Below are 450,638 nucleotides of genomic sequence, written 5' to 3' on the forward strand. Positions count from 1 at the left end.
ATTGGCGCCCAGCGCGGTACCGACCGCACGGGCCGCCTTCGGCTTGTCGATGCCGGCGGCAACAGCGCCGTACGTCGTCGTCCGCCCGTAGCTCGTGTGCTCCGGCAGGTCCGCCAGTACCAGCCGCTGGAACGGCGACGCCAGCGCCAGGTCGACCTCCAGGTCGAACGTGTGCCGCCGCCCGGCGAGGTACTCGTCGAGTTGCCGCCGTACGTCGTCCAGCGGCCGGGCCTGGCGTAGTACCCGGGGCGAGACCGCGCGGGCGAGCCGGTTGGTCATCGTCTCCTCGTCGCCGAACGAGCTGGCGACGACCCGCCCGCGCGCGACCGCGAGCAGCAGCGTGCCGATCGGTGTGTCGTGCAGCGTGTAGGCGACGTCCGCGTCGGGAAAAGTGGGTGGTTCGAGGTCGGGGGTGTGCAGCCGGGTCAGCCGGCTCTCGAGATCAGTCATCGTGTACTCCGAGTTTCGTGCGCAGGGCCGCCAGCGCGTCGCTGACGAGCCGGCGCGACGCGGCGGGCGTGGTGTCCAGAGCGGCGGCCACGCCGTGGTGGTCCAGGTCGCCGACGTATTTCAGCGTGATCGCGAAGCGTTGCCGCTCCGGCAGTTCGTTCACCGCCCGCCAGAGGTCCGGGTCCGGCCAGTCCGCGGCTTCCGGGCCGTCCACCGCGACCGGTGGCGCGTCCTCCAGCGGGCGCTGTGGTTTCCGCGCCCGGTGTACGTCGGTCGCGCACCGGGCGGTGATGGTCAGCAGCCAGCTGCGCAGGTTCTTCGCCGACTTCAGCGTCGGGTACGCCGCGTACGCCTTCTCCCAGGCGCGCTGCGCGACGTCGTCGCCGTCCTGACCGGCCATCGCGCGCGCCAGTCGCGCGACGTCCCGCCAGTGCGCGTCGACCAACGCCTGGAACGGTGGCAGCCCCGTAGTCATCACGTAAGTAGAACGCACACCCGGTCCGGCGTGTGAGTCCAGATCACGAGATTGTCTAGTTAGCCGATAGACAATGATGCGAAGATAGCTGACATGACGACGACACACCTCACCCGCCGTCGCGTCATCGATCTGCTGCGGACGGCGAGCGCCACCTGTCGGTGACGCGCCCCTCAGTCATTGCGGCGAGCTCTCGCCGACTTCCCCCTTCCTCCCCAAGGGAGAGACATGTCCGTACCCGCCTTGCATCGTCCTGCCCTGTCCGTGGTTCCTGATCGCTCCGAGGAGCGGGTCGTGGACGCCGACGTCTACAGGTCCGTTTTCCGTCGCCACGCCGCCGGCGTCGTGGTGATCACCGCGGACGCCGGCCACGGCCCGGTCGGATTCACCGCGACCTCGCTGGTCTCGGTCAGCCTGCTGCCGCCGCTGGTGTCGTTCGCGATCGCGACCAGCGCGTCCAGCTGGCCGACCATCAGTACGGCGAACAGCCTGGTGATCAACTTCCTGTCCGCGGACCAGCACGCGATCGCGGGCCGGTTCGCGACCAGCGGGATCGACCGGTTCGCCGAGCCGACCCGCTGGTCCCGGCTGGCCACCGGGGAGCCCGCGCTCGACGACGCGCCGAGCTTCCTGCGAGCGCAGGTCGAACACCGTTTCGCCGTCGGCGACCACTACCTGGTCGTCGCCCGCCTCGCCACCCACACCGAACGTCGTGAGCACGACTCACTGCTGTACCACGACGGCAACTACGCGAAAGCCCACCATGTCCAGTAAACGTCTCCTGTCCGTCCTCGCCCTCCTCACCCTCGCCGTCACCGGCTGCAGCGCGAAGGCCGACGCCGACAGCGCCGCGAAGCTCTCGCTCGACGCCGCGCTGCCGACCACGATCCCGGCCGGTACCAAGATCGTCGTCGGCGACCCCACCACCGAGGTCGCGCTGAAGCTCTCGGGTCAGTACGACAAGGTCTCGAAGTATGTCCAATTTGCGAACCTGAGCGGTGGACCGCAGACCACCGAGGCGTTCCGGGCGCATGCCCTCGACCTGGGCTCGGTCGCCGAGATCCCGCCGATCAACGCCACCTGGACCGGTCTGCACGTGAAGATCGTCGCCTCCAAGTTCCGGCAGGACCCGATCAATCACCCGATCTACAAGCTCGGGATCGCGCCCGGGGTGTCGGTGAAGACGCTCAGCGACCTGCGCGGCAAGAAGATCGCGTACAGCCCGGGCCAGGCCCAGGGCGCGCTGATCCTCAAGGTCCTGAAGAAGGCCGGGTTGACGAAGGACGACGTCAAGCTGATCGAGATCCCCAGCACCGGTGACGTCTACGTGCAGGCCCTCGCGGGAAAGCAGGTCGACGTCGCCCCGATCGGCGGCGTACAGATCAAGCGGTACCTGGCCAAGTACTCCAAGGACGGCGCGACCACGATCGACCACGGTCTGCGCGACGACGCCGGTCACCTGTACGGCCCGGTCGAGTCGCTCCAGGACCCGGCGAAGGCTGCCGCGATCAGAGCGTACGTCGCCGCTTGGGGCGTCGCCCAGATCTGGATCGACCAGCACCCCAAGGAGTGGATCCAGGGGTACTACGTGAAGGACCAGGGGCTCAGCGCGGCCGACGGCCAGTGGCTGGTCGACAACGCCGGTCACCCGGACATCCCGGCGGACTGGAGCGGCGCGATCGAGCGGCAGCAGCAGACCATCGAGCTGCTCGCGAAGGAGACCGGTAACCCCGTGATCCAGGCGAAGGACCTGTACGACCTGCGGTTCCAGACCGTGGCCGCGGACGCGATCAAGGCGGGTGCCAAGTGAGTGCGACGACGCTGCCCGGGCTGCGTACCCGGACCGCGGCGAATCCCGCCGTACGCCGTCGCCGACTCGGACCGGGTAAGCCGATCAAGTTCGGCGCCGCGCTCGGACCGGTACTGCTGCTGGTGATCTGGAGTGTCGGATCGGCCGCTGGTTGGATCGACCAACGGATCCTGTCCGCGCCGTGGACCGTGGTGAGCACAGTCGGCGAGCTGATCTCCGACGGCCGCCTGCAGTCGAACCTGTGGACCTCCGCGCAGCGCGCCCTGATCGGGCTCGCGCTCGGCATCGTGGCGGGCGTCGTACTCGCGCTGATCTCGGGCCTGTCCCGGCTCGGCGAGGCACTCCTCGACGGGCCGGTCCAGATCAAGCGGGCGATCCCCTCGCTGGCCCTGCTGCCGCTGCTGATCCTCTGGCTCGGCATCGGCGAAGGAATGAAGATCGTCACGATCCTGCTCGGAGTGTTCGTACCGATCTACATCCACACCCACAACGGCCTGCGCACGATCGACAGCCGGTACGTCGAACTCGCCCAGACCGTCGGGTTGTCGCAGTGGCAGTTCATCCGCCGCGTCGTCCTGCCGGGCGCGCTCCCAGGCTTCCTGCTCGGTCTGCGGTTCGCGGTCACCGGGGCGTGGCTGTCGCTGGTCGTCGTCGAGCAGATCAACTCCACCAGCGGCATCGGCTACATGATGGAGCTGGCCCGCACGTACGGGCAGACCGACATCATCATCGTCGGCCTGGTCGTGTACGGCATCCTCGGCCTGCTCTCCGACGCGGTCGTCCGGCTGATCCAAAGGAGGGCGCTGTCGTGGCGTCGAACACTAGCCTCGTAGCCACTGTCCAGGTCCGCGACCTGGTCCGCCGGTACGGCGACCGTACCGTACTGTTTGGTATGGACCTGGACATCGAGCCGGGCGAATTCGTCGCGCTGCTCGGGAAGAGCGGGTCCGGGAAGAGCACGCTGCTGCGGGCGCTCGCGGGGCTCGACCACGACGTCGACGGATCCGGTGAGCTCGCTGTACCCGACAACGTGTCGGTGGTTTTCCAGGACTCGCGGTTGTTGCCGTGGGCAAAGGTTCTGGACAATGTCGTGCTCGGCCTGAACGGTGCCGAGGAACGTGGCCGCCGGAGTCTCGACGAGGTCGGGCTCGCCGGCCGGGAGAACGCCTGGCCCAACGAGTTGTCCGGCGGCGAGCAGCAGCGGGTCGCGTTGGCGCGGTCGCTGGTCCGCGAGCCGGAACTGTTGCTCGCGGACGAGCCGTTCGGCGCGCTGGACGCGTTGACCCGGCTGAAGATGCACGTGCTGCTGCGGAAGTTGTGCGCTGCGCACCAGCCCGCCGTACTGCTGGTGACGCACGACGTCGACGAGGCGATCGTGCTGGCCGACCGGGTGATCGTGCTCGATGCCGGCCGGATCGTCGCCGAGGAAACCATCACGCTGGCTGCGCCCCGGAGCGCGGCCGATCCAGGATTCGCCGCGGTCCGCTCGCGGCTTCTCGACGCTTTGGGAGTTTCGGTATGAGTAGGCCGGCTGGACAACTGCACCTGAATGCGTTCCTGATGAGTACGGGGCACCACGAGGCGTCCTGGCGGCTGCCGGAGAGCGATCCGTTCGCGAACACCTCGGTCGCGCACTACCAGAAGCTGGCGCAGGTCGCCGAGCGCGGTCTGTTCGACTCGGTGTTCTTCGCGGACTCCCCGGTGCTGTTCGGGAACGTCGGGCGGCGGCCCGCCGGTTCGCTCGAGCCGACCGTACTGCTGACCGCGCTGGCGGCCGTGACGTCCCGGATCGGGCTGATCGCGACCGCGTCGACGACGTACAACGACCCGTACAACCTGGCCCGGCGGTTCGCGAGCGTCGACCACGTGAGCGGCGGCCGGGCCGGGTGGAACGTCGTCACCACGGCCGGTCCGGAGGCGGCGCTCAACTTCAACCTCACCGATCAGCCGGCGCACGCGGTGCGGTACGAGCGGGCCGCGGAGTTCCTCGAGGTCGCGTACAAGCTGTGGGACTCATGGCAGGACGACGCGGCGATCGCGGACAAGGAATCGGGTGTCTGGGCGCTTCAGGACCGCGTCGTACCGATCGACCACGTCGGACGGCACTTCCAGGTCCGCGGACCGCTCAACGTGCCCCGGTCGCCGCAGGGGCATCCGCTGATCGTGCAGGCCGGCTCGTCCGAGGACGGCAAGGGCCTGGCGGCGCGGTATGCCGAGGCGGTGTTCACGGCGCAGCAGACGCTGGAGGACGCGCAGGACTTCTACCGGGACCTCAAGGCGCGGGCGGTCGCGCTCGGACGGGACGCGGCGGAGGTGAAGATCCTGCCGGGGATCGTGCCGGTGATCGGGTCCACGGTCGAGGAGGCGGAGCGGCTGGAGCATCAGCTGGATTCGCTGATCCGGCCGGAGTACGCACGTCTGCAACTCGCGAAGACGCTGCGGTTGTCGCCGGAGGACCTGCCGTTCGACCAGCAGCTGCCGGCCGATCTCCCCGACGAGGACGAGATCGAAGGCGCGAAGAGCCGGTACACGCTGATCGTGACGCTGGCGCGGCGGGAGAAGCTGACCGTCCGCGAGCTGATCGGCCGGCTCGGCGGGGGGCGCGGGCACCGGACGTTCACCGGTACGCCGGAGCAGGTCGCGGACGCGATCCAGCACTGGTTCGAGGCGGGTGCCGCGGACGGGTTCAACGTGATGCCGCCGGTGCTGCCGTCCGGGCTGGAGACCTTCGTGGACCACGTGATCCCGATCCTGCAGGCCCGGGGCCTGTTCCGGACCGAGTACACCGGGACGACCCTCCGCGACCACTACGGCCTCCCGCGCCCGGCGGGACGGACCGCCGCACTGCAGGAGGCAACTGCCTGAGTCGTTGGGGCTCCCGTCAGGTGGCGGGAGCCCCAACCCGTACGACGAGCTTCCCGACCGCGGCGCCGTCCTCCATGACGCGGTGCGCCGCGCCGATCTCCTCCATCGTGAACACCCGGTCGATGCGGATCGGGAGCTTCCCGGCCGCGACCAGGTCGACGTACCGCTGGAACGCCTCCGCCGGCAGGTCCTCGGACTCGCCGCCGTACGCGGTCAGCCGGACGCCGTTCGGGATGTAGTCCATCGGGTAGAAGTCGGGGATCGTCCAGGTGTCGCTGAGCATTCCGGTGAAACACACCGTCCCGTGCACGGCGGTGGCTTTCAACGTGTCCGGAAGGGCATTCGTGCCGACGAGTTCGAGCGCCGCGTGCACGCCCGTCGGGACAATCTCCCGGACCTTTTCCGCAACGTTGCCGTCGTCAACGATCGGGTGATCGACACCGAGCTCGCGTAAAACCTGTGTGCGTTGTGGATTTCGCGTGGTCGAGAAGACGGTCAGTCCGTGTTCCTTCGCCAGTACGGCGGCCGCCACGCCGACCGACGACGTACCGCCGCGGATCAGCAGCGACTGGCCCGGCTCGATCGCGAGGCCCGTGTGCAGCGAGCCGTGGGCGGTCTGCAGCATCTCCGGCAATGCGCCGAGCGTCGCCCAGTCCAGGTCGGTCCGCACCGGAATCACCGACGACGCCGGTACGACGGTGTACTCCGCGTACCCGCCGTCGTACTCGCGGCCCATCCCGCCCATCATCGCGACCACCTGCTGACCCGCGGCGAACTCGCCGCCCGGCGCCAGGTCCACGGTGCCGGCCGCCTCGATCCCCGGGATCACCGGAAACCGCGCGTTCGTCGCGAACCCGGCCCGGAGGTGGTACTCCGACCGGTTCAGCCCGAACGCCTCCACCTTGATCCGTACCCACCCGGCCGGCGGCTCCGGCACCGCGACCCGCCGTACCCGCATCTCCTCCGGCGTCACCGGACCGTCCAGCACGATCGCCCGCATGTCCATGACGCCTATCTTCACCCACCGTGTGAAAGAGTTTCCGCATGCGGAAAATCCCCCGCGTGGTCGCTCATCGCGGAGCCAGTGCAGTTGATCCGGAACACACGCTGGCGGCGTACCGCCGGGCGATCGAGGTCGGTGCCGACGGTCTCGAGTGCGACGTCCGGCTGACCGCGGACGGGCATCTCGTCTGCGTCCACGACCGGCGGATCAACCGTACGTCGAACGGCCGCGGCGTCCTCTCCACGAAGAGCCTCTCGGAGCTGGAGACGTACGACTGGGGCTCCTGGAAGCAGGCTGCCGAGGCGGAGCGTGTCCGGGTCGAAGAGGAACAGCGACTGCCCGACCTCGATGCCCGGCGGTTGCTCACGCTCGAGACACTGCTCGCCACTGTCCGCGACGCCGGCCGCCCGGTGGAGCTCTCGATCGAGACCAAGCACCCGACCCGGTACGCCGGACTCGTCGAACGCCGCCTGATCGAGACACTGGACCGCTTCGGCTGGGCGCATCCACGACTCGGAACGGAGTCCCCGGTCCGGGTGATGAGCTTCTCCTGGCTCTCCCTGCGCCGGATGCGGGCCGCCGCCCCCGGCCTCCGCACGGTCCTGCTGATGGACCGCGTCCCACTCCGCTTCCGCGACGGCTCCCTCCCCACCGGCGTCTCCTACGCCGGCCCAAGCCTCGAAATCGTCACCGCCCACCCCGAATACGTGTCCCGCGCCCACAAACACGGCCACCAGGTCCACGTCTGGACCGTGAACCACGACGCCGACATCCGCCACTGCGGCAACCTCGGCGTCGACGCAGTGATCACCGACCGCCCGGACGCGGCCCTGCGGGTGCTGGCGGACCAGGTAGGACGTTTGTGACACTTCTGGGTGGAATTGTGTGGGTTGTGTCACGTGGTACGGATAGGTAGCTGGGCGAATGCGGCGGGTTATTGCAACGTTCAATTCCGTCGATTTCGTTACGGTTTTCGGCGGTTTAGGCGAGAACTGTGCGGTGGCTGTGTAACGGAATACCGGCGGGTGTTTTCCGGGGCGGGATCGTGGGCAGAAGTTCCTGTGGCTGTACCGATCATCGAGGAGACCCTGCTTGTCCTCTGCGACCCTGCCCGCCGACGTCAGCGTCGTGGACGTCGTACTGCCGCACGAAGTGTCCGCGGTAGCGGATGCCCGACGCCGTCTCGGCGTCTACCTGAAGCGCTACCGGGTCGCCCGCGCCGCCTCCGACGACGCCCAGCTGGTCCTGTCCGAGCTGCTCTCGAACGCGATCCGGTACGCGCCGCCGCTGCCGGCCGGTGAGGTGCGGGCGGCCTGGTGGATCGACAAGGCCGGAATCCACGTCGAGGTGACCGACGGCCGCGGTGACACCGAGCCGCAGCGGATCAGCGAGCCGCACCCGGAGTCGATCGGCGGCCGCGGCCTCGCGATCGTCGACGTCCTCACCTCCGGCTGGGACGTCCGCACCGCCGCCCACCACCGCACCGTGCACGCGATCATCCCCAGTTAGACCCCGCTGGTTGGCCCTCGGGTGGGGGCGGCTGTAAGACTGCGGGGTTATGGGAAAGAAGTCGCGGCAGCGCGCGAAGAACACGACTCCGACCGTCACGCTCGACCCGGCCGATCTGGTGGACGTCGGGCCGCGGGAACCCTGCCCGTGCGGCTCGGGCAAGCGGTTCAAGCAGTGCCACGGCAAGGACCTGGCCCAGGCGACCGACACGTTCGTGGTGCGGCCGTTCGAGGGGCTGCCGTCGGAGTGTGACCTGATCGCGTTCCGCGAGATCGTCCCGTCCGGCACCGTGCAGGTCGAGCTGGTCGGCGAGCACGCCGGCACGGTGGTCAACCTGGTCACCCTGCTGCCGATGGCGATGCCGGGCCTGGTCCGCGACGACGAGACGATCTGGATCGGCCTGCAGACGCACGCCTCGTCCGGCGACCCGAGCCGCGACCTCGGCCACGCGATCACCGCCGCGCTCCGGACCGAGCCGGGCAACCCGATCCAGGTCGGCGACCTGATGAAGGACGGCCCGCGGCTGCAGGACCTGATCGACACCTCGAAGCCGCTGGAGATCAAGGTCCACGAGGGCTTCGACTACTGGGTCGGCGAGAACGTCGAGGACCCGACCGGTGAGGTCGCGGCCGGGCTGGAGCGCGCCAACGCGGCGGCCGCCCCGACGGTGCGGCTCGACTCGGTCGAGGCGGCGTACTGGACGCAGATCGGCGACCGCATCTACCTGCGCTGGGTGCTGCCGTACAGCGAGGACACCTTGCTCGACGCGCTCGCCCGGCTGCACGCGGCCGGTTCGTCCGCGCTCATCGACGGCAGCCGCCTGATCGGCTCGTTCCGGGCCCTCGGCGTCCTCGCGCCGGTGTGGGAGCTCCCTGCGGGCACGTCGGCCGCCGACGTGGAGAAGCCGGCCGCCGACTTCGCCACCGCCCTGGAGAAGGCATTGGCCACCGAGGCGCCGCTCACGACAGAGGAGCGCGCGGCCAAGGCAGGCCTCGCGAGCCGCCAGCTCACCATCCGCTGACCTGCACGCAAACGCCCGGCTGGTCGTCCAGCCGGGCGTTCTGCGTGCTTAGAGCGGTCTAGGCCATGATCGTTCGAATCTGCCCAGAAACGTGGACGGCCCAAGTCCTGCTGACGGGGGAGCAACAGGGCCTGGGCCTAGGCATGAAGAGTACTCAGGCCCGCCCTCCAACACAACCCCCGATTTCACTCCGCGTGTCGCCGGGCTCACGCGAGTGCGGTCTAGGCCGTCGCCGGAGCACGGAGGATCGGGCAGGACATGCAGCGCGGTCCGCCCCGGCCGGAGCCCAGCTCGGAGCCGGAGATCCGGAGGACCTCGATCCCGGACTCCTCCAAGCGGGCGTTGGTCTCGACGGTGCGCTCGTACGCGATGCAGACACGCGGTGCCACGGCGAGCGTGTTGTTCCCGTCGTCCCACTGTTCGCGCTCGGCGGTGACCGGGTCGAGGCCGGTGTCGATCCGCCGGAGGGTGTCGATCCCGAGCGCCTTCGCGGCCGCGACCAGGAACGGCTCCGGCTCCGCGACGTGCAGCTGCTCGCCGTCGGTGGTGACCGCGAGCGCGCGCATCTCCTCAGCCATGTTCGGGTACATCAGCACCGCGTCGGTGTCGACCATCGTGCACACGGTGTCGAGATGCATCGTCGCCCGCTGCTGCGCGATCGGTACGGCGAGCACGGTGTGCGCCAGCCCCTTCGCGAACACCCGCCGCGCGAGCCGCTCCACACCGGCCGGCGTGGTCCGCTCCCCGACGCCGACCGCGAGTACGCCCGGGCCGAGCGCCAGTACGTCACCGCCCTCGACGTGCTCCAACTGGTGGTCGTACACCTTGTCGGCGCCCGCGAACCGCGGGTGGAACGCGTAGATCAGCTCGGTCAGCTGTGTCTCGCGCGCTCGGGCCGGCATCGCCAACGACGTGACCGCGACCGAGTCCCGGATCCAGACGCTGGAGTCGCGGGTGAAGAGGAGGTTCGGCAGCGGGTCGATCAGGAAATCCTCGTGCGCCAGCAATGACGTGACCAGCCCACCGGCGCGTACTTCGTCGTTGCGGACGCCGGCCATCAACGCCTCCGCAAGCGCGCCCGGATCCAGATCGCCCAGGGAGGACCGCAGGTACTCGCGCAGGGTGTCGCCGAGCCGCAGGTCCTCGGTGGCGCCGGCGACCGCCTGGGCGCGTGCCGCGGGGTGGTGGAGTGCCTCGGCCAGCAGCTCACCGAGGTAGAGCACCTCGACGTCGCGGTCGCGGAGCGCCTGGGCGAAGGCGTCGTGCTCGTCCTGCGCCCGGCCGACCCAGGGGATCCCGTCGAACAGCAGCTTGTCGTTGTTGCGCGGAGTGAGCCGCCGCAGCTCGTTCCCCGGCCGGTGCAGCATCACCGTCCGGAGCGGGCCGACCTCACTGTCGACGCCGTACGTCGCGCCGTCCTGCCGCGTCCCAGTCATCCGTCCGCCCTTCGGTTGCGCTGTGCCACCACGCTACTCCAGTCAATCTGTCTGATTGTCCGACAATTTCCTGGAGATGGCCAATCCAGCCGCCGGCCGGATATCGGCCAGGTGGCAGATGTTCCGGCGCGGCGCCGGCAGCAGGATTTGTGGTGTGAGGACGCCGACCGAGGCATCCCGAACCGGAAGAGGCACTGACATGACGCGCACCGTGGTGGCCAACATCTCGCTCTCGCTCGACGGCCGGGTCAACGGCGCCGGCGGCGACTACGACATGAGCTGGATCGTGCCGCACGCGATCACCGAGGGCGCCCGCGACCACATGATCCGGGTCACCGGCGCGGCCACGACCGCGCTGCTCGGCCGGAAGAACTACGAGGGCTTCGGCGGCTTCTGGCCGGCGGTCGCCGACGACGAGAACGCCGCTCCGCAGGACCGGGCCTTCTCCCGCTGGCTGAACGAGACCGAGAAGGTCGTGTTCTCCACGACCCTGACCGAGGCTCCGTGGCAGAACTCGCGGATCGCCGACGGCGAGCCCGCGGACGTGGTCAAGCAACTCCGTGACACCGGCGGCGGCGACATCATCGTGCTGGCGAGCTCCAGCGTGATCCGCGCACTGCTGGCGGCCGACGAGGTCGACCGGCTGAGCATCACCCTCGACCCCGAGCTCGTCGGCGGCGGCGCCCGGCTGTTCGAGGACGGCCTGCCGGCCACGTCGTGGAAGCTGACCGACTCCACTCCGACCGAGTCCGGCGCACTGTGTCTGCTCTACGACCGGGTCCGCTCCTGACGGGCGGTTTTCCTCAGGCTCGTACGAAAGAACGAGAAATCCCCGGGCAGCCGATACTGACTCCGACGATCGGCTGCCGAGGAACTAGGCTGCGGTGCTGTGTCCGCTGATGATCTGCCCGACCCTGGGCCCGACTCCGACGAGAACGTGTCCACCGAGCCGTTCGAGCGTGCGGTCGCCTGCGTGATCCCGGCCAAGGACGAAGCCGAGCGGATCGCGGCGACCGTCGACGCGGTGCACAAGATCATCGGCGTCGACCTGGTCGTGGTCGTCGACGACGGCTCCACGGACCGGACCGCGGAAGCCGCCGAGCAGGCCGGCGCCGTCGTCGTACGGCATGAGAAGAACCGGGGCAAGGCCGCCGCGATGGAGACCGGCGCGGCGGCGGTGGCCGAGCGCGACGGGGCCCGCCCGCGGCACCTGCTGTTCCTGGACGCCGACCTCACCGACACCGCGGCCGGAGCCGGTCCGCTGATGGAGCCGGTGCAGACCGGTCGCGCCGACATGACGATCGGCACGCTGCCGGCCCAGGTGCGCGCCGACGGGTCCAAGGCCGGCGGCCACGGGTTCGTCGTGCGACTGTCGCGCGCCGGGATCCAGGAGGCGATCGGGTGGGCGCCGGAGCAGCCGTTGTCCGGGCAGCGCTGCCTGACCCGCGCCGCGTTCGACTCCGCCGTACCGCTGGCCGCCGGCTTCGGGGTGGAGACCGCGCTGACGATCGACCTGGGGCGGAAGGGCTTCCGGATCGTCGAGGTGCCGATCGACGTCCGGCACCGGGCGACCGGGACGGATCTGCGCGGGCAGTTGCACCGCGCGAAGCAGTACCTGCACGTCCGGCGCGCGCTCTCCGCCCGCAGTGCGCTGCCCGCGGACGGTGGGGGGAGCAGCCGGTTTCCGCGAAAGACCACGCAATGAGCGCTGATCTCGAGCTCGGGAACAAGTACGGTCGCCGCGCAGTCGTTCTTTACCTCGCCTGTACGGCGCTGATCGTCGCGGTCGGCCTGCTCGGGCCGTCCGTGGTGGTGCTCACGCTGACCGGCCGGCATCCGTGGCTCCCGTCGTACTGGTTCAACACCAAGCCGAACGACTGGCTCGTCTCGGTGCTGATCTACGTCGCGATCGCCCTCGGCGGGTACGGCGTTTACCTTGCCACCAAGGCGTTGCGGCACGGCTGGGCGCCTCGCGTCGACCGATTGATTGCCCTCGGCATCGGTACGACGGCTGCCATCACGTTGGTGCCGCCAATGGCTTCGGGTGATGTGCTGATCTATGCGGCGTACGGGCGGATCATGTCCTTCGGCGGCGACCCGTACTCGGCCTCGCCGGCGGACACCATCCGGCTCGGGTACGACCCGGTGATCGCGGCGACCGAGCGGCCGTGGCAAGGCGCGCGCAGTGTGTACGGCCCGATCGCGACCTGGGTGCAGTGGCTGTCGTCGCTGATCGGTGGTGACTCCGCGCAGCTCACGGTCTGGATGCTGCAGCTGTCCGTCGCGATCAGCCTGGTCGTCACCGGTCTGGTGCTGGTGAAGCTGGTCGGCAAGGACCTCTCGGCCAAGCGCCGCGTGATCATGCTCAGCCTCGCGAACCCACTGCTGCTGTGGGCGGTGCTGGCCGGTGCGCACAACGACTCGATCGCGGTGATGTTCGCGGTCCTCGCGCTGTGGCTGTTCCGCCGGCATGTGATCCTGGCCGGGCTGATGATCGGCGTCGCGGGGTGTACCAAGCTGTCGATCGGCCTGGTCGGTGTGGCGATGCTGTGGGCGCTGCGTGCCGATCGCCGCAAGTGCCTGTACTTCTGCGGCGCCGGCGCGGTCGCGATGGGCGGGCTGTACGCGATCGTCGGCCTGCAGGCGTTCCAGCAGGCGCGGTCGCAGACGTCGTTCATCTCCACCGGCACGCCGCACAAGGTGCTGCTCAGCTTCTTCACGCTGTTCCTGCCGAACGGACTGGTCCGGACGTTCATCGCGATCCTCGCCTGGGTCGGGCTGGTCGTGGTCGCGATCCTGCTGTCCCAGGTGCTTCCGAAGTCGTTGGTGCCGCAAACGCATCCCGACGACCCGACCCCGGCCGCCATCCGGTACACCGCGATCTACGCGATCGCCTGGTCGCTGACCGCGATGTACTCGTTGCCCTGGTACGACGTGATCGCCTGGGCGGCCCTGGCCGCGGTCGCCGCGTCGAAGGTCGACGCCTTGATGGTCGTCCGTACGACGATGCTCGCGATCGCGTACGTCCCGGGCCGCGACCCGCACGCGCGGCAGGTCGCGGCCAGCCTGTCGGACTCCTTGGAGTTCCTCAGCGCGCGCCTGCGGGACACCTTGTGTCCGGCGATCGAGGCGGCGGTACTGATCGGCATCATCGTCTGGGCGCGCCGCAACGGCGCCCAGTGGTGGCCGTACGACTGGCCCCGGCGCAAGCAGAAGCCGCTACCGGAACAGGCCGCGGAGGCGCGCTAGCTCCAGAGCTCGTGACCGGCCGCGACCGCCTTCGCCAGCACGGTCTTGACCGGCTTCTTCAGTACGGCGGCGGCCGCGGCGACGTCGTCGTACTCGGGCTGGACGTTGACGACCTGACCGCCGTACCGGGCGATCTTGACGTGGATGCGCTGGCCGTCGACCTCGACGGTCGCGAACTCGCGGTCGGCCGCGTGTTTGCGGATGCCGAACTCACGCAACCCGATCGCGGACGTCTCGGCCAGGATCACCGAGCGGACCTCCTCGGCGTTCGCGCCGCCGACCAGCACCGAGAGAGTGTGGGCCGGGCGACCCTTCTTCATCAGGATCGGGGTCAGCCACGCATCGGCCGCTCCGGCCTCCATCAACCGGGCCAGCACCTGCGGCCAGATCCGCGGGTCGAGGTCGTCGACGTTGGTCTCGTAGACGAGTTCGGTCGACGACTGCTCGAGCGCTTCGCCGACGACCACGCGGAGGATGTTCGGTACCTCGACCGGATCGCGCCCGCCGGCGCCGACACCGGTCTGCTCGATGCGCATCGGCGGCAGCATCCCGTACTCGTCCGCGAGCGAGGCGAGCAGCGCGGCGCCGGTCGGAGTCGTCATCTCGTACGGCGCCGTGCCGCCGACGACCGGTGCGCCCGCCTCGGTCAACAGGTTCAACACAGCCGGCCCCGGGATCGGAACCCCACCGTGCTGCCCACGTACCTGCTTCCCACCGCCGAGCACGATCGTCGACACCACAACCCGGTCCAAACCCAGCGACTCGACCGCCGCCGCGACACCCACGATGTCCGCGATCGCGTCCAACGCACCGACCTCGTGAAAGTGCACGGTGTCCGGCTCGACTCCATGCGCAGCCGCCTCAGCCCGAGCCAACCGCCCGAACGTATCCAACGCCCGCGCCCGCACCGCTTCGTCGAGCGCCGCCTCCTCGAGCAACCGCCGCACCTCACCCCAAGCCCGCGTCGGCCCGTCATGCGAGTGAACCGCCTCGGCCGGTTGACCAATCCCTTGCTCCCCGCCTGCCCCGCCTGCCCCGCCTGCCCCGCCTGCGCCGTCCGCGCCGCCTCCGCCGCCTCCCCCGTCCACGCCGTCCATGCCGTGCGCCCCGTCCGCGACGTGCGCGTCGCCCCCGCCGTCCGCGACGTGCGCGTCGCCCCCGCCGTCCACGACGTGCGCGTCGCCCCCGCCGTCCGCGCCGCTTGCCCCGGCTGCGCCGTGCGCGCCGTCGGCCGGTTCGCCGGCGTGCCCATGCCCGTGGCCGTGCCCATGGCCATGCCCTGCATCCGGGATGTTTTCTGGATGCGGCGTGCCGTTGACCTCGACGGTGGCTTTGGTGGCGGCGATCTGGTGGCGGGCGGTTTGGGTGACTGTGACCGAGAGGGACGGGTCTACGGCGGCTACCGCGGTGTTGATGTAGTTGATGTCGGCGCCGGCGGAGATGAAAGCGCCGAGGAGCATGTCGCCGGAGGCTCCGGCGGAGCAGTCGAGCCAGGCTGTGCGCATCAGGCGTCCTTGGTTTCGCGCGGAACGGACTGACGCGCCACCCGCGCCGCGAACACCCCGGCACCGAACCCGTTGTCGATGTTCACGACCGTCACGCCCGGCGCGCACGAGTTCAGCATCCCGAGCAGCGCCGCCAGCCCGCCGAACGAAGCGCCGTACCCGACCGACGTCGGCACTGCGACCAGCGGTACGCCGACCAGCCCGCCGACGACGCTCGGCAGCGCGCCCTCCATCCCGGCGACCACAATCAGGCAGTCCGCCGCGGCGAGCCGTTCGCGGACACCGAGGATCCGGTGCAGCCCGGCGACACCCACATCCGTGATCACCTCCACCCCGGCGCCGAACACCCGAGCCGTCGTCGCCGCCTCGGCCGCGACCGGCGCATCCGACGTACCAGCGGCCACGACCGCCACCGTCCCGCTCTGCGTCGGCGGCTCGCCGAGGACCGCCGTACGTCCGACGGGGTCGACCACAGCCTCCGGCAGTTCGGCGGTCACCGCCGCCTGCGCCTCGTCGGTCAACCGGGTCGCGAGTACGGCGTGACCGGGGTGGGTGGCGTGCAACGTGCGGAGCAGTTCCACGACCTGAGACGGCGTCTTGCCCGCGCCGTACACGACTTCCGCGTCGCCGGTACGCTCCAACCGGTCGGTGTCGAGCCGGGCGTACCCGAGGTCGTGAATGCCCGGTACCGGGCCCTGATCAGGCAAATGTGTCACGCCGTGAATCTACGTTGCCGGAGCCTGCGGTGCCGCACCCACCCGGACCGCACACGCTGTGCGATCACCTGAACACTCAGGCACAGCAGGGGATGCCTTAGGCTCTAGTTCTGTGTCTTCGACGTTAGCCGGTGCCTTCGGGGTCGCCGCCCTGTTCGTGGCGGTGCTTGCCCTGGTGTTCGCGATCCAGGCCCTCCGGGCGCGCACGGTCCCGGTCGAGAAGACCACCCCTGCCCCGCTCCCCGAACCGGAACCGCAGCCCGTCCTGCCGGAAGCCAAGCCCGGCACGGTGAAGGCGGAACTCCGCCGGCTCGGCAAGGAGCTGGAAGTCACCCGCGGCGAGGTCAAGGAAACGCTGCAACACCTCGCGATCGTCCGGTACGACGCCTTCGGCGACACCGGCGGCAAGCTCTCCTGGTCCCTCGCCCTCCTCGACGACCACGGCGACGGCGTCGTCCTGACGTCGATCAACAGCCGCGCCGACGCCCGCACGTACGCCAAAGAAATCAAGGCCTTCAAGAGCGAGTCCAAACTCTCCCCCGAAGAGGAAGAAGCAATAGAAACCCTCGCCAAAGAAGCCGGCCCCACCGTCGACTGACTGTTGTAGACCCGCGCACTCCCCTTCGCTCAGTGGTCGCCCTTGCACGGGTGGAGGCCGTCCATCAACAGGTTCAGGAGGCGGGCCGCCAGCGGTTTGTGACGGGGTGAGCCGGCCACGGTGAAGATGCCGATCAGGCCGGCTGCGATGTCGTCCGCGGTGACATCGGCCCGGATTCCGCCGGTCGTGCGGCCGGCTTCGAGGATGCTGTCGATGGCTCCGAGGAGCTCGGTGCGGGTGTCGGCGTGGGCGATCTCGCCTGCTTCGATCATCGCGAGCAGCGTGTCGAGCATCCCGTTCTTGGTCGCGATCCATTCGCCGAAGAGATCCATCCAGCGCCGTAGCGCCGCGGCAGGGTCGAGTTGGGCGAGTAGCTCCCCGGCGCCGGCGGTCAGCCGCGAGACCTGGTCGCGGTAGACCGCGTCGACCAGCGACTCGCGGGTGGGGAAGTGCCGGTAGAGCGTGGCAATGCCGACGCCAGCTTCGTTGGCGATCGCGCGCATCGAGGGCTCGTGGTCGGCCGCCGCGAACAGCCGGGTCGCAACGCCGAGGAGCTGTTCGCGGTTACGAGTCGCGTCCGCCCGCGGTCGGCGGCGTTCTGCGGCGGTCAAAACGGATCACGCTCCACTTATGCTAGTTTGGATGCTAACCGGAGCATAATCCGTTTACTCTCGCGACCGGAGACCTCATGAAAGAACCCAGTGTCGGTACGCCGGCGATCAGCGGCCGGGCGGTTCAGTTCGAGCAGTTCGGCGGACCTGAGGCCCTGAGCGTCCGCGAGGTGCCCGTACCGCAGGCCGGCCCGGGGCAGCTTCGCGTACGAGTCACCGCGGCCGGACTGAACCCGATGGACTGGTTCATGACCTCCGATGCGCAGACTGCGGCGCGCTTCGGCTTGAGCCTGCCCTGTGGTTTCGGCACCGACTACGCCGGAGTCGTGGATCAGGTCGGTGACGGTGTGAGCGATTTCGTGCCGGGTGATCGGGTGTTCGGCGGTGCCCTGTCCCGCGCCGTCGCCGACTACGTGGTCGTGGATGACATGGGAACCATCGTGGCGGGCGGCGAAGTGCACCGTACGCCTGACGGGGTCGACGATCGCACCGCTGCCACGCTGACCATCGCCGGCCGAACGGCAGCCGCGGCTCTTGCCGTGGTCACGCCGCGAGCGGGTGAGACGGTGCTGATCGGCGGGGCGGCAGGGGGCGTAGGTGTGTTCGCCGTCCAACTCGCTCGTCTCGCGGGCGCGCGAGTGATCGGGACAGGCTCGCCAAGCTCGGCCGACGCGCTGCGGGCACTGGGGGCCGAGCCGGTCGTCTACGGCGACGGTCTTGTGGATCGCGTACATGCGCTGGCTCCCGCCGGCGTCAATGCGGTCATGGACCTCCACGGCACGGACACTGCACAGGCGGCACGCGAACTCGGCGTACCGGACGAGCGCATCACCACCATCGCAGCCCAGCTCGACGGGATAACCCCCGCCAACGGCGCCACCGCCCCCGAGGGCGCACTCGGGGAAATCGCCGATCTCGCGGCCGCGGGCCGCCTCCGCGTACCGATCGCGTCCACCTTCCCGATCGAACAGATCCGCACCGCGGTCGAACTCCAGGCGGCACGACACGTCCACGGAAAGATCGTCATCGACCTCCAGCAAGGGCGGCCCAGGGACCAGTGAGGAACCAAACACCGCGGGTCGCTCGGGTTTGGGCGGTCGGTCGCGGTGCGGGGGGTGGGTGGGGGCGGGGAGTACGCGGCGACGGAGTTGGGCGGGGCCGCGAGGGTGTATCACAGGTCTCTTTGAGCTCTTCTACCTGCGTTTGGGGACTCTTGCGGTGAGGGCGCCGGGTTCTATTTCGGTGATCAGGTAGCGGCCGGGGCCGATGGGGTCGCCGTCCAGTTGGCGTTGGACGTCTACGGCGGCGTGGATTTCCACTCGGTGGCCGGTGAAGCGTTCCAGGTACATGTCGCTGCGGTTGGTGCGGGTCATCAGGCGCCAGAGGACGATCGGCCACTGGGTGACGCGGCGCGGGGCGATCACGACGACGTCGAGGAGGCCGTCGTCGGGGCGGGCGTCGGGGAGCAGCGGGATGTTGGCCTGGAGCATGCCGACGTTGCCGACGACGACCGTGCGGACGCGGCGTTCGATCGGTTCGGCCTCGTCGATGGTGATCTGGACCCGGACCGACGGGTGGTTCACGTTCTTCGCGGCCGACACCAGGTACGCGGTCCAGCCGATCTGCTTCTTCAGATGAGGCGGGGCGCCGGAGATGATCGCGGCATCCAGACCGAGCCCGGCCATCACGGCGTACCGGTCGTTGTCGAGGTCGTCACCGTGTACGCCGACCAGGTCGATCCGCCGGTCACGGCCTTCGAGGATGCGCTCCAGCGCGTCGTCGAGGTCGAGCGGGATGTGCAGGTTCCGCGCCAGCAGGTTCCCGGTACCGGCGGGGATCACGCCGACCGGGATCCCGGTGTGCGCGAGCGCCGAGCACACCACCCGGACCGTACCGTCGCCACCCGCCACGAGCACCAGATCCGACGCGTACTCGATCGCCGCCTTCGCCATCGCATTGCCGGCGTCGTCCTCGCGGGTCTCCAGCCAGAGCGGGTCCTCGTACCCACGGACCGCGAGCGCACGGGTCACCTTCCGCCGGAACGCCACTCCGTCCCCGACCTTGATCGGGTTCACGATGACCGCCGCCCGCGGCGGTGCCGTCGTACCGTCACTCTCGACCGCGGTACGCCGACGCCGACGCCGCAACCCCGGCCGCAGCCCGAACCCGATCGACGTCGCGGTCAGAATCGCCAGACCGAGCGCCCAGCCGCCGAGGACGTCGGACACGTAGTGCACGTTCAGCGCGATCCGGTCCGCGGACGCGATCCACACCACCGCGATCACCGGCAACAGCACGAGCAACCGGAACCGCCGCCGCCAGCCCCGTACCGACGGCAGTACGACGCCGAGCGCCCCCGCCATCACGAACGCCGCCGCGGCATGCCCTGACACGTACGAGAACCCGCTGGCCTCTCCCAGCATCGGCACAGGTCGTGGCCGCTCGAACACAGCCTTCACCACCTGGACCAGCACCAGCTCCGCCGCCGCCGACGTGAGCAGCCAGAACGTCAGCAGCCGCGCCCGTCGATGCCAGAGGTACGCCGCGACGATCGCAATCACCGCCCGCGACGTCCAGGGCAGTACGACCGCGCCGACGACCTGCCAGAAGTCGATGAGCCCCTCGTGCGCGGCGCCGTACGTCGCGGCCCGCGCCGCCACCGACTGGTCCCACCGCGCCAGCGGGGCCCAGTGCTCGAACACCAGCACCGTCAGCACCGCGAACGGCATCACACCCAGGACGACCGTGAGCGCACGGCCGACCGCGGTACTGGGTGGGTGGTGGTTCATCGGCCCGCTCAGATCCCCCTCGATGATGACGTGTCGCCACCCCATCATCCCGAATAGACTTCGCCGCCAATGACACGCCCCGATACCCTCAGGGTGTGATTGACGCGAAACTGCTCCGTGAGAACCCCGATGTCGTACGCGCCGCCTTGACCAAGCGTGGCGAGAGTACCGAGGTGGTGGACCAGATCCTGGTCGCCGACAGTGAGCGTCGATCGTCCATCTCCGCCTTCGAGGCACTCCGGGCCGAGCAGAAGTCGCTCGGCAAGCAGGTCGCGCAGGCCAAGGGCGACGAGCGGACCGCGCTGCTGGAGCGCACCAAGACCCTGGCCGCCGAGGTGAAGGCCAACGAGGCCGCCGCGAACGAGGCCGCCGATCGGTACGACGCACTCGCCGCCGCGCTACCCAACCTGGTCTCCGACGAGGCCCCGGTCGGTGGCGAGGACGACTACGTCGTGATCGAGGAGGTCGGCAAGCCGCGCGACTTCGCCGCCGAGGGGTTCGAGCCCCGCGACCATCTCGAGCTGGGCGAGCTGCTCGGCGCGATCGACATGGAGCGCGGCGCGAAGATCTCCGGCAGCAGGTTCTACTTCCTCAAGGGCGTCGGGATGCTGCTCCAGCTCGGCATGCTGCAGCTGGCGATCCAGCAGGCGGTCGAGGCCGGCTTCACCCCGATGATCACGCCGACCCTGGTCAAGCCCGAGGTGATGGGCGGCACCGGGTACCTGTCCGCGCACGACGACGTGTACCGGCTCGCGGACCCCGAGCTCTACCTGACCGGTACGTCGGAGGTCGCGCTGGCCGGCTACCACATGGACGAGATCCTCGACCTCACCAACGGCCCGATCCGGTACGCCGGCTGGTCGTCCTGCTACCGCAAGGAAGCCGGGTCGCACGGGAAGGACACCCGCGGGATCATCCGCGTCCACCAGTTCGACAAGGTCGAGATGTTCTCCTACTGCACGCTCGAGGAGGCGGCCGCCGAGCACCTGCGGCTGCTGGCGTGGGAGAAGGAGATGCTCGACAAGATGGAGCTGAGCTACCGGGTGATCGACACCGCCACCGGCGACCTCGGCATCTCGGCGTACCGGAAGTTCGACTGCGAGGCGTGGGTGCCGACCCAGGGCCGGTACCGCGAGCTGACCTCGACGTCGAACTGCACGGACTTCCAGGCCCGGCGGCTGAACATCCGGCACCGGGACGCGGACGGCAAGACGCAGCCGGTCGCGACGCTGAACGGCACGCTGGCCACGACCCGCTGGATCGTCGCGATTCTCGAGACGCACCAGCTGGCCGACGGCTCGGTCCGGGTGCCGACCGCTCTGCAGCCGTACGTCGGTGGTCGTGAGGTCCTCGAACCGGTCGCTCGATGACCGGAGCGCAAGATTTCGGGCCGCCGACAGTAGTTGCCCTGGACATCGACGGAACCCTGCTCGACCACGACGACGGCCTGTCGCCGGCAGTCCTCGACGCGGTCCGGCGGACCGCCGAGCAGGTTCCGGTCGTGCTGGCCACCGGTCGCGCCTGGTCGACGACCGCGCCGATCGCCCAGCGGCTCCGGCTGCCGGCCGGCGGATTCGTTGTCTGCAGCAACGGTGCGCGCACGATCCGTTACCCCGACGGCGCGGTCGTCGACGAGCGCACCTTCGACCCGACGACGGTGATCCGGTCGGTACGCCGGTACGCGCCGAACGCCCGGATGGCCGTCGAGGATGCGGACGGCAGCTACCTGGTCACCGCTCCGTTCCCGGACGGCGACCTGGGCGCGAACGCGAGGATCCGGGTGGTCAGCGACGCGGAGCTCGCGCCGCAACCCGTGACCCGGTTGATCATCCGGGACCCGGACCAGTCCGAGAGTGACTTCGTCAACCTGGCGGAACGCCTCGGCCTGCACGGGGTCAGCTACTTCGTCGGCTGGACGGCCTGGCTCGACATCGCGCCGGAAGGTGTGGACAAGTCGACCGGGCTGAAGGTCGCGCTCGCCCAGCTCGGCCTGGACCCGTCCGGGCTGTTGGCGATCGGTGACGGACGCAACGACATCGAGATGCTCAACTACGCCGGTTTCGGGGTCGCGATGGGCTCCGCGCCGGACGAGGTGAAGGTGGCCGCGGACGAGGTGACGAAATCGGTCCAGGACGACGGCGCGGCGGCCACTCTCAACCGCTGGTTCTAGAACCCCTTTCGGCGACAACCGAATACCTTGACAGTTGACAAGAAAAAGGCCCGGAACCCCTGTTCTCACAGGGTTTCCGGGCCCTTCCCACTGATAGAACTGACAGAACCGATAGTCCGCTGGCGGGCCGAGTATCGGATCAGGCGACTCGCGTGCCGCCTCGCCGGCCCTGGTGCTGCTCGACGACGGTGTCGAACGCGTCCAGCACCGCACTGACCTCAGGACGCGGCCGCGGCGTCTTCGCGGCCGGGCTCTGACCGCGCCGGGCGCGCCGCAGGTGCCGCTTCACCGTCGACAACGAGCAGCCGAGGCGCATCGCCAGCGACTCGAGGCTGTCGTTCGGGTACTGGGTGCGCAGCCGCAGGACTTCTTCGTGGCTCACCGGCCGGCGCGTCCCCCGCGCGCCGGCAAGCTGGTCGAAGTCGTCGGCCTGCACCTCGACGTCGAGCAGGTTGCGGATCGAACGCCGTTGTGCGGCAGTCGTTCCGGCGACGAAACCGCTCACGTCGTGCTCCGCGACCGCGCTGTACAGGCAGTCGGTGAACAGCGGGCAGGAGGCGCACAGCGCCTTCGCCTCACGGACGAGCTGTTCGTACCGCTCACGGGTACGGCGGGTTGCGGACGCGGGCGGCGGCTCTTCCATCAGCCGGTGCTGAAAGACTTCGGGACGGGCGATACAGCCGGTCATTGCCCCTTCCCTGGTGGAAGATGTGTCGACAGCCGCTCGAGAGCTTCTGCCCCCCGGCCCCGCTAGATTGGCGCTGTTGACGGTCATCAAGGCTCCCCAAGTATCAAGACCCGAGTGAACAAACGGTGAACGACGTTCGTTCGCACGGCTCCACTAACCGGTGGACCCGCACTTTGTTGCCGGCCCACCCTGTCGTCCCGGGCGTGGGACGCACCGATCCATAACTCTTGACGCCGCTGCCGCGGTTTTGGTTGCAGCCAATTCCACAACAGTTCTTCGGCGTTTGTGTGTGCTTCCGGAGGTGGGGCGGCATCAGTCGCGCTGATCCAGAACACGCATACGACGCGGCCGAACAGCCCCCGGTTCCCCACCAGACCTAGGCATGGAATCATGCGCCAACCCTGTGGCGCAGGGGAACTTGCTGCCTTTGCAGCATCCTGCCGTAACGGTCTGATGACGTTGTCAAAAGCTCAACGAGATAAGTCAAAAAGACTTGAATCCGATTGACGATCGCTTGCGCCCAAGGCACTCGGAAGGGTAATGCGCGACGGGGTCGTCGAACGTTACGGTTGCCTCGTGAGTGCACCCCGCCTGATAGCCACCGATCTCGACGGAACGCTCGTCCGCAGCGACGGCACGGTGTCCGAACGCACCCGCGCCGCGGTGCTCGCGGCGCAGGCCGCGGGAAGTGTTTTCGTGATGGTCACCGCCCGGCCACCTCGCTGGCTGCACGACCTGTCGTACCTGGTCGGCGACCACGGAGTCGCGATTGTTGCCAACGGCGCCATTCTGTACGACGTCCTGCGGCGTAAGGCGATCCGCACCCGGTTGATCGACCCGACCGTCGCGCTCGAGGTGGCGCGGGCGATCCGGGCCGCGATCCCGGACGTACAGTTCGCGATCGAGCGACCGGACCGCTACGGACAGGAACCGGTCTACCTCAATCGGTGGCCGAAACCCGACGACACGTTGGTCGCGAACGTCGACGTACTGCTCGCCGAACCGGCCGCGAAACTGTTGGTGCGGCACCCGAGTCTGCACTCCGACGACCTGCTCGCCTTGGTGAATCCTTTGGTGGGCCAACGAGTCTCGGCCAGTCACAGCGGAGGTCACGGTTTGGTGGAGATCGCCGCGAGCGGGGTGAGCAAGGCCGCGATGCTGGCCGATTTCGCCGCCAGTCAAGGGATCTCGGCGGACGAGACGATCGCCTTCGGTGACTCGGTCAACGATCTCCCGATGCTCGCCTGGGCCGGCACGTCGTACGGCGTCGCGAACGCGCACCCCGACGTCCTCGCGGTCGTCGACCGGATCGCGCCGGCAAACGACGAGGACGGCGTCGCCGCCGTCCTCGAGGAGTTCTTCCAGCCTTTGAACTAAGGCGTTTCTACAGGTACATCCCGCCGCTGCCCGGGCCGTTGGTCTCACTCGCCTGTGGTGCGGCGGGGAACTGCCCGTCGGCCGGCAGCTGCTGACCGCCCGGGAGGGCGCGGCGCATCTGCTCCAACTGCTGGCGGGCGGCCATCTGCTGTGCGAACAACGCCGTCTGGATGCCGTGGAACAGGCCTTCGAGCCAGCCCACCAGCTGTGCCTGCGCGATCCGCAGTTCGGCGTCGGTCGGCGTGCTGTCGTCGGTGAAGTCGAGGCTGAGTCGCTCCAGCTCCTCGACCAGCTCCGGCGCCAGGCCGCTCTCCAGCTCCTTGATCGAGGCCTCGTGGATCGACCGCAGCCGGGCCCGGGAGGCCTCGTCCAGCGGCGCCGACTTCACCTCTTCGAGGAGCTGCCGGATCATGTTCGCGACCCGCATCACCTTGGCCGGTTGCTCCACCAGCTCGGTGACCGAGCGCGGTTCGTCGTCGCGGTCGTCGTCGTTGCTGTCGGAGCGCGGCGGTCCCTCGACGGCCATGCCGTCCGGCCCGACGATCAGCACCTTGCCGTCCTCGGTGCGCGCCCCGGCCATCGGAACTGTCTGGCCTTCGCTGCTGCTCTCGGTCATTGCCCCATCCTAGTTCGCGGCGCTCACGGGCCCAGGACGGTACCCGGCCGCGAACCTAGGAAGCGCGAGCGCGGTGCCGGCGTACGGCGTCGCGGTTGGCGCAGGCGGGACTGCAGTAGCGCTGGCGACCGGTGCGGGAGAGGTCGGCGTACACGTTGTCGCAGCCGTCCGTCGCGCACCGGCCGAGCCGGGTGACACCGCGGCCGGCCAGGTGCAACGCCGTACCGGTGCTGATCAGGGTCGCGACCAGCCGGCCGACCGGAACATTGGCCGGCCGGTAATGCATGTGCCAGCCGTCACCGGCGTGGTTCGTGAGGCGGGGATGCTCGGTGTACTTGGCGAGCATCGCGTTCACCAGGTCGACGCGGGTTTGTTCGTCGGTGGCGTCGACGACCTGCAACCACTCGTCGAGCGCCGTACGCACGGTCGCGAGGTCCTCCTCGGTCACGCTGCGCGCGCGGACGAGCCGGTTCTCGACACCGCTCTCCTCGCAGCGTGCCGCCAGCTCCTCCGGCGTGTTCGCCGGGCGGGTGGCCAGGTTCACGGCGAGCAGCACCGCGTCCGCGCCGTAAGGGTTGAGATGCATAATGCCATTACATCACGATGGGTGCATGACCGATACCCACCGGCATCGCTGGCGCCCTGTTTCGAGTCACCAGGTCAGCGAGGGGCTGGTGGTATACCAGCAATGCGCCTGCGGCCAATGGCGCATCGCCTGCACACCGCCGTACCCCGTCGCGTACCCCGAGCTCGCGGTACTGGATCCGGCCTGTCAGTGACTGTCCTGCAGGAGGGCGTCGGCGTCCGTGAGCGGGCCTGCTTGTCCGACGAGTACGCCGTCGCGTAGGTAGACGACGCGGTCCGCCCAGGCGGCGTGGCGGGCGTCGTGCGTGACGAGTACGCCGCCGATTCCGTGCTGGTCGCAACGGTCGCGGAGCAACCGCAGTACGGCTTCGCCGGTCTCCGAGTCGAGCGCCCCGGTCGGCTCGTCCGCGAGTAACAGACGGCGCTCACCGACGATCGCTCTGGCGATCGCGACTCGTTGCCGTTGGCCACCGGACATGTCGTCGGGAAACCGGTCCGCGAGTTCTCCGATGCCTACCTCCTCCAGCGCGGCGATCGCGTACTTGCGGGCGCTCCGGCTGCGGGTGCCGTCGAGCTCCAGTGGGAGCGCGACGTTCTCGGCGGCGGTCAGCGCCGGGATCAGGTTGAAGTCCTGGAAGACGTAGCCGATCCGGCGCCGGCGGAGCGCGGCGACCGCGTTCGTACTGAGCGTTGCCAGGTCGTTGCCTTCGACAAGTACTTCGCCGCTGCTCGGCCGGTCGAGGCCACCCGCGCAGGTGAGCAACGTCGACTTGCCGGAACCGGACGGTCCCATCACGGCGACCAGTTCACCGGCCGCGACGCACAGATCCACGCCGCGCAAGGCATGTACGGCCCGCTCGCCCTCGCCGTGGGTGCGGGTCAGGTGACGGATGTCGAGAATCACGAGCGGGCCTCCTGCTGGTCCGGAACCTGATAGTTCTGGGGCTCGGCCCGTTGGGTGCCGCGGTGGCGTAGGAGCATCGCCTCGCAGTGGTCGAGCCAGCGGATCTCGGCCTCGGCGCCGAAGATCATCGACTCGATCACGAGCTGCCAGGAGATCTCGCCCTGGGCGCTGTTCCGCTTCAATCGGGTCAGCTCCTGCAGCGACTGCATCGTCGACATCCGCTGGCGCTGCACGACCGCGCTGACGTCGACGCCCGGTACGGCGAGGGCGAGCGCGAGCTTGATCGCGAGCTCGTCCCGGGGCCGCGACTCACGGGTCACCGGCGTCTCGAACCACTTCGCCAGCTCGGTGCGCCCGGCGTCGGTGATCTCGTACATCGACCGGCCGTCACCCTCGTGGGACGCGGCCCGGACCAGCCCGTCGCGCTCGAGGCGGGTCAGCGTCGTGTAGACCTGCCCGATGTTCAGCGGCCAGGTCGCCCCGGTGGCGGCTTCGAACTCACCCCGGAGCTGATAGCCGTACTTCGGCCCGTCCTGGAGCAGCGCGAGCAATCCGTGCTTGATCGACATGGATACTGAGTATGCATACCCGGTATGCGTGCGTCAATCCGCCGCGTGCAGTCGGCGGACGAGGCGGGCCGTGATCGCCTCCACGTCGTACGGGCGTCCGGTGCCCGGAGTGAGTTGGTCGAGCATCAGCCCGTCGATCGCGAAGTGCAGCAGCCGGATCTCCTCGGCGCCGCCCGGCAGCCCGGCGTTCGCGTTGAAGGCGACGTCGGCGTCGAAGCCCTGACGCAGGGTGCGCGAGAGGATCTCGTGCAGGCCGGGCCGCCGCGCGGCCTCGAGGCGGAGCTCGAACAGGGCGAGGGTGAGTTCGGGGCGGTCGAGCAGGCGCTTGACGATGTAGTGCACGTAGTCGATCGCGAGCTCGATGCCCAGCTCGCGTTCTGCCAGCGGTTCGAGGGCGGCCTCGGCGGGGGCCAGGCGCTCGAAGATTCGCTCACCGAGCGCGCCGAGCAGCGCGTCGCGGGTCTTGAAGTAGTTGGACGCCGTCCCGGCCGGCAGTCCGGCGGCCGCGTCGACGGCGCGGTGGGTCAGGCCGCGGGCGCCCTCGGTGGCGAGCACGTCGAGGCCGGCGTCGGCGAGTTTGGTACGGCGTTCCGCGTTCCGGGGCATGTTGACAGCCTAGCAGGACTTCCACTACAACTGTCGTACTCAATAACAACAGCTGTAGTGATTAGGAGCGAGTATGCAACCGGCAGTATTCGGCGCCACCGTGGTCACCGACCGGCCCGCGGAGGTCGCCGCCTTCTACACGCAGTACCTCGACCTGCAGATCGGGATCGATCTGGGGTGGTTCATCACGGTTCGCCGCGGTACGGCGGACTGGGAGCTGGCGATCGCGGAGCGCGGGCATCCGACGATCCCGGCGGCCGTGTCGGCACTGACCGAGACCGGCAACGTGTTCGGCTTCGTCGTGGACGACGCCGACAAGGTCGCCGACGCGCTCCGCGAAGGCGGCGTACAGCTCGAAGGCGAGCCCGTGACCGAGCCGTTCGGTCAACGGCACTTCTTCGTCCGCGACCCGGCCGGCACCTGGATCGACGTCATCCAACTGGTCGAACCCGACCCGGATTGGGCCGCGGCCAACCTGCCGACGGCCCCATGACCCGCCGGAGCGGATCTCCAACACTCACCAAGTCCGCCCGAGTGGCCCGGACGTCGGCACGCTGAGCGTGCGGCGGCGGCGCCGCCAGGCGTTGGTGAGTGTTGGGGGTCCGCTCAGATGGTGAGCAGGACCTTACCGAGCTGGGCGGATTGCTCGAGGGTCTGGTGTGCCTTCGCGACCTCGGCGAGCGGGAAGGTGGAGTGCACGATCGGGCGGACCTTCTTCGCCTCGATCAGTGGCCAGACGTGGCCGACGACCTCGGTGAGGATGCGGCCCTTGTCCTCCACCGAGCGGGTCCGCAGACCGGTCGCGACGATCGAGCCGCGGCGGCTCATCAGCCGGCCGAGATCCAGTTCGCCGGTGCTGCCGCCCTGCATGCCGATCACGACCAGCCGCCCGTCGAACGCGAGCGCCTTCACGTTGTCGCTCAGGTACTTCGCGCCGATGATGTCGAGGATCACGTCGGCGCCGGCACCCTTCGTGGCCTCCTTGACCACCGACGCCCACTCGGCTTCCTTGTAGTTGATCGCGACGTCCGCGCCGAGCCGGGTGCAGAACTCCATCTTCTCGGTGCTGCCGACCGTGGTCAGCACCCGCGCGCCGTGCGCGACGCCGAGCTGGATCGCCATCGAGCCGATACCGGACGAGCCGCCATGCACCAGCAGCGTCTCGCCGTCCTTGAGATGCGCGGTCATGAAGACGTTGGACCAGACGGTCGCCACGACCTCGGGCAGTGCGGCCGCGCTGACGAGGTCGAGACCGTCCGGGACCGGCATCACCTGCGGTGCCGGTACGACGACCTGCTCGGCGTACCCGCCGCCGGCCAGCAGCGCGCAGCACTCGTCGCCGACCGACCAGCCCTCGACCTCGGCGCCCACCTTGGCGATCCGGCCGGACACCTCGAGGCCGATCGTGCCCGGTGCGCCGGGCGGCGGCGGGTAGAAACCTTGGCGCTGTAGCAGGTCGGCACGGTTCACACCGGCGGCGACGACGTCGATGACGACCTCGTCGACCGCTGGTTCGGGGTTCGGGATCTCGCCGATCCCGAGGACGTCGATCCCGCCGGCACCGTTGCACACCACAGCTCGCATGCTGTTCAACCTACTTGACGAGCTGCTGCATGTCCTCGGCGATGCTGTCCAGGTAAGTGGTCTCGCCTGTCGACTTGAACCAGTCCCATAGCTCGAGCGAGTGGTACAGCCGGTACAGGTCGATCCGGTCCTGCGGCACGGCGCCGTACCCGTCGTACAGGCCCGCGAGTTTGGCGGCATCGTCGTGGGCCGAGTACTGGATCGTCTTCGCGAGGTCGATCAGCGGGTCGGCGGCGATCGCGTTCTCGACGTCGATGAAGCCGTTGACCTCCCCGGTCGTCGGGTCGACGAGGATGTTGCCCTCGTGGAAGTCGTTGTGGCACAGGACGGCGGACTTGTTGTCCGCGAACAGGTGCTGGTGTTGCTCGACGTGCGTTGCGATCTTGGCGTGCAGCTCCGGGTCTCCGTCCAGCTCTGCGAACTCGCGGAGCTTCTTGGCGAACTGGCGGCGCATGTACTGGTCGTTGTCCGGCAGCGGATCGAGGATCTGGTCGGTCAGGTAGCCGTACTCCGGTTGGCTGATGCTGTGGATCCGCCGGAGCAGTTCGCCGAGCTGCGCGTACGTCGTACGCCAGTCGGCCGGTGCTGATTGGGAGAGCGGTACGCCGTCGAGCTTGCTGAGCATCGTGACACCGTCGCCGACGTGCAGGACCTGCGGGACGTACCCACTGGCCACGGGCTCGAGCATTTCGTAGACGTGGACTTCCTTCGCCTGCTTCCAGCGCCACTCCGGCGCGTAGACCTTCACGATCACAGGGCCGTCCGCTGTCTGCACCTCGTACACGGTGCTCAGCTGACCGCCTGTGCGTTGCGTGGTGGTGCCGGCCTTCGTGTGGAGTGCGTCCTCGACCAGTTGCGCGACGTCCATGCTGTTGAACCTACGGGCGCCGTCCAGTGGTTTTCAGTCGTCGAGGTCGGCCCAGGTGTCGACGTCGTCGCCTGCTCGGGTCGGTGCGGTCCAGGCGAGGTCGAGGACGGCGAGAGTACGGCGTACCGACTTGTCCCGTGGGTCGCCTACTTGTGCGATGGCGTCGGCCAGGGCGGTACGGCGGTATGCCGCGGCGAGCTGCTGCTCCTGGCCGGAGGTGTCGCGCAGCCCGTACCCGTCGTGGTCGCCCAGGCTGGTGACGAGGCCGTCTACGTCCTTCGCGGTGATCCAGGGCAGGTCGCAGCTGACCACCACAACCACGGGCGCTGTCCCGTACGCCAGCCCCGCCGCCAACCCAGCCACCGGCCCACCCGCCGGCGGCTCCTCCAGAGTCCACTTCACTTCCCGGTACGCCGTCCGGACCGCCCCCACCACCACCGTCTCCGTAGCTCCCGCAGTGGCACTCAACACCCGATCCAACAACGACACCCCGTCCAACACGAGCATCGCCTTGTCCACCCCTCCGAACCGAGTAGACCCACCCCCCGCCAACACCACCGCGTCGAACTCCACCTCTTCAGTCTCCCAGGCTTGGCGTTCAAGAGTCGGCTTCTTACGGCACCATGGACAGATGAGGATTGCCGTGGTGCAGACCGCCAGCAGTTACGACAAGGCGGCCAACCGGGACCTGGTCACGCGTCTGGTTGCGGACGCGGCGCAAGGCCGCCCGGATCTCGTCGTACTCCCGGAAGCGATGATGTCCGACTTCGCGGTCGACGGAGAGTCGGTCGCGGAGGCCGCCGAGCCGTTGGACGGAGAGTTCGTGGCAACGCTGCGCAAGGCCGCGGTCGAGCACGGCGTGGCGATCGTGGCCGGCATGTTCGAGCGCAGCTGCGACCAGAGCCGCCCGTACAACACCCTCCTCGCGGTCGGCGCAGACGGCGTACTGCTCGGGGCCTATCGCAAGATCCACCTGTACGACGCCTTCGGGTACAAGGAGTCCGACCAGCTCACTGCCGGCGACGTAGCACCGGTAGTGATCCAGGTAGGCGACCACACGCTCGGCCTGATGACCTGCTACGACCTGCGCTTCCCAGAGCTGTCCCGTGCGCTCGTAGACGCCGGCGCGGAGGTCCTGGTCGTCCCGGCGGCCTGGGTACGCGGACCGCTGAAGGAGCACCACTGGACGACTCTCCTCACAGCACGCGCGATCGAGAACACCTGCTACGTCGCAGCCGCCGCACAGAACGGCAAGAAGTACTGCGGCCTCAGTCAGGTCGTCGACCCGCAAGGCATCGCCCTGACATCAGTAGGTGAGTCGGACGGAACGGGGTATGCGGAGGTCTCCGCTGAGCGCCTGGCCGACGTACGCAAGCGCAACCCGTCACTGCAGAACCGCCGGTACTCCGTCACGCCGCGCTGACCAGTGCGCGGACTCACTGGTACCTGAAAATCGCTGACCCGTTAACCTCCAGAGCGTGCTGGATGGGTTTGATCTGGAGCATCACGGCGATCTCGAGGTCGGTGAGGGGTTGGTCGACCTCGCCGTCAATGTCCGCGCGGACACCCCGCCGCCGTGGTTGCTCCACGCGATCACCGCGAGCCTGACCGACCTGGCCGCGTACCCACGTGCGGACGCCGCGATCGGAGCCGTCGCCACCCGGCACGGGGTCGCTCCCGACCGCGTACTGCTCACCGCGGGTGCCGCGGAGGCGTTCGTACTGATCGCGCGGGCGTTCCGGCCGCGGCATCCGGTGGTGGTCCATCCCCAGTTCACCGAGCCGGAGGCGGCGCTGCGTTCGGCCGGGCACCTGGTCGACCGGGTGATCCTGCGGCCCGAGGACGGGTTCGTCCTGGATCCGGCCGCCGTACCGCACGACGCGGACCTCGTCGTCATCGGGAATCCGACCAACCCGACCTCGGTGCTGCACCGCGCCGACGACCTGCGGGAACTCGCGCGGCCGGATCGGCTCCTGGTCGTCGACGAGGCGTTCATGGACGCCGTACCGGGTGAGCCGGAGTCGCTGGCCGGCGCGTCGATTCCGGGACTGGTGGTGATCCGGAGCCTGACGAAGACGTGGGGGCTGGCCGGGCTGCGGGTCGGGTACGTGCTTGCCGGGGCGAGCCTGATCGAGCAGTTGGCCGCAGTCCAACCGCACTGGCCGGTGTCCACTCCTGCACTCGCGGCGGCAATTGCCTGCAGCAACGAGCGTGCGGTCGAGGAGGCCGCGCAGGCAGCGCTCGACATCGAGCGGCAACGTGTCCATTTGCTTGACAGTCTGGGTGCTGTGCAGGGCGTCTCGACGTGCGGCGTGGCCCGGGCGCCGTTCGTGCTGGTGCAGGTTCCGGGGGCAGTGCAGGTGCGGGAATCCCTTCGTTTGAAGGGGTTTGCGGTCCGGCGGGGGGACACGTTCCCGGGGCTGGGGCCGGACTGGTTGCGGATCGCCGTACGGCCTTTCGATGTCACCGACGGGTTTGTGAAGGTGCTGTCCGATGTAATCGAGTTGGCGCTGTAACGCGCCAGGGGGTTTAGCTGAGCTGCACTTTGCGCACAAGATGGCCAGGTGCCCATGGATTGTCTCGGGGCAACTTCTGGCCGTTCGCGAAGGGAGTAGCACGATGGGTCTCAACGACGACGACATGAACACCTCGACCGGAGGTGGCGAAGGCCTCGCCGACGGCGGCGCCAACCAGGGCGGCCACGACGGTGGTGCGGACGGTGGTGCCGGCGGTTACGGCGGCTCGGGCGGAGGCGAGTCGGCTGCTCCCGGCGGCGGCACTGACGGAGACTCGGGCGGCTACGGCGGCGGATCCTCCGAGAGCGGTTCCTCGGACGGTGGGGCTGACGGCGGTGCCGATGGTGGCGCGGGCTACGGGTCCGGTGGGGACTCGGGTTCCGAGGAAGGCTCCGGCTCCGGCGGCGGGTACGGCGAAGGCCCCGCTGATGGCGGTGCTGCGTCGGGTGGTCAGGACGGCGGTGCCGATGGTGGTGCCGGCGGTGACTCGGGTGGCTCGGGGTACGGCGGCGGCTCCGGTGAGTCCGGCGGCTCTGGGTACGGCGGTGGCTCGGGTGACTCCGGCGGTGAAGGGCTTGCCGACGGCGGCGCCACTCAGGGTGGTCAGGACGGCGGTGCCGATGGCGGCGCGGGCGGTTCCGGGTACGGGGGCGGCTCCGGTGACTCCGGTGGTGAAGGGCTTGCTGACGGTGGCGCCAACCAGGGTGGTCAGGACGGTGGTGCCGACGGTGGCGCGGACGGTGGCGCCGGCGGGAACTCCGGAAGCTGGTGAGTACTGTGCCGGAGGCCGGGCCTTTCCCCCAGCACCCGCGGCCTGACGGCGACGGGTCACTGCGGGACGAACGCCCGGCACTCCGGCGCTGTGTAGCAGGCGATCTGGACGAGTTCGCCAGGTCGTACTGGGGCTCGCGCGCCGTGCTGTCGCACGGCCCCGACCTGCCTGCGCCGTACGACGACCTGTTCAGTCTCGACGCCGTGGACGAGCTGTTGTCCCGCCGCGGTCTGCGTACGCCGTTCCTGCGGATCGCCAAGAACGGTGCCGTGGTCGGCGACAACCAGTTCACGGGACCGGCTGGTGCCGGCGCGGAGATCGCCGACCAGGTGCGGGACGACAAGGTGGCCGCGCTGTTCGCCGGCGGGCACACGGTCGTACTACAGGCGCTCCACCGGACCTGGCCGGCGCTGGTCGACTTCTCGACTCAGCTGGCCGTCGATGCGGGTCACCCTGTACAGATCAACGCCTACATCACCCCTGCCGAGTCGCAGGGGTTCTCCGCGCACTACGACGTACACGACGTGTTCGTTCTGCAAGTCGCGGGCGAGAAGCACTGGACGGTGCACGAGCCTGTGTTCGCCGGCCCGCTACGCAACCAGCCGTGGACCGACCACGCCCGCGCCGTCGAGGCGGCTGCACGGGACAAGGCCCCGGTGATCGACGAGGTGCTGCGGCCTGGCGACGCGCTCTACGTGCCACGGGGTTTCCTGCACTCGGCCAAAGCACTGGGTGGAGTGAGCGCGCATCTGACGGTGGGGCTGCACACTCTCACGCGGTACCTGCTCGTCCAGGAGTTGGCCGCGCTCGCGGCGAACCAGGCGTCACTCCGTACTGCGTTGCCGCTCGGCTTCGACCCTGGTGATCCGGAGCAATTGGCGCAGGTACTGCCTGAGGTGATCGAGCTCTTCACTCAAGAGCTCCACACCGCGACGCCGGACGCGCTGGCCGACCGGCTGCGTCGCCGTACGTGGTCGAGCAACCGCCCGGCCCCGCTGCCGCCGCTCGCGCACGCGGCGTCGATCGCATCCCTGGCGGTGGGTACGACGGTCCGCCTCCGCGCCGGCCTCCGCTGCCGGCTCGTCCCCGGCGATCCGCTCGTACTGCAACTACCCGATCGAACGATCACGTTCCCGCCGAGCACAGCGGCGGCCCTCGCCGACCTCACCTCCGGCGCCGACTGCAAGGTCGGCAACCTGCCCGACCTGGACGACGCCGACCAACTGGTCCTGGTACGCCGCCTCCTAACGGAAGCCGTCGTAGTCGCCACCACCCAGTGACGCCCGTCAGCTAAAGCTGAGGCGTCGTCCAACGGTTGCTACTTGAAGCTGAGGTGTGCTGTCGCGGTTGGCGGTTGAAGCGAGGGTGTCGCGTGACGGTTTGTGGGTTGAAGCTGAGGTTGGAGTTTTGGCGGTTGAGGTTGAGGTGTGGTGTGGCGGTTGGTGGTTGAGGTTGAGGTGTCGTTTGCCGATTGTTAGTTGAAGCTGAGGTGTTGTGGACATCAGGTACCGGCCCGAAACCGGCTGCGCAGCCCAGGCCGACCGCCGCCACGACCTCCTGACCGCAACCGCGCCGCCCGCCGAGCGTTGGCTCCTGATCGAATCCCGCGTCCCGTGGCCCCGCCAGGCCCTCACCTCCCTCCAACCCAGCCCCTGGCTAGGCGACGAAGTAGCCCGCCGCTGCAGGTCCCTAGGCATCCGCCCGGTACTCATCCGCCGCCACGGCCGAACCGACCAAACCCAACCCCGCCGCTGGGCCCTAGTCGACTCCCGCCCCACCCAGGAGTCCATCCACTGGGGCGACCTCCCAACAGACGAACACCTACTACAAATCCTCAACAACATCCACGCACAAGACAGAATGGCGGCTGAGCAACGCCTGCAGCCGGGGGCAGCGTCCGAGCATCGCGCGAGGACTGCAGCGGAGCCGCGCATGAGAGGTGGGTCCGCGGTGGAGACGCCTCCCGCATCGGCCGGGGAGCTGGCGGACCGACCTGCCGGTGCAGGAGAAGCGGCGGACCCGCGCGGGGAGCGGGTGCTAGCGGCGGAGCCTCGTGTGGGTGCTGGGTCGGCGGCGACGACGGCTGCGGCATCGGCCGGTGCGGAGGCGGACCGGCCTTCAGCGGCAGGGGAAGTGGTGGGCCCGCCTGCGGGAGCCGGCGAAGGGGTGGGGGAGCGCGTGGCGGCAGGGGAAGCGGCGGGGCTGGCTGCGGGGGCACGAGCAGATGCGGGGCAGGCGGGGGCCGGGGTTGGGGCGTGGAGTGGTGAGCCTGTGTATCTCGTTTGCAGGCATGGGCGGCATGATGCTTGTTGTGCTGTGTGGGGGCGGCCTGTGGCGGGGGCGTTGGCTTCGGTTTATCCGGAGCGGACTTGGGAGTGTAGTCATATCGGTGGGGATCGGTTTGCGGCGAACGTGGTGGTGTTGCCGCACAGCTTGTTCTACGGGCATGTGTCGCCTGCGCGGGCTCTGGAAGTGGCGCGGCGGTATGACGAGCGTGAGGTCGTACCCGAGCTCCTCCGTGGATCGGGTGCGTTCGTGCCGCCGGTGCAGGCCGCGCAGGACTTCGCTCGGGCCGCCGGGCATTCGCTTGCTGTAGGCAACCTTCGGCCGCGGTCCGTCGAAGCACTCTCGGACAACCGCTGGCGGATCCTCCTCGCATCCACCAACGGCCCACTGACCGTCGAGGTCTCAGCTCACCTCGACACCGTCGACGCCCGCCTGACCTGTGCAGGTTCCTCTCCTGCGCAGATCCGCCGGTTCGAACTCCACCACCTCAGCCTCGATCCACCTCCCGATCCGTGACGTGTGCGCCGTAGTACTCGGACTGGCGCGCCATGATGTCGCGCATCGACGTACCGCGAGGCACGCCGTACACCGTGCCGGGGAAGTCCAATTCACGCTGGACCTGCCACAGCTCCTCGTGCCGGTCCGGGGAGAAGAGCTGTGCGGGGTCGCCGGCGGCGATCCATCCGATCGGGAGGACCGTGCCGGCCGTCAGTCGCGAGTTCACGTGCAGCACGCTGTTGATCCGCAGCTCGGCGCCTGCACCGGCGACGGAACCGGGGAACAACGCGGCGCCCGTGGCGATGAAGACCTCGTCCTCGACCGTGGCGCCGTTCACGTGTGCATGGGGACCTACCAGGACCGCGTCACCGATCACCGCGGGATGGGCCGCCCGCCCGCGCACCAGGGCGTTCTCCATCACCACGCTGTTCTCGCCGAGCCGGACCTCGCCGTTCTCCGCGGTCAGCACCGCACCGTGCAGGACCCTGCTGCCTTCGCCGAGGACGACGGCGCCGCAGAGCACAGCCGATGGGGCGACGTACGCGGATGCGGGCACGACCGTCGACGGCCGCGGTGTTCCATCAGCATTGTCGGTGTCCTCTCCTAGATTGACCTCCTCGAAGGTGTACCCGACCGGTGATGCGGACTCTCCACAGCCCGGGTCCTCACAGTCCCGGGCGGCGGTGTCCTCCGGGCCGTCCACGTCGAGGTGGGAGGCTCGGTCCGTCGGACAATCCGGGTGGAGAACCGCGAACTGAGCCAACATTAGAACAGATGTTCGATCAGAAGCAACGCATCCTGACACGTCAGGTGTGATGTCTCTGGACAGTGACGGTCCTCGCTGAGCTCTTCTCTGAGCGTGGCGAGGGCGGTCGGGTTGATGTCGGTCGCGCAGATCGTCCAGCACTCGCGGGCGAGCTGGCGCGCGGCCTCTGCTCCGGTGCCGGCGCCGGCACCGGTGATCACGATAGGGGGGATATGGCGCTCTCCTTCGAGTTTGTTCGTCGCGGCGCCAGAGGTTGCTGGGCGGTCAGGCGAGCGCGTGCTGGAGGAAGTCGATCTGCTCGGTGACGAATGCCTCGAACAGCTCGCCTGAGTAGGGCTCGAAGTGCCCTGTTTCGTGAGTGGAGAGCGTGACCCGCGGGTTCTTGCCGGCGGCCCGGATGGCGGGCCCCGGCGGTGTGGTCTCGTCGCGGCTGCCGACCTGGACGAGTGTCGGCATCGTCAGGTTCCTTAGCGCACGGGCGGGGGAATAGAGCGGGATCGCGAGCGCGAAGCGGCCTGCGACACGCTGGTCGAATGCCTGTCCCGCGGGGACGAGCGAGAGGTAGCCGGCGGCTTCCGGGGCGGTCATGAGCGCCAGAGACCCCGGCGGTCCGGACGCCGGCACGTAGTGCGGGGCGGCGCCGACGGTCGCCCTGGCGATGTCGAGGAGGCCGTGGCCCGTCAGGCGGGTCGCCTGCCGCGGCCCGAGCGCGAGGACGGATGCCGGACCGTGGGTGTGGGGGACCTGCGCGATGACGGCGGCCGCCGACAGCTCCGCTGCGATGGACAGGACGTGTCCGCCCGAGAGGGAGGAGCCCCACAGCACGATCCGGGTCGGGTCGACCTCGGGGCGCGAGCGCGTGTAGGCGACGGCCGCGGCCCAGTCCTGGTGCTGTCGGCGGATGCTGAGCAACTGTCGTGGCTGCCCTTCGCTGGCCCCGAAGTGGCGGTAGTCGAAGATCAGAACGTGGTAGCCGGCTGCGGCGAAGCGCTCGGCGTACGCGTCCAGGCGCATCTCCTTGATGCCCGCGAGCCCATGGGCCATGACGACCGCTGGCCTGGGGTCGGGTCCGGCTGGGTAGAACCATCCGGCGCAGCGGGCGTCGCCGGATGTGAAGGAGATGTCCTGACAGGTCATGGTGCTCTTCCTTCTGGGGATGGGGCGTTGGTCAGCCGTCGATCCGGCGGAGCAGGCTCTGCATCCGCTTGTGACGGTCGATGAGTGCATCGGAGGCGATGCCGAATGCGCCGCGCGCGACGAAGAACGGAACCCATACGCGCGGTGCGATGACTCGGGGGCTGCGCTTCTCGATGCCACGAACGGCGGCCGCTGCGATCAGGTCAGGCGAGACAGGCCTGCCGAGGATTCCTGGGTTGCCGAGGCGAATGAGCTCCTTGGTGACCTCGTCATCGTGGGATGCGCGAATGATGGGCGTGTCGACCCAACCGGGGAACAGCACGCCGGCGGTGGCGCCGGTGCCGGCGAGCTCGCCGCGCAGCGAACGGCCGAAGGCCTCGACGCCAGCCTTGGATGCTGCGTAGGGAGCGTTCCCGATCCCGTTGTAGAACGCGTACACCGAAGCCGTCATGAGGATGTGGCCCCGGGCTGCGGTGACGGCGGGTAGGCACGCGCGCACGGTGCGCCACACGCCGAGCAGATCCACCTCGACGATGCGTTCGAACTCCTCCACGCTGCTGCTCTTGATCGTGGCAGGCTTCTTTGCTGCGATGCCCGCATTCGCGAAGCACACATCGAGCGCACCGAACCGTGCCACGACCTTGTCCACCACTGTCTCCATGGCGGCAAGGTCCGTGACGTCGACCGCCACCGGGAACGCTCGGGAGCCGAGCTCTGCAGCGAGAGCATCAACGGCTTCCTGGCGGAGGTCGACGAGCGCAACGTTGGCGCCCGCCGCGATGAGGGCTCGAGCCGTCGCTGCGCCGATGCCGGACGCTGCGCCGGTCAGGAGGACGGTGGCGCCTGCGAGCTTGAGGGTGGGCATGGGGTTCCTCCGGTGGGTTGCCAGCAGAGTATGGGATCAATCCCAAAGATGGAAGAGGATCCAAATTTGTAGCTGCTACCATCCCGCCGTGACCCTGGACGCTGTAGACCCGGCCGACCCCCCGATCGCCGGTGACGCGGTTCCGGCTCTGACGCGGACCCAGCGGCGAGCAGCAGCGAACCGGCGCTCCGTCGTCGATGCGGCGCGGGAGATCGTCGCCACCCAGGGCATCGACGCCCTGACGCTGGAGGCGGTGGCCGAGCGCGCGGACGTTGCGGTCCAGACCATCTACAACCGAGTGGGGAACCGGTCGGCGCTCCTCGTAGCGGTGGCGGAGCAGGCCATGGAGGAAAGCCGCGGGTACATGGACGCCGCGTACGCATCCGAAGGCCTGCCCGAAGCGCGGATCCGGCTGGTCGCCGGCACATGGGCTCGGTTCGCCCGCGAACGCCCGCATGAGTTCCGCATCCTCGTCGAGCCCGCGGACGAGCCCGAGGCGGCCGAACGGCTTGCCGAGCTCTACGCGATGCAGAGCACAAAGCTGGCGGCCACGATCCGGGAAGGTGTCGACAACGGGGTGTTTCGTCGCGACCTCGATCCTGACGAGGTCGCTGTGACCCTGACTGCAGCGATCAACGGCATCCTGGCCATGGCGTGGCGCCCGGGCGCCCTGCGCGTCCCCGAGCCTCAGATGGACAGCATGTTGACGTCATTCGCCAGTCTCGTTTTGGAAGGGCTGCGCCGACCATGACAACCAGGCCCTCGTACCTCGCACCTCGCGCGTAGCGCACAGAGCGTGTGCGCCACGTTGTGCGCCGTGGATGCCATCTCGTCGAGCGCCGGCGAGGATTCGGCAACCGAACTCGGTCATCAAACGACGCGCACAACTCCTTGGGATTGCGCGGCCCGCCGCCGCGCAGGAGTGTCACCACCACGACGCCCGAAACTGTCACTGATGTCCTGACGCAGAACTGTCACCGATGTCCTGCGACATGACATCCTGACAGGTCAGCGACCGACGCTCAGATCCGCTCGGAACTCAGCCGTGGAGCGACCCGGGCCAGCACGTAGATCGTCAGACTCGCGACCAGCGCCAGTACGGCGAGGACGACCCACGGCAGCTCGTGATGCACCTCGAAGAGCTGCGTGAAGAACCCCGGCGCGAGCACGCTCGAGAAGGTGAACGAGTACTGCCAGTAGGACAGGTACTTCCCCCGCCCGACCGCCGGCGAAATCGCCGCGGACAGGGCGTTGTTGGTCGCCGCATGCAGTACGTCGGCGAACGCGAAGCAAGCTGTAGCCAGCACCAGCACCGGCACGACCCACCCGCCCGGGATGTGGATCTGCAGCGCCATCAGCAACGCCCAGGCTGCATAGGTGATGCCTGCGACCACCATGACGTTCGTACGGCGCCTCTGTTCGGTGTGCCGTACGACGAGCGTCTGGCCGGTCGCCAGTACGACAGACGTTGCCGCGATGAGTACACCGACCAGCCACTTGGGCACCGTGAGCGCCTCGGTCACGTAGACCGGCAGACCGACGCCGAGCATCATCGTGCAGAGCGCCAGCAAGGTGTTGGCGCCGATCAGTACCAGGAACGTACGGTCCTTGCGCAGCAGCGGAGCCGGTCCGCTCTCCTGATTCGTCCGCTCGTGATGCGACGGGTGCAGTCGCAGGAGCAGAAGCCCGGCGACGTAGAACGACACCGCGTTCACAGCCATCGCGATCAGGAACGGTTCGTTGCCGCCGATCGCCAGCAGCCAACCGGCGGCCAGTGCACCGAGAGCCAGGCCACCGGCTTGCATCATCCCGCCGAGCCCGAACCACTTGTCCCGCTCGCCCTCGTCCGCGACGTCCGCGAGCAGACTGAAGATCGCCGACCAGAACACGCGCTGACCGGTGGACATCACCAGCGCGCACAGGAACAACAGCCACTCCGACCGCCCGAGGAAGAAGCCCGTGAACGCCAGGCCCTGGGCGAACTGGGCGGCCACCACGATGTTCCGCGGGCCGACCCGATCGATGATCACGCCGACACCGGCCGGCGCCGCGATCGAGAACAGCGTCGCGACGGTCAGGATCAGGCCAGCGGTCCCGAGCGGGATCTGCGCGACCTTGTTGAAGTACAGCAGCAGGAGCGGACCGGCGCAGCCACCACCGAACGAGTCGATCGCCAGCCCGGCCAGCAGCGGTACCCGGCCGCGGACGTTCGGCAGACCGAGCGAGGCGGCTGCGGGCATGGCGGAGCTCTCCTATCGGTCTTCTCGGCGGCTGGCGAACCCTAGCAAGCGCTCGCCGGCCCATTCCAACCGATTTCAGTCCGCTGCGGGTACCCGTCGTACTCCGACGTTTCGCAGCGGACGCCAGGCGACCGCGGTCGTCACCACCATCGCCGCGAAGGCGATCGCGAACGGCGCGGCCAGTCCGAACCGTTGCGCCAGTACACCTCCGAGGGCCGAGCCGACCGCAGCACCGCCGACCGAAGCCAGCAGGTACACGCTGTTCACCCTGCCCATCAAGTTGTCCGGTGTGACCAGCTGACGCGTTGTAGTCGAGACGATGCCCCACACGACAGCGTGAACACCGAAAACAGCCATCGTGGCGCCGGCGACCCACGGGTTGCGCGTGAGCGCCAGGATGAGGTGGACGGTCGTCTCGATGATCAGCCCGACCCGGAGCAGAGTCACCGGACCGACGCGCGGTTCGAGGAAGTGGTACGTCGGCATGCCGAGCACCCCGCCGACCGCACCGACTGCCACGAGCAGCCCGAACTGCGTATCCGTCAATCCGAGCCGCTCGCGCGCGAACAGGACCCAGGTCGCGAACGCAGCACAGAACGTGATGTTCATGACCAGAATCGACAGGGCCAAGGTACGAACGCCGGCGTGCTGCCACAGCCACCGGACTCCGTCACGTACCTCGCTCCACAGCGCTGCACGAGTAGACGGGTCAGGCAGTGGCGGCCGTACGGCGACCCGTGCGATCAACGTGGCCGCTGCAGCGAAGGTGACCGCGTCGAACACCAACGGCACACCGGCGCCTGCAGCGAACAGCAGCGCGCCCAGTGGAGGCCCTCCAAGCTGCTGAAGCACCGTGCCGCTGGCGAACAACCGGGCGTTCGCCTTGCCGAGGTGCTCTTTCGGTACGGCGCTGACGAGCAGTGCGCCGGATGCGTTGTCTGCAAGGGTTTCCGCGGTACCTAGCAAGAACAGTGCGGCGTACACCGCCCAAAGAGGTGCAGTGTGCAGGAGTACAGCGGCGCCGAGCGCGGCGAGTACCAAGGCGCGAAAGGTGTCAGCGGCAACGATCATCACGCGCCGGTCGAGGCGGTCGACCAGTACGCCACTGAACAACGCGAACAGCAGCCAGGGCAGTTGCTGGACGAACGCGGCAGCACCGACGGCCGCCGGCTGGGTGGTGATCGAGGCGACGAGCAGCGGCCCGGCGGCGAGCATCGCGCCGTCGCCGAGGTTCGAGATAATCGAGGCCGGAAAGATCTTCCGGAAGTCACGCCCGAGCTCGGACGGCACGACGTACGCACCAAGGGAACGCATGTGTACTCCTGAGGGACGCCTCCGCCGCTGCGCACACCGTACCGGCCGCATGCCGCCCCCGCACTCCGTTTCTCCCCACCCCACCTGCGCTATCCTCAACCTTCGGCGGCAACCGCCAGGAGGGCTCGCATAGTGGCCGAGTGCGCTGGTCTTGAAAACCGGTATGGCGGGTGACCGTCATCGTGGGTTCGAATCCCACGCCCTCCGCTCTGTGATGTCTCAGGACATCCCGGACAGGTGAACCCACGTTTCGTGGGTTCACCTGTTTTGTTTGGGGGTGGGTCCGGGTGGTCTGCCGGTGGGCTGGTAGTCCTTGGTGGGGTCGAGGACCAGTTCGCGGAGGAGTTCGCCGGTGGCGGCGTCGACGACTCTGATGTGCAGGTCGTGGACGAGGAGCAGGACGTGGGTTCGGGCGTGGGTTCGTCCGATGCCGATGTGGTGGAGTCGGCCGTTGACCCTGAGCGTGACGACGCCGGTGTCGTCGATGCGGTCGGTGCGGACCCGGTGGTGGACCTCGCCGGCCCGGTCGTGGCTGGGGGTGGCTTTCGGGCGGGCGGTGTAGACGGTCGCGGGGGTGGCTCGGTGCGGCAGGGAGCGGTGCGGGCGGCGGTGGTTGTATTCGTCGGCGAAGACGTCGAGCAGGACCTGGAGCTCAGCAATCGTGACCGGCTGGACCGGCTGGGCGCGCAGCCACTTCTTCAGGGTTTGCTGGAACCGCTCCACCTTGCCGCAGGTGGTCGGGTGGTTCGGGCGGGAGTTCTTCTGGGTGATGTTGAGGCGGCGTAGTTCGGTCTCCAGGCCGTTGCGGCCGCCCTTTCCGCCCGACAGCCGGGTGGTGTAGACCATCCCGTTGTCGGTCAACGTCGAGGCCGGGATGCCGTGTTCTGCAACGGTTTCGCGGAACGTGGTGGTCACGATCGGCCCGGTGATCCGGGGGTGCGCGGTCACGCTCAACGCGTAGCGCGAGTGATCGTCGAGCCAGGTGATCACTTCGACGTCTCTGCCGGGTGACCCGTCGAGGCGGGTGAGGCGGTAGTGGGTGAAGTCGGACTGCCAGCACTCGTTCGGCTGCTCAGCGGCGAACCGCAGGTACGACGCCCTGGGCCGCTTGCCCGGCTCCGGTGTCACGGCGCCGGCGCGGGTGAGGATCCGGTGGATCGTCGCCCGCGACAACCTGATCCCGTGATGGTGTTGCAGATGCCAGCCCAGCGTGTCCGCGCCCGCGTCCAGGCCCTGCTCGGTCAGCCGTTTACGCAGCTCGAGCACCACCTCGACCGCCGCGGCCGGCGTCGCCTGGGGCGAGGTCTTCGGCCGCCGCGACCGCGGCTCGAACGCCGCCTCCCCCTCCAGGCGCCACCGCGCCAGCAACTCATACACCCACGACCGCGCCACACCGTACTGCGCGACCACCTCAGCCACCGGCCGCTTCTCCACCACCACAGCCGTGATCACCAACCGGGCCTTCGACATGTCCGAACACCAACACCCCGTCCGGCATCACCTGAGACACCAGTCCGGTATGTCGTGAGACACCCGTCCGGGATGTGTTGAACCACAACACCACGCCCTCCGCTCTGTGATGTCTCAGGACATCCCGGACAGGTGAACCCACGTTTCGTGGGTTCACCTGTTTTGTTTGGGGGTGGGTCCGGGTGGTCTGCCGGTGGGCTGGTAGTCCTTGGTGGGGTCGAGGACCAGTTCGCGGAGGAGTTCGCCGGTGGCGGCGTCGACGACTCTGATGTGCAGGTCGTGGACGAGGAGCAGGACGTGGGTTCGGGCGTGGGTTCGTCCGATGCCGATGTGGTGGAGTCGGCCGTTGACCCTGAGCGTGACGACGCCGGTGTCGTCGATGCGGTCGGTGCGGACCCGGTGGTGGACCTCGCCGGCCCGGTCGTGGCTGGGGGTGGCTTTCGGGCGGGCGGTGTAGACGGTCGCGGGGGTGGCTCGGTGCGGCAGGGAGCGGTGCGGGCGGCGGTGGTTGTATTCGTCGGCGAAGACGTCGAGCAGGACCTGGAGCTCAGCAATCGTGACCGGCTGGACCGGCTGGGCGCGCAGCCACTTCTTCAGGGTTTGCTGGAACCGCTCCACCTTGCCGCAGGTGGTCGGGTGGTTCGGGCGGGAGTTCTTCTGGGTGATGTTGAGGCGGCGTAGTTCGGTCTCCAGGCCGTTGCGGCCGCCCTTTCCGCCCGACAGCCGGGTGGTGTAGACCATCCCGTTGTCGGTCAACGTCGAGGCCGGGATGCCGTGTTCTGCAACGGTTTCGCGGAACGTGGTGGTCACGATCGGCCCGGTGATCCGGGGGTGCGCGGTCACGCTCAACGCGTAGCGCGAGTGATCGTCGAGCCAGGTGATCACTTCGACGTCTCTGCCGGGTGACCCGTCGAGGCGGGTGAGGCGGTAGTGGGTGAAGTCGGACTGCCAGCACTCGTTCGGCTGCTCAGCGGCGAACCGCAGGTACGACGCCCTGGGCCGCTTGCCCGGCTCCGGTGTCACGGCGCCGGCGCGGGTGAGGATCCGGTGGATCGTCGCCCGCGACAACCTGATCCCGTGATGGTGTTGCAGATGCCAGCCCAGCGTGTCCGCGCCCGCGTCCAGGCCCTGCTCGGTCAGCCGTTTACGCAGCTCGAGCACCACCTCGACCGCCGCGGCCGGCGTCGCCTGGGGCGAGGTCTTCGGCCGCCGCGACCGCGGCTCGAACGCCGCCTCCCCCTCCAGGCGCCACCGCGCCAGCAACTCATACACCCACGACCGCGCCACACCGTACTGCGCGACCACCTCAGCCACCGGCCGCTTCTCCACCACCACAGCCGTGATCACCAACCGGGCCTTCGACATGTCCGAACACCAACACCCCGTCCGGCATCACCTGAGACACCAGTCCGGTATGTCGTGAGACACCCGTCCGGGATGTGTTGAACCACAACACCACGCCCTCCGCTCTGTGATGTCTCAGGACATCCCGGACAGGTGAACCCACGTTTCGTGGGTTCACCTGTTTTGTTTGGGGGTGGGTCCGGGTGGTCTGCCGGTGGGCTGGTAGTCCTTGGTGGGGTCGAGGACCAGTTCGCGCAGGAGTTCGCCGGTGGCGGCGTCGACGACTCTGATGTGCAGGTCGTGGACGAGGAGCAGGACGTGGGTTCGGGCGTGGGTTCGCCCGATGCCGATGTGGTGGAGGCGGCCGTTGACGCGGAGGGTGACGACGCCGGTGTCGTCGATGCGGTCGGTGCGGACCCGGTGGTGGATCTCGCCGGCCCGGTCGTGGCTGGGGCCGGCTTTGGGGCGGGCGGTGTAGACGGTCGCGGGGGTGGCTCGGTGGGGCAGGGAGCGGTGCGGGCGGCGGTGGTTGTACTCGTCGGCGAAGACGTCGAGCAGGACCTGCAGTTCGGCGAGTGTGGTCGGCTGGACGGGTTGGGCGCGTAGCCACTTCTTCAGGGTCTGCTGGAACCGTTCCACCTTCCCGCAGGTGGTGGGGTGGTTCGGGCGGGAGTTCTTCTGGGTGATGTTGAGGCGGCGTAGTTCGGTCTCGAGGCCGTTGCGGCCGCCTCTCCCGCCGGACAATCGGGTGGTGTAGACCATTCCGTTGTCGGTCAACGTGGAGGCCGGGATCCCGTGCTGGGCAACGGTTTCGCGGAACGTGACGGTGACGATCGGGCCGGTGATCCGGGGGTGGGCGGTCACGTGTAGGGCGTAGCGGGCGTGGTCATCGAGCCAGGTGATGATCTCGGCGTCGGGCCCCGGGCGGCCGTCGGGGCGGGTGAGGCGGTAGTGGGTGAAGTCGGACTGCCAGCACTCGTTGGGCTGGTCGGCGGCGAACCGCAGGTACGACGATCTTGGCCGCTTGCCCGGATCCGGGGTGACGGCGCCGGCGCGGGTCAGGATCCGGTGGATCGTCGTCCGCGACACCGTGGTCCGGTGGTGGTGTTGCAGGTGCCAGCCGATCGTGTCTGCGCCGGCGTCCAGGCCGGCCTCGGCCAGCTGCTTGCGCAGCACCAGCTCGACCGTCGCCGGCGCAGTCGCCATCGGCGAGGTCTTCGGACGGCGCGACCGAGGCTCGAACGCCGCCTCGCCCTCGGCCAGGTACCTGGCCTTCAGCTTGTAGACCCAGGCCCGGTGCACGCCATACCGGGCGGCGACCTCAGCCGCGGACTGACCTTCCACGAACAACGCCGTGATGACCAACCGAGCCTTTGACATGCCCGAGCATCCAGCCACCACCGCTGTCGCCGATCACCCGAGACATGTGTCGCCTATGTCTTGAGACATCTGTCGCCTATGTCCTGAACCACAACACCACGCTTTCCGCTCAGGCTTCGGTTCGGGCGGTGAGGGTGGCTAGGTCTCGGGTGGCGAAGCGGAGGTGCTCCCATTCCTCTTCGAGGATTACGTGGAGGCAGGATCTGGTGGTCTCGGGGTTCGAGTCGCCGTGGGGGTTCTGGCGCGGGGTGTCGAGGTCGGCGGCTGTGACAGTGGCGAGGTAGTCGCGGACCATGGCTTGGTGGCCGGCCCGGACTTCGAGGACTTCGGCGTACGACGGTTGGCCTGTCCCGGGTTGGGACGGGTCGGTGCCGCCGGTGTGGGCCACGCCGTACGGGTGGAACGGCTGCTCGCGGTCGAGGATCGCCTTGGCGAACCAGATGTCGGTGGCGTGGATCAGGTGGCGCTGGGTCTGCGCCCACGACCACTCGCCGTCGACCGAGAGGTCGACGGTGCCTTCGGGCATGGTCGCGACCCGGTCGAGGGCGCTCGCCCAGGCCCGCTCGACGGCAGCCCAGGCGGCGCGTAGGCCCTCGGGATCCTCCGCGCGGCGGTCGGCGCGGCCGGGGAACTGACGGTCGAGCTCGGCCTGGACGTACGGCGCGACCTCGACGCCGTTGATCTTCAGGCTGGCCCCGGGCTCGGCGAGCCACGGTGCGTCGATGTCGGTGCCGTGGATGTCGACGCCACGCATCACCACGCCGCTCAGATCGCACTCGACGAACCGTGCGCCCTTCAGGTTCGCCTCGGTGAACTCCGCCGCTTGCAGCTCGTCGGACGGTCCGAACTTCGCCATGCCTGCTCCTCTGTTCGCTCCTCCGCCGAGCCTAGTAGTGACCTCCGACACAAAAGTCGTGCACAACCCGCCCGGGCCGTGGTGGGCTCGACGGATGGATGCGACGAGTGCAGCGAAACAGTTGGGCTTCGCGGAGCGGGACCGGCTGCGTTTCAAGGACTTGGGCAGCGGACCGGAGCTCCCCGAGGACGCGGAGGAGTTGATGGAGTACTGCGGGGTGGTGGCGGCTGATCGGCGCGAGATGCTGGCGGCGCGGCCTGATCCGGGCAAAGATCCGGAGTGGTGGGCGATCACGTCTGCGCTCGCTGCTGAGATCCAGCGCGACCTGGACCTCGCCATACCGCCAACAGGCTTCAGTAGTTGGCCGACCGTGCCGCCGGACGCGTCGCCGGTGGGGATGTTCGCTGCTGCCTGGGCGTTGCTGGCCAGTCTGCCGCGGTTGCGTGAACTGCATGCGGAGCGCGGTGTGCCGGAGGCGGTGACCGTGGCGACTGTGTCTGCGCTGGGTGGAGTGATGGGGACGCATCGGCACATCCACGGACGTCCAGGTGTTGGGCTGATGCCGCTGTGGAGTCCACCGCTGCGTTTTCGGGGCGCGGACTTCGAGATCGGGCGGCATGCGTTCACCCGTACTCAGCTGGGGCTCGGCGACGGCGTGTCGGGCCATCTGCTGTCGATCCACATCCCGCCAACGGGACGGTTGGATGCGCAGGAGTCAGAGGAGTCTGTTGCTGCCGCGGTCGAGTACTTCGGGCGCTGGTACCCCGAGGAACCGCTGGCGGGGCTCGTCTGCCACTCCTGGCTGCTGGATCCACAACTGGCCGAGTACCTGAGTCCTGAGTCCAACATCGTTCGCTTCCAGCGCCGCTTCGCCCTCCTTCCGTATCTGCCTGGTGAAGACCCGACTGAGGGCGACCGCGAGTTGACGCGCCTCGGCTTGCATCTGCCCGAGCAGGACCTTGCCGACGTACCTCAAGAGACCACCCTGCAGCGTGCGTACGTCGCACACCTGAGGGCCGGACGCCATTGGCAACTACGGACAGGCATGCTGAAGCCATGGAGCTGACGATTCCCGTGGGGCAGGACACCATCTGGGCCGAACACCAGGCAGGAGGTGGGGCGGACGCACGGGCTGGTGTTGTTGTGTCCGGGCGTGCCCGGGTTTCCCTGGCCGGAGGAACCTGAGTTGGACGCGCGGTACGACGTGCTCGCGGCTGAGCGGGATGTGGAAGGGCTGGTGCAGTTCGGGCTGCGGGAGTGGGCTGCCGCGGGCTCTGACAATGCCGTGGTCGCCCAGCTGCGGGCCGCGGTGCCGGCGTGGTTCGACCAGGGCGAGTACCTGCAGCCGGATCCACCCGTTTACGACCGGCTGCAGGAGATCCAGGCGCCCGCTGTCGTCATGGTCGGCGACAAGGACCGGCCGATCCTCGCAGCGGTGGCCGGCGGCACGTCCGCCCGGATCCCCGACTGCGAGTTTGTCTGGATGCCAGGCGTCGACCACTTCCCCAGTCTTCGCGAACCGCAGCTGGTCACGGACACCATCCTGCGGTTCGCGGGTAACTACGCCGGGTAGGACAGGTGCTGGTGGATCAGTCTCCAGCCGGCGGCGGTTTTGCGGAAGACCCGGGTGGCGCGGGAAGTTGTCTCGGTGCCGTCTGCGGTCACATGGTCGATCGACCAGGCGACGGCCAGGTCGCCGGCGGATTCGACTGTCGGGTTCGGGACCGTGAAGTCGATCTCGGACGCGGAGCCGAGGCCCGCGGCGCAGACCTCGCGGACGGCTGACTTGCCGTTGTAGTTGCCGTCGATCTCGTAGGACACGACGTTCTCGGCGACCGGCACCATCAGCGCGTCGAGGTCGCCGGTCGCGGTGTCCGCGCCCCAGCGGTCGAGAATCGCGGTGATCGCGGGGGCCGCCGGCTCGTCGTCGTGCGGGAACGAGTGGTGTTCGTGGGTGACCGTCCACCGATTGCCGAGCTTGCGGAGTCCGATCGTGAGGCGCAGGAGGCGCTGCGGATCGTCGTCGGCGTTGCGGCAGTGCAGGAGGGCGAACGCGAACGCGACGTCCACGCCCGCGGTCACCTCGAGCGACTCCAGTTCGAACGAGCCACCCGACTGTTGCCACTTGAAGAAGCCCGGCCAGGTCGCGGTGTAGGCCTCCAGCCCGCGCACACCCTCGTACGGCGGCGGCACGTCGAACATCACGATGTCCGGTGAGTGATCCGCCAGCACCGTGTCCAGGTCGCCCGCGTGGACGGCCGTGACCCAGTTCTCGATCAGGGCGCGGATCTGCTGCTCGTCAGTCATGTCTCTCCTCGGGAAGGTTGCTTCACCCCCTACAACCCGGGACAGCAAGCAAACTCATCGCGGCAGCTCCGCCGGCAGCCCGTACGCCGGGAAGTCCGCCTCGAGGTACGACACCACCTCCACGATCTCGGTCCCGCGCACTACCACGACGTCGAGGCCACCAGGCACGTACCGGTCGCCTTCGAGCAGGTACGTCCCGAACGCGAGCTGACCGTTCGCGCGCGCCGGCAGGAACCGCCATTGCGAACGCAGCGGTCCGTCGAGCAGGAACGTACGGATCGCGTCCCGCCCCTCGAACCAGTCCGGCAGCGGCGGCATCGAGTACTTCGCGTCCGCGGCCAGCATCGCCACGATCGCCTCGACGTCACGGGCCTCCCACGCGGCCATGTACCGCCGTACGAGGTCACGCTCGCCTGACTCACCAAGCGCGCGCAGGGCCTTCTGCTGACTCGGTACGGCGCTCACCACCGACCGTGCGCGCTGCAGGGCGCTGTTGACGGCAGCTACTGACGTCTCCAGTTGCTCCGCGACCTCACGCGCGCTGAACGCGAGTACGTCCCGCAGTAGAAGTACTGCGCGTTGCAGAGCGGACAGGTGCTGCAGAGAAGCGACAAAGGCAAGCTCTACCGACTCAAGCGCCAACAGCTCCCCCTCGGGTGTCAACGACGACGTCCACGCCAGCCTGCTGTCCGGGTACGGCTCAAGCTCCTCAGCCGAGCGGCGTCCGCGCCGTTCGATCAGCGTGAGGCACCTGTTCGTGGCGATCTTGTAGAGCCACGGGCGGATCGACCCGCGGTCCTCGTACCCGCTGAGACCGCTCCACGCGCGCAGCAGCGTTTCCTGTACCGCGTCCTCGGCGTCGGCATTCGAACCGAGCATGCGGTAGCAGTGCGCGTGGAGCTCGCCACGCCATGGCTCGATCAGCTGTCCGAAGGCGTGCTCGTCACCTGCGCGTGCAGCGTCAAGCAGGTCAGTCATCTCAGGCACGGTAACGAGTGGTTGGTCCAGCGATCCAGTAGTGCCGCAGCACGACCGCTGTCGACCGCCTCCTGGCACCGCGCGAAGCAGTCCGCCAGCTGGTCCAGCCCGGACTCCAGTGAGAAGGTCGTGAGTGCGGCTGCAGCGTTGAGCAGTACGACGTCGCGCACCGGTCCGCGTTCTCCGTCGACCAGCCCGCGCAGGAGCCGTGCGTTGAAGGCTGCGTCGCCTCCGCGGAGCTCGGCGAGCGAGGACGGGCGTAGACCGAGGGAGCGCGGGTCGAACAGCACCTCGGAGGCAGAGCCGTCGTGTACCACCCAGACACGCGAGTAGCCGGTTGTGGTGAGCTTGTCGAGTCCGTCGTCGCCTCTCGCGACCAGTGCCGAACGCCCTTGTTTTGCGAGGGCTTCGGCGAGCACGGGGAGCATGCCGGCGTTGGCTACCCCTACGAGCTGGTGCTGAGGGTCTGCCGGATTCAGCAGTGGTGCGAGGACGTTGAAGGCGGTCGGGACCGCGAGCTCACGTCGTACGACTGCAACTTGGCGGAGAGCGGGGTTGAAGCGCGGGGCGAACAGGTAGGTCAGCCCGATGTCGGCCGCGGTCTGTGCCGCCTCGGCCGGGGACAGGTCGAGTGAGACGCCCAGGTACTCGACCAGGTCACTGGAACCAGCGGCTGATGAGGACGCGGCGCGGCCACCGTGCTTCACGACGGTGACACCTGTGGCGGCGACGACCACCGCGGCCATCGTAGAGATGTTCGCGGCACCGGTACGGTCACCGCCGGTGCCGACGATGTCCACGAACGGTCCACGGATTCGCACTGGCGTTGCGTGCGAGCGCAGTACCGTTGCCAGGCCGTTGAGCTCGTCCGCGGTCTCGCCCTTGGCGCGCAGGGCGATCAGGAAGCCGGAGATCTGCGCCGGTGACGCCTCGCCCAGCACCAGTTGGTCCATGGCCCAGCCGGTGTCCGCCGACGACAGGTCGGAGCCGGCCAGGAGCGCGGAGATCAGACCGGACCACGTCCGGAGCGTTGTTGCCATCGGCATTCCTCAGGGTGCTGGGCCGCCCACGAGGAAGACATGACAACGGCCGCCTCGCAGGAGACGGCCGGGTGGGTACGCGCGGTTCAGGCCGTCAGTCGACGGCCCACCACATACCAGCGCGCAGGAACATGCTCCGACCTTACCCCCTGTGCCCGCGGTCCGGACGGCTGTCACATCATGGTGGGCCGGTTCGTCAGGGGTCTGAGGAGGGTAGTCGTGGACGAGCATGAGCAGTTGGCGCGGCGGTTCGAGGAGAACCGTGGGCATCTGCGTGCGGTCGCCTACCGGATGCTCGGGTCCGTGGCGGAGGCCGAGGACGCCGTGCAGGAGGCCTGGCTGCGGTTGAGCCGTACGGACGTGAGCGACGTCGGCAACCTGGGTGGCTGGCTGACCACCGTGGTGTCGCGGGTGTGTCTGGATATGCTGCGCAGTCGCAAGTCGCGGCGGGAGGACACGCTGGACACGTACGTCCCGGATCCGGTTCTCGGTGAGTTGGGGCCGGAGGACGAGGCGGTCCGGGCGGACGCGATCGGGCTGGCGTTGCTCGTCGTACTCGAGACGTTGTCGCCGGCCGAGCGGCTGGCGTTCGTGCTGCACGACATGTTCGGGGTCGGGTTCGACGAGATCGCGACGATTGTGGACAAGTCGCCGGCCGCGACCCGTCAGCTGGCGAGCCGGGCGCGGCGGCGGGTGCAGGGTGCGCCGACGAGTGACGGGGATGTGAGTCGCCAGCGGGTGATCGTCGAGGCGTTCATGGCGGCGTCACGGGGCGGGGACTTCGAGGCGTTGCTGTCGCTGCTGGATCCGGAGGTGTTGCTGCGAGCGGACGCGGGTGCTGCCAGTGCGCAGTACGCCGGGCCGGCGGTCTCGAAGCTGGTGCGCGGGGCCAAGGCGGTTGTGGAGCAGGCGCTCATGTTCGGACGGATGGCGCCGTACCTGCAGGTGGCGACGGTCAACGGGATGCCCGGGCTGATCACGGTCGTGAACGGGCGGCTGATGGGTGTACTGGCGTTCACGGTGACGGACGGCCTCATCACCGAGCTGGACATCCTGGCCGATGTGGAACGGCTGGAGGTTGTCCCACTGCCAGCTTGAGCAGGCGGTGGGCCTGGGCTTCGGCGGTGCCTGGTGGGTTGCGGTCTGCGCTCGGGCCGCCGGGGCCGATCAGGGTGAGCCAGAAGCCGGCCCAGAGGAGTCTCGCGGCTCGGAAGCGGTCTTCGTTCGTCTGGAAGCGGGTTGTCAGCGGGGTGGGGTCTGTGGTGCGCCAGGAGAGGTGTTCGACGAGGTTGGCCAGCTCTACGGTGCGGTCGCCGTGGCCGGCGTCTTCGAAGTCGATGATGCGGATGCGGCTGCCGTCCCAGAGGTAGTTGGTGAGGTTGGGATCGCCGTGGGCTACCACTGGGTCTGGTGTGTCGGTGAGGTCTGTCGGTTCGTTCTCCAGCCAGGTGGTGGCGGCTCGGCCGATCACACCTTCTGTTGTGCGGAGCGCGGTGAGCCCCTTCCGGGTACGACGTACGAGCGCGAGCAGATCGATCGGTTCCAGGGCGACGGACGTGATCGACCAGAGCCTCTCGAGTGCATCGCCCAGTGCTGTCAGTTGAGTGGAGTTGACGGGCGCCGCGAGGGGGCTGCCTGGGATTCGGGTCATGCGGAGCCACGGGGACGGCCTGGTGGAAGACGCGAGTGGGGCCGGGGTCAGGTCTGGGGTCGCGTGGGTGAGGAGGGTTAGGGCGGCTAGTTCTCGGGCGGGTTCTTGGCGGGACCAGCTGGTGTAGTGCTTGGTGGCGGTTGACTCGGTGAGGGTCAGGTTGTGCGTCATCACAGGAAAGTTTGCCGGGGCGTGTCTATTCCGGGGCGCTTCCTTCGACGTATGGGCAGGAGCTGATGCGGCGAGGGAGTGGATCGGATGTCTACGCAGGTTGTGGTGGCGGGTGCTCGGGACGTGGTGGCGGGGCTGTTGGGGGCGGGGTTCAACGGGGCCGTGCACCTGCCGGGTGACGTGGAGTACGACGAGCAGCGGCGGTCGGTGATTCCGTCGGTGGATTCGCGGCCGCTCGTCATCGCCGAGGCCTCCACGCGGACCGACGTACAGGCGGCGGTGCGGACGGCGAAGGAGTACGGCGTACCGATCGCGGTGCAGGCGACCGGGCACGGGACCCGGGTACCGGCTGATGGCGGGATTCTCGTGAAGACCACGGCGATGACGACCGTGCTGATCGACCCGGAGCGCCGGATCGCGAAGGTGGCGCCGGGTGCGCGCTGGGGTGCGGTGCTGGATGCGGCCCGGCAGTTCGGGCTGGCGCCGCTGTCCGGTTCGCACCGCGACGTCGGCGTCACCGGGTACACGCTCGGCGGCGGTGTCGGCTGGCTGGCCCGCAAGTACGGGTTCGCGGCCGACAGCGTGATCCGCGCCGAGGTCGTCACCGCGGACGGCCGATGCGTCAGCGCGAGCGCCGAACAGCACCCGGACCTGTTCTGGGCGATCCGCGGCGGCACCGGCAACTTCGGTATCGTCACGTCGCTGGAGTTCCGGCTGTACCCGGTCCGCCAGGTGCACGCCGGCATCGTGTACTACGGCATCGACCGTGCCGCCGCGATCCTGCGCCGGTACCGCGACTGGACGGCGACGATCCCGAACGACCTGAGCACCGCGGTCGTCCTGACCCGCGTCCCCGGCACCGAGCAGCGCGCCGTCGCGATCAAGGTCCTGTACGCCGGACCCGCGGAGCTCGCCGAACACCTGCTGAAGCCGCTCTTCGCGACGGCCGGTCCGCGGCTGGCGGGTGAGCTGACAACGATCGAGTACGCCGATGCCGCGCTGGGCGGCACGCCCGCGCGGCACCTGGACTTCCTGGACACGCTGACCGACGAGGTCATCGACGTCGTCACCGAACTCGAGGACGCGACGGTCGAGGTACGGCACTGGGGCGGCGCGATGGCGCACCCGGGTCCCGGCGCCGGACCGGTCGGGCACCGCGAGGCGTCGTACTCGCTGATCATCGACCGCGAGGTCGCCGGGCTACCGAACTCGGGCCGCACGTTCGTCAACTTCCTCGGCGACCCGGGTCGGGCGGACACCGCGTATGCGGCCGCGGACCTGCAGCGCCTCCGTGAGGTGAAGCGGGCCTACGACCCGACGAACTTCTTCCACCTGAACGCCAACATCCAGCCGTGAGAAAGCAGCCCAAGTCCCCGCCTTGGGCTGCTTATGCGACGGATCTTCTGCGAAGGATCAGACCGTGCCGGAGTTGCCGTACACGGACACGTGCACGTGGTCCATGTGGTTGGCGGTCGCGCTGCCACGGTCCGGCATCGCCCGCCAGCCTTCGCTGCTGCGCTGCACCGTCCAGATGTGCTGTTCCCAGATCAGTTGGCTGACGCCGAGCTTCTTGTAATTCGCCTTCAGCCAGTCGGCGATCGCCTGGCCTTCCGACGCGCTGTTGATCATGATGTCGATCGCGTGCCCGGTCGCGTGCTCGGAGCCGGTGTCGCCGGCCCGCAGACCGCCGTACGACGTGATGTCGGGATACATGGCACAGATCGCCCGGTGCACGCGGATCGCATCGGGGGTCAGTCCCTGTTCCATCCCGGACCCGGACTTGCACGCAGCCTGCGAGAACGAGCCGACGACGTCGGCGACCGGCTTCGTCGCGGACAGGTACTGCGCCTTGACCCAGCGGGACTTGCCGTCGGTGACGACCTCGGCGTACAGGCCGTCGACCTTGCCGGTGACTGAGACCTTGGTGCCCTTCGGGATCACGTCGAGCAGGATGCCGGTGAGCGGCAGCGACCACAGGTTCACGTCGGTGGTCGTGTACTTCGTGCCGGTGATCTTCGGCGCCGCGGCCTGCAGGTCCTGAGCGGCCCGGGTCTTCGCGGACGTCGGCTTCGGGATCGGCGCCTGCTTCTTCAGGTGCTTGGCCGACGGCGAGGCGGTCGGCTTCGGCGAGGCGCTCGGCGTCGCGGTGGTCGGGTTGATCGGCGGACGCAGGGCGTCCCGGCTGATCGTGGTGTCGCGCGACAGCTGCAGGGACGAGCTGGCGATCGACGGGTCGAGCTGGACGTGCTGGCTGGGGAAGGCGGCGGCCGAACCAGTGGCGACCATCGCGACTGCTGCCCCGGGGATCGCAACCTTGGCGATACCAGGCTGCAGAACCTTCGAACGCGACTGCCGGTGCCGCGCCTGCCTATGTCGACCTGACACTTGTTGACCCAATCTGCCGAGACCAAAACGTTATCGACCGGAGGAGTCAAGCACACTTCGCCGCGCCGGTTCGAATCGGCCTGCAGTCTTAACGCATTGCGAACATCCACAGGCGGCCGCACGCCGTGATCTGCCCGCTATCCGGAAGTAACCGTTCCGAGATCAAACGCTTGGTGGGCAGAGCACGGCCGTGACCACCGCCGTCAGGTGATCGCCGTACCGCTCGGGGGTCCAGCCGCGATGCAGCACGAGCAGCTCGTAGAGCTCGACGGAGATGTAGGTCCACAGCATGTCGACGACCTCGTCGAGCGTGAGGTCCGGGCGCAGGTCCCCGGTGGCGAGCAGGTGTTTCGCCATGATGGTCATCCCGGTCTGCCGCTCGTCGAGAACGGCCTGCCAGGTCGCGGCGAGCGTTTCGTCGCTGTGCCGGCCGTCGCGGATCAGGATCTGGACCCGGGCCGACCGGCGCTGCCGCTCGACGAGCCCGTCGACATACATCCGGACCTTGCGGCGGATGTCGGGCTCGCGCCGGATCGCGAGGATCTCCGGGCGCTCCGCCAGCGGGACCGGCTCATGGTCGCCGACGATGACGAAGTCGAAGACCGCCTTGGCGAGCGCCGCCTTGGTGCCGAAGCCCTTGTAGATGCTCTCCGCCGAGACGCCGGCGCGCTCGGCCACATCACTGATCGTGGTGGCCTGGAAGCCGTTCGCCTCGAACAGGTCCCGGGCGGCCGCCACGACGTCCCGCCGCCGTTGGCGGGCGCGCTCGCGCCGCCCGCTGGCGTCGTAATTCCTCTTGACTTCCGCCATTCCCGATCCCATGCTTTTGGTTACAGTTCCACTGTATCTAATTGTTTGGGGAGCACGATGAGCACCACAGCCGAGATGTCGGCCGCCGATGTCGCGGTCCGCAGCATCATGATCATGGCCGACGGGGAGCGGACGGACTTCGACGAGCTGATCCACCCGGAGGCGGTCAACCACGAGGGCCGGATCGAGCCGCCTGCCAGCCGCGCGCCGGGACCGGCCGGCTTCTACGCGACCGCGCTCTGGCTGCGCACGGCGTTCGCGGAGCTGGCCTACGAGGTTCACCACGTGGTTGCCGACGGCAACCTCGTGGCGGTGAACTCGACCATCAGCGGCCGGCACGTCGCGCCGTTCGTGGTGTACACCTCCGAAGGCGAGGTGGACACCGTGTTCCCGCCGACCGGGAAGACGTTCGCGAGCACCCAGTCGCACTGGTTCCGGCTCCAGGACGGCAAGGTGCTGGAGCATTGGGCCAACCGTGACGACATGGGCCAGTCCAAGCAGCTCGGCTGGATCCCGCCGACGCCGGCGTACCTGTTCCGGATGGCACGCGCCAAGTCACGCGCGAAGCGGGCTGCCAAGTGATCCGGACCTCCAGCACTCACCAAAGGGGGGATTCGGACGGGTGACGGCGGCTGATCGAATGGGGGGAGCCGCCGATGCCGTCGGTTGGTGAGTGCTGGAGGTCCTTACTGCATTTCCGGTCAGATGACCGTTCCGCGGAGCTCGACCCGGTCGCCGACGGCGGCCGATACCCGCCCGGCCAATTCCTGCGCGTGCTCGTCGTCGCGGGCGTCGACCAGATAGAAGCCGGCGAGCTGCTCCTTCGCCTCCCCGAACGGCCCGTCGGTGACCACCTGCTGACCGTCCCGGATCTGCACGATCCGGCCTTCGTCCGGCGGTCGCAGCCCTTCCGAGCTGACCAGTTCCCCGGATTCGGAGAGCTCCTGCTCGAGCCGGATCAACCGCGCGAGCGCGGCATCGTCCTCAGCGGTCCACAGCCGGTCGACGCTCCGGAAGATCATCACGACGTACTTCATGGCCTCACGGTAACCAGCCGAACCGACAGAACCCCGCGGATATCCGCGGGGTTGTGTCGGTTCTGCCGGGTTTCTCGGGTTAATACCAGACTTTTCGCCCGCCGACCGCGCGGCCGGTGGCGCCGAGGATCCAGAACACAGCTCCGACGAGGAGCAGGATGATGCCGATGGTCCACAGGATCGATACGTTCAGCACGAACCCGAGGATCAACAGGATCAGGCCTAGGATCAGCATGAGACCTCCTTCAGCTGGGCCGCCTGGCGGCGACTACGGCCTTCATGTGCCCACTCTTTCCACGCTGAATCTCCAACGGGCGTTTGACGAAAAGGCAGCCCGCGAGGCCGATCACGATGAATGACCAGACGGTCACAAAAGCGATCCGGTAGCCGTGGGTCAGGGCGACCGGAGTCCTCCCTGAAGTGCTCGCCGCAGCCACGGCGGCGACCACTGCGATGCCGACGGCGCCGCCGATCTGGAAGCTGGCGTTCTGCAGACCGGACGCGACACCCGCGTCCTCGCCCGCCACCTCGCTCAGCGACGCGATCGAGCCGGCTACCGTACCGGCGCCCAGTCCCGCGCCGAAGATCGTCAGGCCCCAGAACGCGAGCTCGAAGTATCCCGACGTCACGGTCAGCCGGGTCATCAGCGTCGTACCGGCTCCTGCGACCAGGAGCGATACGAAGGCGACTGCCCGCGGTCCCACGCGAGTGACCAGGTGCTGGCCGATCATGGAACCGCCGACGGCAGCTGCAGCGAGTACCGCGGACATGAGTCCGTAGCGGACCGCTGATGCGCCAAGAGCGAGCTGTGCGTACTGCGTGTACACGAAGTTGAGGCCGAACGCGGCCAAGCCCCAGCCGATCGTGATGAGGTTCCCCCCGACGAGTGCGCGCGAGCGGAAGAGCCGTAGCGGTACGAGCGGTGCTGCCGAACGCTGCTCCACCACGACGAACACTGCGAACAAAACGGCCGACATCAGCAACCAGAGGACAGTTCGCACCACAGAACTGGACGGTGCCTGGATCACGGCGTACACCAGCGCGATGAGCGCAGCTGTGACGGTTGCTGCGCCCGCCACGTCGAAGCCACGGCGGCCGGGGCCACGGCTGTCCAGCAGTAGTAGGGGCGCCAGTACGGCGACCACTACGCACGCCGGCACGTTGATGAAGAAGATCCACTGCCAGCCGAGTCCATCCGTCACAGGGCCTCCGATGAGGGACCCCGCCGTACCGCCGACGCCGCTGGTCGCTCCCCAGATCCCCAGCGCCTTGTTGCGGTCAGGGCCGGACGGGAACGTGGTCATCACGATCGACAACGCACTAGGAGCCAGTACCGCGGCCGCAATGCCCTGCAAGCCACGGGCGAACACCAGGGCGTCACCGCTCCACGCGAACCCGCAGAGCAGGGACGAGCCGGCGAACAGCAGCAGTCCCGCGATGAACACGCGCCGACGTCCCAGCAGGTCGGAGATCCGCCCGCCGAGCAGCAGCAGGCCGCCGAACATCAGGGCGTAACCGCTCGGCACCCACTGCACGCCACCGATCGAGAAGGTCAGCTCCCGCTCGATCGACGGGATCGCGACCAGCACGATCGACGCGTCGAGGATGATCATGAACCCGGTCAGGCACAGCAAGGCCAGTGCGAGCCAGCGCTTCGATTCGGTCACCATCAGCCATCTCCAGTACGGCGGGACGCCCCGGCTGAGCGTCACTCGTGGGATACGTCGGCGCCGACCTGCTGTACTTCGACATACGGAGACATACGGAGACATACGAAGACGTGTGGAGACATGCTCGAACTGTCGAAGTACGGCCTGCCTGCTTCGACGTACCTGTTGACTGGAGGTCACCGCGGCCTCCGCTGGGACAGGATGGTGCCTGTGAAGTACATGCTGCTGATCTACAGCAACGCCGAGAGCTGGGAAGGCCTGTCCGCCGAGCAGCGTGAGGGCCTTGTGCGCGCGCACGAGTCGATCTCACAAGAGCTGGCCGAGCAGGGTCTGCTGGTCAGCGCGGCCGGCCTGGCTGACCCGATCACGACCCGGACCGTGCGGGTGGTCGACGACACCGCCACGACGACGGACGGGCCGTACGCGGAGGCCAAGGAGCACCTGGCGGGCTTCTACCTCGTAGAGTGCGACGACATCGACCAGGCGATCGGATACGCGGCCCGGCTGCCCGACGCCGAGTACGTGGCCGTCGAGGTGCGGCCGGTGATGGACATGTCCGGGCTGGAAATGTGAGGGCCGGAAATGTGAGCAGCTTCGACCTCCTGCTGCGTGAGCAGGCGCCGCAGGTGCTGAGTGCGCTCGTCAGGCACTACGGCCACTTCGACCTGGCCGAGGAGGCGGTGCAGGAGGCCCTGCTCGCGGCCGCGCAGCAGTGGCCGGAGGAAGGCGTACCGGACAACCCGCGCGGCTGGCTGATCCGGGTCGGCTCGCGGCGGCTCACCGACCTGCTCCGGAGCGAGTCGGCGCGCCGGCGGCGTGAGGAGAACGCCGCACAGCTCGCCGCGCCGGAGGAATTCGTTGCCGCAGGCCCCGAGATCGACGATCCGGGCGGACGGGACGACACCCTGACGTTGTTGTTCCTCTGCTGCCATCCGGCGCTGTCGCCGGCGTCGCAGATCGCGCTGACGCTGCGGGCGGTCGGCGGTCTCAGTACCGCGCAGATCGCGGCCGCGTTCCTGGTGCCGGAGTCCACCATGGCGCAGCGGATCAGCCGGGCGAAGCGGAGCATCAAGCAGGCCGGCAGTACGTTCGAGATGCCGCCCGAGGCGGAGCGGGACGAGCGCATGGGTGCCGTACTGCACGTGCTCTACCTGATCTTCAACGAGGGATACACGGCCTCGTCCGGTACGTCGCTGCACAGTGCGGAGCTCACGACGGAGGCGATCCGGCTCGTCCGCGGCGTACGGAAGCTACTGCCCGACGACGGTGAAGTAGCCGGGCTGCTGGCGTTGATGCTGTTGACGGACGCACGCCGCGCGGCTCGTACCGGCGCGGACGGCACGCTGATCCCACTGGCCGAGCAGGACCGGTCGAAGTGGGACAGGGCCGCCATCGTGGAGGGCGAGGCGCTGGTGAGTGATGCACTGACGCGGACGCAGCTGGGGCCGTACCAGGTGCAGGCGGCGATCGCCGCGGTGCACGACACGGCAGAGACCGCGGAAGCGACGGACTGGCGGCAGATCGTCGCGCTGTACGACGTGCTCGAGCAGCTCGTCGACAACCCGATGGTGAAGCTCAACCACGCGGTAGCTGTCGGCATGGCGATCGGCCCGAAGGAGGGCCTTGCGGTACTCGAGCCACTCGAGTCGGACGACCGCATGAACCACCGGCTGGAGGCGGTGCGAGCACACCTGCTGGAGATGGCCGGCGAGGCCACTGCCGCGCGGGAGAGCTACCTCCTGGCGGCACGGCGTACTACCAGCGTTCCGGAGCGGCACTACTTGCAGTCGAAGGCCGACCGCCTGGCGTGAGATGTTGGGGGCGTGGATCTCACCAGGGCCTCCCTTCTCCGGGAGATGTTGAGCGGCACCGAGCTGGGCAGCCGGACCACGCAGTTCGGCTATGCGCTCCGGCGCTTCACGACCAGGCGCAGCGGGCTGATGCTGTTCGGACCGGTCGACGACGAGCCCTGGCACCTGACCGCCCACCTGGACGACGAGCTGCACCGCGCGGGTGTCGAGGACCTGAGGCCGTCGCTGGTCCGCTGGAATCCCGCACCGGATGCTCCGCCGCACCTCGCTATCGGCCTGGATCGGCTACGCGACGCAGGCCGTGGCGAGTCGTTGCTGGTGGTCGCGGAGGACACGCCCGCGGACACTCTGCTGGAGCGGATCAGCGACGTACGACGACGCGGTACGACGATCTTCAGCATCGGGAACGGCGACAAGGAGCTGACGTCGCTCAGCCACGAGACGCTCGTACCCGAACTGCTCGTGCCGGACGGGTTCGGCTGGACCACCCGCGAGATCGAGCAGACCACCGTGGTCGACGAGGGCTTCGAGACCGCTCAGCACCTGGTCAGTCTCGCCGCGGCCGACGAGGAAGCCGGCCGGGCCGGGTGGCGGCGCCGGCTCCGCAACGCCATCGAACGACTGGGCGGCGAACCCGGCTGAGGCCGGTCCGAAGCTCTCCTGAGGCTTAACCAAAATCTGTGGTGGCGAGATTAGACATTCGGTGCTGGCATGGGTAATGTCGTTGGTGTCGACAGAGAAGAACATCGAAGCTGAGGCGGACAGCTACCGACCTGTCCAAAGTTGTCGAAGTTGCAGTCGAAATACCAGCAGTTGAAGTACGCAGTACCAGTAGGACGCAGTACCAGCAGTTCGCAGTTCGCAAGACCAGCAGTACGCAGTACCAGTAGTTGTTGTTTGCAGTTCGAGGTACACGAAGGGTCAGGATCGCGCCGTCGGGTTTTACCGCGGCTTGTCAACGGGAGGTGGTCTTCGGTTACGCAAGGTGGTAATGCCGCAGGGTCAGCTTCCAAGTGGCGCGCTGCGGATCTGTAAGGACCAGCCTCACGGCTGGTAGATGGTGACAATCCATAAACCCAGGGCCCCGGTGCTTCGGCACCGGGGCCCATCGACATGGAGGTGTGATGCCCCAAACCCGCACCCGGAGACACTGATGAGTTCAAGCCCGACCACGGGACCGGCCAACTTCGACGACGAGGACTACCCCGCCTTCACGATGGGCCGGGCCGCCGAGATGCTCGGCACCACACCGGGCTTCCTCCGGAGTCTGGACGAAGCCAAACTGATCACCCCGCAACGCTCCGAGGGCGGCCACCGGCGCTACTCCCGCTACCAGCTGCGGCTGGCCGCCCGCGCCCGCGAGCTCGTCGACCAGGGCACCGCACTCGAGGCCGCCTGCCGGATCATCATCCTGGAGGACCAGCTCGCCGAGGCCCTGCGCATCAACGAAGAGATGCGTAAGCAGAGCTAGCGGTCAGGCTTCCAGATAGAGCGCGGCGAGCCGGGGCAGGTGCGTTCGGAGATCGTCCTCGTCGTCGAAGTCGATCTCTTCCCCGGCCGGCAGGTCCGGGGTGTCCGGCGCGTCGGCATCGACGGCCTTCCAGTACGCCGCCTCGTCGCCGGTCACGTTCTTGTACGCGCGACTGCCGACGTGCAACATCCCTTCGCCGTCGAACCCCTCGAACCCGTCCGGCCGGTCCTCGTCCACCACGTCGGCCAGCGAGTCCGGGTCCGCCAGCGCGGCCTCCCAGACCTCCCGCCCCTGGGCGAGCAACCAGCCCCGGAACGAGTCGAACCCGTCCTCGGATGCGCCCGAGTTGATCAGGTACGCCGCCGCCCACAGGTCCCAGCGGTACGACGCGACCTGCAACCGGGCAACCTCGACCCCGAACCCGACGATCTCCTCGGCCGAAGCCGTCCCCAGCACTTTGGTCAGCGCGTCCGCAACCCCGTCCGGATCGGCCACGGTGTCGTCCACCGTGGCCCGCGCCTCCTCGACCAGACCCCAGAACCCGTCCTTGTCCACCCCCAAACCATCTCACCGGACCGAGGTCGAACGGGAGGGGTAATTACCAGACCTCGTCGAGTTGCTGTCGTTGTTCGGCTGTGAGTTGCAGGTTGGCGCCGGTGAGGGCTGTGGTCAGGTAGGGCTCGGTGCTGATACCGACGATGGGAGTGATGGCGGGGGTGCCGCCTGCGAGCCAGGCCAGGACCACGGCCGAGCGCGTGGTGTCCAGCGAGCTGGCTACGTCGTTCAGGGCCTCCAGGCGGCGGGTGGTGCCGGGGTGGTCGAAGGCTGGGTCGATAGGGCGGTCGGCGCGGTTCTCGTACGCGCCGGACATCAGCGGGCTGTACGCGAACAGCTGCTGATCCGGGTTGTTCTCTGCGTAGTCCAGAACCTCGTCCGTGATCCAGCCGAAGCGGTGGTCGTGACTGTGGTCGCGGACGAAAGGCCGTGGCTGCAGGTACGAGTACCGCAGCTGTAGCGCGGTCGGACCGGCCACACCCTGCTGCTGAGCCAAGCCCTGCATGCGCTCGGCCCGCCAGAGCGCGTAGTTCGACAGGCCGATGCGGCCGATCGTGCCGTTCGTGGCGTGCTTACCGAAGGCTGCGACCGTCTCCTCCAGTGGAGTGGACCTGTCGTCGCGGTGTGCCCAGTACAAGTCGATGTGGTCCACACCGAGCCGTCGCAGCGACGTCTCGAGGGCCGAGTCGATCGCCTGAGTGCTCAAGCCCTCGGAGTGCTCCGGGTAGCTGCCGGGCCAGAGCGGCTCGCAGCCGACCTTGGTGGCCAGCTTGATCCGGTCCCGTACGCCGGGACGCTGTGCCAGCCACCGCCCGAGCAGCTCCTCGCTCTGACCACCGTGTCCACTCGGGTCCTGCCAGAACGCGTAGCAGTTCGCGGTATCGATCCACTCCCCACCCGCGTCCACAAACGCATCCAGCAACCGGAACGATGTCTGCTGGTCGATCCGTGTCCCGTACTCCATCGCGCCCAATGCAAGATTCACCATGGACCCGATCAAACAAGCTAGAGCTGTGTCTAGGTCAAGTCCGCGAACTCGCGCAGTACCGGTGCCAGCGTCGCCGCCTCGGCCGAGTGGTCCGCTCCCGGGATCGCTCGCACCGTCGCGGTAGGCAGCGCTGCGCCGACGGCCTGCGCCCCGGCGGACAGCGCCGGCCAGGTCTGGTCGCCGTACAGCACCAGCACCGGCACCTTGACGCCGGCCCAGCGGTCCGTGGGCAGCGGGTTGCCGGACATGGTCGTTCCCATGATGCGGCCGTCGTACGCGATCGTGTGCGCGATCTCCTCGAGCGGCGCCCAGTACGGCGACTGCTTCATCCCGGCGACCGCCTCCGCAGGCATTCCGACGGCCGCAGTCATGAACAGCTCGGCGGCCTTGTCCCGACGCCCCTCGGCGACGAACGCGTCGAGCTGCTCGACGTAGTCCGACGGCAGCGGCGGGCGTACGTCGTCGACGACGACCGGGGGCTCGAACAGCACCAACCCCGCGATCGGCAGCCCGGCCGCGGCGGCGTCCAGCGCCAGCAGGCAGCCCGACGACCAGCCGAACAGGATGGCGGGCTGACCAGCGTCCTCGATCAGGGCGGCGATGTCCTCGATCTCGCGCTGGATCGCGTACGGCGCGGTGTCGGTGCTCTCGCCGCGCCCGCGCCGGTCGTACGCGTACGTCCGGAACTCGTCGCTCAACAGCTCGCCGACCTGGGCGTTCGTCGGGTTCACCGCGCGGTGCGCGGTCGCGCCGTCGATGATGATCAGCGGCCGGCCCTGGCCGTACGCGTCGAAGCCGATCGTGGTGCCGTCGGCCGATGTCACGGTACTCATCTTGTTTCCCTCCCGAATCACTGGAACTAGACCGTACAGTACTGCAATGAGAACTGGACTGTCTAGTATGATTTCGTTCATGGAGCTAGAGACCGAGGGACGAACGCCCCGGAAACGCCGCGCGATCCTGGCCGCGGCGACCGAGGTCTTCCTCCAGCACGGGTACCTGGGCGCGAGCATGGACGAGGTCGCCGCGAAGGCCGGCGTCTCCAAGCAGACCGTCTACAAGCAGTTCGAGAACAAGGAACGCCTGTTCGCGGAGATCGTCCTCGGCACCAGCGACCAGCTCCTGGACGGCCTCTTCCAGGCGTACGTCGAGACGCTCGAGGGCGCCGCCGACGCCCGGGAGGCGCTGCGCGCGCTGGCGCATCGCCTGCTCCAGAGCCTGACCGCGGACAACGTGCTGCAGCTCCGGCGGCTGGTGATCGCCGAGGCGGATCGCTTTCCCGAGGTGTGCGGCGCCTGGTTCACGAGTGGCTTCGAGAAGTCGCTCGAGTCGCTCGGTCAGGCGCTGACGAGACTCACCGATCGCGGTCTGCTGCGCAAGCTCGACGATCCGACGCTGGCGGCGTACCAGTTCGCCGGGCTGGTGATGTACAAACCGATGAATCGCGCGATGTTCGCCGGCACCCGGCAGCGCGCCGACAACAGCGAACTGCAGCAGCTGGCCGACCAGGCGGTCGACGTCTTCCTGGCCGCGTACGGGCTAGAGGGTGCCGCGCGTTGACGTGCGCACGACCAGCTCCGGCGTGAACGTGACGCGTTGGTGTTCGTGGTCCGGGTTGGACGACTCGTCGAGCAGGAGTTCGGCGGCGGTCCGGCCGAGCAACTGGCGGGGCTGACGGACCGATGTCAACGGTACGGCGGCGGCCTCGGCGAACTCGATGTCGTCGTACCCGACGATGGCCAGATCCTCCGGAACGCGGAGGCCGAGGCTCACGCACTGTTGCAGCAATCCCAACGCCAGCAGGTCGTTGGCGCAGAACGCCGCGGTCGGCCGGCGGTCCGCCGGCAGCCCGGCAAGTCGTTGCCCAGCGCCCCTACCTTCGGCCACGGTGAGCGCACCGGTGGTCAGCTCGATCAGGTCCGTGATCGGTTTCCCGGCCGTCCGCAGCGCACGGCGAGCGCCGTCGCGCCGGTCGATCACCTGGCCGATCGTGTTCGGGCCGCCGACGTACGCGATCCGTTCGTGGCCGAGCTCGAGCAGATGCGAGATCGCCAGCTCACCGCCGAGTACGTCGTTCACCGCGACCGAGCAGTGCGTCGCGCCGTCGAGCGTGCGGTCCACGACGACCACCGGCGTACCACGCGAGGGCAGCTTGAGCAGGCGCGACGAGTTCTGGTCGATGGGCGTGATCAGGATGCCCTGGACGCGTTGCTGCTCGAGCAGGTCCAGGTACGCCGCCTCGCGGTCGGCGTCCTCGCTGCTCGTACACAGGAACACCGACAACCCGGCTGCCTGCGCCGCCTCCTCGACGCCCTTCGCGACGTCGGTGAAGAACGGGTTGCCGGCGTCGAGCATCAGGTAGGCCAGGATCCGGCTCGACCCGGCGCGGAGCTGGCGGGCGGACTCGTTGCGGACGAAGCCGAGCGAGGCCATCGCGGCCTCGACCTTCGCCCGCGTCATCGGGCTGACCACTTCAGGGCGGTTGAGCACGTTCGAGACGGTGCCGAGGGAGACACCGGCGGCCGCGGCCACCGCCTTCACGCCGGCCGCGTGCGGCTTCGGCGCGCGGCGGCGCCGGGTGCGCTCGGGCAGGGCTTCCGGGTCGTCCACGGACACCGCACCTCCCTGCGCACTTGAAACGTGTTAGCTGCCGAAGAATACCCGGTTCCGACAAGACCGCCGCCGCACCGTGCCGGAATCGGTCGGCAAAGCTGGGCAGGCTCTTGACGCCGACCCGCGCCCCCACTTAGCGTCAAGGCACCTTCTTGAAACCTTTCATCGACTGCAAAGTCCGCCCCATGTAGCTCCAGGTACAGGTGCCGCCGTGAATCGTTACTGCTTCTGCCTGCAGGTCCGGCCCGACCGGCTCGACGAGTACGTCGACCGGCACCGCAACGTCTGGCCGGACATGCGGGCTGCGCTGCGGGAGTCCGGCTGGCACAACTACTCGCTGTTCCTCCGCGACGACGGCCTGCTGATCGGGTACGTCGAGTCCGACGACTTGGAGGCGGCGCAGAAGGCGATGGCGGCCACCGAGGTGAACGCCCGCTGGCAGGCGCAGATGACGGAGTTCTTCACGGGTATCGACGGGCGGCCGCCGGACGAGTCGTTCCTGCTGTTGCCCGAGATCTTCCACCTGACCGAAAAGGACTGAACCATGACACCCGATGCCGCGAAGGTTGCGCTGAGCCGCCAGGAGATCGAGCTGCCCTCGTGGGCGTTCGGGAACTCCGGCACCCGGTTCAAGGTCTTCACCCAGCCTGGCGTACCGCGCTCGCCGGAGGAGAAGATCGCCGACGCGGCCGTGGTGCACTCCTACACCGGTGTCGCGCCGAGCGTCGCGCTGCACATCCCCTGGGACAAGGTCGAGGACTATGCGGCGCTGGCGGCGTACGCGAAGGAGCAGGGGGTCCGGCTCGGGGCGATCAACAGCAACGTCTTCCAGGACGACGACTACAAGCTCGGCAGCGTCACCAACCCGGACCCGGCGGTCCGGCGCAAGGCCACCGACCACCTGCTCGAGTGCGTCGACATCATGGACCAGACCGGGTCGCGGGACCTCAAGCTGTGGTTCTCCGACGGCACGAACTACCCGGGCCAGGACGACATCCAGGACCGCCAGGAGCGGCTGGCCGAGGCGCTGCGGGAGGTGTACGACCGGCTCGGCGACGACCAGCGGATGCTGCTCGAGTACAAACTGTTCGAGCCGGCCTTCTACACCACCGACGTGCCGGACTGGGGTACGTCGTACGCGCACTGTCTCGAGCTGGGGCCGAAGGCAACGGTCTGTATCGACACCGGCCACCACGCGCCGGGGACCAACATCGAGTTCATCGTGGCGTTCCTGCTGCGGACGAAGAAGCTCGGCGCGTTCGACTTCAACAGCCGGTTCTACGCCGACGACGACCTGATGGTCGGAGCGGCCGACCCGTTCCAGCTGTTCCGGATCATGAACGAGATCGTCCGCGGCGACGCCCTCGACCCGGACGCCGGGATCGCGTTCATGCTCGACCAGTGCCACAACATCGAGGAGAAGATCCCCGCGATCATCCGCTCGGTGATGAACGTCCAGGAGGCCACCGCGAAGGCGCTGCTGGTGGACCGCGACACACTGCGCGCCGCCCAGCAGTCCGGTGACGTGCTCGGCGCCAACGCGGCGCTGATGGACGCGTACAACACCGACGTCCGCCCGCTGCTCGCCGAACTGCGCGAGTCGCAGGGTCTCGACCCGGACCCGATCGCCGCGTACAAGCGCAGCGGGTACTTCGACCAGATCAGCAAGGACCGCGCCGACGGTCAGCAAGCCGGATGGGGAGCATAAGTGAGCGACACGTCAGCCGAGCTCGTTGCGCGTAGCAACCGACTGGGTGCCGATCCACGCAACACCAACTACGCCGGTGGCAACACGTCGGCGAAGGGTACCGAGACCGACCCTGTCACCCAGCAGCCCGTCGACCTGCTCTGGGTGAAGGGATCCGGCGGCGACCTGGGAACCCTTACGGACAAGGGCCTTGCGGTACTGCGGCTCGACCGGTTGAACGCCCTGGTCGACAGCTACCCGGGCGTGGACCGTGAGGACGAGATGGTCGCCGCGTTCGACTACTGCCTGCATGGCAAGGGTGGTGCAGCGCCGTCGATCGACACCGCGATGCACGGGCTGGTCGACGCACCGCACGTCGACCACCTGCACCCGGACTCCGGGATCGCGCTCGCGACCGCGGCGGACGGTGAGAAGCTGACGGCCGAATGCTTCGGCGACCGGGTGGTCTGGGTGCCGTGGCGGCGGCCCGGGTTCCAGCTCGGGCTGGACATCGCGGCCGTCAAGCGCGAGAACCCCCAGGCGATCGGCTGCATCCTCGGCGGCCACGGCATCACCGCGTGGGGCACGACCTCGGAGGAGTGCGAGGCGAACTCCCTCGACATCATCCGGACCGCGGAACGCTTCCTCGCCGAGCGTGGAAAGCCCGAGCCGTTCGGTCCTGTCGTCGCCGGCTTCGAGGCGCTCCCCGTGGCCGAGCGGCGTGCGCGGGCGGCCGCGCTGGCACCGGTGATCCGCGGCTTGGCGTCGACCGACAAGCCGCAGGTCGGCCACTTCAACGACTCCGACGTCGTACTCGAGTTCACCGCCCGCGAGAAGCTGGCTGAACTGGCTGCGCTCGGCACCTCCTGCCCGGACCACTTTCTGCGGACCAAGGTCCGCCCGTTGGTCCTGGACCTGCCGGCCTCTGCTCCGGTGGAAGACGCCGTCGCCCGGCTCAAGGAACTGCACGCCGCCTACCGCGAGGACTATGTGGCGTACTACAACCGGCATGCTGAGGCGGACAGTCCAGCGATGCGCGGGGCGGATCCGGCGATCGTGCTGGTACCCGGTGTCGGGATGTTCTCGTTCGGGAAGGACAAGCAGACCGCGCGGGTGGCGGGCGAGTTCTACGTCAACGCGATCAACGTGATGCGCGGCGCCGAGGCGGTGTCGTCGTACGCGCCGATCGACGAGCGGGAGAAGTTCCGGATCGAGTACTGGGCGCTCGAAGAGGCGAAGCTGCAGCGGATGCCGAAGCCGAAGCCGCTGGCGACCCGGGTCGCGTTCGTGACCGGCGGCGGCTCGGGGATCGGCAAGGCGGTCGCGCAGCGGCTCGCGGCCGAGGGCGCGTGCGTCGTTGTCGCGGACCTGGACCTGGCGGCGGCCGAGGCCGTCGCCAAGGAGATCGGTGTCACTGACGTGGCCGTTGCCGTGGGCGCCGATGTGTCCTCGGCGGAGGCGGTGGAGGCCGCGTTGCGGGAGGCCGTACTGGCGTTCGGTGGCGTCGACCTGATCGTCAACAACGCCGGACTGTCGATCTCCAAGTCGTTGCTGGAGACAACGGAACGCGACTGGGACCTGCAGCACGACGTGATGGCGAAGGGATCGTTCCTGGTGTCGCGCGCCGCCGCGAAGGTGCTGATCGACCAGGGGATGGGCGGCGACATCGTCTACATCTCCAGCAAGAACTCGGTGTTCGCGGGTCCGAACAACGTCGCGTACGGCGCCGCGAAGGCCGACCAGGCACACCAGGTCCGGCTGCTCGCGGCCGAGCTCGGCGAGTACGGGATCCGGGTCAACGGTGTGAACCCGGACGGCGTCGTCCGCGGCTCCGGGATCTTCGCTGGCGGCTGGGGCGCCAAGCGGGCCGCGGTGTACGGCGTACCGGAGGAGGAGCTCGGTGCGTACTACGCGCAGCGGACGCTGCTCAAGCGCGAGGTGCTGCCGGAGAACGTCGCGGCCGCTGTGTTCGCGCTGACCGGGGGAGACCTCACGCACACGACCGGTCTGCACGTGCCCGTCGACGCCGGCGTGGCTGCCGCGTTCCTGCGTTAGGTGTCCTCGTGAAACGTGTAGCAGCAGTGGATCTGGGCGCGTCGAGCGGTCGGGTGATGCTCGGCGAGGTCGGCCCGGGTCTACTGCGGTTGCGCGAGGTACACCGGTTCTGGAACGGCCCGGTGCGTCTGCACGGCACGCTGCACTGGGACATCCTGCATCTGTACCGCTCGACCCTCGACGGCCTGCGCCTCGCCGGACCACTCGACAGCATCGGCATCGACTCCTGGGCCGTCGACTACGGTCTGCTCGACGCGACCGGCCGCCTGCTCGGCAACCCCATCCACTACCGCGACTCCCGCACCGACGGCGTGATGGAGCAGGTTCTCGCACAGGTCCCGGCGGCCGACCTGTACTCCACCACCGGCCTGCAACAACTCCCTTTCAACACCATCTACCAGTTGGTGGCCGGAGGCGTACCGGATCAGGCTGCGACATTCCTGATGATCCCGGATCTGTTGGCCTACTGGCTGACGGGCGAGGTCGGGGTGGAGCGGACGAACGCATCTACCACCCAGCTGTACGACGTGCTGGCCCGGGACTGGAGTGACGAGCTGATCTCGCGGGTGGGACTTCCCCGGCGGATCTTTCCCGCGTTGCGTGAGCCGGGGGATGTGATCGGTCGGGTGCTGCCGGACGAGACTGGGTTGGCGCCTGGGATTCCGGTGATTGCGGTGGGGTCGCATGACACGGCATCTGCTGTGGTTGCGGTGCCGGCGAGTGAGGAACGGTTTGCGTACATCTCATCGGGGACCTGGTCGTTGGTGGGACTCGAGCTCGACCGGCCCGTGCTGACCGACGAGGCGCGGGAGGCGAACTTCACCAACGAAGGTGGCGTCGACGGACGGATCCGGTTCCTGCGGAACGTGATGGGATTGTGGATTCTGCAGGAATGCCAACGGAGCTGGGGTGACGACCTCGACGACCTGCTCCGCGCGGCCGCCGACGCCCCGCCGTTCGCCGTACTGATCGACCCCGACGCGCCCGAATTCCTTGCCCCCGGCAACATGCCGGCCCGGATCGACGAGCACTGCCGGAAGACCGGGCAGGAACCACCACAGAGCCGCGGCGCCGCGGTGCGCTGCATCCTGGAGAGTCTCGCGCTCGCGTACCGGCGTACGCTCCGCGCCGCGCAGACGACCGCCGCCCGGGACGTCGACGTACTGCACGTCATCGGTGGCGGATCACAGAACGAGCTGCTGTGCCAGCTGACCGCCGACGCGTGCGGCGTACCGGTGCTCGCCGGGCCGGTCGAGGCGTCCGCGCTCGGCAACGTACTCGTCCAGGCTCGCGCGCTCGGCGAGCCCTTCCCGGGCCTGGACGCGATGCGCGCCCTGGTCCGGTCCACCCATTCTCTGCGGCGCTACGACCCGCAGGGCAAACCGGCCGACTGGGACGCCGCCGAGTCCCGGCTCTTCGGAACCAGGTGATCAGCATGACCGCCCTCCCCCAGGAACTCCGACCGCTGCCGCGCCGGGTGCCGCCGCGTGAGATCAGCCATGACGATCTGCAACTGCTCCGCCTGCTCGCCACCGGTCTGCCGGTCGACGGGGTCGCCCGGCGCTTGGACCTGTCCGAGCGGACCGTACGTCGCCGGACCCGGCTGATCTGTGACCGGCTGGGCTTCAGCACCGCGATCGAAGCGATCGTTTGGGCCGCGCGGCGCGGTCTGGTCTGAAGCACGCGACGTTAGGCGGCGGCGACCCCGGGTACCGGTGGTTCTGATCATCGAGCGGAGGAGTAGCGATGAGCGGAATGACCATTGTCTGGATCGTCGTCGCCGTGGCCGTACTGGTCATCCTGGTCGCGCTGGTGGCCGGAGCGACGTCGCGTCGGTCCCAACGCCGCCGCGAGCAGGAGGCGTACGACCACGAGGAGCAGGCCCGCGAGAGCGCGGCACACGCGGAGAAGCAGCAAGCGATCGCCGACGAGGTGGACGCCCGGGCGCGCAAGGCGCAGGCGATCGCCGACGAGAAGGCCGCTGAGGCACGTCGGCTCGCTGCCGGCGCGACCGAACGCCGCGACGCCGCCGACGAGGCCCGCGCCATGTCCGAGGAACACCGCAGCCAGGCCCAGAACCTGTGGCCGGACGGTTCCGAGAACCGCGACGCCGAACCGGCCGACTCACAGTGGGACGGCGGTACGCAACCCCAGAACACGCAGTGGGACGACGGAACGCATCCGCACGACCCACGCAACCCCAAGCACACCAAGCACTAGATCAGGTACCTGAACTCCGGCGAGTTCGGGTTGATGCGCTCGATGTCCAGCGGCGCGGCCTCCATCCGGGTGAGCAACCCGGGGAGGTCGTCGCGGCTGCTGATCTCGATGCCGACGAGTGCGACGCCGGTCTCCCGGTTGTTGCGCTTCACGTACTCGAACAGTGCGATGTCGTCGTCCGGCCCGAGCGCGTCGTCGAGGAACGTCCGCAGCGCGCCGGGCTCCTGCGGAAACGTCACCAGGAAATAGTGCTTCAGCCCTTCGTACACCAGCGATCGCTCGAGGATCTCGCCGTACCGGCTCACATCGTTGTTCCCGCCGGACAGCAGACATACAACGGTTTCACCGGGCCGTACGTCGAGGCCGTTGCCCAGGGCACTTGTCGACAAAGCCCCTGCCGGCTCGGCGATCAGCCCGTCGGTCTGGTACAGCGCGAGCATCTCCGAGCAGACAAGCCCTTCAGGTACGGACATCAGCTCGACGCCGGCCTGCTGTACGAGTGGGAGCGTTACGTCACCGACCCGTCGTACGGCGGCACCGTCCACGAAACTGTCCAAGTGCGGCAACGTCACCGGAGCGCCCGCCTCGACCGCCGCCGCCATACTCGCGGCACCAGCAGGCTCGACCCCGACGATCCGTACGCCGGGATGCCGTTCCTTGATCCACGTTGCGACCCCTGCAACGAGACCGCCACCGCCGACCGGCACCACGAGTACGTCGGGCGCGTGGCCGAGCTGCTCGACCAGCTCGACGGCCACGGTCCCTTGCCCCGCAACGGTTCTCGGGTCGTCGAACGCCGGCACCATCGTCGCGCCGCTCGCGGCACCTGCGGCGAGGGCGGCGGCGGCCGCGTCGTCGTACGTGTCACCGGTGACGATCACCTCGATCTGCTTGCCGCCGAGCGCCGCGATGCGGTCCCGTTTCTGCCGCGGCGTGGTCCGCGGAACGAACACCTTGCCCTGGACACCGAGAATGTGGCACGAATACGCCAGCCCCTGGCCATGGTTGCCAGCACTTGCGCAGACGACGCCGGCCGCTTTCGCCGCGTCGTCGAGCTGGGCGATCAGGTTGTAGGCGCCGCGAAGCTTGTAGGAACGGCCGATCTGGAGGTCCTCGCGCTTCAGCCAGACCTCGGCGCCGGTGCGCTCGGACAGGCGGAGATTGCGCTGCAACGGGGTCCGGACGGCGACGCCGTCCAAGCGCTTGATCGCGGCCTCGATCGCGTCGGCGTCAACCGTCGATCGAGCGACTGAACTGCTGCCGTGCATGGTGTTCCTTCCCGTGCATTTGCACGATCTTCGCCGATTCGCTCGCTGCACAAGACGATCCACGTCCAGAGTCCGGACCGCAGGATTCCTTTTGCGTTTCAGACTCTTGCACCATGCGTGAAACGGCTCTTCACTGGGCAGTCTAGTTTTCATACGCTCACTCGGTGTAACGACCAGGGTCCTGGTCGGGATGAGCCGGGTAAAGCCGGTCAGTGAGGACTGGAGGGCACAGATGGAACTGATTCCGTTCAGTCTGTGGGGCGACGCTTTGTGGTGTGGTCAGGAGGTCGTGCGGGAGGCGCCGCACGAGCAGGCGATCCGGAGCCTGTTCCCTGACCCCATCCCGGCGCGCGGCGCAGATCTGGACACCGAGGCGGACCTCGTCCCGGAACCGCACAACCGTTTCGACCCGCGGTCGATCGCCGTCCGGGTGCACGGCAAGGTTGTCGGCTATCTGCCGAGGGACGACGCGCACCGGTACCACCCGGTGTTGTCGGAACTGGTGGCGCAAGGCCTGCAACCGCAGGTGCCGTGCCACCTGTGGGTGAGTGAGTGGGAGCCGGCCGACTGGGAGGGCAAGGGAGCCCAGGGCACCCGGTTCCACGCCAGCGTCGCGGTGGCGCTCGGCCAGCCGCACATGCTGGTACCGGTGAACCTGCCCCCGCCAGGCAGCTATCACCTGTTACCGCCCGGCAGCGGCATCGTCGTACCGGGCAGTGAGGTCCATCCCGACGTACTGGCACCTTTCTTCCGGAGGGAGGGCGAGTGCTGGGCGTACGCCACCCTGCACGCGATCGAGGAGGAGGACGGCATCCAGGACCGGCACCGGATCGTGGTCGAGATCCGGCTGGACGACGAACCGGTCGGCCGGCTCAGCCCGCGGCTGAGCGCCGAGTTCCTGCCCGCCATCCACTACCTCGCCGACATACGTGCCGAGACCGCGGCCCGGGTGACCGTCCGCGGCGACCGTTCCGCATCGGAGGTGATCCTGTACGCGGCACGGAGTCACGACCTGCCGGCCACCTGGCCGGACGGCCTGGCCCGCTCCCCAGTGGCTTCCCCGCAATGGCACTACTGGGCGACCAAAGAGGCCAACTAGGGCGGCTGCGCAGTACTGACCATGCCTCACCAGGCCGGTACTGCGGAGCTACTTTTCCAGGTTGGACACAGCGCCGGGCAGCTTCCCTTGGAGAGCTGCCCGGCGGCGGGGTCCGAGCGCCCCGCACCGATGAGACGGTTGCACCGGGCAATCATGACGTGAACTTGTGAATCCTGCCCCGGCCTGTGGATAACTGTCGTGTGGACAGCTACTGCAGAGCCTGTGGATTGTGGATCTAATCTGTGGATAACTCTCGGTGCAGCAGGTCTGCGTTGGCGGCGCACCATTCGGCGTAGGTCCGCGGTTCCCGCCCGGTAATCCGTCGTACGACGTCCGTTCGCAGGCCGGTCGTGTCCGCCCGCATCAGCTTCAGGCCTTCGACGATCGCCGCCGCGAGTTCTGGCGGGGCCCCGTCGGGGTAGCGGAAGCGGACCGCCTCCTCCGGGGTTTCGATCGGCCGTACGTCGATGGTGCGGCCGAGGGTGGCGCCGAGAATCGCGACCTGTTCCGCAAGGGTGAACGCCTCGGGGCCGGTGATCGTGTACGCCTGCTTCTCGTGGCCGTCCTCGGTCAGTGCGGCCGCTGCGACCGCGGCGATGTCCGCGGGGTCGACCGGCGCGGCGCGGCCGGGGCCGATCGGGTCGAGGACGTAGTTGCCGGCCCGGATCGTCGCGGCCCAGTCGAAGGTGTTCGTCATGAAGCCGGTCGGGCGGAGGAACGTTGCCTCGATCCCCGAATCCTGGATCAGCCGCTCGCGTTCGTGGTGCCAGTGACCCATCGCCGGCACCGGGTCGCCGAGTACGGCGTACGACGAGAGAAGCACGATCCGCCGCAATTCGGGAGCTGCGGCGAGAACGTTGGCGGTGTGGGTGAGTCCGGTGCCGGGGACGAGCAGGAAGAGCCTGTCGATCCCGCGCAGGTCAAGCGGGCCGTCGAGGTCGCCGATCAGCTGCTCGGCGGGCAGGTCGTCGCGTGGGGTCCGGACCAGGGCGCGGAACTCGGTGCCGCGGCGGTTGAGCTCGTCGACGAGGGCGCGACCGACGTGTCCGGATGCGCCGGTGACCAGTAGCATGACAAACTCCTTTACCGGTTAACGATTTCGAAGAACGTTAACCGGTAAACGATCGGACGGTCAAGGAGTACGCACGTGCCCGAGTTCCTGGAGCTGCACAGCAAGACGTCCAAGTTGCTGCGGACCGCCGCTGACAACGCCGTACAGCGGCACGGCCTACGGCTCGGTCAGGATCACCTGCTCGCCGCGTTGTGGGCGCAGGACGGCCGTACGCCCGGGGAGATCGCCGCCGCGGTGAACGTGACCACGCCCGCGGTGACCAAGCTCGCGAACCGGATGGCCGAATCGGGCCTGCTCGAACGCCGCCCGGACCCGCACGACAACCGCCTCGTCCGGCTCTGGCTGACCCCGGCCGGCCGCGCCCTGCAGGCCCCGATCGAAGCCGAGCGGCAGCAACTCGAGGACCGCATCACCGCAACCCTCACCAAATCCGAACGCGCCCAGCTGATCAAGGCCCTGACCAAGATCCACCAGGCGCTACTCGACGATGTCTAGACCTCGCGGGCGTCGGAGCAGCTGGGCGACGCCATCCGCTCCTCACACCGGACAACCGAGCCTCGATGGTACGGCTAGGCGCTGGCCGGGCGGATGTTCTGGTTGAGGTGGAACAGGTTCGTCGGGTCGTAGGCGTTCTTGATCGCCACGAGGCGCTCGTAGGTCGCAGGCGGGTACGACGCGCGGACGATGTCCTCGTTCGTCTCGCCGGTGAAGTTGACGTACGACGCCGCGCTCGGCCCGAGCGAACTACCGGCAGCGCGGGCCCACTCGACCGCCGCGCCGTACCCGCTCGCGTCCTCGCTCCGGGCGACCACGTTGAGGATGTACTCGCGGTCGCGGGTGCCGAACGCGGTCGCGTCGGACGGTACCCGGCCCATCGCACCACCGAGATGGTGGACATGCAGCTCGGACAGGCCGTTCGGGACCGCGGAGTGTGCCGAGACGAGCGCGTCCACGGTGGTCGCGTCGAGGTCGCTGAAGAACGCCGAGCGGAAGTAGTTCCGCAGGCCGCGGGGGAACAACGGATCGAGCAACGTCTGCATCGCGTTGTACGGCATCGGCCCGAACAGATCGGCGACCACCGGCGCGAGTTCCCGGAACGGCCGGGTCGCGGTGTCGCCGGCCTCCGGCTGTCCGGACCACATGCCGAGGACCGCGACGATCGGCTTGCCGTGCACCTCGGCCGGCAGGAACGGCAGCGGTGGCGCGGTGGTCAGGTTGATCGCCAACGACAACTCGTCCGGTGCCGCGGCCGCCGCCGTACCGAAGCCGCGCAGTACGTCGGCCGCGCGGTCGCCCGGGTAGAAGACGAGGCCCGCGAACACCGTCGGACCGACCTCGTGCGCCCGGAACTCGAACGAGGTGACGACACCGAAGTTGCCGCCGCCGCCCCGCAACGCCCACAGCAGTTCGGGGTTCTCGGACTCACTGGTGTGCAGGTACCGGCCGTCCGCGGTGACCACATCGGCCCCGACCAGGTTGTCGCAGGCCAGGCCGGCCTTGCGCACGAGCCAGCCGATCCCGCCACCGAGCGTGAAGCCCGCGACACCGGTCGAGGACACCAGCCCACCGGTGACGGCCAGCCCGAACGCCTGCGCCTCGGCGTCGACGTCACCCCAGGTGCACCCACCCTGCGCCACGATCCGGTGACGGTCGGGGTCGATCCGGACCGCCTTCATCGGCGACAGGTCGATCACCAGCCCGCCGTCGGTGGTCGAGAACCCGGGGATGCTGTGACCGCCGCCCCGCACCGCCAACGTCAACCCCTCGCTCCGGGCGAACTCCACTGCCCGGATGACGTCGGCGACTCCCTTGCACCGGACGATCAGCGCCGGCGACTTGTCGTGTGCGGCGTTCCAGATCGACCGCGCATCGTCGTACGACGGATCGGACGGGCGGATCAGCTCACCACGAAGTCCCTCGGCGAGTTCACCGAGTGTGGCCTCCCCGAGCGTGTCCTGCCGCGCTTGCGTCGTTGTCATTTCCACTCCTGATTCGCTCCCGGCCAGGATGTTTCCTGGCCCCGGCAACGACGTTAGGAAGGGCGTCTTCGCAGTGGCTTAGCGTGACTTAGCGGGTCCTGAGCAAGGCAACCCGCGGCAGGCCGATGCGGCAACCGAGGCGGCCGAAGATCTCGGCAGAGATCGGGAGGTGCCTGTCCATCGCCTCGGTGTCACCGTCGTCCGCGGCCAGCTCGGCAGCGAGCAGCCGCGTCCAGGCCTCAAGGCGTAGATAGCCCTGTGGATGAAAGGCCTGGACCGCCTGCTCGACCAGGGTTCTTGCGGTACGACGTTCGCCGGCGAACAACTCGACGACCGCCAGGTTCAGCAACGCACCGCCCGCGGCCGGCGCGTCGTCGACGGCTTCGCCCCGATCGAGGGCGGCCCGGGTGAGCTGCCGTCCGGTCCCGGGGTCGCCGGCCGCCGCGGCGAGCAGACCGAGGTTCGCGAGCGTCAGGCTCTCACCACGGCGATCGCCGAGTTGCCGGCGGATCCGGAGCGCCTCGCGCAGCTCCCGCTCGGCCGGATCGAACAATCCCTGATCGCGTTCGATACAGCCGAGGTGGTTGAGGGCGTGGCCGAGTCCGGACGCGTCCTCGATGCCGGTGAACGTGTCGACGGACCGTCGTACGGCGTCCTGGGCCGCGGGCAGGTCTCGCCGCAACCGGTGCGCGTCGCCGAGACTCGACAACGCGTAGCCGGTGCCCTGGACGGCGCCGACCCGCCGGCCGAGCAGGAAGGTTTCCTCGAAGACGGGGACCCATCGTCCGTCGGCGGGTACGAGCATCAGGCACATGGTGACGGCGGGAAAGAACCGGCCCGTGTTCGGATCGAGCTCCTTCAGCCGGTGCAGGCATTCCTCGAAGCGTTGCTGTGCGAGCTCGGCGTTCTCGCGGAACAGCCCGGTCATCGCCGACAGCCCCAGCGCGGCGGCTGCCACCGGTGCCGCGCCGAGCGCGTCCGCCTGGGCGAGCGCGTCGTCGGCGGTCCGCTCGATCTCGTCGAGATCGCCGCTCCCGAGCACCAACGTGCCGCGCAGTACCCGCGTGCTGACGAGGTCGACCGGGTCTCCGGACTGCTCGGCCACCGCGACCGCCTCGTCGCCGAGCCGAGCGAGGCGGTCGGCCAATCCGCTCCGGGCGAGCAGGATCGACAGCGCGAAGATGGCGCGGGCCCGTTCACGCGACGGTTCGACCGCCACTTCCAGGACGCGTTCGAGCCAGCCGGCCCCTTCGGAGAAGTGACCGCGCGCCAGCCAGTACGGCGACAGGCTGAGCCCGAGCAGCAGGGCGCGCTCGTGGTCATGGCGGAGTGCCCAGGCGAGCGCGCCGCGGAGATTGTCGTGGTCGGCGTCGAGCAGCTGCGGGCGTTCGACGACGACGCCGGCCCGCTCGGGATCCTCGTCGGCCGCCAGCTCCAGGAAGTGCCTGCAATGGGCAACCTCCATCGCCGCGGCTTCGCGTGCGGAGACCAAGCACGCGTGCGCGAACTGCCGGATGGTCTCCAGGAGCCGGTACCGGGAGCGCGGCCCGTCGTGATCGACCATCAGCAAGGACTTGTCGACCAGCCGGCCGAGTACGTCGAGTACGTCGGGAACACGGTCGTCCGCGCACACCTGCTCGGCGGAGCGGAGCGAGAAGCTGCCGGAGAAGACCGCGAGCCTGCGCAGCAGCACTTGTTCGTCGTCGGAGAGCAGGGCGTGGCTCCACTCGAGCGTTGCGCGCAGCGTCGCGTGCCGCGTGACCTCGCCGGGGCGGCCGAGCAACGACAGTGCCTCGCCGAGACGCGCGGCGATCTCCGCGGCCTCGAGGTGCGACGCACGGGCGGCGGCCAACTCCAGGGCGAGCGGGATGCCGTCGAGGCAACGGCAGATCTCGACGACTGCCGGGGCGTTGCCCGGATCGAGGACGAAGCCCGGCCGGACATCCTTGGCCCGGTCGACGAACAGCCGCACCGACGAGAGCGTGCCGAGACGGTCCAGTTCCCGCGCGTCCGACGGCTCGGGCAGCTCGAGCGACGGTACGCGAAACGTCACTTCGCCCGGTGCGTGCAGGGGTTCGCGGCTGGTCGCGAGCAGGCTGACGCCAGGGCAACTTCGGCGTACGGCGCTCGCGAGGCCGGCGCAGGCCGCGAGCAGGTGCTCGCAGTTGTCGAGTACGAGCAGCAGATTCTTCGAGGTCAGGCGGGTGATCAGGGTACGCATCGAGTCCGAGCCGGCGGCGGGGTCGAGGCCGAGCGCGGCGGCGACGGTGTCGGCGACGAGTTGCGGATCCGCCACCGGGACGAGGTCGGCGATCCAGACGCCGTCGGCGTACGAGTCGACGAGCCGGCGCGCCGCCTCCTCGGCCAACCGGGTCTTGCCGGCGCCGCCGACGCCGGTGAGGGTGACGAGGCGGCCTTGCTCGATCAGCCGATGGACATCCGCGATCTCGCGCTCGCGACCGACGAAGCTCGTCAACGCCGGCGCCAGGTTGTGCCTGGGCTGGGTCGTCTGTGCTTCGGCGGTGCCGGTGAGGAGTTCTTGGTACAGACGCTGGGTCTCCGGGTCGGGATCGGTGCCGTACGTCGTCCGCAGGTCGGTGCGCAGACGCTCGTACTGCGCCAACGCTTCCGACGAACGGCCTACGGCAGCAAGTCGTCGCATCAGGCTCCGGACTCCGTGCTCGTGCAGCGGATCGATCGCCAGTGCGCGGGCGAGCGCGTCGAACGCCTCCGGATCCTGTCCCGCTGCGGCGGCCGCGTCCGCCAGGTCGACGAGGAGGTTGCCGAAGGTCGCGCGGAGCTCCTCGCGCGGCCGGACAGCCCAGTCCTCGAACCGGTCCTCGGGCAGCAGATCGCCTGTGTACGTCGCGACCGCGGCGCGGAGGTCGGCGAGGTCACCGCTGGTCCGACCGAGCGCGGCGAGCCGTTCGAACGTCCGTACGTCGACCTCGACGAGCCCGGACGCCCGCAGTACGACGAAATCATCGCGCAGCTCCAGCAGACCGCCGGCCGGCTCGTCCCCGGCCAGCACTCGCCGGGCGACATGCAGTGCCTGATGAAGGTTGTTGACCGCAGACCCCGGCGCCCGATCCGGCCACAACGCCTCGAGCAACACGTCGCGATGCAGCCGCTGCTCACGCGTCAACGCAAGCAGTTTGACGAGCGTCCGCGCCTTCCGCAGCCGCCACGCCGCCGGATCAACAGGTCCCCCACCCCGCTCGACCCCAAAACCCCCGAGCAACCGAATCCGCAACTCCCCCACCCCCCGATCGTAGAACCCAGCCTCGACGAGGATGACCAGATGAGCCAGCACTGGAGAAGCAACCCCGTATGATCACCGCCCCGGACGCCGAGCTGCTGACCCGCGCGGTCCGCATCTTCATGAACACCGACGCCGCCACCGACTACCTGGAGACCCCCGGCACGCTCGCCTTCGTAGCCACCGAAGGTGAGGACATCACCGGCTGGTGCTGGGGCTCGCAGCTCGCCCGCCCCGACGGTACGTCGATGCTCTACCTTCACCAGCTGGAAGTTGCCGAACCCCACCGCCGAAAGGGCATCGGTCGGCAGCTCGTCAGCGCGTTCATGAGCGAGGGCCGCGCGGCCGGCGCGATGAAGATGTTCCTCACCACCGGCGCCCACAACACCCCGGCCCGGGCTCTCTACGCCTCCCTGGGCGGCGGCCTAGCCACCCAAGGGCCAACCGAGAACTACTGGTTCCTGCTGTAGTCAGAGTTTGGTGGCTATGAGTTGGTAGATGTCGTCGTGGGCGCCGGGGAGGTCGTCGTGGCCGAAGTCGGGGTAGGGGCGGAGTTCCTTTGGCGACTTCAGTTTGTTGTAGGCGGCGAACTGGGTGGAGGGTGGGCAGATCTGGTCTTCCAGGCCGGTGAAGAGGGTTACCTCGGCCTGGATCCTGGGCGCCAGGTGCTGGACGTCGATGTAGCCGAGGGTGTTGAAGACCTCGTCCTGGCGGAGGTGGCGGGGGTCGCGTTTGCGGAACCAGGTGACGATCTCGTCGTACGGCGACGTGCCGAGGTTCAGGTCCCACGTGCGCTGGTAGTCGCAGAGGAACGGGTACACCGTGGCCGTGTACTTGATCGTCGGCGTCAGCGCGGCCGCGACCAGCGACAACCCGCCGCCCTGGCTCCACCCGGTGGTGGCCATGCGGGCGGCGTCCACCTCCGGTAGCGCGCCGATGATGTCGGCGAGCCGGCGCGTGTCCAGGAAGACGTGCTTGTAGAGCAGGCCGTCCGGGCCGGCGTCGAGGCCGTGGACCAGGTGGTTGTGCAGCGAGAAGCTGTTCGGCGTCTGCGACGGCGTACGGAACCCGACCTGCTCACGGACGTCGAGTGCCGCGACCGTGAACCCGAGCGCCGCGTACGGCAGCAACTCGACCCACTTCGGCTGCTCCCCGCCGTACCCGTGGAACAGCAGCACGGCCGGCCCCGTCGGCTCGGCCGGACGGATCACCTTGGCATGCACGCGGTACCCGCCGGTGCCGTTGAAGTACAGGTGTTGAGCCGTCGCCGTCGTCAGCGGGAAATCGGCGTCGACGAACTCGGCGACCGGATCGATCTCGTCCAGCGACAGCAGCGCTTTGTCCCAGAACGCGTCGAAGTCCGCGGGCCGCGGGTTCGTGCCCTGGTAGGTCAGGAGTTCGTCGTACGACAGCTCGAAGGAAAGCACCGCATCATTCTGCGCTGTCGGTGTCCTCCGGGGCAGTCCCGTCCCAGATCGTGTACCCGTGCGCCGCGTTCAGCTTGTCCCGCAGTACGGTCTCCAGCGTCGGGACCTGTTTCGGCACCAGCCACGAGACCGGCAGCAGGATCGGCTGGTCGGGCTGCTTGGTTCGCAGCACGATCGCCTCACCGTGCGTGGTTGCCACCCGGCCGGCCTCGGTGATGTCGGTCCAGGCCGTCCGTACGCCACGGACCTCGATCTCCTTGTCCCGCAGCTGCGCGACCTTCGGCGGCCGGGCCAGGATCCAGAGCCCGGCGAGCGTGACCAGCCCGCCGAGCGTGACGACCACCGACACCGCGACGGACGGCAGCCCGAATGCCCAGAGCAGGGCAGCCACCCCGAGAATGATCAGCCCGGCAGCCAGGATCCCGAGGAATCGTCCCGCCCGCATCCGGTACGTCGTCCGCATCGCCACAGGATCTCATCCGCCTCGAACGCGCGGCTCAGAAGGCTTCGGTCTCGGACGACGGGGCGTTGCCGAGCGGGGACTTGGTCAGGGTGACGGTCCACGCGTACGAGCCGTCGAAGATGTCGTCGAACTTCTGATACGCGCAGTTCTCGGTGAACCGGTGGTTCTTCGCGTCCCAGTTCGTCCCCGATTTGAAGTAGACCCAGTAGTCCTGGCTGCGGACACCGTTCAGCGTCGCGGTCTTGTTGGCCCGTACGTAGATCGAGGCCTGCGGTTTCTTCGGGCTGCTGGTGGTGACGACGACCACCACGTCGTTACCGGAGTTGACGATCTTGAGCGACCCCGGACCTCGGGACCCGGACCGCTGGAACACGTCGCCGTTCTCGCCGCGGCCGCCGACCACCGCCGGAGTCGCGGGCTTCGCCGGTACCGACAGCGCGCCGAACTTCACGCCCTTGCCGATCGACGTCTGTACGCTCTGCGCGAGCTCGGCGTACGCGGTCCGGATCCCGGTCTTCGCCTCGTACAGCCGTAACTCGGGCGACTTCGGGAATCCACAGCTCGTCCGGGTGTCCCCGGCCTTGGTCAGCTCGGTGGCCACGTTCCCGGCGTACGCGTCGAAGGCATCGAGTACGGCGGGATGTGCGGTCACGAGGCCGCTCGGCGGCGTGATCTTGGCGAGCTCGCTCCGCACGATGACGACCGCGGCGGCCAGCTGCTGGCGGCCCGCGTCGAACGCGGCGACCGTGCCGGCATTCATCACCCGGGCGACGCTCGGCTTCAGGACCTTCTCGACGTTGGTCAGCGCGCGCTGGTACATCGGCACCGACAACCCGACCGGAGTCGGCGTCGGCACCGGCGGCACGGACGAAGGCGCGGAAGGAGTAGGCGTAGCCGGCGGCCTGTCGCCACTTTCCGGCTTACTACTGCTGCACCCCGCAACGGCGAACAGCGATACCCCGACCAGAACCGCCAACGAACGCCTCACGTCACCCCCAGGTGTGACCGATGTTCACTCCGGTCCGATTCTCCCCCGGGGGAGGGTTCAGGTTGTCCTCAGTTTCCGGTTCCGGTCTCGTTCGGGTTGTAGGCGCACGCGTCGGCCAGGTTCTGCGCCGCGCCCGGAGTGGCGGTCGTCTTGCCCGGCGTCGGCTTCTTCGTCGTACCGGTGCTGCTCGTCGGCTTCTTGGTCGGCTTCGCCGTCGCCGTCGACGCGGACGGGTTCAGCGCCTTCTGGATGATCTGCTGCATCGCCGCGTAGTCGGGGTTCTTGCCGGTGGGGAAGTTCTTGTTCTTGTCCAGGTCGATGTTCGTGACCTTGGCGCTCTTCACCTTCAGCGCGAGCTGGATGAACGCCCCCAGCAGCTCCTGCGGGATGTCGGTGCGCAGCAGTTCCTTACCGGCCTTGGCGATCTGCTGGTAGCTGGTTACCAGCGTCGCCGGGTTCGCGCTGTTCACCAGCGCGTGGATCGTGCAGCGCTGCCGCTCCTGCCGCGACGGGTCGCTCAGCCCGTACCGGCCGCGGGCGAACCAGAGCGCGTGATACCCGTCGAGCTTCTGGTTCGGGCCGGGCTCGATGTAGCCGCTCGGCAGCTTGTGCCCGTTCGTCCCCGGACCCTCGCCGTAGTCGCCGCCGATCGGCACCCGGTAGTTGACGTTCACGGTGATGCCACCGAGCGCGTCGATGATCTGCTTGAAGCCGGCCAGGTTGACCTGCATGTAGTAGTCGATGTCCAGGCCGAGCGCCGCGCTCGCGGCCAGCTTCACCGCGTCGGCGCCCTCGTTGTCTGTCTGGCCGAGGATCCCGGGGTGCTGCTTCGGGATGTTGTCGTACATGGCGTCGAGGTAGTACTCCGGCTGCTCGACGTTGCCCTTGCTCGGATCCCAGAAGCCGTCCGGGTACGCCTTGTGCAGCGGAGAGTTCTCCGGGAACGGCATCCGCATCCAGTTCCGGCTCAGCGAGATCAGCGCGGTGTTACCGGTCTTGGTGTCGATACTCGCCACGATCACCGTGTCGGTGCGGACGCCGGTCCGGCCGATGCCGTCGTCAGCGCCGAGCAGCAGCAGGTTCAGCCGCGGGATCTTCGCCCACGGGTCCGACTTGTTGACCTTCGGCCGGGTCGCCGACTTCGAGTTGCCCTCGGACTGGAACACGCTGCCGACCAGGTCGCGCTGCGCCATCACAGTCTGCGCCGCCACGGTCGTCGGTACGGCGATCGCGAAACAGAGCAACCCGACGAACATCGAGCCGGCCAACCGACCGGTGTACGTCATGCTCACCGGGCGGAGCAGCTTGTGCGATGCCACCACGACCCAGATCCAGCAGCCACCCAGTACGACGACCGCGCAGGTCGCGAGCAGCAACTGCCGCGGCGACACCGCCAGCGCCAGCACCGAGTCGCGCTGCGTCAGACCGACGAAGGCGGCGAGCAGCAACAGGCCGATGCTGATCGTCAGGACGAACGCGCCGAGCTTCTTCCGGCCGCCCATCAGCAGGCCCGAACCCGGAACCAGCGCACTGAGCAGGGTCAGGCCGATCGCCTTCGACGCCGTACGGGCGCGGTGCGAGCGGGCCCTGGACCGAGAGGCACGTGGTGCTGCCCTCCGACCGGCTGCGCGAGTACTCCGCGTCATGGCTCCGTTCCCTGATCGACGACGTCACGACCCATCCGTCGGCTGCTGCCAGGCAGCCCACGGTACTTCAGACGCCCACGACACCGAGTTGGTTGACGTGATGCTGGCGACCCCCGTCGATGTCGGTCAGCGTACAGGTGCTGCGGGCTACTACCACAACGTGCCTCCTCAGCAACTTAGCGTGTCCGCTGCCCCGCTTTGCTCGCAGCCCGGTCGAGCGGATAGTCTTGGCCGTCGTCGTGTCCCGCTGGTGGGGACCGTCGGAGGAGGCGTCGCCTAGTCCGGTCGATGGCGCCCGCCTGCTAAGCGGGTTGAGGGTAATCCCCTCTCGCGGGTTCAAATCCCGCCGCCTCCGCTCTGGGAGCTCTTTGCCTGCAGAAAGCGCAGGCAAAGAGCTCCGGCTGCTTTCTGGGGGTGCAACCCCCAGACCCCGCCCGGAGGGGCTTCGCCCCCCGGACCCCCGGTCGGTGCGTGGCTGGGTCAGCCGGGCAGGTGTCCCTTTGCTTTGGCGATTCGCTCTACTGTGCGTGGAGTCATCGGGTCTGGGGAGATGATCAGGTGGTCTACGCCTAGCTTCTCGTATGCCGTGATGGCTTCGGGTAGCTCTTGTACTGGGATGGCGTTGGGGTTTGGGTCTGTTGAGGGTTGGTCGGGGTCGCGGACCAGGATGCCGACGGTTGTGGTCATGGTGTTCGGTGGGCGGCTTGCGGTGCTGAGGGCCTGGCGGAGGGTTTCCAGGCGTTCTTCGACCTGGGGGTTGGGGGTGCCGTACCAGGCTGTGTTCCAGGCGTCGGCCCATTGGGCGGTGAGCTTCATCATGCGGGGGCGGTGGCCGGCGACCAGGATCGGGATTCGGTGCGGGGGTTTCGGGTCGAGAGTGGCGTCCTTTACTGAGTAATAGGTGCCGTTGTGGGTCACCGTTTCGCCTTGGATCAGGCGGGCCACGATCTCGAGCCACTCGGTGAAGCGGCCAACCCGGTGGTCGGTGGGGAGGCCGAAGGTTTCGTACTCGGGGTCGTGCCAGCCGGCGCCGACGCCGAGGGTCAGGCGGCCGCCGGAGACCTCGTCGAGGGTGGCGGCCATCTTGGCTGTCAGGCCGGGGTCGCGGAACGACGCGCACAGGACCATGTTGCCGAGTTCGACCCGGTCTGTGACGGCCGCAACCGCGGACAGCAGGGTCCAGCTGTCGTGCATGCCGAAGATCTGGCCGTCCGGGTCGCGGTAGAGGAAGTGGTCGGCGATCCAGACCGAGTCCAGGCCGCCTTGTTCGGCTGCTTCGGCGACCGCGCGGACGTCCTTCCAGCCCGGCGTCCCACCGCCCGGCCCGTCGCCGGCGCCGAGCGGAAGCATCACTCCGATTTTCATCGGTCCAACCTATCGTCCGCCCACGGATCGGGTCGGCTTTGTGACGACACGGTGCCGTGTCCGCAACATTGCCTGGGTACTGACAGTCGCCCGGGGCGCGAGGTCACCGTGAGGAGCGGGCATCGAATCACGAGAGGTGATGACGATGACTGTGCTCGACTCGCCGGAGGCCCGGTTCGATCCCCGGACCATCCTGAACCTCGCACTGCCCGCACACGTGCTGGTGCGGCTGGACGACGGCTGGATGCCGGCCTGGCTGATCGGACGGCTGCACTGTGCGGACGGATGGATCGCCCTGGTGCAGTGGATCGAAGCCGGCGGTGCCGAGCGAACCGTCCGGGTCCCCGCCGAACGCGTGCTGGTCCGGTAGCCCTTCGCCCCGGCGGGCGGACGTTGGATGATGAGACCGTGAGGAGGCCGTACCCGGATCGGGCGGCCGCGGGTCGTGCGGTGGCCGACGAGCTCGGCCCGGTACCCGGATCCGTCCTGGTACTCGGGCTGGCGCGTGGCGGCGTACCCGTCGCGGCGCCGGTCGCGGACGCCCTCGACGCGGAGCTCGACGTACTGATCGTCCGCAAACTCGGCCTGCCACAACAGCCGGAACTGGCGATGGGCGCGATCGCCGGCGTCGGCACCGACCTGTCCGTGGTTCGCAACGAGCCGATCGCGTCGAGCGTCCCCGCGGAGGCGATGGAAGCGGTACGCCGGTACGAGGAGCGCGAGCTGCGCCGCCGCGAGCAGGCGTACCGGGGCGACCGGCCGCCGATCGACGTACGGGACCGGGTCGTCGTACTGATCGACGACGGCCTCGCGACCGGTACGACGATGCGCGCCGCGGTGGAGGCGGTACGCCGGCAACGCCCGGCGCGGGTGATCGTCGCGGTACCCGTGGGCGGCCCCGAAGGCTGCCGGAGGTTGGCGGCGGACCAGGTGGTCTGCGTGTGGTTCCCGCACTACTTCAGCGCGGTCGGCCAGGCGTACCGCGACTTCTCGGAGGTCACCGATGCCGAGGTGCGGCAGGTGCTGACCGAAAGCACAGCACGGCGCCCCGAGAGGTGATCCAGGGCGCCGCGCTGTGATCCGACCGCCGGCTTCCGACTCGGCGGCCGGCGCTGGTCAGCCCAATCGGGCCCGCAGGTTGTCCAGCTCGATCTTCAGCGACGCCGGGACGGTGTCGCCGAGCTTGGCGAACCATTCCTCGATCAGCGGCAGCTCGGCCCGCCACTCGTCGGCGTCGACGTTCAACGCGATCTCCAGGTCGTGATCGGTCAGGTCGAGACCGGCCACGTCCAGCGCGCCCGCGGCCGGGACCCGGCCGATCGGCGTCTCGACCGCGTCGGCCTGACCCTCGATCCGGTCGATCACCCACTTCAGCACGCGGCTGTTCTCACCGAAGCCCGGCCAGACGAACTTGCCCGTCTCGTCCTTGCGGAACCAGTTCACGTAGAAGATCTTCGGCAGCTGCGCCGCGTCGTGCTGCTTGCCGACGGTCAGCCAGTGGTCGAAGTACTGCCCCGCGTCGTACCCGAGGAACGGCAGCATCGCCATCGGGTCGCGCCGGACCACGCCGACCTGCCCGACCGCGGCGGCGGTGGTCTCCGACGACAGCGTGGCGCCCATGAAGACACCGTGGGCCCAGTCGCGTGACTCGGTCACCAGCGGGACCGTGGTGGCGCGGCGGCCGCCGAAGATGATCGCGGAGATCGGTACGCCGTTCGGGTCGTCGTACTCGTCGGCGATGATCGGGCACTGCTTGATCGGCGTGCAGAACCGGCTGTTCGGGTGGCTGGACAGCTCGCCCGAGTCCGGCGTCCACTCGCGGCCCAACCAGTCGGTCAGGTGGTCCGGCGGCACCGGCGAGTAGCCCTCCCACCAGACATCGCCGTCGTCGGTGAGCGCGACGTTGGTGAAGACCGAGTTGCCCTTCTCGATCGTGCGCATCGCGTTCGGGTTCGTCTTCCAGCCGGTGCCGGGGGCGACGCCGAACAGCCCGAACTCGGGGTTCACGGCGTACAGCCGGCCGTCCTTGCCGAACCGCATCCAGGCGATGTCGTCGCCGAGCGTCTCGACCTCCCAGCCGTCCAGCGTCGGGTCGAGCATCGCCAGGTTGGTCTTGCCGCAGGCGCTCGGGAACGCGGCCGCGATGTAGTGGACCTTCTTCTCCGGCGAGATCAGCTTGAGGATCAGCATGTGCTCGGCGAGCCAGCCCTCGTCTCGGGCGATCGCGCTCGCGATGCGCAAGGAGTAGCACTTCTTGCCGAGCAGGGAGTTGCCGCCGTAGCCCGAACCGTAGGACCAGATCGCCCGCTCCTCGGGGAACTGGACGATGTATTTCTCGTCGTTGCACGGCCACGGGACGTCCTGCTGGCCGGGCTCGAGCGGCGCGCCGACCGAGTGCAGACAGGGCACGTACTTCGCGTCGTCGCCCATCTTCCGCAGCACCTCGGCGCCGGTCCGGCACATGATCCGCATCGACGCGACCACGTACGCCGAGTCGGTGATCTCGACGCCGAACATCGGCTTCTCGGCCGTCAGCGGGCCCATGCAGAACGGGACGACGTACATCGTCCGGCCCTTCATGCTGCCGCGGTACAGCTGGGTCAGCGTCGCCTTCATCTCGGCCGGGTCGACCCAGTTGTTGGTCGGGCCGGCGTCGACCTCGTCGACCGAGCAGATGAACGTGCGCTGTTCGACGCGGGCCACGTCCGACGGGTCGGTGCGGACCCAGAACGAGTTCGGCTTCTTCTCCTCGTTCAGCCGGACCATGGTGCCGGCCGCGATCAGTTCGTCGGTGAGCTTCGCGTATTCCGCGTCCGACCCGTCCACCCAGTGGATCCGGTCCGGCTGGGTGAGCTCGGCGACCTCGGCCACCCAGGCCAGCAGCCCGGCGTGCCTGGTAGGTGCGTCGCTCAGCTCTTCGAGAGGGGTCTTGAGGTCGGCTCGGTGGTCGGCTTTGGTACGGGTCGGATTGGCGATCGTCGTCATTCGCGGCTCATTCCCTCTCGGCTGCCGAGGCCCGGGCGACCGTGCGCCCCTCGACGCTGAAGGGCGGGTCCGGCGTCCGGCCGCCGGGGTCTCCGGCGGGTCGTGCAGCTGGCTGGCGGTGTGATCTGTCGCAGACCAGTCGATCCAGTGGATACATACCAGTGTGCAAGTGGTACTACGGTACGCGACGCGGCCCGGGTCTGAGAACCCCTAGAACGTGAACCCGGTCACAAAGTTTTCGCGACAATCGCTTTCCGGTGCCGCTTGTGAAAATGAGAACGGCCCGCGCTGTTAGCGCGGGCCGTTCCAGGAGATTTTGCGGTGCGTCAGCTGGTCTGCCGCCAGATGTCGTTCACGACCCGCTGGATGTCCGGCGCCTCGATCGGCTGGCCGTAGACCATGACGCCGACCAGCCACCACTGGCCACCGCTCTGGAACGCGCGCGTCATCGTGATCGTGTAGGGCTTGGAGAGCGACAACCAGGTACGGGCGTCCTTCGCGGTCGCCGGTGGGGTCGTTCGGTAGATCTTCGTCCACTGCCGGTCGAACGCCGGCCGGTCGGCCAGGCACTTCGCCAACGACGCGCACGGGTGCAGCGCGAACTGCGCCTTGAACGAGTTGCGCGCACCGTCCGGGGCGTACTCGGCCGACGTCACGACCTTGCGCAGTACCAGCTGCGACGACTCCCCGAGGAAGCTCACCTGCGGCGGCCGCGGCCAGCCGAACGCGAACGGGAGCTCCGCGTTCGCCACCACCTGTACGTCGGCACCGGCCGGGTAGGTCGCGCCGAAGACACCGGCCGAACCGTCCGGGCGCTTGTACGGCGCGGTCGTCACGCGGTCGATCGCCGGACTCAGTACGGTCGGCGGGTACGGCTCCGGGCTGACAGCCGGGGTCGCGGCGGCCTCGGTCGGGTGGTCCTTCACGGCGCCGCCGATCGCCGTACCGACCGAGTACGCGATCGTGAAGACGATCAGCACGACGACGGCGACGACGGCGTACGCCCAGGGGCCGATCTTGCGGCGGTACTGCCGCGCGATCTCGAGCTTGGACAGCGGCTCCTCGGCGGCCTCGTGCCCCGGGGCGGGGTCGGGTTCGGGGCGGTCGGGTGGTCGACGTACGACGGGATGCTCTGCTCCGGCTGGGGCGCGGCTCCGGGAAGCGTCGGCGCGACAGCGCCGAACCGGCTGAGCTGGTCGCGGACCGCGCGCAGCGAGTCCTCGTCGTTGCCGAGGATGCCGTCCAGCGGGTCGATCAGCCGTTCGGCGCCGGTCTCGCCGGGGATCAGCTGGGTGATCGCGTACGGGCGTCCGGAGCTGAAGTTGGCCGCCCACAGCGGGGTCTGCTGCCGGCCCGGGCTCAGCGCAGCCTCCCGGCTGGCGCCGGCGAGCCGGTCGACGACGGTCTGGTTCCGGGCGCCGTCATCGCTCAGGATCAGCGCGACGACCTCCATCCCGGTGAACGACCGGCCGTGCCACAACTCCGCGAGCGGGTGCTGCAAAATCCGCTGGTCCAGCTGGTAGCCGGGGATCTCCGGCGTGCCGTTGTTCACTTGCTCTCCCAGATCGCGCGGTCGGCCAGCGCGAGCGCCGCCTGCTGCGCGATGTCCCCGTCGATCGGGTTGGCCGTGTAGTCCACCAGTACGACGATGTCGGCGTGCTGGACGACCGCGTGTACGTTCCACGACTCGCCGGCCAGACCGCCCTCGGTCCGTTCGACCTTGGTCGGGTACGGGCGGCCCTCGTCGTACCCCTTGACCGGGGAGCGGGTGAACGTCCGGTGCGCGACCTGCTCCGGCGTGAACGGCGGGTTGCCCGCGCCGGCGTCCTGCCCGCCGTACGCCGTGACCGTCACCTTCACGCTCGCAGATGTGTACGCGCGGACCTTCGCGCGCGAGCTGCCCGCCTGGCAGGTGATCGTCGTCGTACCGCCCTGGGTCATCGTCACCGGCCCACCCGATGCCTTGGGCAACAGCTTCGACACGTCCCCGATCCGGGCGCAGAGATCACCCGGCAGTTCGCGCGCGGGCACCAGGTCGGCCTTGGTCACCGGCTCGCCGACCGCGAACCCGACCCCGCCGCCCACCAGCGCAGCCACGCCGCACCCGATCGCCGTACCCCGCACCAGCCGACTAGCCATGCCCGCGACCCTAGCCACGCGGAGGTCCTCCCTCGCCGCTCGACCACCCCGCGTTAGACGAACGTCACCCAACTCCCGTTCCGAGAACATGTGCTGGGGTCTGGGAACAGGTAATGGCTTGTTCCCAGACCCCAGGAGGTGTCAGCTGAGCAGGGTCTGGACCGAACCGCCGGACTCGGTGAGCTTGGCACCGAGGCCCTTCAGCGCGTCCCCGACCGTGGCGAGGATCCCGGACAGGTCCTGCAGGTTGCCGGCCAGGCTCTCGATCTCGGACGCGACCGCGCCGACCTGCCCGCTGCCGTCGTTCAGCCTCTTCGCCGCGGCGTCGCCGATCCCGGGGATCTTGTCCAGCTCACCCGCGAGCCCCGCCAGCATCCCGGCCGCGTCGTGCAGCCGGTCCTTGGCCGCGTTCATCGTCCCGGCACTCCCGGTCAGCGCCTTCCGCGCACCACCCTCACCGTCCTCACCGACGAGCGCCCCGGCCGCCTTCGCCGCCTGCTCCCCGGCCTCCGCGAGCCCGGACCCGATCGTCTTCAACAGCTCCGGCAACTTCCCGATGAACCCGACCGCGTCCTCCGGCAACCCGCGCACCAGATTCAGCACCTTCTGGAAGTCGTCCGAGTTCTCCATCACGAACCCGACCGCCTTCTTCACATCCCCCAGCTCCCGCCCACCGAGCAAGTCCTCAATACCCATCCGCGGATCGTAAACGCCCCTCCCCAACCCCGATTGGCAAACATCCGCCCCCTCCATGTATCGTTACTCGACGTTGTCCAGCGCTCGTAGCTCAACGGATAGAGCATCTGACTACGGATCAGAAGGTTGGGGGTTCGAATCCCTCCGAGCGCGCTTCGTGAAAGCCCAGGATCAGCCCGGCTGACCTGGGCTTTTGCATGTCCGGAGCTGGAGATTCCTGGGAGTTGTGTCGAATCTTGTGTCGGCCGCTCGACGTTCAGGCAGGTGGCGCCGGCTGGTGCCCAGGGGCTTGAGAGCGCAGGAGGTTGAAGTGTCTACATCCATCCTTGACATGTCGATGTCACTCGACGGGTACATTGCTGATCCCGACGACTTCCTCGGTGGGGAGAATGGCGAGCTGCTCCACGAGTGGTTCGCTGCCGGCGGGCCGGCCGGAGAATTCGAGGCCGAGTGGAACGCCGCCGGTGCCGTCCTCGCGGGGCGGCGGACTGCCGAGCTCATGGATCACTGGGGTGGGGACCACAACGGGGCCCCGATCTTCGTGCCCAGTCACCGTCCGCCCGGCCCAGCCGCTCGGTGGAACTACCCGTTGGTGACCTACGTGACCGACGGAATCGAAAGCGCCATGGCACAGGCGAAGGCCGCCGCCGGGGACCGGGATGTCCAGGTGCGCGGCGGGTACGTCGCGCAGCGTGCCATCGAAGCAGGGGTGCTCGACGAGGTCCAGATCCATCACATCCCGGTACTGCTCGGTGCCGGCCGCCGGCTCTTCGACGTACTGCCCTCGCTCGTCACCCTGGACATCATCCGCGTGATCGACACCCCGGAGGCGACCCATATCCGCTACCGCGTCCGCCGCTGACCGGCACGACCCACCTGCTATCACGACGGCCGAGCGCGCCACGTCAGGATGCTGACCTGGGCTTTTGTGTTTGCAGGGCGGCTGTCAGGTAGCCGCGGGGGATGTTGGCGCGGGTTCGGAGTTCGGTCGGGTCGGCGTGCGGGATGAGGCGGCGCCAGGAGATGAGGCGGTGTACGTCGACGAGCGGTTCGGCGGCGTACAGGTCTTGGCGGAGTACGGCGGGGTCGGCGCCCAGGTGGTTGCTCCACGGTGCGAGGTAGGCGGCGTACAGCTCCTCGCGGTGGTTGTCGGACAGCGGGCGGCGGGTCCAGTCCACCACCGAGTCGAGGAAGCCGTGCAGGGTGACGAACGGGTGCGCCCGGAGCGTGTTGCCGAAGTCGAAGAAGCGCGGGCGGAGTACGCCGGTTGAGCGATCGGCGAAGATGTTCGCCGGGTAGACGTCGTTGAACTCCAGGTCGAGCGGAACAGTCCCGCTGCGATCCGCAGTACGCCGATCAAGCGCGTCGGCCGCCACCTCGGCCCTCGCCACCACCTCCGGCCCGATCCGCAACGGATGCTCTGCCGGCAACTCCGCCCACTCGCGGACCACCTCACGCACCCGGTCCCCGGCCGTGTCCGGCGCGAGCTCGATCACGCCCGGCGCAACCTTCCCGAGTACGGCACACTGCAACCGCGCCAACGCCCGTACGACAACGAGCCGCGTCGCCTGATCCGCAACCTCCGCGTGCGAGAGCGTCGTACCGCAGTCCTCGGTCAGCAACCAGCCCCGCCGACGATCAACCGCGATCGGCACCACAACGTCATCCGGCACCAACCGAGCCAGCTCCGCCACCAGCCCGGCCTCGAACTGATGCCCCGGATTGTTCTCCTTGAACCAGACCAACCCGCCATCCACCGGATAACACCGAACCACCGACCAGAACCGAGCCCGATAAGTCACCCCCGCCCCCACAACCCGCCGCCCCACCTCACCCAACCGCCGCTCGACCCACTCATCCACCCCCTGCTCCCACTCCACCGACGTCCACCACCGAACCCACCGCCCTGCAGCATCGGGCCCCAACGGCCGCGGCGTCATCAGCATCCGGCGAGATTAATGCGCGGCGGGGACAGTGCGGCTCTTGTTAGCGTGCGGGGGTGGAATTGTTGCCGCGGGGTGGGGCGTTGGGGGCCGTTGACGGGTTGCTGGATCGTCTGCGGGAGCAGGGGGTTGAGTGTCATTCGTTGATGGTGGTGCATCGCGGGAAGGTTGCTGCTGAGGGGTGGTGGGCGCCTTACTCGGCGGAGCGTGTGCATCTGCTGTATTCGTTGACGAAGTCGTTCACTTCGATCGCGGTCGGGATTGCCATCGGCGACGGGCTCTTGTCGCTGGAGGATCGGCTGGTCGACGTGTTGCCGGAGCACGTGCCGGCGGACGTGTCGGAGCAGGGACGGCGGATCACGGTTCATCACCTGTTGTCGATGACCGTCGGGCATGAGGAGGACAGTCTCGAGGAGGCCTGGCGGTTGGAGCCGGCGGATCTCGTGAAGGGGTTCCTGCGGGTGCCGTTCGTGCACCCGGAGGGGACGCGGCACGTGTACGACAACGCGACCACCTTCATCTTGGCGCGGATGGTCGAGCGGGTCACCGGGCAGGACTTGCCGGAGTACCTCGACGAGCGGCTGTTCACGCCGATGGGGATCGAGGATGCCGAGTGGGATCGGGTGGCGAGCGGGGCCGCGTTCGGGTTCCACGGGTTGCATCTCACGACCGAGGCGATTGCCGCGTTCGGCGAGCTGCTGCTGCGCGGCGGGCGCTGGGGTGATCAGCAGCTCGTACCGCGCGAGTGGGTCGAGCTCGCGACGACGAAGTACGTCGATACGCTGCCGCTCCCGAACTGGACGGAGAACCAGGACTTCCAGTCCGGGTACGGCTATCAGTTCTGGATCTCGCGCCACGGGTACTTCGGCCACGGCTCGTACGGGCAGTACTGCGTCGTCGTACCGTCGCACGAGCTCGTCGTCGCGATCACCGGCGCGATCGGACCGGAAGCCGTGCTGCCCGGTCTGATCTGGGACTGCCTGTTGCCGGCGCTGGACTCTGGAGGCGCCGACGACGCGCTTGCCGATCGGCTCCGGAACCTCTCGCTCGCGACGATCGAGGGTACGGCGGGACGCTCCGCCGAGGCGAAGATCGACGACACGTCGGAGGTGCTGCCCAGCGGAACCACGGTCACGCTCGACGCCGTCGATGGCGGCTGGACGCTCCGACTCGGACCACTGACGGTCGACGTCGGCCACCGCGCATGGCGCGAGAGCTCACCCCTCGGCCGGCCGATCGTCGCGATGGGCGGGTGGCAGGGCGATACGTACGTCGCGGACGTCTACGTCATCACCACTCCACATCGGGTCCGCCTCACGATCACCGGCGGAACAGCCACCGCGACCTGGAACGTCATACCACTGACCGGCCCTGACTTGCTCAAGCACGTCCGGGCGCCGCTGATGACCCGCCCCGACGTCTCATGACAAGTTCGAACGTACGACCCCAGTCCGCTGGCGCCGTGCCGCGAAGCTGACGAGCCATGTCGGCGGCCGCCCGCAAAGGGTCCGCTTCGGAGCTGGTGAGGTGCAGCAGCAGTTGGCCTGCTGGTCGACGGAGAGAACGGCCGGCCTTCGTAGTCCGCCGACCACGGCTCGAGCGGGCGCGTGAAAACGCCGGTGTAGTCGCGGAAGTCGACCCATGAGATCCGCCGACCGTCCGGGGACGCGACGATGTGCGGCGCGATTACCCCACAGCCGGCCTCGCCGCACGAGCAGCGGTACACGGCCACGCGCCGCCCGCGATCGTCGGGAACCCGCGGCGAACCCTCGCCGAGGATGTGGGCCGGCTCGCCGTGCGCCGTCTAGTCCAGGCAGAAGTCGTTGCCTTCGACATCGTTCATCCAGATGCAGGACTCGTTGACCTCGTCGGCCTCCTGGAGGAGTACTTCGACGGCGCCGAGCGGGAGCAGGCGGTCGCGTTCGGCGGTCAGGGCGGCGAGACGTTCCGCACCTGTGAGGCCGGTGCCGACGCGGACGTCGAGGTGCACGCGGTTCTTCACCACCTTGCCTTCGGGTACGCGCTGGAAGAACAGCCGCGGACCGATCCCGTTCGGATCGACGCACGCGAACCAGCTGCCGCGTTCCTCCTCCGGCTGCGCGCGCTCGTACTCCTCCCACGACGTGAACCCACCGGGCGGCGGCGGTACGACGTACCCGAGGACCTCGCACCAGAACCGGGCGACGCGCTCCGGATCCGCGCAGTCGAACGTGACCTGAAACTGCCTGACCGTTGTCACCGGACCACGGTAAAGGTGCCCGAGGCTACGGTCCACCGTAAATCCGTGTCGTCCACCGCGTCCGGGACGAGATGATGACGCGCGTGGACGACGAGGAGGTGCTGACCGGCGGCAACGTCGCGGACGTCGTCGTACGGATCGGATCGACGGTACGGAAACCGGCGATGGCGCACACGGCCGGAGTTGAGGCCGTACTCGAGCACCTGAAGGATTTCGAGGCCTCGCCGCAGACCCTCGGCCGCGATGAGCAGGGCCGGCACGTCCTCGAGTACATCCCCGGCACGCTGGCGGACACGTTGCCGCCGCTCACCATTGACGAACTGCACCGCATCGGCCGGCTGATCCGCGAACTGCACGACGCGATGGAGACCTTCGAGCCACCACCCGACGCCGAGTGGCACCCCGCCGTACCCGACCCGGCCGGCGGCGACCTGATCCTGCACGGCGACCTCGCGCCGTGGAACCTGGTCCGCACCGGCGACCGCTGGGTCTTCATCGACTGGGACAACTGCGGCCCGTCCACCCGCCTGTGGGACCTCGGGTACGCCGCCCAAACCCTCGTACCGCTACTACCGTGGGGCGACGTGACCGTGGACGCCCCACGCCTGCGCGCGTTCGCCGACGGCTACGACCTGACCCGCGACCAACGCGTCGCCTTCCCAGCCCAGATCGCCGCCCGCACCCGCGGCTCGTACGACCTCCTCCTCCGAGGCCACCAAACCGGCGAACAACCCTGGGCCAAACTCTACGAGGAAGGCCACGCCAACTTCTGGCGCCCAGCCGCCGCCTACACCACCCACCACCACGACGATTGGCTCGAGGCATTGATCTCATAGCGTCAGACTGCGGTGGTGGACATTGTGGTCAACGGGATTCGGCATTGGGTGCGGGTCGTCGGCGAGCTGGGGGCGGCGACACCGCTGGTCGTAGTCCATGGAGGGCCGGGCGGGTTCGTCTACGACTTCGAGCGGTTGACCGGGCCGGCGTTGGAGCGGCTCGGGCCGGTTGTGTACTACGAGCAGCGGGGGTCGGGCCGGAGCGATTCGCCGTACGACGGGAAGTACTCGATCGAGCTGCTCGTCGATGATCTGGAACAGTTGCGGCGCGAGCTCCGGATCGAGCGGATGGTGTTGCTCGGGATCTCGTTCGGAGGTGATCTCGCGGCGGAATTCGCCGTTGTGCATCCGGAGCGTGTCGACGGGCTGATCCTTCAGGGCACGGGTTTGGCCGAGCGGTCCCGTCCGTCCCCGTGGCCGTCGGGGTTCGAGGCGGTCGCTGCGGACGACGCCATGCGCACGGCGATCCGCGTCGCGGTCGAGCGGTCGGGGCCGAGTGCGGTGTGGGACGTTGTTGATCGGGAGACGACCGATCGGTTCCTGTTCCACCAGCCGGCCGTGGCGCAGCGGATCCGGGAATTGTGGGCGGAGAGCGGGCTCGTCAACACCGGCGCGATGTCGGCGGCGCTGGCCGAGGAACCGGTGCGCGCCGTATCGCTCGTCGACGAGTTGGCCGAGCTGGACCTCCCGGTACTGGTCCTGATCGGCCTCTGGGACCGCAACGCCGGCGTCGACGGCCCGCGCGATCTGGTAACTCGACTACCGCGCGCCGAACTGCACGTCTTCGAGAACAGCGCCCACTTCCCGAACGCAGAGGAGACCGACCGCTACGTCAACAAGATCGCCCGATTCCTCGCCGTACCTTAAATGAAGAGCCTGACAAACTGCCCGAGCAAGACCTCAGGCTGACCTCCGGGCATAGGCGGTCCGCCGACGGTTAGGTTGGGGTTGTGTATGTCAGGTATCAGTGTCCTTTTCCGGATCGGTGGGGGCGGCGGGTTGGGGTGTTCGGGCTGGTGAACATGCTCTCGAATCGCGGGTACCTGAGTGGTGACGAGGAGCGGTTTCGGCGTACGACGAATGCGTGGTACGACGCGACGTACATCAATCCGTCCACCGTTGACCCCTCCATCTACGCGGACAACCCGGACGCCGCCTCCTGGTTCAAGCCCACCGCGCATCACCTTTTCGAACCGATCCCCGGCTATCTCGAGATCCTCGCGGCCCACAATGTTCCCTGCCGCCGCTACACCTCCCCGTCGCCCGGCCGGGTCCTCTACGAAGACCCCCACCAACTGGTGGTCGTACCGGCCGACCAAGGAGATCCCGTCACCACCATGCTGTGGCTGCGCCCGAGGACCTGACGACCGGGCGGATCCAGTGGGTTGCAGGGGTTACGGTGCAGGGGACGGCGAGCGGAGGCGACGGCGATGAGTCACGACCAGAGCGGTGCGCGTATCACCACCTGTCCCAACTGCGGGCGTCGCAACCGCGTCCCCGCGGTCGCAGCCGGCAGACCGCAGTGCGGCAATTGCCACGCGGCGCTGCCGTGGATCGTCGATGCGGGCGACGACGACTTCGCGACGGTTGCGGAGCAGGCCACCGTCCCGGTGCTGGTCGACGTCTGGGCTCCGTGGTGCGGGCCGTGCCGCATGGTCAGCCCGGTGCTGGAGCAGTTGGCCACGGAGAAGGCCGGTGACCTCAAGCTGGTGAAGGTCAACGCCGACCTCGCTCCGGTCGTGTCCCGGCGCTTCGACGTCCAGGCGATCCCGACGCTGATTGTGCTCAACGCCGGGCAACCCGTCGCCCGGCAGGTGGGCGCCGCGCCGGCGTCGGCCCTGCGGCCCTGGCTCGACAACGCCCTCGCCAAGGTCGGCGACAGGCAGACTTGAAATTTGTCATCGGATCGACGACATTTGGGAATGTCAACGAGTCGATGACCGTTGCACAAGATAGAAGCTCCGGCAGGAGCTCGAACACCACAGTCAACGTTGGAGGTGACGACAATGATGATTCGTACTGATCCGTTCCAGGTGTTCGACCAGCTGGCCCGACAGCTCACCGGGACGGCGACCGGGACGTGGACCAGGCCGTCGGTGATGCCGATGGACGCCTACCGTTCAGGCGATGAGTTCCTGGTCGCCTTCGACCTGCCGGGTGTCGACCCGGACAGTATCGACCTGAGCGTCGAGCGCAACGTGATCACGGTCAAGGCCGAGCGCCGGTCCCCGCACGTGGACGAGGGCGGCCAGGTGCAGTTCTCCGAACGGCCCCACGGTGTGTTCACCCGAGAGCTGGTCCTCGGCGACAACCTGGACACCGAACACATCGAGGCAAGCTACGTCGACGGTGTGCTGAGGCTGCGGATCCCGGTCGCGGAGCAGGCCAAGCCTCGCAAGATCGAGATCACCGGCGGACGCCAGCAGATCAGCGCCTGACCGAGGCCGGTCCGGCTCGCCCGTCAGAGGGGATGTGAGCGGGCCGGGCCACCTCCGGCCACCCGGTCCGGCGTACCAGGCCACCGCCTCCGATCGAGGCACGCTTTCCCTCCCTGGGACGCTGCGCGCCGGACCGGCGTCGGCAACCCCTACCCTCACGCACGCACCCAGCCGTGGCGCCCGGCGGGACGCCACGGCACCATCCCGTGGAAGAGAGAATGAAGGATCTCGTACATCTGGACACAGCGGCATTTCGGCAGTCGGTCCTCAACTACGTGGCAGCTCTGGCAGGCGTCGCGGTCGTCTTCGACGCGCTGTACCTGATCACCACTCCCGGCCGGGTTCTGCTCGCCGCGGCGTACAGCCTGCCCATCCTTGCCGGAGCGCTCGGTGGCATCCTGATCGCCGCCACGGAATCCGGCTGGACCGGCGACCTGATCACGAAAGCCTGCCTCGCAACGCTCGCCGCCGGGGTGACCAACACGGCGTTCGTCCTGACGATCGGCGGCATGCTGCAAACCGGTCCGTCCGACTGGGTACGTGGCGCCGCAACGGTCCTGCTGAGCGCCGCGACCCCTGTCCTCGTCGCGCTGACCTGGTCGCTGATCACTTCACTCCCGTACGCCACCACGGCCGAGCACAACTGGAAACGTCAATGGTTGAAGGAGGTTGATGCGATATGAAGAAGCCGAGCGCACTTCCTACACTGCGTCGCAGCAGGAACCACCTCAGCGAGCCCGCCGGTACGGACAGCCGGCCGGTTCGGTGGTTGCCGTCGGAGCTGGCCGCCGATTTCGAGGACATCTGGCGGCGGATGGACCAGCTGGCACAGTCGTTCGGCACGATCGATCGCTCCGGGTGGTCGTCGTTCCCCGTCGACCTCGAGGAGACCGACGACGCGTACATCGTGGAGATCGACCTCCCCGGCGTCTCGCCCGACGACCTCACCCTGGAGTCCAGCGATCGTCGGCTGACCGTCCACGGCGAAGTCAAACACCGCGAACGCAAAGGTTTCCTACGGCAGCAGACCCGTCGCGTCGGGGAGTTCCACCACAGCATCACCCTGCCCGGCGACGTCGTCACCGACCAGATCACCGCCGACCTCAAGGACGGCGTCCTGATCATCCGGGCCCCCAAACCAGCCACGGCCAGATCCCGCCGAATCCAAATCACCACCGGCACACCGAGGACCTGACCCGCCAGAACGCGCTGTCCGGCGATGGCTGGGGTGGCGGCCATGGGTACGGTTCTCTGGTGGTTAGGCGGCTCGTCGGGGTGATCGGCTGATGCCGCTTGTCTACCTGACCGGCACCTCGGGTGTCGGGAAGACGACGGTTGGGCAGGAGCTCAGCCGCCGCGGGTTCACGGTGTACGACGTTGACGTGGACGGGCTGGCCCGGTGGTACGAGAACGCATCCGGGGCCGAGGTGCCGATGCCGGACGACCGCGACGACAGGTGGTACGCCGAGCACACGTACCGCCTGCCGCCCGAGACCGTGCGACGGCTTACCCCAGCCGTCGGCATCACCTTCATCTCGGGGACGGTGGGTAACGAGGACGAGATCTGGGACCTGTTCGACCAGGTGGTCCACCTGACGGCGGACCCGGCAACCCTCGAACGACGGCTTCGAGCGCGCGGGAGTTTCGGGTCGAGTGCGGAGGAGCGCGCGAGAGTGCTCGGCTGGCAGGCGCAGGCTGATCTGGACAACGCGAGGTATGGCGCTCGTCTTGTATCCGCTGATGCCCCGCCCGCTCAGGTCGCCGAGTGGGTTCTTGAGGTGGTTGGGGGCTGAGTCGGGGTGAAGTGACGCTGGGGATCACTTACGGTGATGCCTATGGCGTTTGCTGCGAAGGGGAGCAAGGGTGAGTCGTTCCTTGCGGTGGTGGTCGGGGGTGGGGCGGCGTTCGGGTTGATCGTGATGACCTCGCGGGCATGGAAGGCGTGCCGGGTGGATGTCACCGGGAGCGTGCCGAACGGGTTGACGCTGCTGTTCCTCGGCGTACCGATCGCGTTGATCGTCAACCTGGTCCTGTTCACCATCGTCTTCCGGTACGCCGGGAAGGCGTTCCTGTTCTCGCTGCTCGCGGCCTGTATCGCGATCGCGATCGCCGACCTCGCGCTGTTCTCCTGGCAGGGCACCCCGGCCGGTTCCCCCGGTATTTGCCCGGGCAACGTCCCGCCGTGGTGGCCGAAGATGATCCCCACCTGACGGTTACAGCAGCCGGAGAAGCGCCGCCGCCCGCTCGGGGTCGCCGAGGTGGGCGGCCGTGGGGAAGAGGCGGCTCCAGGAGCCCGCGCGGGTGAGGTGACTGAGGCGCCGGGCAAGCGACGCCGCGCGCCGCAGGTCGTGCAGCGTGTGGCCGTCCTCGGTCCACGCGTCCAGGTACGCGTCCTCGAGCCGCGCGACAACCTCGGCCCCATCCAGCGAGGCCGCCCGCTCCAGCGTGACCAGCAGGCTGAAGAACGGATGCCCCACGTTCGCATCGCCCCAGTCGAAGAACGTGTACCGCCCCTCGCCGGCCACCAGAATCTGCCCGTCATGCAGATCTGCATGATCCAGCGAATCCGGTACGCCGACCGCCGCCAACTCCTCCCACCACCCGACCAACCGCGGCCGCAGGTCCACCAACCGCGCCCGTGCCTCCGAAGTCAACGACGAGATCGCCGAGTCGAAGAGCGCGACCGGCTCCCGAGCATCAGGTACGCCGAGCCGCAGCAACTCCTCCACCCGCGGTACGACGGCCCGCTGCAGCGAGGCGTACTGCGTCAACGCCTGCTCCCACTCACCCGGACCAGGCGGCAGCGCCCGCAACAACGGCCCGCCGGACGGCAGCAGCGACCACCCGCGCGCGGCGTCAACGGCGTACGGCGTCAGCACGTGCTGGGGCGCCCAAGACGACAGCGCCGCACCCAACCCGGCCTCGAAAGCAGCCCCAGGCGCCGCCGCCTTGAACCACACCGGCTCAGCCGCCGCGACCCGCACGATCACCGACCAAGGCCGTACCCGAACCTGCCGCGGCCCGACCTCCCGTACGCCGATCCGAAGCAACTCATCATCCAGCCATCCCAGCGCCGAGGAACGCCAGGACGGGTCGTCCCAAGGGGTCCGCGCGTCCGGATACGCACCGCGGTCGATCTGCACAGGGTCAATAATCGAGGGATGAGGCACTGGCCGGACACCCAATTTCGCGTCGGGATCTCGGGCTGGCGCTATCCGCCGTGGCGCAAGGACTACTACCCCGACGGCCTCCCGCAGCGCGCCGAGCTCGAATACGCCTCGTCCCGGCTCAACTCGATCGAGATCAACGGCTCCTTCTACTCGCTGCAGCGCCCCACGTCGTACCAGCGCTGGTACGACGAAACGCCCGACGGATTCGTCTTCGCGGTCAAGGGCCCGCGCTTCGTCACGCACCTCAAACGGCTGGCCGACGTGGACGCCCCGCTGGCGAACTTCTTCGCCTCCGGTGTGTTTGCACTGGGCAACAAGCTCGGCCCGATCCTGTGGCAGCTCCCGCCCAACTTCCAGTACGACGCCGCCCGGCTCGCGGACTTCTTCGATCGGTTGCCCCGGACAACGATCGCCGCGGCCGAGCTCGCGAAGCGGCACGACGAACGGATGGAGGGCCGCGCGCTGCTGGAGGCCCGGGTCGACCAGCCGCTGCGGCACGCGCTCGAAGTACGCCACGACAGCTTCAAGACCACCGACTTCATCGCGCTGGCCCGCGAGCACGACATCGCCGTGGTCTGCGCGGACACCGCCGGCAAGTGGCCGATGTTCGGCGATGTCACCGCCGACTTCGCGTACGTGCGACTCCACGGCGCCGAGGAGCTCTACGTCAGCGGGTACGACGCCAAGGCCCTCGACCACTGGGCCCGCAAGATCCGCTCGTGGAAGACCGACACCTACGTGTACTTCGACAACGACGTCAAGGTGCGGGCCCCGTACGACGCCGAAGGGCTCGCGCGCCGCCTCGGGATCAGTTCGGCCGCCACCGAAGTGTGACGGGCTTACCGTCGGCGCTATGACACAGAACCCGGGAGAACTCGTCGACCAAGCCGTCGAGCGTTCGCTGAAGCTGGTCTCGACGTGGCCGGCGTGGGACGGCGTACCGCGCACCTCCGACGACGACCGTACGTTCACGCCGCACAAGGCGGTGCGCCGGATCGCGGACCACATGATCGATCACCTGGCGGAGGTCGAGGCGTTGCTGGCCGGCGTACCGACGCAGCCCGACGAGTGGCACGCGAGCGCGCTCACGTCGGCCGCGGACCTGGCGCCGTTCACCGTCGAGGACGTCCGCGAGGCCGAGCAGCGGCTGCGCCGGCTGGGCCGGACGTTCGTGCTGCGGTACGCCGCCCTCGACCCGGCCGAGTGGGACAAGGACCGCAGCCCGAACTGGACGCTGCGCCAGATCGCCGAACACCTCACCGAACTCGACTGGTACGCCGAACAGGTCGGCGACCTGAGCTGACGGGCGGACGCCCGCCACTCACCAACTCCTCCGCCCCGCGCGACGGCACGCTTAGCCACGCCGCCGAGCCGGCTGCGGACGGAGGTTGGTGAGTGTTGCACGTCCGCCTCTCAGAACAACCGCGCGCCGACCGGCTCCTCCAGGTCGAGGAGGAACTGCTTGCGCTGCAGTCCGCCGGCGTACCCGGTGAGCGAGCCGTTCTTCCCGATCACCCGGTGACACGGGACGACGATCGACACCGGGTTCTGCCCGACTGCTTTCCCCACAGCCTGCGCCGGTTCCCCGAGACGTTGGGCGATCTCCCCGTACGTCGTCCTCTCGCCGTACGGGATCTCCTCGAGCACCGCCCACACCCGCCGCTGGAACGCATCCCCCTCCAGCCGCACCGGCAGCTCGAAGGCGACCCGCCGCCCGTCGAAATACTCCTCCAACTGCGCGACGACGCGGGCGATCAACGGATCAGAAGCCTGCTCGCCCAACGTCTCCGCCGAAGGCTTCACCCAGTGATGCGGAAAGTAGATCCCCACGAGTTCGCCGTCCGACACCACCACCGTGAGCTCCCCGATCCGGGTGCTGACCACCGCGTGCCTGTTCATGCAGATAGAACGCGTCAGCACCCGAACCTGTGAGGGCCTACGAGTTGACGCGCTCGCGGGTGCGGCTGCGGAAGTCGCGGCCGATCGTGGTGAGTTCGTCGGTGTGCAGCTCAGCGACCGCGACCGACGGCGTACCGTCTGCCGCGCACTGCGTCAGCCACTCGCCGCGCGGGCCGGCTACCCCGGACACGAGGCCACCGTCCGGGTTGTTGCCGGTTGCGGCCAGGCTGATCCAGCACGTGTTGTTCGCGGCCGCTCCGCGGACCTGGACGTCGATGTGGTCGTTCCGGCCGGTGGCGCTGGCGTACGAGACCAGTACGAGGTCCGTCCCCAGCCGGTCGTACTCCGTGAACAGCTCCGGGAACAGCACGTCCAGCCCGAGCGCGAGCCCGATCCGGACCCCGTCGACCTCGAACGTCACCGGATGCTTGCCGGTGGAGTACATCCAGGTGACCTTCGTGGTGGAGAGCATGCGTTCGTCGTACCGGGCGACGACCTTTCCCTGGTCGGACACGACGTACATGCTGTTGTGCGGCCGGGCGTCGGGCACCTGGTGCACGGACGGGATCACGGTCCAGAGGCCGAGCTCGCGGGAGAGCGCGGCGATCTGGTCGAGTTCGGACTGCAGTGCGGTCCAGTCGGCCTTGGTCCAGTCGGACGGGCCGATCTCGTCCGGGCCGGTGGACGACATCACCCGCTTGCTCGGGAAGCAGATCGCTCCCTCGGTGAAATGCACCAGGCGGGCGCCCGCTGCCGCGGCCTCCCGCATCAGGGTGCGGACCTCGTCGCCGCTCTGCCGCAGCAGGGTGGCGTCGGTGGGGTCTTCGCGGACCGTCGACTGGGTCGTGGCGATCCGTACGAATTCCGGCATGTCTGGTTCTCCTTGGGGAGTCGGACGGAAGTGCCGGAGGGCAGCCGTGTAGGACTCGCCGGTTTTCGCGGCGCGGGCACGGACCCGCTGTTTGAAGTTCCTGTGCGCTGTCATCTGGCCTTCCACGCACTCGTACGCGATCCCCCAGCGATCCGTCCGAGGCGGCTGACCAGGACGAGCGGCCCGAGACAGGAAGTCCCTTTGCCTTCTCGCTTGCAGCGGTGTGACCGAGCTGGGGCCGGTCGACGAAGGTGCGGCGCGGGCCGCGCCGGAGCAACATCTTCGCCGAGCCCCACAGCGGGAGTCAAACAACGACGCGGCATAAAGTCGGACCTGGACGCGGTTGTTTCCGGAGTACGCGCAGACGACGTTTGGAGCACAGGGTGAGCATTCGGGTCGGATACAAGGCGTCGGCCGAGCAGTTCGGGCCGCGAGACCTGGTGGAGTACTCCGTTCGGGCCGAGCAGCTGGGACTCGACAGCGTGACCGTGTCGGACCACTTCCTGCCGTGGCGGCACGAGGGCGGGCACGCGCCGTTCGCCCTGGCCTGGATGGCGGCGGTGGGCGAGCGGACCGAGCGGGTGCAGCTGGGTACGTCGGTACTGACACCGACGTTCCGCTACAACCCGGCGGTGATCGCGCAGGCGTTCGCCACGATGGGCGTGCTCTACCCGGGGCGGGTGATGCTCGGCGTCGGCACCGGCGAGGCACTGAACGAGATCGCCGTCTCCGGGCGTGAGTGGCCCGAGTTCAAGGAGCGGTTCGCCCGCCTGCGGGAGGCCGTACAGCTGATCCGCGACCTGTGGACGAAGGACGGCGTCAGCTCCGAGGGTCCGTACTACAAGACCGTCGACGCGTTCATCTACGACCGCCCCGAGACCCCGCTGAAGGTGTACGTCGCCGCGGGCGGGCCGCTCGTCGCGCGGTACGCCGGACGCGCCGGTGACGGGTTCATCGCGACGTCGGGCAAGGGCATGGAGCTGTACACCGAGCAGCTGATCCCGGCCGTCAAGGAAGGCGCCGAGAAGGCCGGGAAGACGTTCGAGGACGTCGACCGGATGCTCGAGGTGAAGATCTCCTACGACCGCGACCCGGAGCTGGCGCTGGAGAACACCCGGTTCTGGGCGCCGCTGTCGCTGACCGCGGAGCAGAAGCACAGCGTCACCAGCGCGACCGAGATGGAGCGGCTCGCCGACGAGCTGCCGATCGAGCAGGTCGCGAAGCGGTGGATCGTCGCGTCGGACCCGGAGGAGGCGCTCAAGCAGCTCCAGCCGTACGCGGACGCCGGCTTCAACCACTTCGTCGTTCACGGTCCGGGGAACGACCAGGAGCGGTTCCTGACCCAGTTCACCGAGGACGTTCTTCCGTTGCTGCGCAAACTGGGCTGACAATCGCCTGGTGGGTGACTACGAGATCGTCCAGGAAGGCGACCCGCGGTGCGCCGAGCTCGAAGCAGCCGGGTACCGCGTGGTCGCCGAGTCCTGGGCGGTCCGGTTGTACGACCCTGACCGCGACCTGCTGGAGTCGGCGGTACGACGGGCTACCGCCGGCGGGCTGACCGTCCGTGAGCTCGGGCCGGAGTCCGCGTCCGCGCTGCACGAGCTCGAGACGACCAACCAGCCGGACTACCCGGACACGCCGGCGACGCGCCGCGAGGTCGGCGATCTCGCGAAGGTCCGGGAGCTGTGGTCGGAGCACCGCGTCTTCGGCGCCTTCGACGGCAATCGCCTGGTCGGTGCGACGGTGATCCGCGAACACGAAGGCCACGGCGACACCGCCTTCACCTCGGTGCTGGCGCCGTACCGCCGCCGCGGCGTCGGCCAGGCGGTCAAGGCCGCCTCCATCCTCGCCTTCCTCGACATCGGCATCACCCGCTTCAGCACCGGCGGAGCCGCCACCAACCAGGCCAGCCTGCAAGCCAACCGGTCCCTCGGCTACACCCTCACCGAACGCTGGCGCACCTACGCCCCCTGACCGCGTCCGCTCACTGTCCGGGAGCCCCCGGGGCGGCGCGCGGCGTGCGGCGGTGTCCGGTGGAGATGCTGTGTAGCGTCGCTCCGGACCGGTTTCGAGCCATCTGGAGGGTCGGCATGAGCACAGTCCTGGTCACAGGTGCGTCGGGCATCGCGGGACGGGAGGTCTCCCGCGGGCTCGCCGCGGCGGGGCATCAGGTACGCCGCGCGGACGTTGCCCCCGCACCGGACCCGGCGGACGCGGGGATCGGTGAGTTCGTGCGGTGCGACACCCGGACGCCGACCGACGTACTGGACGCCGTGGACGGGTGCGACGCAGTGGTACACCTCGCGGCCTGGCACAACGCGCACCGGCCGGGCGTCAGCGACGCGACGATCTTCGCGGTCAACGTCGACGGCACATTCAACGTGCTTCAGGCGTGCCGGGCGGCCGGTGTCCAGAGCGTCGTCTTCGCGTCCTCGATGGCCTACGGCTGGGGCAGCGTGTACAGCGTCACCAAGGTGCTCGGCGAGGACCTGATGAAGATGTACCACGAGGTCACCGGGGCGTCGGTCGCACTGTTGCGCTACCACGGCTTCGTGCCCGAGCCGTACCTGCGCTGGGGCGAGCGGCTGCTGCGCAACGGTGTCGACGTACGGGATGTCGCCACCGCGACGGTGGCCGCGACCGAGGCCGCGCTCGGGCGGCGCTTCGACGTGTTCCGCACCATCGTGCACAGCGACCACGGGATGCCGGAGGACGTCCGGGCCGACTTCGCTACGCGAGGTGCGGAGTGGGCGGAGACGCGGCTGCCGGGCGCCGTGGCCCTGATCGAGCGTCACTCCCTCGAGCTGCCGCAGAGCGTGGAGCAGCACGATCTCAGCGAAGCGGCGGAGCTGCTCGGCTGGCGTCCGGAGCACGACTTCGTCGAGTTCCTTGCCGATCTCCAGCGCCGCGATGCGGCGGGTGAGGACGTCGGCTCACTCTGGGCGCCGGGCCGGATCCCGGCCTGAGCCGCTCCTCCGACGACCCGGCCGCGGTCCGCAGGGGTCCGTGAGCGTGAACGCCTGGCCGACGTGTGACACGTGCCCAGGGCAGCCCTGCGCACTTCGCGCCCGACGTGCGGCGCGCGTCGAAGGGCCGACCGAGGGCCGGCTCAGCCGGCGATCGGGTAGCTCAGCGCAGATCCGTCGACAGCGCCTTCGCGGCCTGGGTGAGCAGCGGGACGGCACGGTCGACGAGATCCTCCGTCATCCGGCCCGCCGGGCCGGAGATGGAGATCGCGAGCGGGGACGGCGCGTCGGGGACGGCGACCGCGACGCAGCGGACGCCTACCTCCTGCTCGCCTTCGTCGGTCGCGAACCCGTCGGCGGCGGCCTGCTGGAGTTGAGCGGTGAAGGCGTCGGGCGTGGTGATCGTGTTGCCGGTGTGCTGCGGCATGCCGGTGCGGCGCAGCAGGTCGCGGACCTCGGCGTCGGGGAACTGGGCCAGGATCGCCTTGCCGACCGCGGTGCAGTGCGGGAGGACCCGGCGGCCGACCTCGGTGAACATCCGCATCGAGTGCCGGGACGGCACTTGCGCGAGGTAGACGATCTGGTCGCCGTCGAGCATCGCCATGTTCGCGGACTCGCCGAGCTCGTCGACGAGGCGCGCCAGGTGCGGCCGGGCGAACACACTGAGCATGTGCGACGAACTCTCACCGAGCCGGATCAGCTTCGGACCGAGCACGTACTGCCGGGACGGCTCCTGCCGCAGGTACCCGAGGTCGACGAGCGTGCGGACCAGCCGGTGGATCGTCGGCAGCGGCAGCCCGGACTCGGCGGCCAGCTGGGACAACCCCATCATGCCGCCGGCGTCGGCCATCGTCTCGAGCAGGCCGAACGCGCGCTCGATCGACTGCACACTGCCGGTGCGGCCCTTGCCGTTCGCGTCCGTCATACCCTCCACCTTCCCGGACCCCGTTCCGGACCCTTTCCGGATCACGGAAGTTTAGCGCCAGATCCTGGAACCCCGAATGCTTGTGTCTTCCACAAGGTAGATATTAGTCTCCACAATACGGAAAAGGAGGCCGCACGTGGATGACCTGGTGACCGAGCTCGACCGTCGGCTGGCAGCGGCCGACGCAGCCCTGACCGCCGACTACCGCGGAGACCGCGGCGTCCGGCAACCCGTCCACACCGTCTACGTGCCGGCCGACCGCTATGCCGAGAACACGGTCGCGGACTGGGGTGCGCAGGCGCTGAAGTCGCTCGACGAGCATCCGGAGTTCGCCAAAGAGCTCGACCTCCCGGACGACGTGTACGACCGCGTTCGCGGCAAGCTCGAGCGCGAGCCGATCGAGGATCTCCGGATCGACTTCGAGGACGGGTACGGCAACCGCCCGGACGACGAGGAGGACGCGGCCGCGATCGCCGCCGCGCAGGTCGCCCAACAGACGCCGTACTACGGTCTGCGGATCAAGTCGCTGGAGGCGCCGACCAGGCGACGCGGCGTACGGACCCTCGACCTCTTCCTCCAGCATCTGGGCACGACCGGCGACGGGTTCGTCATCACGCTGCCGAAGGTGACGTCGGTCGAGCAGGTGTCGGCGATGGTCCACGTACTCGAGACCCTGGAGCAGCGGCACGGGTTACCAGAGCTGAAGTTCGAGATCCAGGTCGAGACCCCGCAGGCGATCCTCGGCGCGGACGGTACGGCGCTGATCGCCCGGATGATCAAGGCCGGCGGCGCGCGGGTCACCGGGCTGCACTACGGCACGTACGACTACTCCGCGTCGCTCGGCGTGGCCGCGGCGTACCAGAGCATGGAGCATCCGGTCGCGGATCACGCCAAGGACATCATGCAGCTCGCCGCGGCCGGTACCGGCGTGTTCGTATCCGATGGGTCGACCAACGTTCTCCCGGTCGGCGACGCGATCCACGACGCCTGGGCGCTGCATTTCCGGCTGGTACGGCGTTCGCTCGCGCGCGGCATCTACCAGGGCTGGGACATGCACCCGGCGCAGCTCCCGACCCGGTTCGCGGCGACGTACCTGTTCTACCGGGAAGGTCTCGACCAGGCCGCGCTTCGGCTGCGCGCGTACCTCGGCCACGGGGAGTCCGGGTACCTCGACGAGCCGGCGACGGCCGTCGCGCTGGCCGGTTTCGTGCTGCGTGGCATCGAGTGCGGCGCGATCGACACCGCCGAGTTCGACACCACCGAGCTTGCCCGGCTCGCGCGCCGGGCGGTCTAGCCTCGCAGTATGCGACTTGTTGCGGAGTTCACCACCGAGCCCTTCGATGTGGAGGGCTCGCCGCCCGCACACGCGACCGAGGCGCTGCGGGTGGCCGAGGCGGCCGGCCTCGACTGCGAGTTCGGCCCGCTCGGTACGCAGGTCAGCGGCGAGCAGCACATCCTGCTGCCCGCCCTCCCGAAGGTGCTCGAGGCCGCGTTCGCCGGCGGCGCGAGCCAGATAACCCTCCAGGTACGCCGCGATGCCTGACCAACACCCCCTCGTCCAAGCGATCACCCCCCTCATCGAACGCCTGAACGCCGAACTCATCCCCCCAGCCGACGCCCAGGCCAACGACGTCCCCCTCCACTGGGACGGCCAGCCCGTAATCGCCATCCGCCTACCCCAACCCCCCGCCCCCACCACCACCCCAGCCACCTCCACCGCCGCCCCGGCCACTCCCGCCTCCACCTCCGCCGCCGCTGGTGCCGCCACCGTCCCCGCCCCCACGTCCACCGCCCCCACGTCCACCGCCCCCACGTCCACCGCCCCCACGTCCACCGCCCCCACGTCCACCGCCCCCACGTCCACCGCCCCCACGTCCACCGCCCCCACGTCCACCGCCCCCACGTCCACCGCCCCCACGTCCACCGCCCCCACCGACGCGGCCCCGGCTGCTCCCGCCTCCACCGACCCCGACCCCGCCGCCGTAGGCGGCGCGCCTGCGGCTGGCGCAGGTGTGCAGAAGCTGCTGGCCGATGTTGCTGCTGAGCTCGGGGGTCCGTTGCGTGAGTTGTCGCGGCACGACAAGCAGCGGGCGGTGTTGTTGTTGGAGGCGCGGGGTGCGTTCGAGTATCGGAAGTCGGCGGAGATCGTGGCCGAGGCGCTCGGTGTCACGCGCTTCACCGTCTACAACTATCTGAACCGCGCCCGCTGAAATTCAACAAACTGTTGACGACAAGCCCGACGAGTGTCACGCTCTCGTCATACGGAAAGTTGATTTCGGGATTCGAGAAGGTGTGATCGTGGACCTGGAGGAGTTCAACTCCACTCCGACCGACCAGTTGCGGCCGGCACTGGCGGCCTGCTGCGACGTACCCCGGTGGGTCGAAGCGGTGCTCGCGAAGCGGCCGTACGGCGACCTCGCCGCGCTGACTGCGCTCGCCGACCAGGTACTACGGGAGCTCGACGACGACGAGGTCGATCGGGCCCTGCAGGCGCATCCGCGGATCGGCGACCGGGCGCGGGGCGCGAGTACCGAGGCGTCCTGGTCCCGGTCCGAGCAGTCCGGGGTCGGCGACGACGCCGACGTCCGGCAAGAACTTGCCGAGGGCAACCGTGAGTACGAGGACCGGTTCGGCCGGGTGTTCCTGATCTGTGCCACCGGACTCTCGGCGGAACAGATGCTGAGCAGCCTGCGCGAGCGGCTCACCCACGACGATGCGACCGAGGCAGCGGCTGTCCACGAGGAGCTGCGCAAGATCGCGCTGCTCCGCTTGAGCAAGGTGGTGTCATGAGCAGCTTGTCGACGCACGTTCTCGACACCGCGCTGGGGCGGCCGGCGCAGGGCGTCCCCGTACGGCTCTACCGCGGTGACATCGTCGAGGCCACCGGTACGACGGACGCGGACGGCCGGATCGGCGAGCTCGCGCCCAGGCTCGAGCACGGCACGTACCGGCTCTGGTTCGACGTCACGACGTACGCCGAGAGCACCGGCGAGGACATCTTCTTTCCCGAGGTCTCCGTGACCTTCACGGTCGCCGACGAGCGGCACTACCACGTCCCGTTGCTGCTCAGCCCGTTCGCGTTTTCCACCTACCGAGGGAGCTGACCCGATGGCCATCCACCTGGGCGCCAACCAGTACGGCAAAGCCGAGAACCGCGTCGTCCGGATCTACCGGGACACGCCGCGGCACCAGATCCGCGACCTGAACGTGTCGACCGCGCTCCGCGGCGACTTCGAGGCCGCGCACACCACCGGCGACCAGGCCGGCGTACTGCCGACCGACACGCAGAAGAACACCGCGTTCGCGTTTGCCAAACAGAAGGGTGTCGGCGCGATCGAGGACTACGCGCTGACGCTGGGCGACCGGTTCCTCGAGGCGTCACCGGCCGCGTCCGGCGCCCGGATCGAGGTCGAGGAGTACGCCTGGGAGCGGATTCTCGTCGACGGCCAGGAACACGACCACTCGTTCGTCCGCAGCGGTGCCGGGGTGCGGAACACGGTCGTCAACATCGACGGGCGTGGCGCCGACCGGAAGGCGTACGTCGTCTCCGGGATCAGCGACCTCGTCGTGCTGAAGTCGACCGGGTCGGAGTTCCACGGGTTCTTGAAGGACGAGTACACGACGCTGCCGGAGACGAACGACCGGATTCTCGCGACGTCGCTGGTCGCCCGCTGGCGGTACGACCACACTGAGGTCGACTGGGACAAGTCGTACGACGCGATCAAGGCGCTGCTGCTGTCGCGGTTCGCGACGATCCACAGTCTCGCCCTGCAGCAGACGTTGTACGGCATGGGCAAGGCAGTGCTCGAGGAGCACCCGGAGGTTGCCGAGATCAAGTTCTCGGCGCCGAACAAGCACCACTTCCTGGTGGATCTCTCGCCGTTCGGCGTCGAGAACCCGGGTGAGGTGTTCATCGCCGCGGACCGCCCGTACGGCCTGATCGAGGCCACCGTGACCCGCGACGACGCCAGCGACTCCGGCAGTGCGTGGGTCAACATCACCGGCTTCTGCTGATGGAACGGATCGTGATCGAGGGCGCCTACGTGGCGACCCTCGATCCGGCCCGGCGCGAGTTCGTCGGCCACGTCGTTGTCGAAGGCAACCATATCGTTGCCGTCGGCCCCGGGCCCGCACCGGCGTACGAGGGTGCTCGGGTCATCGACGGCTCGGGATGCCTTGTCACACCGGGCTTCGTGAACACGCATCAGCACCTGTACCAGTGGGTGACGCGCGGGCTAGCTGCGGACGCGACGCTGTTCGAGTGGTTGACGACGTTGTACCCGGTCTGGGCGCGGATCACTCCGGAAACCGTGCATGTCGCGGCGCGCGCGGCTTTGGCTCAGCTGGCGCTGACCGGGTGTACTACGGTCGCCGATCACCATTACGTCTTCCCGGGTGGGGATCTGCTCGCGGCGGAGATCCAAGCGGCTGGTGAGATCGGCTTGCGGTTCCACCCCGCGCGTGGGTCGATGGACCGCGGTCAGAAGGACGGTGGCCTGCCGCCGGACTCGGTGGTCGAAGATCGGGACGAGATCCTGGTCGCCACCGAGGCCGCGATCGATCGTTGGCACGACCCATCACCTGGGTCGATGCTGCAGATCGTCGTCGCGCCGTGTTCCCCGTTCAGCGTCAGCGGTGAGCTGATGCGCGAGTCGGCCGAGCTCGCCCGGCGTCACGGCGTACGGATGCACACACACCTCGCGGAGACGACGGACGAGACGGCGTGGTGCCGGGAGACGTACGGGTGTACGCCGCTCGAGTACGCCGACCGGCTCGGCTGGACCGGGCCGGACGTGTGGTTCGCGCATGGGATCCATTTCGACGACGCGGAGATCAAGCACCTCGGCGGTACCGGTACCGGCGTCGCCCACTGTCCCAGCTCGAACGCCCGCCTCGGCGCCGGCATCGCCCGTACCGCCGACCTCCGTGCCGCCGGATCCCCCGTCGGCCTCGGCGTGGACGGTGCCGCCAGCAACGAATCCGGCAGCCTGATCGAGGAACTCCGCCACGCCCTGCTGTTCGCCCGCGCCCGCGGCGGCCCGCAAGCACTGACCGTCCGCGCCGCCCTCGAAATGGCCACTCTCGACGGCGCCCAGATCCTGGACCGCTCCGCCGACATCGGCTCCCTCGAACCCGGAAAACTGGCCGACCTGGCCCTGTGGGACCTGACCGGCCTCCCCCACGCCGGCATCCCCGATCCGATAGCAGCCCTGACCCTCTCCACACCCCCACCCCTGGCCCTACTCCTCGCCAACGGCCGCCCCGTCGTAGAACACGCGCAACTCCAAACCGCCGACCCCACCACCCTGGCCGCGGACGTCGCGCGCACCCAGAGCGCCCTGGTCGGCTAACCGGGAAGAGTTCCTGGGGACCTGGAAGCGGCACTGACGTCTCTCGGGTCCCCGGCGCTTATCCACAGTTGGATGATCGTGTGCTCGGAGGGTGTGTGGCACGTGCATCTTCTTGGGCGTGAACAGGAGACTGGCGGTGATCGCGGCCGAGCGCGGCGGGTGGTTCACGCGCCCGGATGCGCTGGCGGCGGGCTACAGTGACAGCGAGCTGCGACAGCGAGTGCGCAGTGGGCAGTGGGTCAGGATGAGCCTCAACGCGTACGTCGACCCGCGCGCGTGGCCGGTCGACGAGCCGCCGTGGGATCGGGCGATCCGGCTGCATGGGCTCAGTATTCGGATGACACGCACGCGACTCGGTGCGGTCGTGGTGAGTCATCAGTCGGCGGCGGTGCTGCACGGGCTGCCGGTGTGGGGCACGGATCTGACCAAGACGCACTTCACTCGGATCGGCAACGGGCAGTCGCGCACCGGCCGCGAGCTCCAGGTGCATCGTTCTGCGGTGGACGGCGACGAGATCATCGAGCTCGACGGTCTGCAGGTCATGAGCTGCGAGCGCGCGATCGTGGAGACGGCGTGCTCGTCGTCGTACGAGGTAGGCGTGGTGCTGGCCGACGCGGCGCTTCGGGCGAAGTTGACGACGCGCGAGCGGCTGGCAGACGTCGTCCGACGGCACCAGCACTGGCGGGGCATACCGGCTGCGCGGCGCGCGGTGGAGTTCGCCGACGGGCTGAGTGACTCGGTCGGTGAGTCGCGCCTTCGCGTACTGATGGCGAACCACGGTCTGCCACGGCCGCGGCTGCAGGTGGAGATCCATGACGCGGACGGGCTGTTCGTCGGACGCGTCGACTTCCTCCTGGGTGGGACGCTGGTGGTCGAGTTCGACGGCGCGCTGAAGTACGCCGACGGCGTGAGCGTCGTACTCGCGGAGAAGCGCCGCGAGGATCGGCTCCGCGAATGCGGGTACGGCGTACTTCGCCTGATGTGGCCCGACCTGGAGCAGCCCTACAAAACCGCCGCCCGCCTGTGGCGCGCGCTCCGGGGTGAGGCGCCGGGGACCGGGAAGAGGTAATGACGTCTTCCCGGTCCCCGGCGGGGGTGGTCAGTGGAGGAGGTCGCCGTTGAGCCAGACGGCTTGGACGTCGGCGGGGGTGCCCAGGGTGAAGATTCGGGCGAGGGCTTCTTCGGTGTCTTCGGCGTGGGTGATCGCTACCGCCAGGGGCGAGCCCTCGGCCGGGCGGAGGAGTTGGGCGTCGAAGTGTTGGCCTACGGAGAGGTGGCCTACCTGCGGGAGGTTCAGGGCCTCGGCGCCGGCGGTGGTGGCCAGGTAGAGGAGGTGGGCGGCGGTGAGCGGGCGGCCCTGGTCGCCTTGGAGTTGCTGGCAGAAGTACGCCTGCAGGCCTTCCTTGAGCAGCGAGAAGCCCGTACCGGCGCCGACGTCGGAGCCGAGCGCCACGCGTACGCCGTACTGCAGGTGTCGCGTCAGCGGGAAGAGCCCGCTGCCGAGGGCCGCGTTGCTCGTCGGGCAGTGGGCGACCGTGGCGCCGCTCGTGCCGAGGAGCTTGAGTTCGACGTCGGTCGGGTGCACGTTGTGGGCGAGGACGGTACGGCGGTCCACCAGGCCGTGGCGATCGTACGTGGTCACGTAGTCGCTGCCCCCGAACAGGTCGGCGACCGTCGCGATCTCGGCCTCGTTCTCGTTCACGTGCGAGGTGAACATCGCGCCGGGGATCGCGTCCATCAGTTCGCGGCAGGTGGCGAGCAGGTCGTCGGTGCAGGACAGCGAGAACCGCGGCGTCACGGCGTACCGGTTGCGGCCGACGCCGTGCCAGCGGTTCGCGAGCGCGAGTGATTCGGCGTACGCGCGGACCGGGGTGGTGAGCAGCTCCGGGCGGAGCAGGCGGTCGCTCAGCACCAGGCCGGACGTGATCCGCAGACCGACCTGCGACGCGGCGGTGAAGAGCGCGTCGACCGCATCCGCGTAGTGCGCGCCGAAGACCAGCGCGGACGTCGTACCGGCCGCGGCGAGTCCGCGGACGAACTCCGTGGCGACGCCGGTCGCGTACGTGACGTCGGCCATCCGCGCCTCCTCCGGGAGGGCGTACCGGTCGAGCCACTCGAGCAGCGGCAGGCCGAGGCCGCCGACCGCGCGGATCTGCGGGAAGTGCACGTGGGTGTCGACGAATCCGGGCAGTACGACGCCGTCGCGGAGATCCACGACCTGCTCGGCGGGGTGCGCCTGGCGGAGTTCGGAGTACGGGCCGCGGGCAACGATCAACCCGTCCTCGACGAGCAGGCCGGCGTCGCTGTCGACCCGCAGCCCGGCGCCCGTGAACGGGTTCTCCGGGGTGTCGATGAACGTGCCACGATAGAGAGTCATGCTTGCGCCTTACGCTGAGCCGAGGCGGGGCGGCGCTCGGCAGTTCGAGCCGACACGGGAAGCCGCGCGGCAGACTCGCCCGCGGCGCCCTGCGCCCCGGCGGTCCGGTCCGAGGCGCGCTGCGCCTCGGTGGTCTGGTCCGAAGCGCGCTGCGCCCCGGCGGTCCGGTCCGAGACGCGCTGCGCCTCGGTGGTCTGGGTGGTGAAGCGTTCGAGGAGCCAGGCGGCGACGCTGACCGCGATCACGGCCGGCTGCTTGCCGGTGATGCTCGGGATGCCGATCGGAGTCGTGATCCGGGCGATCGCCTCGGGCGGGTTGCCGTCCTCGGCGAGCTTGCGCTGGAACCGGGTCCACTTCGCGCTCGACCCGATCAGCCCGATCGTCGCCAGCTGGTCGTTGCGGATCGCGGCGTCGCAGAGCGCGGCGTCCTCGGCGTGGTCGTGGGTCATGATCACGACATGCGTACCGGGTGGCAGCTCCCCGACGACCAGCTCGGGAAGCACCGGAACGTTGTGGACGTGCACCTGCGCGACCGCGTCGTCGAGCACACCGAGCCGTTCGGTCGTCAGCTGGTCGGCCCGCGAGTCGACGAGGTGCAGTTCGAGGTCGTGCCGCGCGAGGATCCGCGCCAGCTCGAGCCCGACATGCCCCACGCCGAAGATCGCCACCGAAGGCACCACCGGCAACGGTTCGAGCAACAACTTCACCTCACCACCACAACACTGAACCCCGTGCTGGTACGGCGCTTTGTCGGACAACGCCGCCGTCAGCACCTCAGGAGCTGTCGCCCCGCCGGTGATCATCTCCCGCGAACGCTCGACTCCCAACGCCTCGAGGTTGCCGCCGCCAACAGTTCCCCAAACGTTGGACATACCAACAACCATCTTCGCCCCAGCTTCCCGAGGCGCGTGTCCACGCACAGAAAGCACAGTCACCATCACCCCGGCCTCACGCCGGGCGCGCAGACGTTGAACGGCCTTCACCCACTCCATGAGTCACCCCCTCGCGCCCGCTCGACCGCCCAATAGACGGCCTCCGGTGTCGCCGGCGACGGCAGATCCACGCTGGTACCAGCGGGGCCGAAGGCGGCTGCTGCCTGCCGCAACGCTTCGCGGACGGAGAAAGCGAGCATGAGTGGGGGTTCGCCGACTGCCTTGGAGCCGTAGACGGCGCCTTCCTCGTGGGCCTTCTCGAGCAGGGTGACGTTGAAGACTTCCGGCATCTCGGAGAAGCTCGGGAGTTTGTACGTGCTGGCCGCCTGCGTGGACAGCCGGCCGGTGTTGGCGTCCCAGCGAAGGTCCTCGAGCGTCAGCCAGCCGGCGCCCTGGACGAACCCGCCCTCGATCTGGCCGATGTCGATCAGCGGGCTGAGGCTGTCGCCGACGTCGTGCACGATGTCGACCCGGCGCAGCGTGTACGCGCCGGTGAACCCGTCGACCTCGACCTCCGACGCCGCGACGCCGTACGCGAAGTACTTGAACGGCTCGCCGCGCATCGCGTTCGCGTCCCAGTGCAGACCCTCGGTCCGGTAGAACCCGGCCGCCCACAACTGCACCCGCTGGTGATACGCGAGGTTGACGAGCTCGTTCCAGTCGACGCCGTCCCCGGACAGCCCGCGGACGACGCCGTTCACGAACCGCACATCCAGTGGACTGATCCCCAACTTGCCGCCGGCAACCTGCGCCAACCGCTCGCGGATCTGCTCGCAGGCGTTCTTGATCGCCGCCCCGTTCAGGTCGGCCCCCGATGAGGCCGCGGTCGCGGACGTGTTCGGCACCTTGTCGGTCCGCGTCGGCGCCAGCCGCACCCGCGACAGCGGTACGCCGAGCGTGGTCGCGGCGACCTGCAACATCTTCGTGTGCAGCCCCTGACCCATCTCGGTACCACCGTGATTGATCAGGACCGACCCGTCCTTGTACACGTGCACCAACGCGCCGGCCTGGTTGAACGCCGTCAGGTTGAACGAGATCCCGAACTTCACCGGCGTCAACGCCAGCCCGCGCTTCACATGCTCATGCGCCGCGTTGAAGGCCGCCACCGACGCCTGCCGCGCCGCCACGTCGCCGTCGGCGAGCACCTGCGACCAGCACGACTCGAGCCGGTCCGCGTGCCGTACCGGTTGCCCGTACGGCGTGGAGTCGCCCGGCTGGTAGAAGTTCCGCCGCCGCAGTTCCGCCGCGTCGTACCCGAGCAGCGGCGCGCAGCGACCGAGGATGTCCTCGATCACCAGCATGCCCTGCGGCCCGCCGAACCCGCGGAACGCGGTCTGCGAGGTCTTGTTGGTCCTCGCGATCTGCCCGTCGACGCGGACGTGCGGGATCTCGTACGCGTTGTCGATATGGCACATCGCCCGCGCCAGCACCGGCTCCGACAGGTCGAGGCTCCACCCGCCGTCCGCCGTCAAGGTCGCGTCCAGTGCGACAAGCTTGCCATCGGCCCCGAAGCCGACGGTCCACGACGAGTGGAACCCGTGCCGCTTGCCGGACATGGTCAGGTCCTGCGTCCGGTTCAGCCGCAACCGCACCGGCCGTCCGGTCAGCGTCGCGCCCAGCGCGGCGATGGCGGCGAACCCGTGCGGCTGCATCTCCTTGCCGCCGAACCCGCCGCCCATTCGCAGACACTGCACCGTCACCGAATGGCTGGCCAGGCCGAGGACGTGGGCAACGATCTCCTGCGTTTCCGAGGGATGCTGCGTACTCGACTGCACGAAGATCTGCCCGTACTCGTCCACCAGCGCCAACGCAGAATGTGTCTCCAGGTAGAAGTGCTCCTGCCCGGAAAATTCGAACTCGCCGCGGAACACATGCTCTGCACCGGCCAGCGCCGCATCCACGTCGCCACGCTCCAGGTGCCGCCCGATGCCCTGGAAGCTCCCGGCGTCGATCGCGTCGCGCACGCCGATCAACGCCGGCAACGGCTCGTACTCGACCTCGATCGCACACGCTCCGAGGCGCGCAGCCTCCAGTGTTTCCCCGAGCACCCAGCAGACCGCATGCCCGTTGAACATCACCTCGCTCGGGAACAGCGGCTCGTCGTGCTTCACGCCGGCGTCGTTGACCCCCGGTACGTCGTCCGCGGTCAGCACGCGCACCACGCCGGGTACGTCGTACGCCGGCTTCACCCGGAGTGCGGTGATCCGCGCGTGCGCGTGCGGCGACTGCACCGGCCAGGCGTGCAGTACGTCACGGGTGCGCATCACCAGATCGTCTGTATACAAAGCGGTTCCGGTCACGTGCAGTGCGGCACTCTCGTGCGGCATCGGTACGCCGACCACGGGCTGCAGCGGCCGCTCCGACAGGTGGCTCATGCCTCGACCCCCTTGAAGTAGAAGCGCAACAACGATTGACCGAGCATCGCGGAGCGGTACGACGAACTCGCGCGGTGATCGTCCATCGGCGTACCCTCGCTCGCCATCACCGCGGCGGCGGTCCGAACGGTGGTCTCGTTCCAGGGTTGACCGATCAGAGCGGCCTCGGTCGCGGTCGCTCGCAACGGGGTGGCGGCGACACCGCCGAGGCCGATCTTCACGTCCCGGACGACACCGTCGGCGACGTCGAGGGCGTACCCGACCGCGACACTGGAGATGTCGTCGAACCGCCGCTTGGCGATCTTGTGGAATGCGGTGATCGGTGCCAAGGGCAACGGAATGATGATCGTCCTGATCAGCTCGTCCGGCGCCTTCACAGTCTGCCGGTACCCGGTGAAGTACTCGGCCAACGCAACCACCCGCTCACGCCGGCTGGATGCCAGCACCAGCTTCGCGTCCAGTGCCAGGAGGGCGGGGGGAGTGTCTCCGATCGGTGAGCCGGTGCCCAGGTTCCCACCGATCGTCGCGCCGTTGCGGATCAACCGCGAGGCGAACTGCGGGAACAGTTGGCCGAGCAACGGCACCCGACCGTCCAACCGCCGCTCGATCTCCGTCAAGGTGAGCGCCGCGCCCAACCGCACCTCGTCCGCGCCGAAGCTGAACTCCCGCAGCTCCTCCAGGCGGTCGATCGCGATGGTCAGCTGCGGACGCGACCCGAAGATGTTCACCTGCACACCCAGGTCGGTCGAACCAGCCACTACCACCGCGTCCTCCCGCTCACCCAGAACTGCCAGTGCGTGGTCCAGCGAGGCGGGGCGGATGAACTCGCCCTCGGGGGAGACCATGCCGGTGCGTGCGGGGGCCGGCGGTGGGGAGTTGCGGCGTACGGCGAAGGTGTCGTCCTCGGTCGGCTCGTCCAGCGCGTAAGCCGCATCCCGGATCGGCCGATAGCCCGTACACCGACATAAATTTCCACTCAACGCGTGGAGATCGAACCCATTCGGCCCGTGCTCGTGGTCCGCACCGCCGGCTGCGCCGGCGGGTAGGAGGGGGGCGGCAGTCGCACACCCGTCGGCCCCGGCTCCGACCGCAGTGCGGTCCGGGCGGTAGTACTCCGCCGCCATGCTGCAGATGAAGCCGGGGGTGCAGAAGCCGCACTGGGAGCCGCCTCGGACGGCCATTTCCTGTTGGACGGGGTGGAGGGCGTCGGTGGTGCCGAGGCCCTCCGAGGTGATCACCTCTTGGCCGTCCAGCGAGGCCACCGGGAGGAGGCAGGCGTTGACGGCTGTCCACTCGGTCGCGGACGAAGTACCAGGCCGGGCGACCAGGATCGAGCAGGCGCCGCATTCACCTTCGGCGCAGCCCTCCTTGGCCCCGGTCAGGCCGCGGTCGCGGAGCCAGTCGAGGACGGTGGTGTGGACGGAGACGTCACCGATCGGGGTGACGTCGCCGTTCACGGTCAGTGCAGGAGCCCGGAGGGCTTGGGTGGTCATCGGTTCGTGCTCCATCGGGTGCGCGCGGAGTGGATCGGGTTGGCGTCGGACACGTAGTCGTCGAAGCGGTAGCCGGCGATCTTCGCGATCTCGAGCAGAGCGGCGGCGTGCTCCTGGTTCTCGCAGTTCCCCAGTCGCTCGCGCCCCTGCTCGACGATCCGCTCGTACGACTCGGCGTCGCGCACCGAGATCACCAGCGGGAACCCGAACCGGTCCTCGTACGCCGACGTGATCGCGGTCAGCTCGTCGCGCTCCGGATCACCCAGGAACGTGAGCCCCTTGTCGGACTGGTCCCGCAGCGAGGCCTCGCCGCTCAGCCCGTCCGCGACGAACTGCGAACCGAGCTGCGGGTACGCGCGGATCAGCTCGAGCTGCTCGTCCTTCGAGCCGGAGAACAACGCCTCCTGGAAGGACCGCCGCAGCGCGTGCGTGTCGGCGTACGGCCGCATCTCCCAGGCCCGCTCGACCGCCCACCGCGGACCCTGGAACAGACCGCCGAACGTCTCGACGAACTCCTCCCGCGTCATCTGGTTGACCTGGTCGAGCCGGACCGAGTCGCCGGGCTGGCCCGCGACCGCCGGGCCGAAGTTCTTGCCGACGTGATGGAACAGGATGTTCAGGAAGATCGCGGTCAGGCTGCCGAGCGTGATGCCGCTGCCGAAGATGATCTCGGCCCAGTGCGGTACCGCCTGCGACACCTGGGGCTGCGCGGTCACGTACATCGCCAGCCCGACGCTGGTCGCGACGATCACCACGTTCCGGTGGTCGTGGAAGTCCACTTTGGCCAGTGTCTGGAACCCGACCACGGCCACCGTCGCGAACATCGCCAGCGCCGCGCCGCCGAGCACCGGGTGCGGTACGCCGGCCACGATCGCGCCGGCCTTCGGCAGCAGCCCGATCAGGATCATGATCGCCCCGGCCGTCGCCACCACCCAGCGGCTGCGGATCCGGGTCAGCCGGACCAGGCCGACGTTCTCCGCGAAGCAGGTGTACGGGAACGAGTTGAAGACGCCGCCGATCGTGGTCGCCAGGCCGTCGGCGCGCAGCGCCCGGGCGATGTCGTCGCGGCCGATCCGCTTCTCGACGATCTCACCGGTCGCGAACACGTCACCGGTGGTCTCGACGGCGGTGATCAGCATGACCACGATCATCGAGATGATCGCGGCGACCGAGAACTTCGGCCAGCCGAAGTAGAACGGCTGCGTCACGCCGACCCAGGCCGCGTCGTGCACAGCCCCGAAGTGCGCATCGCCGAACGCCCAGGCGACCAGCGTCCCGACCACCAGACCGACCAGCACCGCGATGGTTGCCATGAACCCCTTGAACACGCGCTGGATCAGCACGATCAGCGCCAGCGTGCCGAGCGCGTACGCCATGTTCTTTCCGCTGGTCGGTGCCGCCGTCGGTCCCGCCCCGCCGACCGCGTCCCCGGCCGCGACCGGCAGCAGCGCCAGACCGATGATCGTGATCACCGAGCCGGTCACCACCGGCGGGAAGAACCGGATCAGCTTGCTGAAATACGGCGCGATGAAGAAGGTGGCCAGCCCGGCGACCAGCACCGAGCCGTAGATCACCAGCAGGCCGTTGGTACCGCCACCGGCCGCGAGGCCGATCGCGATCATCGGCGAGACCGCGGTGAACGTCACGCCTTGCAGCAGCGGTAGCCGGACGCCGACCTTCCAGAACCCGACGGACTGGATGATCGAGGCGATCCCGCAGGTGAAGAGGTCCGCGTTGATCAGGTGGATCAGCTGCTGGGTGTTCAGCCCGATCGCGCTGGCGAGCAGGATCGGTACGATCACCGCTCCGGCGTAGAACGCGAGCACGTGCTGGGCGCCGTACACCGCGAGCTTGCCGGGTGGCAGCACCTGGTCGACTGGGTGGCGGCTGGACCGCAGGTTTGCCTTCATCGGGGACACGCTCCTCGGGCTGCGTGGGGCGGCGGGGGATTTGACCTGCACCCGAGCATCTGCTCAACAGACTGTGGATTGCACCCGGTGAACCTCCGAAGATGAACACCCGGAGAACGGTCCGTTTTGTGTGATCACACAACTACAGCGATTTGAGCGCGAGGAACACGTCCACCCGGTCCTCGAGGCTCGACAGATCGCGTCCGGTCAGTTGCTCAACGCGTTCGATCCGGTAGCGAACGGTGTTGACGTGCAGGTGCAGCGACTCCGCCGTACGGGTCCACGAACAAGAGCAGGCGAGGAACGCCTGGAGCGTCATGAGCAGGTCGGCATGGGTACGCCGGTCGTGGTCGAGGACTGCTCCGAGGACGCGGTTGCTGTACGTACGGCGTACGTCGTCGGGCAGCGTGGCGAGCAGGAGGACGTGTGAGGCGACCTCGTCCGACGTGACGACCGAGACGGGGGCGCGGGCCGCACCGGCGGCGCGCTGCGCGAACCGTGCCTCCTCCAGGGCGCCCGCGAGCGCGTCGATCGACGTCTCGCCGCTGATCCCGACCGCGAGATGCGCGCGGTTGAGGCCCGGAGCGAGCCGCCCGAACGCTCGGCGGAGATGCTCCGGAAGTTCTGGTGTGAACGGCAGGAAACCCACGAGCAGACCGTCCCGGCCGGGCGCGACGACGGCCGGACCGACCGTGAGGGCGACGTCTTCCAGCAAACTCAGCGCGACCTCGCTGGGACCGTCGTCGCGCAGGCCGGCGACCGCGACAACCAGCGGACGCTCCGAGTGCGCGCCCGCCTGGCGCAACCGCGCGGCGACCTCGGCCTGAGCCGCACCCGACTCCACCAACGCGAGTGCGTCGGCGACCAGCGGCCGGAGCGCCCGCCGCCCCTCGTCGCGCCGGGCCCGATCCAGCGCGGCGATCGCACACAGTTCGTGCACCGCCTCGACATGGTCGCGACTCCACGTCGTGTAGTCCCCCTCGATCACCAGCACCCAAGCAGTAAGCCGATTCCCGAACCCCGACCCGATCGGAAACAGGCTGTACCCCGAACCGCCCACACCGGCCCGGGCGGTGGCGACTGCGGGCATTCGGTCTGTGGTCAGGAATCTGCGGGTTACTGCGTCGAGGGTGTCGGGGTCCAGTTCGCTGGGGCCAGGGACTACGTGTCGGCCGGTTGCGGTGAGTACTCGGCAGTCGTGGCCGATTTCGGCGGAGATTCGGGCTGCGAGCTCGTCGAGGCTGCGCCCGGCGGCGATCGACGACAGCAGTTGCCGTTGCCGGACCAGGCTCGCCGACAACCGGGCCCCGGTCTCGGCGGATCCGGCGGCCGCGACGTACTCGGTGATGTCCGCGAACGCGATCTCGACCGGTACCTCGATCAGCGTCACCTCGTGCCGTCGGCAAGCCTCGATCAGGTCGGTCGGTACGTCGCCCAGCTGCGCTTTCCCGGCCAGGATCGTGGTCGCGCCACGGCCCGCCATCGACGCGACGAACACCTCGCTGTCCATCGGCCGGCGCCGCCAGACGAGCCCGGTCAACACCACCTCGCCGCCGTTCAGGTATCGCCCCGGCTCCAGCAGGTCGGTCGTGACCAGCCGCCCGATCGGCCGGTCCAGTACGCCGCCCGCCGAGTGCAGCAGGCGCAACCCGAGCTCGGGCGCGTCGAGTAGCTCGGTCAGCAACACGGCGTACCTCCTTTAGAGGAACGTACAACGCGCGCGCCCGCGTGGGACAGCCCCCTTCGAAGACCTGTGGACGCTTGACGCCCCGGACCGGGCAGCTTATGGTCATTTCGCAGAACAGAAATCAAGTTCCACAATGCGGAAACAGTGCAGGAGTTGGAGACGGAAATGAGTCACCAGTTGCGGTACACCGTGAACTGCTCGTTGCTCTTCACCGAGCTGCCCCTGCTCGAGCGGCCTGCCGCCGCCAAGCGGGCCGGGTTCAGCGCGGTGGAGTTCTGGTGGCCGTTCGTCGAGGCTGTCCCGCCGGACCGCCAGGTCGAGGCGTTCGTGAACGCGGTGACCGACGCGGGGGTGCAGTTGACCGGCCTGAACTTCTTCGCCGGCGACATGCCGGGCGGCGACCGCGGCCTGGTGTCGTGGCCGAAGCGCTCCGGTGAGTTCCGCGACAACATCGACGTCACCGTGGGCATCGGCGAGCGGCTCGGCGCGCAGGGCTTCAACGCCCTGTACGGGAACCGCGTCGACGGCGCCACCGAGCAGGAGCAGGACGAGCTCGCGGTCGAGAACCTCGGCCTGGCCGCCCGGGCCGCCGCGCGGATCGGCGCGACCGTACTGCTCGAGCCGGTCAGCGGCGCCCCGCGGTACCCGCTCAAATTCGCGGCCGACGCGCTCGGCGTGATCGACCGCGTCCAGGCAGCGTACGACGTACCGAACCTCGGACTGCTGCTGGACCTGTACCACCTCGCCGTCAACGGCGACGACGCCGACCGGGTGATCGCGGACCACACCGACCGGGTCGCGCACGTACAGATCGCCGACGACCCGGGCCGCAACGAGCCCGGTACCGGCACCCTCCCGCTCGACGCCCAGCTGACCGCCCTCGAGGCGAACGGCTACGCCGGCTGGGTCGGGCTCGAGTACAAGCCGTCCACCACCTCAGAAGCAAGCTTCGGCTGGCTGCCGTACGAGCGCCGCTGATCCCCACACTGTCGCTCTTTCCTTCCTTCCTTCCCTTCCTTGCGGGTCGGGCACTTCCAGGAGAACGAACTATGACGAACATCGCCTTCATCGGCCTCGGCATCATGGGCAATCCGATGGCCGTGCACCTGGCCAACGCCGGGCACTCCGTGACCGGCGTCGACCACAGCTCCGAGCGCACCGCCGCACTGGTCGAGGCCGGCGGCCGGGCCGTCGGTTCGATCGCCGAGGCGGTCAAGGGCGCCGACGTGATCTGCGTGATGGTGCCCGACTCGCCGGACGTCCAGGACGTCCTGGCCGGCGAGAACGGGGTCTTCCAGAACGCCGAGACCGGCGCGCTGATCATCGACTTCTCCAGCATCCGGCCGGACGTCACCCAGCAGCTCGCCGAGCAGGCTCGCGCGCTCGGGTTCCGGCTGCTCGACGCCCCGGTCTCCGGCGGCGAGGCGGGCGCGAAGAACGCCGCGCTGTCGATCATGGTCGGCGGCGAGGCGGACGACTTCGCGCAGGCCAAGCCGGTCTTCGACGCGGTCGGCAAGACCGTCGTGCACGTCGGCCCGAGCGGCTCCGGCCAGACCGTGAAGGCGGCCAACCAGCTGATCGTGGCCGCGAACATCCAGGCGGTCGCGGAGGCGGTCGTGTTCCTGGAGGCGTACGGCGTCGACACCAAGGCGGCCCTCGAAGTACTGGGTGGCGGCCTGGCGGGTTCGGCCGTACTGAACCAGAAGAAGGAGAACATGCTGTCGCGCTCCTTCGAGCCCGGATTCCGGATCGACCTGCACCACAAGGACATGGGCATCGTCACCGCGGCCGCGCGCGAAGCGGGTGTCGTCGTACCGCTGGGTGCCCTGGTGGCGCAGCTGGTCGCGTCCGCCCGTGCGAACGGCGACGGCAAGCTCGACCACTCCGCGCTGCTCCGCGGCGTCGAGCGGCTGTCCGGAAAGGTGAACTCATGACGCGGATGCGGGCGGTCGATGCCGCCGTACTGATCCTGGAGAAGGAAGGCGCGACGCAGGCGTTCGGTCTGCCGGGCGCCGCGATCAACCCGTTCTACAGCGCGATGCGCGCGCACGGCGGGATCAAGCACGTACTCGCCCGGCACGTCGAGGCCGCGTCGCACATGGCCGAGGGCTACACCCGGGCGAAGGCCGGCAATATCGGCGTCTGCATCGGTACGTCGGGACCGGCCGGTACCGACATGATCACCGGGTTGTACTCCGCCGCCGCGGACTCGATCCCGATCCTGTGTATCACCGGGCAGGCGCCGGTCGCGAAGCTGCACAAGGAAGACTTCCAGGCCGTCGACATCTCCGCGATCGCGAAGCCGGTCGCGAAGTGGGCGGTCACCGTGATGGAGGCCGCGCAGGTCCCGGGCACCTTCCAGAAGGCGTTCCAGGTGATGCGCGAAGGCCGTCCGGGTCCGGTGCTGATCGACCTGCCGATCGACGTCCAGCTGACCGAGATCGACTTCGACATCGACACCTACGAGCCGCTGCCGGTGTCGCGTCCCGCAGCCACCCGCGCGCAGGCCGAGAAGGTGCTGTCGATGCTTGCGGAGGCCGCTCGGCCGTTGATCGTCGCCGGTGGCGGGATCATCAACGCGGACGCGGCGGACCTGCTCGTCGAGTTTGCGGAGCTCACCGGCATTCCGGTCGTACCGACGCTGATGGGCTGGGGTGCGATCGCCGACGACCACCCGCTCAGCGCGGGCATGGTCGGTCTGCAGACGTCCCACCGGTACGGCAACGCGACACTGCTGGCGTCGGACCTGGTCCTCGGCATCGGCAACCGGTGGGCGAACCGGCACACCGGTGGCCTGGATGTGTATCGCGGCTCGCGCAAGTTCATTCACGTGGACATCGAGCCGACCCAGATCGGGCGGGTGTTCGCACCCGACTACGGCGTCGTGTCGGACGCCCGCGCGGCGCTGGAGGTCTTCGTCGAGGTCGCCCGGGAGCGGGCGGATTCCATACCAGACCGTACGGTATGGGCCGCGGAGTGCCGCGAGCGTCGTACGACGCTGCAGCGCAAGACGCACTTCGACGCGGTGCCGATCAAGCCGCAGCGGGTGTACGAGGAGATGAACCGCGCGTTCGGGCCGGACGTCCGGTACGTGTCGACGATCGGGCTGTCGCAGATCCAGGCCGCGCAGATGCTGCACGTGTACCGGCCGCGGCACTGGATCAACGCCGGACAGGCCGGTCCGCTCGGCTGGACCGTACCGGCCACGCTCGGGGTCGCGACCGCGGATCCGGAGAGCACGGTCGTTGCGCTGTCGGGTGACTACGACTTCCAGTTCCTGATCGAGGAGCTCGCGGTCGGGGCGCAGTTCAACATCCCGTACATCCACGTCGTCGTGAACAACTCCTACCTCGGCCTGATCCGCCAGGCACAGCGGAACTTCGACATGGACTACTGCGTGCAGCTGTCCTTCGAGAACGTCAACAGCCCGGAGGTCGCGGGGTACGGCGTCGACCACGTCAAGGTCGTCGAAGGCCTCGGCTGCAAGGCGCTGCGGGTGTCCGAGCCGGACGGGATCCTGCCGGCGCTGGAGCAGGCGAAGAAGCTGATGGTCGAGTACCGGGTGCCGGTCGTCGTCGAGGTCATCCTGGAGCGGGTCACGAACGTCTCGATGGGGGTCGAGATCGACAACGTGATCGAGTTCGAGGACCTGGCGATCGCGCCCGAGGACGCGCCCACGGCGCTGGCATTGCTGGACTGATGGGCACCGCGTCGTTCGAGGGGTTCGGCCTGCGGGTCGTCGTTGCCTCGGACAAGTTCAAGGGAACACTGACCAGTGCCGAGGTCGCGGAAGCGGTCGGCGCCGGGGTACAACGAGTCTGCCCCGACGCCACCGTGATCTCGGTACCGGTAGCCGACGGCGGCGACGGCACCCTGTCCGCCGCCGTCGCCGCCGGCTACACCCCCTTCCCCGTCACCGCCTCCGGCCCCACCGGCGAACTCGTCCGCACGTCGTACGCCCGGCGAGGCAAAACAGCGGTAGTAGAACTGGCCGACGTCTCCGGCCTGGTCCGTCTCCCCGGCGGCCGGCCCGCACCCCTCACGGCAACGTCCTACGGCACAGGAGAAGTAATAGCCGCAGCCGTAGACGCCGGCTGCACGCGCATCATCCTGGGCATCGGCGGAAGCGCGTCAACGGACGGCGGCCGCGGTCTGATCGAAGCGCTCGGCGGACGGCTTTTCGGTAATAATTCGGCGCTCCGCGACGAAAAACTTCCGAAGACCGGCGGCAGCCTACCCCTCGCGACCCTCCGGCGACGGCTCGAGGGCGTCCAGATCATGGTCGCGTGCGATGTCGACAACCCACTGACCGGACCTCGCGGAGCAGCAGCTGTGTACGGCCCGCAGAAGGGTGCTACGCAGGAGCAGGTGCTGCAGTTGGATGCCGCCCTGAGCGAATGGGCCGATCTGGTGGCTCGGGAGACCGGGGCGGATCTGCGCAACGTGCCGGGCGCGGGGGCGGCTGGTGGGGTTGGTTTTGCGGCGATCGCGCTGCTCGGTGCGGAGCTGCGGCCCGGGATCGACCTGATGCTGGAGCTGGTTCGGTTCAGCGAGCAGCTCTCCGGTGCGGACCTGGTCGTCACCGGCGAAGGCGCCCTCGACGAACAGACCCTCCACGGCAAAGCGGTAGCCGGAGTCGCAGCAGCCGTCCGCGCCCTTGCCTCGCCGACACACCGACCGACAAGCGCGGGCGTGACCACGACCCAGTCAGAGGTTCCGGTGGTCGCGGTGTGCGGGGTCAATCGGTTGTCACCGGAGCAGCTGAAGGAGATCGGCGTCGCGGCAGCGTATGCGCTGACGGATGTCGAACCCGACGTACGGCGCTGCATCGCCGAACCCCGGCCGTTGCTCGAAGAACTCGGCGAACGGATCGCGGTCGAGCACCTTACGATGACACGAAGGGAGAGAGGGATCGCATGATGGATCTCGTGCTACGAGCCCGTCGGGTGGTACGCGGCGGTGCGGAGCAGGCGGCTGCGATCGGGATCCGGGACGGGCGGATCGTCGCGATCTCGCCGTACGACGCGGAGCTCGACGCCGCGACCGAGCTCCACCTCGCCCACGACGAAGTACTCCTGCCAGGGCTCGTCGACTCCCACGTGCACGTCAACGACCCCGGCCGCACCGACTGGGAAGGCTTCACGTCCGCGACCAAGGCCGCGGCGGCCGGCGGCGTCACCACGATCATCGACATGCCGCTGAACAGCATCCCGCCGACCTGCGACGTCCCGGCCCTCACACTCAAGCGGAAGACCGCGGAGACCCAGGCATACGTCGACGTCGGCTTCTGGGGCGGCGCGATCCCGGGCAACGTCCCCGAGCTACGCCCGCTGCACGACGCCGGCGTCTTCGGGTACAAGTGCTTCCTGCTGCACTCCGGCGTCGACGAGTTCCCACCGCTCGACGCGACCCAACTCGAGGCCGCGATGCGCGAGATCGCGAGCTTCGACGGCCTGCTGATCGTGCACGCCGAGGACGCCCACCGCATCGACGAGGCGACCCAGCCCGACGGCGCCAGCTACGAAGCCTTCCTCGACTCCCGCCCGCGGACGGCCGAGAACGAGGCCGTGCAGCAGGTCATCGACCTTGCCCGGGAGACGGGCTGCCGCGTCCACATCCTGCACGTCTCCAGCGCCGAGGTCCTCCCGCTGCTCGCGAAGGCCCGCGCCGACGGCGTCCGGATCAGCGCCGAGACCTGCCCGCACTACCTGACCTTCGACGCGGAGGAGATTCCCGACGGCGCCACGCAGTACAAGTGCTGTCCGCCGATCCGTGAGGCCGCGAACCGCGAGCTGCTCTGGGACGGCCTCCGCGACGGCACCATCGATCAGATCGTGTCCGACCACTCGCCGTCCACGATCGACCTCAAGCATCTGGACACCGGCGACTTCGGCACTGCCTGGGGCGGCATCGCGTCGCTCCAACTCGGCCTGCCGGCGATCTGGACCGAGGCCCGCCGCCGCGGTTTCACCCTCGTCGACGTGATCCGCTGGATGGCCGAGGCCCCCGCGGACCAGACCGGCCTGAGTACGAAGGGCCGGATCGAGCTGGGGTACGACGCCGACCTCTGCGTCCTCGCCCCCGACGAGACCTTCACCGTCAACGCGTACCAGCTCCAGCACAAGAACGCGATCACGCCGTACGACGGCCGCACGCTGACCGGTGTCGTCCGCGGGACGTGGCTGCACGGCGTACCCGTCGACCTCGCCGCCGACCCGCGCGGTCGCCTGCTGACCCGAGGAGAACGATGACCTTCTATGCCCCGAAGGGTGGTCTGCCCCCGCAGACCGACCTCACCACCGACCGCGCGGTCTTCACCGAGGCGTACGCCGTACTGCCGCGCGGCACGATGACCGACATCGTCACCAGCCGGCTACCGTTCTGGGACGACACCCGGCTGTGGGTGATCGCGCGGCCGCTGTCCGGGTTCGCGGAGACGTTCTCGCAGTACATCGTCGAGGTCGCGCCCGGTGGTGGCAGCGACAAGCCGGAGACCGACCCGGCCGCCGAAGCGGTGCTGTTCGTTGTCGCAGGCAACATTGTGCTGACGGTCGCGGGCGAGAAGCACTCGTTGACCGAGGGTGGGTACGCGTACCTTCCGCCGGGTGGCGACTGGACCGTGCGGAACACCAGCGACGCGAACGCCACGTTCCACCTGGTGCGGAAGGCGTACGAGCGGGTCGAGGGGATCGACGTACCATCTGCGCTGGTGACCAACGAGGCCGACGTCGAGGGCCGGGAGATGCCCGACACCAACGGCGCCTGGCGGACGCAGCGGTTCGTCGATCCGGACGACGTACGGCACGACATGCACGTGAACATCGTGACGTTCGAGCCGGGCGGGGTGATCCCGTTCCCCGAGACGCACGTGATGGAACACGGCCTGTACGTGCTCGAAGGCAAGGCGATCTACCTGCTGAACAAGGACTGGGTGGAGGTGCAGGAGGGCGACTTCATGTGGCTGCGCGCCTTCTGCCCGCAGGCCTGCTACGCCGGTGGTCCCGGTCGGTTCCGTTACCTGCTCTACAAGGACGTCAACCGGCACCCGAAACTCACGCTATGACCCGCACCGGGCGCTGAGGTGAGGTCAGGGGATCGGTGACCAGGCGGGCGTGGCGTTCCACGTCGTACCGGGTGCCGTCGAAGGCGAGGCGGTGGCGTTCGATGCCTTCGGAGAGGAAGCCTGCGCCGGCAGCTACCGCGCAGGACGCCGGGTTGTTGAGGCGGTGGCTCAGTTCCAGCCGGTAGAGGCCCGCGTCGTGGTGGGCCCAGCCGGCCAGCGCGCGGAGGGCGTCGCGGGCGACCCCGTGGCCGCGCACTTCCGAGAGCGTCCAGTACCAGGTCCAGCCGACCCGGTGCCGGTCGATGTTCGTCACCCCGACGCACCCGATCGGGTGGTCGTCGGCGTCCACGACCGCGTACACGTGCCCGTTGTCGAGGTCCGCGACCCGCCCGATCCAGGCGACCGCGGACGCCCGGTCCACGATCCCGCCCTGGTCCGCCATCGCCGGATCGTCGTGCGCCGACGCCAGCCGCAACGCATCACCAGTCCGCCACCGCCGCAGCCCCAGCTCCCCGAGCGCGTATCCCATCCAACGAAAATACTCCCGCCCCGGCCCCACCAGCCCCCCGTACGGCGCGTTCCGGCCGCGGGCGGGAGAGGATATGGCACATGGGATATCTGGATTTCAGGGATCAGGTTGTGGTGGTGACCGGGGCTAGTAGTGGGATCGGGGCCGCGGCGGCGGTGGGGTTTGCGGAGACGGGGGCGACGCTGGCGCTGCACTACCACCGGAACGAGGAAGGTGCGAAGCACACCGTCGGGGCGGTGCAGACCGCGGGCGGTACGGCGTCTCTGCACCAGGCGGACCTCGCCGATTCGAAGTCGGCGGACACGTTCATCGACGAGGTACTCGCTCAGCACGGGCGGATCGACGTACTCGTGAACAACGCCGGTGACCTGGTCCACCGGTCGCCGATCGCCGACGTACCGGACGAGGAGTTTCACCGGATCCTGGACGTCAACTTGACCTCGGTGTTCGCGCTCAGCCGGCGGGTCGTCCCGGTGTTCAAGGCGCAGGGCGGCGGCTCGATCATCAACGTCACGTCGATCGCGGGGCGGACCGGCGGCGCGGGCGGTTCGGTGGTCTACGCCACGTCGAAGGGTGCAGTCAGTACGTTCACCCGCGGGCTCGCGAAGGAGCTCGCGCCGGACGGGATCCGGGTGAACGCGATCGCGCCCGGCGTGATCAAGACTCCGTTCCACGACCGGCACACCGGCGACGCGCAGATGCAGGGCATGCTCGCGACCATCCCGATGGGCCGCACAGGTACGCCGCACGAATGCGTCGGCACCATCCTGTTCCTCGCCTCCGAACGAATGGCGTCGTACGTGACCGGCCAGATCATCGAGGTCAACGGCGGCCAATTGACGCCGTAGGCGCGGGGTTATGACTGAGGCGCCGGCCGGAAGAGTGCGTTGTTGTCGAGCACTTCACCGGTCGGCACGTACCCCAACTCGTCCAGCAAGGCGTGCAGCCGCGGCCTAGCTTCCGGTCGCTTGTCCTCCACAAGCACCGCCCGCGGCTGCAATCGCTTGAACGTGTGCGATCCACCGGACAGCGCCGCGAGCTCGGCGCCTTCGATGTCGAGCTTCACCACGTCCAGCCGGTCGAGCTCGTGCTCGCGCACCCAGTCGTCCAGCCGTACGACGGGCACCTCCAGCACCACGGCGCCGTCGCCGTACAGCAACCGCACGCCGGCGTCGGCCTCGTCGTACCGGCTGTCCGCCCGCAGACCCAACTGCCGTTGGCGTACTCAGGGGGCAGCGGGAGCTGGCGGCCGCGGTTCCGCCGCCGGCTCCCGTCTGCCTACGCGTGGTGGGTCGCTTCGTCGGCCTTGGTAGTTACCGCGACAGCGTGCGGAAGCGGTGTGCGGAGAGCGGGAGGAAGATCGCCGTCAGCACCAGCGGCGCGATGACTGCGGCGACCGTTGCGTGTGAACCGATCCAGGTGGTGGTGGTCGAGGGGTCGGGGTTGCCGAAGAGGGTTCGGGCGGCGGTGGCTGTGGCGGAGAGGGGGTTCCACTGGGCGATGGTGCCCAGCCACGCCGGCATCGTGGAGGTGGCGACGAAGGTGCTGGAGAGGAATCCGATCGGCCAGACCAGGACCTGCACCATCGTGACGCTCTGGGCGTTCTTCACCGAGAGGCCGATGAAGATGCCTACCCACAAGAGAGCGAAACGCAGCAACAGGAGCAGACCGAAGGCGCCCAACGCGGACAGCAGACCCTCGTGCCAGCGCCAACCCAGGATCAGACCGGTCCCTACCAGCACCGCGAGCGTGACGACCGAGTCGAGCAGGTCTGCGATACAACGCCCGAGCACCACCGCGGCCGAGCTCATCGGCAGCGAGCGGAACCGGTCCGTCACCCCCTTCGACACATCCGTGGCGACGGCCGTCATCGTGCCCTCCAGCCCGAAGAGCATCGCCAGCGCGAAGATCCCCGGCACCAGCAACTCGTAGTACGACGAATCCGTCGCCATCGCGCCGCCCAGCAAACCGCCGAACAGCAACAACATCAGCACCGGGAAGAACCACGTGAACACCACCAGCCCCGGCTGCATCCGCCAGTGCAGGAAGGTCCGTCGCGCGATCGTCCAACTGTCCGCGAACACCCACATCATGCCGCCACCTCCGCCCCGGTCAGGTGCAGGAAGACCTCGTCCAGCGTCGGCCGCCGCAACGTGATGTCCTCCGGTTCGATCCTTGCCTCATGCAACGAGTTCGCCATCACCACCAGCGCCTTCGTCCGGTCCCGCACCGGCACACTCACCCGTACGTCGGTCACCTGCACCTCCCCGTCCGCCAGCGGCGCGGCCAGCTCGACGACCCGCGGTACGTCGGCCGGATCCGCGAGTACCAGCTCCAACCGGTCCGAACCCAACTGCGTCTTCAACTCGTCCGGCGTCCCCTCCGCGACCACCCGTCCCGCTTTCAGCATCGAGATCCGGTTCGCCAGCTGATCCGCCTCCTCCAGGTATTGCGTGGTCAGCAACACCGTCGTACCGCCGTCGACCAGTTGCCGTACGGCGTTCCACACCTCGATCCGCCCGGCCGGGTCCAGTCCCGTCGTCGGCTCGTCGACGAACAGCACCCGCGGCGCCACGATCAGGCTGGCGGCGAGGTCCAGCCGCCGGCGCATGCCGCCGGAGTACTTGCTCACCGCCTGCCCGGACGCCTCGGTCAGGCTGAACCGTTCGAGCAACTCGTCCGCCCGGGCCTTCGCGTTGCGCAGATGGTTCAGCCGCCCGAACATCACCAAGTTCTGCCGCCCGGTCAGCACCTCGTCGACCGCGGCGTACTGCCCGACGAGCCCGATCCGGCGGCGTACCTCGGCGCCTTGCCGGCGTACGTCGTACCCGGCGATCGTCGCGGTACCGGAATCCAGCTCGAGCAGCGTGGACAGGATCCGCACCGCGGTTGTCTTGCCGGCGCCGTTCGGGCCGAGCAGGCCCGTCACCGTGCCGGCCGTGACCTCCAAGTCGAAGCCGTTCAGGCCCGCACCTTCCGTGCCGCCGCGGTAGTTCTTCCGTACGCCGACGGCCTCGATCACTCGCTCCGTTGCCATTCCCACCCTCTTGCTCTTGAGTCGTAGCATGTACCGTACATTGTACGGCTCGGGTACCATTCATCCAACGGCGATCGGTGGAGGAAGGTTCCGAGTGGCGGGAAGAAGGGCGGCGGCGCCCGATCCGGCGCGCAGTCTGGCGCTGCTCTGGGGCAGCCACACCAAGCCCGGCCGCTCCGGCCTGACTGTGCGCGCGATCGTCGACGCGGCGATCGCGCTGGCCGACGAGTCCGGTCTCGAGGCGCTCTCGATGCGGATGGTCGCCGAGCGGCTGAAGGTCGGCACGATGTCGCTCTACACCCACGTTCCGGGCAAGGGTGAGCTGACCGATCTGATGTTCGACCAGGCGTACGGCGACCTGTACGCGGCCGCCGAACCGGCCGACCAGCCTGGTGGTTGGCGTGGTGCTCTGGAATTCATCGCCCGAAGAAATTGGGACGTCCTGACCGCGCACCCGTGGATCCACGAGGTGCCGACGATGCGTACGGCCCTGGGCCCGAACATCACCCGCAAGTACGAGATCGAGCTACGACCCCTGGACGGCCTCGGCCTCACGGACGTCGAGATGGACTCCGCCCTAACCCTGGTCCTCACCCACGTCCAAGGCGTCGCCCGCGCCGGCGCCGAACAACTCCGCACCCAACGCGAGTCAGGACTGTCGGACGAGGACTGGTGGCGTCAAATCTCCCCCACCCTCACCACAGTCATGTCCCACACCCACTTCCCCCTCGCCGGCCGAGTAGGCACCTCAGTAGGCGAACACTTCCAGTCCACCCTAGACCCCACCCACGCCCTGACCTTCGGCCTCACCACGATCCTGGACGGTCTCGCCCAGCTGATCGCGTCGCGATCAGCTGTTGAGTAGGTCTTCGAAGGGGGTGGGGTTGGCGAAGGGGTCTGTTGGGGTGGGGGTTTCGTGGTGTAGGGCGGCTACCAGTTCGGCGGCGGCCTGGGTGATGCGGGGGCGGAGGGTGGCGGCGTTGGGGCCCCAGTCGGTGGAGGCTGCGTAGACAGCGGTGGGGACCGGGAGGGCCTTCAGGTACGCGAACAAAGGCCGCAGGGCGAACTCCAGGACCAGCGAGTGGCGTTCGGTGCCGCCGGTCGCGGCCAGCAAGACGGGCTTACCGGCGAGCGCCTTGTCGTCCAGTACGTCGAAGAACATCTTGAACAGACCGGAGTACGACGCGCTGAAGGTCGGGCTCACCACGATCAGAGCATCCGCGGCGGCGACTGTTTCCAGCACCTCGCGGAGCTTGGCCGGCGGGAAGCCCGTCAGCAGGTTGTCGGTCAGCTCGTGGGCGTGGTCGCGGACCTCGATCAGCTCGATCCGGGTGCCGATGCCGCGGGCGGACAGTTCGTCGCGCACGGCATCGGCCAGTTGGTCGGCGAGCAGCCGGGACGACGACGGTGTCGTCAGCCCGGCCGTCACCACGGCAATCAGACGTTCGTTCATCGCGTCGGCTCCTCGGCGGTCGGCTCGGCCGCCACGGCCGGCTCCCGGATCGTCTCCAGCTCGCGAGCCCTCTCGGCGGCGGCCTTCAGCGAGGCGTGGGTCGGAGCGTCGGGTACGTGCGCCGGCTTCAGCGCGGCGAACTCCTTGCGCAGCACCGGTACGACCTCCTCGCCCAGGATGTCCAACTGCTCCAGCACGGTCTTCAACGGCAACCCGGCGTGGTCCATCAGGAACAGTTGCCGCTGGTAGTCACCGACGCTCTCCCGGAAGGTCAGCGTCCGCTCGATCACTTCCTGCGGGCTGCCGACGGTCAGCGGCGTCTCCCGGGTGAAGTCCTCCAGCGACGGGCCGTGCCCGTACACCGGCGCGTTGTCGAAGTACGGCCGGAACTCGCGGACCGCGTCCTGCGAGTTCTTCCGCATGAAGACCTGACCGCCGAGGCCGACGATCGCCTGGTCCGCGGCGCCGTGCCCGTAGTGCTCGAAGCGCGTCCGGTAGAGCTCGATCATCCGCTTGGTGTGGCTCATCGGCCAGAAGATGTTGTTGTGGAAGAACCCGTCGCCGTAGTACGCCGCCTGCTCGGCGATCTCGGGCGAGCGGATCGACCCGTGCCAGACGAACGGCGGTACGCCGTCCAGCGGCCGCGGCGTCGACGTGAAGCCCTGCAGCGGCGTACGGAACTTGCCCTCCCAGTCCACGACCTCCTCGCGCCAGAGCCGGCGGAGCAACGCGTAGTTCTCGACGGCGAGCGCGATCCCGTTGCGGATGTCCTGCCCGAACCACGGGTACACCGGGCCGGTGTTGCCGCGACCCATCATCAGGTCGACCCGGCCGTCGGCCAGGTGCTGCAGCATCGCGTAGTCCTCGGCGATCTTCACCGGGTCGTTGGTGGTGATCAGGGTGGTCGAGGTGGACAGGATGATCTTGGACGTCTGCGCCGCGATGAACCCCAGCTGCGTCGTCGGCGACGACGGCACGAACGGCGGGTTGTGGTGCTCACCCTGCGCGAACACGTCCAGCCCGACCTCTTCGGCCTTGAGCGCGATCCGCACCATCGCCTTGATCCGCTCGCCCTCGGAAACCGTGGTCCCGGTGGTCGGGTCCTCGGTCACGTCCCCGACGCTGAAAACGCCGAACTGCATCCGTCCTCCTCAGGTAGTTCACTATTAAACTACCACAACGTCGGGCCGACTTGCGGCATTCCGCGGACGCCAGGCACTCACCAAACAGCATCGCCGACCCCGGCCCCCGCTCAGGCGAGGTGGGATCGGCGATGTTCGCGAGGTTGCTGAGTGCCGGCGGTCCGGGTCAGAGTGAGTGCGGCTTGAGCAACTCCTCGTCGCCGGTGAGTGCGGCGGCGATCCGGCGGTGCTTGCCGGCCTCGTCCGGGCGGGACTGCCGTTCGAGGGTGCGGGCCAGCATCAAGTGCGCGTAGTACTCGGTGGGCTCGCGTTCGATGACCGCGAGGAGCTGCTCCTCGGCGGGCTTGAGAAGCGCGGCGTGGTAGTACGCCCGCGCCAGCAGCAGCCGGGTACCGACGTCGTCGGGCGTCTCCTCGACCACCGGCTGCAGCGCGCGGATCGCGCCGCGGTAATCACGTTCCTCGAAGTACTGCTGTCCGAGGCCGTAGCTCAGTGCGCGCATGTCTTCCATGGCGGGCCCAACGCCGGTGCGGCCGTTGGTATGCCCAGCGTTTCGCTGATGGGCACCGAACGGGTAGGTAATCAAGCGCTCGCTTGATCGAGGAAGAACGGGGAGTGTGGTTCGCGATGATGTCGAAGAGACCAGGTGTCCTGCGTCGAGCCGTCGTGAGCGCCGCGGTTGCCGTGGCGGCAATCGGCACGCTCGTGACGAGTGCGGGACCGGCCTCCGCCGAGTCGATCCGGAGCGAATGGGTCGGCCCCTACTACTCGCAACTGCAGTGTGAGGTTGCCGTACTGCTCACTCTGGGCGACGGCATCTGCTGGTGGAACCCCAACCCGCCCGAAACCACCGTCGGCTGGTGGTACGAGATCTCCTGACAGGCGACACCGTCTGCTGAGCCGCCGCGCAACGGCTCAGCAGACGGCCCGTCGCCAGGTCAGGCTGTGTCTCAGGCTGTGTTCTCAGGCTGCGTCGAGGGTGGCGACCTGCTCGGCGGTCAGCTGCAGATCGATCGCGGCGTACGAGTCGCGGATGGTCTCCGGACGGCTGGAGCCCGGGATCGGGATCACGTACGGCGACTTGGCGAGCATCCACGCCAGCGTCAGGCGCTGCGGGGAGACGCCGAGCTCAGCGGCGAGCTCGTGGAACGCGGGGTGCTTGCTGCCGAGCTCGCCGGCATTGGAGATGCCGCCGAGCGGGGACCACGGCAGGAAGGCGATCCCCAGCTCGTCGCACAGCTCGAGCTCGGGCTCGCTGGAGCGGAACGCCGGCGAGAACTGGTTCTGCACCGAAACGAGCCGGCCGCCGAGGATCTCGTTGGCCTGCTTGATCTGCTCCGGGTTCGCGTTCGAGATACCGGCCATCCGGATCTTGCCGGCGTCGAGCAGGTCCCGGATCGCGCCGATCGAGTCCTCGTACGGCGTCTTCGGGTCCGGCCGGTGGAACTGGTACAGCCCGATCGCCTCGACGCCGAGCCGCTTCAGCGAGGCCTCGGCCGCCTGCGCGAGGTACTTCGGGGACCCGTCCAGCGTCCAGCTCCCGTCGCCGGGGCGCAGGTGGCCGCCCTTGGTCGCGACCAGGACGTGCGAGGTGTCACCGCCGTACGACGCCAGCGCCTTGGCGATCAGGCTCTCGTTGTGACCGACGTCGGTCGCGGTCAGGTGGTACGCGTCGGCGGTGTCGATCAGCGTGATACCGGCGTCCAGCGCGGCGTGGATGGTCGCGATCGACCGCTCCTCGTCCGGGCGTCCCTCGATCGACATCGGCATCCCGCCGAGCCCGATCGCGGACACCTCGACGTCGCCGATCCTGCGGGTCTTGTTCGTGTCAGCTGCCATACACCCAACCTCCCGCGCGCGCGGCGACAATTCCAACAGGAATATCCGCACACAGTGAGTACTGTGGCCGATTAATCAGCCCGCCGTTCGTTAGGCTGACCCGAATCGTTCGCTACCTCGGGGAGTTGACTGATGGCCTACGAACCGTGCCGCTACGCCCAGCGCTGGCCGGAGCTGTTCGAATCGCTCGACGACGACCAGAAGCAGCGCGTCAGCGACGCCCTCTCGAACAACCGGCTGGAAGGCTGGGAGCCGGACCGCGACGACGTCGCCGACCTGGCCGACCGGGAAGCGGGCCGGATCGACACCGCCGAGTACATCCGCCGGACGATGTCGAAGGTCACCCGCGGCGGGTCAATGTGACCACAGCGGCCGAGGAGCAGGAGGAACGCGAGCGGGCCGAACGCTGGAACGCCTACCTGTGGGAGCCGGGCGGCTGTCTGCGGAACAAGCTTGGTATCACGAACCCGTTCGAGCTGCCGGCCGCCGAGTACCGGCTGCGCGCGATGCGGCAGGGCGAGCTCGACCGCGGTGAGGTCGACATCCCGCGGACATACGACAAGGCCCACCTGCAGGCGATCCACCGGCACCTGCTGCAGGACGTGTACGACTGGGCCGGGGAGTTCCGCACCGTCGACGTGAGCAAGCAGGGCAACGCGTTCGTCCCGGCGGAACTGCTGGACAAGTGGACCGGCAAGGTCGTTGCCAAGGTCAACGACCGCGACTGGTCCACGATGTCGCGCGAGGAGTTCGTGCAAAGCATCGCGGACGTGTACGCGCATCAGAACCTGACCCACCCGTTCCGCGAGGGCAACGGCGCGGCCGGCAAGGTGTTCCTCAGCCACGTCGCCGAGATGTCGCCGTACCGGCTCGACTTCGACCGGGTCGAGAAGTCCGAGTGGAACGCGGCGTCGGAGGCGGCGTACCCCGAGGACATCACCAAGAGCACGGATCCCGATCCACGCAAGCTGTACGCCGTCTTCGACAAGGTGACCGTCGAACGCGGCTCGGTCCTGCGCGCCGATCCGGAACTCGCGATGGCGCTGGAACTGCAGAGCGAGACGTACGCCGGAATCGACGCGTCGGAGCAGCTCGACCTAGACGCCGAACGCCCCGCCGGCCACGGCGTCGAGCTGGAGGCCGAGGCGGAGGCGGAGCACCAGGCGTAACCGGTGCAGGATAGGTCGCATGCAGACCGACAACCGCATCCGCCGAGCCCGGCCCGACGACGTACCTGCCCTGGTCGAGTTGGTGTACGCCCTGGCCGAGTACGAACGTGCCCCGCAGGAGTGCCACCTGACCGCGGATCAACTGCACATCGCCCTGTTCGGCGACTCCCCGGCCGTCTTCTGCCACGTCGCCGAACACGAAGGCGAGGTCGTCGGCTGCGCCATCTGGTTCCTCAGCTTCTCCACCTGGCGAGGCGTCCACGGAATCTACCTGGAAGACCTCTTCGTCCGCCCCGAATCCCGAGGCACCGGCCTGGGCAAAGCCCTCCTGAAGGCCCTCGCCCAAGAATGCGTCCAAAACAACTACGAACGCCTCGAATGGTCAGTCCTCAACTGGAACACCCCCGCCATCAACTTCTACAACTCCCTATCCGCCAAACCCCAAGACGAATGGACCATCTATCGCCTGACAGACGAACCCCTCAAAACGCTCGGCTCCTGACCGCGGCTTCAGCTGCGGCGGTTTTTGGCGGTGTACATGGCTTGGTCGGCTTGGTGGAGGAGGGCGTCCAGGTCGGTGGTGGTGGGGGTTATGGGGACTGTGCCGACGCTGGTGGTTACCTCGATGGTGATGTTGGGGAGGGGGCGGCGGACGGCGTCTTTCAGGCGGGCTATCAAGGTGGTGAGGTCTTCGCCGGTGATGTCTTCGGCGAGTACGGCGAATTCGTCGCCGCCGAGCCGGGCGACGGTGTCGCCGTGGCGGACTGCCGTGCTCAGGCGGGTGGCGATTTCGCGGAGGGCGTGGTCGCCGGCCTCGTGACCGTAGCTGTCGTTCACCAGCTTGAAGTGGTTGAGGTCGCAGAACAGCAGGGCGCCGTGGCGGCCGGTGGCGCGGGTTTGTTCGAGGACCTTGGTGAAGCGGTGCTGGAGGAGCCGGCGGTTCGGCAGGCCGGTGAGCGGGTCGTGGGCGGCGTGGTGGCGGAGTTCGCGTTCGGCGTCCTTGCGGGCGGTGACGTCGTCGATCTGGACGAGCAGGATCCGCGGCTGCCCGGCACCTTGCTCGACCAGGGACGCCGTACCGCCGAGCCAGATCAGGTTACCGGTGGGCTGGGTGAACACCCGCTCGAACCGGTACGTACCGTTGCTAGCAGCAACTTCTTCCAGTTCGCTCCGGGTCCGGTCCGGCTCCTCGTCGCGCAGGAAGCTGACCAGCCGGGTGCCGACCAGCTGATCGGCGGAGTACCCGGTGATTCGGCAGAACGCGTCGTTCACCCGCAGGATCCGGCCGAGGTCCGGCCCGTCGAACGCGACCGTGGCCATCCCGTTCCCGGCGCCTTCGAAGACCAGCCGGAATGTCGCCTCGCTCGCCTCCAGCCGGGTCTTCTCGGCGAGCAGCTGATCGGTCAGCCGGGCCTTGTCGATCGCCAGCCCGGCCTGCGTCGCGAAGATCTCCAGCAGCTCCCGGTGGATCGGCCCCGGCCGCCGGTGGTCCTCCGGCAGGTCCACCGACAACATCCCGACCAGCTCGCCACCCGGCGAATACAGCGGCGCGAAGAGCGCGTCCAGCGGGTGCCACGCGTCCGGATCGTCGGAGACCGGTACGTCGGGCACCCAGCCGGTGACCTCGCCCTCCGGCAGCCGTTCGTGCGGCACGAACCGGAGCTTCCCCCAGGTGTCGGAGATGGCGAAATCGGCGTCGAAGACGTCGGAGGCGCTCACCCGGCCGAGCAACGCCTGCCGGGCCTCCGGCGATCCGGCGACCGCGATCACCTCGAACTTCCCGTCCGGATGCCGGAGGTTCAGTACGGCGATCCCGAAGCCGAGCCCGTTCACCACGCCGTCGACCACTGCCTGCAGCGTCTCGGCAAGGCTGCGCCCAGCGCCCATCCGCAGGCTCACCTCATAGAGGCGGCGGACGGCAGACAGCCGGACCGCGGGCTCGTTCCGCACTTGTTGAGAATAGGCCGATTTCACCCGCGGTGAGCAGACGTATCCACAGCTGACCCGGTTAAGCGTTTGTTGTCACAGCAGATTCAGTACCGGAGTTCGCTGAGCCCGCGGTAGCTGCGTTCGGCCGACGTCCACGCGTCCGTTGGCTTGTCGTGTTCGACCAGATACTGTTCGACACCGCCCGACTCGGCGTGCGCGAACATCGCGGCGAAGTCCAGTTTGCCGGCGCCGACGTCCTCCCACGAGCCGTCCTCGGCCATGTCCTTCACGTGCAGCGCAGGAAAGCGGCCCGGGTGGTCCTGGAACAGCTTCGCCGGGTCGTGCCCGCCGTCGACCGCCCAGTACAGGTCGAGCTCGAACCCCAGCAGCTCCGGATCGACGTCGAGCAGGATGTCGTACAGCACCCGTCCGTCGATCTCGTCGAAGTCGTGGCCGTGATTGTGGAACAGCAGCTTCAGCCCGGCGTCGCGCGCCGCCTTACCCGCCTCGGTGAACGCCGCCGCCGCGGTCTTGAACCCCTCGACCGAGTGCAGTTCGGAGGGGATCGACGGTACGACGGCCCACTTGCCACCGAGCGTCTGCACGTCGGCCAGCGCGCCGGCCCAGTCCTCCAGCATCCGCGCGTACCCGACGTGCTCGAGTACGATCCCGAGCCCCGCGTCGTCCGCGAATCCCCGGATCTCCGCCGCGCTGTGCTCGAACCGTCCACTCACCCCCACGGTCCGGTACCCGATGTCCGCGAGCCGCTTCAGCGTCCCCGGATAGTCCTCGGCCAGCACATCACGCATCGTGTAGAGGTGCATCCCGATCCCGTCGGCGGGAATGGTCCGGTCAGTCATACAGGCAGCTCCTTCTGGAGGACGTGTTCCTGATATCGCGCGTACGCCAGGTCGAAGACGTCTTGGCCTGGTGAGTCCCACAGTTGCTGGTTGAAGATCTCGACCTCGATCGGGCCGTCGTACCCGGCGGCATCGCAGGCGGCGCGCATCCGGCGGAGGTCGATCGAGCCGTCGCCCATCATGCCCCGGCCGAGCAGGGTGTCCGCGGGGAGCGGGACCACCCAGTCGCTCACCTGGTACGACACGATCCGCTCGCCGGCGCGCTCGATCTGCCGGTAGAGGTCCGCGTCCCACCACAGGTGGTAGGCGTCGACGACCACGCCGACCTGGTTCGCCGGGAACTGCTCGGCCAGGTCGAGCGCGCCGCCGAGCGACGACACCACGCAGCGGTCCGAGCAGAACATCGGGTGCAGGGCCTCGACCGCCAGCGTGACCCCGCGTTCCTCGGCGTACGGCCCCAGCTCGGCGAGCCCGTCGCGGACCATCGCGCGAGCGCCGTCGAGATCCCGGGAGCCGGCCGGCAGTCCGCCGCTGACGAGGATGAGTACCGGCGTACCGATCGTGGCGGCCTCGTCGATCGCGCGGCGGTTGTCCTCGATCTTCGCCTGCCGTTCGGCCGGGTCGGTCGAGGTGAAGAAACCGCCGCGGCACAGCGACGAGACCTTGAGGCCGGCGTCCGCGACGAGCTTCGCGGCCTTGTCGACGCCGTACTCCTGGATCGGCTCGCGCCACAGGCCGATCCACTCGAGGTTCGCTCTCGCGCTGGTGGCGACGACGTCTTCCAGCGGCCAGTACTTCGTGGTCGCCTGGTTGAGGCTGTACCGGTTGCTCATGCGTCGATCCCGCTGACTCTCAGCAGCTGACGGAAACGGTCGACCGCGAGCTCGGGGTTCGTCAGTACGCCGGCCTGATCCGCGAGCCGGAACGTGTCCGCGAGGTGCGGAAGCGACCGCCCGGTCTGCAAACCGCCGACCATCGTGAACCCGGGCTGGAACCCGTTGAGCCAGGCAAGGAACGCGATGCCGGTCTTGTAGTAGTACGTCGGCGCGGAGAAGATCTGCCGGGCCAACGGAACCGTGGGCGCGAACACCCGCTCGTAGGTCTCCAGATCGTTGGAATCCAGCGCGCGCAGAGCAGCCGCTGCCGCCGGGGCGATCGCCGCGAAGATCCCGAGCAACGCGTCGCTGTGTCGTTGGCCGTCCCCGCGAATGAGTTCCGGGTAATTGAAGTCGTCGCCGGTGTACAGCCGGACGCCGTCCGGAAGTTGATTGCGCAGAGCAACTTCCTTCGATGCGTCGAGCAACGAGATCTTGATCCCGTCGACCTTCTCGATGTTGTCGTTGATCAACTCGACGACTGTCTTCAGTGCCGCGTCGAACGATCCGTTGCCCCAATACCCTTCCAGAGCAGGGTCGAACATCGGGCCCAACCAGTGCAGGATCACCGGGCGGCTGGACTGCGTCAACAACCGGTCGTACACCTTCCGGTAGTCGTCCGCGGACTCAGCTACCGCGCACAACGCGCGGCTCGCCATCATGATCGGTTGCGCGCCTGCGGCTTCGGCTACGGAGAACTGCTCTTCATACGCTGCTACGACGTCTTCCAGGGAATTGTTGTCAGCAGCAAGTTGATCGGTTCCGGCGCCGACCGCGATCCGTCCATCGGGTGCCTCCGCGGCCGACCGGCGGATGAGTTCCTGGGTGGCGGCCCAGTCCAGGCCCATCCCGCGCTGGGCGGTGTCCATCGCCTCCGCGACCGACAGTCCCAACGACCATAAGTGCCGCCGGAACTCCAGCGTGTGCTCCCAGTCCACCACCGCCGGCGCCCCCGGCGAGTTGTCTCCCAGCGGGTCCGCGACCACATGGGCCGCCGCGAACGCCAACCGCGAAGAAGCCGGTTGATAGGTGCCCTGAGCAACAGGTGTGCCCACCAGACGATACTTCTCCAGCCCCCCGTCGGCCGGAAGTGCGATCTCCATCAGTTCGCCTGGAGGTCGAGGGCGGGGACCTCCAGTTTGCGGCCCTCGTGCCAGGACTTGAGGCCGAGTTCGGCGAGCTGGACGCCCTTGGCCGCCTCGACGAAGTCCCAGGTGAAGGGGGCGTCGTCGACCACGTGGCGGAGGAACATCTCCCACTGCACCTTGAACCCGTTGTCCATCACCTCGTTGTCCGGCACCGTCGCCCACTGGTCGCGGAACTTCTCGGTGACCGGGATGTCCGGGTTCCAGACCGGCTTCGGCGTGGCGGATCGGTGCTGGACGCGGCAGTTGCGCAGCCCGGCGACGGCGGAACCTTCGGTCCCGTCGACGTGGAACTCGACCAGCTCGTCGCGGAACACCCGCGTCGCCCAGGACGAGTTCAGCTGGGCGACGATCCCGCCCTCGAGTTCGAACACGCCGTACGCCGCGTCGTCCGCGGTCGCGGCGTACGGCTCACCGTTCTCGTCGACCCGGGTCGGGATGTGCGTCGCGCCCTGGCAGTACACGGACTTGACCGCGCCGAACGTCTGGTCGAGCACGTACCGCCAGTGGCAGAACATGTCCAGGATGATGCCGCCGCCCTCTTCGGCCTTGTAGTTCCACGACGGGCGCTGCGCCTCCTGCCAGTCGCCCTCGAAGACCCAGTACCCGAACTCGCCGCGGACCGAGAGGATCCGGCCGAAGAACCCGCCGTCGACCAGCCGCTTCAGCTTGCGCAGACCGGGCAGCGACAGCTTGTCCATCACCACGCCGTTCTTCAGGCCGGAGTCGACGACCAGCTTCGCGAGGTCGACGGCGGCGTCGAGGCTCTCGGCGATCGGCTTCTCGCAGTAGATCGCCTTGCCGGCCTCGACCGCGGCCCGGACGCCCTTCTCGCGGAGCTGGGTGAGCTGGGAGTCGAAGTAGATCTCGACATCCGGCTCGGCCAGCGCTCCGGCGAGGTCCGTGGTCCAGCGCTCCAGGCCGTACTGCTCGGCGATCCGGCGCAGCTTCAGTTCGTTGCGGCCGACCAGGATCGGGTCGGGGATGATCATCGTGCCGTCGGCGGCGGGGATCCCGCCCTGCTCACGGATCGCCACGATGGAACGCTCGAGGTGCTGGCGCAGGCCCATCCGGCCGGTGACGCCGTTCATCACGATGCCGATGCGTCGCTCGTTCACAGTCCTACCTCTCACGCTCACGCCTGGGAAAGGGCTTTCCAAGGCTGTGACCGCAACCTTAGGTGGGTGCCCCAATCCAGTCAACCTGCAACGGAAAGCGATCTCCACCGCGCGACTCCCCGGTTGAGCTCGCCCACACCGTGCGCCAACCAACAGCAGGCGTATACGTCCTGTGGCCCTGCAGCCACGACCCCGCCTGCGTGAGGGGTGGGCGAGGGTCGCCGGGGAGCGGTGTGGGAGGGGTGTGGGGCGGTTGCGGCGTGGGCGGGTGCGGAGTGGGAGGGGTGCGGCGTGGGGGTGGCGCGGTGTGGGGGTGGATCAGGTGGGGGTGGGTTGGGTGGGGGTGGTGCGGGTGGCGGTTACTGCGGTCGACCAGGTGGTTCGGCGGTGGGTGCGGTCGGTGGCGGTGGGGGTGAAGTGGCGATAGGTGCGGTGCTGGGACCAGTTCGTGGAGGCGCCGACGGTCGTCCAGGCCAGTTCGGCGGCGCCTAGGGCGGAGATTTCTGGTACGTCGGCTGCTTCGACCGGGTGGCCCAGCAGGTCGGCCTGGGTTTGCATGAGGAGGTCGGAGACGGTGGCGCCGCCGTCGGCGCGGAGGGTGGTGAGTTCGCCGGGGATGGTGTCGGTGATGTCGCAGATCTGGTGGGCGACCGCGTCGACCGCGGCGCGGGCGATGTGGGCGCGGGTGGTGGAGCTGCTCATCCCGGTCAGCGCGGCGCGGGCCTCGCGGTCCCAATGTGGAGCGCCGAGGCCGGCGAAGGCTGGTACCAGTACGACGCCCTCGGCCGACGGGACCGTTGCCGCCAGCGCCATCAGCGCGCCGACGTCCGGGAGGCCGAGCAGGTCCGCGGTCCAGGCGAGCGCCGCGCCGGACGAGACGATGTTCCCCTCCAAGGCGTAGACGGGGTGGTCGGTCAGCCACGCGAGCGTGCAGCCGCCCGGGACGAACTCGTCGACGGGGGTCATCACGGACGAACCGGTTCCGTACGTCGCCTTGACCATCCCGGTCTGCGTACATCCTTGGCCGTACATCGCCGCATGCGAATCCGCGAGTACGGCAACAATCGGAATCCCGTCCGATAGTCCGGGTACGTCCTTCGTGGACCCGAATCCCGCGTTGGACGGTCGCACCTCAGCCAGCGCCGCGCGCGGCACCCCGAACCCCTCCAGCAGTTCCGTCGACCAATCCAGGGCTGTCAGGTCGTAGAGCAACGTACGAGCCGCGTTCCCCGCATCAGTCAGATGCTCGCGGCAACCAGTCAGCCGGTGAATCAACCAGGAGTCGACGGTCCCCACCCGCGCGTCGGGAGAGCGATCCAGCAACCACCGCATCTTCGGCGCCGAGAACATCGCGTCGACCCGCAGCCCGGTACGTCGACGGACGACCTCATCCACCGCGGCAGGCAGTTGGGCGCACCAACTACTGGTACGAACGTCCTGCCATCCCAGAACCGAACCGACCGGACGACCCGACCTGTCCCAACCCACAACGGACTCACGCTGTGTGGACAGCGCTATCCCCACAACCTCGACCGCGGGGGTCCGCGCTGCACCTGAGGCGGCGTTCAGGCAGAGGGCGATTGCCTTCAGCACGCTTTGCCAGATGTTTTCGGGGTCTTGTTCCACCCAGCCGGGGTGCGGAGTGGTGAGGGCAACCGGGGATGAGCCGGTGGACAGCACTCGGCCGTCTGCGCTGATCAGGGCGGCTTTCGAGTTGGTTGTGCCCTGGTCCACTGCCAGCACCGCCTGGGGCATCGGCCCTCCAAGTTTCAACTGAGGTCTTGACGGGACTCTAGCGCCGTGGTGACACTCATGGCGACAGCCTATGCAGTAGTGAATATCTATTCAAACCACGCTCCGCCGGCTCGAAGAAAGCAGACCGGAGACGGAGCGAGCCGAAGGAGAGCGCGTGAAGCCGAGTAGACGCCGGGTGATCATCAATACCGATGCCAAGAACGAGGCCGACGACCAGTTCGCGATCGTGCACGGGCTGTTGTCGCCGACCTTCGACGTCCGGGGCCTGATTCCCGCGCACTTCGGCACCCACCGGTCGGACCGGAGCATGGAGGAGTCCCGCGAGGAGATCGACCTGCTGCTGGACCTGCTCGACCTGACCGGCAAGGTCACGGTCGCGAACGGCGCGCCCACCGGTATCCCGGACGAGCAGACGCCGAACGACTCCGACGGCGCCCGGCTCATCATCGAGGAGTCGAAGCTGGCCGGCGAGAACGACCCGCTCTTCGTGTCGTTCCTCGGCCCGCTCACCGACATGGCGTCGGCGATCCTGCTCGACCCGGAGATCGTGCACCGCAACGTGATCGTGATCTGGATCGGCGGCCGCGGGTACAACGGCTACGCGGCCGACCACCGGATGGAGTTCAACCTGTCGAACGACGTGCATGCCGCGAACGTGGTGTTCGGGTCCGGGATCACCGTCTGGCAGGTCCCGAGCGACGTCTACACCAAGGTCTCGGTCAGCTACGCCGAGCTCGAGGAGAAGATCGGCGACGCCGGCCCGCTCGGCAAGTACCTGATCGAGCAGTTGATCGAGTGGAACGCGAAGTACCACGGCGAGCCGATCGAGTCCCGCTCCCTCGGCGACTCGCCCGCGATCTCCCTGATGCTCTACCCGCACAGCGGCAACTTCCGGACCCGTCCGGCGCCGCGCTTCGGTGTCGACGGCTGGTACCTGCCCGGCACCGACAACCCCATCCAGGTCTGCGAGCAGGTCGACGTGCGCTTCCTGCTGGAGGACATGTTCGCGAAAATCCGCCGCTTCGCCCGTCAAAGGAGCACCCAATGATCACCCGCAGAGGTTTCCTCGGTTTCACGTCCGCCGCCGCGCTCGGCGCCGGCCTGTCCGCCTGCACCGGAGGCGGTACGTCGACCGGCGGGGGAGCCACCGAGGCGGCGTCGAACAACCTACGCCTGTTCACCTACGAGGACGACTCGACCATCGGCCTGCTGAAGGCGCAGGTGAAGAAGTTCGACCAGCAGAACGGTACGACCACCACCGTCGACAGCCTGCCCGGTTCGGGCGCGGCCGTGTACCCGGACAAGCTCCGCACCGAGCTGCTCGGCGGCAAGGGCCCGGACGTGTGGCGGATCTGGGGCGGCCAGATCGGCGCACCGTTCGCGAAGGCCAAGCAGGCCCTGGACCTGAGCAAGTACTACGACAAGTACGGCTGGGACTCGAAGATCAACACCAAGGCGATCGGCGGGATGACGTTCGACGGCGTGAAGTCCGGCGTACCGTTCATCTCGCTCGGGATCGGTGCCTGGTACAACAAGTCGCTGTTCGCGAAGGCCGGCATCGCCGCACCGCCGAAGACGTACGCCGAACTCGAAGCCGCCAACGACAAGCTCGTCGCGGTCGGGGTCACGCCGTGCGGACTGGGCGGTAAGTACGGGTGGGACATCATGCGCCTGTTCGAGTACCTGCTCGAGCACACCGCCGGCCCCGACCTGCACGACAAGTTGCTGACCGGCGCCGAGAGCTGGGACCGCCCCGAGGTGGTCCAGGCGTTCACCCTGTTCAAGAAGTGGCAGGACAAGAAGTGGCTGCCGCAAGGCGCCCTCGCGCTCGATCCGTCCGACGTCGAACCGTGGTACGTGCAGGGCAAGACGGCGTACACGATCACCGGTCCGTGGACCGAGGCCGGTGCGATCCTGGCGGCGAAGAAGAGTTCGTCCGCGTTCGGCAACTTCGAGCTGCCGACCGACAAGACGCCGGCTCGACACTCGGGCTTCGTCGAGGGCTACATGATCAACGCGCGCAGCGGAAACGCGGACAAGGCGGCCGCGCTGATCGACTTCATCCTGCAGCCCGCGGCGCAGAAGGCGATGAACATCACCGCCTCGACGGTCAAGGGTGCCGAGCCGGACCCGAAGACGCTGCCGCTGGCCTCGGAATGGGCGCAGAAGTACTCGGGCAACCCGTTCTACACGATCCAGGACCAGGCGTTCCCGAAGAAGCAGGCCGACCAGTACTTCAGCGTGCAGAGCGACCTGCTCCAGGGCTCGGTCAAGCCGGACGCCGCGGCGAAGAAGATGCAGGAAATCGTCTCTGCCTGGGCGAAGAGCTGAGCGCATGGCCGGAACAGCTGCAATCCCCAAACCCAAACGTGGTGGCCGGTGGTCACCCTGGTTGTTCGCCATCCCTGCCTTGGCGGTGTACGTCGCGTTCCTGGTGTACCCGGCGGTGTCGTCGCTGTTCTTCAGCCTGACCAACTGGGACGGTCTGAGCGCCACCTACAAGTTCGTCGGCCTGAGCAACTACTTCAAGCTGCCGCACGACCCGGTAGTGGTGACCGCGGTCAAGAACAACCTGATCTGGACCGTGGTCACGATCGCGGTCCCGACCGTGATCGGTCTCGTACTGGCGATCGCGCTGAACGGCAAGGTCCACGGCAAACCCATCCTCCGGCTGATCTTCTACACGCCGGCCGTCCTGCCGCTCGTGTCGATTGCGAGTATCTGGGGCTGGCTGTACAACCCGCAGTACGGCGCGATCAACTCGTTGCTCCGGGCAATCGGGCTGGACGGGCTCGCGCAGCCGTGGCTCGGGCAGGACTCGACCGCGCTGTGGGCCGTGATGGTACCGGCGATCTGGCTGCGCACCGGCTTCCCGATGCTGCTCTACTTGGCCGCCCTGCAAGGGATTCCGAACGAGTTGTACGAGGCGGCGACCGTCGACGGTGCGTCGAAGTGGCAGCAGTTCTGGCACGTCACGATGCCGAGCCTGCGGCCCGCGCACTACATCGTGCTCGCCCTCTCGCTGATCGACTCGTTCAAGGTCTTCGACATGATCTACGCGATGACGTACGGCGGACCCGGTACGTCGACGCAGGTGATGGGTACGTGGATGTACTTCAACGTCTTCCAGTACTACCAGGCCGGCTACGGCACCGCGATCGCCGTCGTCATCACGCTCGTAGCGATCGCCGTAGGCATCCCCTACGTCCGCTCCCAGACAAGGGAGGCCTCATGACCGCCATCGCCCCGGCCCAGGTCACAGCCGCCACCTCGGCCACGGACACCCAGCCCATCAGTCCTGGGCCCAAGGGACGTCGAGGTCTGGTGATCACGTTCGTCCTGGCGGTTGTCGCGCTCTTCTGGATCTCGCCGCTGGCACTCCTGGTGATCACCGCCGTACGCCCCCTCGCGGACTTCGTCGGCAACGGTCCGCTGAGCTGGCCCGACCATCTGACCTGGACCAACTTCAAGGACGCCTGGGACATCGGCAACTTCGCCACCACGTACCGCAACAGCGCGATCCTGGCCGCGATCAAGGTTCCGCTGGGCGTGCTCGTCTCGGCGATGCTCGGCTTCGCGCTGGCCAAGCTGCGGATGAAGTTCCGCCGCACAGTGATGTTCGCGGTGTTCCTCGGGCTCACCATCCCGATCTACATCACGATCGTCCCGGTCTTCATCATGATGCGCCAGGCCGGGCTGACCGACAACATCTTCGGGCTGATCGGGCCGTATCTGGCGTTCGGCATCCCGTTCGAGGTGCTGGTCCTGCAGTCGTTCTTCCGGCAGATCCCGGACGAAATCATCGAGGCCGCCAAGGTCGACGGCGCCGGCGACTGGCGGGTGTTCTTCACGATGATCCTGCCGCTGTCCGTACCGGCCCTGGTCACGGTGGCGATCCTGGACGCGGTCGCGACCTGGAACGAGTTCCTGTTCGCGCTGATCCTGCTGAACTCGGACGCGCACAAGACCATCCCGGTCGGCCTGCTGAACTTCCAGGGGCAGTTCGCCAACAACAACACCGGGCTCGCGGCGGGCATTCTGATCGCGGTGGTGCCGATCCTGATCGCCTACACCCTGCTCCAGCGCTGGATCGTCGGCGGCCTGACCGCCGGCTCCCTCAAAGGATAGGAACGAGATATGACTGACATGCCGGTCTTCGGCGCGGGTATCTGGCACTTCGCCACCTACAAGGACCGCTATGCGACGGACGGGTACGGCGATCCCGTCACCCTGATCGAGCAGATCGACCGGGCCGGCGCCGTCGGCGACCTCTCGGTGGTCGACCTGAACTGGCCGTTCGCCGGGTACGACGGCACGCTGGACGACGTCAAGGCGGCGCTGAAACGCAACCACCTCACGGCGATCGCGATCACCCCGGAGATCTACACCAAGGACTTCGTCAAGGGGTCGTTCACGAACCCCGATCCCGCCAAACGCAAGCAGGCGCTCGAACTGTTGCACCAGGCAACCGAACTGGCGAAGGACCTGGGTTGTGAGTACGTCAAGCTCTGGCCCGGCCAGGACGGCTGGGACTACCCGTTCCAGGTGAACTACCACGACATCTGGAACCTGGCGCTGGACGGGCTCAAGGAGCTGGTGTCGGCGCACCCCGACATCAAGTTCGTGATCGAGTACAAGCCGCGCGAGCCACGGGTGAAGATCATCTTCCCGAACGTCGCCCGTACCCTGCTCGGCATCGAGAAGATCGGCCTGCCGAACTTGGGGATTCTGCTCGACTTCGGGCACTCGCTGTACGGCCAGGAGACGCCGGCCGACGCGGCACAGTTGGCGATCGACTACAACCGGCTGTTCGCGATCGATGTCAACGACAACATGAAGGGCTGGGACGACGACATGGTCGTCGGTTCGGTCCACCTGGTCGAGACGTTCGAGTTCTTCCACACGCTGCGCAAGAACAACTGGCAGGGAGTCTGGCAGCTCGACCAGTTCCCGTTCCGCGAGGACAGCGTGCAGGCCGCCAAGCAGGCGATCACGTTCCTGAAGGCCGTGCACCACGCGCTCGACGTACTGGACGACGAGGCCCTGGCGGCCGCGCAGGCATCGCACGACGCGCTCGCCGCGCAGAAGCTGGTGCAGAAGGTGCTGCTGAGTTCGATGGCGGAAATCGTATGACGCTGACAGCCGAGCATGCGACGATGCCGGTGCTCGGGCGGCTGCCGATGCACAGCAGCCGGGCCGAGCAGGTCGCGCACATCGCCGAGGCCGCCCGGCAGATCCGGATCCAGGACCTCAAACTCGTCCACTACGCCGGTGCCGGCCACATCGGCGGCGACTTCTCCGCGATCGACATCCTGGCCACGCTGTACGGCGCGGTGCTCGACATCTCGCCGGAGACGGTGCACGACCCGGAGCGGGACCGTTTCATCCTGAGCAAGGGCCACGTCGCAGGGGCGCTCTACACCACGCTGGCCGCGTTCGGCTTCCTCCCGGTCCAGGAACTCGCGACGTTCCTGAAACCGTTGTCCGCGCTGAACGGCCACCCGAACCGGAACAAGGTCGCCGGCGTCGAAGCGAACACCGGCCCGCTCGGTCACGGCCTCCCGGTCGCGGTCGGGCACGCGCTGTCGGCGAAGCTCGACGTCTCGTTGCGCCGTACCTACGTGCTGGTCGGGGACGGCGAGCTGCAGGAGGGCTCGAACTGGGAGGCGATGATGGCGGCCTCGCAGTACCAGCTGGACCGGCTGACCGTGATCGTCGACCGGAACCGGCTGCAGCAGGGCGCGACCACCAAGGAGACCAACGACCTCGACCCGCTGCCGGACAAGGCGGCCGCGTTCGGGTTCGCGGTGGTCGAGGTGAACGGTCACGACCACGGCGAGCTGCTCGACGTCCTGTCCGCGGTCCCGTTCCGCCCGGGCAAGCCGACGTTCGTGATCGCGCACACGCACAAGGGGCACCCGATCTCGTTCATGAGCAACAACGTCGCCTGGCACCACCGCGTCCCCGATGCCGCTGAGTTCGAGCAGGCCCTGAAGGAGCTGAAATGACCGTCCTCGAGACCCGTTCGATCGCGGACCAGCCGCGCTACGACTGCCGGGACGCGTATGTCGAGACGCTCGCCCAGCTCGCCGAGGCCGATCACCGGATCGTTGGCGTGGTCAACGACTCGGTCGGATCGAGCAAGCTGAACAGCTTCCGCAAGGCGTTCCCGGACCGGCTGATCAACGTCGGCATCGCCGAGCAGGACATGGTCGGCGTCGCGTCCGGGCTGGCCAATGGCGGCCGGATCCCGTTCGTCTCGGCGGCGTCCTGCTTCCTCACCGCTCGTGCGCTCGAACAGATCAAGGCCGACGTGGCGTACTCGAACACCAACGTGAAGCTTTGCGGGATGAGCCCCGGTGTCGCGTACGGCGAACTCGGGCCGACGCACCACTCGATCGAGGACATCGCCTGGCTGCGGGCGATCGCGAACATGACCGTGATCGTGCCGGCCGACCCGATCGAGACCGCCGCCGCGCTGCGCTGGGCGGCCGCGGTGGACGGGCCGGTGTTCATCCGGGTCAGCCGGATGAGTGTGCCGAAGGTGTACGCCGACGACTACTCGTTCGAGCTGGGCAAGGCGATCACGGTCCGCGAGGGCAACGACGTGACACTGATCAGCAACGGGACCGTGCTGTGGCGGGCGTTGGCCGCCGCCGAACAGCTCGCCGCGGAAGGGATCTCCGCGCGGGTGCTGTCCATGCCGACCGTGAAGCCGTTGGACACCGAAGCAGTGGTCGCGGCGGCGCGGGAGACGGCCGGCATCGTGACCGCGGAGGAAGCGGTCGCCGCCGGTGGTCTCGGCGGCGCGGTGGCCGAGACCGTCGTACAGCAGCATCCGGCCCGGGTGACCATCCTGGGATTTCCCGAGTTCGCCCCCACGGGGTCGGCCGGCTACCTGCTGGACCGGTACGGGCTGTCCGCCGACGGCATCGCCGACGCCGCCCGCGAGCTGGTCAGGACAGGTAGCTGACCAGGTCGGCGATCGAGACCATGGCGAAGCCGTGAGCGTCCGCGAACGCGCGCAGGTCCGGACCGGTCATCAGCGTGCCGTCGTCGTTCATCAGCTCGCCGATCACGCCGACCGGCGGCAGGCCGGCCAGCCGGACGAGCTCGACCGTGGCCTCGGTATGGCCGGGGCGCTGCCGGACGCCGCCGTCGACGGCGCGCAACGGCAGGATGTGACCGGGCCGGACCAGGTCCGTGCACTGCGCCGAGGGATCGGCCAGTACGCGGACCGTCCGTGCCCGATCCGCGGCGGAGATGCCGGTGCCGACGCCGGTCGCTGCGTCGACGGAGACGGTGTACGCCGTACGCAGGCTGTCCTGGTTGTCCGGCACCATCAGCGGCAGCTCGAGCCGGTCCAGCACCACGGCCGCCGCGGGCGCGCAGACGTACCCGCTCGTGTGGCGGACGAGCAGGGCCATCAGCTCGGGAGTGGCGAGGGACGCGGCGAACGTCAGGTCGCCTTCGTTCTCCCGATCCTCGTCATCGACTACCACCACAGGTCGACCGGCGGCGAGCTCGGCGACGGCGCGTTCGATGGTGTCCAGGCTGGTCAATGTGTTCATCTTCGTTGTCCTCTCGGCGGTGCACATCGTGAGCACTCCGGGGGCAACGACAAACCCACGCCTGCTGTTTCGGAGGCGTGCGGTTGCCACGTGCGTCTTCCCATCCGGACTTTCACCGTCGGTCCTGGAGTTCCACCAGGTCAACCGCTTCTTCTCACGAAGTCACGGGTCGCGGACTGTCACCGCCGGCTCGGAATTTCACCGACCCCAGAGCACGTGTGTTCTTTCCGTCCTCAGCTTAACGTCAACGAGCCTTTCAGGAGTGTCATGTCCATCTCACCCGTCTGGCATGAGATCGAGCTACCGGCGAGCTCCGACTGGGTCGACTTCGAGCACGAAACCGGGCTCCGCCTCCGGCGCCCCACGTTCTACGACGGCGCCGCGCGGAAGGTGCGGTTTGCCGCGCCCGTTGCCGGGCGGTGGGGGTGGGTGGATGGGGATGCGTCGGGGGAGTTCGAGGTGGGGGCGGTGGGTGAGGGGGAGGGCAATCCGTTCTACGTGCATGGGTTCTGGCGGATGTCTCCTGGTGGGCGGAGTCTGGTGCATGCGGACGGGACGCCGGCGGTGTTGGTGGCCGATACCGCCTGGGCGCTGCCGTGGCGTGCGACCCCGGAGCAAGTACGCGAGTACGCCGCCGACCGGCAGGCCAAGGGCTTCAATGCTGTCCTGCTGATGTCGGTGCAACCGGACATGCGAGCGGTCGGCCCGCGGGACCGTACGCAGGACGAGGGGTTCGGGGTGGCCTTCGAGGATCTGTCCGACGGCCACCTCAACGAGCTGAACTTCGAGTACTTCCAGTACCTCGACGAGTTGCTGCGGATCCTCGTCGCGCACGGGATCGTCCCGGTGCTGCAGCCCGTCTTCCACGGGTTCGGTTGGAAGGGCCTCGACGTTGCCGGCGCCGTCGTACCGAGCGAGGAGTACGCCGCCTACTGCCGCTACCTCGTCGCCCGGTACGGCGCTCAGCCGGCGATCTACCTGGTCGGAGCGGACGGCGCCGGTACCGAGCCGCAGATCGCGGCCGGCGGCGCCGAAGTACACGCAACCGACTGCTACAACCAGCCGACCGGCATCCATTACCGCCCGCACATCCGCCCGGCCGCCCACCAGGACGCGGACTGGCTCGACTTCCAGTGGTGCCAGACCGGTCACACCGGCGAGCACGTCCCCGAGCGCGTCGCCGACATGTGGCGGAACCACCCGGTGAAAGCCGTCGCCAACGGCGAACCGACGTACGAACACACCGGCCGCACCGGCGTCGCCGAGGGATGGTGGCAAGGCCACGAAGCGTGGAGCAACCTGTGCGCGGGCGGCACAATGGGTGTCGTCTACGGCGCGGGGAGCCTCTGGCAGTGGCGCTTGCATCCGGAGGAGCCGGGCCATTCCGAGTTCTTCCTCGCGCCCGGCGCCGGCTGGCGCGAGGCGCTCAGCTTCGAGGGTTCGTCGTACGTCGGCATGCTCGGCAAGATCCTGGCCGGCCTGCCGACCACCGACATGGAGCCGGACTGGACCCGGGTGATCTCCGGGCGTGCACTGAGTACGAAGGACGGCGGCCTGATCGTCTACCGCGAGAACGGCGGGCCGGTGATGGTGTTCGACGACACCGTGCCGCTGGCGTACACGATCGTCGATCCGCGGGACGGCTCGGTGGTGGCGACCGGGAAACGGGACACGCCGCAGAGTCCATTGCCCGACGCGGGTGGCGCTCCGCGGGTCTACATCTGCCTATAGTCCAGTTTGATCGTTGTGAGAGGGGTGTCGGTGAACAGCAACCGCGGGGTGCGCCGGCCGGGGCTGGACGAGCTGCGGCTGCTCGCGAAGGTGGCGCGGATGTACCACGAGAAGGGCATCCGGCAGCCGCAGATCGCCGCCGAGCTGAACCTGTCCCAGGCGCGGGTCTCGCGGATGCTGAAGCAGGCCGTCGACGTCGGCATCGTGCACACCGTGGTGACCATGCCGAGCGGCGTGCACAGCGACCTCGAGGACGAACTCCAGGGCCGGTACGGGCTGCGCGACGCGGTCGTCGTGGACACTCTCGGCGTGGGGGACGACGTCCTGCCGGCGCTCGGTTCCGGCGCGGCGGCGTACCTCGACATGACGCTCACCGGCGGCCATGTGGTCGGGATCTCGTCCTGGAGCGAGACGCTGATCTCGGCCGTCGACCGGATGCCGCGCAAGAGCGTGCCGGTGGTGGACAAGGTGGTGCAGATCGTCGGCGGGCTGGGCGACGCGGCCGTACAGATGCAGGCCACCCGGCTGACCGCGCGGTTCGCCGAGCTGACCGGCGGGATGCCGGTCTACCTGCCGGCGCCCGGTCTGGTCGGCACCCCTGCGGTACGCCGGGCAATGATGAACGATGTGTCCGTCCGGGATGTTCTGGGCACCTGGGGTCAGCTCACCGACGCCCTGGTCGGGATCGGCAGCCTGGAACCGTCGCCGCTGCTGCAACGCAGCGGCAACGCGGTGGCGGAGGCTGACCAGGACGAGCTGCGCCGGCTCGGGGCCGTCGGGGACGTGTGTTTCCGGTTCTTCGACGAAGAGGGAAAGCTGGTGCGTTCGACGTTCGACCAACGGGTCATCGGGGTGACCGCGAAGGAGCTGCTGGCGGTACCGCGCCGGATCGGCGTGGCCGGCGGCGAACGCAAGTACTCCGCGATCCGCGCCGCGCTGCTCGGCGGCTGGGTGAACATCCTGATCACCGACCTCGCGATGGCACATCGCCTGCTCGATGGAGCCTGACCAGCAGCGGGAGGTCTACGCGACCATCGACCTGGCGTTGCGGGTCGGTGAGGTGCTGCTGTCCAGCGGCGCCGGTACGGCGGATGCGACCGCGACGATCCTCGGTGTGACCGCGGCCGGCGGGCTGCGCGGGTGTGAGGTCGACATCACGTTCACCTCGATGGCCGTCTCGTACCAGGCCGCCCCGGACGTCGCGCCGGAGACGCACATTCGGCTGGTCCGGTACCGCTCGCAGGACTTCTCCCGGCTGACCGACGTCGACCGGCTGGTACGGCGGTTCGCGGCCGGCGAGCTGACCCGCGAGGAGGCGTCGCGCGAGCTGGCCCGCCTGACATCGGCGGGACCGCCGTACCCACGCTGGAGTGCGGTGCTCGCGTGGGGCGTGATGGCGGGCGGCGCGACGTTGCTGCTCGGCGGTGGTTGGCTGATCACGCTGGTGGCGGTGCTGACCGCGATCGTGATCGACCTGAACAACCGCTGGTTCAACCGGCAACGGTTGCCGGCGTTCTACCAGCAGGTTGCGGGCGCGTTCGTCGCGACCGCGGTCGCGCTGGTGCTGTACGCGATCCATGCGCCGGTGAAACCGTCCCTGGTAGTTGCCGCCGGCATCATCATGTTGCTGGCCGGGATCGCCCTCACCGGTGCCGTCCAGGACGCGATCACCGGGTACTACGTGACCGCCGCGGCCCGCAGTCTCGAGGCGATGCTGCTGACCGGTGGGATCATCGCGGGCGTCTCGCTCGGTCTGGCGCTCGGAGTGCGGCTCGGCCTCAAGGTCGGGATCGAGCCGCAGACGATCCAGTTGGCGAACCTCCCGGTGATGGTGATCTCCGGCGCGGTGATGGCGGTCGCGTTCGCGTACGCGTCGTACGCACCGCTGCGCGCGCTGCTGCCGGTCGCGGTGATGGGTGCGCTGGCCTCGCTGATCTTCACGGTGATGACCAGAGCGTCTTTCGGTCCGGCCTGGTCCACCGCGGCGGCCGCCTTCGTCGTCGGACTCGGCGGGTACTCCGGCGGCCGGCGGACCGGCGTACCACCGCTGGTCGTGGTGGTCGCCGGGTCGATCCCGCTGCTCCCGGGGTTGACGATCTACAAGGGCCTCTACGAGCTGACCGCGGGCGGCCAGCTGATCGGCATCGTCAGTCTCACGACCGCGGTCGCCATCGGGGTCGCGCTCGCCTCCGGGCTGATCCTCGGCGAGTACGTCGCCCAACCGATCCGCCGCGAAGCCCGCCGCCTCGAAGACCGCCTCGCCGGCCCCCGCCTGGTAGGCCTCCGCCGCCCCATCCGCCGCCGAACCAACCGCCGCCGCGCCCGCTAGTAGGGCCCGTTTCCTTGACGGCGTGTTATCCACCTGGATAACTTTTACTCATGCGGATAAAAGATGGCACCGATCGGAGCCGGAGTACGGCGGCGCGCCGGGATCAGATCGTTGCGGCGACGATCGCCGTGCTCGCGCGGCGTGGGTACGCCGCGACGTCGTACGACGCGATCTGCGAGGAGGCCGGGCTGAGCAGCAAGCGGCTGATCTCATACCACTTCTCGACCAAGGACGAGCTGCTCGCGGAGGTCCTCCGTCGGGTCACCACGGACGCGGCGGCCCGGATGCGGCCCGCTATCGAGGCGGAACCACGCCCTGAGGGGAAGTTGGCGGCGTACATCCGTTCCAACCTCCAATTCATCGCGGACCATCCGGACCACGTTCTGGCGGTCCAGCAGATTGCCTTCGCGGCGGTCCCCAACCAGGAGGGGGACGCCGCCGTCGCTCGCCTGGTTGTGCTGTTCGAGGAGGGTCAACGCGCGGGAGCCTTCCGTACCTTCGACCCGACGCTGATGGCCTACACGCTGCGAGCCGCAATCGACGCCGCTGCCACGCGCTTGGTCGCAGGGGCTGATGCCGGCCGGTACGCCGAGGAACTCGTCGAACTGTTCCATCAAGCCACCCGGGCCAACCGATGAACCGCACGGACGCGGTCAAGCCGAAGGCTCGGTGGGGAGCTGTTCTGGCGCCGGTGCTGGTGGATCTGGTGCTGCCGCTGGTGATTTTCTACGGATTGCGGCAGGCGGGTGTGGGGATCGTCGGCGCGACTCTTGCGGGGTCGGTGATTCCGGTCGGCCGGACGGCGTACTCGATCGTCCGGGGCCGGAAGGTCGACTGGATGGCTGTGTTCGTGATTGTGGCGTTGGCGGTGGGGACCGTTGCGTCGTTGGCGATGCACAGTCCGCGGATGTTGCTGGCCAAGGACGGGGTGATCACCGCGCTGTGCGGCGTGTGGATGCTCGGGACTGTTGCCATTGGCAAACCGTTGCTGCTGGCGATGGGGCGCGGGATCGCGGAAGCCAAGCGGGGCAAGGGTGGCGGCGAGGTCTGGGCCGGTCGGTGGGAGCGCGAGCCGCGGTTCAGGCACGGGATCCGGCTGATCACGATCGTCTGGGGCGTCGGGCTGGTGTTCGACGCGGTGGTGCGCGTGGCGATCGCGTACGCGCTCCCGCTCGACGCGGTCCCGGGCGCGACGACAGCCCAGTGGATCGTGCTGTTCGTACTGCTCTACGGCTTCATGATGATCTACTCCCGCAAGAACGACCTGCTCGCCTGAACCGCCGATTTTCGGCTACCGGATGACCCCCGCGGTTTCCAGCCGTTAGAGTTACCGACTGGAAACATCGTCGCGACGAGGAGGATCGACGTGGCTCTGGGTAGGACGTCCCCGCGGGACCTGCCGCTGTTCGCGGATCTGTCCGGGCGGGACATCAGGGAGATCTTCCGGGCCGGCGAGGAAGTTTCGGTACCGGCCGGCTGGTCGCTGATCCTGGAGCAGACGCCACCGGACGCGGCGTACCTGATCCTCAGCGGCACCGCCGCGGTCCGGGAGAAGGGCGAGGAGATCGCCGAGCTCGGGCCGGGTGACATCGCCGGCGAGGTCGCGGTCCGGAAGAACACGTTGCGGACGGCAACCGTCACGGCGAAGTCGCGGCTGCAGCTGCTGCACTTCACCCGGGAGAAGTTCGACGACCTGACCCGGCGGCTGCCGGCGTTCCGGGACGCCATCGACGCCACCATTGCCGAGCGCCGCGGTGGCTCCTGAACCTGATCTCGCCGGCGTCCAGCGCGAGTTCGAGCGCACCCTGCTCGGTGGCGAGCGGAAGTTCACCCGGATCGAGGTGTCCGAGCGGGCCGGGATCTCGATCGAGCGCGCCGAGCGGATGTGGCACGCGCTCGGCTTCGCGACGGTCCCGGACGACGAGGTGGCGTTCACCGACAACGACGTCGAGGCGCTCCGGCTGGTCGCGGCACTCGAGGACGACCGGTTCATCGAGCCCGAGATGGAGTCCTCGCTGGCCCGCAAGCTCGGGCAGACGCAGTCCCGGCTGGCGTCCTGGCAGTCCGCGATGTTCCTGGATTTCCTCGGCAGCTCGAAGCTGTCCGCGGACGAGGCGATCGAGGTCGCCGGTCTGCTGTTGCCGGCCATGGAACGCCTGCAGACGTACGTCTGGCGCCGCCACCTGGCCGCTGCCGCCGGGCGCGCAATGGCCGGCTCCGACGAGCTGGCCCGCGGCGTCCGCGCGGTCGGCTTCGCGGACATCGTCAGCTACACCCGGCTGACCCGGCGACTGACCGAGGCGGAGCTCGGCCAGCTGATCGAGCGGTTCGAGGGAATGGCCGCGGACATGGTCGCGCTGAACGGCGGCCGGGTGATCAAGTCGATCGGCGACGAGGTCCTGTTCGTCACAGACACCGCAGCGGAGGGCGCCGCCGTCGCGCTGGCCCTGCAGGACGCGGTGAACGCCGACGAGGACCTGCCCGAGCTGCGGATCGGCCTCGCGTACGGGACGATCCTGATCCGGCTCGGCGACGTGTACGGAGAGGTCGTCAATCTGGCCGCGCGGCTCACCACCGAGTGCAAACCGGGTCGCGTCCTCGCCGACCGTGAACTCGCGACCGCCCTGGACGGTCACCCGGACTACGTCATCCATCGTCTCCGCCGGGTCTCGGTCCGTGGTTACCGGCACCTGGTGCCATATGCGATTCAACGTTCACCTACCGTGTGACGCGTGCACGAGATCAGGACGCCGGCCGAGCTGGAGCTGGTGAGTGAGGGCGACTCGATCATCGACTGGGCGGCGCAGGGTTTCGCTGCCGGGGTGCGCGCCTGGCGAGTGGGTACGGCGGTGGCCGTCGCGTCACCGGACGTATCGAAGCACGACCGGCTCGCGGTCGCCGGGCCGATCGAGGACGCCGTCCGCGCGGTGACCGGCGCACTGGCCGAGGTCGGGCCGTCGTACCGGCCGTTCGGGGACGAAGTGTTGATTCGCGCGCTGGCCGAACGCGTACCGGGTGTGCGGTTCTCGGCCGCGTTCGGGTGGATGGACGCGGATCAGGTCCCGGACGTGACCACGGGCGCGACCTGGCTGGACACGGACGCGGGCGTGGAGGAACTGCTCACCGAGGCGTCGCCGTCGTCGTACGCGTGGCCCGGGCATCCCGGCGTACGGCGCTGGGCCGCGCTGAGCGGCGATCGTGGTGAGCTGCTGAGTATCGCGGCCGATGCGTGGAGTGCGCCGACCGTCGGGTACCTGGCCGGGGTCGCGACGCGATCTGTTGCCCGAGGCAAGGGATTGTCCCGGCAGGTGTGCGGGTTCGTGACGGCCGAGCTGGTGAAGAGCTGCGGCCGGGCCGCGCTGATGGTCGACAACGACAACGCGGCCGCGATCGCTGTCTACCGGCGGCTCGGCTACACCTACCGTCAGGTCGCGGCGGCTAGCGCGTCGGCTTGACCGTGGGCTTGAGCGTCGGAGTTATGGCCGGTGGCGGGGCGAACGTCGGCTTGGTGGTGTCCTTGCAGTTCTGCGGGTCGGTGATGACGCCGTTCTCGTCCGGGACGATCGTCGCCAGCGGGAACAGGTTGCTCGTGTTCCCGCGCTGCCCGGGCCCATAGGTCTGCGCGCAGTCCTGCCGGTCCAGGTCGATCGGGTTGCCGTCCTGGTCGTACAGCCGGACCGAGACCTGCTTGCCCTGGGCATCGAACGGGTAGATGTTCGTCACCGGCGAACCGTTCAGCATCAGCCCGGTCTGCGGCGGGTTGTACGTCGAGCCGCCGTGCCGGGCCTGGTAGTTGTCGAGGAACCCGAACGACGCACCCATGTACGCCGCCGCGAGGAACGCCGGTACCGCGACCGCGGCGACCACGTTCAGCGGTACGACGTACCACAGCCAGCGGGCGTCCTGCTGGGTCCGGCGGCCGATCCAGATCGACACCCCGGCGCCCGCGAACGCCCCGACCACGGTCACCGCCGGCGCCCCGAACAGCGCGAAGAACCCGCCCGCGCCGATCATCCCGCGCGCGACCCACCAGATCGGCTGGCCGATCGCCACCAGTTCGTGCCGGATGTTCGGCGGGATCTGGTCGATCCAGCCGCGCAGCGCGGCCGCGGCGCGCGCCCCGTGGCGGGTGTCGAGCACCACCCGCGGATCGTTGCCGCGCAACGCCTGGATGCCGAGGAACGCCGCCACGAACAGCACCCCGAACCCGAGCACGCCGAAGAACGACGTCTCCCGCCGCGACCACGCGAAGATCCCGACCGCGATGAAGAACGGGCCGACGGTCGCCGCGATCAGACCCCACCGCAGCGCGTCCCACCCGGCCGAGGTTCGCTCCTGGGGACTCTGGCCGTTCACGCGGCCTCCTTCTGCACCAGCAGCACCGACATGGCGCCGGCGAAGTGGTTCCAGGTCTCGGTGGAGTGGGCCAGCAGCTCACGCCCGGTCTTGTTCAGCCCGTAGTACTTGCGGTGCGGGCCTTCCTCGCTTGGCTGGATGTACGACGTCAGCGCGCCGGCCTGGAACAGCCGCCGGAGCGTCCCGTACACGGACGCGTCCGCCACGTCATCCAGTCCCGCAGCCCTCAGCCGGCGGAGTACGTCGTACCCGTAGCCGTCGGCGTCCCGCAGGACGGCCAGCACGGCGAGATCGAGAACGCCTTTGAGCAACTGGGTCGTGTCCATGGCAAACCTCCTCGCTGCAGGCTACTCCACACTGCGGAGTACTCCGCCAAGCAGCGCAATTTCGATCAAGTCCGCAGCGGCCGGGTGGGGGCACAGTGGTGCACATGGCGGATGTGTTCGAGGAGTTCGTGGCCGTGGTGGCGGCCGGACTGAGTGGTCCGTGCGATCAGGTCGACGGGGCCGGACTGGCCGGGCGCGCGCACCTGTCGCGGTTCCATTTCGACCGGGTGATCGGTGCGGTCGCGGGGGAGTCGCCGTTCGCGTTCCGGCGGCGCGTGCTGCTCGAGCGAGCGGCGTACCGGTTGCTGGCCGAGCCGGTCACGGTCCTGGACGTCGCTCTGGAGGCTGGGTACGGCTCGAACGAGGCGTTCACGCGTGCGTTCGCTCACGCGTACGGGATGCCTCCGCGGGAGTGGCGGCGGGAAGCGTCGCGGGTGTTCTTCCTCGCGGCGCCCAGTGGAGTGCATTTCCAGCCGCCGGCCGGACTCCGGCTGCCGGCCCGCAGAAAGGTGAGGGGCATGGACGTACTTGTCAGGATGGTCGAGCACCACGTGTGGCTGACCGGAGAAATGATCGAACGCGGCGCCCGGCTGGACGCCGCCACGCTGGACCGGCCGATCGAGTTGTCGGTCGAGGGTATCGACGACGACATCTCGATCCGGTACCTGCTCGACCGGCTCGTCTGGCAGGAGGAGATGTGGCTGGCCTCGGTCGAGGACCGCCCGTTCCAGGTCCCCGAATGCGGCCGCGAGGTGGTCACGCCGATCCCCGAACTCCGCACCCGGCACGCCGACGCCGGCGCCCGGTTCGTGGCCCTGGTCAACCAACTCAACGAGGACGGCCGCTTCGACGAGAGCTTCGTCGACACCACCTGCGAACCACCGCGGGTCTTCACCTACGGCGGCATGGTCGCGCACGTCCTGACCTTCGCCGCGCACCGCCGATCGCTGCTGATCGGCGCGCTCTACACCGCCGGCGTCACCGACCTAGGTTTCGGCGACCCCATGCAGTTCGTCGCTGAAGGCAACTAGTTCTTCGGGTCGTGGAGGTTCGGCCGCTGGGTCGGGGTGGTGATGTCGACGTCGATGGGGTGGAGCTTGGTGGGGGCGGTGATCTTGCCGCCGGTGACCGGGAGGTTGAGCTTGCTGCCGGCGACGTCGATGTCGATGGTGGCGCCGGTATCGTTCGGGCTGGTCCACTCGGTGTCGGACAGCGTGATCGCCAGGCCGAGGACGCGGCCCTTCGGGATGATCTCGTCCTGGGCACGCAGCGGGACGGTCACGGTGGTCCACTGGTCCGGCGTCAGCGGGGCCGGGTTCGACAGCGACTTGCTGTGCGAGGCGTCGATCCAGCCGCGGCTGACGATGCCGTGATCGCTTTCGGTGCTGAGCTTCTGCACCGTGTAGTAGCAGCTGTCGTCGTAGTCGGTGCTGGAACCCTCGCAGGTGCTGTCATCGGTACGGCGAATGCCGGAGTACCGCTCGGCGTCGCCGTACTCGATCAGCCGGGCCGTGATCGGCGTGGTCGGCGAGTCGGACTTCAGCCGCAGCGTGACCGACGGCGTACCGCTGACCCGCAGCGGAGCGGCGAGCGGTGCGGACACGAACATCTGCCGGCCGGCGATCACGTCGGTCGGGTCCGCGACGATGTCGTCCTCGGTCAGGTCCGTGTCGTCGGTGATCGTGACCGTACCCTTGCCTGCGGCCCCTAGTTTTCCCGTTGCCAACGGCACCGACATCGGCCGGTTCACGGCCGGCCAGGTCTTGTAGTCGCGCCACACGTTCGGCGTCGTCTCGACCGAGACCATCGGCTCCTTCATCACGTTGTTGTGCAGGCCCTGCAGCCAGTAGTCGAACCACTTGTGCAGCTCGTCCACCCACTCGTCGCGACGGAACTCGAACGGGTCCACGTGGTCCTCGAGCCCGAGCCACAGCTTGCGCGGCACGTTGTTGCGGGACAGTGCGGACCACCACTGCGAGAAGTGGTTGGTCTGGACGTTGTAGTCGCTCAGCCCGTGGGTGATGAACACCGACGCCTTCACCTTGGACGCGTCCTTGGTGTAGTCGCGGGCGGCCCAGAAGGCCGTGTAGTCGCCGGTGTCGTCGTCGTCGTTGTCGCCCAGGTCACCGCGTACTTCGTCGCACGCGGGGCTGTCGTGACCGACGTACCCACCCAGCCAGGGCATGTAGTCGTCCGAGTACGGTACGCCGCCCGACCGGGTGTAGTCGTACCACGAGGAGATCGCCGAGATCGGCACGATCGTCTTCAGGCCGTTGACGCCAGTGGCGGCGACGCCGTTGGCCAGCGTGCCGTCGTACGACTTGCCGATCATGCCGACCGCGCCGGTGGTCCAGGTCGCCTTGACCGGTTGCCCGTTCGCGGTGTGCGCGGTGTTGCGGCCGTTCAGCCAGTCGATCACGTCGACGACGGACTGGATCTCGTCCGGCCCGCCGACGTCGCCGCAGCCGGTGGAGCGGCCGGTACCCAGGATGTCCACGCCGACCATCGCGTACCCGCGCGGGACGAAGTAGTTGTCGTAGAACAACGGCATCTTCCGGATCACGCCGTCGCCGTCGTAGGTCTTCTTCTCGTTCTCGTTGCCGCGTCCGCAGCAGGTGTAGTACGGCGAGGCGTCCATGATCACCGGGACCTTCACGCCGGCCTGGGCGGGCTCGCTGGGCCGGACGATGTCGACCGCGATCACGTCGTTCTTGCCGTCGGAGTCGGTGTCCATCGTGGTGTCGACGTACACCGACTCCCGGATCGCCGCGGAGTAGTCGTAGACCGGCTGCGTGCTCTGAGTGCGCGCGTCGACGTGCTGCGGCACACTGGGAGCTGCCGGGGCCGGCGTACTTGGCCCGTCCGGGATCGGTGCCGCCAGCGCGGGACCGGTGAGGGTCGTCAGGCTGAGCACGGCGGACGAGACCAGGATCGTCACCCTGGCGCGGACGGTCCTCATGGCTGGGAAGGCTAGTCATTCCCGCGCCGCAATGCCAGGTTCTGCCGAGATTGGCAGCGACCTGCCCGATACTCAGCGTAGGAACTGACGGGTTCGATAGGGTGACCGCCACCGCCCACCGGGGGGTTAGGAAGGGTAGGCCATGAATCTGCGAGCACCGGTGACACTGCTGGACGTGGCACAGCGTGCGGGCGTGTCGGTCGCGACCGCCTCCCGCGTGCTGAACGGCGGGGACCGGGTTCCCCGTCCGGAGCTGCAGGAACGGGTCAAGGCCGCGGCCGACGAGCTCGGCTACACGCCGAACGCGCAGGCCCAGGCGCTGGCCAAGTCGTCGACGAACGTGGTCGGCATCCTGGTCCACGACATCGAGGACCCGTACTTCGCCGCGATCGCGAACGGCGTGATGCGGGCCGCGGACGAGCGCAACCTGCTGGTGATGATGGCCAGTACGTTCCGTGACTCCGACCGTGAGATCGCCTACCTGTCGTCGTTGCGGGCGCAACGGGCCCGGGCCGCGGTGATGATCGGCAGCCGCCGTACCGACGCCGGGAGCCTCGCGCGGACGGCGAACGAGGTGGAGAGTTTCCTCAACTCCGGCGCGGGTCTGGCGCTCGTCAGCCAGTCCGGGATGCCGGCGCACACCGTTGAACCGGACAACCGTTCTGGTTCGGCGGACCTGGCCCGCGAGCTGGTGCGGCTCGGTTACCGGAAGTTCGCGGTACTCGGTGGACCCGAAACCCTTGCCACCGCACGCGATCGGCGTGACGGGTTCATCGCCGGCCTGGCCGAAGCAGGGCTCGAAGCGATTGCGGTCGAGACCGGTGAGTTCACCCGCGACGGTGGGTACGCCGCCGCGGAACAGCTGCTGGACCGCAACGCCGACGTCGACTGCCTGTTCGCGGTCAACGACGTGATGGCGGTCGGCGCGATGTCGGCGCTGCGGGCGCGCGGTGTCGACGTACCGGGCAAGCTCGGCATCGCCGGGTTCGACGACATCGCCACACTGCGGGACGTCTGGCCGGGTCTGACGACCGTACGGCTGCCGCTGGAGCAGATGGGCCGCCGGGCGCTCGAGCTGGCGATCGAGGGCGGCGAGCCGACCACCGAGACCTTCAAGGCCGAGGTCGTGCTGCGGGAGAGCACAGCTATTCTCCGGGGGTGACCGTCTCCGAGATCTTCGACCCAGCGGCCTGGAAGCAGGTCGACGGCTTCGAGCTGACCGACATCACCTACCACCGTGCGGTCGACGCCGGGGTGGTGCGGATCGCGTTCAACCGGCCCGAGGTACGCAACGCGTTCCGGCCGCAGACCGTCGACGAGCTGTACCGGGTGCTCGACCACGCGCGGATGTCGACCGACGTCGGCTGCGTACTGCTGACCGGTAACGGTCCGTCGCCGAAGGACGGCGGCTGGGCGTTCTGCTCCGGCGGTGACCAGCGGATCCGGGGCAAGGACGGGTACAAGTACGCCGAGGGCACGACCGCGGAGTCGATCGACCCGGCGCGGGCGGGCCGGCTGCACATCCTCGAAGTACAACGGCTGATCCGGTTCATGCCGAAGGTCGTGATCTGCGTCGTCCCCGGGTGGGCCGCGGGTGGCGGGCACAGCCTGCACGTGGTCGCGGACCTCACGCTGGCGTCCGCGGAGCACGCGCGGTTCAAGCAGACCGACGCGGATGTGGCGTCGTTCGACGGCGGGTTCGGGTCGGCGTACCTGGCCCGGCAGGTCGGGCAGAAGTTCGCGCGGGAGATCTTCTTCCTCGGCGACGAGTACTCCGCGGACGACGCGTACCGGATGGGCATGGTGAACAAGGTCGTCGCGCACGCCGAGCTCGAGGCGGTCGCGCTCGAGTGGGGCAAGAAGGTGTGCGCGAAGTCACCGACCGCGCAACGGATGCTGAAGTACGCGTTCAACGCGATCGACGACGGGTTGGTCGGGCAGCAGTTGTTCGCGGGCGAGGCGACCCGGCTCGCCTACGGCACGGACGAGGCCGCCGAAGGACGCGACGCCTTCCTGGAAAAGCGCGCCCCCGATTGGTCCCCGTATCCGTACGCGTTCTGACTACTGGGCGACGCCGTACAAACGGTCGCCTGCATCGCCGAGGCCCGGCACGATGTAGCCCTTGTCGTTCAGGTGTGAGTCCATGCCGGCGATCACCAGGTTGCACGGGACGTGCAGGTTGGTGAGTTCGCGTTCGACGCGCTCGACGCCTTCAGGGGCCGCGAGCAAGCAGATCGCGGTGATGTGGTCGGCGCCGCGGTCGACCAGGAACTGGATCGCGGCCGCGAGCGTGCCGCCGGTGGCGAGCATCGGGTCGAGGACGTAGCACTGGCGGCCGGACAGGTCCTCCGGGAGGCGTTCGGCGTATGTCGACGCGGTCAGCGTCTGCTCGTTGCGGACCATGCCGAGGAAGCCCACCTCGGCGGTCGGGAGCAGCCGGGTCATGCCCTCGAGCATGCCGAGACCGGCGCGCAGGATCGGTACGACGAGCGGCTTCGGCGCGGCGAGCTTCACACCTTCGGCCGCCGCGACCGGGGTCTGGACGGTGACCGGACCGGTACGCACGTCCCGGGTCGCCTCGTAGGCGAGCAGGGTGACGAGCTCCTCGGTCAGCCGGCGGAACGTGGGTGAGTCCGTCCGCTCGTCGCGCAGCGCGGTGAGCTTGTGGGCGACGAGCGGGTGGTCCACGACGAGGATCTGCATAAGGCCGAACGGTACCGTCGGCGATTCGGCGCGGGAAAGCGCGCTCGCTGAAACAATGAGTACCGCATTGGAATCCGCCCTGCCGCCCTCCAGGGAGCGTGAGCCGATGAGTGAGAAGACGCCCGAGCAACTCGACCGGCTACGGCGCCGCGCCGCCTTCCTGCGCGAGCGCGAGGAGGCCCGAGCGCTGCGCGACCGGATCGCTCCACGCCGGGCCCGGGCCCGCCAGCTCCGCGAGGCGATGCGCTGGGCGACCTACCATCACTGACCGCCAGGCCATCACGATCGGGCCGGTCGCGCCGACACGCGCGGGAACAGGACCGAAGAGACTCAATTGTGATGGCCTGGCGGTCCGCAACCTCCCACGCCCGCCGGAACTCTGCGACGATGGGTCCGTGTCAGATACGGCTACGGACCTGGACTTCGCGGTCGCTGCCTACACCGAGGACGGGCACTGGACCGTCACTCCGCTGGTCCTGCGCGGTGAGCCGGACCTTTCCACCCTGGTCTCTGCGCTCCGCCGGTTCCCCGGGGAGGCGGGAGTGCTCGGGATGGTCTCCGTCGACGAGGACTTCTTCGTCCTGGTCCGGGTGCACGGTGGTCGCGCGCGGCTGCTGATCTCCGACGTCACCGCGGCGACCGAGTGGCCGCTGGCCCGGCAGATCGTCGACGAACTCGACATCCCGCTGGCCGATGACGACGACGAACAGGTACCGGCCGGTGATCTCGCGATCATCGCCGACCTCGGGATGAGCGCGATGGAGCTCGGCGCGCTCTGCGACGAGGTCGATCTCTACCCCGACGACATGCTCGAGGAGATCGCCGACGTGCTCGGCTTCGGCGACCAGTTCCACGACGCGATCGAAGCTGTTGGCTAGTCCGCTGCTGCGCCGGGAGTGGTCGCGGTTGATGGCGATCGCACTCGAGGAGGCCGAGCGGGCGCTGCCCGACGTACCGATCGGCGCGCTGGTGGTCGCCGAGGACGGCGAGATCATCGGGCGCGGGCACAACGAGCGCGAGGCGACCGGCGACCCGACCGCACACGCCGAGGTACTGGCGATCCGCGCGGCGGCCAAGCATGTCGGCGAGTGGCGGCTGACCGGGTGCACCTTGGTGGTCACGCTGGAACCGTGCACGATGTGCGCCGGGGCGATCGTGCTGTCCCGGCTGGAGCGGCTGATTTTCGCCGCGTACGACGAGAAGGCCGGCGCGGTGGGGTCGTTGTGGGACGTCGTACGGGACCGCCGGCTGAACCACCGGCCCGAGGTCGTGGGCGGCGTGATGGCCGATGTGGCGGGCGCCCGGCTGCGCGATTTCTTCATCGGCCACAGACCTTGATATTGTCCTCGGCGGTGGCGTGTCCGAGCGGCCGAAGGAGCGCGCCTCGAAAGCGCGTGACGGGCAACCCCCGTCCGAGGGTTCAAATCCCTCCGCCACCGCCAACCGCCCTCCGGGGTGGCAGCTAGGCCGGAGACCCTGATGCTGTGTGATGCGTCAGGGTTTTCGTCTCTCTGCACCTGACTCGGGGGACAGACTCGGGACGCTCGACGAGAGGGCCCCTATGGACGTTGCGGAGCTCGACCGGATCCTGCTCGGGGGTGCGGCGGTCCTGCTGGTCGCGGTGGTCGCGGTCCGGCTGTCCGCGCGGATCGGGCTCCCGTCGCTGTTGATCTACCTCGGCATGGGGCTGATTCTCGGGGAGTCGGGGCCCGGGCACATCCACTTCGAGGACGCCCAGCTCGCGCACGCGCTCGGTTTCGCGGCATTGGTCGTGATTCTGACCGAGGGCGGCCTGACCACCCGGTGGAACGAAGTACGCCCGGTGATGCCGCTCGGCCTGATGCTCGCGACGGTCGGGGTCGCGGTCAGCGTCGGTGTGGTGGCCTGCGTGGCGCACTTCGTCCTCGGGCTCAGCTGGCAGCTGTCCGTGCTGCTCGGGGCGGTCACGTCCCCGACGGACGCGGCGGCCGTGTTCTCGGTGCTGAGACGGGTCCCGATCCGGCCGCGACTCCGTGGGGCACTCGAGGCCGAGTCCGGGCTGAACGACGCTCCGACGGTGTTGCTTGTCACGCTCGTCAGCACCGGTGAGGTCGGCGAGAAAGGCCTGCTGCCGTTCGCGGGCCTCGTACTGTACGAGCTGGTCGTCGGCGCGCTGTTCGGGCTCCTGGTCGGCTGGGTCAGCGTCCGCCTCATCCGGCGGATGGCGCTCGGCTCGGCGGGTCTCTACCCGCTCGCGGTGCTGTCCGTGGCGTTCATCTCGTACGCCGGGGGCTCCGTACTCCTGCACGTCTCCGGATTCGCTGCCGTGTACGTGACGTCGCTGGTGCTCGGGCGGGCCGAGCTGCCGCACCGGATGGCGACGCGCTCATTCGTCGACGGGATCGCCTGGCTCGCGCAGATCGGGCTGTTCGTGATGCTCGGACTGCTCGCCTCACCAGGGGCTTTCGGGTGGAACGACGTCCTCGTCGCGCTGGTGATCGGGATCGCGGTGACCGTCGTCGGGCGGTTCGCGTCGGTGGCGATCTGCGCTGCACCGTTCCGATTGCCGTGGGCGGAGCGGACGTTCATCTCGTGGGCCGGGCTGCGCGGCGCCGTACCGATCGTGCTGGCAACCATCCCGCTGGCCGAGGGCGTACCGCAGGCAGAGCGGATCTTCGACGTGGTGTTCGTGCTCGTATTGGTGTTCACGTTGCTGCAGGGTCCGTCGCTGCCGTGGCTGGCGAAGCGCCTCAACGTACTCGACGAGAACGCGGCGCACGAGGTGGACATCGACGTCGCGCCGCTCGAGTCGCTCGGCGCGGACATGCTGCAGGTCCACGTACCGAGCGAGTCGCGGCTGGCCGGCGTCGAGATCGGCGAGCTGCGGCTGCCGCCGGGCGTATCGGTCTCGCTGGTCATCCGCGGGGAGCAGGCCTTCGTACCGGACCGCCGTACCGTGCTCCGGGCCGCCGACTCGCTGCTGGTGGTCGCGCCCAGCCCGGTCCGCGAACAGACGGTACGGCGACTCCGCGCCGTGTCCCGAGCCGGCCGGCTGGCCGGTTGGTTCGGCGAACGCGGCCGGGAACAGCACTAGTTGGGGTTCTGCCCCGATGGGATCGGTTGCGGGGTGCCGACGACCGGAAGGCAGACCGTCGTACCAGGGGCGACCGTGACGGACGGGATGCCCTTCAGCCGGACCGAGCCGAAGCCGGCGCCGATCACCAGGTCGACCGTGTGGTCGGTTCGGCCGTCGCCGATCATCTGCGCGCGCTGGTTGAGCTGACCGGCGACGAGCAGCATCTCGGGGGCTGTCGCGGACGCACCGCGCAGCGCGACGACGTCGGTCTTGTCGCCCTTCGGCTCGTTCGCGACCCGGTCGATGTTGAAGCCGCGCTTCTTCAGCGCGTCCGCGACCCGGCCGGCCGAGCCTGCGCGGGCGCCGCCGTTGTAGACGTTCAGCACGACCTGCTTCGGCAGCAGCCGGTTGTTGGTCAGCTTCTGTTCGGTGCAGGTCGGTTCGGCGCTGGAGCTCATCAGCGACTTCCAGCCCCACCAGCCACCACCGGCGAGGATCGCCAGCAGGACGACCATCGTGATCGGCGTACGCCACCGGATCCGCGAGTGCGGTCTCGGTTGCGGATGAATCGCTGTCATGTGCTCGACCCCCCGTGAGCGGCAGCCATTGGTCAGTCCACTACCAGTACCCGTGCGTGCAACACCTGGCGCTGCTGCAGCGCGGCACGGAGCGCGCGGTGCAGGCCGTCCTCGAGGTACATGTCGCCCTTCCACTCCACGACATGCGCGAACAGGTCGCCGTAGAAGGTCGAGTCCTCGTCCAGCAGCGCGTTCAGGTCAAGGGTGCCCTTGGTCGTGACGAGTTCGTCCAGCCGGACCTGCCGTGGTGGCAGGGCCGACCAGTCCTTCGGCCGCAACCCGTGGTCCGGGTACGGCCGATCGTCCCCGACGCGCTTGAAGATCACCCCCCGAAGTCTAGCCGGGTGAAAGGTCTCGCGAGGAGGCCATGGATGTCCCCGGAATAGTCCGGACCCGGATTTCAGTCTTTCGGAGGAGCGAGGCGTCACGCGTGTGGTCGTGACATCGGAGGACTAGCATGCCCCCGGGACGTTTTCGTTCAACCGGGGAAAGGCACGCTCAGATGGCCGAGAAAGCCGACGTCGTCGAGACCGTCAAGCAGGGGTACGCGTTCGAGGGGGCGGCGCTCGAGCTCGGCGCGCTGCTGGTCGACGGCGAGCCGAAGCCGGAGGCGGCGGTCCGGATCCCGCTGGGGATGATGAACCGGCACGGCCTGGTCGCGGGTGCCACCGGTACCGGTAAGACGAAGACCCTGCAGCTGATGGCGGAGCAGCTGTCTGCGGCCGGCGTGGCCGTGTTCGCGGCCGACGTGAAGGGCGACCTGTCCGGGATCTCGCAGCCCGGCGCGGGCGGCGACAAGCTGCTCGCCCGGACCAAGGCGATCGGCCAGGACTGGACCGCCACCGGGTTCCCGACCGAGTTCTACGCGCTTGGCGGCCAGGGCACCGGCATCCCGATCCGCGCGACGATCACGTCGTTCGGGCCCGTACTGCTGTCCAAGGTGCTCGGGCTGAACGACGTACAGGAGTCGTCGCTCGGGCTGATCTTCCACTACGCCGACAAGGCCGGGCTGACGCTCCTCGACCTGAAGGATCTGCGCTCGGTCATCCAGCACCTGACCTCGGACGAGGGCAAGGAAGACCTGAAGGAGCTCGGCGGACTGTCCGCGGCGACCGCGGGCGTGATCCTGCGGTCGCTGATCGGGTTCGCGGACCAGGGCGCCGAGGCGTTCTTCGGCGAGCCCGAGTTCGAGACCGGGGACCTGCTGCAGCAGCGCGACGGGAAGGGGCTCATCTCGCTGCTCGAGCTGCCGAACCTGCAGGACCGGCCGGCGCTGTTCTCGACGTTCCTGATGTGGCTGCTCGCGGACCTGTTCCACGAGCTGCCGGAGGTCGGGGACATGGACAAGCCGAAGCTGGTGTTCTTCTTCGACGAGGCGCACCTGCTGTTCAACGACGCCTCGAAGGCGTTCCTCGACTCGATCGCGCAGACCGTACGGCTGATCCGGTCGAAGGGTGTCGGGGTGTTCTTCGTGACCCAGACGCCGAAGGACGTGCCGGACGCGGTGCTCGCGCAGCTCGGTTCGCGGGTGCAGCACCAACTGCGGGCGCACACGCCGAACGACGCGAAGGCGCTGAAGGCGACGGTGTCGACGTTCCCGAGTTCGTCGTACGACCTCGGTGAGGTGCTGACCCAGCTCGGCATCGGCGAGGCGATCGTGACCGTGATGAACGAGTCCGGCGCGCCGACCCCGGTCGCGTGGACCCGGCTGCGCGCGCCGCAGTCGCTGATGGCTCCCGCCTCCGCGGAGCAGCTGACTGCGGCTGTGCAGGCGTCGCCGAACAACGCGAAGTACTCACAGATGGTGGACCGTGAGTCGGCGTACGAGATCCTCGCGGCGAAGGTCCAGGCCGGCGCGGCGCAGGCCGAGGCGGAGAAGCAGCAGCAGGAGGAGACCAAGCAGGCGGAGGCGCCGCGGCCGCGGGCCCAGAAGCCGGAGAAGTCGATGGTCGAACAGGTCATCGGCTCGTCGGCCTTCAAACAGTTCGCCCGCTCCGCCGGCCGGGAGATCGTCCGCGGCCTCTTCGGCGCCGCCCGCCGCCGCTGACCCCCAGACCCCCGCCCCGCTGTCCCCCCGGATCCCCGCCCCGCTGCCCCCCGGCCCCCCGCCCCGGAGCGAAGCGGAGGGGCGGGTGCTTTTGCTCTTGATTGTTGATCAAACGAATGACTCGCGGCTGAGGCGCGATCGTTCTCATACCGTCACCGGGGAGCGCGCCGTCACGGATTGGGGCGAGGCGCCTACTCGTCGTACCGTGTGAAGTGATGGTTGCACAGAGTAGGCAGGCGGTCCGGTCCTGGGCGCTCTGGACCCTGACGGTCCCGGCGTTCCTCGTCGTCGTGCTCGTCGACCTGGCCGCCGTCGGGTACGGCGTCCACGCGTTCGCCGAGGGCCCCAGCTGGCGCGAGCTCGACGTCGTCTTCGCGCTCACCGTCTCCGCGCTGATCTCGGTTGAAGGCGCACGCCGGGTGGAGAGCCGCCGGCGCCGCGGCGGCGCGTTGCACAAGGATCTCGCCCCGGCGTGGATGATCGCCGCGGCCGTCATCCTGCACCCCGCGCTGGCGATCCTGGTCGCCGTACTGCTCCGCATCTGGTGGCGGATCCGCGCCGGCAGATGCATCCCGTACCGCTGGGCGTTCTCCACCGCTGTCCACGTCCTCGCGGTCGGCGCGGCGCATGCCGTGTTCGTCTCCGCGCACCACCTGACCGGCGACAGCGGCCTCGGCCTCGTGATCTCGATGGCCGGCGGCGCCTTCGCGTACGTCGTCACCGACACGTTGTTGTGCGGACTCGCGATCTCGCTGATCATCCCGGGCAGCAACCGGCAGGAGACGATCGGCGGCCTGGACGACCTGTGTACCGACGCGACCGCCGCCACGCTCGGCTGCCTGCTCGCCGCGGCCTGCCTGGTGACGCCGTGGTTCGCGTTCGTGGCGATCCCGATCACGCTCACCGCCCAGCGCGCACTGCTTCTCGGCCAGTTGGAGACCGAGGCGCAGACCGATCCGAAGACCAGCCTCACCAGGGTCGACTGGTGGCGCCGCCGGACCGAGCAGATGCTCCGTACCGCGCGCAACCAGCACGAACCGATGGCCGTACTGCTCGTCGACATCGACCACTTCAAGCAGGTCAACGACCGGCACGGCCACCTGGTCGGCGACGAGGCGCTGCGCGCGGTCGCGACGATCCTGCGCAGCGCGATCCGGGTCAAGGACGTGATCGGGCGGTTCGGCGGCGAGGAGTTCGTGATCGCGTTGCCGGACACCGGGATCGACGAGGCCACCGTGACCGCGGACCGGCTCCGGAACGCGGTCGGCAGCAGCCCGCTGGCGGCGATGTGTGCCGGCGTACTCGACGATCCGGACCTGGATCCGGACACGTTCCACCTGACCGTGAGCATCGGCGTCGCCGTGTACCCCAACGACGGCGCGTCCGTCGACGACCTGCTGCTGCGGGCCGACCGGGCGATGTACGCCGCGAAGGCCGCCGGACGGAACCGGGTCCGGCTGGCCGCCGACGTGGTCGAACTGCCCCCGGTGATGGCGGCGAAGAATTTCTCCGAACAGACAGAACCTTTGACTCCTGTTCAGCGTCCTGTGGGGTGAGGACGGCAGGACGGAGCACGCATGGCGGCAGCGGGGAGTCGTGACGACGACTTCACGGCATTCGTGCTGGCCAGATCCGCGCGCTTGGTCCACTTCGCCCGCATGCTCTGCGGCGACACCGGGCTGGCCGAGGACCTGGTACAGACTGCCCTGGAGAAGGCGTACCTGCGCTGGGACCGGATCGAGATGGCCGACCCGTTCGCGTACGTGCGACAGGCGGTGGTCAACCAGCACCTGTCGTGGGTGCGCCGACGTCCCTGGCGTGAGCGCTCGACCGGGGACGCCGCCGAGCTCGACCTGCTCCTCGAACCCTCCGGCGACCCCAGTTCCGGAGTCCAGCACCGCGTGGCGATCCGCTCCGCGCTGGCGGGGCTGAGCCGTCGGGAGCGGGCGGTCGTCGTACTTCGCTATGTGGAAGACCTGACCGAACGCGAAACCGCCGCGGTGCTCGGGGTGGCAGTAGGGACCGTGAAGAGCGCCAACGCGAGAGCGTTGGACAAGCTACGAACCGCCCCGGAGTTGGCGGGCGTGGGGGACCGATCATGAGCGGCCGACTGCCGGCGCCGGGTGGTTTGGGGGTGGGGATGTGATGGAGGAAGACCTGCGGGAGGCGTTGGCGCCGGACCACTCGGTCGCGCCGCTGGACCCGGCGCGGGTGATCGCGGGGGCGCGTCGGCGTCGGGTTCGTGGACGTTTAGCGGTCGCGGCGGCTTCGGTTGCTGTTGCGGGGGTCGCTGCGGGTGTGTTCGGGGGTGGTACGCCGGGTGGTGGCGGACCGCAGCCGGCCGACCCGCCGTCTCGTGTCTCACCGCGGGTGGTGACGCCTACACCGACGTACCCGCCGAGCACACCCGCACCGACGCCGACCGTTCCTCCCACCGCGCCATCGACCGTTCCTCCCACCGCGCCACCATCAGTCCGCCCGACCGCGAGTCGAACCCAGTCGCCGCCGACGGCCACTCCGACCATGACCACACCTGCTGGGCCGCCGACTCCCGGCCGCCACGTAACTCCGACCACCCGTTCGCCGCGCTAGCAGAACCTTTTGCCCGGCCGGTGGCGTCCTTCGGCCTGACCGAACATCACATAGGTGCGGAGGGCAACAATGAACGAGGTAGGACCGAACCGCCGGACTACCCGAATCCTGCTGGCGGGCCTCGCGACGGCGGCAGTCGTCGGAGTCGCGGTGGCCGGTACGGCGATGGCGCGCAGCAACAACAACACCACCGCCGCCGCAGCCGTCCAAGGCGGCCCGACCCGGGCAACCGCCACACCAACGCAGCTGACCCCTGCCACCCCGACCCGCTCACCGTCAGCCCGTCCCGTCCCAGCCCCCACCTGCTGGACCAGCGCCACCCCGACCCGCGCCGCGACCCCCGTGCCGACCATGACCCCGACGCGCGCCGCGACTGCGGCGCCGACCATGACCCCGACGCGCCGAGCGGTTCCCACGCCCACGGTCGCCGCGACCCGGCGGGCGGTTCCCACACCCACCGTGAGCTCAACCGGCCGACCGGTGCCCAGAGCAACGGTCTCACCGACCGTCCCACCGCGCCGTCCGGTCGCCACCCCAAGCCTCCCGCCCACCGTGGCACCACCGTGCGACCCGAGCGCAGCCCCCACCGCCTCCCCATCGGTCCCGCCGACCCGCACCCCCGGCCCCCGCCGAACCCCAACCGTCGACCCGAAGCCCACCCCGCGCCAGACCCCGAGCGAGCCACCGACGGTTTCGCCGCGCGGCAAGTAGGTCCCGGACCGCCCCCACTCACCAAGCAACCGACCGCACACATCCTGACGAACCAGTGAGCGTGCGGTCGCGGTGCTGCTGAGGGTTGATGAGTGTGGGCGGTCCGCCAGGCCATCGCAATCGACGAAATGGCTGGCGGCTCCGCAGGAGGGGCGAGTCGGCCGGCGATTGCGGTGGGCTGGGCGTTCCGGTTCAGCAGGTGGCGAAGGAGCCTGCGCTGATCCATGCCTTGGCGACGTACATGCCGGGGTTGACGCGGAGCCAGATGTTGCTTGTGCCTTGGGAGCCGGTGACGGATTCGCCTGTGGTTTGGCATTCGACGGGGACCTGGGCCGACTTGCCTGCCATGCCGACGACCGCGCCCGCGGAGTTGGGTGCGTTGCGGACGTTCAAGTAGCCGGACGAGATCGACACAGTGCCGCGACCGCCATCACCTGTCCAAAGGTAGGTGACGTCCACCCAGCTGTTGTCGGCCAGCTGCAACGCATCCCAGAAGACACCGTCGGCAAGATCGATCCCAGCAGGATTGGCGACAGCACGGCCGAACTGGTCCTTTCCCCCGTTGTAGCCGTTCTGGTACGCCGCCTGCGCTTCCGGCTTGCCCTGCGGGAGGTCCTGCCACATCTCCCGGGTCGAGCTCGGGTTCCAGTAGTCGTCCTTCGTGTTCCACGGACCGACGTCCCACACCGGCTCGAACGCGCACCGCGTCGCGGTGCAGACCTTCACCGAGTACGTACCGGATCCGTTGCTCGACAGCCCGCGCCGCGACGGCAGCGCGACGAAGTGGTCGCGGCTGGCGATCACGTGCCCGTTGGCCGTCGTACCGCCGACGAGTCCCTCGCGGGTCGCGAAAACATGCGACTTGAGCGGCGCCGCCTGGAGTGACATCCGCGACGCGGCCGCCTTGTCGGTGGGCGCCACGGTGACACCACCGACCCACGGCTTCGCACCGGTTGGCGGAGCGAGCACGATGATCCGGACCTGTACGTGATCGCTGGCGCCGGCCAACGCGGTCGGCGTACCGGACCTGACCGACGTCCACTCGGACCACCGGTCGTTCAACCATGCCCGTACGTCGACCTCGGCCGACGTACCGTCCGGCGTACCGGTCGTGTAGCCGACGACCACGGCCGACGTCGGCGTACCGAACCGGACCGGGACGAGCTCGGCCAGCCCCGAGCGCTGCCTGATCGCGGCCGCACCGATCGCGGCCGCGGCGTCGCCGAGGACGATCCGGCTGCCGTCGAGCTTCACGTTGCTCGAGGCACCTGGTTGGACGGCAACGGCGACCGGTGTGATCGAGGCAGCGGTGCTGGTCGGGGCGAGCGTAAAGGTCGCGGCAAGGATGGCCGCGGCAGCCGCGAGACCGGCTGCGGACGTACTTCTCCGAGTGATACGCATGGGCGGAAACCTCCGGGGCGGTGAAGGTGTGTGCACCCAATGTGACTGATGAACAACACTCCTGGCTAGCCCGTCAATAAATTTCTTCGAAGGAGTTGGTGACAGAACAGAACCCGATCGGTCGCTCACCGGGTTTGGACCGGTGTGACAGAGGTTGAGGCTGAGGAGAATCGATGACCCGGTCCGCGGACGCCGACTTCGAGCGCTTCGTCCAAGCGCAGTCGACCCCCTTGCTCCGTTTCGCGGAGATGCTGTGCGGTGATCGGCATGCTGCCGAGGACCTGGTGCAGCAAGCGTTGATGCGGTCCTACCCGAAATGGCACCGGCTGGACGGCGACCCGTTGCGGTACGTCCGGCGGGTGCTGGTCAACCGATTCCTCACCCAGACCCGCCGGCGCTGGAACAACGAAGTACCCAGCGACCCGGTGCTCAACGATTGGGACCAGCGAGCGGTGGCGGACTTCGCCGCGGAGGTGCAGACCAGAGAGGCCGTGCTCTCGGCCTTGAACAGTCTGACCGTCCGGGAGAGAGCCGTGGTCGCGCTGCGCTACTCGCAGGATCTCTCCGAGGCCGAGACCGCCGAACTGCTCGGCATGGCACCCGGGACCGTCAAGAGTACGGCTTCCCGCGGGTTGGCGAAGTTGCGTCTGGCACCCGACCTGATCGACAGCGGAGTTGGAGGAAACTGATGAGTGACGAGCAGCGCGTACGAGACGCTCTCGCGTACGACATGGAGCCGTGGCAGCCGGACGCCGGTGACCTGATGCGCCGCGGCAAGCGGCTGACCTGGCTGCGCCGGGGTCTGGCCGCGGCCGGTGTGACCGCTCTGGCCGGGACCGTTGCGACGGTGTCCGCCGCGGTCGGCGGACCGGCGCCGGTGAAGAACCTGCTGGCCGGCGGCGGCAAGCCGCCCGTACCGGCGGTGATCCCGACCGGAACCCCGAACCTGCCGTCGGCCGACCCGACCTGCCTCCCGCAGAAGCCGGAGAAGCCGCAGCTGCCGAAGGTGACCGTGTCGGTCAACAAGACGATCGACCCGAACAACCCACCGTCGGTGAAGCCGACCCTGCCCACGAAGGCCACGGCCAAGCCGACCCTGCCCACCCTGCCGACGCTCCCGTCGGGCAAGCCGTCGCTGCCGGGCAAGCCGACGCTGCCGACGGCCAAGCCCAGCTTCCCGACCGCGAAGCCCAGCTTCCCGACCGCGAAGCCGAGCTTCCCCACGACCAAGCCGTCGCTGCCGACGATCCCCACCACGAAGCCGACACTGCCCTCGGGCAAGCCGACGCTGCCGGCCAAGCCGACCCTCCCGACGACCAAGCCGACGCTGCCTTCCGGTAAGCCCTCGCTGCCGACCAAGCCCGCAGTGCCGACGCTCCCGTCGGGCAAGCCGTCGCTCCCGGTCAAGCCGACCCTGCCGTCGGCCAAGCCCAGCCTGCCGACCCTGCCGGACTGCGTGAACGGCGTACCGGCTGTACCAACCGGGAAGCCGACGCTGCCGACCGTCCCCGGCAAGCCGACCGGCGAGCCGTCCGTACCGACCCCGGCCGTGCCGACGGTCACCGTGTCCGGTCGTGTCAAGGTAAAGGTCGACCCGGGCAAGGTGACGATCCCGACCGCCAAGCCGACGCTGCCGTCGACGAAGCCGACGCTGCCGAGCAAGCCGACCTTCCCGACGCCGACCGGAAAGCCCAGCTTCCCGACGTCGTTCCCTACCGGCCACCCCTCCTCCAACCGGTAGGCCTCCCAGCCGCCGGCGAGTAGGCCTACCCTGCAGGCCTACTCGCCGGTGGCTCCATCCGCGAGTTCGCGAGCTATGTCGAGGTGGCCCGCGTGGCGCGCGTATTCCTGGAGTACGTGGAACAGGATCCAGTTCAGCGTCGGCCGGTCGTCGGTCCCGAAACGGCCACCGGCCGACGCACTCTCCGCCGGGTCCCGCCCACTCACCACCTTGCGCGTGAACTCACCGCCCGCGCGCAGCTGACCGAGCAGACCCTCGAGCGTGTCGTCCGGCGCAAGCGTCCACCGGCCGTCCGGATCGTCGGCGGAGTCGCCCCACGGATGCTCGACCTGTTCGGCGAGGAAACCCCAGCGGATCCATCGCCGCTCCATGAACACCAGGTGTTTCAGCAGCTCCAGCGGCGTCCAGCCCGACGGCAGCCTGCTGCTGCGCAGGTCGGCGTCGTTGAGCCCGGTCAGCTTGTCCTCGACGATGCTCCGGAAGCGTTCGAGGTTCTGCAGATGCGATTCGATCGTGTCGGCGAGATCCCGGGGCGGCTTCATCCGAGGCTCCTCAAGTAGTCGGCGGTCGCTTCGTCGGCGGGGTAGAACGACTCGATCATCAGCTCCGACACGGTCACGTCGAGCGGTGTCCCGAACGTGGCGATCGTGGTCAGCAACGACAGCTCCCGCCCGTCGTGGGTGAGATTGAACGGTATGACGACCTCCGTCGGCCCGGGCGCGGCCGGCTTGTCGTGGACGGCGTACGAGCGGAGCTCGTCGTACAGGTCCTGGAGTTCGGGATCGGCCGTACTGGTGACCTGGCGTTGCAGGCCGGCCAGCGCCGCGGCGCGGACCTCGGCGATGTTGCCGATCCGCCGGGCCAGGCCGTCCGGGTGCAGGGTCAGCCGGAGTGCGTTGATAGGTGCCTGTAGCAACTTCTCGTCCACACCCTCGGAGAACAAGGCGATCCCGGCGTTCGCCTCGACGATGTTCCACCAGCGGTCGACGACGAGCGCCGGGTACGGTTCGTGGGCCTTCAGCAACCGGCGTAGCGTCGTACGGATCGCGAGCATCGCCGGCGAGTGCAGCGACGCCTCGCTGTAAATCGGCGCGTATCCACCCGCGAGCAGCAGCTGGTTCCGGTCCCGGAGCGGTACGTCGAGGTGCTCGGCCAGCCGCAGCACCATTTCCCGGCTGGGCTTGGACCGCCCGGTCTCCACGAAGCTCACGTGCCGGGTGGACACCTCGACGCGGTTCGCCAGCTCGAGCTGGCTGAGCCGCCGGCGCTCGCGCCAGCCGCGTAGAAGCTCACCCACCGGGCGCTGGAAGGTCTCCTCGATCGTCGCTGCCATATGCCGACGGTATCGGGTCGCGTAGACAAGGCCATTACCTCTGACGTCATCGACGGTACGCCGGGTGCGCGGCAAGGTTCTGGTCATCGCAACCGACTCGCTCCAACCAGGAGGAAACACCATGAACGCCAACGCTCTCGCCGACCAGTACTTCGCGATGTGGAACGCCGCCGACGCCGACCGCCGCGCCGAGCTGATCGAGGGGTCCTGGACCGCGGACGGGACCTTCCAGGACCCGAGCTTCGAGACCACCGGCCACGACGAGCTGAACAAGCTGGTCGGCGCCGCGCAGCAGATGTTCCCGGGGCTGTCGTTCGTCCGGATCGGCGACATCGACGAGCACCACAACTACCTCCGCTGGACGTGGCACCTGCAGGCCGAGGGCCAGGAGCCGGTGGCCGGCGGTACCGACATCGTCGTACTGGATGCCGACGGCAAGATCCAGAAGCTGATCGGCTTCCACGACTTCGCACCGGCACACTGAGGACCGCTGGTAATTGGGTCGCGCGGTGTCGGCAGCGCGCGCAGGATGGGGCGCATGCTCACTGCCGAAGAGCTGGATGTCTTCGAGCGGGACGGGATCGTGAAGATCCCGTCCGCGTTCTCCGCCGACGAGGCCGCCGGGATGCGTGAGGTGCTGTGGCGCGAGCTGTCCGAGCGGCACGGGATGGATCGTGACGACCCGACGACGTGGACGGTGTTGCGGCCGACCGGGCTGAAGACCACCAAGTTCGACCGGCGGGCGCAAGCGATCCTCGGACCGCGGGTGCGTTCGGCGCTGGACGGGCTGCTGGGCGACTGGCTCGAGCCGAAGCATCAAGGGCAGGTGCTCGTCACCATGCCGGAAGGTGTGCCGTGGGCGGTGCCGCATCGGCAATGGCACACCGACGTGGGCTTCGAGGAACAGCCGGTCGGCGCGGTGAAGATCTGGGCGTTCTACGACTCGGTCCGTCCGGGCGGCGGTGGTACGCCGCAGGTCGCGGGCTCGCATCGGGTCTTCGAGCGGTTCCTGACGACGACCGAGGAACGGGACTTCAAGGAGGTCCGCGATCAGTTGCTGCGGTCCGACCCGTGGTTCCGCAACCTGACCTCGGCTCCATCGGAACGGACGGTCGACCCGATGGAGCCGGCCGAGGTGCACGGGCTGCCGGTTCGGGTCGTCGAGCTCACCGGTGAGCCGGGCGACGTGTACCTGACGCATCCGTGGATCCTGCACTCGATCGCACCGAACGCGGCCGACGTACCGCGGATGATGCGCAGCCGGTTCATCTGGAAAGCGCGCTGATCAGCCGCGCACAACGGACCGGGTCCTCGGTCAGCCCGACGCCCAGCCCGTACAGCCAGTAGTCCACCGTCCGCCAGATCACCCAGTCGCGGGCCCGGTCCCGATCCAGTCCGGCTTCGCGGACCGCGAGATCGAAGTACCGGACGATGTCGTCCATCCTGTCGAGATCCCACCACAGGACCCGGCCGAGGTCGTACTCGATGTCGCCGCGGAACAGCACCGGGTCGACCATCAGCCACGCCTCACGTTGACCCGCAAGCACTTGGCCCGCGTGGAAGTCGCCGTTCACCGCCAGCGTCGAGGTGGTTTCGGTCGGCGCGATGGCGAGCGCCTCGCGCAGGATCGCGACGTCGAACGGACGGCCGAGCCGCTCCCACTGCGGTTCCAGTTCGGCGGTCCGGGTCGTCACGATGTCGGCGGTCGAGCGGGCGTCGTCCGGCGCGGGTACGGCGAGCCGGCGCATCAACTGCCCGAGTACGGCGACCGCTTCGTCGATCGGGCGGCTCGTCAACGGCGTGGACAGCCGCTCCAGCAGCATCGCGCCGACTTCGACGTCGGCGTCGTACAGATAGGCCATGCCTCGACCGGCCCACCAGCGGAGTGCCCAGACCTGATCGGAGACCTCGGCGCCCGGCGGTGACATCCGCAGGACGAACTCCTCGCCGGCCCGCGCGACCGGTACGACCACTGCGTTAGAGCCGTGCGAGACCGCTCCCACTACGCTGAGACTCCACCGCTCGCACTGCCGCTCGACCGCTGCCGGCAGATCCTGCAGCCACTCGGCGCCTTCGGTCCACCACCGCGGCATCCGCAGGAACGACTCCGGCAAGTTGATCACCGCGCCAACCTAACGGGGCCTACGTGCTGCCTTCATCCGATTTGTCGCGTACGTCATTCCGTCCGGGTGATGTGTGAGGTTCGGAGTTGGTCGGTCGTCACGGTGATGTCGGAGACCTGGCCGGCCAGTTGCGGGTGGCTGTCCTCGAGCTTTGCGCCGGCCTCGGCCAGTGGTGCCAGCAGGGCCGCCGAGTCGCTGTCGCCGAGGGCTTCCAGGAGCCGGTCGGCGGACTCCTGTGTGCCTGGTTCGAGGTCTTCCAGGGCGGTGATCTGCGCCGCGAGTCGCCGCAGATCAGCTGCGTTGTCCCGGGCCCACCGGGTGACGGCACGGTCGCCCGCTCGCCGGTCGCGGGCAGCCTGGACGCGTTGCTCGCCGGTCATCCCGTCGGGGCCGGTGGTGTGCGGGTTCAGTCGCAGATAACGGCGCTCGGCAGCCTGGCGACTCGCCACGCCAAGCGCAGGAGCGATCGCGGCCCAGCTCACCCCGCGCTCGCGCGCAGCCCCGATCAGCAGCGGTTCCCAGGCCGCCAACTGCTCCTGCAACACCCGCAACTCCGCCAACGCCCTGAGCGCATCCGCGGATGAAAGCCCATCCCCCGACCCACCCGCATCCCCCGACCCGACCGCATCCCTCGACCCGACCGCATCCCTCGACCCGACCGCATGCCCCGAACGGGACGCATGGCCCGAGCTGGACGCATCCCCCGAGCCGAGCGCATCCGGCCGTTCTTCGCCGGCCTGGTTGCCGCCCGCGAGTTGCCGGACGGCCTGCTCCACGGCCGCGAACGCGGCCCGCACGGCCGTCTGTGCCTCGTCGCGTGGCTCCCCGTCGTGCGACTCGGGGCTTGTTCCTTCGTCGGGTGCCATCCGTCACCTCCCTGGGTTGTCGAGCGAAAGTCATCAATTCGACGACGATATCTCTTGTCATCGTCTCGATGACATGCTATATCGGAAGTGCGTGTTGACACCACCCGCAGAGACGAGGAAGCGAGGAGGTGCAGGGAAGATGTTGATACGCACAGACCCGTTCCGCGACTTCGATCGCCTGGCGCAGCAGTTCTTCGGCAGCCAGACGCCCGGCACGTGGTCACGCCCGACCGCGATGCCGATGGACGCGTACCGCGAGGGCGACCAGTACGTGGTCGCGTTCGACCTCCCCGGGATCTCGCCCGACGCGATCGAGCTCGACGTCGAGCGCAACGTCCTCACCGTGAAGGCCGAACGCAGGCCGGTCGAGCTCTCCGAAGGCGCCGAGATGCAGGTCTCCGAGCGACCGCTCGGGGCCTTCTCCCGGCAGCTGTTCCTCGGCGACACCCTGGACGCGGACCGCATCGAGGCTTCCTACGAGGCCGGCGTGCTGACGCTGCGGATCCCGATCGCCGAGCAGGCCAAGCCGCGCAAGATCGCGATCTCGAACTCCGAGGGCGACCGCAAACAGATCGACGCCTGACTGTCACACCGTGTCCGTGAGTTGCCGGAGGGGGTGAGACCGGTGCCAACGACCGAACAGCAACGCGCCGAGACCGACATCTTCGTCGATCTCGCGCTCAGCGACGACGAGCTGGTGCGGGCAGAGTTCGACGCACTGATCGCGGCGTGCTGGGAGTCGCCGTGCGAACCCCCGCTCGGTAAGGCCGGTCCACCGGCCGGAGGCTGGGTGCGGCCACAGCCGTGGTGGCCGCGCCCACCGCAGCTCCGGCGGATCCGGCGAGGTCCGGTACGACGGCCGGGCGGGCGCGGGCGCGGCCCTCCGCGCCTCTGCAGCCGGATTCGCATCTGAGCCCGACCCAGGAGGAGGTGAGAAGGAGTCCCGACAACCGAGGTAGATCAACCAAGTTCCTGACCCGGTGATGCGGCCGCCCGCCATGGACACACCCCTCGACCCGGCGCCCCCGATTCAGCCGGCTGTCCTTCGTAGGACGACAGCACTCAGAGCGGGCCGCCGCATCACCCCGGTTCACCCGATCGACACCGACGCATCCAGGAGAACGTAGCCATGACCGCGCGCAGGGACGCGTACGCGATTCTCGGGGTGGCCACCGAGGCGTCCGACGACGATCTCGACCACGCTTTCCGAGGACTCGTCCGCCGGCTCCACCCGGACACCCGCGGATCGGCCACGGCAGCGATTCCGTCCGCGTCGGTCGAGTCCGACGACGACGCCGATCGGCGTCTGCAAGAACTTCTCAACGCCTACGCCACCTTGCGCGACCCCGTCCGCCGTGCCGCCTACGACCGCGCCCGGGTCGTCGCCGCGCCCAAACCGGCCGTACCGGATCCGGTACGGGGCCCGGCGATCCGGGTCGGACCGGTGCGTTGGGAACCGTTGCGGTCCAGACCCGAGTGGAGGAGGAGTCCCGATGGCTCTTGACGATGTCCAGACGTACTGCGACAACGGGATCTGGAAGACCCGCTGGCGCAACAGCACCGAACCGTTCTCGGCCGGCCGCAACAAGCATCAGCAGATAAGCCAAGGCGCGACCGTGGCGCAGTGGTACGGCGTCGACCACATCGTGATCAACCCCGACGGCACCGTCGCCGAACACAACTCTTACCGCTACCGGCGCGAACCCGAAGCGCAGGCGAGCTGATCGCGGCGCTGAAAATTTCCGGTCTCGGCGGGTGTGTCCTGGGAGTGACACACCCGCCGGGCCGGTCGTCCTCCCGCCCCTCAGTGGGAGAACTCGCGGCTCGGTGAACACCACCCATGCCCGAATGGCACTGACCGAACCGCGGGACTACCTACAGGTACCCCAGATCGGCGCCGGGTACACACCCCGGCACGCGAAGTCCTCGGAAAACTTCACGTTCCTCAAACCTTTACCGGTAGTAGCCGGCCTGGGAGCGGCCTAGGCTGGTGCGCGATTTGCGCGCCGGGGGGTGGTGTGTGAACACCAAGGGGGAGGACTGGCAATGGCTGAGCTGATCCTCGGGGAGAAAGATGCCTGAGGCAAGGATTTCCTGGCGCGGCTTCACGATGAACAGGCGGACCGTGGCGATGGTCGAGGCCGCGGAGCAGCTGTACCACTCGAAGTTCGCGATCCTGCAGGGGTCGTACAACGCCGGCGGGGTCGAGGCCTCCGCCGGTACCCATGACGGCGGCGGCGCAGTCGACGTCGACGTACGGACCAAGAGCGCCGCGCAGCGGGTTGCGGTGGTGAAGGCGCTGCGTGAGGTCGGGTTCGCGGCGTGGCTGCGGACGCCGGCGCAGGGCACCTGGCCGTACCACGTGCACGCGATCGCGGTCGGGGACAAGGACCTGTCCCGGGGTGCGGCGGTGCAGGTCGCGGAGTACCACCGCAAGCTCAACGGGCTCGCGAACCATGGCAAGGACGACGGTCCGGCCGGGTACTACGGCATGACCTGGGAGCTGTACCTGAAGGCGCATCCGCCGAAGAAACACAAGATCGTCGCCTGAACCAACGAGTCGCCTGAACCAACAACACGACAAGGCCCCACCGGTAGCAGCCGGTGGGCTCGATCATCTCTCCTTTCTTCTTTTCTTTCCCTTCACCGGACCAACGACAAGGCCCCACCGGTAGCAGCCGGTGGGGCCTTGGTGGTCCACTACCGCCCGGGCATCCCCGGTGCAGCTGTGGAGGTGGAGAGCGGAACCGACGCCGATGCAGGGGTCAAGACGTCAGCTCCGCTTGTCTGTGGAGTTATCCGGCGTTGTCTCGTTCCACCGCCCACACGTGCGCGTGGTGGAACTCGAGGTGCTGCAGTGCGGCCGGAGAGCCGCCGGGGTTCCCGAGGCCGAGGTGGTTCATCGTCGGTACGACGACCGCCCGGACGTCCGAGCGCTTCACCTCGTCGAGCAGTGCGTGGAAGGCCGCGGACTCGGCCGAGTCGCGCTCGGTGTACACGGTGCCGAGGGTGAATCCCTCGGCGCTGGCGAAAGCGGCGAGAGAATCCGTCGCCGCGGCCAGCTCCTCCGCGCAACTCAGCGCGTCGGCCCGTACGTACCCGAGCAGCGTCGGCCGGGTGGTCATCGCTGTGCGTCCACCGCCACCGGCTCGCTCGTCACCCGGAGGGAGGCGAAGCGGCGCCGCATGGCTTCCTCGTACTGCACTGCCTGCTCCGCGTCGGCGGTGTGGTCCGCGATCGGGTGCGCTCCGAACCAGACCCGCACCCGGCGGTGCGTTGCGGGGGCTTCGAGCGTCTCGGTCATCGCGGTTCCTTCGGCAGTGTCGGGACAGTCCCCGGACGGCTTTGTCCGGCGCTGAGATAAAGAACACCAAACGCCAGGCCCCTCCGGAACAGTTTGGTAGGGACCTTTACAGAGCCTTGACGCAGAGTAGGGAAACCTTCGAATGTGCAGGTCAAGCCCGTCTCCGCAGCGCAGCCGGACCCTCAGGAATCGGTGTCAAGAATGGTTGCCGTTATTCGCAAATAACGATTCGGCGACGCCGGGGCTATTGGTTTCGCGCAGAAATCTATGACGTCCTGCTAACCCTTTGCGTGCAACCGCTCACGATCCGGTATCCGCAGCCCCGCGACCGCCACCAGTACCCCGAGTGCGGCGGCGCCGAACGGCACCAGCAAACCGTTGCGGAAGGCACCGATCGTCAGCTGGCCGGCCGCCGTCAGTGTCGCGGCGACCACCGCGAGGCCGAGCGCCGACCCGAACTGGAACGACGTCGTGAGTACGCCGCTCGCCAACCCCTGCTCGTCGTCGGCAACGCGCTCGGTCGCGGCGATCGTCAACGGTCCGTACGCCAGCGCGAACGCGAGCCCGAGCAGCAGGAACGCCGGCAGCATCGCGGCGTACTTCCAGCCGACGCCCAGTGGCAGGAAGGCGGCGTACGCGAGCACCGCGACGACGAACCCGCCGAAGACCACCCGGCCGTTGCCGAAGCGGGAGACCAGCCACGGAGTCAGCGTCGGCGCCAGGACCGCGTCGATACCGATGACCATCAGGGCCAGTCCGGTTTCGAGTTCGGACCAGCCGCGCAGTTCCCGCAGGTACAGCACCGCGACGAACTGGAACCCGACGAACGACCCGACCAGCAGGATCGCCCCGACGTTCGCCCGGAGCAACGCGGTGTTGCGGAGCAGGCCGAGCCGGATCAGCGGTGCGGAGGCCCGACGTTCGATCCGGACGAAGATCGCCAGTAGTACGACGCCCGCCACTGCGGTCAGCACGGTCGGTCCGGGGGAGACGTCGGGCGCACGGACAACGGTCGCCACCAGCAACAGCATCGCGCCGGTCAGCGCCAGTGCACCGGCCACGTCGAATCCAGGCCGCTCCGTGGACGCCGGCTCGTCGCGGGGGATCAGCGCGAGCGCGCCGGCGAGGACCAGCACCGCGACGATCACCGGTGCGAAGAAGACCCAGCGCCAGTCGATCGCCGTCAGCAGTCCGCCGGTGACCATGCCCAGCGAGAAACCTCCGGCGGCCGTTCCGGCGTAGACAAGCAGTGCCTTGTTGCGTTGCGGTCCCTCCGGGTAGGAGGTGGTGATGATGGACAGGCCGGCCGGCGTCATGAAGGCGGCAGCGACGCCGGTGGCGAAGCGGGCCAGGATCAGTACCCAGCCCTCGGTGGCGAAGCCGCCCAGGCCGCTGAAGACCAGGAACACCATCAGCCAGCCGACGAACATCCGGCGCCGTCCGAGCAGGTCCGCGGCTCGGCCGCCGAGCAACACGAACCCGCCGTAGCTGAGCGCGTAGCCGCTGACGATCCACTGCAGTTCGCCCGTGCTGAGGCCGAGTTCGGCACGGATGGAGGGCATCGCGACGCCCATCATCGAGACGTCGATGCCCTCCAGGAAGATCGCGCCGCAGAGCACGAACAGTACGGCCCACTCGCGGCCGGTCAGCCGCTGCGGAGTGACGGTTGACGACACGGATGTCTCCTTCGAAGTGATGGTTACCTCTTGTAACTGACCTCATCATCAGGAACCATCGGGATTTGTGGAAGAAGGCACTTCAAAGGAACCGAGTCACTCCTGCTGCACCGAGGACGCGTTCCAGTGGGACACCCGCGAGGACTGCGACGTCCGGCAGATCCTGGACCGGATCGGCGACAAGTGGTCGCTGCTGGTGATCGCGCTGCTCGACAACCGTTCGATGCGGTTCACGGAGCTGAAGAAGACGATCGACGGGATCAGTCAGCGGATGCTGACCGTGACGCTGCGCCAGTTGGAGCGGGACGGGCTGGTCAGTCGTACGGTGCACCCGGTCGTGCCGCCGCGTGTCGACTACGCGCTCACCCCGCTCGGAGTGACCCTGCACGCCACCATTCAGTCCCTCGTCACCTGGACCGAGTCCCACCAGACCGAGATTGCCGTGGCTCGCGCTCGGTACGACGCGGCGTCCTCGTGAAGGCGGCTGGGTGAGCCGGTACGACGACGAACGTCAGGAGTGCCGCGAGTACGGCGGCTGCCGACAAGAGGTTCAACGTCACGGGTAGGCCGAGGACGACCGTCGCCGCGGGCGCGCTGAGCCCTCCGGCCAGCAGGGCGAGCGAGTCGGCGGCGAAGAAGATCGCGCCGACGCTCGCCAGTACCTCCGGTGGGGCCGCGCGCTGGATCGTGGTCCCGGCGGTGATCAGCAGGATGCTGCCCGGGAAGCCGATCAGGGTGGCGGCGCCGACTGCGAGTGGGGCGTTCGGCGCGTTGAAGAGGGCGAAGTACGCCGCGGCGCTGGCGAGCTGGGTGACCGTGAGGAGTTCGCGGGTGCTCAGACGGCGAGCTGCGTACGTACTCAGTGCCGCGCCGACGAGATACCCGGCGCCGAGGCCGGAGATCAGGTAGCCCACGACGTACCCGGGGGCGTGCAGGCGGTCGACGGTGAATGGGACCAGCAGTGCGGTGAGGCCGGCGTTCGCGGTGAGGAAGACGGTTTGGCCGACGAGTACGCCGCGGAGAGCCCGGTGCTCGACGGCCGCGCGGAGGCCTTCGAGGGCGTGGGGTGGTTCGGCGGTGGTCGCGTGCCGGCGGGTGCGGACCGTGGCGATGGTTGCCGCCGACAACAAGTAGCTGATGATGTCGACGGCGAGCACGAACGTGATGCCGGGGCCGGCCAGGAGGAGCGCACCGAGCGGTGGCGCGGCCAGGCGCAGGACGCTTCCGGTGACGGCGTTCAGGGCGTTGGCCGCGGCGAGTTCGTCCCCGGTGCCGACGACTGCGGGCAGGAGGGCGCGAGAGGCCGGGCGGAACACGGTGGTCGCGGTGTTCTCGAGCAGGATCGCCGCGTAGATCAGCCAGACGTGCTTGCGATCCGCGAACAGGATCAGCCCTACGGCAGCCGCACTGGCGAGGTCGGCGATCCACATCGCGCGGGCGAGGTCCCAGCGATCCAGCAGTACGCCGGCCCACGGACCGAGCAGCAGCGCCGGAAGGGCCTCGAGGGCAAGCGTCAGCCCGGTGGCGACAGTCGAACCGGTCAGCGTGAAGACGTAGACCGGGATCGCCACTACGAGCAGCCATGAGCCCAGCCCTGACACAGCGCCGCTCAGCCAGAGCCTGCGGAAGTCACGGTTCCTCACGGCCGGTGAATCTATCTCGACAAGATAGACATCTGCAAGATTGTTCTGTCAGAATATGCCGCGTGGAGCTTGGTGAGGTACTCCGTGACCGCCGCAAGGCAGCCGGCCGGACCATTGCGTCCGTGGCTATCGACGCCGGCCTGTCGGTGCCGTACATCGCGAACCTCGAGAACGGCCGCGGCAACCCGACGCTGTCCGCGCTCGACCGGCTCGCCACCGCGCTCGGCGCCCGCCTCGCAGTACGCATCGGCGACGAGGAGCCCGAACCGTCCGCGTCCGTCGGCGCGGAGCTGCTGGCAGGCTCGGACCGGGCGGATCGGATCATCGCCGGTCTCGCCCAAGGCCGCTCCCGAGCGGCGACCCGCCGCCGGCTCGTCGAGGCCGTGGATGCGCTCGCCCTGGTCATCGGCCGCCCACCGAACGCCGCCGATCTGAACCGCCTCCTGGACCTCCTCCAGCTCGCCGAGGTCCCCTAGGTCACCCGAGGCTGGGCCTCCTGGAACTCGCCTGACTGGTGGGTGGTTCGTCGCGTAAGGTCCGCGGCATGGAGATCGGGGCGCGGATCGCGCGGGCGCAGGTGGACGGGCTGTCGAGGTCGCGGCGGCAGATCGTCGCGGGGGCGTTGTCGGGCATGCTGCACGACCGCGACGACTGGTACCTGTCCGGGATGGTCGCCGCCGAGCCCGGCGAACCGTTCGACCCCGACGAGATCGCCGGATCACTCGCGATCATCCGACAAGCCTTCGGCGCCGAAGGACGCTGGCTGAGCGCGGAACTCGTCGAGGAAGCCAATCCCGGCCTGGCCGAGGTGCTCGAGTCGAACGGGATGACGATCGTCTCCCGCCTACCGCTGCTGGTCGTCGAGCCGGCCGACCTGGTCGTCCCTGAGCTCCCGGCGGGTGTCACCGTCAAGGTCGTCGAGTCGGAGGACGAGCAGAAGGTCGCGGACTCGGTGTCCTCCGAGGCGTACGAGATGCCCGGCGCCGGGTTCGCCTTCAAGCCGGACCCGGTCGACGGCGGAGCGGTCCTGGTGTACGCCGACGACGTACCGGTGGCGACCGCGGCGTGGACCGCTGTGGCGGATGCGGTCACCGAGATTGCGGGCGTCGGTACGCTGCACGCTCACCGCCGCCGCGGGTACGGCGCGATCGCCACGGCGTACGCGACTCGGACGGCCTTCGAACTGGCGGGTGCGACGCTTGCGTGGCTGACGCCGGGTGACGACGGAGCGGACCGGGTCTATCGCCGGCTCGGGTACACACCGAAGGCCACGGCGGTGCACCTGGGCGATCCCGGTGGCCATCTGGCGGACCTGCGCTGAGGTTTACGGCTGCAGGATGCGGGTGAGAGTGGTGTGCAGCGACTTGTAGGCGGTCCGTGGAGTGAGGCGACCGGCGGCGACGGACTCGCCTGCAGCGTGACCTAGCGAGATCAGCGTTGTGACCAGCCAGTGGACCGAGAGCTCACGGGTGATCTCGCCGGTCCGCTGACCACGCCGAATCAGCGGCTCGAGGCGGTCCGTCAGCGGATTGTGGCGCGCGTCCGCCGGGCCCGTCCGGTCGGCATGCAGCAGGATCGGATGCTGCTCGAACGTCCGCCACCCCAGGTCGATCAGACCGAGCGCATTGCGCAGCGCCGAGCCGTGATCGAGATCCAGGTCGTCGATCGCGTTCATCAGCTCAGCGGTCAACTCGTCGAGTACCGCATTGACCAGCGCATCGCGCGACGAGAAGTGCGCGTACACCGTCTGCCGGGTGACCTCCGCGGCTTCGGCGATCCGTTCCAGGCTCGCGTCCGGGTCCTCGTCGAGCAGCTCGACGGCCGCGGCGAGGATCGCCGCCCGACTGCGATCGGCGTCCGCCCGGCGCCGCCGCCGTACCGGCTCGTTCTCTGACACCTTGTCAAGGTTAGCGGTGACGGTAGATCAGTAGGGTGACGCCGCTCGGGAATGAGGTCGAGGTATGCAGGCGCAACGACTGGGGTGAGCCGTCCGGGAACAGCCGGCGGCCGGTGGCGACCACCGTCGGGTAGACGAACAGGCGGTACTCGTCGACGAGCCCGGCGGTGATCAGCTGATGGGTCAGGTCGATGCTGCCGGTGCAGACGATCGCTCCGCCGGCGGTGTCTTTCAGGCCGCGTACGTCGTCCACACCGCGAAGGATCGTCGTCGGGGTCCAGCCCGGATCCTGCAGCGTCGAGCTCACGACGTCCTTCTGGACCTTGTTGAGGTACGACGCGATGCCGCTCGGATCGTCCGTCTGCGTGGGCCAGTAGCCGCGCAGTTGCTCGAACGTCACCCGGCCGGTCAGCAACCCGTCCGCTCGCGCCATCTGCTTGCGGAGCGCCTCGAGCAGCTCCGGTCCGCCGTCGGCCGGACCGAACCAGTCGCCGGCTTCGATCACCCCGTCGACGGTGATGTTCTGGGTGACGACCAGGTCGCGCATCGGATCCTCCTCGCTGGATTTACCCGGTACGTCGGAGTTGGCCGCCACCCGTCGACATCAGCGGACGGTGAAACCGGCTTTGCGGAAGGCGTCTGCGAGCGAGGTCTCGTCCATCGAGGTCTCGGCCTGCTTGCCGCCCCGGTCGGGCTGACCGCCCCGACCCTGGCCCGCGCCTTGACCGCCGCGACCTTGACCCCCGCCTTGACCCCCGCCTTGACCGCCGCCTTGACCCCCGCCTTGACCGCCGCGCGCTTGTCCGCCGCCTTGGCCGCCCGGGCCACGGCCCTGGCCGCCCGGTCCGCGACCGCCCGGGCCACGACCCTGCCCTTGACCGCCGCGGCCGCCGCCTTGACCCCCGGCTTGGTTTCCGCGGTTCTGGCCGCCGCGACCACCCGGGCCGCCGGCGCCGACCTCGTCGTCGAGGCGGAGCGTGAGCGAGATCCGCTGCCGCGGGATGTCGACCTCCAGGACCTTGACCGTGACGATGTCGCCGACCTTGACGACCTCGCTCGGGTCCTTCACGAAGTTCTTCGACAGGGCGGACACGTGCGCGAGCCCGTCCTGGTGCACGCCGATGTCGATGAAGGCTCCGAACGCGGCCACGTTCGTGACCTGACCCTCCAGCCGCATCCCCGGCTTGAGGTCCGCGATCTTGTCGACACCCTCCGCGAACACCGCGGTCTTGAACGCCGGCCGCGGGTCCCGCCCGGGTTTCTCCAGCTCGGCCAGGATGTCGGTCACCGTCGGCAGACCGAACATGTCGTCGACGAAATCCGCCGCGTTCAGCCGCTTCAGCTCGGCCGAACCGATCAGCGACTTCACGTCCGACCCGGTCGCGTCGAGGATCCGCCGTACCACCGGGTACGCCTCGGGGTGCACGCTGGACGCGTCGAGCGGGTCGTCGCCGTCGGGGATCCGGAGGAAGCCGGCCGCCTGCTCGAATGCCTTCGGACCGAGCCGTGGCACTTCGCGCAACGCCGTACGGGACTTGAAGGGGCCGTTGACGTCGCGGTGCTGGACGATGTTGTCGGCCAGGCCCGGGGTGATGCCCGAGACCCGGGTGAGGAGCGGCGCGGACGCGGTGTTCAGGTCGACGCCGACCGCGTTCACACAGTCCTCGACGACCGCGTCGAGCGAACGGGACAGCGAGTTCTCGGGGAGGTCGTGCTGGTACTGCCCGACGCCGATCGACTTGGGGTCGATCTTCACCAGCTCGGCCAGCGGGTCCTGAAGCCGGCGCGCGATCGAGACCGCGCCGCGCAGCGACACGTCCATCCCGGGCAGCTCCTGGGACGCGAACGCGGACGCCGAGTACACCGACGCGCCTGCCTCGGACACGACAGCCTTGGTGAGCTTGAGCTCGGGGTGCTTGGCGATCAGCTCGGCGGCCAGCTTGTCGGTCTCGCGCGACGCCGTACCGTTGCCGATGGCAATCAGCTCGACATTGTGCGCGGCGGCGAGCGCGGCCAGCGTGGCGATCGACCTGTCCCACTGGTTCTGCGGGACGTGTGGGTAGATGACGCCGGTGTTCACGACCTTGCCGGTCGCGTCCACGACCGCGACCTTCACACCGGTCCGGAAGCCCGGGTCCAGGCCCATCGTCGCGCGGGTGCCGGCCGGAGCGGCCAGCAGCAGGTCGCGCAGGTTGGCCGCGAACACCCGGATCGCCTCGTCCTCGGCGACCTGCCGCAGCCGCATCCGCAGGTCGATGCCGAGGTGTACCAGGATCTTCGTCCGCCAGGCCCAGCGGACGGTCTCCACCAGCCACTTGTCGGCCGCGCGGCCCCTGTTCTCGATGCCGACCTTGCGGGCGATAGTCGTCTCGTACTCCGTCGGTCCGTCGGCCTCGACGCCCGCCGGCAGCGGCTCGACGGTGAGCGTCAGGACGTCCTCCTTCTCGCCGCGGAACAGCGCCAGGATCCGGTGCGACGGCATCTTCGTGAACGGCTCGTCGAACTCGAAGTAGTCCGAGAACTTCGCGCCGTCGACCTCCTTGCCCTCACGCACCGCCGACGCCAGCCGGCCCTGCTCCCAGAGCCGCTCGCGCAGCTCACCGATCAGGTCGGCGTCCTCGGCGAACCGCTCGACCAGGATCGCCCGGGCGCCGTCGAGCGCGGCCTGCGGGTCCGGGACCTCGGCGTTCACGAACACCGCGGCGGCCGCGAACGGCTCCACGTCCGGGTCGGCCATCAGGCCGTCGGCGAGCGGCTCGAGACCGTTCTCCCGGGCGATCATCGCCTTGGTCCGGCGCTTCGGCTTGAACGGCAGGTAGATGTCCTCGAGCCGGGACTTCGTGTCCGCGGCGAGGATCTGCTCCTTCAGCGCGTCGTCCAGCTTGCCCTGGCTGTCGATCGACTCCAGCACGGTCTGCCGGCGTTCCTCCAGTTCGCGCAGATACCGCAGGCGCTCCTCGAGGGTCCGCAGCTGGGCATCGTCCAGCATCCCGGTGACCTCTTTGCGGTACCGCGCGATGAACGGGACCGTCGAGCCCTCGTCCAGCAACGCCACCGCTGCCCGCACCTGGTTCTCCCCGACCTCCAACTCGCCGGCAATCCGCTGCTCGATCGACTGCACCACCACTGTGTCCGTTCCCCTCTACGCCCAACAACCACCGAGCATTCTGCCCCGTCCAGACCCCATATCCTTCCCCATCCCACCCCCCACCCCGAAACCCGTCCCACCCACCTGTGCACAACCCGTGCGATCATCCTCTGGGGAGGGAATCAGATGGGACAGTTCGACAAGTACGTCGACCGGCACGCAGACCCGCCGCTTGGTGTCACGTGGATGTTCGCGCTCGCAATCGTGGGCGGGACGCTCGTGGATGCGATCCTGCACCCCTCGGCGCCGACGATCGCGCGGGCGATCTACGGCATCTTCTTGGGATTCGTCCTGCTCAGGCCGTACGCCGCCAGCGGCCGTCTCGACGGCTGGTCGGAAGCCCACCGGCCACTCTCGAATCTGCTGCATTTTCTCTTGTTCAGCATCGGCGGTTTCGCGGTGCTCACCTGGATCCTGCCGCCGATCACGAGTGCGCTGCTCGCAGTACCACTCACCCTGCTGCCCGTCCTCATCCGCCACGTCGTCCGCCGCAACCGCCGGCACCGCCCCGCGATCAGGCAGTGACCGTGCCGCCATCAATCCGGGCAGGGGTGGACAGATTCATCGATGCCACGAATCGTCCGCCGTCGAAACCGATACGGGTGTTCGGTGTCGTTGCGCCTGTGCTGATGATTGTCCAGGCGGTCGGCAGCCGCCGCTTGGAAGACATCCTGACTGCGATCTTCTTCGTCGTCGTGCTCCTCCCACCGGCCATCGCGCCGACGGCGTACCGGTCTCGCCTGGCGGCTCTCGACAAGCATCTGGTTCCCAGCACGATCTTGATGTTCATCGTTTTGCTGTGCAGTCTGTTCGTGCTTCTGACGGAATTTCTGAGCCGTTCCGTCAGCCTGTACGTCGCAGTGACAGCGGCACTCGTCCTCACAGCTGTGGGGGCCGTCCTGCACAGTAAGCGCCTCCGGTCCGCCGAGTGAGCGGGAACGTCGACTGGCCTGGTCGGGGGCCGACCTGGCTGGGTGTGCCGGCTCTCGTGCTCGCGCTGGTCGGAGTGCTTGGTCTGGCCGAGTTCTCGTCCCGCGAGAGGCTTGGTCGCGAGCTGCTGAATTCCGGCGTGCGGACAACCGCGACGTCGGTGCAGGTCGATGTCGTACCGGGCAAGAGCAGCCCGTTCATCGACGACGTACAGGTCGAGTTCCTCACCCCTGAAGGTCGGCGAATTCAAGCCGTTCTCGACAACGAGGAGGACGATCGCCAAGGCATGCCGGAGGGTGTGCACCCGCCCGCGCCCGGCACCCGCTACGCGCTGCCGTTGCAGCTGGCGTACCGCAGTATCGACCCGTCCGTCGTGCTGGCCGTCGTCGACGCAGAGGAGTGGACTGCAGACAAGGCGACGCCCCGCATCTACATCGGGCTGATTGCGGGAGGTGGTTCGCTCGTCCTGGTGGCAATGGTCCTGCTCACCGTGGGAGCTCGTCGTCGGGGTCTCGCGTGGTGGCAGTGGTACGCCGAGGCGCCCGGTCGGCATCGGCTGTAAGTGGGAGAGAGCAACCTATGGACGTCGTGAGGCGCTGGGGCGCTGAACTGCGTGAGCTGGACTCTGGCGCTCGCGGTGGGTGTTGCGACGGCCGGAGCTTCTGTACGGCCTGACAGAGGCGCAGGGTTGGCGTCAGCAGCTGACAGGCGTCTCGGATTCCTCGCGATCTCCGGGATTGCCGAGGACTGGAAGTTCGGGTTGGCCCTGGTGATCGGCTTCGCCTGTCTGACCGCGGTCCAGGCAGCGATTCGCCGCCTGTAAAAGACCCCGTTCACTCGGTCGCTCGCATTACTCCGGTAGGTGAAGTTCGTGAGTTCGACGCCTGAACGGGGAACTCCCCGCGACCACACCGGGTCGCGGGGAGTTCGTTGTGCTGAGTGTCAGGCTGCTTCGCAGAGGAGGTCGTCCTGGTCGGGGGCGGGAGCGGTCTGCTGCTTGGTGGGGCGCATTACGGTCAGGGCGATGGCTACTGAGGCGGCGACGATTACCGCCGCGATGGCGAAGGAGAAATGGTAGCCGTCGGTCAGGGCCTCCAGTGGGGACTTGGTGCTTGTGGCGGTGCGGGTGGCGGAGAGGGTTGCCAGGATGGCCAGGCCGAGGGCGGCGCCAACCTCGCCCATGGTGCCGATCAGGCCGGAGGCCAGGCCGGCGTCTTCGGGCTTCACGTCCGCCATCGACAGGCCCATCAGTGCCGGGAAGCAGACGCCGCCGCCCAGGCCCAGCAGGATCAGTACGGGCAGCACGTGGATGAAGTAGTTGCCGCCGACGGGAGCCTGCGTGAACAGGGCCAGTCCGACGACGATCAGCGACAGCCCCACGATCAGCGGACGGCGCGGTCCGAACCGCATCACGAGCTTCTCGGAGTACTTCACCGACAGCAGCCCCATCACCACGGTGGTCGGCAGGAAGGCCAGCCCGATCTCCAGAGCGTCGTACCCCAGGACCCGCTGCAGGTAGAGCGAACCCAGGAAGAAGATGCCGAACATCCCGGAGCTCGACAGTGCCTGGATCAGGTTCGCGCCGGTCAGCGTCCGGGAGCGGAAGATCCGCAGCGGTACCAGCGGGTTCGCGGCGGTCGCCTCGCGGACGATGAACGCGGCCAGCAGCACCAGCGTCACCCCGGTCAGCAGCAGCGTCCGCGGAGCGGTCCAGCCCAGCTCGGCGGCCGGCTTCACGATCGTGAACACGCCGACCATCAGCGCCGCGGTGATCAGCACAGCACCCGGTACGTCGGTACCGCGCCCCAGCCCGAGGCCCTTGTCCTTCTCGATGAACCTGAACGCCAGAACGGTCGTCAGCGCACCGATCGGCAGGTTCACGAAGAAGATCCAGTGCCAGCTGATCGCCTGCGTCAGTACGCCGCCGGCCAGCAGACCGATCGACCCGCCGGCGGAGGCGACGAATGCGAACATCCCGATCGCCTTCGCCTGCTCCCGCGGCTCCGGGAACAGCGTCACGATCATGCCCAGGATCACTGCGGAGGTGAGTGCGCCACCAACACCCTGCAGGAAGCGGGCGATGACGAGCACCTCCTCGGAGCGAGCCAGGCCGCAGAACACAGAGGCGGCGGTGAAAACGATCAGTCCGGCTGTGAAGACGTTCCGCCGGCCGAGGAGGTCACCCAGGCGACCGGCCAGCAGCAGGAGGCCGCCGAACGCGATCAGGTACGCGTTCACGACCCACGCGAGTGAAGAGCTGGTGAAGCCGAGGTCGTCCTGAATGGCCGGCAGTGCCACGTTCACCACGGTCACGTCGAGCACGATCATCAACATGCCCGCGCAGAGGGTGTAGAGGGCCAGCCAGCGCGAGCGGCCGCCCTGCGCGGCCGGCGTCGTCGCCAGGGTGTCGGTCGTCGCGTACATTCCGGTTCTCCTTGCAGTTCGTCGTAGTGGCCTTACACCTCTACGTCGAACTGGGAGGGCTCAGATTGACACGTCTTCAGAAGTTTTTTCGCGCGGCGGCCGAGATAGCCAGTACGCGGTGAGCGCCGGCACCAGACCGCTGCCCACGACGAACAGTGTCGGCACCTGCGACGCCAGGGCGAACCAGGTGAGTAGCAGGACAACACCACCGGCCACGGGCAGCGGCCGGCGCAGCAGGAACAGGTTGGCCGACCGGAACAGCTCCTTCATCGTCGCGGTCGGCTCCGCCTGCGGAAGGATCGCCAGACCGCTCAGGTAGAGCCCCAGGATCATGCCGGTGAGCGGGATCAGGATCGCGAGCGCGAAGATCCGTACCGGCCCGGACGCGTACGCCCAGAAGGAGATGCCGAACGCGAGCATCAGCCCGCCCGTCCACAGGCCGAAGCCGGGCAGCCAGTACTGCTTCATCGTCTGCCGGAATTCGCCCAGGAACCGCCGCAGCAGCTTCGGCCGCTCCTGGCTGATCGCGTCCGGCAGCACCCGCTGCAGCGCGAACGCGGCCGGGAACAGGGTCAGGATGCCGAGGCTGATCACCAGGAACGCCAGCTGCAGCATCAGCAGGTCGCCGACGACCGCCAGCTTGGTCAGCACGGTGTTCGTCCGGTTGGCCTTCTGCACCGATCGTCTCCTCGTTCCGTACGGGCGGGTCCTGATCGTATGATCACGAACAATCAGAAACCAGATCAGGGGGCCGCATGCTTGCACAGGAGCGCCACGAGCTGATCCTGCGCAGCCTGCGCCGTCACGGCCGGCTCCGGGTCGCCGACCTGGTCGCCGAGCTGGGCGTTTCCGCGATCACAGTACGCCGGGACCTGGCCGAACTGGACTCCGCAGGCCTGCTCCGCCGAGTGCACGGCGGTGCGATCGGGACCGCCGCGGCCGACCAGTCCGGCGCCGGCAGCCGGCTGACGATCGGCATCGTGGTGCCGAGCGCGACGTCGTACTACTCCGACGTGATCCGCGGCGCCGAGGCGATGGCCGACCGGTACGGCGCCCGCCTGGTGCTGGGCGTCTCGTCGTACGACGTGGCCACCGAGCGCGAGCGGCTCGACAAGGTGCTCGGGATCGGCGTCGCCGGGCTGCTGCTCAGCACCGCGCTCGGCGACGGCGCGGCGGACCGGATGGACACCCGGCTGGACGACATCGACGTACCCGTGGTGCTGATGGAGCGCGCGTTCGGCTTCCCACAGATGCGCCGCGAGTACGACCACGTCCGGACCGACCACGCGTACGGCGCGATGCTGGCGCTGCGGCACTTCGTGGCGCTCGGCCACCGGCGGATCGCGATCAACCTGCAGTCCACGGTCACGGCGTACTGGCTCCGGCTCGGCATCGAGGCGGCCGCGAAGACGCTCGGCATCGAGGTGTTCCTCTCGCCCGTCGACCTGCCGGCCCGCGGCGACGACCCGGGCGCGGTCGCCCAGCTGGACGCGTTCCTGGCCGAGTGCGAGTCGTTCGGCAGCCGCGCCGTCCTCGTGCACTCCGACGAGCACGGCGCCGGCCTGGTCGAACGCGCGATGGACCTCGGCCTGCGCGTCCCCGAGGACCTCGCGGTGATCGCGTACAACGACGTCACCGCCTCACTGGCCGTCGTACCTCTCACCGCCGTCTGCCCGCCCCGCCGAGCCTTGGGCGAAACCGCCTGCGACCTCCTCCTTCGCAAGATCCAGTCTTCGAACACCCCGATCCAGCACCTGAGCCTGCTCCCCACCCTCAACATCCGCAGCTCCTGCGGAGCCGAGCAGAACCTCTCCGCGTTCCACTCTTGATCGAATGTGATCGTTCGAGCGCTGAGGTATTGACGGGGAAAGCCCTTTCCCATACTTTCGCTGCACTTGGGGCCGCACTGAGGCCCGGCTGAAGAACATCAGCGAAGGAGTTGCCCGGTGAGACGTGGAGTGGGACTGACACTGCTGGCGGCGGCGCTCAGCGTCGTAGTCAGCAGTTGTGGCAACGGGGTGATCGACAAGAGCACGGACGGTGTGCCGCCGGCCGAGGCGACCGGGACGTTGCGGGTGCTGATCCCGTCGTTCCCACCGAGTACGAAGGGGCGCGAGGCGTTCCAGAAGGTCGTCGACGACTTCCACCGGACCTATCCGAAGATGCGGGTCGAGCCGGACTTCGCGACGTACAAGAACCTGAACGAGAAGATGTCCACCTCGATCGCGGCCGGCATCCCCTACGACGTGATGGTGACCGGTGTCGGCTGGGTGCAGCCGTTCGCGTCCAAGCGGATCTTCGAGGACCTCGGCAACTACGGCGTGACGCCGGACTTCATCAAGGAGAAGAGCACCCCGGCGCTGATCCCGGCGGTGACGTACGACGGCAAGCTGTACGCCTACCCGCTGGTCGCCGATGCCCGCGCCGTCGCGCTCCGCAAGAGCGCGTTCATCGAGGCGGGGCTGGACCCGAACAAACCGCCGACGTCGCTGGCCGAGATCAAGGCCGACGCCGAGAAGCTGACCAAGCGGGATAAGAACGGCAACATCACCCGCAGCGGTTTCGACCTCGCGTCCGCGTCCGGCTTCCGGCAGTCGTTCACCACCTTCCTGGCCTCGACCGGTACGCCGCTCTACGTCAAGGGCGAGCCGAACTTCGACAACAAGGCCGGCCTCGACACGCTGCTCTGGATCAAGTCGATGATCAACAACGTCCAGCCGTACGGGCAGACGAACGCGGCGCAGCAGCCGCTGGTCCTGACCGGCGAGGCCGCGATGGGCATCGTGAACGGCGGCGTCGACTGCTCCGCCGACGGCATCGGCCAGAAGAACTGCGACGACCTGAAGTTCTTCCGCTTCAACAGCGGCAAGGAGATCGAGTACGTCGGCGGCGACCTGGCGTCGATCGGGTCCCGCAGCCGGCACAAGGACGCGGCCTGGGCGTTCATCCAGTCGCTGACGAAGCCGTCCAGCCTGGACATCGTCGCGAAGCTGAACAAGAAGATCCCGGCCTACAAGGACGCAAGCAACTCGCCGCAGGCCAAGTCCAACCCGCTCAGCCAGTTCGTCGCCGACGGCCTGGTGTACGCGGTCAACGAGAACGAAGTACCGGGCAACTGGCTCGAGATGCGCGGCAACTTCGACATCCAGCTCACCCAGGCGGTCCTCGGACAGAAGGATCCCGCCAAGGTGCTGCACAACCTGGCAGGACAGTCCAGATGAGCACAACTCTCGAACGTCCCGCGCTCGCGACCGCCGGCAAGACGGCGCCGTCCAAGGACAGCCGCGCGCTGGTCCGCAACCAGGTCTGGGCCGGCTGGGCGCTGCTGACGCCGGCGCTGCTGCACTCCGGCATCTTCATCGTGATCCCGGTGATCGCCGTACTCGTGCTGAGCCTGACCGACTACAGCTTCGGTGACTCCTTCGACTGGGTCGGCTTCGGCAACTACGCCGACCTGTTCCGGGACCCGAACTTCGGCGCCTCGCTGTGGCACACGGTGCTGTACGCGATCGTGGTGATCCCGATCTCGATGGCGATCTCACTCGCGGTCGCGATCGGCCTGAACCAGAAGATCCGCGGCCTCGGCTTCTTCCGGACCGCGTTCTACATCCCGACCGTGACCGCGACGGTTGCGGTGGCGACGATCTGGCTGTGGATCTACAACCCGGGCTCCGGTCTGGCGAACGGGTTCCTCAGCCTGTTCGGGTTCGCGCCGAACCGCTGGCTGGCCGACCCGGGGACCGCGCTGCCGTCGCTGATGGTGGTCGGTATCTGGCAGGGCCTCGGTACCAAGATCATCATCTACCTGGCCGCGCTCCAGGGCGTGTCCCGCGACCTGATCGAGTCCGCACAGCTCGACGGCGCCGGCCGCTGGCAGCGGTTCGCCAACGTCACCTGGCCGGCGATCGGGCCGGTGCAGTTCTTCGTCCTGATCACGTCGATCGTCGGTACCTTCCAGGTGTTCGACCTGGTGTACGTGATGACGCAGGGCGGCCCCGGTTCGTCGACCCGGGTGCTGGTGATGGACATCTACCAGAACGCGTTCCAGAACCTGAAACTCGGCTACGCGTCCGCCGAGACGGTGATCATGATGATCGTGATCGCGATCTTCATCGCCGCCGGACGCCTGCTCCAGAAGGCGGATACCAATGACTAGCGTTTCGTTGCCGGCGGTCGGTGCCGCTAAGCCGCCGGCCGTACGGGCCGGCCGGATCGTGCTGTACGTCGTACTCACGGTCGGCGCGCTGCTGATGATCGTGCCGTTCGTGTGGATGCTGCTGACCGCGTTCAAGAGCAACCTGGAGATCGCGAAGTTCAACTGGCTGCCGCAGGAGCTGCGCTGGCGGAACTTCGTCGACGCGATGCAGACCGCTCCGTTCCTGCGGTACTTCCGCAACAGCCTGTTCATCGCGGTCGGCGAGACGGCGTTCACGCTGGCGGTCTGTACGACGGCCGGCTACGCGCTGGCGAAACTGCCGATCCGCGGCGGCAAGGTGTTGCTGAACTACTTCATCGTGCTGCTGCTGGTGCCGTTCCAGATCATCCTGGTGCCGCTGTTCCTGATCGTGAAGTCGATCCCGCTGTTCGGCGGCAACAACATCCTCGGCCAGGGCGGCATCGGCTGGCTGAACTCGTGGTGGGGCCTGATTATCCCGCTCGGCGCGGCGCCGCTGTTCACGTTCCTGGCGCGGCAGTTCTACGTCTCACTGCCGGACCAGTTGGCACAGGCCGCCCGGGTGGATGGGCTGGGCGAGTTCGGCATCTTCTGGCGGATCATGACGCCGCTGATCAAGCCGGCGCTGATCACGATCGCCGTCTTCCAGATCGAAGCCGCGTGGAACGGTTTCCTCTGGCCGCTGATGATCACCACGTCGGACGAGATGCGCCCGCTCCAGCTCGGGCTGGCGATCTTCTCCCAGAACCCGGCCGAAATCCAATGGCCGTACCTGATGGCGGGCACGGCGCTGGCGACCCTCCCGATGATCGTGCTGTTCGTGTTCGCCCAGAAACGCTTCGTCGAGGGCATGGCAAACGTCGGGATCAAGGGCTGATGCCGACCCTCTTCGTAGACCTGGCCTGATCCTCGAACAGGTGCTCACCCCGCCCCGGGTGAGCACCTGCGAGGCCCCCCACTACATGCGGTGGTCCCGAAGAAGCACCGGAGCGTCCCCTCGGCCCCCCGCTGGGTCGCTCACCCGTCTTATCGCTGCAGTCCGCCTCCCGTTACAAACTTCGTGAGGCTTTTTCGCGGTTTCCGAGAGATACGACTTTCCGCATGCATCCGGCGACCGTGGGTGAGCAGGTAGGATCGCCGATGTGACTGCCGGGTCGGCTTCGAGCCATTACCGAGTTGGGTCCCCGGCTGCGTTCTGAGCGCCGCGCGGGCGCCGCCCGCTTTCTCTGATGTCTTTCATTCCCAGACGGCACCAGAGAAAGAAGCGAATCCTGAACGATTTCACCGCACGTCTCATCGAGGAGTTCAAGGCGAACGCCGGCCAGGTCGGCCCGCCCTTCGAGCACGCCCGCTTGTTGCTCCTGACAACCACCGGTGCACGTACCGGCCGGCCCCGGACCGCGATCCTCGGTTACTACCCGGACGGCGGCCGGGTCCTGGTCGTCGGCTCGGCCGGCGGCAGCCCGAACCACCCGGCGTGGTACCACAACCTGCTCGCCGATCCCCAGGTCAGCGTCGATGTCGGCCTGTTCAGCTATCCCGCGACAGCACTTGTACTGCGGGGCGCCGAGCGCGACGAGGTCTTCGCCCGGCTGGTCGAGGCCGACGCCGGGTGGGGCCAGTACCAGGCCGCCGTCACCCGGACCATCCCGGTCGTCGCACTGGTCCCGGGCGGACCACCTGGCGGGGGCAGGGGTTCGCTTGCCGAGGCCCTGAAGAACATCCACGCCGCGTTCCGCCGGGAGCTGGCCCTGATCCGGCACGAGATCGCGACGTCGGGCGTCGCCGGGCTCGGCGCTCAGCTCCGCATCAACTGCCTCACGCTCTGCCAGGGCCTGCACTACCACCACACCGGCGAGTCGACCATGCTGTTCCCGGGGTTGCTCGAGCGGCACCCGGAGTTGGCCGACGCGATCGCCGTACTGCAGCACGAGCACGAGCAGATCGCAGTACTGCTCGACCAACTCAAGCAGGAAGTCTCACTGGCCCAGGTGGACGAGCTGATCGCTCAGCTCAACGCCCACCTGGACCGCGAGGAGGCGGAACTTCTGCCTTATCTATAACGGCTTCTGGGCCAACAGGGCGTAGGAGTTGGGTAGACGGCCTTCCCAGGCGGCCGCGCGGTGGTCGTCCTGCGGTCGCCAGAACGGTTCGGCGTACTCCTCGAGGACCTTGAGGCGCAGGCCGGCCGCGGCGATCGCAGTGACGATCTGCCCGAGCGTCCACTGCCACTCCTGCGCACCGTTGCCAGGGAACGTGTCGTTGATGTGCGACGCGGCGAAGTAGCTCCGATCAGGGCGGATCCGTGGTTCGTCCGTGTCCCACGTCCACAGCGGTACGGCCGGGTGGGCCTCGTACACGAACAGATGCCCACCCGGCCGAGCGACGCGCACCACGTCCCGCGCCCACGCGTCGATGTCGCGCATCCAGATCAGCGCGCCTTTACCCGTGTACACCAGATCCGCCGACGCATCCTTCACCGGTACGCCAGGCACTTCCGCCACGACGTACCGGCAATCAAGCCCCACATCCCGCGCTCGCCGCTGCGCCGCGCCGGCCGCGACCGAGCTGTAGTCCACCCCGATCACCCGCCGAGCCCCAGCCTTCACCAACCCGACATCGTCGAGCCCGTGCCCACTCTGCAGATGCACCACAACCGGTGCGTCCGCCAACACAGCCTCCAACAACTCCCGCTCCCGCGGAAACAGTTGTTCGTCCCCCCGAGCCTCCGCGAGCAAGTCCTCATATTCATGAACATGCTTGGTAGAAGCCTGCTCCCAAACCACCCGATTACCCGCAACCACCTCATCCATACCCCAAGTCAGCCGGACCCCAGCGTTTCAAGCAACCGCTTATCACTCGTTGTGGAGGACTTGGGCGATGGTGGTGCGGGCCGCGGTGCGCGCGGGGAAGTAGGCGCCGGCGGCGGCGATGACGATGCCGGCAAGGATGAGGAGGGCGAGAAGGGTCGCCGGGTAGACGTGGAGCATGAAGTCGGGGAGTTCGACCTGGGCGCCGTTGGCCATCGCGGGTACGACGAGGCGGTGCGCGACGATCCCGAGCGGGATGCCCAGCACACTTCCGGCGGCGCCCAGTGCGGTCATCGACACCACGACCATCGCGGTGACCTGCGCAGGCGTCATACCGATCGACTTGAGCATCCCGAGGTCACGGCGGCGTTCACGGGTGTTGAGTATGACGGTATTGAACACCCCGAGCCCCGCAACAGTCCCGAGCATCAGCGTGAGCAGTACTACGGTCGCGATGACGATCGCCACGAACGAGCCCGATTCCTGTCCGCCGGTCTCGACCAGTCCCGGATCCTTCGCCTGCGCAGCCTTGACGAAGGCATCCAGGTCCGTGCCGGGCTTCACGTTGATCTCGTACAGATTGGCCCGCTGCGTGGGAGCGATCAGCTTGAGAGTGTCCCAGTTCGACAGCACCTCGTCGCCGGAGTTGTAGAGCGCCTTGCCGACGATCCGTACCGGGACGTTCTTGCCCTTCGACTGCAGCGTGACGGTGTCGCCGACGGCAAGTCCACGCTGGCGCAGGAATCGCTCGGACACGACCACCTGCCCGGCTCCGTCGAACCAGTGACCGTCGAGGAGCCGGAAGCCCACCTGCTCGACGTTCCCGCGGTAGAAGGAGACACGGAGATCCGTCTGCGTACCGGCCAACCGCATCCCGAGGTCGGTGCTCGGCGTCACCGACACCGCGCCGGGAATCGACCGCAGCAGTGCCTCGTCGCCGGCATCGTTCAGCTTGGCCGCCGGTGGGGCCTCAGCACCGGGAGGAGGTGAACCGCCGAACTGGGTCGGCGCGAACATCGCCAGGTCGACGGCACCGACCCGGCTGGCCGCGGTCTGGTACGTCGTCAGCGACTTGCCGAGCCCGACCGCCAGCGTCACGCTGGTCACCCCGAGTACGACAGCTGCCAGCGTCAACGCCGTACGCCCAGGCCGTGCGAACGGCAGGCCCAGCCCGAGGCTGACCGACCGCGGCAGCCGAGTCCCGCTGAGCCAACGCTGCGCCCGCAGTCCACGCCCGGCCCGCGGTGCACTGCCCGCGCTGATCGCCTGAGCTGCCGAGAGGCTCCGAGCTCGCAATGCCGGCAGCAGTGCCGCCAGTGCCACCAGCGCCGGTACGCCGACCGCTGTGGCGACGTCCACCCAGACCGATACCGACGTACCCTGCGCGCCGTAGTTCTCGAATGCCCTTGTCAGCAAGGAGTCCGCGAGTACGTTGCCCAGCACGATGCCGATCGCGCACCCGGCGACCGCAGGGATCGAGACCATCGCGAGGTAGACCATCAGCACCTGCGTCGGTGTGAAACCCAGCGACTTCATGATGCCGATGTGCTTGAAGCCGGCCACGACGGCGCCACTGATCACGTTGGCCACGATCAGCACTGCGACCGCCAGACCCAGCCAGCCGAACACCATCAGGAACGGCACGAAGGTGTTCGGCTGTCCAGCGGCGAGGGCCCGCAATCCCAGGTAGGACTGAGTGCCGACCACAGCGCCGGACGGCAGCCCAGCAGTCACCATGTGCTGGCCGGCCGACACCTGTGCGTTCGTAGCGGCCTGAGCGAAGCGGTAGAGCATCTGTGTCGAGGTCGGTTTCAGGGAGGCCATCTGCTCAGGCGTCACCCACGCGTCGGCCGACTGGCTGACGCTGAACGCGAATCCCACCACAGTCAGCGTCGGGCCGCCCGGTACGGAGATGGTCGAGCCCAGCGTCGTCTCTCCACGTGCGCCGGTGTCGGTGGGGTTCCGGTTCAGCACGATCTCGCCTGGCTTGGCTGCCCAGTGGCCCTTCCAGACGTTGAGCCGGTCGACCGGTCCGTCCGGGTTCGCCCGCCCCACCGTGAACAGGGAATCCGAATCGCCCTTCGGACTCGAACCGAGGTCGATCGTCGTCATCGCGAACGGCCCGGCAAATGCCTCAGCACCTGATGCTTTGGCTGTCAGTTGGATGTCGCTGACTTTGCTCCGGTCGTACGTCGCCACCAGGTGCGCGCCGCGCTGTTGAGCGTACGCATGGTCGAACGGACCGCTCGACGCAGCCAGCAGCGCCAGCGCGACCACGATCATCGTTGTGGAGAGCAGTACGACGACACCGATTACCACGGTCTGCACGCGCCGCCGCCGTACCGCGGCACGCGCCACCGGCCAGACGGCGCTCACGACGTACGCTCCAAGCTGCGCTCGTCGGCGATCTGCCCGTCGACGAAGTCGATGACCCGGCTGGCGCAGCGGGTCGCGAGCTGCTGGTCGTGGGTCACCAGCAGGAGCGTCTGCCCGATCTGGTTGAGGTCCAGCAACAGGTCCATCACCTGCTCGCCGGCGCGCGAGTCGAGTGCGCCCGTGGGTTCGTCCGCCAGCAGGATGGCCGGCCGGTTCATCAGCGCCCGGGCGACCGCGACGCGTTGACGCTCACCACCGCTCAGCTGCGCCGGGTACGTGTTGCGGCGGCCGGCAATGCCCAGCTCCTCGAACAGCTCGAGCGCACGTTTGCGCGCGGGTGCGGCCGACGTACCGGTGAGCTGTGCCGCCAGGGCGACGTTGTCGAGGGCGGACAGATCGTCCAGCAGGTTGAAGAACTGAAAGATCATCCCGATCCGCCGCCGCCGGAACAGGGCGAGTCCCTTCTCGTCCAGCGTGCCCAGGTCGTCGCCGTGGACTACGACGGAGCCCGCTGTGGGCCGGTCGAGTCCAGCGACCATGCTGAGCAGCGTGGACTTGCCGCTGCCGGACGGTCCCATGACGGCGACCGCCTCGCCGGCTTGGATCTCCATCGACACACCGTCGAGTGCCACCGATTCGCCGTACTCCTTGCGTACTGCGGTGAGCTGTACGACTGCCTGTTCCGTCATGCTGCTCACGCTAGGGCTGTGGGCGGCTCGGTCGCGTCAGCCTGCGGGGCTAATGTCTTCCGGCTGTCATCCTGGAGATGTACGGCGTGCGACTGCCGGATGATGCGGTCTCCGGGATCCGTTTGGGACAGTGGATCTCGTGATGTGGTTCCTTGTCGCACTGCCGACTCTGGTCGCCGTTGGGCTTGCGTACGCGTACGTCCGGGCGCGGCGTGCGCACGCGCGCGCTCTGGAGGAGCGCGGGTGGCTCCTGGAGCGCGAACGCGAGACCGCCGCGCAGAGCGCTGTCGACGCGGAACGGGCCCGCATCGCCCACGACCTGCACGACATCGTCAGCCACAACGTCAGCGTGATGGTCATCCAGACCGGTGCGGCCCGGCAGGTGCTGACTACGTCTGTTGAAGATGCAGAGGCTGCACTGCTCGCCGTAGAGGCAGCAGGTCGCGACACCATGGCTGAGCTGCGGCACCTTCTCGGAGTACTCGCTCCCAAGGGCGACAGCGACGTGCTCTCTCCACAGCCGAGTCTGACGCGGTTGAGCGAGCTGATCGACCGGATGGCGTTCGCCGGCCTGGCGGTCGACGTACGGATCTCAGGCGACCCGTGCCCGCTGCCGACCGGTGTGGACGTCACGGCGTACCGCATCATCCAAGAGGCACTCACCAATGCGCTGCGCCACGGGGACGGGGTCAAGGCCGAAGTCACGGTCCGCTATGCGCAGCACGCGCTGCGGGTGGAGGTACTCAACACAGGCCCTAGCGTTCTGACGGGTGGCCGGGCTCCCGCTCCGGAGGGGGATGGGCGTGGACTCCTGGGCCTCAAGCAACGAGTAGCCGTGTACGGCGGGCAGTTCGACGCGCGACGCCGCCTTGGCGGAGGGTTCCGTGTCCGCGCCAAGCTTCCGCTGGAGCGCCCGTGACTCGCGTAGTGATCGCAGACGACCAGGCCCTGGTACGCACCGGCTTCCGCATGATCCTCACCGCCCGCGGTATCGAGGTAGTGGGCGAGGCCGCGGACGGTGCCGAAGCAGTGGACGCGGTACGGCGCCTGCACCCGGACGTCGTACTGATGGACATCCGCATGCCCACGATGGACGGACTGGAAGCCACCCGCCGCATAGCCGCCATACCGAGCGAGTGCCGCGTCCTGATCCTCACGACCTTCGACCTGGACCAGTACGTGTACGCCGCCCTGGCCGCCGGCGCGAGCGGCTTCCTGCTGAAGGACGTCACGCCTGAACACCTGGCAGCCGCCGTACGCCTGGTAACCACCGGCGACGCCCTACTGTCCCCCTCCATCACCCGCCGCCTGGTGGAACGCTTCGCCACCCCTCAACCGGCCCTGCACCGAGACCTCTCCACCCTCACCCCCAGAGAACTGGAAGTCCTCACCCTGATGGGCCAAGGCCTCTCCAACGCCGAAATAGCCACCACCCTGACCCTGAGCGAAGCCACCGTCAAAACCCACGCCGCCCGAATCTTCGCCAAACTAAACCTACGAGACCGCTCCCAAGCCGTAGTCCTCGCCTACGAAACGGGCCTCCTGACCCCAGGCGAGGGGAGATAGCCTGTCGCATGAGGGAAGACCTGCTCGCCTGGGCCGCCACCACGGTCGGCCCGATCCTCGAAGTCCACCCGCTCCACGACAACCAAGGCCCCTGGCGCCTCATCACGCGCAATACGTCCGCCGTACTGCGCGCCCCAACACTGCGTGTAGGCCCCGCAATGATCGCCACCGGCGCCACAGCCCTGCAGTTGGCCGAGCGCCACCACCTACCGGCACCCCGCCTGCTCAACGTAGACCTGTCCGGCTCGCACGCCGGCGTATCCGCGTCGCTGGAGACTGACGTCCCCGGTACCACCACGTGGCCCGCCGCCACCCCCGAGACCCTTCAAGCCGCAGCGGACGCCCTGACCCGCGTCCACAGCATCGCGATGGACCCGCAGGAACACCTCCCGTTCCGCCCACGCCCCATAGCCGTAGACGACTTCGCCAGGGACCGCCGGACAGGCCGCATGCCCACCACCCCACTCCTACGAGAGGCAGACGACCTGATCCGCGCCCACGGCCGTCCCGCAGAACCCACCGTCTTCCTCCACGGTGACGTGTGGCCCGGCAACCTCCTCTGGTCCCACAACAGGCTGGCTGCCCTCATCGACTGGAAAACAGCCGGCCTAGGTGCCCCCGGAGTAGACCTCTCCGAACTCCGCAAGCAGGTAGCCATCACCTTCGGTCCCCAGGCCCTGACCAACTGGCCCCAAGACTTCCCCCACACCGCCTACTGGGACGCAGTAGCCGCCCTCAACACCACCACGACCCTCTACTCCCCACAAGCCACCACCCGCCGAGACACCTTCCTCCGCGACGCCCTCAACCACCTGCGCTAACGACAACGGGCGACCCGCAGAATGGGAGCCGCCCGCAGTCAACAACTGGCGGAGGATACGAGATTCGAACTCGTGAGGGGTTGCCCCCAACACGCTTTCCAAGCGTGCGCCCTAGGCCTCTAGGCGAATCCTCCAAGCGGAGAGGATACCGGGCGGTGGCTGGGAATCCGAAATCGGGGGCCGGGCGTCAGGTCGGTGGAGCAGCTAGTCGAGTAGTACTGGCGACAGCGCTCGCCACTGCTCGATCGGCTGTGGCCCCGTCTCGCCGGTGATGACGTTTACTGCGACGTGGTGGGCGCCGGCGTCCAGGTGTTCCGTCAGCTTGGCTTTGATGTTGGCGGGGGTGCCCCACGCGGCCAGTGCGTCGATCATGTGGTCCGGTAGCTCGGTCAGGTCGCTCTGGTTGAAGCCTTGGCGCTGCAGCGAAGCGACGTACCCAGGGATTGTGGTGAAGAAGCTGATGGTGTCCCTGGCGATCGCACGGGCTCTGTCTGCGTCTGTCTCGAGTACTACTAGGTGACTGACGGCGAGGAGCTTGTCCGGGCCAAGAACCTTCCGGGCTTCGGCGGAGTACGCCGCACTCGTCAAGAACGGGTACGCGCCGGCGGAGCGCTCTGCGGCAAGCGCCAGCATCCGCGGGCCGAGTGCGGCGAGCACCCGGCGTTCTACAGGTACGTCGAGCTCGTCCAGGTAGCTCTTGAGCCTCGCAATGGGATTAGCGCCATGAGCACCGCCCAGACCGACGGTGAACCGACCCGGCGCAGCCTCCTCCAGAGCGGCGTACGTCGTGCTCACCTCGGCCGCGCTGTACTTCACCACCGCCAAGATCCCGCTCACGAACTTGATCGTCGACGTAGCGCCGACAAGATCGGTGATCGTCTCTAGCCCGGGCAGCGGCCCGCCGGACAGCCAGATCACCGGCCATCCGAGCTCCTCGGCCGCCCGCGCGGCGGCGAGCGAATCCGCGCTGCTGGTCAGCCCCGTGGTGATCCCAAACCGCCCAAATTGATGATCCGTCACCCAATCAGCTTGGACCGTCGCCGACAGATCCGCATCAGTGTTCGCTCAGAGCGAGCGCGGTACGTCGTATCCCGGCCGGCCCCGACTCCGATTCCCGGTTGGCGCGGCCCATCCCGTACACTCTGTGCTGGTTCCCCGCGTGGCGGTATCTCGCCCAATCCCCCCAGGGCCGGAAGGCAGCAAGGGTAAGTGAGCTCTTCCGGGTGCGCGGGGAATCCTCATGTCTAGGCTGGTGCTCCCCAGATCAATGAGGAGCCTGATGAATCCCGAGAGCCGTTACCTGCAGGAACTGATCATCGCCGAGCTCGGTGTGCCTGCGACATTCGACGTGGACAGTGAGATCGAGCAGCGGGTGGAGTTCCTGGCGGAGCGCCTCCGGCGGACGCGCGCGACGGCGTACGTGCTCGGGATCAGCGGCGGCGTCGACTCCTCCACCGCCGGGCGGCTCTGCCAGCTCGCCGTGGAGCGGGTGCGGTCGGAGGGCGGTCAGGCGACGTTCGTCGCGATGCGGCTGCCGTACGGCGTGCAGGCCGACGAGGCGGACGCCCAGCGCGCGCTCGAGTTCATCAAGCCGGACGAGACGCTCGTCGTCGATGTCAAGCCGGCCACGGACGCCATGGTCGAGTCCGTACGGCACTCCGGCCTCGGTGACCGCGAGGACTTCCACGTCGGCAACATCAAAGCCCGCCAGCGGATGGTCGCCCAGTACCTCGTGGCCGGTGCCCGCGGCGGTCTGGTCGTCGGCACGGACCACGCGGCCGAGGCCGTGATGGGCTTCTTCACCAAGTACGGCGACGGCGCGTGCGACCTGACCCCCTTGTCCGGGCTGACCAAGCGGCGCGTCCGTGCGGTCGGCGAGCGGCTCGGCGCCGGACCGGAGATCACCGGGAAGGTCCCGACCGCGGACCTCGAGACGAACAACCCGGGCGTCCCGGACGAGACCGTGCTCGGCGTGACGTACGACGAGATCGACAGCTTCCTCGAGGGGCACGAGGTCGACGAGAAGGCTGCCGGCACGATCATCGCGACCCACCGCCGCACCGCGCACAAGCGGGCGGTCCCGCTCGCCTTCAGCTGAGGAACTCGGTCACCAGCCGAGCGAACAAGTCCGGCTGTTCCGCATGCAGGAAGTGTCCGACGCCGGCCGCATAGTAGTAGGTGCCCTGCGGTACGTCGGAGCGGAACAGCTGGATCTCCTGCGCACTGGTGGCCGGGTCGTACTCGCCCTTGATGAGCAGGGCCGGCTGTGTGAGCTGACCGAGGTACTGCAGTACGTCGTCACCGAAGCTCGCTGACCGAGTGATCTGGTCGGAGAAGCGACCGGACCGCTCGTGGAACTCGGCTGCGAGCTCAGTGTCCGCCGGGAGCTTGAGGTCGTGAGCGCCTGGGCCGGTGTAGATCTCCATGCGGCGTTCACCGAGCTGGGCGAGCAGTGCGACCCGCTCGTCCCACATGGCCCTCGTTGCCGGGCCGGTGTGTGGTGGCAGCTCGGCGCCTGGAAGCAAGGGGAGTGCCGCGCGGACCAGGGTCTCCGTGGCGAGCACCATGTCCCAGCCCGGGTTCTCGAAGACGATCTTGGTGATCGCCTGTGGATGCGTAGCGGCGTACCTGAGCGCGATGCGGCCGCCGTACGAATGGCCGATGACCGACCACTGCGCAATGCCGAGCTTCTCGCGCAGGGCCTCGTAGTCGGCGATCAGGTCGAGCTCATTGACCGCTCCGGTGAGCGGGTCGGACTGCTGCACGCCGCGCTGATCGACACCGATCAGGTGGAAGCTTCGGCCGAGGCGCTCGCCCTGGAACGTCATGAAGTCGTACGAGCCCGCACCGGGACCACCGTGGATGAAGAGCACCGGCGGAGCGTCCGCGGCGCCACGCTGGTCGACGTACAGCCTGGTGTCGCGGATCTCCATCAGCATGGGCCGAGCCTAGGCGGTGTGCGCCAGCTGCACCTGGCGCACGCGGTTCGCGAGCCGGGCCAGCCGGATGGTCGCGATGTTCCGGTACGCCGGACGCAGGACCGTCGCCAGCGGCCCGGACTGCTCGAACGTGTGGGTGACCCGGCTGTCCGCACCGATGGTCCACGTGCCGACCTCACGGAAGCCTGGGACCTGCCAGACGATCTCGACGCGGTCCGTCTCGACGACCGTGTACTGGAGCTCGCCCGAGAAGCCCAGGCGCACGCGGAGCGCATAGCGAGTCCCCGGGTTCGTCTCGCGCGGGCCGTCGATGGCGAGGAACGCCTCGTTCCACTCCGGCAGACCTAGGGCGTCGAGCAGCACCTGCCGGATCGCTGCCTGGCCTGCGTGGATGGTCTCGGTGGCCTGTTCCATGACTAGTTCTCCTGATGGGCGAGTGCTGGATCCCGGCGCCGGGCCAACGCGGCGCCCGTCGGGAAGGCGTCGGCGAGCGAGCGGAGGGTGCTGATGGTCTCGTCGAGCGCGTGGCCGGCGAGATTGTCGTGCAGCGTGCGATGCAACCGGTTCTCCGCGGTGACGATGCGGCGGTGCAATGCCCGCCCTTCTGGGGTCAGGCGGAGTGTCAGGTAGCGCCGGTCGACCTTGTCGATATCGCGTTTCACCAAGCCCTGGGCGACCAGGCGATCGACGAGACGGCTCGGGCTGTTGCCGGTCTCGCAGACGAGCAGACCGCCGAGCGCGTTCAGTGTCATCGGGCCGTGGTCGCGAAGGACGCGCAGAACCTCTGCCTGCGAAGGCGTGATGCCCAGCGGGCGCAACTCGGCGGCGAGCAGCCGATTGCCCTCGCGCTGGATCGCCAGCACGAGATAGCGAAACTCCTCGACAACCTTCATGGCAGATATATTACACGACACACATGTCGTGTCATCTATCTGGCGTGAGTGTCTTCCGGTTGTTGTTGCCTGCGGCTCCAGTTCCGGACGAGTTCCGGAGAAAGTCCGGTCAAGGTCATGGTCAAGGTGCAGCGCGGCTGGCACAGTGGCTTCATGAAGGGTCTGATGCAGAACTACCAACTGTCGCTGGACACGATCTTCCGCCGGGCCGAGCAGTTCTACCCGGACAAGACCGTCCATACCGGCGGTCCGGCGCCGACCACGCTGACGTACGCCGAGTGGGCCGATCGGACCAGACGCCTGGGCGGGGTGCTGGACACACTCGGGATCAGCTCCGACGGCCGGGTCGCGACCTTCGCGTGGAACTCCGGCCGCCACCTCGAGCTGTATTTCGCCGCGCCGTGCACCGGCCGGGTGCTGCACACGCTCAACATCAGACTCTTCCCCGACCAGGTTGTGTACATCGCGAACCATGCCGAGGACGAGGTCGTGTTCGTCGACCGATCGCTGCTCGGTCTGTTCCTGCCGTTGCTCGAGCGGATGCCGCAGGTGCGGCATGTCGTGGTGATGAATGACTTGCCGCCGGGCGCTCCGGGGGTCGACGTCCCGGACGACCCGCGGTTCCACGACTACGAGGAGCTGGTGGCGGCCGCGTCACCGGTGGAGTTCCACGTCGCGGACGAGAACCAGGCCGCCGCGATGTGCTACACGAGCGGTACGACGGGCAACCCGAAGGGTGTCGTCTATTCCCATCGGTCCACCTGGCTGCACTCGATCGGGGTGCTGACCAACGCCGGCATCGGACTGGACGAGACCGACACCGTGATGCCGGTCGTGCCGATGTTCCATGCGAATGCGTGGGGCCTGGCGCATGCCGCACCGATGGCCGGCGCGTCGCTGGTCTTCCCGGGTCCGGACATGAGCCCGCAGGGGATCCTGAAGCTCCTCGTGGAGCAGGAGGTGACGCTGTCGGCCGGCGTACCGACGATCTGGCAGGGATTGTTGCCGCTGCTCGACGGGGTCGAGTTGCCGAAGCTGCGGCGGATCCCGTGCGGTGGTTCCGCTGTACCGGAGGCGCTGTCGGAGGCGTTCCGGAAGAAGCTCGGCCGGCCGATCCTGCAGGCGTGGGGGATGACCGAGACCAGTCCGGTGGCGACCGCGTCGCATGTCCCCGCGCGCAACAGGAACCTTCCGGAGGAGGAGCAAGCGCATCTCCGAGCGCGGGCCGGTCTGCCGTTGCCGGGCGTGGAGGTCCGGATCGTCGAGCCCGGCTCGATCACACCGCTGCCGTGGGACGACGAGGCGACGGGCGAGCTGCAGGTCCGGGGCCCGTGGATCGCCGCGGAGTACTACCAACCGGACGACGGTGCGCAGTTGAACACTGAGGACGGCTGGATGCGCACGGGCGACGTCGCCGCGATCGACCGGTACGGCTCGGTCCGGATCGTTGACCGCACCAAGGATCTGGTGAAGTCAGGTGGCGAGTGGATCAGCTCCGTCGAGCTGGAGAACCTATTGATGGCTCACCCTGCGGTGAAGGAGGCGGCCGTCATCGGGGTACCGCACCCGAAGTGGGACGAGCGCCCGCTGGCGTGCGTCGTCCTTCAGGAGGGCTCGACCGTGACTGGCGAGGAGATCCTTGACTACCTACGGCCGCAGGTCGCGAAGTGGTGGCTGCCAGACGCGGTCGAGTTCATCGAAGAGGTCCCCAAGACCTCGGTCGGGAAGTTCTCCAAAAAGGACCTGCGCACCCGGTTCGCCAACTACCACCTGAGCTAGGTTTGTTGCCGTCGGCATCCTGCTGGTCAGGAGAAGTCGACGCCGAAATGATTGCGGAGGTGTAGCAGGGTCGCGTCGACGAACTCGTTCGGCCAGGCGTTGCCGGTGAGCTTGGCCAGTGCGGTGCCGCGGGTGATGAACTGGCGGCAGATGTACTGGTTCGCCGTGATGATGTCGGACGGGTCGGTCCCGGCTGCGGGGATAGCCTCGAGTGCGGCGCGCTGCTCGTCGGACAGCAGCGCGTTCAGGCGTTTGGCTCCGCCGGTCCGGCGTACGCCGCGTTCGGCGAGCATCAGTGCGATGAGCTGGTCGCGTACGACGCCGACGCCCTGGTTGCCGACGATCCGCTCGTCACGCCCGAGCACCGTGACGAGATTGCCGAGGAAGTAGAAGAACAGCCTCACGTTGACCGCGGGCCAGTACGGTTCGCCCGGCCGGCCGCCCAGAGGTGGGATGTCGCCGTCTGGGAAGAGCGTCCCGTCCCGGTCGAACAGCACCCGCACCCCGTCGTACTGGAACCGGTCGAACGCCGCGAGCGGGTGCGCGACGAGATCGACGTGCAGCCAGTCGGCGGTGATCCCCAGCCCGCCGATCAGCCCGGGCACCCGATCCGCGTGCACGGTAGGCCCGGTGAGCTTGCGCAGTACGTCGTCCCAGTGCTGCTCGAACCAGTCGATGCTGTGGTCCGTGACGACCAGGTGTACGTCGACGTCGCTGAAGCGGTCCGCCTGACCGGTGCCGTAGCTGCCGATCAGGTACACCGCGAGGATCCGCTCGTCTGCGGGCAGCAGGTCCCGGGCGCGCACGATGACTTCCCGTTGCCGATCGTCCCCAGTGGTCATCGGGCCAGCGTAGGTCGCCGCCGAGCCGAGGCTCGGCGGGCGTGGACGGGAACTGTCGCCGGGCAGCGCTAGGGTTGCGGCGTGGAAGCGCCCCTTGCCTTGTATCGCCGGTATCGCCCGGAAACCTTCGCGGAGGTGATCGGGCAGGAACATGTCACCGCGCCGCTGCGGAACGCGTTGAGCAACAACCGGGTCAATCACGCCTACCTGTTCTCCGGCCCGCGTGGCTGTGGAAAGACCACAAGTGCGCGGATCCTCGCCCGGGCGATCAACTGCGAGAAAGGCCCGATCGCCGAGCCGTGCGGGGTGTGCAAGTCCTGCACCGACCTCGCTCGCGGCGGGCCGGGCAGCATCGACGTGATCGAGATCGACGCGGCATCGCACGGTGGTGTCGACGACGCCCGCGACCTGCGGGAGCGGGCGTTCTTCGCGCCGGTCGAGAGCCGCTACAAGATCTACATCATCGACGAGGCGCACATGGTGACCACGCAGGGCTTCAACGCCCTGCTCAAACTGGTCGAAGAGCCGCCGCCACACCTCAAGTTCATCTTCGCCACCACCGAGCCCGACAAGGTCATCGGGACGATCCGGTCGCGGACGCACCACTACCCGTTCCGGCTGGTGCCGCCGAAGGTGCTCGCCGACTACATGGCGACGCTGTGCGAGGCGGAAGGTGTCGCGATCGCGCCTGCCGCGCTTCCGCTCGTCGTGCGGGCGGGTGCTGGTTCGGTGCGTGACTCGCTGAGCGTGCTCGACCAGCTGATCGGCGGGGCGGGGCCGGAGGGCGTGACGTACGAGTTGGCCGTCGCGCTGCTCGGGTTCACGCCGGACTCGCTGCTCGACGCGTGCGTGGACGGGTTCGCGGCGCATGACAGCGCCGCGGTGTTCGAGACGGTCGAGAAGGTCATCGAGACCGGGCAGGACCCGAAGCGGTTCGCCGAGGACCTGCTGCGGCGGCTGCGGGACCTCGTCATCCTGTCCGCCGTACCGACCGCTGTGATGTCCGGCCTGATCGACGCGGCCGAGGACCAGGGCGAGCGCCTGCAGACCCAGGCCGCCGGGATCGGCCCAGCTGAGCTGACCCGCGCGGCGGACATCGTCGCGGCCGGCCTGCTGGAGATGCGCGGCGCTACGGCGCCTCGGCTGCAGCTCGAGCTGATCTGCGCCAAGGTCCTCCTGCCCGGAGCCGACGACTCGACCAACGGCATCCAGGCCCGCCTCGACCGCATCGAACGCCGGCTGACGATCGAAGCCGCGACAGGTACGTCGGAGGCAGCCGGTACGACGTCATACCCGCAGCCGGTCGCATCCGCCCCTGCCGCCGCCCCTGCCGCCGCCCCTACCGCCGCCGCCACGAGCCGTGCCGCGGCGCGGGCCGCCGCCGGCGCGGGCCCTCGCTCAGCTCCGAGCGGAGCCGCGCCGACCGACGCCCCTGGTCCCAGCACACGTACTAATGCCGGCGGAGGCGACGCGACCGCCGATGGATCTTCCAGCGCCGGCATGCCCGCGATCGGGCCGGCCGACGCCGACGTCTCTGCGAGCGCGGCAGCTGACGCCGACGCCCCTGCGAGCGGTGGCGCCCGCGGGGGCACGCCTGTCCCAGGTGAAGCCGGGACGGCGGCTGCTGTGCCGGTCGCTCAGGCGGACTCATCGGGTCGGGCCGCGGGCGGCGCGGCGGGCGGCGAAGGAACTGGAGTTGGCTCGGGAGCTGAGGCCTCTTCCGTTGGAGCAACCGGTGTAGGCAGCACAGCTGCCGGTGGGGCGCAGAGGGGCGGTCCCGGTAGCGGTGCGGGGGCCGCGGGTGGCGCTCGTACGGGTGCTTGGGGTGATGAGCCTGCGGACTCCGAGACCGGCGACGGCCGTGGGAGTTCGGCTTCTGGAGCGCCCAATGCTCAGGTAACCACCACGTCCCCTACTAATGCTCCGGCCGCTGGTGGGCCTGCGGCCGGTGCGGCGTCGGGGACTGTTGGGCTGGCGGATATTCGGCGGTTGTGGCCTGAGGTCTTGGAGGCAGTCAAGGCCAAGCGGCGGTTTGCCTGGATCATGTTGAGCCAGAATGCTCAGGTCATCGCGATCGACGAGCAGACGCTGACTCTCGGTCTGGTGAATGCGGGGGCTCGGGAGAGCTTCGCGCGTTCTGGAAGTGATGAGATCTTGCGTCAGGCGATGATCGACACCATCGGCGTCAACCGTCGCGTCGAAGCAGTCGTCGACCCGTCCACCGACCCAGGCGCCGGAGGTGGGTCGACCGGAGGCCCCAGCGGTCGGCCCGGCCCGCAGTCGACCGGCCCCCAAGCAGGTGGCCCGGGAGGAGCAAGCCACACCGGCTCACCAACAGCCCAAGGCACTCCTGGGACAGGTGCTGCTGGAGCGCCCGGCGCCGGCGGTCCGGTTGCTGGTGGCCCTGCCGGCGGCGCACCAGGCGTCGATCCTGAGGCCAGCGGTACTGACGCAGACGGTTACGGCACGGCCGGACGCGGTTCCGGTCGACCTGATGCAGACACTGCTGCCGGCGCTGGCGGGCCTGGAGTTGGCGGAGCGTTCGCTGGGAGTCCGGGGGGTGCCGGAGCTGCAGTAGGTGGTGTGGGTTCGGGACCTGGTGGTGCAGGGTCGGCTGGCTCGGGAGATCCGGCTGGCTCGGGAGATTCGGGGTACGGGGCGCTCGGTGGTGGGGTTGCCCCCGGCGGCGCTCAGTCGGGCACCGCGGGCTCTGGCGGGTCCGCGGGTTCTGCTTCGTCGGCCGCAGGCGTGCGGCCTGTTCGGGCTGGAGCTGCTGGGGCGGCGGCCGGTGCCGGAGCTGCAGGTACCGGAGCCGGCGCTGGTGGGGCAGCCGGTGCCGGGGTTGGCGCCGCGGGGGCCGGGTCGGTCGCTGGAGCTGCGGCTCGGACTGGGGAGTGGGGGAACGGGGCTGCGGTTGAGCTGCGGGAGCCGCCGGATTCCGAGTACGACGATGTGCCGCCGGAGGAACCGTGGGAGGACGGCCCGATCGGGCATTCCGCCCAGCAAGCAGCCCGGCAGGCCGCGCAGCAGGCGGGACTCCAGGGCGGCCCGCGCACCGGCCAGCAGGGCGGGCAACAGCAGGTGGACCGGCGGGAGCAGGCGGCTAGTAAGCGGCGCGCGGCTGAGGCGGCGGTGGCTGCTGAGCAGGCTCGGCTGGCGGCGGCCGCGGCTTCGGCGGTGCCTGAGGTACGCCTGACGCCCGAAGAGGAGGCGGACGCGATCGGTGAGGACGACATGGTCCTCGAAGACGACTCGCGCTCACACACGGATCTCCTACGCGAGACACTCGGCGCCCAGATCATCCTGGAAGAGCCCAACTGATCTCCCATCCCACCCCATAACCCGGCCGCGCCTCCCCGGACTCGGCCGGAGCCAGCCGGTGTCCCCTGAGCCCGCCCGGCCCACCGAGCCGCCGGAGCTGGCCGAGCCGCCGAAGCTGACCGGCGCCACCCGACGCCACCCGGCGCCACGCGACGCCACCCGACGCCACCCGACGCACCCGGAGCTGCCCGGAGCTGCCCGGAGCTGCCCGGCCGAGCGAGCTGCCGAGCCGCCCGACCCACCGAGCCGCCCGACCCACCGAGCCGCCCGACCCACCGAGCCGCCGAGCCATCGGAGCGGACCGGAGCCGCCGGAGAGTCTGGAGCTGCCCGAACCGCCCGGCTGCCGCCCGGAATCCCGGAGCCGTCCGGGTTACCCGAGCCGTCCGGGCTACCCGAGCCGCCCGATGCCGCCGGAGCTGACCGGCGCCGGAGTTGACCGGAACCGCCGGAGCTGACCGGAGCCGCCCGAGCTGACCGGAGCCGCCCGAACTGACCGGAGCCGCCCGAGCTGACCGGAACCGGCCGAGCTACCCGAGTCGGCCGGCGCCGCCCGGAGCCGGCCTGGCTGTCGGGTCGGTTGATCGTGGGGGTCGGTGGTGTGTTGTTGAGGAGGCTGGCCAAGGTGGGCTGGCGGGGGTGCCGGATGGGTGTGCTCGGGGACGTGAAGCGGGGTGCGGGACGGTGATGACGTTGCGGACTGTGGAGTGACGGCCGGCTTGCCCTCGGGTCTCGACGATGCTCCAGTCGTGCGGGAGGCCCGGTGGGTTGGTGGTGGTTCACAGGGCTTCCACAGGGTGGGTGGGAGCGTGACGGTGGGTGTCCACAGGTTTACGGGGGTGTGGATGGAATTGTGCACAGGGTTGTGGATAAGTTTGGGGAGACTGGGCGGTTTCCGGGGGTGGGTGGGGTTGTCGGGGGGACAGGCTAGTGTTGAGGCTCCGGCTTTGGGTTGGTTTGATGCCGGCGTCAGGGAAGCGGTTCGGACGAGGAGATCGCAGTGTTCGACGGTGGCGGTGCTGGGGGCTTCGACATGTCCAACCTGCTCGCGCAGGCGCAGGCGATGCAGAACCAGTTGATGGAGGCTCAGGCCGACCTCGAGGAGCAGGAGATCGAGGGATCGGCGGGCGGTGGTCTGGTGACCGCGCTGGTGTCGGGCACGGGTGAGCTGCTCAGCCTGGACATCAAGAAGGAAGCCGTCGATCCGGACGACACCGAGACGCTAGCCGATCTCATCGTCGCCGCGGTTCGGGACGCCTCGGAGAATGCCAAGCAGGCCGCAGCCGCGGCGATGGGTCCGCTCGCCGGTGGGCTGGGCGGCGCGTTCGGTGAGGGCGGCTTCCCGGGGTTCGGTGGCGGCGCGCCGTCGGCGCCGGCCGGGTTCGGACTGCCGAGCGCAACTCGTCCCGCTGTCGCGGCCGGTGAGGACGAGCCGACGACCCCGGCCACAGGCGAGACCGGCACGGGCGAGGGCCGCAACCCCGGCACGGGCGACACGAGCACGGGCAACGCGAGCGCGGGCGCAGGCGACGCGAGTACGGGCAATGCGGGCGCGGGCGGTGCGGGCGCGGGCGACGCGAGTACGGGCAACGCAGGCGCGGGTAACCCGAGCGCGGGCAACGCAGGCGCGAGTGACCCGAGTGCGGGTGGCCCGGGTGAGGGTAGGCGGGGTGTCGGGTTTGTTAACCCGGGGAGCTCGGCCGGCGGCGTCGGTCAGAACCCGGGCTGACGTGTACGAGGGTGCCGTTCAGGATTTGATCGACGAGTTGGGGCGGCTGCCGGGGGTGGGGCCGAAGTCGGCGCAGCGGATTGCGTTTCATCTGCTCGCGGCGGACGAGACCGACGTACGGCGGTTGGCGCATGTGCTCGTGCAGGTCAAGGAGAAGGTCAAGTTCTGCGAGATCTGCGGCAACGTCGCGGAGGAGGCGCAGTGCCGGATCTGCCGGGACCCGCGCCGCGACCTGAGCCTGATCTGTGTGGTCGAAGAGGCCAAGGACGTGGTGGCGATCGAGCGCACCCGCGAGTTCCGTGGCCGGTACCACGTGCTCGGCGGGGCGATCTCGCCGATCGAGGGCGTCGGGCCCGACGAACTGCGGATCAAGGAGCTGATGCAGCGGCTGGCCAGCGGTGAGGTGACCGAGATCATCCTGGCCACCGACCCGAACCTCGAGGGCGAGGCGACCGCGACGTACCTGAGCCGCCTGCTGCGGCCCATGGGCTTGCGCGTGACCCGATTGGCTAGTGGACTTCCTGTAGGCGGTGATCTCGAGTACGCGGACGAGGTCACACTCGGACGGGCGTTTGAAGGGCGACGATCGATCGATGACTGAACCAACAGATATTGCGGAACGCGCGTTGGCTACCGACAGCGAGGACCTGACGGAGTTCGCTGAGCAGATCGCCGACCAGGTCCGGAGCTTCCTGATCTCGGTGCGCGACATCGCCGCGCAACCGGACGAGGACGGGGTCGACGAGGGCCTCGCCTCGCTGCCGTACCTGCTGCTCGAGGTCAGCCAGCTGCTGCTGGCCGGCGGCCGGCTCGGTGCGTTCGAGGACTTCGTACCGGAGGAGCGCTTCGAGAGCGACGCCGGCCCGGATCCGGACCTGGACGCGATGCGGGACCGGCTCGCGGTGCTGTTCGAGGGCCTGGACGAGTACGCCGAGGTGTTCGATCCGTACGCCGCGCCGCCGGAGATCACCGTGAACCGGCTCTCCGACGACCTGACCGCGATCGCGACCGACCTGGTGCACGGCCTCGCGCACTACGAGGAGGGCCGGGTCGTCGAGGCGCTGTGGTGGTGGCAGTTCTCGTACGTCTCCACGTGGGGGGCGGCCGCGAGCGCCGTACTGCGGGCCATTCAGTCGCTGATCGCACATGACCGGCTCGAGCCGGCGCACGACGCCGAGACCGAGGCCACCGACCGCGAACTGGTCGAGGTCGCGGAAGAGGCCGTCCAGCGCCGCTGACGGAGTTATCCACAGCTTGCTCCTGACCGCCCCACGCGGGGGTCCGGCGCCCATAGGGTGAGGGCTCGACGACGGTCAGGAGGCCCGCTGTGGAGGAACAGACGTACGCGAAGTTCAGCGCGTCCCGGGTGCGTTCGGTGATCACGGCACCGATCGCGACGCTGCTGGCGTTGGCCCTGCTGCCTCGCGATTTCTTCGACCTCAGCGAGTATCCAGCGACCACCGTGATCCTCGATGTCCTGTTCGTGCTTTTCCTGTACGTCGCGGTGCGGACCTGGATTGTCGTCATCCGCGGCCCGGTCCATCTGCGGTTGGCGGCGGACGGCTTGACCATGCGGCGCGGTCGTCGTGAGCTGACGCTGCCGTGGGCCGATGTCTCGCTGGTGCGGATCAGCTGGAAGTCGAAGGTTCCGTGGGTCGTGGTGTGGTTGGCCGAGGCGGTGCCGTCGGACCGGGTGCCGGTTCGCGCGGAGCGGGACGGGAGCTACCGGGTGCTGCCGATCGGGCGTGGGCGGTCTGTGCGGCGGCGGATGAAGCAGGCCGCCACCTTCCGCAGCGAGATCATGGGGTATGCAGGGCGCTACATCGATGTGTCTTGGGATTGAATGGCGAGATGTCTGTTCTCGAACTCGTCAAACGGTTGCCGGAGCCTGATGTGGTGCGGCGGGTGAGTCGCGCGCTGGCGGTGCTCGATCTGGTGCTGAACGAGGATCCGGGGACGCGGTACTTCGAGTTCGACGCGCGGTGGTCCGCGACCGAGGAAGCTGCGTTGATGCGGGACGGATCCGGCGGCGAGTACTCGATCGTGTTCTCGCCGGACGGTGTGTTCGGGTACGGGTTCGACCACGAGTCGCCGATGTCGCCGTACGTCAACGAGATGAAGCCGTGGCCCGGACTGCTCGACGACATTCCCGAGGTGTTTTACGAGCAGCGGGACGAGAAGGCCTTCGCCGAAGACGGTACGCCCCGCGCGACCGTGTGCTTCTGGCGTACGACGGACGACGACGCCTGGCGCTGCGGTCCGGTGGAAAACGTCCAGGCCGACGGCGCGGACGAGCTGTTCGAGCTGATCGCGGACGGCCGGCCCGAGGCGTACCTGACGTTCGCCGAGGACTACTACCAGGTCGCCCTGGACCTCGAGCCGATCCGGTACGTGTACGCGCTGATGCCACTGACCGAGTACGTCGTGACGTCCCTGAACCGTGAGCGCCGCCTGTCCGACCTGAAGGACGCCATCGCAGAGATCGGCTACCCGCGGTCCTAACGGCTACCGTGCGGCCATGAGAGTACGAGCGGCGGGGACCGCGGACAGCGACGCGGTCTACGGGATCCTGACGAACGTCGGCGCGCGCACGATCGTCGTCCACGGTACGACGTACGACGCTGCCACGCTGCCCGCCCTGGTGGCAGAGCACGACGGCCGAATCATCGGCGTACTGACCTACAACCTGGTGGACGGCGAACTGGAGGTCGTCAGCCTCCACGCTGTCGACCAGCGACGCGGTGCCGGCACCGCTCTGCTCGACGCCGCGGCCGCAGTGGCTCGACAGGCGGGGGCGCGGCGGCTGTGGCTGATCACGACGAACGACAACCTCGACGCTCTCCGGTTCTACCAGCGGCGAGGAATGCGGCTGGTCGCGGTCGCGCCGGGTGCGGTCGACGCGGCCCGGGAGATCAAGCGATCGATCCCTCGGACCGGCGACTACGGCATTCCGCTGCACGATGAGCTGGAGCTCGAGCTGCTGATCAGCTAGTCCGGCAGCATCGGCATCTCCAGGCCTGGGCTCTTGCCGAGGAGGGCGCCGCGGGTGATGGCGTTGGTGCCGAACTTGTCCTTGACCAGGTCGAGAGCGGTGTCCAGTTCGTTGTTTGCTGCCTTGTCGAAGGGGAGGGCGAGTTGCAGGGCGGCCTCGTTTGCCAGGTTGCCGACCGAGATACCGATCATGGTCAGGCCCTGGGTGCTGATCAGCGGCTGGGCCGCGCGCAGCAGGGCTCGGGCGGTGACCAGGATCGCGCGCGTCTGGTCTGTTGCTTGGGGCAACGTGTGGGAGCGGGTCGCGCGGGTGAAGTCGTCGAAGCGGAGGCGGAGGGTGACGGTCCGCCCGGAGCGTCCGGCGGAGCGCATCCGGCGGGTGACCCGGTCGACCAGCCCGGCGAGAATCGCGTCCAAGGTGGCCGGTGACTTCGGGGAGCGGCCGAGTGCGCGTTGCGAGCCGATCGAGCGGCGTCGGCGGCCGACCTCGATCGGGCGTGGGTCGCGGTTGTGGGCGAGCGCGTGCAGGTGCCGGCCGGACGCGCGGCCGAGCATCGCGACCAGGGCGGCCTCGGGAAGCATCGCGACGTCGCCGACCTTCGTCAGGCCGCGGCTGCGCAGCTTCTCCGCGGTGACCTCGCCGACGCCCCACAACCGCGAAACGTCCAACGGATGCAGGAAATCCAGCTCGCGGTCGGGCGCCACCTCGAGCAGGCCGTTCGGCTTCGCGACTCCGCTCGCCACCTTCGCCAGGAACTTGGTGCGCGCCACTCCGACGGTGATCGGCAGCCCGACCCTGGACAGCACCTCGGCCCGTAGCCGAGTCGCGATCTCCACCGGCGTACCGCGGATCTTCCGCAGACCGCCGACGTCGAGGAACGCCTCGTCGATCGAGATCCCCTCGACCAGCGGCGTGGTGTCCTCGAACACCTGGAAGACCGCCCGCGAAGCCTCCGTGTACGCCGACATCCGTGGCTCGACGACGATCGCGCCAGGGCACCGTTGGAGCGCCTGTCTGCCGTTCATCGCGGTCCGGACGCCGTAGGCCTTGGCCTCGTAGCTGCAGGCGAGCACGACGCCGGCGCCGACGATCACCGGCCGGCCGCGCAGGCGCGGGTCGTCGCGCTGCTCGACCGACGCGTAGAACGCGTCCAGATCGGCATGCAGGATCGTCGCCGCACCTACCGATGGCACGAACATATGTTCGCATAGACGGCGGACAAAACGAGATAGGGAGAATTCCCGACGCGCGAGACATCGATGTCAGGACACAATGCTTGCCATGGACCTGTCGTCGTACCGCGACCTCTGGAAGACCCGTGGCGTGATGGCGCTGCTCGGCTCGTCGTTGGTCGCGCGCCTGCCGGTGCTGGCGACGATGGTCCCGTTGTCGTTCCTGGCCAAGGACGCGGCCGGCAACTTCGGGTGGGCCGGTGTGGTCGCCGGCGCCTACTCCGTGGGTACGGCGGTCGCCAGCGTCGTCTGGTCGCGCATGGCCGACCGCAAGGGCGCCCGCAAAGTCGTGATCGGCACGGGCATGGCCTGGGGTGCGTCGATGGCTGTGGTCGCGCTCCTGCCGTACAGCTGGTACCGCCTCCTGCCCGTGGCTGCTGCCATCGCAGGAGTCTGTGTGGCACCGGTGACGTCGGCCCTGCGTGCCAACTGGCCGCGGATCGTTCACGGCTCCCGGTTGCGCGCGGTGTACTCGCTGGACGCGACCGCCCAAGAGCTGCTGTTCGTCATCGGCCCCATGTCCGGCGCGGTGATCGTCAGCTTCGCCAGCCCCCGCGCAGGACTCCTGGCCTGCGCCGTAACTGCAGCGGCGACCATCTGGTGGTTCGGCATCCTCCAGAAGCCAGGCACCGCGCACGGCGATCACTCAGCGCCGCGGCTGACGGCCCGTGAACTCCTGTTTGATCAGTACCGTACGCCGCTACTCGTCGCGTGGGCGTGCCTCGTCATGGGGTTCGCCGCGATGTCCCTGGGCATGGTCGCCGTCGCAGACCTGCACGGGAACCGGCTGATTGCCGGTGTACTCGAGATGGTCGCCGCGATCGGCAGCGTGAGCGGTGGTGTGGTCAACGGTGCCCTGCCTGGCAGGCACAGCTCTTACGTCTGGCGGCGGATGCTTGCCCTCGCCGCACTGATCGCCGGCTGCATCTTCGTGACTCAGTCTGTGGCCGCTCTTGCGGTCATGATGTTCGCGGCCGGCTGCCTGATTGCTCCGACGATCGCGGCCGTCTACGAGCGGATCGGTGAGCTCACGCCGCAGGCCGCGCACACCGAGATCTTCGGGTGGGCGCAGAGCGGCGGCATGGTCGGTTCCGCCGTCGGCTCAGCCGTCGCCGGTGCGGTGGTGGAGGCGTTCGGCGTGCGCTACGCGTGGGTCCTGGCGGCAGGTCTCGCCGTACTCGCGACCCTGTCCCTGCTGCGCGTCCCGCCCCACCGGCCGTTGGACATGAGCGTCGTCGATGGTACGGCGGTCGCCGCGTAGCGCACGCGGTAGTTCGCTTCGAGTACTCCGCCGTCGCGGGCGCACATCGAGATCAGCCGGAGCTGCCTGCGGTCCAGCAACGTACCGCGGCCGGCCGCCACCGGGTGGATCAGCAGCGATACCTCGTCGATCAGGCGCCACTTGAGCAGCGAGCGGACCAGCGTGAGGCTGCCGATCACCTGCAGGTCCTCACCCGGTACCGATTTCAGTGCGGTCAGTACCCGGCGGACTTCGCCCTGGAGCATCTCCGTACCCGGGTGCGCGACGACGGGCCGGGAGGCCACGACGAGGTTCCGGGTGTTCTCGAGCCCGCCGAGCGAACCGGCGTACCGCTCGAACGTCCGCCGTCCGAACAGCACTGTCCCGCCGCCGGGCATCAGCTGGCCGAGGGCGGGCCGCGGCAGCCACTGTTCCGGCCGCTCCACGATGCCGTCCTCGGACATGCACAGCCTGGCAACTATGTTCCGCATACCAACCCAGATGCAGGCAATGCCGCAAAGGTTATTGGCGGTGCCCACGGTGCAGCTCGGTCTCCAAGGCGTCCAGGCGGTTCATCCAGAACTTCCGGTACCGGTCCAGCCAGGTATCGATCTCCCGCAACGGCTCGGGGTCGACCGCGTACAGCCGGCGGGTGCCGTCGACCGTCACGGTCGCGAAGCCGTTGTCCCGGAGCACCTTCAGGTGCTGGGAGACGGCCGGCTGGCTGATCCCGAACTCCGCGCCGATCGTGCCGGCGATGCTGCCGGCCGGCAGCTCGCCCTCGGCGAGCAGCTCCAGGATCCGGCGCCGGACCGGGTCGCCGAGGATGTCGAACGCGTGCATCCGGCAATTATTTCAGCGATGGCTTATATGAACAAGGACCATTTCCGGTGTGCGGCGCGCACGGTCGGGGAACGTTCGGTCCGGACGGAGATCTGCCGGACCGGGTGCTGGTCAGCCGGTAGGCAACGGTCCGGTCACGGCTAGAATGACCGGTGAGACTACGCCTGGTGCAACGCCGCACGGCGTACCGCAACCAGTGGTTTGAGGAGACAACGCTGTGGGACGCGTCGTACACAAGTACGGCGGTTCTTCGGTCGCCGACGCCGATTGCATCAAGCGCGTGGCCCAACGGATCGTCGCGACGAAGAAGGCCGGGAACGACGTGGTGGTCGTCATCTCCGCGATGGGCGACACCACCGACGAACTGATGGACCTGGCCCAGCAGGTCTCTCCGCTGCCGCCGCCGCGCGAGCTCGACATGCTGCTCACCTCGGGTGAGCGGATCTCGGCCGCGCTGCTGGCGATGGCGATCGCCAACCTGGGCTACGAAGCACGCAGTTTCACCGGCTCGCAGGCCGGCGTGATCACCACGTCCGCACACGGCAACGCGCGGATCATCGACATCACGCCGGGCCGGATCGAGGAAGCGCTCACCGAGGGCCACATCGCGATCGTGGCCGGGTTCCAGGGCGTCGCCCAGGACACCAAGGACATCACCACGATGGGCCGCGGTGCCTCCGACACGACCGCGGTCGCACTGGCTGCCGCACTGGAGGCGCAGTACTGCGAGATCTACACCGACGTGGACGGCATCTTCACCGCGGACCCGCGGATCGTGCCGGCCGCGAAGCAGATCCCGAAGATCTCCTACGAGGAGATGCTCGAGATGGCCGCGTGCGGCGCCAAGGTGCTGCACCTACGCTGCGTCGAGTACGCGCGGCGCTACAACGTCCCCGTCCACGTGCGTTCCTCCTTCTCGCAGAAGGAAGGCACCTGGGTCGTCGATGCGAAGGAACTGGATCAGATGGAACAGGCGATCATCTCCGGCGTGGTCCAGGACCGCGGTGAGGCCAAGATCACGGTGGTCGGCGTACCCGACAAGCCGGGCGAGGCGGCCCGGATCTTCGAGACGGTCGCCGGTGCCGACACCAACATCGACATGATCGTGCAGAACGTGTCCGCGGTGGCCACCAACCGGACCGACATCTCGTTCACGCTGCCGCGTGCGGACGGCGCCCGGGCGATGTCCGCGCTGGCCCGGATGAAGGACGAAGTCGGCTACGAGCAGTTGCTGTACGACGACCAGATCGGCAAGGTGTCGGTGGTCGGGGTCGGAATGCGCTCGCACCCGGGCGTTTCCGCGAAATTCTTCTCCGCCCTCGCCGACGCCGGCGTGAACATCGAGATGATCTCCACCTCGGAGATCCGGATCTCGGTGGTGGTGGACGAGAACCTGGTGGACGCCGCCGTGACCGCGGCGCACACCGCATTCGATCTGGACGACGAGCACACCCAGGCTGTCGTGTACGGAGGAACGGGACGGTGACCCCTGTGAGCGCTGTGGAGAACACGATCGAGGACCGGACGGGTCTGCCCTCGCTGGCGGTGGTCGGTGCGACCGGCGCCGTCGGCACGGTGATGCTGACCCTGCTCTCGACCAGGCAGAACGTCTGGGGCGAGATCCGGCTGATCGCCTCCGAGCGCTCGGCGGGTAAACAGCTCGTGGTCCGCGGCGAGACCGTGGAGGTGATCGCGCTCAGCGAGGAAGCCTTCGACGGCATCGACGTGGCGATGTTCGACGTACCGGACGAGGTGTCCGCGCACTGGGCGCCGATCGCGGCGGCCAAGGGTGCGGTCGTGGTGGACAACTCCGGCGCGTTCCGAATGGATCCCGACGTACCGCTGGTGGTTCCGGAGGTGAACGCCGAGGCCGCGCGGAACCGGCCGAAGGGCATCATCTCGAACCCGAACTGCACGACGCTGTCGATGATCGTGGCGATGGGTGCGTTGCATCACCGCTACGAGCTCGAGCAGTTGGTGGTCGCGTCGTACCAGGCGGCGTCGGGGGCCGGGCAGTCCGGGATCGACGCGCTGTACGACCAGCTGGCGAAGGTCGCGGGTAATCGTGAGCTCGGTTCGTCGCCGGGCGATGTGCGGCGGATGATCGGGAACGATCTCGGTCCGTTCCCGGCCCCGCTGGCGCTGAACGTCGTACCTTGGGCGGGGTCGCTGAAGGACGACGGGTGGTCGTCGGAGGAACTGAAGGTCCGGAACGAGTCGCGCAAGATCCTCGGGCTGCCGGATCTGAAGGTGTCCGCGACCTGTGTGCGGGTGCCGGTGGTGACGACGCATTCGTTGTCGGTGCATGCGCGGTTCGTGCAGGAGGTGGACGCCGACGGGGCCCGAGAGGTACTGCGGGACGCGCCGGGCGTGCTGCTGTTCGACAACCCGGCCGAGGGCGAGTTCCCGACGCCGGCGGACGTGGTGGGCACCGATCCCACGTGGGTGGGCCGGATCCGCAAGTCCCTCGACGATCCGTACGCGCTGGAGCTCTTCGTCTGCGGCGACAACCTGCGGAAGGGCGCGGCGCTCAACACCGCCCAGATCGCCGAGGTAGTCGCCAAGGAGTTCATCCCCGCCGAAGCGTGACGGTGCAGGAGGGGCCTCTCCAGGCTCCTCCTACACCTATCTACAGCCAGTTTTCGCGGGCGGCGTGGAGGGCTAGTTGGAAGCGGGTGCTGGCGCCGGTGCGGTTCATCAGGCGTTCGAGGTAGCGGAAGAATGTGCGGCGGCTGATGCCTAGCGTGCGGGCGATGGTGTCGTCGGCGGCGCCGGTGGCCAGGAGGGCCAGCAGGCGGCGTTCGATGGGTTCCAGGCGGTCGTCCTCGGTGCCTACCGACGCGTGCAGCGGGAGTGCGTTGCGCCAGCACAGCTCGAACATGCCGACCAGCGCGGTCAGCAGGCTGCTCGGGCGGATGATGAGCAGCGAACGGTTCACCTCGGTGTCGCGCACCGACATCGACACGTACGCGATCGAGGAGTCGATGATCGTCAGCTTCGCCGGTACGTCGGGCAGTACGCGCGCCTGCTCACCCGCCTCCACGCACGGCAGGATGTTCTCGGTCAGGTACCCGGGCACCTCGACGGACTCCGGCGAGTACACGACCCGGTAGGCGACGCCGCGCTTGAGGTGGTCGATCTCCTCCTGGTTCGGACCGCCGATGTAGTACGGCGGGGAGTCGATCGCGAGGATCTCGCGCTGCGCGCTGCCCTTGATCTGATGGATCCGCTCGACGATCGCGCTCCCGGTGACGACCTCGATCAGGTGCGTGGTCGACTCGTTGTGCACGGTCCGGCGGAACTCGTCGTACGCGTTCAGCACCTCGATCCGGGCCTGCTTCAGCTCGGACTCGCGGCGCAGCGTCATCGCCTCCAGGCCGGCGTCCGGCGGCACCGGGAGGTACCGGGAGTGGTCCGAGCCGGAGCGCCGGGCCAGCCCGGCCTGCACCAGCCCGCCGAGCGTGCTGTCGATCGGCGCCTGCCGATCGGGGACGGCGTCGTCCAGTTCGGTGATCGACGACGGCCCGGTCCGCAGCAGGTGCTGGTAGACCTTGATCTCGTCGTCGTTGAGTCCGAGCACCCGCAAATGGTCGGCACGCTCCGTGTCCGTTGTGCTCACGACCCTCCCCTCCCTACCGATTGCTGTCACCGCCCGCTACCGCCCCTCCAGGTTAGAGGGGCCGATCCAGTCCCGAAGCCACTGTCCGTGTCGGCGCACATGCACGCAGCGATATTTGTTGTCCCGTCAGCATTGTTGTGCCGTGTCACCATCTGGCCACCACTTCTGCGCAGTCGTGAGCGAGAATTGAGGTCCAGCAGCCCGGCGACGGACCACCTGAGCGCCGCCGGGCTGCTGTTCCAATTCTGGCCCCAGTTGGCTGTCTCGTCAGCGGAGCCTGTTTCGGTTGGGTCTCGATCCCGGCGCATCGGTGCCCTCGCACTTCCGTGCCATCACCGGCTGTGCCGGAGGGTGTACAAACTGTGGCATCTCCCATCGTGAGGCCGATCAGGAGGAGTGCCCGATGCGACCGGTTCCGCCCAGTGCCGCCGCCCGTCGTGTCCGGTGTGCCGTCCCCAGCGCGAAGGCATCTTTGCAGGGATCCCGCGTAGCGCTGTCCTCCAGTACCGGTCTCCGCCGGCCGATGACCGCCGCCCTGGTCCTCGCGCCGACGGTGGAACCCCGGGAGGTGCCGGCGGGTGCTCCGTGGATGGTGAGGCTGTCCATGGGGAGTCCGGACGTGCTGTTGCGTGTCACGTCCGGCCCACGTCCGCAGCTCCCGGGGTACCACTGCTAGCACCTGGTGTGCCGGGTCACGTCAACTTCCGGCACAGGCGTAGCGTCGTACCGATGAATTGACCGCGATTTGACTTGCCTGCAACGCGTTTTGGCCGTCGCTGGCTGTCAAATGTATATTCCGGATAACGATCGGCGAAGGACGACGCAGGTGTTGTGGATGCAGCGGGGAACGACGTTTGGTTGCCGTCCGTACGTCGTTGCTCACTAAGGAGGACCGCTGTGTCGTCGGCGTCCGAGCGGATCCGCTACTCTGCTTCCCGGTCCGCGTGGCACACCGCCGTACCCCGGGCGGCAACCGCCGAAACCCAGGTGATCGGCCCATCGTGGATCCAACTTCCGGCAGAGAGAGGCATCGCCTGAATGAACGCGACTAGCGTCGACGAGGAGTTCAACCCGTCGGTGCACGTGTACGAACCGCACAAGGTCGGTCTGCCGGCTCTGCGCCCGTACTTCAAGGCGCTCTGGCAGCGGCGGGAGTTCGCGGCGGAGATGTCCCGGACGAACATCCGGGGTGCGCACACGAACACCTTCTTCGGACAGGTGTGGCTGGTGCTGAACCCGCTGCTCCTCGCCCTGGTGTACTACCTGCTCACCGACATCATCGCGGGCGGTGGCGCCCGCGTGGATGCCGGACTGCGGTTCGCTCACATGTGCGGCGGCCTGTTCGCCTTCTACTACTTCTCGGGTGCGATGACGGCCGGCGCGGCCAGCGTCGTCGGCGGCGGCAAGCTGCTGCTGAACCAGTCGTTCCCGCGGATGCTGCTGCCGTTGTCGGCGGTCCGGACCGCGTTCTTCCGGTTCCTGCCGACCCTGGTTGTGTACATCGCCATCCACGTCCTGATGGGACAGAAGCTGCGCTGGCAGATGCTGCTGGCCCCGGCCTTCCTGATCATGCTGACGGTCTTCGCCGCCGGGATGGGAATGATCTTCGCCGCACTGCAGGTGTACTTCCGCGACACCGCGAGCTTCCTGCCGTACTTCGTGCGGATCTGGCTCTACATGTCCCCGGTGTTGTGGTTCGCCGAGCAGGCACCCGCGAAGTTCAAGGGCTTCATCCAGTACAACCCGCTCTACCCACTGCTCGGCGGTTGGACCGACCTGCTCGTCAAGGGTCACGTCCCGGTCGTCAAGATGTGGATCGGCGGCGGCTTCTGGGCGGTGCTGGCCTTCGTCGTGGGCTCGTTGTTCTTCATGTCGAGGGAGCGTGATTTCGTTGTCCGTCTCTGAGACCGAGAAGAAGCCGATGCAGAAGAGCACGTCGAACATGCCGGCCGTCAAGGTGCAGGACGTGTCGATCACCTACCGGACCACGTTCGAGCGGGTGCCGACCTTCAAGAGCGCGATCGTCCGGCTGGGCCGCGGCGAGCGTGCGGTCCGCGAGGTCAAGGCCGTCCAGAACGTGTCGTTCGACGTGAACCACGGCACGACGATCGGCATCATCGGCGCGAACGGCGCCGGCAAGTCGACGCTGATGCGGTCGATCGCCGGCATCCTGCCGCCGACTTCGGGCCGGATCGAGGTGCACGGCCGGGTCTCGACGCTGCTGTCGCTGGGTGTCGGCTTCAACGCCGCCCTGTCCGGCAAGGAAAACGTGGTCCTCGGTGGGCTGGCGGCCGGTCTGAGCCGCAAGGAGATCGAGGCGCGGTACGAGGAGATCGCCGAGTTCGCCGAGCTCGGTGACTTCATGGAGATGCCGATGCGGACGTACTCGTCCGGCATGTTCAGCCGGCTGGCGTTCTCGGTCGCGGTGCACATGGACCCCGACATCCTGATGATCGACGAGGCGCTGTCGGCCGGTGACGCGTCGTTCAAGACCAAGGCCGCGGCGAAGATGTCCGAGCTGGTCTCGAACAGCCGCACGATGTTCCTGGTCAGCCACGCGATGAGCAGTGTCCGCGAGATGTGCAACGACTGCATCTGGCTGCACAAGGGCAAGCTGATGATGCGCGGCGAACCCAACGAGGTCATCCAGGCCTACACCAAGTTCCTGCAGGTCGGGGAAGAAGAAGCTGTCTCACTCGAGGACCTCTGAGCGATGTCTCGCAGCACGGCGCCGGACGTGGGGATCATCACGACCGGCCACGACGTGGCCGATGCGCGCCTGCACAAGATCACCGCGGCCCTGCAGCACCGCGACCTGAGTGTCGAGCTGTGGGGCCTCGGTGATGCCGAGGGTGGTCCGGCCGGCGCCATGGTGCACGCCGGGCCGCGCGGCAACCTGGTGCAGCGGCTGGCCCGCACCGCCGTACTGCCCTGGCGGACCAAGGCCAAGGTGGTGATGACGGTCGACCCGGACATGATTCCGGTCACCCGGCTCGTCACTACGCTGCGGCGGCGGAAGCTCGTCGTCGACGTACACGAGGACTACGAGCGGCTGCTGGCCGACCGGGCCTGGGCGCAGGGGCCTGCCGGCCTGCCGGCCCGGTTGATCGTTCGCGCGGGGTCGAAGCTGGCCGCGGGTGCCGATCTCACCGTGGTCGCCGACTCGCATCTCGCGCCGCACCAGGCCAAACACCGCCTAGTGGTGCAGAACCTGCCCGACCACGGTTTCCTGGCGCCGTCCCCGCCGACCGGCGCACCGCGCGCGGTGTACGTCGGGGACCTGCGCACCAGCCGTGGTCTGTTCGACATGGTCGAGACCGTCGCCGCGGCGCCGGAGTGGTCCCTCGACCTGGTCGGCCCGGTCGCACCCTCGGACCGGGAGCAGATCGAAGCCCGGATCGCGCAGCCCGACGTCGGTGGCCGGGTCCGGCTGCACGGGCGCCAGCCACCCGCCGACGCCTGGCGGATCGCGCACGGCGCCTGGGCGAGCCTGGCCATGCTGCAGCCGACGCCGGCGTTCATCGAAGCGATGCCGTCGAAGATCTACGAGTACCTCGCCAGCGGTCTTCCCGTTCTCTCCACCCGGCTGCCCCGGCAGTCGAAGGTGATCGAGGAGTCCGGTGGCGGAGTCCTGGTGGACTCGGTGGCGGAAGCGTCCGAGACCTTGCGGCGTTGGTCCGCGGATCCCGGTGAGCTGGAGAAGCTGCGTGATCACGCACTGCAGTGGGCGGCGGACCACCTGTCCACGACCACGCCGTACGACGAACTGGCCGACGCAATTATCGATCTCTTAAAAGGACCTGCATGACCGACCGCCCACACCTGTTGTACGTCGCCTGGGGCTTCCCGCCCTGCCGGGGCGGCGGTGTCTACCGGGCACTGGCCACGGCCAACCGGTTCGCCGCGCTCGGCTGGAAGGTGACCGTGCTGACGGCCGACCGCGACACGTTCTTCCGGTTCACCGGTGCGGACCTGACCCTCGAGGAGCGGGTGGACCCGTCCGTCGAGGTCGTCCGGGTCCCGTTCGAGTGGCCGATCCTGGAGGCCGACCTGCGCCGCTGGTCCAAGCGTCGCGCGGCGAACCCCAAGCTCTGGGCCAAGTGGCGCACCAAGCAGGACCAGATCCCGTTCCCGGAGAGCGGGTACGGTCCCTGGCGCTCGGTGATCGAGAAGGCCGCGGAGCGGATCCACAAGGCGCACAAGGTCGACCTGACGGTCGCCACCGCCAACCCGCACGTCGCGTTCACGGCGGCGTACCACCTGCACAAGAAGTTCCAGGTGCCGTACGTGATGGACTACCGGGACGCGTGGCTGCTGGACGTCTTCACCGGCGACCGGCTGCACGAGCCGAACAGCCGCGCCGCCCGCTGGGAGAAGAAGCTGGTGGAGTCCGCGCGCGAGGTCTGGTTCGTGAACGACCCGATCAAGGACTGGCACGAGAAGCTCTACCCGGCGCAGGCGTCGAAGATGCACACGGTCGCGAACGGGTTCGACCCGGACCTGGTGCCGGACACGCAGGACCGGGGCGCGGTCACCGACCGCCCGCTGGTCTTCGGGTACGTCGGCACCGTGTCGCCGAAGGTGCCGCTCAAGGAGTTCGTCGAGGGCTGGCAGCTCGCGAAGGAGCAGTCGTCCGAGCTCGCGGGCGCGAAGGCCAAGATCTACGGCTACCTGGGGTACTACGCGCAGCCGCGGGCAGACATGCTCGCGACGATCAACGCGGCCGCGGACGCCGGGGTCAGCTACGAGGGTCCGGTCGGCAAGGCCGAGATCGCGAAGGCGTACGACGAGTTCGACGCGCAGCTGCTGATGCTGGGCAAGGGACGGTACGTGACCAGCGGCAAGGTGTTCGAGTACCTGGCGACCGGGTTGCCGGTGGTGTCGGTGCACGACCCGGAGAACGCCGCGTCCGATGTGCTGCGTGGGCATCCGCTGTGGTTCCCGGTGTCGGACGTGACGCCGGAGGCGATCGCGGCCGCGCTGATCGAGGCGGCGCACGCGGCACGCACCGCGGACGAGGGGATCCGGGCGAAGGCGCGCGAGTTCGGTGCGTCGTACCGGCGTGATCTGCAGCTGGATCCGCGGATCGAAGCGCTGGCTGCAAGCGTGCAGGGGGTCGCGGCATGAGCAAGGTTGTGTTGCTGTCGACGCGGCGGCTTCCGCCGACGTACTTCGACCAGGTTCGTGAGGACCTCGGTGACCAGGACATCACCATCGATGTCGTCGGCTGGGTCGCTCCGTCGGACTGGGTTGCCGACAAGGTCAACTCGTTCACGCTGATCGGCCCCGGCCGGATGCCGGCCGCCCCGGCCGAGCCGGAGCCGACCACCGAGCCGACGGACGAGGCGCCCGACGCTGTCATCGCACCGGAAGCCGTCGCCGACCCGGAATCCGTCGTCGAGGACGAGGCGAAGGTAGCCCCCGCCGCCGCCCAGGTAGCTGCCGCCGGCAGCGAAGCATCGGCCGGCACCGCGAGCGGTGCAAGCACCGCCGACGCCGGTACCGCCGGCGCGGGCGCTGCCCCCACTTCATCCACCCCGCCCGCCGCGGCGAAGCCGCGGCCTACCGGCGCGAAGCGGGTTGTCAAGGCGGTCGAGTGGCGGGCGCGGAAGGCCCGGAAGGTTGCCGGGAAGATGTTGCCTCCGGCAATTAAGGGGTCGAAGCCGGTCAAGTTCCTGCGCGGGCAGCGGGCCACCAGTGATCTCGGGAAGACGTACTGGGAGCGCGTGCTGAGCCGTCGGGACGTGCTGACCACGATCGACCAGGCCGACGTCGTGATCGCGCTGGACGCGGGCGCGATCTGGGCCGGCTGGAACCTCGGTCAGCGCAAGGCCAGCACCCCGGTGGTGCTCGGTCTGCCCGCCGCGCGCCGCGAGCTCGACATGATGAAGGTACCTACGACGTAATGGGTGACACAGTGACGGTGACGCGTGCGATCCGCGAGCACCTGCCGGCGCCGTTGGCCCGGACCGCGGGAGCGGTCCGGCGGCGCCTGCGCGGCTTGCGGTACTCGTACGCGGCCCTGCCGGCGTTCCCGCCGGTAGCGACGACGCCCGTGCGGATGCTGGTCGGCCCGACCAACTCCGCCGGGCAGGGTCACGCCTGGGCACAGGCCGCGAAGACCCTGCCGGACGTCGACGCCGTCTCGTTCGCCCTGCAACGCAAGGGCCAGTTCGAATTCCCCAATGACTACGGCGTACCGCTGGCCTGGTTCGGCCAGCCGCGCTGGCAACGCGCCCAGCAGCAGTACGTCGAGCAGTACACGCACGTGCTGGTGGAGTCGCTGCGCCCGTTGTTCGGCGCCCGCGGTCACGCCGACGCCGTACCGGACATCGAGGCGCTGCTGGGCAAGGGCGTCGACGTCGCGCTGCTGTTCCACGGTTCCGACATCCGGCTGCCCAGCCGGCACGCGAAGCGCGAGCGCTGGTCGCCGTTCACCCCGGGCGACGAGCTGACCGATCGGCTCGAGCCGCAGGCCCGCCGGCACGCGGAGATCGTCGAGGCGCTGGGCCTGCCGGTCTTCGTCTCCACGGTCGACCTGCTGGACGACGTACCGAACGCCCACTGGTTGCCGGTCGCGATCGATCCGCAGCGGTGGCAGCTGGCCGCGCGGCCGCTGTTCGAGCTCGACAAGCCGGTCGTCGCGCACGTCCCGTCGAACGCGAAGCTCAAGGGCACGCAGGAGATCGACGAGGTGCTCACCGGGCTGCAGGAGCGGGGCCTGATCGAGTACCGGCGGATCACCGGCGTGCCGAACCACCAGATGCCCGCCGTGATCGGTGCCGCGGACATCGTTGTCGATCAATTGCACATCGGCCTGTACGGCGTGGCGGCCGTGGAGGCCCTGGCGGCCGGGCGGATCGTGGTTTCGTACGTCGGTGATTCGGTGCGCCGGCGGGTGCGTAGTCTGGCCGGGCGAGAGGTGCCGATCGTGGAGGCGGATCCCGACACCCTGGGTGATGTCGTCTCCGGTCTGATCGCTGATCGTGAGGCCGCCGCAGCGCACGCGTCCGCCGGCCCCGGATTCGTGGCGGAGTTGCACGACGGACGCCGCTCGGCCGAAGTACTGAGAAGTTGGCTCATCGAGAAGGAGATCCTGTGACGTCCCGCATCGCGCCCTCCGCCGACGTCGACGACAGCGCCCAGATCGGCGACGGTTCGTCGGTCTGGCACCTGGCCCAGATCCGCGAGAACGCGGTCCTCGGCAAGAACTGCATCGTCGGCCGCGGCGCCTACGTCGGGACCGGGGTCCGGATGGGCGACAACTGCAAGATCCAGAACTACGCGCTGGTGTACGAGCCGGCGTCCCTCGAGGACGGCGTGTTCATCGGTCCGGCGGTGGTGCTCACCAACGACTACTTCCCCCGCGCGGTGAACCCGGACGGTACGCCGAAGAGCGGGCACGACTGGGAACCGGTCGGGGTGACGCTGAAGGAAGGCTGCTCGCTCGGTGCGCGCAGCGTCTGCGTGGCCCCGGTCACCATCGGCCGCTGGGCGACCGTCGCCGCGGGTGCGGTCGTGACCAAGGACGTGCCAGACTTCGCGCTGGTCGCCGGGGTTCCGGCGCGCCGGCTCAAGTGGGTCGGCAAGGCCGGCGTTCCGCTGCTGTCCGTCGGGGACGGCGAGTGGAAGTGCCCGAACACGGGCGAGATGTACATCGAAACCGACGGACGGCTGCGGCCGGCCGACGAAAACGCCGAAAACATGGAGGAGAACTGATGGTGCAGCCGATTCCGGCCGCGAAGCCGATCATCGGGAAGGAGGAGCGCGAAGCCGTCGACCGGGTCATGCAGTCCGGGATGCTGGCGCAGGGCCCCGAGGTTGCGGCGTTCGAGCAGGAGTTCGGCGCAGCGCTGGTCTCCGGCCGGGCGTGTGTCGCGACGAACTCCGGAACGTCCGGTCTGCACCTGGGCCTGCTGGCCGCGGGTGTCGGCCCCGGTGACGAGGTGATCGTCCCGTCCTTCACCTTCGCCGCGACCGCGAACAGCGTCGCGCTGACCGGCGCCACCCCGGTGTTCGCCGACATCGAGCCGACGTACTTCTGCCTGGACCCGGCCGCGGTCGAGGCCGCGATCACCGAGAAGACCAAGGCCGTCATGCCGGTGCACCTGTTCGGTCACCCGGCGAACATGACCGCGCTGCAGGCGATCGCCGACAAGCACGGCATCCAGATCTACGAGGACGCCGCGCAGGCGCACGGCGCGACCTGGAACGGCGCCCCGGTCGGTACCTTCGGCGAGTTCGCGATGTTCAGCCTGTACCCGACCAAGAACATGACGTCCGGTGAGGGCGGCATGAACTCGGTCGCGAACGCCGACCTGGAGCGCCGGATGCGGCTGTTCCGCAACCAGGGCATGCTGAAGCAGTACGAGAACGAGGTCGTCGGCCTGAACAACCGGATGACCGATCTGCACGCCGCCATCGGCCGGGTGCAGCTGACCAAGGTCGGCGGCTGGACCAAGCAGCGGCAGGAGAACGCGGCCTTCCTGGACGCGAACCTCGCCGGTGTCGGCGTCCCGGCGGTCGCCCCCGAGGCGTCGCACGTGTACCACCAGTACACGATCCGGGTGACCGAGGACCGCGACGGCTTCGCGAACGCGCTGCGGACCGAGTACGGCGTCGGCTGCGGCGTGTACTACCCGATCCCGAACCACCGGCTGCCCTCGTTCCAGCGTGACCTGGACCTGCCGGAGACCGAGAAGGCCGCGGCCGAGGTGCTCTCGCTGCCGGTCCACCCCTCGCTGTCCGAGGAAGACCTGAACCGGATCGTGGCCGCGGTGAACACCGTGGCGAAGGCGGGTGCGTGACGATGGCGAACCTGCGGGCAGGCCTGATCGGCCTGGGCATGATGGGGCGGCACCACGCCCGCGTCCTGGCGTCGCTCGAGGGCGTCGACCTGGTCGCGGTGGCCGACCCGGGCGGTGACAAGTTCGGCGTGGCCGGCGGTCGTCCGGTACACGAGAACATCGAGCAGCTGATCGCCGAGAAGCTCGACTACTGCATGGTCGCGGTCCCGACCCAGTACCACGCCGAGATCGCGAAGGCGCTGGCCGAGGCCGGCGTGCACGCGATGATCGAGAAGCCGCTGGCCGGTTCGTCGGCCGAGGCGACCGAGATCGCGAAGGCGTTCGAGGCGGCCGGCCTGGTCGGCGCGGTCGGTCACATCGAGCGGTACAACCCGGCGCTGCAGGCGCTGCGGGTGCGGCTGGAGGCCGGTGAGCTGGGCGACATCTACCAGATCACCACCCGCCGCCAGGGCCCGTTCCCGGCCCGGATCGCCGACGTCGGCGTGGTGCTGGACCTGGCCACCCACGACATCGACCTGACCGCGTGGGTGACGCAGTCGCCGTTCGTCTCCGTGGCCGCGCAGAGCGCCCACAAGTCCGGCCGGCAGTACGAGGACCTGATCGCGGTGACCGGCAAGCTGGCCAACGGCACCGTGACCAGCCACCTGGTCAACTGGCTGTCCCCGATGAAGGAGCGGCTCACCGTCGTCACCGGTGAGAAGGGCGCGTTCATCGCCGACACCCTGACCGCCGACCTGTCCTTCCACGCCAACGGCACCGTCCAGACCGCGTGGGACGACGTCGCGCACTTCCGTGGTGTCAGCGAGGGCGACATGATCCGGTACGCGATCAGCAAGCCCGAGCCGCTGAAGACCGAGCACGAGGCGTTCCGCGACGCGGTGCTCGGCAAGGAGGCCGACATCGTCACGCTGCAGCAGGGTCTGACCACCGTGAAGGTGGCCGAGGCCGTGCTCCAGTCGGCGTCGGAGGACCGCACGGTGGCCGTCGCCGGGGAGTCCCAGTAACCATGAAGGTTCTGAGCGTTGTCGGTGCGCGCCCGCAGTTCGTGAAGCTGGCACCGGTCGCGGAGGCGTTCGCCGCGGCTCAAAAGGAACACGGCCACCAGCACGTGATCGTGCACACCGGGCAGCACTACGACAAGAACATGTCCGACGTGTTCTTCGCCGACCTGCGGATCCCGGACCCGGACGTCCACCTGGGCGTCGGGTCCGGCAGCCACGGTGTCCAGACCGGCGCGATGCTGGCCGCGATGGACGCCGTACTGGACGAGCACAAGCCGGATTGGGTGCTCGTGTACGGCGACACCAACTCGACGCTCGCCGGTGCGCTGTCCGCGGTGAAGATGCACCTGCCGGTCGCGCACCTCGAGGCCGGGCTGCGCTCGTTCAACCGGCTGATGCCGGAGGAGCACAACCGGGTGCTCACCGACCACGCGGCAGACCTGCTGCTGGCTCCGACCCAGGTGGCGATGGACCACCTGGCCAACGAGGGTCTCAAGGACAAGTCGCGGCTCGTCGGTGACGTGATGACCGACGTGTGCTTCCGGGTCCGTGACGCTGTCCAGGGCAAGCCGCTGGACGGTCCGTTCAAGCAGGGCGAGTACGTCGTCTCCACGATCCACCGGGCCGAGAACACCGACGACCCGGAGCGGCTGGCCGCGATCGTCGACGGTCTCGCCGCCGCTGGGACGCAGGTCCTGCTGCTCGCGCACCCGCGGCTGGTCGCGAAGTGCGCGGAGCACGGCATCAAGCTGGAGCGTCCGGACGGTTCGCTGCACGTCCGCGAGCCGCTGGCGTACCCGGAGATGGTCCAGGCCGTGCTCGGTTCGGCCGGCGTGGTCACGGACTCCGGCGGTCTCCAGAAGGAGGCCTTCCTGCTCGGCCGGGTGTGCACCACGCTGCGCACCGAGACCGAATGGGTCGAGACGCTGGCGGACGGATGGAACGTGTTGACATCCGACGTGAGTAAGCTGCCCGGGTTGGCTGCACGGCCGGCTCCCACGGGGGAACGCCCAATGCCCTACGGGGACGGTCACGCCGCCGAGCGTGTCGTCGCCACTCTCGCGGAGTAGATCACACCTATGACGAAGGCCGCCGAAGAGAACCAGACGCAGCCGCCGGCAGTTCCGGCGGCGGATGCGTCGACCCCGCCCCCCGGTGCGCCCGTCAGTGCCTTCCCGGGGGAGTCCGGCGCACCGCCGAGCTCCCCCAGCAAGAGATTGCCCCGAGTCGAGTCGCTCACCGGTCTGCGCTGGTGGGCGGCCTTCTTCGTGTTCTGCCACCACATGACGAACCTGGCGCCGCTGCCGATCTTCGACTTCCTGAAGTACGGCACCTCCGGCGTCACGTTCTTCTTCGTGCTGTCCGGTTTCGTGCTGACCTGGTCGGCGCAGCCGGGCACCAAGATCCGGACCTTCTACCGGCGCCGGTTCGCCCGGATCTTCCCGCTGTACATCCTCACACTGGTGGCGGCGTTCTTCGTCTTCTACCGGGTCGATCCGCCGGCCGGGATGTCCTGGATCAAGCCGGTCTCGGTCAGCGTGCTGGTGCTGTCGGCGCTGCTGCTGCACGGCTGGTCGAACAACCCGACCATCCTGTACGGCGGCAACCCGGCGGGCTGGACGCTGTCGGTCGAGGCGTTCTTCTACGCGTACTTCCCGTTCGTCTGGCGGGCCACCCAGAAGCTGAAGGTGGCCGGCGGGCTGATCCTGTGCGTCGCGGTGCTCGTGATCGGCGGCGCGTACCGGTTGGCGCTGTTCCACTACAAGGCCGACATACCGGTGTTGCCGCAGCCGGTCCTGCACTCGGTCGCGTTCCTGTTCGGTATCGGCCTGGCGATCGCGCTGCGGTCCGGGTGGAAGCCGCGGATCCCGGTGTGGTTCGCGTTCGTGGTCACCGGCGGCGGCCTGTGGCTGCTCTGGTACTCCGGCTCGCACCCGACCCAGGTACCGGGCGCGGTCACGATGGGCCTGTGCCAGAAGGAAATCCTGACGCTGCTGTACGGCTTCCTGATCTTCGCCGTCGCCGCGCGCGACATCCGTGGCGGCCGGTCACTGCTGCGCAGCAAGCCGCTGGTCGCACTCGGCCAGTGGTCGTACGCGTTCTACCTGGTCCACGCGACCATCCTGTACGCGATCAAGGAGTACCACGGCATCGCCGGCCCGATCGGCTGGGCGAACCTGACCTGGTACGCCGGCGTACTCGTCCTTTCGATCTTCGCCTCGGCGGTGCTCTACAAGTTCGTCGAGCACCCGATGGAGCGGCTGCTCCGAGGCCCCCGATGAAGAATCACTACCTAGTGGAGTTCCTGTGCGTGTCAGTGTTGTTGCCTTAGGCAAGATCGGACTGCCGTTGGCGGTCCAGTTCGCGGCCAAGGGCCATCAGGTCGTCGGCGTCGACATCAACGAGAAGTTCGTCGAGCTGGTGAACGCCGGCCAGGAGCCGTTCCCGGGTGAGGCCCACCTGCAGGAGCTGCTCGCCGAGACCGTGGCCGACGGCCGCCTGCGGGCGACCACGGACTACGCGGACGCGATCCCGAACAGCGACGCGGTCGTCGTGGTCGTGCCGCTGTTCGTGGACGAGCAGACCGGTCAGCCCGAGTTCGGCTGGATGGAGAACGCGACCCGTTCGCTCGCCCAGCACCTCACCCCGGGCACCCTGGTCAGCTACGAGACCACCCTGCCGGTCGGCACCACCCGGAACCGGTGGAAGCCGATGATCGAGGAGATCTCCGGCCTCACCGAGGGCACCGACTTCCACCTGGTGTTCTCGCCCGAGCGGGTGCTCACCGGCCGCGTCTTCGCGGACCTGCGCAAGTACCCGAAGCTGGTCGGCGGCCTGTCCGAGGAGGGCGCGAAGCGCGCCACCGCGTTCTACGAGGCCGTGCTGGACTTCGACGAGCGTCCGGACCTGGAGCGCGCGAACGGCGTCTGGGACCTGGGCTCGGCCGAGGCGGCGGAGCTGGCGAAGCTGGCCGAGACGACCTACCGGGACGTGAACATCGGCCTGGCGAACCAGTTCGCCCGGTTCGCCGGCCAGAACGGCATCGACGTCCACGCCGTCATCGAGGCGTCGAACTCGCAGCCGTACAGCCACATCCACCGGCCGGGTATCGCGGTCGGCGGGCACTGCATCCCGGTGTACCCGCGGCTGTACCTGTACACCGACCCGGACGCGACCGTGGTCCGTGCCGCCCGCGAGGCGAACGCCGGCATGCCGGACTACACCATCGGCCTGCTCGAGGGCGCGTTCGGTGAGCTCAAGGGCGCCAAGGTCGTCGTGCTCGGCGCGTCGTACCGTGGTGGCGTGAAGGAGACCGCCTTCTCCGGCGTGTTCCCGGCCGTCGAGGCGCTCAAGGCGCGCGGCGCCGAGGTCTTCGTGCACGACCCGATGTACACCGACGAGGAGCTCCAGGGGCTCGGCTTCACGCCGTACACGCTGGGCTCGCCGGTGGACGCGGCGGTGCTGCAGGCCGACCACGCGGAGTACGCGCAGCTCGGCCCGGCGGACCTGCCGGGTGTCCAGGTGCTCGTCGACGGTCGGGACCGGACCGACCCGGCCAAGTGGGCGGGCGTGCGGCGGATCGTGATCGGAAGGTCGGTCAGCCAGTGACGCATGCCGACCTGCGGGTCGTGATGATGGTCGCCAACGACGTCACCAACGACAGCCGGGTCCGCAAAGAGGCCGCAGCCTTGGCCGAGACCGGAGCAGAAGTCACTGTGCTCGGTGTCTCGGCCAGCGGCCTCCCGTCGAGGGAGATGCTCGACGGTGCGCTGATCGTCCGGGTGGCGGTGCCCTTCGCACTGCGTGAGGAACGGAAACGAAGCCGCAAGGCGCGCCGCGACTGGCGGCCGCCTCTGGTCGGTTATCGGCATCGCGGGACCTATGTGGCGCGGAGCCAGCGGATCGCGGCAGAGCTCAAGGAGCTCAAGGCCGACTCCGGGCACGCGATCGCACGGGCCAAGGCGGGTCAGGGGAATCCGCTCAAGTTCAAGGCCGGCGTGGCTACCCGTCTGCTCCGCCGTGCCCGCTGGCAGGCCGCCCAGCGTGCCACCTGGGTCCGCAAGGGCGTCGGCAACAAGGCCGACGTACCGTTCAAGTTCGGCTGGCGCGCGTACGACGGCGTGCTGCACCGGCTGCCGTGGCCGGCGCCCTGGCGCAAGCTGCACCCCGAGGCGCTGGACCTGGAGATCGCGTTCGGCGACCTGATCGACCGGCTCGAGCCGGACGTCGTGCACGCGCACGACATGCACGTGATCGGCGTCGCGACCCGCGCGGCCGGCCGGGCGAAGCTGCGCGGCCGGGACCTGAAGGTCATTTACGACGCGCACGAGTACGTCGCGGGGCTGTCGCAGTACGGCGCCCGTACCCGGCGTTCGATCGCGGCGTGGGCCAACCACGAGGCCGAGTACATCGGTGCAGCGGACCGGGTGATCACCGTCAGCCCGGCGATCGCGACCCGGCTGCGCGCGGAGCACAACCTCGACCACGAGCCGACCGTGGTGATGAACACGCCGAACCCTGCTGACGTGTCGGTCGAGGTGTCCGACATCCGCAGCCAGCTCGGGCTTGCGTCCGACGTACCGCTGCTCGTGTACAGCGGTGGGGTCACGCGGGCGCGGGGCATCCACACCGCCGTACAGGCGCTGGTGGACCTGCCGGACGTGCACCTGGCCGTCGTGTGCGTGCCTGGTGTGGCGACCGACGCGGTCCGCGAGCTGCAGGCGCAGGCCGTACAGCTGGAGGTCCAGGACCGTCTGCACTGCCTGGACCCGGTGAAGCCGGACGAGGTGGTCGCTTTCCTGCGCACTGCTGACATCGGGCTGATCCCGATCCTGCGCTACCCGAGTCACGAGATGGCGCTGCCGAACAAGCTGTTCGAGTACGCCTTCGCCGGGCTGCCGGTGGTCGTCAGCGACATGCCGAGCATGAAGGAGTTCGTCGACCGCACCAAGATCGGCGAGGTCTTCACCGCGGCGGACGCGCACGGGCTCGCGGCCAAGGTCCGTACCGTCCTCGGCGACCTGGACGGCTACCGCGAGCGGGTCGCGCATCCGGCGTACCAGCAAGAGGTGTCCTGGGCCGGGCAGAAGGTCAAGCTGCGTGAGCTGTACGGGGAGCTGACGGGGCGCGAGCTCGAGGTCGTCCGGCCGGGCGGCAAGATCAAGAAGACCGGGCGGCACCTGCTGGTCGGACCGGTGAACACTGCCGGCCAGGGCTGGCTGTGGGCGACCGCGCTCGAGCGCGAGGTACCGGACCTGAAGGCGGAGTCGCTGACCACGGGCAGCGGCGCGTTCGACTTCCGGGTGCACCGGACGGGGACGTACCGGCAGTACCGGTCGGACCTGCGCTGGCAGTTGGAGCTGACGGCGTACGCGTTGCGCGAGGTCACGCACGTGCTGTTCGAGGCGGGCCGGCCGATGTTCGGTCAGCAGCGCGGGCAGATGTGGACGACCGACGTACCGATGCTCGACTCGGCCGGGATCCGGCACGGGCTGGTGTTCCACGGGTCGGAGATCCGCGATCCCGCGCAGCACCGGGCGCAGTACAAGTACTCGCCGTTCCGCAACCCCGAGGACGAGCTGACCAAGCGTCTGCAGGCCGCGAACAACCTGATGCGCCAGCACCTCGAGGGGTACCGCGGGCCGGTCTTCGTGACCACGCCCGACCTGCTCCAGTTCGTCGACAACGGCATCTGGTTGCCGTTGGCTGTCGACGTCGAGGAGTTCGCGTCGACCCAGCCGGTGCTCGAGCGTGAGGTTCCGGTGGTGCTGCACGCGCCGTCGGCGTCGGCGTTGAAGGGTTCGGCGTACGTCGACCCGGTGCTGACCGAGCTGGATGCGCGCGGGCTGATCAAGTACAACCGCGTCCAGGGTCTGCCGCATGCGGAGCTCGCCGAGATGGTGAAGAGCGCCGACATCGTGGTCGACCAGTTCCTGCTCGGTTCGTACGGCGTCTTCGCGTGCGAGGCGATGGCGGCCGGGCGGGTCACCGTCGGGCATATCGCCGACCCGGTCCGGGACCTGCTGCCGGCCGAGCTGCCGATCGCCGAAGCGACGCCGGACAACCTGGCGGAGGTGATCGAGCGGCTGGTCGCGGAGCGCGACACGGCCCGGAAGATCGCCGACGCGGGACCGTCGTACGTCCGCGATCTGCACGACGGGCGGAAGTCGGTCGCGGAGCTGCTGCCGTTCCTCAACAACGAGCTGACGTACGAGGACGAGAGCGACTAAGTGCGGATTCTGATGATCGCGCAGTCCCCGATCGCCGGGGACTCGCGGATCCTGCGGGAGGCGACAGCGCTCGCCGCGGCCGGTCACACGCTGCATGTGATCGGCCGGGATGTTCCTGCAGACTTCGAGATCGGCCCGGGGATCACGGTCGAGTCCGTCTCCCGCTCCTCCGGGCTGCGGTCCGGGAACGGCGGGCTGACCGTCGGGCACGGGCATTCCGGTCCGAAGGTGCTGGCGAAGCGGTTCGGGCGGTGGTTGCTGCTGCCGGAGCATCGGTCGCGCACCGAGAAGCAGTGGCGGCTCGCCGCGGCTCCTCGGGTGGCCGCGGCTGGGCCGGTTGATGTGGTTCATGCGCATGACTTCAACACGCTCGAGCTTGCGGCTGAGTACGCCGCTGCTTGGTCGGCGGCTCTGGTTTACGACAGCCACGAGCTGTGGTTCGACCGGGCGTTGCCGGGGCGGCCTACGCCGTTGTGGCGTGCGCGTGGGCGTCGGTACGAGATCTCGCTGGCGTCACGGGCTCGGGTGGTGTTCACGGTCTCGGACGGGATCGCTGCTCGGCTGCGGTCGCGTGGGTTGGCGGATGTGCGGGTCGTGCGGAACACGTTCCCGCGCGCGGACGACGTACCTGCTGCGCCTGCTCGTCCTGAAGGCTTGCTGTACGCCGGGCGCGTCGGGGCCGGGCGGGATCTGCCGACTGTCGTCGCGGCGGCTCGTCAATTGGCGCCGTTCCGTACGGTGCTGATGGGGTCGGTGGATCCCAACTATCGTTTGGATCTCGGGCCGGTGGAGACCGTGCCCGAGCGCTCGATCGACGAGGTCGACGACACGCTGCGGACGTACGGCATCTCGCTGGTCACTCTCACCAATACCTGCGAGAACCACCGGTTGGCGCTTCCCAACAAACTCTTCCACGCCGTACGGGCAGGCGTGCCGGTGGTTGCTGCGGATCTTCCGGAGCTCCGGGCTGTCGTCACCAGGTACCAACTCGGTGCCCTGTACGAGCCCGGCAACCCCGACTCGCTGACCACCGCGGTCCGCACAGTCATCGACAACTACCCCACCTACACCGAAGGCGTCCGCAAAGCCGCCACAGAACTCAACTGGGAACACGACGCCGCCACGCTGGTGGCTGCTTACGCCGATCTCTGAACGTCCGCAACTTTCTGTCGTCGCCCGGTATCAAGGAGCGTGAAAGGGGGCGACGACATGAACCGACGACTGACTGCCCTGACCGGAAGTGCCGTACTCGCGCTGACTGCTCTGCTGCCGGCGGCCGCACACGCCGAGGGTGCCGCCAAGCCGGACCCGACCAAGCCGGGAGCCACGGTGCCCGGTACCAATCGGAAGATCACCGCCGCGCAGGCAAACGCCTGCTTCGTCTGGCAGGGCGGGGTGACCGCGGCCGGCGGCCACCACTTCTCGGACCCAACCGCAACCACACCTCCGACGGTGCCGGACGACTGGACCGACGCAGGCGTCTTCAAACCGGGGCAGATCCGGTTGAGTGCGCGGCAGACGATCGAGCCGGACATCTCCGGTACCGACCGCTACGGGTACGTCGTGATCGGCGACGCGCTCTACTACAGCTATTACCAGGTGTACGGCGACGGCACGATCGACAACCAGTCGTTGTCGCGGGTCGGTGGCGGCTGGGGAAGCTTCACGTTCCTGGAGACGTCGGAGTACGAAAGCCCGGACAACGCGCCGAAGAAGATCTACCGGTCGACGTCGTACGCGCTGCGCAACGACGGCGTACTGTTCCGCTGGGACATGGGGGCGAAGGGCTGGCGGTCCACCGGGTCGTACAAGGGCTTCTCGGCCGTCAAGACGATGACGCTGATCGCCAAGACCCCGACGTACGACACCTTCCTCGCGAACACCCGCGGTGGCGCGCTGTACACGATCCGCATCCCGTCGGCCTCCCCGATGAAGCCGATCGTGAAGCAGGTCCGCACCCGCACCTGGCAGGGCTTCGAGACGCTGTCCGCGATGGGCTGCGGCAACTACGGCAGCCTGCTGCTGGCCGTCGACAAGGACACCGACAAGTCGTACCTGTACGCCGTTGGTCACGCCAACGGTCTGTCGACCGTGATCCAGTCCCGCGGCGAGGTGAAAGCCGACTTCAACGACCCGGTGAGCTTCCGCTGGGTCCCGATCCCCGTCTACGACACTGCCAACGGCGACTGACCGCGTTCACCGCGGTTCAGCCAAGCCTCAGTGGTTGCGTCGGCGGGCGTGTAGGTGATGACGTGCTGGCCGTCGTCGCCCGGGAGTTGTAGGGACTCCAGAGTGAAGGTCAGCCGGCCCGCGGTGGGATGGTTGAGGGCTTTCGGGCAGTGGGACCGGTTCTGGACGTCGTTGGACGTCCAGAACCCGTCGAAGTCCGGGCTTGCTGCGCGGAGCTCAGCGGCCAGGGTGCTCAGTTCCGTGTCGTCGGCGTACTCAGCTGACGCTCTGCGAAGTAGCGCGACCGCGTCCCGCGCGACGGTCTGCCAGTCGGCGTAGTACTCGCGGGCGCTCGGATCCAGGAAGTACAGACGGGCGAGGTTGCGCTCCGCCCCGTTCTCGAAGTCCGCGACGACCTCCAGCGCGGCCGCGTTCCAGGCCAGTACGTTGCTCAGCCGGTCCACCACAAGCGCGGGCAGTTCGTGCATCGCCTCGATCATCGCTCGGAGCTGCGGCCGTACGGCGGTCTTCGGCGGTACCGCGGGCGGCGCCGAGCAGGCCAACTGCCTCAGGTGGTCCCGCTCGGTCCGGTCCAGGCGGAGTGCGTCCGCGACCGCCGTGAGTACCGCGGTCGACGGGTTCCCGGCGCGGCCCTGCTCGAGGCGGACGTAGTAGTCGACGCTCACATTCGCCAGCAGCGCGACCTCCTCGCGGCGCAGCCCGCTGACCCGGCGATCCCGGCCGGGCGGCAACCCGACGTCGTCGGGCCGTACCTTCGACCGCCGGCTCTGCAGGAACTGTCCCAACGCCTTCACCCGCCCAGTATCCCAGCGGCCTGGGTAGGACTGCCGGACCTACGGTCAGAGCGGATCTTCTGGGCCCGCCGGCCCGCCGACAGGCTGAAGCCATGACCAACCGCATCGCACTCGTCACCGGCGCCGCCAGCGGTATCGGCGCCGCCGTCGCCACCCGTCTCGCCGCCGACGGCGCGTCCGTGGCACTGCTCGCCCGGCGCCGTGACCGCCTCGAGAAGGTCGCCGCGCAGATCACCGAGTCCGGCGGTACGGCGCTCGTCGTACCGGCCGATGTCTCCGCGCCGGAGTCCGTCGCCGCGGCGGCAGCCGTAGTACACAAGGAGTTCGGCGACGTCGATCTGCTGGTGAACAACGCCGGCCTGATGCGGGTCGTACCCTTCGCGGACGGCCCGCTCGACGACTGGCGCCGTGCCATCGACGTCAACCTGACCGGCGTCGTCAACGTCACGCACGCGTTCCTGCCCGCGCTCAAGCGCTCGGCCGCGACTCGTACGACCGACCTGATCAACGTGTCGTCCCTCGCCGGGGAGCGGATCAACCCCGGAATGGCGGTGTACGGCGCCTCCAAGGCCGCCGTCAGCCACCTGACCCGCACCCTCCGCGCCGAACTCGCCCCCGAAGGCATCCGCGTCACCGACCTCGAGCCCGGCATGATCGACGCCACCGAACTCGCCGACACGTTCCCGGCCGAACTCCGGTCCATGGTCGACGACCTGCGCGCGGGCCTGCCCGCCGTACCCGTCGCGGAGGTGGCGGACCTGATCGCGTACGTCGTCACTCGCCCACGCGACGTCAACCTCCCGCACCTGGTCATCCAGCCGTCGAAGGAGATCTAGAGCACGAGGTGCAACTTGGTCGAAGCGACAGCGACCGAGACTCGCTGGCCCCAGGTGATGCTCAAGGTGTCGGATTCCATGCCGTCGCCGAAAACGACCAGGTCCGACTCGGCGGTGATCGTCAGCGAGTCCGGTGCCTTGAGCAAACCTTCGGTGTGGTCGGTGCCGGTCGCGGGCGACGGCCAGGCCTCGCGAACGAACCAGCATAGGACGGGATCCGTTGGTGTTGGCAGGGCCAATGAACTGTGTCGTTCCTGCCAGGCGGAGCGGCACCAGCCGGTCGCGCCGGTACCGGTACCGACCAGGATCCCGGACGACGACTGCCGCTCGGGTAGCCCGTCCGGCGACGCGAGCCGGTAGCGCGCGGACTGGTGTGTCCGGTGGCCGACGTACACCTCGTTCAGCGCCAGGAGTTGCTGGCCGTCATCGGTGCTCGCGGCAACCATTGTGTGTTCGGCGACCTGCGAGGACCGCAGCAGGTCGGCAAGAGCGGTCGGTTCGTGCGGGACGAGTACGCCGGGATTCCGTGAGGGCTCGGGATTGATCCCGATCACCGGCTGGCCGTCCAGGTACTTGGCCACGTTCGCGACCAGGCCGTCCTGCCCGACCGCGATTACCACGTCCTCCGGGCCGAACCCGAACCTGTCCAGATCGTTGCGCTCGGCAACCGCACGGCGCCAGTCGAGCGGTATCGCTGCCGACACGGTCGCCAGCGCGTCCTGCTGGGCCTGGTGCCGGGCGTCGAGTTCCGCCAGGTCCCGCCCGCGGCCGGCGAGGAAGAAGCCGGCCTGCTGTCGCGTCCCGTGCCGAGCGACGAGCTCGGTCAGCTCGGTCGCCCGGTGTACGATCACCGCCCTGGGTGGCAGGCTCATGCGAACTCACTGCTCATCGGGACTCGGCCAGCTTCGTGAGCAGCGGGGTGATCAGGTCCGGCGTCAGGTTCAGCGTGCCGATCTCGGGCAGCGCGCCCTGCTTGATCGCCATCGCGAGGATCGTGCCCTGGTCGAGTTCGGCGTACGCGTCCAGCAGCGCCTTCTCGGCCGCCGCCTCCGCCTCACCGATCACGCGCTTGGCGTCCGCTTCGGCCTCGGCCAGTGCGCGCTGCCGCGCGGCCGCGGCCTGCGTTTCGATCTGACCGGCTGCCGCCGCCTCGGTGGCTCGGGTGCGCTCGTTCTGGCCGCGCTGGTTGACCAGCTGCTCCTCGCGGCGGGCGAGCTCGATCTGGTTCTGCAGTTCGTTCTCGGCGATCGACCGTTCGCGTTCGACCGCGAGCGCGCGCCGTTCGTACGTCGCCTTGTCCGCCGCCTGCTGCATCAGCTCGCGGGTCGGGGTCTGCAGCGCCTTCTCTACGTCGCGCTCCGCGCGTACGGCGACGACCCGGACGTCCTCGACGCCGATCCCGAGCTCGGTCAGCCGCTGGTCCTCGCGTAGTCCGGTGCCGACCGTCGCACGGAGCGCGCTCATGCCCTCGGACAGCGCCTCCGTCAGCGTCATCCGGGCGAGCAGGTCGAGCGCGGTCTGCTGGGCGAGCTCGGTCAGCAATCCACCCAGCTGCTCGAGCGGGGTGGATCGCCACAGTCCGGTGTCCGGGTCGATCCCGAAGTCGAGCCGGCTCGACGCCAGCGCCGGGTCGATGACGCGGTACGTGACGGTGGCCTGGACGGCGACGTCCTGGAAGTCCTGGGTCCGCCCGTGGAACAGCAGCGGCTGCTCGCGGTCGTCGACCGGGATCTCGCTCAGCGACGAGTTCAGCGCCCGGAACCAGAACGCCTGACCGGCGCCGTCGTGCGCGATCCTGCCGTTCCGCAGATGCCGCACATGGGTGGTCGGGTTGGCCCGTAGGTGGCTGATGAAGCCGAACCGGGTGATGTCTGCCATCTCTTCGCTCTCCTTGTCGTCACTATGACGATAAGGAGTCGAATGACTTCTCGTCAAGGTGACGATTAAGATGCGGGATATGGACTTCGTACCGCTCGGCCTGGCCGCCGACCTGGTCATCCTGACCGTCCGCGACGGGCGCCTGCAGGTGTTGCTGATCCGCCGCGGCATCCCGCCGTACGAGGGCCAATGGGCGCTGCCCGGCGGATTCGTCCGGCCGGACGAGGACCTGGAGACGACGGCGCGCCGCGAGCTCGCGGAGGAGACGGGTCTGACCACCGAACGGATCCACCTCGAGCAGCTCGCGACGTACGGCGCCCCCGACCGCGATCCGCGCGGCCGGGTCGTCAGCGTGGCGTACCTCGCCCTGGTGCCTGATCTGCCGGCGCCGGTCGCGGGCTCGGACGCCGCATCCGCCAGCTGGATCGACGTACAGAAGGTCCGCGGGCTCGCGTTCGACCACGACCGGATCCTCACCGACGGCGTGGAACGGGCCCGCGCGAAGCTCGAGTACTCCCCGCTGGCGACCGCGTTCTGCCCACCGGAGTTCACCATCTCCGAACTCCGCGGCGTCTACGAGGCCGTCTGGGGCACCCCCCTCGACCCCCGCAACTTCCATCGCAAGGTCACCAAAACCCCCGACTTCGTCGCCCCCGTAGGCACCACCACAACCCGAGACGGCGGCCGCCCCGCCCAACTCTTCCACCGAGGCACCGCCACCACCCTCCACCCCCCAATGACGCGCGCGTGATGCGCGCCTGGCGGTGACTTTGTGCTGTCGGAGTAGGCACTTAGAGTTCACGCATGCCCGAGCACGTATTCGTCGACGAGAGCAAGGCCAGAGGTCTGCTCATGGCGGCAATCGCGTGCCCGGCCGAAGCCGTAAACACCCACCGCCGGATAATGGCCGGTCTCCTGATGCCTCGGGAGCGTCGGATTCATTTCACCAAGGAGTCGCCGGCGCGACGGCGGAAAATCCTCGCAGCCATTGCCGAGTTCGGTCTCACTGCCCGCCTATATCAGGCGGACAAGGACACGATCGCCGCGCGGAGAGCTTGCTTGGCGAGGATGGTCTGTGACATCGCCGGCTCCGCGGAGCGAATGGTGATTGAGCGGGACGAGTCCACGGTTGTGGTGGACAAGCAGGTGTTGTTCCGGGCGGCGCGGGAGTACGACTGCGCGGAGAGCCTGCGGTACGAGCTGCTGGCGGCGCATTCGGATCCGATGTTGTGGATACCTGATGCCGTTGCCTGGTCCTGGGTGAAGGGCGGCGAGTGGCGGGACCTGATAGCGCCGTACGCGACCCTGATCCAGGTCTAGACGCGCGAAACCCGGCTCGCCAACCGTCCGGATGACTGCCGGGTCCACTTCCCGAGAGCTACTGCCCTGAGCTGAGTATCACTATACAGGATGTGATCACCCGAGCTCTCTGGTTCGAACAGCCAGTTCCTCCGCGGTGATGAGGTTGGTGTGGGTGCCGGGGGTGGTGCAGGCCCAGGAGGCGGCGAGGGTGGCGGCTTGGGCGGATTCGGGCCAGGTGGCGCCGTCCAGGTAGCGGGCCAGGAAGGCGGCGACGTACGCGTCACCGGCGCCGTTGGTGTCGACGATCGGGCGGTCGGGGAGGGTGACGGCGGGGAAGTGCCGTACTTTCTCGCCGCGGACGTGCAGGTAGCTGCCGTCGGCACCGGCCATCGCGACGACCACGTCGGCGCGGCCGTTGGCGAGGATCCACTCGACGCCGTCCGCCGGTAGCGCGGTGGTCGACACGAAGACGATGTCGGAGGCGGTCGCGAAGTCCTTGTGGTGGTCGTTGCGGCCGTCCCAGTCGTGCAGGTCGGTGGAGATCGAGCGGTCCGCCGCGATCGCGTCCCGGAGCGCGTCCCGGGCGAAGTCCATGATCGAGACGTGCACGTGTTCCGCGCGCTGGATCAGTGGGCGCCAGAGGTTCGGGTCGACGCGCAGGCCGACCGGGTGCCGGCCGTCGTACATCGAGAGCCGGCGGCCGTCCGGGGCGACCAGGTTGACCGACCTGCGGGTACCGCTCGGGTGCAGGACGACGCGCAGCGGGATACCCAGTTCGTCGTACGCGCGCCGGATCCGCGCGCCCTCCAGGTCGTCGCCGATCACGTCCACCAGGCCCGCGTGCAGCCCGAGCAGATGGCAGCCGAGCGCGACGCCGTGCCCCGTGTGCGCCACGTACGTCTCGATCGGCTGCACCGGAACCGTGTCCACATCCGCCAACGGCAGGTTCGGCACCCGCACGATCGTGTCGATGCCTACGCCGCCGACCACCACCACGTCCAACTCCACGGGTCCCGTCATACCCGACTTTCGCCAAGGATCACAGGTTTCTTCGGCAGCTGAACGCACAGTCCACACTCGTGCACACTCAGTCGACCACAGCAGCGGTACGGCGGATGAGGGCGAGGTACTGCGTGCTCGGCCGGCGCACGTGACGGCGTTCCTCGGCCAGCACCTGCGCCGGCGTCCGGACCGCACCGTCAGGCAGCACGCGATGCCACAAGCTCGCCGAGCTGAGGCAGTACTCCTTGCTCTCGGCGTACGGCCCGTCGGTCAGTACCGGCGGCGAGCAGCTGCCCGCCGCCGGACGGGTGCGCGGTTCGGATCCGATCTGGTTCTGCATGGGGTGCGGCCTCCTCGAACTCGGTCGAGTTCGAGCGTCGCCGCACCCCGTGGTCCGGCACGTCCCCAGATCTGATGACTTCCGGCCCGGGGCGTGAGTGACTACTGCTTGATCGGTGCCCCGGTCTTGGACTGCAGTTCGTCGAAGGTGACGCCGTCGGCGAGCTCGACCAACCGCAGACCGTCAGGGGTGACGTCCAGTACGGCGAGATCGGTGATGATCCGGTTGACCACGCCGCGACCCGTGTAGGGCAGGTCGCACTCCTGGAGGATCTTGTGCGAGCCGTCCTTGGCGACGTGTTCCATCAGCACGATGACCTTCTTGGCGCCGTGGACGAGATCCATCGCGCCGCCCATGCCCTTGACCATCTTGCCGGGGATCATCCAGTTCGACAGGTCACCGGTCGCCGAGACCTGCATCGCGCCGAGGATCGCGGCGTCGATCGCGCCGCCGCGGATCATCCCGAACGACAGCGCGGAGTCGAAGAACGAGGCGCCGGGCAGCGTGGTGACGGTTTCCTTGCCGGCGTTGATCAGGTCGGGGTCCTCGTCGCCCTCGACCGGGTACGGCCCGACACCGAGGATGCCGTTCTCCGACTGCAGCACCACGGTCACGCCGTCGGGGATGTAGTTCGGGACCAGGGTCGGCAACCCGATGCCCAGGTTCACGTACGAGCCGTCCTCGAGCTCGGCGGCGGCGCGGGCCGCCATCTGCTCACGGGTCAGCGCCATCTCAGGCCTCCATCTTCTCGCGTGCGGCCTCATAAGCTGCCCGCGGCTGGACCGTACGCTTCTCGATCCGCTTCTCGATGTCCTTGCCGACCGCAACGACCCGCTGCACGAACACGCCCGGCAGGTGGATCGAGTCCGGGTCCAGCTCACCAGGCTGGACCAGCTCCTCGACCTGAGCGATCGTGACCCGGCCGGCCATCGCGGCCAACGGGTTGAAGTTGCGGGCGCTGCGGTCGAACACCAGATTGCCGTGGGTGTCGCCCTTCAGCGCGTGCACCAGGGCGAAGTCGGTGGTGATCGACTCCTCCAGCACATACGTCGTGCCGTTGATCTCCCGGGTCTCCTTCGGCTCGGAGGCCTTTGCGACCGACCCGTCGGCGTGGTACTTCTGCGGCAAGCCGCCGTCGGCCACCTGCGTTCCGACACCGGCCAGCGTGTAGAACGCCGCGATCCCGCAGCCACCCGCACGGAGCTTCTCGGCCAGCGTGCCCTGCGGGGTCAACTCGACCTCCAGCTCACCGGACAGGAACTGCCGGGCGAACTCCTTGTTCTCCCCGACATACGACGAGGTCATCTTGGCAATCCGCTTGTCGGCCAGCAGGATGCCGAGCCCCCAGTCGTCGACACCGCAGTTGTTCGACACGACGCTGAGACCGGACACCCCCTTGTCGTGCAGCGCACTGATCAGCTGCATCGGGTTACCGCACAACCCGAAACCACCGACCGCGAGGCTGGCGCCGTCCCCGATGTCGGCCACCGCTTCCTGCGGCGACCCGTACGTCTTGTCCATCAGCTGCTCCGTTGCAGGTGTCGGTCCCGATTCGCTCCCGACTCTAACCAGCCGCACGCAGTCTCGCGATGTGGGCGGTGCCACAGATGGAGTGGCGTACCACCCTGCTATGTGGTCGGGTCCTACGCCGAGGCTTCGGACGCGTTCAGTGCAGCCAGCTCGTGCAGGGCCTCGAAGTGCGCGTCGTCCAGTTCGGGGATCGCCAGTACGGCGGCCAGGTGCGCCCGTGCCGCCAGAAGGTTCCCGGACCCGCGGGCAGCACGCCCTAGACCGATCCGGGCTGCCGCTACCGTCTCGGGCAGGTCTGCGCTCTCTCCGATCGCCAGGGCCCGGCTGTAGTCCTCGTGGGCGTCCTCCAACTTGCCCAGCCTTCGGTAGAGGTCAGCACGCTCACACAGCAGCAGGGCGGTCTCTTCGGCGAGGTACAGCTGTTCAGCCAGCTCCAGAGCCTCGGTCGTTACGTCCAGGGGCTCGTCCACGACCTGCCGGAGCCCGCTGAGGGCCAGGAACATGCCCCAGCGGTCCTCCAGCATCCGGAAGCGGCCCAGTGCCGTACGCAACGACTGTGCGGCCTCACCAGGCGCTGACGGCACCGTAAGACCCGGGTAGCCACGGCACAGCTCTACGGCGGCCCGTGTCCACGCGTCGCCGCTCTCGTTGCGCTCCAGCACCTCTTCGACGACCGCGGCCGGCTCGAAGGGCCCGAAGACGAGGGACCACAGCAGCACGGTCACGGAGTACCGGAAGGGGCCTGTGGTGGTGAGGACGATCTGCTGGGCCAGCTCGAGCTGCTCCTGCTCTGCGGAGGCCGCGCCGTGGACGACGGCGAGCAGGTACTCCTCGTCGAGTCCGACGGGGACCGTCCGGCCGAGCATGCTGAGCACGCGCTCGGCCGCCGCGGCAGCCTCGTCCTGAAGGCCGTGCGACCACCAGTACGCGGAGTAACGCGCAACGAGCCGGAGGGCGGTCCGCAGGTCGCTCTCACACGCGCGCTCGATCGCGCTGACGACCTGGTCCGCCTCCAGCTCATGTGGTTCGCCGGAGCCCCCCAAGTTCACGTACCTCATTCTCTCGCGCTCGTGTTAACACTGTGTCACAGGGTCAGAAACGCAGTACGCCCCAAGTGGCGGGACGGTGCATGTCCTCGATGCCTTGCGGTGACCAGACCCAGAACTCGATCTCCTCGCCCTTCACGTACGCTCCGTCGACCACCTCGTGCGGCCACTCGCAGCGCATCAGGTTCATCCGCCACTCGTCACCCGCTCGCGGCGGCGTGGCGCGACCTTCGTTATACGACGCCAGGTCTGCCCACGGAAGGGCGAGCTCCACCGTCCAGCCGATGTCGGTGTCCGACGGGTCGTTGAGCGTGCCGTCGACGTGGATCGCGGTCCGCAGGCCGGGCAGGTTCGTCGGGTCGATCGGGACGCCGCCGTCGACGTACGGCTTGGGCAGCGTCAGCTCCCAGATCGTGCCGAGCGCGTTGATCTCGAACTCGTAGTAGTTCTGCTCGTCGCAGTCCGGGTCGAGGAACAGCTCGAAGTTGTTCTCGTGGAACAGCTTGCTGTTGTGCTCGGTCATCGTCGACCAGACGTGCGGCTCCTCGAGCTGACCGCCGACGTACAGGTACTGGTCGTCGTACATCAGCTTCGCGCGGGTCCGGAACCGTGGCGCCGGGCCGTCGTGGATCGGCACGAAGTCGGTGGTCCACGGCGCGGCCTTCCAGGCCGGGTCGGTCAGGGTGCCGTCGAGACTCGGGGTGCTCGCGGTCCGCGGGCACTCGTAGACGGGCAGGTCAGGCATCGGCACGCTCCAGCAGTCGGGTGACGAGGTTGGCGAGCAGGAAGGTGATGGCGGTCAGCACCGGTACGACGGCCAGGATCCACGGCGAGTCAAGGTGACCGGTCAGGAACGCGACCACCAGCGCCACCATGAACGCGACGCCGAGGAACGGGATCAGCTGCGGATGCGGCATCGCCAGCCGGCTCAGCGCGAGACCGCCGAGCACCATCGTGACGACCACGATCAGGATCAGCAGTGGGAGCCCGAGCGCACCGCAGTTCGTGGTGTCACGGAACCGCTCGCAGCCGCGTTCGCTCAGCCACACACCGGCGATGGTCGCGAACCCGCAGAGCAGCCCGACCACGGCGAGAATCAGGGCCGGTGGCAACGGTGGGGCGTCGTACCGCCCCGGCCGGCGGGCCTCCTCGGCCTCCTCGTCGGCGGCCTCCAGCACGGCTTCCAGATCGTCCGGCATCCGGTCACCGTCGTCCTCCTGGCTCATTGCCGCAGGTTATCGGGCTCCCAGGGAGTTCGCGATGGCATCGCGTACGTCGGTTTCGCTCGGTGCCGGCTTGCCCTGCTCGGCGGCGAGTTCGGCGAGCGAGACCATGGTCACGTCGTGCAGACCGCAGCTCGTGAACGTGTGAAACACGGTCATGTCCGGATCGACATTCACCGAGAATCCGTGGCTGGTGACACCACGCCGGATCCGCATCCCGATCGAGCACAGCTTCCGGCCGTCCTCGGTCCACACCCCGACCAGGCTGCTCGCGCCCTTCGGGGTGTCCCGGCGGATCAGCGGGAAGCCGAGCGAGCCGAGCGCGTCGATCAGACCGTTCTCGACCCAGCGGACGATGTCGACCGGACCGCGCTCGTGCAGGTCGATGACGAGGTACCCGACCAGCTGGCCGGGGCCGTGGTACGTCGCGAACCCGCCGCGGTCGACCGGCACCGCCGGAATCCCGGCCGCCTCGACCGGTAGGTCGTCGAGGACCGTCCGCGGGCCGTACGTGATGACGGGCGGATGACTCAGCAGGAACAGCCGGTCCTCGGCCTTCCCCTCGACCCGTTCCTCGACCCAGCCGCGCATGTCCTTGGCCGCGACGTCGTACTCCACCTCACCGAGATCAACCCGCTGCATGGTGTTCAGCGTAGGCCGTACGGTGCGCGGTGCAGGATGTCGTACAGGACCTTGCGGTCGACCTTGCAGCCCTCGGGATGCAGCCACGTGGTCAGGTCGCGGGCCGCGAAGCGGGCCGACAGGCAGGTGACGGCGGCGTCGGCGCGCGGCTGCGTCGAGATCCGACCGTTCGGCTCGGGGTGGATGATCAGGAACCCGCGGACGTCGACCGGGCGGAGGCGGCCGCGCCAGGCCTCGACGGCACCCTGGAGCGCGGGCGCGGCGCTGTCGACGGGCTGACCGTCGAGTTGAAGGCCGCCGTACGGGTCGACGGCGTACGTCCCGGGCGGGCCGGCCTGCGAGAGGATGACCGCGGCCCGGTGACCGTTCAGCAGCAGGTGGTCGACGACCATCGCTCCGAGTTGCGCGCCGTGCACGAGCTTGGCCGCGGGGAGCGCGTTGAGCACCGGGTCGAGCAGGCTTGCTGTCCGCCGCTGGAGCAGGACGTCGTACGACGAGATCGGCGCGGACAGTAGGTCGTTGACGAGCGGTTCGCCGGGGCGGCCCCAGAGGTTGAACTCGAACGTCGCGTCCCGGTCGATCGCGACGTCCAGGGCGTGGTTCTTCGACCAGAGGCTGGTGAAAATGCGGACGACGACCAGGCCGGCGACGACCGAGATGACCAGCGCGCGGCCGGACCCGTTCAGGTCCGATTTCATGAACAGCGTGGCCAGGTAGCCGACTGCTGTCAGCACGCCGATCGCCTTGAAGAGGCGGTGCAGCGGGATCCGGCGGCTCCAGTACGGCGGGAGCGCGACCACGATCATCGCCGCGGTGGCGACGCCAAGCGCGTAGTCCCAGAAGCCGTGGTAGCTGCTCGAGGCGAGAATCGCGACGATCAGGCCGGTGTAGGCGAGCAGCGCCACCAGAGCGGGGATCCGCCAGTGGCCGAAGGCCGGGTAGGCGAGGACCGGGCCGACCGGGGTTGCCTGTATCGGAGCCTCGGGCTCGCTGGACCACGGCTGGTCGGTCGACCACGTCCACCGCGGCTCAGGCTCAGGCTGTGGCTCGGGAGCGGGCTGCGGCTCAGGAGCGGCCCGCGGTGAGGGTTGCTTGTCGCCGGGGCGGTCGAGGGAGCGGTCGTACGCCGCCCGCTTCGCCGGGTCCGACAGCGTGTCCCAGGCCTCCTGCACGAGCCGGAAGAGCGCCGCGTTGCCGCCCTGGTCCGGATGCACCTGGAGCGCGAGCTTGCGGTACGCCGACTTGATCTCGGCCGGAGTCGCCGTACGAGAGACGTTCAGCACCTCGTAGTGATCGGCCCCGCTCACCGCGCACCCTCCAACCGTCCGAAACGCATCGAGGGCCAGTCACCGCAGTGACTGACCCTCGATGGTGGTCGGGCTGACAGGATTTGAACCTGCGACCTCTTCGTCCCGAACGAAGCGCGCTACCAAGCTGCGCCACAGCCCGAAGTCGCGAGTAGCTTACATGGGCTCAGCGTCCGGACGAAATCGGGTTGATCCGTGGGACGAGAGTCAGCAGCGTCGCCTCCGGCCGGCAGGCGAAACGGACCGGTGCGTACGGCGACGTACCGAGGCCGGCGGACACGTGCAGAGCGGCCTGGCGACCCTCGTAACCCCAGGTCGACAGGCCCTTCACGCGGGACGCGTCGAGGTCGCAGTTGGTCACCAGCGCGCCGTAGAACGGCACCGCCAACTGGCCGCCGTGCGTGTGGCCGGCGAGGACGAGCGGGTACCCGTCGCCGACGAAACCGTTCAGTACCCGCTGGTACGGCGCGTGCGTGACGCCGATCGACAGGTCCGCCGCCGGGTCGACCTCCCCGGCGACCTCGTAGTACCGGTCGCGCTTGATATGCGGGTCGTCGGTACCGGCGAAGTCCAGCCGCAGGCCGTTCACCTTGAGGGTGGCTTTCGCGTTGTTGAGGTCCGTCCAGCCGGCGCCCGTGAACGCGCGGCGCATCTCCTCGAACGGAAGATCGGGGCCGTGCGGCTTGTGCCGCTGCTTGTTCGCGGGCAGCAGGTACTTGCCGGGGTTCTTGAAGTGCGGCTTCCAGTAGTCGTTGGAGCCGAACACGAACACGCCGGGCAGGTCGAGCAGATCGCCGTACGCACGGAGCAGTGGGCGGACCGAGTCCTCGTGCGAGATGTTGTCGCCGGTGGTGACGACGAGATCGGGCTCGAGCGCCGCGAGGTCGTTGACCCAGCGGATCTTCCGCTCCTGCGCCGGCATCAGGTGCAGGTCGGACAGGTGCAGCACCCGGAGCGGGGCCGTGCCCTCCGGCAGCACGGGTACGGTGAACCGGCGCAGGGTGAACCAGCGCACCTCGATGCCGGCCGCGTACGCGACGCAGGCGGCGCCGACGGCGGTGACCGCCGCGGTGGTCTTCAGGGCGGTCCTCGCGAAGCTCATCTGTCCAGCCTGCCACAATCTCTGGTATGTCCAACTCCGGAATGAAGCAGCGCCTGCACGACGACATGACCGCCGCCCTCAAGGCGCGCGACGAGATCCGCAAGTCGACGCTGCGGATGGCGCTCACCGCGATCACCAAGGCGGAGGTGGCCGGCAAGGAGGCCCGCGAGCTCAGCGACACCGAGATCGTCGACGTGCTCAGCTCCGAGGCCAAGAAGCGCCGGGAGTCCGTCGTCGCCTACCGCGACGCGGGCCGCGCCGAACTCGCCGACAAGGAACAGGCCGAGGCGGACATCCTCGCCGAGTACCTGCCGGAGCAACTGACCGAGGACGAGATCAAGGCCCTGGTCACCGAAACCATCGCCGCGACCGGCGCCGCCGAGCTCGGCCCGCGCGGCATCGGCAAGGTCATGGGCGCCCTCCAACCCAAGACCAAGGGCAAGGCCGACGGCGCCGCCGTCTCCGCGGAAGTCAAGCGCCAACTCGGCGCCTGAAACGAACAGGGCCTCGTCCGACCGGACGAGGCCCTGCTGGCTAACCGTGGCCGCGGCCACCACCGCCTCCGCCACCACCGCCGTTGCAGTTGGGGTACTTCGGGTTCCAGGGCGGACAGTTCGGGTTGATGGTCACCGTGGTGGGCGGCGGCTTGGGGGTGTTCGTCGTGGTCGGCTGGTTCTTCTTGCTGCCGTTGGAGATGTAGATCGTCACCAACGACCCCTCCGGCGCGCCGTCACGTTGACGCGGATCCGTGTACGCGACCGTCCCGGCGGTCTCCTCGGAGTTGACCGTCCCCGAGGCAATCGTCACCTGGAACCCCATCTGCTTCAGCTTGTTGGCTGCGTCGTCGGGGTTCATGCCGTTGACGAACGGCAGGTCCTTCACGTCACCGCGGACGGTCTTGTCCGACGGCGCCACGAAGTGCGTGGTCGGGTAGTTCTGCAGAGCAGCCTTCATCGCCGCTTCCCAGATCGGCCCAGCCGTACCCGAACCCGATGCGTCGTACATCTTCTTGCCGTTGAGGGTCTGACCGATCAGCGGGCTGTAGGGCAGTGACGCGTCGGCGACCGTCGCGGCCGCGGCGAGCTTCGTCGAGTAGCCGGCGTACCAGACGGCCTTCGCCTCGTTGATCGTTCCGGTCTTGCCGGCCAGGTCGCTGTTGCCGAACTTCAGCTTGCCTCCGGTACCGCCGGGTTCCATCACCTGGTGCAGGACCGCGTTCACGCCGTCGGCGACCTCGGGCGCCAGCACCTGCTTGCAGTTCGCACCCGGGATGTTGACCGCCTTACCTGCCGAGTCCTTGATGGACGTGATCGACCACGGTGTGCAGTACATGCCACGCGCCGCGAAGGCGGCATAGGCGTTCGCAAGCTGCAGCGGAGAGATGTAGCCGACGCCAAGGGTCATCGACGCGACCTGGTCCAGCGGGCCGAGGGTCTGCGCGTCGTACATCCCTAGAGACGCAGCGAGCTTCGCGATCGGGCACAGGCCGACCTGCAACGACAGTTGCAGGAAGTACGTGTTGGTGGACTTCTGCGCGGCCTGGATCAGCGTCGGATCCGGGACGTTCTTCGTCGAGTTCTTCGGCGAGTAGCCGTCGGGGATCTTGCGCGGGCCGTCGCAGGTCGTGTACTTCATCCCGCCCATGTCCAGCGGGCTCGGCGAGTTGATCTTGTAGTTGAGCGGAATGCCCTTCTGGATCGCCGCCGCGATCGTGAACGCCTTCATCGTCGAGCCGTTCTGGAACCCGCCGTACCCGCCCTGGTAGGTCTTCGGGGCGTTGTAGTTGTATGCCGTCTGGCCGCGCTTGCTGCCGTACCCGCGGCTCTGGGCCATCGCCTTCACCAGGCCGGTGCCGGGCTCGACGATCGTGATCGCCGCGATCGCCTGGTCGGTGGGCTTGGAGTGGGTGTCGATCGAGCGCTGTGCGTCGGCCTGGATCTTCGGGTCGAGCGAGGTCCGGATCGTCAGGCCGGCGGTCTTGAGGTAGTTCGAGCGGTCGGTCTTGGTCTTGCCGAAGGCCGGGTTGTTCTCGAGCTCACCGAGGACGTACTCGCAGTAGAAGGGGTATGGGCCGTTGGCGCAGCCGAGTTTGTTGGGGCGGACCTTGTTGGGGTCGATGACCGGGGTCTTGAGGGCCGAGTTGGCCTGGGCCACCGAGATGACGTTGAGCTGGAGCATCCGGCGGATGACCACGTCGCGGCGTTCCTTGGCGCGCTTCGGGTCGTTGGTCGGGTCGTAGCCGGTCGGGTTCTTCACCAGGCCGGCCAGCATCGCGGCCTGCGGCAGCGTCAGGTCCTTGGCGTTCACCGAGAAGTAGTGCTGGGCGGCGGCCTGGATGCCCCACGCGCCGTCGCCGAAGTTCGCCAGGTTCAGGTACTTCTCGAGGATCTCGTTCTTCGAGAACTGCTTCTCGACCGCGATCGCGTACCGCAGCTCGGCGACCTTGCGCTGGTAGTTGTCGGCGGTCGCGGCGGCCACCTCGGCCGGCGTCTTCGCCTTCTCGACCAGGCTGATCTTCACGAACTGCTGGGTGATGCTCGAACCACCCTGCTGCACCGAGCCCGACGACTGGTTCTGCACGAGGGCGCGGAGCGTGCCCTTGAGGTCGAGCGCGCCGTGCTCGTAGAACCGGTCGTCCTCGATCGCGACGATCGCCTTCTGCATGATCGGCGCGACGTCCTTGAGCTTGACCGGTACCCGGTTCTGCTCGGCCAGCGTGGCGATCACCGTGCCGTCCGCGGCCAGGATCGTGCTCTTCTGCTTCAGCGGTACTTCGTCGAACTGCTGCGGCAGGTCCTGCAGCGTCGTGGAGGTCTTCTGTGTGGTGAACCCGGCGAGCCCCGCGAACGGGATGGCGAGACCGGCGGCCAACGCCCCCGACAGCACGCTCACCCCGAGGAACAGAACCACCGATTGGACGACTCCCCGGTCACCCTTCTCCCTGACGCGCATGGTTATAGAGACTACGGGATCGCGTGTTTGGGTTACCGCCGTGCATATGAGTTCGGTCACAGCCGCTGGACAAAGTTCATCCAAAAGGAGGAAAAGGGCCCGGGCGACACGCCCGGGCCCTTTCTGTCCTGCGGTGTTACGCGGCGAACTGGTGCGCGCCGACCTCGGCCGGCTCCAGCGCCAGGTCCAGCACCTCGCGGACGTCGCTCACCGGGTGCACGGTCAGCTCCGCGAGCACGGACGCCGGTACGTCCTCCAGATCCGGCTCGTTCCGCTTCGGGATGAGGATCGTGGTCAGGCCGGCCCGGTGGGCCGCGAGCAGCTTCTGCTTCACGCCACCGATCGGCAGCACCCGCCCGGTCAGTGATACCTCACCGGTCATCGCGACCTCCGAACGGACCGGCCGTCCGGACAGCAGCGACGCCAGCGCCGTCGTCATCGTCACACCCGCGGACGGTCCGTCCTTCGGGACGGCTCCGGCCGGTACGTGGATGTGGGCGTTCCGCTCGGCCAGGTCGCCGACCGGCAGTCCCAGCTCCGCGCCGTGCGAGCGCAGGTACGACAGCGCGATCTGCGCCGACTCCTTCATCACGTCGCCCAGCTGCCCGGTCAACGTGACACCGGTCGGCCCGGTCTCCTTGTCGGCCAGCGAGGCCTCGACGAAGAGCACGTCACCACCCGCACCCGTGACCGCCAGACCGGTCGCCACACCCGGCAGCGCCGTACGCTCGGCCGATTCCGGCGTGAACTTCGGCGAACCCAGGTACTCCTTGAGGTCACCGGAGCCGATCGTCAGCTGTCCCAGGTCTTCACCCAGGGCGAGCTTGGCCGTCACCTTGCGCAGTACGCGGGAGATCGACCGCTCCAGCTGCCGTACGCCGGCCTCCCGGGTGTACTCACCCGCGAGCAGGCGCAGCGCCGAGTCCTCGACGGTCACTTCGTCCGCCGTCAGGCCCGCCCGCTCCAGCTGCCGCGGGAGCAGGTGGTCACGGGCGATCGTGACCTTCTCGTCCTCGGTGTACCCGTCCAGCTGTACCAGTTCCATCCGGTCCAGCAGCGGCGCCGGGATGGAGTCCAGCACGTTCGCCGTGGCCAGGAAGACCACGTCGGACAGGTCCAGCTCGACCTCCAGGTAGTGGTCCCGGAAGGTGTGGTTCTGCGCCGGGTCGAGGACCTCCAGCAGCGCGGCCGTCGGGTCACCCCGGTAGTCCGCACCCACCTTGTCGATCTCGTCCAGCAGTACGACGGGGTTCATCGAACCGGCCTCGGTGATCGCACGGACGATCCGGCCCGGGAGCGCACCGACGTACGTCCGCCGGTGACCACGGATCTCGGCCTCGTCCCGGACGCCACCCAGCGCGACCCGGACGAACTTGCGGCCCATCGCCCGCGCCACGGACTCACCCAGCGAGGTCTTACCCACACCAGGCGGACCGACGAGCGCCAGTACGGCGCCACTGCGGCGACCGCCGACGACACCGAGACCACGGTCCGCACGACGGCGCCGTACGGCCAGGTACTCCGTGATGCGCTGCTTCACGTCGTCCAGACCGGCGTGGTCCGCGTCCAGCACGGCCCGCGCCTCGCGGATGTCGTAGCTGTCCTCGGTTCGCTCGTTCCACGGCAGCTCGAGGACGGTGTCCAGCCAGGTACGGATCCAGCCGACCTCGGGAGACTGCTCGGAGGTGCGCTCCAGCTTGTCGACCTCGGCGAGCGCGGCCTTGCGGACGTGCTCGGGCAGGTCGGCGGCCTCGACGCGGGCGCGGTAGTCCTCTTCCTCGGACTCGGCCTTGCCGTCGAGCTCGGCCAGCTCCTTGCGGATCGCGGCCAGCTGCTGGCGCAGCAGGAACTCCCGCTGCTGCTTCTCCATGCCCTCCTGGACGTCCTTCTGGATCGTCTCGGAGACCTCGAGCTCGGCCAGGTGGTCCTTCACCCAGCCGATCAGCTTCTCCAGCCGCTCGCTGACGTTCGCGTTCTCCAGCAGCTGCGACTTCTGCTCGTTGCTCAGGTACGACGCGTAGCCGGCCAGGTCGGACAGCTCCGCGGGATCGTTCACCTGCTTCACCGAGTCGATGACCTGCCAGGCGCCGCGGCGTTCCAGCACGGAGGTGGTCAGCGACTTGTACTCCCGGGCCAGCTCGGCCGACCGGGCGTCGGTGATCTCGTGCAAGCGGGTCGCGCCGACCCAGAGGGCGGCACCCGGACCGGTGGTCCCGGCGCCGATCAGGACCCGCGCGGTACCGCGGATCACGGCCGCCTGGGCACCGCCCGGCAGCCGGCCGATCTGCTCGATCTCACCGAGCACTCCGGCCTTGGCATATTTCCCGTCCAGTCGCGGAACCAGCAACACCTGGTCCTGGCCGGAGGCCTGCGCGGCATCGATCGCCGCCCGCGCCTCGCTGTCGGCGAGTCGGACCGGCACGACCATCCCGGGCAGGACCACGACGTCGTCCAGCGGCAGTACCGGAAGATTCAACGTATCGGTCACGCTGTCACACCCTTATCCAAAGATTGAGTCTGACAGGCTCAACCACAGGTGTAAGCAGGTAATTCCCAGGCCCTCCGGAGTTCGCTGACGGTGAAACCGAGGCCTGTTGTCGGATCCGTCGGGTGCTGTTCGTGGAGATGGTGACGCGGGCAGAGAGTCCGCGGCTGAGACCAGAGGACCGGACATGACCCAGTACATCATCTACTTCAACCAGCAGTGGGTGGGCGACCACAGCGAGGAGTGGTTCCGGGGGCGCGGGCCGCTCGCCAAGGCGGTCGTGCAGGAGATGAAGGACGCCGGCGTCTACGTGTTCGCCGGTGGGCTGGACGAGGACATCGACCAGGCCTTCAATGCCGACGCGACGAGCGGCACGCTCAAGATCTCGGATGGGCCGTTCGCCCGGACCGAGGAGTTCCTGGGCGGCCTGAGCATCGTCGACGTCGCCGATGACGAGGCGGCGAAGATCTGGGCCGGGAAAGTCGCCGAGGCATGCGGCTGGCCCCAGGACGTCCGACGGATCGGCTGAGGTCGGCCTGAGATCGGCCGGGGTGCGCTAAGCGGTGAGGAGTTCGCCGATCGTTCTCAACCCGCCCAGGTCGTGGACGTCGTCGGCCAGGGCGGGCACCTCGACGGTCTTGATCGCGCGGTGGCCGCGGCGGAAGCGGTCGGCTCGCTTGTGGTCGCCGACGACCTGCTGCATCTTGTCCGCGTGCAACCGCAGTACGGCGGCCGTCAGCGGTGACTTGTCCGCTTCCTCGAGTTTCTCGGCGGCGGCGAGCGACCGCTCCGCCGAGAGCTCCGGGGCTTGCGAGTTCGTCACCCGGTTCAGCACGACGCCGGCCAGCGGCATCCCCTCCGCGCGCAGCCGCTCGGCGAAGTAGGACGCCTCGCGCAGCGCGTCGTTCTGCGGGGCGGCCACCACAAGGAACGCGGTGTGCGGCTGCCGGAGCAGCGCGACGGTCTGCTCGGCGCGCTGCCGGAATCCCCCGAACAGCGTGTCGAACGCGGCCACGAACGTCTGTACGTCGGTCAGGACCTGAGCGCCGAGCACCTTGTTGAGTACGGACATCGCCATGTTCACGCCGGCCGACATCAGCTTGAACGGACCGCGCGCGGGCGCCAGCAACAACCTGAGGAACCGGCCCTCGAGCAGCGACGCGAGCCGCTCCGGTGCATCCAGGAAGTCCAGCGCGGACCGCGAGGGCGGAGTGTCGACGATGATCAGGTCCCAGTCGCCGGTCCGCTCGGCCTGGTGGTGCAGCTGGCCGAGCTTCTCCATCGCCATGTACTCCTGCGTACCCGCGAACGACGAGGAAAGCGCTTGATAGAAGGGGTTCGCGAGGATCTGCTCGGCCTTCTCCGGCGTCGCGTGCTGCAGGACGACGTCGTCGAACGTCCGCTTCATGTCGAGCATCATCGCGTCCAGCCGGCCGCCGTTCTTCGGGTTCGCGCCGGCCACCGCGCGTGGGGTGTTGTCGAGTTCGGTCAACCCGAGCGACTGCGCCAGCCGCCGGGCCGGATCGATCGTCAGGACGACGACCTTCCGCCCACGCTCGGCCGCCCGCAGCCCGAGCGCTGCGGCCGTCGTGGTCTTGCCGACACCACCCGCGCCACAGGTGACGACGATCCGCGTCTCCGGGTCGTCGATCAGCGCGTCCAGATCAAGCTCGCTCATCGGCGCGGCTCCTCAGCTCGGCCTGCACTTGGGGGCACGCCCCGGATCGGCGGCTCATGCGCGGAACTCCTCGGCCAGGTCGAGCAGGGCGCCCTGGTCGATGCCGTCCGGCTGCAGCGTCAGCTCGGTCACCTGCTTGCCGAGGGCATCGATCCGGTCGCGGTTCTCACGTTCGAGGCCGACCCGGATCGCGTGGTCGTGCGCCTCGGCCGCGAGGGTCCGGACCAGGTCCGGACCGATCGTGATGCCGGCCGCCTTCAGGCCGCGGGTGAGTTCGGCGGTGGGCAGTTTCTCCTTCACCGCAAGGGCGAGCGCGTCGTCGTCGAGCGGGCTGTTGCGGACCATGTTCACCACGATCGACCCGATCCGCAGGTCGAGCTTCTCGAGTTGCTCGGCGGCGTCGAGCGTTTCCTGCACGGGCATCTCCTCGAGCAGGGTGACCAGGTGGATCCGGGTGACGTCCGAGCGGAGCATGCCCATGATCGCGTCGGCCTGGTTCCGGATCGGTCCGACCTTGGCGAGGCCGGCGACCTCGTGGTTGACGTTCAGGAACGGGGCGATCCGGCCGGTCGGCGGCGCGTCCAGCACCACGGCGTCGTACGCGAGCCGGCCGTGCGCCTTGCGGCGGGTCGCCTCGTACACCTTGCCGGTCAGCAGTACGTCGCGCAGGCCCGGCGCGATCGTGGTGACGAAGTCGATCGCACCGACTTTCTCGAGGGCCTTCCCGGCGCGGCCGAGGTGGTAGTACATGTCGAGGTACTCGAGCAGGGCGGCCTCGGCGTCGACGGCCAGCGCGTACACCTCGCCGCCACCGGGGCCGTGCGCAATACGGCGTTCGACGTACGGGAGGGGAGGTACGTCGAAGAGCTGGGCGAGACCCTGGCGGCCCTCGACCTCACAAAGCAGCACCCGCTTGCCCTGCTCGGCCAGCGCGAGCGCCATCGCGGCCGCGACCGTGGTCTTCCCGGTGCCGCCCTTGCCGGTCACCACGTGCAGTCGCGCCATACGTCCCAGGGTAGGACGTGGCGCAGGACACACGGCCAGGGCATGTCTACCGACCCCACGCCTACTGCGCGGCACTCGGCACGGCACCTCGCCGCACGGGTGCAAAGGCCACGATGCTCCGCATCGAGACCTTCGCCCCCGCACGCCGATGCACCGCACCGAGCACCTGCTCGCGACGGCGTGGGGTCGGTAGACATGCCCTAGAGTCCCCTTCATGAAGAAGTTCGAGTACTTCACCGCGCCGCTGCTGGTCCACTCGACCAAGGAGATCCTGGACAACTTCGGCCAGGACGGCTGGGAGCTGGTCCAGGTCGTCCCCGGCATGAACCCGGAGAACCTGGTCGCCTACTTCAAGCGGGAGATCGAGGACAAATGAGCCACCCCGAGGAGAAGCTCGCCGAGCTCGGCCTGAAGCTGCCCGAGGTCGCGAAGCCGGTCGCCGCGTATGTGCCGGCGGTCCGGACCGGTGACCTTGTCTACACGTCCGGTCAGCTCCCGCTCCGCGAAGGCACCCTGATCGCCACCGGCAAGGTCGGCGACGCCGTCACGCCGGAGGTCGCGAGCGAGTGCGCCCAGCAGTGCGCCCTGAACGCGCTGGCTGCCATCAAGGCGGAGATCGGCGACCTGGGCAACGTGAAGCGCATCGTCAAGGCGGTCGCCTTCATCGCCTCCACCCCCGACTTCACCGGCCAGCCCCAGGTCGCCAACGGCGCCTCCGAACTGTTCGGCCAGGTCTTCGGCGAAGCCGGCCAGCACGCCCGCAGCGCCGTCGGCGTCCCTGTTCTCCCCCTGGACGCCCCGGTCGAGGTCGAGTTGATCGTCGAGGTCAGCTGACCAGCTCGTGCGGAACCTGACATCGGAGCTGATGACGGGCCGCATGGCCGAGGTAGCCCTCGAGTACGCCCGCGGCACCCGTACGCCGGCCGACCCGCGGCCGGCGTCCACCGTCGTACTCGTCCGTGACGCGGCCGCGCCGGAGGTCTATCTGCTGCGGCGGCAGCGGACGATGGCGTTCGCGGCCGGGATGACGGTGTTCCCGGGTGGGCGGGTCGATGCGACCGACTCGACCGTGGCCGACTCGTGGTCGGGGCCTTCGCCGGAGTGGTTCGGAGAGCGGCTGGGGTGTTCCGGTGCGGTTGCGGCGGCGTACGTCGCTGCGGCGGTGCGGGAGACATTCGAGGAGTCCGGCGTACTGCTGGCGGGTCCCTCGCCCGACGCTGTGGTGGACGACACCACGGGCGACGACTGGGAGGCGGATCGGGTCGCGCTGGAGACCCGTGAGCTCGGGTTCGCCGACTTCCTGCACCGGCGGCAGCTCCTTCTCCGCGCCGACCTGCTCCGACCGTGGGCGCACTGGATCACCCCGGAGTTCGAGCCCAAGCGGTACGACACCGCCTTCTTCGTCGCCGCCCTCCCCACCGGGCAGGTGACCCGGGACGTGACGAGCGAGTCCGACCAGGTCACCTGGATCCGCCCCGCGGACGCGGTGCGCGCGGTCGATGCGGGCGAGATGCTGATGCTGCCCCCGACGTACATCTGCTGCCACGAGCTTTCGCAGTACGCCGACGTACCGGCGATCCTGGCCGCGGCCGGCGACCGGGAGATCCGCACGATCATGCCCACGGTGCGCGTCGACGGCGATCAGGCCTACCTGGAGACCACATGAAAGTCACGGACTACGCCACGCTCGTCCGCGCCGACAACCCCGGCCTGATGACGCTGGACGGTACGAACACCTGGATCCTCCGCGCGCCCGACAGCGACCGGTCCGTCGTCGTCGACCCGGGCCCGCTGCTCGAGGACCACCTCCGTGCCGTACTGGAGGCAGCCGGCCAGGTGGCCGTCGTACTGCTCACCCACAAGCACCCCGACCACTCCGAGGGCGCCGCGTGGTTCGCGAACCAGGCGAGCTGCGGCGTCCGCGCGGTGGAGCCCGAGTTCCGGATCCCGACCGACCACGCCCACGGCCTTTCCGAAGGCGACGTGATCACCGCGGACGGCCTGCGCATCGAAGTACTCCCGACGCCCGGTCACACGATGGACTCGGTCTGCTTCTGGCTCCCGCAGGACGGCTCGCTGCTCACCGGCGACACTGTGCTCGGCCGCGGCACGTCCGTCGTCGCCCACCCCGACGGTGCCCTCGGCCCGTACCTCGACTCGCTGGAGCGGCTGCGCGCGTTCGCGAACTCGCCGGCCGACGTACTCCGCCTGCTCCCCGGCCACGGTCCCGTGATCGACGACCCGACCGGCGTCCTCACCTACTACCTCAAGCACCGCGAGGAACGCCTCAACCAGGTCCGCGCCGCGATCGCCGAAGGACACACGACCCCGGAGGCAGTCGTCGAGCACGTCTACGCCGACGTCGACAAAAGCCTCTGGCCCGCCGCCGAGCGCTCGGTGCGGGCCCAGTTGGACTACTTGAACGGTTAGCGCTTAGCGCGCCCGGCGCTGCAGGCGGTCGACGTCGAGGAGGACGACGGAGCGCGGCTCCAGCCGGACCCAGCCGCGGGAGGCGAAGTCGGCGAGAGCCTTGTTGACGGTCTCGCGGGAGGCGCCGACCAGCTGGGCGAGCTCCTCCTGGGTGAGGTCGTGGTGGACGTGGACGCCGTCGTCGGCGGTCCGGCCGAAGCGGCTGGCCAGGTCCAGCAGGGCCTTCGCGACCCGACCCGGTACGTCGGAGAAGACCAGGTCGGCGACCACGTCGGAGACCTTGCGGAGCCGGCCGGCCAGCTGCAGCAGCAGGCCGCGGGCGACCGCCGGGCGGCCGTCGAGCCAGCGGAGCAGCTCGTCGTGGGTGAGCGACATCAGCGAGGCATCGGTGACCGCGGTGACGGTCGCGGAGCGCGGGCCCGGGTCGAACAGCGACAGCTCACCGAACATCTGCCCCGGCCCGAGGACGGCGATCAGGTTCTCCCGGCCGTCGGCGGAGGTGCGGCCGAGCTTGACCTTGCCCTCGACGACGACGAAGAGCCGATCACCGGAGTCACCCTCGTGGAACAGCACCTGGCCGCGGCGCAGCCGGCTCTCGGTCATCGAGGCTGCCAGCGCGTCGGCCGCCTCGTCGTCGAGCTGACTGAACAGCGGTGCCTGTCGGAGCACTGCGGCATCCACTTTTGGCCTCCTAGGACCTTCGACCACGACTCCGGACGTGGGATCCGCCACGTCCGTCGACCGATATGTGTACACCCGGTCGCCCCAAAACCGTAGCTCCTCGGGTGTCGGCACCGCCACGTAGGCTTGCCTCCATGCCATCCCCGCGTGTCGCGGAGCCCCTTCCGGTGGTCCCGCTGAAGCTCCCCCGCAAGGCTCCCGTGTTCGTCGACGAGACGCATACCCAGCTGGTCCGGCGGGCCCGCAAGATGCACAAGGTGCTCACCGAGACGTATCCGGACGCGCACTGTGAGCTCGACTTCACCACTCCGCTCGAGTTGCTCGTGGCCACCATCCTGTCGGCGCAGACCACCGACGTCACGGTGAACAAGGTGACCCCGACGCTGTTCGCGAAGTACCCGACCGCTCAGGCGTACGCCGAGGCCGACCGGGACGAGATGGAGTCGATCCTGAAGCCGACCGGGTTCTTCCGGGCGAAGACGAACAGCGTGATCAAGCTCGGCCAGGCGCTCGTCGACGACTACGACGGGGTCGTACCGGCCAAGCTCGAGGAGTTGGTGAAGCTGCCCGGCACCGGGCGGAAGACCGCGAACGTGGTGCTCGGCAACGCGTTCGGGGTGCCCGGGATCACCGTCGACACGCACTTCGGGCGGTTGGTTCGCCGGTTCGGGTGGACCACCGAGGAGGACCCGGTCAAGGTCGAGCACATCATCGGCGACCTATTCCCGAAGAAGGACTGGACGATGCTCTCGCACCGCCTGATCTTCCACGGCCGCCGCCGCTGCCACGCCAAGAAGCCCGCCTGCGGCGCCTGCCCCATCGCCCAGTGGTGCCCCTCCTACGGCGCAGGCCCCACCGACCCCGAAACAGCCACCAAACTGGTGAAAACCCCCGCATGAACGCAACACCCCGTACGCCGTCTCCCGACCCGCGTCCGCCCCGCGGTGCAGGTCCGGGTACGTCGCCCCGCGGCACCCACCCACCCCACAACGCAACCGCAGCCACACCGCTCCGCGGCACGCGGGCGTCTCGTGGGTGGTTGGGCGGCAGCGGTACGGCGGTCCAGCTGGGTCTGTCGGGTGCCGGGCTTCCATCCGCACGCCGCGGCGCGCAGGCGCCACGTGGGTGGTTCGGCGGCAGCCGTACGGCGGTCCGCCCGGGCCCGTCCGGCGTGGGGCTTCCCCCAGCACACCCCGGCGCGCGAGTGCTCCGGGCCTTCTTCCGCCTCGGTTGGGGTGGAAGGCGCCGCGCGGTGGCGGCGTGCGTGCCGGTGGTGTTGCTGGTTGCGGGGTTGGCGGGGTGTGGGGCTCAGCAGGCTGATGGGGTGCGTCCGGCTGCGGGCGGGGCGGTTGGGAAGCCCGGGGCGGGGAAGTTGGTGGATTGCCCGGCGACGCCCTCGAAACCGCCGGTGACCAACGGGTTGCCGGACGTCAGTCTGGCGTGTCTTGGGGACGGGCCGGATATCCGGCTGGCGGATCTGCGGGGACCGTTGGTGATCAACGTCTGGGCGCAGTGGTGCGGGCCGTGCCGTGAAGAAGCGCCGTACCTCGCGGCGCTTGCGAAGTCCGGCAAGGTGAAGATGCTCGGGATCGACTACGACGACCCGCGCCCGGAGCTCGCGGTGAGGTTCGCCGGCGACGAAGGCCTCAGGTACCCGCACCTCGTCGACCAGGACAAGGCGATCCAGCGCCCGCTGAAGGTCGGCGGCCCGCCGCTGACGGTGTTCGTCGACGCGAACGGCGCGGTCGCGTACGTGCACCGCGGCGTACTCACGTCCCAGCAGCAACTGGACCAACTGCTGAAGGACAAGCTCGGAGTGACCCGGTGATCGACGCCGACATCCCGGACTGGCTGCGTCCGCTGCAGAAGGCATCGGAGGATGTCGACCCGAACCTGCTGTCCCGCTTCCTGCCCCCGGACGACCCGTCGGTGCGCAAGTCCGCCGTCCTGATCTTGCTTGCTGACGGCAACAATGGCCCGGAGGTGCTGCTCACCGAACGGGCCTGGACGTTGCGCAAGCACGCCGGGCAGATGGCGTTCCCGGGCGGCGGCGCGGACCCGGCGGACGGTACCGGCGACACCGGTCTGGTCCGGACGGCGTTGCGCGAAGCCGAGGAGGAGACCGGCCTGGACCCGGACGGCGTCGTACCGTTCGCGATCTGGCCGGCGCTCTGGGTCCCGGTGAGCAACTTCGGCGTGTCGCCGGTGCTGGCGTGGTGGCGGGACCCGTCCCCGGTCGCGGTGGTCGACCCGGCCGAGGTGGCGTCGGTGCACGAGGTACCGCTGCGCGCGCTCGCCGACCCGGCGAACCGGATCACCTGCGTGCACCCGAGCGGTTTCACCGGTCCGGCGTTCACCATCGGCGACCTCTACATCTGGGGCTTCACCGCCGGTCTGCTGGACAAATTGCTGCTGCTCGGCGGTTGGTACCGAGACTGGGACCCCTCGAACGTCGTACCGTTGCCCGACCGGCTGGTCGAGGCGGCCTGGCGCAGCGAAGGGCGCCGGCCCGCGGACGTCCGCCGGATGACGGCGATCGAGCACGACCTCGGCCGAGCGCAGGGGCCTGAGCCGGAGGATGTGGAGTGAGCAAGCTCGACTGGGCGTTGCTGATCGTGACCGCGCTGGTGGCGATCTCGGGGTACATCGAGGGCTTCGTGCTGGGCGCGTGCGCCACCGTCGGTCTGCTCGTCGGCGCCGGGCTCGGCGTCTGGGGTGTGCCGAGGGTGCTGGACCACTTCTCCCCGAGCGTTTCGGTGTCGTTCGCCGCCCTCGTGCTCGTCGTACTGCTGGCCGCGATCGGGCGAACCTTCGGGGCCATGATCGGCACCAGGGTGCGCAACCGGCTGTCCTGGAAGCCGATCCGGTTCCTGGACGCGCTCGGCGGTGCCGCGCTGGCGGCCGCGTCGGTGCTGATCGTCGCGTGGGTGCTCGGCGTCGCGGTGAGCGGGGCGCGGATCCCGAGCGTGACGTCGGCCGTCCGCGGTTCGCAGGTCCTCGCGAAGGTCGACCAAGTACTGCCCGCCAGCGCGGACCGGGCGCTGCAGTCGTTCAACGACGTGGTGAACACCGACCTGTTCCCGCGCTTCCTCGACCCGTTCGTCCCGGAGCGGATCCGCGAGACGCAGCCGCCCGACAGCGCGATCGCGCGGCAGCAGCCGGTCCGGGAGGCGTACTCGCGGATCGCGAAGGTGACCGGTATCGCGAACTGTTCCCGCGGTCTCGAGGGCAGCGGCTTCCTGTACGCCCCGCAGCGCGTGATGACGAACGCGCACGTCGTCGCCGGCGTGAGTTCGCCCCAGGTCGAGCTGAACGGGAAGAAGTACGACGCGAAGGTCGTCGTGTTCGACCCGGAGACCGATATCGCGGTGCTCTACCTGCCGAAGCTCAACGACCCGAACCTCAAGCCGCTGACGTTCGACCTGACCGGTACGGCGGACGCATCCGCGGTCGTGCTCGGCTACCCGGAGAACGGTCCGTTCGACGCGGAACCGGCCCGGATCCGCTCCGAGGAACGGCTCCGCGGCCCGGACATCTACGGCGACCGGACGGTCACCCGCGACGCGTTCTCGATCTGGGCCTCGGTCCGCCCCGGCAACTCCGGCGGCCCGCTGCTGTCCGCGAAGGGCACGGTGTACGGCGTGGTCTTCGCCGCCTCCGTCGAGGACAACCGCACCGGCTACGTCCTCACCGCCCAGCAGGTCTCCACCGACGCCCGCACCGGCACGACCGCCACCCAAGACGTCTCCACCCAATCCTGTACCTGATGCAGCACCTCGCGCCGTACGCCGCATTGAAGGGGTGTGACGGTGACTTCGCTGGACGATGTGGTGCGCTCGACGGAGCGGCGGCTGCTGCGCCTCGGTCTGATGTTGTCCGGCAGCGTGCACAACGCCGAGGACCTGGTGCAGTCCGTGCTGGCGCGGGCGCATCGGCAGTGGGACCGGATCGGCGGCCTCGACCATCCCGAGGCGTACCTGCGGACCATGGTCGTCAACGAGTACCTCGGCTGGCGCCGCCTGCTGAAGAACCGCGAGGTACCGCTCGCTGAGCCGTTGGAGCCTGCGACGTACGACGACCACGGCATCCGGCAGGCCCAGCGTGACGCGACCTGGCGACTGCTGGCCCGGCTGCCGCGCAAGCAGCGCGCGGTGCTGGTCCTGCGGTACTACGAGGATCTCACGGACCCCGACATCGCCGAGATCCTCGGCGTCAGCCCGGCCACCGTCCGCTCGAACGCCGCCCGCGCGCTGGCGACCCTGCGCGACAACCTGTCCGCCGAGGAGGCGCACTGACATGCCCAAGCTGACCGACGACGAACTCGGCACCCTGCTCCGCGAGACTTTCACCGATCGCGAGCCCTTGGCCGACCACGAGCCCTTCGCAGCTCATCAGCCCTTCGCAGCCCACCGGCCCTTCGCAGCTCGTGAGCCCTTGGCCGATCGTTGGCCCGAGGCAACCAAGCGCCGCAGCCCGGTGCCGATCCTGCTTGCGGCCGCCGCCGTCGTGGCTGTCCTCGCCGGCGTCCTGTACGGCGTTGGCCGGGCGGGGACCAGTGCGCCCGAGCAACCAGCCGCGGCCGCGACGCCAGGTACTAGGGTGCCGGCGCGCACGGAGGCCGACGATGCGCGGATCTGGGCGGCCTCGCTGAATGCGATGATCCGGACGGTGCGGCCGCCGGCGGGATGGCGGTCCGTGATCGTCCTGGACCCGTCAGACGTCCGGAAGAAGGGACCGGCGATCTCCAGATACCAGCGGCTACTGATCGTCCAACTGGTCCACGCCGCACCGGTCGACTTCCCCAACGTGCTGTCGCCGATTCCCTCGTCCTGCCGGGACCGCCGCACCGGTGGGGCAGAAATCAGTGAGGTAGTGCAGAAGGGCGAGCACGTCGAGGTCGAGGTCGTGCTCCATCACGACTGCAGCAACTGGACGGCCACGAAGTACCGCGTGGACAAGCATCGCACCGGCTGGGTGGTCACGGCGACGTTGTCGACGCGTTCGTGGACGCGGTAGCGGCCAGCCAGTCGAGGAGTACCCGGTTGAACAGCTCCGGGGTCTCCTCGTGCGGGAAGTGACCGGCCGTTCTGATGAGTTCGTGCTGGAGCGGCGCGGCCACGAACTGCGGCGGCGTGATCGCGGTCGGTGCCACGGCCGAATCCTGCGCGCCCTGGATCTGTAGCACCGGTACGGCGACCGGCGTACGCATCCGGGTCGAGTACTTGCGCCCGTCCGGTCGCAGCCGTGAACGGGCGAACCAGCGGTGGTACTCGAGCGCGCAGTGCGGCGCCGGCCAGACCTGCAGCGCCGCGCGGTACCGGCGCGACACCTCCGCGTCCGGGAACGTACCGCCCGGCGCGGCCCACTCTCGCAGCAAACGTTCGATGTGTATGCCGTCGTGCGCCAGCAGCCGGCGCTCCGGAAGGATCGGCAACTGGAACCATGCGGTCCGGGCCACCGCCTTCCTCTGCCCGGAGCGGGTGAGCAGCAATGGATGCGGCGCGGAGACGGCAGCCAGCGCGCGCACCTGACGTGGCGCCAGTACGGCGGCTGACCACCCGATGAACCCGCCCCATCCGTGGCCGACCACCACGGCGTCGGCCGCGCCGAGCGACCGGATCACGCCGGATACGTCGGCGGCCGCGGTGTACGGGTCGTAACCACGCGGCGTCTTGTCGCTCGCGCCGTACCCGCGCAGGTCCATCGCGACCGCGCGGTATCCGGCGGCCGCGACCACCGGCAACTGGTACCGCCAGGCCCACCAGAACTCCGGGAAGCCGTGCAGGAACAGGACAAGTGGATCGTCCGCCGCGCCGGACTCGGCGACGTGGAACCGTGCCCCGTTGGCCGCGACCAGTGAGTGCGACCAGGGGCCGTCGACCAGCAGGTCGACGACTCCTGCCGGGCTCAGCGCCGTACGCCCGTCTCGGGCAGCGCGTACGTGGTGTCGTCGTGGCCCTTGCCGATCGCCTTCAGCACCTCGACGGACTCCTTCGAGGTCTCGATCGTCCGGGTCGGGCCCTTCGCGCTCTTCAGCGCCCGGATCCCGATCAGGACCAGGACCGCGCCGATCAGCAGGAACGCACCGGCCACGATCAGGAACGCGATCGCCGGGTGCAGGCCGGCCGCGACCAAGCCGTACGCCGCGGAGATGCACAGCAGGATGACCGCGAGCAGCGCGAGGAACCCGGCTCCCGCGAACATCCCCGCTCCGGTCCCGGCCGCGACCGCGGTCTTCTTCAGCTCGGTCTTGGCGAGCTCGACCTCGCTCCGGACCAGGCTGGACAGTTCCTTGCTGACGTTCGCGACCAGTTGGCCGACCGTGGGCTCGTCCCCATTCATCGACATCGCAACTCCTTCCGGACAGCCTCGACCCTACCGTCAGTGCCCGTGGTCAATCGGCGTACGCGCGGTTGCGGCGAGCCAGCAGCAGGCTCGCGAGCAGTGCGGCGAGCACCGAGGCGACCAGTACGGCGGCCTTCGCGCGCTCGATCTGGGCCGCGTCCGACCCGAAAGCGAGCTGGGCGATCAGCAGCGCGACGGTGAATCCGATCCCGGCCAGCACCGCGACGGCGGCGACGTCGCGCCAGGCCAGGTCCGAGTTCAGCTCGGCCCGGGTGAAGCGTGCGGTCAGCCAGGACCCGCCGAACACTCCGATCGCCTTCCCGAACAACAGCCCGGCCGCCACCCCGATCGCGACCGGGTCGGTCAGCATCTCCCGGACGGCGCCACTGCTCAACGTGACGCCCGCCGCGAACAATGCGAACACCGGTACGGCGACGCCCGCGGACCACGGCCGCAGCCGGTGCTCGATCCGCTCGGCCGGCGCATCCTTCTCGCCCGGATCCGCGACCACCCGGGTGACCAGTCCGAGCGCGACCCCGGCGATGGTCGCGTGAATCCCGGACTCGTGCATGAACCACCAGGCGCCGATGGCGATCGGCACATAGAGGAACGGCGTACGGACGCGGCGGCGCTGGAGGACGTACCAGAGTGCGATGAGGACCAGCGCGGCGAGCAGCGACAGCAGGTGGAATCCGTGCGAGAAGAACACCGCGATGATCAGGATCGCGCCGAAGTCGTCGACCACCGCGAGCGTCAGCAGGAACGCTCGCAGCGCACTCGGCAGCGAGGAACCGACGATCGCGAGGACGGCCAGCGCGAACGCGATGTCGGTCGCGGTCGGCACCGCCCAGCCGTGCGGGTTGCCGTCCTTCGCGACCAGGTTCGTGACCACGTAGATGATTGCCGGAAGCACCATTCCGGAGACTGCCGCGACGACCGGGACGACGGCCTCGCTGAGCTTCGACAGCGAGCCGACCACGAGCTCACGCTTGAGCTCGACACCGGCCAGGTAGAAGAACAGTGTCAGTGCCCCGTCCGACGCCCACCCCTCGACGGTCAGTGGACCGAGTTGCGCGTCCCGCAGGTGGTGGTACGCGTCCTGCCACGGCGAGTTCGCCCAGGCCAGCGCGACGATCGTGGCCGCGAGCAACAACAGGCCGCCGGTGGTCTCGGCTCGCAGGGTGTCGGCGAGGAATGCGCGTTCCCGCCCGAGGACCCGGGGGAACGCGCGCTTCTTCTGCCGGATCCGCGGGTGCTGGCTCATGTCGGCCCTTCGTTTTCGGGGTCGTTCGGACGGACGCCGACCAGACTTCCCGGCACACCCTGGGCCCGATTTTACCTGCTGATCGCCACCGCCAGCGCCTCGAAATCGGGCACGGTCAGATCCGGCTCGCGGAAGGCCTGTGGGTACGGCGTTTTCCGGCGGTCGATGTAGTAGCCCTGCAGGCCGGCGCGGCGGGCGCCGTCGATGTCCCACGGGTGCACCGCGGCGAGGGCCATCCGTTCCACCGGCACCCCGCAGACGTCGGCAGCGTACCGGTAGGCGTCCGGGTGCGGTTTCCAGTGTTGCGGCACCGAGACGTCGAGTCGGTGTTCGAGGAAGGAAAGAATTCCGCCGTTCTTGAACACGTTTTCGGACATTGCTGCCGCGCCGTTCGTCAGCGTGACAATGCGAATGCCGGCCTCGTGGATCTTTTGCAGACCAGGGGCCACGTCGGTGTGCAGTGGCAGCCGGGTAAAGCCGGAGAGTACGTTTCCTACGGTTTCCTCCGTCGGTTCGAGGCCGGCCGCGACGAGGTGTGCCGTCAGGAGATCTGCGGCGAGGTCACGGAAAGCAGCGTACGCGCCGACCGCCGTCAGTGCGAAACCGTCGCGGAGGACCGCCGCGAACCATTCGTCGAGTGTGTGCCTGGGGAGCCCGGCGGCCTCGAAACCGTCCCGCAACGGCTCCATGTCGGTCAGGGTCTCGTTGACGTCGAGCACCAGTACGTCGATCATCAGGACTCCTCATCTTGGATCGGTCGTTCCAAGATATGATGCTAAGTATGCCGGATGTCAAACACTTCGACGAGGCCGCCGCGCTGGCCGCGGTCGAGCAGTTGTTCTGGCGACGCGGGAGCGCGGCGACCGGGATCCAGGACGTCGTCGCGGCCACCGGGCTGAGCCGGTCGAGCCTGTACAACGCGTTCGGCGGCAAGGACGCGCTCTACGCTGCGGCCGCCCGGCGGTACCTGGAGCACCGGTCGCGGCCGATGTTCGACCAGCTCGCCGCGGACGGACGCGGGCTGGCGGCGGTGCGTACGTTCTTCGACAAGCTGCTGCGGTTACGGCTGTCGGGGGAGTACGCCGGCTGGGGATGCATGATGGCGAACGCGAACACGGAAAGCCCGCCGGACGCCGTACGGGCCGTGCTCTCCGAGCATCACGCCGTACTGCGCGATTCGTTCGTGGCTGCGTTGACTGTTGCTCAGAGCAACGATGAATTGCGGTCCGGGGTGGAGGTGGCCGGGGCGGCGGAAATGCTCACGCTGCTCGCGTACGCGATCAACCTGCGCTCGCGCGCGGGGGCGACGCGGGCGCAGCTCAAGGCTGCCGTGGTTGCCGCCCTGGCCGCGCTCGCGGCCTAGGCCGTCCAGACGCGCGGATCCGGGCCCTTCGGGACGATCCGCGTCGGGTTGATGTTGTCGTGAGTGACGTAGTAGTGCCGCTTGATCTGGTCGAAGTCGACGGTCTCGCCGAAGCCGGGCAGCTGGTACAGGCGGCGTGCGTACGCCCACAGGTTCGGGAACTCGGTGAGCTTCTGGCGGTTGCACTTGAAGTGGCCGTGGTACACCGCGTCGAAGCGGACGAGCGTCGTGAACAGCCGGACGTCGACCTCGCGGACCGTGTCGCCGAGCAGGTACGTACGGTCCTTCAGCCGGTCCTCGAGTACGTCGAGCCGGGCGAACAGGTCGTCGTACGCCGTCCCGTACGCCTGTTGGCTGGTCGCGAAACCGCAGCGGTAGACGCCGTTGTTCACGTCGCGGAAGATCTCTTCGATCAGCTGGTCCATCTCGGACCTGGTGTCACTGTCCGCCGGGATCAGCTGCGGTGCGTCCGCGCGGTGGAAGTCGGTCCACTCCGTGGAGAAGTCGAGCGTGATCTGCGGGTAGTCGTTCGTGACCACCTGGCCGGTCACCGTGTCGACGATCGCGGGCACAGTCACGCGGCCGTCGTACGACGGGTCGGTGTGCAGGTAGGCCTCGGACAGGAACTTGATGCCGAGCACCGGGTCGCGGTCGTCGGGGTCGAGGGTGAACCGCCAGCCGCGCTCGTCCCGGATCGGGTCCACGACCGCGAGGCTGATCGCGTCCTCCAGACCGAGCAGCCGGCGGACGATGATCGAACGGTGCGCCCACGGGCAAGCAAGGCTCACCACCAGTCGATACCGGCCCGCTTCGACCGGCCAGCGGCCCTGCTCGTCCGGGCCCTCGCCCGGGGCAGAAGATGACTCCCGGCTGATCCGGCCGGTGAATCTGTTGCCCTGCCGCTTCCATTCGCCGGTCGACGACGTCTCCTGTACGAACTGTGCCGGGGTCATAGCGTCAAAACTACTCCCGCTGGGAATTGCCTGAGCCTGTGGACGGTCGCTGGCCGTTGGATGGCAGCGGACGTTACAGTCGTGCTGACATGGTCGTCCGGGACAACGGGGTCGCGGACGGTCTGCGCGGTACGACACCGCGGCCCGCGTACCCCGGCAACCGGTTTGCCGGCCAGATTCCCAGGGATACTGACCTCATGGCCCGCCCACGGAACAACCCAGGCGACCTCGCCGAGCTCCCCACCGAGCTCCGCACGGACCGCCCGAAGGGTGACCAGATTCGCGAGATTCTGGAGAACCTCACCCGCTCGCTGGCCGTCGGCACCGTGCTGCCGTCCGAGCGCGTCCTCGCCGAACGCTTCGGCGTGGCCCGGATGACCGTCCGGCAGGAGGTCGACCGGGTGGTCGCCGAGGGCCTGGCCGCCCGCCGCCCCGGCGGCGGCACCTTCGTCGCCGAACCGCGTCCGTCCCGGATGCTCGCCTCGTCGTTCACCCAGGACATGATCAACCGCGGCATCGAGCCCGGCGCCAAGGTCCTCGAACACCGCGTCGGTGCCGCCGACGAACACCTCGCCCGCGAACTCGAGGAACCGATCGGCACCCCCGTCCTGCACCTCGTCCGCCTCCGCACCGCCGACGGCGACCCGATGGCGATCGAACGCACCACCCTCTCCCTGAACCGCTACCCCGGCCTCGACGAAATCGACTTCGCCGAGAAGTCCTTGTACACGGTCCTCGCCACCCGGTACGGCGTAACGCTGGGCATGGTCTCCGCCTCGATCGTCGCCGCCCCACCGGAACCGTCCGACGCCGAACTCCTCGAGATCGACAGCACCACCCCCTGCCTCATCATCACCTCAGCCCCCCGCACCGCCTCCGATCAGGTCATCGAGTTCGGCATCTCCACGTACCGCTCAGACCGCTACGACATAACCGTCGCCTACCGCGCCACCTGAGCCGCTCCCTCAGCAACCGCACCACCTGCAGTCAGCCCCCGCGTGCCACCTGCAGTCGACCCCCGCGTGCAACTGTGGTCAGCCCCCGCGTGCTGCGCGGTCGCTAGCTTCGTCGCTGCGCTCCTCAGGCGCGCCCGCTCCACACGCTCCCACCCACCCTCCGGCTTGCGCCGGCACATTCGTTTCTGGCTGCCGCCGGTTTGCTTCCGGCGAGTGCCGGGTGTTGCCAGCTGCCGCTGGCGGGGTTCCCGGCGAGCGCCGTGTGTTGCCAGCTGCCGCTGGTGGGGTTCACGGCTGGCGCCGGGTGTTGTCGGCTGCCGCCGACGGGTTGCGAGCTGCCGCTCGCGGGTGACTGCTTGGCGGGTGTTCTTCGGTTGGTGGATGTGGTGGCTGGTTGCTGTGGTCAGCCCCCGCGTGCTGCGCGGTCGCTAGCTTCGTCGCTACGCTCCTCAGACGCGCCCGCTCCACACGCTCCCACCCACCCTCCGGCTTGCGCCGGCACATTCGCTTCCGGCTGGCGCTGGTTTGTTTCCGGCGAGTGCCGGGTGTTTCCCGCTGCCGCTGGCGGAGTTCCCGGCTGGCGCCGGGTGTTGTCGGCTGCCGCCGACGGGTTGCGAGCTGCCGCTCGCGGGTGACTGCTTGGTGAATGTTCTTCGGTTGGTCGAGGTGGTGTGGGGTGGCTGTGCTGGCGTGCGTTTCTCAGGCTTCTTTGCAGCGAGTCACCAGCTGCCGGCCCGGCTGGGTGTTGGCAGTCCGTTTCCAGCGCTGCCGGAGTGGGTCCTTCGTGCAAACGGCGTTGGGCAGCAAGCGGATATGTGGATGCGGCTGAGTGATCAAATGCCCCGTGAATTCGCAAGTTCGTCGGATTGCCTTTGATGCTGGCGAATTCTCCTGAATGGTGACTCCGAGTCGAGTGGTGATAGCAGATCGCTGCGTATGCAGGACCCGATGAATTCGCAGAAGCGGCCCTCCGAAACTGACCAATCACTCGGCGGCGGTGTGTTGACGATGCGCCGCCACGTGCGGCTATGTGCACCGAGCCACATCACCACGCTCACCTGTCGAAGCGCGGCGGCTTCGTGGTCACTCGCGAGCGCCAGCTCGCAACAAGCCGGCGCAAGCCGGCAAGTCCGCGGCGCAAGCCGCAACCCCCGGCGCCAGCCGGCAACTCCGCGGCGCGAGCCGGAAGCGAGAATTGTCGGCGCAAGCCGGAGGGTGGGTGGGAGCGGGTGGAGCGGGTGCGTCTGAGGAGCGTCGCGACGAGGCTGGCGGCCGCGTAGCGCGTGGGCGGCCTATACGTTCAGGCTGCGTAGGACCTTGGGTGGTTGGCCTCGGTCTGTCAGGCGGGTGACTACTTCCACGGTGAGGGCCTGGAGGAGGAGGGCTCCTACCAGTGTGGACGTGGCGCCGGTGGGGTCGGGCGTACCGGGGACGGTGATCAGGGCGTCGCCGGGGACGCCGCAGTTGTCTATTACTACGTCGGCGGTTTCGAAGAGGCGTTGGCCGTTGGGGGCTCTGGAGGGGGTGGCGTTCGAGTGGGCCAACGACGTCAGCGCGATCACGCGAACACCCCGTTCCCGAGCGCCCAACGCGAACTCGACCGGTACGGCGTTGCGCCCGGAGTTGGAGGCGATCAGCAGTACGTCGCCGGCTTCGAGCGGGTTGACCTCCAGCAGGACCTCGGCAAGTCCGGGCAGCCGCTCGAGGAGGGAGCTTTTCTGCAGGCCCTCGTGCAGCATCAGGCCGGGTTCGAGGATGGCGCGTACGTCGGCCAGCCCGCCCGCGCGCCCGTACAGCTCCTCGGCCAGCGTGTGGCTGTGGCCCGTCCCGAACACCCAGAACGTCCGGCCGTCGGCAAGCGCGTCGGCGACCAGCCCGGCGGCGATGCGGATCGGTCCTAGCTGCGTCTCGGCCGCTCGGTGCGCGATCGCCAACGCCTTGTCCAAGTACTCCTCGGCCCCAGCCATGCCCTGAACTTATCGCCCGCAGACGAAGTCCCGCGAGGGACCCATCTAGACCAGTACGCCGAACGCCTCCCGGTGCCGGGTCGGTTGGTCCGCCTCGTCGACGAGCGCGACCGCGAAGTCGGCGTACGAGATCAGCGCCCGCGCGTCCGGCCGCGCGGCGCGATAGTGGCCCTTCCGGGACGGGTCCGCGTGGTCGAAGTCTCCGGACGGGGCGATCGAGACCCAGTCGAGGGACGACTCCGCGAACACGTCCAGTGCGGCCCGGTGACCGAGGAACAGCGAGTGGTACTCCTCCGGATACCTTGCGAGCACCAGCGGGCCGACCGTGGTCGGCACCACCGACGCCAACCCGACCCAGACGAGCCGCTGTACGCCCGCCTTGGTCAATCCGTCGACGAGCGCCCGCGACGCCCGCGGGAAGAAGTCGGGCGCAGCGTCGTACACGCCTGCGATCACGGCATCCTGCCCGGCCGCCAACTCCGCGACCCGCCCCGCATCCAGCACGTCCCCAACCAGAAGCCCAGTGCCGGCAGTTCGCGCGACGCCGACGACCTGGTGGCCGCGTTCCCGCGCCTCCGCGACCGCTGCCGAGCCGGCCCGTCCTCGTGCGCCGATGACCAGAATCTTGCTCACCGCAACCTCCTCATCAAGTGGTACGGCGACCGTAGAAGAGCGGGTGGTTACCGATTGGATACCTTGGAGGAATGGTTGCCCTGCGCGCGGACATGTTCGACGAGATCTGCCCGTCGACCGTGCTGCCGTTTCGGATCGGCGGCGACAAGTGGGCGGGGATGATCCTGCGCTGCCTGGCGGACGGCCCGCGGCGATACTCCGAACTCCGCATCCCGCTCGCGCGGATCAGCCCGAAGATGCTGACCCAGTCGCTGCGCGCGCTCGAGCGGGACGGTTTGATCAGCAGGACGGAGTACGAACGCCGCGTCAGTTACGAGCTCACCGCGCTGGGCCGCAGCCTGCTGGAGCCGCTCCGCGCCCTCTGCGACTGGGCCGAGGAACACTGGGACGAACTCCTCGACGCGCGCGAATCAGCTCCAGCAATTCGTGGGCACGGCCAATAGACAGCCGGCCGCGAACCGTTGACGACCTAGACTGCGCGGGTGGATGAGCAGACGCCGAGCGCCCTGACCCAATTGCCGAGCTGGTTGCTGACCCAGAGTGCTGCCCAGGCGCAGCGGATTGTCGCCGAGTCGTTCGCGGCCGGCGGCGCGCGGGCGTACCACTTCCGCCTGCTCGCGACGCTGGTGGAGTTCGGGCCGGCCAGCCAGGCGGAGCTCGGGCGGCGCAGTTCGATCGACCGCAGCGATGTTGTTGCCGCGCTCAACGAGCTGGAGAACGACGGGTACGTCGAGCGCAGCCCGGACCCGGCCGACGGCCGCCGCAACGTCATCACGATCACCACGGCCGGCAAGCGGCACCAGCGCCGCCTGACGACGCTCGTCGGCAAGGCGCAGGAGGAGATCTTCGGCGCGCTGTCGGCCACCGACCGCACCCGCCTGACCGCGATCCTCACCAAGCTCCTGAGCCACCACCAGGGGTAAGGCACCCGGGGAGGATTTCTGCCCGGCTCGGGCGCAAAACCCTCCCCAGATCGGGCCGCGGACCCCCAGGCTGAGGTGCCTCGGGTCGAGAACCCTCAGGCGGCGGGCAGTTGGGCGCGGGTTGCCTTTTGAGTGCGGCGGACCCGGAGCTCGCGGGCGTGCACCCGGCGCCGGGCGGCGCGGGAGATCTTCCGGCGTTCCCCGGTGACTTCGGTCGGCAGCTGCGATTGCATCGGCTTCACATCAACTCCGATGCACGGCCGGCCCGTTCGGTTCCGCCGTACGCCGAAGTTGACCCGCCAGCCCCTAACCTGCGCCCATGTCCACGCCGAAGCTGGTCGCGCTCGCGCTCGACCCTGCTCGCCCGTTGAGCCTGCGACGGGGGCCGCCTGGCCCGGGAGAGGTTCGGTTCGGCGCAGAATCGGCGCGGCTGAGCGATACCCCGGTTCCTTGCAAGGGTTTGCATTGGTAGAAAGGTAACCGGGCGCGCCGGCGCGCCGAAGCCAGCGATGAGGAGCCGTCGACGTGACGAATCAAGAACCACCGCAGTCCGAGGCACTGTCGAACCTGATGCACGAGGAGCGACGGTTCGAGCCGCCGGCCGAGCTCGCCGCGAACGCGAACCTGAAGGCGGACGCCTACGAGCGGGCCGCGGCCGACTTCGAGGGGTTCTGGGCCGAGCAGGCGAAGCGGCTGACCTGGGCGACCGAGCCGACCGAGGTGCTGGACTGGAGCAACCCGCCGTTCGCCAAGTGGTACGCCGACGGCAAGCTGAACGCCGCGTACAACTGCGTCGACCGGCACGTCGAGAACGGTCTCGGCGACAAGGTCGCGTACTACTTCGAGGGTGAGCCCGGTGACACCCGCGAGATCACCTACGCCCAGCTCAAGGACGAGGTCTGCAAGGCCGCGAACGCGCTGATCGAGCTCGGCGTGCGGGCCGGGGACCGGGTCGCGATCTACATGCCGATGATCCCGGAGACGGTCGTCGCGATGCTCGCCTGCGCCCGGATCGGCGCTCCGCACACGGTCGTGTTCGGCGGGTTCTCCGCGGACGCGCTGAAGGGCCGGATCCAGGACTGCGACGCGCGCGTCGTGATCACCTCCGACGGCGGTTACCGCCGTGGCGCCCCGGCCGCGCTGAAGCCGGCCGTCGACGCTGCGCTCGAGGACACCCCGGACGTGCGGAACGTGCTGGTCGTCCGCCGTACCGGTCAGGACACCACCATGGTCGAAGGTCGCGACCTGTGGTGGGAGGACTTCGTCGGCAAGCAGTCGACCGAGCACACCCCGGAGGCGTTCGACGCCGAGCACCCGCTGTACGTCATGTACACCTCGGGTACGACGGGCAAGCCGAAGGGCATCCTGCACACCACGGGTGGTTACCTGGTCGGCTGTGCGTACACCCAGTGGGGCGTGTTCGACCTGAAGCCGGAGACCGACGTCTACTGGACCGCGGCCGACATCGGCTGGGTCACCGGGCACAGCTACATCGTGTACGGCGCGCTCGCGAACGCGACCACGTCGGTGATGTACGAGGGGACGCCGGACACCCCGCACCAGGGCCGCTGGTGGGAGATCATCCAAAAGTACAAGGTGTCGATCCTGTACTGCGCTCCGACGGCGATCCGGACCTTCATGAAGTGGGGTGCCGACATCCCGGCGAAGTTCGACCTGTCCTCGCTGCGGGTGATCGGGTCGGTCGGCGAGCCGATCAACCCGGAGGCCTACATCTGGTACCGCGAGCACATCGGCGGGAACAAGGCGCCGGTCGTCGACACCTGGTGGCAGACCGAGACCGGTATGCACATGATCTCGCCGCTGCCGGGCGTCACCGCCGGTAAGCCGGGCGCCGCGATGAAGGCGATCCCGGGCGTGAACGTCGACGTCGTCGACGACGCCGGCAACCCGGTGCCGAACGGTTCCGGCGGGTACCTGGTGATCACCAAGCCGTGGCCGGCGATGCTGCGCACGCTGTGGGGCGACGACCAGCGGTTCGTCGACACGTACTGGTCGCGGTGGCCGGGCGTGTACTTCGCGGGCGACGGCGCGAAGAAGGACGAGGACGGCGACCTGTGGCTGCTCGGCCGGGTCGACGACGTGATGAACGTGTCCGGGCACCGGCTGTCGACCACGGAGATCGAGTCGGCGCTGGTCTCGCACCCGAAGGTCGCCGAGGCGGCGGTCGTCGGCGCGTCGGATCCGACTACCGGTCAGGCGATCGCCGCGTTCGTCATCCTCCGCTCGGAGGCCGGCGACGGCGGCCCGGACGTGGTCCAGGAACTCCGCAACCACGTCGCCAAGGAGATCGGCCCGATCGCCAAGCCGCGCCAGATCATGGTCGTCTCGGAACTCCCCAAGACCCGCTCCGGCAAGATCATGCGCCGCCTGCTGCGCGACGTCGCCGAAAACCGCGAGGTCGGCGACGTCACCACCCTCGCCGACTCCACCGTCATGGACCTGATCAAGTCCAACCTGGAGTCCGGCAAGTCCGACGAGGACTGAGTACTACGGCGTTCCGCTGCCAGGCCCCCGGTTCTGCACCGGGGGCCTGCTGGCGTCTGACTCCAGGAGGGAGGGCAGCTGTTCCAGGGCCGACACCTCCCCCGGCGGGAACTTTTGCGCCGGGCCGACCGGCCCTTCCTCCTCACCACGCAGGTAGCGGTTGATGAAGCGTTGGGTGTTGGTGAGGACGGTGGCGCACTGCGCGGGCGTGATGGCGCCGGCCTGCAGCGCTTCGGCCAGTTCGTCGAGGTCGAGCACCTGGTAGCGGTTCGCCGCGGGCGGGATCAGGAGATCGGCGTACAAGTCGTGCACGACCAGCCCGGCGTCGCTGTGCTCGATCTCGACGAGGTCGACGTACCACCAGCCCTCCATCGCGCCCTCGAAGACAGCGGGCTTTGTCAACTGGACCCCTTCGCCGAGCAGCAAGTAACTCCGGTCGACCGTGGGCCGACCGGCAACCTGGTACTGCGGCAGAATCCGCACGTCATAGGCGACGACATCACCGAGCCGCCATCCCCGGCACCACTGGCCGGTTCGATGTAGTACCTGAACCTCGGTCATTGCGCGAGGCTACAGTTCCGGTGTGACTACGGCGGTGTTGGCGATCATTCACGTCGGGTTGGCGGCTGCGTGGGTGGGTGGGATGGGGTACTCGCTGTTCGTCGTGCAGCCGAAGTTGAAGAAGTACTTCGGGGCGGATGCCGACGGGCGTGAGGCGCTGACCACAGTGATTGCCTCGGGCAATCGGTGGAAGGTGGTCGGGCTGATCGCGGCGATCGCGGCCAGTGGGATCGGGTTGTTGCTGATCAACCACAACCATTGGCAGCTCCACGTGGTCAAAGGGGTTCTGCTCCTGGTTGCCAGCGGCATCTTCTGGTACGTGTCATGGCGACACTGGCCGCAGCGGGTGTTCGCGACCACCGACGAGTTGCCCGGTCTGCAGCGGCGGCTGATCCGCCTGGCGACCACGATGCTCGGGCTCGCGGGCACCGCCTTCGCGCTTGGCGTGGTCGCCGTACACCTCTGAGATCTTGCTCACGGAAACGAACCCTTGTGTCACTCTGCGCGAGAAATACATTGGAAGAAAATGTATCTCCCGAGCGAGCGGAGTGACTGTATGTGTGGCATCACCGGATGGGTGGCGTACCGGCAGGACCTCGAGGCGGAGCGGGCGGTCGTCGACGCGATGACCGAGACGATGTCGTGTCGCGGACCGGACGCGCGCGGCACCTGGTACTCGCGACACGTCGCGCTCGGCCATCGCCGGCTCGCGGTCATCGACCTCCCGGGTGGCGAGCAGCCGATGACGACGGAAGTCCCCGGCGCGACGCTCGGGATGGTGTACAGCGGTGAGGTCTACAACTACACCGAGCTCCGCGACGAGCTCCGCCGCCGCGGTCACCCGTTCACGACCGATTCCGACACCGAGGTCGTGCTCCGCGCGTACGTCGAATGGGGTACGTCGTTCGCCGAACACCTGAACGGCATGTATGCGCTCGCGATCTGGGACCCGCGGAACGAGACCCTGGTGATGGTCCGCGACCGGATGGGCATCAAGCCGTTCTTCTACTACCCGACCGCGGACGGCGTCCTGTTCGGCTCCGAACCGAAGGCGATCCTCGCGAACCCCGCCGTACCGGCCGTGGTCGAGGCCGACGGCCTGCGCGAAATGCTGACCATGTCCAAGACGCCCGGCGCCTCGCTGTGGGCCGGCATGCACGAGGTCGAGCCCGGGACCGTGGTGACGGTCGACCGGAACGGCGTCCACACCACGGTGTACTGGCGACTCGAGACCAGGCGGCACCTCGACGACCAGGAGACCTCGGTCGCGCGCGTCCGCGAGCTGCTCGACGACATCACCCGCCGCCAGCTCGTGGCCGACGTACCGAAGTGTGTGCTGTTGTCCGGCGGCCTCGACTCCAGCGCGATCACCGCGCTCGCGGCCGGCCAGCTCGCCGAGGAGGGGCGGAAGGTCCGCAGCTTCGCTGTCGACTTCGTCGGGCACGAGCAGAACTTCCAGCCGGACGAGTTGCGCGGTACGCCGGACACGCCGTACGTGCACGACGTCGCGGACCTCGTCCAGTCGCAGCACTCCGACATCGTGCTCGACAACGCGGCGCTGACCGACCCGGAGATCCGCCGCAAGGTCGTGCGCGCTAACGACGCCCCGCTCAGCGGCGACATCTACGGATCGTTGTACCTGCTGTTCTCGGCGATCCGCGAGCAGTCGACGGTCGCGCTGTCGGGCGAGTCCGCGGACGAGGTCTTCGGCGGGTACCTGTGGTTCCACGAACCCGAGGTGCGGAACCGGCCGATCTTCCCGTGGATCGCGTATATGGCGTCTCGCCGGGCTCCGAACCAGACGCACGTGCTGCGCAAGGACATACTCAAGCAGCTGGACCTCGGCGGGCACCTGCGAGATCGGTACGCCGACGCGGTCCGCGAGGTGGAACGGCTCGACGGCGAGTCCGACGACGAGTGGGCGATGCGGAAGGTCTGCTACCTGCACCTCACCCGGATGGTGCGGATCCTGCTCGACCGCAAGGACCGGATGAGCATGGCCGTCGGGCTCGAGGTCCGCGTCCCGTTCTGCGACCACCGGCTCGTTGAATACGTATACAACACGCCGTGGTCGCTGAAGACGTTCGACGGGCACGAGAAGAGCCTGCTCCGCGCCGCGACCCAGGACGTGCTGCCGCAGTCGGTGGTGGACCGGCGCAAATCGCCGTACCCGCAGACCCAGGACCCGGCGTACGTCGTGACGCTGGCCGATCAGGTCCGCGACCTGCTGTCCTCGCAGCACCCCGTATTCGACTTGGTGGACCGCAAGACAGTCCGGAAACTGGCTGACGCCGCCGACGCGACGGCCCGCCGCCAACTCGAACAGACCCTCTCCCTGGCGACCTGGATCGACCTCTACCACCCGGAGATAAAGCTTCCGCGATAGGAGAAGTTTGGATGGCTGTGCCAGGATGGCGCTTCCCGACGGAGGTGATCACGATGGCGCAGGAAGCACTGCAGTTGCTTGTCAGCATGCACCGGATCGTCAGGCATCTGCGCCGGAACCGGACCACCACGGCGATGCATCCGACCCAGTTCCTGGCGTTGATGCTGATCGCCGACGAGCAGCCGATCCGGATCGGTGAGATCGCCAGCCGGGTGCCCTGCTCGCAGCCGACCGCGACCACCACGGTCGCGGGCCTGGAGGAGGCCGGCCTGGTCCGGCGCGAACCGGACCCCGTCGACGGCCGCGCGACCGCGGTGGTGCTGACCGACGCGGGCGCCGAGACGGTCGAGGCGTCCGGTCGGCAGGCGGCCGACGAGCTCGCCAAACTGCTCAGCCGCCTGGACGACGCCGACCGCAAGCTCGTCCTGGAGGCGGGCGCGGTACTGGCCCGGGTGACCGACGACCTCTAACGCAGACTCGGTACGACGCTCACGGTGTACGGCGGCGTACCGGGTGCGATGTCCAGCTGGCTGTTCACCCACAGCAGCCGGCCCCGGTCGCGGGCGATGGTCGTCGGGGTGGCACCGGCCGCGCCGAGACTCGAGTCGGCGATCAGCGTCGCGGTCGTGAGATCGTCGTTCAGCAGCGCTAGGCGGGTGACGTACTTCCCGCCGCCGGCGTTGTAGACGACGTACAGGCGGTGTCCGTCGAGCAGGTAACCGTCGCCGGACAGGATGCCGTTCGGGACGTTGACGACGCTGACCTGCTTCGTCCGTAGGTCGACCCGGTACGTGACGTCCTGGCCCTGTTCGCCGACGAGCAGGACCTTGCCGTCAGTGACGGTGCCGTTGAGGAAGTACGGCGTGGGCTGGATCTTGTCGCGGGTGATCCACGGTTCGAGCTTGCCGAGTCCGCTGCGGGTGAGCGGTGCCCGCCAGAGCTGGTTGTGCGCGGAGTCCGTGACGTAGACCGCGTCGCCGGCGATCGTGAAGTCGTTGAGGAACGAGCCGTCCGCTGCCTGCTGTACGTCGAGCAGGCGGCCGCGGGCGTCGTACAGGAAGAGCTTCGACGTACTCGCGCCGGCGATCAGGACGCGGCCCCACCGGTCGACGTGGATGCCGGTGGCCGACGTACGGCCGTCGCTTCCGGGTGGAAGGAACCGAGTGAGCTGCGGGGAGCGGGTGTTGCCGCGGTAGACGGCGCCGGTGCCGACGCTGGTCACGTACATCGTCCCGTCCCGGGTGACCGCGATCCCTTCGAGGGTGTCGCCTGGGGTGGTCGAGACGACGTACTCAGTCGGCCGGTGGACCGAGGTCGCGTTGGCGGTCGGCGCGGCGAGGAGCAGGAGGGCGGTGACGAGCGCGAGACGTTTCATGCGGCCAGGGTCGGAGAGTGCCGCGGGGCGTCGCGACCGGATTCGGTTCTGGCCGAAGAGGTCTGGGCGCGGGGCTTCCCGGCCGTCACAATCGGGAGATGATCCGGGTCCACTTCACCGCGGCGGACGTCGGCCGTGTCACGTTCCCGGTCGAGCCGCACCCGCTGTGGGAGGCCGCGCTCGCGGCGCGGGCGCTGGGGGAGCAGTCGGTGGCGCCTGGGGTACGGCGTTGGCGTCGTACGGCGGCGCCGCGCGTGCAGGGGTCGATGCGGCCGCTGTTCAAGCTGATCTCGCCCGGCGGATTGTTCCCGGACTTCCTGACGCCTTCGGTGTCCGGGCTGGAACCCGCGGTCGAAGCGCTGATGGAGACGCCGGCCGACGTCATCCGCGACGAACTCGAACCGTGGTTGCCACCGGAGATCGACCGGTACATGCGCGGTCTGCTGGAAGGCCGCGCAGGGTCGCGCCGTGCACTGGGAAATGCGGTCCGCGACTTCCACGAACAGGTGCTCGTGCCGTCGTCAGCCGAACTCCAACGCCGCTACGGCGCCGACCTCGGCATCCGCTCACAAACGTTGCTCCACGGCGGAATCGACGCCCTCCTGTCGTCGCTGCATCCCGACGTCGAGTGGAGCAGTCCTGTGCTGACGACGTACAGCCCTGTGGAGAACTGGACCGCCGACATCCACCTGAACGGCCGCGGCCTCGAGCTGTACCCGTCCCCGCTGGTCACGAACTGCCTGGCCATGGACGCCCCCGACCGCCGTCCCGTCCTTGTCTACCCCTGCACCGACTTGGACGCCGACACCGAGCCCACCGCCACGGACGCGCTCGCCGACCTCCTCGGCCGCACGAGAGCCGCGGTACTCCGCTCCCTCACCCACCCGGCCACCACAACCCAACTCGCCCGCCGCCTGGGCATCTCGCTGGCCTCCACCTCAGATCACACCCGGATCCTGCGGGCCGCCGGCCTCATAACCACCCACCGAGCCCAGGGCACAGCCCTCCACGCCCTGACTCCCACCGCGCGGCCGTTGCTGACGCGTGAAGAAGCTCAGTGGACGAACCTGCGCCGGGTTTGATTGCCTGAGGCAAGATCCACAGTTGTGGACAACAGATTCCTTTGTTTTAAAGGGGTTCTGGCCTTGAAAACTGTCGGAGGGCTTGTCTAGAGTCTTGGGCATGGATAAGGCGCCGGAGGTGATGAGCGAGGACGAGCTCGTGCGCGCTCTCGACCAGGCCGACGCTGACCTGGCTGTTGTGTCGACCCGTCGCCTGCGGTTGATCGCCGCCCTGGACAAGACCGGGTACGCCGAACGCGTCGGTGCCCGCGACACCCGCCAATTCATCGAGTATCGCTACCGCCTTGACCACTACCGCGCCCAACGCGACCTCCAACTCGCCCGTGCCCTGCCGAAATACCCGGCGATCTCAGCACAACTAGACGAGGTGAAACTGCGCCCCGCCCAGGCTGAAGCGATCGTCCTCGAACTCGAAAAGACTCCCTCCACCGTCCCGGTCGCGGATCTGGAGTTCGCCGAACGCGAGCTGGCTCGCCTCACCCACCTCCCCCCGACTCAGCTGCGCAAGGCCACGATCCAAGCCCGCGACATCCTCGACACCGACGGCCCCGAACCCGAGGAACGCAAAGCCGCCGCCCGCGAGTCCCTGACCCTGTCCTCGATCGACCACGGTGTGAAGTTCAAAGGCTTCCTGGCCAACGAGAACGCCGAACTCCTCCGCTCCCTGATCACCACCGGCGCCCGCCCCCACAAAACCCTCGACGGCGACCCCGACCCCCGCCCCCGCGAAAAACGCCAGGCCGACGCCCTCACCACCGCCCTAACCCTCGCCGCCACCGCCCTGGACGCAGGCACCCCGTCCCCCACCATCCCCCGCTCCACAACCCCCACGCCAGCCGCAGCCCCAACAACCACACCGGCAGCAGCCACGGCGGCAACGGGTGCGGCCGCGACGGGTGCGGCGGCGACGGGTGCGGCGGCGACGGGTGCGGCGGCAGCGGCCTCGGCGGGAGCGGGTCCGGCCAGAGCGGCGACGGCGGCATCGGGTCCGGCGGAAGCGGGTGCGGCGGCAACGGGTGCGACGGGAGCGGCCACGGCGCCATCGGGTACGGCGCCAACGGGTACGGCGCCAACGGGTACAGCGCCAACGGGCACAGCGCCAACGGGCACAGCGCCAACGCGCACGGCGGGAGCGCATGCGGCGGAATCGGATCCGGCGGCGACGGGCCTGGCGGCATCGAGTACGGCCGGAGCACGTTCGGCAGCAGCGTGTACTGGGGTGCCGGGTGCGGAGGCGATCGGTGCGGCGGCGGCGGGTGTTGGTGTTGCGGCGGTCGGTCCTGAGACTGCCGGCGGGACCGGCGTGGCCCCGACGACCAGCCGCGCAGCGGTCGGCGAGGCTGTGTCGGTCGAGCCGGCCGGCACTGCGGCGAGGGGTTCCGGTGCGGAGGCGCTCGGTGTTGAGTCGCTCGGTGTTGAGGCGATCGGTGTAGCGGCGGCAGGTGCTGAGACTGCCGGCGGGACGGGCGTGGCCCCGACGACCAGTCGGGCAGCCGGCTCTGCGGCGACGGGTTCGGGTGCGGAGTCGCTCGGTGTGGCCGAGGTCCGTGCTGAGGTTGCCGGCGGGACGGGCGTGGCGCCGACGACCAGTCGCGCAGCTGTCGGTGAGGGTGCGTCGGTCGAGCCGGACAGCACTGCGGCGAGGGGTTCGGGTGCGGAGGCGCTCGGTGCGGAGACGCTCGGTGCGGAGGCGCTCGGTGTTGAGGCGCTCGGTGTTGAGGCGCTCGGTGTGGCGGCGGACGGTGTTGAGGCGCTCGGTGTTGAGGCGCTCGGTGTTGAGGCGGACGGTGTGGCAGCGGCCGGTGCTGAGACTGCCCGCGGGATGGGCGTGGCTCCGACGACCAGTCGGGCAGCTGTCGGTGAGGCTGTGTCGGTGGAGCTGGACGGCGCTGTGGCGGGTTCAGCTGCGGGGGAGTCGGGGATCGGGGCCTGCCGTGAGGTGGTGCCTGGGTTCGGGGCGAAGGCGAACATCACCGTCACGATCGACCTGAACGACTTGAAGGCCGCCACCGCGGACGCGATCGGGCAGACCGTGTACAGCAACGGTCTGTCCGCGGCGGCGATCCGGCGGTTGGCGTGCGACGCGAATATCATCCCGATCGTGCTGGGCTCCAGGTCCGAACCACTGGACGTCGGCCGCTGCGAACGCCTGGTCACCAAAGGGATGCGTCGCGCCCTGAACGCCCGCGACCGCGGCTGCGTGGTCTGCGGAGCCCCGCCTGTGATGTGTGACGCCCACCACGTGATCCACTGGATCGACGGCGGGGTGACCGCCGTGTGGAACCTGGCCCTGCTCTGCCGCCGGCATCACACTGACGTACACAACGGTCACTGGCACATCACCATCACCAACGACCAGGTACACGTAGCTCGACCGTCCTGGGCCGACCCGCCACCCCGCCAGGCACCGCCTCCTGACATCACGTCACCACTGTCGTCGCCACCCGAACGCTCGGACGTCGGCCGATCGCCCACGAGCGACGTACCCTCCGACGATCCATCTCACCGCCGTACCGCCGCACGTCGATCGTTCCCCAACCCGCGAACGGACAGTGAGGACGAGCAGGCGGTACGTGCCGCCACCTACCTCGCGATCTGGGGCGAACCTCTCCCGCCCGACCACCACAAGCCATCAGCCGAAGGCCCAGCACCCACCCCCACCAACCCCTGGAACGAAGCCGCCACCACAGTCTGACCCACCCCGGCCGCGTTCAGGTCGGGCTCGCCCGTGGGGCGGTTGCCCGCATATGCCCAGTGCAGTGTGCTGGTCCGGTCCCATTTGTCCTGCCCGGCGCGCCCGCCGCTGCAGGTCGAACTCGGCGCAGGTGGTCTGTCGAGTGCAGCGTCCGTGCACACCCGCCCGGACCGCGTGGTCGAGCGTCGCATGGAGCGGTAGCGGGTACGTCGCCGGCGCCCGCTCTAGGTGGGTTCTCGGCGTGGGTGGTGTGTCGGGTGCTGCGTCGGGGCGCGCCCGTCCGGTCCGCGTGGTGGAGCGTCGTGCGGAGCGGGTGCTGGTACGTCGCTTGCGAGCGCCGTAGATCGGTTGTCGGCGCGGGTGGTGTGTTGAGTGCGGCGTCGGTGCGCATGCGTGGTCTGCCGTCGCGTGGAGCGGGTGCTGGTACGTCGCTCGGGTCCGTTGTAGGTCGAGCGTCGTGCGGAGCAGGTGCTGGTAGGTCGCTTGCGTGCGCCGTAGGTCGGTTGTCGGCGCGGGTGGTGTGTTCAGTGCGGGTCTGGGCGCCTCCGTCCGGACCGTGTGGTGGAGCGTTGGGCGGAGCAGGTGCTGGTACGTCGCCGGCGCCTGCTGTGGGTCGGGGGCCGCTGGCGCGGGTGGTCTGTTGAGTGCTGCGTCGGTGCGCATCAGTCCGGTCCGCGTGGTGGAGCGTCGCGCGGAGCGGGAGCTGGTACGTCGCCGGCGCCCGCTGTGGGTCGGTTGTCGGCGCGGGTGGTGGGTCGAGTGCAGCGTCGGGTGCACCTGCCTGGACCGCGTGGGCGAACGCCGAAACGGAGTAGGAGCTCGTACGTGGGCGAACGCCGAAACGGAGTAGGAGTTCGTACGTGGGGGCTGGTGTGGCGGGGTTGGGGCGAGCGGGGAAGGGGAGCGCGCGCATCGGGCGGATGGGCGCACTCCCCGGGTTGTTGGTGTTGCGGGTCGCCGGTGAAGGGAGGGCTTCGGGTGTGTGGCGGTTCTTCGACGGCTGGGTGGGGCGGAGTGACGGTGGTTAGTTGCGGTGGATGGTGAAGGTTGTAGTGGCGTTTTGGATGTCGGTGGTGTTGTTGGTGAGGGTCAGGTTGGTGAAGGTGACCTCGCCGCGGGCGGGGCCTTGGTTGGGTTCGGGGAGTTCGTTGGCCCAGATGGCGAAGCCGGACTTGGAGTCGAAGGCGTCGCCGGACTTGTGGGCTCCGGTGACGGTGGTGTTGGTGAAGATCGTGTCGGCGATCGGGAACTGCGGACTGCCGTTGACGTAGTTGGTCTGGAACATGATTCCGGAGTACGTCGGATCGACGATGTCGAGGTCGTTCACCCGGATGCCTTGGAAGATCTTCGACGCCGAGAAGACCCACACCGCGGGGAACGTCTGGTTGCCCCAGAAATGCCCGCCGGAGCGGACCACCGACGCGTTCTGGAACTGGGTCGGGGGTGTCGCGCCGAAACCGTTCATCGGGATGCCGAAGTCCAGCGAGCTGATCGTGATCCCCGGGTACGTCAGCATGTCCGCCGCGTAGAGGTTCCGGAAGACGTTGTTCGTCCCGCCGTACACCGCGAACCCGGCGGCCCGCCAGGTCAGCATCGCGGACAGGTTCTCGAAGACGTTGTCCCGCACTTCGCCGCCACCGTTGTCCGTGGCGTTGAACAGCGCGAAGCTGTCGTCACCGGTGGAGCGTGCCTCGTTGTTGCTGACGGTGTTCCCGGCCGACCCGTTCGTCATGTTGATGCCGTCGGCAAACGTGTCGCGGATCCGGGAGTTCTTGATCGTCGACGTGTCGGTGTTCGAACCCCAGTACAGGCAGACCGTGTGCTCGACCCAGATGTTGTCGATGGTCATGTTCGTGGTCCCGGAGAAGTCGAACACCTTCCCCGGCCCGTCGATCCGCGACGTGTAGTTCCCGAAGTACGCGAATCCGCTGAACGTCGACCCGTTCGCCGACGCCTCGGACCGGAAACCGATGTCGGTGTTCTCCTGCGTGTCCGGCGCGTGGAACCGGGTGAACCACGGCCCGGCTCCGACCACCTTCACCGCCTTCCCGTACACCTGGAACTTCGACGACGTCTGGTAGTCGCCCGGCGGCAGGTAGACACCCTGCAGCGTGCCGTCCTGACGCACCTTGTCGAGCGCGTTCTGCACGTCCGGCTGCGTGAACCCGGCCGGCGTCACGAACCCCGCACCGGGATTCGGGACCACAACAGCCGCCTCGGTGTCGACGAAGTCGATCGAGTATGTCGTACCGTTCGACGGGTCCTTCTGCAGCCGGATCTTCGTCCCGGCGGGGTACGTCTGGTCGAGCATCAGGTTCGCTTCGTCGTAGATGTGCCGCGCCGGTCCCGATCCGGGCGAGTTGTTCGGCGATGCCTCGGCGCCGTACAACCAGGCGTACTTCGAGGTCAGCGGCAACGTCTTCGCGAAGGTCCCGTTCACGTACACACTCAGCGTCGACGACTGCCCACCTCCGCCCGCGGAATCCGGGATCGAGAACCGCGTGACGAGGGTGTTCGTCGCCGCGCGCGTGGTGAACTCGACGTACGCGCCGTTGCTGTTCAGCGTCACCGCGCGCCGCCCGGACGCCTCGCCGGCCAGGTCGCCGATCGTCCGGTTCGGCCCGATCACGGTCGCGCCGCCACCGACCGCGGCGTCCTCGGCCTCGAGGTGGTCGTACGGCATGTTCGCGCCACGGCCGACGAAGAACGGCCGCTCGCTCGTGTTGTTGGTCCGCTTCACCGGGAGTTCGTTGGCGTCGTCCGCCAGTACGACGCGCACCGTGTACCGCCCGTTCACAGCGGTCCAGTTGCCCAGAGCAACAGCCGGAGTGGTCGCGCCGGCCGCGATCGATCCGTTGTACGTGCCCGTCAGTGTCGTCACCACGGAACTACCGTTCAGCACCGTGAGCATGATCCCGTGCGTACCTGACGCCGACGCGACACTGCCCTGGTTCTTCAAGGAAACCGAGAACGAGACGGAGTTTCCGGCGGACGGATTGCCCGGCGTCCAGTTGACTGCAGCGGCCACCAGGTCCGAGCTGGCGACCGGAGTGACGACGAGCGGACCGGCAGCGGTTGCCGTGTTGTTTCCGTCGTTCTGTTCGATGACGGTGTTGTCCTCGTCGACCTTCGCGCTCAACGCGTACGAGCCCGCGTCCCGGGTCCCGATCGAGGCGCTGACCGTCGTGGAGGCGCCGGCCGCGAGCGCACCGACCGCCGCCGTACCGACCTTGGTGCTACCGAGGTAGAAGTTCACAGCGGTCGCGCCTGAGCCCGCGTTGCCGCCGTTGGTCACCGTCGCCCGGACCGTGATCGCATCGGTTTCCACCGGCGACGTCGGTGTCCAGGAAACTCCGGAAAGCGTGAGATCCGGGTTCGGTGCCGGTACGCCGAGCACCTGCAGTTCGGCCACCTGCCCGGCCGGTGCGCCGGTGTTCCCGGTGAAGTTCAGCCGCACGTCGGCAACCCGCGCGCTGACCGGGATCGTGACCGAGTTGCCCGTCGCCGGATCGAACGAGTAGTTGGCCGGTCCCACAATCGTGGTGAACGTCGACGAGCTCTGTTCGCGTCCGAGGATCGAGAACGTCTGCGTCCGCGCACCCCAAGCCGGATCCGGGTTCAACCGCACGACGACCGAGCTGACGTCCGCGTTCGCACCGAGCTGGGTCGTCAGCGTCGCCGGGTTGGCGTTTCCTTCCCAGTACGTCGTCACGTCGCCGTCGTTCGCGTTGCCCGGAACATAGGTAAAACGTGTACCCGGACGCTGTGATCGGCTTGTGCAGGGCGAGATTGCTGCCCGGTCCGCCGCTGCCGTTCCTGGTCACGGTGTTGCTGTTCGGCGATTGGTTGCCCGCAGCATCCTTCGCGCGGACGTAGTACGACACCGACACGTTGGTCGGTTGGTTGTCGGTGTAGGTCAGCCCGGTGACGCTGGTCCGCAGCTGGCCGTTCGCGTAGACGTCGTACCCGGTGACGCCGACGTTGTCGGTCGACGCGTTCCAGGTGAGCTTGATCTGCCCGGCGCCGGGCTCGGTGTAGGCCAGGCTGCCCGGGGCGGTGGGAGCCTGGGTGTCACCGGTCGCCGGCCCGTACGCCTCGAGCTCGGACAGCTGTCCGGCGGGCCAGCCGGTGTTCGCCGTGATCCGGACCCGGACGTACCGCGTGGTCGCCGTACCGTAGTTGACGGTCACGGTGTTGCCCGGCGGGCTGAACGTGCGGGCTGCGGACGCGGACAGGTCGGTGAAGTTCTGCCCGTCGGTGCTGCCCTGGATCGCGAGCGTCTCGTCGCGGGCACCCCAGTTGACGGTCGGCAGTTTCAGTACGACCTGGTTGGTCGCGACGGTCGACCCGAGATCGACCTGCACCCATTGCGGGAAGGCGTTGTTCGCGCTTTCCCAGTAGCTGCTCTGGTCGCCGTCGGTCACGTTCGCCGCGACATAGTTCTGCGTGACACTGCTGGCGGACGCCGGCTTGCCGGCCGCGAGATTGGCACCGGCCAGTCCGGCGGCGTGTGCTGGGGGGACGAGTGGTGCGGCAGCGAGACTCGCGGCCAGCAGGGCGGTCAGGAACCGCCATCGGGGTATGCGCATGGGAACCTCTCCTGGTGGGCGGAACAGGGGAAGAGTTCAAAACTTTCGCCGACTTGCTCATTTCTTGCGTTGCGTGTGGCTCATTGTTACGGCACCGGTCAGAAGGCGTCAACGGCTCGGGCACAACGAAAAGGGCCGGCCCGCGTCCCGCGAGCCGGCCCTCGAGTGGTACTTCGTCAGTGCTTGGCGGCACCCTCCGCGCCCGCGCCGGTGAACGCCCGGACGGTCAATTCGCTGTACCGCGACTCGCTCGACTTGTCCCTGCCGAGGTACGTACCGAGCACGCCGAACAGGAAGCCCAGCGGGATCGACACGATGCCCGGGTTCGACAGCGGGAACCAGTGGAAGTCCGCGCCGGTGATCATCGATTTCTCACCGTTGCCCGACACCACCGGCGAGAAGATCACCAGCACGACCGCCGAGATCAGGCCGCCGTAGATGCTCCACACCGCGCCCGAGGTGTTGAACCGCTTCCAGAACAGGTTGAACAGCAGCGCCGGAAGGTTCGCCGAGGCCGCGACCGCGAACGCCAGCGCGACCAGGAACGCGATGTTCAGCTTCTGCGCCGGGATCGCCAGCGCGATCGCCACCGCACCGATCCCGATCGCCGCGAACCGCGCCACCCGCAGCTCCTGCTTCTCGGTCGGCTTCTGCTTCGCGATGACGTTCGCGTACAGATCGTGGGCGAACGACGACGCCGACGTCAGCGTCAGGCCCGCGACCACTGCGAGGATCGTCGCGAACGCGACCGCCGCGATCAGCGCCAGCAGGATCGCCCCGCCGAGCGACCCGGCGCCACCGCCGACGGACTCGGCCAGCAGCGGCGAGGCCACGTTGCCCTTGGACTCCGCCACCGCCGATCCCTTGCCGGTGCTCAGCAGGGCCGCCGCGCCGAACCCGAGGGCCAGCGTCATCAGGTAGAACACGCCGATCAGGCCGATCGCCCACTGCACCGAGCGCCGCGCGGAGCGGGAGTCCGGCACGGTGTAGAAGCGGATCAGGATGTGCGGGAGTCCCGCCGTACCGAGGACCAGCGCGAGGCCGAGGGACAGGAAGTCGATCTGGCCGGTCAGGTCCTTGCCGTACAGCAGACCCGGCTGCAGGAACGATTCGCCCTTGCCGGACTTCGACGCCGCCGAGCCGAGCAGCTCGGAGATGTTGAAGTGAAACTTCAGCAGCACCAGGAACGTGATCACGACCGTACCGGCCATCAGCAGCACGGCCTTCACGATCTGCACCCAGGTGGTGCCCTTCATACCGCCGATCGTCACGTAGATGATCATCAGCGCGCCGACCAGGATGATCACGGCCGCCTTCAGGCCCTCGTTCTTCACCCCGAGCAGCAGCCCGACCAGCGAACCGGCACCGACCATCTGGGCCAGCAGGTAGAAGATCGAGACCACGATCGTCGAGGTCGCGGCCGCGGTCCGGACCGGCTTCTGCTTCATCCGGAACGCCAGTTGGTCGGCCATCGTGAAGCGGCCCGAGTTCCGCAGCAGTTCGGCGACCAGGAGCAGCGCGACCAGCCAGGCGACCAGGAAGCCGATCGAGTACAGGAAACCGTCGTACCCGTAGAGCGCGATCTGGCCGGAGATGCCGAGGAACGACGCCGCGGACATGTAGTCGCCGGCGACGGCGAGGCCGTTCTGCGCGCCGCTGAACGAGCGGCCGCCGGCGTAGTAGTCGGCCGCGGTCTTGTTCTGCCGCGACGCCCACCAGGTGATGTACAGCGTCACGGCAACGACCGCGGTGAACAGGGAGATGGTCAGCGCCCGGTTCCCCGGTTCTGCTGCCAACGGAAAGGTCAACGGGACGAGCAGGGGGTTCACCGGCGACGCTCCCTCTTGTACTTGGCGTTCAGGCCGTGCGCCAGCGGATCGAGCCTGCGGTTGGCGAACCGGCCGTACAGCGCCGCGATCACGAACGTCGACACGAACTGCAGCAGGCCGAAGATCAGCGCCACGTTCACATGGCCGATCACCTTGTGGCTCATGAAGCCGCGCGCCCAGTTGTTGCAGGCGACGTACGCCAGGTACCACGCCATGAAGGCGATCGTCCACGGTACGACGAAGTTCTTGTAGCGCCGTTTCAGCTCGGTGAAGTCGGCCGCGTCGTGCACCGCCTGATAGGCGCGGGCGTCACGCTCGCGCACCATCTCCTCGCTCATGAGTTCCCCTTTGAACGGACTCGAACCAGGTGCACGTTAGCCGCAAGTCGCGCGTTTGTGACCTACCGCAACCAAAAAGTTCTAAAGGTGCGGCGCGACCGGGCCGTCCATGGTGCGGCGGTAGTTGGCGAATTCGCTCGGGTGGGCGCGGAAGCAGTCCGTCAGGTACGGCATCCGTAGCGGCTCCGGCGGGCGGGCGGTGTGGTCGTAGATCAGGTCGATCTGCTCCAGGACCTGGTCGCGCCGCGACTCCTTGAGCACGGCGACCCGCGAGTGCGACTGGGCCAGCTGCCGCAGGCCGCCGCGGTCCAGGTCGTGCCAGTGCCGGAACCGGGCCTGCTCGATCATCGTGAACAGGTTCGACTGCTCCAGGATCGGCAGCGGCTCGAACCGGTCGCTGCCGCCGAAGCCGTCGCCCTGCACCGCCTGCCAGATCCTGCGGACCCACGGAACCACCGTGTCCGCGTTGTTCCAGAGCAGGCCGAGGACGCCGTTCGGCCGCAGTACCCGGGCGATCTCCGGCAGCGCGCGGGCGTGGTCGAACCAGTGGAACGCCTGCCCGATGATCACCGCGTCCACCGACGCGTGCGCCAGCGGGATCGACTCGGCCGCGCCGATCATCGTGTCGATCCCGGTCCGGCGTCGGCAGACCTCGAGCATCTCCGGTGACGGGTCGACGGCGATCACGTGGTGACCGAGCCCGGCGGCGACCGCGGCGAGCTTGCCGGTACCGGCCCCGAGGTCGAGCACCTGCAGCCCGCGGCCCGGGCCGAGGATCCAGCTCAGCGCCTCGACCGGGAACGTCGGCCGGCCCACCTCGTACGCCGCCGCGACGGCGCCGAAGGACTTGGCCCGCGCGGCGTCGACTGGTGCGGCGGAGTCTCCGGCCGGATCGTTGGTGGTCATCACGGGCAATTCTGCCGTAGCTCCGCGCCGGAAACCTGCTACTCGCCGAGTTTCTTCTGCTCGATGTGTGCGTTGAGCGTGGCCAGTTCGGGGTGTTCGTCCAGAATCTTGACCAGCTGGGCGCAGTTCAGCTGGTCGGCGTCGAAGTTCTCGAAGAGGACGTCGAGCAACTTCCAGTCGTCCGGGGTGTCGAGTGTCAGCCGGTACTGCGATCCTCCGCCGGACCAGGGCAGGTTCAGCAACCGCATCTCGCCGGACCGGTTCTGGTGCAGGTACGACGTGACATGCTCGCGGTCCGCCGTGAGCGTGGCGTTCTGCTCCGCGTCGTACAACCGGGCCGCGGAGAAGATCTCGAAGTCCATGCCGCGCGGGTAGGTCCGCTCCAGACAGTTCGAGATGTACAGGTCCGGGTCGTTCTCGGCCCGCCAGCGATCGACGCCCGCGGCAACGATCTCGGGATCGATCAGCGGACAGTCGGAGGTGACCCGGACGATGCCGTCCAGGTCGTGCTCGCGCGCCGCGCCGGCGAACCGGCTGAGGACGTCGTCCTCGCTGCCGCGGAACACCGGGAAACCGTCCTCGGTGCAGAGCTGGACGACGAGGTCGTCGTTGAAGTTCGTCGTGGTCGCGACGATCACCGGCAGCCCGGTGCGGGCCAGCCGGTCCAGGTGGTGTTCCAGGTACGACCGGCCGGAAACCGTCAGCAGGACCTTGGCCGGCAGCCGCGTACTCGTCACGCGTACCTGCGTGATGATGCCGATCTTCAGTCGTTCCATCGGAACATCTCCCGGATTTCTGCGGGTCCGGCGACGTGGTCGACGCCCAGTTCGGTGTCGGTGAACTCACGGGCGACGTCGGCCGGTACGTACGGCTGGTCCATCTCCGGCCACAAGCGCTTGATCCGCGCCTGACCGCCGAACGACGGGTGCTCGTTCTCGAGCACCATGGGATCACCGTAGACCCCCGGCTGCAGGCCGAGCGAGGCGCCGTACAGCACGGCCGAGCTGAGCCGGTTGGAGGCGACCCGCCGGTGGCGGCGCAGTTCCTTCAGCTGTTTGACCAGGAACTTCGCATCGGTACGGCGCCAGTGCAGGCCGCGGTAGCCGTGGGTGATGACCCGGAAACCGGCGTCCTTGTAGACGTTGCGGATCGCGGGCTTCTCGTACTCGTTCCAGTACAGGCAGACCGTCACCGGGCCGGTCTCGTGCTCGTTGATCGAGGCAACGATCCGGCCGTGGTCGCCGAGTACGTGCTGGCCCTCCCAACCGTGGAACGGATAGAAAATGGTGCCCTGGGCCCGTTTGTCCGGGACCGCCAGCTCAGGGTGGGTCTTCAGCAGATACAGCCAGACGGAGCCGATCACCGAGTAGTTGCGCAGCCCGAGCGCGTGCCCGCGGCGGCGGACGCTGTCGGACCAGACGAACTTCGGTACGCCGGGGGCGAAGTTCGTGCCGTACGCGAACCCGTCGAGGATGTTCCAGCCGTGCTGCAGGTACCCCCAGATCCGCGGCGGCTTCGCGAGTCCGGCGTAGGTCGCCATGATGTTGGCGTGCCCGTAGAAGTGGTTGGCGTGGTGCATCAGCGGCGTACCTTCGTCAGTACGCGCTTCAAGCGCCGGCGGATCACTCGCGCCGGGTTCAGCACGGCGTGTCCGATCCGGTACGGGCGTGACCGGCGGATGCCGCTGACGGTCCCTTCGAAGAGGATCGCGCGCGCACTAGCATCCGCGAGCTCGTCCGCCAGCCGCGCGATCGTTCGCAGTTGCTCGGCCGAACCCCGCGGCCGGATCACCTCGTCCGGCGAGAACTCCTGCTCCGGCACGGTGATCCCTGCCATCGCCGCCAGCCGCGCCGTCAACGCCTGCGGATCAGCCGCCGCCGGCCATGGTTGCCGACAGCCACTTTCCAACACCCGCACCGCGAACCGCCGAAGATGCTCGACAACATCCAACTCTTGAGCCGCCCCGAACAGCCGGTACGAGCCTCCGTCCACGATCACGTTGTCCGGGGAACCCGCGCCGCCCGTGCGCAACCAAGCCACATACGAAGGAATCACCCTGCGCAACTCCGCCTGATCGTCACAGCGCAGGGCCAGCATCAGGTGTTCCTCCAAGAGGACACCTTCGCCACCGGGTACGACGTCCTCCGGCAGTACTGGCGGCGCCTCCGCACCGACGACGACGTACCAAGCCGGCGCCAACTCGAACGCAAGCCCCGCGTCGGCCGCATCCATCACCACCCGGTACGGGTCCATCAGCACCGGCCCAGCGTTGCGCGAGGCAACAGCCCGCGCGGCAACCACCGCGGCGAACCCGTCCACCTCCGTCAACGCCACCTCGGCCTGCACCAACGAGGGAAACACCGCGTACGTCTGCGCGACGGTCAGACCCGCGCCTTCAACTGCCACCAGCACCCGCTTGAAGCCGGCCGGTGCCCGGTCCCCGACGTCCCGCCCCCAGTCCTCGTCCCGCGGAAGCGCCGCACCGATCTCCGGCTGCACCAACCGCTCGAACCCGAACGCGTTCGCGGCCCCCAACAGCACCGTCCCGCCAGGACTGAGCAGACCAACGAGCCGCTGAAGGCTGTCCGCCCAGCTGAAGCCGGTTGTGTCGGGTCCGACGAGGCGCTCGAGCCCGTCCAACGCCACAACCACGTCGTACCCACTGCCGGTCTTCTCGTCCACCGCGAAGCGGTCGATCGAACCGCAGAAGACCTCGCCCTTCGACAACTCGAGGAGCTCGGCCAGTTCTTCGGCGTCGGGAGCTGAGCGGACCACGAGGTCGACTGAGGCGACTTGGGAGGCGACCAGTGCGACCAGGTCGGCGGCGTGCGGGCCGGCGAGGAGGACTGTGTGGTCGGGTTTCAACGTGGCGCTCAGCAGGGCCGCGGCGGCAGGCCCGGACACCGCGGGACGGCCGTCGCCGGGGTGCAGGTCGGACCAGTTGAGCAGTTCGCCACCGACCAGGTTCGATCGGGTCACATCCGTCACGCTATCCAACCAAACTGAGTAGGGTCTCGATCACCCGGTCGACGTCCGCGTCGGTGAGGGCCGGGTAGAGAGGGAGGGAGAGTTCTTCGGCGTAGAAGCGTTCGGCGTTGGGGCAGAGGCCGCGTCGGTATCCCTGCTGGGCGAAGACCGGGTGCCAGTACACGGGAATGTAGTTGACCTGTACGCCGATCCCGGCCGCGCGCATCCGCTCGAAGATCTCGCGCCGGCGGCCGCCGAGGACGCGGAGCGGGTACAGGTGCCACATCGGGTCGACGCCGGCGCGCTGGACCGGCGTACGCAGACCGTCCACCCCGGCGAACGCCGCGTTGTAGCGGGCGGTGATCTCGGTACGGCGGCGTTTGAACTCGTCGAGGCGGCGGAGCTGGGACAGCCCGAGGGCCGCGCCCAGATCGGTCAGGCGGTAGTTGACGCCGTACTCGTGGACCTCCTGGTGCCACGGTCCTTCGTCGGTGATCTCGAAGCGGGACGGGTCGCGGACGAGGCCGATGAAGTGGAACTCGTGGGCTCGTTGCGCGAACTTCTCGTCTTTGCAGACGACGGCGCCGCCTTCACCTGTGGTGAGGTTCTTGGTGGGGAAGAACGACATGGTGGTGATGTCAGCCAGATCGCCAACCGGGCGGCCGTTGGCGGAGCCGCCGACCGAGTGTGCCGCGTCGGCCAGGGTTTTTGCGCCGACCTTGTTGGCGAGAGACTGCAGGGCGGGGTAGTCGGCGGATTGGCCGGCGTAGTCGACTGCGGCGATGACCTTGGACTGAGCAGTGAGCAGTGCGGAAACAGCCTCTGGGTCGATCAGTCCCGTGGAGTAGTCGATGTCGGCGAAGACCACGCGAGCACCGAGCATCGCGGCGCACGAGGCGGTGGCTACGAAGGTCATCGGGGTGGTGATGACCTCGTCGCCGGAGCCGATGCCGAGGGCGGCGTACGCGATGTGCAGGGCCGCCGTTCCCGACGTACAACTCACCGCGCGATGCCCGCCCGACACCGCGGAGATGGCCTCCTCGAAGGCCGTCACCGCCGGCCCCGTGGTCAACCAGTCTCCCCGCAAGACCGCGGCAACCGCCTCGATGTCCTCCTCGGAAATCGACTGACGCCCGTACGGCAGCACGGTCAGTAGTCCATCTCGAGGATCTTGCGGATTTCTTCGATCGAGTACCACTGGTCGTTGGTGTCCGAGGCGTAGTGGAAGCCGTCGGCGACCGGGATGCCGTCGACCGGGGGTTGGTAACCCCAGCTGGCGAGGTCGGGCTGCAGGACGTACCGGTCGCCGAGGGAGACCGCGCGGCGGCCTTCCTCCGGGCTGATCATCTCCTCGTGCAGCTTCTCGCCGGGGCGCAGACCGACGTCGTGCATGGTCGCGCCGGGCGCGATCGCCTCGGCCAGGTCCGTGACCTTCATCGACGGGATCCGCGGTACGTACAGCTCGCCGCCGGTCATCAGGTCGAACGAGTCGACGACGAACTCGACCGCCTGCGGCAGCGTGATCAGGAACCGGGTGCAGCGCAGGTCGGTGATCGGCAGCGAGTTCCCGGCCGCGTGCAGCGCGCGGAACTTCGGGATGATCGAGCCGCGGCTGCCCATCACGTTGCCGTACCGCACGACACTGAAGCGGGTGTCGTACGCCGCCGCGTAGTGGTTACCGGTGATGAACAGCTTGTCCGCGGTGAGCTTGGTCGCGCCGTACAGGTTGATCGGACTGGAGGCCTTGTCGGTCGACAGCGCCACCACCCGCTTCACGCCGCTGTCGATCGCCGCCTCGATCACGTTCTGCGACCCGATCACGTTGGTCTGCACGAACTCCCACGGGTTGTACTCGCCGCTGTCCACCTGCTTCAACGCAGCGGCATGGACGACGTAGTCGACGCGATGCATCGCCCGCAGCAGCCGGGACCGGTCGCGGACGTCGCCCAGGAAGAACCGCAGCCGCGGGTCGTCGCCGAACAGCTGCCGGACCTCCCACTGCTTCAGCTCGTCCCGGCTGAACACGATGATCCGCCGCGGGTCGAGCCGCTCGAGTGCGTGCCGAACGAACGTCCGGCCGAACGACCCGGTACCGCCGGTGACCAGGATGTCGGAGCCGGTGAGGATTGACACGCGAGCGGGACCCTTCTGACGGACAGTTCCGAACTGCGCACACGCGGTGCGGACCTCGAAACAATAGCTGCCCGGTGAAGGACCTGCTCAATCCACTGTCTCAGTCAGGTGTAATCAAACGTACGCTCGGGAAATATGTACGGAACGGGCGCGGATCGCGGGTGATGACGTGGTATCGCTGCACCGCGGCGTGGGCACCGATGTAGAAGTCGGGCAGTGGCGACGTCTTCGTGCCACCGCGACGGCGGTACCCGAGGAAGGCGCGCGAGGCCAGGAACCCGGCCGGGAACGGCAAGGCTTCCCGCCGGAAGTCGCTGACCGGGAGGGCCGCGTCGACGTCCTCGATCCGGTCGAAGCCCGCCGACACCTCGGCGTACACGATCGGGTTGAGCACCAGCTCGCCCTGGTCCCGGGCGTCCGCGACTGCGTCGGCCGACCATGCGGCCCACTTCGGGTTGTCGGTCAGGATGTCGAGCAGTACGCAGGTGTCGACGAGGGCGATCCCGTCAATCGCCACGCAGCAGCTCCATCAGCTCCTCTGTGCTCATCCCGCTGGTCGCCCGGCCGCGCATCTCGCGCACCAGCCGCTGCCCGCGGGTCTCCGCGTCCGTGACCCGCACGATGCGTAGACCGTCGTTCGCCTCGATCACTGTTACCTCGTCCCCCTCGTGGAGATGGTGCTTGCGCCGGAGCTCGGCCGGGATCGTCACCTGGCCCTTGCTGTTCAGTCGCATCGTATCCTCCCACGTAATACTCATCCTACGTGTCACCAGTTTATCCACAGGTGCCGATTCTCACGCGAGAGTGTGCCGGGAAAACGGATATACAGCCGCTACCGTCGTCGGCGTGAAGCGCGTTGGGGTGCGGTGCGAGGTGGGGCCGGCCACGGGGGTCGGACATGTGATGCGGTGTCTGGCGTTGGCGGAGGAGCTGCGGCGGCGCGGGGTCGAGGTGGTCTTCGTGTGCGACGCGGACAGGGTGCCGTGGGCCGCCGGGCAGATTGCGGCGCGCGGGATCGACGTACATCCCGAGGTCGGCGAACCGGATGAGCATGTGGAGGTCTTCGGGCAGCTCGGGCTGGATGCGGTGGTGTTCGACTCGTACGACCTGGACGTGTCGGTGTACCGGGCCGTGCGGGCGAGCGGGCTGCCCACGGTCGCGATCGTCGACGGCGACTTCCGTGGGGCCGAGGCTGATGTGCTGGTCGACCAGAACCTCGGGGCGGAGCTCGACCACCCCGTGTTGCCGCGGGATTCGATCCGGCTGGCCGGTCTGCCGTACGTGATGATGCGCGACGAGATCCTCGACCAGCGCCCGCCGACGCCGCCCGCGGATCGGGAGAACGCGGTGCCGAGGGTGTTCGCGTTCTTCGGTGGTACGGACGCGTTCGGCGCCGGTCCGTACGTCGTCCGGGCGCTGGCGGCGACCGGTCTGCCGTTCGAGGCGACCGTGGTCGCGCCGGGGGACGAGCTGGCGCGGCGGATCGCTGAGGTCGAGCTGCAGCCGCATCAGGAGTTGCACGTGATCGGGCCGACGGATCAGCTGGCCGCGCGGGTGCGTGCGGCGGATCTGACGATCAGTGCGTCCGGTACGTCGACGTGGGAGCTGCTGTGCCTCGGGGCGACGGCCGGTCTGGTGTGTGTGGTCGACAACCAGGTGATGGGCTACGAGCGTGCCGTCGACACCGGCGCGGCCGCCGGGCTGGGTCTGCTGAGCGCGCTGCAGCACGACCCGACCTCGGCCGATCAGACCCTCAAGCGCCTGCTGACCGACCCCGCGGAACGCGGCCGGTTGGCCCGCGCGGGGTGGGAGTTGGTCGACGGCCGAGGCCGGGAACGAGTGGCAGACGCGCTGCTGGGGCTCACCTGAGCTTCAGCTCACCGCAATTCGTAGATGGTGGCGTCGAGCGTCGCGTGCCTCAGCCGGACGTAGTTGCGGAGGGCCGGGGAGACCTCGCCGGCGCGGTTGTCGGCGTACAGCCAGCGCACGCCGGCCTGCTTCAGGCGGTCGATGGTCGCGGGGGAGGGCGCCTTGAACGCGGCGTCGTTCGCGGCCAGTTGCTCGCGGTTCCAGTACGGGATCAGGCTCGGGTTGCCGTCGTTGGCGAGCGCGATCCGGTTCGCCTGGTTCGAGTACGACCAGCCCTCGACCAGCACCGGCCGCTCGGACAGCGCCGCGAGCCAGAAGTGCCGGCTGTCGCAGACGCCGTCGCGCTGGATGATGCAGTGCGCGTTGGTCGCGATCAGCTCACCGGGCTTGCTGTTCCGCCGCAACCACTGCGCGGCACCGGCCTCCGCCGCCGTCGCGCCACCACGGAACGGATGTGCGAACACCAGGTTCGACGCCTTGTCCGACACGAGTGCCTGCAGCGGCACCAGCGCCGCCCCGATCATGCAGGCCGCGACCGCCCCGCCGAGCATCGCCACGAAGAAATTGCCCGGCCGCCGCGCCACCTTCCACCCGGCGGCCACGAGCACCGCGACGATCACCACGACAGCGAGCGTCCACAACCACGCTCCCTTGATCCCGGGCAGCTCCGCCGACTCCGATCGCGCGACCGCGAACCCGGCCAGCCCGAGCACCCCTGCGGATCCGACGAGTACGGCGGCCCGCCGATCCTCGAGTCGCCCGACGAGCTGCGCCAGCCCGGCGGACGCGAGTACGGCGACGACCGGGAACGCCGTCCGCAGGAAGTACAACTGGCTGACCCCCGACTGCGACGTCAGCAAGGTCCCGAGCAACCCCGCGACCGCGACTCCCGCGAGGAACACCGCGCCGGTGTCGCGCCACTTGCGCCCGAGGAAGAACAGTCCGGACGCCGCCAGCGCCCAACTCAGCAATGTCGTTGCCCCAGACAACAACTGCGCGTGCGGGTTCGAGACCAGCAGCGGGTACGGCGCCAGTTGGACGAACGTCTGGAACGGTTTGATCTCCGTACCCCACGTGCTGCCGCCGAAGATCGTGATCAACGCCGCCACGAACACCACCAACGTGACCAGCCCGCCGAGGAACGCCGGCCGCGTCGGACGCTTCGCCAGCCCCAACTGCAGGAACGCGAACGCGAACCCGGCACCGACCACCGGGAGAATCGTCGACTTCGCCCCCGAGGCAACCAGTGCGAGCAGGACCAACAAGACCCACCGGCTGCGCGGTCTCCCGTCCGACCGCAACAGGTCCACCGCGACGATGCAGAGCGCCAGCGCGATCAGGACGCCGAGGTTCTGCGTCGGACTCAGGTACGCCGCCACCGCTGTCGAGATCCCGCCCAGCCCGGCGCCCGCGAACGGTTGTACCGCCCCGCCGAGCCCGGCGACGAACACCGCCAGCGGGCCGGCCCACGTCGCCCCGGACTCCGCCGTCGGAGTGAGCCGCGTGGAGAGCGCGAACACCAGTCCGCACCCGGCCAGGAACAGCGGCAACCAGCTCAGCGAATGGATCAGATCGGTCAGGTCGATCCGCGTCCCCCACTGCGTCGCGGCCGTCGCCTGGTGGAAGAACGTGTGGTACTTCATCGGCTCGCCACCGAGCCACAAGGTCCTGATCGGTACGTCGTACTTCGCGCTCGCCGCCAGTGCCTGCTGGAACGCGAGGTCCGGGTACGCCCGGAGCGGATCGGTGTACGCCGGGAGGAACTGTCCCGGACCGCGCCGGTACACGATCAGCAGGACGACCGCGGTCGACGCGGCGAGCAACCACGCCTGCAGTGGACGCAACGGCCGCTCGACCCGCCGCCAGACCCGCGCGCGGGCGTCGCTGTCGACGAACGCGATCACCAGGACGACCGGCGCCCACACCCACGACCACGCCTGCAGGCCGATCGACGCGCTGGCGAGGTACACCAGCACCTGTCCCGCCGTACCGATCGAGAATCCGGCCGACAGGTCCTCGACGAGGTTGCGTCCGTACCCGCCGATCAGCCGCCAGAGCGCGAACCCCGGGAGCGTCACCACGATCACCGTGAACAGCACGAACCGGACAAGCTCGAACACCGTCGAGTGCAACGCGAGCAGCACGATCGCCAGCAGCGCGACGGTCAACCCGGCGACCAGACCGGACAGGGAAGGCCCCGCGGTCCGCGGCCCCCGCCGCCTCGCTCTCGCGCGCATGTCGTAACACTAATGTGAAATCCATTGCGCCACGAACGCACCGGATCACTCCATGTAAGCTCAGCGGCCTATGAGTTGGTACGACGCGCTCGAAGCCGGTGAACTGACCGTGCGGCCGTCCGTGGACGCGGCGAAGCGGTTCGGGGTCTCGATCGACCGGATGTCGGTCTCCGCGTCCGCCGGTACGCCGCTGGCGGAGGTACTGTCCGCCGTCGAGAAGTCGACCGCCGACGTGATCGTGCTGCGGTACCCGGCCCGCGAGACGACCTGGTTCGCCGCGCTCGCGAACGGTCCGCGGCAGGCGTTGCTCGCCGACACGGTCACCTGCTGGGCGCTGCCCGTCGGGAAGGGCCGGCGGCCGGCGCCGCTGGCCGGTTTCACCGCCCAGGTCGAGGACGACATCGACGACGAACTCGTGGACGACCTGGTCGCGGACGTGTTCGGCGACTCCGGCAACCACTACTGCTCCGACCCGGTCTTCGACCGCGCGCTCGCGCTGGCCGGCCGGCAGGAGTGGGCCCGGCGGCGGATCGCCGCGGCCGGTGCCGTCGTACTGCGTGGTCCGGACCGGCGGGTGCTTGCGCTGGCGGCGCTGGACCAGGAGACGTCGTGGACCGAGATCCAGCTCGCCGGCGTGGTCCCGGCCGAGCAGGGCCGCGGGCGGTACGGCCACCTGCTGGCCGCGGTCGAGGACGCGTGCACGACGCGCCGCCTGGTGGTCACCACCCAGGCGCACCAGACCGGTATCCAGCGGATCTGGGCCCGGTACGGATTCGAACCTGTGCATAACCTCCTGACGGTTCACCTCGTTGCCGCTACGTAGGCAGTTCGCTACGTAGTGAGGAGGGCACACCGGAGTGACGCCGCGGTTGAGCGTGGTGGTGCCCTTCTACGGCGTCGGCGAGTATCTCGGAGACTGCCTGGAGTCGATCGCCCGGCAGGCCTGGACCGATTTCGAGGCGATCCTCGTCGACGACGGATCCCCGGACAACAGTGCTGTCGTCGCGAAGGAGTTCTGTGCGCGGGACCCGCGGTTCCGGCTGATCCAGCAGGACAACGCCGGCCCGGGTCCGGCCCGGGACGCCGGGATCCGCGAGGCGACCGGTGAGTACCTCGCGTTCGTGGACGGCGACGACCTGGTGTCGACGTACGGGTTCGCCGCCCTGATCCGGACCCTGGACCGGACCGGCTCGGACTTCGCCGGCGGCAACGCGCGCCGGTTCAACAACAGCTTCGGCGTCCGGCCGTCGTGGTTGCACAAGCAGCCGTTCGCCCGGGTCCGGCACGCCACGCACGTCACCGAGTTCCCCGATCTGGTCCTGGACCGGATGCTCTGGAACAAGGTGTACCGCCGCTCGTTCTGGACCGAGTACGGCTACACCTTTCCCCCGATCCGGTACGAGGACTACCCGGTCGCGCTCAAGGCGCACCTGGACGCGATCACCGTCGACACGATCACCCAGGCCGTCTACTACTGGCGCGAGCGCGAGTCCGGCGAGTCGATCACCCAGCAGAAGTTCCAGCTCGGCAACATCCGCGACCGGGTCACCTCGGCCGGGATGGTCATCGACCTGGTCGAGGACGCCGTGCCGGTGGTGCGCCGGCGGGTGCACGCGCACCTGGCACAGATCGACGTACTGACCCTGATGTCCGCGTTCGGATCGGTCCCGGCCGACGACGAGCAGGCGCTGGTGGACCTGTCCCGCGAGCTGGTCGACCGGCTCGACGAGGACGTGCTCGCGAAGACCCACCGGTACGACCGGATCCAGCACGCCGCGCTCCGGTCCGGCGACGTCGACCTGCTCCGCCGGCTCGCGGTGTTCCGCAACTCCGGTGGCCTGCGCGGCGGGGCGCGCGCCGTCGCGCACGGGCGCCGGCTCGAGTACAACTACCCCGGCCTCGGCGAATCCGCCGTACCGCGCCGGCTGTACGGCGTCCGCGACCAGGACCTGTCGCTCGCGACGAGCGTCCGCGAGGTCGGCTGGATCGACGGCAAGCTCTCGATCAAGGGCACGGCGGAGATCCGGCACGTGGAGACCGACCGGACGTCGACCCTCGAGATCGCGCTCCTCGTCGGCGAGACGTCGCACCCACTGCCGGTACGCCGCTACGCCGCGCTCGACCTGCACGGGACGCAGTCGCTCGTCGGGTTCGAGGTGCAACTCGACCCGGAGCTGCTCGCGGAATGCACGGGTGCTCCAGCGCACTTCGAGGTGCGGATGCGCTCCGGCCGGCGCCGACGGACAGGCATGCTCGGCGGTCAGGGCCCGGGGAGCCCGGGCTGGCCGCCCGGCGCGTGGATCGACGCGACGAACTGGATTCAACCGGGTCCGGGGAAGAGCGGTTGGTTCTCGCTGCGGCGGCTGACGGATCCGTGCCGGTTGACGTCGGTCGAGCAGACCGACCGCGAGCTGATCCTGCACGGTACGGCGTCGTTCGACGAACCGTCGCTGCGCCTGAGCCGGCCGGTCGTGGGCGGCGAGGAAGAGATTCCGCTGGAGCTCGACGGACGCGATTTCACCGCGCGGCTGCCGATCCGCGACCTCCTCGACGCGGCGAACCACGACGATCCGTTCGGTCAGCGGACCACCCGGGTGTTCCGGGTGCACGGCGGCGACGACCTGCAGCGGGTGCTGTTGTGGACCGCGGGCGACGCTGCGGTGTCCCGGGTCGTGGACGATCGGGTGGTCACGCTGACCCGGTCGACCGGCGGGTACGTGAACCTGCACGAGTCGCCGATCCGGACGACCGCTGTCGCGGCAGTTGTCGAGGGCAACGAGTTGGTGGTGCGTGGGTCCGCGGGCGGCGACGTCACCTTCAGCTGGCGGCGGTACCTGGCCGACTCCGACGACCACCTCGACGTCGCGTGCCGGCGTACGTCGTCCGGTGACGGCGGGTGGTCCGTGGCCGTCGACGTGGACGCGCTCGTCCCGGTGACCGCCGTACAGGTTTCCGTGGATCCGTTGGCTGCGTTGGCCGACTGGATCTTGTTCGCCACCAGAGCCGACGGTACGGCGCACGCCGTACAGTGCGAGCCGTTCCTGTGCAGCCGGTTGCCCTTGGCAATCGAGTCCGGGACGCATGCGCTCGCCGTCCGACCCCATGCCGGCACTCTGCACGTCGAGGTGCGCTGATGCATCACCACAACCACTACTACGGTCAGACGCACATCCTGTCCCGGTACGCCGGGTTCGACTTCGACCATCCGCCGCGGCTGCGTGGGTACCTGCAGCACGGGTGGAACATCGGCTGCGGGTGGAACCCGGTGCACGAGTTCTACGACGGCGCGTGGCGGTTCACCTGGAGCGACGCGCCTCGTCGCCGCGGGCATTCGCTCGGGCGGCGGAACTACCACAGCATCGGTGCCCCGTTCCTGTACCTGCTGGAGCTCGAGCCGGAGCCCACTGTGTTGGACCAAGATGGGCCGGTCGAGCGCGAGGGCACGCTGTGGTTCCTCTTCCACGGGTGGGAAGGCGGGAAGATCCACGGTGACCACCAGCGGCTGATCGACGAGATCCGGGAGACCGAGCCCGGCCCGGTGACGTTCAGCCTCTACTACACCGAGTACGACCGGCCCGAGGTGCGCGGCTTCTACGAGGACGCCGGGTTCCGGGTGGTGTCGTTCGGGCGGCGCGGGTTCTCCTACGAGGGCACCGACCGGAGGTTCCTGTTCAAGCAGCTCGCCGAGCTGCGCAAGCACAAGCGGGTCGCGGCCAACCGGTTGTCGACGGCAATCTTCTACGGTGTCGCGGCCGGCTGCGAGCCCGCGGTGTACGGCGACCCGATGGAGATGGACGGCGAGAACCCGCTGTTCGGTGGGCAGAGCCGGATCGAACGGCTGTGGCCGGAGATGCTCGGCAAGACCGTCGACCTCGAGGCCGCCCGCGCCACCACCGACCTCGAACTAGGTCGCCCCTGGATGATGCCCCCCGCAGAACTGCGGTCCCTGTTCGATTGGAGAGAGCGTGTTTGAGGTTCAGGTGGTCCGCGGCGAGATGCAGCCGTGGACCGATCGTACGACGCCGCGCCCGGCGCTGGCCGCGCTGTTGACCGACGTCGTCCCCGCCAACCGGCGGACGCTGATCCTCGGGCCGCATGCGCCGCAGTTGATCGAGTCCGTGCTCGCGCACTCGTCCGACGTGACGATCCTCGTCCGGTCGGTCTCCGACGCGCAGCAGCTCGGCGAGGACTTCGGCCCCTGCCTACAGGTGATCGCGGGCGCACTGGACGGTTTGCAGACGCCGCCGTACGACGTGATCATCGCGTCGGACGGGTTGGATCGGCTGCTGGGGTACGACAGTGCTGATCTGTCGTGGACCGCTCGGCTGGACGCCGTCGCCGCGCTCGCGACACCTGACGCGGTTGTCGTGCTCGGGCTGGAGAACGAGTTCTCGCTGCTGAACCTGCTGGACAGCCGGCCGCCCCACGAACGCCACGGCGACGACGAATGGCGGCCGCTGCACGACGATCCGACGCGCCCGGTGTCCGTGGATCAGTTCCGTACGGCGCTCCCGTGGCAGGCGGAGGTGTACGCCGACTTCGCGTCGCGCACTTATGTCCGCGCTGACGTGGCGTCCGCCGCTCGCCCCGGCGAACTCCCGACCCGCCTGGCAACAGCCGCCGTCGACCAAACCGACGTACCACTCCTGTCACCCGCCCACGAAGGCCTCGACACCGCCGCCCGAGCCGGCCTCCTCGCGTCCGTCCCCACCGGCTGGCTAGCCATCATCGGCGCCCAACCCACCCACGACATCTACACAGAATCCGCCCACACCGTCCTCACCGCCACCCAAACCCCCACCGGCTGGCACCTAACCACCACACCCGCCACCACCTCCGACACCTCCGACACCGCCTCCGACACGACCGGCGCTGCCGGCGAGCTGCTTGTGTTCGATCCGGGGGTTGTGCCCAGCACCATCTCTTCGGGTGTATCGGTGGAGAGTGTGTTGTTCCGGCTGGCTGCGGCTGAGGATGTGCCGGGGTTCAGGAAATTGGCGGCTGACCTCGGGGATTGGGTGACTGATTCGCGGGTGGTGCTTCGGTGGGATGACGTCGTTTATGACGGCGAATCCTTCTCCCACGGTGTTTCCGGCTGGGTTGCGCAGGAGACCGTGGCGAAGGAAGATCTGCTGGCGGCGGCGTGGGCGCGGTTCCACGGGCGGTTGATCGGGCAGCACCGTCGGCACCCGTGGCCGCCGTGGATGGTGGGGGACGACCTGGTGTCCGCCTGGCTGGGCATGTCGGGGGTCGAGGCCCCGGAGCCGACCCCCGCGACTTCACCGGACACGTTGCCGGTGGCAAGTGAGCAGGTTGCCAAGGGCAAGCAGATCGCCCAGACGTTAGACGACCTGCTGGGGATCACCAACGAATTGGCCGACCTGCGCACAGTGCTCGCGGAGGCAGAGGCAGCCAAGCACGAGCTGTTCGAAATGAAGGGCCATGTGTACGGGCTCGAGCGCACGCTCGGCTTCCGGAACAAGGCGATGAAGACGCGCGAGAACCGGATCCGTGAGCTCCGCGGCCAGCTCCAGAAGATGACGGCCGCCCACGACCGGATCCGCGACTCGCGCACGTACGCCGTCTCCCGCGTCATCTTCCACGCCGCCCAGGTCCGCAAGCCGAAGGTGGTCGCCCGCAAACTCGTCCGCAAGTTCCGCAAGAGATGACGGCGCCACGCCTGAGCGTGGTAGTGCCGTTCTACAACGTGGGGGCTTACATCGGGGACTGTCTCGACTCGATCGCGCGGCAGACGTTCGCGGATTTCGAGGCGATCCTGGTCGACGACGGTTCACCGGACGACAGCGCGGTGATCGCGAAGGAGTTCTGCGACCGCGATCCGCGGTTCCGGATCGTCCAGCAGCCGAACGCGGGTCTCGGCCCGGCGCGCAACACCGGCGTCGAGCACGCGTCGGGCGAGTACGTCACGTTCGTCGACAGCGACGACCTGGTCACGCGGCACGGGTTCGGGTTGCTGATCAAGGCGCTCGACCAGACCGGCTCGGACTTCGCCGGCGGGAACGCGCGACGGTTCAACAACAGTTACGGCGTACGCCCGTCCTGGCTGCACGGACAGGTGTTCACGGCGGATCGGCTGGCCACGCACATCTCCGAGACACCGCAGCTCGTGCTGGACCGGATGGTGTGGAACAAGGTGTACCGCCGGTCGTTCTGGGACGAGTACGGCTACCAGTTCCCTGCGATCCGGTACGAGGACTACCCGGTCACGCTGAAGGCGCACCTCGACGCGGTCACCGTCGACACGATCGCGGCGCCGGTGTACTTCTGGCGCGAACGCGAGTCCGGCGACTCGATCACCCAGCAGAAGTTCCAGCTCGCGAACCTCCGCGACCGGGTCGTCTCGGCCGGTCTCGTCCTGGACCAGGTCGAGGACGCACTGCCGGAGATCCGCAGCCGGGTGCACGCGCACTTCCGGCAGATCGACCTGCACGCGATCCTCTCGGCGTTCGGCACCGTGCCGCCGGAGGAGGAGCGGCACCTGGTCGAGCTCACGACCGAACTCCTCGATCGCCTCGACGACGACGTACTGGCGAACTCGCCGCGCGTCGCCCAACTCCAGTTCGACGCGTTGCGCGCGGGTGATCTCGAGCTCCTGCACAAGGTCGCGCTCGACCCGGCCTCGGCCGAAGACCACCTGCAGCTGACGAAAGCCGACTTCACCTTGGCGACCAGCGTGCGCGAGGTGTCCTGGATCGACGGCGAACTGTCGGTGCGCGGTACGGCGGAACTTCGGCACCTGCAGTCCAAACCGTCGGAGCTTCGGATCGGGCTGATGGTCGCGGGCTGGAACCATCGGCTTCCGCTGCGGCGCTACCCGGCGACTGACCTGCGCGGCGAGCAGAGCCTGGTCGGGTTCGAGGTCCGGGTCAGCCGCGAACTGCTCGCGAAGTGCCCGGCCGGTCCGGCGCATTTCGACGTACGGCTCCGGGTCGGCGGGGTCCGCCGGCGTGACCGGCTGCGGGGGCCGAGAGCCGGCAGTCCGGGATGGCCGCCCGGCGCGTGGATCGACGACACGAACTGGATCCAGCCCGGTCCGGGTCAGGACGGCGCGTTCGCCGTCCGGCGGTTGCCGGATCCGTGCCGGTTGACCGCGGTCGAGCAGACGCCGGACGCGCTGGTGCTGCACGGGCGGGCGGCGTTCGACGAGCCGTCGTTGTTCGTCAGCCGGCCATTGTCGGGCGGCGAGGAGGAACTGCCGCTCGAGGTACACGGCCGCGACTTCACCGCGCGGTTGCCGATCGGGCCGATCCTCGCGGAGATCAACCCGGACGACCCGTTCAGCCAGCGGACCACGCGCGCGTTCCGGATGCGCGGGCCGGAAGGTCGTGAGCAGGTGCTGTTGTGGACGGCCGGTGATCGGCTCGTTTCGCACGCCGAGCGCGGGCGGGTGGTGATGCTGACCCGGTCGACCGGTGGGTACGTGAACCTGCACGAGTCACCGATCCGGATCACCGCCACCGCAGTGGTTGCCGCAGGCAACATGCTCGTCGTGCGCGGCCCGGACTGGGGCGAGGTCGACTTCAGCTGGCGGCGGTACCTCCCGGACTCCGACGACCACGTGGACGTCGAGTGCCGCCGTACCGTCTCCGACGACGGCTGGGCCGCGGTCGTGGACATGACTGCCTTGGAGCCGGCCGAGTGGGTCCTCTTCGCGACAGCACCGGACGGTACGAACCATGCGGTCCAGTGCGAGCCGTTCCTGTCCAGCCGTCTACCGTTGACGATCACCCGCGGCCGACACACGCTCGCCGTACGCCCGCTGGCCGGGACGCTCCACCTGGAAGTGACTGAGGGCGTTGCTGCCGGTCCCATGCCCTAGCGGCGAGCGATCATCAGTTGGTGGGTGACCGGCCAGTCGACCGGTACGCCGTCCGGGGTGGTGATCGAGGCGACTGGAGCGATCCGGTGGTCGACGACCCAGTCGTTGCGCCAGGCCTTTGAGCACGGGTCGATGGTGAAGCCGGCCCGTTCGGCAACCGCGGTCCACCCGGCGAAGTTCAGGCCGCAGAACTGTTCATGGGTCTCGCTCAGCCAGTTGTCGACGTAGTCCTTGCGGGTCAGGAAGTCCATCGCGTCGGCCAGCCGGAGCACGATCTCGTCGCCGCGGACGGCGTACTCGAACCGAACTCTGGCGTTCCGCCGGAAGTCGTGTGCGAACTGGAAGAACCGCGCCCGCGTCGAGAGTTTCCCGACGTACGACGCGACGTCGCCGAGCGTCTCGAGCTCCGCCACGTCGTCCGGGTTCACACCGTCGCTGTCGTCGAGTCGCAGTACGACGGAACGGTCGGGCTCGTCCGGGCCGCACACGTCGGAGTTGATCCAGACGCCGTGCGGTGCTGTGTGCGCGAACAGTGCGTCGGCGAACCGCTGTACCGTCGCGGGCCGCGAGCCGTCGGCGTACGACCAGATCTCGTGCGTCAGCGCGAGCGTCAGAGTGGTGTCGATCGACCTCGGCGGAAAGACTGCTGAGCCGAGCATGTTGCGCTGGTAGAAATACACGTTCGGGTTGCTGAAGAGACCTTGCTCCTTCTTGTGCACGCATTCCGCGTACAGGTGCCGGGCGACCTCGACGCCGATCAGATCGGACTCGTGGAACCGCGGATCCCGGTCGATCAGTTGCAGCGTCGCGCCGGTCGCGCACCCGATGTCGAGAATCCGGCCGGGTTGCACAAAGTCCTTGATCTGCAGCCATTTCCGGTCGGCCGCGGTCTCGAACGCATCGGCGTACGTCTTGTAGTCACGAGTCGTCGTCAACCCACCGTCGTCGCCGACCACCGGGTCGTTCACGCACCGCGCGACGTGCGCATCCAGCGCGTACCGCTCGAACACGTCAACCGTCGCCGGATGCGCGAGCTTCTTCCACCCCTCGTTGCCCGCAGCAATCATCAACAGAACGTCCCAAGGCCGAGCCGTCCCCTCCGGCTCAACCCCGATCACCCGATATCCGAGCCGCTCATAAAGCTTGCTGACCGAAGGCGTTGAACACGCGACAACGGTATTGGCAGGCGTCAACCGCACCAGATCATCCGTCCCCGCCTCAACAGCCTTGACAGTCACCTCGGCAAAATCGTCCGTCGGCGGAGTATCCACCACCCCCACCACCAACGACCGAATCCCCTCGGCAACACTGAACCGCTCAATCGCCGCCTCCCGCCGATCAAACCCCACCGGATTCCGCTTGGTCGTCCGATGATTGGCCGAGGTCACCGCCCAAACCACACTCCACCCCGAAAACCCCCGCAAAAACTCCCCCTGAAACCGAGTCAGAACATGATGCCTGCCGGGAAACAGCAGGTACATCAGAGGAGGTCCCAGGTGAGGGGGGTGCCGGCGGGCGTGTTGGTGCGGAAGGGGCGGCCGTTTACCTGGGTGAAGAGGTCGGGGGCCAGGCCGCCGGCGGGGCGGATGGAGCGGACGTTTTCGGGGGTGACGGGGTCGCCGGCGCGGACGTCCTGGGTCACGTAGAGGGAGCGGCGGAAGCGGAGGACGTTCTCCTCCGCCTGCTTTGGGCCGATGACGGGCTTACCGAGGGAGAGCTGGGCTACTCGGGTGCTTTCGACGAGTAGCTCCAGTTCCCAGGGTTCCAGTGAGAAGGCTGAGTCGACTCCGCCGTCGGTTCGTTTGAGTGTGACGTGCTTTTCGATGACGGTGGCGCCGAGCGCGACCGCGGCTACGGCGGCGCCGATGCCCATCGTGTGGTCGGAGAGGCCCACCTGTACGTCGAGTGCGTCGCGGAGGACCGGGATGCCGCGGAGGTTGGACTGTTCGGGTGGCGCCGGGTAGCTGGCGGTGCAGGACAGGACGATGATCTGCTCGTTGCCCGTCGAGCGCGCGGCGCGGACCGCGGCGTCGATGTCGGTCAGTGTGGCGGAACCGGTCGAGATGATGATCGGCTTGCCGGTCTCGGCCATGCCGCGGACCAGCGGCAGGTCACCGATCTCGTTCGACGCGACCTTGTACGCCGGAACGTTCAGCTTCTCCAGGAAGTCGATCGCGGTGCTGTCGAACGCGGACGAGAACGCGACCAGCCCGAGCGATGCCGCCAGTTCGAAGATCGGCTCGTGCCACGCCCACGGCGTGTGCGCCTCCTCGTACAGGTCGTAGAGCCGCGCCTCGCTCCACAGTTCGTGTTCCGCCGGCAGCCGGAACGCCGGCAGGTCCAGGTCGAGCGTCATCGTGTCCGCGGTGTACGTCTGCAGCTTCAACGCCTGCGCACCGGACTCCGCCACGGCTCGCACGATGTCCAGCGCGCGCTCCAGGTCGCCGTTGTGATTCCCGGACATCTCCGCGATCACGAACGGTTGATGCTCGGGCCCGACCGGCACATCACCGATCTCGATGGTCGTGTTCATGACTTCCCTTGAATTCGACGATCCTGTTTGCGCAGGCTGATCGGGATCACGGTGAGCTCGCGCCCGTCGGCGTACCGAGTCTCCGGCGTGCCTTCGACGAACCGGAAGCGCCGGTTCATCTGCCGGACCACGGTGTTGTGTTCGAGCACCTCACCGGTGAGTACGTCGAGTCCGAGCTCGTCGAACGCGTACGCCGTGGCCTCGCGCATCAGCTCGATCCACGCCGGCAGTGTCTCGCCGCGCTCCGCGAGCCCGTCGGCGTCCAAGAAGAACCCCCACGCGCCCGCCGTACCGTCGAGGTCGAAGAAGTTCACCACTCCGGCGGTCACGCCGTCCCGCGTGTAGATCAGCACCCGCCGCGACGGGTCGACCGAGGCTTTCGTCCACCACGCCGCGTGTTCGCCGGCGCTGATCTCGTGCGAGGTGATGCTCACGTCCCGATTCGCCTGCTGGTTCCGCAGCTCCCGGATGATCTCGACATCGTCGTCAGTCGCGGTCCGCAGCATGGTCCTAACCTAGCGTCTTCTCATCGGGGTCCGGATGTGTAAACATCTTTCGACTTCAGCTTGAACGACGGTCGGAGAGTGACATGAGAGTCTGGCGAGCTATGGGTGTACTCGGTGCGACGGCAGGGCTGTTGCTGGGTGGATTGACCGGTACGGCGTCGGCCGCGGACCAGCAGACGTGTACGCCGAACGCGTCCACCCCGCTCCGGCAGTTCCGGGCGAGCTGGATCTCATCGGTGGTGAACATCGACTGGCCGTCGAAGACCGGGCTGAGCGCGGCGCAACAGCAGGCCGAGCTGATCGGCTGGCTGAACGACGCGGTCCGGCAGCACCACAATGCGGTGATTCTGCAGGTCCGCCCGACCGCGGACGCGTTCTGGCCGTCGAAGGTGGAGCCCTGGTCGCAGTACCTGACCGGCCACCAGGGCGGCGACCCCGGCTATGACCCGCTGAAGTTCGCGGTCGCCGAGGCGCACAAGCGGAACCTCGAGCTGCATGCCTGGTTCAACCCGTACCGGCTCTCGATGGGTACCGACCTCAATGCACTCGTCCCGACGCACCCGGCCCGGCTGCATCCGGACTGGGTGGTGACGTACGGCGGCAAGCTGTACTACAACCCCGGCATCCCGGCCGCCCGCAAGCTGGTCGAGGACGCGATCATGGACGCGGTCGCGAACTACGACATCGACGGCGTGCACTTCGACGACTACTTCTACCCGTACCCCGTGGCCGGTCAGACGTTCAACGACGCCGCGACGTTCGCGCAGTACAACGACGGCTACACGAACCTGCAGGACTGGCGCCGGCACAACATCGACCTGCTGATCCAGGAGCTCGGCAGCCGGATCAAGGCGATCAAGCCGTGGGTCAAGTTCGGCATCTCGCCGTTCGCGGTCTGGCGGAACAAGGCGACCGACCCCGAGGGCACCGACACCACGGCCGGCGTGCAGACGTACGACGACCTCGCCGCCGACACCCGCAAGTGGGTCCGCGAGGAGTGGATCGACTACATCGTCCCGCAGGTGTACTGGGCGCAGGGCTTCGCGCCGGCCGACTACAACAAGATCGTGCCGTGGTGGGCGGAGCAGGTCCGCGGTACGCACGTCCACCTCTACATCGGCGAGGCGACGTACAAGGTCGGTACGTCGACACAGTCGCCGGACTGGTCGGACCCGCAGGAACTGAGCGACCACCTGGCGTTCGACAGCACGATCCCCGAGGTGAAGGGGAACATCTTCTTCTCCGCGAAGGACGTCCGCGCAGACCGGCTCGGTGCGACCACGCTCCTGAACCACAACTGGTACTCGAAGCCCGCCCTGATCCCCGCGATGCCGGCCCTCGACTCCCGCGCACCGCTCCCCGCGCACGCAGTACGCGCGACCCGCACCACCGACGGCGTCCAGCTGAACTGGTCGCGCACGTCCACCGACACCACGTCGTACGCGATCTACCGCCGCGAACTGAAGGGCAACGACCACTGCCCCGACAACGACGCCCGCAACCTCCTCACCACAATCCGCTCCACCGGCCCCACCCAGTCCTACGTCGACACCACGGCAGTCCCAGGCACGGCCTACCTGTACTCCGTAACCGCCCTGGACCGCCTCTCTAACCAGAGCGTGCCGATCCCAACGGTGTCGATCCGCTGACGGATCTTGCTAACGGTAGTGTTTGTCGCCTGCTAACGGTAGCGTTCAATCGCTGCTAACGGTATGGTAGGCGTGTGGTCGAGTACCTGGAGCGGGTCGTTGACGCCGAATTGGACGAACTGCTCGCGGGCCTGCCGGCGGTGACACTCGACGGGCCCAAGGGTGTCGGCAAAACCGCGACCGCCGCCCGCCGTGCCAGGACCACGTATGCCCTTGACGACCCGGCGCGGCGACTGCTGCTCGAGGCCGAGCCGGATCGTCTGGATCGGGCCGAGCCGCCCGTACTGCTCGACGAGTGGCAGCTGTATCCCCAGGTCTGGGATCAGGTACGGCGCAGCGTCGACCGGGACAACACGCCGGGCCGCTTCCTGCTGACCGGCAGCGCGACCCCGGTCAGTGCGCCGACACACTCCGGCGCCGGGCGCATCGTCCGCCTCCGGATGCGGCCGATGTCCTTGTCGGAGCGTGGGATCGAGTCTCCGACCGTCAGTCTCAAGGGTCTGCTGACCGGGAGTCGGGAGACTCTGCGCGGTACGACGAACGTACTGCTCGCGGACTACACCGAGGAGATCGTTCGGTCAGGCTTCCCGGGCATCCGGCCGCTCACCGACCGGCCCCGGCGTGCCCAGCTCGCCGGGTACGTCGATCGGATCGTCGAGCGGGACTTTCCCGAGCAAGGGCACTTGGTGCGGCGGCCGGCAACGCTGCGCGCCTGGTTGGCCGCGTACGCTGCGGCAACCGCCACAACAGCGTCGTACAACGCGATCCTGGACGCCGCGACCGCGGGCGACACCGACAAGCCGGCGAAGACGACGACCATCGCGTATCGCGATGTGCTCAGCCAGTTGTGGTTGCTGGAGCCCGTAGAAGCCTGGTTGCCGACCCGGAACCGGCTGAGCCGCTTGGCTTCGTCGCCCAAACACCACCTGGCGGATCCGGCCCTGGCCGCGGCCTTGCTCGGCGTCGGCGCGACCGCGCTGCTCGACGATGCGGTCAAGGGACATCCGCGCGTCCGCGACGGTGTCCTGCTCGGACAGCTCTTCGAGTCCCTGGTCACGCTCGACGTACGTGTCTATGCCCAGGCCGCCGAGGCCGCTGTGCGGCACCTCAGGACCAGGAACGGCGATCACGAAGTCGACCTGATCGTCGAACGTGCCGATCACCGAGTGCTGGCGATCGAGGTGAAGCTCGCGCCCTTCGTTACCGACGAGGACGTCAAACACCTGCTCTGGTTGCGGTCGGAGATCGGCGTGGACCTGGTCGACGCGATGGTGATCTGCACCGGAACCGACGCCTACCGCCGCCCGGACGGGATAGCGGTGGTCCCCGCCGCGTTGCTCGGTCCCTGAGGTGTCACGGGCTCCGGGTGCCGGGTGGGGTTGGGGTTCCGGGGGTGGTGGGGGACGAGGGCAGGTTGGTCGGGAAGGTGCCGCTCGGGAACGGGACCGTCGGTTGGCTACCGGTCGGGAGGTTCGGGGTCGGGAGAGTCGGCGTCGTCGGATCGCCAGCTGAACCGCTCGTGGAGGAGGTCGGGAACGAAGGTGGCTGCGTCTGCGAGGACGGCAACGGCGCTGACGGGCTCGGTGTGGGGGGGAAGGGGTTTGTCGGGGGTGGTGGGTAGATCTGGTAGACGCGGACTGTGCCTAGTTGGAAGCGTAGTTCGGTGAGTTTGTCGAGGTTTTTCGGTGGGGTGCTGACTCGCTCGTCGAGGAGCAGCCACTGGACGTCGTACTTCGTGCGGAGGGTTTCGATGGTCTGGCGGGTCGGGTTGGTGAAGACTTCGTCGTTCAGGGCGAGCAGGTCCGGGTTCCAGTACGGCCCTTGGACGCCGGCGGGATAGCTGTCGTCGACCCGCGCCTGGTAGGACCAACCCTCCACCAGCACCCGGCGTTCGGCGTAGCCGGCGATCCAGTACGAACCGGTCCGGCAGTGTGAGGCGCGCGGCTGGTGACAGTGCACGTTGGTGGCGATCCGGTCGCCGGAGCCGGAGTTGCGGCGGATGAAGCGGGCCGCCTCGATCCCGCCCGGTGCGATCGAGTCGTACGACGTGAGCGGCGGCTTCGCGAACCGCCGTACGGACGCGACCGTCGGCGACACCGTCGTACCGATCAGCACGGCCACCGCGATCACCGCCCAGGTACGGCGGGAACCGCGCAGCACCAATCCGAACACGCCGACCCCGAGCGCCGCGATCACCAGCGCCACCGCGAGACTCTGGCCGAAACAGCTGTCCGACGTACACGACCGCGGTGTCTGATGCCGGCCCCAGTAGATCGCGGCGCCCCCGATCGCGGCCGCGACACCGGCGATCCAGTACTGCCGCCGCTCGAGCGAACCGAGGCCCCAGGTCGCGAGCAGTACTCCGAACACGAAGCCGGTGCGCACGAAGAACAGTTGGGTGTCCCCACGATCCGCGAGCAATGACGCCAGCAGTACCGCGGCCACGAACCCGGCGACCAGGAACACCACCATCACGCCGCGCCGCTTGATCAGCAGCACGCCCACGAGCGGCATCAGCCACCCGATCACGACCACCGCCGCGATCACCGGTACGGCTGACCCGCCGCCCATCCGATCCGCCAGGCTCTCGAACGTCGCGCCCGGATCGAACCGTACCGCCGAGGCCGCGCCGCGCACTACGAAGAAGAATGTCAACGTGTACGCCGCCGCGACGCCCACGCCGAGCACCAGCGCCCGAAGGTTCAACCGGCCCGCCCGGACCGTGAGGTAGATCCACGCGACCGCCAGGCCCGTCGCGTACACAGGCAAGGTCGTCGCCTTCGTCAACGCCAGAGCCGCGACCAGCACCCCGGCCGTGACGAACAACCGGAACAGCTGACCACGCGTCGTCCCCGGCCGCCGCCGCAAGAGCAGCGTCGTCACCGCGATCAACGGCAGCAGTAACACCGTCGAGAACGCCTGCGGTGGGTTGGTCAACTGCCCCAGCGAGAACGGCCCGTCCGCGAACACCCGATCCGACACCGCCCACGGCCACGCGACCAGATCGCCACCGGCGACCACGAGCCCGGCGGCGATCGGCGCCGCGACCGCGCGACCGGTCAGCAGCATCCCCACCGCGGCCGCGCCGAGCACAGTCAGCAGGATCCACAGGAACGGCGCCATCCGGTGCGTGAGTACGTCGAGCGGCACGTTGGTGATCCAGTGCGCGGATGCCAGGTGTTCGTACGCCGCCCAGTGGGTCGTCAGCGGGCCGCCGTCGGCGTACGGGATCCGCGGCGGGAAGTGGTGGGTGATCTCGCCCGCGATCGCGAGGTTGTGCGGAGCGTCGGAGTTCGACCGGAGCGCGTCGGGGCCGTTCAGCGGGATCAGGTGCGCACCGACCCGGACGAACCAGGCGGCCGCGACGCCGACCGCGAGCATCATGCCGGCCATCGACCACCACGGCGTCGGCCGCTCGGGGAGCTTGCGGCGCGGCAACGCCCGCCACATCCCGAACGCGAGCGCCGGCATCAGCAGCGCCGCGAACGGCATGTCGAACAGCATCCCGAGCGGATAGACCAGCGCCTCGACGGCCAGCCCGAACGCCGTACCGAGGATGACGTCCGCGCTCAGCCAGCCGACGCCGCCGGTCAGCCGCCGCCAGAACATCGTGCCCGGTACCACGATCACCAGCAGCAGATAGGCCAGGTACGCCGCCGGCATCCAGGGCGGGTGCTCCTGCAGCGCGACGAACCAGGCCAGCGGCAGCACCGGAAGGCTCGCCAACGCCGCGGTCGGCTTGCCTCGTCCGGTCGTCCGACGCCTTCCCGCGGCCCTGATCATCGGGCGATTGTATGAGTCCCACCTGTCGATCCGATGTCCGGTGAGCCGTTTACCGGACAGAACTTCCCGTTTACACTCAGTAATCTCCAGGTCTCGGGAGGTCGCGATGATCGGTCAGCACATCGCCGGACTACCGGTCGAGGAGGTCCTGCTGGCGGCGCTGGCCGCGGCCGGCCCGGTGATCGCGCTGGCGTGGCTCGAGGTCCGCGCGCGGATCAAACGCTTGACGGACCGCCGGCACTCATCAACCTCTTCCGAGGAAGCCGCGCCGGGCGCGGCGCAGCGTGACGGGTTCGGCGCAGGGAGCGTTGGTGAGTGCGGGAGGTCCGGCGCTAGGCTTCGGGACTATGAGTTCGGTGGATCGGAGTCGGGTCAGGGAGTTGATGGGTGAGGTGATGACGGCTCAGGGCCGCGCATTGCCGGCCGACGACACGGCGGATCTCCGGGATATCGGGTTCCGGTCGCTGGACTTCTCCGAGCTGGCCCTCCGGGTGGAGGACGAGCTCGGCGACGAGCTGAACTTCGATGCCCCCGGGCTGCGCCGGATCGCGACGGTCGGCGACGTACTGGATTTCATCGAGCAACTCCAGTCGGCGTGACCGTGCCGATGACTGGGCGCCGGCGCAGCACCGCCCTGATCGGCGACGACAACACCGTCGTCGTCGGCGGCAAGCGGCTGACCTGGCGGACGCTGCCCAAGCTGCCGCAGATCCCGTCGCCCGCGGCGGTCCTCGTCGACAACGGCGGCGACGCGCTCGCGGCGCTGCGGCACCATGCCGTGCACGGCACCGAGTTGCTGGTGGCGACCGAGTCCCGCGTCGACGAGCTGATGCGCGAGGAGCTGGGGGAGTCCGGTTTCGCGATCGTTCTGCCCGATGGGGAAGTCACCCCGGCCAAGCTGAAGCGCGTCGAGGAGGCCGGCCGTGCCTGGCTGCTCACCTCCGGCTCGACCGGCCGGCCGAAGCGGATCGGTCACACGCTCGAGTCGCTGACCACGGTCACTGCAGATCAGCCGCCGCGCACGTGGCTGCTGCCGTACTCGCCCGGTACGTACGCCTGGTGGCAGGTCGTTACCCTCTCGTTGACCCAGCGGGACCAGGGCCTGGTCGTGATCGAGCCGCACGAACTCGAGGACTGGCCGGCGGTTGCGACGGAGCACGGCGTCACGGCCGCATCCGGTACGCCGACCTTCTGGCGGCAGGCGATCTACCGCGACTCCGACGCGCTGGCCGCCGTACCGCTGGAACAGATCACGCTCGGCGGCGAACCGGTCGACCAGGCGATCCTCGACCAGCTGTGCGAGCTCTTTCCGAAGGCCCGGATCTCCTGGATCTACGCTTCCTCGGAGGTCGGCGCGTCGATCGTGGTGCACGACGGCAAGGCCGGCTTCCCGAAGGCGTGGCTCGACCGCGAACCGGACCCGGAGCGGCCGGTGCTCAGCGTCGACCGCGACGAATTGGTGATCCGCTCACCGCACCACGGCGCCGGTCTGATCGGCGCGGTACACACCGGCGACCGCGTCGAGTTCGACGGTGACCGGGTACTGATCACCGGGCGGCTGGACACCGACGAGATCAACGTCGGCGGGTCGAAGGTGTCGGCGGGGGTGGTGCGCAACGTGCTGATGGGCCACCCGGGCGTTTCCTGGGCGCGAGTGTTCGCGCGCAAGGCCCCGCTGGTCGGCCGGATGGTCGCGGCCGAGGTGGTCCCGAACCCGTCGCTCGGCCCGATCACCGACGCGGACCTGGTCCAGTGGTGCTCGAACCGCCTGCCGGACTACGGCGTACCGCGGCGGATCAAGTTCCTCGACGAGATCCCACAGAAGGAAACCCTGAAGAGCGATGTCTGACACTGTGGTGCCGCCCGCGTCGGTCGTCCTGGTCTCCGGCGGATCCCGCGGTCTCGGCCTGGCGATCGTCACCGACCTGCTCGGCGCCGGCCTGAAGGTCGCCGCGTTCGCCCGGACGGTCACGCCCGAGCTGACCGCGCTCGGCGAGAAGTACCCCGAATACCTGCACTACGGCTCCGTCGACGTCAACGACGCCGCGGCTGCGCAGGCGTTCGTGCGCGCGGTCGAGACCGAGCTCGGACCGATCGATGCCTTGGTCAACAATGCGGCCATCGGCCAGGACTCGCTGCACGTCCATACCTCCGCCGACCACCTGGCCGAGATCATCCGGACGAACCTGACGTCGCCGCTGATCCTGACCCGGTTCGTGCTCCGCCGGATGCTGGCGAAGGGGCTCAAGGGCCGGATCGTCAACATCACCTCGATCTGCGCCCAGCGCGGTTACCCGGGCCTGGTCGCGTACTCGGCCACCAAGGGCGGAATGGACGCGGCCACCCGTTCGCTCGCGCGCGAACTGGGTGGCCGCATCCTTGCCAACGCCATCGCTCCGGGGTTCTTCGCGTCGGAGATGTCGGCCGTGCTGGGGCAGACCCAGCTCGACCAGATCACCCGGCGCACCCCGACCGGCCGGTTGACCGAGCCCGAAGACGTCCTTCCCCTCGTCCGGATGCTCCTGCTCGATCAGACCAACCTCAACGGCCAGGTCCTGGTCGTCGACGGCGCCGCGTCGATTTAGTCCGCTGCCACCACCTCGACCGGTTGCGGCGCCGGGCGGAACCAGTTCCACGGGCGGACGGTGACGACGATCATCGCCAGGCTGACGGCGGCGTAGACCAGCGAGCCGATGAAGGCCGCGTGTACGCCGTCGACCAGCACCTCGCGCGGGATCCGCGACGTCGAATTGCGGCTCGCCGTACCGAAGATCGTGACCAGGATGCCCAGTCCGAGGGCGCCACCGACCTGCTGTACGACGTTCAGCATGCCGGAGGCGGCGCCCGAGTCCTCGGGTGCGACGCCCGCGATCGCGCGGCCGACCAGCGGGATGAAGATCATCCCGGCGCCCGCTCCGAACAGCAGCATCGGACCGACCACGTCGTGCAGGTAGGTGGCGTGCGACCCGAGCCGGGTCAGCCAGAGCGTTCCGAGCGTCACCAGCGTGGAGCCGGTCAGCAGCAGTTTGCCGCTGTCGATCCGCGCGACCAGCTTCGGCACGATGCGCGACGCCGTGAACAGCAGACCGGTCATCGGCAGGAACGCCAGCCCCGCCGCGAGCGGGCTCAGCGCGAGCACACCCTGCAGGTACTGCGTCATGAAGAAGAACATCCCGAACATCGTCCCGACCACGAGCAGCATGGTCAGGTACGACGCCGAGCGCACCGGCGAGCGGAACAGCCGCAGCGGCACGATCGGGTGGCTGACCCGCCGCTCGATCAGGACGAACGAGACCAGTAGGACGACGCCGACCGCGAACGCGACCAGCACCTCGGGCGAGGACCAGCCCTTCTCGGCGACCCGGATGAACCCGAACACCAGCGAGGTGATGCCGAGCGTCGAGGTGAGCGCGCCGGCCAGGTCGAACCGGCCGGTCTCCGGCTCGGTCTCGGTCAGCACCCGGCGCGCTGCGAAGATCAGCGCGGCTCCGATCGGCACGTTGATGAACAGGCCCCAGCGCCAGGACGCCCACTCGGTCAGCATGCCGCCGAGCACCAGCCCGACGCTGCCGCCGCCGGACGAGATCAGGCTGTAGTAGCCGAGCGCCTTCATCCGCTCGGGACCTTCGCGGTAGGTGAGCATCAGCAGCGTCAGCGCTGCCGGTGCCGCGATCGCGCCACCGATGCCCTGCAGGACGCGGGCCGCGAGCAGCAGTTCGGCGTTCGGCGCGAGACCGCCGAGCAGCGAGGCGAGCGTGAAGATGCTGACGCCGGTGACGAACACCCGGCGGCGGCCGAGTAGGTCGCCTGCCCGGGCGCCCAGCAGCAGCAGACCGCCGAACGCGAGCGCGTAGGCGTTCTGCACCCAGGACAGGCTGGACGGGCTGAAGTGCAGCGCCTCCCGGATGTGAGGCATCGCGATGTTCACCACGGTGGCGTCGAGGATCACCATCAGCTGGGTGACCAGGATGACTGCGAGTACTACCCCGGGACGCCGGGCAGGCGTACCGGAATCGGCGCCGGCCGGCGCCGCGGTTGTTGCCGACATAGTGCTCCTTACCCCAGAGGGGCTACAGTTGAGAAAGAAAGCGGAGACTTCCTCCGGATACAATACGGAGGCATCCTCCGCTTTGCAAGCGATATTGTTGACGAACCCTCGGGAGGAGGCTGGATGGCGCCGCAACCCATGCCCTGTACACGGCCGACGCGCGCGGACGCGGCCCGGAACTACGACCGTCTGGTGGCGGCCGCCCGGGAGACGTTCGCCGAGCACGGCACCGACACCTCGCTGGAGGAGATCGCCCGCCGGGCCGGCGTCGGCATCGGCACGCTGTACCGCCGGTTCCCGAACCGGACGGCGCTGCTCGAGGCGGTCTACGTCGACGAGATCCAGTCGGTCGTGGATCGCGCGTACGAGTTCGACAAGGAGTTCGCGCCGTTCGACGCGCTGGCCGCGTGGCTGCGCAGCTTCGTCGGCTACGGGCTGTCCAAGAAGAGCCTGTCGCACGAGCTGACGCTTGCCCTCGGCAAGGAATCCCCTTTCTTCGCGGCCTGCAAGATGAACGTCCAGGAGGCCGGGAATCTCCTGCTGGGGAAGGCGAAGCAGGCCGGTGAGGTGCGCCCAGAGGTGGACCTGATGGACCTGCTCCGGCTGGTCGGTGGCATCACCCACTCCCCGGACACGCCGCCCGAGCAGGCGCACCGCCTTCTCGACATCGTCCTCTGCGGACTCAGGCCTGCAGTTGAGACCGTGAAGGGTTAGCCGCGTCCTTCGGCGTGGGCTTTCAGCGGCGGACCTGGCGGCGGGCGTCGAGTTGCGCGTGGTCGGCGGCGGTCAGCCCGGCGTGCCACCCGGCGCCGTTGGTGATCCGCGTCCGCCGGGTCGTCGTGTTCGGGAACAGTTGGGTGAACAACGCGTCCACCTGCTCCTCGCGTTTGGCCAGCACCGGCAGCAGGCGACCCGCCTCCGCTTCTGCTACGGCGGCCTGGGTCGCGGCGGCGGTCTGCTCGAGCCGCTCGCCGATCCGTTGCGCGTAGGCCATCAGGAACGACTGCCGGAACGACCGCGTGCGGGATTCGCCGCGATGGCCGATGTGCTTGCCAGCGGCAATCATCGCGCGGTTCGCCTGCACCAGCAGGGACGTGCTGAGGATCTCGGTGTGCTGCAGGTTGACCTCGGCGCCGACGATCGTGACCACGGCCAGGTCCTCGATCACGACCGTACGGCAGCGGTTCGCCGCCGCGACCGCGCCGACCAGTTGCGCCTTGGCCGAGACGTACGGCGTATCGACCCATAGCCGGCGCCCGGCCGAGTCGTCCGGAAGCTCGTCCTCGGCAGCCTCGAGCAGCGCGTGGTCCAGCGAGAACTTGGCCATCAGCTCCTGCGCCTTCCCGGACAGCGCCTCGGCCTCGTCCGGGAACTCGGTCGCTTCCGCCTTCGCCAGCAGGGCACGGATCCGCGCGAGCATCTTCCCGTTCGCCGGTACGACGGGTTGCGCGTGGCGGACCGGCGTACCGGGCAGGGGATAGAGGCGGGCGAGCACCGGCAGCGTCTGCAGGAACCCGGCCAGCGACAGGGCGTGATGCAAGGTGAGGTAGCGGCCGACGCGCGCGGCGGCGCTCCAGTCGGTCAGGCTCAGCGCGGCGAAGGGTTGCGGCACACCGAGGTCGGTCAGCTGGGCGAGCCAGTTCGGATCGATCGTGGCGGCTTTGTAGGCCACGTGCTCGGCGGAGATCGCGGCCAGCAACAGGGGCTCGACACCCGAGTCGAGACTGCGGCGTCCGTGCTGCACCACGTCGGCCGGCGCCCAGCCGCGTTCCCACGTCGTGCGGAGCAGACCGGTGAGGAACACCTGCAGGCAACGGTCCACCTGCGCCTGGTCGCGTTCGTCGTACGCACCCAGGCGTGCCAGTTCCGTATCCGCCCGGTCGTCGCGCAGGGCAACGACCGCGGCCGCGATCGGCAACTGCTGCAGGATCTCCTCGTCACTCACGCCGTCGAGTCTGACATCGAGCGAAGCCCTACCCAAACGGGAATCCGCGTCCCTGTGGATAACCTCAGGCCAGCGGTAGCTGGTAGCTGACGAACTTCTGGTGGGTGGTGAAGCCGAGGTTCTCGTACAGGCCGAGCGCGCCGGTCGGGTTGTCGGCGTCGACGCCGAGGGACGCCCGCTGGTAGCCGGCCTGTGCGGCCTCGGTGAGGACCTTCGCCAACGCCGCGCGCGCCAGTCCGCGGCCGCGGTACGCGCGCCGGGTCCCGACCTGGCCGATGTACAGCTCGCGGACGCCGGTCGCCTCGGTGCTGGCCACCCACTCGAAGCAGTTCACGTACGACGCGACGGTCGCACCGTCGAGTACGTAGTACGACTGGTCGCCGCGGAACGCCCGGGACCCGATCGACCGGGACCGCCAGAGCTCCGGCGTCGGCGGCGTCCAACCCCAGTGGTCGGAGAACGCTTCGTAGTGCGCCAGCCGGAGCTCCTCGTCGTGTGCGGCGTCGTACGACGTCAGCTGCAGGTCGTCCGGTACCGCTACCTCAGGGATCGGCTGGTCGAGCGGCCGGCGCATCTCGAAGAAGTACCGCTCGGGTTTGAACCCCAAGCCTTGGAGCAGGGCCGTCGCGCCGGCGTTCGTGCCGGCGGCGCCCACGGTCACGTAGCCGGGAGCCTCCGGATGCGTCTGGGCGTGCAGTCCACCGGCCCGGGTGATCAGCCACTGCATCAGCTGCGTGCCGAGCCCGCGCCGCCGCCACTCGGGGTGGACCGCGCCCTCCACCCGCACCCGGTCGACGTCGACCACGGTCTGCTGGGCGTGCGCAATGCCGTAGCCGATCATCCGCCCGCCGGCCCACAGCGCGATGCTGTCCTGCGCGAGGTTGACGCCCGGCCGCCGGAAGCTCTCGGCGAAATCCTCGGCGCCGAAGTTCTCGCCCTCCTGGTCGACCTTCTCCTTGGCGGCGAACATCTCCGCGAATTCCTCGACGTCGTCCAGCGTCAGCGGCCGCGCCGCGATCCCCTCCGGCCAGTTCATGGCTCGACCGTACGGCGTACAACCGGTCAGAGCACGCCAATTTGCTCTGCGAGCCAGCGCACCGCCATCGGGTACCGGTACTCGATCCCGCCGTGGGTGCCCTCGAACAGCTCGAAATGGATCCGCGCATCCGGTACGCCGGCCTGCTGCGCCGCACGGTGGAACGCGGTCGCGCCGAGGTCGAGGTAGTACTCGTCCTGGCGGCCGGCGTCGATCCACACCGCGCGCAGCGAGCGGAGCGCCTCCGCGTACTGCTCCTGCTTCGCCATCTCCACCGGGTCGAAGGACATCCACCGCGACCACACATCCGGAACGACCGCGCCGAGCTCGTCGAACGGCAGCAGTACGGTCCCGTCGGGCTCGGCGGAGTACGCCGAGGCATATCCGTACATCTCCAGCAGGTGCAGATCCTCCATCGTGGTCCGGCCGGCGCGGGTCTCGAGGACTTCGAAGTACTTCTCGAAGCTGCCCTCGTACTTGTCCCGCAGCGTCCGCGCCCGCTCCGGGAACTCCGGCCGGTAGCAGACGTCGAACAGCGCATCGCCCGCGTGCGTCGCGAGCGCACCGAACACGTCGGGCCGCATCAACGGTGTGACCATCGCGGTGTAACCGCCGCTGGACTTGCCGGTGATCGCGCGGTGGTCGCGGTCCGGGATGGTCCGGTACGTCGCGTCGATCCACGGCACGATCTCGTCGCACAGGTACGACTGGTACTGCCCGGTGCCGGGCGAGTCGAGGCACTGGCTGCCGCCGTACTTCGTCCACGAGTCGACGAACACCACGATCGCCTTCGGCGCGCCCTCCTCGGCGAACATCGCGTCCAGGAGCTCCGGGTACGGCTGGCGGAACGGGGTGCGGTTGAACCACATGCCGACATGGCCGGTGTAGCCCATCGTCACGTAGATCGACGGGTAGCGTGCGTCGGTGTCGTCGTATCCCGGCGGCAGGTAGATCAGCACGGGCCGCTCGTACGGGTCGCCGAGCGGGTTGCCGCGCAACAGCTCACTGGTGTACGTCGTCTGGTCCAGGCGTCCCTGGTACTCGGCCGACCACGGCAGCATGCGGTACCTCCTACATCGCGTCGGGGGCCTCGATACCCAGCAGGCCGAGTCCATCCTGCAACACTTTCCGGGTTGCCGCGCAGAGGGCGATCCGGCTTGCTCTGGTCTCGCCTTCACTGCTCAGCACCGGGCACTGCTCGTAGAAGGCCGAGAGCGCGGACGCCACGTCGTACAAGTAGGTGCAGAGTCGATGCGGTTGGAGCGTCTCCGCGACCTGCTCGACGGTGGTGGCGAAACCGGTGAGCAGCAGCGCGAGCCGTTGCTCGGCCGGTTCTGTCAGCTGGGTGACTGTTGTTTCCGGCGAAGCTTTTGAGAGCAGCCGGGTGAGCCGGGCGTGCGCGTACTGCAGGTACGGGCCGGTGTTGCCGGTCATCGCGACCATCCGGTCCAGGTCGAACACATAGTCGTTGCCCCGGTCACTTGACAGATCGGCGTACTTCACGGCCCCTACCCCGACCGCCCGTGCCGTCACTTGCCGGTCCAGGCCCTCCCGACCGGCGAGCAGCGCGTCCGCCCGCGCCACTGCGCTGTTCAACAGCTCGACCAGCTTGATCGTGCCGCCTTCTCTTGTTTTGAAGGGCTTTCCGTTCGGTCCGAGTACCGTGCCGAAGGACACATGCTCTGCTGGTACGTCCAGCCAGTGGGCGATTCTCGCCAGCGTGAAGATCATCTCGAAGTGCAGCGCCTGCCGGTGATCGACCACGTACACGATCCGATCGGCGTGCAGCGTGCTCACCCGGTGCCGTACGGCGGCCAAGTCCGTTGCGCTGTAGCCGAATCCGCCGTCGGACTTCCGGACGATCACCGGAAGTGGATTGCCGTCGCGGCCGAGGAATCCGGGGAGAAACGCGCACAGAGCGCCGTCCGATTCGGTGAGGAGGCCTTGTTGCTCCAGTTCGGCGACTACCCGCGGCAGGTCATCGTTGTACGCGCTCTCGCCGACGATGTCGGCTCTGGTCAGGTTGCTGCCGAGCAGCGCGTAGACCGTGTCGAAGTCGTCGAGCGACACGTCGACCATGTGCCGCCACATGGTCCGCGTCTCCGGGTCGCCGGACTGCAGGGCGACCACCCGCAGCCGGGCCTTGTCGGCGAAGTTGCTATCGGCATCGAAATGTTTCCGGCTCCGCTCGTACAGGTGCTGCAATCCCTCCAGATCAAGGGATTCCGCCGCAATGCCTTCCTTGAGGAGCTGCTCTATCATCATCCCGTACTGCGTTCCCCAGTCGCCGACGTGATTCTGCCGGATCACGTCGTACCCGGCGTAGGCCAGCACGTTGCACAACGCGTCGCCGATCACCGTCGACCGGAGGTGGCCGACGTGCATCTGCTTGGCGACGTTCGGCTGCGAGTAGTCGACGACGACCCGCCGGCCGTTGCTGCTGAACGTCTGCGGCTCGTTCACCGCCTTCGCCAGCGTCTGCGGCAGCAGCGTCAGGTTGATGAAGCCAGGCCCGGCGATCGACGGCTGGTGGCACAGGTCGTCGACCTGCATGGCCTCGACCAGGCGTGCGGCGATCTCCCGCGGCGGTTGCTTGAGCTCGTTGCCGATCCGCAGCGCGAGGTTGGTCTGGTAGTGGCCGAACTCCGGCTTGGTGCTCGAGCGCAGCTCGGGATCGTAGGTACCGAACGCGGCGGCGGCAGCTTGGATTCTTGCGGACAGGACAGGCAGCAATGCGGACATGACAAAGTCCTTCGAAAGACGCGACTGGAACAGGTCGAGGTGTTCAGACAGTGCGTCGTCGTCGCAGGCTGAAGCGCACGCGGAGGGCGTGGGACGGCTTCAGGCTGATCGACATGTCAGCCATTATGCACGAAGTACGCCGACGGTGCCGGAGTCCGGTCCGCCAGCGGCACGATCGGCGGTACGTCGGTCTCGCCCAGGAACACCCGCCGGACAACACGTTCGGCCGCGTGCCCGTCGTCGAACTCGCAGAACTTCTCCCGGAACAGCTGCCGGTGCTTGGCCGCCTCGGGTGCGGCGAACGAACCGCTGCGGAGAATCGCGAACAGCTCGTCCGCCGACCGCGCGATCACCCCGGGCGGAAACTCGGTGACGTCGAAATAGGTGCCCTGCCGGTTGTCGTCGTCGACGTGCAGCACGATCGGCCGGTCCAGGTTCGCGTAGTCGAAGGTGATCGACGAGTAGTCCGAGACCAGCACGTCCGCGGCCAGCATCAGGTCCTCGACCGGTGCCTTCGGCAACAGTACGTGCGCGTTCGGGCCGGCCGCGAGCTCCAGCTGGGCCGGGTCGAGCCCGTCGCCGGACGTCGGTGCGTACAGGATCACCAGCTGCGAGTCGTCGTACCCGAGACCGGCCCGGATCGCCCGGACGTCGTCGAGGGTCGCGGTCAGCAGCCGGTCGTTGCGCGGGTAGCCGTACTCGAGTTCCTCGAAGTACGCCGGGTACGTGCGCTCCCAGATCTCCGAGGAGTACCGGTTCGAGGACAGGTTGAAGTCCCAGCGGTCGACCTCGCGCATCAGCTCCTCGACGTCGAGCTCCGGGCTCGTCCGGCGCAGATCGATCCCGACCGTCTTCAGCGGCGTACCGTGCTGGGTCTGAAGGTGGATCTGCCCTTCCCGCTTCTCCAGGTCGGCCGGCCAGTTGGTGTTGCTGACGAAGTACTTCGCCTTGCCGACCAGCTTCTCGTACGCCGGGGAGCCGGTGACGACGTACTCGACACCCTCTGGGATCGCGGCCAGGTGCTCGTTGTGGACCACCCACACACCGCGCAGGTGCGGCGCGAGCTCGGCGGCCTTCTCGTAGATCGCCCGCGGATTCCCGGCGTACTGCGTGAACCCGTAGGCGGCGTACGCGACCAGGTTCGGGTCGAGCTTGGCACGGTGGAGCAGCTTGCCGACGGTCTTGCGCGGGCTCGGCACCTGCAGCATCCGGGCACTGAGCTTCAGCGTGGAGTACGTCGCGTAGTCGTCATGGATCAGCAGCCAGCGCTTGAAACCGCGCGCGGTCCGGTCGGTGCTGTAGCCGTCGGGTTTCCAGCGCTTGGCGAACGCATGCGCGGCGTGGAAGAACTCGGCCCGGTCGTCGGGGGCGATCCGCTCGGGCTTGGCGAGGACGGCGAGGATGTGGTCCAGGGACCGGTCGAAGGCGAACCGGCGCCAGCCGGCCAGCTCCGGATCGGACTGGATGAATGCGTGCACCCGGTCGTACTGGTCGAAGATGTCCCACTGCCGGCGGCCGCCGGTGGCATGGATGTTCCCTCCGGTGCGGTGCTGGCGGTAGTGCACGACGATCCGGTCGAGGGTCGCGATCCGCTCGGCGGTCAGCATCGTCGAGTACGTCCAGGGGGCGTCCTCGTAGAAGCCGGACGTGAACGCGAACCCGTGCCGGGTCAGGAAGGCCCGGCGGTACGCCTTGTTCCAGACCACCTCGAGGAAGGTCAGGAAGATCGGGCGCTCGGCCGCGGTGAACACGCCGGCGCCCTCGCGCGCGAATGCGTCGTGCCGCTGGCTGCCCAGCACCCGGCCGTCCCAGAACATCCGCTCGTAGTCGAACATCACGATGTCGGGCTCGTTGGTGGCATCGATCCGTTGGGCGATCGCCTGGAGCGAGCCCGGTGTGTAGCTGTCGTCGGCGTCCAGGAACAGCACGTATTGCCCGCGGCATTCCTTCAGCCCGGCGTTGCGGGCCGGGCCGAGGCCGACGTTCTCGTCCAGGTGCACCGCCCGCACCCGCGGGTCCACCGCGGCGTACTCGTCCAGGATCCGGCCGGAGCCGTCCGGATCCGCGTCGTCCACCCCGATCACCTCGAAGTCGGTGAACGACTGCCCGAGCACCGAGTCCAGACACGGCCGCAACCACGCCCGCGAGGCATGGCAGGGAACCACGACACTGAACTTTGGGGCCATGCCTCGTCATCTTAGAGTCAGGGCATGAGTGTTGATGTGTTCGAGCCGTTGGCGGGGCTGGAGGGGGTCGGGTCGGCGGCGCGGGCGGCTCGGGACGCGGTCGACGTACTGCTCCGGGACCGTGGTCTGCGGCGGGTCGGTTCGGACATGACGGCGGAGGCGCTGCTGCGCGGCGCGCACGCCTCGGCCGCGCTGGCCGGCAGTACGGCCTCGCCGGACGACGTACGGCGAGGTGCCGCCGACGGGCTCGCCACCGGAGCCGTACGGATGACCGGCGAGCTGATGGCGCTCGCGCCGCAGGTGGACAAGTCGCCGGTGCAGGTCTGGACCAGACTGCACCAGTTGGCTGCGCTCGACCTCGCGCCTGCCGCGGAACTCGGCCACGTGCGGACGACCGCCGAGCCGATCCCCGACGACATCCCGGGCTTGCCGCCGGCGCCCGGCGCGGACGAGCTGTGGGAGCGGTTGAGCGCGCTCGCCCAGAACCTGACCCGCCCGACCAAGGCGCCGGCGCTCGTGGTCGCCGCGATCGTGCACGCCGAGCTCGCCGTACTGCGCCCGTTCCCGGTCGCCAACGGGCTCGTCGCCCGGGCCGCCGAACGCTGCCTGTTGGTTGCCCGAGGCATCGACCCGGTCGCCGTCACGGTCCCGGAGGCCGGTCACTATGTGTTGCGGGCAACCTATTCATCGGGTCTCACCGACTACGCAGCGCGAGGCTTGACCGGCGTTCGTGATTGGTTGCTGCGATCCTGCGAAGTAGTGACAAAAGGTGCCGAGCTCTCGCCGCTCGCGCCGTCGTCCTGAGCTGCCCCGGAAACGTGCGAACGGCGCTCTCACGGGGAGAACGCCGTCGCTGGCACGTTGGCCCGGGTTACCATGCGTGCACCGGTTTGCCGCCTCAGGACTAGGCCTGGGTCGCGCTGCCCCTTTGGGATGGGCTGGTCGCCGCGTGGGTGCCTGGGTTGTCGTGCAATCTCTACCGGGCCCCAAGGCCCTTTGTTGATTCCTTTGTACTCCTGAAACCCCTTTCTGTGAAGGGGATGCGGCGTCTTCATGGAGTTGAGAACAATGAAGCTATCTTCAGCTTTCGGCGGTTCGCGCGCGCCGCCGGGACGCCACCAGGAACGCTCCCGCGACCAGGGCCGCGACCACGCCGGCGGCTACCGCGGGTCGCCGTACCGCCGGGAAGCCAACCCGTTCGGCGGGCTCGGCGAACTCCAGCACGGGCCAGCCGCGCTCGACCGCGATCCGGCGCAACGCCTTGTCCGGGTTGACCGCGAACGGGTGCCCGACGGCGGCCAGCAGCGGCTCGTCGGTGATCGAATCCGAGTACCCGTAGGAGGATGCGAGGTCGTAGCCCTCGGCCGCCGCGAGTGCCTCGATCGCGGTCACCTTGTGCGGACCGTACGCGTACTCGGCGATCTCGCCGGTGTACTTGCCATCGGCAACGACCATTCTGGTGGCGATCACTTTGTCGGCGCCGAGCATCGCGCCGATCGGCTCCACCACTTCCGCACCGGACGAGGAGACGATCACCACGTCCCGGCCGGCCCGGTGGTGCTCCTCGATCAGGTCCAGCGCCTCGGCGTGGATCATCGGCCGGACGATGTGGTCCAGGGTGTCGGCGACGATCGCCTTCACGGTCGCGACGTCCCAGCCGGTGCACATCGCCGAGATGTACTCCCGCATCCGCTCCATCTGGTCGTGGTCCGCGCCGCCGAGCAGGTAGACGAACTGGGCGTACGCGCTGCGCAGCACGGCCCGCCGGTTGATCAGCCCGCCGGCGTAGAACGGCCGCGAGAACGCGAGCGTGCTGGAGCGCGCCAGAATGGTCTTGTCCAGATCGAAGAAAGCCGCCGCTCGAGCCGTCCCTGGGTCCGCCATGGAGTCGAGAATAGGCAGTCGGGAGAAACGCCGGGGGACCCGGGCTTTTGTGTGGGCCACGATCCCGTTAGACTGGTGAGCAGTGTGACAGTGACACTGGCTGGGAGCGTCCGATCGGACGGGATCAGCACCTGGGTGACACGCCGTCGGTTGAAATCGAATCGAGATGTGTGAAACCTGGTCTTGGGGGGTACATACCCCCTGACAGTGGCAGACTGTCGCCTCCTGAACGGCCCCCGGCTCCTCCCCCCGAGCCCGTGGCCGAAGACGGCCCCCGGTCACCCCCCCGCCGGGGGCCGTCGCCTTTTCCGAGGCAGGCCAAGTACTTGTAAAGATTCTCGTTTTCTGCGCGTGGGAGCGTTCTCACTTTATGCAGGGTCTTGACAATGTAATTGCCTGGTCACACTTTGTTAAGCATGAAACCGCCTGCACACCGCCCCCAGGCAGCGGTCGTCATCAGCCTGCTCGCCGTCGTCATGGCCATCCTGGTCCCTGCCCGCGCCTCCGCCGCCACCAATCTCGTCACGAACGCCGGGTTCGAGACCGGCACGCTCTCCGGCTGGAACTGCCCGGCCGGCGGCGTCACCACATCCGCCCCCCACTCCGGCTCGTACGCCCTGTCGGCGACGCCGAGCGGGAGCGACATCGCCCAGTGCAGCCAGACGATTGCGGTCCAGCCCAATACGGCGTACACATTGTCGGCCTGGGTCAAGGGTTCGAACGTCTACCTCGGGGTGGTCGGTGGTGCGTCGACCTGGACAACGAGTTCCGGCTGGAGCCAGCTGACCGTTCCGTTCACCACCGGCGGCACGGCCTCGGTGACGATCTACGTCCACAGTTGGTACGCGCTCCCGGCGTACCAGGCCGATGACGTCGTACTCGACGGACCCGGCGGGACGCAGGACACCGCGCCGCCGACGACACCGGGTGGCCTGACCGTCGGCAGCCCGACGTCCAGCTCGCTGCAGCTGACGTGGTCGGCCGCCTCCGACGCGAACGGCATCGACCACTACGACGTCGTACGAGGGACCGGCGCCGCGCAGAATGTCGGCACCGTCACTTCGTGGACGGCCACCGGTCTCGCCGCGGCCACGACCTACTCGTTCAAGGTGCGAGCATGCGATCCCAGCGGCAACTGCTCGCCGTACGGCGCTGCGGTGTCGGGCACGACCTCCGAAGGCGGGTCCAGCGGCGGGACCCTGCCCGCGCATGTGCTCACGGGGTACTGGCAGAACTTCAACAACGGCGCGACCGTGCAGAAGATCTCCGACGTACCCGCGGCGTACGACCTGATCGCGGTGGCGTTCGCTGACGCCGACGCGTCGAAGCCGGGCGGGATCACGTTCAACCTGGACAGCGCCGGGCTCGGTGGGTACACCGTCGACCAGTTCAAGGCCGACATCAAGGCGAAGCAGGCTGCCGGGAAGAAGGTCATCCTGTCGGTCGGCGGTCAGAACGGGAGCATCTCCGTCGGTGACGCGACCGCCGCGGCCAACTTCGCCTCGAGCGCGCTGTCGGTGCTGCGGACGTACGGGTTCGACGGGATCGACATCGATCTGGAGAACGGCGTCAACGCGCAGTACATGGGTCAGGCGCTGCGGAGTCTGCAGAGCCAGTTCGGTAGCGGGCTGGTGATCACGATGGCACCACAGACGATCGACATGCAGAGCACCTCGATGGAGTACTTCAAGCTGGCGCTGGCGATCAAGGACATCCTGACCATCGTCAACGTGCAGTACTACAACTCCGGCTCGATGAACGGCTGCAACGGCCAGGTGTACTCGCAGGGCTCGGTCGACTTCATCACCGCCCAGGCCTGCCTCCTGCTGCAGGGCGGCCTGCGTCCGGATCAGGTCGGGCTGGGCCTGCCGGCGTCGTCGCGAGCGGCCGGGAGCGGGTACGTCGCCCCGTCGGTCGTCAACAGCGCGCTGGACTGCCTGACGAAGGGCACCGGCTGTGGTGCGTACAAGCCGAGCTCGCCGTGGCCGTCGCTGCGCGGGGCGATGACCTGGTCGACGAACTGGGACGCGGCGAACGGCAACCAGTTCGCGTCGCAGGTCGGCGGCCACGTGCACGCGCTGCCCTGATCGTGTCGTTGACCATGCACAGCTATCGACCGGCTCCGGTGCTGGCGGCGCTCGGTGTCTGCTCGGAGGACGAGCAGCTCTACCGGGCGCTCCTGGCCCGGCCGGAGTCCACGGCGACCGAGCTGACCTCGTTCGTCGGCTGGCCCGCCAACCGGGTCGGCCGGCATCTCCGATCGCTGTTGTCGCTCGGCCTGGCGTCCCGTACGCCAGGCCGTCCGGCCCGGTACGTCCCCGCCGTACCGGAGGCTGCGGTCGAGCTGCTCGCGCTCCGGAAGCAGGCGGCGATCGTGGAGGCCCGGCTGGGTGCTGCGACGCTCAGTGCGGAGTTCCGGCAGCCGGACGCGTTCACGGTGATCCGTGGGGCTGAGGCAATCGCGCAGCGGATCTACCAGGCGCAGCAGTGTGCGCAGGACGAGGTACTCGTACTGGATCAACTGCTGTTGTCGCGGCGTGATGGCGTGAGGTACCGGATGATCTGCGACATGTCGACGCTGTCGTCGCCCGCCGACTTGGTGGCTGCCCGCTCGTCCGGCTGCCGGATGCTGCGGGACATCCCGCTCAAGCTCATGGTCGTCGACCGCCGCACAGCCCTCCTGCCGACCGGCGCGGAGGTGGTCGTGGAACTCGGGCCGTCGAGCCTGTTGGACGCCCTGCTCCGCCTGTTCGAGCTGTTGTGGCAGCAGGCCAGCCCGTTGAGCCCGGCAGGCTGCGAAGGGCCGCTGACGTCAGAAGACCAGCAGCTGCTCTCGCTGGCCGCGGCTGGTCTCACGGACCAAGCCATAGCCCGTCGTTTGGGAGTTGCGCAGCGGACCGTGGAACGCCGGATGCAACGCATCCTTCGTGCGTTGGACGCGACGACTCGCTTCCAGGCCGGACTGCGCGCCGGCCAGCAAGGACTGCTCGTCTAATCGGTGACGTCGGCCACGGTGGCTGCGAGGGCTTTGGTGAGGGCCTGGGCGTCGACCGTGATGCCCACGCCGTCGTCCCCGCCGCCGATGGAGATCGTGCCGGTGATCCGCTCGTCCGCGATCACCGGCCAGGCGTGCGTACTGCCGAGCGGCGTGATCGTGCCGCGGACATAGCCGGTGACGTCGTACGCCGTGTCCTTGTCCGGCATCGAGATCCGGTTCACGCCGAGCAGCGCTCGCAGCTTCGGCCACGCGATCTCACGGTCGCCCGGTACCAGGACGAACCGGTAGTCGTCGTCCGCGAGCCGTACCACGATCGTCTTGATCAGTCGCGCCGGCTCGATGCCACGCGCAGCCGCGGCCTCCTCCAACGAGTTCACCCGGCCGTGCCTGGTCACTTGGTAGGTGAGCCCTAACTGGTCAGCCGCTTCGGTCGCCTTGGTCACTTGGCTAGTTTTGCACCTTGCTGGGAACGTTCTTGAGCAGCAGGGCGAGGATCAGCGTGACCGCGAACAGTACGGCGGCTTCGGTGGCGACTCCGGTCCACTGCGCCCGGCTCCACGCCGTACCGGCAAGTCCTCCGAACACGGAGGAGCCAAGGTAGAACGAGAACAAGTACATGCTCGACGCCTGGCCTGTCCCCACGCCACTCGCATGCGCCCGCGCCGGTACCCATCCACTGGCCACGCCGTGCACTGCGAAGAACCCGGCTGTCATCACGGCCAGTCCTAGGACGATCAGCGGGAGCGGGGCCGCCAGGGTGATCGCCACACCGGCCAGGGTGATCAGACAGCCGATCGGGACCACTTTGCGCCGTCCGTACCGGTCCGCCAGCGTCCCCGCGGTAGCGGACCCGGCTGAGCCGAGCAGGTAGACGCAGAACACCAGCCCGGCCGCGCCGGCGCTCAGTTGGTACGGCGAACCCGACAGCCGGAAGACCGCGCCGTTGTAGACAGCCACGAACGCGCCGACCGCTGTCGCAGCGATCCCGTACAGCGCGAGCAGGGCCGGGTCCCGCAGTACCTTGCTGGAGAACAGACGCGCTGGGCTGCGGTGGAAGTTGCGCGAGGCGGGCAGTAGGAGCCAGACGACTGCCGCGCACAGTATACCCGTGACAGCGATCCCCGCGGTCGCGAAGCGCCAGCCGCCGACGTCGGACAAGCCGCCGGCGATGAGACGGCCCGCCATACCGCCGACTGCCGTACCGGCGATGTAGAGGCCGCTCGCTCGTGCGTGGCTGTCCTGGTGCACCTCTTCGCGCAGGTAAGCCATGGCGACTGCAGGCAGCCCGGCCATCGCAATGCCCTGCAAGCCTCTCAATGCCAGCAGCGTGGGCCACGTCGGAGCGAAGGCGCTGAGCAGGGCGAAGAAGGACGTCGCCGCAACGGACCAGCGCATCAGGTTGGTACGTCCGAGAACCTCCGATGCCGGACCGGCGACCAGCAGCGCCAGGCCGAGGCCGAACGTGGCGAACGACACGCTGAACGCGCTCTGACTAGGGGAGACGTGGAAGGCGCTCACGAGCTGCGGCAGCAGCGGCTGGGTGCTGTAGAGCAGGGCGAACGTCGCGAGCCCGGCCGCGAAGAGCGCGACGGACAGTTTGCGGTACTCCGGGTCGCCGGGCAGGTACCCGGTCCGGCGTGCGACGGACTGGTGCATGTCTTCGACGGTCGCACTGTTCGAGCGATACGTAAAATGTCGATCTCAGCGGGAATCGATACGATTTCAGTATGCATGTCGAGGATCTGCGGTGGTTCGTAGTGCTCGCTGAGACCGAACACCTGACCGAGGCGGCGGCTGCGCTCGGTACCAGCCAGCCGAATCTGACCCGGTCGCTGCAGCGCGTCGAGCGGGCGTTCGGCGTGCCGTTGTTCGAGCGGGAGCGTCGCGGCGTACGGCTGAATCCGTACGGGCGGCTGGTGCTCGAGGCCGCGCGAGCCGGTACCGCTGCGGTGGACACCGCGCAGCGGCGGATCGACGCCCTGCTCGATCCGGACTCCGGGACCGTGCGGCTGGCGTTCCTGCATTCGGTGGCGACCAGTCTGATGCCGGACCTGCTGAAGGCGTTCCGGGCGGTCGCGCCGCAGGTGGAGTTCGAACTCCGGCAGGAGCCGGCGCACGACATCGTTCAGGACCTCGAGAGCGGGGAGGCCGAGATCGCGATCGTCGCGCCGCGGCCGGACCCGGCGCGGTTCGGCTGGCATCTGCTGGAGCGGCAGCGGCTGTGCCTGCACGTACCGCCCGGGCATCCGCTCGCGTCGCGGCGGCGGGTGGAGTTGGAGGCGGCACGGGACGAGCCGTTCATCGGGCTGCAGCCGGGGTTCGGGTTCCAGCGGGTCACGGACCGGTTGTGTCGCGAGGCCGGGTTCACTCCGCAGCTCGCCTTCGAGGCGACGGACCTCGCGACGATCGACAGCCTGGTCGGCGCCGGCCTCGGCGTCGCGATCCTGCCGGCCGGTGCGGTCCGCGGAAATGACAGCGGGGCGGTCTCGGTTCCGCTGGCCGGTGTACGGGCTCGGCGGGAGATCGGGATGTCGTGGCGGTCGAGCACGGCGTTGTCACCCGCAGCGGAGCGGTTCCGGGCGTTCGTCAGGTCCCGGCCGGTGACCGCCAGTTGACTGTCCGGGCAGTGACTTCCGCAGCGTTCGTCCCATTTTGCTGGTGTCGACTTGCAGTGAGAGGGCTTTCCGCCGCACCCTTGCCTGCGTGAGGAAGCGTCTGGAGGGGTTCCGGCCGAGTCGCCGGCTGCTGTTCGCGGCGGGGACCGCGGCGGCTGCGTCGACGGTTGCGGCCAGTACCGCGGAGGCGACACCGGGCGCTGCCCGGATCTCGGCCGGTGCGTACGGTTCCGGCGTCCTCAGCGCCTGGGAGGGTTTCGCCCGGGCGATCTCGAACGAGGCGCAGATCCGCCGGACCCGGGAGACCGACGGGGTCTTCATGTTCGGCGACAGCATCGCCGTCCAGGACGGTCCGGCGCTGGCTCAGCAGCTGGCTCAGCTGGGGATCAGCATCGCCGTCCACAACTGGGCCGGCCGTCCGGCGACGCCCGCGGTGGACGCGCTGGACACCTGGGCCCAGCAGTACGGTCTGCCGCACCGGATCCTGATGTCGGTCGGCTCCAACGACATCTTCGCTCCGCCCGCGGTCGCGGCGCAGATCGACCGGACGATGCAGATCGTCGGCGACGAGCGGACTGTGTACTGGGTGAACGTCCAGGCCGCCCGGACCGGGCTCGGGCCGGACATCAAGGTCGCGGACCAGCGCAACAGTGCCTGGATCAACCTGCAGCTCGCCGACGCGGCCCGCCGCTACGACAACCTGCGGATCGTGCACTGGGCCGAGCACCTGGCCTCCAGCCCGAACCGGCTGGCCCGGCTGCTCCGCGACGGTCTGCACCCGTCGAAGCCGCTCGGGCAGAACGCCCGCAACGGACTGATCATCTCCGCGCTCAAAGCCGGCTGAGTGCGGCTGCTCGCCGCACCCAGCCGATCGGTTCTCAGAACCCTGCGGTGATCCGCGTGAAGTCCCAGTCACCTTGAGCGATACCGCTGCAGTTCGACACGACACCGCCGCCGGCGCAACCGCGGTCGCGGTTCACCGACCAGAACGCCAGCCGACCGAGCCCGTTGCTCTTCGCCCAGTTGGTGATGTTCTGCCAGGTCGCGGTGCTGGTCAGCTCCTGCTGGTCGGACAGGCCGTTCATACCGGAGATGCCCTGGTGCGCGTAGGCCTGCGCGGTGGTCCAGCCGAAGGTGGCCTTCAGCTTGTTGTTCAGGCCCTGCTCCGCGGCGACCGTGTCGTTGTAGATGTTCGAGCTGCCGAAGTCGAACGGCATCAGCGTGAACACGTCGATGTTCGCGCCGAGGGCCTTCGACTGGTCGATCAGCCGGTTGCCGTAGTACGTCGGGCCGGTCGTCGACGTACCGAACGTGACGATCGTCCTGAGGCCCGGGTTGTTCTGCTTGACGATCTTCAGCGCGGTCAGGATCCGGTCCTGTACGGCCTCGTTCTCGAACTCGTCGGAGTTCTCGATGTCGATGTCGATCGCCTTCAGGCCGTACGCGTTGATCACCTGCTGGTACGCGCCGGCGAGAGCTTCCGGCGTACTGCAGTTGGGGCCGAGTTTGTTGCCGCTCCAGCCGCCGAACGACGGTACGACGTCACCGCCGGCCGCGCGGATCGCCGCGATCGCGTTCGCGTCGGCACTGCCCTGCAGCGGGCGGCTGCCGTCCCAGGCCGGGTTGCAGCCACCGGAGGAGAGGATGAACGCCATGGTGAATGCCTTGATGCCGGTCGCGTTCATCACAGTCGCGGGGTTCGGCGGGTCGCCCCAGCCCATGTACAGGTACGGCGCGGCCTGCGGGGACCCGGTGTTGCCGCCACCGGTGCCGGTCGTGACGGAGACGCTGCTGCTCTTCGCGCCCTCACCCGCGCTGTTCGAGGCGCTGACTTGGTAGCTGTACGACGTGTTCGCGGCGAGGCCCGCGTCCGTGTACGACGTACCCGTGGGGGAGCCGACCTTCGTACCGTTGCGGTAGACGTTGTAGCTGGTCGCACCGGATGCTGCGGACCAGCTGAGGTTCACCGACGTACCTGACGCCGTACCCGAAAGGCCTGTGGGTGCAGGGGGAACGGTGCCGCCACCTCCGCCTGAGCATGAGCCGCCGTTCAGACGGCAGGCTGACGGGCCGGGGAAGTTGCCGGGGCTGCCGTTGAAGCCGAAGCTCGCCGTGGCACCGGGAGCGAGCGGCCCGGCCCAGCTGGGCGGGGTGAAGGTGTGCGTTTGTCCGCTGCTGCTGTGGTTGGCGTCCCACGTGCTGGTGACGGTGTAGCCGGACGGGAAGTCCAGCGCGACCGACCAGGTGCTGAGAGAGCTGGTGGTGCCGTTGGTGATGGTCACCTTGCCTTCGAAGCCAGTGCCCCAGTCGGACACTTTGGTGAAGCTGGCAGTGACTCCTGCCGCGCTGGCCGCCTGTGCGGTCAGCAGGGCGATGACCACCGCGGTGATGGCTGCTATCGCCAGAGAAATGCGTTTCATGGTGCTCCGATCAGTGGGCGGTTACGTGATCAGACCCGTCCCCAGAGGGCGGGGACGTTCGGCGGCTCCCAGCCGACCAGGGAGGTGTGCCCCTGGATGCACTTGTAGGTCACGCCGGCGTACGTCACGAGCGCGCCGGTCGCGTACGTCGTGTTCGGCGCCCACGGGGTGGCCGTCGGCGGCGTGGTTGTTGGCGTCGGCGTCGGCGTGGGAGTCGGGGTGGGCGTGGGTGTTGGGGTCGGCGTGGGAGTCGGTGTCGGTGTTGGTGTCGGGCCGGAGCAGCCTGCGGTGCCGGCGTTGACCGCGTCGACCACGTTGTTGAAGAGCGTGGCGCCGGTGTCCAAAGCCTCGAGCGAGTACATCATCGCGCCGGCCAGCCCCTTGCAGTGCTGGTAGTCGGCCTTCGCCTTGATCGACTGGGCGTTGTCACCCGACCAGAACGTGCCGTTGCTGTAGAACCAGCTCGACTGCGTCGCAGTGTCGAAGTACGTCGCGGACGGGTTGTCGACGAAGCCCGTGAGCTCCTTGTAGAACGAGACACCCGGCACGTTGCCGCTTAACGCATGACCGTCGGCGGGCCCGGTAGCGCTCTGATACTTGCCGTTGTCGGTCGCGGGAACACCCTTCCATCCCCTGTAGTAGAAGGGATATCCGATGCTCAGCTTGTTCGCCGGGAACCCACCGGGGATGCCGTACGCCAGGTCGCCGCTGGTCCACGCCTTCACCGCGGCATCGATCGAGTACTTGCCCTGCCCGGGCGGAATCGGGCTGCTCGGGTCGTTCGGTGCCGTGTAGAGCGGGTCCTGGAAGTTCGTCGGCCCGGCAGCCTCCCAGCCGCCGTGCATGTCGTACGTCATCACGTTGTTGTAGTCGAGGTACTGCCCGATCTTGTTGGTCTCGATCGTGGCGATCTTGTCCTGACCGGCCGGGGTCGCCGCGGTCAGGTAGTACTTCTTCCCCGTCTGGCTGCCGTACGCGTCGAGCTGCGCACGGAACTCGGCCAGCAGCAGCGTGAAGTTCTGCTTGTCGGCAGCGCTGTAGTGGTTGCCGACGTGGCCGTTCGGTGAACCCGGGTACTCCCAATCGATGTCGACACCGTCGAAGATGCCGGCCGCGGAGCCGGCACCGCCGAAGCCGTCGATGACCGGCAGGTTGCCCTTCAGGAACATGTTGACGCAAGAGCTCACGAAGGCCTTCCGCGACGCGTCGGTGGCCGCTGCGTCGGAGAAGTACTTCGAGTAGGTCCAGCCGCCGATCGAGATCAGAATCTTGAGGTTGGGGTATTTCGCCTTGAGCTTCTTGAGCTGGTTGAAGTTCCCTTGGATGGGCTGGTTCCACACGTCTCCGACACCGTCGACGCTGATGTCCGCGCCGTACGACTTGCCGTAGTCGGCGAACGCGTCGCCGGCACCGTCACCCGCGTTCGGGTTGCTCTCGTCCTGGGACGCGGCCTTGTTGGCCATGAAGCAGGTGTGGTTGGCCGGGTCGATGTTCGCGAAGGCGTAGTTCAGGAAGTCCAGCTTCGCCGCGGCGCCGGTGGTGACCAGGTTCTTCGGGTAGAAGCCGTTGGCGTAGATCCCCCACTGGGTGAAGTACGCCGTCTTGACGCCACCGCTGGTGGCTTGTGGCGCCATGGTGGCTGTATTGCCTGTCGTGGCTGCGTTGGCCGCGGTGACGTCCGGGGTCGCGAGACAGACACCGGCGGCGGTGATCAGGGCGGTCGCCGCGACGGCGGCGGTGGCTGGGAGCGTGCGCAATCGACTCATCAGGTTCCTCCGGAGCGATGGGCGGAAGCGGTCCGGTGAAATTTAGTTAAAGACGCTTCGAAAGGAACGGTAACTGTTCCCGGCGGGTTGGTCGCCGGCTCGTCGTGGCGGGTTCCCGCTGCTGACGGAAATCCGACAACCCTTTGTCCACAGGGATCCGATGCCGTGTCCAGCAACCCCCGAACAACGGCATGTTCTAGGTATGGACACGAACGCAGCAACCCCATCGGTGCTCATGGCAACTACGAACGAGACCTTGCTCGACGACTTCCTCCGGCTCGCCGCGGCGGCCGCCGTCACGCCGCACGTCCAAACCAACTTGGCCGGCCTACGCCGGCAATGGCATCTCGGGTCGCTGGTCGTGATCGGCCACGACCTGGCCGAACCGCTATCGCGCGCACAGCCCGTCCATCGACCGGGTGTCGTCGTGGTCGGCTCAGCCGCCGATGGCGACGACCTCTACCGAGTCGCCTTCGACCTCGGTGCCGACCTGGTCTGCCGCTTGCCCGCCGACGAGCCGATGCTCGCCGGCAAGCTGGCCGACGCGCTCGACGGCGCCGCCCGCACTGCCGTCACGTTGGCCTTCGTCGGCGGCTGCGGGGGAGCGGGTGCGACCACCTTCGCGGCCGCGGTGGCGGTGCTCGGCAATCGCCGCGGCTACCGGACGATGCTGATCGACGGCGATCCGCTCGGCGGCGGCATCGAGCTCGCCCTCGGTATCGAACGCGATCCGGGCGACCGTTGGCCCAAGCTCCTGAACGCATCCGGACGCGTCAGCGCCGCGGCACTACGGTCCGCCTTACCCTCCGTCGACGGCCTGGCAGTCCTGTCCTGGGATCAGTCCGATGTCACGGTCCTCCCGCCGGACACGATGAGTTCGGTGATCGGCGCGGCACAACGCAGTACCGACCTGGTCGTGCTCGACCTGCCCAGACGCGCGGATCCGGCAGTCGAGGAGGGATTCATCCGCGCGACGGCAACGCTTCTCGTCGTCCCGTGCGACGTCCGCTCGGTCGCCGCCGCCAAACGCCTCTCCGGTCCACTCCGCTCCGTGGCCGGCGACGTCCGCGTCGTCGCTCGCGACTCCCGCCCCGGCCTGGCGCCCGCAGATGTCGCCGCCCACTTGTCCTTGCCCTTGGCAACAAGACTCGGCATCGATCCCAAGGTGCCGGCGGCCATGGACGACGGCCGCTTCGCCCCGCACCGCCGAAGCCCACTGAGCCGCGCCGCCGCAGACATCCTCAACCTCTTCGCCCCCTCAGAGTCCACATAACCACCGCCGTCGTCCCCGCCGACCTCTTCACCCCCTCAGAGTCCCCATGAGCACCGCCGTCGTCCCCGCCGCCCTCTTCGCCCCCTCGGAGTCCACATGAGCACCGCCGTCGTCCCCGCCGCCCTCTTCGCCTCCTCGGAGTCCACATGAGCACCGCCGTCGTGCCCGCCGCCCTCTTCGCTTCCTCGGAGTCCCCATGAGTACCGCCGTCGCGCCCGCCGCCCTGTCCGACAGTCCACATGAGTACCGCCGTCGTCCCCGCCGCCCTTCTGCCCTCGGAGTCCACATGAGTACCGCCGTCGTCCCCGCCGACCTCTTCGACGCCTCGGAGTCGACATGAGTACTGCCGTCGTGCCCGCCGACCTCCTCGACCGCGTCCGCGGCACCCTCGCCCTGACCGGCGCGGAGCCGACCCCCGTCCACGTCGCCGCAGCCTTACGCGCCGACGGCACCATCTGCGGCGACGCGATGGTCCTCGCGGTGGTCACCGCCCTCCGCCGCGAAGCCCTCGGCGCCGGCCCCCTCGACAGCCTGCTCGGCGAACCCGGCGTCACCGACATCCTGGTCAACGGCCCCGACGAGGTGTACATCGACCGCGGCCAAGGCCTCGAGTTCATCGCGATCCGCACCGGCGACGAACAAGCCATCCGCCGCCTCGCGGTCCGCCTCGCCGCCGCGGCCGGCCGCCGCCTCGACGACTCCACGCCGTACGTCGACGTCCGCCTCTCCGACGGCACCCGCTTCCACGCCGTCCTCGCCCCGATCGCAGCTCCCGGCACCTGCCTGTCCCTGCGAGTACCGTCCCGCAAGGTCTTCACCCTCGACGACCTGATCACCGCGGGCGCCCTGCCACCAGCCGGCGCCGAGATCCTGCGCAACCTCCTCGACTCCCGCGTGGCCTTTCTGATCAGCGGCGGCACCGGCACCGGCAAGACCACCTTGCTCAACACCCTGCTGTCCTTGACGAATCCCGCCGAACGCCTGGTCCTCGTCGAAGACGCCAACGAACTCCGCCCCGACCATCCCCACGTCGTGCGCCTGGAAGCCCGCCCACCCAACATCGAAGGCGCCGGCGAGATCTCGCTGCGCGACCTGGTCCGCCAGGCCCTCCGCATGCGCCCCGACCGCCTGGTCATCGGCGAAGTCCGAGGACCGGAAGTAGTCGACCTCCTGACCGCCCTGAACACCGGTCACGAAGGCGGCTGCGGCACCATCCACGCCAACTCCGCCGCCGACGTCCCCGCCCGCCTAGAAGCCCTAGGCGCCCTGGCAGGCCTCTCCCCATCGGCCATCCACAGCCAGGCCGCGTCAGCCCTCCACGCCGTCATCCACCTGACCCGCGCCCCCACAGGCCAACGCCGAGTAGCCGAAATCCACACCCTCACCAAACCCCCAGGCGCCCCCCTGACCACCCACCCCGCAGTCACCTTCCACCCCAACAACACCCACACCCTCCACCCCGCCGCCCACCTCTTCACCCAAACCCCATGACCCCCGCCCTACCAGCCGCCCTCCTAACCCTCCTAACCACAACCCTCGCCCTCCCCCGTCCCGCCAGCCTCCACCGCCTAACCCCCACCCAACGCCCCACCACCCAGAGCACCCACGCTCAACGCCCCGACCTCCACCGCCCCGCGACCCAACGCACCGACGCTCATCGCCTTGCCGCCCAACGCCTCGACTCCCAACTTGCGGGCTCCGTACCTCTTGGCGCCCAAGGCCTCGACACTCATCTTGCCGGCGCCCAACATCCCGACTCCCAACGTGCTAGCGCCCCGGACACTCAACTCACCGTCGTCGAAGGCTTCGACCCCCATCACCCCAACGCACAACGCCACAAGGGTTCCCGGCCCGCACTACCCAGCCGCCACCTCCGCCCCCGACTCACCCGAGCCTGGCTCCTCCTCCCTCCAACCGCCCTGGCCACAGCGATCCTCGGCACCCAAGTCCTCGTCTCATTCCTCGCCATCACCGCCGTACTCGCCCTGGTCGCCGCCCAACGAGCCCACCACCACCGGGAGAAGACCACCACAGCCCGCCGCACAACAATCATCGAAGCCCTCGACGTACTAGCTGCCGACCTCTCCGCCGGCCGCCCACCGATCTCCGCCCTGGAAGGCGCCGCCTCCATCAGCCCCGACTTCGAAGTAGTCCACGCAGCAGCCAAGCTCGGCGCGGACGTCCCCGCCGCCCTGATCCGAGCCTCCACCACCCCAGGCGCCGCCGGCCTCCGCGCCCTAGCCGCCGCCTGGCGAGTAACCGAACAATCCGGCGCCACCTTCGCCACCCTCACCGAACGCCTCGCCGACGCTCTCCGAGCCGACGAAGCCATCCACCGCCAAACCGAAGCCAGCCTCGCCGGCGCCCGCTCCACCGCCCGAATCCTCGCCATCCTCCCCCTCGCCGGCATAGCCCTCGGCTACGCCCTAGGAGCCCACCCCCTCACCTTCCTGACCACCACCCCACCCGGCTGGCTATGCCTAACCACAGGCCTAGCCCTAACCGCCACCGGCCTCCACTGGACCACCAAAATCGCCACCCCCAACCCCTGACCCTCACCACCCAACCAATCCCAAACCCCCGACCCCGCTCCAACCACGGGCACCACCCCCTCAATCGCAACCTCACTGCCGAACACGCACCCCGACTACGCCCATCAGCCCCTCGCCCTCCGACCGCCAGCGCCCCCCTCCTGCGGCAGCAGCTCCTGACCCCGACCGCTCGCCCGCCTCACACACTCGCCCTCCAACCGCAATCCCTGCCCGCCCCAGCCAGCGGTACTGATCGCTCTGATCTCACGTACGCGACCTCGCCCTAACGCTCAGCCCGCTCGACCGCACGCCCTCGACGGACCATCCGCCGGTCAGCCGTGCTAACCCCTCGTCCCGACCGCATGTACCGAACACCGGAACCTGACCCGATGCCCCACGTTCTCGCCGCAGCCACTGCCGTTGCCCTAGGCACCTACCTGTTGATGCCGTCCCGCCCCGACCTCCGCCGGCTGACTCCACCACGTCAGAGCAAGCGACCGAAACCACCACGTTCCCACCGCCTGGCCGCAACCGCGATCGGCTTAGCCGCCCTGGTGCTCTTCGGCCTCCCGTGGGGCCTACTGCCAGCCGCAATCGCGTACTACGCCACCCCCCGAGCCCTCGCCCGCCTGGAACCAGCCGCCACCAAACAATGCAACGCCCGAATCGCCCGCGACCTCCCGCTAGCCATAGACCTCCTGACCGCCTGCCTACGAGCCGGCCGCCCACCCCAACAAGCCCTCCAACTCGTATCCGAAGCCCTACCCGGCCCCCTCGCCGACCTCTTCACCAAGATCGCCCACCACCTGACCCTGGGCGCCGACCCCGTAAAGGCCTGGGCCCTCCTAGTCACAAAACCCTCCTGCACCCCCATGGCCCGAGCCATCTCCCGCTCACTCCGCTCCGGAGCCCCACTCACCAAAACCCTCGATCACCTAGCCGACGAAACCCGCCGCACCCACCACCACACCGCCGACCAACAAGCCCGAGCCGCCGAATCCCGAGCCGCCCTCCCACTAGGCCTCTGCTTCCTCCCCGCCTTCGTACTCCTCTCCATCGTCCCCACCATCACCGACGCCCTGATCCCGTACCTCCCACACCCCTAACCGCACCACGCACCCAGGAGTCCCCATGCGCAAGCCAAGCCCCACCACCCACCCCAAGCGCCGCACACAACGAGGCGCCGTAACAGCCGAGTACGCCATCATGATCGTCGCCGCATGCGCCCTGGGCGGCGTCCTAGTAGCCATCCTCAGATCCCCCGCCATGCAAACCGCCCTAAAAACCATCATCAACTACGCCCTAAAAACCGCCGGCGTAGAAGGCGTCCACTTGTAAGCCACCCACCGAACCCATCCCAATCCGGCGGCCGGCCGACGCCCCCTCCCCGGCCGGCCGCCACCCCCATCAAGGCGCCGCACACGAACGCGTCCATCCCGTCCCAGCCTCCCGATACGTGGTTCGACGCGTGCGCTCGCGCATACTCGCCCACCAATCCACGCACCACGCCAATCCCAGCCGTACGCCGACCCGCGCACTCCGGCGTACCCGCGCACGTGCTCTTGCACCCGCAGTCCGCACCGTCCACACCGCCCACTCGTCCCTCGCCAACCGCCCACACCGTCCGCCACCCGACGCGCGATCCCGTACACACCGCCCACCAACTCGCGCCACGTCGATCCGTGCGGTACGCCGACCTGCGCGGTCCGGCGTACCCCGTACGCGCCTCACACTCGGCGCGCCGCGGCGTACCACCTATACGTACTCACGCACTCTCGCCCAACGCACACCTCGCCCGCCAACCCAGCTGCCATGCCAATCCACTCGCCGTGCCACGGCCGGCCGCGTCAGCCGACCCGCCGGCGTGCCCACTCGCCAGGCCAGCCCACCCGCCACGTATTCGTGCACGCCTTCGCGCGCAGCCTCCCGGGCTGAGCATGTGAGCTGCGTTGGTGCGCCGACCGTGCTTACCCCCAAGGACACCTATGCCCATTGATGCCATGCGTCCCGTCCGCGGCCGGCCGACGGCAACGCGACACACCCCCGCGCCCAAAAAGATCCATGCATCTCGCGCTGACCGTGCTGACCGCGACGACTGCGGTGATCGTGCTGCTCGCGCTGGGCGTGCTGACGGCGCGGCCGGCTCGACTGCGGCAGTCGGGTTGGTCCGCGCGAGTGGTGTGGGTTCCGCGGGCCGTGTCGGGTGGGTTCGGCGTCGGCGGCGGGGTGAGTTGGGGGCGGTGACAGTTGAGATGGCGCTTGCGTTGCCGGTGCTGGTTTCTCTTCTGGTGCTGGGGATCTGGTCCATCGGGCTCGTCGTACTCAATGTCCGTTGCATCGATGCCGCCCGCGATGTAGCGCGTGCTGTCGCCCGGGGCGACTCGGTGGAGCAAGCGCAAGCAATCGGCCGCCGCACCCTACCCGCGGCGACGATCACCATCACCCGCGACCAGTCTGACATCCACGTGACCGTGACAGCCACGCCCACCACCGACCCGCCGATCCTCAAGCTCATGGCGCCCACCCACCTCACCGCAACCGCCACTCTGCAAGCCGAACCGGAGACGCCATGACCTTCGCGAAACGCGCTCGTTCCGAACGAGCCAGCGCGACGGTGTATGTCACCTTCGTGCGCGCACTCCTCCTCGCCGTCCTGACCGCGGGCCTGCAAGCGGAAGCGGGTAGGCATGAACTTCCGTAAACGGGTGCGTTCTGAACGAGGTAGCGCGACGCTTCACGTGGTTTTTATGTCGGCGCTTCTCTTTGCGGTTCTCACCGCCTCGACGCTCTGGACGGCAATATCAACCGGGCGCCACAAGGTCACGGCCGCCGCGGACCTGACCGCACTCAGTGCAGCTCAGTCCATGATCGGCACCGATGAACTAACCGATCACCGTGAGGATCGGCCAGGTGGTGATTCGGGGGGTGAGGAGGGCGCCGGTGGTGGTGCGTCGGAACGTTCTTCTGTTCCGCATGCGCAAATCGCGTCGGCGCGACCATGTGCGACGGCGGCACGTTTGGCGATGCTCAATGGGGTTCGGCTCATCTCCTGTGAGGTCACTTCCGGCGCAGTGACGGTCGAGGTGTCACTCGAACTCGAGCTCCGGATCGCTCGTCCGACGCTGACCGCGAGTGCTCGAGCAGGGCCGGTGTGAGGCTGCGTCGTCAACCATCTCGTGGGTCGGGTACTGCGGTGGTCGCGATCTGGTCGCAATCTGATAGAGATGCCGCGTTGATGTGGACGGCGTCTGCGGGAGCGATCCATGATCGGGAACCGAGTACAGCTCATTTCCCGGACGTACTTCCCCGGCGCCCGGACTGTTACCTCGGAGGCTCGCTTGCCCGACCCGATTCGGCTGCTGCTGGTCGATGACCAGATTCTCAGTCGAGGCTTGCTGCGCAGCGGTTTGGAGCGTGAGCGCGATCTGCAGATCGTTGCCGAGCTCAACAGATCTGACGACGTGGTCGGTGCCGCCAAACGGCACCGGGCGAACGTCGCGCTGCTGGATGCGGGCGGTCCGGGCGACGACAGCATCACCGTCACCACCGAGTTGCGTACGTCGATGCCGGAGTGCCGGGTCGTCATGCTCACGACGTACGGGCGCCCGGTGCACATGCGGCGTGGGCTCGACGCCGGGGCGAAGGGGTTCGCGTTGAAGGGGAGTCCGGCGCCGCAATTAGCCGATGCGGTACGTCGGGTGCACCTCGGCCTGCGGGTCGTCGACGCGAACCTCGCGGCCGAGAACTTGAGGTATTCCGAGACGCCCCTCAACGAGGACGAAACGGACACGCTCCGCGCCGCCCGCAACGGCGGATCGGTCGCACTGATGGCGCGAAAGCTGGACGTCTCGGAGCGGGTGGTCCGCACCCGCCTTTGGTCTGCCATCGGCAAGACCGGCGCCCGTACGCGCTCCGACGCAGTCCAGATAGCCGAACAAAACGGCTGGCTGCTGGACTGACCGGCGATCGGGCCGGGTCCGAAGAGGACGCAGCACCTCCGCACCTGACGTCCTCCCGCGGCGTTGCTCGGCGCATCCGGGTATGCCGATCGCGTGGGGTGCGAGCGTGGGCGCGCCCGGTGTGCTCGCGATGCGCGGTAAGGCGGCCGCGTGGGGTGGAAGTGTGGTGGCGCTGCGGCGTGCCGGGATGCGTGCGTGAGCCCGCGGGCATGGGTGGGAGTGTGTGCACTGCGGTGTGCCGGGATGCGCGGTAAGCCGGCCGCGTGGGGTGGAGGTGTGGTGGCGCTGCGCTGTGCCGGGGTGCGTGGGTGAGCCCTTGGGCGTTGGGTGGGAGTGTGGTGGCGCCGCGGTGTGCTGGGGGTGCGTGGGTGAGCCGGTGGCGTGGGGTGGGAGCCGGGCGCCCGGGCAAGCCGATCGCGGGGCGGCGAGGGTGGTCCCGTCCGGATCCTGGTCACTCGCGAAGGCGCTGACCTGTTCGGTGCGGTGAACGCCTGGTCGGCGTGGTCGACACCGCGCAGTGCGCCGGTTGAGGCGGTCGCCCGCGCGTGCCGTGCGTACGTCGAGACCGGCGCGGTGGCGGCTGTTGAACCGCTGGCGCTGCTCACGCGTCTGTCCAAGGCTGCTGCGGCGGATCATCGGCGGACTGGTGGAGGACACTGGGGTGGTGGATCGGCGGCGGGTGGTTGTGGTGGATGCGGCGAATGTGGTTGGGGCGCGGCCGGATGGGTGGTGGCGCGATCGGGTGGGGGCGGCTCGGCGGCTGTTGGTTCGGGTTGCTGCGTTGGCGGAGCGGTTGCCTGATACTGACGTGATTGTGGTGCTTGAGGGTGCCGCGCGACGGGCGGTGGAGGGGGCGGACGCGCCTGACACGGGCCAGGTGCGGGTCGTGCTCGCACCGGGTTCCGGTGACGACACCATCGTGGACGTGACTGCCGAGGTAGTTGCCCAGTCGCATCATCCGGCCGTCACGGTGGTCACCGCAGACCGGGGCCTGCGCCAGCGCCTAGAGCCGACCGGTGCCGGCACCACCGGTCCGCGCTGGCTCCTTGACCAGTTGGACGGTTTACCCCAACGCCCAACCAATTGACGCCCGATGCAACCGAACAGTCCGGCCGCGCGAACGCTTGGGTGGGGTGAGAGGTGGGGTCGGTTGATCGGTGAGGTCAGGCCAACGGTGGGCCCGGGTGATTGCTGGGGTCGGGTGATTGCTCGGGCCGGGTGATTGCTGTCGGGCGCATGGTGGGCCCGGGTGATTGCTGGGGTCGGGTGATTGCTCGGGCCGGGTGATTGCTGTCGGGCGCATGGTGGGGCCGGGTGACTGCTGGGGCGGCGTGAAGGCTCGGCCGGGTGACTGCGTGGGTCGAGTGAATGCTCGGACTGCGTGTCCGCCTCGAGTTCCGGGACTCAGCGGGTCGTGTTGTGGATGACGTGTGGGAGTGGGGTGTCGTCGGGTGCTGGGCACAGCGTGCTGGAGGAGCTCGGTGCGCCCAGTGCCGAACGCTCGGCTGGATGAATGCTGGGTCGGGTGAATGCTCGGGCCGAGTGAATGCGACCGCTCCGGGCAAGACCGCGAGGGTGCCGTGGTGGCCGCGTGTAGGCCCGGCTGGGTGAATGCTCGGGTCGGGTGAATGCTCGGGTCGGGTGATTGCTTGGGCGGCGTGAACTCGGCGGGGTGAGTGCTTGGGTCGAGTGAAGGCTGGGGTCGCGTGAAGGCTGGGGTCGGGTGAGGGCTGGGGGTCCGTGTCCGCCTCGAGCTCCGGGACTCAGCGGGTCCTGTTGTGGATGACGCGCGGGAGTGGGGTGCTCTCGGGTGTCGGGCACGGCGTGCTGGAGGAGCTCGGTGCTGTCGCGGTGCCGAACGCTCGGCTGGGTGAATGCTTGGGGCGGGTGAGTGCTCGGGCCAGGTGAACGGTCAGACCGCGTGAACGCTCGGACCGCGCGAACGCTGGGGCCGCGCGAACGCTGGGGCCGCGTGAACCTCGGATCGGGTGAACCGTCGGGCCGCGTGAACGCTGCGCCGGGTGAAGGCTTGGGTTGGGTGGATGCTGGGGGCGCGGGGGGTGTGGTTAGGCGCAGGTTGAGAGGAATTGGCCGGTGTGGGTTATCAGGAGGTGGGGGCCTGGGGTGGCCGGGAGGTGGTGTTGGGGGGTGGTGATGGGGTGGCGGGTGCCGTCCGGGGTGATTACCAGGGTGTTGGGGGCGTTTAGGGCGATTAGTTCGTTGTTGGTGCGGACCAGGACGGGGGCCTCGTAGGACCAGGAGAGGGCGGTTCGGCCGGCTGCTAGGGCTTCTAGGGTGGCGGCGGCTAGTTCGGTGGGGCCTTGGGCGGAGGCGTCTACGGCGATCCAGGTGGTGGGGGTGCCGGGTGGGGTGAGGGAGGTGGGGTTGTGCCAGTCGCTGCCGCCGATGGGGGTGGTTTGTTCGAGGCCCCAGGCGTGCCACCAGGCGATCGGGCCGCCCCAGGTGTGGTCCAGCCACGAGGAGTGCCAGATTTCGGCGAGCGGTGGGTGTTCGGGGAGTTGGTGGCGCCACGAGCAGTCGCCGCCGAGCGGGTGGTTGATCGAGAGTAGGCCGCCGCGGTCGGCGACTTCGGAGACCCAGGTGGCGGCGGGGCGGCGGAAGTCGATGAAACCGATGTCGCCGAACGCGTTGGCGTGGCCGGCGTCGGTGGTGACTTCCTGGCCTGGGATCAGGCCGATCCCGAACCGTTCGCTGAGGGCGGGGAGTTCGGCGTGGTGGGCAACGGTGTTGTGGTCGGTGACGGCCAGTACGTCGAGGCCCGCGGCGACGCCCAACGCCGCGAGGTTGGCGATCGTGGTGGAGCCGTCGGAGTGCAGCGAGTGGGCGTGGAAGTCGCCGGCGATCCACTTCAACCCGCTGGACGCAGGGAGGGTACGACGAGGTGGCCGCGGAGGTACGGCGATCGCAGCCGTTTCGTCGACGTACTCCTGCAGCCCGGGGACCGTGTCAACCGGGCCAGTGACGGCTTCGACGAGAAGCTCGACACCTTCGACGGGTACTCGGTGCAGACCGAGGACGATCCACCAAGTACCGGGTTCGAGTTCGCCGGGAACATAGCCGGGCGTGGCCGCGTCGGGGGTGATCGCGAAGGTACGGCGTGCGCCGCCGGACCAGCCGCGCCACCCGGAAGCGCCATCGCAGCCGATGTCGATGACCGTCCCGTCGACCGGAGGAACGGTCAGTGTGACGAGGAGACCGGGGCAGTCCGCCGGGATGTCCACAGGCAGCGAGTGCCAGACGGACTCAGCACGATCGTCGAGCGTCCAGCGCCGACGGTAGGACGTGACTGCCATCAGTTAAGTCTCCAACTGTCTCGACGAAAGCAGGTGCGTCAGGAAACGGTGGCCGGTTCGCGGGACAGGAGTTCGCCTGACTCGCGGTCGTACAGGAGCACCCGGCCGGCGGGCGCGGTGAGGGTCACAGCGGCGCCAGGAGCAGGTTCTTCCTCCTCGGGTACGGTGACGCCTACCAGGGTGCCGTCGCAGTCCACTGTCACCAAGGACTGGGTGCCCAGGTTCTCCGCGACGACGACGGTGCCTCGCAGTGCGGGTCCGGCGGCGTCGTTGGGGGTGAGGGTCAGGTACTCGGGCCGGATGCCGACCGTTACCTCGGCCCCAGCAGGCACCGAGGCGGTTGTCGCGGGCAACGATCCACCCGCGACCGTCACGATCCCGACACCGTCCGATCCGTCCGCGGACGCGGAGGTCAGCTGTCCAGGGAGCAGATTCATCGGCGTCGAGCCGATGAAGTTCGCCACGAAGGTGTTGGCCGGCCAGGCGAAGACCTCCCGGGGCGAACCCAGTTGACGCAGCTTGCCGGACTGCATGACCGCGATCCGATCGGCGAGCGCCAGCGCCTCGGCCTGGTCGTGCGTGACGAACACCGTCGTGATCCCCAGGTCGCGCTGCAACTTCTTCAGGAACGTACGCGCCTCCAGCCGCAACCGCGCGTCGAGGTTCGACAACGGCTCGTCGAGCAGGAGCACCTTGCCCTCAGAGGCGATCGCACGAGCCAGCGCGACCCGCTGCTGCTGCCCACCGGAAAGCTGGCCGGGCTTGCGTTCGAGCAGGCCGTCCAACGACAGCTCTCCGGCAGTACGAGACGCGACAGAAGCGCGAGTGGCCGGGGCAACTCGCCGTACCTTCAGGGGGTACGTGATGTTCTCGGAGACGTTCATGTGCGGGAAGAGCGCGTAGTCCTGGAAGACCATCGCCACCCCGCGCTTGCCCGGCTCCGTCCGGGTGACGTCGGCAGCGTCGATCCGGATGCTGCCGGAAGACGCCGTCTCCAGGCCGGCGATCGTCCGCAGCAGCGTGGTCTTGCCGCAACCGGACGGTCCGAGCAGGGCGAAGAACTCGCCGTCGGCCACGTGCAGGTCCAGCCCGTCGACGGCGCGGACGCCGTTGGGGTAGACGGTCGCGAGGCCTTCGATGTCGATGCCCGCCATCAGCAACCCATCCTTTCGTGGACAGACATCAGCTCTTGATCCCTCCGTGGAAACGGAACCCGTACCGCGAGTTCACCAGCAGGTACAGCACGACGACCGGGATCGAGAACAGCAGCGAGAACACCGGCAGCACCTGCAGGTTCACGCTGCCGCCTTCGTCGGTGAGGGTCTGCATCAGCACCGCACCGGGCTGCTTGTCGATCGACCGGATGAGCAGGAAGGGCACCAGGAAGTTGCCCCAGGAGTTGACGAACGCCCAGACCATGATGGTGGCCAGGCCGGGACGCGCGACCGGGAGTACGACGTCCCGCAGGATCTGCAGCGTGGACGCGCCGAACACCCGCGCCGACTCCTCGTACGACTTCGGCACCGCGTCGACGAAGTCCTTCAGAATGAAGATTGCCGCTGGCAACAACCCGCCGGTCATCACCAGCGCGACGCCGAACCGCGAGTCGATCAGCCCGAGCTGGAACATCATCACGAAGATCGGCACCATCGCGGCGGTACCGGTGACCACCGACGACAACAGCAGCAACCCGTAGAGCAGCGCGTCCCGCCCCGGTATCCGCACCCGTGACAGCGCGTACGAGGCCAGCGCCGCGAAGGCCGTCACCGCGACAGCTGTCGTGACACAGATCAGCAGGGAGTTGACCATCGAGTGCATCGCGTACGGATGGGCGAGCGTCCTGCGGAAGTTCTCCAGCGTCCAGTCCGGCCACTGCACACCCAGACCGGGTGAAGCGTCGAACGGCGCCGAGGCGATCCACAGCATCGGTACGGCGAAGAACAGCGTGATCGCGCAGATCAGAACATAGAAGCCGATCCGGCGCAGCACAAAGGACGTCGTCATGAGCGCCTCCGCAGCAGCCGCAGGTACACCAGGGACACCAGTAGGTTGGCCAGCAACAGCAGGAACGAGATGGCCGACGAGTACCCGAGCTCACCGCCCTGCAGCGCCACGTTGTAGATGTAGACCGGCACGGTCTCGGACGCGTGGTTCGGCCCGCCCTTGGTGAGCAGGAACGGCGAGAAGTCGTTCGCGGTCCACAGCGAGATCAGCAGCGTGTTCGTCAGTACGTGCCCGCGAATGTGCGGAAACACCACGTCACGCAGCGTCTGCCAGCCCGAGGCCCCGACCATCCGCGCCGACTCCAGTTGCGACGGCGGTACGGCCTGCAGCGCGGACGAGTACAGCATCATCGAGAACGCCGTACCGCGCCACGTGTTGAACACGACGAGGCACAGCATCGGGTGGTCGATCAGCCAGGCGGTACCCGGCGTACCCAACAAGCTGTTCAGCGTGCCGCCGTCACGGTCGTAGAACGCGACCCACAGATACGCGACCACGGTCGACGGCAGGATCCACGCGAGCAGCGTGAGGGCCTCGACGGTACGGCGTACCGCCGGGCGTGCACGTCGCAGTATCCAGGCCAGCGTGAAGCCGAGGACGTTCTGCCCGATGATCGCCGAGCCGAGGACGAACAGCAGCGTCAGCCACAACGCGTTGTGGAACAGCGCGTCGTTCAGCGCGCGGGTGTAGTTCGACAGACCGACCATCGACGGTGACACGGCCTCGACGCCGGTCAGCCGGTAGTTGGTGATGCCGATGTAGATGGTCCAGAGCGCGGGGAAGATCAGGAACGCGCCGATCAGCAGCAGCGCGGGCGCGATGAAGCCGAGCGCGCGGCCGACGCCGAGGCCCGCAACATCGCGTGCGGGTCCTCGGCCGCCGCCCGGTCCACGTCCCGGCGCCGGCTCGGCGGGCACGGGAGGTGCGGAAGCGGAAGTCATCAGTTACTGGTGACCTTGTCCTTGCCGCCCGCGGCAGCCTCCACGGCCTTCTGGTACGCCGCGGCCGCCGCGTCGGTGCTCTTGCCCGCGACCACGTCCGCGGTCGCCTGCTGCAGCGCCGCCGAGATCTTCGGGTACTCGGCCAGACCCGGACGGTACTGCGTGATCGGCAGCACCTTGCCGGCGACGAAGCTCAGCATCGGGTCGTTCTTCAGTACTTCGCTGTTCACGTCGGACCGCTGGGTGATCTTCGCGGCGCCGGCCAGCGACTCCTTGACCATCTCGGCGGAGTTCATGAACTGCAGGAACTCCCAAGCCTGCTGCGGGAACTTGGTGTTCGGGTTGATCACGGTCGCGCCGCCACCCGACATCGAGACGAAGTCCTGGCCCTTCACCCCGGCGCCCGGCTTCATCGCCGGGATCAGGGCGTAACCCACCGCGGTGTCGCGGTCGGGCATCTTCGCGACGCCTTCCTTGGGCTCCACCACGCTGCGCCAGAAGTAGTCGCCTTCGAGCAGGATGCCGATCTTGTTCGCGGCGAACTCGGCGAACGACTTGTCCCGGCCCTTGGCCTCCTTCTGGAGCACCGGGTCACCGAGGCCGGTCGAGTAGATCTGGTGGTAGAAGTCCAGCACCTGGCGCAGTTGCGAGGTGTTGCCGAGCCACTTGCCGTCGGAGTTGATGGTGGCGCCCGTGCCGACGAGCAGCGGCAGCACGCCCTGCATGGTGGTCGCCTCGCCCATCGCGGTACCGGCGTTGATCTGGATCGGCGTCACGCCGGAGATCTTCTTCAGCGCCTGACCAGCGGAGATGATGTCGTCCCAGGACTTCGGCTGCCAGTCGGCGGGCAGGCCGGCCTGCGAGAACAGCTTCTTGTTGAAGTACAGCACGCGGCCGTCGGTACCACCGGGTACGCCGTACCGCTTGCCGTTGTAGCTGCCGAGCGCCTGCACCGCGTCCGGGATCTGCTTCCAGCCGTCCCAGTCGTCCACCTTCGCGGCATCTCCCACCGTGTCGGTGAGCGGCTTGATGTAGTTCGCCTGGGCGAACTCGCCGACCCAGATGCCGTCGATCTGGAACAGGTCCGGGCCGGACTTGTTCGACAGGTCCAGGGACAGCTTCTGCTTGTAGACCTCGTCGTCGGAGCCGTCACCCTGGAACTTGACGGTGACGTCGACGCCCTTGCCCTTCTGCTCGGCGACGAACTTCGGGATCAGCACATCGGAGATGAAGGTCGCGCCGGCGCTGCTCTTGCCGCCCTTGACCGAGTTCGAACCAAAGGTCAGTTCGACCTTCTTGGCGTCGGCGTTCCGGTTCGCGTCCTGGCCGCCGCTGTCGCCCGACCCGGACGAACCGAGACAGCCGGTGAGCAGGGCGAGGGCCGCGGCGCCGAGCACGCCGGCCGTCGTCAATCGCGAGAGAGATCGCATCAGGGCTCCTTGCAAAGTGGTCCAGCGACAGTGCCCGTCAAACATTGGCATTGTCCGGCGACTATGTGAAGACTTTTTCCCAACGACGGATCAAACGTTTACCTGGTGCCTGGGGCAACCACCGGTGGGCTGTCAAGCCGGGATCCCACGGGACGGATTGCGGAAGGGTTAAAGCTCCCTCAAGGTTCTGTGGCAACAGGTAGTTGAGTAGATACACAGGGTAAGCAGTGGAGCTACCGTTTTGCCGTTCGATTCTGTGGATCGGAGGTGAAACGACGTGAGACTTCTCCACGGACTTGCTTGCCTGGTCGACGACCTGCTGGGTTGCTGGTGCTGGTGGTGACGGCCAGGGCGGTGACGGCACCGGGCTCCCGCTGACGCGCAAGCAGCGGGCATACCGGGCTCGCTTCCCGAGCGCCGCCCCCGACAGGAGAAGAAAACGGCCGGCCCCGACGATGTCGGGGCCGGCCGCCTCTTGTTGGCTCGGGGGCCTTGAACCTCAGCTCTGGGCCAGTTGCATCATCTGCTTCGGTAGCACGGTGATCTGAGCCGGGATCGGCAGCTGTGGCCGGAGCAGCGACAGCAGGCTGGCGGCCGCTCCCGCGATCGGCAGCGGCAGGGCCAGGCCCAGCGATGCCAGCAGTGCGTTCACCAGGGCGAGTACGGCGCCCAGGATGTCCAGGCTCGGGACCGGAAGTCCGCTCCAGGCCTGGATCGGAGTACTGGCGACGCTCATGCTGCCCGTCGGTTGCGCCTGCTTGGCCTTCCCCTTGCCAAGCAGCGACGTCAGGGCGAGACCACTGGCAGCGTTCACGAACGTGCCGGAGTTCTCGTCGTAGGACCACTTCTGCCCGTCGCCGCTACGGCAGGGCAGCACCAGCAGTGGCGCTGCGGCCGGCACCTTGGCCAGGTCCGCTCCGCTGTCCAGGCAGGCGCCGGTCGTCGCAAGGGCGCCACCGACGCTCTTGCTCATCGCGACCTGCAACTGTCCGGACTCGGTGTAGATCCACTCCTGGGTCTTGCCCTCCTTACCTGGGGCACACGCCATCATGACCGCCATCGGGACCTTGTCGGCCGCGACGAACGTCAGGCAGTAGCGGGTGTCGGAACGGGTGGCGATCTGCTGGGCCACGCCCACCGTCACGCCCGGAGCCTGTGAACCGCTGGGTGCCGGGTTCGCGGCCTGGGCCGGGATGGCCGTGGCGATGGCGACGCTGACCGCGAGTACCACCACGCCGGTGCGGCTGAACAGCTTACGGATGATCAAGACAACCTCCAGAGGTCGTGCTATCACTCGGCGTCAGGTCGTCGGGACCCCGTGCGAGAGCCGATAACGCCGGCAGTGACTCAGCGCGACGTTGACGCCACAACAAGTAATGCACAGGTCCGGCCGCGGGGGTTATGCCGATCTCGCGAAACTTGATGCCAATGGCAACAAACTGCCAGCCGGATATCGTTGCGCAAGGCATCGATATCCGGCTGGGAGGTCGCTGTTCTGTGGTTGTGAGCTGTTCGAGATGTTACGGCAATCCGAAGGAATCCGTCCACCTGCACTGGAAGATGCCATAGGCAACGGATTGTCAGTGCGGCTGTTTGGTGTCCCTCGGATCCGGGGCGAGTTCCTGCTCGGTTGCCAGGCGTTCGTCCGCGGGCGTCTCGGGCGTGGTGTCGACGGCACCGTCGGTGGAATCACTCTCCGTGATCTCGCCCCCGACGGTGTTACCGGACGTGACTGCCGCCTGGTTGCGCAGTTCGCGCAGTTCCTTGCGCCGGCGCCAGCCGCGGCCGAGGCCCTTCTTCAGCAGCCAGAGACCGGCGATCAATGCGGCGCCGGCCAGCGCGCCGAGGAAGAAGACCGTCGGCACCGAGACGCCGAAGTCGACGCCGAACACCTCGAGCTTGGTGGACGCGCTCGATGTCACCGAGACGCCGAGTCCGAACAGCACCGCCAAGGCGATCAGGACAATTCCGAGAACGGCCATGACGACCCGCCTCTCCGCCGGCCTACGCCGGCACTTCAGGCCTCACTACTGAGTAATGCGGTGAGCAGCGCCACCGCGCCGCTCTTGTCCAGTGGGTTGTTCTGGTTCCCACACTTCGGTGACTGTACGCACGACGGGCAGCCATCGGTGCATTCACAGTGTGCAATCGCCTCACGTGTCGCGGTCAACCACTCACGCGCGGCGACGTACCCGTGTTCGGCGAAGCCCGCGCCGCCCGGGTGGCCGTCGTACACGAAGACCGTCAGCCGGCCGGTGTCGGCGTGCCGCGCGGTGGACACACCGCCGATGTCCCAGCGGTCGCAGGTGGCGAACAGCGGCAGCAGCCCGATCGACGCGTGCTCAGCGGCGTGCGCGGCGCCCGGTACGTCGGCCAGCCCGAGCGACTCGACCACGCTGTCCGGCATCGTCCACCAGACCGCCTTGGTCCGCAGTGTCCGCGCCGGCAGGTCCAGCGGCTGCTCGTCGAGTACGTCGCCGGTCGCGATCAGCTTGCGCTGGTACGAGATGACCTGGCTCGTCACCTGGACCCAGCCGCGGGACAGCTCCGCCGTGCCCCAGGTGCAGGTCTCCTCGGTGGCGAGGATGCCGATCTCGGTGACGTCCCGGGCGAACGTCGTGTAGTCCGGCGAGGCCTGCTCGACCACGGCGGCGTGCTCCTCGAGGTCCAGCGAGCGCACCAGGTACGACTCGCCGGCGTGCACGTAGACCGCGCCCTCGTGGACCGAGGAGTGCGCCGACCCGCCGTCGACCGTACCGAGCAGGCGGCCGGTGCGGTCCTCCACGATCTGCACGGTCTTCCCGCCGGCGGACCGGATGTCGATCGCGTCGACGGCCCGTTCCCGCCGCGTCCAGAACCAGCCGTGCGGACGCTCCCGCAAGAGCCCCTGCCGCACCAGCTGCGCGATGACGGACTCGGTGGTGGCGCCGAAGATCTCGAAGTCGTCCGCGGTCAGCGGCAGCTCCTGTGCCGCCGCGCACAACTGAGGACCGAGGACGTACGGGTTCTCGGGGTTGAACACCGTCGCCTCGACAGGCCGCCCGAAGATCGCTGCCGGATGCCGCACCAAGTACGTGTCAAGGGGGTCGTCCCGCGCGATCAGCAGCGCCACCGCGTCCCCACCGGCCCGGCCGGCCCGTCCCGCCTGCTGCCAGAGCGACGCCCGCGTCCCAGGCCAACCAGAGAGCAGTACGGCGTCCAGCCCGGCGATGTCGATGCCCAGCTCGAGGGCGTTCGTCGCCGCGACTCCGGTGAGCTCCCCGCTCTGCAGCATCCCCTCGAGCCGTCTGCGCTCCTCAGGGAGGTACCCGGCCCGGTACGCCGACACCTGGTCGGTCAGTGCGGGGTCGACCTCGGCCAGGTTCTCCCGGGCCGTCATGGCCACTGTCTCGGCACCACGCCGGGACCGGACGAAGGCGACCGTGCGGACGCCTGAGACCACCAGGTCGGTCAGCAGGTCCGCCACTTCGGCCGTGGCGGAGCGGCGTACCGGAGCGCCGTTCTCGCCGCGCAGGGAGGTCAGCGGCGGCTCCCACAGGCCGAAGGCGATGCCGCCACGAGGAGAGCCGTCCGCGACGACCTCCTCCATCGGCAGCCCGGTCAGGCGTTCTCCGGACAGCGCGGGCTCTGCCACGGTCGCGGAGGCGCAGACGAAGATCGGATGAGCGCCGTACTGTGCGCAGACCCGCCGGAGCCGCCGTAGTACGCCGGCCACGTGCGCGCCGAACACACCGCGGTAGTGGTGGCACTCGTCGACCACGACGTACTGCAGGCAGCCCAGGAACCGGGCCCAGCGCTGATGGTTCGGCAGGACGGAGCGGTGCAGCATGTCCGGATTGCTGAGTACGTACGTCGCGTAGTCGCGCGCCCAGTCCCGCTCGGTCAGCTCCGAGTCGCCGTCGAGCGTCGTCGCGCGCAGCCCGGGCACGGTGTACGACGAGACCGCACGGAGCTGGTCGTGCGCCAGGGCCTTTGTCGGCGACAGGTAGAGCACCGAGGCGGTCCGCCGGTGCGGTGACGCGGCCTGGGCGATGCTGAGCGTGGCGAAAGCAGGTAGTAGGTACCCCAGCGACTTGCCGGATGCCGTACCGGTGGCGACGACCACGTGCCTCCCGCCGTACGCTGCCTCGGCCGTCGCGACCTGGTGGGTCCAGGGGGCCGTGATACCGGCGTCCCGCAACTGGCCGAGAACCTCGGGCGGCACCCAGCGTGGCCACTCGCAGGTCTGGCCGAGCCGGGGCGGGACGGACTCGACATGCGTCAACCGGTCGTCCCGACCGGCGGCCAGGCTCTTCAGAACAGCTGCCGCCTCGCGCATACCGGGAGCCTAGTCGCCGGTACGGACAGCTGTTCGCTGAGTGTGAGCTGAGAATGCACGTTCCGATCCACAGGGCTTTTTCCGGACGGGAATCGACTTCCCCGGGCCGAGATGAAAGAGTTTTCGGTGACGGGTCTCACTCACGGTCCGTACATGGTTGAATGCACCAGTTCACGAGCGCACGCGAGTGAACGATGTGGCACAGGACGGGAATCGGAGGCCGAAGTGGATCTGTCGCTGACCGCGCGCGCCGAGGGCGGGCGGACCGTCATCGAGGTCGCGGGGGAGATCGACGTCTACACCGCACCGAAGCTCCGCGAGAAGATCGCCGCACTCGTCGACGACGGGGTCTACGACCTCGTGATCGACCTGGAACGCGTGGAGTTCCTGGACTCCACCGGCCTCGGCGTCCTCGTCGGCGGGCTGAAACGGGTGCGCACCCATGACGGATCCCTGTCCCTGGTCTGTACTCAGGAACGGCTGCTGAAGATCTTCCGGATCACCGGCCTGACCAAGGTGTTCGACATCCACCCGGACGTCGCATCCGCGATCTGACCCGTGGCACGCAAGCGAAAATGTGACTCCGGTACTACGTTTGGTGACGGTCCCGCCCGGGTTCCGGCACAGGGGTTGCCGTTCCGGTCAGGTATGGCGTAGACCACCCTGTCGTCAGGTCTGGTCGGGAACCCGTTAGAGTAACCCACCGCGCCAGTCCCTGGCGCTGTGTCGTATTTCCCCAACCCTACGGTTGCGGCAGACGGGGGCCGTCAGACCTGCATGGGTTGCCTACAAGGAGGACGGATGTCCGCGCTGCTTGCTGCACAAGCGGTGGATCTTTCGTCGAGCAACACCACACTGGTGATCGTCGTCGGAGTGATCGCGATCCTCGCGGTCGCCATTGCGATGGTCTTCCGGGGCCAGGTGCTTGCCGCGAACGATGGCACCGAGAACATGAAGACGATCGCCGCCGCGGTCCAGGAAGGCGCCTCGGCGTACCTGAACCGGCAGTTCCGGACGCTCTCGATCTTCGCCGTGGTCGCGTTCCTGCTGCTGTTCCTGCTGCCCGCGCACACCGACGGCGGCAACGAGACCACGCTGAAGATCTTCCGCTCGGTCTTCTTCCTGGTCGGCGCGGGCTTCTCCGCCACGATCGGCTACCTGGGCATGTGGCTCGCGACGCGGGCCAACGTCCGGGTCGCCGCGGCGGCCAGGTCCGAGGGCCGCGACCCAGCGATGCGGGTCGCGTTCCGGACCGGTGGAACAGTCGGCATGGCGACCGTGGGCCTCGGCCTGTTCGGCGCCGCGCTGGTGGTGCTGCTCTTCAAGGGTGACGCCCCGACCGTGCTCGAAGGCTTCGGCTTCGGCGCCGCGATGCTCGCGATGTTCATGCGGGTCGGCGGCGGTATCTTCACCAAGGCCGCCGACGTCGGCGCGGACCTGGTCGGCAAGGTCGAGCAGAACATCCCCGAGGACGACCCGCGGAACGCCGCGACGATCGCCGACAACGTCGGTGACAACGTCGGTGACTGCGCCGGTATGGCCGCCGACCTGTTCGAGTCGTACGCCGTGATGCTGGTGGCCTCGCTGATCCTCGGCAAGGCCGCGTTCGGCGAGCAGGGCCTGATCTTCCCGCTGATCGTTCCGGCCATCGGTGCGATCACCGCGGTCATCGGTGTCTTCCTGACCCGCCCGCGGACCGGCGAGAACGGTCTGCGCACGATCAACCGGGCCTTCTACCTCTCCGCGATCATCTCCGCGGTGCTGTGTGCCGTGGCGGCGTTCGTCTACCTGCCCGGCAGCTTCAAGGAGCTGACCGGCGCGGCCGGTACCGCGATCGCGAACACCGACGGCGACCCGCGGCTGATCGCGACCGTCTCGGTGATCATCGGCATCGTGCTGGCGGCCATCATCCTGGCGCTGACCGGTTACTTCACCGGCACCGAGGACAAGCCGGTCAAGGACGTCGGCAAGACCTCGCTGACCGGCGCCGCGACCGTGATCCTGTCCGGTATCTCGGTCGGCTTCGAGTCCGCCGTCTACACCGCCGTGGTGATCGCGGCGGCCGTGTACGGCGCCTTCCTGGTCGGTGGCTCCGGCATCGTGGCGCTGTTCGCGATCGCGCTGGCCGGTTGCGGTCTGCTCACCACCGTGGGCGTCATCGTCGCGATGGACACCTTCGGTCCGGTCTCCGACAACGCCCAGGGCATCGCCGAGATGTCCGGTGACGTGGACGGCGAGGCGGCCCAGATCCTCACCGAGCTGGACGCCGTCGGCAACACCACCAAGGCGATCACCAAGGGCATCGCGATCGCGACGGCCGTGCTGGCCGCGACCGCACTGTTCGGCTCCTACACCGACGCGATCCGGTCCGCGCTGGCCGACAACTACGCGAAGTTCGAGGCGGACGCGCTGGTGTTCAACCCGGGCACGCTGGTCGGCCTGATCCTCGGTGCCGCGGTCGTGTTCATGTTCTCCGGTCTGGCCATCAACGCGGTCGGCCGCGCCGCCGGTGCGGTCGTCTACGAGGTCCGTCGCCAGTTCCGCGACATCCCCGGGATCATGGAGGGCACGGGCAAGCCGGAGTACGGCAAGGTCGTCGACATCTGCACCCGCGACTCGCTCCGTGAGCTGGCCACTCCAGGTCTGCTCGCGATCACCGCGCCGATCGCGGTCGGCTTCGGCCTCGGTGCCGCTGCGCTGGCCGGCTACCTGGCCGGTGCGATCGGTGCCGGCACGCTGATGGCGGTCTTCCTGGCCAACTCCGGTGGTGCCTGGGACAACGCCAAGAAGCTGGTCGAGGACGGTAACCACGGCGGCAAGGGTTCGCCGGCGCACGAGGCCACCGTCATCGGTGACACCGTCGGTGACCCGTTCAAGGACACCGCCGGCCCGGCCATCAACCCGCTGATCAAGGTGATGAACCTGGTCTCGGTGCTGATCGCTCCGGCCGTCGTCGGGATGTCCGCGATCGGCGACAACACCAACACCGCGCTGCGGATCGTCATCGCGCTGGTCGCGCTGGTCATCCTGGTCGCCGCGGTCTGGGTCTCCAAGCGCCGTGAGTCGGTCATCGCCGACACCCCGGCGGAGGCCAAGGCAGCCGCGTAAGCAGTACCTCCCGCAACGGCCCGCCGGTTCCCACCGGCGGGCCGTTGCGCATGGACCCGGTACGCGCTCGCCGTCTACTGTCGTCGTACGACGCAATCGCGGGAGGTAGGGGTGCCTCGACGACTACCAGCCTTGCTGCTGCTCGTCCTGGTCGGGGTGCTGGCGACGATGCAGCCGGCGAGTGCGGCGACGCCGCAGCCCGACGCGGCGTACCTGTACGCCGCGCACCAGCTCAACCTGACCATCATCGAGGCCGCGCACGCGGCGACCACCCAGGCCCGGACGTCGTGCGTCCGCAAGGCCGGTGCGCAGCTCGAGCGGGACCACCGCAAGCTCGCGGCGCAGGAGCTCGACATCGCGACCCGGTTCGGCATCGTGCTGGTGACCGTGCCGTCGCTGGCGCAGCGCAAGCAGCTCGACGCGCTCGCGGCCAAGGCAAAGAAGCCCGGATACGACGCCGCCTGGCTCGCGTTGCAGCGCCAGACCCACCAGCAGTACCTGACGCTCGTCGAGGGCGACCTGCCGAAGAACGCCTCGCCGGCCGTCGAATCGGTCGCGGACGGGGCGAAGCCGGTGATCCAGATGGACCTGCGGATGGTGCAGGGCCAGTGCCGTACCGGATCCGGCACTCCGGTCGTCGCGACCGGGGACGGTGGTCAGCAGGCCGCCAAGTCCAAGGCGCAAACCCGGGCCGCGCTGATCCTGCTCGCGATCGGCGTGATCCTGCTCCTGGTCGGCAAGTCGATCTCGGTGAAGCGCCGGCTGATCGGGATCGCGGCGATCGCCGGGGGGCTCGTGATGATGCTGGGCGGGCGGGTTCAGAACGCGGGCGAGGTGCCGGACTCCGGTACGGCGGTCGCGGACCGGGAGGCCGCCGTACCGCCGGTGAAGCTGAAGTTGCCCGGCTACCTCGAGGCGACCGTACGGCCGGTCGCGACCAGCGCCGACGGCCAGTTGCAGGTACCGGCGTCGGCCGACGTCGGGTGGTGGGCCGCGGGCGCCGCTCCGGGGGCCGCCGGTGGGACGGTGTTGCTCGCGGGGCATGTGGACACGACGCGCGGGCTCGGGGTGTTCGCGCCGCTGTCCGGCGTACCGATCGGACAGAAGGTCGCGGTGACGGCGGGGGACGGCGACGTGCACTGGTACAAGATCGTGGCACGGCGTACGTACAAGCAGAGCGCGCTGCCCGCGGACCTGTTCCACGGCGCGGTGAAGCCCCGGCTGGCACTCGTGACCTGCACGGGGCCGTTCGACCACAAGACCAGGCGGTACAGCGACAACCTGGTGCTGTACGGCGTACCGGTGGACTGAGAACGAACGTCTGATAGCCGGAAGTACGCCGGCCGTCGACTTTCGGCTGATGTGTTCCCCCGCGGGATGGGGGATCGTCGGGGTCGTGGTCAGGGTTTCAACCGATGCACCCGCCTGCCGGCGGACGGCAGAATCAACCCACGGGTGGACACACCGGATCCGCCCGGGGTCCGATGTCCGGCACGGTGTGGACCTCGATACTGATCTCATCAGGACACCGCCCGGCAGACCGGGAACACTTCAACGCCACCGAACGAGGAGACGGCGATGATCGAGGCAAAGGGCCTCACCAAGCGCTACGGCGAAACAGTTGCCGTTGACAACCTGTCTTTCGAGGTCAAACCCGGTAAGGTCACCGGCTTCCTCGGCCCGAACGGGGCCGGCAAGTCCACCACCATGCGGATGATCCTCGGCCTGGACACCCCGACGTCGGGCGAGGTGACGATCGACGGGCAGCGGTACCGCGACCTGCACCGCCCGCTCACCAAGGTCGGCGCGCTGCTGGACGCCAAGTGGGTGCACCCGAACCGCTCGGCGCGCTCCCACCTGGCCTGGATGGCCGCGTCCAACAAGCTGCCGAAGAGCCGCGTCGACGAGGTGCTGGGCCTGGTCGGCCTGACCGAGGTGGCGGGCAAGCGGGCCGGCAACTACTCGCTCGGCATGTCCCAGCGCCTCGGCATCGCCGGCGCGCTGCTCGGCGACCCGGAGATCCTGCTCTTCGACGAGCCGGTCAACGGCCTCGACCCCGAGGGCATCGTCTGGATCCGCAACTTCATGCACCGCCTCGCTGACGAAGGCCGGACCGTGCTGGTGTCCAGCCACCTGCTGTCGGAGATGGCGCTGACCGCCGAAGAGCTGGTCGTGATCGGTCGCGGCAAGCTGATCGCGCAGAGCAGCACCCAGGAGTTCGTCGACCGCGCCAGCGGTACGACGGTCAAGGTCCGGACGCCGCAGCTCGACCAGTTCGCGACCGTGCTGAACCAGCAGCAGTTCGTGACCCGGATCGAGGACGTCGAGAACGAGGGCAAGGTGCTGTTCGTCGAGGGCGACATCAGCACCGACCAGGTCGGCGAGGCGGCCGCGCAGCACGGCGTCGTACTGCACGAGCTGACCCTGCAGCGCGGCTCGCTCGAGCAGGCGTTCATGCAGATGACCGGCGACTCGGTCCAGTACCACGCGCAGGAAGGCATCGCCGAGGTGACGCAGCTGGACGGGCCGGCCGCGGCCGAGTTGGCCGCCGGTCCGAAGGAGGACAACTGACATGTCGGTGATCACTGTCGAGCGGATCAAGCTCTTCTCCACCCGCTCGCCGTGGTGGTGCATGATCGTCGCCGCCGTACTGACGCTCGGGCTGGCCGCGCTGGCCACCGGGTTCACCAAGGGGACCGTGACGATCGGCCTCACCCAGGGCGGGGCGCAGCTCAGCCAGATGGTGATGATGGTGATGGCTGCCCTCGCGGTCACCACGGAGTACCGGTTCGGCACCATCCGGACCAGCTTCCAGGCCGTACCGCAGCGCACGTCGCTGCTGCTCGGCAAGACCGCCGTGGTCGCGGCGCTGTCGGCGCTCGTCGGGCTGATCGCGTCGTTCGGCGCCTGGGGGATCGGCAACATCTTCTCCAAGGGCGCGGACCTGTCGATCAACACGGGAGCCGAATGGCGGCTGCTGGCCGGCCAGGGACTGGTCTTCGCGCTGTCCGCGGTGATCGCGGTGGCGATCGGCATCCTGATCCGGCAGAGCGCCGGGGCGATCGCGATCCTGATCCTGTGGCCACTGCTGGTGGAGAACCTGTTCAACCTGATCCCGAAGGTCGGCGACGACATGTCCCGCTGGTCGCCGTTCCAGAACGCCTCCTCGTTCCTGAACCAGGGCCAGGACTTCGGCGTCAACGGTCCGCAGGGGGACTCGCAGTACGCCCTCAGCCCGTGGTGGGCGCTGCTGTACTTCGCCGGCTGGGCGGTGCTGCTGATGGCGCTGGCGTTGTTCACCGCCAACAAGCGCGACGCGTAATGAGAGACCACCCCGGTCAGTGGTTGAGGGGCCTTGGCCGGGGCGTGGCCCGGCCGGGCTGAGGGGTCCCGGTCGCAGCGGCCCGTGGGGCTCCGGTACTTCGCCGGAACTCCACGGGCCGTTCTGTTGCCGGCTCAGGTGGCCAGGGGGTGCCGTGGGCGTTTAGCCTGCGGCGCATGACGGACTGGGCGCAGGTGCGCGAGACGGGGTTCGCCGTACCGGAAGGACGGCCGCTGGGGGAGCTGGTGGCCGAGCTGGCCGGGATGTTGCGGTCGCCCGACCCGGTCGTACGGGATCGGCAGGCCTACTCGACGCTCGCGACCTGGATCGGGCGTGGAGTGCTGCCGGAGCAGGAGCTGCGGGAGCTCGGCGACACGATGGTGCCGCGGTTCGCGGACACCGAGCTGCAGGCGCGAACGTTCGCGCCACTGATCCTGGACGCGATCGTGACGGCCGGGGTGTTCGAGCCGTCGTGGGTGCCGCCGTTCGAGCGGTGGTACGTCGCCGAGGACGACCTGCGCGGGTACGACGAGAAGCTCGGCTGGCTGCACGCGGTCGCGCACGGGGCGGACCTGCTCGGCACGCTCGGGCTGCATCCGGCGGTCGAGCCGGTCCAGATGCTCCGGCTCGGGATCGGGCGGTTGCTGACGCCCACGCCGTACGTGCTGCGCGACATGGAGGACGACCGGCTCGGGTACGCGCTCGCGGCGACGCTGACCCGCGAGGACCTGACCGGTACCGACGCGACCGACTGGCTCGACCCGGCGATCCGGGCGCTGTCGGATCCACCGGCCGAAGGGATCACGCCGGAAGTCACCAACACGATCCGGACGCTGCGGGTGGTGTACGTGCTTGCGGAGCACGGACTCCGGGTCGGTGATGCGAAGAAACTCACACGGATCCCGCAACGCGAACAGGTCAAGACAAAGCTCGCGGAGGTGTTCCGGACCGTCACGCCGTACTATCTCTGAGCTCGATGTCGTCGTAGGCAACAAAGGGTGTGTCTCCCGATCCCACGCCTACTGCGCGGCACTCGGCGGGCACCTCGCCGCACTGGAGGGAAGGGAACGATGAAACCACATCGACCCCTCCCCTCCAGCACGGCGAGGCACTCCGCCGAGCACCTGCTCGCTACGGCGTGGGATCGGGAGACACACCCTCCCGGTGGCGGACGGCGCATCCGACTTTCGTCTGGGATTCCCCTGAATCCTCCCCGAGGAACGGCATGTCGCGGTCCAGGGCGGAGTACAGGTGGTGTCAGCTGGCAGTGGAGGCCCGGTCCGTGACAAGGTTCTTTGCTGGCAATTCCATGGCCCCCTCCCATGGTGGTGCCAACGCCACTACCCGAGTAGTGCCAACACCATCAGTTCTGGTCCCTGGCGACGTTAACTTTGAGCACAAGAGCCGTTCGGGGGCGCAGTCGAGAGAGGGCGCGTAGAAGTCATGGTTGCGACATACCTGAAGCGTTGGGTCGGCAGCCGGATCCTCAACAGGAGCACCCGCAAGGGTGGTCTCGACCTGTCGAAGATGCGGATGTTCCCCAGCTCGGTCTCGATGCCGCTGCGCCGGCACGGGCTGGACCCGGTGCCGGAGCTCGCCGCCGTCCGGGAGACCGAGCCGGTGCACAAGCTGGCCCATCTGTTCGGGCTGAACATCTGGGTGGTGAGCGGGCATGCCGAGGCCAAGTACGTCCTGTCCAACGAGGAGGACTACAGCCACGACATCCGCCCGCTGGTCGGGTCCGACCCGAACAAGCCGTCCGAGGGGATCGGCGGACTCGGGTTCACCGACCCGCCGGACCACACCCGGCTGCGCAAGCTGCTGACGCCGGAGTTCACCAAGCGCAAGCTGGCCCGGCTGGAGCCGGCGATCGAGAAGATCGTCAACGACCAGCTCGACCTGATGGACGCCAAGGGTCCGGTCGCCGACATCGTCTCGGACTTCGCGTTCAACGTGCCGTTCCTGCTGATCGCGGACCTGCTCGGGGTCGAGGAGCAGGACCGCGACCGGTTCCGCGCGCTCGGTCCGGCCCGCTTCGACATGTCCGGTGGTGGGATCGGGCTGTTCGGTTCGGCGTCGGAGTCGCGCGAGTTCCTGTTCGAGATCGTCCGCAAGCAGCGCGCGAACCCGGGCGAGGGGCTGATCGGGTCGATCATCCGCGACAAGGGCGACGACATCGACGACGTCGAGCTCGGCGGGCTCGCGGACGGCGTGTTCCTGGGCGGGTACGAGACGTCGGCCAGCATGCTCGCGCTCGGCACGCTGGTGCTGCTGCGCGACCCGGAGAACTTCGAGCGGATCCGGAACGAGCCGGGCGCGGTCGACGTGATCGTCGACGAGCTGCTCCGGTACCTGACCGTCGTACAGGTGGCGTTCCCGCGGTTCGCGCGACACGACCACGAGCTGTTCGGGCAGCAGGTGAAGAAGGGTGACCTGGTCGCGGTGTCGCTGTCCGGCGCGGACCGCGACAAGGGCGTCTTCGGGGCGGACGCCGAGGACTTCTACCCGCGTCGTACCGTCTCGTCCGCGCACCTCGCCTTCGGCCACGGCATGCACCGCTGCGTCGGCGCCGAACTCGCCCGGATGGAGCTCCGCGCCGCCTTCACCGCGCTCGCCCACCGCTTCCCGGACCTCGCCCTCGCCGTACCGGAAGAACAACTCCGCTTCCGCGACTTCTCCATCGTCTACGGCGTCGACTCCCTCCCCGTCCGCCTCCAAGCCACCCCCACCGAACAAGCAGCCGGCTGATCAGCCGGTGGGTTGCGGGTGAGTGAGCTGGATGCGGTCGCCCAGTACGTCGCCGGCCTACCACGCAAACGAGTGGTGGCCGGCGTACTGTTCCGGTCCGCCGACGGGCGGGTGCTACTCGTCGAACCGTCGTACAAGGCGAACTGGGAGATCCCCGGCGGGTCGGTCGAGGCCGACGAATCTCCCTGGGACGGCGCCGTCCGCGAACTGCGCGAGGAACTCAACTGGACGGGCCCTCTCGGCCGCCTCTTGGTGATCGACCACGTGCCCACCCAGACAACCCGCCCCGAAGCCTTGGTCTTCATCTTCGACGGCGGCGTCCTCACCGATGGCGAGGCCGCCGCTCTCAAATTCCCCGACGGTGAACTCGTCTCCGCGGCGTTCTACACCCTCGCCGAAGCCCGCACCCGTTTGAAACCCCTTCTGGCCGACCGGATCACCGTCGCCACCCAAGCAGCCGCCGACGGCACCACAGCCCTCTGCACCTACGGCAAACGCGTCGCCTGAACGTTTCCGGGGCGACGGGGAGTACGGTGAATGTGGCACTAGGTGGTCGGTGGCTGGATCGGGTCGTGACAGGAGTGGGGGTGGGTGGTCACAATGGGCGGTCCGGCCCGAGAGGCGGGTGTCGGATCAGGGAAGGGCCGTCGGCGGGTATGGGCATTGGCGAGGTGGCGGCGGGCCGGGTGAGTACGGCGCCGACCGGCCGGACCGCTGCGCAACAGGCTCCGCGCGGCTCGTCTCCGACGGGTCGGATTGCTGCTGCGATGAGCGGGCGGATCGCCGCCGCGATGACCGCGGCCCAGACCGGTGGGCACGCGATCGCGGCCGCCGAGATCGACGCGATCCGCGCTGAGCTGGGCGGCGTACCGAGCTACACGCTGGCGGCGGCGGAGTACGTACGGGGTGTGACCGCGCACCACGCCAGCGACGCCGACGAGGCGCTCCGGGCGGTGGATGCCTGTATCGAGGTCGCCCGCGCGATCGACGAACCGGGCTGGGAGGCCAACGCGCTCCCGATCCGCATCATCAACCTGGCCCGCAGCGGTCGCGGCGGCGACACCGTCAACGACCTGGTCGCGGCCGAGGCGGCCCTGAACCGGACGAAGGACCCCGGCCTGATCGCCTGGGCGCACACGGGCCTCGGCTACGCCTACGACGTACTCCGCCTTTTCGAACTGTGCATTCCGCATTACGAGCTCGCCACCGGGCTGGACGACGACGTGTTCGAGCTGGCCGAATCGCTCGCGATCGACCGCCTGAACCTCGCCGAAACCTACCTCCGCTGGGCGCACGAACTCGAGCGCCTCGGCGATCCCTTGTATACAAGGGAGATCGAGGAACGCCTCGCGTCCGCCGCGTACTGGTCCCGCGAGGCCGAGCGGGTGATCGTCGACGACGAGTCCCAGGAGTTCTGGCGGCTCAGCGCCCGGCTCCTGCTCGCCGCGGCAGCGACCGCCGAGGACCCGGCGAAGGCGGTCGCCGAGCTGACCGAGATCCGCGACCGGTTCAGCAAGGTGGGCGAGACCGAACGCCTCGCGATCGCCGGCGCCTACCTGGCCAGGGCGTTGCGCGCCGACGGCCGCCTGGACGCGGCGAAGCAGGCCGCGGACCGCGCCGCCGACGACCTGATTCCGTTGGCCGACCCATCGACCCACATCCTCGTCCTGCAGACCCGCTCGGAGATCGACGCGATCGACGGTACGCCGGGAGCCCTGGCCGGATTGGCCTTCGCGCGTTCGGTCGCCCGTGGCTGGTGGAAGGAACGCCAGCGCGCGCTGAACGCCGTACGCCACGCCCTCGCCGTGCACGACCTGCCGGCCCGGCACGACGCCGAATGGCACGCCGCGCGGCAGGATCCGCTGACCGGCATCGGAAATCGCCGTGCCATGGACGAACGGCTGACCGCCGCCCGCGACTCCGGCCGCGCGGTCACCTTGCTGGCTATCGACGTCGACGATCTCAAGTTCGTCAACGACACCTTCGGGCACGCCTGCGGTGACGAATTGCTGCAGGTTGTGGCAAATCTGCTGGTAGAACAGGCGCGAGCCACCGATGCCGTGATTCGATCGGGCGGCGACGAGTTCTTCGTGGTACTCGACCAGCCGGACGCCAAGGGTGGCGCGCAACTGGCGGAGCGGATCCGGGTCGCCGTCGCGGCGATCGCGGCGACCACGGACAAACCGTGGCTGGGCCGGCTCGGACTGAGCCTCGGGTACGCCGCGACCGCGGAGGGACTCGGGGTCGAACAGCTGATCGCGAAGGCCGACCAGCGACTGTACGAGGACAAGCACCGGAAGAAGTGAAGGTGGGGAGGTGTGGTGCGCGAGACGTCGGGGGTGACGGGGCGGATCGCCGCGGCGATGACGCGGGCCCAGTCGGGTCACGCGGTCGACGCGATGGCGGAGATCAACGCGTTGCTCGCCGAGCTCGATCCGGGACCGAGCCACGAGCGGGCCGCCGCGGAGTACGTCCGCGCGGTGGCGGCACATCACGCGACCGACGCGGTCGAGGCGCTGGACGCGGTCGACGGCTGTATCCGGGTCGCCCGCGCGATCGACGAGCCCGGCTGGGAGGCGAATGCGATCGCGGTCCGGATCGTCACGCTGATCCGGACCGGCGAGGGCGGTGACTCGGTCGCGGACCTGGTCGCGGCGGAGAACGCGCTGTCCCGGACACGAGACCTCGGCCTGGCCGGCTGGGGGCACACCGGCCTCGGGTACGCCTATGACCTGCTCCGGCTGTACGAGCTGTGCATCCCGCACTTCGAGCTCGCCGCCGAGGGCGACCACGACCCGCTCGGTCTGCCCGAGTCGCCCGCGATCACCCGGCTCAACCTGGCCGAGTCGAACCTGCGCTGGGCCCACGAGCTCGAGCGGCTCGGCGACCCGTCGTACGACGCCGAGATCGAGGAGCGTCGCCGCGCCGCACACCGCTGGGCCGGTGCGGCGGTCGAGGTGATCGTCGCGGCCGACCTGCTCGGGTACTGGCCGATCGCGGGGCGGCTGTGGCTGGCGGCGAGCAATGCCGACGCGGATGCGGCCGAGGCGGCCGTCATCCTGAAGGACTGCCGCGACCAGCTGGAGAAGCTCGGCGACCTGGAGCTGGCGGCGATCGCAGGCACCTATCTCGCGAAGGCATACCTGACGCTCGGCCGGACCAGTGACGCGCTGGAGGCCGCGGACCGGGCGGCGGGCGATCTGCCCGTCACCTCGGATCCGCCGGTCGAGGCGCTCGTCCGGCACACCGTCGTCCAGGTCATCGCCGCCTCCGGTGATGCCGGTGCGACGACCGGACTGCAGTACGCGCGGGCGATCAGCCGCGGGTGGTGGGCGGAGCGGCTGCGCGGGCTGTACGCCGTCCGCAGCGCGCTCGCGAACCACGAACTCTCGATCCGGCACGACGCCGAATGGCGGGCGGCCCGCGAGGATCCGCTGACCGGCGTGGGAAATCGGCGCGCGCTCGACGAGCGGATGTCGGTCGCGCGGGACTCCGGCCGTTCGGTCGCGGTGGTGGCGATCGACGTGGACAACCTGAAGGTGATCAACGACAGCTTCGGGCACGCCAGCGGCGACGAGGTACTGCGGCGGGTCGGCGCGCTGCTGAAGGAGCAGTGCCGTGCGGAGGACGTCGTCGCGCGGGCCGGCGGGGACGAGTTCGTCGTCGTACTGGACAATCCGGACGAGCGTGGCGCGCCGGAGCTGGTGGAGCGGATCAAGCATGCGGCGGAGCGGGAGGCGGCCGGTGCCGATCAGCCGTGGTTCGCGATGCTGCGGCTGAGTGTGGGGCAGGCCAGCAGTCGGGACGGTACGCCGGTGGCGGAGCTGCTGACCGAGGCGGACCGGCGGATGTACGCCGAGAAGCGCCGGCGCCGTCAGTAGTCCAGAAAGCCTTCTACGACGAGGTTTCCGATCTGCGGGAGGTAGTCGGACAGTACGTCGACCACCGGGCGATCGGTGAGGTCGGCGAGCGCCGCGAGGATCTGCCCGGTACTCAGGTCGCCGTCGCAGGCCCCGACGAAACCGGCCATGATCGTGTCGACCTGCTCGGCCCGGCGCATCCCGCGTTGCCTTCTGAGCACGATCGTCGCCGGGTCGTCCGCGCCCGGTTGGCCGGTGGTCTCCTGGACGACGTCGTCGGCGACGCGCAGGTGCAGGGCGGTCAGGTCCTTGGGCAGCCCTTCGCGGCGCTCGAACCGGTGCAGGACGTGCGGGCCGATCGGGCGTTCGATCTCGTACGGCCAGGCCTCGGCGTCGAGGGAGCCGGCGACGTTGTGCAGGGTGATCCAGCCCATACCGATCGACTCGACGTTGTGTTCGTCGAGGTAGCGCATCCATTCGTCGTACCTGGTCGGGTACTGCGGGGTGCCGTGCAGGCCGGCGTCGCGCAGCCAGAGTTCGACGTACTCCGTGGTGTCGAGCTGCTCGCGCTGCACGGCCCAGGCCTGGCGGTCCGTCGTCCAGCCCGCGAGGCGGTCCTGCCAGTCCTCCCCGCGTACGCAGGTCCAGTTGGCGAGGACCTGACACCAGCCGCCCTCGGTGAGGTGGTCGGGTGCTTGCTTGACGAGCTGCTCGACGACGGCGTCGCCGGTGAACCCGGTCTCGCGGTACGTGAGGTCGCCGCCGGGTGGGGAGATGACGTACGGCGGGTTGCTGACGATCAGGTCGAACCGCTCGCCCCGCACCGGCTCGTACAAACTGCCGTCGCGAAGGTCGAGGTCGACGTGGTTGAGCGCTGCCGTCGCCCGGGCGAGCTGCAGCGCGCGCGGGTTGACGTCGGTCGCGACGATCTGATTGACCCGGTCGGCCAGATGCAGCGACTGCACGCCACACCCGGTCCCGACGTCAAGCGCCCGCTCCACCTTCACCGGCACCGTCAACTGCACCAAACTGAGACTGGCCGGCGCGATCCCGAGCACATAATCGGACCGCATGACCTCCCGCCGCCCGTCCAGTCCCGGGGTGAGATCCGCGACCACCCACCACTCCCGCTCCTCATCCGCGAACGGCCGGATGTCCAGAAGCGCCTTCACCTCGCTCCCGCTGCGCTCAACGATGCCCAGAGCAACCAGATCCACGCCCGGAAATGCCTTGCTCACGAGGGTTTCCGAGACCGGACGCTGCAGCAGGAACAACCGGATCATGGTGTCCAGTGCATCCCCGGCCGCGGTCCGCCGCACCGCCGGCGCCGTCTCGTTCCGCGCCAGCGCCCCGTTCGCCTGTTCCCCCAGCCGCGCACCCACCCCGCCCACGGTGTACCCAGCAGCCTCGAACGCCGCTCGCAGCCCCGCAACCACAGTCCCCGTCAGCTCCATGCCCACATCCTCCCACCCGACGGCGGCGACCACGATCGACCGAGGGCGAACCGATCCGGCGCCCTTCGCCGAACGCGGTGCCGTCGGTGGAGACCGACGGCACCTCCCTTCTTCTCTTCTTACGGGTTGCAGGTGAGTTCGGCGCCGGCCCAGTCGGCGTGGTCGCTGGTGATGCCGTCGCCGCCGTCGGTTACCTGGAGGGTCAGGGTTTGGGCGCCGGTCACGTCGACTGTGGTGCTGGCGGTGGGCGACGTGCCGGTGAGTTGGTCGGACGTGTACTTCGCGGTGCCGTCGGTCAGCACCTTGAAAGTGACTTTGCCTCGGTCGTCCACTTCGTCGTCGATGCCTAGTTTGCTGGTGAAGGTTTTGCAGTTTCCGGCCAGGCGGACGGAAACCGAGGACGGGGCGTGAGTGCCGAGGCCCTTGGCGTACTGGACTCCGTCCAAGGTGATGGGGCCGCCGTCTCCTGCCGCGTCTTCGCCGTTGCTGTGGTCGCGTTCCACCGGGCCCCAGCCGTTGGTGGAGTCCAGGAACTCCAGGTCGCTGACCCAGTTGTCACCGGTTGGTGCCGGGGGCAACGGTTTGTCGGCGATCGTGGCGGCGAAGAAGCCGAGTCCGCCGCCGGGCAGTTCGATGGCCTTGACCGTCTTTCCGGGGTCGAGCGGTACGGCGGTGTAGAACACGCGGTAGTCGGTTGTCGTGTTGCTCAATCCGGCTGCCGTGTAGCGGCCCTTGACCGAGACCGCGAGTTTCGCACCGCCGGTGGTCGGGTCCTGGCAGCACCAGTTCGGGAGCTGGAACGTACCTTCCGACGTGGTCCCGTCCGTGTAGATGATCGTGACCGTCCCGCGGGCGTTCAGGCTGGCGCCGGCGCCGAGGAGTGCCAGGTGCGACCCGGTGCCGGAGACGAGGATCGGTGCGGACTGGTTCTTGACGAGGTTCGGCGTACCGGGTGCGCCGGTCGGCCAGGTGAAGTTTGCGCCCTGGACGGAGATCGTTGCCCCTGGCGTGTACCCGGCCGCGGCCAGCGCCTCGCCGTTGAAGCTGTTGCCGGAACCGTCGAAGTTGCCCTGCTTGTATGTCGACGCGTCGCTGATCCCGACCACGTTCGCGGCCTGTGACAACGATGCGTACGGCAACTGTGCGGTCCCGGCCGCCGTATTCGAGTAACTCTGGCTTTGGGCAACGTACGACGCCCGCAGTGTCAGCGTGAAGCTCGCGGGTTTCACGTCGGCGCCTGGCATCACCTGGAGTTTGGTCGTCACGCTCTGGCCCGGCACGACGGTGGAGAACGTGTTCGCACCGGCTACGGACCAGCCGGTCGGGACCTGTACGTCGAGCCGCACGTTGCGGACCGTCGTACTCGTGCCGTTGCGGAACGATGCGGTGACCTCGGTGGGCTGACCCGGGGCGTTCCACAGTGAAGGTGTGGTCAGTTCAGGCGTGCCGAGGGTATTGGTGACGTCGGGACCGCCGACCGCCGAGCTGCCGGTCAGGAGAACAACTGCAGACCCCGAGGTCGGGATGGATCCGGTCTGGATACGGATGACTCCGTTCGAGTAGGACCACTTGACCGCCCTGCCGTCGACGAAGACGTTGTGCGGGGCGCTCCCCGTGTGCAGCGTCAGGTCGTACGGGCGTGCTGTCGGCTTCCCGTCGTACGTGCCGATGCTGGGCCCGATGTTGACGGTGATATCGCCGCGGCCCTCAGTCGGTGCCTTGACGGTGAAGGTCTGCGTGGCCGACTGCGGCGAGCGGGTCACCCGGTCGTCCTCGTACATCGCGAACGACGACGTGCCGGAGGGGTAGATGTCGACGCTCACCGTGTCGCCCGGCTTCTGTTCGGCGGCGTTGTTGATGCCGGGCTTCCACATCGGTACGACCGCGCCCGCCTTCACGAACAACGGCAGCGTGTCGAGCGGCGCGTGGTACCCGTTCACCGTGGTCGGGCCCTGGTACACGCGACCCGTCCAGTAGTCGATCCAACGTCCGGCAGGCAGATAGATCCCGTTCTTCACCTCGTCAGCGCCGTACATCGGCGCGACCAGGAACTCCTTGCCGGCCAGGAACTCGTACTTCGTCGTGTCGTCCCAGGTGTGCGGGTCGTCCGGATACTCGAGCACGAGCGACCGGTTCAGTGGAGCGCCGGTCCGGTGCGCCTCGGCGGCGTAGGTGTAGAAGTACGGCAGCAGCCGCTCGCGGAGCTTCAGGTACTTGCGGTTGATCGAGGTGTACGGATCGCCGTACGCCCACGGCTGCTTGTACGCCGGAGTCGACCAGCCGGACATGCTCATGAACGCCGGGTTGAACACCTTCCACTGCAGGTCGCGCACGTACGACGTGGCGCTGCCGCCGAAGATGCCGTCCACATCGCCGGCGCTGTAGGCGATCCCGGAGTTGCCGGAGCCGGTGATCGCGGGGATCTGCCACTTGATCGCGTCGAGCGAACCGCTGTGGTCGCCGGTCCACTGCACCGCGCATCGCTGCGCGCCCGCCCAGCCCTCGACCATCCAGGCGAAGCCTCGCGCGTTGCTGTACTGCTCGATGCCGTCGTGCGCGGTGTCGCAGGCTGACAGCGCGTACCGGTAACCCGGGCCGACCCACGCGACGTCGAGCTTCCGGACCCGGACACCGGCGTCGCCGACCTCGGCGGGCTGGCGGTCCAGGTTCGACTGCGTCCACAGGCCCATCTGGAGGTTGCGGGCGCGCAGTTCGTCACCGGTCTGCTTGAGCGCGGGGATGTCGCGCTTGCCCCACCAGGTGCCGTCGACCAGTTCGGAGTCGGTGGTGGCGGAGTACCCGCAGCCGTAGTCGTCGTTGACGAGCATCCAGCCGCCGGGCATGTCCTCGTCCTTGAACCGTTGCGCGACCTTGACCGCGTCCAGCGTCGTCACCTTGTCCGGGTTGACCTTCCAGTCGTTGCTGGGGTCGGGGTCGGTTCCGTAGTGGCCGCGGTTGTAGCAGTCGGAGTCGCCGTACTCGAGGCCGTAGATCGGCGGCATGAACGGCCGGCCGGTCAGCTCGGTGTACCGGTCCAGCGAGGTCTTCAGGTCACCGATGAAGTAGAACGCGTCGAAGCGCGTCTCGTCGTGAGTGGTGACGACCGGGCTGGTGAAGGTGTAGCTGCCCGGGCTGAACGTGTCGCGGAGTACGCCGTACCCCGCGGTGCTCATGTAGTACGGCGAGGCGTTCGGGTTGCCGCCGTCCTCCCAGTTGAAGTCCCGGGAGATCTTGATCGTCTGGTCGCGGTGCGAGAAGCGGCCGTTCTGCATGCCGCCGCCGAAGAACTGCTCGTTGGCGCCGCGGTCCAGGGTTTGCGTGGTGGAGGTGTCGGTCCAGGACAGCGGCGCCGCCTCGGACCAGACGAGCTGGCCGTTGGAGCGGTAGACCGAGAACTTCAGCGGCTGCTTCTGGGCTCGTACTTCGATCTTGCCGGTGCTGAGGGAGTAGTACGTGCCCCGGTCGCGCCAGGTGGTCGACGGGGTGCCGTAGTCGGTCTTGGTGATGATCTTCGAGCCCTCGCCGGTGTTGGCGGGGTCGCTGAAGTTGCCGTCGGGGGCCATCCAGAGACGGAACACGTCGTCCTTGAGGAACACGACGCGGACCTTCGCGGGGCCGGCGGTGAGGGTGTACGTCGCCTGATCGGCGGAGAACGCGGTGACGTCACCGAGAGTGGTGCCCGCGGCCCGGGCGGGACCGGCGGTGTACACGAGCGCACCGGCTAGTAACGCCAGGGCGACTACTGAACGTTTCATACGGACAAAGATGCTCATCACTGCCTCACTTCACGCATCAATGAACAATGGTGCGCACATTGAAGCTCACTCACGACGAGTTGTCATCAGCTCAGCTTCATCAAGTTGAGACAGTGTCGCCATCACGGGGAGAAACAGGACGATGACGATGAGTCGCATGGTGAACCCACGTCCCAATAGCCTCAGCAGTCACAACCTCACCAGGCGCCACCTGCTGACGGCAGGCCTGCTGGCCGGCCTGACAGCCGGCGTGACGGTTACCGGCGCGGGTACGGCGCATGCTTCCCCGTTCGATCCCCCCACCCTTCGTGCCCAAGGTGACCCGGACTTTCATCCGGTGCGGTTCCGGTTGCCGGTGCCGTCGGGGCGGAAGGCGATCGGGACCACCGCGGTGCATCTGGTGGACAAGGGGCGGATCGATCCGGCGATGCCGAGTGGGCAGCGGGAACTGATGGTGAGTTTTTGGTATCCGGCGGAGGTGGACCGTACGGCGCCGTTCGCGAAGTACATGCCGGCGCGGACTGCCGTCGAGGTGGACGACGCGTGGACGGGGGAGAACGGGCTGGCGCTCCCGAGTGGGTCGTTCGACTTCGGGAACACGGTGACGCATGCGCGGGTCGACGTACCGGCGCAGCGGCTGCGGCATCCCGTCGTACTGTTCTCGCCGGGCTATCAGTACAGCCGGTTCGTCAACACCGCGCAGGTGGAGGACCTGGCCAGCCGCGGGTACGTCGTCGTCACGATGGACCACCCGCACGAGACCCCGGTCGAGTACCCAGGCGGCCGCTTCCTCCCCGGAGCAGCCGAAGCGGAACCACCGAAACCGTCCGATATCCGGGCCGCGGTCGACACCCGTACCAACGACGCGCGGTTCGTCCTCGACCAACTCGAACGGATCGCCGACGGTGACACGGTCGATGCCGAAGGCAAGGATCTCCCGGACGGTCTGGCCGAGAGCCTGGACCTGCGCAGGATCGGCATGTTCGGCTTCGGGCTGGGCGGCTACACCACCGGCGACACGATGCTCGAGGACGAGCGCGTCCTGGCCGGGGCCGACCTCGACGGCACGCTCCAGGACGACCGCCTGAAGGGCCCGCTCGGCGACGTGGCCGTCCACGGACTCGACCGCCCGTTCCTGCTGTTCGGCTCCGATGAGACCCAGCGGACCGCGCCCGGCAAGGAGTACTACGACAAGTCCTGGGCGGCGTTCTGGTCGAATCAGCGCGGCGGCCGGCTCAACCTGGCGCTGACCCGGACCAAGCAGAAGGCGTTCACCGACTACCAGTTCATCTTCTCCCAGCTGTTCCACGACATCTACGGCGAGGACCCGATCGTCTCGTCGGTGATCAAGGCGCTCGTCGGCAGCGCGAAGCCGGCCCGCAGCGTGCTCGCGCAGCGCGAGTACCTGGCCGCGTACTTCGACCTCACGCTCCGCGGGCGGCCCGCGCTGCTGCTCCGCGGCGACTCCCCGAAATTCCCCGAGGTACGGTTCGTCCGCTGAGACGGCGTACGCTCGATTGGGGCGGCGGGGGCACACTGTGGTGGGATCGCGACGCGCCGTAGCGGTGGGGCGTTCACCACTTTCTGGCACCCTCGGAGGCATATAGGGGCCGTCAGCGGTTACCGTGCGTTGAGAAATTGCATTGCCGTCGGCCGTACCCTGTCTGCGGGCAGGGTCGGTTTTGTGCTCGGGGGAACAAGACGTCGGGACGGAGACGTTGTCGGCAGGACGAGAAGAGTAGGGAGCACAGTGGCAGGGGCAGCAGGGACGAAGACAGCGGCAGGAACCCGCTTGGTGATCGTCGAGTCGCCGAAGAAGGCGCGGATGATCGCCGGTTTCTTGGGGTCCGGCTACGTGGTGGAGTCCAGCTTCGGCCACATCCGCGACCTGCCGAGCGGGGCGGACGAGATCCCGGCGAAGTACAAGGGCCTGCCCTGGGCACGCCTCGGGGTGAACGTTGACGAGCACTTCGACCCGCTGTACGTCGTACCGGCCGACAAGAAGGCGCAGATCCGCAAGCTGAAGGATCTGCTGAAGGGCGCCGACGAACTCTTCCTGGCCACCGATGAGGACCGCGAGGGCGAGGCGATCGCCTGGCACCTGCTCGAGGAACTGAAGCCGAAGGTCCCGGTCAAGCGGATGGTCTTCCACGAGATCACCCCGAAGGCGATCCAGGACGCGGTCGGCAACGCCCGCGACATCGACGAGGACCTGGTCGACGCCCAGGAGGCGCGCCGGATCCTCGACCGGTTGTACGGGTACGAGGTCTCCCCGGTGCTGTGGAAGAAGGTCATGCCGCGGCTGTCGGCGGGCCGGGTGCAGTCGGTCGCGATCCGGATGGTGGTCGACCGCGAGCGTGAGCGGATCGCGTTCCGCAGCGCGTCGTACTGGGACCTGGACGCCACGCTGGACGCCGGCGAGACCCGCAACCCGCAGTACTTCCCCACCCGGCTGGTCTCGGTGGACAGCAAGCGGGTGGCGCAGGGCCGCGACTTCAGCTCGACCGGTGAGCTCAAGGGCGCCAACACCGTCCACCTGAACGAGCAGACCGCGACCGCGCTGGCCTCGGCGCTGCGCGAGTCGCAGTTCACGGTCCGCTCCATCGAGTCCAAGCCGTACACCCGCAAGCCGTACGCGCCGTTCCGGACCACCACGCTGCAGCAGGAGGCCGGCCGCAAGCTCGGCATGTCCGCGTCGCAGACCATGCAGGTCGCCCAGCGCCTGTACGAGAACGGCAACATCACCTATATGCGTACCGACAGCGTCACGCTGTCGGACACCGCGATCACCGCGGCCCGGGCGCAGGTCCGCGAGCTGTACGGTGCGTCGTACCTGCCGGACAAGCCGCGCGTCTACACCTCCAAGGTGAAGAACGCCCAGGAGGCGCACGAGGCGATCCGGCCGGCCGGCGAGGTCTTCCAGACTCCGGCACAGACCGGTCTGAGCGGTGCCGAGTTCCGGCTGTACGAGCTGATCTGGATGCGGACGATCGCGTCCCAGATGAAGGACGCGGTCGGGAACAGCGTCTCGATCAAGATCGACGCGACCGCGGCGACCGGCGAGCAGTGCGAGTTCACCTCGTCCGGCCGGGTGATCACGTTCCACGGGTTCCTGAAGGCGTACGTCGAGGGCGCGGACGACCCGTCCGCCGGCACGGACGACCAGGAGACACGGCTGCCCGACGTGGCCGAGGGCGACGTACTGCCCGCGACCGAGGTGCTCGCCTCCGGGCACGAGACCAAGCCGCCGGCGCGGTACACCGAAGCGACGTTGATCCGCGAGCTGGAAGAGCGCGAGATCGGGCGGCCGTCGACGTACGCCTCGATCATCGGGACGATCCAGGCCCGCAAGTACATCTACAAGAAGGGTCAGGCGCTGGTTCCGGCCTGGCTGGCGTTCGCCGTCGTCCGGCTGCTCGAGGAGCACTTCACCCGGCTGGTGGACTACGCGTTCACCGCGACGATGGAGGATGTGCTCGACGAGGTCGCGTCCGGTGACCTACAGCGCGAGGGCGTGCTGTCCCGGTTCTACTTCGGCGACGAGCAGCTCGAGGGCCTGAAGTCGATGGTCACCGATCTGGGCGAGATCGACGCCCGGGAGATGTCGACGTTCCCGGTCGGCGGGGACGACAGCGGCATCGTCGTCCGGGTCGGGCGGTACGGGCCGTACGTCGAGGACAAGGACGAGCGGCGGGCGAACGTACCGGAGGACCTGCCGCCGGACGAGCTGACCGTGGACAAGGCGCGCGAGCTGCTGGAGCAACCGTCCGGCGTCGAGCACGAGCTCGGTACGGCGCCCGATACCGGTCTGAAGGTCGTCGCGAAGGCAGGGCGGTACGGGCCGTACGTGACCGAAGTACTGCCGGAGGACGCGCCGAAGAGCGCGAAGCCGCGGACCGGGTCGCTGCTGAAGTCGATGACGCTGGACTCGATCGGTCTCGACGACGCGATGAAGCTGCTCTCGCTGCCGCGGGTGGTCGGTGTCGACCCGGCGACCGGTGAGGAGATCACCGCGCAGAACGGTCGCTACGGGCCGTACCTGAAGAAGGGCACGGACTCGCGGTCGCTGTCGACCGAGGAGCAGATGTTCGACATCACGCTCGAAGAGGCTCTCAAGATCTACTCGGAGCCGAAGCAGCGTGGCCGCCGGGCTGCCGCGCCGCCGCTGAAGGAGCTGGGTGAGGACCCGGAGTCCAAGAAGCCGGTGGTGGTGAAGGAGGGCCGCTTCGGTCCGTACGTCACCGACGGCGAGACGAACGCGACCCTGCGCAAGGACGACTCGGTCGAGACGATCTCGCTGCTCCGCGCCGCCGAACTGCTGGCGGAGAAGCGCGCCCGCGGACCGGTGAAGCGGACGGCGAAGAAGACCGCGGCCAAGAAGACCGCCGCCAAGAAGACGACCACCAAGAAGACGGCAGCCAAGAAGGCGACGACCACCAAGAAGGCGGCGACCAAGAAAACCGCCGCGAAGAAGACGGCCGCGAAGAAGGCCCCGGCCAAGAAGTCCTGACGCGGAATACATTGGTTGGGTCGGGACCAGCGGACTTGCGAGGAGCGCGCGGATGACAAGTGCGGTCGAGGTCAGCGCGCAGCGGCTGCGGGACCGTGGCGAGCGGGTGACGCCGGCGCGGCTCGCGGTCGTCGAGGTACTGGCCGGCACCGAGGAGCACCTGAGCGCGGAGCAGATCGGCGAGCGCGCCGAGCAGCTGCGGCCGGGGATCCATCGCGCGACGGTTTACCGCGCCCTTGATGCGCTGGGCGAGTTCGGCCTCGTGACACATGTGCACCTGGGCCGGGCGGGTACGACGTACCACCTCGCCGGCGACCTGGCGCCGCGACACCTGCACCTGCGCTGCTCGGAGTGCGGGAAGGTCTACGACGCTCCGGGCGACATCCTCGAATCGGCCCGGAAGAAGGTCGCGCGCGAGCTGGGCTTCCATCTCGCGCCGGAGCAGGTGGCTCTGGTCGGGGTCTGCAACGACTGTCAATAGCTGTCCATATCTGTTGATCGGTGTGGAGTTGTGAACAGATAAGCCTTAAGGTCGACTTCTGTGACTCACTACGTCGAGGACTTTGCTTCCGGGGAGAACGTGCTGCCCCCGCGCTCGTGGCTGGACGACGACTCCGGGCGGCTGCCGCTCAGCGGGGACTGGAGTTTCCGGCTGTCCCCGACCGTGGCGGACGCGCCCGACGACCTGAAGGACCCGGACACCACCGGCTGGGACACGATCGCGGTGCCAGGTCACTGGCAGCTCAGCGGGTACGGCAAGCCGGCGTACACGAACGTGGTCTACCCGTTCCCGCTCGAGCCGCCGTACGTACCGACCGACAACCCGACCGGCGACTACGTCCGCACAGTGACGGTGCCGGCCGACTTCGACGGGGCGAAGATCGTGCTCCGGTTCGAGGGCGTGGACTCGCGGTTCGCGGTGTACGTGAACGGGTCGTACGTCGGCTGGTCGTCGGGCTCCCGGCTCGCATCGGAGTTCGACGTCACGTCGTTGGTTGCTCCCGGCAAGGAAGCGCGGATCGCGGTGCGGGTGCACCAGTGGTCGACCGGTTCGTACGTCGAGGACCAGGACATGTGGTGGCTGTCCGGGATCTTCCGTGAGGTGAACCTGCTCGCGCTGCGCCCGCACGCCGCTTCCGATGTTTTCGTCAAGGCCGCGTGGGACCACCTCGACGGCGCGGGCACACTGCTCGTCGAGTCCGACGTGCCCGGCACGGTTTCGGTGCCTGAGCTCGGCCTCGAGGTGCCGACGGGCGAGCACGTACGGGTCGAGGGCGTGCAGCCCTGGAGCGCCGAGGTGCCGCGGTTGTACGACGCCGTACTGCGGACTGCCGGTGGTGACGTGCGGCTGCGGATCGGGTTCCGTACCGTCGCGATCGTCGACGGGATCTTCACGGTCAACGGCAACCGGGTGCTGTTCAACGGCGTGAACCGGCACGAGTTCCACCCGGACCGCGGCCGCACGCTGACCGAGCAGGACATGCTCGACGACGTCCTGATCATGAAGCGCGCCGGGATCAACGCGGTCCGGACCAGCCACTACCCGCCACACCCGTACTTCCTCTCGCTCTGCGACGAGTACGGGCTGTACGTGATCGACGAGTGTGACCTCGAGACGCACGGGTTCGGGTACGAGCCGCAGCCGCCCAACCTGCCGAACCCGGTGATGGACCCGCGGTTCCGCGACGACCTGGTGCTGCGCATCCAGCGCACGGTGCACCGGGACAAGAACCATCCGTCGATCGTGATCTGGTCGCTCGGCAACGAGTGCGGGATGGGCTCGAACCTCAAGGACATGTACGACGCGGCGAAGGCGCTCGACCCGTCGCGGCCGGTGCACTACGAGCGCGACACCGAGGCGGAGTTCGTCGACATCTACTCGCGGATGTACACCTCGCCGGAGGGGTGCGCGGAGATCGGGGCGGATTCCAGCCTCTATCGCAACCTGCCGTTCATCCTGTGCGAGTACGGGCACGCGATGGGGAACGGGCCGGGCGGGCTGCTCGACTACCGCGAGGTGTTCGAGAAGTACCCGCGCTGCCAGGGCGGGTTCATCTGGGAGTTCATCGACCACGGCATCCGGACCACCATCGACGGGCGCGAGGTGTACGCGTACGGCGGTGACTTCGGCGAGACGATCCACGACGGGAACTTCGTCTGCGACGGCCTGCTGTTCCCGGACCGGACGCCGTCGCCCGGCATGCACGAGTACGCAAAGGTGATCGAACCGCTCCGAATCGTTGCTGACGGCAACGGTGGGGTGATGGTCACGAACCGCTACGAGGTGCTCGACACGAGCCACCTGACGTTCACGGCGCGGGTCGAGGTCGCGGGCGAGGTCGTCGGGAGCGGCACCCTGCCGGTGCCGCTGCTCGCGCCGGGTGAAACCGCCACCCTCGACCTGCCGCCGGCGATCGAGAAGTTCCGTGCGGCCGGTCGGCCTGAGACGTGGGTGACCGTCACCGCCGAGCTCACCGAGGCAACCCCCTGGGCGGAAGCCGGCCACCGAATCGCCTGGGGCCAACTCCGCCTGGACGAGCCGGCCGCCGCGGCTGCAGCCGGCACCGCCGGGTCCGCCTCCGCCTCCACCGGTGGGACCGGCTCCTCCGCCGCGACCGCCTCCGGGGCGACCGCGACCGCCGGGTCGCCGGCGGCCGGCGAAGCCGGCCTCCGGGGGATCACCGTCGGCGCTGTACAGAACGCTCGGTTGGATGTCTGGCGGGCGCCGATTGACAACGACGCGATTCCTGGTGTCGCCGACAAGTGGCGCGAGGAAGGGCTGCACCGGGTGCAGCACCGGATCGTGTCGCAGGGCGAGCGCGACGGCGCGTGGGAGGTCGTCACCCGGACGGCGCCGCCGCAGCTGCAGTGGGGTTTGCGGAGTACGTGGCGCTGGACCGCTGTCGACGGCGCGGTCGTGCTGGAGCTGAACGTCGTACCGGAAGGCCAGTTCCCGGAGGTGCTGCCGCGGTTGGGCATCACGTTCGAACTGCCGAAGGTGGAGCGGGTCGAGTGGTTCGGCACCGGTCCGAACGAGGCGTACGTCGACACCCGCGCGGCCGCCGCGGTCGGGAAGTACTCCGCCACGGTCGCCGAACTGCAGACGCCGTACGTCCGCCCGCAGGAGAACGGCCACCGCATCGACACCCGCTGGGCCACCGTCGACGGCCTCCGCATCGAGGCGGTGGACCACCTCTTCGGCCTCACGGTCCGCGACTGGACCACCAACGACCTGGAGACGGCCAAGCACACTGCGGACCTCGTCCCCGGCGACACCACCTACGTCACCATCGACATCGCCCAAACCGGCGTAGGCACCGCCGCCTGCGGCCCAGCCCTCCCCGACCGCGACAAACTGAAGACAGCCCCCACCTCCCTAACCCTCCGCTTCACCACCGCCTGACACGGACGCCCAGGCCACCACAATCGCGTGAGCGCGACGTGCCCCCAACGGGCGCACGCCCGCAACCGCGCATTGCAATGGCCTGGCGATCCGGCCCCGTCCCCCGCCGCGCCGCCCACCCCCTCCACCCGGACCGGCGCGGCGGGGTGTGTCAGCTCAGGCGGCACCGGGAGCAGCCGTCGGTAGCCCTATCTCGGCGGCCGCCGTCAGGAGACGCTTGTCGTAAGTGACCAGCGCGGTGAGCTCGATGCCTTCGAGAACCAGCGACTGTGCGGTGGCGAGGTGGATGGCGTCGAGTGTCCGGAGCATCGGGTCCGCGTACGCCGCGGCGGTCGCGAGAACGGTCTCGTCCACGGGCACCCTGTCGAGCCTCGCCAGCACGGTCGGCACCGCCGCGAGCCGACCTGGGTCGGATCGCCGGAGGGCGCGAGGGACCTCGGTCAGCACGAGCGCCGAGGCGACGAGCCCCTTGTCTGTCTGCTGTCCGAGCCACGTCTCGAGCGCGGCACTCTCGGCTTCCCGGCGGATCATCTTCACGATCGCCGCTGAGTCGAGGAAGATCACAGCCGTTCCTCGCGCAGGTCCGAGACGATGTCCGTCGAGTCGACCGACAGGTCCGGCTCACCCGCGGGCAGCACCAACGGCCCGGGATTGCTGGCCGGGATCAGGCGGCCACGCCGAATCAGGTCGGCGCGGATGCTCGTGTTGTCGTCGATCGGGACAAGCCGGGCAGCCGGCTGCCCGCTGACCGTGATCTCGAGCGATTCGCCGTTGGCAACACGCGCCAGGACGGCGCTCGTGTGCTGGTTGAGCTCTCGTACCGGGATGCTGTCCATGAACAAAGTGTAGAACGCGACGTTCTACACCTTCCACCCTCAGATGGCGATGGTGGGGCGGGGGTGGGTTGGGGTGGGTGGGGGGTGGTAGGCGTGCCAGGCCTTGGTCAGGCGGGTTACTGCTTCGGTGAGGGAGTTGGGGTGGGCGCGGAAGTGTAGGCGGATGTAAGGGCGGCTGTTGCCGGTGATGTCGAGGCCTGCGCCGGGGAGGATGGCCAGGCCGTTTCTCAGGGCGGTCTGGGCGAAGGAGGTGCCGTCGCCGTACGGGAGGCGGGCCCAGAGGCATTGGCCGCCTGCGACTGGTGGGACCGTCCAGCTGGGGAGGTGCTCGGTCAGTTGGGCGTGTAGGTGGTCGTGGCGGGCTTTGAGGGTCTGGTGGAGCTCGGGGGCGTCCAGGAGCGGTAGTAGGTGCATCGCAGCGAGCTGGGTCGGGACGTTGCCGCCGAGGTCGTGTACGGCGCGGAGGCGGGCCAACCGGTTGATCAGCGGTGGTGCTGCACGGATCCAGCCGATCCGCAGACCTCCCCAGATGCTCTTGCTGAGCGAGCCGATGGAGATCACGGTGTCGCCGTACGCCGCAATGGGCGTCAGCGAAGGCTCACCAGGGAACGCGAGATCTGCCGGTACTTCGTCCTCGATCAGCGGGACGCCCGCAGCAGCAAGGCGCTGCCGGGCGAGCGCGGACAGCACCGCGCCGGTGGGGTTCTGATACGTCGGGATCACGTACGCCAGGGCCGGCCGCCGTTCTCGCACAGCTGTTTCCAAGCCCTCCAGTCCCACAGGCAGCCCGCGCAGTACTGCGCCCTCCTCCCGAAACACCTCCAGCGCTCCCGGATACGTAGGCGCCTCAACGATCACCTGGTCGCCAGGAGACACCAGAGCGTGTGCCAGCAGTGACAGCGCCTGCTGACCGCCGTTCGTCACCAGCACCTGCTCCATCCGTGTTGGCACCCCACGGACCGTGTAGCGATCCGCCAGCGCCTGCCGCAGCGCGGGCACGCCGTACGGGTAATAACCGATGTCGTCAGCGATCTGCCCGAGCTCCGGCGCGATCCTCGCGAATGCCTCCGCCAGCTGCGGCGGCGGATCCCCGGGCGCGGCGCAGACAGCCAGCAGTACGTCGTCGTCCCGGGCCTCCAGCGAGTCCAGGAAGAGCGGGTCCACCGGGGCCTCTTCCGTCGGCGCATCGGTCGGTACGCCGGTCACGCGCGTACCGCTGCCCTGGCGCCGGGTGATCCGCCCCTCCGCCTGGAGCAGGTCGTACGCCGCGACCACCGTCGTACGGCCGACAGCCAGCGCTCCGGCGAGCACGCGGTCCGGCGGGAGGAGTACGCCCGGCGGAAGCTGGCCGTCGTCGATCAGCGTGCGCAGGCGGGACGCGAGCAGTACGTAGAGCGGGCCGCGGCCGGACGACCAGCGGCCCAATCGGTCAACCACCTCGATTGGTCTCATCTGCGAACCAATTCTGCCGGATTGGCTCTGCATCCGCGAGTGCCACCGCAGAACGATGGAGAGATGCCGAACTTTCCGCGTCACCAGATCATGTCACTGACCGCCGAACAGGCCCGGCACGAGCTGGGCGAGAGCTACGGGCCGGACCTCCGGCTCGCGGACCTGCTGACACCGAGGTTGGGGGAGCTCGAGCTGGGCTACGGTACGGCGGCCGGCGACGTGCGGCTGCGGAGCGCGATCGCCGAGCGGCACGGCGTACGGGCCGATCAGGTCGTCGTGACGGTCGGCGGGATGCACGGGATCTTCCTGCTCGCCTATCTGCTGGCGGGGGAGGTTGTGACGACGGCGCCTGAGTTCCCGATGACTCGGAGTGCGTTCGAGACCGTTGGGGCTTCGGTGCGGGTGGTGCCGGTCGGGTTCAACGACGGGTATCGGGTGACGGCGGAAGCGGTACGGGCGCAGCTCACTTCGGAGACGAAGCTGGTGAGCTTGGCTACGCCGCAGAATCCGTCCGGCGTTGCGGTGCCGTTGGCGGTTCTTCGGGAGATCGTGGCGGCGATGGAGGAGGTTTGTCCGGCCGCCTATCTGATGGTGGACGAGACGTACCGGACGGCGGCGTACGGCGAGGAGCCGGTCGCCGAGACTGCTCTGGGTCTCGGCTCGCGGGTGGTGGTTGTCGGCTCGTTGTCCAAGTGCCACGGGGCGGCGGGCTTGCGGATCGGGTGGGTGATCAGCACCGACGATTCGCTGGTGGAGCGGTTGTTGCCGGCCAAGTTCGGCACGGTGGTGTCGGCGTCCCCGGTGTGCGAGGCGCTGGCGGTACGAGTCTTCGAACAGGAATCGATGATCCTGGGCCGGCGGAGGACCTGGCTGGCGGAGAACCTTCTGATCACCCAGGACTGGGTGAACGCCAACAGTCGGCTTGTGGAGTGGGTTCGTCCTGATGCCGGCGCATTGTGTGTGGTGCGGTTGAAGGCTGGGGTGGATCTCGGGCGGTTCAAGGAGACGGCGGCGGAGGTCGGCGTACGGCTGGCCGACGGGGACTGGTTCGGCGACGAGCCGCGGGTTTTCCGGCTGGGATTCGGCTATCTGCCCGCCGCGGAGCTGAAGGTCGCGCTGGACGCGCTGCGTGAGGCGCTGGTCGCCGGGACGTAGCCGCCCGGCTCTGGGCAGTCGCTGTGAAGTCTTTGGGCAGGCGCTGGATGCCGCGCCAGACGCAGTGCGCTGGGCTGTCCGTGTGTCCTACTAGGCTTGCGGTGTGCCGGAGGCCTATGACCCGTTGACCGATCCTGCACCGGCGCACGATGTGCGGGCGGTGTTGCGGATCCCGGCGTTCCGGCGGTTGTGGATCGGGTTCGGGCTGTCGAGTCTGGGTGACTGGATCGGGCTGCTGGCGCTGACCGCGATGGCGAAGTCGTTCGCCGGCGACAACTACCAGCTGGCGAACTTCGCGATCGGTGGCGTGCTGTTCCTGCGGGTGCTCCCGGCGCTGGTGATGGGGCCGGTGGCGGGCTGGGTCGCGGACCGGCTGGACCGGCGCTGGACGATGATCCTCGGCGACCTGATCCGGGCCGCGTTCTTCGTCACGATCCCGATCGTGCACACGCTCAGCTGGCTGCTGATCGCGACCGTGCTGATCGAGATCGTCAGCCTGATCTGGGGCCCGGCCAAGGACGCCAGCGTGCCGAACCTGGTGCCCCGGCACCGGCTCGAGGCGGCGAACCAGCTCAGCCTGATCACGACGTACGGCTCCGCCCTCCCGGCCGCCGCGATCTTCACCGCGATCACATTGGTCACCCGCTGGGCAGGGGATTTCTCCATCGACCTCGCCATCTACGTGAATGCGGCAACCTTCGCGGTGTCCGCGTTCGCGATCGTGTCGGTCGCCGAGATCGGCCGCGCGGTGCACGACCACGAGGACCACCCGACGCTGTGGCGGACGATGGTCGAGGGCTGGTCGTACGTCACGGGTACGCCGGTGGTGCGCGGCCTGGTCGTCGGGATCTCCGGGGCGTTCGCGGCGGGTGCGGTGGTGGTCGGCCTCGGCCGGACGTACGTCGAGGACCTCGGCGCCGGCGACCCGGGGTACGGCCTGCTCTTCGGCGCGGTGTTCGGCGGTCTCGCGCTCGGGATGGGGTTCGGGCCGCGGATCTTCTCCGGGTTGTCGCGGCGCCGGCTGTTCGCGGCCGGGCTGGTCGGGTCCGGGATCTGCCTGGCCGGGCTGGCGTTGATCCAGCAGATCGAGATCGCCACGATGATCGCGATCCTGCTCGGGTTCTGCGCGGGCGGTTCCTGGGTGTCCGGGTACACGCTGCTCGGCCTCGAGGTGCCGGACGCGGTCCGCGGGCGGACCTTCGCGTTCGTGCAGTCGGCGGTGCGGACGGTGCTCGCGGTCACGCTGGCGATCGCGCCGTTCGCCGCGGGTGCGATCGGCCGGCACACGTGGACGATCGCGGGCCACTCGGCGACGTACAACGGCGCCTCGATGACGATGGTGATCGCCGCGGTGGTGGCGGGCGTGATCGGCCTGGTCTCCTGGCGGCAGATGGACGACCGTCCGGGTGTGCCGTTCTGGCGGGACGTTCGGCGCAGTTTCGGCAAGACCCGCGGCGACTACCCGACCACCGGGCTGTTCATCGCGCTCGAGGGCGGCGAGGGCGCCGGCAAGTCGACGCAGTCCGCGCTGCTGGTGAAGTGGCTGGAGGAGCAGGGGCAGCAGGTGCTGCTGACCCGCGAACCGGGCGCGACCGAGCTCGGGAAGACGCTGCGCCAGATCGTCCTCGACCCGGCCACCGGCGACATCTCGCACCGCGCCGAGGCTCTGCTGTACGCCGCGGACAAGGCCGAGCATGTCGACTCGGTGATCAAGCCTGCGCTGAAGGCGGGCGCGGTCGTGATCACCGACCGGTATGTCGACTCCGCACTGGCGTACCAGGGATCCGGCCGCGATCTCGACGTGTCCGACGTCGAGCGGGTGAATCGTTGGGCCACCAACGATCTCCGGCCGAACCTGACGATCCTGCTCGACCTGCCGCCGAAGAGCGGGCTCGGCCGGTTCACGGAACGGGACCGGATCGAGGCCCAGGGCGACGAGTTCCACGAGCGGGTGCGGCACGCGTTCCTCGAGCTGGCCGCCGCCGAACCGCAGCACTACCTGGTCCTGGACGCGTCCCAGGACCGCGAGGAGATCGCCCGGCAGATCCGTGCGCGACTGCAACCCCTGCTCCCGAAGGTGGACCTATGAGTGTTTGGGACGACCTGGTCGGGCAGGAGCCTGCGGTCGCCGTACTGCGGCGGGCCGTGGACGGAGCTTCCGCCGTACTGCGTGGTGAAGCCGGTGCGGCCGTGGCCGGGATGACGCACGCGTGGCTGATCACCGGACCGCCCGGGTCCGGCCGGTCGAACGCGGGACGTGCGTTCGCGGCGGCGTTGCAGTGCGCGAACAACGGCTGTGGCGAGTGCAACGACTGCCGTACGGCGCTGAGCGGTGCGCATCCGGATGTGTCGCTGATCCGCACAGAGCTGTTGTCGATCCGGGTCAGCGAGGTCCGCGAGCTCGTCCGGCGGGCCGCGATGAGCCCGACGCAGGGGCGCTGGCAGGTGATGGTCATCGAGGACGCGGACCGACTGACCGAGCAGGCCGCGGACGCGTTGCTGAAGAGCATCGAGGAGCCGGCGCCGCGGACCGTCTGGGTACTGTGCGCGCCGACCGTCGAGGACGTCGTACCGACCATCCGCTCGCGGTGCCGCCTGCTGGTGCTGCGGACGCCTCCGGCGGCGGCGGTCGCGGAGATGCTGAGCGCCAAGCTGGGCGTGGACGCGGACCTGGCGTGGTTCGCGGCGCGGGCGGCCCAGGGGCACATCGGCCGGGCGCGGGCGCTGGCGCGGGACCCCGAAGTACGCGACCGGCGCACGCGGGTGCTGGAGGTGCCGTTCGCGCTGCGCGACCTCGGCGCGTGTCTGAAGGCGGCGCAGCAGCTGGTCGACGCGGCCAAGGAAGAGGCCAAGGCCAGCGCGGAGAAGGTCGACGAGAAGGAGCGCGCCGCACTCGAGCAGGCGCTCGGCGTCGGTACCAAGGGCGCGAAACCGCGCGAGGCGAACGCCGCGCTCAAGGAGCTCGAGGATCAGCAGAAGGCACGCGCGAAACGGTGGGAGCGCGACGTCCTTGACCGGTCGCTGGTCGACCTGATGGCGCTGTACCGCGATGTGCTCGTGGTGCAGACCCGGTCCGGCAGCGACCTGATCAACGCCGAACTGCAGCGCAACATCGAGCAGCTCGCGGCGCGGACGACGCCCGAACAGACGGTCCGGCGGATCGATGCGATCGCGATGTGTCGCGAGGCGATCGAGGCGAACGTGGCGCCGCTGGTCGCGCTCGAGGCGATGACCGTGTCGCTGTTCGAAGGACGCAGCGACGGGTTCACCATTCCGCGCCGGGTGTTGCGCTGAGGCGTGATTCACGTCCGATAACTGGGCGGACGGTGTAACACCGAGACCAGCGAGTCCGATGACTGGGTGTCCGGGTGAGGTGCCCGGCGCCCTCCCCGAACGGACTCTCATGAACCAGCCCCCGATCCAGCCTGCGCGGCAGTCCTTGCCGCCGGCTGAGTCCTGGCTGGAGGGCGTCCCGGACCCCGTCCGGCAGCGGCAGGACCCGTACGCGATCGCCGCGTTCGCGGTCAGCCTGCCCGGGCTGGTCCCGTTCGCCGTACCGCTGGCCGCGGTCGCGCTGCGCCGGGTCAAGCGCCTCGGCGGGCAGGGGAAGCGGCTCGCGTACGCGGCGTTGCTCGTGTCGCTGGCCTGGGTGCTCGCGATCGGTACCGCGGTCACGCTCAACCTGGTCGCCGAACACCGCCGCGGCATCGGCCGGACCGTGTCGATCTCGCAGGTCGAGGTCGGCCGGTGTTTCGACGCGGACCTCGAGTCGGACGCGCTGCGTGTCGTCCGGATCGCGGACTGCGCGCAGGCGCACACCGGCGAGGCGTACGCGAAGGTGCAGGCGGCGCTGGTCGGGCTGACCGCGGCCCAGACCGGCGCCGAGGCAACCAACCAGTGCGCCGGCGCCTTCGTCGACTTCGTGGGCAAGCCCTACGAGCGCTCCGAACTCGACATGTACTACGTGGTGCTGGAGAACCGCGAGGTTGCTGACGGCAACGTCCTCTGCCTGCTGGGGATGCCAGGAACCCACCTGACCGGTACGATGCGCGGAGCGCAACGTTAGCGCTCGCTGGGGATTGTGGGGGACAAGATGACTCAGCCACCATCGGATCCGGACCGGCCGCAGGACAGTACGCGGTCGTTTCCCAGTTACGGGCGGCCGGAGGAGGGTGAGGGGTCCGGGCAACAATCCGGTACGTCGTGGGCGGCGCCGGGGCAGTCGACGTACGGGCCTGCGTCGTACGGGCAGGCTGGACAGTCGTCGTACGGGGCGGGGACGCCTCCGCAGTCGCCGTACGGGCCGGGGGCTTATGGGCCGCCGCAGTACGGGCAGACGCCGTACGGGAACGGGTACGGGCCGGGGCAGTATCCGGCGGCGTACGGGCAGCCGCCGGCGGCGTACGGGTACTCGGGCGGTTCCGGTGGGCAGAACGGGCTCGCGGTCGCGGCCCTCGCGTGTGCGCTCGGCGGGATCTTCATCGGCCTGTCCGCGCCCGTCGCCGTCGTACTCGGCATCGTGGCGCTGGTCCAGCTCAGCCGCCGCCCGCAGGCCGGCAAGGGCATGGCGGTCGCCGGTGTGGTGATCGGGTCGCTGGTGACGATCGGGTACGTGCTGCTGATCGGGCTGCTGATCGCGTTCGACTCGTCCAGTACCGACGACTCCGGCGCACCGGATCCGGGATCGAACAGTGCGTACATCGACGAACTGATGATCGGCGAGTGCTTCGACGACACCAGCGCGGACGACGAGGTGGAGCGCCAGCCCTGCCCCAACGCGCACGACGCCGAACTGATCGCGATCGTCTCGCTGCCCGACGGCAGCTACCCCGGCGACAAGGCCATCGACAAGGACGCCGACCGGGCCTGCACGCGGCCGTTCGGCACGTACGTCGGCAAGTCCCGCGATCAGTCCGAGCTCTACCTGTCCTGGCTGACGCCGGACAAGTACACCTGGAACTCCGGCGACCGCCGCGTCTTCTGCGTCGCGTACGGCCCTGACGACGAGAAACTCACCGGCACCGTCAAGAACAGCCACCGCTGACGCACTTGCCCAGGGCAACCCTCCCTCCCGAACGGGTACGATGCGCGAAACACAGCACATGGGAGCAGCGTGACTCAGCCACCGCACAACGCGGACCCCGACCGACCCCAGGACCGCCCGCAAGACGCGACCCGCCCGCTCCCCCAACAACCGTGGCCCGCCCCCGGCCAGCAGCCACCCAGCCAACCGCAGGACGGCCAGAGCGCCTACGGCCAGCAGCCCAGCCAACCGCAGTACGGCCAATCCCAGTACGGCCAGCAAACCGGTCAACCGCAGTACGGCCAGCAAACCGGCCAACCGCAGTACGGCCAGCAAACCGGCCAACCGCAGTACGGCCAGGCCGGCTACAACCAGCAGCCCAGCTACGGCCAGCCGACCCAGCCGATACCCGGCCAGTCGCCGTACGGCCAGCCGTATGGCCAACCGCAGTACGGCCAAGCCTCGTACGCCCCGAGCGTCTACGGAGGCTACGGCTACACCGGTTCCCCAGGCACCAACGGCCTCGCCACAGCCTCCCTGATCTGCTCCCTCGCCGGCCTCCTGATCGGCCTCTCGGCCCCGGTCGGAATCGTCCTGGGCATCATCGCCCTCTCCCAAATCAAAAAACGCAACCAAGACGGCAAAGGCATGGCCATAGCCGGCGTAATCATCGGCTCAGTCCTGACCGTAGGAACCATCCTCCTGTTCCTCTTCCTAATAGTCCTAGGCACCACCACCAACTGAGCACCCACCCCGCCCGCAGCAACCACCAACCCGCCCGCCGGAACAGCCAACCCGCCCGCCGGAACAGCCAACCCGCGCGCGCTCCGCAGGCGCTAGCTTCGTCGCTCTGCTCCTCAAACGCGCCCGCTCCACGCACTCCCACCCACCCCGGGCTCCCGCCCGAAGCATCACCTTCCGGCTACCGCCGGGGTTTACGGCTTGCGCCGCGGGTTTCCGGCTACCGCCGGGCGTTTGCGGCTTGCGCCGCGGGTTTCCGGCTACCGCCGGGTGTTTGCGGCTACCGCCGCGGGGTTGCCGGCTGCCGCCGGCTTATTTGCGAGCTGGCGCTCGCGTGCGACTGCTAGGTCAGCGCCCTCCGACACTGGAGCGGTGTGACATGGACCGGGCGACGCCGAAGCGGACCGGCTCTTGGTACGCCTATGAGGCCTCCATTCGTCGGAGGGTTCGCGAGCTGACGAACTCCATGAGCCATCGAGCGGGACGCAGCGCCCAGTGACCACCAGCCCCGTCGGCACGTCGGACAACTTCACATGGTCATCCAGGGTGCCCACTTGGCACCGTCCGCGCTCCGGGGCGAAGCGCCGGGGACCGGGAAGAGGTAATGGCATCTTCCCGGTCCCCGGCGGGGGTGCTCAGTGGTGTGCGGATCTTGTCGTTCAGGATCGGCATCTGATCGCGGCATCGCTGTCCGCGACGGCAACGCATCTACGCTTGCGGCGGGAGCGGAAACGCCTGGCGTGGCCTGGAGTCCCCGCGGGAGCCGGAATTCCCCGGCGGGGCCTGGGGTCCCCCGGGCGGGGCCTGGGGTCCCCCGGGCGGGGCCTGGAGTCCCCCGGCGGGAGCCGGAAACCCGCGGCGGCAGCCGCAATCCTCGTGGCGGCAGCCGCAGTCCCGGCGGGAGCCGGAAGCGAATGGTCCGGGCGTTAAGCCCGGGGTGGGTGGGAGTGCGTGGAGCGGGCGCGTTGAGGAGCGGAGCGACGAAGTTAGCGCCTGCGGAGCGTGCGTGGGGTGCTTGTGTGGGGCGGGGGTGGACGTCGGGAAGTAGTCTGGCGGCGTGGGTATGGTGATGGCGGTGTCGTTCGAGCGGTATGGGCGGCTTTATTACCTTGATCCGGGGGAGTTTCGGCCTCGGGTGGGGGACAAGGTGCTGGTGCCTACTGACGACGGGCCTGAGGTTGCGGAGTGTGTTTGGGCGCCGCAGTTCGTGACCGAGGAGGTCGGCGGGCTGCCCTTGTGCGCCGGGATCGCGAGTGCGGGCGATCTGGAGCGGGACGAGCAGAATCGGCAGCGGCGGGCGGATGCCCGGGTGATCGCGAAGCGGACGATCCGGCAGCACGGGTTGCCGATGAAGGTGGTCGGGATCGACTTCGTCGACCGGCGGGCGGATATCGACCAGTTGGTGATCGTGTACTTCTCGGCGCCGCACCGGGTGGATTTCCGGGAGCTGGTACGGGATCTGGCGCGGGCGTTGCGGGCGCGGATCGAGTTGCGGCAGGTGGGGGCGCGGGACGAGGCGCGGTTGCAGGGCGGGATCGGGCCGTGTGGGCGGGACCTGTGCTGCGCGACGTTCCTGAAGGACTTCGAGCCGGTCAGTGTGCGGATGGCGAAGGACCAGGACCTGCCGCTGAACCCGTTGAAGATCTCCGGTGCGTGCGGACGGTTGATGTGCTGCCTGAAGTACGAGCACCCGTTGTACCAGGAGTTCAACGCGAAGGCCCCGCAGGTCGGAACCGCGGTGGAGACCCCCGCGGGTGATGGAGTGGTGGTCGGGCACAACGTTCCGAGCGACACCGTGGTGGTGCGGCTGGCGGCGTCGGGCCGGCGGTGTGCGTGCAGCCGGGCGGACGTGTGTTCGCCGCGGCAGCAGTACGAGGCCTCCAGTACGACGACCCCGGACGCCGCACCCGTAGTACCCCAAGCACCAGCAACCGCCCAAGCACCAGCCACCGCCGAAGCAGCAGTACGGCCGCTCGAACAAGCCCCGCCGGCAGCAGACGCACTGCCGGTAGAAGATGCAGCGCCGGCGGCGGAAGAGCGCCGGACGAGGAAGCCGCGCCGGCGTCGCCGGTTGCGCCATGACGACGAGGGAGAAACCCCGCAGTGAGATTCCGCAGGTCGACCGTACTGGTGGCAGCTCTTGCGGTCCTGGCGAGCGGATGTGGGGTGGCCAGCCGCGCCCAGAGCGCGGGTGGCGGCGCGGAGGTGCCCAACGTCGGCGGCAATCCGCCGAGCGGACCGGTCGGGCCGATCCCGGCGGGGCTGGAGAAGTTCTACCAGCAGCGGCCGGACTGGGAACGCTGCGGTTCGAACCAGCAGTGCGCGACGATCGTCGTACCGCTGGACTACACCAAGCCGGCCGGTCAGACGATCGAGCTGCGGGCCCGCAAGGTGCTCGCGAAGGACCGTGGCGGGCGGATCGGCACGCTGTTCATCAATCCGGGCGGCCCGGGCGCTTCCGGGCAGGAGTTCGCCGCGCAGGCGCCGATGCTGTTCGGGGCCTCGTTGCTGCGGAAGTTCGACATCATCGGCTGGGACCCGCGCGGGGTGGGCGAGTCGACGCCGGTGAAGTGCCTGGACACCGCGCAGTTGGACGCGATGATCGCGGCGGACGGCAGCCCGGACACCCCGGCCGAGGTCGCGGACCTGGACCAGCAGTCGAAGACGTTCGCGGCCGGCTGCGAGAAGCGGTCCGGCCCGCTGCTGCCGCACGTGAACACCAAGGACGCGGCCCGCGACATCGACGTACTGCGGGGGATCGTCGGCGACCCGCAGCTGTACTACCTCGGCATGTCGTACGGCACGTACCTCGGGGCGACGTACGCCGAGGAGTTCCCGAAGAACGTCGGCCGGATGGTCCTGGACGGCGCGGTCGACCCGGCGATCACGACCGAGCAGATGGGGATCGCGCAGGCGAAGGGCTTCGACAAGGCGCTGGACGCGTTCGCGGAGGACTGCGCGCAGCGGTCCTGCAAGCTCGGCAGCAGCAAGAACGAGGTGCTCGCGAAGGTCGACCAGCTGATCAAGGACAGCGACGCGCACCCGCTGCCGGGGGACGGGCAGCGCCAGGTCACCCAGGCTCTGGTCGTGCTCGGCATCGTCTACCCGTTGTATCTGAAGGACTTCTGGCCGCGCCTCGAGGACGCTGTCGCCGACGGTCTCGCCGGGAACGGAGCGCGGCTGCTCGCACTCGCGGACGAGTACACCGACCGCAAGCCGTCCGGGTACGCCGACAACTCGAACGAAGTTCAGATCGCGGTGAACTGCAGCGACCACCCGGACGCCACGTCGATCGCGCAGATCCAGGCGAGCCTGCCGACGTTCAAGGCGGCGTCGCCGCGGTTCGGTGAGTTCATGGCGTGGTCGTCGACGGCGTGCATGAACTGGCCGGTGAAGCCGACGAACACGCCGCACCCGATCAAGGCGGCCGGTTCGAAGCCGATCATGGTGCTCGGTACGACGCGCGACCCGGCGACGCCGTACGAGTGGGCGGTCGGCCTGGCGCACGAGCTGCAGAACGGCATCCTGGTGACGCGGGACGGCGACGGTCACACGGCGTACCTGTCCGGCAACAGCTGCGTGAAGAACGTCGTCGAGAGCTACCTGGTCCAGGGCAACACGCCCGCAGCCGACATCAAGTGCTAGTTGGGGCGGGTATCACCAGGGTTGACCGGGACCTTGAGGGTGTCGATCGCGTGCTGGAGGACGGCGCGCAGGCCGGCCTCGTCCTGGGGGCGGCCGCCGACGGTGATCTCGACGGCTGAGGTCCGCCCGCCGTCGAGCGAGATCCAGCGCGACAGGCCCATCCGCGGCCCGCGGGTCTGGTCGACGTAGGTGTAGACGAGCAGGCCGTTGTCGCGGCTCATCACCTGCAGGTCCTTCTCGTCGATGCTGCGCACGCGGAGCTGCACCAGCTCGTCCGGGCTCTGCTTGCTGCCCCGGGTGTCGAACCGGATCTGCCAGACACCGGTCGGGTCGAGGAACTTCGGCCGGGTGCCGCTCTGCGCGCTCTTCCAGCCGGCCGGGACCTCGGCGGACACCGGGTCGTTGTCGGTGCCGAAGTTCTGTACGACGTACTGCAAGCCGTCGGCCTGGAGACCGTCGCCGTGCCGCGGCGTACTGGAAGGACTCGGACTGACGATGCCCACCGGCGTGTCGTGCGCTGTGAACGGGTTGCCGCCGTTGACGGCGACGACCGTGCCGAAGGCCACTACACCGACGGTCATCCCCGCCAGTGTCATCAGCAGCGCCTGGTGCCTGGGCGTGAGCATCCCGACCTCGCTTCCTCTCTCCGCGCCGATTATCCCCGACGAGAGGGGCGTCACCGCAAACCGCCGCGTACGCTGGCACGTCGTGGAGATGTCCGACACCGCTTTCCAGCAGGCTTTACAGCGCTACGACGACGGTACGGCGGAACGCGCCGAATTGAAGCTGCTCACGAAGACCCTGCTGAACCGCCTGGTCGCGAAGGCGCCAGGCCACGCGGTGGAGGTACGGATCCCGCCGTACGGCGCCGTGCAGTGCATCGAGGGACCGCGGCACACCCGCGGTACGCCTGGTGCCGTGATCGAGATGCCGCCGGAGTTGTGGATCGACGTCGCGCTCGGCCGCGTGACCTGGGCCGAGGCCCGGCTGACCGGCAAACTCCGCGCCAGCGGCGAACGCACCGATCTGAGCGGTCTGCTGCCCTTGACGTGACAGGGCCGCGGCACTCCCCTGCAGTGCCGCGGCCCGGTGGCTCGATCAGTGCGCCGACGTGGACCAGATCGCAGTACGGCCGTACACGATCACCAAACGCCCGTCGTCGCGCAACTGCAGCACGGCGCCGTGACGGATCGTCTTGCTGGACCACAGCGGTCGCTTGGCCGCGCTGTAGACGACCAGGTTGCCGTCGGTCTGCATGACCGCGAACGCGCCCTTGCTGCTGGTCCTGGTCGACCAGACCGGCGTCTTGCCGTTCTTGACCAGCACGAGGTTGCCGTCGGTCTGCATCTGCAGGCGGAACACCCGGCTCGGCGAGAACAGCATGTCGTACGGGTTCAGCAGCCGGCCCGAGCCGAGTGTGCCGATCACCATGTGCCGGTACCAGACCGGCTTCTTGCGGGTGTTGTAGATGACCAGGTTGGAGTCGTTCTGCACGGCCAGGAACGCGCCGGTGCTGCCCGCGGTGTTGCTCGCCCAGACCACGGTCCGGCCGGAGACGACAACCAGGTTGCCGTTGCGCTGCATGATCAGGCTCGAGGCCTTGCGGTTCGTCACGGTCGACCAGAGCGCGGTACGGCCCTTGTACAGCACCGCGTTGCCGTCGGTCTGCATGATGAGCGTGTACATACCGTTCTGCGAGCGCCGGTACTGGCCGGGCTTCAGGTACTCGCCGGACTTCAGCACGTCCGAGACCGCGGTGGTCGTCGTAGGTGCGGCGCTTGCGGTCGACGGAACAAGCAGGGTGGCACCCGCAGCCGCGCTTACGGCGAGCGTGGCGAGCAGCCGGGTGCCGGCCGACTTGATCGAGATCATGCGGTGTTCTCCGATTCCCGAGATTCGGCCGGGGTTTGCCGGCCTCCGAGATTGACGCCCTGGGCAACCAATCGGTTGTCACGCTAGGACGGCGCCGGGTCGCTTCCGGATCCATTCGATCCTGGTCGAAAGGCTCGGCCGGATATCAGGTTCGTCCGGAGTGGTCGGACCTGTCACCATGTTGCGGTGGCAGTAAGTCTTCGTACGCGGCTTGCCCGGTTGCGTGTCGACCTGACCCCGTGGCGTGGTTCCCGCGATTTCCGCATCCTGCTGGTCGCGGGCTCGGTCTTCTTCCTCGGCGGCATGGTCGGGTACGTCGCCCTGCCCTACCAGCTGTACCAGTTGACCGGATCGAACTTCGCGGTCGGCGCGATGGGCCTGGTGACGATCGTCCCGCTGATCGTGTTCGGCCTGTACGGCGGTGCGCTCGCGGATCACGTGGAACGCCGCAAACTGCTGGTCGGGACCGGGATCGCCCAGGTGGTGATCTCCGCGCTGATGGTCGCGAACACGCTGCTCGCGCATCCGCAGGTCTGGCTGATCTACGTCTGCGGCGCACTGAACGCGGTCGCGTCGTCGCTGCAGCGCCCGAGCCGCGAGGCGCTGCTCCCGCGGGTGGTGAAGCACGCGGAGATCCCGGCCGCGGTCGCGCTGAGCTCGCTGACGTCCCAGGTCGGACAGCTCGCCGGCCCCGCGCTGGGCGGTGTACTGGTCGGTTCGGTGGGCGTGACCTGGGCGTTCTCGGTCGAACTGGCCGGGATCGTGTTCGCGACGCTGCTGTACGCGCGGCTCGGGTCGTACCGCTCCCGCGAGCAGACCACGGCGCCGAGTCTGCGGGCGATCGGCGGCGGGATCGTGTACGCGTTCCGGCGCAAGGACCTGCTGGCGACGTACCTGGTCGACATGGTCGGGATGTTCCTGGCGATGCCGATCGTGCTGTTCCCGGCGTTCGCGACGGTCGTTCTGAAGGAACCGAAGCTGCTCGGGCTGCTCTACAGCGCCGAGGCGATCGGGGCGATGTGCGCCTCGCTGACCAGCGGCTGGGCGAAACACGTGCACCACCAGGGCCGGGCCGTGGTGCTCGCGACGATGGGCTGGGGCGCCGCGGTCGGGATCGCCGGGCTGGCGCCGAACATCTGGTTCGCGATCGGGTTCTTCGCGCTCGCCGGCGCCTGCGACATGGTCTCGGTGCTGTTCCGCTCGGTGATCTGGAACCAGACCATCCCGGACGAGATGCGCGGCCGGCTGGCCGGGATCGAGATGCTCGGCTACTCGCTCGGCCCGCTCGGCGGTCAGGCGCGGTCCGGCCTGGTCGCCGACCTGACGACGGTCCGGACCTCGATCGTCAGCGGCGGCATCCTGTGCGTCGCCGGCGTGATCGCGACCTCGATCTGGTTGCGCGAGTTCTGGCGGTACGACGCCCGCACCGACGAACACGCCGTCCGCGAAAGGGAGCTCCGCGCCGCGAGTTAGAGTTCCAGCCATCATGCGTATCTTCATCGCCGCCGGGCTGGCCGTCGTACTGCTTGCGGGCTGCGGTGGGGTCGGGCAGGAGACCGCGCCGAGCGTGCCGCCGCTGGTGTCGGTGAGCTCGCTGGACACCCCGTCGGCGACCCCCTCGGAGACGCCGACGCCGACCGCGTCGGCGACGCCCGCGGAGACCGTGTGCATGAAGCTCGACCTCGAGCTGGTCCGGACCACGCTCGCCGTACCGGCGGTGGACATCCAGACCAAGGCGACGCCGACCGATTTCGGCATCCCGACGTACGACGTGTGTCAGCTGACGCTCAGCAACGTCCCGAACGGTCCCGTGCTGAACGTCGAGACCTCGGTGCTGCCCGCGACCGCGGCGACGCTGGCCGCGACTCGGAAGGCGTACAAGGGTGAGCCGGTCAAGTCCGCGGTCGTCGGTGAAGGCGGCTACGGGGCGAGCACGTTCGTGGTGTTCCTGCTCGGCGGGAGGCTGTACAAGGTCTCCGGCCCGAAGGCCACGCTCGCGAAGTACGTCGTCCTCGCGCAGGAGGTCGCGCGGCAGGCGACGTCCGTTCCGACCGCGGACCCGGTGGTCACGCTGCCGGATTGCGACCGCGGGTCGTCCGCGGCCGAGAAGGTGCTGGGCGCCCGCCCGACGGCGCGCCGCGACAGCACGTCGGCTGCGGGTGACCCGATCTGCGGCTGGCTGACCGCGACGAGCGTGCTGACCACCTCGGTACGGCACACACCGCAGGCGAAGGCACTGATCGCCCCGCTGAGCAAGGCCGCGACCTCGCAGTCGATCCCGTTCGGCGACGAGGGGTACGTCGACACCGCGACCGGCCGCACCACGATCCGGGTCGGCGACGACAAGCTGGTCGACTTCGTCCCGCTGCCGGCGCGCGCGATCAACCCGGACGTGATGACCCAGTTCGCCCTCGCGATGGCGTCGGTCTACACGCGCTGATCGTCGCGATCGCCTCGGTGATCTCCGTCGGAGTGCGGGCGGCGTACCCGAGGACCAGACCGGGCGCGTGCGGGAGCTGACAGTGCCACGAGAGCGGGTGGCACTTCACCCCGGCCTGCAGGGCGGCCGCGGCCAGCGCGGCATCGTCGCCCTCGTCGAACGTGATGGTCAGGTGCAGTCCGGCCGCGGCGCCATGGATGGTTGCGCTGGGCAAATGATTGCGGATCGCGGTGACCATCGCGTCGCGGCGCGTGCGGTGCCGGCGGCGGAGGAACCGCAGTTGACGCTCGAGTTCGCCGGACTCCATCAGGTGCGCGAGCGTGAGCTGCGGGAGCGCGGCGTTGCCCAGATCGGCGAGACGCTTCAGGCCGATCAACTCGTCCTTGTACTGCGGCGGCGCCAGCATCCAGCCGATCCGTAGTGCGGGCGCGAGCAGCTTGGAGACGCTGCCGACGTAGATCACCTGATCCGGGAGCAGCGCGCGGAGTGCGGGTACGGGCGGGCGGTCGTACCGATGCTCGGCGTCGTAGTCGTCCTCGATCACCAGGCCGCCGTCGGTGGCCCACTGGACAAGTTCGCGGCGGCGTTCACCGTCGAGCACCGTGCCGGTCGGGAAGTGGTGCGCGGGCGTGGCCATCACCACGGAAGCGCCGGATTTCCGCAGTACGTCTAACTGCAGGCCGTGGTCGTCGACCGGGATCGGAGGCGTGCGCATGCCCCAGCCCTGGAGGTGCTGACGCGATCCGAGCGAACCCGGGTCCTCGACGGCGATCTCCTGGATGCCGTGCCGGTCGAGCATCTGCGCGACCAGCCCGATCGCCTGGGCGACACCGGCGACGATGATCAGGTCCTCCGGGTCGGCAGCGATCCCGCGGTACCGCGCCAGCCAACCGGCCACCGCCTGGCGGAGCGCCGGGGTCCCGGCGGGGTCGCCGTACCCGAACTCGGCCGCCGCGAGGTCCGTGAGCACCGCCCGTTCGGCGCGCAACCAGGCCGTTCGAGGGAAGGCCGCGAGGTCCGGCACACCGGGCGTGAGATCGATGCGGGACGGGGTGGATCGCAGGCTGTCGAAGATCTCGAGGTCGTCTGCAGGTCGAGAGGAGCTGTCGGTGATGCGCCGCGGGTCAGGCGTACGTCCGCGACCAGTTGTCGAACGGTCGGCGATCGGGACGGCGACGACGACCGTCCCGGCGCGGCCGCGCCCGGCGACCTGGCCGTCCTCGGTCAGGCGTTGGTACGACTCGGTGACGACGCCGCGGGAGATGCCCAGGTCGGTGGCCAGCGTGCGGGTCGACGGCAGCCGGGCGCCGACCGGGAGGTGGCCGTTCGAGATCGCGGTCCGGAGCCGGTCGGTCAGCCAGTCCGCGAGCCTGCCGGGCGGCGCCTCGGACGGGTCGAGCTGCAGGAAGTCCGATCCTTTGGACCGACCACTTGTACCCGAATTGGACCTGTTCACAGGACCATTGTGGCGCGACCGTTGAGGTATGGGAACCGACTACGTCCACGGCTACACCCCGGCGGAGACCCGCCGCCTGACCGACCAGGCGGGTACGCTCGCCGACCTGCTGCACGGCGGTACGACGTACCCGCCCGGCAGCCGTGTGCTCGAGGCAGGCTGCGGTGTCGGTGCGCAGACCGTCCAGCTCGTCACCCGCAGCCCGGGCATCGAGCTGGTCTCGATCGACATCTCCGAGGAATCGCTCGCCGAGGCGAAGGCCCGCGTCGCCTCGCTCGGCTCGCCCGTCGACTTCCGGTTGGCGAACCTCTATGAATTGGGCGACGAGAAGGTCGACCATGTCTTCGTCTGCTTCGTCCTCGAACACCTCGCCGATCCCGTCGCCGCGCTTGCCAAGCTCCGGAGTCTGCTCGAGCCGGGCGGCACGATCACGGTCATCGAAGGCGACCACGGCTCTGCCTTCTTCCATCCGCAGAGCCCGCGGGCGCAGGCCGTCATCGACTGCCTTGTCGACCTACAGGCCGCCGCGGGTGGTGACTCGCTGATCGGACGCCGGCTCCAGCCGTTGCTCGAGCAGGCCGGGTACAACGACGTACGAGTGGAGCCGCGCACTGTGTACGCCGACCAGTACCTGCCGCACCTCGTCGACGGGTTCACCCGGAAGACCTTCGTCGCGATGGTCGGATCCGTCCGCGAACGCGCGCTCGCTGCCGGGCTGATGACGCCCGCCGAATGGGCCGCGGGCATCCGTGACCTGTCCAGATCCGCCGAGCCCGGCGGCACCTTTCACTACGCGTTCTTCAAAGGAGTGGGCCGGACATGATCGTGCTGGGGATCCTGGTCGCGGCGATCTGCTGGGGGCTGAACCGCAACCGGCGGCGGCAGCTCCGCCCGACGCGCGGCGGCCCGATCGACCGTGATCTGCAACGATTGATCGACGATCTCAGGGCCTGTTCATGAACGCCTGGTAGACAAGAGGGATGGCCACCACCGAGCAGCTCGAGATCGAGGCGAAGTACGACGTCGACGACAGCGTGATCCTGCCGGCGCTGCACGAGCTGCCCGGGGTCGCGCGGGTCGCGCAACCGGTCGAGCTCGACCTCGAGGCGGTGTACTACGACACCGCCGACCTCGACCTGGTCGCGCGCAAGGTGACGCTGCGCCGACGCACCGGCGGTGAGGACGACGGGTGGCACGTGAAGCTGCCGGTGTCGTCGGGCGAACGGCTCGAGGTGCATCATCCGCTCGACGGTTCCGAGGACGGCGTTCCGATCGACGTCGTCCGTACGGTCCGGGTGCATGTCCGCGACCATCCGCTCGTGCCGGTGGTCACGCTGAAGACGCGGCGGATCGTTCATCGGCTGCTCGACGCCGACGGCGGTGTGCTCGCGGAGGTGGCCGACGACCAGGTGACCGCGACGGTCACCGGCGCTGAGCCGGAGAGCTGGCGCGAGTGGGAGGTCGAGCTCGTCGACGGCGACCGCGCGTTGCTGTCGGCCGCCGGTGACGTGCTGATGCAGGCAGGCGCGCGACCGGCGAGCGGCCCGAGCAAGCTGGCGCGGGCGCTCGGCGATCGGGTCCCGGCGTACGACGCTTTCGAGCTGCCGAAGAAGCCGCTGACGTCGGACCTGTTCCGTGCGTACGCCGGTGCGCAGGTGCAGGCGATCCGCGACCGCGACCCCGAGGTACGCCGGGACGTGCCGGACTCGATCCACAAGTTCCGGGTCGCGACGCGACGGCTCCGCTCGGCGCTGGCGACGTACCGGCCGGTCGTCGACCGCGCCGCCGGGGACCAGTTGCGCGCCGAACTGAAATGGCTGGCCGGCGAACTCGGGACCGCCCGCGACGCCGAGGTCCAGCGCGAACACTTCGCCGCCGAGGTCGCCGAACAACCCGTCGAGCTGGTGATCGGTCGCGTCGCCGGCCGGATCGACGATCATCTCCGTGGTGTCTACCGCGACGGACGGGCCGCCGCCCTGGACGCCCTGGAGAGCCCGCGCTACTTCCGGCTGCTGGACGCGCTCGACGAACTGGTCGCCAAACCCCCGGTGACCGACGGCGACCGCAAGGCCCGCAAGCAGATCGGGGACCTGCTCGCGCACGACTACAAGCGGATGCGCAAGGCGGTCCGTCGTTCCCAGCAGGCGGAGACGGTCGCCGACCAGGACCACGAGCTCCACGAAGTACGCAAGGCCGCGAAGCGCCTGCGGTACGCGGCCGAGTTCGCCGTACCGGTGCTGGGCGACGACGCCACGCAGCTCGCCACCCGAGCCGAGGAAGTCCAGGAAATCCTCGGCGAACACCAGGACTCGGTGGTCTCCCGCACCCTCCTGCACACCCTCGCCCTGGAAGTCTTCGCCGAAGGCGGCAACCCCTTCACCTACGGCCGCCTGCACGCCGCCGAAGAAGCCCGCGGCAACACCTCCCGCGAAGCCTTCTACAAACTCTGGCCCACCCTCGAATTCCGTTTCTGACCAACAGAAGACGGACCCAGCGGGAGGGGGCCGGGTCCGTCTCTGGGGCGGGGGTGGGGCTGTCAGGCAGGTTCGCTTGGGTTCAGCAGGGCCTGCCTGACAGGTTTAGTGGGTGACCGCCTTCTCGGCGCCGGCGCCGGTCAGTGAGCGGACTTCCATTTCGGCGAACTTGTCGACGTCGACCGGCTCCTTGCTGGTGATCGTGCCGAGCCAGCCGAGCAGGAACGCCAGCGGGATCGAGATGATGCCGGGGTTGTCCAGCTGGAACCAGTGGAAGTCGATGCCGGTGTCGGTGATCATCGACAGGCTCTTGCCGGTCTTGGCGTCGACCTTGCCGGAGACGACCGGGCTGAAGACGATCAGGATGATCGTCGAGGCCAGGCCGCCGTAGATGCTCCACAGCGCACCGCGGGTGTTGAACCGCCGCCAGAACAGTGAGTAGAGGATCGTCGGCAGGTTCGCACTGGCCGCGACCGCGAACGCGAGCGCCACCAGGAACGCGATGTTCTGCCCGTTCGCGAAGATGCCGCCGATGATCGCGACGATGCCGATCACGACCGCGGTGTACCGGGCCACCCGGACCTCGCCGTTGCCGCTGATCTGGCCCTTCTTGATGATCTGGCCGTAGATGTCGTGCGCGAACGACGTACTCGCGGTGATCGTCAGCCCGGCCACCACGGCCAGGATGGTCGCGAACGCCACCGCCGAGATGACCCCGAGCAGGACCTCACCACCGAGCTCGTAGGCGAGTAGCGGTGCGGCGGAGTTCGCCTTGCCGGGGGCAGCCTTGATCCGGTCCGGTCCGACGATCGCGGCCGCGCCGTACCCGAGCACCAGCGTGAACAGGTAGAAGATGCCGATGATCCAGATCGCCCAGCTGACGCTGCGGCGCGCTTCCTTCGAGTCCGGCACGGTGTAGAACCGCATCAGCACGTGCGGCAGGCCGGCCGTACCGAGCACCAGCGCGAGCGCGAGCGAGATGAAGTCCAGCTTCGTGACACCGGTGTGGCCGTACTGCAGGCCCGGGCTGAGCAGCTTCTCGCCCGCGGCCGGGCTCTTGTCGACTGCGGCGCCCAGCAACCCGGACAGGTTGAAGGTGTACTTCGCCAGCACCCAGACCGTCATGATCCCGGCGCCGATGACGAGCAGCACGGCCTTGACGATCTGGACCCATGTGGTGCCCTTCATGCCGCCGACGAGCACGTACGTGATCATCAGGATGCCCACGACGGCGATCACGATGCTCTGGCCGGTCTTGCTGTCGACGCCGAGCAGCAGTGCGACCAGACCCCCGGCGCCTGCCATCTGCGCCAGCAGGTAGAAGAAGCAGACGCCGAGGGTCGATATCGCGGCCGCCATCCGGACCGGCCGCTGCTTGAGGCGGAACGACAGTACATCGGCCATCGTGAACCGGCCGGTGTTCCGCAGCAGCTCCGCGACCAGGAGCAGTGCCACCAGCCATGCGACCAGGAAGCCGATCGAGTACAGGAAACCGTCGTACCCGTTCAGCGCGATCGCACCGGCGATGCCGAGGAACGACGCCGCGGACAGGTAGTCGCCGGAGATCGCGATGCCGTTCTGCGGGCCGGTGAAGTTCCGGCCGCCGGCGTAGAAGTCCGCGGCGGTCTTGTTGTTCCGGGATGCCCGGAACACGATGGCCAGCGTCGCCAGCACGAACAGCCCGAAGATCAGGATGTTCACGGTCGGGTTACCTACTGTTGCCAGCGGCAACATCAGCGGGGCGGTCACTGTGGTGCTCCCTCGATCTGGTGACGCAGCTTCTCGGCGTCCGGGTCGATCCGGCGGTCGGCCCAGCGGACGTAGATCATCGTGATCGCGAACGTCGACACGAACTGGCCGAGGCCGAACAGCAGGGCGACGGTGATGTTGCCGCCGATCTTGTGCGACATGAAGCCGTGCGCGTAGTCGGCGAGCAGGACGTAGACGAAGTACCAGACCAGGAACAGTGCGGTCATCGGGAACACGAAGCGGCGGAACCGGCGGCGCAACTCGGAGAAGTCCGGCGACAGCTGGACATCCCGGTACGTCGTCAGGTCCGGATCGCGAGTGGACTCACTCATCGCGGGCCTCCAACGGGGGATCACGCCGGGCGGTATGGAGCCGGCTGGTCCGTACTGTGGCCTGGGTCACTGCCGTGGTGACAGCACCGGCGCGCACCGGTCGCTCAGCGGAGCACACCAGTCGTTCGGTGGATCACTGAAGTGCGACGAACGGTAGGAATCGCACGACGAACGGTCAGCGCGACGGCAGACCGCGGTCCACGTCGACGGCTTCCGGGGTGTGCAGGCGGACCATGCTGCGGGCGGTGCCGGCCGGGATCCGGTCCGGGGTCAGTTTCGAGACCACGACGACAGCGAGGACAGCGAGCGGCATCGTCCACGCGGCCGGCTGGCCGACGAGGGCGCGCGGCCAACCGCCCTGTGGTGCGCCGACCACGTTCACCAGGGCCGCCGCGCTGGCCGCGATCCCGCCGACGACCAGCCCGGCCGCGGCGCCGGTCGTCGACATCCGCCGCCACCAGATCCCGAGGACGAGCAACGGGCAGAACGTCGACGCGGCCAACGCGAACGCGAGCCCGACCGTGTCCGCGAGGCTCAACGCACCGGTCACCGTGAACGCCAGGTACGGCACGATCATCGCGAGCAAGGCCGCGATCCGGAAGCTGTTCACTGCGACGTAGTCGCCGGCCGTCCACCGGTGCAACCGGCTCCGCAGCAGGTCCTGGTCGATCACGCCCGCGATCGCGACTGTCAGCCCCGACGACGTCGACAGGAACGCCGCGAACGCCCCCGCGGCGACGAGCGCCCCGAGCAGATCCCCTGCTGTACCAGGGAAAACTCGTCCGGGCAGCTCGAGTACGACGGTGTCCCCACCGGTGCTCACCAGATCGGGCGCGAACGTCCGGCCGAGTACGGCGTACATCGGGGGAAAGAGGTAGAACAGGCCGAGCAGCGCCAGCACGACCACGGTGGTACGACGGGCCGCGCGGCCGTCGGGGTTGGTGTAGAAGCGAACCAGGACATGCGGAAGGCCCATCGTTCCGAAACAAAGGGCGAGGAGCAACGAGTACGTCGCGTACAACGGGTGGTCGCGGCCGCCCGCTCGCGACAGTGGTTCGGCCCATTCGGCCGCTGCGCCGTGCAGTGAATCCAAGACGCCGGTCGGCTGGTGCCACAGCAGCAGGATGACGAAGATCGGCGCGGCGAGTGCGGTCAGCTTGAGCCAGTACTGGAACGCCTGGACGAACGTGATCGACCGCATCCCGCCCGCGGCCACGTTGATCACCACGATGACCGCCACGACCGCGGCCCCGACCTGTGGTGGTGCGCCCGTGACGGTCTGCACAGCCAGCCCGGCGCCCTGCAGTTGCGGGAGTAGGTAGAGCGTCCCGATACCGACCACGAGTCCCGCGCAGATCCGTCGTACGGCCGCTGACTCGAAACGGGTCTCTGCGAAGTCCGGCAACGTGTACGCACCGGACCGGCGCAGCGGAGCGGCTACGAGAACCAGGAGCATCAGGTAGCCGACGGTGTAGCCCACTGAGAACCACAGCATGTCCGCGCCGTTGACCAGTACAAGCCCTGCGACACCTAGGAAGGACGCGGCGGACAGGTATTCACCACTGATTGCTGACGCGTTCCAGCGCGGTGTGACCGCCCGGCTGGCGACGTAGAAGTCACTGGTAGTCCGAGAGATCCGCAGTCCGAACAGCCCGATGCCGATCGTTGCCAGCACCACCAGGCCGATCGCAGCCACGCTGATCGCGGAGGACATTGCTACTGCCGCCCCACGAACTCGGTGAACTCCGCCTCGATCCGCTCCGCGTTGCGGACGTAGATGCGTGCGGCGACGTACACCACGGGGTACACCAGGATGCCCAGGATGACCCAGGGGAGTGGAAGGCCGAGCACTGCGAGCGTGCGCGTCGGAGGGACCAGCCAGAACAGGAGCGGGATGCTCCCGAGAACGAGCAGTACGCCGCCGATGACGGCCAATGTCAGGCGTAACTGCGACTGGATCAGCGATTGCATGTACACCTGACCGAGCCGGGTCTGCTCGTCGATCTCACGGGTGCCCGTGGGTGTCAGCGGACGACGGGCCGCGCTGGTTCGTGGGCTCGTGACGCGGACCCGCCTCGGTGGTTCGGGCGTGCTCATCGAGAGCGGACCAGGAGGTCGCGGAGTTGGCGGGTGTGCCGGCGGCTGACCGGAAGCCAGTCGTCACCGACCCGGACCGAGCAGCGGCCGCCGTCCACCCGCATCTCGTCCACGTGCTGCAGAGCGACCAGGGTGCTGCGGTGGATCCGCGTGAAGCCCGCGTCGCGCCAGCGTTCCTCCAGCGTGCTCAACGGGATGCGTACGAGGTGAGAGTTCTGGCCGGTGTGCAGGCGAGCGTAGTCGCCCTGGGCTTCGACGTATCGCACTGTGGAGCGCTGGACGAACCTGGTGACGCCCGCGAGCTCTACCGGGATCACCTCGTCCTCTGTCTCGTCCGGTGACTGCAAAGCGGTCGGGGCTCCCTGCGTGACCACGCGACGTACCGCCTCGGCCAGCCGCTCCTGGCGGACCGGCTTCATGACGTAGTCCGTGGCCTCCAGGTCGAACGCCGCGACCGCGTGCTCGTCGTACGCGGTCACGAACACGATCTGCGGCCGGCTGGCGAACTTCGACAGCACCCGCGCCAGGTCGATGCCGTCCAGCCCGGGCATCTTGATGTCGCAGAACACCACGTCCAGGTCGGTGGCCTGCAGGATCTTCAGCGCGTCCGGGCCGTTCGACGCCGTCCTGATCTCGCCGATCCGCGGGTCCTGGCCCAGCAGGTACACCAACTCGGCCAGCGCAGGCTCCTCGTCGTCCGCAACCAGCGCGCGCAGGGGAGAGTCGGCCATAAGGCGAACTCTAAGGGGACGCGTGCACCCCTGAGGAGTATTTGGGGATCCGGAACGTCACCTTGGTCCCGGCGTCCACGGCGGTCTCGACGACCAGGCCGTACGCGTCGCCGTACACCTGGCGGAGCCGGGCGTCGACGTTGCCGAGGCCGACCGAGTCGCTGCCGGAGCCGCCGGACAGGGCCGCGCGGATCACCTCCGGGTCACTGCCCGCGCCGTCGTCCTCGACGCTGATCTCGGCCTCGTTGATCCGGTCCCGGGCGCGGATGCTGATCGACCCGGCCCCGGACTCGAGGCCGTGCCGGACCGCGTTCTCCACCAGCGGCTGCACCACCAGGAACGGGATGACCACCGGGAGAACCTCTGGAGCGATCTGCAACGACACTTTGAGCCTGTCACCGAAGCGGGCCTGCTCCAGCACCAAGTAGCGCTCCACGTTGCGCAGCTCGTCCGCCAGCGTCGTGAACTCGCCGCCTCGTCGTAACGCATATCTGGAGAAGTCAGCGAACTCCAGCAGCAGTTCACGTGCCCGCTCCGGGTCTGTGCGGACGAACGACGCTATGGCAGCCAGGGCGTTGTAGATGAAGTGCGGGCTGATCTGCGCGCGGAGGGCGCGCAGCTCGGCCTCCATTGCCCGGGTGCGCTCCTTGTTCAGCTCGGCGAGCTCCACCTGACCGGAGACCCAGCGGGCGACCTCTTCGGTGGCTCTGACGAGCGCAGCCGACGTGTTGTTGCTGTACGCGACCAGCACAGCAACGACGCGCTCTTCCGTGACGATCGGTGCGACCACCGCAGTACGGATAGGACACTGCGGGTCGCCACAGGCCACGTCGTGTGCGCCCAGTACGGCCGTACGGCCCGAGCGGAGCGTCGGCGCGGCGAGGTCCTTGGCGTCCCGGCGGTGGTTGCTCTCGTACGGTCCACCGATGCCGTCCCAGGCGAGTACCCCCGACGAGTCGCAGATCGCGATGGCCGCCGTACCCAGCAGGTCCCGCAGGTGCCGGCTCGCCTTGCCTGCCGCGGCGGGGGTCAGCCCTTCGCGCAGGTGCGGGCTGGCCAACGAGGCGGTATGCAGGGTCGCATACGTCGCCTTGTCGGCCGGAGTCCCGAAATGCTTCCGCCGGCGCGCGAACACCCCCTGACGGTAACTGCTCAGCCCTCCGCGCGGGGCCTGAACGCCTCCAGCGCCTCCGTGTCGGAGTACGTGTGCAGCAGGTACTCCGCCACCCACTCCTCCCGTCCGGGGAACGTCGACTCGCTGACGACCCGGTCAGCGGCCTTGTCAGCGTCCAGCGGGGTGTACCGCAGCTGTACGCCGTTCTGCGACAAGAGCGCCCAGGTCGGACCGGGAGCGCCGTACGGCATCCCGACGCTGCCTGCGTTCACCACCTGCCGCCGGTCGACCTGCCGTGCGTACGGCATGTGCGTGTGACCGCAGACGACTGTCCTGATCTCGTCCGGCAGTCCGGTGAAGACCTGAGCCCACCGGGAGATCGGGCTGTCGACCAGCACCATCTCGATGTCGTCGCGCGGGGTGGCGTGGCAGAACAAGGCGTCCCCGATCGTCACCGTCAACGGCAACCCGGCCAGCAACTCCACCTGATCCGCCCGCAACTGCTCCGCAGCCCACGGACTCACCGCGTCCGGCGGTTCACCGACGAACGTCCCGCGAACCATCTCCACCAGCTCCCGGTCCGCGTTCCCGCGTACCCAGACCACCCGCTCACCCAGGCTGCTCAACAGATCCAGCGTCTGCACCGGCTGCGGCCCACTGGCGATGTCCCCAGCCAGCACCACCACGTCCGCAGCCTGCACGTCCGCTTCGCCCAGCACCGCCTCCAACGCAGGCAGCGCACCATGAATGTCAGCCAGCACAGCAACCGTCGTCATATCCGCAGTCTGCCGTGAAAACCCTTGGTGCGAAGGGACATCTGCCCAGGGCAGACGTCAGGCGCCGATCAGCAGGTTGCCCTTGGCCAGTGGGGTCGCCAGCTCGCAGGCACCCGTGGAGATGGTGCAGCGGACGATCGCGGCCGGCGTACCTTCACCGTCGTCGGCGAGCAGCAACAGGTGTTCGTCGTCCTCAGGGACCGCCTTCCGGAAGATGCCGGACCACTCGTGCAACAACTTGCCGTTGTTCTTCGCGTCCAGTGCCGCCGCGATGCCGTCGCCGTACCCGTCCTGGTATCTGGAGCCCGCAATGGCGGTCGCCCCGTCGAGCGTGAAGCCCGTGATCATGTAGTCGCAGGTGCGCCACAGGCGTTTGCCTTTGGGGACTGTCAGCAGGGTGCTGCAGCTGGCCTGGTCGGCGAGAGATGTCAGTGACGCGGCCGTGCCGGCGCTGGAGACCGCGAGTGGGTTCGGTACGGCGTTGAGCATCAGCGGCGCCGACTTGCCAGGAGTCCATTCGTACAGGGCGCTGGGGCCGGCCTGTGTCGTCGACGCGCTGAAGTAGACCTTGCCGTCGACGTACGCGTGCAGGGTGGTGTTCCAGATGCCGGGGACGGTGACTTTCTGAATGCCTTGGGCTTGGGCCTGTTCCGCGTAGACGGTGGCGCCCGCGACTTCCGCGCCGGTGTCCTTCAGCTTGTTACCGCCGTACGCCGCGGCACTGTCGTCCTCGGTCGTGACGATCTGGGTGATGTCCGGCGTGCGCGCGGTGATCTTGCCGGTGCTGTCCAGCGTCAGCATCTCGTTGCCGGAGCCCTTGCTGACCACGGCGAGAGATGAGTTGCCGAGCCGGGCGACCTCCTGGATGTCGCTCGTGCCCGGGACCGTGACGTCCTCGCCGGCGCCACCACGGATCGTGCGCCCGCTCAGGTAAGCGATCTGCGGTGCCCGGCCGGTGGTCAGCAACGCGAGGTTGATCCGGGTCTTCACGGGCCCGGCTGAGGGTCTGGGTGACGGCGTGACTGACGGTGTCGCCTTCGGCGTGCTGCTGGTGGTCGTGCTGACGCCGGCGGTGGGGGTGATCGACGAGGAGGTCGGGAGCGGGGCCGCGGTGACGCCTTCGGCGTTGGCCTGCGGGTCCTGGCGGTAGGCCAGCGCCCCGCCGACCGCGACGGCGGCGACGGCGACAGCTGCGACGAGGGCGGCCAGGCGGCCGTTCTGCCTTCGCATCGGCGATCTCCTCGGAACGTTCGTGGTCGGGGCACGGTCGGTACGGGACCGTGCGGCGGACCACGGTCGGAGCGGGCGCCCGGCCACCCGCTGTCGGGGACTGTGACGCCCGGAAATGCCGCTTTGTTCACTCCAGCGAATGAGTCGCAGGACGGATCGAGCATAATTGGGCCATGGACCAGCCACCCCGGATCGGCCGGTACTCCCTGGTCCGCCGGGTGGGTGCCGGAGGTTTCGCGACCGTCTGGCTGGCCCGCGACGAGCAGCTGGACGCCGAGGTCGCGGTCAAGATCCTGTCCGAGAACTGGGTCGAGGACGAGGACGTCCGGCGCCGGTTCCTGGCCGAGGGCCGGTTCCTGCGCAAGGTCGACTCGCTGTACGTGGTCGGCGTCCACGACATCGGCGAGGCCGACGACGGCCGCCCGTTCATGGTGCTGACGTATGCCGACGGCGGCACGCTCGCGGACCGGATCAAGGCCGGCCCGCTCGAGTTCGGCGAGGCGGTCCGGATCATCACCCAGGTCGGCCGCGGCCTGAAGCACCTGCACGCGCGCGGCGTCCTGCACCGGGACGTGAAGCCGGCCAACGTGCTGTTCCGCACCGACCCGAACGGCGACCGCGCGATGCTGTCCGACCTCGGGTTGGGCAAGTCGCTCGCCGAGGTCTCCCGGATCACCATGCCCGGCGGCACTCCGGCGTACGTCGCCCCGGAACAGGTGATGGGCGAACGCCTCGACCACCGCGCCGACCTGTACTCGCTCGGCGCCGTCGCCTACGCCGCCTTCACCGGCCAGGCGCCGCACGGCGTGGCCACGCTCGGTGCGGTGATGCAGATCGAGAAGCCGCCGCCCTCGATGACCACGATCCGCGAGGACGTACCGGACGCGATCGACGTCGTCGTACGGCGTGCTCTTGAACCGGACCGCGACGAGCGCTGGCCGGACCTCGACAGCTTCCTCAACGCCTTGCGTGAGGCCCACACCACCGGCAAGGTCCCCGCGCGACTGGTACCGGCCGCGGAAATGCCCGCGCCGACCGGAACGACCGCACCTGTCGACCAGGCAACCGCACTGGCTCCGTCCAACCAGCAAACAGTCCCCACCAAACCCAAGCGTTCCCGCCGAGCAGGCGTCCTCACGGCGCTGGCCGCAATAGTCCTGGCAGCAGCAGGCGGCTACGGCGGCTACCAGTACGTCCTTACTCGCCCTGTCGAGGTGAAGAACGGCAAGCTCGCGGTTGAGGTCCCGCGGGCTTGGGGGCAGAAGGCTGTGGCCGACGGGCAGTCGCTCCTGGTCAGCAGCAACACGGCCAAGTGGCAGACCGACGCCTCGACCGAAGGCGTCTTCCTGGGAGTCGCGAACACACCGGCCGTGCCCAGAACCGTCACGCCGCCCGCAGGCTGCACGGTGCGCGACTCGAACGTGCAGAGCGACACCGCGACTTTCCAGCTGGGCTGCGGGACCGGCCCGGGCATCGTCGAGCAGTACAAGCTCGTCGGCAACAACACCGTCCTGCACGTCCAGGTCCGGGCGGCCGATGCCAAGACCCGCACCTGGGTGCTCGACTCCGCGAAGTACGGGCCCTAGGACAACTGGACGTCGAGCTTGCGAACCGACGCCGTACCGTAGGCCTCATGAGCGATCTGTCAGCGGCGATCGACCGCGTTCTGCCCAGTGTCCGTGCCGACCTCGAGGACCTCATCCGGATCCCGTCGGTCAGTTACGAACCGGCCCGCGCGGCCGACGTCCAGCGGTCCGCCGAGGCGACCGCGGCGCTGTTCCACGCCGAGGGCTTCGAGGTGAAGATCGTGCGCAGCAACGACGGCGCGCCCGCGGTGATCGCGAAGAAGCCGGCACCCGCCGGGAAGCCGACGGTCCTGCTGTACGCGCACCACGACGTCCAGCCGACCGGACCGGTGTCGCAATGGACGTCGGATCCGTTCGAGCCGACCGAGCGCGACGACCGCCTGTACGGGCGGGGCGCCGCCGACGACAAGGCCGGAATCGCCGCGCACCTCGCCGCCGTACGGGCCTTCGGCAACGATCTGCCGGTGGGCGTGACGGTGTTCGTCGAGGGCGAGGAGGAGATCGGCTCGCCGACCCTGCTGCAACTGCTCGACGAGTACGCCGACGAGCTGGCCGCGGACGCGATCGTGATCGCCGACTCCGGCAACTGGGAAGTCGGGACGCCGGCGCTGACGGTATCGCTGCGCGGGCTGGTCGAGGCGTACGTCGAGGTGCGGACGCTTGATCACGCCGTCCACTCCGGGCTGTTCGGCGGCCCCGTCCCCGACGCGCTCTCCGCGCTGTGCCGGCTGCTCGCGACCCTGCACGACGACAAGGGCGACGTCGCGGTCGACGGCCTGCACGCGTCCCGCGCCGCCGACGTGGTGTACCCGGAGGACCGGCTGCGCGCCGAGTCGTCCGTACTGGACTCCGTCCGGCTGACCGGCTCCGGTTCGCTCGTCGACCGGCTCTGGACCCGGCCCGCCGTCGCCGTGGTCGGCATCGACGCTCCGTCGGTGGCCGAGGCCAGCAACACGTTGGTACCGGTGGCCCGGGCCAAGGTCAGCCTGCGCGTCGCTCCTGGCGACGACGCGGTGAAGGCGAGTGCCGCACTTCGTGACCACTTGGAGAACAACGCGCCCTGGGGCGCGAAGGTCACCGTGACCGAGGGCCAGACCGGCCAGCCCTGCAGCGTGAACGCCCGCGGCGCCGGGTACGAAGCGGCCCGTTCCGCCTTCCAGGAAGCCTGGGGCGTCGAGCCGGTCGACATGGGGATGGGCGGCTCGATCCCGTTCATCGCGGAGTTCCAGCAGGCCTTCCCGCAGGCGACCATCCTGGTCACCGGCGTCGAGGACCCGGACACCCGCGCGCACGGCATCGACGAGGGCCTGCACCTCGCCGAGTTCCGCAAGGTCTGCCTCGCCGAGGCCCTGTTGTTGCGAAACCTGTCCGAGCAGTCGTCATGAGGCTTTCCGGCGACCCAGTGTTTGGCATAGGTTTCGGCGAGTGAAGATCGCAGTCGTACGGGAGACCAGACCGGCCGAGCGCCGGGTCGCGCTGGTGCCGGAACATGTCGCGAAACTGATCGAGCTCGGATACGAGGTCGCGGTCGAGCCGGCCGCCGGCGAACGTGCCCTGTTCTCCGACGACCAGTACCGCGCGGCCGGCGCCGAGGTTGCCTGGGGCGCCGATCACGCCGCCACCATCGTGGCCTCGGTGCAACCGCTGGAACGCGAACGCCTGCAGCGGTTGCACGCGGGTACGGCGCTGATGTCGTTCCTGCCGACCAACCCGCCGGACGTGGTCCGGACGGCCACCCGGGCGAAGCTGACCGCGTTCGCGATGGAGCTGATCCCGCGGATCTCCCGGGCCCAGTCGATGGACGCGCTGTCCTCGCAGGCACTCGTCGCCGGGTACCGGGCCGCGATCGTCGCCGCCGAACGGCTGCCGCGGTTCTTCCCGCTGAACATGACCGCGGCCGGTACCGTCCCGCCGGCCCAGGTCCTCGTCCTCGGCGCGGGCGTCGCCGGCCTGCAGGCGATCGCCACCTGCAAGCGCCTCGGCGCCGTCGTCAAGGCGTACGACGTCCGCACCGCGGCCGCGGAGGAGATCGCGTCGATGGGCGCCGTCCCGATCGAGCTCGAGCTCGGCACCCTCGACGGGCCCGGCGGCTACGCCCGCGAGATGACCCCCGAACGCGCGCAGCTCCAGCGTGAACTACTCACGCCGTACGTCGCTGCGGCCGACGCGCTGATCACCACCGCCGCCGTACCGGGCCGGACCGCGCCGATGCTGGTGTCCCGGTCGATGGTCGAGCAGATGAAGCCCGGCTCGGTCGTCGTCGACCTCGCGTCCGAACAGGGCGGCAACGTCGAGGGCTCGGTCGCCGGTACCGAACTGGCCATCGGCGACGCCCTGGTCTGGGGCGGCGCGAACGTACCGTCGCAGATGGCCGGCCCGGCGTCCCGGCTGTACGGCCAGAACATCGCGAACCTGATCCGGTTGATGACCCGGGACGCCGCTTTCAACCCCGACTTCGACGACGAGATCGTCCGCGGCTGCTGCGTCACCCACGACGGCAGCATCCTGCACGAGCCGACCCGCGCGCTTCTGGAAGGACCGCAGGCATGAGTGAATCGATTGCGCTGCTGACGATCTTCGTCCTCGCGGCCTTCGTCGGCGTCGAGGTGATCAGCAAGGTCTCCTCGACCCTGCACACCCCGCTGATGTCCGGCGCGAACGCCATCCACGGCGTCATCCTGGTCGGCGCCATCATCGTCACCGGCGCCACGGACTCGGCGGTCGTGATGATCGTCGGGCTGCTGGCCGTCGTGCTGGCGACCGTGAACATGGTCGGTGGGTTCGTGGTCACCGACCGGATGCTCGAGATGTTCAAAGGTCCGGGGGCTCGCAAGAAGGAGCTGCAGAAGTGATCCCGACCTGGGCCCAGATCGGTTATCTGGTCTCCGCGATCTGCTTCATCGTCGCGCTGAAGGCACTGTCGTCGCCGCGCAGCGCGCGGACCGGCAACCTGATCGGTGCGGCCGGGGCCGTCCTCGCGGTACTGATCACGTTCGCCGCCTACAAGCCGAACCACCTGGCGCCGATCCTGATCGCGCTGATCATCGGAACGATCGGCGGTGTGATCGGCTCGCGGCGCGTGCAGATGACACAGATGCCGCAACTCGTTGCCTTGTTCAACGGTGTCGGCGGTGGCGCGGCCGCGCTGGTCGCCCTGCTGGAGCTCGGCGAGGTGTCGGCCGACGCGACCGTGGCGGCGATCGCGACGGCGTTCACGATTCTTGTCGGTGCGATCAGCTTCAGCGGCTCGGTGGTGACGTTCGCCAAGCTGCAGGAGCTGATGACGACGCGGCCGGTGACGTTCCCCGGTCTGCCGGTGCTGTTCGTCGCATCGCTGGTCGGCGGCATCGCGCTCGGGGTGTGGCTGGTGTCGGACCCGCGGGTGTGGGTCGGCGTCCTGCTGTGCCTGGTCGGTCTCGCGATCGGTGTGATGCTGGTGCTGCCGGTCGGCGGTGCCGACGTACCGATCGTCATCTCGTTGCTGAACGCCTTCACCGGTCTGACGGTGGCGGCGGGCGGTTACGTGCTCGGCAACACGCTGCTGCTGGTGGCGGGCACGCTCGTCGGCGCGGCCGGTACGTTGCTGACCAAGCTGATGGCGGACGCGATGGGGCGGTCCGTGTTCAACATCCTCTTCGGCGCGGTCCGCGGCGGGTCGACGCTGGGCGCGGGTACGGCGTCGGACCGACCGGTGATCTCGGGCGGTCCGGAAGACGTCGCGATCCTGCTCGGGTACGCGAACAAGGTCATCATCGTGCCGGGGTACGGGCTCGCCGTCGCGCAGGCGCAGCACACGCTGCGCGACCTGGTCGAGGAGTTGCAGTCGCGTGGCGTCAAGGTCGACTACGCGATCCATCCGGTCGCGGGGCGGATGCCCGGCCACATGAACGTGCTGCTCGCCGAGGCTCAGGTCCCGTACGAACAACTCCGCGAAATGGACGACATCAACGGCGACTTCAAGACCACCGACGTCGTCCTGGTCGTCGGCGCCAACGACGTCGTCAACCCGGCCGCCCGCAACACCCCGTCGGCCCCCATCTACGGCATGCCGATCCTGAACGCCGACGAGGCCCAACGAGTCATCTTCCTCAAACGCTCCATGCGCCCCGGCTTCGCCGGCATCGAGAACGAACTCCTCTACGACCCGAAGACCACGCTGCTGTTCGGCGACGCCAGGGACTCCCTCACCAAACTGCTGTCCGCGCTGAAGACGGTCTGACCGTCAGACCCAGCCGCGCTTGGCGGCTGCGACGCCGAGTTCGAAGCGGCTGGCGGCGTCGAGGCGTTCGGAGAGGTTGGCCGTGATGCGGCGGGCGGTGCGCAGCGAGATGCCCAGCAGACGGGCGACCTGCTCGTCCTTGGCGCCGCCTGCCAGCAGGCGGAGTACTTCGGACTCGTGCGGGGTGAGCGGGGTCTCGTCGTCGCGGTCGTCGGCGTCGAACAGTTCGGTGGCGCGGGACCAGTACGCGTCGAACAGAGCGAGGGCTACCGACACGACAGCAGGTGTGCGGTGGATCACCGCGCCGGCGGTCGGGTTCTCCGGGTCCATCGGCATCACCGCGATCTCCTGGTCGAAGATCAGCAGGCGCATGGGGAGTGTGGGGGTGACCCGGACCTCGCCGCCGAGCCGGTGCATGGTCGAGACATACTCCACCGCGGGCTTCGAGGCAGTCATGCTCTGCAGATACAGAGTGCGCAGCTTGATGCCGCGCTCGAGCAGCTCGAAGTCGGGCGATCGCTCGGACTTCGGGACGCTGTCGTCGAAGTGCGCCGGGATCAGGCCCCAGAAGGTCTCCTTCGCCTTCATGGCGAGTTCCTCGATCCGCCGCGAAGCGTTCGCGCGGCCTCTGAGGACCTCCACGTCGCCGCTGCTTCGTGACGTGAGCAGCTCGTTGTACTGCTCGGCGATGACCTCGGCCGACGCCTCGGCTTCCCGGAGTTCGCCGAGCGCCTTGTTCAGCTCGGTGCGGCGCCGCTCCGCCAGTCCGGTCAGGCCGACGCGCGGGTGGACCGCGTGTTCGCCGTCGGGGTTGGTCCAGGTCGGGACCAGGAGTTCCAGCCGGCGCAGCTTGTCCATGAGCTCGAGGACTTCGCTCGTCGGCCGATCAACTAGCGCTGCTATTTGTTCGGGCGTACTGTCCGGGTGGCTGAGCAGGGCGTGATAGACCGCGAAAGTGGCTTCGTCCACCCCCAGCGGCTCCAGCACGATCCCTCTCCTCCAGAACTTTGTCGGAACCGACCATATACAGACAGCGTCGACAAAAAGGACAGGTAGGTCGGGTCCGGAATGATTTCGAAAGGTCGAGCTGTGATCAAGACGTTGCTGACTGTCATCGGATCGGTGCTGCTGCTGACCGCCGCTGCAGTAGCCCCTGCAGGCTCGCCGTCTGCCGGCGCCGAGACCGGCGGTGGGGTCTGTGGGGTCTGCTGGGAGTAGCTGGTCTTCGGCCCAGTTGCCGTCCCGTAGACTGCTCGTGTGGCTCGTGGCGATGGTCGGCTTACTCATGAACTCGACCCGCAGGATCTGGGTCCGCAGGACGCGTGTGGCGTCTTCGGGGTCTGGGCGCCGGGTGAAGAGGTTGCCAAACTGACGTACTTCGGGCTCTACGCCTTGCAGCATCGGGGGCAGGAGTCGGCGGGGATCGCGGTCAGTAACGGGAGCCAGATCCTGGTCTACAAGGACATGGGCCTGGTCAGTCAGGCCTTCGACGAGGCGACGTTGGCCTCGCTCCGGGGCCACATCGCGATCGGCCACTGCCGGTACTCGACGACCGGGTCGAGCGTCTGGGCCAACGCCCAGCCCACGTTCCGGTCCACCGCGACCGGTTCGATCGCGCTCGGGCACAACGGCAACCTGACCAACACCAGCGAGCTCGCCGCGAGTCTGAACGGCGAGGGTGAGCTGGATCTCGGTCTGGACGCCGAGGTGGACCACGCGAAGGCGAACGCCAAGCACGGCGCCTCCAGCGACACCGACATCCTGACCTCGATGCTGGCCGGCTACCCCGACCTCACCATCGAGCAGGCCGCCGCCCGGATCCTCCCGAAGGTCAAGGGCGCGTTCAGCCTGATCTTCATGGACGAGAACACTCTGTACGCCGCCCGCGACCCGCAGGGCATCCGCCCGCTGGTGCTGGGCCGGCTGGAGCGCGGCTGGGTGATCGCCAGCGAGACCGCCGCCCTCGACATCGTCGGTGCCTCCTTCATCCGTGAGGTCGAGCCGGGCGAGATCGTCGCGATCGACGCCGAGGGCCTCCGCTCGACGAAGTTCGCCGAGCCGGACCCGAAGGGCTGCCTGTTCGAGTTCGTGTACCTGGCCCGCCCCGACACCCAGATCTCCGGCCAGCGGATCTACTCGACCCGGGTCGAGATCGGCCGCAAACTCGCCCAGGAGCACCCGGCCGAGGCCGACCTGGTGATCGCGACCCCCGAGTCCGGTACGCCGGGCGCGATCGGGTACGCCGAGGAGTCCGGTATCCCGTACGGCTCCGGCCTGGTGAAGAACGCGTACGTCGGCCGGACGTTCATCCAGCCCAGCCAGACGATCCGTCAGCTCGGCATCCGGCTGAAGCTGAACCCGCTGCGCGAAGTGATCGAGGGCAAGCGCCTGGTCGTGGTCGACGACACGATCGTCCGCGGCAACACCCAGCGCGCCGTGATCCGGATGCTCCGCGAGGCCGGTGCGAGGGAGATCCACGTCCGGATCACCGCGCCGCCGGTGAAGTGGCCGTGTTTCTACGGCATCGACTTCGCCAGCCGCGCCGAACTGATCGCGAACGGGCTGAACACCGAGGAGATCTGCCGCTCGCTCGGCGCCGACTCGCTCGGGTACATCAGCCTGGACGGTCTGGTCGAGGCGACCACGGTGCCGATGGACCGGCTCTGCCGGGCGTGCTTCGACGGGGTGTACCCGGTCGCGCTGCCGGACCCCGAGCAGCTCGGCAAGCACCTGCTCGAGGACCCGGTGCGGACCGACGTCGACGGACTCGCCACGGTGGCGGGTGGGGCCGGCGCCGCCGATGCCCTGAGCCGCCCGTAGTACAGGACCGCGACAGGAAGAGAAGAACAGTGAGCGAAGGCGCGAGCTACGCCGCCGCCGGGGTCGACATCGAGGCCGGTGACCGGGCCGTCGAGCTGATGAAGGAGTGGGTGGCCAAGGCGACCCGTCCGGAGGTGGTCGGCGGGCTCGGCGGGTTCGCCGGGCTGTTCGACGCGACCGCGCTGACGTCGTACCGGCGGCCGCTGCTGGCCACCTCGACGGACGGGATCGGGACCAAGGTCGCGATCGCGCAGAAGCTGGACAAGCACGACACGATCGGGTTCGACCTGGTCGGGATGGTCGTCGACGACCTGGTCGTTTGTGGTGCCGAGCCGCTCTTCATGACCGACTACATCTGCACCGGCAAGGTGGTGCCGGAGACGATCGCGCAGATCGTGAAGGGCATCGCCGAGGCGTGTGTCGAGGCCGGTACGGCGCTCGTCGGCGGCGAGACGGCGGAGCACCCGGGACTGCTGGAGGCGGACGAGTACGACGTGGCCGGCGCGGCGACCGGTGTGGTCGAGGCGGACGAGGTGCTCGGCGCGGAGCGGGTCCGTGCGGGTGACGTCGTACTGGCGATGGCGTCGTCGGGACTGCACTCGAACGGGTACAGCCTGGTCCGGCACGTGTTCTTCGACCGGGCCAAGTGGGCGCTCGACCGCACCGTGCCCGAGCTGGGTGCGTCGCTCGGCGAGGTGCTGCTGACGCCGACCCGGGTGTACGCGAAGCACTGCCTGGAGCTGATCCAGGAGCTGAACGGCGGCGACGACCGGCCGCTGCACGCGATGTCGCACATCACCGGGGGCGGGTTCGCAGCGAACCTGGCGCGGGTCATCCCGGAGCAGCTGTCCGTCCGGATCGACCGGTCGACGTGGACGCCGGCGCCGATCTTCGGCCTGGTCGGGCTGCTCGGGGACGTCGCGCTGCCGGAGCTCGAGAAGACGCTGAACATGGGCGCCGGGATGGTCGCCGTACTGGACCCGTCGTCGGCCGACGCCGCGATCCAGGCGCTGGCGGCCCGCGACATCCCCGCCTGGGTCTGCGGCGAGGTCACCGCGGCACCAGGCGGCACCGTCACCCTCGAAGGCAGCTACGCCCACTAGCACGACGGCCAGCGCCGGCCCGGGTACGGCCACTGTTATGGGCGGGCACCTGCGGCCGTCGGGTACGGCGGCAGCGCGCCGAGTACTGCACCGCGCCCACCTGGGAACGGATCCCGATCCAGCCGTCCGACGCCTCGGGCTGCTGGGTCCGCGGACCCGTCACAGGTGGTGCACGTGTGGTTGCTACACGTCGGCGCACGGTGAACTGCTCAGCCACCCGGAAGGGCGCCTGAGCAGCTCAGCCGGGCTGTTGCTTACCGACGGGGGTGGTAGTCGTCGGCGTCGTAGTCGTCGCCGTCGTTGTCGCCGTTGGCAGAACGGTCGCCCCCCTGGTCTCCGCCGGACAGCTCTCGCTTGAGCTGGTCCAAGTCGGTGTCCCAGGTGCGGTACTTCAGGTCGCGTGCGACCTTCGTCTGCTTGGCCTTTGCACGGCCGCGCCCCATAGCGTCGACCCCCTCGCACAAGTCAACCGGGTACGCTGCGTGGCGCCCACGGATCAGTCGTCAGTAATCGTGGTTCAAGGATACCCGGAGCGGCGGACCGACACACGCACCGCCCCCTCGCCCGGCCTTCGAGAGGTCCGATCACGGCCCCGGCGGGTGGGCCGATCCCCTCGAATCCGGCCCACCCCGCCGCGTCCGCAGCCTGCTACTTGACCTCGCGACGTGAGCTTGCCCACAGTCCGACGACGGTCGGCAGGACGATCCAGACCCCCACCGCGGTGAGCGTCTCCGGCACCATTCCGTGCAGGTCACGCTCCGCGATCCGGCCGAGTGCCCCGAACACGTCGAGCCAGTTCGCGTTGTCCTTGAACAGCGCCGGCCCGGCCAGCGACCACGCGGTCGGCGCGATGAAGTACGCCAGGATCGCGACCGCGGTCTGCGGGATCACCGCACCGAACGCGGCACCCATCACGACGTTCAAAGCGACGGTCAGGTACGCCCCGAGCAGCTGCCCGCCGAGGCCGGCGTACAACATCGTGCGGTCGGTGAGGGCACCGGTGAGGGCCGTGGCAGCGAGCGCCACCGCGACGACCCCGGTCATCACGACCACGCTCAGCACGACCGCTGAGACGAACTTCGCCAACTGCACCCGGACCCGCCGCGGCGACAGCGTGAACGTGGTCAGCGCGGTCCGCTGGGTCCACTCCGACGTCATCGCCATCACGCCGATCACCGGCAGCAACAGCATCACGCCGCTGGACGCGGCGCCGAGGAACCCGTCGAACCCGGCGCCCCGGGACGGCAGGTGGGTCGCCTGCCAGGTCAGTGCGGCGATCGCGATCAGCAGGATCCCGGCGATCAGCACTCGGCCGCTGCGGGTGTCGACGGACTTGCGGAGCTCGATCGTGACGAGCTTGAGGAAGGACTGACCGCGGGCAGGCGGCAGGCTGGTCGCCACCTCGGTGCGGTGCTTGGCGTTCGTCGCCGGCGCGACATCGGTCACGGTGGTCATTTCAGGTCTCCAAGAAGGTGGGTGATCAGGCGGCGGCGGGCGTGGCGGTGAGCTGGAAGAACAGGTCCTCCAGGCCGGCACCGTCGCTCTGGCGGAGTTCGAGCAGGATCTGGCCGGCAGCGGCGGCGGCGCGCCCGACCTGCTCGGCGGTGGCGTCGACGCGCAGCGCGCCGCCGTGACTGTCGCCGGCCGGCTCGACCTGCAGGCCGGCGAGAGTCAGCGCCTCGCGCAGCCCGGCCGGGTCGAGGCCGCGGACGAGCGTGCCGGAACCGGCGAGCAGCTCGTCCAAGGAGCCGTTGGCAACGATCCGGCCGCCGCCGATCACGACCAGCCGGTCGACGGTCGCCTGCACCTCACCAAGCAGGTGGCTGGACAGGATCACGGTGCCGCCGCGAGCCGCGAAGTCCTGCAGCAGCCCGCGCATCCACCGGATACCTTCCGGGTCCATGCCGTTCGCGGGCTCGTCGAGGATCAGTACGGCGGGGTCGCCGAGCAGAGCGCTCGCGATGCCGAGCCGCTGGCGCATACCGAGCGAGTACTGACCGACGCGGCGCTTCGCGGCATGGCTGAGGCCGACCGCTTCCAGCATCTCGTCGGCGCGCGTCTTCGGCACCCCGAGGAGACTGGCGTTCAGCAGCAGGGTCTCGCGGCCGGTCCGGCCCGGGTGCTGCGCGGCGGCGTCCAGCATCACCCCGACCACGCGGCCCGGGTTCAGCAGGTCGGCGTACCGCTTGCCGGTGATGCTGGCGGTGCCCGAGGACGGCGGCGTCAGCCCGGTCAGCATCCGCAGCGTGGTCGACTTGCCGGCGCCGTTCGGTCCGAGGAAGCCGGTGATGCTGCCCGGCTGGACAGTGAAGGACACGTCCTCGACAGCCGTGGTGCTGCCGTAGCGCTTGGTCAGGTTCTCGACGGTGATCATGACGTCGAGTCAACCGTCCGGGACCCCCTCCGCACATCGGACGACCGGCTGCTCCGACCCCCTACGAAAGTTGCCGGTTCCGCGCCGGAACCTACCCGGAAGGGGGACGCGATCGCGTCGCCGGCCGAACTACAGTGACGGAATGCGACGGTTGCGCGAGTGGTACGCCTGGTGGGCCAGGTATGCCCCGCGACTGCGCGACATCCTGTACGTCGGGTTCAGCCTGCTGTCCATCGTCGCCCAGGCCGCCTCGGGCGGAGGCGGCTGGAGCCCCAAGGACTGGTACGTGCTGGGCGCCGGGATCGTTGCCTCGGGCGCCTTGTTCTGGCGCCGGCGGTTCCCGGTCACGGTCACCGTGGTCGCCGTGTTCGCGATGCTCACCGGGGGAATCTTCGTCCCGATGGGCCTTGCCCTGTTGACGTTGTCGATCCGCCGCCGCGACTACGCGCTGGCCATCCTGGGCCTCGCGGCGTACGCGGCGTACATCCTGAACGGCCTCGGCAACAACAACCAGGTCTGGGTGTCCGTCTTCACCGGGCCCTTCATCGTCGGCACGTGGATCGCGGTCGGCGCGTACGTCGGCGCGCGCCGCGACCTGATGGCGTCGCTGCGGGACCGCGCCGAGCGCGCCGAAGCAGAACGAGAGCTACGCAGCGAGCAGGCCCGGCTCGGCGAGCGTGCCCGGATCGCCCAGGAGATGCACGACGTACTCGCCCACAAGGTCTCGCTGATCGCGCTGCACGCCGGCGGCCTCGAGGTGAACCCGACGGTCGGCCCGGACAAGGTCGAGGGCTCGGCCCGGCTGATCCGCGAGACGGCCCGGCAGGCAATGGAGGACCTTCGCGAAGTTCTCGGTGTACTGCGCTCCGACGTCAGCGTGGCCGGCGCCGACCTGGCTCCGATCCCGAAGGCGTCCGACCTGGAACGCCTCATCACCGCCTCGCGGGACGCGGGCGTGACCGTCGGGTACGCCGGTGCACTGCCGGACGACGTACCGGTACTGGTCGGGCGGACCGTCTACCGGATCGTGCAGGAGTCGCTGACGAACGTCCACAAGCATGCCCGCGGTGCGGCGACCGAGGTGGAAGTACACGGTGCGCGCGGCGCCGGCGTGACGGTCCGGGTGACGAACGTACGGCCGGTGGCTGCTGGTTCACTGCTGCCAGGAGCGGGCGCCGGGCTGGTCGGGCTCCGCGAGCGGGTGCAGCTGACCGGCGGCCGGCTGTCCACCGGGCCGACGCCGGACGGCGGCTGGCGGGTCGAGGCCTGGATACCGTG

The 450,638-nt window shown here is 68.7% G+C and carries 444 protein-coding genes, 6 tRNA genes, 1 other RNA gene, 3 pseudogenes and 1 riboswitch (2 of these 455 cut by a window edge); of the genes and pseudogenes, 253 read left to right on the forward strand and 201 right to left on the reverse strand.

Features of this window, described 5'->3' with window-relative positions; all coding sequences use genetic code 11:
* Both FB475_RS16425 and FB475_RS16430 read right to left on the reverse strand, forming a co-directional pair.
* A protein-coding gene (locus FB475_RS16425) for a methylated-DNA--[protein]-cysteine S-methyltransferase (RefSeq protein WP_141856940.1) crosses the window boundary here: on the reverse strand, positions 1–450 show its 5' portion. Its footprint begins 117 nt before the window's first position; only the first 450 of its 567 coding nucleotides appear in the window; the start codon lies at positions 448–450; the stop codon falls past the left edge of the window.
* Entirely contained in the window at positions 443–925 is a 483-nt protein-coding gene (locus FB475_RS16430) for an RNA polymerase sigma factor (protein ID WP_141856942.1), read from the reverse strand. Before FB475_RS16430 ends, FB475_RS16425 begins: the two co-directional genes overlap by 8 nt.
* A gap of 93 nt (positions 926–1,018) precedes the next feature.
* Between FB475_RS16430 and FB475_RS38395 the strand changes: the two genes are divergently transcribed.
* The 6 genes from FB475_RS38395 to FB475_RS16455 all read left to right on the forward strand — a co-directional run bounded on the left by FB475_RS38395 (position 1,019) and on the right by FB475_RS16455 (position 5,600).
* Positions 1,019–1,090 (forward strand): putative leader peptide, encoded by a 72-nt coding sequence (locus FB475_RS38395; RefSeq protein WP_350281628.1) that lies wholly within the window; start codon positions 1,019–1,021, stop codon positions 1,088–1,090.
* Between the two features lie 63 nt (positions 1,091–1,153).
* Positions 1,154–1,699 (forward strand): flavin reductase family protein, encoded by a 546-nt coding sequence (locus FB475_RS16435; protein ID WP_141856944.1) that lies wholly within the window; start codon positions 1,154–1,156, stop codon positions 1,697–1,699.
* Positions 1,689–2,735: an ABC transporter substrate-binding protein gene (locus FB475_RS16440; protein ID WP_141856946.1), complete on the forward strand. Its 1,047-nt coding sequence runs from the start codon at positions 1,689–1,691 to the stop codon at positions 2,733–2,735. Before FB475_RS16435 ends, FB475_RS16440 begins: the two co-directional genes overlap by 11 nt.
* On the forward strand, positions 2,732–3,568 hold the full coding sequence (locus FB475_RS16445; RefSeq protein WP_141856948.1) for an ABC transporter permease: 837 nt from the start codon (positions 2,732–2,734) through the stop codon (positions 3,566–3,568). The genes FB475_RS16440 and FB475_RS16445 overlap by 4 nt, the downstream gene beginning before the upstream one ends.
* Positions 3,544–4,257, forward strand: a complete 714-nt coding sequence (locus tag FB475_RS16450; protein ID WP_420359216.1) for an ABC transporter ATP-binding protein — start codon at positions 3,544–3,546, stop codon at positions 4,255–4,257. Before FB475_RS16445 ends, FB475_RS16450 begins: the two co-directional genes overlap by 25 nt.
* Entirely contained in the window at positions 4,254–5,600 is a 1,347-nt protein-coding gene (locus FB475_RS16455) for an LLM class flavin-dependent oxidoreductase (protein WP_141856950.1), read from the forward strand. Before FB475_RS16450 ends, FB475_RS16455 begins: the two co-directional genes overlap by 4 nt.
* A gap of 16 nt (positions 5,601–5,616) precedes the next feature.
* Here FB475_RS16455 and FB475_RS16460 read toward each other — a convergent pair whose 3' ends face one another.
* Positions 5,617–6,606, reverse strand: a complete 990-nt coding sequence (locus tag FB475_RS16460) for a zinc-binding alcohol dehydrogenase family protein (protein ID WP_185759273.1) — start codon at positions 6,604–6,606, stop codon at positions 5,617–5,619.
* Between the two features lie 38 nt (positions 6,607–6,644).
* Between FB475_RS16460 and FB475_RS16465 the strand changes: the two genes are divergently transcribed.
* From FB475_RS16465 to FB475_RS16475, 3 genes are all read left to right on the forward strand, one after another.
* Complete coding sequence (locus tag FB475_RS16465; RefSeq protein ID WP_141856952.1) at positions 6,645–7,469, forward strand: glycerophosphodiester phosphodiesterase; 825 nt, start codon at positions 6,645–6,647, stop codon at positions 7,467–7,469.
* A gap of 226 nt (positions 7,470–7,695) precedes the next feature.
* The gene (locus tag FB475_RS16470) at positions 7,696–8,112 is read left to right on the forward strand and encodes an ATP-binding protein (RefSeq protein WP_141856954.1); all 417 of its coding nucleotides are present in this window, start codon (positions 7,696–7,698) and stop codon (positions 8,110–8,112) included.
* A 49-nt stretch (positions 8,113–8,161) separates the two neighbouring features.
* Positions 8,162–9,133 (forward strand): DUF5926 family protein, encoded by a 972-nt coding sequence (locus tag FB475_RS16475; RefSeq protein WP_141856956.1) that lies wholly within the window; start codon positions 8,162–8,164, stop codon positions 9,131–9,133.
* Between the two features lie 221 nt (positions 9,134–9,354).
* On the opposite strand, the gene FB475_RS16480 is transcribed toward FB475_RS16475, so the two are convergent.
* The gene (locus FB475_RS16480) at positions 9,355–10,569 is read right to left on the reverse strand and encodes an arginine deiminase (protein WP_141856958.1); all 1,215 of its coding nucleotides are present in this window, start codon (positions 10,567–10,569) and stop codon (positions 9,355–9,357) included.
* 199 nt (positions 10,570–10,768) lie between these two features.
* Between FB475_RS16480 and FB475_RS16485 the strand changes: the two genes are divergently transcribed.
* The 3 genes from FB475_RS16485 (at position 10,769) to FB475_RS16495 (ending at position 13,818) form a co-directional block, all read left to right on the forward strand.
* The gene (locus FB475_RS16485) at positions 10,769–11,359 is read left to right on the forward strand and encodes a dihydrofolate reductase family protein (RefSeq protein ID WP_141856960.1); all 591 of its coding nucleotides are present in this window, start codon (positions 10,769–10,771) and stop codon (positions 11,357–11,359) included.
* 99 nt (positions 11,360–11,458) lie between these two features.
* Positions 11,459–12,274, forward strand: coding sequence for a glycosyltransferase family 2 protein (locus tag FB475_RS16490; protein ID WP_238332179.1), 816 nt, complete (start codon positions 11,459–11,461; stop codon positions 12,272–12,274).
* Positions 12,271–13,818 carry an MptA/MptB family glycosyltransferase gene (locus FB475_RS16495; RefSeq protein WP_141856962.1) on the forward strand — a complete coding sequence of 516 codons (1,548 nt, stop codon included), beginning with the start codon at positions 12,271–12,273 and terminating at the stop codon, positions 13,816–13,818. The genes FB475_RS16490 and FB475_RS16495 overlap by 4 nt, the downstream gene beginning before the upstream one ends.
* Here the strand turns inward: FB475_RS16495 and larC are convergent.
* On the reverse strand, positions 13,815–15,323 hold the full coding sequence (gene larC, locus FB475_RS16500) for a nickel pincer cofactor biosynthesis protein LarC (RefSeq protein WP_141856964.1): 1,509 nt from the start codon (positions 15,321–15,323) through the stop codon (positions 13,815–13,817). The genes FB475_RS16495 and larC overlap by 4 nt on opposite strands.
* Positions 15,323–16,039, reverse strand: coding sequence for a nickel pincer cofactor biosynthesis protein LarB (gene larB / locus FB475_RS16505; protein ID WP_141856966.1), 717 nt, complete (start codon positions 16,037–16,039; stop codon positions 15,323–15,325). Before larB ends, larC begins: the two co-directional genes overlap by 1 nt.
* 112 nt (positions 16,040–16,151) lie before the next feature.
* On the opposite strand from larB, the gene FB475_RS16510 reads away from it, so the two are divergent.
* Complete coding sequence (locus FB475_RS16510) at positions 16,152–16,637, forward strand: DUF4446 family protein (RefSeq protein ID WP_238332180.1); 486 nt, start codon at positions 16,152–16,154, stop codon at positions 16,635–16,637.
* A 29-nt stretch (positions 16,638–16,666) separates the two neighbouring features.
* On the opposite strand, the gene FB475_RS16515 is transcribed toward FB475_RS16510, so the two are convergent.
* Positions 16,667–17,248 (reverse strand): TetR/AcrR family transcriptional regulator, encoded by a 582-nt coding sequence (locus FB475_RS16515; RefSeq protein ID WP_141856968.1) that lies wholly within the window; start codon positions 17,246–17,248, stop codon positions 16,667–16,669.
* A gap of 77 nt (positions 17,249–17,325) precedes the next feature.
* On the opposite strand from FB475_RS16515, the gene FB475_RS16520 reads away from it, so the two are divergent.
* Complete coding sequence (locus tag FB475_RS16520; protein WP_141856970.1) at positions 17,326–18,309, forward strand: NADP-dependent oxidoreductase; 984 nt, start codon at positions 17,326–17,328, stop codon at positions 18,307–18,309.
* Positions 18,310–18,441: 132 nt separating this feature from the next.
* Here FB475_RS16520 and FB475_RS16525 read toward each other — a convergent pair whose 3' ends face one another.
* Positions 18,442–20,085, reverse strand: coding sequence for a bifunctional phosphatase PAP2/diacylglycerol kinase family protein (locus FB475_RS16525; protein ID WP_238332181.1), 1,644 nt, complete (start codon positions 20,083–20,085; stop codon positions 18,442–18,444).
* Between the two features lie 47 nt (positions 20,086–20,132).
* Between FB475_RS16525 and serS the strand changes: the two genes are divergently transcribed.
* Together serS and FB475_RS16535 are read left to right on the forward strand one after the other, a co-directional pair.
* Positions 20,133–21,407 (forward strand): serine--tRNA ligase, encoded by a 1,275-nt coding sequence (gene serS / locus FB475_RS16530; protein WP_141856972.1) that lies wholly within the window; start codon positions 20,133–20,135, stop codon positions 21,405–21,407.
* Positions 21,404–22,207, forward strand: coding sequence for an HAD family hydrolase (locus FB475_RS16535; RefSeq protein ID WP_141856974.1), 804 nt, complete (start codon positions 21,404–21,406; stop codon positions 22,205–22,207). Before serS ends, FB475_RS16535 begins: the two co-directional genes overlap by 4 nt.
* Before the next feature lie 139 nt (positions 22,208–22,346).
* On the opposite strand, the gene FB475_RS16540 is transcribed toward FB475_RS16535, so the two are convergent.
* Positions 22,347–22,895: a WhiB family transcriptional regulator gene (locus tag FB475_RS16540; RefSeq protein ID WP_141856975.1), complete on the reverse strand. Its 549-nt coding sequence runs from the start codon at positions 22,893–22,895 to the stop codon at positions 22,347–22,349.
* A 576-nt stretch (positions 22,896–23,471) separates the two neighbouring features.
* On the opposite strand from FB475_RS16540, the gene FB475_RS16545 reads away from it, so the two are divergent.
* Positions 23,472–24,272 carry an HAD family hydrolase gene (locus FB475_RS16545; RefSeq protein ID WP_238332182.1) on the forward strand — a complete coding sequence of 267 codons (801 nt, stop codon included), beginning with the start codon at positions 23,472–23,474 and terminating at the stop codon, positions 24,270–24,272.
* Positions 24,273–24,279: 7 nt separating this feature from the next.
* On the opposite strand, the gene FB475_RS16550 is transcribed toward FB475_RS16545, so the two are convergent.
* From FB475_RS16550 to FB475_RS16570, 5 genes are all read right to left on the reverse strand, one after another.
* Positions 24,280–24,888: a bacterial proteasome activator family protein gene (locus tag FB475_RS16550; protein WP_141856979.1), complete on the reverse strand. Its 609-nt coding sequence runs from the start codon at positions 24,886–24,888 to the stop codon at positions 24,280–24,282.
* Positions 24,889–24,943: 55 nt separating this feature from the next.
* Positions 24,944–25,474, reverse strand: coding sequence for a CGNR zinc finger domain-containing protein (locus FB475_RS16555; RefSeq protein WP_141856982.1), 531 nt, complete (start codon positions 25,472–25,474; stop codon positions 24,944–24,946).
* Between the two features lie 186 nt (positions 25,475–25,660).
* The gene (locus FB475_RS16560) at positions 25,661–26,377 is read right to left on the reverse strand and encodes an ABC transporter ATP-binding protein (protein WP_141856984.1); all 717 of its coding nucleotides are present in this window, start codon (positions 26,375–26,377) and stop codon (positions 25,661–25,663) included.
* Positions 26,374–26,946, reverse strand: coding sequence for a PadR family transcriptional regulator (locus tag FB475_RS16565; RefSeq protein ID WP_141856986.1), 573 nt, complete (start codon positions 26,944–26,946; stop codon positions 26,374–26,376). Before FB475_RS16565 ends, FB475_RS16560 begins: the two co-directional genes overlap by 4 nt.
* A gap of 33 nt (positions 26,947–26,979) precedes the next feature.
* Entirely contained in the window at positions 26,980–27,552 is a 573-nt protein-coding gene (locus FB475_RS16570; protein ID WP_141856988.1) for a TetR/AcrR family transcriptional regulator, read from the reverse strand.
* Between the two features lie 73 nt (positions 27,553–27,625).
* Between FB475_RS16570 and FB475_RS16575 the strand changes: the two genes are divergently transcribed.
* Positions 27,626–28,045 (forward strand): VOC family protein, encoded by a 420-nt coding sequence (locus tag FB475_RS16575; RefSeq protein ID WP_141856990.1) that lies wholly within the window; start codon positions 27,626–27,628, stop codon positions 28,043–28,045.
* Positions 28,046–28,158: 113 nt separating this feature from the next.
* On the opposite strand, the gene FB475_RS16580 is transcribed toward FB475_RS16575, so the two are convergent.
* The 3 genes from FB475_RS16580 to mobA are packed head-to-tail and all read right to left on the reverse strand — an operon-like array spanning position 28,159 to position 30,577.
* Positions 28,159–29,136: an NAD(P)H-quinone oxidoreductase gene (locus FB475_RS16580; protein WP_141856992.1), complete on the reverse strand. Its 978-nt coding sequence runs from the start codon at positions 29,134–29,136 to the stop codon at positions 28,159–28,161.
* A gap of 10 nt (positions 29,137–29,146) precedes the next feature.
* Positions 29,147–30,004 carry a phosphotransferase family protein gene (locus FB475_RS16585; RefSeq protein ID WP_141856994.1) on the reverse strand — a complete coding sequence of 286 codons (858 nt, stop codon included), beginning with the start codon at positions 30,002–30,004 and terminating at the stop codon, positions 29,147–29,149.
* A 33-nt stretch (positions 30,005–30,037) separates the two neighbouring features.
* Positions 30,038–30,577: a molybdenum cofactor guanylyltransferase gene (gene mobA / locus FB475_RS16590; protein WP_141856996.1), complete on the reverse strand. Its 540-nt coding sequence runs from the start codon at positions 30,575–30,577 to the stop codon at positions 30,038–30,040.
* Positions 30,578–30,635: 58 nt separating this feature from the next.
* Between mobA and FB475_RS16595 the strand changes: the two genes are divergently transcribed.
* From FB475_RS16595 to FB475_RS37610, 5 genes are all read left to right on the forward strand, one after another.
* On the forward strand, positions 30,636–31,427 hold the full coding sequence (locus FB475_RS16595) for a carbon-nitrogen hydrolase family protein (protein WP_141856998.1): 792 nt from the start codon (positions 30,636–30,638) through the stop codon (positions 31,425–31,427).
* 55 nt (positions 31,428–31,482) lie between these two features.
* Positions 31,483–32,520, forward strand: a complete 1,038-nt coding sequence (gene cobC / locus FB475_RS16600) for an Rv2231c family histidinol phosphate aminotransferase CobC (protein ID WP_141857003.1) — start codon at positions 31,483–31,485, stop codon at positions 32,518–32,520.
* A 103-nt stretch (positions 32,521–32,623) separates the two neighbouring features.
* Entirely contained in the window at positions 32,624–33,292 is a 669-nt protein-coding gene (locus FB475_RS36795) for a hypothetical protein (RefSeq protein WP_185759274.1), read from the forward strand.
* A complete protein-coding gene (locus FB475_RS16615; protein WP_238332184.1) occupies positions 33,289–34,572 on the forward strand; it encodes a cupin domain-containing protein in 1,284 nt (427 codons plus the stop codon). The genes FB475_RS36795 and FB475_RS16615 overlap by 4 nt, the downstream gene beginning before the upstream one ends.
* Positions 34,573–34,786: 214 nt before the next feature.
* Positions 34,787–36,094, forward strand: a complete 1,308-nt coding sequence (locus FB475_RS37610) for a sucrase ferredoxin (protein WP_337678206.1) — start codon at positions 34,787–34,789, stop codon at positions 36,092–36,094.
* On the opposite strand, the gene FB475_RS16630 is transcribed toward FB475_RS37610, so the two are convergent.
* From FB475_RS16630 to FB475_RS16645, 4 genes are all read right to left on the reverse strand, one after another.
* Complete coding sequence (locus tag FB475_RS16630) at positions 36,066–36,632, reverse strand: gamma carbonic anhydrase family protein (RefSeq protein WP_238332185.1); 567 nt, start codon at positions 36,630–36,632, stop codon at positions 36,066–36,068. The genes FB475_RS37610 and FB475_RS16630 overlap by 29 nt on opposite strands.
* Before the next feature lie 209 nt (positions 36,633–36,841).
* Positions 36,842–37,042 carry a hypothetical protein gene (locus FB475_RS16635; RefSeq protein WP_141857007.1) on the reverse strand — a complete coding sequence of 67 codons (201 nt, stop codon included), beginning with the start codon at positions 37,040–37,042 and terminating at the stop codon, positions 36,842–36,844.
* Positions 37,043–37,106: 64 nt separating this feature from the next.
* The gene (locus FB475_RS16640) at positions 37,107–38,069 is read right to left on the reverse strand and encodes an alpha/beta hydrolase (RefSeq protein ID WP_337678207.1); all 963 of its coding nucleotides are present in this window, start codon (positions 38,067–38,069) and stop codon (positions 37,107–37,109) included.
* Entirely contained in the window at positions 38,011–38,844 is an 834-nt protein-coding gene (locus tag FB475_RS16645; RefSeq protein WP_141857012.1) for a short-chain dehydrogenase/reductase, read from the reverse strand. Before FB475_RS16645 ends, FB475_RS16640 begins: the two co-directional genes overlap by 59 nt.
* Before the next feature lie 88 nt (positions 38,845–38,932).
* Here FB475_RS16645 and FB475_RS16650 point away from each other — a divergent pair, with 88 nt between their 5' ends.
* The gene (locus tag FB475_RS16650) at positions 38,933–39,595 is read left to right on the forward strand and encodes a TetR/AcrR family transcriptional regulator (protein ID WP_202878350.1); all 663 of its coding nucleotides are present in this window, start codon (positions 38,933–38,935) and stop codon (positions 39,593–39,595) included.
* Positions 39,596–39,866: 271 nt separating this feature from the next.
* Here the strand turns inward: FB475_RS16650 and FB475_RS16655 are convergent, their stop codons facing one another.
* A complete protein-coding gene (locus tag FB475_RS16655; RefSeq protein WP_141857014.1) occupies positions 39,867–41,084 on the reverse strand; it encodes an MFS transporter in 1,218 nt (405 codons plus the stop codon).
* Positions 41,085–41,159: 75 nt separating this feature from the next.
* Positions 41,160–42,398, reverse strand: coding sequence for an MFS transporter (locus tag FB475_RS16660; RefSeq protein WP_141857016.1), 1,239 nt, complete (start codon positions 42,396–42,398; stop codon positions 41,160–41,162).
* Positions 42,399–42,516: 118 nt separating this feature from the next.
* On the opposite strand from FB475_RS16660, the gene FB475_RS16665 reads away from it, so the two are divergent.
* Positions 42,517–42,605, forward strand: a tRNA-Ser gene (locus FB475_RS16665).
* A gap of 51 nt (positions 42,606–42,656) precedes the next feature.
* Here the strand turns inward: FB475_RS16665 and FB475_RS16670 are convergent.
* The 4 genes from FB475_RS16670 to FB475_RS16685 all read right to left on the reverse strand — a co-directional run bounded on the left by FB475_RS16670 (position 42,657) and on the right by FB475_RS16685 (position 47,448).
* On the reverse strand, positions 42,657–43,868 hold the full coding sequence (locus FB475_RS16670) for an IS481 family transposase (RefSeq protein WP_141857018.1): 1,212 nt from the start codon (positions 43,866–43,868) through the stop codon (positions 42,657–42,659).
* A gap of 153 nt (positions 43,869–44,021) precedes the next feature.
* A complete protein-coding gene (locus FB475_RS16675) occupies positions 44,022–45,233 on the reverse strand; it encodes an IS481 family transposase (protein WP_141857018.1) in 1,212 nt (403 codons plus the stop codon).
* Between the two features lie 153 nt (positions 45,234–45,386).
* Complete coding sequence (locus FB475_RS16680; protein WP_141857020.1) at positions 45,387–46,592, reverse strand: integrase core domain-containing protein; 1,206 nt, start codon at positions 46,590–46,592, stop codon at positions 45,387–45,389.
* Between the two features lie 109 nt (positions 46,593–46,701).
* Positions 46,702–47,448: a DinB family protein gene (locus tag FB475_RS16685; RefSeq protein ID WP_141857022.1), complete on the reverse strand. Its 747-nt coding sequence runs from the start codon at positions 47,446–47,448 to the stop codon at positions 46,702–46,704.
* 94 nt (positions 47,449–47,542) lie between these two features.
* Between FB475_RS16685 and FB475_RS16690 the strand changes: the two genes are divergently transcribed.
* Both FB475_RS16690 and FB475_RS16695 read left to right on the forward strand, forming a co-directional pair.
* A complete protein-coding gene (locus tag FB475_RS16690; RefSeq protein WP_141857023.1) occupies positions 47,543–48,514 on the forward strand; it encodes an acyltransferase domain-containing protein in 972 nt (323 codons plus the stop codon).
* 69 nt (positions 48,515–48,583) lie between these two features.
* Positions 48,584–49,021, forward strand: coding sequence for an alpha/beta fold hydrolase (locus tag FB475_RS16695; RefSeq protein WP_337678217.1), 438 nt, complete (start codon positions 48,584–48,586; stop codon positions 49,019–49,021).
* On the opposite strand, the gene FB475_RS16700 is transcribed toward FB475_RS16695, so the two are convergent.
* From FB475_RS16700 to trpD, 3 genes are read right to left on the reverse strand one after another with little or no spacing between them, the layout of a single operon-like run.
* Complete coding sequence (locus tag FB475_RS16700) at positions 49,009–49,755, reverse strand: nuclear transport factor 2 family protein (protein WP_141857027.1); 747 nt, start codon at positions 49,753–49,755, stop codon at positions 49,009–49,011. The two genes, FB475_RS16695 and FB475_RS16700, sit on opposite strands and share 13 nt — an antisense overlap.
* Before the next feature lie 54 nt (positions 49,756–49,809).
* Positions 49,810–50,733, reverse strand: coding sequence for an RNA polymerase subunit sigma-70 (locus tag FB475_RS16705; RefSeq protein ID WP_141857029.1), 924 nt, complete (start codon positions 50,731–50,733; stop codon positions 49,810–49,812).
* Complete coding sequence (gene trpD, locus FB475_RS16710) at positions 50,730–51,773, reverse strand: anthranilate phosphoribosyltransferase (RefSeq protein ID WP_202878351.1); 1,044 nt, start codon at positions 51,771–51,773, stop codon at positions 50,730–50,732. The genes FB475_RS16705 and trpD overlap by 4 nt, the downstream gene beginning before the upstream one ends.
* 219 nt (positions 51,774–51,992) lie before the next feature.
* On the opposite strand from trpD, the gene sigJ reads away from it, so the two are divergent.
* Positions 51,993–52,871, forward strand: coding sequence for an RNA polymerase sigma factor SigJ (sigJ, locus tag FB475_RS16715; protein ID WP_141857032.1), 879 nt, complete (start codon positions 51,993–51,995; stop codon positions 52,869–52,871).
* Here sigJ and FB475_RS16720 read toward each other — a convergent pair.
* Complete coding sequence (locus FB475_RS16720; protein ID WP_141857033.1) at positions 52,810–53,595, reverse strand: aminoglycoside phosphotransferase family protein; 786 nt, start codon at positions 53,593–53,595, stop codon at positions 52,810–52,812. The genes sigJ and FB475_RS16720 overlap by 62 nt on opposite strands.
* Before the next feature lie 87 nt (positions 53,596–53,682).
* On the opposite strand from FB475_RS16720, the gene FB475_RS16725 reads away from it, so the two are divergent.
* Complete coding sequence (locus FB475_RS16725; protein WP_141857035.1) at positions 53,683–54,951, forward strand: FAD-binding oxidoreductase; 1,269 nt, start codon at positions 53,683–53,685, stop codon at positions 54,949–54,951.
* A 57-nt stretch (positions 54,952–55,008) separates the two neighbouring features.
* On the opposite strand, the gene FB475_RS16730 is transcribed toward FB475_RS16725, so the two are convergent.
* Together FB475_RS16730 and FB475_RS16735 are read right to left on the reverse strand one after the other, a co-directional pair.
* Positions 55,009–55,881, reverse strand: a complete 873-nt coding sequence (locus tag FB475_RS16730; RefSeq protein ID WP_141857037.1) for a VldE C-terminal domain-containing protein — start codon at positions 55,879–55,881, stop codon at positions 55,009–55,011.
* 261 nt (positions 55,882–56,142) lie between these two features.
* Positions 56,143–56,790: a TetR/AcrR family transcriptional regulator gene (locus FB475_RS16735; protein WP_141857038.1), complete on the reverse strand. Its 648-nt coding sequence runs from the start codon at positions 56,788–56,790 to the stop codon at positions 56,143–56,145.
* 57 nt (positions 56,791–56,847) lie between these two features.
* On the opposite strand from FB475_RS16735, the gene FB475_RS16740 reads away from it, so the two are divergent.
* Positions 56,848–57,372 (forward strand): ester cyclase, encoded by a 525-nt coding sequence (locus tag FB475_RS16740; RefSeq protein ID WP_141857040.1) that lies wholly within the window; start codon positions 56,848–56,850, stop codon positions 57,370–57,372.
* 119 nt (positions 57,373–57,491) lie between these two features.
* Here the strand turns inward: FB475_RS16740 and FB475_RS16745 are convergent, their stop codons facing one another.
* From FB475_RS16745 to FB475_RS16750, 3 genes are all read right to left on the reverse strand, one after another.
* A complete protein-coding gene (locus FB475_RS16745; RefSeq protein ID WP_141857042.1) occupies positions 57,492–57,827 on the reverse strand; it encodes a YciI family protein in 336 nt (111 codons plus the stop codon).
* A gap of 79 nt (positions 57,828–57,906) precedes the next feature.
* On the reverse strand, positions 57,907–58,062 hold the full coding sequence (locus tag FB475_RS36800; protein ID WP_185759276.1) for a DUF6131 family protein: 156 nt from the start codon (positions 58,060–58,062) through the stop codon (positions 57,907–57,909).
* Between the two features lie 10 nt (positions 58,063–58,072).
* Positions 58,073–59,497: an MFS transporter gene (locus FB475_RS16750; RefSeq protein WP_141857044.1), complete on the reverse strand. Its 1,425-nt coding sequence runs from the start codon at positions 59,495–59,497 to the stop codon at positions 58,073–58,075.
* Positions 59,498–59,617: 120 nt separating this feature from the next.
* On the opposite strand from FB475_RS16750, the gene FB475_RS16755 reads away from it, so the two are divergent.
* The 4 genes from FB475_RS16755 (at position 59,618) to FB475_RS16770 (ending at position 62,779) form a co-directional block, all read left to right on the forward strand.
* Complete coding sequence (locus tag FB475_RS16755; protein WP_238332186.1) at positions 59,618–60,070, forward strand: YciI family protein; 453 nt, start codon at positions 59,618–59,620, stop codon at positions 60,068–60,070.
* Positions 60,071–60,081: 11 nt separating this feature from the next.
* Positions 60,082–61,308: an RNA polymerase sigma factor gene (locus tag FB475_RS16760; RefSeq protein WP_141857046.1), complete on the forward strand. Its 1,227-nt coding sequence runs from the start codon at positions 60,082–60,084 to the stop codon at positions 61,306–61,308.
* 12 nt (positions 61,309–61,320) lie between these two features.
* On the forward strand, positions 61,321–61,950 hold the full coding sequence (locus FB475_RS16765) for a hypothetical protein (protein ID WP_141857048.1): 630 nt from the start codon (positions 61,321–61,323) through the stop codon (positions 61,948–61,950).
* 511 nt (positions 61,951–62,461) lie between these two features.
* Positions 62,462–62,779 carry a MerR family transcriptional regulator gene (locus tag FB475_RS16770; protein WP_141857050.1) on the forward strand — a complete coding sequence of 106 codons (318 nt, stop codon included), beginning with the start codon at positions 62,462–62,464 and terminating at the stop codon, positions 62,777–62,779.
* A 3-nt stretch (positions 62,780–62,782) separates the two neighbouring features.
* Here FB475_RS16770 and FB475_RS16775 read toward each other — a convergent pair whose 3' ends face one another.
* From FB475_RS16775 to FB475_RS16785, 3 genes are read right to left on the reverse strand one after another with little or no spacing between them, the layout of a single operon-like run.
* Positions 62,783–63,334: a DUF4240 domain-containing protein gene (locus tag FB475_RS16775; protein ID WP_141857052.1), complete on the reverse strand. Its 552-nt coding sequence runs from the start codon at positions 63,332–63,334 to the stop codon at positions 62,783–62,785.
* 43 nt (positions 63,335–63,377) lie between these two features.
* Positions 63,378–64,322: an aldo/keto reductase gene (locus FB475_RS16780; protein ID WP_202878352.1), complete on the reverse strand. Its 945-nt coding sequence runs from the start codon at positions 64,320–64,322 to the stop codon at positions 63,378–63,380.
* 29 nt (positions 64,323–64,351) lie between these two features.
* Complete coding sequence (locus tag FB475_RS16785) at positions 64,352–65,155, reverse strand: alpha/beta fold hydrolase (protein ID WP_141857054.1); 804 nt, start codon at positions 65,153–65,155, stop codon at positions 64,352–64,354.
* A gap of 79 nt (positions 65,156–65,234) precedes the next feature.
* Here FB475_RS16785 and FB475_RS16790 point away from each other — a divergent pair, with 79 nt between their 5' ends.
* Positions 65,235–65,882 (forward strand): TetR/AcrR family transcriptional regulator, encoded by a 648-nt coding sequence (locus FB475_RS16790; RefSeq protein WP_141857056.1) that lies wholly within the window; start codon positions 65,235–65,237, stop codon positions 65,880–65,882.
* Here FB475_RS16790 and FB475_RS16795 read toward each other — a convergent pair.
* The gene (locus tag FB475_RS16795) at positions 65,862–66,938 is read right to left on the reverse strand and encodes a LacI family DNA-binding transcriptional regulator (RefSeq protein ID WP_238332187.1); all 1,077 of its coding nucleotides are present in this window, start codon (positions 66,936–66,938) and stop codon (positions 65,862–65,864) included. The two genes, FB475_RS16790 and FB475_RS16795, sit on opposite strands and share 21 nt — an antisense overlap.
* 208 nt (positions 66,939–67,146) lie before the next feature.
* Here FB475_RS16795 and FB475_RS16800 point away from each other — a divergent pair, with 208 nt between their 5' ends.
* The 6 genes from FB475_RS16800 (at position 67,147) to FB475_RS16825 (ending at position 72,897) form a co-directional block, all read left to right on the forward strand.
* Complete coding sequence (locus FB475_RS16800) at positions 67,147–67,476, forward strand: L-rhamnose mutarotase (RefSeq protein WP_141857058.1); 330 nt, start codon at positions 67,147–67,149, stop codon at positions 67,474–67,476.
* Positions 67,477–67,479: 3 nt separating this feature from the next.
* Positions 67,480–68,643, forward strand: a complete 1,164-nt coding sequence (gene rhaI, locus FB475_RS16805; protein ID WP_141857060.1) for an L-rhamnose isomerase — start codon at positions 67,480–67,482, stop codon at positions 68,641–68,643.
* Positions 68,644–70,677 (forward strand): bifunctional aldolase/short-chain dehydrogenase, encoded by a 2,034-nt coding sequence (locus tag FB475_RS16810; RefSeq protein WP_141857062.1) that lies wholly within the window; start codon positions 68,644–68,646, stop codon positions 70,675–70,677.
* An 8-nt stretch (positions 70,678–70,685) separates the two neighbouring features.
* The gene (locus FB475_RS16815; protein WP_238332188.1) at positions 70,686–72,107 is read left to right on the forward strand and encodes a rhamnulokinase; all 1,422 of its coding nucleotides are present in this window, start codon (positions 70,686–70,688) and stop codon (positions 72,105–72,107) included.
* A 5-nt stretch (positions 72,108–72,112) separates the two neighbouring features.
* Positions 72,113–72,355, forward strand: a complete 243-nt coding sequence (locus FB475_RS16820) for a LuxR C-terminal-related transcriptional regulator (protein ID WP_141857064.1) — start codon at positions 72,113–72,115, stop codon at positions 72,353–72,355.
* Between the two features lie 68 nt (positions 72,356–72,423).
* Positions 72,424–72,897: a hypothetical protein gene (locus FB475_RS16825; RefSeq protein WP_141857066.1), complete on the forward strand. Its 474-nt coding sequence runs from the start codon at positions 72,424–72,426 to the stop codon at positions 72,895–72,897.
* Here FB475_RS16825 and ilvA read toward each other — a convergent pair.
* Positions 72,894–74,165: a threonine ammonia-lyase IlvA gene (gene ilvA, locus FB475_RS16830; protein ID WP_141857068.1), complete on the reverse strand. Its 1,272-nt coding sequence runs from the start codon at positions 74,163–74,165 to the stop codon at positions 72,894–72,896. The two genes, FB475_RS16825 and ilvA, sit on opposite strands and share 4 nt — an antisense overlap.
* Positions 74,166–74,397: 232 nt before the next feature.
* Between ilvA and FB475_RS16835 the strand changes: the two genes are divergently transcribed.
* Positions 74,398–75,264, forward strand: coding sequence for an HIRAN domain-containing protein (locus FB475_RS16835; RefSeq protein WP_141857070.1), 867 nt, complete (start codon positions 74,398–74,400; stop codon positions 75,262–75,264).
* Positions 75,265–75,499: 235 nt separating this feature from the next.
* On the opposite strand, the gene FB475_RS16840 is transcribed toward FB475_RS16835, so the two are convergent.
* Complete coding sequence (locus tag FB475_RS16840; protein ID WP_141857072.1) at positions 75,500–76,336, reverse strand: NAD(P)H-binding protein; 837 nt, start codon at positions 76,334–76,336, stop codon at positions 75,500–75,502.
* Positions 76,337–76,411: 75 nt separating this feature from the next.
* Between FB475_RS16840 and FB475_RS16845 the strand changes: the two genes are divergently transcribed.
* Positions 76,412–76,831, forward strand: a complete 420-nt coding sequence (locus FB475_RS16845) for a MarR family winged helix-turn-helix transcriptional regulator (protein ID WP_141857074.1) — start codon at positions 76,412–76,414, stop codon at positions 76,829–76,831.
* A gap of 74 nt (positions 76,832–76,905) precedes the next feature.
* Here FB475_RS16845 and FB475_RS16850 read toward each other — a convergent pair whose 3' ends face one another.
* Positions 76,906–78,315 (reverse strand): FAD-binding oxidoreductase, encoded by a 1,410-nt coding sequence (locus FB475_RS16850; RefSeq protein WP_141857076.1) that lies wholly within the window; start codon positions 78,313–78,315, stop codon positions 76,906–76,908.
* A gap of 88 nt (positions 78,316–78,403) precedes the next feature.
* Positions 78,404–81,577 (reverse strand): ATP-binding protein, encoded by a 3,174-nt coding sequence (locus FB475_RS16855; RefSeq protein ID WP_185759277.1) that lies wholly within the window; start codon positions 81,575–81,577, stop codon positions 78,404–78,406.
* Positions 81,578–81,645: 68 nt separating this feature from the next.
* On the opposite strand from FB475_RS16855, the gene FB475_RS16860 reads away from it, so the two are divergent.
* A complete protein-coding gene (locus FB475_RS16860; protein WP_141857080.1) occupies positions 81,646–82,044 on the forward strand; it encodes a GNAT family N-acetyltransferase in 399 nt (132 codons plus the stop codon).
* Here the strand turns inward: FB475_RS16860 and FB475_RS16865 are convergent, their stop codons facing one another.
* The 4 genes from FB475_RS16865 to FB475_RS16880 all read right to left on the reverse strand — a co-directional run bounded on the left by FB475_RS16865 (position 82,045) and on the right by FB475_RS16880 (position 86,098).
* Positions 82,045–83,001: an acetylxylan esterase gene (locus FB475_RS16865; RefSeq protein ID WP_141857082.1), complete on the reverse strand. Its 957-nt coding sequence runs from the start codon at positions 82,999–83,001 to the stop codon at positions 82,045–82,047.
* Positions 83,002–83,005: 4 nt separating this feature from the next.
* Complete coding sequence (locus tag FB475_RS16870; RefSeq protein ID WP_141857084.1) at positions 83,006–83,464, reverse strand: intracellular growth attenuator family protein; 459 nt, start codon at positions 83,462–83,464, stop codon at positions 83,006–83,008.
* A gap of 34 nt (positions 83,465–83,498) precedes the next feature.
* Complete coding sequence (locus tag FB475_RS16875; RefSeq protein WP_141857086.1) at positions 83,499–84,320, reverse strand: hypothetical protein; 822 nt, start codon at positions 84,318–84,320, stop codon at positions 83,499–83,501.
* Between the two features lie 200 nt (positions 84,321–84,520).
* Positions 84,521–86,098, reverse strand: coding sequence for an LCP family protein (locus FB475_RS16880; RefSeq protein ID WP_141857088.1), 1,578 nt, complete (start codon positions 86,096–86,098; stop codon positions 84,521–84,523).
* Between the two features lie 265 nt (positions 86,099–86,363).
* Here FB475_RS16880 and FB475_RS16885 point away from each other — a divergent pair.
* Positions 86,364–86,453: transfer RNA gene (locus tag FB475_RS16885), tRNA-Ser, on the forward strand.
* Positions 86,454–86,578: 125 nt separating this feature from the next.
* Here FB475_RS16885 and FB475_RS16890 read toward each other — a convergent pair.
* Positions 86,579–87,463, reverse strand: a complete 885-nt coding sequence (locus FB475_RS16890) for an LLM class flavin-dependent oxidoreductase (RefSeq protein WP_141857090.1) — start codon at positions 87,461–87,463, stop codon at positions 86,579–86,581.
* A gap of 145 nt (positions 87,464–87,608) precedes the next feature.
* Between FB475_RS16890 and FB475_RS16895 the strand changes: the two genes are divergently transcribed.
* Both FB475_RS16895 and FB475_RS16900 read left to right on the forward strand, forming a co-directional pair.
* A complete protein-coding gene (locus FB475_RS16895) occupies positions 87,609–87,833 on the forward strand; it encodes a hypothetical protein (RefSeq protein ID WP_141857092.1) in 225 nt (74 codons plus the stop codon).
* A 38-nt stretch (positions 87,834–87,871) separates the two neighbouring features.
* Positions 87,872–88,522: a phosphoribosyltransferase gene (locus tag FB475_RS16900; protein WP_238332189.1), complete on the forward strand. Its 651-nt coding sequence runs from the start codon at positions 87,872–87,874 to the stop codon at positions 88,520–88,522.
* A gap of 57 nt (positions 88,523–88,579) precedes the next feature.
* On the opposite strand, the gene FB475_RS16905 is transcribed toward FB475_RS16900, so the two are convergent.
* The 5 genes from FB475_RS16905 to FB475_RS16925 all read right to left on the reverse strand — a co-directional run bounded on the left by FB475_RS16905 (position 88,580) and on the right by FB475_RS16925 (position 93,283).
* Entirely contained in the window at positions 88,580–90,448 is a 1,869-nt protein-coding gene (locus tag FB475_RS16905; RefSeq protein ID WP_141857096.1) for a phosphoenolpyruvate carboxykinase (GTP), read from the reverse strand.
* Positions 90,449–90,774: 326 nt separating this feature from the next.
* A complete protein-coding gene (locus tag FB475_RS16910) occupies positions 90,775–91,428 on the reverse strand; it encodes a hypothetical protein (protein WP_141857098.1) in 654 nt (217 codons plus the stop codon).
* A complete protein-coding gene (locus tag FB475_RS16915; RefSeq protein ID WP_141857100.1) occupies positions 91,422–92,000 on the reverse strand; it encodes a hypothetical protein in 579 nt (192 codons plus the stop codon). Before FB475_RS16915 ends, FB475_RS16910 begins: the two co-directional genes overlap by 7 nt.
* The gene (locus tag FB475_RS16920; protein ID WP_141857102.1) at positions 91,997–92,587 is read right to left on the reverse strand and encodes a hypothetical protein; all 591 of its coding nucleotides are present in this window, start codon (positions 92,585–92,587) and stop codon (positions 91,997–91,999) included. Before FB475_RS16920 ends, FB475_RS16915 begins: the two co-directional genes overlap by 4 nt.
* 141 nt (positions 92,588–92,728) lie before the next feature.
* On the reverse strand, positions 92,729–93,283 hold the full coding sequence (locus tag FB475_RS16925; RefSeq protein ID WP_141857104.1) for a hypothetical protein: 555 nt from the start codon (positions 93,281–93,283) through the stop codon (positions 92,729–92,731).
* Between the two features lie 80 nt (positions 93,284–93,363).
* On the opposite strand from FB475_RS16925, the gene FB475_RS16930 reads away from it, so the two are divergent.
* Together FB475_RS16930 and FB475_RS16935 are read left to right on the forward strand one after the other, a co-directional pair.
* A tRNA-Arg gene (locus tag FB475_RS16930) sits at positions 93,364–93,436 on the forward strand.
* Between the two features lie 157 nt (positions 93,437–93,593).
* Positions 93,594–94,145: a dihydrofolate reductase family protein gene (locus FB475_RS16935; protein WP_141857105.1), complete on the forward strand. Its 552-nt coding sequence runs from the start codon at positions 93,594–93,596 to the stop codon at positions 94,143–94,145.
* Between the two features lie 43 nt (positions 94,146–94,188).
* Here the strand turns inward: FB475_RS16935 and FB475_RS16940 are convergent, their stop codons facing one another.
* Entirely contained in the window at positions 94,189–95,040 is an 852-nt protein-coding gene (locus FB475_RS16940) for a hypothetical protein (RefSeq protein ID WP_141857107.1), read from the reverse strand.
* A gap of 242 nt (positions 95,041–95,282) precedes the next feature.
* On the opposite strand from FB475_RS16940, the gene FB475_RS16945 reads away from it, so the two are divergent.
* Positions 95,283–96,653: a serine hydrolase domain-containing protein gene (locus FB475_RS16945; protein ID WP_272952069.1), complete on the forward strand. Its 1,371-nt coding sequence runs from the start codon at positions 95,283–95,285 to the stop codon at positions 96,651–96,653.
* Positions 96,654–97,030: 377 nt separating this feature from the next.
* Here the strand turns inward: FB475_RS16945 and FB475_RS16950 are convergent, their stop codons facing one another.
* A complete protein-coding gene (locus FB475_RS16950) occupies positions 97,031–97,465 on the reverse strand; it encodes a VOC family protein (RefSeq protein WP_141857111.1) in 435 nt (144 codons plus the stop codon).
* A gap of 83 nt (positions 97,466–97,548) precedes the next feature.
* Here FB475_RS16950 and FB475_RS16955 point away from each other — a divergent pair, with 83 nt between their 5' ends.
* From FB475_RS16955 to FB475_RS16995, 9 genes are all read left to right on the forward strand, one after another.
* Complete coding sequence (locus tag FB475_RS16955; protein WP_202878353.1) at positions 97,549–98,301, forward strand: phosphotransferase enzyme family protein; 753 nt, start codon at positions 97,549–97,551, stop codon at positions 98,299–98,301.
* A 15-nt stretch (positions 98,302–98,316) separates the two neighbouring features.
* Positions 98,317–99,168: an alpha/beta fold hydrolase gene (locus FB475_RS16960; protein WP_185759278.1), complete on the forward strand. Its 852-nt coding sequence runs from the start codon at positions 98,317–98,319 to the stop codon at positions 99,166–99,168.
* A 155-nt stretch (positions 99,169–99,323) separates the two neighbouring features.
* The gene (locus FB475_RS16965) at positions 99,324–99,665 is read left to right on the forward strand and encodes a hypothetical protein (RefSeq protein ID WP_202878354.1); all 342 of its coding nucleotides are present in this window, start codon (positions 99,324–99,326) and stop codon (positions 99,663–99,665) included.
* Between the two features lie 66 nt (positions 99,666–99,731).
* Positions 99,732–100,193, forward strand: coding sequence for a thioredoxin (gene trxA, locus FB475_RS16970; RefSeq protein ID WP_141857119.1), 462 nt, complete (start codon positions 99,732–99,734; stop codon positions 100,191–100,193).
* Between the two features lie 114 nt (positions 100,194–100,307).
* Positions 100,308–100,739, forward strand: coding sequence for an Hsp20/alpha crystallin family protein (locus FB475_RS16975; RefSeq protein WP_141857121.1), 432 nt, complete (start codon positions 100,308–100,310; stop codon positions 100,737–100,739).
* 218 nt (positions 100,740–100,957) lie between these two features.
* Positions 100,958–101,422 (forward strand): hypothetical protein, encoded by a 465-nt coding sequence (locus FB475_RS16980; RefSeq protein WP_141857123.1) that lies wholly within the window; start codon positions 100,958–100,960, stop codon positions 101,420–101,422.
* Positions 101,419–101,934 (forward strand): Hsp20/alpha crystallin family protein, encoded by a 516-nt coding sequence (locus FB475_RS16985; protein WP_185759279.1) that lies wholly within the window; start codon positions 101,419–101,421, stop codon positions 101,932–101,934. Before FB475_RS16980 ends, FB475_RS16985 begins: the two co-directional genes overlap by 4 nt.
* 91 nt (positions 101,935–102,025) lie before the next feature.
* Positions 102,026–102,532 (forward strand): AAA family ATPase, encoded by a 507-nt coding sequence (locus tag FB475_RS16990; RefSeq protein WP_141857125.1) that lies wholly within the window; start codon positions 102,026–102,028, stop codon positions 102,530–102,532.
* Between the two features lie 42 nt (positions 102,533–102,574).
* Entirely contained in the window at positions 102,575–102,949 is a 375-nt protein-coding gene (locus tag FB475_RS16995) for a hypothetical protein (RefSeq protein ID WP_141857127.1), read from the forward strand.
* A 3-nt stretch (positions 102,950–102,952) separates the two neighbouring features.
* Here the strand turns inward: FB475_RS16995 and FB475_RS17000 are convergent, their stop codons facing one another.
* Entirely contained in the window at positions 102,953–103,882 is a 930-nt protein-coding gene (locus FB475_RS17000) for a phosphotransferase (RefSeq protein ID WP_141857129.1), read from the reverse strand.
* Positions 103,883–103,900: 18 nt separating this feature from the next.
* Between FB475_RS17000 and FB475_RS17005 the strand changes: the two genes are divergently transcribed.
* Together FB475_RS17005 and FB475_RS17010 are read left to right on the forward strand one after the other, a co-directional pair.
* Positions 103,901–104,743, forward strand: a complete 843-nt coding sequence (locus FB475_RS17005) for a DUF72 domain-containing protein (protein ID WP_141857131.1) — start codon at positions 103,901–103,903, stop codon at positions 104,741–104,743.
* A 19-nt stretch (positions 104,744–104,762) separates the two neighbouring features.
* Positions 104,763–105,212 (forward strand): hypothetical protein, encoded by a 450-nt coding sequence (locus FB475_RS17010; protein WP_141857133.1) that lies wholly within the window; start codon positions 104,763–104,765, stop codon positions 105,210–105,212.
* Between the two features lie 110 nt (positions 105,213–105,322).
* On the opposite strand, the gene FB475_RS17015 is transcribed toward FB475_RS17010, so the two are convergent.
* Together FB475_RS17015 and FB475_RS17020 are read right to left on the reverse strand one after the other, a co-directional pair.
* Positions 105,323–105,808: a methylated-DNA--[protein]-cysteine S-methyltransferase gene (locus tag FB475_RS17015; protein ID WP_141857135.1), complete on the reverse strand. Its 486-nt coding sequence runs from the start codon at positions 105,806–105,808 to the stop codon at positions 105,323–105,325.
* A gap of 37 nt (positions 105,809–105,845) precedes the next feature.
* Positions 105,846–106,679 (reverse strand): carbon-nitrogen hydrolase family protein, encoded by an 834-nt coding sequence (locus FB475_RS17020; protein ID WP_141857137.1) that lies wholly within the window; start codon positions 106,677–106,679, stop codon positions 105,846–105,848.
* Positions 106,680–107,062: 383 nt separating this feature from the next.
* Here FB475_RS17020 and fgd point away from each other — a divergent pair, with 383 nt between their 5' ends.
* The 3 genes from fgd (at position 107,063) to FB475_RS17035 (ending at position 109,645) form a co-directional block, all read left to right on the forward strand.
* Complete coding sequence (gene fgd, locus FB475_RS17025; RefSeq protein WP_141857139.1) at positions 107,063–108,067, forward strand: glucose-6-phosphate dehydrogenase (coenzyme-F420); 1,005 nt, start codon at positions 107,063–107,065, stop codon at positions 108,065–108,067.
* 10 nt (positions 108,068–108,077) lie between these two features.
* The gene (locus FB475_RS17030) at positions 108,078–108,653 is read left to right on the forward strand and encodes a GNAT family N-acetyltransferase (protein WP_141857141.1); all 576 of its coding nucleotides are present in this window, start codon (positions 108,078–108,080) and stop codon (positions 108,651–108,653) included.
* Between the two features lie 116 nt (positions 108,654–108,769).
* Positions 108,770–109,645 carry an NAD-dependent epimerase/dehydratase family protein gene (locus FB475_RS17035; protein ID WP_141857143.1) on the forward strand — a complete coding sequence of 292 codons (876 nt, stop codon included), beginning with the start codon at positions 108,770–108,772 and terminating at the stop codon, positions 109,643–109,645.
* A 163-nt stretch (positions 109,646–109,808) separates the two neighbouring features.
* On the opposite strand, the gene FB475_RS17040 is transcribed toward FB475_RS17035, so the two are convergent.
* Positions 109,809–110,570: an IclR family transcriptional regulator gene (locus FB475_RS17040; protein WP_141857144.1), complete on the reverse strand. Its 762-nt coding sequence runs from the start codon at positions 110,568–110,570 to the stop codon at positions 109,809–109,811.
* A gap of 136 nt (positions 110,571–110,706) precedes the next feature.
* Between FB475_RS17040 and FB475_RS17045 the strand changes: the two genes are divergently transcribed.
* The 8 genes from FB475_RS17045 (at position 110,707) to FB475_RS17080 (ending at position 116,990) form a co-directional block, all read left to right on the forward strand.
* Positions 110,707–111,864, forward strand: coding sequence for a DUF6986 family protein (locus tag FB475_RS17045; protein ID WP_238332190.1), 1,158 nt, complete (start codon positions 110,707–110,709; stop codon positions 111,862–111,864).
* A 9-nt stretch (positions 111,865–111,873) separates the two neighbouring features.
* Positions 111,874–112,113 carry a thiamine-binding protein gene (locus FB475_RS17050; protein WP_141857148.1) on the forward strand — a complete coding sequence of 80 codons (240 nt, stop codon included), beginning with the start codon at positions 111,874–111,876 and terminating at the stop codon, positions 112,111–112,113.
* Positions 112,106–112,780, forward strand: coding sequence for a helix-turn-helix domain-containing protein (locus FB475_RS38115; RefSeq protein ID WP_141857150.1), 675 nt, complete (start codon positions 112,106–112,108; stop codon positions 112,778–112,780). The genes FB475_RS17050 and FB475_RS38115 overlap by 8 nt, the downstream gene beginning before the upstream one ends.
* A gap of 88 nt (positions 112,781–112,868) precedes the next feature.
* Complete coding sequence (uraD, locus tag FB475_RS17060; RefSeq protein ID WP_141857152.1) at positions 112,869–113,360, forward strand: 2-oxo-4-hydroxy-4-carboxy-5-ureidoimidazoline decarboxylase; 492 nt, start codon at positions 112,869–112,871, stop codon at positions 113,358–113,360.
* A complete protein-coding gene (uraH, locus tag FB475_RS17065) occupies positions 113,357–113,674 on the forward strand; it encodes a hydroxyisourate hydrolase (RefSeq protein ID WP_141857154.1) in 318 nt (105 codons plus the stop codon). The genes uraD (FB475_RS17060) and uraH overlap by 4 nt, the downstream gene beginning before the upstream one ends.
* Positions 113,675–113,678: 4 nt before the next feature.
* Positions 113,679–114,584, forward strand: a complete 906-nt coding sequence (gene pucL, locus FB475_RS17070) for a factor-independent urate hydroxylase (RefSeq protein WP_141857156.1) — start codon at positions 113,679–113,681, stop codon at positions 114,582–114,584.
* Entirely contained in the window at positions 114,584–115,921 is a 1,338-nt protein-coding gene (locus FB475_RS17075) for an 8-oxoguanine deaminase (protein ID WP_141857158.1), read from the forward strand. The genes pucL and FB475_RS17075 overlap by 1 nt, the downstream gene beginning before the upstream one ends.
* 118 nt (positions 115,922–116,039) lie before the next feature.
* Positions 116,040–116,990 (forward strand): type IV toxin-antitoxin system AbiEi family antitoxin domain-containing protein, encoded by a 951-nt coding sequence (locus tag FB475_RS17080; RefSeq protein ID WP_141857160.1) that lies wholly within the window; start codon positions 116,040–116,042, stop codon positions 116,988–116,990.
* Between the two features lie 30 nt (positions 116,991–117,020).
* On the opposite strand, the gene guaD is transcribed toward FB475_RS17080, so the two are convergent.
* The 6 genes from guaD to FB475_RS17110 form a co-directional block, all read right to left on the reverse strand.
* Entirely contained in the window at positions 117,021–118,298 is a 1,278-nt protein-coding gene (guaD, locus tag FB475_RS17085; RefSeq protein WP_141857162.1) for a guanine deaminase, read from the reverse strand.
* Positions 118,295–119,290 (reverse strand): xanthine dehydrogenase accessory protein XdhC, encoded by a 996-nt coding sequence (gene xdhC, locus FB475_RS17090; protein WP_141857164.1) that lies wholly within the window; start codon positions 119,288–119,290, stop codon positions 118,295–118,297. Before xdhC ends, guaD begins: the two co-directional genes overlap by 4 nt.
* The gene (gene xdhB, locus FB475_RS17095; protein WP_141857166.1) at positions 119,278–121,605 is read right to left on the reverse strand and encodes a xanthine dehydrogenase molybdopterin binding subunit; all 2,328 of its coding nucleotides are present in this window, start codon (positions 121,603–121,605) and stop codon (positions 119,278–119,280) included. The genes xdhC and xdhB overlap by 13 nt, the downstream gene beginning before the upstream one ends.
* On the reverse strand, positions 121,602–123,098 hold the full coding sequence (locus tag FB475_RS17100) for a xanthine dehydrogenase small subunit (RefSeq protein WP_141857168.1): 1,497 nt from the start codon (positions 123,096–123,098) through the stop codon (positions 121,602–121,604). The genes xdhB and FB475_RS17100 overlap by 4 nt, the downstream gene beginning before the upstream one ends.
* Positions 123,095–125,008 (reverse strand): 2-oxo-4-hydroxy-4-carboxy-5-ureidoimidazoline decarboxylase, encoded by a 1,914-nt coding sequence (uraD, locus tag FB475_RS17105; RefSeq protein WP_141857170.1) that lies wholly within the window; start codon positions 125,006–125,008, stop codon positions 123,095–123,097. Before uraD (FB475_RS17105) ends, FB475_RS17100 begins: the two co-directional genes overlap by 4 nt.
* Before the next feature lie 142 nt (positions 125,009–125,150).
* The gene (locus tag FB475_RS17110; protein ID WP_141857172.1) at positions 125,151–126,695 is read right to left on the reverse strand and encodes a PucR family transcriptional regulator; all 1,545 of its coding nucleotides are present in this window, start codon (positions 126,693–126,695) and stop codon (positions 125,151–125,153) included.
* A 165-nt stretch (positions 126,696–126,860) separates the two neighbouring features.
* Here FB475_RS17110 and FB475_RS17115 point away from each other — a divergent pair, with 165 nt between their 5' ends.
* The 6 genes from FB475_RS17115 (at position 126,861) to FB475_RS17140 (ending at position 133,758) form a co-directional block, all read left to right on the forward strand.
* Positions 126,861–127,673 carry a hydroxypyruvate isomerase family protein gene (locus FB475_RS17115; protein WP_141857174.1) on the forward strand — a complete coding sequence of 271 codons (813 nt, stop codon included), beginning with the start codon at positions 126,861–126,863 and terminating at the stop codon, positions 127,671–127,673.
* Between the two features lie 71 nt (positions 127,674–127,744).
* Entirely contained in the window at positions 127,745–128,629 is an 885-nt protein-coding gene (locus tag FB475_RS17120) for a 2-hydroxy-3-oxopropionate reductase (RefSeq protein WP_141857176.1), read from the forward strand.
* On the forward strand, positions 128,626–130,395 hold the full coding sequence (gcl, locus tag FB475_RS17125) for a glyoxylate carboligase (protein WP_141857178.1): 1,770 nt from the start codon (positions 128,626–128,628) through the stop codon (positions 130,393–130,395). Before FB475_RS17120 ends, gcl begins: the two co-directional genes overlap by 4 nt.
* Positions 130,395–131,615, forward strand: coding sequence for a glycerate kinase (locus FB475_RS17130; RefSeq protein WP_141857179.1), 1,221 nt, complete (start codon positions 130,395–130,397; stop codon positions 131,613–131,615). Before gcl ends, FB475_RS17130 begins: the two co-directional genes overlap by 1 nt.
* Entirely contained in the window at positions 131,612–132,946 is a 1,335-nt protein-coding gene (gene allB / locus FB475_RS17135; RefSeq protein ID WP_141857181.1) for an allantoinase AllB, read from the forward strand. The genes FB475_RS17130 and allB overlap by 4 nt, the downstream gene beginning before the upstream one ends.
* Entirely contained in the window at positions 132,943–133,758 is an 816-nt protein-coding gene (locus tag FB475_RS17140; RefSeq protein WP_141857183.1) for a bifunctional allantoicase/(S)-ureidoglycine aminohydrolase, read from the forward strand. Before allB ends, FB475_RS17140 begins: the two co-directional genes overlap by 4 nt.
* Here the strand turns inward: FB475_RS17140 and FB475_RS17145 are convergent.
* Positions 133,748–134,287, reverse strand: a complete 540-nt coding sequence (locus FB475_RS17145) for a GNAT family N-acetyltransferase (protein ID WP_141857185.1) — start codon at positions 134,285–134,287, stop codon at positions 133,748–133,750. The genes FB475_RS17140 and FB475_RS17145 overlap by 11 nt on opposite strands.
* An 80-nt stretch (positions 134,288–134,367) precedes the next feature.
* On the opposite strand from FB475_RS17145, the gene FB475_RS17150 reads away from it, so the two are divergent.
* The gene (locus tag FB475_RS17150; RefSeq protein WP_141857187.1) at positions 134,368–135,135 is read left to right on the forward strand and encodes an SDR family NAD(P)-dependent oxidoreductase; all 768 of its coding nucleotides are present in this window, start codon (positions 134,368–134,370) and stop codon (positions 135,133–135,135) included.
* 8 nt (positions 135,136–135,143) lie between these two features.
* On the opposite strand, the gene FB475_RS17155 is transcribed toward FB475_RS17150, so the two are convergent.
* The 3 genes from FB475_RS17155 to FB475_RS17165 all read right to left on the reverse strand — a co-directional run bounded on the left by FB475_RS17155 (position 135,144) and on the right by FB475_RS17165 (position 137,324).
* Positions 135,144–135,497, reverse strand: a complete 354-nt coding sequence (locus tag FB475_RS17155; protein WP_141857189.1) for an FkbM family methyltransferase — start codon at positions 135,495–135,497, stop codon at positions 135,144–135,146.
* A 103-nt stretch (positions 135,498–135,600) separates the two neighbouring features.
* On the reverse strand, positions 135,601–136,380 hold the full coding sequence (locus FB475_RS17160) for an ABC transporter permease (protein WP_141857191.1): 780 nt from the start codon (positions 136,378–136,380) through the stop codon (positions 135,601–135,603).
* Entirely contained in the window at positions 136,377–137,324 is a 948-nt protein-coding gene (locus FB475_RS17165; protein WP_141857193.1) for an ATP-binding cassette domain-containing protein, read from the reverse strand. The genes FB475_RS17160 and FB475_RS17165 overlap by 4 nt, the downstream gene beginning before the upstream one ends.
* Before the next feature lie 94 nt (positions 137,325–137,418).
* Between FB475_RS17165 and FB475_RS17170 the strand changes: the two genes are divergently transcribed.
* Positions 137,419–138,189 (forward strand): TetR/AcrR family transcriptional regulator, encoded by a 771-nt coding sequence (locus FB475_RS17170; protein WP_202878355.1) that lies wholly within the window; start codon positions 137,419–137,421, stop codon positions 138,187–138,189.
* Here FB475_RS17170 and FB475_RS17175 read toward each other — a convergent pair.
* The 3 genes from FB475_RS17175 to FB475_RS17185 all read right to left on the reverse strand — a co-directional run bounded on the left by FB475_RS17175 (position 138,175) and on the right by FB475_RS17185 (position 140,421).
* Complete coding sequence (locus FB475_RS17175) at positions 138,175–138,777, reverse strand: FMN reductase (protein WP_141857197.1); 603 nt, start codon at positions 138,775–138,777, stop codon at positions 138,175–138,177. The genes FB475_RS17170 and FB475_RS17175 overlap by 15 nt on opposite strands.
* On the reverse strand, positions 138,774–139,919 hold the full coding sequence (locus FB475_RS17180; protein WP_141857199.1) for an LLM class flavin-dependent oxidoreductase: 1,146 nt from the start codon (positions 139,917–139,919) through the stop codon (positions 138,774–138,776). Before FB475_RS17180 ends, FB475_RS17175 begins: the two co-directional genes overlap by 4 nt.
* A gap of 166 nt (positions 139,920–140,085) precedes the next feature.
* Positions 140,086–140,421 (reverse strand): tetratricopeptide repeat protein, encoded by a 336-nt coding sequence (locus FB475_RS17185; protein ID WP_238332191.1) that lies wholly within the window; start codon positions 140,419–140,421, stop codon positions 140,086–140,088.
* 164 nt (positions 140,422–140,585) lie between these two features.
* On the opposite strand from FB475_RS17185, the gene FB475_RS17190 reads away from it, so the two are divergent.
* Positions 140,586–140,798, forward strand: coding sequence for a hypothetical protein (locus FB475_RS17190; RefSeq protein ID WP_141857203.1), 213 nt, complete (start codon positions 140,586–140,588; stop codon positions 140,796–140,798).
* An 84-nt stretch (positions 140,799–140,882) separates the two neighbouring features.
* Here the strand turns inward: FB475_RS17190 and FB475_RS17195 are convergent, their stop codons facing one another.
* Entirely contained in the window at positions 140,883–141,758 is an 876-nt protein-coding gene (locus FB475_RS17195; RefSeq protein ID WP_141857205.1) for an aldo/keto reductase, read from the reverse strand.
* 132 nt (positions 141,759–141,890) lie between these two features.
* Between FB475_RS17195 and FB475_RS17200 the strand changes: the two genes are divergently transcribed.
* The 3 genes from FB475_RS17200 to FB475_RS17210 are packed head-to-tail and all read left to right on the forward strand — an operon-like array spanning position 141,891 to position 143,429.
* A complete protein-coding gene (locus FB475_RS17200) occupies positions 141,891–142,121 on the forward strand; it encodes an antitoxin VbhA family protein (protein ID WP_141857207.1) in 231 nt (76 codons plus the stop codon).
* A complete protein-coding gene (locus FB475_RS17205) occupies positions 142,118–142,927 on the forward strand; it encodes a Fic/DOC family protein (protein ID WP_141857209.1) in 810 nt (269 codons plus the stop codon). The genes FB475_RS17200 and FB475_RS17205 overlap by 4 nt, the downstream gene beginning before the upstream one ends.
* A gap of 19 nt (positions 142,928–142,946) precedes the next feature.
* Positions 142,947–143,429 carry a GNAT family N-acetyltransferase gene (locus FB475_RS17210; protein WP_141857211.1) on the forward strand — a complete coding sequence of 161 codons (483 nt, stop codon included), beginning with the start codon at positions 142,947–142,949 and terminating at the stop codon, positions 143,427–143,429.
* Positions 143,430–143,437: 8 nt separating this feature from the next.
* Here FB475_RS17210 and FB475_RS17215 read toward each other — a convergent pair whose 3' ends face one another.
* From FB475_RS17215 to FB475_RS17240, 6 genes are all read right to left on the reverse strand, one after another.
* Complete coding sequence (locus FB475_RS17215) at positions 143,438–144,877, reverse strand: diguanylate cyclase domain-containing protein (RefSeq protein ID WP_141857212.1); 1,440 nt, start codon at positions 144,875–144,877, stop codon at positions 143,438–143,440.
* 83 nt (positions 144,878–144,960) lie between these two features.
* Positions 144,961–145,716, reverse strand: coding sequence for a sugar phosphate isomerase/epimerase family protein (locus FB475_RS17220; protein WP_141857214.1), 756 nt, complete (start codon positions 145,714–145,716; stop codon positions 144,961–144,963).
* Positions 145,713–146,549: a sugar phosphate isomerase/epimerase family protein gene (locus FB475_RS17225; RefSeq protein ID WP_141857216.1), complete on the reverse strand. Its 837-nt coding sequence runs from the start codon at positions 146,547–146,549 to the stop codon at positions 145,713–145,715. Before FB475_RS17225 ends, FB475_RS17220 begins: the two co-directional genes overlap by 4 nt.
* Positions 146,546–147,694 carry a dihydrodipicolinate synthase family protein gene (locus FB475_RS17230; RefSeq protein WP_141857218.1) on the reverse strand — a complete coding sequence of 383 codons (1,149 nt, stop codon included), beginning with the start codon at positions 147,692–147,694 and terminating at the stop codon, positions 146,546–146,548. The genes FB475_RS17225 and FB475_RS17230 overlap by 4 nt, the downstream gene beginning before the upstream one ends.
* Positions 147,694–148,854, reverse strand: a complete 1,161-nt coding sequence (locus FB475_RS17235) for a Gfo/Idh/MocA family protein (RefSeq protein WP_141857220.1) — start codon at positions 148,852–148,854, stop codon at positions 147,694–147,696. Before FB475_RS17235 ends, FB475_RS17230 begins: the two co-directional genes overlap by 1 nt.
* A 318-nt stretch (positions 148,855–149,172) precedes the next feature.
* Entirely contained in the window at positions 149,173–150,609 is a 1,437-nt protein-coding gene (locus FB475_RS17240; RefSeq protein ID WP_141857221.1) for an FGGY family carbohydrate kinase, read from the reverse strand.
* Positions 150,610–150,763: 154 nt separating this feature from the next.
* Here FB475_RS17240 and FB475_RS17245 point away from each other — a divergent pair, with 154 nt between their 5' ends.
* The 7 genes from FB475_RS17245 to FB475_RS17275 are packed head-to-tail and all read left to right on the forward strand — an operon-like array spanning position 150,764 to position 157,582.
* Complete coding sequence (locus tag FB475_RS17245) at positions 150,764–151,657, forward strand: nucleoside hydrolase (protein WP_141857223.1); 894 nt, start codon at positions 150,764–150,766, stop codon at positions 151,655–151,657.
* On the forward strand, positions 151,654–152,940 hold the full coding sequence (locus FB475_RS17250; RefSeq protein ID WP_141857224.1) for an ABC transporter substrate-binding protein: 1,287 nt from the start codon (positions 151,654–151,656) through the stop codon (positions 152,938–152,940). Before FB475_RS17245 ends, FB475_RS17250 begins: the two co-directional genes overlap by 4 nt.
* Positions 152,941–152,944: 4 nt before the next feature.
* Positions 152,945–153,844: a carbohydrate ABC transporter permease gene (locus FB475_RS17255; protein WP_141857226.1), complete on the forward strand. Its 900-nt coding sequence runs from the start codon at positions 152,945–152,947 to the stop codon at positions 153,842–153,844.
* On the forward strand, positions 153,841–154,737 hold the full coding sequence (locus FB475_RS17260) for a carbohydrate ABC transporter permease (protein WP_141857228.1): 897 nt from the start codon (positions 153,841–153,843) through the stop codon (positions 154,735–154,737). Before FB475_RS17255 ends, FB475_RS17260 begins: the two co-directional genes overlap by 4 nt.
* Before the next feature lie 9 nt (positions 154,738–154,746).
* Positions 154,747–155,742 (forward strand): sugar phosphate isomerase/epimerase family protein, encoded by a 996-nt coding sequence (locus FB475_RS17265; protein ID WP_141857230.1) that lies wholly within the window; start codon positions 154,747–154,749, stop codon positions 155,740–155,742.
* Entirely contained in the window at positions 155,739–156,617 is an 879-nt protein-coding gene (locus FB475_RS17270; protein WP_141857232.1) for a transketolase, read from the forward strand. Before FB475_RS17265 ends, FB475_RS17270 begins: the two co-directional genes overlap by 4 nt.
* On the forward strand, positions 156,614–157,582 hold the full coding sequence (locus FB475_RS17275; RefSeq protein WP_141857234.1) for a transketolase family protein: 969 nt from the start codon (positions 156,614–156,616) through the stop codon (positions 157,580–157,582). Before FB475_RS17270 ends, FB475_RS17275 begins: the two co-directional genes overlap by 4 nt.
* Here FB475_RS17275 and ribB read toward each other — a convergent pair.
* A complete protein-coding gene (gene ribB / locus FB475_RS17280) occupies positions 157,566–158,180 on the reverse strand; it encodes a 3,4-dihydroxy-2-butanone-4-phosphate synthase (RefSeq protein WP_141857236.1) in 615 nt (204 codons plus the stop codon). The genes FB475_RS17275 and ribB overlap by 17 nt on opposite strands.
* Before the next feature lie 86 nt (positions 158,181–158,266).
* A riboswitch (FMN riboswitch) is annotated at positions 158,267–158,400 on the reverse strand.
* A gap of 47 nt (positions 158,401–158,447) precedes the next feature.
* On the opposite strand from ribB, the gene FB475_RS17285 reads away from it, so the two are divergent.
* From FB475_RS17285 to FB475_RS17320, 8 genes are all read left to right on the forward strand, one after another.
* A complete protein-coding gene (locus tag FB475_RS17285) occupies positions 158,448–159,911 on the forward strand; it encodes an apiosidase-like domain-containing protein (protein ID WP_141857238.1) in 1,464 nt (487 codons plus the stop codon).
* Between the two features lie 30 nt (positions 159,912–159,941).
* Positions 159,942–160,919 (forward strand): sugar-binding transcriptional regulator, encoded by a 978-nt coding sequence (locus FB475_RS17290; protein WP_202878356.1) that lies wholly within the window; start codon positions 159,942–159,944, stop codon positions 160,917–160,919.
* Entirely contained in the window at positions 160,909–162,240 is a 1,332-nt protein-coding gene (locus FB475_RS17295) for a threonine/serine exporter family protein (protein WP_141857240.1), read from the forward strand. The genes FB475_RS17290 and FB475_RS17295 overlap by 11 nt, the downstream gene beginning before the upstream one ends.
* 50 nt (positions 162,241–162,290) lie before the next feature.
* Positions 162,291–162,878 carry a TetR/AcrR family transcriptional regulator gene (locus FB475_RS17300; protein WP_141857242.1) on the forward strand — a complete coding sequence of 196 codons (588 nt, stop codon included), beginning with the start codon at positions 162,291–162,293 and terminating at the stop codon, positions 162,876–162,878.
* Positions 162,875–163,516, forward strand: a complete 642-nt coding sequence (locus FB475_RS17305) for a VC0807 family protein (protein ID WP_141857244.1) — start codon at positions 162,875–162,877, stop codon at positions 163,514–163,516. Before FB475_RS17300 ends, FB475_RS17305 begins: the two co-directional genes overlap by 4 nt.
* Before the next feature lie 90 nt (positions 163,517–163,606).
* Positions 163,607–164,005 (forward strand): cyclic nucleotide-binding domain-containing protein, encoded by a 399-nt coding sequence (locus tag FB475_RS17310; protein WP_141857246.1) that lies wholly within the window; start codon positions 163,607–163,609, stop codon positions 164,003–164,005.
* A complete protein-coding gene (locus tag FB475_RS17315) occupies positions 163,995–164,969 on the forward strand; it encodes an adenylate/guanylate cyclase domain-containing protein (protein ID WP_238332192.1) in 975 nt (324 codons plus the stop codon). The genes FB475_RS17310 and FB475_RS17315 overlap by 11 nt, the downstream gene beginning before the upstream one ends.
* Before the next feature lie 3 nt (positions 164,970–164,972).
* On the forward strand, positions 164,973–165,695 hold the full coding sequence (locus FB475_RS17320; protein ID WP_141857250.1) for a GNAT family N-acetyltransferase: 723 nt from the start codon (positions 164,973–164,975) through the stop codon (positions 165,693–165,695).
* Here FB475_RS17320 and FB475_RS17325 read toward each other — a convergent pair.
* Positions 165,679–166,596 (reverse strand): hypothetical protein, encoded by a 918-nt coding sequence (locus FB475_RS17325; RefSeq protein ID WP_141857252.1) that lies wholly within the window; start codon positions 166,594–166,596, stop codon positions 165,679–165,681. The two genes, FB475_RS17320 and FB475_RS17325, sit on opposite strands and share 17 nt — an antisense overlap.
* Positions 166,593–166,922, reverse strand: a complete 330-nt coding sequence (locus FB475_RS17330) for a PadR family transcriptional regulator (RefSeq protein WP_141857253.1) — start codon at positions 166,920–166,922, stop codon at positions 166,593–166,595. The genes FB475_RS17325 and FB475_RS17330 overlap by 4 nt, the downstream gene beginning before the upstream one ends.
* A gap of 104 nt (positions 166,923–167,026) precedes the next feature.
* Here FB475_RS17330 and FB475_RS17335 point away from each other — a divergent pair, with 104 nt between their 5' ends.
* Entirely contained in the window at positions 167,027–167,953 is a 927-nt protein-coding gene (locus tag FB475_RS17335; protein ID WP_141857255.1) for a helix-turn-helix domain-containing protein, read from the forward strand.
* Here the strand turns inward: FB475_RS17335 and FB475_RS17340 are convergent.
* Positions 167,950–169,881, reverse strand: a complete 1,932-nt coding sequence (locus FB475_RS17340) for a Xaa-Pro dipeptidyl-peptidase (protein ID WP_141857257.1) — start codon at positions 169,879–169,881, stop codon at positions 167,950–167,952. The two genes, FB475_RS17335 and FB475_RS17340, sit on opposite strands and share 4 nt — an antisense overlap.
* A 142-nt stretch (positions 169,882–170,023) precedes the next feature.
* Between FB475_RS17340 and FB475_RS17345 the strand changes: the two genes are divergently transcribed.
* Positions 170,024–171,043 carry a LacI family DNA-binding transcriptional regulator gene (locus tag FB475_RS17345; RefSeq protein WP_141857259.1) on the forward strand — a complete coding sequence of 340 codons (1,020 nt, stop codon included), beginning with the start codon at positions 170,024–170,026 and terminating at the stop codon, positions 171,041–171,043.
* Entirely contained in the window at positions 171,040–171,942 is a 903-nt protein-coding gene (locus FB475_RS17350) for a 1,4-dihydroxy-2-naphthoyl-CoA synthase (RefSeq protein ID WP_141857261.1), read from the forward strand. Before FB475_RS17345 ends, FB475_RS17350 begins: the two co-directional genes overlap by 4 nt.
* On the opposite strand, the gene upp is transcribed toward FB475_RS17350, so the two are convergent.
* A complete protein-coding gene (gene upp, locus FB475_RS17355; protein WP_141857263.1) occupies positions 171,943–172,584 on the reverse strand; it encodes a uracil phosphoribosyltransferase in 642 nt (213 codons plus the stop codon).
* A gap of 106 nt (positions 172,585–172,690) precedes the next feature.
* Here upp and FB475_RS36810 point away from each other — a divergent pair, with 106 nt between their 5' ends.
* From FB475_RS36810 to FB475_RS17375, 5 genes are all read left to right on the forward strand, one after another.
* Entirely contained in the window at positions 172,691–172,852 is a 162-nt protein-coding gene (locus FB475_RS36810) for a hypothetical protein (RefSeq protein WP_185759280.1), read from the forward strand.
* A gap of 127 nt (positions 172,853–172,979) precedes the next feature.
* Complete coding sequence (locus FB475_RS17360; protein ID WP_141857265.1) at positions 172,980–173,462, forward strand: tRNA adenosine deaminase-associated protein; 483 nt, start codon at positions 172,980–172,982, stop codon at positions 173,460–173,462.
* A gap of 31 nt (positions 173,463–173,493) precedes the next feature.
* On the forward strand, positions 173,494–173,922 hold the full coding sequence (locus FB475_RS17365; protein WP_141858029.1) for a nucleoside deaminase: 429 nt from the start codon (positions 173,494–173,496) through the stop codon (positions 173,920–173,922).
* Positions 173,923–173,935: 13 nt separating this feature from the next.
* Positions 173,936–174,026: transfer RNA gene (locus FB475_RS17370), tRNA-Ser, on the forward strand.
* A 119-nt stretch (positions 174,027–174,145) separates the two neighbouring features.
* The gene (locus tag FB475_RS17375; protein ID WP_141857267.1) at positions 174,146–175,657 is read left to right on the forward strand and encodes a potassium/proton antiporter; all 1,512 of its coding nucleotides are present in this window, start codon (positions 174,146–174,148) and stop codon (positions 175,655–175,657) included.
* Here FB475_RS17375 and FB475_RS17380 read toward each other — a convergent pair.
* Together FB475_RS17380 and FB475_RS17385 are read right to left on the reverse strand one after the other, a co-directional pair.
* Positions 175,654–176,217 carry a LytR C-terminal domain-containing protein gene (locus FB475_RS17380; protein ID WP_141857269.1) on the reverse strand — a complete coding sequence of 188 codons (564 nt, stop codon included), beginning with the start codon at positions 176,215–176,217 and terminating at the stop codon, positions 175,654–175,656. The two genes, FB475_RS17375 and FB475_RS17380, sit on opposite strands and share 4 nt — an antisense overlap.
* A gap of 32 nt (positions 176,218–176,249) precedes the next feature.
* On the reverse strand, positions 176,250–176,543 hold the full coding sequence (locus tag FB475_RS17385; RefSeq protein ID WP_141857271.1) for a type II toxin-antitoxin system VapB family antitoxin: 294 nt from the start codon (positions 176,541–176,543) through the stop codon (positions 176,250–176,252).
* A 176-nt stretch (positions 176,544–176,719) separates the two neighbouring features.
* Between FB475_RS17385 and FB475_RS17390 the strand changes: the two genes are divergently transcribed.
* The 3 genes from FB475_RS17390 to FB475_RS17405 all read left to right on the forward strand — a co-directional run bounded on the left by FB475_RS17390 (position 176,720) and on the right by FB475_RS17405 (position 180,366).
* Positions 176,720–178,264: a helicase HerA-like domain-containing protein gene (locus FB475_RS17390; protein ID WP_141857273.1), complete on the forward strand. Its 1,545-nt coding sequence runs from the start codon at positions 176,720–176,722 to the stop codon at positions 178,262–178,264.
* Between the two features lie 215 nt (positions 178,265–178,479).
* Positions 178,480–179,820, forward strand: coding sequence for a GGDEF domain-containing protein (locus tag FB475_RS17400; RefSeq protein WP_141857274.1), 1,341 nt, complete (start codon positions 178,480–178,482; stop codon positions 179,818–179,820).
* A 21-nt stretch (positions 179,821–179,841) separates the two neighbouring features.
* On the forward strand, positions 179,842–180,366 hold the full coding sequence (locus tag FB475_RS17405) for a SigE family RNA polymerase sigma factor (RefSeq protein ID WP_141857276.1): 525 nt from the start codon (positions 179,842–179,844) through the stop codon (positions 180,364–180,366).
* Positions 180,367–180,852: 486 nt separating this feature from the next.
* On the opposite strand, the gene FB475_RS17410 is transcribed toward FB475_RS17405, so the two are convergent.
* Together FB475_RS17410 and FB475_RS17415 are read right to left on the reverse strand one after the other, a co-directional pair.
* Entirely contained in the window at positions 180,853–181,314 is a 462-nt protein-coding gene (locus tag FB475_RS17410; protein ID WP_141857278.1) for a hypothetical protein, read from the reverse strand.
* A gap of 445 nt (positions 181,315–181,759) precedes the next feature.
* The gene (locus tag FB475_RS17415; RefSeq protein ID WP_141857280.1) at positions 181,760–182,968 is read right to left on the reverse strand and encodes a hypothetical protein; all 1,209 of its coding nucleotides are present in this window, start codon (positions 182,966–182,968) and stop codon (positions 181,760–181,762) included.
* 173 nt (positions 182,969–183,141) lie between these two features.
* Between FB475_RS17415 and FB475_RS17420 the strand changes: the two genes are divergently transcribed.
* Positions 183,142–183,657 carry a SigE family RNA polymerase sigma factor gene (locus FB475_RS17420; RefSeq protein ID WP_141857282.1) on the forward strand — a complete coding sequence of 172 codons (516 nt, stop codon included), beginning with the start codon at positions 183,142–183,144 and terminating at the stop codon, positions 183,655–183,657.
* On the forward strand, positions 183,657–184,709 hold the full coding sequence (locus tag FB475_RS17425; RefSeq protein ID WP_141857284.1) for a hypothetical protein: 1,053 nt from the start codon (positions 183,657–183,659) through the stop codon (positions 184,707–184,709). The genes FB475_RS17420 and FB475_RS17425 overlap by 1 nt, the downstream gene beginning before the upstream one ends.
* A gap of 38 nt (positions 184,710–184,747) precedes the next feature.
* On the opposite strand, the gene FB475_RS17430 is transcribed toward FB475_RS17425, so the two are convergent.
* Positions 184,748–185,251 (reverse strand): DinB family protein, encoded by a 504-nt coding sequence (locus FB475_RS17430; RefSeq protein WP_141857286.1) that lies wholly within the window; start codon positions 185,249–185,251, stop codon positions 184,748–184,750.
* On the reverse strand, positions 185,248–186,042 hold the full coding sequence (locus FB475_RS17435) for a helix-turn-helix domain-containing protein (RefSeq protein ID WP_141857287.1): 795 nt from the start codon (positions 186,040–186,042) through the stop codon (positions 185,248–185,250). The genes FB475_RS17430 and FB475_RS17435 overlap by 4 nt, the downstream gene beginning before the upstream one ends.
* A 121-nt stretch (positions 186,043–186,163) precedes the next feature.
* Between FB475_RS17435 and FB475_RS17440 the strand changes: the two genes are divergently transcribed.
* Both FB475_RS17440 and FB475_RS17445 read left to right on the forward strand, forming a co-directional pair.
* A complete protein-coding gene (locus FB475_RS17440; RefSeq protein WP_141857289.1) occupies positions 186,164–186,526 on the forward strand; it encodes a nuclear transport factor 2 family protein in 363 nt (120 codons plus the stop codon).
* A gap of 54 nt (positions 186,527–186,580) precedes the next feature.
* Positions 186,581–187,327: a phytanoyl-CoA dioxygenase family protein gene (locus FB475_RS17445; RefSeq protein WP_185759281.1), complete on the forward strand. Its 747-nt coding sequence runs from the start codon at positions 186,581–186,583 to the stop codon at positions 187,325–187,327.
* Here the strand turns inward: FB475_RS17445 and FB475_RS17450 are convergent.
* The gene (locus FB475_RS17450) at positions 187,308–188,165 is read right to left on the reverse strand and encodes an aminoglycoside phosphotransferase family protein (protein ID WP_141857293.1); all 858 of its coding nucleotides are present in this window, start codon (positions 188,163–188,165) and stop codon (positions 187,308–187,310) included. The two genes, FB475_RS17445 and FB475_RS17450, sit on opposite strands and share 20 nt — an antisense overlap.
* Before the next feature lie 53 nt (positions 188,166–188,218).
* On the reverse strand, positions 188,219–189,031 hold the full coding sequence (locus FB475_RS17455; protein ID WP_238332193.1) for a hypothetical protein: 813 nt from the start codon (positions 189,029–189,031) through the stop codon (positions 188,219–188,221).
* A gap of 139 nt (positions 189,032–189,170) precedes the next feature.
* On the opposite strand from FB475_RS17455, the gene FB475_RS17460 reads away from it, so the two are divergent.
* The 5 genes from FB475_RS17460 (at position 189,171) to FB475_RS17480 (ending at position 191,582) form a co-directional block, all read left to right on the forward strand.
* Complete coding sequence (locus tag FB475_RS17460) at positions 189,171–189,614, forward strand: Hsp20/alpha crystallin family protein (RefSeq protein WP_141857295.1); 444 nt, start codon at positions 189,171–189,173, stop codon at positions 189,612–189,614.
* A 42-nt stretch (positions 189,615–189,656) separates the two neighbouring features.
* Positions 189,657–189,944: a hypothetical protein gene (locus tag FB475_RS17465; protein WP_141857297.1), complete on the forward strand. Its 288-nt coding sequence runs from the start codon at positions 189,657–189,659 to the stop codon at positions 189,942–189,944.
* A 216-nt stretch (positions 189,945–190,160) separates the two neighbouring features.
* Positions 190,161–190,535: a DnaJ domain-containing protein gene (locus FB475_RS17470; RefSeq protein ID WP_141857299.1), complete on the forward strand. Its 375-nt coding sequence runs from the start codon at positions 190,161–190,163 to the stop codon at positions 190,533–190,535.
* Positions 190,525–190,755 carry a hypothetical protein gene (locus FB475_RS17475; protein ID WP_141857301.1) on the forward strand — a complete coding sequence of 77 codons (231 nt, stop codon included), beginning with the start codon at positions 190,525–190,527 and terminating at the stop codon, positions 190,753–190,755. The genes FB475_RS17470 and FB475_RS17475 overlap by 11 nt, the downstream gene beginning before the upstream one ends.
* Positions 190,756–191,105: 350 nt before the next feature.
* Positions 191,106–191,582: a hypothetical protein gene (locus FB475_RS17480; RefSeq protein ID WP_238332194.1), complete on the forward strand. Its 477-nt coding sequence runs from the start codon at positions 191,106–191,108 to the stop codon at positions 191,580–191,582.
* Between the two features lie 244 nt (positions 191,583–191,826).
* On the opposite strand, the gene FB475_RS17485 is transcribed toward FB475_RS17480, so the two are convergent.
* From FB475_RS17485 to FB475_RS17495, 3 genes are all read right to left on the reverse strand, one after another.
* Positions 191,827–192,156 (reverse strand): recombinase family protein, encoded by a 330-nt coding sequence (locus FB475_RS17485; RefSeq protein ID WP_141857303.1) that lies wholly within the window; start codon positions 192,154–192,156, stop codon positions 191,827–191,829.
* Complete coding sequence (locus FB475_RS17490; protein ID WP_141857305.1) at positions 192,153–192,335, reverse strand: hypothetical protein; 183 nt, start codon at positions 192,333–192,335, stop codon at positions 192,153–192,155. Before FB475_RS17490 ends, FB475_RS17485 begins: the two co-directional genes overlap by 4 nt.
* Before the next feature lie 278 nt (positions 192,336–192,613).
* Positions 192,614–194,011, reverse strand: coding sequence for an MFS transporter (locus FB475_RS17495; RefSeq protein WP_141857306.1), 1,398 nt, complete (start codon positions 194,009–194,011; stop codon positions 192,614–192,616).
* Positions 194,012–194,078: 67 nt separating this feature from the next.
* Between FB475_RS17495 and FB475_RS17500 the strand changes: the two genes are divergently transcribed.
* Positions 194,079–194,489 (forward strand): winged helix-turn-helix transcriptional regulator, encoded by a 411-nt coding sequence (locus tag FB475_RS17500; protein WP_141857308.1) that lies wholly within the window; start codon positions 194,079–194,081, stop codon positions 194,487–194,489.
* Here FB475_RS17500 and FB475_RS17505 read toward each other — a convergent pair.
* Entirely contained in the window at positions 194,419–195,654 is a 1,236-nt protein-coding gene (locus FB475_RS17505) for an MFS transporter (RefSeq protein WP_185759282.1), read from the reverse strand. The genes FB475_RS17500 and FB475_RS17505 overlap by 71 nt on opposite strands.
* Positions 195,655–195,716: 62 nt before the next feature.
* Between FB475_RS17505 and FB475_RS17510 the strand changes: the two genes are divergently transcribed.
* Both FB475_RS17510 and FB475_RS17515 read left to right on the forward strand, forming a co-directional pair.
* Positions 195,717–196,130 (forward strand): helix-turn-helix domain-containing protein, encoded by a 414-nt coding sequence (locus FB475_RS17510; protein ID WP_185759283.1) that lies wholly within the window; start codon positions 195,717–195,719, stop codon positions 196,128–196,130.
* A gap of 68 nt (positions 196,131–196,198) precedes the next feature.
* A complete protein-coding gene (locus FB475_RS17515) occupies positions 196,199–196,975 on the forward strand; it encodes a GNAT family N-acetyltransferase (protein ID WP_141857312.1) in 777 nt (258 codons plus the stop codon).
* Positions 196,976–196,978: 3 nt separating this feature from the next.
* Here FB475_RS17515 and FB475_RS17520 read toward each other — a convergent pair whose 3' ends face one another.
* The 3 genes from FB475_RS17520 to FB475_RS17530 are packed head-to-tail and all read right to left on the reverse strand — an operon-like array spanning position 196,979 to position 200,675.
* Complete coding sequence (locus FB475_RS17520; RefSeq protein ID WP_141857313.1) at positions 196,979–197,551, reverse strand: TetR/AcrR family transcriptional regulator; 573 nt, start codon at positions 197,549–197,551, stop codon at positions 196,979–196,981.
* Between the two features lie 10 nt (positions 197,552–197,561).
* Positions 197,562–198,098, reverse strand: coding sequence for a dihydrofolate reductase family protein (locus FB475_RS17525; RefSeq protein WP_141857314.1), 537 nt, complete (start codon positions 198,096–198,098; stop codon positions 197,562–197,564).
* Between the two features lie 57 nt (positions 198,099–198,155).
* The gene (locus FB475_RS17530; protein ID WP_141857315.1) at positions 198,156–200,675 is read right to left on the reverse strand and encodes a Tex family protein; all 2,520 of its coding nucleotides are present in this window, start codon (positions 200,673–200,675) and stop codon (positions 198,156–198,158) included.
* A 150-nt stretch (positions 200,676–200,825) separates the two neighbouring features.
* Here FB475_RS17530 and FB475_RS17535 point away from each other — a divergent pair, with 150 nt between their 5' ends.
* The 4 genes from FB475_RS17535 to FB475_RS38120 all read left to right on the forward strand — a co-directional run bounded on the left by FB475_RS17535 (position 200,826) and on the right by FB475_RS38120 (position 202,452).
* A complete protein-coding gene (locus FB475_RS17535; protein WP_141857316.1) occupies positions 200,826–201,224 on the forward strand; it encodes a hypothetical protein in 399 nt (132 codons plus the stop codon).
* Positions 201,225–201,250: 26 nt separating this feature from the next.
* The gene (locus FB475_RS17540) at positions 201,251–201,631 is read left to right on the forward strand and encodes a hypothetical protein (protein WP_141857317.1); all 381 of its coding nucleotides are present in this window, start codon (positions 201,251–201,253) and stop codon (positions 201,629–201,631) included.
* On the forward strand, positions 201,628–202,191 hold the full coding sequence (locus FB475_RS17545; protein WP_141857318.1) for a hypothetical protein: 564 nt from the start codon (positions 201,628–201,630) through the stop codon (positions 202,189–202,191). The genes FB475_RS17540 and FB475_RS17545 overlap by 4 nt, the downstream gene beginning before the upstream one ends.
* A 126-nt stretch (positions 202,192–202,317) precedes the next feature.
* Entirely contained in the window at positions 202,318–202,452 is a 135-nt protein-coding gene (locus tag FB475_RS38120; RefSeq protein ID WP_272952070.1) for a hypothetical protein, read from the forward strand.
* Positions 202,453–202,571: 119 nt separating this feature from the next.
* Here FB475_RS38120 and FB475_RS17550 read toward each other — a convergent pair whose 3' ends face one another.
* Positions 202,572–204,053 carry a DHA2 family efflux MFS transporter permease subunit gene (locus FB475_RS17550; RefSeq protein ID WP_141857319.1) on the reverse strand — a complete coding sequence of 494 codons (1,482 nt, stop codon included), beginning with the start codon at positions 204,051–204,053 and terminating at the stop codon, positions 202,572–202,574.
* 60 nt (positions 204,054–204,113) lie between these two features.
* Positions 204,114–204,731 (reverse strand): DUF624 domain-containing protein, encoded by a 618-nt coding sequence (locus FB475_RS17555; protein ID WP_238332195.1) that lies wholly within the window; start codon positions 204,729–204,731, stop codon positions 204,114–204,116.
* A gap of 77 nt (positions 204,732–204,808) precedes the next feature.
* Here FB475_RS17555 and FB475_RS17560 point away from each other — a divergent pair, with 77 nt between their 5' ends.
* From FB475_RS17560 to FB475_RS17580, 5 genes are all read left to right on the forward strand, one after another.
* Positions 204,809–205,882, forward strand: coding sequence for a LacI family DNA-binding transcriptional regulator (locus FB475_RS17560; RefSeq protein WP_141857320.1), 1,074 nt, complete (start codon positions 204,809–204,811; stop codon positions 205,880–205,882).
* 117 nt (positions 205,883–205,999) lie between these two features.
* Positions 206,000–207,274 (forward strand): extracellular solute-binding protein, encoded by a 1,275-nt coding sequence (locus FB475_RS17565; protein ID WP_141857321.1) that lies wholly within the window; start codon positions 206,000–206,002, stop codon positions 207,272–207,274.
* A complete protein-coding gene (locus FB475_RS17570) occupies positions 207,271–208,209 on the forward strand; it encodes a carbohydrate ABC transporter permease (RefSeq protein WP_141857322.1) in 939 nt (312 codons plus the stop codon). Before FB475_RS17565 ends, FB475_RS17570 begins: the two co-directional genes overlap by 4 nt.
* Positions 208,202–209,104 (forward strand): carbohydrate ABC transporter permease, encoded by a 903-nt coding sequence (locus tag FB475_RS17575; RefSeq protein WP_141857323.1) that lies wholly within the window; start codon positions 208,202–208,204, stop codon positions 209,102–209,104. Before FB475_RS17570 ends, FB475_RS17575 begins: the two co-directional genes overlap by 8 nt.
* Before the next feature lie 352 nt (positions 209,105–209,456).
* A complete protein-coding gene (locus FB475_RS17580; protein ID WP_141857324.1) occupies positions 209,457–210,290 on the forward strand; it encodes a nitroreductase/quinone reductase family protein in 834 nt (277 codons plus the stop codon).
* Here the strand turns inward: FB475_RS17580 and FB475_RS17585 are convergent.
* The 3 genes from FB475_RS17585 to FB475_RS17595 all read right to left on the reverse strand — a co-directional run bounded on the left by FB475_RS17585 (position 210,285) and on the right by FB475_RS17595 (position 214,102).
* Positions 210,285–210,914: a class I SAM-dependent methyltransferase gene (locus FB475_RS17585; RefSeq protein WP_238332196.1), complete on the reverse strand. Its 630-nt coding sequence runs from the start codon at positions 210,912–210,914 to the stop codon at positions 210,285–210,287. The two genes, FB475_RS17580 and FB475_RS17585, sit on opposite strands and share 6 nt — an antisense overlap.
* Before the next feature lie 168 nt (positions 210,915–211,082).
* A complete protein-coding gene (locus FB475_RS17590; RefSeq protein ID WP_141857326.1) occupies positions 211,083–213,413 on the reverse strand; it encodes an ABC transporter permease in 2,331 nt (776 codons plus the stop codon).
* Positions 213,410–214,102, reverse strand: coding sequence for an ABC transporter ATP-binding protein (locus FB475_RS17595; RefSeq protein ID WP_141857327.1), 693 nt, complete (start codon positions 214,100–214,102; stop codon positions 213,410–213,412). Before FB475_RS17595 ends, FB475_RS17590 begins: the two co-directional genes overlap by 4 nt.
* A gap of 142 nt (positions 214,103–214,244) precedes the next feature.
* On the opposite strand from FB475_RS17595, the gene FB475_RS17600 reads away from it, so the two are divergent.
* From FB475_RS17600 to FB475_RS17610, 3 genes are read left to right on the forward strand one after another with little or no spacing between them, the layout of a single operon-like run.
* A complete protein-coding gene (locus tag FB475_RS17600) occupies positions 214,245–215,021 on the forward strand; it encodes a sensor histidine kinase (RefSeq protein WP_141858032.1) in 777 nt (258 codons plus the stop codon).
* Positions 215,018–215,668 carry a response regulator gene (locus FB475_RS17605; RefSeq protein ID WP_141857328.1) on the forward strand — a complete coding sequence of 217 codons (651 nt, stop codon included), beginning with the start codon at positions 215,018–215,020 and terminating at the stop codon, positions 215,666–215,668. Before FB475_RS17600 ends, FB475_RS17605 begins: the two co-directional genes overlap by 4 nt.
* A gap of 8 nt (positions 215,669–215,676) precedes the next feature.
* Entirely contained in the window at positions 215,677–216,489 is an 813-nt protein-coding gene (locus tag FB475_RS17610; RefSeq protein ID WP_141857329.1) for an aminoglycoside phosphotransferase family protein, read from the forward strand.
* A 46-nt stretch (positions 216,490–216,535) separates the two neighbouring features.
* On the opposite strand, the gene FB475_RS17615 is transcribed toward FB475_RS17610, so the two are convergent.
* Together FB475_RS17615 and FB475_RS17620 are read right to left on the reverse strand one after the other, a co-directional pair.
* Positions 216,536–216,623: transfer RNA gene (locus FB475_RS17615), tRNA-Ser, on the reverse strand.
* A gap of 70 nt (positions 216,624–216,693) precedes the next feature.
* Positions 216,694–217,509, reverse strand: coding sequence for a TIGR03620 family F420-dependent LLM class oxidoreductase (locus tag FB475_RS17620; protein ID WP_185759285.1), 816 nt, complete (start codon positions 217,507–217,509; stop codon positions 216,694–216,696).
* 126 nt (positions 217,510–217,635) lie between these two features.
* Between FB475_RS17620 and ffs the strand changes: the two genes are divergently transcribed.
* Both ffs and nadE read left to right on the forward strand, forming a co-directional pair.
* Positions 217,636–217,732, forward strand: an RNA gene (gene ffs / locus FB475_RS17625) — signal recognition particle sRNA small type.
* A gap of 36 nt (positions 217,733–217,768) precedes the next feature.
* Positions 217,769–218,587, forward strand: a complete 819-nt coding sequence (gene nadE, locus FB475_RS17630; protein ID WP_141857331.1) for an ammonia-dependent NAD(+) synthetase — start codon at positions 217,769–217,771, stop codon at positions 218,585–218,587.
* Here nadE and FB475_RS17635 read toward each other — a convergent pair.
* Genes FB475_RS17635 through FB475_RS17645 form a run of 3 tightly spaced genes read right to left on the reverse strand, consistent with a single transcriptional unit; the run spans position 218,580 to position 220,321 of the window.
* On the reverse strand, positions 218,580–219,428 hold the full coding sequence (locus tag FB475_RS17635; RefSeq protein WP_141857332.1) for an alpha/beta fold hydrolase: 849 nt from the start codon (positions 219,426–219,428) through the stop codon (positions 218,580–218,582). The two genes, nadE and FB475_RS17635, sit on opposite strands and share 8 nt — an antisense overlap.
* 9 nt (positions 219,429–219,437) lie before the next feature.
* On the reverse strand, positions 219,438–219,842 hold the full coding sequence (locus FB475_RS17640; protein ID WP_141857333.1) for an SRPBCC family protein: 405 nt from the start codon (positions 219,840–219,842) through the stop codon (positions 219,438–219,440).
* Between the two features lie 2 nt (positions 219,843–219,844).
* Entirely contained in the window at positions 219,845–220,321 is a 477-nt protein-coding gene (locus tag FB475_RS17645) for a MarR family winged helix-turn-helix transcriptional regulator (RefSeq protein ID WP_141857334.1), read from the reverse strand.
* Between the two features lie 153 nt (positions 220,322–220,474).
* Between FB475_RS17645 and FB475_RS17650 the strand changes: the two genes are divergently transcribed.
* The gene (locus tag FB475_RS17650; RefSeq protein WP_185759286.1) at positions 220,475–222,100 is read left to right on the forward strand and encodes a long-chain fatty acid--CoA ligase; all 1,626 of its coding nucleotides are present in this window, start codon (positions 220,475–220,477) and stop codon (positions 222,098–222,100) included.
* Between the two features lie 26 nt (positions 222,101–222,126).
* On the opposite strand, the gene FB475_RS17655 is transcribed toward FB475_RS17650, so the two are convergent.
* Positions 222,127–222,942 (reverse strand): aminoglycoside 6-adenylyltransferase, encoded by an 816-nt coding sequence (locus tag FB475_RS17655; protein WP_141857335.1) that lies wholly within the window; start codon positions 222,940–222,942, stop codon positions 222,127–222,129.
* Positions 222,943–223,023: 81 nt separating this feature from the next.
* On the opposite strand from FB475_RS17655, the pseudogene FB475_RS38290 reads away from it, so the two are divergent.
* The 8 genes and pseudogenes from FB475_RS38290 to FB475_RS17695 form a co-directional block, all read left to right on the forward strand.
* Positions 223,024–224,541 (forward strand): annotated as a pseudogene (locus FB475_RS38290) (DNA polymerase III subunit gamma and tau); the annotation flags it as partial.
* Positions 224,542–226,321: 1,780 nt separating this feature from the next.
* The gene (locus FB475_RS17665) at positions 226,322–226,720 is read left to right on the forward strand and encodes a hypothetical protein (protein ID WP_141857336.1); all 399 of its coding nucleotides are present in this window, start codon (positions 226,322–226,324) and stop codon (positions 226,718–226,720) included.
* Positions 226,721–227,262: 542 nt separating this feature from the next.
* Positions 227,263–227,991, forward strand: coding sequence for a YbaB/EbfC family nucleoid-associated protein (locus FB475_RS38295; protein ID WP_337678208.1), 729 nt, complete (start codon positions 227,263–227,265; stop codon positions 227,989–227,991).
* 1 nt (position 227,992) lies between these two features.
* A complete protein-coding gene (gene recR / locus FB475_RS17675) occupies positions 227,993–228,592 on the forward strand; it encodes a recombination mediator RecR (RefSeq protein ID WP_141857337.1) in 600 nt (199 codons plus the stop codon).
* Positions 228,585–229,229: a DUF5063 domain-containing protein gene (locus tag FB475_RS17680; protein ID WP_141857338.1), complete on the forward strand. Its 645-nt coding sequence runs from the start codon at positions 228,585–228,587 to the stop codon at positions 229,227–229,229. Before recR ends, FB475_RS17680 begins: the two co-directional genes overlap by 8 nt.
* Positions 229,230–229,318: 89 nt before the next feature.
* On the forward strand, positions 229,319–229,834 hold the full coding sequence (locus FB475_RS17685; RefSeq protein ID WP_141857339.1) for a hypothetical protein: 516 nt from the start codon (positions 229,319–229,321) through the stop codon (positions 229,832–229,834).
* An 8-nt stretch (positions 229,835–229,842) separates the two neighbouring features.
* Positions 229,843–230,493 (forward strand): hypothetical protein, encoded by a 651-nt coding sequence (locus FB475_RS17690; protein WP_141857340.1) that lies wholly within the window; start codon positions 229,843–229,845, stop codon positions 230,491–230,493.
* Positions 230,494–230,509: 16 nt separating this feature from the next.
* Positions 230,510–230,983: a GNAT family N-acetyltransferase gene (locus FB475_RS17695; protein WP_141857341.1), complete on the forward strand. Its 474-nt coding sequence runs from the start codon at positions 230,510–230,512 to the stop codon at positions 230,981–230,983.
* Here the strand turns inward: FB475_RS17695 and dinB are convergent.
* Positions 230,980–232,182 carry a DNA polymerase IV gene (gene dinB / locus FB475_RS17700; RefSeq protein WP_141857342.1) on the reverse strand — a complete coding sequence of 401 codons (1,203 nt, stop codon included), beginning with the start codon at positions 232,180–232,182 and terminating at the stop codon, positions 230,980–230,982. The genes FB475_RS17695 and dinB overlap by 4 nt on opposite strands.
* Positions 232,183–232,264: 82 nt before the next feature.
* Between dinB and FB475_RS17705 the strand changes: the two genes are divergently transcribed.
* On the forward strand, positions 232,265–233,476 hold the full coding sequence (locus FB475_RS17705; protein WP_238332197.1) for an MFS transporter: 1,212 nt from the start codon (positions 232,265–232,267) through the stop codon (positions 233,474–233,476).
* On the opposite strand, the gene FB475_RS17710 is transcribed toward FB475_RS17705, so the two are convergent.
* On the reverse strand, positions 233,359–233,946 hold the full coding sequence (locus FB475_RS17710) for a dihydrofolate reductase family protein (RefSeq protein WP_141857344.1): 588 nt from the start codon (positions 233,944–233,946) through the stop codon (positions 233,359–233,361). The genes FB475_RS17705 and FB475_RS17710 overlap by 118 nt on opposite strands.
* A gap of 31 nt (positions 233,947–233,977) precedes the next feature.
* Positions 233,978–234,298 carry an ArsR/SmtB family transcription factor gene (locus FB475_RS17715; protein ID WP_141857345.1) on the reverse strand — a complete coding sequence of 107 codons (321 nt, stop codon included), beginning with the start codon at positions 234,296–234,298 and terminating at the stop codon, positions 233,978–233,980.
* Between the two features lie 217 nt (positions 234,299–234,515).
* Between FB475_RS17715 and FB475_RS17720 the strand changes: the two genes are divergently transcribed.
* Entirely contained in the window at positions 234,516–235,784 is a 1,269-nt protein-coding gene (locus tag FB475_RS17720) for an aspartate kinase (protein WP_141857346.1), read from the forward strand.
* A gap of 5 nt (positions 235,785–235,789) precedes the next feature.
* Positions 235,790–236,887 (forward strand): aspartate-semialdehyde dehydrogenase, encoded by a 1,098-nt coding sequence (locus FB475_RS17725; RefSeq protein ID WP_337678209.1) that lies wholly within the window; start codon positions 235,790–235,792, stop codon positions 236,885–236,887.
* A 40-nt stretch (positions 236,888–236,927) separates the two neighbouring features.
* Here FB475_RS17725 and FB475_RS17730 read toward each other — a convergent pair whose 3' ends face one another.
* Entirely contained in the window at positions 236,928–237,917 is a 990-nt protein-coding gene (locus FB475_RS17730; RefSeq protein WP_141857347.1) for a helix-turn-helix domain-containing protein, read from the reverse strand.
* A gap of 1,038 nt (positions 237,918–238,955) precedes the next feature.
* Here FB475_RS17730 and FB475_RS17735 point away from each other — a divergent pair.
* Genes FB475_RS17735 through FB475_RS17805 form a run of 15 tightly spaced genes read left to right on the forward strand, consistent with a single transcriptional unit; the run spans position 238,956 to position 256,145 of the window.
* A complete protein-coding gene (locus FB475_RS17735; RefSeq protein ID WP_141857348.1) occupies positions 238,956–239,822 on the forward strand; it encodes an ABC transporter permease in 867 nt (288 codons plus the stop codon).
* Positions 239,809–240,627 carry an ABC transporter ATP-binding protein gene (locus FB475_RS17740; RefSeq protein ID WP_238332198.1) on the forward strand — a complete coding sequence of 273 codons (819 nt, stop codon included), beginning with the start codon at positions 239,809–239,811 and terminating at the stop codon, positions 240,625–240,627. Before FB475_RS17735 ends, FB475_RS17740 begins: the two co-directional genes overlap by 14 nt.
* A 3-nt stretch (positions 240,628–240,630) precedes the next feature.
* Positions 240,631–241,725 carry a glycosyltransferase family 4 protein gene (locus FB475_RS17745; protein ID WP_141857349.1) on the forward strand — a complete coding sequence of 365 codons (1,095 nt, stop codon included), beginning with the start codon at positions 240,631–240,633 and terminating at the stop codon, positions 241,723–241,725.
* On the forward strand, positions 241,722–243,044 hold the full coding sequence (locus tag FB475_RS17750; RefSeq protein WP_238332199.1) for a glycosyltransferase: 1,323 nt from the start codon (positions 241,722–241,724) through the stop codon (positions 243,042–243,044). The genes FB475_RS17745 and FB475_RS17750 overlap by 4 nt, the downstream gene beginning before the upstream one ends.
* A complete protein-coding gene (locus FB475_RS17755; protein ID WP_141857350.1) occupies positions 243,041–243,823 on the forward strand; it encodes a hypothetical protein in 783 nt (260 codons plus the stop codon). Before FB475_RS17750 ends, FB475_RS17755 begins: the two co-directional genes overlap by 4 nt.
* An 11-nt stretch (positions 243,824–243,834) precedes the next feature.
* Positions 243,835–245,019 (forward strand): glycosyltransferase, encoded by a 1,185-nt coding sequence (locus FB475_RS17760; protein WP_141857351.1) that lies wholly within the window; start codon positions 243,835–243,837, stop codon positions 245,017–245,019.
* Positions 245,016–245,636 carry an acyltransferase gene (locus tag FB475_RS17765; protein WP_141857352.1) on the forward strand — a complete coding sequence of 207 codons (621 nt, stop codon included), beginning with the start codon at positions 245,016–245,018 and terminating at the stop codon, positions 245,634–245,636. Before FB475_RS17760 ends, FB475_RS17765 begins: the two co-directional genes overlap by 4 nt.
* Positions 245,633–246,724 (forward strand): DegT/DnrJ/EryC1/StrS family aminotransferase, encoded by a 1,092-nt coding sequence (locus FB475_RS17770; RefSeq protein ID WP_202878438.1) that lies wholly within the window; start codon positions 245,633–245,635, stop codon positions 246,722–246,724. The genes FB475_RS17765 and FB475_RS17770 overlap by 4 nt, the downstream gene beginning before the upstream one ends.
* Before the next feature lie 2 nt (positions 246,725–246,726).
* Positions 246,727–247,728 carry a Gfo/Idh/MocA family protein gene (locus FB475_RS17775; protein WP_141857354.1) on the forward strand — a complete coding sequence of 334 codons (1,002 nt, stop codon included), beginning with the start codon at positions 246,727–246,729 and terminating at the stop codon, positions 247,726–247,728.
* A 2-nt stretch (positions 247,729–247,730) separates the two neighbouring features.
* Positions 247,731–248,795: a non-hydrolyzing UDP-N-acetylglucosamine 2-epimerase gene (wecB, locus tag FB475_RS17780; protein ID WP_141857355.1), complete on the forward strand. Its 1,065-nt coding sequence runs from the start codon at positions 247,731–247,733 to the stop codon at positions 248,793–248,795.
* Positions 248,796–248,804: 9 nt separating this feature from the next.
* On the forward strand, positions 248,805–250,007 hold the full coding sequence (locus tag FB475_RS17785) for an acyltransferase family protein (RefSeq protein WP_141857356.1): 1,203 nt from the start codon (positions 248,805–248,807) through the stop codon (positions 250,005–250,007).
* A gap of 25 nt (positions 250,008–250,032) precedes the next feature.
* Positions 250,033–251,334 (forward strand): nucleotide sugar dehydrogenase, encoded by a 1,302-nt coding sequence (locus FB475_RS17790; RefSeq protein ID WP_141857357.1) that lies wholly within the window; start codon positions 250,033–250,035, stop codon positions 251,332–251,334.
* Positions 251,331–253,955: a glycosyltransferase family 4 protein gene (locus FB475_RS17795; RefSeq protein WP_141857358.1), complete on the forward strand. Its 2,625-nt coding sequence runs from the start codon at positions 251,331–251,333 to the stop codon at positions 253,953–253,955. The genes FB475_RS17790 and FB475_RS17795 overlap by 4 nt, the downstream gene beginning before the upstream one ends.
* Positions 253,956–255,107 carry a glycosyltransferase gene (locus FB475_RS17800; protein ID WP_141857359.1) on the forward strand — a complete coding sequence of 384 codons (1,152 nt, stop codon included), beginning with the start codon at positions 253,956–253,958 and terminating at the stop codon, positions 255,105–255,107.
* 57 nt (positions 255,108–255,164) lie between these two features.
* Positions 255,165–256,145 (forward strand): hypothetical protein, encoded by a 981-nt coding sequence (locus FB475_RS17805; protein WP_141857360.1) that lies wholly within the window; start codon positions 255,165–255,167, stop codon positions 256,143–256,145.
* Here the strand turns inward: FB475_RS17805 and FB475_RS17810 are convergent.
* Positions 256,121–256,939: a helix-turn-helix transcriptional regulator gene (locus tag FB475_RS17810; protein ID WP_141857361.1), complete on the reverse strand. Its 819-nt coding sequence runs from the start codon at positions 256,937–256,939 to the stop codon at positions 256,121–256,123. The genes FB475_RS17805 and FB475_RS17810 overlap by 25 nt on opposite strands.
* Before the next feature lie 92 nt (positions 256,940–257,031).
* On the opposite strand from FB475_RS17810, the gene FB475_RS17815 reads away from it, so the two are divergent.
* Positions 257,032–257,775, forward strand: coding sequence for an SDR family oxidoreductase (locus FB475_RS17815; RefSeq protein ID WP_141857362.1), 744 nt, complete (start codon positions 257,032–257,034; stop codon positions 257,773–257,775).
* Here the strand turns inward: FB475_RS17815 and FB475_RS17820 are convergent.
* Positions 257,772–258,647 carry an NAD(+)/NADH kinase gene (locus tag FB475_RS17820; protein WP_141857363.1) on the reverse strand — a complete coding sequence of 292 codons (876 nt, stop codon included), beginning with the start codon at positions 258,645–258,647 and terminating at the stop codon, positions 257,772–257,774. The two genes, FB475_RS17815 and FB475_RS17820, sit on opposite strands and share 4 nt — an antisense overlap.
* 13 nt (positions 258,648–258,660) lie before the next feature.
* Positions 258,661–259,653, reverse strand: a complete 993-nt coding sequence (locus FB475_RS17825) for an SPFH domain-containing protein (protein WP_141857364.1) — start codon at positions 259,651–259,653, stop codon at positions 258,661–258,663.
* Between the two features lie 79 nt (positions 259,654–259,732).
* Here FB475_RS17825 and FB475_RS17830 point away from each other — a divergent pair, with 79 nt between their 5' ends.
* Positions 259,733–260,404, forward strand: coding sequence for an NUDIX hydrolase (locus tag FB475_RS17830; protein ID WP_141857365.1), 672 nt, complete (start codon positions 259,733–259,735; stop codon positions 260,402–260,404).
* A 53-nt stretch (positions 260,405–260,457) separates the two neighbouring features.
* Complete coding sequence (locus FB475_RS17835; RefSeq protein WP_141857366.1) at positions 260,458–260,973, forward strand: hypothetical protein; 516 nt, start codon at positions 260,458–260,460, stop codon at positions 260,971–260,973.
* A gap of 96 nt (positions 260,974–261,069) precedes the next feature.
* Here the strand turns inward: FB475_RS17835 and FB475_RS17840 are convergent, their stop codons facing one another.
* From FB475_RS17840 to FB475_RS17890, 11 genes are all read right to left on the reverse strand, one after another.
* Positions 261,070–261,975, reverse strand: coding sequence for a carbohydrate kinase family protein (locus FB475_RS17840; RefSeq protein ID WP_185759287.1), 906 nt, complete (start codon positions 261,973–261,975; stop codon positions 261,070–261,072).
* A 67-nt stretch (positions 261,976–262,042) separates the two neighbouring features.
* Complete coding sequence (locus tag FB475_RS17845) at positions 262,043–262,297, reverse strand: hypothetical protein (RefSeq protein WP_141857367.1); 255 nt, start codon at positions 262,295–262,297, stop codon at positions 262,043–262,045.
* Positions 262,298–262,398: 101 nt separating this feature from the next.
* The gene (locus tag FB475_RS17850; protein WP_141857368.1) at positions 262,399–263,028 is read right to left on the reverse strand and encodes a CoA transferase subunit B; all 630 of its coding nucleotides are present in this window, start codon (positions 263,026–263,028) and stop codon (positions 262,399–262,401) included.
* 1 nt (position 263,029) lies between these two features.
* Positions 263,030–263,818 carry a CoA transferase subunit A gene (locus FB475_RS17855; protein ID WP_141857369.1) on the reverse strand — a complete coding sequence of 263 codons (789 nt, stop codon included), beginning with the start codon at positions 263,816–263,818 and terminating at the stop codon, positions 263,030–263,032.
* Positions 263,819–263,940: 122 nt separating this feature from the next.
* Positions 263,941–264,876, reverse strand: a complete 936-nt coding sequence (locus FB475_RS17860; RefSeq protein ID WP_185759288.1) for a tetratricopeptide repeat protein — start codon at positions 264,874–264,876, stop codon at positions 263,941–263,943.
* A gap of 43 nt (positions 264,877–264,919) precedes the next feature.
* Positions 264,920–265,618 (reverse strand): carbohydrate-binding family 9-like protein, encoded by a 699-nt coding sequence (locus FB475_RS17865; protein ID WP_141857371.1) that lies wholly within the window; start codon positions 265,616–265,618, stop codon positions 264,920–264,922.
* Entirely contained in the window at positions 265,611–266,099 is a 489-nt protein-coding gene (locus FB475_RS17870; protein ID WP_238332200.1) for a hypothetical protein, read from the reverse strand. The genes FB475_RS17865 and FB475_RS17870 overlap by 8 nt, the downstream gene beginning before the upstream one ends.
* 9 nt (positions 266,100–266,108) lie before the next feature.
* Positions 266,109–266,738, reverse strand: coding sequence for a lipoyl(octanoyl) transferase LipB (gene lipB, locus FB475_RS17875; RefSeq protein WP_185759289.1), 630 nt, complete (start codon positions 266,736–266,738; stop codon positions 266,109–266,111).
* Between the two features lie 5 nt (positions 266,739–266,743).
* Positions 266,744–268,045 carry a J domain-containing protein gene (locus FB475_RS36815; protein ID WP_185759290.1) on the reverse strand — a complete coding sequence of 434 codons (1,302 nt, stop codon included), beginning with the start codon at positions 268,043–268,045 and terminating at the stop codon, positions 266,744–266,746.
* A gap of 65 nt (positions 268,046–268,110) precedes the next feature.
* Positions 268,111–268,187, reverse strand: a tRNA-Pro gene (locus FB475_RS17885).
* Positions 268,188–268,211: 24 nt separating this feature from the next.
* Entirely contained in the window at positions 268,212–269,147 is a 936-nt protein-coding gene (locus FB475_RS17890; protein WP_141857372.1) for a metallophosphoesterase, read from the reverse strand.
* 26 nt (positions 269,148–269,173) lie between these two features.
* Between FB475_RS17890 and FB475_RS17895 the strand changes: the two genes are divergently transcribed.
* Positions 269,174–269,641 carry a GatB/YqeY domain-containing protein gene (locus tag FB475_RS17895; RefSeq protein ID WP_141857373.1) on the forward strand — a complete coding sequence of 156 codons (468 nt, stop codon included), beginning with the start codon at positions 269,174–269,176 and terminating at the stop codon, positions 269,639–269,641.
* Between the two features lie 40 nt (positions 269,642–269,681).
* Here FB475_RS17895 and FB475_RS17900 read toward each other — a convergent pair whose 3' ends face one another.
* Together FB475_RS17900 and lon are read right to left on the reverse strand one after the other, a co-directional pair.
* Positions 269,682–272,099: a transglycosylase domain-containing protein gene (locus FB475_RS17900; RefSeq protein WP_141857374.1), complete on the reverse strand. Its 2,418-nt coding sequence runs from the start codon at positions 272,097–272,099 to the stop codon at positions 269,682–269,684.
* A 136-nt stretch (positions 272,100–272,235) separates the two neighbouring features.
* Positions 272,236–274,587 (reverse strand): endopeptidase La, encoded by a 2,352-nt coding sequence (lon, locus tag FB475_RS17905; protein WP_141857375.1) that lies wholly within the window; start codon positions 274,585–274,587, stop codon positions 272,236–272,238.
* A gap of 184 nt (positions 274,588–274,771) precedes the next feature.
* Between lon and FB475_RS17910 the strand changes: the two genes are divergently transcribed.
* The gene (locus FB475_RS17910; protein ID WP_141857376.1) at positions 274,772–275,113 is read left to right on the forward strand and encodes a YciI family protein; all 342 of its coding nucleotides are present in this window, start codon (positions 274,772–274,774) and stop codon (positions 275,111–275,113) included.
* A gap of 27 nt (positions 275,114–275,140) precedes the next feature.
* Here FB475_RS17910 and bagB read toward each other — a convergent pair whose 3' ends face one another.
* Positions 275,141–276,262: an ArsA family ATPase gene (gene bagB, locus FB475_RS17915; RefSeq protein WP_141857377.1), complete on the reverse strand. Its 1,122-nt coding sequence runs from the start codon at positions 276,260–276,262 to the stop codon at positions 275,141–275,143.
* 54 nt (positions 276,263–276,316) lie between these two features.
* The gene (gene bagA / locus FB475_RS17920; RefSeq protein ID WP_141857378.1) at positions 276,317–277,267 is read right to left on the reverse strand and encodes an ATPase BagA; all 951 of its coding nucleotides are present in this window, start codon (positions 277,265–277,267) and stop codon (positions 276,317–276,319) included.
* Positions 277,268–277,481: 214 nt separating this feature from the next.
* On the opposite strand from bagA, the gene FB475_RS17925 reads away from it, so the two are divergent.
* Genes FB475_RS17925 through FB475_RS17940 form a run of 4 tightly spaced genes read left to right on the forward strand, consistent with a single transcriptional unit; the run spans position 277,482 to position 279,697 of the window.
* Positions 277,482–277,643 carry a Sp36 family protein gene (locus FB475_RS17925; protein WP_130386959.1) on the forward strand — a complete coding sequence of 54 codons (162 nt, stop codon included), beginning with the start codon at positions 277,482–277,484 and terminating at the stop codon, positions 277,641–277,643.
* Complete coding sequence (locus FB475_RS17930; RefSeq protein WP_141857379.1) at positions 277,640–278,101, forward strand: RidA family protein; 462 nt, start codon at positions 277,640–277,642, stop codon at positions 278,099–278,101. The genes FB475_RS17925 and FB475_RS17930 overlap by 4 nt, the downstream gene beginning before the upstream one ends.
* Before the next feature lie 31 nt (positions 278,102–278,132).
* A complete protein-coding gene (locus FB475_RS17935; RefSeq protein ID WP_141857380.1) occupies positions 278,133–278,933 on the forward strand; it encodes an NUDIX hydrolase in 801 nt (266 codons plus the stop codon).
* Positions 278,930–279,697 (forward strand): MBL fold metallo-hydrolase, encoded by a 768-nt coding sequence (locus FB475_RS17940; protein ID WP_141857381.1) that lies wholly within the window; start codon positions 278,930–278,932, stop codon positions 279,695–279,697. Before FB475_RS17935 ends, FB475_RS17940 begins: the two co-directional genes overlap by 4 nt.
* 3 nt (positions 279,698–279,700) lie before the next feature.
* On the opposite strand, the gene FB475_RS17945 is transcribed toward FB475_RS17940, so the two are convergent.
* Positions 279,701–280,378 carry a Crp/Fnr family transcriptional regulator gene (locus tag FB475_RS17945; protein WP_141857382.1) on the reverse strand — a complete coding sequence of 226 codons (678 nt, stop codon included), beginning with the start codon at positions 280,376–280,378 and terminating at the stop codon, positions 279,701–279,703.
* Positions 280,379–280,512: 134 nt separating this feature from the next.
* Here FB475_RS17945 and nth point away from each other — a divergent pair, with 134 nt between their 5' ends.
* The 6 genes from nth to FB475_RS17975 all read left to right on the forward strand — a co-directional run bounded on the left by nth (position 280,513) and on the right by FB475_RS17975 (position 285,394).
* Positions 280,513–281,277, forward strand: coding sequence for an endonuclease III (gene nth / locus FB475_RS17950; protein ID WP_141857383.1), 765 nt, complete (start codon positions 280,513–280,515; stop codon positions 281,275–281,277).
* A 509-nt stretch (positions 281,278–281,786) separates the two neighbouring features.
* Positions 281,787–282,206, forward strand: a complete 420-nt coding sequence (locus tag FB475_RS17955) for a TlpA family protein disulfide reductase (protein WP_141857384.1) — start codon at positions 281,787–281,789, stop codon at positions 282,204–282,206.
* Positions 282,203–282,967, forward strand: a complete 765-nt coding sequence (locus FB475_RS17960) for an NUDIX hydrolase (protein ID WP_141857385.1) — start codon at positions 282,203–282,205, stop codon at positions 282,965–282,967. The genes FB475_RS17955 and FB475_RS17960 overlap by 4 nt, the downstream gene beginning before the upstream one ends.
* On the forward strand, positions 282,964–284,145 hold the full coding sequence (locus FB475_RS17965; protein WP_141857386.1) for a MarP family serine protease: 1,182 nt from the start codon (positions 282,964–282,966) through the stop codon (positions 284,143–284,145). Before FB475_RS17960 ends, FB475_RS17965 begins: the two co-directional genes overlap by 4 nt.
* Positions 284,146–284,187: 42 nt before the next feature.
* Entirely contained in the window at positions 284,188–284,673 is a 486-nt protein-coding gene (locus FB475_RS17970) for a SigE family RNA polymerase sigma factor (RefSeq protein WP_185759291.1), read from the forward strand.
* 1 nt (position 284,674) lies between these two features.
* Entirely contained in the window at positions 284,675–285,394 is a 720-nt protein-coding gene (locus tag FB475_RS17975) for a hypothetical protein (RefSeq protein ID WP_141857388.1), read from the forward strand.
* Here the strand turns inward: FB475_RS17975 and FB475_RS17980 are convergent.
* The 4 genes from FB475_RS17980 to FB475_RS17995 all read right to left on the reverse strand — a co-directional run bounded on the left by FB475_RS17980 (position 285,357) and on the right by FB475_RS17995 (position 288,721).
* Positions 285,357–286,289 (reverse strand): alpha/beta fold hydrolase, encoded by a 933-nt coding sequence (locus FB475_RS17980; RefSeq protein WP_141858040.1) that lies wholly within the window; start codon positions 286,287–286,289, stop codon positions 285,357–285,359. The genes FB475_RS17975 and FB475_RS17980 overlap by 38 nt on opposite strands.
* Positions 286,286–286,726: a phage holin family protein gene (locus FB475_RS17985; protein WP_141857389.1), complete on the reverse strand. Its 441-nt coding sequence runs from the start codon at positions 286,724–286,726 to the stop codon at positions 286,286–286,288. Before FB475_RS17985 ends, FB475_RS17980 begins: the two co-directional genes overlap by 4 nt.
* A 46-nt stretch (positions 286,727–286,772) precedes the next feature.
* Positions 286,773–287,987 (reverse strand): Na+/H+ antiporter NhaA, encoded by a 1,215-nt coding sequence (gene nhaA / locus FB475_RS17990; protein ID WP_141857390.1) that lies wholly within the window; start codon positions 287,985–287,987, stop codon positions 286,773–286,775.
* A 71-nt stretch (positions 287,988–288,058) separates the two neighbouring features.
* A complete protein-coding gene (locus FB475_RS17995) occupies positions 288,059–288,721 on the reverse strand; it encodes a haloacid dehalogenase type II (RefSeq protein WP_141857391.1) in 663 nt (220 codons plus the stop codon).
* Positions 288,722–288,768: 47 nt separating this feature from the next.
* On the opposite strand from FB475_RS17995, the gene FB475_RS18000 reads away from it, so the two are divergent.
* Entirely contained in the window at positions 288,769–289,350 is a 582-nt protein-coding gene (locus FB475_RS18000; protein ID WP_141857392.1) for a TetR/AcrR family transcriptional regulator, read from the forward strand.
* Here FB475_RS18000 and FB475_RS18005 read toward each other — a convergent pair.
* Positions 289,347–290,303, reverse strand: a complete 957-nt coding sequence (locus FB475_RS18005; RefSeq protein WP_141857393.1) for a glutathione S-transferase family protein — start codon at positions 290,301–290,303, stop codon at positions 289,347–289,349. The two genes, FB475_RS18000 and FB475_RS18005, sit on opposite strands and share 4 nt — an antisense overlap.
* Positions 290,304–290,500: 197 nt before the next feature.
* On the opposite strand from FB475_RS18005, the gene FB475_RS18010 reads away from it, so the two are divergent.
* Positions 290,501–291,259 carry a GntR family transcriptional regulator gene (locus FB475_RS18010; RefSeq protein WP_141857394.1) on the forward strand — a complete coding sequence of 253 codons (759 nt, stop codon included), beginning with the start codon at positions 290,501–290,503 and terminating at the stop codon, positions 291,257–291,259.
* Between the two features lie 1,292 nt (positions 291,260–292,551).
* On the opposite strand, the gene FB475_RS18015 is transcribed toward FB475_RS18010, so the two are convergent.
* Together FB475_RS18015 and FB475_RS18020 are read right to left on the reverse strand one after the other, a co-directional pair.
* Positions 292,552–293,226, reverse strand: coding sequence for a sugar isomerase domain-containing protein (locus tag FB475_RS18015; RefSeq protein WP_141857395.1), 675 nt, complete (start codon positions 293,224–293,226; stop codon positions 292,552–292,554).
* A 45-nt stretch (positions 293,227–293,271) separates the two neighbouring features.
* Positions 293,272–293,859 carry an NAD(P)-dependent oxidoreductase gene (locus FB475_RS18020; RefSeq protein ID WP_141857396.1) on the reverse strand — a complete coding sequence of 196 codons (588 nt, stop codon included), beginning with the start codon at positions 293,857–293,859 and terminating at the stop codon, positions 293,272–293,274.
* 71 nt (positions 293,860–293,930) lie between these two features.
* Here FB475_RS18020 and FB475_RS18025 point away from each other — a divergent pair, with 71 nt between their 5' ends.
* The gene (locus FB475_RS18025; RefSeq protein ID WP_141857397.1) at positions 293,931–294,302 is read left to right on the forward strand and encodes a winged helix-turn-helix transcriptional regulator; all 372 of its coding nucleotides are present in this window, start codon (positions 293,931–293,933) and stop codon (positions 294,300–294,302) included.
* 39 nt (positions 294,303–294,341) lie between these two features.
* Positions 294,342–294,782: a MarR family winged helix-turn-helix transcriptional regulator gene (locus FB475_RS18030; RefSeq protein WP_141857398.1), complete on the forward strand. Its 441-nt coding sequence runs from the start codon at positions 294,342–294,344 to the stop codon at positions 294,780–294,782.
* Positions 294,783–294,877: 95 nt separating this feature from the next.
* Here the strand turns inward: FB475_RS18030 and FB475_RS36820 are convergent, their stop codons facing one another.
* Positions 294,878–295,015 carry a hypothetical protein gene (locus FB475_RS36820; RefSeq protein WP_185759292.1) on the reverse strand — a complete coding sequence of 46 codons (138 nt, stop codon included), beginning with the start codon at positions 295,013–295,015 and terminating at the stop codon, positions 294,878–294,880.
* A 337-nt stretch (positions 295,016–295,352) separates the two neighbouring features.
* On the opposite strand from FB475_RS36820, the gene acs reads away from it, so the two are divergent.
* Positions 295,353–297,287, forward strand: coding sequence for an acetate--CoA ligase (gene acs / locus FB475_RS18035; protein WP_141858041.1), 1,935 nt, complete (start codon positions 295,353–295,355; stop codon positions 297,285–297,287).
* Positions 297,288–297,290: 3 nt separating this feature from the next.
* On the opposite strand, the gene FB475_RS18040 is transcribed toward acs, so the two are convergent.
* Positions 297,291–297,848, reverse strand: coding sequence for a ribonuclease FAU-1 family protein (locus FB475_RS18040; protein ID WP_141857399.1), 558 nt, complete (start codon positions 297,846–297,848; stop codon positions 297,291–297,293).
* Positions 297,849–297,870: 22 nt separating this feature from the next.
* Between FB475_RS18040 and FB475_RS18045 the strand changes: the two genes are divergently transcribed.
* The 3 genes from FB475_RS18045 (at position 297,871) to FB475_RS18055 (ending at position 300,704) form a co-directional block, all read left to right on the forward strand.
* Entirely contained in the window at positions 297,871–298,314 is a 444-nt protein-coding gene (locus FB475_RS18045) for a hypothetical protein (protein WP_141857400.1), read from the forward strand.
* Between the two features lie 90 nt (positions 298,315–298,404).
* Complete coding sequence (asnB, locus tag FB475_RS18050; protein ID WP_141857401.1) at positions 298,405–300,234, forward strand: asparagine synthase (glutamine-hydrolyzing); 1,830 nt, start codon at positions 298,405–298,407, stop codon at positions 300,232–300,234.
* 11 nt (positions 300,235–300,245) lie between these two features.
* On the forward strand, positions 300,246–300,704 hold the full coding sequence (locus FB475_RS18055; RefSeq protein WP_238332201.1) for a MarR family winged helix-turn-helix transcriptional regulator: 459 nt from the start codon (positions 300,246–300,248) through the stop codon (positions 300,702–300,704).
* On the opposite strand, the gene FB475_RS18060 is transcribed toward FB475_RS18055, so the two are convergent.
* Positions 300,701–301,609 (reverse strand): NHL repeat-containing protein, encoded by a 909-nt coding sequence (locus FB475_RS18060; RefSeq protein ID WP_141857402.1) that lies wholly within the window; start codon positions 301,607–301,609, stop codon positions 300,701–300,703. The genes FB475_RS18055 and FB475_RS18060 overlap by 4 nt on opposite strands.
* A 98-nt stretch (positions 301,610–301,707) precedes the next feature.
* On the opposite strand from FB475_RS18060, the gene FB475_RS18065 reads away from it, so the two are divergent.
* A complete protein-coding gene (locus FB475_RS18065) occupies positions 301,708–302,691 on the forward strand; it encodes an ArsR/SmtB family transcription factor (protein ID WP_141857403.1) in 984 nt (327 codons plus the stop codon).
* Positions 302,692–302,791: 100 nt separating this feature from the next.
* A complete protein-coding gene (locus tag FB475_RS36825) occupies positions 302,792–305,386 on the forward strand; it encodes an HNH endonuclease signature motif containing protein (protein ID WP_185759293.1) in 2,595 nt (864 codons plus the stop codon).
* 1,024 nt (positions 305,387–306,410) lie between these two features.
* Here the strand turns inward: FB475_RS36825 and FB475_RS18085 are convergent.
* The 13 genes and pseudogenes from FB475_RS18085 to FB475_RS18135 form a co-directional block, all read right to left on the reverse strand.
* Positions 306,411–308,843 (reverse strand): CARDB domain-containing protein, encoded by a 2,433-nt coding sequence (locus FB475_RS18085; RefSeq protein ID WP_238332293.1) that lies wholly within the window; start codon positions 308,841–308,843, stop codon positions 306,411–306,413.
* Positions 308,844–308,846: 3 nt separating this feature from the next.
* Positions 308,847–309,098, reverse strand: a pseudogene (locus tag FB475_RS37630) (galactose-binding domain-containing protein); the annotation flags it as partial.
* A 448-nt stretch (positions 309,099–309,546) separates the two neighbouring features.
* Positions 309,547–309,975 (reverse strand): annotated as a pseudogene (locus FB475_RS37635) (discoidin domain-containing protein); the annotation flags it as partial.
* A gap of 176 nt (positions 309,976–310,151) precedes the next feature.
* Positions 310,152–311,795: a solute symporter family protein gene (locus FB475_RS18090; protein WP_202878439.1), complete on the reverse strand. Its 1,644-nt coding sequence runs from the start codon at positions 311,793–311,795 to the stop codon at positions 310,152–310,154.
* 5 nt (positions 311,796–311,800) lie between these two features.
* Positions 311,801–312,142 (reverse strand): DUF485 domain-containing protein, encoded by a 342-nt coding sequence (locus FB475_RS18095; protein ID WP_141857405.1) that lies wholly within the window; start codon positions 312,140–312,142, stop codon positions 311,801–311,803.
* A gap of 81 nt (positions 312,143–312,223) precedes the next feature.
* Positions 312,224–313,048, reverse strand: coding sequence for a class I SAM-dependent methyltransferase (locus tag FB475_RS18100; protein ID WP_141857406.1), 825 nt, complete (start codon positions 313,046–313,048; stop codon positions 312,224–312,226).
* 38 nt (positions 313,049–313,086) lie between these two features.
* Positions 313,087–313,824 carry a cytidylyltransferase domain-containing protein gene (locus FB475_RS18105; RefSeq protein ID WP_238332202.1) on the reverse strand — a complete coding sequence of 246 codons (738 nt, stop codon included), beginning with the start codon at positions 313,822–313,824 and terminating at the stop codon, positions 313,087–313,089.
* Complete coding sequence (locus FB475_RS18110; protein ID WP_141857407.1) at positions 313,812–314,627, reverse strand: hypothetical protein; 816 nt, start codon at positions 314,625–314,627, stop codon at positions 313,812–313,814. Before FB475_RS18110 ends, FB475_RS18105 begins: the two co-directional genes overlap by 13 nt.
* Positions 314,627–316,027, reverse strand: coding sequence for a hypothetical protein (locus FB475_RS18115; protein ID WP_238332203.1), 1,401 nt, complete (start codon positions 316,025–316,027; stop codon positions 314,627–314,629). The genes FB475_RS18110 and FB475_RS18115 overlap by 1 nt, the downstream gene beginning before the upstream one ends.
* A 10-nt stretch (positions 316,028–316,037) precedes the next feature.
* Positions 316,038–317,162, reverse strand: coding sequence for a UDP-4-amino-4,6-dideoxy-N-acetyl-beta-L-altrosamine transaminase (gene pseC, locus FB475_RS18120; protein ID WP_141857408.1), 1,125 nt, complete (start codon positions 317,160–317,162; stop codon positions 316,038–316,040).
* Between the two features lie 2 nt (positions 317,163–317,164).
* Entirely contained in the window at positions 317,165–318,148 is a 984-nt protein-coding gene (gene pseB, locus FB475_RS18125; protein WP_141857409.1) for a UDP-N-acetylglucosamine 4,6-dehydratase (inverting), read from the reverse strand.
* A gap of 100 nt (positions 318,149–318,248) precedes the next feature.
* Positions 318,249–318,665 carry a type II toxin-antitoxin system VapC family toxin gene (locus FB475_RS18130; protein WP_141857410.1) on the reverse strand — a complete coding sequence of 139 codons (417 nt, stop codon included), beginning with the start codon at positions 318,663–318,665 and terminating at the stop codon, positions 318,249–318,251.
* A complete protein-coding gene (locus tag FB475_RS18135; RefSeq protein WP_141857411.1) occupies positions 318,655–318,882 on the reverse strand; it encodes an AbrB/MazE/SpoVT family DNA-binding domain-containing protein in 228 nt (75 codons plus the stop codon). Before FB475_RS18135 ends, FB475_RS18130 begins: the two co-directional genes overlap by 11 nt.
* 112 nt (positions 318,883–318,994) lie before the next feature.
* Here FB475_RS18135 and FB475_RS18140 point away from each other — a divergent pair, with 112 nt between their 5' ends.
* Entirely contained in the window at positions 318,995–320,017 is a 1,023-nt protein-coding gene (locus tag FB475_RS18140; RefSeq protein ID WP_238332204.1) for a PseG/SpsG family protein, read from the forward strand.
* An 8-nt stretch (positions 320,018–320,025) separates the two neighbouring features.
* Here FB475_RS18140 and FB475_RS18145 read toward each other — a convergent pair whose 3' ends face one another.
* A complete protein-coding gene (locus FB475_RS18145) occupies positions 320,026–322,254 on the reverse strand; it encodes a hypothetical protein (protein ID WP_141857413.1) in 2,229 nt (742 codons plus the stop codon).
* Between the two features lie 70 nt (positions 322,255–322,324).
* Between FB475_RS18145 and FB475_RS18150 the strand changes: the two genes are divergently transcribed.
* The 5 genes from FB475_RS18150 to FB475_RS18170 are packed head-to-tail and all read left to right on the forward strand — an operon-like array spanning position 322,325 to position 330,094.
* A complete protein-coding gene (locus FB475_RS18150; protein ID WP_141857414.1) occupies positions 322,325–323,077 on the forward strand; it encodes a GNAT family N-acetyltransferase in 753 nt (250 codons plus the stop codon).
* Positions 323,078–323,111: 34 nt separating this feature from the next.
* A complete protein-coding gene (locus tag FB475_RS18155; RefSeq protein WP_141857415.1) occupies positions 323,112–325,388 on the forward strand; it encodes a glycosyltransferase family 2 protein in 2,277 nt (758 codons plus the stop codon).
* Complete coding sequence (locus FB475_RS18160) at positions 325,388–326,227, forward strand: DNA replication complex GINS family protein (RefSeq protein ID WP_141857416.1); 840 nt, start codon at positions 325,388–325,390, stop codon at positions 326,225–326,227. The genes FB475_RS18155 and FB475_RS18160 overlap by 1 nt, the downstream gene beginning before the upstream one ends.
* The gene (locus FB475_RS18165) at positions 326,220–327,923 is read left to right on the forward strand and encodes a hypothetical protein (protein ID WP_141857417.1); all 1,704 of its coding nucleotides are present in this window, start codon (positions 326,220–326,222) and stop codon (positions 327,921–327,923) included. Before FB475_RS18160 ends, FB475_RS18165 begins: the two co-directional genes overlap by 8 nt.
* The gene (locus tag FB475_RS18170) at positions 327,920–330,094 is read left to right on the forward strand and encodes a glycosyltransferase family 2 protein (RefSeq protein WP_141857418.1); all 2,175 of its coding nucleotides are present in this window, start codon (positions 327,920–327,922) and stop codon (positions 330,092–330,094) included. Before FB475_RS18165 ends, FB475_RS18170 begins: the two co-directional genes overlap by 4 nt.
* Here FB475_RS18170 and FB475_RS18175 read toward each other — a convergent pair.
* From FB475_RS18175 to FB475_RS18185, 3 genes are all read right to left on the reverse strand, one after another.
* A complete protein-coding gene (locus FB475_RS18175) occupies positions 330,091–331,161 on the reverse strand; it encodes a class I SAM-dependent methyltransferase (RefSeq protein ID WP_238332205.1) in 1,071 nt (356 codons plus the stop codon). The genes FB475_RS18170 and FB475_RS18175 overlap by 4 nt on opposite strands.
* Positions 331,162–331,574: 413 nt before the next feature.
* The gene (gene pseI, locus FB475_RS18180) at positions 331,575–332,627 is read right to left on the reverse strand and encodes a pseudaminic acid synthase (RefSeq protein ID WP_141857420.1); all 1,053 of its coding nucleotides are present in this window, start codon (positions 332,625–332,627) and stop codon (positions 331,575–331,577) included.
* Positions 332,624–333,133 carry a GNAT family N-acetyltransferase gene (locus tag FB475_RS18185; RefSeq protein WP_141857421.1) on the reverse strand — a complete coding sequence of 170 codons (510 nt, stop codon included), beginning with the start codon at positions 333,131–333,133 and terminating at the stop codon, positions 332,624–332,626. Before FB475_RS18185 ends, pseI begins: the two co-directional genes overlap by 4 nt.
* A 101-nt stretch (positions 333,134–333,234) precedes the next feature.
* On the opposite strand from FB475_RS18185, the gene FB475_RS18190 reads away from it, so the two are divergent.
* Both FB475_RS18190 and FB475_RS18195 read left to right on the forward strand, forming a co-directional pair.
* On the forward strand, positions 333,235–334,782 hold the full coding sequence (locus tag FB475_RS18190) for a glycoside hydrolase family 10-like protein (protein ID WP_238332206.1): 1,548 nt from the start codon (positions 333,235–333,237) through the stop codon (positions 334,780–334,782).
* Between the two features lie 74 nt (positions 334,783–334,856).
* The gene (locus tag FB475_RS18195) at positions 334,857–336,131 is read left to right on the forward strand and encodes an ATP-binding protein (protein WP_141857423.1); all 1,275 of its coding nucleotides are present in this window, start codon (positions 334,857–334,859) and stop codon (positions 336,129–336,131) included.
* A 4-nt stretch (positions 336,132–336,135) separates the two neighbouring features.
* Here the strand turns inward: FB475_RS18195 and FB475_RS18200 are convergent, their stop codons facing one another.
* On the reverse strand, positions 336,136–338,565 hold the full coding sequence (locus FB475_RS18200) for a DUF2339 domain-containing protein (RefSeq protein WP_185759294.1): 2,430 nt from the start codon (positions 338,563–338,565) through the stop codon (positions 336,136–336,138).
* A gap of 106 nt (positions 338,566–338,671) precedes the next feature.
* On the opposite strand from FB475_RS18200, the gene FB475_RS36830 reads away from it, so the two are divergent.
* From FB475_RS36830 to FB475_RS18215, 4 genes are read left to right on the forward strand one after another with little or no spacing between them, the layout of a single operon-like run.
* On the forward strand, positions 338,672–338,956 hold the full coding sequence (locus tag FB475_RS36830; RefSeq protein WP_185759363.1) for a hypothetical protein: 285 nt from the start codon (positions 338,672–338,674) through the stop codon (positions 338,954–338,956).
* A 4-nt stretch (positions 338,957–338,960) separates the two neighbouring features.
* Positions 338,961–339,164, forward strand: coding sequence for an acyl carrier protein (locus tag FB475_RS18205; RefSeq protein WP_238332207.1), 204 nt, complete (start codon positions 338,961–338,963; stop codon positions 339,162–339,164).
* Between the two features lie 8 nt (positions 339,165–339,172).
* On the forward strand, positions 339,173–340,414 hold the full coding sequence (locus FB475_RS18210; RefSeq protein WP_141857425.1) for an AMP-binding protein: 1,242 nt from the start codon (positions 339,173–339,175) through the stop codon (positions 340,412–340,414).
* On the forward strand, positions 340,407–341,150 hold the full coding sequence (locus FB475_RS18215; protein WP_141857426.1) for an SDR family NAD(P)-dependent oxidoreductase: 744 nt from the start codon (positions 340,407–340,409) through the stop codon (positions 341,148–341,150). Before FB475_RS18210 ends, FB475_RS18215 begins: the two co-directional genes overlap by 8 nt.
* On the opposite strand, the gene FB475_RS18220 is transcribed toward FB475_RS18215, so the two are convergent.
* Complete coding sequence (locus FB475_RS18220) at positions 341,147–342,613, reverse strand: MFS transporter (protein WP_141857427.1); 1,467 nt, start codon at positions 342,611–342,613, stop codon at positions 341,147–341,149. The genes FB475_RS18215 and FB475_RS18220 overlap by 4 nt on opposite strands.
* Positions 342,614–342,736: 123 nt before the next feature.
* Between FB475_RS18220 and FB475_RS18225 the strand changes: the two genes are divergently transcribed.
* Positions 342,737–343,327: a TetR/AcrR family transcriptional regulator gene (locus FB475_RS18225; RefSeq protein ID WP_141857428.1), complete on the forward strand. Its 591-nt coding sequence runs from the start codon at positions 342,737–342,739 to the stop codon at positions 343,325–343,327.
* Between the two features lie 22 nt (positions 343,328–343,349).
* Here the strand turns inward: FB475_RS18225 and FB475_RS18230 are convergent, their stop codons facing one another.
* The 5 genes from FB475_RS18230 to FB475_RS18250 form a co-directional block, all read right to left on the reverse strand.
* Complete coding sequence (locus tag FB475_RS18230; protein WP_141857429.1) at positions 343,350–344,558, reverse strand: DUF2786 domain-containing protein; 1,209 nt, start codon at positions 344,556–344,558, stop codon at positions 343,350–343,352.
* A gap of 64 nt (positions 344,559–344,622) precedes the next feature.
* The gene (locus FB475_RS18235) at positions 344,623–345,594 is read right to left on the reverse strand and encodes a GNAT family N-acetyltransferase (protein ID WP_141857430.1); all 972 of its coding nucleotides are present in this window, start codon (positions 345,592–345,594) and stop codon (positions 344,623–344,625) included.
* 26 nt (positions 345,595–345,620) lie between these two features.
* Positions 345,621–346,655, reverse strand: coding sequence for an alpha/beta hydrolase (locus FB475_RS18240; RefSeq protein WP_141857431.1), 1,035 nt, complete (start codon positions 346,653–346,655; stop codon positions 345,621–345,623).
* A 10-nt stretch (positions 346,656–346,665) separates the two neighbouring features.
* Positions 346,666–348,336, reverse strand: a complete 1,671-nt coding sequence (gene argS / locus FB475_RS18245; protein ID WP_141857432.1) for an arginine--tRNA ligase — start codon at positions 348,334–348,336, stop codon at positions 346,666–346,668.
* A 116-nt stretch (positions 348,337–348,452) separates the two neighbouring features.
* Entirely contained in the window at positions 348,453–350,522 is a 2,070-nt protein-coding gene (locus FB475_RS18250) for a bifunctional glycosyltransferase/CDP-glycerol:glycerophosphate glycerophosphotransferase (RefSeq protein WP_141857433.1), read from the reverse strand.
* Positions 350,523–350,546: 24 nt separating this feature from the next.
* On the opposite strand from FB475_RS18250, the gene FB475_RS18255 reads away from it, so the two are divergent.
* Entirely contained in the window at positions 350,547–351,326 is a 780-nt protein-coding gene (locus FB475_RS18255) for a Fic family protein (RefSeq protein WP_141857434.1), read from the forward strand.
* A gap of 276 nt (positions 351,327–351,602) precedes the next feature.
* Here the strand turns inward: FB475_RS18255 and FB475_RS18260 are convergent, their stop codons facing one another.
* The gene (locus FB475_RS18260; protein ID WP_141857435.1) at positions 351,603–352,406 is read right to left on the reverse strand and encodes an HAD family hydrolase; all 804 of its coding nucleotides are present in this window, start codon (positions 352,404–352,406) and stop codon (positions 351,603–351,605) included.
* 416 nt (positions 352,407–352,822) lie between these two features.
* Here FB475_RS18260 and FB475_RS18265 point away from each other — a divergent pair, with 416 nt between their 5' ends.
* Positions 352,823–354,493, forward strand: coding sequence for a chitinase (locus FB475_RS18265; RefSeq protein WP_141857436.1), 1,671 nt, complete (start codon positions 352,823–352,825; stop codon positions 354,491–354,493).
* 14 nt (positions 354,494–354,507) lie between these two features.
* Positions 354,508–355,401 carry a helix-turn-helix domain-containing protein gene (locus FB475_RS18270; RefSeq protein WP_141857437.1) on the forward strand — a complete coding sequence of 298 codons (894 nt, stop codon included), beginning with the start codon at positions 354,508–354,510 and terminating at the stop codon, positions 355,399–355,401.
* Here the strand turns inward: FB475_RS18270 and FB475_RS18275 are convergent.
* A complete protein-coding gene (locus FB475_RS18275; protein ID WP_141857438.1) occupies positions 355,398–355,847 on the reverse strand; it encodes an aminoacyl-tRNA deacylase in 450 nt (149 codons plus the stop codon). The two genes, FB475_RS18270 and FB475_RS18275, sit on opposite strands and share 4 nt — an antisense overlap.
* A gap of 4 nt (positions 355,848–355,851) precedes the next feature.
* On the reverse strand, positions 355,852–357,060 hold the full coding sequence (locus tag FB475_RS18280; protein WP_141857439.1) for an MFS transporter: 1,209 nt from the start codon (positions 357,058–357,060) through the stop codon (positions 355,852–355,854).
* Positions 357,061–357,131: 71 nt separating this feature from the next.
* Here FB475_RS18280 and FB475_RS18285 point away from each other — a divergent pair, with 71 nt between their 5' ends.
* On the forward strand, positions 357,132–358,019 hold the full coding sequence (locus tag FB475_RS18285; RefSeq protein WP_141857440.1) for a LysR family transcriptional regulator: 888 nt from the start codon (positions 357,132–357,134) through the stop codon (positions 358,017–358,019).
* Between the two features lie 88 nt (positions 358,020–358,107).
* A complete protein-coding gene (locus FB475_RS18290; protein ID WP_238332208.1) occupies positions 358,108–358,863 on the forward strand; it encodes a GDSL-type esterase/lipase family protein in 756 nt (251 codons plus the stop codon).
* Positions 358,864–358,897: 34 nt separating this feature from the next.
* On the opposite strand, the gene FB475_RS18295 is transcribed toward FB475_RS18290, so the two are convergent.
* Both FB475_RS18295 and FB475_RS18300 read right to left on the reverse strand, forming a co-directional pair.
* Positions 358,898–360,439: a glycoside hydrolase family 18 protein gene (locus FB475_RS18295; RefSeq protein ID WP_141857441.1), complete on the reverse strand. Its 1,542-nt coding sequence runs from the start codon at positions 360,437–360,439 to the stop codon at positions 358,898–358,900.
* 29 nt (positions 360,440–360,468) lie between these two features.
* Positions 360,469–362,205: a glycosyl hydrolase family 18 protein gene (locus FB475_RS18300; protein WP_141857442.1), complete on the reverse strand. Its 1,737-nt coding sequence runs from the start codon at positions 362,203–362,205 to the stop codon at positions 360,469–360,471.
* 202 nt (positions 362,206–362,407) lie between these two features.
* On the opposite strand from FB475_RS18300, the gene ssd reads away from it, so the two are divergent.
* The 10 genes from ssd (at position 362,408) to FB475_RS18345 (ending at position 371,055) form a co-directional block, all read left to right on the forward strand.
* Positions 362,408–363,478, forward strand: a complete 1,071-nt coding sequence (gene ssd / locus FB475_RS18305) for a septum site-determining protein Ssd (protein ID WP_141857443.1) — start codon at positions 362,408–362,410, stop codon at positions 363,476–363,478.
* Positions 363,479–363,814: 336 nt separating this feature from the next.
* Positions 363,815–364,969: a TadA family conjugal transfer-associated ATPase gene (locus tag FB475_RS18310; protein ID WP_141857444.1), complete on the forward strand. Its 1,155-nt coding sequence runs from the start codon at positions 363,815–363,817 to the stop codon at positions 364,967–364,969.
* Positions 364,966–366,030 carry a type II secretion system F family protein gene (locus FB475_RS37210; RefSeq protein ID WP_202878359.1) on the forward strand — a complete coding sequence of 355 codons (1,065 nt, stop codon included), beginning with the start codon at positions 364,966–364,968 and terminating at the stop codon, positions 366,028–366,030. Before FB475_RS18310 ends, FB475_RS37210 begins: the two co-directional genes overlap by 4 nt.
* Positions 366,031–366,398: 368 nt before the next feature.
* A complete protein-coding gene (locus FB475_RS37640; RefSeq protein ID WP_238332209.1) occupies positions 366,399–367,115 on the forward strand; it encodes a type II secretion system F family protein in 717 nt (238 codons plus the stop codon).
* Between the two features lie 25 nt (positions 367,116–367,140).
* Positions 367,141–367,347 (forward strand): DUF4244 domain-containing protein, encoded by a 207-nt coding sequence (locus FB475_RS18325; RefSeq protein ID WP_141857445.1) that lies wholly within the window; start codon positions 367,141–367,143, stop codon positions 367,345–367,347.
* A 723-nt stretch (positions 367,348–368,070) separates the two neighbouring features.
* A complete protein-coding gene (locus FB475_RS36835) occupies positions 368,071–368,253 on the forward strand; it encodes a hypothetical protein (RefSeq protein ID WP_185759295.1) in 183 nt (60 codons plus the stop codon).
* Positions 368,250–368,582 carry a TadE family type IV pilus minor pilin gene (locus FB475_RS36840; protein WP_185759296.1) on the forward strand — a complete coding sequence of 111 codons (333 nt, stop codon included), beginning with the start codon at positions 368,250–368,252 and terminating at the stop codon, positions 368,580–368,582. The genes FB475_RS36835 and FB475_RS36840 overlap by 4 nt, the downstream gene beginning before the upstream one ends.
* Positions 368,583–368,696: 114 nt before the next feature.
* Positions 368,697–369,164 (forward strand): Rv3654c family TadE-like protein, encoded by a 468-nt coding sequence (locus FB475_RS18335; protein WP_141857447.1) that lies wholly within the window; start codon positions 368,697–368,699, stop codon positions 369,162–369,164.
* A gap of 108 nt (positions 369,165–369,272) precedes the next feature.
* Positions 369,273–369,968 (forward strand): response regulator transcription factor, encoded by a 696-nt coding sequence (locus FB475_RS18340; protein ID WP_141857448.1) that lies wholly within the window; start codon positions 369,273–369,275, stop codon positions 369,966–369,968.
* 583 nt (positions 369,969–370,551) lie between these two features.
* Positions 370,552–371,055 (forward strand): hypothetical protein, encoded by a 504-nt coding sequence (locus FB475_RS18345; RefSeq protein WP_238332210.1) that lies wholly within the window; start codon positions 370,552–370,554, stop codon positions 371,053–371,055.
* 979 nt (positions 371,056–372,034) lie between these two features.
* On the opposite strand, the gene FB475_RS18350 is transcribed toward FB475_RS18345, so the two are convergent.
* From FB475_RS18350 to FB475_RS18385, 8 genes are all read right to left on the reverse strand, one after another.
* Entirely contained in the window at positions 372,035–373,282 is a 1,248-nt protein-coding gene (locus FB475_RS18350) for a CehA/McbA family metallohydrolase (RefSeq protein WP_141857449.1), read from the reverse strand.
* A 38-nt stretch (positions 373,283–373,320) separates the two neighbouring features.
* Positions 373,321–374,436 (reverse strand): ABC transporter ATP-binding protein, encoded by a 1,116-nt coding sequence (locus FB475_RS18355; protein WP_141857450.1) that lies wholly within the window; start codon positions 374,434–374,436, stop codon positions 373,321–373,323.
* A gap of 28 nt (positions 374,437–374,464) precedes the next feature.
* Positions 374,465–375,286, reverse strand: coding sequence for a carbohydrate ABC transporter permease (locus FB475_RS18360; protein WP_141857451.1), 822 nt, complete (start codon positions 375,284–375,286; stop codon positions 374,465–374,467).
* Positions 375,283–376,227 (reverse strand): carbohydrate ABC transporter permease, encoded by a 945-nt coding sequence (locus FB475_RS18365; RefSeq protein WP_238332211.1) that lies wholly within the window; start codon positions 376,225–376,227, stop codon positions 375,283–375,285. The genes FB475_RS18360 and FB475_RS18365 overlap by 4 nt, the downstream gene beginning before the upstream one ends.
* Positions 376,227–377,657 carry an extracellular solute-binding protein gene (locus FB475_RS18370; protein WP_141857452.1) on the reverse strand — a complete coding sequence of 477 codons (1,431 nt, stop codon included), beginning with the start codon at positions 377,655–377,657 and terminating at the stop codon, positions 376,227–376,229. The genes FB475_RS18365 and FB475_RS18370 overlap by 1 nt, the downstream gene beginning before the upstream one ends.
* A 499-nt stretch (positions 377,658–378,156) precedes the next feature.
* A complete protein-coding gene (locus tag FB475_RS18375; RefSeq protein ID WP_185759297.1) occupies positions 378,157–378,924 on the reverse strand; it encodes a ricin-type beta-trefoil lectin domain protein in 768 nt (255 codons plus the stop codon).
* Positions 378,925–379,237: 313 nt separating this feature from the next.
* Positions 379,238–379,639, reverse strand: a complete 402-nt coding sequence (locus FB475_RS18380) for a hypothetical protein (RefSeq protein WP_141857454.1) — start codon at positions 379,637–379,639, stop codon at positions 379,238–379,240.
* Positions 379,640–379,674: 35 nt separating this feature from the next.
* Positions 379,675–381,975, reverse strand: a complete 2,301-nt coding sequence (locus FB475_RS18385; RefSeq protein WP_141857455.1) for a DEAD/DEAH box helicase — start codon at positions 381,973–381,975, stop codon at positions 379,675–379,677.
* 225 nt (positions 381,976–382,200) lie between these two features.
* Here FB475_RS18385 and FB475_RS18390 point away from each other — a divergent pair, with 225 nt between their 5' ends.
* The 10 genes from FB475_RS18390 to FB475_RS18435 all read left to right on the forward strand — a co-directional run bounded on the left by FB475_RS18390 (position 382,201) and on the right by FB475_RS18435 (position 395,034).
* Complete coding sequence (locus tag FB475_RS18390; RefSeq protein ID WP_134106736.1) at positions 382,201–382,530, forward strand: STAS domain-containing protein; 330 nt, start codon at positions 382,201–382,203, stop codon at positions 382,528–382,530.
* A gap of 246 nt (positions 382,531–382,776) precedes the next feature.
* Positions 382,777–385,083, forward strand: coding sequence for a sodium-translocating pyrophosphatase (locus tag FB475_RS18395; RefSeq protein ID WP_141857456.1), 2,307 nt, complete (start codon positions 382,777–382,779; stop codon positions 385,081–385,083).
* 111 nt (positions 385,084–385,194) lie between these two features.
* A complete protein-coding gene (locus tag FB475_RS18400) occupies positions 385,195–386,394 on the forward strand; it encodes a DUF4142 domain-containing protein (protein WP_141857457.1) in 1,200 nt (399 codons plus the stop codon).
* Between the two features lie 267 nt (positions 386,395–386,661).
* On the forward strand, positions 386,662–387,654 hold the full coding sequence (locus tag FB475_RS18405; protein WP_141857458.1) for an ABC transporter ATP-binding protein: 993 nt from the start codon (positions 386,662–386,664) through the stop codon (positions 387,652–387,654).
* A 1-nt stretch (position 387,655) separates the two neighbouring features.
* Positions 387,656–388,405, forward strand: coding sequence for a hypothetical protein (locus FB475_RS18410; protein WP_141857459.1), 750 nt, complete (start codon positions 387,656–387,658; stop codon positions 388,403–388,405).
* A gap of 176 nt (positions 388,406–388,581) precedes the next feature.
* Entirely contained in the window at positions 388,582–389,376 is a 795-nt protein-coding gene (locus FB475_RS18415; protein WP_141857460.1) for a DUF2785 domain-containing protein, read from the forward strand.
* Positions 389,377–389,848: 472 nt separating this feature from the next.
* Positions 389,849–391,153, forward strand: coding sequence for a cytochrome P450 (locus FB475_RS18420; protein ID WP_141857461.1), 1,305 nt, complete (start codon positions 389,849–389,851; stop codon positions 391,151–391,153).
* Between the two features lie 18 nt (positions 391,154–391,171).
* Positions 391,172–391,660 carry an NUDIX domain-containing protein gene (locus FB475_RS18425; protein WP_202878360.1) on the forward strand — a complete coding sequence of 163 codons (489 nt, stop codon included), beginning with the start codon at positions 391,172–391,174 and terminating at the stop codon, positions 391,658–391,660.
* A gap of 260 nt (positions 391,661–391,920) precedes the next feature.
* A complete protein-coding gene (locus FB475_RS18430; RefSeq protein ID WP_141857462.1) occupies positions 391,921–393,459 on the forward strand; it encodes a GGDEF domain-containing protein in 1,539 nt (512 codons plus the stop codon).
* A 15-nt stretch (positions 393,460–393,474) separates the two neighbouring features.
* Entirely contained in the window at positions 393,475–395,034 is a 1,560-nt protein-coding gene (locus FB475_RS18435) for a GGDEF domain-containing protein (RefSeq protein WP_238332212.1), read from the forward strand.
* On the opposite strand, the gene FB475_RS18440 is transcribed toward FB475_RS18435, so the two are convergent.
* Positions 395,028–396,467, reverse strand: a complete 1,440-nt coding sequence (locus FB475_RS18440) for a DUF7059 domain-containing protein (RefSeq protein WP_141857463.1) — start codon at positions 396,465–396,467, stop codon at positions 395,028–395,030. The two genes, FB475_RS18435 and FB475_RS18440, sit on opposite strands and share 7 nt — an antisense overlap.
* Before the next feature lie 119 nt (positions 396,468–396,586).
* The gene (locus FB475_RS18445) at positions 396,587–400,222 is read right to left on the reverse strand and encodes an NPCBM/NEW2 domain-containing protein (RefSeq protein ID WP_141857464.1); all 3,636 of its coding nucleotides are present in this window, start codon (positions 400,220–400,222) and stop codon (positions 396,587–396,589) included.
* Between the two features lie 157 nt (positions 400,223–400,379).
* On the opposite strand from FB475_RS18445, the gene FB475_RS18450 reads away from it, so the two are divergent.
* The 4 genes from FB475_RS18450 to FB475_RS18465 all read left to right on the forward strand — a co-directional run bounded on the left by FB475_RS18450 (position 400,380) and on the right by FB475_RS18465 (position 408,135).
* Positions 400,380–401,723: an alpha/beta hydrolase family protein gene (locus tag FB475_RS18450; RefSeq protein ID WP_185759298.1), complete on the forward strand. Its 1,344-nt coding sequence runs from the start codon at positions 400,380–400,382 to the stop codon at positions 401,721–401,723.
* Between the two features lie 294 nt (positions 401,724–402,017).
* Positions 402,018–404,732, forward strand: coding sequence for a type I DNA topoisomerase (gene topA, locus FB475_RS18455; protein WP_141858053.1), 2,715 nt, complete (start codon positions 402,018–402,020; stop codon positions 404,730–404,732).
* A 52-nt stretch (positions 404,733–404,784) separates the two neighbouring features.
* Entirely contained in the window at positions 404,785–405,213 is a 429-nt protein-coding gene (locus FB475_RS18460; protein ID WP_141857466.1) for a Fur family transcriptional regulator, read from the forward strand.
* Positions 405,214–405,273: 60 nt separating this feature from the next.
* Positions 405,274–408,135, forward strand: coding sequence for a glycoside hydrolase family 2 TIM barrel-domain containing protein (locus tag FB475_RS18465; RefSeq protein ID WP_238332213.1), 2,862 nt, complete (start codon positions 405,274–405,276; stop codon positions 408,133–408,135).
* Positions 408,136–408,291: 156 nt separating this feature from the next.
* Here the strand turns inward: FB475_RS18465 and FB475_RS18470 are convergent, their stop codons facing one another.
* The 3 genes from FB475_RS18470 to FB475_RS18480 are packed head-to-tail and all read right to left on the reverse strand — an operon-like array spanning position 408,292 to position 410,423.
* A complete protein-coding gene (locus FB475_RS18470) occupies positions 408,292–408,699 on the reverse strand; it encodes a type II toxin-antitoxin system VapC family toxin (RefSeq protein ID WP_141857467.1) in 408 nt (135 codons plus the stop codon).
* Complete coding sequence (locus FB475_RS18475; RefSeq protein ID WP_185759299.1) at positions 408,696–408,971, reverse strand: type II toxin-antitoxin system Phd/YefM family antitoxin; 276 nt, start codon at positions 408,969–408,971, stop codon at positions 408,696–408,698. Before FB475_RS18475 ends, FB475_RS18470 begins: the two co-directional genes overlap by 4 nt.
* Positions 408,972–409,010: 39 nt before the next feature.
* Positions 409,011–410,423: an aminotransferase-like domain-containing protein gene (locus tag FB475_RS18480; RefSeq protein ID WP_141857469.1), complete on the reverse strand. Its 1,413-nt coding sequence runs from the start codon at positions 410,421–410,423 to the stop codon at positions 409,011–409,013.
* A gap of 63 nt (positions 410,424–410,486) precedes the next feature.
* Between FB475_RS18480 and FB475_RS18485 the strand changes: the two genes are divergently transcribed.
* The 8 genes from FB475_RS18485 (at position 410,487) to FB475_RS18520 (ending at position 420,987) form a co-directional block, all read left to right on the forward strand.
* Entirely contained in the window at positions 410,487–411,578 is a 1,092-nt protein-coding gene (locus FB475_RS18485) for a pyridoxal phosphate-dependent aminotransferase (RefSeq protein WP_141857470.1), read from the forward strand.
* Positions 411,579–411,681: 103 nt separating this feature from the next.
* A complete protein-coding gene (gene tmk / locus FB475_RS18490; protein WP_141857471.1) occupies positions 411,682–413,667 on the forward strand; it encodes a dTMP kinase in 1,986 nt (661 codons plus the stop codon).
* Positions 413,664–414,872 carry a DNA polymerase III subunit delta' gene (locus FB475_RS18495; protein WP_141857472.1) on the forward strand — a complete coding sequence of 403 codons (1,209 nt, stop codon included), beginning with the start codon at positions 413,664–413,666 and terminating at the stop codon, positions 414,870–414,872. Before tmk ends, FB475_RS18495 begins: the two co-directional genes overlap by 4 nt.
* A 109-nt stretch (positions 414,873–414,981) precedes the next feature.
* Positions 414,982–415,644: a DUF4190 domain-containing protein gene (locus tag FB475_RS18500; RefSeq protein WP_141857473.1), complete on the forward strand. Its 663-nt coding sequence runs from the start codon at positions 414,982–414,984 to the stop codon at positions 415,642–415,644.
* Positions 415,645–415,671: 27 nt separating this feature from the next.
* The gene (locus FB475_RS18505) at positions 415,672–416,622 is read left to right on the forward strand and encodes a DUF4190 domain-containing protein (RefSeq protein WP_141857474.1); all 951 of its coding nucleotides are present in this window, start codon (positions 415,672–415,674) and stop codon (positions 416,620–416,622) included.
* A 69-nt stretch (positions 416,623–416,691) separates the two neighbouring features.
* A complete protein-coding gene (locus FB475_RS38130) occupies positions 416,692–417,345 on the forward strand; it encodes a DUF4190 domain-containing protein (RefSeq protein ID WP_141857475.1) in 654 nt (217 codons plus the stop codon).
* A gap of 1,060 nt (positions 417,346–418,405) precedes the next feature.
* Positions 418,406–419,449, forward strand: coding sequence for a PSP1 domain-containing protein (locus FB475_RS38135; RefSeq protein ID WP_141858055.1), 1,044 nt, complete (start codon positions 418,406–418,408; stop codon positions 419,447–419,449).
* Positions 419,446–420,987 carry an alpha/beta hydrolase gene (locus tag FB475_RS18520; RefSeq protein ID WP_141857476.1) on the forward strand — a complete coding sequence of 514 codons (1,542 nt, stop codon included), beginning with the start codon at positions 419,446–419,448 and terminating at the stop codon, positions 420,985–420,987. The genes FB475_RS38135 and FB475_RS18520 overlap by 4 nt, the downstream gene beginning before the upstream one ends.
* Here the strand turns inward: FB475_RS18520 and FB475_RS18525 are convergent.
* On the reverse strand, positions 420,984–421,613 hold the full coding sequence (locus FB475_RS18525) for a hypothetical protein (RefSeq protein ID WP_141857477.1): 630 nt from the start codon (positions 421,611–421,613) through the stop codon (positions 420,984–420,986). The two genes, FB475_RS18520 and FB475_RS18525, sit on opposite strands and share 4 nt — an antisense overlap.
* 88 nt (positions 421,614–421,701) lie before the next feature.
* Between FB475_RS18525 and FB475_RS18530 the strand changes: the two genes are divergently transcribed.
* Positions 421,702–422,040: a sterol carrier family protein gene (locus tag FB475_RS18530; RefSeq protein WP_141858056.1), complete on the forward strand. Its 339-nt coding sequence runs from the start codon at positions 421,702–421,704 to the stop codon at positions 422,038–422,040.
* A gap of 45 nt (positions 422,041–422,085) precedes the next feature.
* Here the strand turns inward: FB475_RS18530 and FB475_RS18535 are convergent, their stop codons facing one another.
* Entirely contained in the window at positions 422,086–422,859 is a 774-nt protein-coding gene (locus FB475_RS18535) for a curculin (mannose-binding) lectin (RefSeq protein ID WP_141857478.1), read from the reverse strand.
* A 186-nt stretch (positions 422,860–423,045) separates the two neighbouring features.
* On the opposite strand from FB475_RS18535, the gene FB475_RS18540 reads away from it, so the two are divergent.
* Together FB475_RS18540 and FB475_RS18545 are read left to right on the forward strand one after the other, a co-directional pair.
* The gene (locus FB475_RS18540) at positions 423,046–424,332 is read left to right on the forward strand and encodes an MFS transporter (RefSeq protein WP_141857479.1); all 1,287 of its coding nucleotides are present in this window, start codon (positions 423,046–423,048) and stop codon (positions 424,330–424,332) included.
* Between the two features lie 13 nt (positions 424,333–424,345).
* Positions 424,346–425,299, forward strand: a complete 954-nt coding sequence (locus FB475_RS18545; protein ID WP_141857480.1) for a hypothetical protein — start codon at positions 424,346–424,348, stop codon at positions 425,297–425,299.
* On the opposite strand, the gene pdxR is transcribed toward FB475_RS18545, so the two are convergent.
* Complete coding sequence (gene pdxR, locus FB475_RS18550; protein ID WP_141857481.1) at positions 425,241–426,755, reverse strand: MocR-like pyridoxine biosynthesis transcription factor PdxR; 1,515 nt, start codon at positions 426,753–426,755, stop codon at positions 425,241–425,243. The two genes, FB475_RS18545 and pdxR, sit on opposite strands and share 59 nt — an antisense overlap.
* A gap of 28 nt (positions 426,756–426,783) precedes the next feature.
* Here pdxR and FB475_RS18555 point away from each other — a divergent pair, with 28 nt between their 5' ends.
* The 3 genes from FB475_RS18555 to FB475_RS18560 are packed head-to-tail and all read left to right on the forward strand — an operon-like array spanning position 426,784 to position 429,229.
* A complete protein-coding gene (locus FB475_RS18555) occupies positions 426,784–427,578 on the forward strand; it encodes a methyltransferase (RefSeq protein ID WP_141857482.1) in 795 nt (264 codons plus the stop codon).
* Complete coding sequence (locus FB475_RS36845; RefSeq protein WP_185759300.1) at positions 427,575–427,715, forward strand: hypothetical protein; 141 nt, start codon at positions 427,575–427,577, stop codon at positions 427,713–427,715. The genes FB475_RS18555 and FB475_RS36845 overlap by 4 nt, the downstream gene beginning before the upstream one ends.
* 20 nt (positions 427,716–427,735) lie before the next feature.
* Complete coding sequence (locus FB475_RS18560) at positions 427,736–429,229, forward strand: CYTH and CHAD domain-containing protein (protein ID WP_141857483.1); 1,494 nt, start codon at positions 427,736–427,738, stop codon at positions 429,227–429,229.
* A gap of 105 nt (positions 429,230–429,334) precedes the next feature.
* On the opposite strand, the gene FB475_RS18565 is transcribed toward FB475_RS18560, so the two are convergent.
* The 8 genes from FB475_RS18565 to FB475_RS18600 form a co-directional block, all read right to left on the reverse strand.
* A complete protein-coding gene (locus FB475_RS18565) occupies positions 429,335–430,963 on the reverse strand; it encodes a sodium:solute symporter family transporter (protein WP_141858057.1) in 1,629 nt (542 codons plus the stop codon).
* Between the two features lie 11 nt (positions 430,964–430,974).
* On the reverse strand, positions 430,975–431,310 hold the full coding sequence (locus FB475_RS18570) for a DUF485 domain-containing protein (RefSeq protein WP_141857484.1): 336 nt from the start codon (positions 431,308–431,310) through the stop codon (positions 430,975–430,977).
* Positions 431,311–431,485: 175 nt separating this feature from the next.
* Positions 431,486–433,024 carry a sodium/solute symporter gene (locus FB475_RS18575; RefSeq protein WP_141857485.1) on the reverse strand — a complete coding sequence of 513 codons (1,539 nt, stop codon included), beginning with the start codon at positions 433,022–433,024 and terminating at the stop codon, positions 431,486–431,488.
* 2 nt (positions 433,025–433,026) lie between these two features.
* On the reverse strand, positions 433,027–433,407 hold the full coding sequence (locus FB475_RS18580; protein WP_141857486.1) for a hypothetical protein: 381 nt from the start codon (positions 433,405–433,407) through the stop codon (positions 433,027–433,029).
* Positions 433,404–434,138 carry a LytR/AlgR family response regulator transcription factor gene (locus tag FB475_RS18585; RefSeq protein ID WP_141857487.1) on the reverse strand — a complete coding sequence of 245 codons (735 nt, stop codon included), beginning with the start codon at positions 434,136–434,138 and terminating at the stop codon, positions 433,404–433,406. Before FB475_RS18585 ends, FB475_RS18580 begins: the two co-directional genes overlap by 4 nt.
* Before the next feature lie 10 nt (positions 434,139–434,148).
* Positions 434,149–435,273 (reverse strand): histidine kinase, encoded by a 1,125-nt coding sequence (locus tag FB475_RS18590; protein WP_141857488.1) that lies wholly within the window; start codon positions 435,271–435,273, stop codon positions 434,149–434,151.
* A gap of 17 nt (positions 435,274–435,290) precedes the next feature.
* On the reverse strand, positions 435,291–436,028 hold the full coding sequence (locus tag FB475_RS18595) for a metallophosphoesterase family protein (protein ID WP_141857489.1): 738 nt from the start codon (positions 436,026–436,028) through the stop codon (positions 435,291–435,293).
* 57 nt (positions 436,029–436,085) lie between these two features.
* Positions 436,086–437,258 carry a hypothetical protein gene (locus tag FB475_RS18600; protein WP_141857490.1) on the reverse strand — a complete coding sequence of 391 codons (1,173 nt, stop codon included), beginning with the start codon at positions 437,256–437,258 and terminating at the stop codon, positions 436,086–436,088.
* A 173-nt stretch (positions 437,259–437,431) separates the two neighbouring features.
* On the opposite strand from FB475_RS18600, the gene FB475_RS18605 reads away from it, so the two are divergent.
* The 5 genes from FB475_RS18605 to FB475_RS18625 are packed head-to-tail and all read left to right on the forward strand — an operon-like array spanning position 437,432 to position 443,063.
* Positions 437,432–438,844: a serine/threonine-protein kinase gene (locus FB475_RS18605; RefSeq protein ID WP_141857491.1), complete on the forward strand. Its 1,413-nt coding sequence runs from the start codon at positions 437,432–437,434 to the stop codon at positions 438,842–438,844.
* A gap of 47 nt (positions 438,845–438,891) precedes the next feature.
* Positions 438,892–440,229, forward strand: a complete 1,338-nt coding sequence (locus FB475_RS18610; RefSeq protein WP_141857492.1) for a dipeptidase — start codon at positions 438,892–438,894, stop codon at positions 440,227–440,229.
* Between the two features lie 40 nt (positions 440,230–440,269).
* On the forward strand, positions 440,270–441,394 hold the full coding sequence (locus FB475_RS18615; RefSeq protein WP_141857493.1) for an NAD(P) transhydrogenase subunit alpha: 1,125 nt from the start codon (positions 440,270–440,272) through the stop codon (positions 441,392–441,394).
* A complete protein-coding gene (locus FB475_RS18620; protein WP_141857494.1) occupies positions 441,391–441,696 on the forward strand; it encodes an NAD(P) transhydrogenase subunit alpha part 2 in 306 nt (101 codons plus the stop codon). The genes FB475_RS18615 and FB475_RS18620 overlap by 4 nt, the downstream gene beginning before the upstream one ends.
* Positions 441,693–443,063, forward strand: coding sequence for an NAD(P)(+) transhydrogenase (Re/Si-specific) subunit beta (locus tag FB475_RS18625; RefSeq protein ID WP_141857495.1), 1,371 nt, complete (start codon positions 441,693–441,695; stop codon positions 443,061–443,063). The genes FB475_RS18620 and FB475_RS18625 overlap by 4 nt, the downstream gene beginning before the upstream one ends.
* A gap of 3 nt (positions 443,064–443,066) precedes the next feature.
* Here the strand turns inward: FB475_RS18625 and FB475_RS18630 are convergent, their stop codons facing one another.
* A complete protein-coding gene (locus tag FB475_RS18630) occupies positions 443,067–444,050 on the reverse strand; it encodes a helix-turn-helix transcriptional regulator (protein ID WP_238332215.1) in 984 nt (327 codons plus the stop codon).
* A 102-nt stretch (positions 444,051–444,152) separates the two neighbouring features.
* Here FB475_RS18630 and FB475_RS38140 point away from each other — a divergent pair, with 102 nt between their 5' ends.
* Genes FB475_RS38140 through purM form a run of 3 tightly spaced genes read left to right on the forward strand, consistent with a single transcriptional unit; the run spans position 444,153 to position 446,986 of the window.
* On the forward strand, positions 444,153–444,281 hold the full coding sequence (locus tag FB475_RS38140) for a hypothetical protein (protein WP_272952072.1): 129 nt from the start codon (positions 444,153–444,155) through the stop codon (positions 444,279–444,281).
* 39 nt (positions 444,282–444,320) lie between these two features.
* Positions 444,321–445,883 carry an amidophosphoribosyltransferase gene (gene purF / locus FB475_RS18635; protein WP_141857496.1) on the forward strand — a complete coding sequence of 521 codons (1,563 nt, stop codon included), beginning with the start codon at positions 444,321–444,323 and terminating at the stop codon, positions 445,881–445,883.
* 29 nt (positions 445,884–445,912) lie between these two features.
* On the forward strand, positions 445,913–446,986 hold the full coding sequence (gene purM, locus FB475_RS18640; RefSeq protein WP_141857497.1) for a phosphoribosylformylglycinamidine cyclo-ligase: 1,074 nt from the start codon (positions 445,913–445,915) through the stop codon (positions 446,984–446,986).
* A gap of 254 nt (positions 446,987–447,240) precedes the next feature.
* Here purM and FB475_RS18645 read toward each other — a convergent pair whose 3' ends face one another.
* The 3 genes from FB475_RS18645 to FB475_RS18655 form a co-directional block, all read right to left on the reverse strand.
* Positions 447,241–447,429 (reverse strand): DUF3073 domain-containing protein, encoded by a 189-nt coding sequence (locus FB475_RS18645; protein ID WP_141857498.1) that lies wholly within the window; start codon positions 447,427–447,429, stop codon positions 447,241–447,243.
* Between the two features lie 205 nt (positions 447,430–447,634).
* Positions 447,635–448,441 carry an ABC transporter permease gene (locus tag FB475_RS18650; protein WP_141857499.1) on the reverse strand — a complete coding sequence of 269 codons (807 nt, stop codon included), beginning with the start codon at positions 448,439–448,441 and terminating at the stop codon, positions 447,635–447,637.
* Between the two features lie 25 nt (positions 448,442–448,466).
* Positions 448,467–449,360 carry an ABC transporter ATP-binding protein gene (locus tag FB475_RS18655; RefSeq protein ID WP_141857500.1) on the reverse strand — a complete coding sequence of 298 codons (894 nt, stop codon included), beginning with the start codon at positions 449,358–449,360 and terminating at the stop codon, positions 448,467–448,469.
* Positions 449,361–449,502: 142 nt separating this feature from the next.
* Here FB475_RS18655 and FB475_RS18660 point away from each other — a divergent pair, with 142 nt between their 5' ends.
* Positions 449,503–450,638, forward strand: partial view of a sensor histidine kinase gene (locus tag FB475_RS18660; RefSeq protein WP_141857501.1) — the 5' portion only. It continues 55 nt past the right edge of the window; the window shows 1,136 of its 1,191 coding nt (coding positions 1–1,136); its start codon is at positions 449,503–449,505; its stop codon lies off the right edge, out of view.

This window comes from Kribbella jejuensis (genome assembly GCF_006715085.1).
Taxonomy (GTDB): domain Bacteria; phylum Actinomycetota; class Actinomycetes; order Propionibacteriales; family Kribbellaceae; genus Kribbella; species Kribbella jejuensis.

What these genes read in the sequence shown, in the direction of transcription:
- FB475_RS16430 (WP_141856942.1), bottom strand. Translation starts at nt 925, where the DNA reads ATGACTACGGGGCTGCCACCGTTCCAGGCGTTGGTCGACGCGCACTGG.
- FB475_RS16435 (WP_141856944.1), top strand. Translation starts at nt 1,154, where the DNA reads ATGTCCGTACCCGCCTTGCATCGTCCTGCCCTGTCCGTGGTTCCTGAT.
- FB475_RS16440 (WP_141856946.1), top strand. Translation starts at nt 1,689, where the DNA reads ATGTCCAGTAAACGTCTCCTGTCCGTCCTCGCCCTCCTCACCCTCGCC.
- FB475_RS16455 (WP_141856950.1), top strand. Translation starts at nt 4,254, where the DNA reads ATGAGTAGGCCGGCTGGACAACTGCACCTGAATGCGTTCCTGATGAGT.
- FB475_RS16460 (WP_185759273.1), bottom strand. Translation starts at nt 6,606, where the DNA reads ATGGACATGCGGGCGATCGTGCTGGACGGTCCGGTGACGCCGGAGGAG.
- FB475_RS16465 (WP_141856952.1), top strand. Translation starts at nt 6,645, where the DNA reads ATGCGGAAAATCCCCCGCGTGGTCGCTCATCGCGGAGCCAGTGCAGTT.
- FB475_RS16475 (WP_141856956.1), top strand. Translation starts at nt 8,162, where the DNA reads ATGGGAAAGAAGTCGCGGCAGCGCGCGAAGAACACGACTCCGACCGTC.
- FB475_RS16480 (WP_141856958.1), bottom strand. Translation starts at nt 10,569, where the DNA reads ATGACTGGGACGCGGCAGGACGGCGCGACGTACGGCGTCGACAGTGAG.
- FB475_RS16485 (WP_141856960.1), top strand. Translation starts at nt 10,769, where the DNA reads ATGACGCGCACCGTGGTGGCCAACATCTCGCTCTCGCTCGACGGCCGG.
- FB475_RS16495 (WP_141856962.1), top strand. Translation starts at nt 12,271, where the DNA reads ATGAGCGCTGATCTCGAGCTCGGGAACAAGTACGGTCGCCGCGCAGTC.
- larC (WP_141856964.1), bottom strand. Translation starts at nt 15,323, where the DNA reads ATGCGCACAGCCTGGCTCGACTGCTCCGCCGGAGCCTCCGGCGACATG.
- FB475_RS16520 (WP_141856970.1), top strand. Translation starts at nt 17,326, where the DNA reads ATGAAAGAACCCAGTGTCGGTACGCCGGCGATCAGCGGCCGGGCGGTT.
- FB475_RS16525 (WP_238332181.1), bottom strand. Translation starts at nt 20,085, where the DNA reads ATGATGGGGTGGCGACACGTCATCATCGAGGGGGATCTGAGCGGGCCG.
- FB475_RS16535 (WP_141856974.1), top strand. Translation starts at nt 21,404, where the DNA reads ATGACCGGAGCGCAAGATTTCGGGCCGCCGACAGTAGTTGCCCTGGAC.
- FB475_RS16540 (WP_141856975.1), bottom strand. Translation starts at nt 22,895, where the DNA reads ATGACCGGCTGTATCGCCCGTCCCGAAGTCTTTCAGCACCGGCTGATG.
- FB475_RS16550 (WP_141856979.1), bottom strand. Translation starts at nt 24,888, where the DNA reads ATGACCGAGAGCAGCAGCGAAGGCCAGACAGTTCCGATGGCCGGGGCG.
- FB475_RS16555 (WP_141856982.1), bottom strand. Translation starts at nt 25,474, where the DNA reads ATGCATCTCAACCCTTACGGCGCGGACGCGGTGCTGCTCGCCGTGAAC.
- FB475_RS16565 (WP_141856986.1), bottom strand. Translation starts at nt 26,946, where the DNA reads ATGTCGATCAAGCACGGATTGCTCGCGCTGCTCCAGGACGGGCCGAAG.
- FB475_RS16570 (WP_141856988.1), bottom strand. Translation starts at nt 27,552, where the DNA reads ATGCCCCGGAACGCGGAACGCCGTACCAAACTCGCCGACGCCGGCCTC.
- FB475_RS16575 (WP_141856990.1), top strand. Translation starts at nt 27,626, where the DNA reads ATGCAACCGGCAGTATTCGGCGCCACCGTGGTCACCGACCGGCCCGCG.
- FB475_RS16580 (WP_141856992.1), bottom strand. Translation starts at nt 29,136, where the DNA reads ATGCGAGCTGTGGTGTGCAACGGTGCCGGCGGGATCGACGTCCTCGGG.
- FB475_RS16585 (WP_141856994.1), bottom strand. Translation starts at nt 30,004, where the DNA reads ATGGACGTCGCGCAACTGGTCGAGGACGCACTCCACACGAAGGCCGGC.
- FB475_RS16595 (WP_141856998.1), top strand. Translation starts at nt 30,636, where the DNA reads ATGAGGATTGCCGTGGTGCAGACCGCCAGCAGTTACGACAAGGCGGCC.
- FB475_RS36795 (WP_185759274.1), top strand. Translation starts at nt 32,624, where the DNA reads ATGGGTCTCAACGACGACGACATGAACACCTCGACCGGAGGTGGCGAA.
- FB475_RS16640 (WP_337678207.1), bottom strand. Translation starts at nt 38,069, where the DNA reads ATGCACTCATCGACCGTCACAAGCGGATGCAGAGCCTGCTCCGCCGGA.
- FB475_RS16645 (WP_141857012.1), bottom strand. Translation starts at nt 38,844, where the DNA reads ATGCCCACCCTCAAGCTCGCAGGCGCCACCGTCCTCCTGACCGGCGCA.
- FB475_RS16655 (WP_141857014.1), bottom strand. Translation starts at nt 41,084, where the DNA reads ATGCCCGCAGCCGCCTCGCTCGGTCTGCCGAACGTCCGCGGCCGGGTA.
- FB475_RS16660 (WP_141857016.1), bottom strand. Translation starts at nt 42,398, where the DNA reads ATGCGTTCCCTTGGTGCGTACGTCGTGCCGTCCGAGCTCGGGCGTGAC.
- FB475_RS16670 (WP_141857018.1), bottom strand. Translation starts at nt 43,868, where the DNA reads ATGTCGAAGGCCCGGTTGGTGATCACGGCTGTGGTGGTGGAGAAGCGG.
- FB475_RS16675 (WP_141857018.1), bottom strand. Translation starts at nt 45,233, where the DNA reads ATGTCGAAGGCCCGGTTGGTGATCACGGCTGTGGTGGTGGAGAAGCGG.
- FB475_RS16680 (WP_141857020.1), bottom strand. Translation starts at nt 46,592, where the DNA reads ATGTCAAAGGCTCGGTTGGTCATCACGGCGTTGTTCGTGGAAGGTCAG.
- FB475_RS16685 (WP_141857022.1), bottom strand. Translation starts at nt 47,448, where the DNA reads ATGGCGAAGTTCGGACCGTCCGACGAGCTGCAAGCGGCGGAGTTCACC.
- FB475_RS16690 (WP_141857023.1), top strand. Translation starts at nt 47,543, where the DNA reads ATGGATGCGACGAGTGCAGCGAAACAGTTGGGCTTCGCGGAGCGGGAC.
- FB475_RS16700 (WP_141857027.1), bottom strand. Translation starts at nt 49,755, where the DNA reads ATGACTGACGAGCAGCAGATCCGCGCCCTGATCGAGAACTGGGTCACG.
- FB475_RS16705 (WP_141857029.1), bottom strand. Translation starts at nt 50,733, where the DNA reads ATGACTGACCTGCTTGACGCTGCACGCGCAGGTGACGAGCACGCCTTC.
- trpD (WP_202878351.1), bottom strand. Translation starts at nt 51,773, where the DNA reads ATGGCAACAACGCTCCGGACGTGGTCCGGTCTGATCTCCGCGCTCCTG.
- FB475_RS16720 (WP_141857033.1), bottom strand. Translation starts at nt 53,595, where the DNA reads ATGACGCACAACCTGACCCTCACCGAGTCAACCGCCACCAAGCACTAC.
- FB475_RS16725 (WP_141857035.1), top strand. Translation starts at nt 53,683, where the DNA reads ATGTCTACGCAGGTTGTGGTGGCGGGTGCTCGGGACGTGGTGGCGGGG.
- FB475_RS16730 (WP_141857037.1), bottom strand. Translation starts at nt 55,881, where the DNA reads ATGGTCGCCACTGGTTCGGCCGCCGCCTTCCCCAGCCAGCACGTCCAG.
- FB475_RS16735 (WP_141857038.1), bottom strand. Translation starts at nt 56,790, where the DNA reads ATGGCGGAAGTCAAGAGGAATTACGACGCCAGCGGGCGGCGCGAGCGC.
- FB475_RS16740 (WP_141857040.1), top strand. Translation starts at nt 56,848, where the DNA reads ATGAGCACCACAGCCGAGATGTCGGCCGCCGATGTCGCGGTCCGCAGC.
- FB475_RS16745 (WP_141857042.1), bottom strand. Translation starts at nt 57,827, where the DNA reads ATGAAGTACGTCGTGATGATCTTCCGGAGCGTCGACCGGCTGTGGACC.
- FB475_RS36800 (WP_185759276.1), bottom strand. Translation starts at nt 58,062, where the DNA reads ATGCTGATCCTAGGCCTGATCCTGTTGATCCTCGGGTTCGTGCTGAAC.
- FB475_RS16750 (WP_141857044.1), bottom strand. Translation starts at nt 59,497, where the DNA reads ATGGTGACCGAATCGAAGCGCTGGCTCGCACTGGCCTTGCTGTGCCTG.
- FB475_RS16755 (WP_238332186.1), top strand. Translation starts at nt 59,618, where the DNA reads ATGCTCGAACTGTCGAAGTACGGCCTGCCTGCTTCGACGTACCTGTTG.
- FB475_RS16770 (WP_141857050.1), top strand. Translation starts at nt 62,462, where the DNA reads ATGAGTTCAAGCCCGACCACGGGACCGGCCAACTTCGACGACGAGGAC.
- FB475_RS16780 (WP_202878352.1), bottom strand. Translation starts at nt 64,322, where the DNA reads ATGGTGAATCTTGCATTGGGCGCGATGGAGTACGGGACACGGATCGAC.
- FB475_RS16785 (WP_141857054.1), bottom strand. Translation starts at nt 65,155, where the DNA reads ATGAGTACCGTGACATCGGCCGACGGCACCACGATCGGCTTCGACGCG.
- FB475_RS16790 (WP_141857056.1), top strand. Translation starts at nt 65,235, where the DNA reads ATGGAGCTAGAGACCGAGGGACGAACGCCCCGGAAACGCCGCGCGATC.
- rhaI (WP_141857060.1), top strand. Translation starts at nt 67,480, where the DNA reads ATGACACCCGATGCCGCGAAGGTTGCGCTGAGCCGCCAGGAGATCGAG.
- FB475_RS16820 (WP_141857064.1), top strand. Translation starts at nt 72,113, where the DNA reads ATGACCGCCCTCCCCCAGGAACTCCGACCGCTGCCGCGCCGGGTGCCG.
- FB475_RS16825 (WP_141857066.1), top strand. Translation starts at nt 72,424, where the DNA reads ATGAGCGGAATGACCATTGTCTGGATCGTCGTCGCCGTGGCCGTACTG.
- ilvA (WP_141857068.1), bottom strand. Translation starts at nt 74,165, where the DNA reads ATGCACGGCAGCAGTTCAGTCGCTCGATCGACGGTTGACGCCGACGCG.
- FB475_RS16835 (WP_141857070.1), top strand. Translation starts at nt 74,398, where the DNA reads ATGGAACTGATTCCGTTCAGTCTGTGGGGCGACGCTTTGTGGTGTGGT.
- FB475_RS16840 (WP_141857072.1), bottom strand. Translation starts at nt 76,336, where the DNA reads ATGCTACTGGTCACCGGCGCATCCGGACACGTCGGTCGCGCCCTCGTC.
- FB475_RS16850 (WP_141857076.1), bottom strand. Translation starts at nt 78,315, where the DNA reads ATGACAACGACGCAAGCGCGGCAGGACACGCTCGGGGAGGCCACACTC.
- FB475_RS16860 (WP_141857080.1), top strand. Translation starts at nt 81,646, where the DNA reads ATGATCACCGCCCCGGACGCCGAGCTGCTGACCCGCGCGGTCCGCATC.
- FB475_RS16870 (WP_141857084.1), bottom strand. Translation starts at nt 83,464, where the DNA reads ATGCGGACGACGTACCGGATGCGGGCGGGACGATTCCTCGGGATCCTG.
- FB475_RS16880 (WP_141857088.1), bottom strand. Translation starts at nt 86,098, where the DNA reads ATGACGCGGAGTACTCGCGCAGCCGGTCGGAGGGCAGCACCACGTGCC.
- FB475_RS16890 (WP_141857090.1), bottom strand. Translation starts at nt 87,463, where the DNA reads ATGAAAATCGGAGTGATGCTTCCGCTCGGCGCCGGCGACGGGCCGGGC.
- FB475_RS16895 (WP_141857092.1), top strand. Translation starts at nt 87,609, where the DNA reads ATGACTGTGCTCGACTCGCCGGAGGCCCGGTTCGATCCCCGGACCATC.
- FB475_RS16905 (WP_141857096.1), bottom strand. Translation starts at nt 90,448, where the DNA reads ATGACGACGATCGCCAATCCGACCCGTACCAAAGCCGACCACCGAGCC.
- FB475_RS16920 (WP_141857102.1), bottom strand. Translation starts at nt 92,587, where the DNA reads ATGGCTAGTCGGCTGGTGCGGGGTACGGCGATCGGGTGCGGCGTGGCT.
- FB475_RS16925 (WP_141857104.1), bottom strand. Translation starts at nt 93,283, where the DNA reads ATGGGTATTGAGGACTTGCTCGGTGGGCGGGAGCTGGGGGATGTGAAG.
- FB475_RS16965 (WP_202878354.1), top strand. Translation starts at nt 99,324, where the DNA reads ATGCTCTCGAATCGCGGGTACCTGAGTGGTGACGAGGAGCGGTTTCGG.
- trxA (WP_141857119.1), top strand. Translation starts at nt 99,732, where the DNA reads ATGAGTCACGACCAGAGCGGTGCGCGTATCACCACCTGTCCCAACTGC.
- FB475_RS16975 (WP_141857121.1), top strand. Translation starts at nt 100,308, where the DNA reads ATGATGATTCGTACTGATCCGTTCCAGGTGTTCGACCAGCTGGCCCGA.
- FB475_RS16980 (WP_141857123.1), top strand. Translation starts at nt 100,958, where the DNA reads ATGAAGGATCTCGTACATCTGGACACAGCGGCATTTCGGCAGTCGGTC.
- FB475_RS16985 (WP_185759279.1), top strand. Translation starts at nt 101,419, where the DNA reads ATGAAGAAGCCGAGCGCACTTCCTACACTGCGTCGCAGCAGGAACCAC.
- FB475_RS16990 (WP_141857125.1), top strand. Translation starts at nt 102,026, where the DNA reads ATGCCGCTTGTCTACCTGACCGGCACCTCGGGTGTCGGGAAGACGACG.
- FB475_RS16995 (WP_141857127.1), top strand. Translation starts at nt 102,575, where the DNA reads ATGGCGTTTGCTGCGAAGGGGAGCAAGGGTGAGTCGTTCCTTGCGGTG.
- FB475_RS17005 (WP_141857131.1), top strand. Translation starts at nt 103,901, where the DNA reads ATGAGGCACTGGCCGGACACCCAATTTCGCGTCGGGATCTCGGGCTGG.
- FB475_RS17010 (WP_141857133.1), top strand. Translation starts at nt 104,763, where the DNA reads ATGACACAGAACCCGGGAGAACTCGTCGACCAAGCCGTCGAGCGTTCG.
- FB475_RS17015 (WP_141857135.1), bottom strand. Translation starts at nt 105,808, where the DNA reads ATGAACAGGCACGCGGTGGTCAGCACCCGGATCGGGGAGCTCACGGTG.
- FB475_RS17020 (WP_141857137.1), bottom strand. Translation starts at nt 106,679, where the DNA reads ATGCCGGAATTCGTACGGATCGCCACGACCCAGTCGACGGTCCGCGAA.
- FB475_RS17035 (WP_141857143.1), top strand. Translation starts at nt 108,770, where the DNA reads ATGAGCACAGTCCTGGTCACAGGTGCGTCGGGCATCGCGGGACGGGAG.
- FB475_RS17040 (WP_141857144.1), bottom strand. Translation starts at nt 110,570, where the DNA reads ATGACGGACGCGAACGGCAAGGGCCGCACCGGCAGTGTGCAGTCGATC.
- FB475_RS17050 (WP_141857148.1), top strand. Translation starts at nt 111,874, where the DNA reads ATGCGACTTGTTGCGGAGTTCACCACCGAGCCCTTCGATGTGGAGGGC.
- FB475_RS38115 (WP_141857150.1), top strand. Translation starts at nt 112,106, where the DNA reads ATGCCTGACCAACACCCCCTCGTCCAAGCGATCACCCCCCTCATCGAA.
- uraH (WP_141857154.1), top strand. Translation starts at nt 113,357, where the DNA reads ATGAGCAGCTTGTCGACGCACGTTCTCGACACCGCGCTGGGGCGGCCG.
- pucL (WP_141857156.1), top strand. Translation starts at nt 113,679, where the DNA reads ATGGCCATCCACCTGGGCGCCAACCAGTACGGCAAAGCCGAGAACCGC.
- FB475_RS17075 (WP_141857158.1), top strand. Translation starts at nt 114,584, where the DNA reads ATGGAACGGATCGTGATCGAGGGCGCCTACGTGGCGACCCTCGATCCG.
- guaD (WP_141857162.1), bottom strand. Translation starts at nt 118,298, where the DNA reads ATGACTCTCTATCGTGGCACGTTCATCGACACCCCGGAGAACCCGTTC.
- xdhC (WP_141857164.1), bottom strand. Translation starts at nt 119,290, where the DNA reads ATGGAGTGGGTGAAGGCCGTTCAACGTCTGCGCGCCCGGCGTGAGGCC.
- xdhB (WP_141857166.1), bottom strand. Translation starts at nt 121,605, where the DNA reads ATGAGCCACCTGTCGGAGCGGCCGCTGCAGCCCGTGGTCGGCGTACCG.
- FB475_RS17100 (WP_141857168.1), bottom strand. Translation starts at nt 123,098, where the DNA reads ATGACCACCCAAGCCCTCCGGGCTCCTGCACTGACCGTGAACGGCGAC.
- uraD (WP_141857170.1), bottom strand. Translation starts at nt 125,008, where the DNA reads ATGAAGGCAAACCTGCGGTCCAGCCGCCACCCAGTCGACCAGGTGCTG.
- FB475_RS17115 (WP_141857174.1), top strand. Translation starts at nt 126,861, where the DNA reads ATGAGTCACCAGTTGCGGTACACCGTGAACTGCTCGTTGCTCTTCACC.
- FB475_RS17120 (WP_141857176.1), top strand. Translation starts at nt 127,745, where the DNA reads ATGACGAACATCGCCTTCATCGGCCTCGGCATCATGGGCAATCCGATG.
- gcl (WP_141857178.1), top strand. Translation starts at nt 128,626, where the DNA reads ATGACGCGGATGCGGGCGGTCGATGCCGCCGTACTGATCCTGGAGAAG.
- FB475_RS17130 (WP_141857179.1), top strand. Translation starts at nt 130,395, where the DNA reads ATGGGCACCGCGTCGTTCGAGGGGTTCGGCCTGCGGGTCGTCGTTGCC.
- allB (WP_141857181.1), top strand. Translation starts at nt 131,612, where the DNA reads ATGATGGATCTCGTGCTACGAGCCCGTCGGGTGGTACGCGGCGGTGCG.
- FB475_RS17140 (WP_141857183.1), top strand. Translation starts at nt 132,943, where the DNA reads ATGACCTTCTATGCCCCGAAGGGTGGTCTGCCCCCGCAGACCGACCTC.
- FB475_RS17145 (WP_141857185.1), bottom strand. Translation starts at nt 134,287, where the DNA reads ATGGGATACGCGCTCGGGGAGCTGGGGCTGCGGCGGTGGCGGACTGGT.
- FB475_RS17150 (WP_141857187.1), top strand. Translation starts at nt 134,368, where the DNA reads ATGGGATATCTGGATTTCAGGGATCAGGTTGTGGTGGTGACCGGGGCT.
- FB475_RS17160 (WP_141857191.1), bottom strand. Translation starts at nt 136,380, where the DNA reads ATGATGTGGGTGTTCGCGGACAGTTGGACGATCGCGCGACGGACCTTC.
- FB475_RS17165 (WP_141857193.1), bottom strand. Translation starts at nt 137,324, where the DNA reads ATGGCAACGGAGCGAGTGATCGAGGCCGTCGGCGTACGGAAGAACTAC.
- FB475_RS17175 (WP_141857197.1), bottom strand. Translation starts at nt 138,777, where the DNA reads ATGAACGAACGTCTGATTGCCGTGGTGACGGCCGGGCTGACGACACCG.
- FB475_RS17180 (WP_141857199.1), bottom strand. Translation starts at nt 139,919, where the DNA reads ATGCAGTTCGGCGTTTTCAGCGTCGGGGACGTGACCGAGGACCCGACC.
- FB475_RS17185 (WP_238332191.1), bottom strand. Translation starts at nt 140,421, where the DNA reads ATGCGCGCACTGAGCTACGGCCTCGGACAGCAGTACTTCGAGGAACGT.
- FB475_RS17195 (WP_141857205.1), bottom strand. Translation starts at nt 141,758, where the DNA reads ATGGCAGCTGACACGAACAAGACCCGCAGGATCGGCGACGTCGAGGTG.
- FB475_RS17200 (WP_141857207.1), top strand. Translation starts at nt 141,891, where the DNA reads ATGGCCTACGAACCGTGCCGCTACGCCCAGCGCTGGCCGGAGCTGTTC.
- FB475_RS17210 (WP_141857211.1), top strand. Translation starts at nt 142,947, where the DNA reads ATGCAGACCGACAACCGCATCCGCCGAGCCCGGCCCGACGACGTACCT.
- FB475_RS17220 (WP_141857214.1), bottom strand. Translation starts at nt 145,716, where the DNA reads ATGACTGACCGGACCATTCCCGCCGACGGGATCGGGATGCACCTCTAC.
- FB475_RS17225 (WP_141857216.1), bottom strand. Translation starts at nt 146,549, where the DNA reads ATGAGCAACCGGTACAGCCTCAACCAGGCGACCACGAAGTACTGGCCG.
- FB475_RS17230 (WP_141857218.1), bottom strand. Translation starts at nt 147,694, where the DNA reads ATGGAGATCGCACTTCCGGCCGACGGGGGGCTGGAGAAGTATCGTCTG.
- FB475_RS17240 (WP_141857221.1), bottom strand. Translation starts at nt 150,609, where the DNA reads ATGCCCCAGGCGGTGCTGGCAGTGGACCAGGGCACAACCAACTCGAAA.
- FB475_RS17250 (WP_141857224.1), top strand. Translation starts at nt 151,654, where the DNA reads ATGATCACCCGCAGAGGTTTCCTCGGTTTCACGTCCGCCGCCGCGCTC.
- FB475_RS17255 (WP_141857226.1), top strand. Translation starts at nt 152,945, where the DNA reads ATGGCCGGAACAGCTGCAATCCCCAAACCCAAACGTGGTGGCCGGTGG.
- FB475_RS17260 (WP_141857228.1), top strand. Translation starts at nt 153,841, where the DNA reads ATGACCGCCATCGCCCCGGCCCAGGTCACAGCCGCCACCTCGGCCACG.
- FB475_RS17265 (WP_141857230.1), top strand. Translation starts at nt 154,747, where the DNA reads ATGACTGACATGCCGGTCTTCGGCGCGGGTATCTGGCACTTCGCCACC.
- FB475_RS17270 (WP_141857232.1), top strand. Translation starts at nt 155,739, where the DNA reads ATGACGCTGACAGCCGAGCATGCGACGATGCCGGTGCTCGGGCGGCTG.
- FB475_RS17275 (WP_141857234.1), top strand. Translation starts at nt 156,614, where the DNA reads ATGACCGTCCTCGAGACCCGTTCGATCGCGGACCAGCCGCGCTACGAC.
- ribB (WP_141857236.1), bottom strand. Translation starts at nt 158,180, where the DNA reads ATGAACACATTGACCAGCCTGGACACCATCGAACGCGCCGTCGCCGAG.
- FB475_RS17285 (WP_141857238.1), top strand. Translation starts at nt 158,448, where the DNA reads ATGTCCATCTCACCCGTCTGGCATGAGATCGAGCTACCGGCGAGCTCC.
- FB475_RS17295 (WP_141857240.1), top strand. Translation starts at nt 160,909, where the DNA reads ATGGAGCCTGACCAGCAGCGGGAGGTCTACGCGACCATCGACCTGGCG.
- FB475_RS17300 (WP_141857242.1), top strand. Translation starts at nt 162,291, where the DNA reads ATGCGGATAAAAGATGGCACCGATCGGAGCCGGAGTACGGCGGCGCGC.
- FB475_RS17305 (WP_141857244.1), top strand. Translation starts at nt 162,875, where the DNA reads ATGAACCGCACGGACGCGGTCAAGCCGAAGGCTCGGTGGGGAGCTGTT.
- FB475_RS17330 (WP_141857253.1), bottom strand. Translation starts at nt 166,922, where the DNA reads ATGGACACGACCCAGTTGCTCAAAGGCGTTCTCGATCTCGCCGTGCTG.
- FB475_RS17335 (WP_141857255.1), top strand. Translation starts at nt 167,027, where the DNA reads ATGGCGGATGTGTTCGAGGAGTTCGTGGCCGTGGTGGCGGCCGGACTG.
- FB475_RS17340 (WP_141857257.1), bottom strand. Translation starts at nt 169,881, where the DNA reads ATGAGGACCGTCCGCGCCAGGGTGACGATCCTGGTCTCGTCCGCCGTG.
- FB475_RS17345 (WP_141857259.1), top strand. Translation starts at nt 170,024, where the DNA reads ATGAATCTGCGAGCACCGGTGACACTGCTGGACGTGGCACAGCGTGCG.
- upp (WP_141857263.1), bottom strand. Translation starts at nt 172,584, where the DNA reads ATGCAGATCCTCGTCGTGGACCACCCGCTCGTCGCCCACAAGCTCACC.
- FB475_RS36810 (WP_185759280.1), top strand. Translation starts at nt 172,691, where the DNA reads ATGAGTGAGAAGACGCCCGAGCAACTCGACCGGCTACGGCGCCGCGCC.
- FB475_RS17365 (WP_141858029.1), top strand. Translation starts at nt 173,494, where the DNA reads ATGGCGATCGCACTCGAGGAGGCCGAGCGGGCGCTGCCCGACGTACCG.
- FB475_RS17375 (WP_141857267.1), top strand. Translation starts at nt 174,146, where the DNA reads ATGGACGTTGCGGAGCTCGACCGGATCCTGCTCGGGGGTGCGGCGGTC.
- FB475_RS17380 (WP_141857269.1), bottom strand. Translation starts at nt 176,217, where the DNA reads ATGACAGCGATTCATCCGCAACCGAGACCGCACTCGCGGATCCGGTGG.
- FB475_RS17390 (WP_141857273.1), top strand. Translation starts at nt 176,720, where the DNA reads ATGGCCGAGAAAGCCGACGTCGTCGAGACCGTCAAGCAGGGGTACGCG.
- FB475_RS17400 (WP_141857274.1), top strand. Translation starts at nt 178,480, where the DNA reads ATGGTTGCACAGAGTAGGCAGGCGGTCCGGTCCTGGGCGCTCTGGACC.
- FB475_RS17405 (WP_141857276.1), top strand. Translation starts at nt 179,842, where the DNA reads ATGGCGGCAGCGGGGAGTCGTGACGACGACTTCACGGCATTCGTGCTG.
- FB475_RS17415 (WP_141857280.1), bottom strand. Translation starts at nt 182,968, where the DNA reads ATGCGTATCACTCGGAGAAGTACGTCCGCAGCCGGTCTCGCGGCTGCC.
- FB475_RS17420 (WP_141857282.1), top strand. Translation starts at nt 183,142, where the DNA reads ATGACCCGGTCCGCGGACGCCGACTTCGAGCGCTTCGTCCAAGCGCAG.
- FB475_RS17425 (WP_141857284.1), top strand. Translation starts at nt 183,657, where the DNA reads ATGAGTGACGAGCAGCGCGTACGAGACGCTCTCGCGTACGACATGGAG.
- FB475_RS17430 (WP_141857286.1), bottom strand. Translation starts at nt 185,251, where the DNA reads ATGAAGCCGCCCCGGGATCTCGCCGACACGATCGAATCGCATCTGCAG.
- FB475_RS17435 (WP_141857287.1), bottom strand. Translation starts at nt 186,042, where the DNA reads ATGGCAGCGACGATCGAGGAGACCTTCCAGCGCCCGGTGGGTGAGCTT.
- FB475_RS17440 (WP_141857289.1), top strand. Translation starts at nt 186,164, where the DNA reads ATGAACGCCAACGCTCTCGCCGACCAGTACTTCGCGATGTGGAACGCC.
- FB475_RS17445 (WP_185759281.1), top strand. Translation starts at nt 186,581, where the DNA reads ATGCTCACTGCCGAAGAGCTGGATGTCTTCGAGCGGGACGGGATCGTG.
- FB475_RS17455 (WP_238332193.1), bottom strand. Translation starts at nt 189,031, where the DNA reads ATGGCACCCGACGAAGGAACAAGCCCCGAGTCGCACGACGGGGAGCCA.
- FB475_RS17460 (WP_141857295.1), top strand. Translation starts at nt 189,171, where the DNA reads ATGTTGATACGCACAGACCCGTTCCGCGACTTCGATCGCCTGGCGCAG.
- FB475_RS17470 (WP_141857299.1), top strand. Translation starts at nt 190,161, where the DNA reads ATGACCGCGCGCAGGGACGCGTACGCGATTCTCGGGGTGGCCACCGAG.
- FB475_RS17475 (WP_141857301.1), top strand. Translation starts at nt 190,525, where the DNA reads ATGGCTCTTGACGATGTCCAGACGTACTGCGACAACGGGATCTGGAAG.
- FB475_RS17480 (WP_238332194.1), top strand. Translation starts at nt 191,106, where the DNA reads ATGCCTGAGGCAAGGATTTCCTGGCGCGGCTTCACGATGAACAGGCGG.
- FB475_RS17485 (WP_141857303.1), bottom strand. Translation starts at nt 192,156, where the DNA reads ATGACCACCCGGCCGACGCTGCTCGGGTACGTACGGGCCGACGCGCTG.
- FB475_RS17490 (WP_141857305.1), bottom strand. Translation starts at nt 192,335, where the DNA reads ATGACCGAGACGCTCGAAGCCCCCGCAACGCACCGCCGGGTGCGGGTC.
- FB475_RS17515 (WP_141857312.1), top strand. Translation starts at nt 196,199, where the DNA reads ATGGAGATCGGGGCGCGGATCGCGCGGGCGCAGGTGGACGGGCTGTCG.
- FB475_RS17525 (WP_141857314.1), bottom strand. Translation starts at nt 198,098, where the DNA reads ATGCGCGACCTGGTCGTCACCCAGAACATCACCGTCGACGGGGTGATC.
- FB475_RS17535 (WP_141857316.1), top strand. Translation starts at nt 200,826, where the DNA reads ATGGGACAGTTCGACAAGTACGTCGACCGGCACGCAGACCCGCCGCTT.
- FB475_RS17550 (WP_141857319.1), bottom strand. Translation starts at nt 204,053, where the DNA reads ATGTACGCGACGACCGACACCCTGGCGACGACGCCGGCCGCGCAGGGC.
- FB475_RS17560 (WP_141857320.1), top strand. Translation starts at nt 204,809, where the DNA reads ATGCTTGCACAGGAGCGCCACGAGCTGATCCTGCGCAGCCTGCGCCGT.
- FB475_RS17570 (WP_141857322.1), top strand. Translation starts at nt 207,271, where the DNA reads ATGAGCACAACTCTCGAACGTCCCGCGCTCGCGACCGCCGGCAAGACG.
- FB475_RS17575 (WP_141857323.1), top strand. Translation starts at nt 208,202, where the DNA reads ATGACTAGCGTTTCGTTGCCGGCGGTCGGTGCCGCTAAGCCGCCGGCC.
- FB475_RS17580 (WP_141857324.1), top strand. Translation starts at nt 209,457, where the DNA reads ATGTCTTTCATTCCCAGACGGCACCAGAGAAAGAAGCGAATCCTGAAC.
- FB475_RS17595 (WP_141857327.1), bottom strand. Translation starts at nt 214,102, where the DNA reads ATGACGGAACAGGCAGTCGTACAGCTCACCGCAGTACGCAAGGAGTAC.
- FB475_RS17600 (WP_141858032.1), top strand. Translation starts at nt 214,245, where the DNA reads ATGTGGTTCCTTGTCGCACTGCCGACTCTGGTCGCCGTTGGGCTTGCG.
- FB475_RS17610 (WP_141857329.1), top strand. Translation starts at nt 215,677, where the DNA reads ATGAGGGAAGACCTGCTCGCCTGGGCCGCCACCACGGTCGGCCCGATC.
- nadE (WP_141857331.1), top strand. Translation starts at nt 217,769, where the DNA reads ATGAATCCCGAGAGCCGTTACCTGCAGGAACTGATCATCGCCGAGCTC.
- FB475_RS17635 (WP_141857332.1), bottom strand. Translation starts at nt 219,428, where the DNA reads ATGCTGATGGAGATCCGCGACACCAGGCTGTACGTCGACCAGCGTGGC.
- FB475_RS17640 (WP_141857333.1), bottom strand. Translation starts at nt 219,842, where the DNA reads ATGGAACAGGCCACCGAGACCATCCACGCAGGCCAGGCAGCGATCCGG.
- FB475_RS17645 (WP_141857334.1), bottom strand. Translation starts at nt 220,321, where the DNA reads ATGAAGGTTGTCGAGGAGTTTCGCTATCTCGTGCTGGCGATCCAGCGC.
- FB475_RS17650 (WP_185759286.1), top strand. Translation starts at nt 220,475, where the DNA reads ATGAAGGGTCTGATGCAGAACTACCAACTGTCGCTGGACACGATCTTC.
- FB475_RS17655 (WP_141857335.1), bottom strand. Translation starts at nt 222,942, where the DNA reads ATGACCACTGGGGACGATCGGCAACGGGAAGTCATCGTGCGCGCCCGG.
- FB475_RS17680 (WP_141857338.1), top strand. Translation starts at nt 228,585, where the DNA reads ATGACTGAACCAACAGATATTGCGGAACGCGCGTTGGCTACCGACAGC.
- FB475_RS17690 (WP_141857340.1), top strand. Translation starts at nt 229,843, where the DNA reads ATGTCTGTTCTCGAACTCGTCAAACGGTTGCCGGAGCCTGATGTGGTG.
- FB475_RS17695 (WP_141857341.1), top strand. Translation starts at nt 230,510, where the DNA reads ATGAGAGTACGAGCGGCGGGGACCGCGGACAGCGACGCGGTCTACGGG.
- dinB (WP_141857342.1), bottom strand. Translation starts at nt 232,182, where the DNA reads ATGTTCGTGCCATCGGTAGGTGCGGCGACGATCCTGCATGCCGATCTG.
- FB475_RS17705 (WP_238332197.1), top strand. Translation starts at nt 232,265, where the DNA reads ATGGACCTGTCGTCGTACCGCGACCTCTGGAAGACCCGTGGCGTGATG.
- FB475_RS17710 (WP_141857344.1), bottom strand. Translation starts at nt 233,946, where the DNA reads ATGCGGAACATAGTTGCCAGGCTGTGCATGTCCGAGGACGGCATCGTG.
- FB475_RS17715 (WP_141857345.1), bottom strand. Translation starts at nt 234,298, where the DNA reads ATGCACGCGTTCGACATCCTCGGCGACCCGGTCCGGCGCCGGATCCTG.
- FB475_RS17735 (WP_141857348.1), top strand. Translation starts at nt 238,956, where the DNA reads ATGAACGCGACTAGCGTCGACGAGGAGTTCAACCCGTCGGTGCACGTG.
- FB475_RS17745 (WP_141857349.1), top strand. Translation starts at nt 240,631, where the DNA reads ATGTCTCGCAGCACGGCGCCGGACGTGGGGATCATCACGACCGGCCAC.
- FB475_RS17750 (WP_238332199.1), top strand. Translation starts at nt 241,722, where the DNA reads ATGACCGACCGCCCACACCTGTTGTACGTCGCCTGGGGCTTCCCGCCC.
- FB475_RS17755 (WP_141857350.1), top strand. Translation starts at nt 243,041, where the DNA reads ATGAGCAAGGTTGTGTTGCTGTCGACGCGGCGGCTTCCGCCGACGTAC.
- FB475_RS17775 (WP_141857354.1), top strand. Translation starts at nt 246,727, where the DNA reads ATGGCGAACCTGCGGGCAGGCCTGATCGGCCTGGGCATGATGGGGCGG.
- wecB (WP_141857355.1), top strand. Translation starts at nt 247,731, where the DNA reads ATGAAGGTTCTGAGCGTTGTCGGTGCGCGCCCGCAGTTCGTGAAGCTG.
- FB475_RS17785 (WP_141857356.1), top strand. Translation starts at nt 248,805, where the DNA reads ATGACGAAGGCCGCCGAAGAGAACCAGACGCAGCCGCCGGCAGTTCCG.
- FB475_RS17805 (WP_141857360.1), top strand. Translation starts at nt 255,165, where the DNA reads ATGAACCGACGACTGACTGCCCTGACCGGAAGTGCCGTACTCGCGCTG.
- FB475_RS17815 (WP_141857362.1), top strand. Translation starts at nt 257,032, where the DNA reads ATGACCAACCGCATCGCACTCGTCACCGGCGCCGCCAGCGGTATCGGC.
- FB475_RS17820 (WP_141857363.1), bottom strand. Translation starts at nt 258,647, where the DNA reads ATGAGCCTGCCACCCAGGGCGGTGATCGTACACCGGGCGACCGAGCTG.
- FB475_RS17825 (WP_141857364.1), bottom strand. Translation starts at nt 259,653, where the DNA reads ATGGCAGACATCACCCGGTTCGGCTTCATCAGCCACCTACGGGCCAAC.
- FB475_RS17830 (WP_141857365.1), top strand. Translation starts at nt 259,733, where the DNA reads ATGGACTTCGTACCGCTCGGCCTGGCCGCCGACCTGGTCATCCTGACC.
- FB475_RS17835 (WP_141857366.1), top strand. Translation starts at nt 260,458, where the DNA reads ATGCCCGAGCACGTATTCGTCGACGAGAGCAAGGCCAGAGGTCTGCTC.
- FB475_RS17840 (WP_185759287.1), bottom strand. Translation starts at nt 261,975, where the DNA reads ATGACGGGACCCGTGGAGTTGGACGTGGTGGTGGTCGGCGGCGTAGGC.
- FB475_RS17845 (WP_141857367.1), bottom strand. Translation starts at nt 262,297, where the DNA reads ATGCAGAACCAGATCGGATCCGAACCGCGCACCCGTCCGGCGGCGGGC.
- FB475_RS17850 (WP_141857368.1), bottom strand. Translation starts at nt 263,028, where the DNA reads ATGGCGCTGACCCGTGAGCAGATGGCGGCCCGCGCCGCCGCCGAGCTC.
- FB475_RS17855 (WP_141857369.1), bottom strand. Translation starts at nt 263,818, where the DNA reads ATGGACAAGACGTACGGGTCGCCGCAGGAAGCGGTGGCCGACATCGGG.
- FB475_RS17865 (WP_141857371.1), bottom strand. Translation starts at nt 265,618, where the DNA reads ATGCCTGACCTGCCCGTCTACGAGTGCCCGCGGACCGCGAGCACCCCG.
- FB475_RS17870 (WP_238332200.1), bottom strand. Translation starts at nt 266,099, where the DNA reads ATGAGCCAGGAGGACGACGGTGACCGGATGCCGGACGATCTGGAAGCC.
- lipB (WP_185759289.1), bottom strand. Translation starts at nt 266,738, where the DNA reads ATGCAGCGGGTTGATCTCGGTGAGGTGGAGTACGACGTCGCGGCCAAG.
- FB475_RS17890 (WP_141857372.1), bottom strand. Translation starts at nt 269,147, where the DNA reads ATGAGCTTCGCGAGGACCGCCCTGAAGACCACCGCGGCGGTCACCGCC.
- FB475_RS17895 (WP_141857373.1), top strand. Translation starts at nt 269,174, where the DNA reads ATGTCCAACTCCGGAATGAAGCAGCGCCTGCACGACGACATGACCGCC.
- FB475_RS17900 (WP_141857374.1), bottom strand. Translation starts at nt 272,099, where the DNA reads ATGCGCGTCAGGGAGAAGGGTGACCGGGGAGTCGTCCAATCGGTGGTT.
- FB475_RS17910 (WP_141857376.1), top strand. Translation starts at nt 274,772, where the DNA reads ATGACCCAGTACATCATCTACTTCAACCAGCAGTGGGTGGGCGACCAC.
- bagB (WP_141857377.1), bottom strand. Translation starts at nt 276,262, where the DNA reads ATGAGCGAGCTTGATCTGGACGCGCTGATCGACGACCCGGAGACGCGG.
- bagA (WP_141857378.1), bottom strand. Translation starts at nt 277,267, where the DNA reads ATGGCGCGACTGCACGTGGTGACCGGCAAGGGCGGCACCGGGAAGACC.
- FB475_RS17925 (WP_130386959.1), top strand. Translation starts at nt 277,482, where the DNA reads ATGAAGAAGTTCGAGTACTTCACCGCGCCGCTGCTGGTCCACTCGACC.
- FB475_RS17930 (WP_141857379.1), top strand. Translation starts at nt 277,640, where the DNA reads ATGAGCCACCCCGAGGAGAAGCTCGCCGAGCTCGGCCTGAAGCTGCCC.
- FB475_RS17935 (WP_141857380.1), top strand. Translation starts at nt 278,133, where the DNA reads ATGACGGGCCGCATGGCCGAGGTAGCCCTCGAGTACGCCCGCGGCACC.
- FB475_RS17940 (WP_141857381.1), top strand. Translation starts at nt 278,930, where the DNA reads ATGAAAGTCACGGACTACGCCACGCTCGTCCGCGCCGACAACCCCGGC.
- nth (WP_141857383.1), top strand. Translation starts at nt 280,513, where the DNA reads ATGCCATCCCCGCGTGTCGCGGAGCCCCTTCCGGTGGTCCCGCTGAAG.
- FB475_RS17975 (WP_141857388.1), top strand. Translation starts at nt 284,675, where the DNA reads ATGCCCAAGCTGACCGACGACGAACTCGGCACCCTGCTCCGCGAGACT.
- FB475_RS17985 (WP_141857389.1), bottom strand. Translation starts at nt 286,726, where the DNA reads ATGTCGATGAATGGGGACGAGCCCACGGTCGGCCAACTGGTCGCGAAC.
- nhaA (WP_141857390.1), bottom strand. Translation starts at nt 287,987, where the DNA reads ATGAGCCAGCACCCGCGGATCCGGCAGAAGAAGCGCGCGTTCCCCCGG.
- FB475_RS17995 (WP_141857391.1), bottom strand. Translation starts at nt 288,721, where the DNA reads ATGATCGACGTACTGGTGCTCGACGTCAACGAGACCCTGACCGACATG.
- FB475_RS18000 (WP_141857392.1), top strand. Translation starts at nt 288,769, where the DNA reads ATGCCGGATGTCAAACACTTCGACGAGGCCGCCGCGCTGGCCGCGGTC.
- FB475_RS18005 (WP_141857393.1), bottom strand. Translation starts at nt 290,303, where the DNA reads ATGACCCCGGCACAGTTCGTACAGGAGACGTCGTCGACCGGCGAATGG.
- FB475_RS18010 (WP_141857394.1), top strand. Translation starts at nt 290,501, where the DNA reads ATGGCCCGCCCACGGAACAACCCAGGCGACCTCGCCGAGCTCCCCACC.
- FB475_RS18015 (WP_141857395.1), bottom strand. Translation starts at nt 293,226, where the DNA reads ATGGCTGGGGCCGAGGAGTACTTGGACAAGGCGTTGGCGATCGCGCAC.
- FB475_RS18025 (WP_141857397.1), top strand. Translation starts at nt 293,931, where the DNA reads ATGGTTGCCCTGCGCGCGGACATGTTCGACGAGATCTGCCCGTCGACC.
- FB475_RS36820 (WP_185759292.1), bottom strand. Translation starts at nt 295,015, where the DNA reads ATGCAATCGCAGCTGCCGACCGAAGTCACCGGGGAACGCCGGAAGATC.
- acs (WP_141858041.1), top strand. Translation starts at nt 295,353, where the DNA reads ATGCACGAGGAGCGACGGTTCGAGCCGCCGGCCGAGCTCGCCGCGAAC.
- FB475_RS18040 (WP_141857399.1), bottom strand. Translation starts at nt 297,848, where the DNA reads ATGACCGAGGTTCAGGTACTACATCGAACCGGCCAGTGGTGCCGGGGA.
- asnB (WP_141857401.1), top strand. Translation starts at nt 298,405, where the DNA reads ATGTGTGGCATCACCGGATGGGTGGCGTACCGGCAGGACCTCGAGGCG.
- FB475_RS18055 (WP_238332201.1), top strand. Translation starts at nt 300,246, where the DNA reads ATGGCTGTGCCAGGATGGCGCTTCCCGACGGAGGTGATCACGATGGCG.
- FB475_RS18060 (WP_141857402.1), bottom strand. Translation starts at nt 301,609, where the DNA reads ATGAAACGTCTCGCGCTCGTCACCGCCCTCCTGCTCCTCGCCGCGCCG.
- FB475_RS18065 (WP_141857403.1), top strand. Translation starts at nt 301,708, where the DNA reads ATGATCCGGGTCCACTTCACCGCGGCGGACGTCGGCCGTGTCACGTTC.
- FB475_RS36825 (WP_185759293.1), top strand. Translation starts at nt 302,792, where the DNA reads ATGGATAAGGCGCCGGAGGTGATGAGCGAGGACGAGCTCGTGCGCGCT.
- FB475_RS18095 (WP_141857405.1), bottom strand. Translation starts at nt 312,142, where the DNA reads ATGAGCGAGGAGATGGTGCGCGAGCGTGACGCCCGCGCCTATCAGGCG.
- FB475_RS18100 (WP_141857406.1), bottom strand. Translation starts at nt 313,048, where the DNA reads ATGACCACCAACGATCCGGCCGGAGACTCCGCCGCACCAGTCGACGCC.
- FB475_RS18105 (WP_238332202.1), bottom strand. Translation starts at nt 313,824, where the DNA reads ATGGAACGACTGAAGATCGGCATCATCACGCAGGTACGCGTGACGAGT.
- FB475_RS18110 (WP_141857407.1), bottom strand. Translation starts at nt 314,627, where the DNA reads ATGCACCACGCCAACCACTTCTACGGGCACGCCAACATCATGGCGACC.
- FB475_RS18135 (WP_141857411.1), bottom strand. Translation starts at nt 318,882, where the DNA reads ATGCGACTGAACAGCAAGGGCCAGGTGACGATCCCGGCCGAGCTCCGG.
- FB475_RS18145 (WP_141857413.1), bottom strand. Translation starts at nt 322,254, where the DNA reads ATGCGCGCGAGAGCGAGGCGGCGGGGGCCGCGGACCGCGGGGCCTTCC.
- FB475_RS18150 (WP_141857414.1), top strand. Translation starts at nt 322,325, where the DNA reads ATGAGTTGGTACGACGCGCTCGAAGCCGGTGAACTGACCGTGCGGCCG.
- FB475_RS18160 (WP_141857416.1), top strand. Translation starts at nt 325,388, where the DNA reads ATGCATCACCACAACCACTACTACGGTCAGACGCACATCCTGTCCCGG.
- FB475_RS18170 (WP_141857418.1), top strand. Translation starts at nt 327,920, where the DNA reads ATGACGGCGCCACGCCTGAGCGTGGTAGTGCCGTTCTACAACGTGGGG.
- FB475_RS18175 (WP_238332205.1), bottom strand. Translation starts at nt 331,161, where the DNA reads ATGATTGCTGCGGGCAACGAGGGGTGGAAGAAGCTCGCGCATCCGGCG.
- pseI (WP_141857420.1), bottom strand. Translation starts at nt 332,627, where the DNA reads ATGAACACGACCATCGAGATCGGTGATGTGCCGGTCGGGCCCGAGCAT.
- FB475_RS18185 (WP_141857421.1), bottom strand. Translation starts at nt 333,133, where the DNA reads ATGCTGCGGACCGCGACTGACGACGATGTCGAGATCATCCGGGAGCTG.
- FB475_RS18190 (WP_238332206.1), top strand. Translation starts at nt 333,235, where the DNA reads ATGGGTGTACTCGGTGCGACGGCAGGGCTGTTGCTGGGTGGATTGACC.
- FB475_RS18200 (WP_185759294.1), bottom strand. Translation starts at nt 338,565, where the DNA reads ATGATCAGGGCCGCGGGAAGGCGTCGGACGACCGGACGAGGCAAGCCG.
- FB475_RS36830 (WP_185759363.1), top strand. Translation starts at nt 338,672, where the DNA reads ATGATCGGTCAGCACATCGCCGGACTACCGGTCGAGGAGGTCCTGCTG.
- FB475_RS18205 (WP_238332207.1), top strand. Translation starts at nt 338,961, where the DNA reads ATGACGGCTCAGGGCCGCGCATTGCCGGCCGACGACACGGCGGATCTC.
- FB475_RS18210 (WP_141857425.1), top strand. Translation starts at nt 339,173, where the DNA reads ATGACTGGGCGCCGGCGCAGCACCGCCCTGATCGGCGACGACAACACC.
- FB475_RS18215 (WP_141857426.1), top strand. Translation starts at nt 340,407, where the DNA reads ATGTCTGACACTGTGGTGCCGCCCGCGTCGGTCGTCCTGGTCTCCGGC.
- FB475_RS18220 (WP_141857427.1), bottom strand. Translation starts at nt 342,613, where the DNA reads ATGTCGGCAACAACCGCGGCGCCGGCCGGCGCCGATTCCGGTACGCCT.
- FB475_RS18225 (WP_141857428.1), top strand. Translation starts at nt 342,737, where the DNA reads ATGGCGCCGCAACCCATGCCCTGTACACGGCCGACGCGCGCGGACGCG.
- FB475_RS18235 (WP_141857430.1), bottom strand. Translation starts at nt 345,594, where the DNA reads ATGAACTGGCCGGAGGGGATCGCGGCGCGGCCGCTGACGCTGGACGAC.
- FB475_RS18240 (WP_141857431.1), bottom strand. Translation starts at nt 346,655, where the DNA reads ATGCTGCCGTGGTCGGCCGAGTACCAGGGACGCCTGGACCAGACGACG.
- argS (WP_141857432.1), bottom strand. Translation starts at nt 348,336, where the DNA reads ATGTCCGCATTGCTGCCTGTCCTGTCCGCAAGAATCCAAGCTGCCGCC.
- FB475_RS18250 (WP_141857433.1), bottom strand. Translation starts at nt 350,522, where the DNA reads ATGGCCCCAAAGTTCAGTGTCGTGGTTCCCTGCCATGCCTCGCGGGCG.
- FB475_RS18255 (WP_141857434.1), top strand. Translation starts at nt 350,547, where the DNA reads ATGAGTGTTGATGTGTTCGAGCCGTTGGCGGGGCTGGAGGGGGTCGGG.
- FB475_RS18260 (WP_141857435.1), bottom strand. Translation starts at nt 352,406, where the DNA reads ATGGCGGACCCAGGGACGGCTCGAGCGGCGGCTTTCTTCGATCTGGAC.
- FB475_RS18265 (WP_141857436.1), top strand. Translation starts at nt 352,823, where the DNA reads ATGAAACCGCCTGCACACCGCCCCCAGGCAGCGGTCGTCATCAGCCTG.
- FB475_RS18270 (WP_141857437.1), top strand. Translation starts at nt 354,508, where the DNA reads ATGCACAGCTATCGACCGGCTCCGGTGCTGGCGGCGCTCGGTGTCTGC.
- FB475_RS18280 (WP_141857439.1), bottom strand. Translation starts at nt 357,060, where the DNA reads ATGCACCAGTCCGTCGCACGCCGGACCGGGTACCTGCCCGGCGACCCG.
- FB475_RS18285 (WP_141857440.1), top strand. Translation starts at nt 357,132, where the DNA reads ATGCATGTCGAGGATCTGCGGTGGTTCGTAGTGCTCGCTGAGACCGAA.
- FB475_RS18295 (WP_141857441.1), bottom strand. Translation starts at nt 360,439, where the DNA reads ATGAAACGCATTTCTCTGGCGATAGCAGCCATCACCGCGGTGGTCATC.
- FB475_RS18300 (WP_141857442.1), bottom strand. Translation starts at nt 362,205, where the DNA reads ATGAGTCGATTGCGCACGCTCCCAGCCACCGCCGCCGTCGCGGCGACC.
- ssd (WP_141857443.1), top strand. Translation starts at nt 362,408, where the DNA reads ATGGACACGAACGCAGCAACCCCATCGGTGCTCATGGCAACTACGAAC.
- FB475_RS18310 (WP_141857444.1), top strand. Translation starts at nt 363,815, where the DNA reads ATGAGTACTGCCGTCGTGCCCGCCGACCTCCTCGACCGCGTCCGCGGC.
- FB475_RS37210 (WP_202878359.1), top strand. Translation starts at nt 364,966, where the DNA reads ATGACCCCCGCCCTACCAGCCGCCCTCCTAACCCTCCTAACCACAACC.
- FB475_RS37640 (WP_238332209.1), top strand. Translation starts at nt 366,399, where the DNA reads ATGCCCCACGTTCTCGCCGCAGCCACTGCCGTTGCCCTAGGCACCTAC.
- FB475_RS18325 (WP_141857445.1), top strand. Translation starts at nt 367,141, where the DNA reads ATGCGCAAGCCAAGCCCCACCACCCACCCCAAGCGCCGCACACAACGA.
- FB475_RS36835 (WP_185759295.1), top strand. Translation starts at nt 368,071, where the DNA reads ATGCATCTCGCGCTGACCGTGCTGACCGCGACGACTGCGGTGATCGTG.
- FB475_RS18335 (WP_141857447.1), top strand. Translation starts at nt 368,697, where the DNA reads ATGAACTTCCGTAAACGGGTGCGTTCTGAACGAGGTAGCGCGACGCTT.
- FB475_RS18340 (WP_141857448.1), top strand. Translation starts at nt 369,273, where the DNA reads ATGATCGGGAACCGAGTACAGCTCATTTCCCGGACGTACTTCCCCGGC.
- FB475_RS18350 (WP_141857449.1), bottom strand. Translation starts at nt 373,282, where the DNA reads ATGGCAGTCACGTCCTACCGTCGGCGCTGGACGCTCGACGATCGTGCT.
- FB475_RS18355 (WP_141857450.1), bottom strand. Translation starts at nt 374,436, where the DNA reads ATGGCGGGCATCGACATCGAAGGCCTCGCGACCGTCTACCCCAACGGC.
- FB475_RS18360 (WP_141857451.1), bottom strand. Translation starts at nt 375,286, where the DNA reads ATGACGACGTCCTTTGTGCTGCGCCGGATCGGCTTCTATGTTCTGATC.
- FB475_RS18365 (WP_238332211.1), bottom strand. Translation starts at nt 376,227, where the DNA reads ATGACTTCCGCTTCCGCACCTCCCGTGCCCGCCGAGCCGGCGCCGGGA.
- FB475_RS18370 (WP_141857452.1), bottom strand. Translation starts at nt 377,657, where the DNA reads ATGCGATCTCTCTCGCGATTGACGACGGCCGGCGTGCTCGGCGCCGCG.
- FB475_RS18380 (WP_141857454.1), bottom strand. Translation starts at nt 379,639, where the DNA reads ATGGCCGTTCTCGGAATTGTCCTGATCGCCTTGGCGGTGCTGTTCGGA.
- FB475_RS18385 (WP_141857455.1), bottom strand. Translation starts at nt 381,975, where the DNA reads ATGCGCGAGGCGGCAGCTGTTCTGAAGAGCCTGGCCGCCGGTCGGGAC.
- FB475_RS18395 (WP_141857456.1), top strand. Translation starts at nt 382,777, where the DNA reads ATGTCCGCGCTGCTTGCTGCACAAGCGGTGGATCTTTCGTCGAGCAAC.
- FB475_RS18405 (WP_141857458.1), top strand. Translation starts at nt 386,662, where the DNA reads ATGATCGAGGCAAAGGGCCTCACCAAGCGCTACGGCGAAACAGTTGCC.
- FB475_RS18410 (WP_141857459.1), top strand. Translation starts at nt 387,656, where the DNA reads ATGTCGGTGATCACTGTCGAGCGGATCAAGCTCTTCTCCACCCGCTCG.
- FB475_RS18415 (WP_141857460.1), top strand. Translation starts at nt 388,582, where the DNA reads ATGACGGACTGGGCGCAGGTGCGCGAGACGGGGTTCGCCGTACCGGAA.
- FB475_RS18420 (WP_141857461.1), top strand. Translation starts at nt 389,849, where the DNA reads ATGGTTGCGACATACCTGAAGCGTTGGGTCGGCAGCCGGATCCTCAAC.
- FB475_RS18430 (WP_141857462.1), top strand. Translation starts at nt 391,921, where the DNA reads ATGAGCGGGCGGATCGCCGCCGCGATGACCGCGGCCCAGACCGGTGGG.
- FB475_RS18440 (WP_141857463.1), bottom strand. Translation starts at nt 396,467, where the DNA reads ATGGAGCTGACGGGGACTGTGGTTGCGGGGCTGCGAGCGGCGTTCGAG.
- FB475_RS18445 (WP_141857464.1), bottom strand. Translation starts at nt 400,222, where the DNA reads ATGAAACGTTCAGTAGTCGCCCTGGCGTTACTAGCCGGTGCGCTCGTG.
- FB475_RS18450 (WP_185759298.1), top strand. Translation starts at nt 400,380, where the DNA reads ATGGTGAACCCACGTCCCAATAGCCTCAGCAGTCACAACCTCACCAGG.
- FB475_RS18460 (WP_141857466.1), top strand. Translation starts at nt 404,785, where the DNA reads ATGACAAGTGCGGTCGAGGTCAGCGCGCAGCGGCTGCGGGACCGTGGC.
- FB475_RS18475 (WP_185759299.1), bottom strand. Translation starts at nt 408,971, where the DNA reads ATGGACAGCATCCCGGTACGAGAGCTCAACCAGCACACGAGCGCCGTC.
- FB475_RS18480 (WP_141857469.1), bottom strand. Translation starts at nt 410,423, where the DNA reads ATGAGACCAATCGAGGTGGTTGACCGATTGGGCCGCTGGTCGTCCGGC.
- FB475_RS18485 (WP_141857470.1), top strand. Translation starts at nt 410,487, where the DNA reads ATGCCGAACTTTCCGCGTCACCAGATCATGTCACTGACCGCCGAACAG.
- FB475_RS18495 (WP_141857472.1), top strand. Translation starts at nt 413,664, where the DNA reads ATGAGTGTTTGGGACGACCTGGTCGGGCAGGAGCCTGCGGTCGCCGTA.
- FB475_RS18500 (WP_141857473.1), top strand. Translation starts at nt 414,982, where the DNA reads ATGAACCAGCCCCCGATCCAGCCTGCGCGGCAGTCCTTGCCGCCGGCT.
- FB475_RS18505 (WP_141857474.1), top strand. Translation starts at nt 415,672, where the DNA reads ATGACTCAGCCACCATCGGATCCGGACCGGCCGCAGGACAGTACGCGG.
- FB475_RS38135 (WP_141858055.1), top strand. Translation starts at nt 418,406, where the DNA reads ATGGTGATGGCGGTGTCGTTCGAGCGGTATGGGCGGCTTTATTACCTT.
- FB475_RS18525 (WP_141857477.1), bottom strand. Translation starts at nt 421,613, where the DNA reads ATGCTCACGCCCAGGCACCAGGCGCTGCTGATGACACTGGCGGGGATG.
- FB475_RS18530 (WP_141858056.1), top strand. Translation starts at nt 421,702, where the DNA reads ATGTCCGACACCGCTTTCCAGCAGGCTTTACAGCGCTACGACGACGGT.
- FB475_RS18535 (WP_141857478.1), bottom strand. Translation starts at nt 422,859, where the DNA reads ATGATCTCGATCAAGTCGGCCGGCACCCGGCTGCTCGCCACGCTCGCC.
- FB475_RS18545 (WP_141857480.1), top strand. Translation starts at nt 424,346, where the DNA reads ATGCGTATCTTCATCGCCGCCGGGCTGGCCGTCGTACTGCTTGCGGGC.
- FB475_RS18555 (WP_141857482.1), top strand. Translation starts at nt 426,784, where the DNA reads ATGGGAACCGACTACGTCCACGGCTACACCCCGGCGGAGACCCGCCGC.
- FB475_RS36845 (WP_185759300.1), top strand. Translation starts at nt 427,575, where the DNA reads ATGATCGTGCTGGGGATCCTGGTCGCGGCGATCTGCTGGGGGCTGAAC.
- FB475_RS18560 (WP_141857483.1), top strand. Translation starts at nt 427,736, where the DNA reads ATGGCCACCACCGAGCAGCTCGAGATCGAGGCGAAGTACGACGTCGAC.
- FB475_RS18565 (WP_141858057.1), bottom strand. Translation starts at nt 430,963, where the DNA reads ATGTTGCCGCTGGCAACAGTAGGTAACCCGACCGTGAACATCCTGATC.
- FB475_RS18570 (WP_141857484.1), bottom strand. Translation starts at nt 431,310, where the DNA reads ATGAGTGAGTCCACTCGCGATCCGGACCTGACGACGTACCGGGATGTC.
- FB475_RS18575 (WP_141857485.1), bottom strand. Translation starts at nt 433,024, where the DNA reads ATGTCCTCCGCGATCAGCGTGGCTGCGATCGGCCTGGTGGTGCTGGCA.
- FB475_RS18580 (WP_141857486.1), bottom strand. Translation starts at nt 433,407, where the DNA reads ATGAGCACGCCCGAACCACCGAGGCGGGTCCGCGTCACGAGCCCACGA.
- FB475_RS18585 (WP_141857487.1), bottom strand. Translation starts at nt 434,138, where the DNA reads ATGGCCGACTCTCCCCTGCGCGCGCTGGTTGCGGACGACGAGGAGCCT.
- FB475_RS18595 (WP_141857489.1), bottom strand. Translation starts at nt 436,028, where the DNA reads ATGACGACGGTTGCTGTGCTGGCTGACATTCATGGTGCGCTGCCTGCG.
- FB475_RS18600 (WP_141857490.1), bottom strand. Translation starts at nt 437,258, where the DNA reads ATGCGAAGGCAGAACGGCCGCCTGGCCGCCCTCGTCGCAGCTGTCGCC.
- FB475_RS18605 (WP_141857491.1), top strand. Translation starts at nt 437,432, where the DNA reads ATGGACCAGCCACCCCGGATCGGCCGGTACTCCCTGGTCCGCCGGGTG.
- FB475_RS18610 (WP_141857492.1), top strand. Translation starts at nt 438,892, where the DNA reads ATGAGCGATCTGTCAGCGGCGATCGACCGCGTTCTGCCCAGTGTCCGT.
- FB475_RS18620 (WP_141857494.1), top strand. Translation starts at nt 441,391, where the DNA reads ATGAGTGAATCGATTGCGCTGCTGACGATCTTCGTCCTCGCGGCCTTC.
- FB475_RS18645 (WP_141857498.1), bottom strand. Translation starts at nt 447,429, where the DNA reads ATGGGGCGCGGCCGTGCAAAGGCCAAGCAGACGAAGGTCGCACGCGAC.
- FB475_RS18650 (WP_141857499.1), bottom strand. Translation starts at nt 448,441, where the DNA reads ATGACCACCGTGACCGATGTCGCGCCGGCGACGAACGCCAAGCACCGC.
- FB475_RS18655 (WP_141857500.1), bottom strand. Translation starts at nt 449,360, where the DNA reads ATGATCACCGTCGAGAACCTGACCAAGCGCTACGGCAGCACCACGGCT.